The following is a 461373-nucleotide window of genomic DNA, read 5'->3' as shown; positions in this document are numbered from 1 at the left end:
CAATTCTGTTCAGCTCTTTTTTTTTACAGAGAAAAATAAATTTAAACTTGCGCAAATGTTTGTAGTATATTTAGCAATTGATCCAATAGCGCGCCCTTGTCCTCTTTCCCAAAGGTTTTCATCCCTTCCTCCACCTTAGTGATATTGCTTTTTAATTCATCTAAATCAAAAGGTCCCGGCATTTCTTCCACTACGGTCATAGCTTCAATACACATATTCAAATCTCCCGCTAGGGCAATGTCTACAAAATAACTGAGGTGCTTTGAACAATCCAGACCGGATTCCCAACAGGCGGCTACAAGATTTTGCTTTATGATAGGATTTTTGGCTTTGGTGATGGCTTTTAAAAGCATGTCCAAACCATTTTGCTCTTTTAAAATCTTGAGTGTGTCGTGTTTCAGTTCTTTAGTTTCTTTGCTGCTCAAAAGTTGCATCACCGCTGCAATTTTATCCTTAACGGTTTCCTCCTGTTCTTCTTCTTTTCCAACAATGATGGTGCTGTAATTTTCCTTGTCAAAATATTTTTTTAACTCCGGAACTTCTGCTGTAGCGTCTTTCTTTTTCATCCTTAATTTACTTTAACTAAAAACATTTCTTTTAATTTTTCTACCGTGTAATCGATTTCTTCTTTAGTGGTGTTCTTACAAAATGAAAAGCGAATCGAAGGGCGATTTTGATCCACACCCAACCCACGCAACACATGCGATCCCTGATTACTGCCGGAAGTGCAAGCACTGCCTCCTGATACTGCAATGCCCATTATATCTAAATTAAAAAGCAGCATTTCAGCATTTTCGGTAGGTGGGAAGTGAACATTTAACACCGTGTACAAGGAATTGTTTTTGGCGGTACCATTAAATGAAACGCCCGGAATTTCTTGTTCCAACTTGTTAATCATATAACTCTTAATTTCTTGAATGTGCTTTTGGTGCGCAGCCATATCGCGATAAGCAATTTCGAGTGCTTTAGCTAGCCCAATAATTCCATGCACATTTTCGGTTCCCCCACGCATGTTGCGCTCTTGTGAGCCTCCATGTATTAAAGGATTAATCTTAATCTTAGAATTTACATACAAAAAGCCAACACCTTTTGGGCCATGAAATTTATGGGCTGCACAAGTAATGAAGTGTATTTTTATAGCTTGTAAATCGTGTACATAATGCCCCATTGTTTGCACGGTATCCGAATGAAAAATAGCATCGTACTTTTCACACAATTCTCCCACTTCTTTTAAAGGAAGTAAGTTTCCTATTTCGTTATTTGCTTCCATCAAGGAAACAAAGGTGCGCGGATTCGTTTTTAAAAGTTCTTCTAAATGGGTTAAATCCACCACCCCTTTTGAGTCGATGTTTACAAAACTCAATTTTATCTTGCCTAGTTTTTCTAACGATTCGAGTGTGTGTAAAACAGCATGGTGTTCAATTTTGGAAGTGATTGCATGGGCAATTCCTAAATCATAAATGCTCCCATGAATGGCCATGTTATCTGCTTCGGTTCCGCCGGATGTGAAAAATATTTCAGAAGGTGAAGTGTTCAATAATTTGGCAACACTTTTACGCGCAGTTTCGAGTGCAGCGCGAGTTTGTCGGCCAAAGGAATGAATCGAAGAGGGATTTCCAAATTGGTGCTGCATCACCGGCAACATGGCTTCAATTACTTCCGGATCGATGGAAGTGGTAGCTGCATTATCTAAATAAACTTTCATTTTTTTGAATTGATTATTTTCAAGTTTTCCTGCAAAATTAAGGAAATAATTTGGGCTTGTAATTTGTGTATGACAATTACTTAAAATGCAGTAATTACAAGCTTTACACAGTATTGATTTATTTTCTACTAATTACTTTTTGAACCGCTGTTACAATATTTTTTGCATCCAATCCATATTTCACCATCAGTTCATCCGGCGTTCCACTTTCACCAAAACTATCGTTTACGCCTACCATTTCCATGGGGCTCGGTAATTCTCTGCAAAGCAATTGCGCAATGCTGTCGCCTAAGCCACCATTTAATTGATGCTCTTCAGCTGTTACCACGCATTTTGTTTTTCGAACCGATTTTAAAACGGCTTCAATATCCAGTGGTTTTATGGTGTGAATGTTAATTATTTCAGCATTTATTCCTAAGGCTTCCAATTGCTCTCCGGCTTCAATGGCTTTCCACACCAAGTGACCGGTGCAAAAAATACTTACGTCAGTTCCTTCATTTAGCATCACTGCTTTTCCGATTTCAAATTTTTGATCGGCTGGTGTAAAAACAGGAACGGTTGGGCGTCCAAAACGCAAGTAAACCGGACCGTGATGCTCGGCAATGGCAATTGTAGCTGCTTTGGTTTGATTGTAATCACAAGGATTTATGACCACCATATTTGGTAACATTTTCATCATCCCCAAGTCTTCCAATATTTGGTGGGTGGCACCATCTTCTCCTAAGGTTAATCCGGCATGTGAAGCACAAATTTTTACATTTTTATCGGAGTAGGCAATCGATTGGCGAATCTGGTCATATACTCTGCCGGTGCTAAAATTAGCAAAGGTTCCTGTAAATGGAATTTTATCGCCAATGGTCATACCTGCTGCCATGCCCATCATGTTAGCCTCTGCAATTCCTACCTGAAAGAAACGCTCCGGAAAATCTTTTGCAAAAGCATCCATTTTTAAAGAGCCGGTTAAGTCGGCACACAAGGCTACTACTTTTGGATTGCTTTTTCCTAATTCATGCAAACCTGCGCCAAACCCTGAACGGGTGTCTTTTTTCTCGGTGTAAGTGTATTTTTTCATATGTTGTAATTTCTATTTTTAAAAAGCTTTAACAGAAGCCGAACTTCCCGACTCAATTTTAAATTCTCTTTCAATGGTATAAATACTTTCCTTGGCGCTTTTAGGGCGATATACCAGTCGATAATTACCCGGCAAAAGCACCAATGTTTCTCGCGTGGAGTTTTCGGGAATGTTGTAAATCCATTTTAGTTTATTTTTTTCTTCCACATATAAACTTCCATATCCTGCGCCACTCATCAAGATGTTGGCAATACCGGGTTGGGGAATTTGCACACTGGTAGTTTTACTTTGGGATACGTCTACATCGCTAATAAGCATGCGTGGTAAAGTGAGTACTTCCAAATCATATTTTCCGACTAAATACTTTTCTGTTTTGCTAGCATCCTGCACGGTTAGTGTAGCCATTTCTCCTTTTTTGCGCACAATAAATTGAAGCGATTTATAGTCGTTAATGCCAGCCGTTTTTAAATTTAAATAACCTTGTGGGGCGTCAAGCGCGATGATGGTGTGCTTTCCGGGAATTAGTTCGATGCTGTCTTTTTGAACCGGAGGAACCGTATGCACAATCATTTTATAGGTAGGTAAAGGGTCTAAGGGTAAGGTATCCGGGTTGCCTTTGTTGTTGATGGTATGGATGTAATTGTATTTTATTTGACCTGTATGCATGTCGTAAAAAGTCATGTTCACATTGGTTTCGGTGGGTTTACCGCTGATGTCTAACAAGTTTACCTGAGCAGTGGTAGAGTTTAAAGCCTGCGAAATAATAATGCCCATGGCATATTGAAATGATTTTTCGTTGGTAGCATCAAAATATTTACCGATGCATTCAAAGGTTTTAGCAAAATTATCATCGAGTCCAATTCCAATCACAAATGGTTTTAACACAATTCCCTTAGCTTGCAAAGCAGCCGAAACAGCACAAGGGTCGCCTTCGCATTCTTCTTCTCCATCGGTAATTAAAATGATAATATTACGGCAATCGGCACAGGTCGGAAAATCAGCACCCGACTGCTCTAATGAATATGCAATAGGTGTTGTACCTTTAGGTTGAGCGAGTTTTATTTTATTTTTTATTTGTGCAAAATTATTTTTCGAAAAAGGAACTTCCAATTTGGTGTCTTTGCAATTGCGCTCTGGCTGAAGCGGCGATTGATGGCCATACATGCGTAGAGCCACCTCCACATTATCGAGCTTTTGAAGGCTGTCCATGGTTTGCATTAAGATTCTTTTTGATACATCCATTTTGGTAGCACTTTCCCATTTTCCCACCATACTTAAAGAGCAATCAAAAACAAAAAGAATACGCGTAAGCGGAATTTCTTTTTTAGGACGAGGTTGGGCAATCGAAGGATTTAGGAATAAGGAATTAAGAAGCAGGATTGCAAAAAAGGCAACTCCTCTATTCATTGTAAAAATTGTATTCAGTTTTATTTTCAAAATCAATTTTTCTTTTATTCAACAATTCTCCTTCGACTCCGCTCAGGAGGACATGGTAAATTTACTATCTCAAAAACCTATTAACTCAATAACCCCCCTTCGACTCCGCTCAGGATGACATGCTAAAGTTAGTATCTCAATAACTCTCCTTCGACTCCGCTCAGGAGGACATGGTAAATTTACTATCTCAAAAACCCCCCTTCGACTCCGCTCAGGAGGACATGGTAAATTTACTATCTCAAAAACCCCCCTTCGACTCCGCTCAGGAGGACATAAGTCTTAAACAATTCAATAACTTTATAAATCAACAAATCAACAATTAGCTAATCAGCTAATCACCACATCTATAGTAACGTTCCCTTTAAAAAAATATACGCCCAACTAAAATAGATTAATAGTCCGGTAACATCCACTAATGTTGCCACAAATGGTGCAGAAGATACTGCAGGGTCAAATCCTACTTTTTTTAAAAAAATGGGTAACATTGAACCCGATATTGTTCCCCACATTACAACTCCAACCAATGAACAACCTACAGTTAGGCCAAGCGGAAACCAATGTGGCCCGTAGGCTCCGGTTATACTAAACCAAACAGCAATTCTTATAAATCCAATCAAACCTAAAATCCCACCCAACATTAAACCTGACAAAAGCTCTCTACGTAACACTCGCCACCAATCTTTTATGGTGATTTCACCCAATGCCATAGCACGAATAATTAATGTTGCTGCTTGGGAACCCGAATTTCCACCACTCGAAATAATTAAAGGAATAAACAAGGCCAATACAACTGCTTTTTCAATTTCACCTTGAAAGAAGGCCATAGCAGTGGCAGTAAGCATTTCTCCGATGAATAATACAATTAACCAAATAGCGCGCTTACGCACCAACATCATCAATGGGGTTTCAATATAAGGTTCTTCCAAAGCCTCGGTACCCCCCATTTTGTGGATATCTTCGGTATCTTCTTCTTGCGCTAAGGTGAGGACGTCATCAATGGTAACAATTCCCAGCAAAATACCTTCCACATCCGTTACAGGCAGCGCCACACGATCGTTTTTCCGGAACTCTACAATGGCACTTTCTTCATCATTATTAACGCTTAGGGCAATAAATTTATTGTCCATCAACTCACTCACCTTCTTCTCCGGCGAAACAAATAAAAACTCTTGTATGCGAATGTCGTCAATGAGTTTTCCGTTGTCGTCGATGATGTAAACAATGTTTACTGTCTCGGTATATTTTCCTCTTTTGCGGATGTAGGTCAATACTTTTTCAACTGTCCAATGCTGCTTCACCGCAATGTAATCGGGAGTCATCAATCGACCCACGCTGTGTTCGGGATAACCCAATAAGGAAAGTGTAACTGTGCGTTCCTCAGGGGACAATAATTTCAATAATTCTTTAACCGCCTCACTGGGTAATTCTTCTAAAAATTTGGTGCGGTCATCAGGTGAAATTTCATTTAGGATACTGGCTTTTTTGAAATTCGGCAAGGCTTTCAGTATTTCTTCCTGTTCCGATAAATCCAAAAATTCAAAGGTATCTGCAGCTAATTTTGGAGCGAGTAAATTAAAAATATGTAACCGGTCGCTTTCATTTGAATCGTTGATAATAGCAACCAATTCATCCGGCAAGAGCGAATTTAGCGCAACTTCCAAAGCCACCCCATCGTGCGCCTCCAGCAGTTCCCTAATATTTGGTTTTACTATTTCTTCGTTCAAACTCATAAAAACATTTCAAAACTATTTCAATCCAGCCAACAAAACAAACAACCTTAATTAATCAACGCTAATCAGCTAATCGGCTAATCCTCAAATCAGCTAATCAGCTAATCAACCAATCAATAATCCCCAAAGTTTCCGGAAGCTGCGCCAATGCAGCTTTTAGCTGTTCGTCATTAGGTGCAACACCGTGCCATTTGTGTGAGCCCATCATAAAATCAACACCAAAGCCCATTTCCGTTTTCATCAAAATCACCACCGGTTTTCCTTTTCCGGTCATGGTTTTGGCGCGTTGCAAAGTGGCTACCACTTCGCTCATTTTATTGCCATTCATTTCTAACACTTCCCAACCGAATGCCAGCCATTTGGCTTTTAAATCACCCAACGAAAGCACTGCATTGGTTGAGCCGTCAATTTGCTGCCCGTTCACATCCACTGTTGAAATGAGATTATCTACTTTTTTAGCGGCGGCGTACATCATGGCTTCCCACACTTGTCCTTCCTGCAATTCGCCATCCCCATGTAGGGTAAAAACCAGTTGGGCATCGCCATTTAATTTTTTAGCAAGCGCGGCACCAATAGCAACGCTCAATCCTTGGCCTAGCGAACCACTGCTCATGCGCACGCCCGGCAAGCCTTCATGCGTGGTAGGATGCCCTTGCAGGCGAGAATTTAATTTTCTGAAAGTGCTGAGTTCTTTCACATCAAAATAACCCGAACGAGCCAAAACACTATAAAAAACAGGTGAAATATGTCCATTGGAAAGAAAGAACAAATCTTGGTTTTTTCCGTCCATATCAAATGGAACAGGACTGTGTTTCAATACTTCAAAATATAGGGCTACTAAAAAATCGGTACAACCCAATGAACCTCCGGGGTGACCCGAATTTACGGCATGAACTTCACGAACAATGTCTCTGCGCACTTGAGAGGCAATTTTTTCTAAATCAGTAATTGTTGGCATAGCTTAATTTTTGTGTGCCAAAAGTATCTTTTTTTATTGAGGGATTTCGCCTTGCGTTTAAAAATAGCGCCTAAAAAAATGCGAATCTTTCAACATTTTATTCACTAAAATTCACTTTTAAAAAATTACATTTGCAGCCCGTAAAAAATAAAAAAGCAGACTATGGCATTACAATGTGGGATTGTGGGATTACCGAATGTTGGAAAATCAACCCTATTCAATTGTTTATCGAACGCGAAAGCGCAAGCAGCGAACTTTCCATTTTGCACCATTGAGCCAAATGTGGGTGTGATAACTGTTCCGGATGAACGCCTATTAAAATTGGAGGAGTTAGTGAAACCGGAGCGTGTGCTTCCCACTACAGTGGAAATTGTGGACATTGCCGGATTGGTAAAAGGAGCGAGCAAGGGCGAAGGATTAGGAAATAAGTTTTTAGCCAATATCCGCGAAACCAATGCTATTATTCACGTTTTGCGCTGCTTCGATGATCCTAATGTGGTGCATGTGGACGGTTCTATAAATCCGGTGCGAGACAAGGAAACCATTGATTTTGAATTGCAAATAAAGGACTTGGAAGCCATCGATAAAAAAATTCAGAAGTACGAAAAGATAGCAAAGGTGGGAGCTGACAAGGATGCAAAGAAATGCTACGATGTGCTTAATGTTTACAAAGCACATATCGAGCAAGGTAAATCCGCTCGCTCAGCCCCTGTTATTAAGGAGGATAAAAAATACATTGAGGATTTAATGTTGCTTACGCAAAAGCCAATTTTGTATGTATGCAATGTGGACGAAGGTTCTGTAATTAATGGAAACAAGCATGTGGATGCTGTTAAAGAGGCCATTAAAGATGAAGATGCCGAAGTAATTATTATTACTGCAGCGATGGAAGCCGAAATTGCAGCGCTCGAAAGTTATGACGACCGTCAAAGTTTTTTGAAGGATATTGGATTGGAAGAACCCGGTGTAAACAAGCTAATTAAAGCAGCTTACAAACTACTTGATTTGTATACCTATTTTACCGCAGGAGTAAAAGAAGTACGTGCTTGGACCATAACCAAAGGGATGACAGCACCGCAAGCTGCCGGAGTAATTCATACCGATTTTGAAAAAGGATTTATCCGCGCAGAGGTAATTAAATACCAGGATTATATTAAATATGGTTCAGAAAGCGCTTGCAAAGATGCCGGAAAGCTTGGTATTGAAGGGAAGGAATACTTGGTAGAAGATGGCGATATTATGCACTTCAGATTTAACGTGTAAATCTAAAACTTAAGTTTTCTTACCACCGATTCCAGACCATTGCTGGCTTTAAGTAAGTAAATTCCTTTTGAATAAGGGGCAGTGGATAGGCTGATACTTGTTTTATCTTCATTGCTTACTATTTCTTTTGAAAAAATAACGCGTCCCGAAATATCATAAATTTCGATTAGCACATTTTCGTTTTGCGCACTTTGTATCCTTGCCTCTAGGGTGTTAGCCTCTATATTTTGCAACAATTGTTCAAAGGCAATTGATTTGCCACTTACTTTAACCGCAACAATATCGCTAAGGCTGGTAGTGCCATCAAAATCGGTTTGTTTTAATTGATAATAATTCATACCGTTCATTGGTGAGTTGTCTACTATCTCGTAAGATAGCGTATTAGAGCTATTTCCAGCACCTTTAATACGTTTTAGTTCTTCAAAGTTTACCGCATCTCCTGAGCGTAAAACGGTAAAATAATTGTTGTTTATTTCGGATGCGGTCGACCAATTTACAGCTACAGCAGCCCCTTTTAATTCAGCGGTAAAGCTTGATAGTTCAATAGGAAGAGCAGTAATCGGGGTACAGCCTTCGCTTTTATAAAGGGTAGTTCCAAAGTCGTAATCCACAAAAGCACCATCCCCCGGATTTAATAAACAGCGCTCATAAGAAGCTTGATCGGTGCAGGTTCCAAAGGTTGCTTCTAATGTTCGGGTGGTGCAGCTTGGATGGTAATTGGCAAATCGGCCTGTAGGGCTAGAGTTATTAGCAAAAACGGCATATATTGGTCCGGTTCCGCACTCTGCTGAGAAGTTAAATGAATAGCTTGGATTAGCTCCGGTAAACACAATTACTTGTGCGTTTGCCGGAATAGGATTGGCTTCCACAAATAGTCCGGCACAGCCTGCTGTGGTATTGTATTGTGCAACACGGGCAGCATTTGTTTTCCAAATTTGAGTGGCACAGCCTGAATTGCAATAGGTAGAACCATTCGGAAATTTAATTTTGAGTTGACTTAATGGCAATGGATCGCTGCCGGTAATAAAGGTAAAAAATTCCTCACGGCCTTCGGAGCCACTGATACAAGCATCTACAAATAGGGATTTTATTTTAGCACAAACCGTAGCACAAGCAGCCGAAATAATAATATCTGAAGAAAGACCACTAATGGTTCCATCACTAGCTGTTAAATTGTACGTTCCGTCCAAATCCAAAGCAAAGGCATTAAAAACAGCAACCCCTGAAACTGCTACTGCACTTAAAGTACCTGTTAAATTTCCCGGACCATTGGTTACGGTTAATGTAACAGTACCTGTATAGGTGTCGTCGATTTCATTGTTCCCATTGGTAGCACTCACCGCAAGCATTAAATTTTGATTCGGAATAAAACAGCCTTTGGGCATATTGGTGAACGAAAATTGTGTAGGAACAACTGCAGTACTACCAGGACAACCGCTTAAGTTAATATCATCAATATTCCACACCTCATTAGGACTATCGCTTGTTGCAATAATTTTTAATGCAACTTGTGTGGCTCCGTCAGGAATGTAAAGTATTATAGTAGAAAAGTTATTGTTACTTAATCCACCTTGAGGTGCGGCTATACTGATGGAAGTACCAACAATAGTGCTGGCTGTTAAATTAGCAGAATAAGGCCAAATTGCGTTTGCACCACCAGAAAGTTTGATGTCGGGTGTTCCCGCAAAAGCAGCGCCATTAAGTGCGACAAAGAATTTAATATTGTCGGCTGCATCCATACCTTGTCCACCAGTTACACCCGTTGAGGAAACGCGAATAGTTATTTTTTTATTTACGTAGGCGGTTGTTGGTACAGCATTTAAAGTTATTGTACCGGATACACCTGCATTTTGAAACGATTTTGTTCCGGTTAAAATGCGTTGGTTAGCAGGAGTATCGCTACCTCCGGTAGTTGATGAGCTGCTAAAAGTACCCGCCCAAGTCATGCCTGCAGTTTCAAAACCTTGAAATGCAAAACTGGATGCAGCGCAACTGCTGGTCTCGAAATCAGTGGGATAAATGGAGGTGAGGTAATTGGTTGCAGGGCAACTGTTAAACTCAAAAACAGCAGTGTAATAATTGGTGTTTCCAGTGAGCCCCGTAATATTCACAGAGCTGCCTGTACCAGCATAAACTACAAAGGAGGAACCAATCATGGAGCCGCTTCCAAACAATGTATTGGCAGTATATACACTACCGTTTGTTGGAACATCGCTGCCATTAATTGGCAATGTGCTTACGACAACAAGTCTGTTTGTGGCATCACCATTGGTCCAATTAATGGTCATGGAAACATCCAAAATGCTGGTGAAATTTATGCCTGTTGCTGCAATGGTAGGAGAGCCACAACCTGGAGTGGTAACAATGGTTTGAGTAGGATACACACTTGTTAAGTAATCGTCAGCGGCAGAACAATATTCAAAAGATGCAAAATAGTATATGGTAGATGGAGATAAACCACTTACCGTTACGGAGTTTCCGGTACTATTAAGCAATACAAATCCTGCGCCTATTGCAGATCCTGAACCAAAATTACTGCTTGCACTGTAGCTTGAACCATCTATGGGTAATTCAGCTGCGGTAATGGCTGTTGTGCTCCCTACAATAATTCGTTTACTTCCATTTCCTGGTGTTAGGTTAAGCACTATGGTAGCACTGGCAGCTGAATAACTGGCAAAGGCAACTTGTGTGGTCGGTTCGGTGCAAAGTGTGGCAGCATTTCCGGTAAGTGGTGCAACTGTATAGTAATTTGTGCAGGCACCGCTTCCACTAAATTCGTATACCGCATAATAGTAATTTGTGTTAAACGAAAGACTTGTAACCGTAACTGTATTTGCGCTACCCGAATAAACAACATATTCTCCGGCAGCGGTTGTGGACCCTGTGCCAAAAGCGGCATTGGCTGTATAACTGTTGCCAAAAACGGGAGCGGTTGTAACGGCACTGCCTGCCTTTGCAACTACAATACAATTGACTCCATTTCCCCGCACCCAATCCAGCTGCATTTGAGAGGCACTAATGGCGGAAAAGCTTAAAGCAGATGATTGCACAGTTGGTGTTGCTACACAAGTTGTAGCATTAGCAACCGGCGCACTACCTCCGGTAATGTAGGCGGCACAAGTACAATTGCTATTAAATTCGTACACTTTGAAATAATACTGTGTGCTTGGATTTAGTCCGGTAACAGTTACTGAAGTTCCATAGCCCACATACACGGCAAATCCGGCGCCTATGGCATTTCCCAAGCCAAATATAGAGTTGTCGGCATAAGAGGTTCCGAGTGTTGGATTGGTAGCTACTGCACTTCCTTGTCTCGCAATTACCAAGCATCGTGAACCATTACCTCTAGCCCAATTTAAAGTCATAGAGCTGGAATTAATTGCTGAAATGCTAAGTGCAGAAGCTTGAACCGTTGGAATGGCAGGCGCAATACAAGCTGAGCCGGAAGCGGTTACACTAAAATCATCTATCCCAAGTGCCATTGCATTCTGGTAAGTTAGAGATGCATCTCTGTATGTCCAGCGCAAATAGTAGCTCGCAGCACCGGTAACGTTTAATCCGGTTATGCTAACTGTTGTTGAGTTGGATAAAGGAGGATTGTGAACGGTAATGTTTTCGCCATCTGCAGGATAATTTTTATCCCCACTTGCAATGGCAGTCCATGTGGTTCCATTGGTACTACCAAATAAATTCCAGTCGTAACTGAGTACCCCGTTACGGTATTTTTCATATTTAAAAGTAACATCCAATTGACTGATGGTGCTGCAGGTGTTGTTAATCATTTGCAACATAATGTGGCGTTGACCAGAGTAACCTGCTGATGCTATAAATCCAATGGCTCTATCGGTGCTTGTACCATTTTGTCCGTTTCCAAAATTATAGGTTCCGCCATTCGAAGATTGAGTTATAACATTTCCACCGGTGGTTCCGGCTGCTTCGCTGGTTGCTGTGTAATTGCTCACATTGGCATAAGTAGGTGACGCACCAGTTCCGAATTTCCATCCGGAAGGAACAGTAGTAATGGCGTTATTTCCAAGGCTATTAAAATCCTCAAGGTAAGGCGTACCTAAGGTGGTAATAGATATCTGCGCACTTAAGTGAGAAGCAAGCAGAACAAAGAAGAGTATGAGTGTGTGTTTTTTCATTTAGAACTTCTTTCGCAAAATCCCCAAAAAGTTCTACAAAGTTACTAAAAATATAGCTGAATTGAATGTTAAATTAGACTAAATTAAGCTAGGTTTTTAATTTCTTGTTTTACTTTATGAGGGTAATTGTTCCTGAAGGTGTTATACTTGATCCATCCATAAAAGTTACGTTTAGCACATAAAAAAACACGCCTTCAGTAACTTGTTTTCCGGATGGTGTTCTACCGTTCCATCCTTCATTAATATTTGACCATTCGTGTACCTTGTTTCCCCAACGGTCAAAAATCAAGCCGCTAAAGGTTTCTACACTATTTGACACAATCGAAAACAGGTCATTTACTCCATCTCCATTTGGTGTAAATACGTTTGGTATCTCGAAATGATTAGCGGGCAGCGTATCTATCGCTATAACCGGCTGTGTTACAGTAATTATTCTTACTGCCGTATCGCTGCATCCGGTGGCATTTTTGGCAGTTAAAATTACGGTATAGGTTCCCGCGATATTGTATATATGCGTTGGTGTGAGAGAATCGTTTACACTGGTGCTATCCCCAAAATTCCAGCTAAGGTTCACTGCATTAGCCTGACTGGTGTTGGCAAAATTCACTGTTAAAGGCGCATCTCCCGAAAGGGTATCTGCATCAAAACCGGCAACTGTGCTACCAAAGCTGAGGTTCTTACTTGCCGGGTTACATGCATTGGGATTGTTAAGCGTAATATTTGCAGTTGCAATAACTTGAATACTTGTGCCAGTATCACCGGTTGACCAGGAATTTCCATTTGTAATGGAGGAAGTAAGTGTTACCGTATCGCCTATGCAAAAAGAACTTGCTACAGAGGAGGCTGTAATCGTTAAGTTGGCGCCAGTAAAAGGTTGGCAGTTATTGTTTAAGCTGTTTATCCATGCAATATTGGCAGCATTGTTACCAACACCGGGTGTTTCGCCGTTAAGTGTTGAGTCGCTCGTCCAATTGGCTTGAAGTGTGGGATCATCACTTACCACATTTTTCATATTAAAAACTCTCTTGTTGGCATCCCCGGAAAAAAATATTTTAGGGTTAAAATTGGAGTTATCGCCCCAGCTAACCGCATGTGCAGGAATACTGTAATTGGATGGATTACGTGTTTGAAAAGCATCACCATCATTCCGCATTCCGATAACTGCCGACCAACCATTTGTGGAAGTAAAAGCAGTTGCTGTAGATGGAAAATTTTGATTCGAAATTCCGGGTTGGGTAGCATGTCTTTCCAACAACGTTGTGTTGCTGTAGGGAATAACCAAACGGCAGTTCCCGTCGTTGGCATTTAAATCGTTCGCAGGAATTAAAGGATTGGTAGAGGTTGAGCCATCGTCATAAATTAAAATAAGTGTACCAATTTTAATATTTTGCCAAAAAGCAATGTTTTTAAGACGAACACATCCCGCCGCAATACCATTCCCTGCACCCGAAGCAAAGGTTCCATTATTATCGTCGATAATCCAATTCCGCAAATCTGCTGTAGAGCCGGTGCAGGTGTTTGTTCCAACTACCAACAATTCAACATATTCCACAGCCGGGTTTTGACCTCCTTGAGAAAGCTCATTAATTACCAGTTTAGGCTGCGCAGCAACTGATAGTGATAGGAAGAGTAAGGCGGTGGAAATCTTTATGGAGGAAACAACTGCTTTTAAAATCATACTTTATTGCGTGTTTATTTATACTGTGCAAAAAACCTAATTTCACAAAATTAAGGTTTATGAATGAATAGCTTAGTGTGCTAATCGATAGTTGTTAACAGTAATCCTGTTGGTAAATGCACTTTTAATACCTTCTTTTTTAGCTTGAAGTGGATTTTGAAATTATAAATTGCTAATGTGCACTTTAACTATGTGGCTAATCCCTTGTTATTTAATGAGTTATAATTAATTAGTTCGTAACTAGTTAATAACATATTACCTATTCACTAACATTCGCATAACTCTAATTTTACTTTTGCGTTAGAAAGGTAAAAATAAGCTATGTCGGTAAGTTTTAATTTGGCGCTTCGTGCGAGAATTCACAGGTATTTAAATCAGGATTCGGTTATTGCTGAGCGCAAGCGAAATTTTAGATCGGTGCATTTGGCCCGTAAGGTGGAGATGGATATTTTTTTACCTCCTGATTATTTCTCCGAAAAGGAACACTATCCGGTGCTTTATTTTAACGATGGGCAGGATATGGCCAGCATTAAGCTCGAACAAACCCTCGAAGAATTATATTTTCAACAACGCATAAAAAAAATAATTGTGGTGGCTGTGCATTGTGGCGCTGCTCGGGTGCAAGAGTATGGTACTGTATCGAGTCCTGATTTTGCGAAGCGCGGAAGCCTTGCCGGTAAGTATTCCGATTTTATAACTAAAGAATTAATGCCTTACATAAATTCTCGGTATACTACCTTAGCCGGAGCTGAACATACTGCATTTGCAGGCTTTTCGTTGGGTGGACTTTCTGCTTTGGATATTGGTTGGGCCAATCCGGAGTTATTTTCGAAAGTGGGCGTATTTAGCGGTTCCTTGTGGTGGAGAAAGCGCGCGTTAGAAAAGGGATATACCGATGCCGATCGCATTATGCATGCCATCATCCGCGAAAGCGAGCCAAGACCAAGTATGAAGTTTTGGTTTCAAACCGGCACCAATGACGAAACCAAGGATAGAAATAAAAATGGAGTAATCGATTCGATTGACGATACACTTGACTTGATAAAGGAATTACTCGAAAAGGGATATGTGATGGATCACCATATTCGCTACCTCGAAATTGCGGGTGGTGAGCACAACCAACAAACATGGGGCGAAGCGCTACCGGATTTTTTGGAATGGACCTTTAAGAAGAATTAAACTTATTTTTTGCGCGTGTTTTTTTCCTTGCTTATAAGGTAAGACTGTTCAAATGGGAGTAACTTATTTTAACCGTCAAATTCGCAGAGAAGGCGCAAAGAGCGCGGAGAGAATAGGTTTTTATTAAAAGCGACTCTGCGATCTCAGTGTCTCCTTCGCACCGCGTAGGTTAAATGCATTAAGATCTAAACTTCATTTATCAAATTTACAGTATGACAGGCGACCAAGGCAGCAGTTTCGGTGCGCAAACGGCTATTGGATAAACTCACTGCTTCAAATCCATTTGAAAGGGTCAGCTCAATTTCAGCTTTGCTAAAATCTCCTTCCGGTCCGATGAGAACAAGCACATTTTTATTTTTTTCATACACTTCCGCTAAGCGTTTTTTTTCGCCGGGATAGCAGTGTGCAATAAATTTTTGTCCTTCGAAAGTTTTAGTTTGTTCTACTAATTTTTTAAACGAAAGCGTTTCTTCCAATACCGGCAAATAAGCTTTAAGCGATTGCTTCATGGCAGCGATAAGTACTTTTAGTAAACGTTCCGGTTTCACAACAGTGCGTTCCGAATGCTCACACTGAAGAGGAGTAATTTTATCCAAGCCTATTTCAGTTGCTTTTTCAAGAAACCATTCAAACCGATCGGAACTTTTTGTGGGCGCACAGGCAATGTGCAGGCTAAAATTTCTTTTTTGAAAATCCTTTTGTGTTTCCACAATATTCACTTCGCATTTTTTGGAATGCGCTTGCGTGATTTTTGCTTTATAATATCCGCCAATACCATCCACCAAAATTAGTTCATCATTTTCTTTCATCCGCAATACATTAATGCAGTGCTTCGATTCTTCTTCACTCAGCACGAGTGTTGCATCTGAAATAGTTGGCGTGTAGGAAAGGTGCATGATAGTATAGCTAAAAAATCTTTCGGGAATTAAATAAGCTGATTCAGATTTTGCACACCGGCGATGCGCTCATAGGTAAAACCTTCGCCATAGTCCACACCAATAATGCGGCCCATTTCGGCGGAACGATTTCGAATACCGTCGATAAATTGTTTGGATGAAATGGGTGTTTGTGGTTCCTTAGACTTGGGATCAAAAAATTGAGAACTAAAAGCCAAAATGGCTTCCATTTTTTTTTCGATTTGTGCGCTGATGTCCACAATAAAATCGGGTTTTATGTATCGGTCTTGAATATAGTGATACACAAATTTTGGTCGCCAAGCCTTTTGCTTTTTGCCGGCTTCTTCAGTTTCGATCTTTATCAAACCTGAATAAAAACAAGCATCCGAAACCAAGTTAGCTCCTTTAGCGTGGTCGGGATGACGGTCGTAAACGGCATTACACAATATAATATCGGGTTGATAAGCTCTAATTTTTTTAATGAGTAACAATTGGTTTTCGGGGCTGTTGTAAAAAAAGCCATCCGGCATAGTTAAGTTTTCACGCAAGTGCACACCTAAAATTTGAGCTGCGTGAGAAGCCTCTTGTGCACGCAATTCTGCTGACCCGCGGGTACCTAATTCCCCTCTAGTTAAATCGAGTATTCCAACCTTTTGTTTTAATGCAATATGATTAAGTATAGTACCTGCACAAGAAAGTTCTACATCATCGGGATGGGCGCCAATCGCTAGAATATCGAGTTTCATAAAACTAAATGAGATTATTGATTTAACCAATTCAAAATTTCTTCGCAATCGGGCGCAGTGGAAGGCGAAACATGACCCACTACATTTCCATCTGCATCAATTAAAAATTTACTGAAATTCCAGCCCACTACATAATCTTCTTTACCATTAAGTTCTTTTGAGGTAAGCCATTTATACAGGGGGTGCATATCCGAACCTTTCACCGAAATTTTTTCCATCATGGGAAAAGTGACACCATAATTTTTGGTGCAAAATGCTTTTATTTCTGCATTAGAGCCGGGTTCCTGTCGCATAAAATTGTTGGCGGGAAATCCGAGGATGACAAATTTCTCACTACCAAATTTTTTATAGAGTTTTTCAAGTGCATCGTATTGAGGGGTATTGCCGCATTTGGAAGCAGTATTTACAATCAATACTTTTTTACCTTTTAAGGTAGCTAAATCAAATTCTTTTCCATCAATGTCATTAACTTTAAAAGCGTATAAATTTTGAGTTTGTGCTTGGGCTGCGCTCATCCCAATGGTAAGCAGTAGTGCGAAGAATAATTTTTTCATATATTTTTATTTTGCCTTAAGGCTAAATTTGTTGTGGATTATTTTTTTACGAAGGTAAAACATATCAAGTGATTTAGCGCATGGATTAAACTACCTTAATTCTTTTAGTGAGAGCCCATTTATTTCTCTTACTTTTGAAACTCAAATTGTAGGATATGAAAATTCAATTTAGTGGCGCAGCGCGCACTGTAACCGGTAGCAAACACTTAGTGATTCTCGATAATGGAACCAAAATATTATTGGATTGCGGAATGTATCAGGGGCTAGGTCAACCGGGAGAAGGGCTGAATCGTGCTTTTGATTTTAACCCCTGGGATATTGATTATTTAATATTGTCGCATGCGCACATCGATCATTCGGGCTTAATTCCCTATTGGGTAAAAAATGGATTTAAAGGAAAAATATTTTGCACCTATGCTAGCAAAGATTTATGTAAAATTATGTTGGCAGATACGGCGCACATTCAAGAAAATGATTTACGTTTTTTAAATAAGAGAAGAATAAAGAAGGGGGAAAAACCCTTGAAGCCACTTTACGATTCAACAGATGTGATTGATACCCTGCTTCTGATGCAGGGAGTTGATTATAATACAACGGTAAATGTTTGTGAGGGTGTGGAACTCAGTTTTACCTTTATAGGCCACATTCTTGGCAGCGGTTGTGTAAATCTAAAAGTTACCGAAGGCGAGAAGCAAACCCGTTTTTGTTTTACAGGCGACATTGGAAGAGCAAATAGTCAGTTGCTAAAAAATCCGGAAGCATTTCCGCAGGCCGATTATATTGTAACAGAATCCACCTACGGCGACCGCTTGCATCAAGACATGAAAGACACCGAGGAAAAATTATTGAGTGTGGTAATGGATACTTGTGTGAAGAAGAAAGGAAAACTCATTATTCCCGCATTTAGTTTAGGCCGCACGCAAGAATTGGTCTTCGCATTGGATAAAATGGAAAACAAAGGCTTGCTACCGAAAATTAATGTGTATGTAGATAGCCCTTTATCCGTGAGCGCAACCGACATCATGCGAAAGCATACTGAATGCTTTAATTCGGAATTACTCGAATACATTAAAACTGATGCTGATCCATTTGGCTTTAATCGTTTGACGTATATTCAAGATGCGTCTGTGAGCAAGACATTAAATAATTTGGATGAACCCTGTATCATTATTTCAGCCTCCGGAATGATGGAAGCAGGGCGGATAAAACACCATCTTGCCAACAATGTGAGCAATCCCAAAAATACCATTTTGGTTGTGGGATATTGTGAGCCAAACTCTTTAGGAGCGCGCATTCGCAACAAGGATAAATTTGTGCATATTTATGGCGAAGATTATCCCTTAAATGCTGGTGTCGAAATAATGGATTCCTACTCGGCACACGGCGATTATACTGAAATGATTAATTATTTGAGTTGCCAAGATAAATCCCAGGTGAAAGAAATTTTTTTGGTGCATGGAGAATATGAAACGCAACAAGTTTACCGTGATAAGTTAATTAAGGAAGGCTATGCTAAAGTAAGCATTCCCGAAAGAGGATACGTTGCAGAACTGGTTTAATGATTTTGAAACTATGGCTTCTAATAATTTTTAAATGCCCACATTAACGCAAGAAATAAAGTATTTAGTTGCAAAGGAAATGAAGCAAGAACTAAGGCAAAAATTTGCTTTAGGGGGAATTCTGTTATATGTTGTTTCTACTGTTTTTGTCTGCTATCTCTCTTTTCGCTCCATCATCGATAAACCTACTTGGAATGCACTTTTTTGGGTAATCCTATTATTTGGTTCTATTAATGCTGTGGCAAAAAGCTTTATTCAAGAAAGTAAAGGAAGACAATTGTACTATTATACCTTGGTAAGTCCACAAGCAGTAATACTTTCTAAAATAATTTACAACACTTTATTGATGCTGCTTTTGAGTATAGTTTGTTTTTTGGTATACTCGCTTTTCATAAAAAGTTTAGTGGAAGATGTTCCCTTTTTCTTGCTGACATTAGTCTTTGGAAGTATTGGTTTTGCTAGTGTTTTAAGCATGGTTTCGGCGATTGCTTCCAAAACAAACAGCAACTTTAGTTTAATGGCCATTTTGAGTTTCCCGATGTTGATTCCCTTATTGCTTTCGCTGATAAAAGTTTCGAAATACGCTGTTGACGGGTTAGATAGAACTTTGAGCTATCCTTATTTTGGAGTATTGCTGTTGATTAATTTAATGGTAATTCTATTGAGTTACCTCTTGTTTCCTTATTTGTGGCGCGATTAAATTATACGCACTGCATTTTCTTGCAGCCAACCTTCGTTTCCATTCTCTAATCGAATCCTAAACCAAGTATTGTTTTTCTCAATAATATTCACTTTGGCACCCTCGTGAATTATGAATAAATCTTTTGAGTTCTCCGTAGGAGCACTTTTAATTGTGGCGCTCGAATTAAATAAAATTGCTTGTCCACTGGCATTTTTAAACGCATGATTCGTTTCTGCTAAAAAGTAAAATGACAAAGAGCTTATTAATGCTAAACAAAAGCAGGCAAAAAAGATTTGTTTCCCAACGGAGGAGGTGGATAAGCGGAAAACAATGAGGGCTGCAAATGCAACAAACATGCTGATAATGCTAAGTATACCCCAAGCATCAGGAGATTTGGAGCTCACAAAATTATCCCACCAGGATTTAAAAATCAATTGTTCTTTTGCTTCGGTTTTATCGATGGTTTTTAAGTTGGCTAATTTTAGGTTGGCAATAACATCCTCATCGGTAGGACTAATTTTTTTTGCTTTTTCGTAATATAAAATGGCATTAGCAATGCTATCGGTTTTGTAATAGGCATTTCCTAAATTGAAATACAATTCGCTCGATTGATAGCCTTCTTTGATTAATTGCTGGTAAGAAGAAATAGCGGTTTCGAAATTGTTTTTAAGGTAAGCATCGTTACCAATTTTAAACACATCGTTTTCGGATGCTCTTGAAAACAAGGTGAAGGTGATAGCTAAGAGGAGGAGGCTAATTTTTTTCATCTGTATTGGATTTGTTTGACTGGGGTCAGATGGCTATTTATTTTAATTCTTCTTCAATTTTACTAATGGTGGCAACGGTATCGGCATAATCGGTTTGCATGGCCGCACTTGATTTTACCGGTGAAAAGCGGGCAAATTCACTTTTGTTTAACGTAGTGATCAGGAAATTTATTGCCTGTTCATCGGCCCCTTTTTGAAAGAGTGTTTCTTTTATTTTCTCTTTCGATAAATCAGCAATTGAAATATTGAGTTTATCACTTAAATAACCATTAATTGATTTAAACAATTCATTGTAAAAAGCATCGTAATTGTTGGCCGTTAAATGCGATTGGGCAATTTCCATTCTTTTGCGCGCTATTTTTGTGGCTTTTTTGCTTTTTCTACTAACAGTATCTTTAAGGCTTTCCATGTATTTTTTAAATACAATCGAAAACAAAAGGAATAGGAGCAGTGGCAATGATAGCAAGCAGTAGAAAACAGTGGAACCAAAAAATTCTGTACCATTCTTCACTAAATTTGTTTTTGTTTTGATGTAACGAATATCGTTACCTAAAATTTTTACATCTTCTTTGGCAGTCATCACAGTAGTGGCATTTGCTTCCGATTCATTGCCGGCGCCTTTTTCCACTTCCAATGGGAACTCCGGACTGTTTAGTGTTACGTAAGCTTTTTTAGAAACATCAAAATAGGTGAAGCTCAGCGAAGGAATTTTATAACTTCCGGAATGTCTTGGAATTAGGAGATAGTCGAATGTTCGACTACCTGAAACGCCGGAAGCAGAGGTACTTATTTTATCATTTATTTTGGCATCATAGCTTTCAATCTCAGGCGGTAATTTTAGTTTAAAAGGGTCAATTAATTTTAAATTTCCTTTACCGGAGATAGTTATATAAAGGTTGGTAGCATCGTTGCTTTTAAGGGTTTTGTTGGTATTACTTAAACGACTTTCCATACCAAAATCACCAACTGCACCATTAAAATCAGACGGTTTTCCGGCGGTAGGAAGGGGCATAACTTCAATTTTAAGCGCTTTGCTTTTTGCAGAGGTGCGCACATCCTGATATCCGCCGCCAAAGAATTGATCAAAGAAACTGTTGCTTCGGTTTTTTTGTTGTACCCTTTTTACAAAGTCCATTACCATCTCAGTAATTTCCAATGTTCCTGCGCGTTGTGGCATCAAAATCGTTTTTTTGATTTCAGCCACCTGATACTGCACACCATCCAATACTTCAGGTCTTAGGGTTGCTTGTTGATTGGGCGAGATAATATCTTCACTCCAGAATCCATTAAAAACGGGAGCTTTTGTAAGTGCATTTTGTACGATACTCACCTTGGTGTAAATTTTGAAACTCACCAATAATTGTTCTCCAACATACACTTTACTTTTATCCACACTTGCCCGGATAAATAAATCATTGTTGTCGCCGGCCGACTGATCTTGTCCTCTGTTTTGCCCACCCTGTCCTTGTTGTGCTGCAGGATTTTTAACTACTTCTATAACCAGTGATTTAGAGGATATTGTTTTTCCGTTCACCACAATCGAAGCGGGGCCAATGGTGAATTTGCCTTCGCGTTGACCTGCAAGAATAAAAGAGTAGGAAAGTGTTTGCGACATGTTGCCGTTTACAAAGGTCATGCTGCTGGACTGATTTGGTCCGGAGAGTACAGCAAATTCACGAATTTCGGGAGATCTAAAATTTCCACCACTTGCATTAAGTGAATACGAAATTTGAAATTGTTCTCCCACACCAACTTGTGATCTGCTGGTTGTTGCGGTAAGCACTGCATCTTGGCCCAAAACAAGTTTGGAGAGGCAGGTAAAAATGATGAGTAGAATTAGGTTATTTTTTTTCATTTATTCAATACATTTAAGCGCTTACCAATCTTTTTCAATGGCTACTTTAACTCCCACCGCTTTTTTCTTTTTCAATTTATCCTGAACATCTTTTTCCTGATTGTTCATGGCTTCTAATAAACGTTTAGCATCCTCCTTGTTCATTTTTTGGGGCTGCTGTTGTGCTTGTTGTTGCTCTTGTTTTTCGTCTTTTTGATCTTTGTTATCTCCTTGTTGTTGGTCTTTTTTATCTTTATTATTTTGGTCTTTGTTATCTTGATTTTGTTGATTCTGATCTTTGTTTTGATCGTTTTTGTTATCCTTGTTTTTGTTGTTTTTATCTTGATTTTGCTGTTGTTCTAATTTCTTTTTTGCGTACGCTAAATTGTAACGCGTGTCTTCATCTTTGGGATTTATTTTTAATGCATTTTGATAGGCCTTTACACAGTCTTCATATTTTTTGTTCTGCAGCAATGAATTACCTAGGTTGTGGTAGGTTTGCGCCAATTTGGGTTTATCTGTGATTTTTTTGGTGAGGGATTCAAATAAATTTCCTGCCTCTTCGTATTTTTTTTGTTTGTACAAAGCATCGCCCAAATTAAACTGTGCATCAAGTGATGCTTTATTTTTATCGATAGATTTAGAATAGCTTTTTTCTGCTTCTAAAAATTTATTGTGTTTATAAAAATCGTTTCCTTCACGGATGTATTTATTCTCCGTTTGAGCATTGGAGCTAACTAAAGTCATCAAACTATAAAAGAAGAAAGCTATCGCACGTTGAATCATTTTCTTTTAATTAATGGAATTAGTGTTTTTGTTTTTGCCAAATAAATCCAGTTTTAACCACCATTTGCTTACTGTTTCTGAGATTAAAAGTTCTATCATAAAAAACAATATAGCTAGGAAGAGAAAAATTTGAAAATGGTCATCGTAATCGGTATATACTTTACTGCCAAATTCCTTTTTCTGCATTTTATTTATTTGGTCAAATATGATACTTAATCCGGCTTGTGAGTTGGTGGCTCGCACATATATTCCATGTCCCATGGAAGCAATTTGTTGCAAATTATTTTCATCGAGGCGTGTAATTACTGTGGTTCCGCTATTGTCTTTTCGAAATCCTGTTTGGTGTCCGTTTTGGTAGAGTGGGATAGGCGCTCCATTAGGTGATCCCATTCCAATGGTATGCACTGCAATTCCTTTTTCGGCTGCGGCTTCAGCAGCTTTTATGGCATCATCTTCGTGATTTTCGCCATCGGTAATTACAATAATTGCTTTACTGTTCCCGCTTTTCGGGTCAAATGAATTTACAGCCAATTCAATTGCATTACCAATTGCAGTTCCTTGTGTTGGAATCATATCGGTACTGATATTATCTAAAAATAATTTTGCAGCTGCGTAATCGGTGGTAACGGGCAATTGCACGTAAGCTTGTCCGGCAAATATTACCACACCAATACGGTCATCACGTAAATTTTCAATAAGTCTTGAAATAGCCAACTTTGCATTTTCAAGTCGGTTAGGGCTTAAATCTTCAGCACGCATACTGTTGCTGATGTCAAGTGCAATAATCAAATCCACCCCTTCGCGTTTTATTTCTTCGAGTTTTGAACCATTTTGAGGATTCGCCAAACCTATTATGAGAAAGAAAAATGCCAGACATAAAAAGGTAACTTTTAATGCCGGTTTAAATTTGGATAAATCCGGAACCAGCGCATTTACCAAATTCGCATCTGCAAATGAAGCAATAGTTCGTTTGCGCCAACGTCGAATCAGGAGGGCTGTCAAAATAATTATTGGGATAAGTAACAGCCCATATAAATAATGTATGTTTTCGAAGCGAAACACGATTGCGATTAATTTAATTAAGTTAAACTTTTGAAAACTGTATTCTTTAAAAGGAATTCAAGCAACAATAAAACGGCAGCAGCCAAAGCCAATGGAAAAAACAATTCTGATTTTTTAGTGTAATTTTTTTCTTCAATAATGGTTTTTTCCAATTTATCTATTTCGGCATAAATTTGCTTTAGTTTTTCATTGTTAGTAGCTCTAAAATATTTGCCGCCGGTGAGGTTCGCTATTTTTTTCAACACCGGTTCATCTATATCCACCTTCACATAATCATAAGCATATTGCCCGTTAGGGTAAAGTGCAACAGGTGAATAGGCCATACCTTTAGTTCCCACCCCAATGGTGTATATGCGTATCCCAAAAGGTTGTGCCAGCTCCCCGGCTAATTCGGGCGAAATGGAGCCTGAGTTATTTACGCCATCCGTTAAAAGAATAATCACTTTGCTTTTGGCTTTACTATTTTGTATGCGGTTAACTGCCGTGGCAAGTCCCATTCCAATGGCGGTCCCATCTTGTATCATCCCTGTTTTAACCCCACTAAATAAATTTTTGAGCACAGAGTGGTCGGTGGTAAGTGGGCATTGTGTAAAACTTTCACCGCTAAAAATTACTAGTCCAATTCTATCATCCGGGCGGCTATCAATAAACTCCATGGCAATATCCTTAGAAGCTTCTAAGCGATTGGGTTTAAAATCCTGCGCAAGCATACTGGCAGAAATATCTAAAGCCAATACAATATCAATTCCTTCTGTCTTTAAATCCTGCCAACTTTTTTTGGATTGAGGTCTACACATGGCAACAATTAATAAAGCAAGCCCTAACATTCGTAAAGCAAATAAACTATGTCGCAAATACACTTTTAACGGAGTTTTAATTCCTTCAAAGCCTGTAAAGGAAGAAATGTGTAAAGCAGCTTTCTTATAGTTATGTCTAAAAATATACCACACCACAAAAGCGGGTATGAGCAGCAATACATAAAACAGCTCAGGATTTGCGAAACTTACCCCTTTCATACTTTTTCCTCCTTCCCTTCTAAATCAGCAAAATTGTTAGCAGTAAGATTCACAAAACGAATGGCATCTTCCATGCTCTTTTCATTCTCGGATGGCAAGGGTTGTTCTTTTGCAAACTTTACCATATCCGAAAGCATCAACAATTGTTTCAAATTAAACCTCAATTCTTCCGTCAGGTTCACCCCTCGAAAGCTACGCATTGTTTCATCGGTAGTTTGTTCCAATGCATTGATGTGAAATCGATTTTCAATATAACTGCGCACGATGTCGGATAAACGCACTTGATACATTTTATATTTCCCTTCCTGCCAAAGTTTTTCGTCTTGTAATTGTTGTAATTGCTGCAATGCAATAATGTGTGCAGGGGTATCCGGTTTTTTCTCGATAACGATTTCGGGTTTTACTTTTCGCTTTTTCAAGTAAAAAATTATCAATAGCGCAACTAATATTGCAATGCCTCCACCAATGAGGTAAGGAATAATTTCGCGAATGTTCCATGGTGCATCTTTAGGACCTTTTATATCCCTAATCGCTTTTGTGGTATCCACCGAAACGGTTTGAATTTGAATTAATAAAGGCTCTGTATCTACTGGATTAGCTGTATCTTCATCTACTATAAAACTAAACGGTGCAATTGCGAAATAGCCCGAATCAAAGGAGGTAATCAATAATTTTTTGGAATAAAGGGCTCGTTGTTTATCCCTTGAGTAGGACGTGTCAATTTTTGATTGAGAAACAATTTCGAGGTGGGCATTGATAGTATCGGAGAGTTCCGGAAATTTAACTTTACTGCCAACTGGTGTTTCAATGGCTAATTGCAAAAAAGTTTGGTCGCCTATTTTTATTTTAACAGAATCTAATTTGGCTGTAGCCAGATTTTTTTGCGCTAGCACAGCCGTAATACTAAAGAGTACCACACAAGCGCTAACGAATAGTTTTATAAAAATCTTCTTACTTAAAATTTGCATACGTTCAAAACTATTTACCTCTTTTCTTAAATAAGTTCATCAGGGGTTTTATGTATTGTTCCTGAGTGTTAATATGTGCCACATCTACACCACTTCTATTAAAAGTGTGATTCAGTTTTTCTTCCCGTTTTTTGCCTTGAACAAAATAATTTTTTCGCACAGCGGCACTATTGGTATCCATCCATCTAACTGCACCGGATTCAGCGTCTAAGAACTTCACCAATCCCATTTGTGGCAATTCATTTTCGTGTTTGTCGTAAATGCGAAGTGCAATGGTATCGTGCTTTTTATTGGCAATTTTAAGCGCATCCGAAAACTCTTTATCATCCATAAAATCTGAAATTACAAAGGCGGTGCATCGTTTTTTTATCACATTGGTAAAAAACTTTAACGCTAAGGAGATGTTTGTTTTTTTATTTTGAGGAGTAAACTCAAGCAGTTCGCGAATGATTAATAGAATGTGGCTTTTTCCTTTTTTTGGTGGAATGTATTTTTCGATTTTATCACTAAAAAAAATCACACCAATTTTATCATTGTTTTGAATGGCCGAAAAGGCAAGCACAGCACACAATTCGGTAATGAGTTCTTTTTTTAATTGCTTTTGGGTTCCAAAGTTTTCAGAAGCACTCAAGTCTACAAGTAACATCACCGTCATTTCGCGTTCTTCTTCAAACACCTTAATATAAGGATGGTTAAAGCGTGCAGTTACATTCCAGTCGATGGTACGTATATCGTCGCCAGGCATGTATTCGCGCACTTCGCTAAAAGCCATACCACGACCTTTAAAGGCACTGTGGTATTCACCTGAGAAAATCTGGTTGGATAAGCCCCGCGATTTAATCTCAATTTTTCTGACTTTTTTTAACAGCTCTGATGTGTCCATGTTACGAATTAACGAATGACTAATTTTACGAAACGCTATTACATGATTTCAATAATCCTATATTCAGATTATATGTTAAAGGCATTGAATGTTCAACGATTAAGGGACTTCTACAGTATTTAATATTTCGTTGATGATGTGTTCGCTGGTGATGTTTTCAGCTTCTGCTTCATAGGTTAATCCAATTCTATGACGCAATACATCAGTACATACGGCACGCACATCTTCGGGAATTACATACCCACGGCGTTTAATAAATGCAAAGGCTTTAGATGCCAAAGCTAAGTTGATACTGGCGCGAGGTGAAGCTCCGTAAGAAATTAGCGGTGCAAATTTTTCGAGCTTGAAATCTTTTGGAAAGCGGGTTGCAAAAACAATATCAACAATGTATTGCTCAATTTTTTCATCCATATACACTTCTTTCACTATACCTCTGGCGCGGATGATGTCTTCAGTTTTTAGGATGCAATTTGCACTTGGAAAAACATTGGCAATATTTTGACGCACAATTTTTTTCTCATCCTCTTTACTCGGATAGCCAATTACGATCTTTAGCATGAAGCGATCCACCTGTGCTTCAGGCAGGGGATATGTTCCTTCCTGTTCAATTGGATTTTGTGTTGCTAAAACTAAGAAGGGCTCAGGAAGTTTAAAAGTTTGATCACCAATAGTAACCTGACGTTCCTGCATGGCTTCAAGCAAGGCACTTTGAACCTTTGCCGGAGCACGGTTAATCTCATCGGCTAAAATAAAGTTAGAAAATACAGGACCTCTTCGAACAGTAAACTCTTCCTTTTTTTGATTGTAGATCATGGTACCGATTAAATCGGCAGGTAATAAATCGGGAGTAAATTGAATACGGCTAAATCCGGCTTCAATGGTAGATGCCAAGGATTTAATAGCCAGTGTTTTTGCCAATCCCGGTACCCCTTCCAAGAGGATGTGGCCGTTCGAAAGTAATCCAATCAGCAAACGCTCCACCATGTATTTTTGTCCCACAATAACTTTGTCCATTTCCAAAGAAATCATGTCCACAAAGGCACTTTCACGTTGTATGCGCTCGTTTAGCTCCTTAATATCAATACTTGTAGTTTCCATATTTTGTTGAAATAATTTTAGTGTTGCAAATGTATCGTACTCCTTGTTTTGGAAGAAATGCCAGCCTGTTAATATTTGTTAATCCCTTACAGCGTCAAAGTGTTCAACTATTTTGAGTGCAATCATTTTTATCCGATAAATTGCCTTATTTTTGTTTGAAAGAAGAATGAAAATATGCCAAGGTATTTTATAAAATTAGCGTATAAAGGAACTCACTTTCATGGCTGGCAGAAGCAGGAAAATGCACATAGTATTCAGGAAGAATTGGATGCAGGTTTAAGTATTTTGTTGGCTGCTCCAATCGAAACAGTCGGTTGTGGACGCACGGATACAGGCGTGCATGCGCGCGAATTTTATGCGCACTTCGACTCTGAAAATGAATTGAGTGACGAGAAGTTTTTACTGTACAAACTCAATAAAATCATATCTAAAGATATTGCTGCTTATTCCTTGTATAAAGTGAATGAAGGAGCTAATGCGAGATTTGATGCGCTTTCAAGAACCTATCAGTATTTTATTTCAAGAGGAAAGAATCCATTTGAAATGGATACTTCTTATTACTTGTATGGGGTGTTAGATATTGGTAAAATGAACAGTGCGGCTAAATTACTATTCAACTACGAAGACTTTACTTCCTTTAGCAAATCCAATACGCAAGTGCTAACCAACAATTGTAAAATATATAAAGCGGAGTGGTATCAAAAGGGAGATCAATTGATTTTTGAAATTAAAGCCAACCGCTTTTTACGCAACATGGTTAGAGCCATAGTAGGCACACTCATCCAAGTTGGAAGAGGAGAAATTACTGAACAGGATTTTGCTCAAATAATTGAATCAAAGAATCGTTCGTTGGCAGGTTTTTCAGTACCAGCAGAAGGTTTGTTTTTAACCCAGGTGGAGTATCCTGATGGGATATTTGAGGTGTAGATTTAGGATTTATATATGCATAGGTTGAGGGTTTAATGGAATTCTGAGTTATTAGTCTGAATGGAAATGACAATAGAAAACGATATTATTATTCTCTCATTTAAGTTATAATTATTCGGGTAGTAAACAAAAAGTTAATCTTTTTGAATCCAATTTTATTTAAGGAATAATAGTTTATTTTTGATTTAAAAACAATAATTTTAAATAAAAGCTAAAACTTATAAAATGAAAAGAATCTACCTAATTTTATTTTTTCTACCCTCCCTTGCAAATGCTCAATGGTCGGCAATGGGAACTGGTGCAAATGGACTTTTTGCTTTTGATTACATATTTCATCTTTTATCTGATAATACTGGAAATGTTTATGCTACACCTGATATTTCCAACGCAAGTGGGCATTCTTATGTCGCTAAATGGACTGGGACTAACTGGGTAGAATTAGGTACAGGTGCGAATTCCATTGATTGCTATCAGGGATATGAACCTATCCTTGCCACCGACCCGACTGGAAATATTTATGCAGCAGGATCTTGTAAGGATAATGTTACAGGTAAATATTATGTGCAAAAATGGAATGGTGTAAGCTGGAGTAAATTAGGGAGCGGTGCAAACGGTTTAAACGCCAATGGAGAAATCGAAGCATTAGCAACAGATTTGGCAGGTAATGTTTATGTATCTGGATGGTTCAAAAATGCATCCGGTAAAAATTATGTTGCTAAATGGAATGGAACCTCATGGAGTGAATTAGGTACAGGTGCCAATAGCTTGAATGCCAATGATCATATAATGACACTTGCAATTGATAATATTGGGAATGTTTATGCTGGGGGTAGATTTACTCAACCAGGAGGTGATGCTTATGTTGCAAAATGGAACGGAACAACTTGGTCTGCTGTGGGTGCAACGACGTATCATGGTTTGGAAATTTCCCTTCTTGCAACCGATATAAATAATAATGTTTATGCATCAGGTGTTCCATCCACTGGGCAGGGATATGATATTGTTATGTTCAATGGAACTGCATGGACAGTTCTAGGAGGCACAACAGCTAATCTCAACCCATGTTGCCCCGTCTATGATATTAAGTCTGATAATTGGGGAAATATTTATGCGGGTGGTTATTTTAAGTTCCCATCCACAAATAAGTATTGTGTGGCACAATGGAATGGAGTTCAATGGAATGACTTAGGAAATAGCACAAACCAGAATTTTAATGGAGCTATTTTTGCTCTTGCTGTAGACAACCAGACGAATGTTTATGCGGCTGGGGGGTTTAAAAATTCATCAAATAAGGCTTACGTAGCCAAATTCACAGCACCTGTTGGAATTCATGAAAATAGGGAATCCAATTTTGAATTATTTCCAATTCCTGCTGAAGATCGAATTTATTTAAGAACCAAAATCAACTTTACTGGAACAATAATTCTTAGAGATGCTCTGGGAAACAAAATAACCGAAGTAGTAGAAGAAAACCTCACTTCTCGTATTTTTGAGCTAAAGGAACTTTCTCCAGGTTTTTATTATATTCAACTAACATCAAACAAGCACGAAACCATTACTTTAAAATTGATTAAAAGCTAATTGTACTTTGTATTTTGAAATTGCAAAATAAAATGAAACTAAACTATTTCAATGCAAGTTGAAGTATGAATGAAATTGAAAATTACATTCTATTTATTGTATGCTAAAGTTTTGCTATGATGCTTAGAATTATAATGCTAACAGGTGGAATTTTACTTCTCACCATAACCACTTTATTCGCACAGATTGACACTATTTGCATTAAGAAAAATATTTTTGGAACTTTTTATTTTCAAGAAAATCATTTGTTAACAGGAAGGGATTTTCATGAGATTATTAAATTTAATTATGAGGCGGAACAAGAGTATAAGGCCTTTAAATTAAATAATGTGTTTGCTACAATTTCTGCCATTTCAAGTGGTTTATGTTTGGGTTGGGCAGTTGGCGTTGCTCAAGGAGGAGGAAAACTTAATGTTGGACTACTTTCGCTTGGTATAGGTCTTTACGGGGTTACCATACCCTTAAGCATTAATCAAAAAAAGCACAAAAGGAATGCTGCGAAAATTTATAACGAAAGCTTGAGGCAAAGACGACAAAACAGCGAAAATTTAAATAAGTGAATGGTTATGTGTAGCATTAATTTTATGCTTATACTCAAATACTACTTTTAATAATAACTAATTAGCTTTTCAATTTGAAGCCAATTCCTTAATGTTGTAATTCAAATATTTCAAAACCTATATCAATATACGTATTTCATGAAAAAAATAATTTTTAGTATTTCATTTCTTGTTATTGCTCTTGTTGCAAGTAGCCAAAATGACCTCGGTGGTAAAAAAATTCTTCCCAACCAGATCTTTCAAAAAAGGATGGATAACGGATTAAACGTAGTAACTGTTCCATTTGAAAGCCCCGGTATCGCCTCCTTTTTTATTTTAGTACGAGTTGGATCACGGGAGGAAGTAGAACCCGGTAAGAGTGGTTTTGCACACTTCTTCGAACACATGATGTTTCGCGGAACAAAAAAGTACTCCAAAGAAAAATACAGTGAAATTTTAAAATCCATTGGTGCATCTGCAAATGCAAACACTTCTATTGACCGCACCTTGTATCACATGACCGGCAATGCTGCCATGCTCGATAAAATGTTTGAATTGGAAGCCGACCGTATGATGAATTTAAAATATTCAGAACAGGATTTTAAAACAGAAGCCGGTGCTGTAAAAGGCGAGTACACTAAAAATTATTCAAATGCCTTGCAAAAATTGTATGAAGCAACCATGGATACTGCATTTGAAAAGCATACCTACAAGCATACCACCATGGGATTTTTTAAAGATATTGTGGATATGCCGAATCAATACGACTACTCCATCGAATTTTTTAATCGATTTTACAAGCCCGAAAACACAACTATTATTGTAGTTGGAGATGTTACTCCCGAAGCGGTTAATGAAATGTCTGCAGCCTATTTTGGAGAATGGCAAAAGGGTACCTACACACCTCAAATTATTCAAGAACCGACTCAAACGCGCACTAAATATGTGCATTTGCAAGTTCCAAAGTTTCCACCGCACCTTACATTGAGTTTTAAAGCAAACCCTTTTAACGATTCCGATATTGAAGTAGCCGCGCTTGATTTACTGAGTGATGTGTTATGCTCTGAGCGTGCTGAATTGAATAAAAAATTGGTAATTCAAGAACAAAAATTACGCGATTTAGGTGCTTATTACAACCTGGCACGCGATAAAAATTTAATACAGTTTGATGCTACTGCAGTTAAACAGGAAGATTTGCAATATGCGAAAGATGAAATTATGAAGGCCATCGAAAATTTAAAGTCTAAACCTGTTGATAATGCTTATTTAAATGAAATTAAATCCCGCACTAAATATAGTTTTGCAATGCGCATGGATAGTCCTGATGCAACAGCAAATGCATTGGCGCATTTTACCTGGCTATCAGGGGATCCTGAATCAATTAATCGCTATTATGCCTTGATTGATAAAGTAACGCCTCAAGACATTTCCAATGTAGCTAAAAAGTATTTGGTGAATACAGGGTTAACTGTTTCAACTATTTCTGAAACTGCTGAAAATACTATTAAGTAATTGCAAGTTTGCATGCACTATTTAATTTAAACAAGACTAAACGAAATCTAAAATACATAACATGAAAAAATTAGTTAACATTTATACACACACTTTTCTGCTGCTGACTGGCCTTTTTTTCTTCTCAGCATGGAATTCTAAAGCACAAGAGGTGGTGGAATTAAAATTACCCAAATCGGATAAAATAGTTGTAAAACTGATGTTTCGCAATGGCTCCATGAGCGATCCTCAAGGCAAGGAAGGCCTAACCTATTTAACTGCTAATTTAATTACAGACGGTGGGACAGCGGATAAAACGAGTACAGAAATTAAGGATTTTATTTACCCCATGGCAGCAAACTATTATGTAACGGTGGATAAAGAAGTTAGCATTTTTACATTTGAATTTCACCGTGATTTTACAGCGCAATTTTATACTATTATCAAAGGTTTGATGCTGCAGCCACGATTTGGCGAAGCAGATTTTAAACGCGTAAAATCGAATCAACAAAACTATGTGGATCAAGTAATAAAATCTTCTTCAGATGAAGAATACAGCAAAAAAGCTTTAGAGGATTTTTTATTTAGAGGTACAAATTATCAGCACCTTATAGAAGGAACTTCTGAAGCTATAAAAGCAATTACGTTAGAAGATGTGAAGATGCATTATAAAAAATGTTTCACCGCTAAGAATCTTACTATTGGCATTGCAGGGAATTATACAGCCGAATTTTTAATGAACTTAAGAGCTGATTTAAATGGCTTAGCACAAGAAGCTCCTCAGCTAAGTGCTGTGGGTATTGCAAGAAGTGCTGAAGGCGTGAAAGTGGAAATTGTCTCAAAGGATGAAGCCCTAGGCTCCGCCATATTTATGGGATTTCCTTTAGCTGTTACACGCAAAGATGATGAATTTGCCGCTTTGATGATTGCAAATTCCTGGTTGGGTGAACACCGTAAATCATATTCCCGCCTGTATCAAAAAATCCGGCAAGACCGCTCTATGAATTATGGCGATTACAGTTACATTGAATGGTACAATAACGGTGGCGCTAACATGTTGCCTCAACCCGGATTCCCGCGATCTTCCAATTATTTTTCGATTTGGCTTCGACCTGTTCAAACGGCTAAAGGTTTGTTAGGACAGTACAAGGAGTTGGATGGAATTAAAATTGGTCATGCTCATTTTGCTATACGCATGGCGCTACGTGAAATGGATAATTTAATTACAAATGGAATGAATAAGGAAGACTTTGAACTTACAAAAACATTCTTGCGCTCATATATTAAATTATACATTACCACACCAAACAAACAACTTGGATTCCTTATGGATAGCCGCTTTTATGGTAGAAAAGATTACATCGTTGAACTGGATAAATTACTTGAAAAAGCAACATTAGAAGATGTGAATGCTGCTATAAAAAAGAATTTTCAGGTGAAAAATATGTACATAACTATTGTAACAGATAAATCAGAATCTGAAAATTTGGCAAAAAGGTTACGTGAAAATTTAGAATCGCCTATGAGCTATTCTAACTCATTAAAGGCTGTGTTAACACCCGAAATTAAAGCAGAGGATGAAGTTGTTGCAAAGTATCGGGTAAACATGAGCAGAGTGGATGTTGTAAACTCAAAAGATTTATTTGTGAAATAGTTTAAATCGGATTATAAATTGGGTCGTTAGCAATTTTGTTAACGACCTTTTTTTATCTCTTTTAGTTTCCCGAATGGTCAAAGAAATAATTTAGAATCGCATAATTTAATTTGCATAATCCACTGCTGCATCTAATATCAAAAGGGTTTTATTAAAATAGGCTTCTGCATCTTCTTTGGTTTTGGCAATACACACCATTCCTAATTTTCCATATTGCGATAGGGCTCCCATCATGTGAAACATCACACCTTCTTGTCGCGCACCATCGTATTGTAAATTGTTGCATATGGCAATATCAATTAAATCATGCGGAGATAAGCCTTTGTATTTTTCATTCACTACATTATCGGATGCAAAGTAGCAGCGCGATTGTCCGTTGGGCATCAGGTATTCGCCTTTTTCCCAATTAAATTCTCCCTCCGTAAGGAATTGAAGCATAAGAAAAGGATGAGTGGTTCCACCTTTTCGCAAATTAATTTCAATGGCATAATGTTTCCAACCATCGGCTTGTTTCACCGAAAGAAAATCAATTGCAAATCGGCCCATCACACCTTCTCTGCGTAATTCTTCGGCAATTAATTTTCCTGCGTAGCCTATTTCACGAGTATATTCTAAGTTAGCCGGGAAAGTGGCTCCAATAAATACTTGTCCACTTTCGCCACCCAGCAATTGATCGTGTGTAGAAATTACATCGGTCATACCTAATGGATTGATGCGGCATTGCACAGAAGGAGATTCTTTTATTTCCCCATCAATAAACTCTTCCACAATTCCTTGAAGGCTGCAAAATTTGTTAAGAAAATCGGAATAGGTCACTTTTGCTGCAACTATACTTAGTTGAGCAGGCAGGCATTTCAAAATTTCTTCAGCAAGCTTCGGTTGGGAAGCATCTAAATGCTCATAGCGAAAGAGTGCATTTCCTTCGCCCGAAAATCCATCATTTATTTTTACAACTGCTTTTTTTAATGTCGGATTATCTTGCTTCAGTTTTGCCAATGCAAGTGCAATTTCTTGTTCGTTTTTTAATTCTTCAAATCCCGGTGCTACCGGAATTCCAAGCTTTTTGAAAATTCTACGACTGCCTGTTTTTGTACCTAAATACAGCAAATTGGGATCACAACCATAGATAGGAATGTTTAAAATGAGTGAAAGTTGTTTTTCAAATTCAGTAACGTTAAAGCAAGAGAGGTGCGTTAAATCAGAATATTTAATGCTTTCACGTATGCGCTGAATTAGTCGCGGGCGCTTCAATATTTTTTCAATCAAGGAAATGTGAGAGGCATCGTAGCAACTTAATAGCGTAAGCCTTTTGCGCGCATGTTGCCCGGTTATTCCCGGTAATAAATGCAGGTAGTAATCCACAATACTAGGATCAACCGGTACACTGGTTATATAAATAACATGTGTGCGGGGCATCCGCAAAAGCATTAACATACACAACAAACGCTCCTCATAATGCACAGAGCCTTTTAGGGTATTTAGCATTTCATGGTCGAGCGTTAAGCTGGGTACAATAACAACAGTGCGCTCTGCGAGTTTATTCAAAAAGATATCGGTGTAACTATGCGCCAAGCGCTGCTGCATTACTTTAAATTCTATATCTGAGGGAGTCATAATACTTATTTTATGAGTTAAAAGTATCCGTGAAGGATAAAAATAGTAAATCATTTGTAAATTCAGTGCTAATTAAATGGATATTGATTTACTTTTAAAAGGATGGGTATGCGGCGCATTCAATAATGTGTAATATACTTTTATCTTTCAATCTTTTTTATAAGTTTGTAGTGTAGCAAAGTGCAAAGTTATTTCATAACCCGGTTATTGCTTTGCAGCGATGTGTATTGCTAAAAATTAATCGACACACCTAAATCAATTAAAGTATGAGAATTATTGAAATCAATGCCATGCGAGGTCCAAACTACTGGAGTATTTGGAGACACAAACTAATTGTGATGAAATTGGATTTGGAAGATTTGGAAGAAAAGCCAACTAATGTTATTCCTGGTTTTGGTGAGCGTTTAGAAAAAATGTTTCCCACTATGTTTTCGCATCGTTGTTCAGAAACTTTTGAAGGTGGTTTTTTCTTTCGGGTAAAAGAAGGAACCTGGATGGGACATGTAATTGAGCACATCGCTTTAGAAATTCAAACCCTTGCCGGGATGGATACAGGATTTGGCCGCACGCGCACAACAGGTGAAAAAGGAAAATATCATGTTGTGTTTTCTTACATGGAAGAAAAGGTGGGGATATACGCGGCAAAAGCAGCTGTGCGCATTGCTCAAGCATTGGTAAATGGTGAGGTGTATGAGTTGGAAGAAGATTTGCAAAACATGCGTGAAATTCGAGAGGACGAGCGATTGGGCCCCAGCACAGGTTCAATTGTGGACGAAGCAGTGAGCAGAGGCATTCCTTACATTCGACTCAATAAACATTCGCTTGTAATGTTGGGACATGGAGTAAATCAAACCCGCATCCAGGCAACTGTAAGCAGCACCACCAGTAATATTGCTGTTGAAATTGCGTGTGATAAAGAAGAAACAAAAAATTTATTAGATGCTGCTTCCATTCCAATTCCGCGTGGAAGAATTATTTACGATGAGGATGATTTAGAGGGTGCTGTTAAAAGTATTGGCTATCCCATTGTATTGAAACCTGTAAATGGCAATCATGGGCGTGGTATCACAACCAATGTGCGCAGTTGGGATGATGCTATGGTGGCGATGGTGGCAGCAAAAAAAATATCAAGAGCGGTTATTTGCGAAAAATTTGTAACCGGTTTTGATTACCGCTTGTTGGTTATTAATTACAAATTAGTTGCAGCAGCAAAGCGCACACCTGCTTCGGTTACCGGGGATGGAAAAAATACCATTCAGCAATTAATTAATATTGTTAACAGCGATCCACGCCGAGGATATGGACATGAAAAAGTATTGACCGCCATAAAAGTGGATGATATGACGATGCAGATTTTAAATGAAAAAAATCTGACACTTGATTCTGTTGTTCCTAAAGATGAAGTGCTTTATTTAAAAACTACAGCAAATTTAAGTACCGGAGGAACTGCTACCGATGTAACGGACTTGGTACATCCATATAATGTATTTATGGCCGAGCGCATTGCACGTATTATTGGTTTAGATATTTGTGGTATAGATATAATGGCGCCTGACTTAACTACTCCATTAAATGAAAATGGTGGTGCAGTGCTGGAAGTAAATGCAGGCCCGGGATTTAGAATGCACATTGCGCCTACCGAAGGTTTGGGAAGAAATGTGGCGGAACCAGTTGTAGATATGCTGTATCCTCCCGGAAAATCTTCACGAATTCCAATTATCGCGGTAAGTGGGACAAATGGGAAAACTACAACCACCCGTTTAATTGCGCACATGGTAAAGACAATGGGTTATAAAGTTGGTTTCACCACAACCGATGGAATTTATATTCAAAACCGAATGTTGGAACGCGGTGATTGTACCGGACCAAAAAGTGCTGAGTTTGTATTAAGAGATCCTACTGTTGATTTTGCAGTTTTGGAATGTGCGAGAGGCGGTATACTGCGAGCCGGATTAGGTTTTCATAATTGCGATATTGGTATTGTTACCAATGTGGCTGAAGATCATTTAGGTTTAAAAGACATCAATAGCATTGAAGATATGGCACGTGTAAAAGCAGTTGTGCCCGAAAGCGTATTGCCCAATGGCTATGCCATTTTAAATGCGGATGACGATTTGGTTTTTAATATGTCGAAAGGCCTTGAATGCAAAATTTGTTTGTTTAGTTTGGATGCACAAAACCCCAGAATATTAAAGCATTGTGATGAAGGTGGTTTAGCTGCTGTGGTGGAAGATGGCTATGTAACCATTTGCAAAGGCACATGGAAAATTAGAGTAGATAAAGTGGTGAATATTCCTTTGACTTTTTCTGGAAAGGCAATATTTATGATTCAAAATATTTTGCCGGCAGTGCTTGCCGGATTTGTGCGCAACTTCAAAATTGAGGACATGCGATTGGCGCTTGAAACGTTTATTCCTTCGCCAACACAAACACCAGGTCGTATGAATTTATTCCAGTTTAAAAATTTCCAAGTGATGGTGGATTATGCGCATAACTCTGCAGGCTTTGCAGCCATTGGTAAATTCCTCGAAAAAATAAGTGCTAAACCTAAAGTTGGAATTATTGCCGGCGTTGGAGATAGAAGAGATTCCGACATTATCAGCTTAGGGAAACTTGCAGCTGCCATGTTTGATGAAATAATTATTCGTCAGGATAAAAATTTGCGTGGCCGCACCGATCAAGAAATTATTGAACTGATGTTGCAAGGAGTTCATGCTGTGGATAAGGATAAAAAGGTGAAAGTAATTCCTACTGAATCGGAGGCTATAGCATTTGCAATTAAAAATGCCAAAAAAGGTGCATTTATAACCATTTGCAGTGATGTGGTGCCGGATGCCTTAGATGCGATTATGAAATTTAAAGAAGAGGAGGATCATTTTGAAATTTCGAAATCCGATATTCCCAATTTGAATTGAAGTAAATAATATTTACTGATTCTGCTCATCCGGAAGTTTAATAGGCTACATTATTTTTGTAGCCTATTTTTTTTGTACTTTGTGGTGCACTCAAATGAAAAGAACGCTCTTAAATCTGGTATTTTTTTTAGTGATCGGATGTTATACGCTGAACGCTCAGAATCAACATTCCATTGATAGTTTGCAAAAACTACTGAGCAAACAAAAGGATACTGTTCGTATAAACACGCTTATCGAAATTTCAAAAGCATACCGATTTTTTGATTCACCTAAAGGGCTTTTATATGCCTCTCAAGCCTTGCGTGAATCCAAGAAAATAAATTATTTGAATGGCATCATTTCCGGCTTAAACGGTCTTGGAGTGTATTACTTTACGTCTAACAGAACAGCAAAGGCGATTCAAGTTTATTCCGAATGTTTAGCGCTTGCCAAAGCAGGAGGCAGGAAAGATAAAATTGCAGATGCAAACAATAATATTTCGCTGGCGTATCAATTTTCAGATAATTATAAGAAGTCAAATGAATTTGGATTGCTCGCCATTTCTCAATACGCTGAATTGCAAAATGAGGAATACAAAGCGGGTGCATTACAAAGCGTAGGTGATAATTATTATTATTTGGGACAATATAACATTGCCTTAAAATACCAATTCGAAGCCTTAGGCATTAGAGAAAAGCTTACAAACAAATCTGACATTGCATTGTCTTATCGTTCTATTGCAACAGTTTATACCGATATGGGTAAATTAAAAGAAGCATTAGAATTTATTGATAAGGCTATACATATATATAAGGACTTGAATTATTGGGATATGATTGCTGATCCTTTAGTGGCGAAAGGAAATATTTTTTCGGATTGGCAAATGTATGACAGTGCATTGGTATGCTACACTAAAGCACTTGCTGTGTTTCAAAAGCTAGATAATATTCAAGGTATTTCTATTGTCTACAACAATCTTGGAAATATGCACAATAACCAAGGGAAAACCGAGCGAGCTATTTTTTATTTTAAAAAGGCTATTCAATTAAAACGTGAGTTGGAGGATGATAGAGGAATTGCCATTGCTTCCTTAAATATTGCCGCTTGTTATACCAACTCAAATAAAGCTAAAGAAGCATTACCCTTTTTGGATGAAGCTTTGTTGTTGGGAAAAAAAATTGATTCAAAGGATATACAACAAGATGTAATTCAAACCTTGGCAGTTGCGCATGCAGCATTGGGAAATTATAAGGATGCTTATTCTTACGAAGAACAGTATGCAGCATTAAAGGACACTTTGTATACCAAGGAAACAAGCAAACAGTTTGCTGAAATGGAAACGCGTTACAACTCCGAAAAAAAGGAAACGGAGAATAAGCTTTTAAAAAAGGAATCGGATTTGCAACAGGTAAAATTAAATCGAAATAAACTTTGGTTTTCGGGGCTTGCCATTATTTTGGTGTTATTGACTGTGCTTTCGTTTTTAGTTCTTCGAAACAGTCGAGCCCGCAGAAAAGCAAACGAAGCGCTTCAAATTAAAAACGATGAGATTTCGGAGCAGAAGAAAACAATTGTGGACAGTATAAATTATTCGAAGCGTATCCAAACAAGTATTCTACCCGGTAATGATTTTATTCGACAATTTTTGCCGGAGAGTTTTGTTTTATTTAAACCCAAGGATATTGTAAGTGGAGATTTTTATTGGGTTGAAAAATCGAAACAAAATCCGGATTTGATTTTTTTCGCAGCAGTAGATTGTACCGGCCATGGGGTTCCCGGAGCATTGTTATCGATGTTGGGATTTAATATTTTGAATCAGGCGGTGAATGAGCACAGCTTATCAAATCCATCCGAAATATTGAATTTATTAAGAGAAGAGTTAATCAACACGCTCGGAAAAAACTCCGGCGGGGAAGTTATTAAAGATGGCATGGATATTTCACTTTGTGTTATAAATCGAAATAGCTTAGAGTTAAATTATTCAGGAGCATTTAATCCACTCTATTTAATTCGTGAAGGAGAACTAATAGAAACCAAAGCCAATAAAATTTCAATTGGAGCAGGTATGGCTTTGGATAAAAATAATTTTACGACACATTCTTTCAAGTTAAAGCAAGGCGATTGCATTTATATTTTTACCGATGGTTATGCCGATCAATTTGGTGGAGCCTCCGGAAAAAAATTCAAATACGCATCTTTGAAAAAAATGCTATTATCCTTTCACCACCTGCCTTGCAGCGAGCAACTAAAACAAGCTGAATCCGAATTTGAAAATTGGAAGGGCGATTTAGAACAAGTGGATGATGTGCTTTTGATGGGTGTAAAAATTTCCTAAACTACCTGCCTCCCAAATTACTTTCGGTGCAATGCTTTTTAAAAATGCAAGTTGAGTTGCGAAATGAAATAAGTGTATTAAAATTTAATTTCCTTCTGAAACCTACTGAAAATAGCTATTTCAACCATTTTACTTCTTCATTTAAATTTACTTTGCATCCAGTTGAACAAAAAAAAATTGAGCGTAAGGTTATTTTTTGTTGGAAGTGAAAAAATAGTTTCATTTTTTTTTAGAGTTGGAATTTGTGATTTTGATAAAATTTATTTTTATGGTTTGAAAAATATAAATTCATGAAAGGTTAGTAAAATCAATAGATGTAGAAGGTGTTTATTTTTTAGGTTAAATTCTAAATGCAGGAAAGGAATAATTAATAGAATGCTAATTCACAGTAACTAACATTTTTATGTTGATAATTAGTGCTCTAAAAATATTTTATTTAGAAAACATTTATTTCCTTTGTATCGACTATTAATTAATAGATTAACTAAAAAACAAAAAACAATGGCAACAAAAAAAGCACCAGCAAAAAAAGCAGCAGCTAAGAAAGCAGCTCCAGCTAAAAAAGCAGCTCCAGCTAAAAAAGCAGCAGCTAAGAAAGCAGCTCCAGCTAAAAAAGCAGTAGCTAAAAAAGCTCCAGCTAAAAAAGCAGCAGCTAAAAAGAAGTAATTAGTACTTCCTGAAAAGAAAATCTCTCTGACTCCATCAGAGAGATTTTTTTTTGTACTAACTTCGAAATAAAATAATTCCGGTGCTTAAAAAATTGTTCCCCTTAATTGTTTGTTTGCTGCCTCTGTTAGGCTTTTCGCAGCGCAGCGATTGCTCCTTTGTGAACGATGTTTTTAAAGCAGATGAAAAAATCAGCTACGAAATTTATTATAACTGGGGAGTAATTTGGGTAGGAGCAGGGGAGGCAAATTTTACTACTCAACTCATCTATCAAAATAAAAAACCATATTATAAATTTGAAGGTATAGGATATACCTATCCAAAATACGATTGGTTTTATAAAGTGAGAGATCGTTTTGAAACAATGGCCGACACAAGCAATTTAAAACCTTTGCGCTTTATTAGAGATACGAAAGAAGGTGGAACACTAAATTACAGCGACAACATTTTTAATTTTAATAGAGGGAAGGCATATAGTTTTACACGCTTAAAAAATAAGACCACTAAAGCCGATTCGGTTGCTATTACAGCTTGTAGTTTTGATGTGCTCAGTATGATTTATTATGCACGGAACATTGATTTTGATAGCTACAAACCCAAGAGCAAAATTCCTATTTCACTTTATTTAGATAATGCGGTGTATCCGCTGTATATCGAATATTTGGGAAAGGAAAAATTAAAAACTGAACTGGGCGAATTCAATTGCATTAAGTTTCATCCCATGCTTGTGGAGGGAACAATATTTAAAGCAGGCGATGATATGACGGTGTGGGTTACCGATGATAAAAATAAAATTCCTGTTTATGTGGAAACACCTATAATTGTTGGTACCATAAAAGCAAAATTAAAATCCTATTCGGGATTACGAAATCCCATGACCTCAAAAATTACAAAATGAAAAATCAAAAATTTAAAATTACCGGTGAGTATATTGAATTAATAAAATTATTAAAAGCTGCTGGTTTATGCGCCATGGGAAGTGATGCCAAATATTTGGTGAGCAATGGAAATGTGAAAGTGAATGGTACAGTTGATTTGCGGCTGCGCGCCAAATTGCGACCCGGCGATAAAATCGAAGTTCAAGATACAATAGTAGAGGTGGAATAATTTAAAGTATTTCTAAAACTTCAAACTCACTCCACCCATAAAATTGAATCCGGCTTGGGGAAAGTAGAAATTCTCAACAAGCAATTTTCCACCGGATATATAATTATAAGTATAGCCGTTGGATTCGTAAGCTTCATTAAAAATATTATTTAACGCCAGCGTAAATAGTATTTCTTTCATCGCTTTCGGATGCACTGCGTAATTGAATCGAAGGTCATTCACAAAATAGGTATCCAAACTGCGGCTGGAGTTGGAAGTATTATCCAAAAATTGTGTCCCAACATATTTACTCACAAAACTTATCGTTCCGTTTTTAATAATTGTATAAGTCAAATTACTTCCTGCAACCCAAGTTGGTGAAAAGGCAATATCCGTATTACTGAATTCATTCACCACCTGAAAACTGCTATCGTAATTATCTACAAACTCATAAAAGGTTTTCACCTTATTCATACTCCAGGTAGCGTTTGCTGCCCATTCTAAATTCTTGATAATTTTTATGGTATTCATCCATTCAATTCCCAAGCGGTAACTGCTGTTCACATTGGTTCGGTTGTATGCACCCACATCATTTATTTCACCATTCAAAACCAGTTGATTGGTATACTTCATGTAAAATGTATTAAAGGTATAGGTATATCTTTTATTCTTTTGGACGTAACCAAATTCCAAATTTTCAAGTTTTTCAGGAGAGGGTTGACTGATGGATGAAGACTGCACAAAATCGTCGCGTGAGGGCTCCTTATGGGCAATGGCATAACTCAAATACATGCTTTTGTTGGACGAAAGAAAGTAAGTAACACCAAACTTAGGATTGGTAAAATTCATTATAGCGTGTTGCTTTTCCTGCGCCAGATTTTGGTTGTACCCTTCAAAAGTATAATCAACATTTCGCACTTGTAAATCAGCATATAGATATAGGTATTTCCCCAACTGATAATTTGCTTTTACAAAAACATTAAAATCTTTTTTCAATCCATTGTCGTTATAATACCTTTTATTAAAAGTATTGTTGCTATTAAATTGAGCCCAAATAACTTTACCATAATGGTCGCCATCATAAATATTATAAGCGCCGCCCAAGGTGGCCGAAAAGTTTTTGTTTTTAGAGTAATTGACTGAATAAGTCATCCCATAAAAATCATTTTCGAGCCACTTTTGTCGCACCAGGTTGGTGGCAGTAATAGTATCAGAACCAATCACAGCATTGGCTAAATTATAGTCCGAAAATGCTTGACCTTCTTTATATTCTTCGTAATAACCTTTTCCTTTAGTGTAGTGCAGCGCCGCATTTACATTCCAATAATTTTTGATGCGTCGACTAAAATGGAGCTGATAATTATTTTGAAGATAATTATCCGTTTGGTTTTGATAGGTGAATGAATTGTATGTTCGATTTGAAGAGTGAATAAGATTTTGTGCTTGCTCCGGCGAGAGGTAATTTCGTTCGATATAGTCTAAAAGTTCAGTTGCATTTCCATTGAGTTTCGCTTCTGGAACACCATTCCAGCATTGGTAGGTTTTTTCGCTTCCGCTGAAGGTGATAAATTTTAAGGTTGAATTTTTTCCGTAATAGCCACCGGATAAGTAATACGAGTTCAGTTCAGATTTTCCTCTATCTATAAAACCATCGCTACTCACTTTAGAAAGCCTACCATCAAAACTGAATTTATCTTTAAGTAAGCCTGAGCCAATGTTTAGGGTGTTTTTAAAAGTATTGAAAGACCCGGCAGAAGAGGCAACAGCTGCATAGGCTTCAGTTGCCAGTTTAGTTGTCTCGATGTTAATGCTCCCTCCAAAGGCGCCGGCTCCATTGGTAGATGTACCCACGCCTCTTTGAATTTGAATGTTATCCACAGAAGAAAGCAAATCCGGCACATCTACAAAATAGCTTATTTGAGATTCTGCATCATTTAACGGAATACCATTAATGGTGGTATTAATCCGAGTTCCATCTGTTCCTCTTATCCGAATTCCCGTATAACCCACGCCGGCTCCTGCATCCGAAGTAGTAACTACAGATGGTTGCAAGTTTAATAAATAAGGTAAGTCCTGCCCAAGATTTTGTTTGGCTATTTCTTCTTTTGTCACTTGCGAGAATGTAGTCGGCGTTTTAGAATTCGCTCGAGTGGCTTCAACCAGCACTTCTTCCTGCAAGATACTTTTGGGAACCAGCATAAAATCTACATTGGTATCATTTTGCAAAACAAGCGTTTGGCGCAGTGTTTCATAGCCGATAAAAGAAATATGAATTTCATATTTTCCTTCCTTCAATTTTTTTAATTCGTATTTGCCTTTGTCATTACTTAAGGTAACAAGGTAGGTGTTGGCAAGTTGAACCGAAGCTCCGGTCAGGAATTCACCACTTGAATTATCTTTTATAACACCTGTTAATCGCACCAGCGAAAAAGCAGCGGTGGGGCTGACAAAAGAGAAAATCATAAAAAAGTAAATACCAAAACACAACTGTTTTTGATTATTAAAAGTGTTCATTGTGTAATTTGTTGCAAACTTTTTTCAAAGCTCTTGTTAAACTTCAGGTGAGTAAGGGTGCTCCGCCTGTTTGTAAATTTAACCTTCAGTTCCCTGCGTCAGCATTACCTGCATCAGGTTCAATGGGTGTAATCTCAGCCCTGCATATTGCAAAGCACCCCTATAAGAATGGCACGAAGGTAGAAATTTATTTTGGTTTAGCTATCCTTTCTTTGCTTGGCGCAGAAATCATTTTAACGCTGCTCATATGCACTAATCACCCACCACATCGCTCGGGATAACTCAAGACATTAATGCCTCCATATCGCTCGCATTCCCTAATTCTCATTCAATTCTACTCAAGCTTCCAAAGCATTTCCATAACTCATTCACTCAATAACCCAATAACCCAATAACCCAAATCCCAATACTCAATACTCAATACTCAATACTCAAATCTTTATTCTTAATTTCGCAGTCCGAATCAAAAAACAAAAACTATGTCAACAGGATTTTTCTCAATACCAAAGGCAATCAACGAACCCATAAAAAGCTATGCTCCCGGAAGTGCGGAGCGCAAAGAGTTACAGGCTATGCTCGCGCATTTGCGTTCTCAAGTAGTGGATGTGCCCATGTATATAGGAGGTAAAGAAGTAAGAACCGGTAAAACGGCTACACTTAATCCCCCACACGATCACAAGCACTTGTTAGGAAATTACCACAAAGGAGATAAAACCCATATTAAGCTGGCTATTGATGCTGCAATGGCTGCGAAAGCAGATTGGAGTAATTTAAGTTGGGAAAACCGAGCCAGTATTTTTTTAAAGGCTGCTGATTTGTTGGCAGGTCCATATCGCGCTAAGCTAAATGCAGCTACGATGTTGGGCCAATCGAAAAATGCTTTTCAAGCAGAGATTGATTCAGCTTGCGAGTTGATTGATTTTTTGCGTTTCAATGTGCAATATATGGGTGAAATTTATGCGCAGCAACCAATTTCATCCAACGGTATTTGGAACCGTGTGGAACAAAGACCACTCGAAGGTTTTGTGTTTGCGCTTACCCCTTTTAATTTTACGGCTATCGCCGGAAATCTTCCTTCTTCTGCAGCCATGATGGGCAATACAGTAGTATGGAAACCTTCCAACACACAAATTTATGCAGCCAACGTTATCATGGAAATTTTCCGTGAGGCCGGTTTGCCCGATGGAGTTATTAATTTGGTGTATGTGTCGGGTCCGGAAGCAGGTGAAGTTATTTTCTCGCATCCCGATTTCGCAGGTATTCACTTTACCGGTTCAACTGAAATTTTTCAAAACATTTGGAAAACTATTGGAACCAATATTCATCTCTATAAATCGTATCCTAGAATTGTTGGTGAAACAGGCGGAAAGGATTTTATTGTGGCACACAAATCGGCTAAACCTGCTGTGGTAGCCACCGCAATTTCTCGTGGTGCGTTTGAATACCAGGGACAAAAATGTTCGGCAGCCAGTCGCGCGTACATTTCTTCCAACATTTGGAACGAAGTAAAAGACTTGGTTATAAAGGATATCAAATCATTTAAGATTGGACCTACAGAAGATTTTAGCAATTTTATTAATGCGGTGATTGACGAAAAATCATTTGATAAACTTGCAGGATATATTGATAATGCTAAAAAGGATAAGGGTGTAGAAATCATTGCGGGCGGAAACTACGACAAAAGCAAAGGATATTTTATTGAACCCACTGTGATTGTTACCGGCGACCCAATGTATAAAACCATGTGCGAAGAATTGTTTGGTCCGGTGTTAACTGTTTATGTATATGATGAAAATAAATTTGAGGAAACTTTAAAGCTGATTGATTCAACATCTAATTATGCATTAACCGGTGCCATCATTTCACAAGACCGATATGCAATTGATTTAGCAACTAAAAAGCTTCAAAACTCAGCCGGTAATTTTTATATTAATGATAAGCCAACCGGTGCGGTTGTTGGACAACAGCCATTTGGTGGCGCCAGAGGTTCCGGTACAAATGATAAAGCAGGTTCAATGATAAATTTATTGCGATGGGTTTCTCCACGCACAATCAAAGAAACCTTTGTTCCACCAACAGATTATCGCTATCCATTTTTGAGCGAATAATAATTTCAACTCATCTTCAAAAATGCTTCTTCGCTTATTCGAAGAAGCATTTTTTGTTAATACAAAAAGATTCACAAATAGCTTTTTAAAAAGGTTCAACCTTCGTGAATCCTATAAAATCTATGTTCCTATGTGGTTAAAAAAATAGCATTACATAATAGAACGCTGATCTATTATGATGGTTATGATTTTTATGATTTGTCTATAGACAGGTAAGGGATTATTGTTGATATAAATTAGCGAACCAGCAATTTGTAATACCCTCTGTGAGACCTATGCGACCTATGTGACTTTGTGTTTAAACTCTGCCCACCCAATTAATTCCTTTTTTTAAAAAATCTAAGGTCTTCGCTTCAGCACTTCCTGCTTCCGGCTCAAATGCATAATGCCACTCAGCTTGCGGAGGTAAGCTCATTAAAATGGATTCGGTTCTTCCATTGGTTTCTAATCCGAATTTTGTACCTCGGTCGTACACCAAATTAAATTCCACATAGCGGCCTCTTCTGATTTTTTGCCATTGGGATTCCTTTTCGCTGAAGGGTAAATTTTTATTTTTATGAATAAGGTTTACATAAGTAGGAGCAAAGCAACTGCCCAAAGCGCGCACAAAATCAAATCGATTTTCTTTAGTAAATTCAGGTATTTCAGAAAGATTGTCAAAGAATATTCCCCCAATTCCACGGGTTTCATCTCGGTGAGGGATATAAAAATAATCATCGGCCCATTTTTTAAAATCAGGGTAATAATCTGGAGAGAATAAATCGCATACTTTTTTTAACTGGTTATGAAAAAACTTTGCGTCTTCCTCCACCACGTAATGCGGAGTTAAATCAATACCGCCACCAAACCAATGTTTTCCCGAAGTGGTTTCAAAATAGCGGGTGTTCATGTGAATGATGGGAACCATAGGACTTTTAGGGTGAATCACAATGGAAATTCCGCTGGCAAAAAAGAGTTCCTTTTCACTAACTGTATCGCCTTTGGCAGCCATAAAGGCAGGTAACTTTCCCCATACAGCCGAAAAATTTACACCGCCTTTTTCAATCACATTTCCATTTTGGATTACGCGCGTTTTGCCTCCTCCGCCTTCAGCACGCACCCATTTATCTTCTTTAAATTTTGCTAGTCCATCTGCTTCTTCTAATGCATTACATATCTCATTTTGCAAAGATTGGAACCAGACGCTTGCTCGTTTGCTTAGCGCTGAAAATTCTGATGGGTGTTCCATTATTTGTCAGGACTTAACGTGAAGTCTTTGTATTGCAAAATAAAAACCGACTTATTTTCATAGCCACTTTCTACAGCAGTTTCAACAAATTGAAAATTACATTGAAGCCCTTTCTTTGGACTATTGGGCAAAGCGAGATAAAATTCCTTTCCTGATTTTTGCAACTCAGCTAAAAAATACATTCCACAATCATAACCTTGAAGCGCATATTTGGTAGGATCAGTTTTATATTTTTCGCGGTATTTTTTCATCATCCCAATTGTTTCCGGTGAAGCATAATTGAGGTAACTAGAAGAAGGTATATGCAATTGTAAATCCTGGATGGTATTGATGTCAAGATTGTCGAAACTCACCCAACTTTCCATTCCGAAAAGTACAATTTTGTAATCCTTTTTTAGTCCGCGTAAGCTATTCACCAAACTAGTAACAAAGGCTTGATCGTTGCTGGGGATAAAAATAATGTTGTTGGCTGTTGCCGATAATTTAGCTTGTAGCCCTTTAACGCCGGCAGTTTTAAATACTACTTCGGCAATGCTATCTTTTCCTAATTCAGCATTACAGCGGTTTTTGAAGGTGGTGAGTGATGATTTTTCTTTCAGCAATCCATTGTGCAATATTATCAAGTTTTGCTTTTTATAGTGTTTTGTAATAAAATCGGCTACTGCTTCCACCTGCGTGCTGGTGGATGCCGAAACTTTTATCGCATATTTGTTTCCCAACAAAAGTTTGTTTTGCTGGGCATAAGGAATAACAATCGGAATATGATTTCGCTTGGCATAATCTGTTGCTTGAGTGCTCGGTGAATTGTGGAAAGGTCCAATAATTAGGTTTGATTTTCGCAATTCTGATTTCTCAAGCACATTCACAATTTGCAACGAATCGTTGGGTGCATCGAATGCACTTACTTTTAAATTTAAACCAGTGTTTTTTAACGAGTCGGCTGCTATTAAAAATCCTTCGTAAAATTCAATTGCAGCATAAGACTTACTAGGAATAGCAGTTCGAATATTTTTTTGAAACTTAAGGGTATCAATATCCTCTAAGTTAAAAGGAAGTAATAACGAAACTGAAAATGTTTTGGAACTAGTGCTTTCATTATTCGTTTTTATTTCAGGCACTCTAGCAGGCTCACTTGTTACACTGCTTTTCGGCGGAATCACTTTTTCCGGAGGAGCACTATTGCTTGTGTTTTTTTGAGGGATTTTAAGTTGCTGTCCTACTTTCAATCCATCTTCAATTTCGGGATTAGCCTTGGTGATTTCTTCAATTGAAATATTATAAAGTTTGGATATAGCATAAAGTGTTTGCTGTTTTTCAACCGTGTGAGTTAAGTAAGTTGGAGTAGTAGGAACTGCAGGAGGGGTAGAAGGGCTCGCAGCTTTTTTTATGTCTTTGATAGGGATTTTTAAAACCTGTCCGGGAGAAACGCCATCCACCACTTCAGGATTCTCGAAAATTACATCTTTCGTATTTACATCATACGCTTTAGCAATGGAGTATACGGTTTGACCTGCCTCCACAGTATGCATGTAATATTTTACGCCATCAATTTTTTCAACTTTAGTGGATTTTGTAATTTCAGTCGAGGTCCCTGTCTGTGCGTAAAGCAAAGAACTTGTGCAAATAAGGAAGAATAGAAGTAGGGTTTTCAATAAAGTTGAATTAGTTTATAGAATAGGATAAAATTAGTTTAGAAAAATAAACATACATTAAGTCAAAATTCAAAAAATCATAAAAATCATAATCATCCTAAAAAATCAGCGTTCTTTTCCACCCCCAGCCCCCGCCAGCGGGGGATATTAGCTCATAATTCAATCCGCAAACAATTAAATTATGGAACCTTGTCACCCAACCCTTCAAATCATAAAAATCATAATCATTCTAAAAAATCAGCGTTCTTTTCCACCCCCTGCCCCCGCCGGCGGGGGATATTAGCCCAACAATCAATGTGCAAGCAAATAAATCCTGAAACTTAGAAACATAAAAACCCAGAAACCCAGAAACCAAAATCACTCCCATTCAATCGTGGCGGGAGGTTTAGAGCTGATGTCATATACTACCCTATTAATTCCTTTTACTTTATTAATTATTTCATTGCTGATGTTCGCTAAAAACTCATAAGGCAAATGACACCAATCTGCCGTCATTCCATCTGTAGAACTCACCGCGCGTAAGGCAATTGCATTTTCGTAGGTACGTTCATCTCCCATTACACCCACACTTTGCACCGGTAAAAAGATGGCACCGGCTTGCCACACATCCTTGTACAAATCAGCTCTTTTTAATCCATCAATAAAGAGCGCATCTACTTCTTGTAATATATGTATCTTTTCTTTAGTGATTTCACCAAGTATGCGAATAGCTAATCCGGGTCCTGGAAATGGATGACGGTTTAAAATAGCGTCATCGATGTGCAAATTGCGACCCACTCTGCGCACTTCATCTTTAAACAAAGTATTTAAAGGCTCTACAATTTTAAGCTTCATATAATCAGGTAATCCGCCCACATTGTGATGTGATTTTATGGTTGCCGATGGGCCTTTCACCGAAACGGATTCGATTACATCCGGATAGATGGTTCCCTGTGCTAACCACTTTACATCGCTAATTTTATGGGCTTCTTTATCAAATACATCAATAAATATTTTTCCAATCGCCTTCCGTTTTAATTCCGGATCTGAAACATTTTTTAAAGCATTTAAAAACAGCTCTTTCGCATCTACACCCACCACATTTAAGCCCATGTGTTGATAAGAATCCAATACGTTTTCAAATTCATTTTTTCGAAGCAGCCCATTGTCTACAAAAATGCAATACAAATTTTTTCCAATCGCTTTATGCAACAATACTGCCGCAACCGAAGAGTCCACGCCACCACTTAGTCCCAACACTACTTTATCATTACCAAGTTTCGCTTTTAATTCAGCAATTGTAGTTTCAACAAAAGAGTCGGGCGTCCAACTTTGGGAACACCCGCAAATGCTTACAACAAAATTTTTCAAAAGTGTAATTCCGCCGGTGCTGTGATACACTTCGGGATGAAATTGTATTCCGTACGTGGAACTATTTTTAATATGGAAGGCTGCAACTTTCACATCTTGTGTGCTTGCTATTATTTCAAAAGTTGGAGGAATGCTCGCAATGGTATCGCCATGACTCATCCACACTTGTGATGGGAATTCAATATTGGCCAACAATTCATTATCCGCTACTTTTCGCAAGCTTGCTCTGCCGTACTCCCGAATTTTTGAAGGCAATACTTCACCGCCTTGTGTAAATGCCAAAAGTTGCGCACCATAGCAAACACCAAGTACGGGTAAGCTTGTTAGAAGGGCAGATAAATCAGGATTAGGGGATGCCGTATCGCGCACCGAAAAAGGACTTCCCGAAAGGATTACGCCTTTGATACTTGCATTTATTTCAGGAATTTTATGAAAGGGGTGTATTTCACAATACACGTTCAGTTCCCGTAATTTTCGCGCTATTAATTGTGTGTATTGTGAGCCGAAATCAAGAATTAAAATAGTTTCCTGCATGGAGTGCAAAGATAAAATATTGTTTAAAGCATTTTGTTACAATTGTCAAAAAACAAAAAAAGCTGACAAAATCAGATTGCCAGCTTTTTTTGAATTCAGGTAAAGTATTAAGAATTCAACATAACTGGCATCACCAGCATGAGGATATCTTCGTCTTTATTGTCTTTTTCGGCAGGTAATAAAATTCCTGCTCTGTTGGGAGCCGACATTTCTATGATAACATTGTCGCTTTCCAAATTGGATAACATCTCCAATAAAAATTTGGAATTGAATCCAATTTCCATATCATCGCCGGTGAAACTGCAAGTCAAACGATCGTTTGCTGCGTTATTATAATCATAATCTTCAGCAGAAATACTCAATTCGCTACCGGTAATTTTTAGGCGCACTTGATTGGTTGATTTATTCGCAAAAAGCGCAACTCGCCCAATTGAATTCAACAAAGAAACACGATCAATCGTTAATTTATTCGGATTCGATTTTGGAATAACCGCTTCGTAATTCGGATATTTTCCGTCAATTAAACGGCACACCAAATTGATGTCGTTAAAGCTGAATGACGCATTAGTATTATTATACACCATTGTAACCTCAGTATCCTCAGCCGCTAAAATTCCTTTAATAAGATTTAACGGTTTTTTAGGAAGAATAAATGAAGCAGTAGCTTTTGTTGCTTTGTAGTCGTTGCGCGTGTAACGCACCAATTTATGCGCATCTGTAGCTACAAACAATATGTTTTGATCGCTTAGTTGACAAAACACACCACTCATTGTTGGGCGTAAATCATCGTTTCCGGCTGCAAAAATTGTTTTATTGATAGCATTAGCAATCACATGCGAATGCAACTTTATGGTGCTGGGCTTGGTGATAGCTGGAACCTTTGGAAATTCATTTCCATCAAATCCGGTCAATCGGTACTTTCCTTCTCCGGCAGAAATTTCAATGGAATGCGTTTTCTCATCAATCAAAAATGAAAGTGGTGTTTCAGGAAGTTTTTTCAACATGTCCATCAACATCTTTGCAGGAACTGCAATGTTTCCGCTTTCTTCAGATTTAATTGCAATTTTAGTGGTCATGGTAGTTTCCAAATCCGATGCGGAAACTGTCATTTCGCCCTTTTCAATCTCAAACAGGAAGTTATCTAAAATAGGCAGCGAATTGCTTGAATTTAATACCCCTCCGATGTGCTGTAGGTGTTTCATTAAAGTCAAACTCGATACAATAAATTTCATACGGTTTTATTATTTTTTTAGTTAAGTCGCAAATATAATTTTTTGCTTCACATAATAGCTTTTATTCGGGCTTTGAGTTATCCTTTTTTTTCAACAAAAAATTACTTCTCAAAGTAGGTAATAGGTTTTAGAATCTTGTCAAATACCAAGTACTGAACCATAAAGAGGTCGGGCTCATCATTTAGTTTAGCATAAAAGCGGTCAGGGTCATATTTTAATTGGAAGCCTTTTTCATCCAAATCGCCATCCACTCCCTTTCGGGGGAAGGTTGTAAAGCGCATTGTTTTGCCCTGCACATCACTAACACTGATTAGATGCAACGGTTGCAATGCCATGGTGCTGTCTTTGGTTTTTGGATTGAGTTTACTAGATATACTTTCGAAAGTGACCGATTTTAAATCGAGCAAATAAGCTTTAATTTGATTGGTATCGATGGAAATTTCCTTGCCACTCTTTAGCGATAAAATACTGAATTGCACATTTCGTGGGTCGTTTCCAAGATGATTTATTTTTAACTCAAAAGAGAGCTCAGGATTGCGCGGATATTCAATTTTAATGTTTGAAAATTCATAAGGTAATTGCGGAAAAAATTGGTTGCTTCGCCACAAATTTTCATCTAAAAAGTAGCGTGTATTTAAAAAGCCTTCAAAGCCCTGAAGCCACATTACATAAGGAGTAGCCGAATTTTCTAACATCATGTAGGTACCGTAAAAATCGGTTGTAGTACCCCCAACATAATAGGTTTTACTTAGTTGGTTATTTTGATAAATTTCAACCTTCACGGCTTCTGCCGCCAAGCGCTTAACCACATTATTAAAAGCTGTTTTGGGAACTGTTGCTTTAACCGAAATACCATGCATGGTTTCGAGTAAAGTTTGCATGGATTCTTTTTTGGCAGTGAATTTACCGTTAACCTTCCATTCATGTGCACTTACACGCTCTAATGTTACGCGCTTTCCTCGCTTATCCGCCATAAAAATTTTGCTGATGCCGGCAGTATCTTTAACTGCAAAATTGGTAAGCTCTTTTTTAAGTGTATTGCTTTTATTTTTGGACGAAAAATAGAGCACTACTAAGCTGAGTGTCACAATGATTCCAATACCTATAAGAATGTTTTTTTTCTGCATAAAATCTTAATCGCTCTCCTTTTTTGAGCCGCCAAAGATATTAAAAATCAAGTGTAAGCAAGCAAATCCTGACGACACGAAAGGCTTTTCTAAAATATTAACAAAATCAAAACAAAAAAAATTATCTTTAATCAAAATTTTAAATGCAAAAATTATGGGAATAGCCGGTATCGTTATTTTAGTGTTAGTGCTCGCAACACTCTTCCTTTCCTTTGTAACAGTGCAGCAAGGAACAATTGGTGTGATTACAATATTTGGCAAATACCGCCGTATTTTAACACCCGGCTTAAACATGAAAATTCCCTTTGTAGAAGTTATTTACAAGCGAGTAACCATTCAAAATCGCTCAGTAGAATTGGAATTTCAAGCCACAACCATCGATCAGGCAAACGTGTATTTTAAAGCTATGCTTTTGTACGCAGTGCTCAATCAAGAGGAAGAAACAGTTAAGAATGTGGCCTTCAAATTTATTGACGAGCGCAACTTGATGCAAGCCTTAATACGTACTGTTGAAGGCAGTATTCGCGGATTTGTAGCAACCAAAAAGCAATCGGAAGTTTTATCGCTGCGGCGCGAAATTGTTGAAGATGTTAAGGAACAAATTGACTTAACACTAGAAGGCTGGGGATATCACTTAATTGATTTGCAACTCAACGACATCACCTTTGATGAAGCCATTATGCGTAGTATGGCCCAGGTCGTTGCTAGTAATAACCTTAAGGCGGCTGCCGAAAATGAAGGTCAAGCCCTATTAATTACAAAAACTAAAGCTGCTGAAGCGGAAGGAAACGCCATTAAAATTGCTGCCGAAGCAGAACGCCTCGCCGCCCAATTAAGAGGACAAGGTGTTGCCTTATTCCGCGAGGAAGTGGCCAAGGGTATGAGCATGGCTGCCAAAGAAATGCAGGAAGCCAATATGGATACATCGGTTATATTGTTTTCGATGTGGACAGAGTCTATTAAGCACTTCGCAGAGAATGGAAATGGCAATATTATTTTCTTGGATGGTAGCCCCGAAAACATGCAACGCACCATGCAGGAAATGATGGCCATTAACAGTACCAATATGTTGGGAAGGACGAGAGATAAACAATAATTTCACTTTATTTTCTTTGTTCATAACAAAGGATTCTTCAAAAGTGTTAAGTTGAGTAAAGCTTAACGATTTATTGCCACATTTAGACAGTTTAAATTTAGTTAGCATACTTATTTTCTTTCAGATACAAAGAAAGCCTTAGTAAAAAATCCTAAATTGTATCTCCTCGTTTCGTCTCCATTTTCATATGGCACCATCTTTATTCTTCAACCCAAATTTTGCGATTACTGTATTTAGCACACTCCATTTTTTAGCAGATTCAAAAACATTCAGCTAAAAAATTAACCCACTTGGCTTCAAAAATCCCTCATTGCGAGTAAAATTTGGTCTGTAACGTCCAATTGTACGTATATTTAGCGGTAATTCAACCACTAGTATATGAGAAATATAATTTACTTCCTCCTCACTTTTCTAACCACAATTTTAGCTTACCAAAGCAGTTTTGCGGGATATTATAATTGGGCTAAGCGCTTTGGAGATGCAGGCGTTAATGTAGACGTAGGTAAATCTATTGTGAGCGATAGACAAGGCAATGTATACCTTACTGGTCTCTTTAAGGGAACAGTCGATTTTGACCCTGGTAATGGCATTTCTAACTTGGTTGCCGGTGGAACAAGCGAAAATATTTTTTTCGCAAAATACAATTCCAATGGAAATTTTATTTGGGCAAAACAAATTGGAGATGCTAACTTGAGCAAGGGTTTGAACATTCAGGTGGATGATACCGGAAATGTGTATTTGCTGGCTAATTTTGAATTGAGCACTTCCCTCGATTTTGATCCGGGAGCCGGCATTGCCAATGTGGATGGGCAAGGAAATAAAACCATTGCATTTGCTAAATACACTTCCAACGGCGATTATGTTTGGGCAAAATCAATCAGCGGGGTATCCGATTGTTACGCAACTTCCTTTAAAGTAGAGCATACCGGAGCTATTTACCTTGCCGGCAAATTTTATTTAACCGCGGATTTTGACCCCTCCGCTGCAAGCGCTAATTTAACTTCTACTGGAACTTCAAACGGCTTTTTTGCGAAATACGATAACAATGGAAATTATATTTGGGCAAATCAGCTAAGTGGCGCAACGGTTGAGCCTTCACAATGTGAAACGGATAATTTAGGGAATATTTACCTTACCGGATTTTACCGCGGCACTTGCGATTTTAATCCTGATGGAGTGGGACAATACATTCGAAGTAACGATGGAAACTCCGATTTTTTTGTTGCGCGGTACACTGAAAATGGTGCCTTTACATGGGCAATCGCACTGGATGGGACCAATGAAGATTTTGGAAATTCTATCGCGGTGGATAATAATCAGAATGTATACGTAGTTGGAACTTTTATCGATAGTTTAGAAACAGATCCAAGCCCAGTTGATAATTATTTGGTTTCTGCAAGTGCAGGTGTTTCAGATAATTTTGTCACAAAGTATGATGCCTTGGGTAATTCTGTTTGGGCATTTAAAATTGGAAATGCACAAATCGATTATTGCAATTCTATAGCCGTTGATCCGAATGGCTTAGTCTTTATTACTGGCACCTATACCGGAAATTTGGATTTTGACCCTGGTGCTTCCTTTAATATTTTAAGTGCAGGCCCTAGCTATAACATTTATTTGGCAAATTATGATGAAAATGGAGAATTTGGCTGGGCAAGAGATATTGGTGGAATTCAATACGATGAAGCACTAGATATTTCCATAGATAGAAATAGCAATATTTATATAACAGGTTATTTTGGCGACGATGTTGATTTTGACCCAAGTCCTGATGATACTGCTTCCTTTAATGGAGGAACAGTAGATATTTTTATGGCAAAATTTTCAAGTGACCAACCTTTGCGCATTAAAAAACCATACGATTTTGCAAGCTGGTTTGTTGATGCAACTTATCCCATCACTTGGCAAAGTAATGGGATTGACAGTGTGAAAATTGAGCGTCAGCAGCAGGGTCAAACTGCGTGGGAGCTAATTGCGAATGTGCCGGATAGTCCTGCAGTACTAAACTATTTTTTGCCGGCAAATAATCCGCTCGATGCGTATACCTTGCGCATTTCAGATTTACTTAATCATACCGTAAAACACCAACACACTGTAAAGGTAAAATTTTCACCACAGCTCAATTATCCTGTTGGTGCAGAAGTCTTTAATGGAGATTCGTTGATTACGATTAACTGGTTTGCCTCAGGAGTAAGTTCTGCATTTTTTGATTTAAAATTTTCTATAAACGGCGGTGCAAACTGGTTTAAAATGCGGGATAGTGTGCAAACCCTTTACGATAACGATAGTAGCTTTTACATTGGAAATTACAATTGGCAAATTCCGCGTGGCATAAATTCAACTACCTGCAAAGTTGGAATTTTTGGAGTGAATTTAAGCACCCCACTTTTTGCCTCAAACAATTTTACCATTACTCCACCCAGTCCTACTAGCTTTCAAATTTTATCACCCAATGGGGGAGAGGTACTTGAACGTAAAAAGCACCACTACATCACTTGGACCGGTGTAAGTATGCCGCCTGTGGTTGTATTGTTTTACTCTTTGGATGGAGGTACCTATTATGTTATTGATACTGTCGCCAATACCGGCTTTTATAATTGGAGGGTTAGAGATACTGTTTCAACAGATTGTTACATTAAAGTTAGCAATTTAGCGCACACCATTATGGACGAAAGCGATGCAACTTTTTCGATAGTGAACTCCTTAAATGATGATGTAGTATTGACTGCACCTGTTTTAAACGATAAATGGTGTGAAGGAACACAACAATACATTCGTTGGACGAGCAACTATAACGGTAAAATTACGCTTTGGCTAAAACGCAACTCAGGCACAGATGATTTTATTGATACAGTCGATGCGAGTGATGGTATGTATTTTTGGACAGTTCCCAACAGTACGTTTACCGGAAACCGCATTCGAATTGAACCTGCGGATGGCAGTGGCAGTAATTTAAGCACCAGCGATTATTTTATGATTTGCACAAATTATTCGTTTTTAAATGTTTTGTTACCAAATGGAGGCGAAAGTTATTATCCGGGTGCTTACGTTCCACTTACGTGGGATAATAATTATGTGGATACAGTATCCGCATATTACTCCATTGATAACGGTATAAATTGGAATTTGATTCAAACAGGAATCACGCAAAGCCCCTATTTTTGGTTAGTGCCCGATAGCACTTCTTCCACTTGTTTAGTGAAGATCGAAGCCACCAACAATGCAACTATAAGTGATGTAAGCAATGCAACCTTTACTATAATGCCTGCATTTATTGGTGTTACTCCCTTGATTAGTACAACAGCTTTGCTCACTGACCCCTGCAAGACCGATACGTTTAATTTATTTTATACTGTTTCGGGCAATTTCGATACAAGCAATACCTTTATTGTGCAGCTTTCTGATAGCCTTGGTAGTTTTAGCGGGGCTTTCACAGGAATTGGCATAAAAAAGGATTCCATAAGTGGTAGCATAATGTGTAAAATTCCTGCAAGTGTTAAAAACAGTAATCTTTATAGTATTCGTGTACTAGCTGATAATCCACCATCTATTGGAACATCCACTCCTGCATTTAAGCTTGAATCTCCCGAATTTACATTTAGAGATTCAGTTGAATATTATTTTTTACCAAATGCAATTGCAAAATTTCCTATTGTTTCTATTTTACCTACCGATGCAATTGAATGGAAATTTGGAGATGGCACATTTTCCAGTTTGACGCAACCTACGCATACGTATACGCAAGCCGGGATTTTTGATATTACCGTAACCGTCACCAATATCAATGGTTGCAGCACATCAAAAACAAATGCACGTTATGTGAAAGTGGATAAGAAATTCCCAAATCGCGCCCTAAACCCTAATGCAGTTACTACTGTTACAGGTATTTCCTTTAAGAACGACAGTACCGGAACAATTTCATTTGCCGATGGCTCTGTTAAATTTACTAACGACTATGGAGTAAACTGGTATGCGGTTCAAGCAACAGGATTGTCGGATGTGCAAGCTGTGAAAGTTAAAAATGCGTTCGAATGGATTGTTGTAGGAAGCAATGGCGGGGTGCGAAAAACACTTAATCGTGGCTTAAGCTGGGATACGGTAACTTTTGCTTCAGGCGCTCTTCCGACCGTTAAACTAAATGCGGTTGATTTTTCGAGCAATGGTACAGGGTATATTGCGGGTGACAGCGGTAAGGTATATCGCTATTTTGCCGGAAAATTTGTAGCGGCGCCACAATTTACGCAGGCAAATTTATATACTGTTTACGACAATGGAACCGATGCATTTGTTGCGGGTGACAGTGGACAAATTGTAAAACGAAATGCCGGTGTATGGAATCAAAAAAGTTCAGGTTTAACTACTCCAATACGTTCAATTGTTTTTGCTGTTGATAACCCATTAAAAGGCTATGCGGTTGGCGATCAAGGTAAAATAGTTCAAAGTAACGATGCGGGCGAAACCTGGAGCCTTTCCCTTTCGGGAGTGGATATAAACTTTTCGAGTGTTGCTTGCTCCGAATTGGGTGATAGCGCTTGGGCTGTTGGTGAAGCCGGTATTATTTATCAAACAATTGATTTTGGGCAAACCTGGGAACGTTTTTCTAAAGGTTCAACAACTGCCAATACACGTGTTACATTCCGCAAACCCCGCGGTTATATTGCAGGCAGCTCGGGAAGTTTACGCATATTTAATCCGGTGAATAACCAGTTGACACTCGGTGTAAAATCACTGCAAAAAACAGCTTCACTCGATTTTTCGGTATTTCCTAATCCGGTAAAGAATCAGTTGACCATAAATTGCGATGTGGCTAATTTCAGTGCAGTAACCATTTCAATGAAAGATATGAATGGCAAAGAGCTGATGCACTTTACTGCACATAAATCAGGACTTGGGTTTCAGAAGGTGGTGGATGTTTCAAAGCTTAACAATGGTATTTATTTCATACATCTTTTAACTGAAAATGAGTACTTGATTAAGAAAATAGTAGTGCTCAATTAAAATATAGTTTCATCAATTTAAAAAGGCCGGTCGGATTTTTTCGAACCGGCTTTTTTGCTTCTGCGATAAAGGCTATCTTAGCAGCCTTCAACTTTTATTTGTGAGAAAAACTTTTTTACAAGTGCTGATTTGCTTGCTTTTTCAGCATGTTTCGTTCGCCCAAACTTCAGTTACACCCGGCTATACCTATCGCTCAAGCGTGAATCCCTATTATTGGAAAAATCGAAAACCCAATCCCGAATATTGGCAGCAAGATGTGCATTATACCATTGATGCTACACTCGATGAAAAGCTCGGCATCATTGATGGATCTGAAGTATTAGAGTACTCCAATAATTCACTGGATGAATTGCAGTTTGTGTATTTTCACCTTTACCAAAATGCTTTTCAACCCGGCTCTTATGCTGATAATTTGATGCTAAACAATGGTGTAAAAACCAAGTGGAGCGCATACGAAGCACAAAAATTAGGTACCACCATTTCCAAATTGGAGCAAAATGGAGTGATATTAAAAACCGAACTCGATAATACTATTTTAAAGGTTTACTTAAACACGCCACTAAAACCGGGAGAAACAACACAGTTCGAAATTGATTTTGTAACCCATTTTGGGGAAGGTGCAACGCGGCGAAGAATGAAAAAATTCGCTTCTTTTGGCAGCACCGCTTTTAATGGAACGCACTGGTACCCGAGAATAAGCGTGTATGATCGAAAATTTGGTTGGGATACGCAACAACATTTGGGCAGAGAATTTTACGGTGATTTTGGAGCCTTTGACGTAAGCTTAAATTTTGCATCAAATTACATTGTAGAAGCCACCGGTATGTTGCAAAACAGTGACGAAGTTATGCCGGATTCACTTCGACAAAAACTCGATATTAAAAATTTTGCACATAAGCCATGGAATAGCAAACCTTCAGTAGTTATTCCATATCAAGCCTCCCAGCGAAAAATTTGGAAGTATAATGCAATGAATGTGCATGATTTTGCATTTACAGCAAGCCCTAATTATCGCATAGGCGAAAAAATGTGGAACGGTGTTCATGTAATTGCATTGGTGCAGGAACCACACGCAGCTTTATGGCAAAATGCAGCGGAGTATGCTGCTAAAATTATTCAAGTTAACTCAACCGATTTTGGAATGTTTGCCTATCCTAAATTGGTTGTTGCCGATGCAGAAGATGGAATGGAATACCCCATGCTTACGCTGGATGGCGGCTATGATCCTAGCTACCGGCAATTGCTCGCACATGAAATTGGTCACAATTGGTTTTTTGCCATGGTGGGTAACAACGAAACCTACCGTCCCGCTTTGGACGAGGGATTTACACAGTTTTTGACAGCATGGGCACTCGAAAAAATTGACGGTAAATATTTGGTAGAATTCCCTCCTAAATCAAAATATGAAAAAAAATATACGCGCCCAACTGAAGCCCGTTATGAGCGGGTCTACAAATCGTATGTTAAGGATGCACTTAAAAATGAAACCCAACAATTAAATACCCATTCCGATGATTTTAACGGTGCGCTTGGACAAGGGGGTGGTTATAAGGAGGTGTATTATAAAACCGCTGCCATGTTGTATAATTTGCAATATGTGTTGGGCGATAGTTTGTTTTTAAAAGCCATGCAACACTACGTAAATCAATGGCAAATTGCACATCCTTATTTTGAAGATTTTAGAAATTCAATAATTGAATTTACTAAAGTAGATTTAAATTGGTTTTTTGACGAATGGCTCGAAACTACCAAGACCATTGATTATGCAGTAACTTCCGTAAAAAAAACAGAGAATAAGGGAGAGTACTGCATCCGGTTTACGCGAAGGGAAGCTGCACAAATGCCAATTGACTTTAGGATAATATCAAAGAAAAATACCATTTATGATTATCATGTTCCCAATACCTGGTTTCAGAAAAAACCGATGCTATAATTTTGCCTAAATGGTTCGGTTGGGGATCTAAATTGAATCCCGACTATACAGCTAAAGTTACTATACCTGAAGGCATTAAAAATGTCCAAATAGATCCAAGCCATCGTTTAGCTGATTTTAATCTTTTAAATAATTCAAAAAAATGCCCCATTGTGTTACGTTTCGACCATCAAATTGAGAATGATCCCTTATGGGAAAAATACGAATTGTTTTGGCGACCCGAAATTTGGTACAACAGTTATGATGGCATAAAAGGCGGGATGCATTTGAATGGGAATTACCTGAAACAACGTCATATTTTTGATGCCACCCTTTGGTTTAATACGGGCCTTGGCCAAAAGCAATTTTCTAATTTTCAAAACGATTTCAATCTTTTTTCTTTTCGAGTGAACTACAAAACCGCGCTGCGTAGTGTGGGCAAAAAAATAAATTTGTTAGCATCCGCAAAATACCTTGATGGTTTGCAGAGTTTTAAGCTGGGGTTCGAAAAGTTCAAAACCTCAGAGCGCACCCGTTTCTACCTTTATTTCAAGACTTTGTATCGTGCAGATAGCAGTGATTTAAATTATTTGCTTTATCCGAATGAATGGCATGTTTCCAAACATAATAATAGCTTTAATCTGGGAGTCGATCATTCCTATTATTACCCCAAAGGAAACGGTAAAATAAATTTGAATATCAGAAATGCTGCATTTACAAAATCCTATGCCTACTCAAGTGTTAGCCTTACTGTGCTTAACAAAACCTATTTCAATACTATTGATTTTCGAACCCGTTTTTTTGTTCAATATACAGTTGGTAAATCTATACCCGACGAATCGGCTTTGTATTTAGCAGGCGCCAATCCGGAGGAATTAATGGAAAGCAAATATTTGCGTTCAGGTGCTTTTGTCCCACAAGATTGGCTGGGATATAGTTCTACACTCAATCATTTTCAACAAGCTGGGGGCTTGAATTTGCGTGGCTATGCCGGTTATACTCCTGTAGAATTTACCAATCAGAATTTGAATCAGCATAAAATTTATAAAGGCAAATCAGGTGCAGCCTTGAATGTTGAAATGAGCTTTGTTCGACGCTTCCGAACGCCTTACGCTAAAATTAAGAATTACCTGGCAATGGATGTTTACCTCTTTGCAGATGCAGGAAGTTTGGATTATCTGAGCGATGGCGGTAAGGAAGCTTTTGCCAATGTGCGGACAGATGCCGGTTTGGGCGCAACTTTAACCATAAAGAAATGGGGAATTCTTGAAAAGCCTACACCACTTACTATTCGATTTGACATGCCCTTCTTCCTAAGTAGTCCTCCAAATGAACAACCCGAGTACGTAAAATTTCGCTGGGTAATGGGACTTAGCAAATCATTTTAAAAGACGAAAGCCGATTAGTTCGATTTTGAATGAGGTTGTAGGCGTTTTGCATTATTCGGTCTCTTATTTAATGCAATTCATCACATCACTTTAAGTTTAACGGCAAAATGAAATGGGGCAATATTTTATTTTGACATTTAAATATTTTTTCATTACTTGCACCCTAATTACTAAAACAAAAATCATTCTTTGATATGACACTTAAAAAATTACACATCAGGAAATTAGCGTTTTTGTTGGCAGTTCCCGCTATAACATTATATAGCTGCGGTGGTGGCGACAAAGAAAAAAGTAGTGAGGACGTGGTGGCTGTTGACAGCACCAAAACAAATTTGGTGAATGTAAATGGAGCACTTTTTAGCATTCCATCGCCAATTGAAACGTCGCTCTTACTAAAAAAGCTGGGTGCTAACTACACAAAAGAAATTCTTAACCAAGCGAGCAAAAGCACTTCTTATTCAACCAATTATAAAAAGGCCTTGAATCTTGGCGTGTATGGTGCTGACTTAGGTTATGTTACTATTTATGAGCAACCTCAGGATGCAATTGGTTATTTGAAAGTGGTAAAAAAATTAGCCGATGATATTGGCGTTTCCGGTGCTTTTGACGCATCCTTAATGAAACGTTTTGAAGGGAACTTAGCTAACAAGGATTCCTTATTGGGAATGACTTCTGCAGCATACCGCGCAAGCGATTCTTATTTAAAAGATAACGAAAGAACGGATGTTAGTGCTTTAATTATTGCCGGTGGATGGGTTGAAAGTTTATATTTTACTACCAGTTTAGTAAAATCAAAACCCAATCAAGACATTGCCAACCGTATTGGAGAACAAAAATCATCCTTAGATAACCTTATCAAATTACTTACTCCGTATTATCAGCAACCTGAGTATACCGAGTTTGTAGATGCACTAATTGATTTAGCGTATGATTTTGATGGAATTGAAGAAAAATACACTTTCATCGCGCCAACTACCGATGTAACAAATAAGGTAACAACTATTAACAGTAAATCGGAAGTAGTTATTACAGAAGCACAACTTAAAACCATAACCGAAAAAATTAATCATATCAGAACCTTAATCGTTGGATAAGCAGGATTGTAACTGTCATTACACATGATTGATACTATATCCATTTGACCATTAAAAACAAAAAAAACAAATGAAAAATATCCTTACAAAAATTGCTTTCGTTTTTTGTGTGTTGGTACTTGCTAATAAAGCAAACGCACAATGTGATACCATAGCTAATGCTTGTGTTAAGAATTTAACTAACCAGTATATTTCAGATGGACAACAATACCGTGCGCTTTTGTTGGATAAAGAAGTGGCTGAGTTTCATGCAACGTTTTATGGTGGTTCTCAATACCGTATTGCCGCTTGTAGCGGATTGTCGGATGGCAACTTAACTTTTGAATTATTTGACAAAGAAAGAAATGTATTGTTTAGCAATGCCGACCAAATGAATTCACCGTATTGGGATTTTAAATTTACCAATACTATGGAAGTTACCATGGAAGCTAAGTTGAATAAAACCAGCGCAACTTCAGGCTGTGCAGTATTGCTCATCAGTTTCAAACAATAATTTTTTCGCCAAACTCTTAAAAGACATTCTACCTTGTGTAGTAATGTCTTTTTTTTTTCGCAAAACTTTTAAATGTATTAAAAAATGAGTGAACGTATATTAAAAGCCCTCATGCAACTTTTTGCAATTATTGCAAAAGTGGATGGAGTTACCAATTCAGGTAGAAATATTGTTCAATCTTTTTTAAAACAGCAACTCAATCAGGAGTTGGTAGATGAATACCTCAAGCTCTTTGATGAGTTTGTAGAAAAACTCCAAGGGGGAGGCGACAGCGAAAAACGAAAAAAGAAAACCTCCGTAAATTCTGTTAAGGTGCTTAAAATTTGCACCGAGATTAACAAAGAGCTTACTCAAAAACAAAAAGTGGTGGTGCTTATTCGTTTAATTGAGTTCATCAATTCTAACGAAGAAACCAGCGAGCAAGAACTCGAATTTGTTAAAACTGTTTCCGATGTATTTAATATCGAAGACCAGGAGTTTATTCGTTGCTCTGCCTTTATCAATAGTAGTAAGAACGACTTCTCCGATTCCAGTAATTTACTGTTAATCGACAATAAAAAAGAAGGACATGAAGATCGCAGTCGCCACTTGTGTGTGGATACGCTGAGCGGTGAAATACGTGTTTTGCAAATTTCCAGTGTAAGCATGTATGTGCTACGCTATTTTGGAACAAGTGAGTTGTATTTAAATGGCCAAATCCTTACCGGGGATAAGGTGCACATTTTAACTCCCGGATCAACCATACGCAGCAGCAAGGTTTCACCAATATATTACAGCGATATCATCAGCTGTTTTATGACGGATACCACTGCTTCCAAAATTGTTTTTCAAACTAAATCCTTGGAGTTTCGATTCAAAAACGACAAGATTGGCTTGCAAAAATTTAACATGTTTGAAGAGTCGGGAACCCTTATCGGGATTATGGGAGGGAGTGGTGCCGGTAAATCAACTTTACTTAATATATTAAACGGTAACGACAGGCCTTCCAGCGGAGAAGTGCTTATTAATGGCATCAATATCCACACCGAGAAAAATAAAATTGAAGGTGTTATCGGCCACGTTTCGCAAGACGATTTATTGATTGAACAACTCACTGTTTTTCAAAATTTATTTTACAACGCAAAGCTGTGTTTCGATAATTTGTCGGATCCCGAAATTTCACGAGTGGTGCTCGAATTGCTTACTAGCATTGGCTTATACGAAACGCGTGATTTAAAAGTGGGAAGCCCCTTAGAAAAAACCATTAGTGGTGGGCAACGCAAACGATTAAACATAGCCCTTGAATTAATACGCGAACCCTCAGTTTTATTTGTGGATGAACCAACTTCCGGACTTTCATCCCGCGACAGCGAAAATATAATGGACTTGCTGAAAGAGCTTGCCCTTAAAGGAAAGTTGGTATTTGTGGTAATTCACCAACCTTCTTCCGAAATATTTAAGATGTTTGATAAGCTCATCATTTTGGATTTGGGTGGGTATCCTATTTACAACGGAAATCCGGTGGAAGCCATTATTTATTTCAAAACCTTGGTGAATCATGTTAATGCCAATGAAAGTGAATGTGTAACCTGCGGAAACGTTAATCCGGAGCAAATTTTTAACATCATCGAATCCAAAGTATTGGATGAATATGGCGATCAAACACAAACGCGTAAAATATCACCCAAGGAGTGGAATGAGTTTTATGTAAGCAAGCTTGAGCCCGAAGTGGATTCGGCAAAAGTGGAAACTGAAATTCCTAAAAGCACATTCCGTATCCCTAATAAAATAAAGCAATTCTTGGTATTCATTACCCGTGATGTGCTTTCAAAACTTACCAATAAACAATACCTTTTTATCAACTTGTTTGAAGCTCCGGTATTGGCTTTAATTCTTTCCTATTTGGTGCGCTATTTTAAAAGCGACGTTTCCAATAAAGCGGGCTACGTGTATTACGAAAACGAAAACATGCCTGCTTATATGTTTATGAGTGTGGTGGTTGCTTTGTTTATAGGCCTCACCGTGAGTGCCGAAGAGATTATTGCCGACCGAAAAATATTAAAGCGCGAATCCTTTTTGAATTTGAGTAAAGGGAGTTACTTATTTTCTAAAGTAAGTATCATGTTTGTGCTATCTGCCATTCAAACACTGTCCTTTATACTTATCGGGAATACTATCTTAGGAATTAATGGGATGTATTTAGATTACTGGTTTGTGCTCTTTACCACGAGCTGCTTTGCCAATATGTTGGGATTAAATATTTCGGCCAGCTTTAATTCTGCGGTTACCATTTATATTTTAATTCCTTTTTTAATTATTCCACAACTTTTATTAAGCGGTGTAATTGTAAAATTTGATAAACTCAATCCGGTAATTACTACACAAGGCACCGTTCCTATGTCGGGCGAAGTAATGACTTCTCGTTGGGCATTTGAAGCTTTGGCAGTAAATCAGTTTAAGAAGAATGAATTTCAAAAGAATTTTTACCTGCTCGATAAAAGCATAAACGTTTATAATTTTAGAAAAGATGATTGGTTAAAAGCACTAAAAGCCAAGGTGGACAATTGCGAAAATATTTACCGCGATATTCAGGAACGTAGCGATAAATCAAAAATTGCCGATTTAGAATACGATTTAGGCGTGCTTAAAAATGAGTATGAGTTACACAATCAAAAGGATGTAAATAGCCCTGTATTCAGTGATATGGATAAACTCAACTTGGCTAAATTTGATTTGAATGTTTCAGCTAAATTAAAGGATTATAATTCCAAAAAATTGGAAAAGTATTTTATTCGCAATGAAAATATTTACCGTGCTAAGAAGGATTCCTTAACCAATCAAACCATTTTCAAATTGGGTAGCGAAGGGATTACGCTTACTCCTTTGCAAATGGATTTGTATACCGGTAAAAAAGTGGAGTCAAAACAACCTACCGCACTTGAAAAATATCAGGAAGCACGCAAAAGAAAACTTTTAATTGCTACCGATTCAACACTTCGCGACAGTTTGGAGAAAATGCCCGAGCAATTGATTGTTTCGCCCTATTCTGCTAAGGATAGCGCGGTGGTTGCAACAGTGCGTGAAGACGGTGAAAATCGCTTAAATGAGTTGAAATTTAAATATGTAAATAAAAGTTTAGATGATCTATTAACTAATGCACAAGATTTTGATAAGATTGTGGAAGTAGATGGAAAATTAATTCAACGTAAAAATCCTGTTTATTTAGATCCACCAAAAAACAGCCTCATTCGTGCACATTTCTTTGCACCTCGAAAGCGGGTATTTGGACAATACTTCGATACCTTTTGGGTAAATATATCGGTCATTTGGAGCATGTCGCTATTCCTTGCCATTTCACTTTATTTTGATTGGCTCAAAAAAGCGATGGATTTCTTTGGTGATGTGAGCAGCCGATTTAAATTTTTGAGTAAGAAGAAAAAGTAGGTTTAACTTGCGATTTGATTGCTGTAGTTTTTTTTAACCACAATAGACACATAGTGCACATAGGTTGTGTTTTCTATTACCGCTTAAAAATTATCTCACTCCATTAGCTCCCATAACAATATTGCGCGATCGTCACCGGCAGAGATAAGCCAATTTTTGTAGGACGTCCATAAAATCTTATTCACCGAATTCAAATGCCCTTCGTAGTTTTCTTTGTTTATTCGAAGCAAAAATTCAAAAGTATGTGCATCCCAAATCTTTATTGTTTTATCGCGGCTCCCGCTTGCAAAATAATTTCCATCGGGATGAAAGGCAAGTGAGTATAAGGCAAAATTGTGCGCAGGAATTTTTGTGTGAAGAATTAGTTCGCCGGTATCAGTGCATTTCCATACGCACAAGTGTGCATCTTTTCCGCCCGAAAGCAGGAACTTGCCATTTGGGTGATATAACACACAGTTAGCGGAATCTTGATGCGCTTCAATGCTAATTTTTTCTTTTTGGTTTTGCATTTCAAACAGTCGTATAGAACCATCTCCACATGCTACAGCCAATTCTGTTTCGGCCGCGTTTAATGCCAAGTTTCTGATTTTTGCCGTACACAATTTCACAATTTTAAAACATGTTAAAGTCTCAGCATCTATAAATGAAATGGCCCCATCAGCGGAAGCGGCAACGATGCATGAATTTACCGCACTGTAAGTTAAATCAAAAATAGGAGCATGGTGATGTTGTAATATTTTGACTTCTTTTTTTTGAATCAAATCCACAATCGAAATTCCACCATCCGCCAAACCGGCGAGTAATAACTGTTTGCTGTGTATATAAAGAATAGAATAAACGGCCATTGGGAATGTTGCAATCACTTGAGGCACGCCTAAATTTAAATTCCAATTAAGGAGCACGCGATCGCTTCCGCACGAAAAAATTTCAGCCGGATGAGCACCTTTGCTCAAATTATAAATTGCAGCTGTATGCCCTGCCAAATGCCCAACCTTAAGCGTATGAATCATATATGAAAAATAGGTCAGTAAAACTACAGCTTTTCCATTCACATAAGGAAAAATACTGATGGTCGAAAAAAAATACGAATTCAGTTATGAAACAAATCCGACTGAGATAAAAATACGTAATTTCAACTAGTTCAATTTTGTTTTTGATTACTAACACACAATTCCTATGAAAAAAACAACTACTCAACACTTACTCACCGGCGTTGTTGCATTCTTATGCACAACTTCTGTTTTTGCTCAATTAAGCTTTTCCACTGCACCAAATGTTGCAGTTGGTTCTCAACCTTATGCCATTGCCAAAAGTGATTTCAACACCGATGGTAAAATGGATTTGGCCGTTGTGAATTCTTCCAATGCTAATGTTTCGGTACTTCTTGGTTCCGGTACTGGAAGTTTTGCCACGCAAGTAACATATGCTGTCGGCACGCAGCCGGAAGGGGTTGCTGTCGGTGACTTTAATGGCGATTCAAAACCGGATATTGTTACTGCTAATTTTTTAAGTGACAACATTTCATTTTTAAGTGGAACAGGCAGTGGAACTTTTAATGCTGCTGTTAGTTTTGCAACAGGTACTCGACCGGCGTTTGTTGCAACGGGCGATTTTAATGGTGATGGCAACTTGGATGTAGTTAGCGCAAACAGCACTGCCAATAACCTTTCGGTATTGCTTGGAAATGGCTTAGGTTCTTTTTCGGCAGCCGTAAATTATGCTACCGGAACCCAACCTATTCATGTGCTGGTGTATGATTTTAACGGGGATACTTTTTTAGATTTAGTAAGTTGCAATACGACATCAAATAATTTTTCCATTTTATTGGGAACCGGTACCGGAACATTTGGCGCTGCTTCTAATGTTGCTACACTTGCCGGCCCATTTTCTGGCGCTGCAGCGGATGTGAACGGTGATTTAAATATCGATTTAATAATTGTGTGTTCTACCGCCGCAAAAGCTTCGGTTATGCTTGGCAATGGCAATGGAACATTTGGCGCTGCCACTAATTTTGATGTTGGTACAGCACCCACCGGAATTGATATTGCGGATGCAAATGCAGATGGAAAATTGGATTTAGCAGTAACTAATTATAGCAGTAATTCGCTTTCTCTTTTATTTGGAAATGGATTAGGCTCTTTTACCGAACAACCGAGATATTCCACAGGAGCAAATCCCTTTCGCGTAATTTCACATGATTTTAATGCCGATTCGAAATTGGATTATGCAATCGTGAATTATGCCAGCGGATCTGTTTCGATGATGTTGGGTGCCACCGCAGGAAAGTTAGTAGCAGCACCAAATTATAAAGGTGCACAAGGTACTTTAGATTTAGAATCTGCTGATTTTAATGGCGATTCTAAATTGGATGTAGTGACTTGTAATTTCGATAATAACAGCGTTTCCTTCCTGGCCGGTGATGGATTAGGTGGTTTTGGAACCAATTCGAATTTTGCTGTCGGCACCAATCCATTTGCTATTGCTGTGGCCGATTTTAACGGTGATACCAAAATGGACGTTGTGGTAACTAATTCAGGAAGCAATACCTTATCACTGCTGATTGGTAATGGAGCAGGCTCCTTTGCTGCCGCAGTGAATTTTGCAACTGGTAATTTCCCTACCGGTATTGTTACAGGTGATTTTAATGGCGATTTAGCTGCGGATGTTGTAGTGACAAATTATTCTGACAATACATTTTCTTTTTATGCCGGTAATGGCTTGGGTTCGTTTGCAGCACGTGTAAATTTTTCTACCGCCTTGGGCCCTAACAGTGTTACTAAAGGTGATTTTAATAACGATACCTTTTTAGATATTGCCACCGCTAATTACGATGCCGGAAATGTATCGGTGCGCCTAGGTAATGGAGCTGGTTCTTTTGGCGCTGTTACTAATTTTGCAGTGGGTACTTTTACCTATGACATTAGCACTGCTGATTTTAATGCCGATGGAAATGCCGATATTACAGTTGCCAATAGCGGATCAAATAATATGTCGGTGCTGATTGGAAATGGTGCCGGTTCATTTGCTTCAACGGTGAATTACAGTACCGGTATTTTACCCTATAGCGTTACTACAGCCGATTATGATTTAGATGGCTATGCCGACATTGCTGTTGCCAATGCTACTTCAGCTACCGTTTCGGTATTTATTAATAATCAGGATGGAACTTTCGCAACTGCAGTAAATCAATTTTCGGGTGTGGGTTCTTCCGGAATTGTGAGCGCATTGGTTAACGCCGATTCAAAAAGTGATTTATTAGTTGCTAATTATAACAACAGTAATTTTACGGTTTTATTAAATACCAGTATTAATTACATTACCTCCTTAACCTTAGGTTCATGTGGCACTACTTTAGGAACATTGTATGATCAAATTTTTATTACAACTATTCCCGGTGCTACTGATTATAGATATAAAGTAGTGAATGTTGGCTTGAGTTTTAACAACACATTTAACCGTAATCAACCGGCAAATGATTTTCGTATGATGTGGGCTCCGGGAGTGCTGTTTGGAAATACTTATAAAGTTTCAATTTCTGCTAAAGTGGGTGGTCTTTGGTATTCCTACGGACCAATTTGCAATGTAACTCTTGGTCCATTCCCTACAACACAACTCAGTGTGGGCTCCTGTAACAGTATTATAACCGATTTAAATACACAACTTTTTAGCGATGTAATTCATGGTGCCAACGATTATGAATACCGCATTGTGAATGTTGCACAAGCTTATGATCACAACTGGAGAAGAATGAATTCCAATCGCGATTATCGCTTAGTGTGGGCGCACGATAATAGTATTCCTACCTTATTGTATGGGTATACGTACGATGTACAAGTGCGTGCCCTGGTGGGTCGAACACAAACACTGCCGGGTGTTTGGGGAACTTTTGGCCCGGTTTGTACAGTTACCGTTGGTGCTACTCCGGCTACTCAATTGGTAGTACCAACATCATGTAATACAAGTGTAACAAGCCTCTCCGATCAAATTTTTAGTGTACCAGTGCCGGGTGCAAGTAACTATCAATACCGTATTTCCAATGTTGGTCAAGGTTTATCCACTGTGGTTTACCGAAACTCAGGGAATACCGATTATCGCTTGAGTTGGGTACCGACTGTTGGAGGAAATGGAATACGCTATTCCACAACCTACGATGTGGAAGTTAGTCCAAAAATTGGAAACGCTTTTGGAGCCTATGGCGCAGTGTGCACCGTTACTACTCCTGCTACACCGCTCACTTCCTTGCAACCTGCTTATTGTAGCAGCTATTTGCTTCCTACTTTTAGTTCAAATGTTTTTGTAACAGCAGTACCGGGAGCATCTATGTACAGCTACCATGTTACCGGACCGGCAGGCTACAATAAAACCTTCTATAATTTTAACTCCAATACCATGTGGCAATTTTCAAGAACCTATGGATGTTGCGGCGTGCAAAATATGCTTCCCAGTACTACGTACTCCGTTGCGGTAGCTTCAAATACCGGAGGAGTATGGAGCGCCGAAGGGCCTGCCTGCACAGTTGTTACACCTGCAGTTATTCCGCGTTATTCAGATGCTGAAATTAATAACTTAGCTGAGGAGCAAACGGGTGTAGAATTAAACATCTTGGCAAACCCATGTAAAGGAAATGAAGTGTCGTTGAGTTTTAGTGGATTAATGAATGGTCCAACAGAAATTGCTTTGCGCATTTTTGACTTACAAGGTAAACTGGTTTATCAAGCAAAAATTGAAGCGGGCAGCGAAAGCACAGCGAACATTAAACCTGAGCTTACATTCGCTTCAGGAATTTATACGGTGGAAGCACAGGTAAACAATACACAAGTGCATAAAAAATTGGTGGTGGAGTAAAATCTAAATAATTAGCATAAAAAATCCTCTCGAATTCGAGGGGATTTTTTTTTATCCTCGCACAACTATTTTTCCTCAAGCATTTTTTCCATTATCATTAGTTATTTGATAAAAGAAACATTGCAAGTTCATTTGCATATAGTTTGGATTTAGCAGAAATAAGTTTCGTAAAAAAATTATTTTGATAAGACATTATCTAGAAAATAAGAATCAATTAGAGGTATCAACTTACCGCCGTTTTTGCTGCAAAAGTTTTAAACAATAAATTCCACTTTGCGCACGAAGCTAGCTCCTCAGCAAGAATCCAATGAATGTAATTACTTTCCAATGAGTGATAAAAACTTATTAATTGGTAAGGATTTATTAATCGATTAGTCCGATATTTGTTTTTATCGCTAAAAATTCCAAATATGAAAAAAAATAGTTTTCTTATTATATTTTCCATACTCCTATGTTGCAGTGAGATTAAGGCTCAAATGGCTACCTTGCTAAAGGATATTAATTTGGGAACCGGGTCAGGTATTAATGCGGCTAACGATTTTAGCTATTCTGTCGGAAACATTACCTATTTTGTTGCTACGGATAACGGAACAACCTACGAACTGTGGAAAACCGATGGCACCACTGCGGGAACCATAAAACTTACCAACCAAGGTGGGACTTCCAATGGAATTGGACAATGGAATGCTGTAAATGGTAAATATGTTTTTTCGATGAGTAATTCCAATACAGTTGGAAGAGAGCTCTATGTAACAGATGGAACGCTTGCCGGAACAAGTTTATTAAGTAATATAAATGCCGGAGCGGGTTCTGGTATAAATACTTCCATTGATTTCAGTTACTCAAATGGTAGCACTATGTATTTTGTAGCAACAAACAATGGAACAACCTATGAACTATGGAAAACCGATGGCACCACCGCGGGAACCATAAAACTTACCAACCAAGGTGGGACTTCCAATGGAATTGGACAATGGAATGCTGTAAATGGTAAATATGTTTTTCGATGAGTAATTCCAATACAGTTGGAAGAGAGCTCTATGTAACAGATGGAACGCTTGCCGGAACAAGTTTATTAAGTAATATAAATGCCGGAGCGGGTTCTGGTATAAATACTTCCATTGATTTCAGTTACTCAAATGGTAGCACTATGTATTTTGTAGCAACAAACAATGGAACAACCTATGAACTATGGAAAACCGATGGCACCACCGCGGGAACCATAAAACTTACCAACCAAGGTGGGACTTCCAATGGAATTGGACAATGGAATGCTGTAAATGGTAAATATGTTTTTTCGATGAGTAATTCCAATACAGTTGGAAGAGAGCTCTATGTAACAGATGGAACGCTTGCCGGAACAAGTTTATTAAGTAATATAAATGCCGGAGCGGGTTCTGGTATAAATACTTCCATTGATTTCAGTTACTCAAATGGTAGCACTATGTATTTTGTAGCAACAAACAATGGAACAACCTATGAACTATGGAAAACCGATGGCACCACCGCGGGAACCATAAAACTTACCAACCAAGGTGGGACTTCCAATGGAATTGGACAATGGAATGCTGTAAATGGTAAATATGTTTTTTCGATGAGTAATTCCAATACAGTTGGAAGAGAGCTCTATGTAACAGATGGAACGCTTGCCGGAACAAGTTTATTAAGTAATATAAATGCCGGAGCGGGTTCTGGTATAAATACTTCCATTGATTTCAGTTACTCAAATGGTAGCACTATGTATTTTGTAGCAACAAACAATGGAACAACCTATGAACTATGGAAAACCGATGGCACCACCGCGGGAACCATAAAACTTACCAACCAAGGTGGGACTTCCAATGGAATTGGACAATGGAATGAAGTAAATGGAAAGTTTGTTTTTTCGATGAGTAATTCCAGTACCGTTGGAAGAGAGCTCTATGTAACAGATGGAACGCTTGCCGGAACAAGTTTTTTAAGTAATATAAATGCCGGAACGGGTTCTGGTATAAATACTGCCAATGATTTCAGTTATTCAAACGGAAGCACAATGTTTTTTGTTGCTACCAACAATGGAACCAATTATGAGCTTTGGAAAACCGATGGAACAGCAATAGGGACGGTAAAGGCATCAAACATTGGAGGAACTTCCAATGGAATTGGACAGTGGAATTTAGTGAATGGAAATTATATATTTTCAATGTCCAATCCGGGAACTTATGGGCGTGAATTATGGGTGCTTACAGGTATTGCAACAATGTCTGAGGAACTGAAAGATCCTTTTGGTTGGTTTCCTTACCCCAATCCTTTCAACGATAAACTATATATCAGAACCGAAAAATCTTTACAGAATGAAGTATACAAAATATCAGACAACTCCGGAAGAAATGTTTTAAGTGGATACATTTCTGATAACGAAAATAGTATTCAGGTAAATACACTTTCAAGTGGACTTTATTTTTTAGAATTAGGTGAACCACGCAAACAAACCTTTAAGGTGGTTAAGCAATAACTTATCTTTTTTTATTTTCTGCACCACACAGTGCCCACGAAGCCTAGCTTTGTGGGTTTTTTATTTATAGGACTATTAGAAGCAACTTATTTCATTTTGTTTTTTGAAACAGGAAGCATTTGCACTCCAAAGGAATACTTCCCTGCAAGCATACGGATTTGCAGAGAAGCTTTTTTGATTGAACTTTTTCGCACACAGCTAAGTAACTATTTCATTATTTTCAATTAAACTTTAGTTTGATTAAAGCCCTTTTTACCCGCAAAATTTACAACTTGAAAATCCCTTCACATTAATTATCTTTACACGTTTTTTTACCCTATGAAGATAAGAACAGCAATCGTTTTTGGTGGATTCAGCAAGGAGCGCGAAATTTCCTTTGCCGGCGGCCGTACCGTATATGATAATTTAAACAAGGCACTTTTTGAGCCGGTTCCTTTGTTTGTTGATAGTTTTGGGAATTTTATACTCCTTAATTGGGAGTTTGTGTACAAAGGCAGCATACGTGATTTTTATCCTCCCGCAAGCCATATCCCAGCAACTTCAGGCGAATTTCAAATTTATGCCGAAAGCTTGGGTGATTTAACTTTAAAGGAACAGGAGCAATTGATTGATACCCTCGGGGTACGCATCGAACCAAAAGAGTTTAAACAGTATTTCGATTTCGCTTTTTTGTGTTTGCATGGCCCTTATGGGGAAGATGGAAAAGTGCAGGAATTGCTTCAATCGGTGGATATCCCATATTCGGGCTCCGGAATTGAGCCATCAAAAATTGGAATCGATAAAGCGCTACAAAAGCAATTAATGCAAGCAGCCGGATTTGCAAGTCCTGATTTTTTTGTGATTGATAGAGCGGATTGGCTCAAAGGAAAGCAGCACGAATACTACGAAAAAGCAAAATCGCAGATTCATTTTCCTTGTGTGATTAAGGCATCTACACAAGGCTCTTCAATTGGAGTAAGTATTATGAATGCTGCCAATGAAGCGGAGTTTAGAAAGGCAGTCAACAAAAGCTTTTTCATTCATGAAATCGATTTTAACGATTGGGGCAAACTCAATGATTGGGATAAATCCGAATTTATTCACAGCCTTAGCGATATCCGCGAAGGCATAGGTATTCCTGTAAAAATTGGAGAAGTAAAAATATACCATCCGGCTGATTTGATAGAGTATCTTAACACACACCTAAACGAAGGCGAAAACTTACGCATCGAGTCGCTTGATGCAGATGAGCGAGTGGTGGTGGAAGGATTTATTGAAGGACGTGAGTTTAGTTGTATTGTGCTACAAAACGAAATGGGTGCTAGCGGAAAAGCAGCAATTGCACTTCCTCCAACCGAAATAAAAAAGGGGAAAGAATTATTCGATTACCGTAGTAAGTACTTGCCGGGCTTGTCGCGCAAGATAACACCCATTGATTTACCGGATGCACAAATCGAAAAAATAAGAAGCGGATGTGAAAAATTATTTCATCACTTTAAGTTCGATGTGTATGCCCGTATTGATGGATTTATTAAAGCAGACGGTACTGTGTTTTTAAACGATCCCAATACCACTTCGGGTATGATGCCTTCTTCGTTTTTCTTTCATCAGGCAGCTGAAATCGGATTAAATCCTTCTCAATTTTTGACTTACATCATTCGCATTTCATTGCAACAACGCTTGTTGGACATGCCCGATAATAAAGCCATTCCAACCTTAATTCAAAATTTAGATGTATCCATCGCACGCGAAAAATCGGATGCTAGGCAAAAAATAAAGGTTGCGGTAATGTTAGGTGGCTTCAGCAGTGAGCGGCATATTTCGGTAGAAAGCGGAAGGAATATTTATGAAAAACTTTCCTCCTCCACAAAATATCAACCCATTCCGGTTTTTCTAACCGGCAATGAGCAGGAGCATTTGATGTATCAAATTCCAATAAATATTTTGCTGAAAGATAATGCCGACGATATTCGCGAGAAGATTGATCATTATTCCATTCATCCCATCATCAAAAAAATAATTGCCGAAAGTGCTGAACTAACAGAGAAATATTCCCAATCCGGAAATTTAGCCAAGCCACAAAGTTTAACTTATGATTCGCTTGCCACGGCGGTGGATGCTGTGTTTATTGCTTTGCATGGTCGCCCGGGCGAAGATGGTGCAGTGCAAAAACATCTCGAAAAAGTAGGATTACCCTATAACGGTTCAGATGCGATTAGTTCTTCTATTACTATCAATAAATACGAAACCAACGAACTGCTGCGAAAAAACAATCAATTGGTTGCAGCACATATGGTAGTGAAAGAGCAGGATTGGAAAGCAGATACCACAAAAGCGATTGCCACTATTTTAGGAAAAATTAAATTTCCACTCATAGCAAAACCGGTGGATGATGGCTGCAGCAGTGCAGTGCGAAAAATAAAATCGGAGACTGAATTAGTAGCGTTTGCCGATTTGATTTTCCGCAAAAGCGAAGCATTGGATGAAGCCAAGGCAGCCATTTTAAAAGTAAAGCCCAAGGAAGAGTTTCCAATTAAAACAGAATTTTTAGTAGAAGAACTCATCAGCAAAAACGGGGCTTCACACTTTTTAGAAATTACAGGTGGTATGCTCACTTCCTTTGATGCACAAGGCAATGTGTGTTACGAAGTATTTGAACCCAGCGAGGCCTTATCGGAAGGTGAAGTACTATCGTTGGAAGAAAAGTTTTTGGCCGGTCAAGGTCAAAATATTACTCCTGCACGCTTTTCAAAGGATACTACAGCACGTAAATTAATTTCACAGCAAGTAAGATCCGAATTAGAAAAGGCAGCGCGCTTGCTTAATATTAATGGTTATGCGCGCATCGATGCTTTTGTGCGGGTGTTTGAACAAAATAGGGTAGAGGTAATTTTTATTGAAGTAAACTCACTGCCCGGAATGACACCGGCAACTTGTATATTTCATCAGGCTGCCATTGACGGATTAAAGCCCTACGATTTTATTGATGGCATATTGAAATTTGCTTTTCAAAAGTTTGGGAAACGGGAATTGGTAAATTAGAAATTATGCATCCGTATTGAGGTTGAAATTTAAACACATAGGAACATAGAATCATAGGTTTCACATAGATTTAGAATAGGGAAACAAAAAACAAATTAGGTGATAGAATTTATAAAAAGTAAATTATTTTTAAAACATGCTGCTGCTGCACTCGCTGTGGTAGTGTTGGTATTGTGGGCTGCATTTAAGTTTATATCCACCTATACCTTGCATGGCAAAACCATTGAAGTACCCGATTTGAAAGGCCTTACGTTAAAAGCTGCAGCAAAAGCAATAGATGATAAGGAATTGCGTTATGTAATTGTGGATTCTATTTTTGATGAGGAAAATAAACCAGGAACGGTGGTGGAGCAAAATCCTTCAGCTAAATTTTTAGTGAAACAAAACCGTACGGTTTACTTAACAGTAAATGCATTTAACCCACCCAAAGTGCAAATGCCCAATTTAATTGATGTTTCTTTGCGCCAAGCTACTGCCATGTTAGAGACCTACGGATTAGAAGTTGGTAATTTAAAATACGTACCCGATTATGCATTTAATGCAGTATTGCATCAAACCTATAAAGGGCGTGATATTCAACCGGGAACTTCCATTCTTAAAAATTCGAAAATTGATTTAGTGTTAGGCGATGGCTTAAATGGCGAAAAAGTGCCTGTTCCCAGTTTAATAGGTTTAACACGAGATGCCGCTGAAAGCGCTGTGAAATCTGCTTCCTTAGAAGTAGGTGCTTTGGTGTATGATAAAACGGTGAAGGACACTACCCTCGCAAAAGTTTACAAACAAACACCTGCATTTTCAAGCAATGCCATGATAAATCCGGGAAGAAGCATTGATTTGTTTTTTACCCAAGATGAAACTAAAATAAGTATTCCAACCCAAGACACACTTGTTCCGAATGAATAAATTACGCAGTATTATTTTTACGCTCTTTTTGCTTTTTGCCTCCTTACAAGTACTTGCACAGGAAAGAGAATATGAACTTACCACTAATCCGGCACTGTTTACAAAACATCACTCCGATGCTCAATCCAAGATAAGTGCTATCGCTAAAAAAAGAATTATATTCACAAAGGATACGCTTTCAGTTGCGTTGCCATTTGTGGATGATTTTAGCAGCAACAAATTTACTTCTTACGATACTTCTAAATACAGTGGCCTTGCTAAAAGCGATTCACTGCATTATTCGTTTAAGATTAACGGATTTATTCCACCGGTGGATACCATTTATTACATTACCGACACGGCTTATACCTACTTTTATAACACTTCAATCAATTCAATAGATTCGATAAAACAGCCGCCGGTATTTAACCTCACGCTTTTCGATAACTTAAATAAACCTACACAAGCAACAGCTATTTTTGACGTGTGGAATCCATATTTTCGACCGGTTTACGATAGCGTTACGCACGTTCAGATTGATAGTAATTTGGTAAAATTATTCACAACCAAAGTGCTTGAAATCGACAGCATAACTTTTATCAATACGCACATTTATCCCAATCAAACTTTATGGTACGAGAATGAAGTTTTTGTTAATTCTACCTTCCCAATCAATCCGCCCAGTATTGGCGTAGCAACTTTCGATGGTTTGGATTCGACCGGGTATCCCTACAATTTTGCGAATCCTGTAGCTTATGGCTTAGCGGATAAACTTACTTCAAAGTACTTGGATTTAAATATACCTGTAGGCGCAAATGATAGTGTGGTATTGAGCTTTTTCTGTCAGCCTAAAGGACTTGGCAATTTTCCTGAATCAACCGACTCGCTGGTGTTGGATTTTAAAAAGCAGGATGGCACTTGGAGCCATGTATGGTCGTTGCCGGGGCGAAATTTAATTTATCCGGACACGGCATTTCAAAAAGTTAGTATTGCTTTAAAACAAGGTTCCACTTATTTATATAAAGGATTTCAGTTTCGTTTTAAAAATTATGCTACCCTTTCGGGAAATGTCGATCATTGGCATATAGATTATGTGACCTTAAATAAAATTGCTATAGCTCAAGATACTATTGTCCGCGACATTGCTTTTGTGTATCCGGCTCAATCGATGTTGAAAGATTTTCAGGCCATTCCCTATAGTCAGTTTGTGCCATCGATGATGAAAGCCAATGTGAAGAATACAATAGTGAATTTGAATAAAGTGACCGAAAATTTTCAATCCTACACCTATAAAGTTTCTGATAACGATGATAATTTGTGGTATAATTATCCCAATGCTGGTTCGCAAAACATTCCTTCTTATTTGAACGGATATTACAATTTTGCGCCACATACTTTTCCACCGGTAAACTTTGTTTTTCCGGATACTGATAGATGCCGTGATTTTATTATTACCCACAGTTTAGCAATTGCCGGTGTTCCGGGAACCGATCAAATAAACAGCAACGATACTGTGCGCTTTGTGCAGCATTTTAATGATTATTTTGCTTATGACGATGCTTCTGCCGAATCGGCTTATGGCGTGGTGCAGGCAGGTGGTCAAGCAGCATTAAAATTTACCTTGAATACAAGTGACACCATGAATGCGGTGTATATTTATTTTAATCCTTCGGTAGATAATGCCAGCAATAAATTTTTTCGTTTGCGCATTTGGAACGACATCGGGGGCGCTCCAGGAGCGGTTGTTTACGAGAGTACACAAAACTATTCGCCATCCTATGCGCACGTTATAAATGGTTTTATAAAATTTGATTTAGAAAATCCTGTTCCGCTTTCGGGTACTTTTTATGTGGGTTGGGTACAAAGTACAGCCAATGAATTAAATGTGGGTTTGGATAAGAATAACAACAATGGTGACAAGTTATATTTTAATATCGGCGGAGGTTGGAATCAATCCATCATCAATGGAAGTTTAATGCTGCATCCGGTTTTTAAATCCTGTCCATATTTATATATCGGCATACCCGAAAAAATAAAGACGGAAGTTGGAAGTATAAACCTGTATCCCAATCCGGCCAACGACCGTTTATTTATAAGCACCACAAATCCTTTTGATGCTGTGATTCAGCTGCGTGACTTAAGCGGTAAAATCGTATTAGCGTTAAGCCAAAGTACTTCACAAGGAATTGATATTTCAGAAATTAACGGAGGAATTTATTTTGTAAGTATCGAAAACAAAATGCTTCACACCTTCGTGAACAAAAAAATTGTGGTGATAAAATAGTCGCCCCAAAAATCCAAAAACTAAAATGCAAGAAGAACCGTTTGAAGAGCAGGAAGAACAGGAAGAACAAGACCTGTTTGAGCATTTTCGTTTTGATGTTGACAAAGGACAGGACCTGTTGCGCATTGATAAATTTTTGATGAACCGCATCGAAAATGCCACCCGCACCAAAATCCAGGCAGCAGCCGAAGCCGGAAATATTTTGGTGAATGCAAAACCAATAAAATCCAACTACAAGGTAAAGCCTTTTGATGTTATTACAATTGTATTAACTCATCCTCCGCGCGACCGTGAAATTAAACCCGAAAATATTCCACTCGATATTGTGTATGAAGATGAAGAAGTAGTAGTGGTAAATAAAGCTGCCAACATGGTAGTGCATCCCGGCTACGGTAACTATAGCGGAACAATGGTTAATGCTCTGATGTATCATTTTCAGCATTTGCCGCTCTTCAATTCACAAAACGCACGGCCCGGATTAGTGCATCGATTGGATAAGGATACCACCGGAATTATGGTGATGGCAAAAAATGAAATCGCGTTAAGCAAATTAGCCAAACAGTTTTTTGACCGCACTACCAAACGCACCTACAATGCGCTCGTATGGGGCGATTTTGCTGAGGATGAAGGAACCATAGAAGGCCATGTGGGAAGAAATTTAAAAGACCGCAAAATGATGCACGTTTTTCCGGAAGGTGATTTTGGAAAGCATGCCGTTACACATTATAAAGTACTCGAACGTTTCGGATATGTGACCTTGGTGGAATGTAGACTTGAAACCGGCCGCACACATCAAATACGGGTGCATTTTAAACACATTGGACATCCGCTATTTAACGATGAATTATACGGTGGTGCAAGAATTTTAAAAGGTACCACCTTTGCCAAATACAAACAATTTATCAATAATTGTTTTGAACTTATTCCGCGTCAAGCGCTGCATGCTAAATCGTTGGGCTTTGTGCATCCTACTACAAAAAAGGAATTGTTTTTTGATTCGGAATTACCGGCCGATATGCAGGCCGTATTATCCAAATGGCGCGTGTATGCCAGCAATAAGGAACTTAGTGAAGAATAGGTAGTGCTGTGCAAGTTTATAATACTTTATAACTGAAATAGAAGAATTATTAACTGAATTTTGAAACACAACTCGCACATAATTTATGTTTACCATTGAACAAATTAAAGCAGCACACAGTCGTGTAAAATCGGGCGCGGACTTTCCCACGTACATCCATGAAATTAAAAAATTAGGTCTTATAAAATATGAAACATTTGTGAGCACCGGTAACACAAATTATTACGGAACCGACGATTATACTATTTCGACCGGTGCAAAATACGAAGCCTTAACTATTGCGGATACTTCGAATATTGCGCAATTCAAGGTTGACCTTAAGGCACATCAGCAAGGTAAAACCGATTTCCCAACATTTTGCAAGGACTGTGCTAAATCAGGTGTTGAGAAATGGGTAACTAATACCGATAAAATGACCTGTACGTATTATGATTTGAAAGGTATTGAAATGTTGATGGAAATAATTCCGAACTAGCATCCTTTATTTGGGATTAAGGACTAAGGAATAAGGATTTGGGGTTAAGGATTAAGGGATCAGGATTTGAGATTTAGGAATTTGGAGTTTGGAAATTTTATTTTGGATTAGGGATTTGTAGTCTGTTTTTACAACACTACGCCCTTTGCGATTACAGCGGTTAAATGCGGATGCCAATTACCAAAATATCATCCACCTGCTCGTAAGGTCCACGCCATTGATTATGGAAATTTTCGAGGTTAATTTTTTGCTGATACATTTCCAACAAATGATTATCAATAAGCGTTTGATGGAAGAATTTATTTTTTAATTTTTTTCCTTCCTCTCCACCAAATTGATCGGCATAACCATCGCTGGCCATGTAAATAATGTCTTTTGGTTCTAATTTAATTTCATTGTTGTGAAATTTTCGCACCTCCTCACCAATAAAAATCCCAATTGGAAATTTATCAGCGGTGTATTTAGTGAGCGCTGTTTCCCGCACTAAAAACAAGGGATTAAAGGCTCCTGCAAATTGAAGACTGAGGTTTTTAAAATCGATGCGACATAAGCTAATGTCCATGCCATCGCGCACAGTAGATTCCTCAAAGGTTTGACGAATAGTGAGGTTAAATAAACGATTTACTTCATCTAATATTTGCGCAGGTGAAGCCGTCTTTAATTCACTCAAAGCCTGTCGTAATAAATTTTGCCCTACAATCGAAATAAAAGCCCCTGGAACACCATGTCCCGTGCAATCCACTGCTGCCACATATACGATTCCATCCTTCTCGGCAAACCAATAAAAATCACCACTTACAATGTCTTTGGGTTTGTACAAAACAAAATAATCTTTGAGGTACTCATCCATCAAAGCTTTATCAGGTAAACTGGCTTCTTGAATGTGCTTGGCGTATTTAATACTGTCGGTGATATCTTTGTTTTTGGTTTCAATCAATTTATTCGCCTTCGCCAATTCATAATTCCGCAGCTTGTAAATTTCTTTTTCTTTTTCAGCTTGTTCCAACTCAAACTGCGTTTGCATCACATTTATGATTACTTCGTTATTGCTGGTAAGCACTTTGCTTTTAACTTTGTCGTGATATTCAAAGCATTCGAGTGCTTGCTCAAAATCACCAATGAGTTTATAAGCGTCGGACAAGTTTTTATATACTTCACTGATGAGCATTTTTTCACCCATTTCCTTAGCCGCACTCATGGCCAGTTGGTGGTGATAAATAGCTTGGTTGTAATCGTGAACAATGCAATAGTATTTTCCAAGAGAAGTATTGGCCAAAGCTATTCCTTTGAGGTGATTATTGAAGTTGCTAATCTTTAAAGAGCGCGTTAATACGTCAAAAGCTTTTTGGGGTTGATTGGTTTTGAGGTAGGTATTTCCCACACTGTTGAGTGCATCGGTTAATCCAAGCTCTTCTTGTTGCTCAATAAACAGTTCTATCGCTTTGGAAGCGTATTCCAAACTGATTTCATATTTCTCCTGATAATGATACACCGCCGAAATATTTCGGTAGATATAGGCTATACCTAATTTATCGTTGGCGTCTCTGCTAAATTTAAGTGCTTGAAAATAAACTTCAAGCGATTTTTCATATTGAAAGAGGGCCAAGTGAATATTTCCAATGGAACGAATAACAGCTGCTAATCCGGCATGTTCTTTTAAATATTCAAAGATGGATTGTGCTTTTTGCAAATCCAGTAATGCAATTTGAAATTGAGAAAGCAAGTAATAGGAAGAGCCTGAAGATAAGTAGCTTTGCGCAAGCCCATAACTGTAATTAATTTCGATGGCCACTTCACGCGCCTTTAGCGCCAAATCCAACGATTTATTGGGATAGGACTTACGTATGCTCCACGCTTTTTGATTCAACGCGTCCACAAACGCAGTGTCTTCTAGCGTATATTTTAGAGAAGTAGTGCTCTCTTTGAATTCAAGCATAAATCAGGGAAGTAAAGTTATTACCCAAATTGCCAAAAGTTAAGTATCGGTGTCGAACGCTAATTTTACCAAAGTTATTCACAAATGTTAACACTTGCAATAATCATTTCACTATTTAGACAAACAGCTTCTTTACCCTGTTTACTCCGAATTATAGTTGAATAAAGTTTATAATTAGCAAGATATAATTTTTGAATTTCTTAGATTTTGATTCCGATTACGAGAATATCATCTACCTGTTCGTTTTCACCTTGCCAAGAGCGAATGGTGTTTAGCAATTTCATCCGTTGTTCCTCCATAGGTAGATGTTGAAGTTGAATCAGCGTAATTTTAAATTGATTGTACTTGAACTTTTTGCCTTTCGGTCCACCAAACTGATCGGCATAACCATCGGTAAAAAGATATATCGTATCGCCTTTTTGAACCTCCATCTCGTGGTTGTCGAAATGCTTAAGTTCCTCGCCAATAAAGATTCCGATGGGAAATTTATTTCCTTTGGTTTCGGTAAGTTCTCCATTTCGGATGTGATAAATGGGATTATTAGCACCTGCCCAAGCAACTTTGTTTGTTTTCTTATCGAGCGAAAGCAGCACTATATCCATTCCATCCTTAACCTTGCTTTCCTCATTTTTTTGGCGGAGGGTATTCGTCACGCCTTTATTTAATTCATCCAAGATGGCCGATGGTTTTGATAGGCGGTGTTCGTTAATGGATTGACTTAAAATATTATTTCCCACAATGCTCATCAAAGCTCCCGGCACGCCATGTCCCGTGCAATCAACAGCTGCAACCAAAACAGTGTCATCAATTTCATCCACCCAATAAAAGTCACCACTCAAAATATCCTTTGGCAAAAACAAAATAAAACTTTCGGGCAGCAAACGCTTTATTTCGTTATCAGGCGGAAGTATGGTATCCTGAATGCGTTTAGCATAGTTTATACTGTCGGTAATGTCTTTGTTTTTTATTTCAACAATATCTTTTTGCTTTTGAATTTCTTCGCTTTGTTTTACGATTTCGGAAGTTCGTTCCTTCACTGTATTTTCCAAGACTAGTTTTGCCGTTTTTAAACGCCTTACCGAAACTTGAACCACCAAATAAACAAATCCTGCAAAAAGTAACAGATAAGCTAAATAAGCCCAAATGGTGCGGTACCAAGGGGGTAAAATCACAAACTCATATGTGGTTTCGTCGCTAATGGTATCATAAATATTTTTTGCTTTTAAGTGGAGGGTGTATTTGCCTTCGCGTAAGTTGTTGTAGGAAACTTTGGATTCTAATGACCATGGCTTCCATTCGTTTTCAAAACCTTCTAAGTAATAACTATAATAATTTGAAGTGGAGGGTTCGTTAAAAGAATAACTAAATGCAAAGGAAATGGAATTTAGTCTAAATGAAATTTCGGGTAAAAAGGATCGGGGTTGTTTTAGTGTTGGAATATTCCATTCCTCATTATATTTAATCACCTTGTCTGCGAATGTTCCATAAAAAATAATTGAATCATTTCCAATTCTTATGTTTCTAATTAAAGCATTGTATAATCGATCGGATGTTTTACTATTATTTTTAACGGTATGTTGATCGGCGCAAATAATGTTGTTGGTAGAACTCATCCACAATGTGTTCTCATTTTTAATACAGATTGCTGTTACCACCACTTCTCCCATTCTCCTGAATTGTTTTGAGTAATTGCTATAGTTACCATCAGGCTTTTTTTCAAGTATGGAAATAAGTGGACCACTTCCTTCAAGTACTGATAATACAATGTATTCATGCTCTGAAGCTTTTGCAAAATCTACAATTTGTGATGAAGATTTATCTAAAACTTGGTTGAAAGTTAAGAATGGATCAAAGCGATTGGTGCGGTAATTGAAATTAAAAAATCCATCTTTTGTACCGAAAATAACATCTTGTTCAAATGGAAAAACTTTATTGTAAATCACATCGGGCAAGCCGCTAGCGGTGTCAAATTTTTCATACTGATACTGTGAGGTACCAAGTGAATTAAGATGGGCTAAACCTTCTTTTGTCACTTTATAAACACCTTCCTTTACAGAGACTAGCCAAATATTTCCGTAATGGTCTTCTGCAATTGTTTTAATTTCATCTTTAATATTTTGATCCGGGTAATTAATTTCCCAAGAACCATCAGTTAGAGTTAACACGGCAAAGCCATTTTTTAAACCTACAAATAATTTATTTGGGTCAATTTTGGACTGAAAAGCAAAGAAACAATACTCTTGTAGGATGGGTTTTATTTTGTTTTCTTGAATTTCAAAAAAGCCCAAAGTTGTTGCGACAAATAATTTATTTACCGCACCAATTTTAGCATCCAAAAAGCTAAAACATTCTGATTTTAAATCCAACTTGTTAAATTTTGGATTATTTTCAAATCCAGCCTGAGTCGAATTCAGTTCTATAAAATAAGCACCGAGAGTTGTAGCCACATAGACCCTGTTTTCGAATTTGCAAATGCCTTGGATATTGCCATTTATGCCATTCTTATCTTTAATAAAAGTAAATGGAGAATTAATTTCGAGAATAGATACATTATTATCTTGGGCCATCCATAAATCACCATAATTATCCACATACAAGTCATTGACTTTATTATCTTCAAGAATATTGGATTTATTTAAAACTTTAATGATTTCAGCTTTCTGATTTAATATCACTAAGCCCCCTTGAAGTGTGCCATAAATAATTGAACTGTCTTCCAATTGAACACCATCGTATACTTGGCTTTCAGCTAAATAATCGCTGGCAGGTGTATTAAGTTGGAGGATATTCTTGCCAAGAGGTTGAAGCATATCATAGAGAAATAATCCTCGATCGCGTGTAGCAAAAAGCAATTTGTTTTTAGCAATAGGCAAAATACTATAGATGCGATCATCCGAAAATTCATCGCCTCCAGGAAGAAGAGAAAGCCGTCCGTTTTCGTACTTATCGAGTCCCACCCCACGTTCTAGTACATAAAGAATATCATTTATGTAATAACTAAAGTGAAATGTACTCGAAGATTTTATCACCTTAAACTTTCCATCCTTAAAAAAGTACAAAGCTTCGAAAGCTTGAAAACAAATTCCATCTTTGGTGTTGTATACTTTCGCAACTTCGGTGAAGTTTCGGTCGGAGGAATCCAATTTCTCAACTAAACTTTTATATTCCAAAGCACCGTTATCATTGGGCTTTAGATAGCCAATCTCTTGTCGCCCGCCAACAAAAATAATTCCTTCCTCGTTGGAACAGAGCGAACGAACGGTGGATCCATTGGGTAGCAAAATTAAAGTTGTGCCATCTATATTATTAAATTCAAGCACCCCGCCCTGCACTCCAAAAAACATAACTCCCCGCTTATCCTGCACAATCGACCAATTGGTGCGTAAACCGCTACCACTAAAATCGAAACTGCGAATTAAGGGAACACCAATTGTATTGCGATTAATGGCGCTAGCGCTGCAGGTAGCTAGCAGCAATAAAAAAAGTAGGGAAATTTTTTTCCTGAAATTTAGCATAGATTACAACATCAGGCAAATGTAAAAAAAGGCTTACAACCCTTGTCTTTATTTCGAAATAATAATTTTTTCAACGAAATAATTTTGTCCGTTTTCAACCTGTAGAAAATACATACCGGATCCTAATTTTCTTAAATCCATTTCAAGTTGCATACTTGTTGATAGCGCTTCAATACTGCTTTTGTAAACAATAGTACCTTTTAAATCAAACACTGTAATTTCGGTATTTTGTGAACTGGAAGTGCTAAAACGAAGGGTGAAATTTCCCTTACCCGGATTTGGATAAATGGTATAAAACTGATGCGGTTTAATTAACTCTGGTGACGCACCTAAAACAATATTTCCGTTAAAAGTGCGCAAACTGCCTGAGCTTCCTACAATGTAACCTCTGGGTTGCTTATAGGTAATTTTATTGGTATTGTTTGCTACTCCTTTGCTGAACCTAGCCCAAGTTAAACCAGCATCTTCAGTTTGATAAATAATGCCTTTAGAGCCTACTACCCATGCAGTATCCACACCGCTTACACTAATGGAAGCAAAATCTATTTCGGCTCCGGGGGGTAGGGATTGTGTCCAGCTTGTGCCGCCATTTGTTGTTTGTAGCACAATTCCTTTATCGCCGCAAGCGTAACCAAGAGAAGCGTTTACAAAAACTACATCTCTTAAGCTGCTCGTTATTCCTGAGCTTTGTGGAACCCAGCCACTACCTGAATTTTTTAAAATGGTACCCGCATCACCAACTACAAATGCAGTTGTCCCTGTTTCGTAAATGGCATTTAGATCCTGTGTTGTGCCTGAACTTTCGTAGTTGAGCACACCGCCTGTATAGCGAAAAATTGCTCCGTTTTTTCCAACTACCAATCCTGAATTGGTGGAGCTAAGCGAACTAGCATTAAAACTTTGCTGCGCCGAAATATTTATGGGAACAGTTAGCCAACTGGCACCACTGTTGGTAGATTCCACAACCTTTCCTTCCTTAGATGTTAACCACCATTTTCCATTTACCAATTGCACCGAAGAGGCATCGTTTAATCCGGTATTAATTTTTGGAATCCAGCTATTTCCACCATCCGTGGTATACAAACATTCACCTGTTGCAAGCGCAACACACCCGGTCGAATCATCTAAAAAATAAGCTCCTGTTAAATCAGAATTGGTATTGCTAAAAAGTGGAATGTTCGGAAATGTATTGTCAACATGAATATAATCGGTATTGGTTTTTGTGATGCTGCATCCATTGGTACTGGTAACGGTAAGCGATACATCGTACACGCCAATTTGATTGTAAGTATGAACGGTATTGGCTAGCGTGGAAGTGGTGTTATCCCCAAAATCCCACAAATAGGAACTGACACCGCTGGAGCTGCCATTATAGGAAAATGTAGCATATACATTTGGCAATGCATAATAAATATTGGCCGGTGGAAATACAAATTCAGGACTGTTAATCACTAAGCTAGTTCCATTGTTAGTTCCAATAGTTGGAGGGTTATCGGATACCACACGAATTTTATAATTGGTTCCATTCTGCACATAATCCGGAACTACACAGTTTATTGTTCCTGCGCTTGTGGATTGAATACTTCCAATTGAAGTGGGTAACCCAAAACTGCCATTATTATCAGATAGTTGTGCAATAAAATAATTGCCTGCATTGAAACTGCCTACGGTAGCAAAGGTCACCGGGAAGGTAGTATTCTTACAAAAGGAATTCACATTAAAAGTTGCTATGGAGGGCGCTGTTCCTGTAAAAGGAGCAGTGATAGTAAAAAATGCATTACTGTAATCAATAACTCCCGCACCGTTAGAAAGGCGTATCAAACATTTGGTGGATTGCGAATTAGGAACCAACCAAAAATAAGGGCTGGTAGTTACATTATTCGAAATTAAATTCCACGTATATCCGGTATCGGTTGAATAAAATAAATCCAGTTGACTAATATTATTGCTGGTAAAAGTGATAGGTTTATAACTTCCGGCTTGCCACTGTTCACCGCCGTTTGGAGCTGTGAGGCTAAGTGATTTTAAAGTGTCGGCAATTTCAAAATCTAAATTACTAACATCAAAAACTGAAGCATTGGCTGCATTACTTATTTTAACACGACAAGTGGCAGAAATGGCATTTGGCACATTCCAAAAATAGCTTCCACTGCTCGCAGGAATAGCGTTGGCAATGCTTGTCCAACCTGCGCCGGTAGAGTATTCTAATTTTACGTTAGCAATTTGAGAGCTTGTCCAGGTAATGGAATGGCTACTTCCAATATGCCATTTTTCGCCACCGTTAGGAGTTACTAAATTTAAGGAAGTGCTTGCCGGAACAATGAAAAAATTAGTAGCACTCACATCCTGCAAAGCGGAATTAACATCCACAATTTTAATGAAGCAGTTGGTTGAAGTATTGTTTGGAACTGTCCAATTAAAGAAACCGGTGTTCGTGTAATTTTGAGCAATGGCGGTATAGGTAGCACCTCCATCATAGCTAAAATACAAGTTCACAGCAGTGATGCCTTGACTAATCCAAGAAATATATACTGAGCTTCCAACCGCTAAAGTTAGGTTGGTATTAGGATAAGTAATATCCAATGTTTTAACTTGGCTAATGCTGAAATTGCTTGCACTTACCGATTTTAAAGTGGTGTTCACTGCATCTGTAATGCGCACCTTACAAGTTGTAGAACTCACATTGGGTGTGGTCCAGGCATAGAAGCCCGAATTGTTTCCATCGGCATTAGCAAAAGCACTCACCCCATTAGCAATGGGCAACCAATTAAGGCCATCTAAAGTATATTCTAAATTAAAAGAAGTAGCACTGATTTTAGAATGCCAATAGATATAGGTTATCGAGTTTGCCGATAAAATTTCTCCTCCATTAGGACTTATTATAGAAGGGGAGGTAAGAATCGAAAATAAGGAATCGTTGTAAGCGACATTGCTTGAATTGGCTACATCTGTAATTTTAATTTTGCATTGATGGGAATTTATTCCATTAGGAATGTTCCAAGCATACTGAGATGCACCTGCAGTTGTAGAAGCCACTACAGTGCTGTAAATGGTTCCACCATTAATAGAGTATTCAATTTTTAAGCCGGCCGATCCATTACTTTTCCATTTAATATTACGAGTTGTACCGCTAAACCAAGTTTCATTTTTCTTTGGAGCAACTACGGATAGATTAGAAATTTTTACAATCCAAAAATCATCTCCACCATGGTTCAGCGTAACATCATTTGTTGTGGAGGCTGAAATACCAACAGCGAGTATACCGCCATCGCTACTTTGAGTAACGGAATAGGAATTGTCTTCCAAATTTCCACCTACCGATTTTTTCCATTCCACGAGGCCTGCCGCTGAAAGTTTTATCATCCAAAAATCCTTATTCCCATAATTGCTGGTTAAATCAATATCATCCGACTCTGAATGACCCGTAATTACATAGCCTCCATCATTTGTTTCCACCGCATAATTGGCACGGTCGTTATCAGTGCCACCATAGGTTTTTTGCCATTGGGTAGTTCCGGATGAATCCAATTTAATTACCCATAAATCATCTTGTCCATAATTTCCATACACATCTCCATCGTAGGATTCCGTATAGCCAATAATTAAATAGCCATTGTCGCTGGTTTGAATAAATGAATTCGAATAATCATTAGAATTTCCACCCAATGTTCTTGTCCATAAAACTGTTCCAGCCTTATCTGTTTTAACTACCCAAATATCGTTTTTAGCGGAATGGTTTTGACCAGAAATATCACCGTCGTTCGAAAGTGTATACCCAACTATTAATAAACTGCTATCTGCCGCCTGCTTCACAGTATACGCCAATTCGTCTTTGGTTCCACCATACGTTTTTTGCCACAATAAATTTCCGGAAGTGTCAAGCTTTGTTAACCAAAAATCATAGCCGCCATGTGCATTGGTGACATTGCCGTTAGAAGAACGAGAATAGCCGATTACCAACAACTTACCATCCAAGGTTTGAATTGCACCACGTGCAATATCAGTGCTGGTTCCTCCGTAAGATTTTTGCCATAAAATTGTCCCTATAGCGTTTAAACGCACAATCCAATAATCGCTGGAACCGTGATTCCCGGTAACATCTCCATCGGTGGAAGATGCGTTTCCTACAAGTAAATATCCACCATTGCTAAGTTGAATAATGGCATAACCTTTATCCGAGGTACTGCCACCATAGGTTTTTTTCCATTGCACATTTCCTGCAGCATCCATCTTAACCACCCAATAATCGTAGCTTCCATGGTTGCCAACCACATCTCCATCAACAGAATTGGTATTTCCTGCAATAATGGAACCTCCATCGCTCGTTTTATAAACAGAGCGCGCCTCATCGGTGCCGGTGCCCCCTAATGATTTTTGCCATTGAAGGGATGGCGTTTGAGCAAATATGAAACTGAAGGGCAGAAGCAACAATAAAATAGTACAAAATCTTTTCATAGTAAGTTTATTTAACTCTTGTAAAAATAAGATATTTTTTAGGTTTATTTGTTAGGATGTTATCATTTGAATAAAATGTTCCTAATTATCTCGCAAAGCTTTGTTTGTAGGGTTTTAATCTGAATGGCTTTGCTTGGTTTATAGCGAAAAGAGTTTATGATATTATCGATAATTAATTGCGCAGAAACTTTACTAAATTGAGATAATCAGTAATCTTAAACTTTTAATGCGTGTACCGGTTAACATCCACGCAGCATAGCATTGTGAAAGTGACATTCTGAACCCAAAAACATATTGCGCAAAGCATTTAAATATACGTAAATATTTAAGTGTTTTTTTACGAATCCTCATGATACGCTAAGCGATTAAAACTCCTGTGTGATAAGGTATATCTGCTCCCTAAATGTTTCGAAATTAAAAAATTGTATGTAGTATTGTGTTAGAAATTATAATCTTGCTAAAAATTAATCCATGAAATCGAATTTTATTTTACCTCAATTGGCATTATTTCTTTTTGTGGTAGTTCCATGCACTAGTTATGCTCAAGTATGTAATTTTACCTATTCTTTAGGCGGTGATACTTCTTTTTGCCCGGGTAGTCCTATTAATTATAATTTAACCGCTCCATCGGCCAATGCTCCTTATTTGTGGGATAATGGCTCCACAGCGGCAATTCGCCACATCAGTAATTTTGGAACGTATTATTGCAAAGCAACTGAAATTGGTGCAGATGTTGTTTCGAATGGTAATTTTAGTGCTGGAAGCACCGGTTTTACAAGCGATTACAATGTTGGAACGGGCGGAACCTGGGGGCCGATTTCGGTGGAAGGAACCTATTTAGTGACTACCAATGCGAACTTAGCACATACCAATTTTCAACATTTTACCGATCACACAGGTGCGGGAAACATGATGGTAGTGAATGGTTCGGGTTCGCCCAATCAATCTGTTTGGTGCCAAACTATTAATGTTTCTCAAAATACGGATTATAATTTTTCGGCTTGGGTGGCCAATTGCGTTGTGCCGGTTCCACTCTTGCAATTTTCTATTAATGGTGTAACCTTGGGAGCTGTTTTTTCACCACCTACAACAGTAGGACTTTGGACAAAATTTTCGGCCAACTGGAATTCCGGAACCAATGCCAATGCGGTAATTTGCATTGTAAATCAAAACACAAACGTGGCAGGTAATGATTTTGCGCTGGACGATATTTTTTTTCAACCCATTTGTACCTTCACCGATACCGTACATGTTACCAGTAAACCCTTGCCAACTTTAGTGGATGCAGGAAGTGATACTTCTTTGTGTATTGGAAACAGTGTTCAACTATCAGCCAATGCCGGTACAGGTACATCGTTTGGTTGGTCAAGTATTCCTAGCGGATTTAGTTCAACTGTGCTTGATCCAATAGTTAGTCCTGTGGTGAATACTGCATATATTTTTAGTTCAACGCTAGACGGATGCTCCATAAAAGATACAATTTTTGTAAAGGCCAACACACTGCCCAATGCCGATTTTATTGTAACAACTGTTGATTCGAGTTGTAGTTCATATGCGGTAGAATTATCAAGTATTTCTACAAATGCGAATGCATACTATTGGCAATTTGGTGATGGATTAACTTCAAACGATTCAAGTGTGATTCATAGCTATACTGCATCAGGCGAATTCACGGTTTTGTTAACCGCATTTAATACTGCTTGTGCAGATACACAAACTATTCCTTTGAAAGTAATTTTTAGTGGGGCAGATTTTACTTTGCCTAATGTTTTTACGCCCAATGGCGATGCTAGCAATGAGCAATTTTTTGTACCCAAAGAGTGCATTCAATCTGCTTCGGTTTCAATTTATAATCGTTGGGGTGTGTTGGTAAAGAAGTGGGAGGGATTGGATGGTTTTTGGGATGGTAAAATTAAGGGCAATGCTGCGGCAGATGGAGTTTATTATTATGTTGTAGATGCTTCATATGCCAATGGCGAAACAACTCACCAATACGGGACCATTAGTTTGTATCGCTAATTCCACTGGGTTCAATATGTATGAGTACATGCCCCAATTGCTGAATTTGGGCGCGCAAGGTATCTTTCAATAAGTGCGCAATGTCGTGGCCTTGTTTTACACTGATTTGGGCATCAACACTGGCATGCAGTTCCACATGGTATTTCATTCCTGCTTTTCGTATAAAGCATTTTTCCGTATCCACCACACCGGGAACTTGATGGGCAATTTTACGAATGTCCACAATCAAATCGTCGTAAACATGTTCATCCATAATTTCGCCCAAAGCCGGTCGGAAAATTAAATAACTGTTGTACAAAATAAATCCGGAAGCAAACAATGCAGCCCAATCATCGGCCGATTCATACCCCTTTCCTAAAATTAATGCTATTGAAATACCAATAAAAGCTGCAATAGAAGTAATGGCATCGCTACGGTGATGCCAAGCATCGGCTTTCAATGATGAACTATTTATTTCTTTGCTTCTGCGGATGACGATGCGGTAAGAAATTTCTTTCCATAGAATAATGCCACCCAATACAAACAATGTAAATGATTTTGGTGGTTCGTGTGGATTTCCAATATTTTGAATGCTCTCGTAGGCAATAATTGTAGCGGAAGTAATTAAAAAGCCAACTACCAAAAAAGTAATTAGTGGCTCTGCACGTCCATGGCCATAGGGATGATTTTTATCGGCCGGTTTGTTCGAATATTTTATTCCGAATAAAACTAAAAACGAAGAAAATATATCAGTAGTAGATTCAATGGCATCGGCAATAAGCGCATAGGAATTACCTAAATAGCCGGTTATGAATTTTAGTAATGCAAGCAAAGCATTTCCTACAATACTAAAATAAGTTGCACTTACTGCTTTTTGCTGATTTGCGGCATCACTGGCCATATATTTTGGGAAGCCTTATTGTTTGGCAAAGGTAAGGTATTTTGTCCCACCATTTCCACCGCTAATATGCTCCAGTTTTAATTGACTCGAACTTTGTTCAAGCACATGCCAATCTTCTTCTATATCCTCGAAAGGTGAGATGGAGTTAAATAGGAGTATGAATTTAACTTGGCTGTCATCCGTTCCGGTTTGCCATGTACCACTTACAGTATTGGTATTTTTAGTTGCTGACACCACACCTGAATTGCTGAATTCAAATAAATAATTACTAAAGTAATTGGTATGATCGACACCATCTTCTGAAAAAAATGTTACAGCCCATTTACCACTTTGAATCACTTGGTTAGTAACATTAGCAGTTGCTCCGGAGTTTGAATTGTCGTCCTTTTTACAAGAAAAAAGGGTGATGCTTGCGAGGATTGCTAGAAAGGATAAGCGAATTATTTTTTTCATGTTGCGGTTATTTTTATCAAAGGTCAGTAAAAAATGTAGGTACTCCCAACTTTTTATGCCGAATAGGGATAAATTGATTTTGAAGTGGGTTTTAATTTATAGGCAAAAAAAATCCCTGATTGCTGTGCAATCAGGGATTTTTTTTTTTGATTCTTAGGTTTATTTCACATCTACCAACTCTACATCAAATACTAAGGTAGCTTTTGGAGGAATTGGGCCTTGTCCGCCTTCGCCATACGCTAAGTTGTATGGAATAATTAAGCGTGCTTTTTCACCTGTTTTAAGCAAGGCAATACCTTCATCCCATCCTGCTATTACTTGGTGTTGACCTAATCCAAAAGAAATAGGCTCTCCACGTTCTACGGATGAATCAAACATTTTACCATCTAATAAATATCCGGTATAGTGCACCGATACTGATTTTCCGGCTTCTGCCTTAACTCCGGCATCATTTTTTTTAACCATAATGTATTGTAGGCCCGACGCTGTTTTCAAGGTGTCTTTTCCTTTTACATCATAGGGTTTTGGAGCAATGCTTTCCACAAAATCAATCAATTCTACATCAAAAATAAGGGTTGCATTTTGAGGAATGATTGGTGGATAACCGCGCTCACCATAACCCAAATTTCCGGGAATGGTTAAGGTTGCTTTTTCACCTTTGTGTAATAAAGCAATTCCTTCGTCCCAGCCTTCAATTACTTGCCTTGCGCCCAATTTAAAGGAGAAAGGTTGGTTGCGGCTTACCGAACTATCGAAAACGGAATCGTTGGTTAGTTTACCTGTATAATGTACTGTTACTTTATCACCTGGTTTAGGTTGTGCGCCTTTCGTTTTTTGTGTTACCAATACTTTCAAACCGGAAGCAGTGGTAATTGTTTCGTCTTTTCCCATTTTTTTAGAAGTATCTTCTTTTTTTTGAGCAATGGCAGCAGTACTTGCTAATAGCGCTATTGCTACAAAACTTGAAATAATTTTATTCATGATTATTTTACATTAACTAATTCAACATCAAAAACCAATGTGCTGTAAGGTGGAATTACAGGGCCTTGTCCGCTTGGACCATAAGCTAAACCGGATGGAATAACAAATTTAGCTTTCCCTCCCACACTCATCAATGCAATACCTTCATCCCATCCCGGAATTACGGCACCTTCACCCAATTTAAATTCGATGGGCGCTTTATCCGGATGATCAAAAGAAGAATCAAATTTAGTACCGTCTAATAAAGTACCGGTATAGTGTACCGAAACTGTTTTGCCTTTCTCAGCTTTAGCACCTTTTCCTTTTACTTCCTCGATATAAACTAAGCCGCTTGTAGTAGGTTTAGAAGTGATTTTATTGTCGGCAATGTATTTTTCCATTTCGCTCACTTCTGAGTTTTTACGCGCTTCCATATCTGCCATTTGCTTGGCTTGTTTTTCTTGTTGTTCTTTTTCAAACTCAGCTTTCGGAGTTACTTTCTCTAATTTTAAATCAAAATAGATTCCACTTCCTTTTTCCACAAACTTTGGAGTTTCCATTTTAAAAGTTTTCACAAAAAATGAATCTGCATTCACAACGAAGCTGGCACTATCACCAACGCTCATCATAGCAAAACCTTCTTCGATACCCCCTTTAAAGCTTGGCTTTTGTAATGGAACTAAAATAGGTTGCCCTTGTTTACGTGAATCAAAAATCACAGAATCTTTACTGTTTTTATATACAATAACCATGCTCATGATATCTCCTTCTTTGGGAGTTATTTTGCCATCGCCTTTTTTGTGGAACTTAAATGCCAAACCACTTTCAGCATCTTCGTAGCCGGGATATTTTGATTTTTTACAAGACGATAAACCGATTGCCAGTATGCCTGCACATAGAACAGCCAAAGCAATTCCTTTTGTTAAATTTTTCTTCATTAGTGAAAATGGATTTTTAATTGATTTTTAAAATTTCGAGCGCAAAAGTAACAGTTTTAAATGGACTCACAATACCTCCTGCGGAGCCTTTACTGCCAAAGGCGAGCGAAGAGGGGAGGAGTACTTTGGCTATATCACCTTCCCGCATTTTATAAATTGCCAGTTCAATGCCTTTTATAACTTGCCCCGGCTCTCCTAGCTTAAAACTTAAAGCTTCTTTCTCATAAGTGGAATTGTCGAATTTTTCACCATTCAAAAATGTGCCTGTATATCTTATAGTTATCGCATCTCCGGCTTTTGCGGCCTTTCCATTTCCTTTTTTTAGAAGATAAAAATAAAGCCCATTTTCATCCGGAATTTTTGGGAATTTTTGGGAGCTTGTATCTAAAAAGTGGTTTAGCACTAGTTCTTCATCTGCTGCAAGCTCGGCGCATAACCGCTGATAGGATATACGCTCTATTTCCTGCTGTTTGGGAGTTTTTAAATGAATAAGTTTAGCTTCCATTTTTACCAAAGAATCTCCATTAAAGGGAATTAAAATCCCACTAAAATTAGTCGTGTCGAAAAGTAAATGGGTACTCATAATAAAGGTACAGCTGTCACCTTCGCTTAACAAACTGAGCGCTTCATAAAATTGAAACTTAGTTTTTTCTTGCGAGAAATGTAGGGTATCCAATCCTTTTTCATTTCTGAAAATACTAACCGGTATAAGCTGGTCATTCATTTTTTTAAATTGCAGTTGCACCTCCAAAAAATCATTTTCGGAAGGGTAATTTTTTCCTTCTCCAATGTTATGTCGATGGTAGTAAAGTCCACTTTTTGTAGGAGAAAAACCAGGGTAGCGTTCTTTCTCCTTTTCAAGCCTGCAGGCTATCAGAAATATAAAAAGTACAAGAAAATAACTTATTTTAAAGGAAGTGTGCAAAATGTTAATTTACTGAAACAAGTTCAACATCATAAATAATAGTGGATAAGGGAGGAATTTTTTCCTGATCTCCAATTAAGCCATGAGCCAAGTGAGGTGGTAAAATAAAAATTGCCTTATCACCTGCGTGCAACAACTTGATTCCTTCATGTAAACCGCTCTCCACATTATCTTGATCAATTAAAAAACGCTCTGGCTTATCTTTTGAACGATAACATTCCGACCCATCCAGCAAGGTAATTTTATAATTAATAATAGCGTACTTTCCTGCTTTGGCAAGCTTTCCGGCGCCTTTTTTATAAATCAAATAACGTAAGCCGCTACCGCTTTTTTCCATCTGCCAATTTCGGCGCGATACGTATGCATCTATTTCTTCATTTTCTTTGTTCACCATTCCGCGATTGGCTTGCAACAGTGGTTTTTTCATTTCACTGTTTTTTAGCTTCGCAATTTGCTGTTGCTTATTATCTGTATTACATCCTGCGAAAGCAGTAAAAAGAATAAGAACAAGGAGGACCTTATACATGGGGTAAAGGGTTACTTTTTAAAAATTGAATTGATGCTTCCATGTCTGTGTATAGGATGCGATCTTCTGCTAAAGCACTAACTTTTTTACGATAATCTGAATGAAGTTTTTCAAGCACTGTCGATGATTTTAGAGGCCTGCGAAACTCAAGCGCTTGTGCAGCATTCATCAATTCAATAGCCAGTATTTTCTCCACATTTTCAATCACCTTATACGTTTTAGTTGCCGCATTTGCTCCCATGCTCACGTGGTCTTCTTGACCGTTTGAAGATACAATAGAATCAACCGAAGCTGGAGAGCACAGTTGCTTATTTTGGCTAACAATAGAGGCTGCAGTATATTGCGGAATCATAAATCCGGAATTTAAACCTGGATTGGAAACCAAAAATGCCGGAAGTTTGCGCAATCCCGAAATTAACTGATAGGTGCGGCGCTCGGATATATTGCCCAATTCGCTGAGTGCAATGCACAGCATGTCGAGCGCAATGGCCAAAGGTTGTCCATGAAAATTACCACCCGAAATTATTTCATCTTCTTCCGGAAAAACGGTTGGATTATCGGTTACCGAATTAATTTCAGTTAGAAAAACTGATGCTACATAATTCAATGCATCTTTACTTGCACCGTGAACTTGTGGTATGCAGCGAAAAGAATAGGGATCCTGAACATGCTCTTTTTTTTGCAAAGCAATTTCGCTACCTTTTAAGAATGCCCGCATAGTTTTTGCTGTTTCCAGCTGTCCTTTGTGAGGACGTATGGTGTGTATGTGTTCTTTAAAGGGTTCAGTTCTGCCATCAAAAGCATCTAGCGAAAGCGCGCCAATGGCATCCGCCCAAACAGAGAGTTTTTTTGCTTTTAAAATGCACCAAATGCCATAAGCACTCATAAATTGTGTTCCATTCAGTAAGGCAAGTCCTTCTTTAGATTGCAAGGTAATGGCCTCCCATTTCATTTCTTGCAATACTTCCTTCGCAGCTCTTTTTGCGCCTTTGTAATACACTTCACCCATCCCCAGCAAGGGCAATGAAAGATGTGCCAAGGGAGCCAAATCGCCCGAAGCGCCTAAGGAACCTTGTTGATACACAACAGGTAAAATATCATGATTGTAAAAATCAATTAAGCGCTCCACCGTTTTTACTTGCACAGCACTCTTACCATAGGATAAGCCTTGTATTTTAAGCAACAGCATTAGTTTTACCAGTTCAGCAGGCACTTCATCTCCTGCACCGCAGGCATGGCTCATCACCAAATTTTCTTGCAACTTACTCAAATCTTTGTCTGATATTTTGGTGTCGCACAAGGAGCCGAATCCGGTATTGATGCCATAAATTGGACCTTTGTGATTGGCCATTTTATTGTCGAGATAAGTACGACAGGCTTCAATTTTATTTTTAGATTCAGGTGAAAGTGCTAGCGGAAGTTTTTCAGAAATTATTTTTTCTACTTGCTCAAAGTCAAGGGTAGCGGCTGAAATGATATGAGAATGCATAGTTGGATTAAAATTGTAATAGAGCAAAAATAAAAGAAATATACCACTAAGCGTGAAATAATAATTGCATCCGTTTTTCTCTTACTTTTGAAAAAACTGAAAACACACTTGACCGCAACTATTCCAACACTTTTTAAAAATTCTTTTGGCGGATTAGCGCGTGCTGTATGGATTTTGGCTGGCGTTCAATTCATAAACCGTTGCGGTTCGATGGTGCTTATTTTTATGACGGTGTATGGCAAGCACCACCTGCATTTTAGTGTGCAACAAGTAGGAGTGGTGATGGGATTATTTGGGATTGGTTCTTTGACTGGCGTATACATTAGTGGCAAATTGGTAGATAAACTAGGTTACTACGCGATAATGCTTTGGAGTTTAGTTTTAAGTGGATTATTATTAATTCTATTGGGACAGTTACATCAATTTTTAGCTGTATGTGTGGGGACTTTTTTTGTGAGTGCATGCGGCGAGGCATTCCGTCCGGCAAATATGGCTGCCATTGGAATTTATAGCAGTCCCGAAACACAAACCCGCTCGGTATCACTTAATCGATTGGCCATAAATGTTGGCTTTACCATTGGGCCGGCAGTAGGTGGTTTTTTGGCATCCTACAATTACGAATTACTTTTTTGGGTGGACGGATTAACTTGTTTGGCGGCAGCCCTCTCGGTGAAATTGTTTTTAAAAAGTCGAAATAGTAAAGAAACTATAAAAGCGAATCTCACGGTTGAAACAACGAAAGAAAGCCCTTATAAGGATAAAGTATTTCTTTTCTTTTGTTTGGCGAATGTGGCTTATGCAATTGCTTTTTTTCAATTAATATTTATTTTGCCTTTATTTTATAAAGATGTTCAGGGTTTAAGCGAGCAACATATTGGCGGATTATTAGCCATGAACGGAATATTGGTTGCTGCAATTGAAATGGTACTGATATATAAAATTGAAGGGAGATGGACGAAGTTGAATTATATAAGTTTGGGTGCTTTTATTTTGTTTCTGAACTACATTTTCATGCCTTTTTTTAATTCCACTTTTTGGCTGATTATTGGCATGTTACTCATTACTTTTTCCGAAATGTTTGCGATGCCATTTATGAGCAGCTTTATGATGCAGCGCTCCAATGCAAGTAATCGAGGACAATATTCCTCTTTGTATTCTATGAGTTGGTCCTTGGCGCAAATTGTTTCGCCCTTGTTAGCTTCTCAAATAATTGCGCATTTTGGCTATAATTATTTATGGATGCTTATGGCTGCACTCTGCCTTGCAGTGACAATTGCTATGCGAGTGATGAACCAAAGAAGCGAGCTAGTGAAAAGCTAATATACCTCGTTGAAAATCCTTAGTATTATTTTATAAAACTAGTAGCAATTTTAGCCGACATCAAGCTAAGCGGAATGCTTGGTCCTGGATGAACGCTTCCTCCGCAGAAATATAAATTTTTAATGTTTCCGGAATAATTCGCATGGCGCAAAAAGGCTGCAAATTTATTGTTAGAAGCATTGCCATAAACGGCTCCATAAGCGCTTGAAGTGCGTGCCTCAATTACGCGGGGTTCAAATACAATTTCACATTCAATCATTGGCCGTATGTCGGTTTTGAGCATTCGGTTTATTTTTTTGATGATGTTTTCGCGTGTGGTTTCAATTAATTTATCCCAATCTTGACCTTGGTTGTTGGGCACATTTATCATCGTAAACCAATTTTCGCAACCCGGAGGCGCATCTTCGGGCACATGCTTACTCGAAATATTTACATAAATGGTAGGGTCGTCAGAAATTGTTTTTTTATCAAAAATAGTGGAGAATTCTTTTTCATAGCTGTCGCTAAAAAAGATGTTATGCAATTTTAGCTCTTTAAAATCATGTTTAATTCCCCAATAAAAAACCATGGCAGAGCTCGATTTTTCTTGACGAAGCGTGCGTTCCGGCTTTTTTGCAGAAGGCAATAATTTATGATAGGTGTTGTACACATCCATGTTGCTAATGACCACATCAAATTTTTCAACACCTGCATCGGTGCGCACGCCAACAGCTTTTCCATTTTCCACCACAATTTCTTTAACCGGACTATTAAATCGATACTCCACTCCAATGTCCTTTCCAAGTTTCACCAAAGAGTCTGTTATTGCAAACATACCGCCCACTGGAATAAAAGCCCCTAAATTAATTTCGAGGTGGGGAATAACATTTAGCGTAGCGGGTGCTTTAAACGGACTGGACCCATTATAGGTGGCATAGCGGTTAAAAATCTGAACTACTTTTTTATCTTTAAAAGCTTCAGCATTGGCTTGATTCATGGTTTTAAACGCCTGCAATTTTCCAAAGTTGGCAAGACCTTTTGCCACGCGTTGCGTGAAATAATTTTTCACTTTATGCAAGGAGTTGTGTAAAAAAACTTCTGCAGTTAATTTGTATTTGGTTTCTACATCTTTGAGATAGTCCAACACCTCTTTTTCGCTCACTGATGTTTTAGAAGCAATTTCTCGAGCAATTTTTTCCTTGCCATGATAACCATGAATCACTGTTCCATCTTCAAAAAAATATTGATAAACCGGATCGAGATGCACGTAATTGAAATATTTTTTTGGATTTTTTCCGCTCAACGTAAAAAGTTCATCAACATACTGCGGCATAGTAAAAACCGAGGGCCCCATATCAAATCGATATCCTTTAATCGTTTCTTGAGAAAGCTTCCCACCGGGAAAAGAATTACCTTCAAAAACGCTTACCTTATATCCTTTATTTGCCATTCGAATACTGGCACCAATCCCTGATATTCCGCATCCAATGATAGCACAGGTTTTTTTGCTTGTTGACATAGTTTTATGTGATTGAGTTTTCGGAGTGCAAATATAAATTTTTAAGAATGCTCCTTTTTATGAGAATAGTCATAAAAAAATGCCATTGCATTCATGGGGCAATGACATTTTAAGTGGATTGTTTTACAAAAACTAATTTACCTGTAAATCGCGTACATCACGATTGTGAAGACGGCCAAGGCGCATCAAATCAATTAAGGAGCCGGTTACAAATCGTAAAAAATAACGGCTGTATCGTGTATAAACCGCTTCACCGGTGAAAATCCGTGTTAAATACTTTACCATGTGGGGAGCAATAAATTTCCCGAATGGCGTATTTAAACGGTCCTGCCCAACACGAAATAAAGTAAACAATCGGCCACTGTACCAGGTATCTACCACGCGCTGCCAAACTTGCAATTCCCACTTCTGCTCTTTTTCGTATTTTTTTAATGCTGCTTCTGTAATGCCTTCTTCATTAATCGTTTTGGCTAATCGAAAAGCCCCTTTAAGCGCAAGAAATAGTCCCGTCGAAAATATTGGATCCAAAAATCCTCCTGCATCGCCTGTCAATACCCAGTTTTTTCCATAAAAACGATCTGAAATCAATTGGTAATTGCTGTATTTTACCACATTGGTTTCACGCTTAGCATTGGCAGTTAAGCGACATAAAGTATCGTCGGCTTTTAAATAATTGTCGTATTGTTCTTCTATTGTATTTCCGTATTCGGGCAAATGTTTAGGGTTAATAACTACTCCAACTGAAGTGCGATCAACCAATGGAATTCTCCAGCTCCAGCCTTTGTGCAAACGGTGTAAGTGAATGTTGCAAGGATCAATTTTTTCGGCGCCTGATAAATGTGCAAAAAGTGCAACGTCTTTGCGGGTTCCGGTTTTTACAGGTATGTCCAACAAGCGCGCAATGGTTCGTGTGCGTCCGGTGCAATCTACAATCCATTGCGGTTGCCCTTTAAAATAGTCACCACAAATTTGCATGGTTTCATCGGCAAGTTTGAGTTCATCATCATTACCGGTTTTTTCAATTTTGGCAATGTGTTCAAAAAAAGTAACGCCCTCGCTTTTTGCTTTATCAAAAATGGTTTTGTCGAATTTTAATCGGGGTACATTGTAAGCGTAGGGTGCAATTTTTCCTTGCCCTGCGCTAAATGGAGAGGTGGTTTCCTCATCTTTGCTTAACCAAACGGATGCGCCTGGTTTATAGGTGCTGTAGGATTTTACTTCATCTTCTACACCAAGTGCCTTCAACATTGGCACTACTGCGGGTACAAGCGATTCGCCAACAATAATTTCAGGTCGTTTTTCTAAATAAAATACAGCCACTTGATGCCCGGCACGTTTTAATAAAATGGCAAGGGCACATCCAGAGGGGCCACCGCCAATAATTGCGATCGTTTTTGATTTTTTGTTCATGTATATTGGAATCTAATTTTTCTAAACAACAATAAAAGGCGGATTTGGTTTTGGGGAATTAATTATTTTTCCGCCCATAGCTTCCACCAAGGAAGATATGGTTTTTTATGGTGCTCGAGGTGGTAGCCAAAAAAATAACAGGAAATAAATCCCCATATGTGATTCTTTTTTTGGGAACGGGTTTTATGAATATTGTCAATAGTTTCGGGATGGTGATGTGGCTGAAAGGTACCAAAATAAAAAAGTTGTATGGTGCTCAATACCGGTGGCACTATCCAAAACAAAACCAAATTGGCCTTTGGAATACCCGTTAAATAATGAATTACATTAAATGCAATGGCCAATACTATAATTTGAACCCAAGAAATATAATGCAGTAAAAAATGCCAATACCAGCGAAAAAATCCACCTTCATAATAATCCGGATCCTTATCTGTTGCCACGGCTTGGTGATGCTTACGGTGCTCGGTTTTTACTTTTGTATAATTAAATGCAGCATACAAGGTAACACAAATTATTCCCACAACTTTATTCACCGTCTTATTGTTCGAAACAGTTCCATGAAAGGTATCGTGTGCGGTTATGAATAAGCCGGTGTACAAATGTGTGAGCCAAAGAACCCACACAATATTTATAGGATGCGTAAGGTCGGTAACATTGCGCAACACTAAAGTAAGGGAAACCGCCCATACAAGAAGTACACAAATCGCCATTAGCAAGCCTTTGGTGCCAAGGCTGACCTCTTGTCCGAAAATTCGTTCTTTTTTAGCTTCCAAATTGGTAAAAAATTCAGTGATGTTTATTGCGCAAAAGTAAAAGAAATTTACTGAACTGAATTGTATGACTTCTAATCACCTCAAATTTGGGAGAACTTTTTTTAATATTTCTTACTCTTCAACTCGATTAAGAATTAAAGTAGGCTTGCTCAAATCGCTTATCATTCTTCAACTTTATAACATATCGGTTTCATAAAGCTTGAAATATTTAGTAAATTTGTATAAAGCTGCTTTATAGTAGTAAATTAATCTGTTGAATGCATGCAAAGAACTGTCATTAAAGGAACAGGGAGTTTTATGCCTCCTATTGTTAAAACAAACCGTGATTTTACTGTGCACGATTTTTTTAGTGAGGATAAAAAGCGCATTGAAGCCAATCCAAGTATAGTTGTCGAAAAATTTAGGGCCATTACCGGTATCGAAGAGCGCAGGTATGTGCCTACAGAAATGAATGCTTCAGATATTGGGACCCTTGCTGCCAAAGAAGCTATAAAGGAGAGTGAAATAGATGTGGAAACGCTGGATCAAATTATTGTAGCGCATAACTTTGGCAATGTGGTGAAACATACTTTTCAAACCGATGTATTGCCGGCACTTGCTTCCCGTATTAAACACAATTTAGGAATTCATAATCCACGCTGTGTTGCCTACGATATTTTATTCGGTTGCCCCGGATGGATTCAAGGAGTGATTCAGGCGGATTCTTTTTTTAAGGCCAAAATTGCGAAGAAATGTTTGGTGATAGGCACCGAAACTCTAAGCCGTGTGCTGGATGTTTATGACCGTGACAGTATGATTTTTTCAGATGGGGCCGGTGCATGTGTGCTTGAATTTGAAAACGTTGAAAACACAGGAAGTGGAGTGCTTAGCCATTGCACCCTTTCGCATTGTATGGATGAAGCGTATTACTTGTACTTAGGCGAATCTAATTTTCCGGATTCTGATCCACGCATGCGCTACATAAAAATGAAAGGCCGAAAAATATATGAGTATGCGCTTAAAAATGTGCCGCAAGCCATGAAGGAATGCCTCTACATTGCCGGATTGGGGATTCAAGATATCAGCAAAATATTTATTCATCAGGCCAACGAAAAATTGGACGAAGCAATCATTAAAGCGTTTTATAAACTTTATGGAATTCAAAATGTCCCCGATAAGGTAATGCCCATGAACATTCATAAATTGGGTAATAGTTCGGTGGCAACCGTTCCCACTTTATACGATATGGTGCGAAAGGGGAAAATTGAGGGATATGCTGTAAAAACTGGTGATGTAGTCTTATTCGCTTCTGTTGGTGCCGGCATGAACATTAACGCAATAGCTTACCGTATTTGAGCGCTCAGTGCAGCTAGCTTTTGACAAATCAAGAAAATTGAATCTCTTGCAAAACAAGTAACCTTAAACTTATTCAAACATGAAACATGAAACTTTCCTTTAACAACTAGCATGACAAAATCCAATTACGATCAAATGTTCGCCATCATCGAACAAGTATTTTCAACACGTAATGATCCTAATCAAATTCAGGTTAGTCCACAGCAACTAAAAAAATTGCAAGCCATACATCCCGCCACCTTAACCGAACTTTCTAACGAAAACGGGCCTTTGATTTGGATTCTGGTAATCCCTACCACAAGTAAAATCATGCTCGAATTTTTGGAAGGAACAATAAGTGAAAAGAAAATGCTAGATAAAACAAAGGTGGGTGCATCCTACGATTGCATTTATTTGTGTTCTGCTACCACGCTTCCGCAGATGAGAGGCAAAGGAGAAAGTAAAAAACTGGCTATTCAATCAATAAAGGAAATCTGCAAAAGCCATCCCATCAAAACCTTATTTGTTTGGCCATTTACAAAAGCAGGACTTGGTTTAGCAAAAGCCATTGCAAATGAATGTAAACTGAAATTGGAAGTTTTGCAAGAGAAAGAAAAATCCTAATCAATTTTGCTTAGCAACAATTAGTTAAAAAATCCGCCCAATCCTCCGAATCAGCGTCATCCGCATTCGAATGTACAATTCACTTTTTTCCAATAGTATGATTCGAAAAAAGAAATTCAAAAATTATTTTTCGCTTCCTGTCCAATTTTAAAATCTCATTCGTTCTGATGGTATATAAACCAATTAATTTATGAAATCATGTCCACAGAAACAAAAACAAGGTCAACAACAGAAGTAGCTAACAGATTATTGGAATTGTGCCGCAAAGGGCAATTTAAAGAAGCGCAAGAAGAATTGTTTGCAGATAATGTCACCAGCACTGAACCCGCTTATTCACCGCTTCCTTCTGCTACCGGTAAAACCGCAGTACTGCAAAAAGGAGCCAATTTTGCAGCCATGATTGAGGCCCATCACAGCAGTTCATTTTCAGAACCTAACATAGGCGGATCGTATTTCAGTTTTGCCATGATGCTTGATGCAACCTTTAAAGGCAAGGGAAGAATGAAGCTCGAAGAAATATGTTTGTTTCAAGTAAGCAATGGTCAAATTGTTTCGGAACAATTCTTCTTTTAATTTGTAAATTGGCATCTCAAATTTAATTCATTTAAAAATTATAAACCCTGCAATTGAAGGTATTGAATCCTTCAAGCAAAAAAAACAAAAATATGACAGCACAAGACAATTCACTCAATTGGTTCGAAATTTCGGTAGCTGATATTAACCGCGCTGCAAAATTTTATGAAACCGTATTTGCGATTAAAATGGAACGAATGGAAATGATGGGTATGAAAATGGCCATGTTTCCCGGCGAAAACGGAAATGGGAAAGCTTCCGGCGGACTTTGTGAAAGCACCATGCACAAGCCCAGTATGGATGGCGCCAAAATTTATTTAAATGCGAACCCTGATATGGCTCCGGCGCTTGCAAGAATAGAAGCAGCAGGAGGAAAGGTAGTGATGCCCAAAACTAAAATTAGTGAGGATATAGGGTTTATGGCCTTCTTCATCGATTCGGAAGGTAACAATGTGGGCATGCACTCCATTAAATAAATTAAAATTATGAAAGATTTTTTATTAGTGTTCCGAAATGAGGAACGTAAAGCGCAAAGTCAACCATCGCCCGAACAAATTCAAGCCATGATGAAGCCCTGGCAAGATTGGATTGGAAGCATTGCGGCGCAAAATAAATTAGTAAGCGCCGGTAATCGATTGGAGGGTGATGGTCGGGTTATCAAATCCACTAACGTAATAACCAACGGTCCTTATGTTGAGATTAAAGAGGCGATTGGCGGTTATACCATCGTTAAAGCTGCTTCTCTCGACGAGGCAGTTGAGCTTTCAAAATCCTGCCCCATTTTGCAGATGGGCGGAAATGTTGAGGTGCGGGCAATAGTGCCCATGGATTAAGTTGTGATAATTTAAAACGTCCCTGTAAAAGCAGGGACGTTTTTTCAATGAATAAAGAAGAGATTGTACCACATTTATTTCGCACCGAGTATAGTAAAATTGTGGCTGTGCTTACAAAATTATTTGGCCTCGAACACATCCAAATTGCCGAAGATATTGTGAGCGATACTTTTCTACTGGCTGCTGAAACTTGGGGTTTAAAAGGTTTACCCAAAAATCCTCAGGCTTGGCTTTATACGGTTTCCCGTAACAAAGCATTGGATGCCCTTCGCCGCTCTAAAGTTTTTTCTGAAAAAATTGAAGTAGAACTAAAGCTGAATAGCAGTGTGGAGACGAATTTTGATATTGATTGGTCGGGGAAAAATATGGAAGACAGTCAACTGCAAATGATGTTTGCCATTTGTCATCCGGCCATCACAACAGAAGCGCAAATAGGCCTATCATTAAACATTCTGTGTGGTTTTGGTGCCGACGAAATTGCAGATGCTTTCTTAAGCAATCGGGACACAATTTATAAACGTTTAGCTCGCGCCAAGGAACGTCTGAAAACTGAAAAAATAAAGCTTGAACTTCCTCCTCCAGCGGAAATTCAAGCTCGATTGGAAACTGTTTTAACGACTTTATATTTACTTTTCAGCGAAGGATATTATTCGAGTTCTCAAAATACAACGCTACGAAAAGACCTTTGTATAGAGGCCATGCGACTGAATGTGATGCTAACCGAAAATGAACTAACCAATACGCCACAAGCAAACGCACTATTGGCATTGATGTGTTTTCATGCCTCACGCTTTGAAGCACGCACCAATAGGGAAGGGGAGTTTGTATTGTATGAGGAGCAAGATGAAAATTTATGGAATCAAGAACTGATAGCAAAGGGTAAACAATATTTAAATAGCGCTTCTACCGGCGTTAAATTGAGTCGCTATCACCTCGAAGCCGCAATAGCCTATTGGCATACTCACAAAAAGGACAGTCCCGAAAAATGGGAAAATATTTTACAACTTTACAACCGCCTGCTGCAAATCGAATATTCGCCCATTGCTGCACTAAACCGAACGTATGCTTTATCTAAGGCAAACGGAAAGAAAGAAGCGATTATTGAAGCCGAAAAATTAGATTTAAAAAGCAACCACCTTTATTATTCTTTGCTTGGAAATCTATATTCGGAAGTAGATAATAAGAAAGCAATTGCGCAGTTTAAACAAGCTTTGTTCCTAGCAAAGACTTCTGCTGAGAAAAAAATAATTCAAGCTAGCCTCCACAAATTGGAGGCGATTGGTTAAGCCACAATCAATTCACCAATAAATCCTTAGTTCAAATTAAATCAAATTGCTACATTTGCAGCCCCAAAAAAGTAGCAATTAGCAGCAAAACAAGGCTTTTTTAGTCTTGGTACAGCATTTAAAATGAATAATAAGTCGTGCAAAAGTTTGAATTGAAATGAGTTCTGAAATTATTATCAAAATTGAAGGGCTCAGCAAAACACATAAGGGAGCAAGCGAAGAAGCAATTAAAAATATTTCATTGAGCATACATCGCAATGAAGTTTTTGGATTGCTCGGACCCAATGGTGCCGGAAAAACTACTACCATTTCTATTTTGTGTGGTTTATATGATGCCAGCAAAGGAACTGTTTTAATTGACAATCTTGATCACAAGCATCACCGCGAAGAAATTAAAAAAATTATAGGTGTTGTGCCACAGGATATAGCCTTGTATCCCAGCTTAACCGCAAAAGAAAATTTGCGTTTTTTTGGAAATATGTATGGCATCTCCGGCAAGATTTTAGAAGAGCGAATGAATGCTTTTCTTGAGCATTTTGAATTGGCCGAGCATGCCAATAAACGCATTCTAAAAATGTCGGGCGGCATGAAAAGAAGAGTAAATTTAATTGCTGGAATTCTACACCAACCCAAAATACTTTTCTTGGACGAGCCTACTGTTGGGATTGACGTGCATTCCAGAAGCTTGATTATTGATCATTTAAAAAAAATAAATCAGTCGGGAACAACCATTATTTACACCTCGCACCACATGGAAGAAGCAGAAAATTTTTGTTCTGTAGTGGCTATTATCGACCATGGTAAAATTATCGCCCAGGGTTCACCTAAAGAGTTAGTTGCCAGCAATCCAAAGTTTCGAAAAATGGAGGATGTGTTTTTGAATTTAACAGATGTGCCTCACTCGTATTAAGGTATGAAAAGATTATTAGCCAGCATAACCAAAGAGTTTTTAATCCTAATCCGCGATAGAGCAGGATTAGGGATTCTCTTTCTTATGCCTATGATTTTGGTTTTTATCATGACCTTTATTCAGGATGCTGCCTTAAAATCAATCAATGAATCAGGCGTTCCTATTTTGTTTGTGGACGAAGACAAAGACACATTAGGTTCCTACCTCGAAAATGGGATTGCGCAAACAGAGTTTTTTAAACTCGAAAAAAATATTGATGGAATAGCTGCAACTTCTGAAACAGCTCAAAAGGCTGTAGCTGAAGGAAAATTTATGATGGGAATAATAATTCCAAAAGGGGCCACCAAAGCATTGCGCAGTAATGTAAAGGAAATGATAGCATCCGCTTTGGCTGATTCAAGTGCACCCATGCCTGCAGCTAATTCTATGCAAATTCAAGATTCGCTTAACATTATTATTTTTATTGATCCTGTTACAAAAAAATCCTTTATCAGTAGCATTACTGCCTCCTTGCGGGAATTTATTTCAAAAGTAAAATCGCAAATTATTTTCAAAACATTTAAAGAAGAAATTGCTGAATTTATGCCAGTAAATTCCGCAAACACTTTTAATGATAAAGAAGTGCTTGGCTACAAAGAAGTGTATGCGCGCAAAGCAGAGAATAAAATATTCCCCAATTCGGTGCAACACAATGTACCTGCATGGATTGTTTTTGCCATGTTTTTTATTGTGATTCCTTTGTCAGGAAGTATCATCATGGAGCGTGGCGAAGGCGCATCGATTCGACTAAAAACGCTTCCTGGAAATTACATCACTTTTTTGGCCGGAAAGATAATTATCTACTTGGCTGTTTGTTTAATTCAGTTTTTACTGATGCTTAGTGTAGGACTCTATATTTTACCGATGCTGGGATTACCGGTTTTGCAAATGGGGTCAAGTCCAATTTCAATTCTTATTATAACTTTAAGTAGCGCGCTTGCCGCTATTGGATTTGGTGTAATGGTAGGCACCATTGCAACTACCCACCAACAAGCATCCATTTCGGGATCTGTTTCCGTTTTAATATTAGCAGCAATTGGAGGAATCTGGGTTCCTGTTGCGTTAATGCCGGATGTAATGAAAACAGTAAGCATGGTCTCTCCTTTAAATTGGGGACTCAGTGCTTTTCACGAAATATTTTTGCGCAATGGACATTTGCTGAGTATAATAAATAATGTAATTCGTTTATTGGTGTTTTTTGGCTTAACCATGTGGGTAGCTTATGCAGTTGATAAACACCGAAGGAATTAAAAATGAATATCCATCCCAACATAGAAACAATTTGTAAGGAGCTTTGCAGCTTCATTTCCACTCACATTTTGGCCGAAGGCATTGCTTTGGATAAGCATACACCACTTAGCAGCGTCGGCATTGATTCTTTTTCACTCATTGAAATTGTATTATTTATTGAACGTCAATACGGTATTGTTTTAGCGGATGATTCTTTGATTCCTGAAAATTTAAAAAGCGTCGAAACCATCGCCAACTGCACAATACAACAGTTAAAAGCATAAGTAAAATGCCTGCAACCCTCGCGCAAAAATCACCACTTAGCGGTGCCGATTATTTTCAATTGGTGCTCGATCAGCATATCCGCAAGCACGGTATGGTTGGAAATGTTTCGCGGGTAGTGATTGAATTGGATGGCAAATTGGAGCTGGCTCAGTTGAGGCAACGATTGAATACGCTTGTAATTTTTAATTGGATGAAGGAATTGCGCCTGAAACGTGCTAACCTTTGGAAAATTCCATACTGGCAAAGAACTCCCACCGAAAAAGATTTCCCTATCACCGAACATTTTGAAGCTGTTGAAATTCCTATCGAAGTCTTAAATCGCGACATCTGCGCACAAAGTGGAACCTTATTTCACATCGATTTAATTCAACGGGTAAATGGAAATTCAACTTTTGTTTTTTCGGTACACCACTCTCTTATGGACAGTAAAGGGGTACAGCTATTAATGAAGATGCTGGGTGACGATGCAATTCCGGAGCAGGTAGAGAGCTATTTTCCTGATGAAATACCCTCCAAAAAATCACTTATTTTTAAGTTGAAAAAATCCTTCGAAGCCAAGCATTTTATCGAGGAGTTTGATTTTAAAAATATGGCAACGCTCCTGGAAGCTACACCTAAAGCAGTTCTCCGCTCGCGTTTCGATACTATACAATTTACACAAGCCGAAAGCAAAATAATTAATGACAACAGCCGTTTAAATGGCTCTCGATTTGGTAATAGTGCTTATTACTTGGCGTGTATCACTAGGGGATTAAATCATCTGCTGGAAAAGCGAGGAAAGGGAACCGGCGATTTTTGGGCCCCACTTCCGCAAAATCAACGTTTACGCGGATCTAAAGGACCCATATTTAGTAATCAACTTTCATTCATGTTTTTTCGCATTCCAAAAGCGAAGCTGCATTCACTTCCCGAAACCATTGAGGACATTAGTAAGCAAATGGTGCATCAGGTGCGCATTGGGTTTCCTCAAGCTTACTCTACCATGATGGAACTTTTTAGAAGAGTACCCTTGTTCATTTATTCTTTCTTAATTAAAAATTCATCTAAAGGCGCCACAGCCAGCTTTTCTTTTTCGGATGTGGGTGAGGCTTGGGGAGATTCTAAAACATTTTTAGGCTTGCCCATACTTGATGTTTCTCACATTCCTGCAAATCCTTATATACCCGGTTTTACGGTGGTTTTTAGCCAGTTTAACGGAGCATTAAAAGTGATTGTGGCACACATTGAAGAAACAATAGGCGACAACGAAATGGAAGTTTTTGAGCAATACTTAAGAAGAGATTTGCTGCAATCTCAGCAATGATTAACGCTGAAGAGAAACTGCTTGTGATTTTTTGATAAAATACTTCTTCTACGAATTACCCTCCACACCACTTCAATTATCCCTTTCTTGAATTCCTTATCTTTGGCACAATTGCTTTATTTATGCATAAGGAAATTTTTTGTGATGTATTAGTTGTAGGTGGCGGTGCAGCCGGTGTGGCTGCTGCAGTTGGCGCTGCCAATGAAGGAGCAAAAGTAATACTTGCCGAGCACAATTCTTTTTTAGGTGGTAAAGGGAGTGCTGCCATTGTGGGCACTGTTTGCGGTTTATACTTGCGCAAAAAATCAGAACACACTCAATTTGTATGTGATGGTTTCGCAAAAGAATTTGCAACTGCTCTTCAAATTGCAAGTACGTCTATTCCTCAATCCAATTCGGAAGGCTTGCATTACTTGCCTTACCAGCCATTCATGTTCAAAACGGTTTGTGATGATTTTCTCCAAAAGTCCGCTGTAGAGGTTTATTTGCACACTACTATTTCGTCCTGTGTTAAAACGAGCAATAGTATCCAATCCATTTCAGCTATAGCTTTCGATCATCAAGTAGTTTTTAAACCAAAAACAATTGTGGATTGCTCAGGTGAGGCAATTGTTTCGCAACTTTCATCCTTGTCGATTGTTGACGATGAAACATTTCAGGCTGCCGCACAAGTGTTGACACTGCATCATGTAGCTGCCGATAAGGAAGCTAATCTAAGCCTTTTGTTATTGCGTGAAATAACCAAAGCTGTCGATTCAGGCCAACTGCCAAAAGAACTTAGTCGAACTTCTATTGTTCCGGGTTCGCTGCATCAAAATAAATTAATGCTAAAAATTGCATTGCCGTTTTTAATCACACATCAACTTAATGCTGTGTCGCAAGTTGAAACGGAAGCGCGCAAACTTGTGGTACTGTTTTTTAATTTTTTGAAGAGCAATATCTCAGCATTTAATGCAGCACAATTAGGCGAAGTAGCAGTGGAAGCAGGCATACGAACCGGAAGAAGGCCTATTGGAAAATATCAATTAACAGAAGACGATGTTTTGACATGTCGGAAGTTTGCTACCGGTATTGCCAATGGGGCATGGCCAATTGAATTTTGGGAGCCGGGCAAAAAAGTGAAAATGAGTTATTTTAAAGAAGCTGATTATTATCAAATTCCAGCGGATAGCCTGATATCAGGCGAAGTGAATAATTTGTTTTTTGCCGGAAGAAATATTTCGGCAGATAAGCAAGCCATCGCCAGTGCACGTGTAATTGGCACCTGCCTTCAAAGCGGATATGCAGCAGGAGTGCTGGCGGGTGGACAAGTTAAGGGAAGCAAGCAAATGGATCTTATTTCTCAGATTCGAAACAAGCAAATTACATAGCTCTTTTATACCTTTGCACCTGCATTTGTGGGTTTAAGAAAACTGACTTCATGCGAAGATTACTGTTGTGATTAGGCCATCTAAAAATATTTTATTACGAGCGAATGAACGTTTATAAGTTGCTTGAGACTGCCGCGTTAAAATGGCCCTCCAATTATGCCATTCATGAGGATAATTTTTCAATTACTTTTTCCGAATTATGGAATCAGACTGAAGTTTTAAGAAAACAATTAATCCTTGCGGGAATTGGTAAGGGGCATGGAGTAGGAGTGATGGCGCACAACAGTACAAATTTTATTAGCGCTTTATTTGCAGTGGTTGGATGCGATGCCATAGCGATGCCAATTTCTCATCAACTAAAAAGTGCTGAAATTGATGATATTGTTGAAAATGCGGGTTTGCATGCAATTATTGACGACTATAGTGGTGTGAATCCGCTTCCGCAATATCAACAAATATTTACAACTCCATCGGGTGATTTGCGTTTTGGATGGACCAAAAAGGATGCATCAAAAGCAATAGCGGCGCATGTTCCGGATGCAGCATTTATTCGTTTTACTTCTGGTACAACCGGTAAATCTAAAGGCGTGATTGTTTCACACAAATCAACCCTCGAACGCATTGAAGCAGCAAACAAAGCACTTCTGTTAGGGCCTGGCGATACGGTAATTTGGGTGCTTCCAATGGCCTATCATTTTTTGGTATCCATTGTATTGTATTTGAGATTTGGTGCAGCAATAGCTATTTGCAAAGACTTTTTGGCCGATACTATAATAGAGTATACTCAACGTTTTAATGGTACATTATTGTATGCATCACCCATGCATATACGCCTTTTAGCGAGCGATAAAAGTATACGTCAATTGACTTCATTAAAACGCGTTATTTCCACCTCTACAGCCATTAGTCTTCAATTTTGTGAAGCATTTAAGACTCGCTACAATAAAGAGGTGAGCCAAGCTTATGGTATTATCGAAATTGGTTTGCCCATCGTTAATATCACAAAATCTGCCCAAAATCCGGATGCAGTTGGTAATGCACTGCCTGATTATCAAGTTGAGATGCTTGATGAAAATTTTGAACCTCTTCCCCCGGAAACGGTTGGAAAACTTGCTATTAAAGGCCCCGGCATGTTTGATGCTTATTTAAATCCACCTCAACTGCGGAGTGAAATTCTTAAAAAGGGTTGGTTCCTTACCGGTGATTTGGCTATTAAAAACCGAGACGGGCTCATTACGGTTTGTGGTCGGGAAAAGTCTATGATAAATGTTTCCGGAAATAAAGTTTTTCCTGAGGAAGTGGAACAGGTGCTTAAAACTCACGCTGCTATTGTTGATTGTAAAGTTAGTGGTGTGATGCATCCATTGATGGGTGAAATTGTACATGCTAAAATACTATTGAAAGAAGGAGCAAAAGTGGAGCAAGAAGCGATTCTGGATTTTTGTCGAAAACAATTGTCATCCTTCAAAGTGCCTCAAAGTATAGCGTTCGTGGACCAATTGGACATGACCGGAAGCGGTAAAGTAAAACGAACTTAAAAAAAGAAAGCCCTGTTTCCAGAGCTTTCTTTTTTTTAATTTTTACTTTGATGTGATTCGAACTTTATACGGTTTTCAATAAAATCCTCAATTTGATTTACGTCTAATTTTTTGGCTATGATTTTTTTATCCTTATCCAAAATGAAAATTTGTGGGGTTGAACTGATGTCAAAATCATGACGGAAATTGTTATGCAAATAAGGATCTCCCACATTTATCCAATGCAAATTCTTTTCTCTAATGAATTTCTTCCATTTATCGACTTCCACCTCTGTACAAACTGCATAAACTTCTAATCCGATTGGTTTTAGTTTGTCATAGGTTTCGATCATTTTAGGCATTGATTTTTGGCAATGACTACAGTCTGGATCCCAAAAAAAGAGAACTGTATAGCGAGCGTTAAGGGCGTATAAGGAATGGAATTTACCGAGTGAATCTTCTAAATTCAATGGCATACATTGCTTTCCTATTAATATTGGTTTTAAAATTCTTGCTCTGTCTTGAATTTTGTAAAGTGCAGTACTGTCCATCCAAGTAGCTTGGTCGGCTGTGTAATATTTATCTACCATGTGCACAAAAACAGCGTCCATTCCCATTATTTTGGATGTTTCATAGGTGCTGGTAATGTAATACACAACAAACTTAAAAACCTCACGATTCAATTTAGATTTTTCAACTAACATATCTGCTTCCTTATTGATGGAATCAGGAATTTGCAAAACCAATTTTTCCATGTATTGTTCCAATTTACTTTGGAATATTGGGGTTCGAAGTAATCGGTCGTCTTTAAAATCAACACGGTCAAAAAAGTGTTTTTTGAAATAACGATAAGCAAAGGTAGAATCTAATGTTCCATTGGCAAGTTTAGGTGTTTCAGGAATTTCAGGCTCTTCGGTAGCGTTGAAAATACTTGCCAACATCGTATTTCCATGCTCCTTAATATAAGTTAACTTATAGTTTTTTACTTCGTTGTCGATTTTCGTGATACGCTTCAAAATGGCATCAGCCGAATCTTTGGATGTAGCAGGATCCTGATACCTGTTGCGTAAAGGCTCAACATTTTTTTGTTCTCGAGTTATGAAAGAAAGGTACTTGTAAAAAAGTGCGTTGTCGTCCGAACCTTTAACCTTCATCGACTCAATAAAATCCACAGTATCCACTTCAAACGAAAAATCTTGATCCTTGTCGATTAATATTTCAAAGTACTTTTTACTGGGCAAAACAAATAGGTAAATTCCACCCGGTAAGGTTTTATTCTTTTTGAAGAATCCTTTTCCATTTTCATCTACTATGCAACTGTCTTGTATGTATTGCTTGTCGCCAAAATGATTGCCCAGCATGCATTTGCCTCCTTTTAATCCTTTTACCTGAAAGGAAATGGAGTAATTTTCAGTAGCTGCCGAAGCGTTGAAAAATATCCCAACGCACATTAAAAAGAATAGCTGTTTGGTAAAATTGTGTAACATAAATAAGTCTTGGTTATTGGATAATAAAAATCTACGTAAAGTAAGTTAAAAATCTTGTAAGCCTACAAATATACTCAGCTTTATGAAATTGCTTTTATAGATTTTTAACAGCCATAAGACAACTGTTAAATTCACCGAAATTAAGGAAGGAAAGTTGACCCATTTTTCGGAGCAACTAGTTGTTTTCGTCTTATTTTTATTCCTTTGCAATATTAGCTTAAAATTGATGCAATTAAAAAAGTGTTTTATCCTTTCTCTTGTTCTGCTCCAATTTACTTCTTGCCGCTTGAAGGATAAGAAGGATGAAGCATCTAAATTGGTATTTCGCTACAACGAGTCTGAACAAATTAACTCACTTGATCCTGCGTTTGCCAATAGCAGAGCCAATTGTTGGGTGGTGAATCAACTGTATAATGGCTTAGTTAAAGTAAACGAAAAATTGGCAGTTGTGCCCAGCATAGCGAAGTCATGGAAGATATCGCCCGATGGACTGGAATATACTTTTGTATTAAGAAACGATGTGTATTTTCATGACGATGTTTTATTTCTAAACAATAAAGGTAGAAAAGTACGTGCTTCGGATTTTGTAAATAGTTTTAAACGAATTCTCAATAAAAATACGGCTTCTCCCGGTGCCTGGATTTTTGATTGTATTGATCATTCTGTAAAAAGTAATTTTAAAGGTTTTATGGATGTGAATGATAGCACCTTAAAAATTTATTTAAGGCATCCTTTTCCACCTTTTTTAAAAACATTAACCATGCAGTATGCTGCTGTTGTCCCAATTGAAATTGTTGAATATTATGGTTCTGCTTTCGGGAATCACCCCATTGGAACCGGACCTTTTCAATTAAAATCGTGGGAAGTTGGAAAGCGATTATTGCTAGCAAGAAATGCGAATTATTTTGAAACCGAAGCGGGTAAAACGCTTCCTTATTTAGATGCTGTTTCCATTTCTTTTATAAAAGACAAGCAAACTGAATATCTTGAATTTATGAAAGGTAATTTAGATTTTATATCCGGTTTAGAAGCCCAATATTTAAGAGATGTTGTAAATACGGATGGCTCCTTATCTAAGAAATGCAAAGGCAAGATAAATTTCAATACCTGCCCTGCACTTAAAAAGCAGTATTTGTGTTTTAGGTTTGGTACGAATGAACAGAGATTTGCAAGCAATCCTTTTAGCAACAAGCTCCTTCGTAAGGCAATTAATTATGGTATTGATAAACGAAAACTACTTGTTAATTTGCACAATAATATTGGCATGGCTGGTAATAAAGGGCTCTTACCAATCGGGTTTGCGGAGTACGATACTTCCCGGCAAGTGGGATATCCTTACAATCCGGAGATGGCTGTCGATTTACTGGAACGTGCAGGTTATTCTGAAAAAAATCCCTGCCCAACCCTTACGCTTAATTCCACGCGAGAATATAGCGATTGGTGCGAAGGCATAAAAAATGATTTGATAAAAATTGGAATAAATCTTCAGCTAAATTACCTTGAGACGGATATTTATCCGGAAATGCTTAGACAATCAGCTTTCACTTTTTACAGTAACAATTGGCAGGCTGATTATCCTGATGCTGAAAATTGTTTGAAATTGTTTTATTCTAAAAATAATTCTCCCATGGGTGAGAATGTAGCTTATTATTCAAACCCTAATTTTGATAGATTATATGAGCAATCAATGGAAGAACTGAATCCTGAAAAGCGTAAAAAAATATTAATGGAGATGAATCAAATCCTTATCGAAGATGCTGCTCTGGCTCCATTGTATGATGAAGCGACAGTTTATTTTTTTCAAAATACAATATCCGGTTTAAGCGCTAACCCTATGAATTTGCTTAATTTACAAACAGTAAAAAAGGCAGTATCGAAGTGATAAAGGAATCATTTAATTTTAATGTAACAACTTACCGGAAAGTGATCGCTTAAATCGACCTTGGAGGTTTGAAAATTATACGATTTCAAATCTCCTGAATGCATAATATAATCAATACGCAGGGGAGGTAAGTTGCCATTATAGGTTGGTCCAAAACCGCTTCCCGATTCTATAAAGGCATCTTTCAGCTTGTATGAAATGGTGCGATAAGCATACGAAAAAGGAGAGTCATTAAAGTCGCCACAAACAATTACCGAATGTGGTGAACGGGCAATGCTGGCAGCCACCGAATCTGCCTGAGAAGCACGTTGAACAAAAGCGCGCTTAAGTCGGGTAAGAATCATTTTTGAGGCATTCATTTCTTCGGCATCAAATTCTACATCTTCACTTTTTTTCAATTCATCCAATACCTTATACTCTTTCTTTTTAAAATGCAAAGACTGTAAATGCATATTATAAACCCGCACAATTTTACTGTCAATTTTTAAATCAGTATAAATGCACAAGTTATTCGACTTCTTATGAAAGGCAACTTTTTGCATAGCAGTAATTGGAAACTTGCTGTAGGTTGCAATTCCCCAATGATCGTGTTTATGCATTGTAGCAGTGTACACAATATGGGCATAAGGCAAATTCAATATTCTTTTTAACGAATCTTGGTGCATGAAAGAGTTACCATCATCAGAAAAAAATTCTTGAAAATTAATTACATCGGGATTTTCTTGGCGGATAAATTCGAGTATTTTGCTCCGTGTCTCGGTATTGTGTTTCCAGTTATATAAATCAAAAACGCGCACATTAAAACTCATTACTTTAATGTAAGAATCACTTTCTACAACCTGCTCATTCATGCGTGTATTCGCATATTGGAATAACTTGCCCAAATTGTTCCAGCCAATTAGTATACTGATAGTGGAGAGTAAAAATAATTTGCGAAATTGTATCAACCAAAATATAATAAACGATACATTAACGATAATTAAATAGGGATACAAAAGCGGAAAAAATGCAAGTGGCCAAAATTTTTGGGGGCTCACAAATGCACCTAAATAGGAGCAGAGTAACATGGTTACAAATACAATGTTAAGCAGTAAAAATAAGGTATGGAACCGTCCGAGATTTTTCAATTTAATTCTTATTCAATAAAACTTTACAAAGTCAGTGCTTTTAATTTCAGTGTTTTCCTGTCTCAGGGTTATCAGATTAGTAAATAAATCAGGATGATTTTCCACCCCCAACCCCCGTCAGCGTGGGATAATGAGTCCCATAAAATCCGCGTTGATAAATAGTTCGCCCGGAAACTCAACAACCCACTACTTCACTAATTCATAAATCCACTAACTCACTAACTCTAACTCACTAACACAAATAACTCAATAACTCAATAATCCATTAACTCAATAACTCAATAATCCATTAACTCAATAATCCATTAACTCATTAACCCAACAACTCAATAACCCAATAACTCAATAACCCAACAACCCAAATCTTCACTCCTTACTCATCTTAAACAATTCCTCCTTCTCTTGTTTGCTTAAGCTTTCATAACCTGATTTCGAAATTTTATCCAATATTCGGTCTATTTGTTCTTGTTTGGATTTTTTTTGCGCATTGTAGGCTTGATCATCACGCGTTACGCGATGTGCGACTTTCATTTTACTTTTTGGTTTTGATTTAAAAAAGCTTGAAATTTTTTGAAATAAATTACTCCAGCTACTTGAAAAATCACGCCCTTTTTTTAATTGAACCATTGCAAAATAGCCGTATAATGCGCCACCCAAATGGGCAATGTGTCCACCGGGGTTGCCTTTATCAATACTCACTAAATCCAGCACTACCAAAAAAAGAGCAATAAATTTTAAGCGAACTGGTCCAAATAACATAAGGTTTACACTAAAATTTGGAAGGTAAGTGGCAACGGCTACAAATATTGCCAAAACGGAAGCAGATGCGCCAAGTGCAATCGAATGTGGCGCAATGGATTTAAAAGCCGGAAACAGGTTGAAAACAACAATGTATAAAAGAGCACCGGCAATTCCGCCTAAAAAATAAGTAGCCGAAAACCTACGCTCGCCCAAGTATTCAATAAAAAGCTGCCCTCCAAAATAAAGCATAATCATATTCGAAAGAATATGAAAAAAGCCTTCGTGTAAAAACATATACGTAAAAAGTGTCCATGGCCTGTGAAAAAGCAATTGAGTCCAATCTGCCGGAACTGCCAACCAATTCAACAATTGAATCTGGTTTTCAGGAGCAATACGGAATAAAAAAAAGATAAGATTTACAAGATTTACAAAAATAAAAACAGCACAATTTATAAGGATAAACCGTGTAACCACGCTGCCATTTTTAAACGCATTTTTAATGTCATCAAGAACTGAATTCTGCATAGATAATATTAAAATCTAAATTTTTTACGCCAATAAAGTATAAGCAATATCCCAAACAACATTCCACCCAAATGTGCAAAGTGCGCCACATTATCGCTGCTGTTGGAGATGCCACTATAGAGTTCTATTGCGCCATATAACATTACAAAATATTTCGCCTTCATAGGAATTGCGAAATACACATAAATAATGTTGTTGGGATAAGTCATGCCAAATGCCAAGAGTAAACCAAATACAGCTCCCGATGCACCAACCACAACCGGTGCATTCATAAAATCGGCACGATACTGTTGCATGAAGTCGAGCGATAATTGTTGTGCTCTTAAACTATCGCTTACCAATAAATCGTTGTATTGTTGCGCAAACACTTGAAAATTATGCTGTACATTATCTACCCCTAAATTAAATAAGGTGGGATCATCCAAAAATGATTTAAGCGCCACAGGATCAGGATGTGCAATATAAGTATCAATAGCCGTGAGCACCGGGTGCAATTGATAGTATACCACCAAATAATGCGTTAATGCTGCACCCAAGCCGGTGAAAATATAAAATGTAAGAAATCGCTTAGGTCCCCATACATTTTCCATACTGCTCCCAAACATCCACAGAGCAAACATGTTTAAAGCAATGTGTGTAAAACTACCATGCATAAACATATAGGTCACAAATTGCCAAGGACGAAATTTGTCGGCAGCAAAATAATGTAAGCCTAAAATATCGGTTAAGTCGATGTGAAAACGAGTATCAAACACAAACGTGGCTAAAAAAAATAGCCCGTTTATGATCAATAAATTTTTTACTACATCCGGCAGCAATTTAAAACTTGATGGTCGATATTGTTCGTAACTCATTCTTATTTGTTATGGTATTGCTCAGCCTTACGCAGTTGACAGCAACGATTAATTTAAATTATTTCTTAAATCTTTTTTCTAAATCTTCGAGAGAAAAAGTTATTAATGTTGGCTTTCCTGAAGGTGAGGAGTAAGGCTGTTTGCATGCAAATAACTCATCAATGATACTTTTCATTTCTTCGTTGCCCAATTGTTTTCCTGATTTCACAGCGGCATTGATCGCCATGGAACGTGCAAGGTTTTCGCTTTTTGTTAATTTTAATTCAGATTGATTTTTTTTAAACTCTTCCAAAATTCTCTCCAAACTATGTTTACTGTCAGTATCTTTCATAATTGGTGGAATGCCATGCACCACAAAAGTGTTTTTACCAAACGCTTCAATCGCAAAACCAAGTGCATTTAATTCCGCTAGTAATAAATGTACTAATGCAGTATCGGAGGCATTAAATTCAAGTGTTTCAGGAAATAATAATTGCTGCGAACTAGCACTTTGACGCTCCAGATTTTGAATAAATTTTTCGTACAAAATTCGCTCGTGTGCACTTTGTTGATCCACTATGATAAATCCTGTCTTAATATGTGACAAAATGTACTTACCATGCAATTGATACGTCAAACTTTTCGAAACTTCCGAAAAATCATTCTCCCATTTTGGATTAATGGTTTCTTGCTTGGGCACTGCATCCATTGAAACAGCTTGATGAACCGAAGCATACTCATGGCTTTCATAGAGCTTTTCCCAATTTTGCAAATTTGCTTTTTGAGTTAAACTGGGTCCACTGAAGGCTCGCGCATTATCGAGGCTAGTTTGACTTTTAAAAGGATTATAATCCGGATTAACTCTGATTTTTGGAGCTTCGATAATTCGGTCTTTTGGAGGTCCATCTAAGGAGATACTTGCTTCTTGCTCAAAATCAATGGTAGGCGATATGTTGTGTTGTCCTAAGGATTTTTTTACTGCTGAACGCAATATGGCATAAATAGCACGCTCATCCTCAAATTTTATTTCAGTCTTTGTGGGATGAATATTGATGTCGATTGATTTTGGATCAACGCTAAGAAATAAAAAATAACTCGGATGCGATTCTTTGGGAAGCAACTGCTCATAGGCATTTTGAATGGCATGATGCAAATAACCATTCTTTATGAAACGATTGTTCACAAAAAAATATTGCTCACCCCTAGTTTTTTTCGCAAACTCCGGCTTACCGATAAAACCGGTAATTTTTACTATAAAAGTTTCTTCCTCCACAGGAACCAAACGCTGATTATAATTGGCACCAAATACATTCACAATACGTTGCCGTAGATTACTTTTAGGCAGCTGAAATAAATCCGCACCATTGTGATGGATTGAAAATTCGATATCGGGATGTGCCAATGCTATTCGCTGAAACTCTTCAATAATATGAGAGGTTTCTACCGGGTTTGATTTTAAAAAATTTCGGCGCGCAGGTACATTAAAAAATAAATTCTTTATAGAAAAGGAGGTGCCAACAGGTGTGCTGCAGGATTCTTGAATTTGCAACTCACTGCCTTCAATTGAAATACGTGTTCCTATTTCATCCTCCGGTCGTCGTGTTTTAAGCTCCACTTGTGCAATCGCAGCAATAGAGGCCAAGGCCTCTCCGCGAAATCCTTTGGTGGTGATGGCAAATAAATCGGCTGCTTGTTGAATTTTAGAAGTAGCATGTCGCTCAAAACTCATACGGGCATCCGTTTCACTCATTCCCTTGCCATTGTCAATCACCTGAATCAACACTTTGCCCGCATCTTTCAGTATCAATTTTATGGAAGTACTTCCTGCATCTACCGCATTTTCAATCAACTCCTTCACAGCCGAAGCCGGCCGCTGTATTACCTCGCCCGCAGCAATTTGATTGGCCACAGAATCGGGCAAAAGGTGAATAATATCCGTCATTACAATATCGCGCGTTAATTAATCGTTCTCTACAAAAATAACGGTTTTTACGAGAATTCAAGTGCAAGAAATGTAAGTCAATGATTTGCTGATACACAGCGAAGCTGCTCCTAACGATATAAACAATCAACACTACTATTGTTGAAAACAAAAGTTGACCTTAAAAAATCAGGCTTTCTTAATAAATAGCTTTAACCCTCAATTAAAATCTGCGTACAAATTACTGTGAAACGAAGTTTTAAATACCTCTTTTTTGTCTTTTCATTGCTGCTAGCCCAGTGGGTGTGGAGCAATGCGGTATTTATCGATGAGTTTAAAGTGACGCGCATGAAGGCAACGCTCGATTCATTGGCGCTCGACTACGACTTAGCCAATGTGGATTCTGCTTCCATCAAAAAATTTAACAAAAGAAAACATTCACGTAAGCATAAAAGAGAAAATTGGACCGACTCCGTTTACAAATCGCTTAGCCCGGAAGAACGCCTCGGACAATTGTTTATGGTGGCTGCATGGAGCAATAAAGATCAAAAGCACCGCGAAGAAATTGAAAAACTAATTTGCGATTACCACATTGGTGGAATTATGTTTATGCAAGGCGGCCCTTACCGGGAAGCAATGCTGTGCAACAATTATCAGGCATTGTCTAAAACACCTTTGCTCGTGAGTATGGATGCCGAATGGGGTTTGGCCATGCGCCTCGATAGTGTTGCAAAGTATCCTAAGCAAATGACGTTGGGTGCTATTCAAAATGATAGTTTAGTGTATCAAATGGGTGTACAAATTGCCCGTGAATGCAAGCGTATAGGAATTCAGGTAAATTTTGCACCGGTGGTGGATATCAACAGCAATCCTGATAATCCGGTTATTGGCTACCGCTCTTTTGGTGAAGATAAATTCAACGTCGCCCGAAAGGGAACAGTCTATATGAAAGGCATGCAGACTTTACATGTATTAAGCAATGCAAAACATTTTCCCGGGCACGGAGATACCGATGTGGATTCACACAAAGCACTTCCAGTGATTAATCATTCGCGCGAACGAATGGATTCCATTGAACTATATCCATTTAAAGAATTAATAAAAAATGGTTTGGCCAGCGTTATGGTGGCACACCTCAATATTCCAGCCTATGATACTACCAGAAACAGTGCATCCTCTCTTTCAAGAGCTGTTGTAACCGGTTTACTTAAGGATTCTTTAAAATTTAAAGGATTAGTGTTTACGGATGCCCTCAATATGAAAGGCGTGAGCAATTTTTATAAACCTGGGGTACTGGATGCAAAAGCGCTTATTGCCGGAAATGATATGTTGCTTTTTGCTGAAGATGTTCCAACTGCTATGCAAGAAATTAAGAATGCTATTGACAGTTGCGAAATAAGCTGGAGCGATGTTTATGCGCGGTGTTATCGTATTTTAAAAGCTAAGGAATGGGCGGGATTGAATCAGATAAAGCCCATTGAAACAAAAAATTTGGCTAACGATTTAAATTCAACAGCTTCCGAACTGCTTAACCGAAAATTATATGAAGCAGCGCTTACTGTACTTACCAATAAGGATTCTATTTTGCCCCTAAAACGTTTGGATACTTTGCGAATTGCTTCACTTAGCATGGGCGATCGTCAGTTAAATACCTTTCAAAAAACACTCGAAAATTATACCTCCATTACACATTTTAATGTGACGAACGATGCTCCAAAATTCTTGCGCGATTCAGTAATGAAAGAGTTGGCCAAATTTAATCTTGTGCTAGGTTGCATCAACAACACCAATGTTCGACCGAATAAAAATTTTGGTGTGAGCGATTTCACCATTAACTTTATCGACAGTGTGAAAGCACGCACAAAAGTAATCCTTACCGTGCTTGCAAATCCTATCTGCCTTAGCAAATTTAAGGATCCTTTGAAGTATGATGCCTTAATCATGGCTTATGAGGAAGTTGAATTTACGCAGCGATTAAGTGCTGAGCTTATTTTTGGCGGAGCAACATCTAAAGGTAAACTTGCCTTCACCATTCCCGGATTTTTTAAATCCGGAACGGGAATCGATCTAGGTGAACCCATTCGCTTTAAATATGTATTGCCCGAAGAACTCAACATTTCAGCTGTTGATTTAGCAAAAATTGATACCCTTGTTAATTCAGCTATAAAGCAGCATGCTACCCCGGGTTGCCAAATTTTTGTGGCAAAAGCCGGTAAGGTATTTTACAATAAATCATTCGGGAATACAACTTACGAAAACACTGTTCCCATTGATAATGCTTCAGTTTACGATATCGCTTCTGTTACCAAAGTGAGCGCTTCTGTTTTAGCATTAATGAAATTATACGAACAAGGTAAGCTCGATTTAGACTCGTCTTTAGTCTATTACCTCCCTGAGTTAAAGGGAACCAGCAAGGAAAAGCTAATTATTCGGGACATACTTACCCATCAAGCACGTTTAAAAGCCTGGATACCATTCTGGAAAAATACCATGGAAAAGGGAGATTGGAAACCCTCCTTATATAGCAGAATTCCCACTCCGCTTATATCTACTCAGGTTGCGGATAGTTTATATATTTTAAACTCCTTTGCAGATTCTATTTATTCCACCATTTCAAGCTCTGCCTTAGAAGCTCAAAAAAAATACCTCTACAGTGACTTGGGGTACTATTATTTGAAGAAAATTATTGAAAAACAGACGAAAGATTCGCTTCAAAATTATGTGGGTAAAATATACAGCCAGCTGGGTATGACAACAACCGGCTATTTACCACGAAAAAAAATGGATGTAAAGCGCATTGTCCCTACCGAATACGACCTTAACTTCCGAAAGCAATTGGTGCATGGCTATGTGCACGATCAGGGTGCAGCATTGCTTGGTGGAGTGGGGGGGCATGCCGGTTTATTTAGCGATGCCAACGATTTAGCTAAATTGATGCAGATGTATTTGAACAATGGGCTGTATGGTGGTGAACGTTATATACAAACTCAAACCATGCAAACCTTCACGAATTGTCAATACTGCGAAGAGGATAACCGAAGAGCAATTGGCTTTGATAAACCCGAACCCAATCCCTTAAAGGATGATCCTTGCTGTTCATGTGTTTCCTTGTTAAGTTTTGGGCATACCGGATTCACCGGTACAATGGTTTGGGTCGACCCCGCAAATCAATTGGTATTTGTTTTTCTTTCAAATCGGGTTTATCCGGATGCTGAAAATAAAAAATTGGTTCAATTGGGTATCCGCACCAAAGTGCAAGAATTAATCTACGACGCCTTGAAATAATTTTGGCTCGATTGCATTTAATATCAATTTATTTTCTCGATTTGCCTTATTCATGCTGATTTTGAGCCTATTCAGGGAATATTATTTTAAATATCCGACGAAGAATTGAAAATTCGCAATTAAGGGGTAACTTTGTCGAAAAATGGAATGCTACTTTCCTTTTTACATACTTTTAAGAGTGAAGCATGATTGCATTTTTTTAATTTTAATTTACACATTCAGCATTGAGAATTAAATGAAGAATAATTGGTGGAAAATTGTTGCGGTGCTTTTTATCTTTTATGCAATAATTGCCGGATTTTTATTGAAAGTTCCCGAACTAAATATTTTGCACGAAAGCATTCGAAACTTATACTTTCATGTTACCATGTGGTTTGGGATGATTATTATTTTACTGGTATCGCTCATTTACAGCATTAAATATTTATCAGGGTTCAATATTGAACACGATATTGTTGCTTCGGAAGCGGCCAATGTGGGTATCTTGTTTGGTCTTTTGGGTATTTCAACAGGTTCTGTTTGGGCTAATTTTACTTGGGGCGATTGGTGGGTAAACGATGCAAAGTTAAATGGTGCAGCTATTACACTGCTTTTTTATTTCGCATACGTCATTCTTCGCAATTCCTTGGATGAAGAGCATAAAAGAGCTAAGGTATCTGCTATTTATAACATTTTTGCCTACGTATTGTTAATTGTGTTCTTACTGATTCTTCCACGTATGACTGATTCACTTCATCCCGGAAATGGTGGAAATCCAGGCTTTGGGAAGTACGATTTGGACAGTAACATGCGCATTGTTTTTTATCCTGCTGTAATAGGTTGGACCTTACTAGGCGTTTGGCTGATGTCGCTCGGTGTAAGACTAAAAAAAATAGCCTTAAAAAGCAACGAATAATTCTCTTGAAAAGGGGTGTTTTAACAAATTAAATTAAGCTGTTGAATGAAAAAATTATTGCTCTTAAGTACATTATTAACAAATGCACTCATAAGTTTTGCTCAAGATCAAGCACCTGTGGAGATGGCTTCGGAATTACGCTCCTCCGGTAAAATATATGTAGTGGTGGCCGTGCTCGTTATCATATTTGCAGGCATTGTGGTTTACCTCACACGGCTAGATCGTAAAATCACCAAACTCGAAAAAGAAATTAAAAAATAATTCATGAAAAAAATACACATTGTTTTTATTGTGCTAATAGCCGTTGCAATTGCGGCAATTATGAGCACTGTGGCCGATTCTAGTACGTATTCCTCTTTCGCTGCTGCAGCTAAAAATCCTGATAGTGAATACCATGTTGTTGGTAAGTTAAATAAAGAAAAAGCTTTGGAATACAATCCGCAGGTGAATGCCAACCTCTTTGCTTTTTATATGAAGGATAATGAAGGAACAGAGTTAAAAGTTGTTTTTAATGGCACTAAGCCTCAAGATTTTGAGCGCTCCGAGCAAATTGTTATTACCGGCAAAGCGGATGGACAAGTTTTTCATGCCGATAAAATACTAATGAAATGTCCCTCAAAATATAACAACGGTCAAGTAGAACTCACCGCAAAATAATTAGATAACACTGCCAATTAAATTTACTAAGAGTTCATTAATTAAAGCTGCTGTCTCACATTTCGAATACATTACGCCCATTGAAATTACTAAGATTGACTGAGCAATTTTTAAAAGGATTATTAAAATTAAAGTATCCAAACATTATAACCAGAAAACAAGAACCTTAACAACCCAATAACCCAATAACTCAATAACCCAATAACTCAATAACTCAATAATTCAATAACCAATAACCCAATAGCTCAACAACTCAACAACTCAATAACCCAATAACCCAATAACCAAATAACTCAACAACTCAACAACTCAACAACTCAACAACTCAATAACTCAACAACTCAATATAAGTGCAAATACAATACATTGGAGAACACCTACTCCCTGGTCAACTTGGAAATTTTTTTGTAGTCCTTTCTTTCGCCGCATCCTTCCTCGCATTTATTTCTTATTATTTTGCATCCAAAGAAGCGCTGCTTGATAATTCTTGGAGAGCCATTGCACGAGCCAGCTTTCGCATTCATGCCATTTCAGTAGTTGGAATTTCTGCTACTTTATTTTACATGATATTTAACCATTATTTCGAATATCAATATGTGTGGCAGCACAGCAGTAAAGCACTTCCCGTAAGGTACATGTTATCCTGTTTTTGGGAAGGACAAGAAGGTAGTTTTTTACTTTGGACCTTTTGGCATGCCATACTTGGGCTCATTTTAATTCGCGTTGGAAAAACTTGGGAAGCTCCGGTAATGGCCGTGTTTAGCAGTGTTCAAATCTTTTTGGCAAGTATGCTCTTGGGTGTTTTTGTTTTTGATTACCGATTGGGAAGTAATCCATTTATGTTGCTGCGCGAGCATCCCGAATTTATGAATCTTCCCTTTGTGAAAGTTCCCGATTACCTGAAATCGCTCGATGGAAGAGGTTTAAATCCATTGCTTCAAAATTACTGGATGACCATTCATCCCCCAATACTTTTCTTAGGTTTTGCATCAACATTAGTTCCTTTTGCCTATGCTATGGCAGGATTATGGAAACAACGTTTTACCGATTGGATGAAACCTGCTTTACCCTGGACCTTTTTTGGAGTAATGATTCTTGGCACCGGAATTTTAATGGGCGGTGCTTGGGCTTATGAATCCTTGAGCTTTGGTGGATTTTGGGCTTGGGATCCGGTTGAAAATGCTTCCCTAGTTCCTTGGCTTACCTTTGTTGCCGCTGCACACGTGATGCTTATTAATAAAAACAATGGACAGTCACTTTCCACATCCTTCATCCTAGTAATAGTTACCTTTCTATTAATACTGTATTCAACTTTCTTAACGCGAAGCGGTATCCTTGGTGATACTTCGGTGCATGCCTTCACCGATTTAGGAATGAGCGGCCAACTCTTGATTTATTTACTTTTCTTTTTAGTTTGGGCTATTGTTTTGCTTGCCATGAATTGGAAAAAAATACCGGCTTTGGTCGAAGAGGAAAGCGCTACTTCTCGTGAATTTTGGATGTTTATTGGAGCACTTGTGTTAGTTATTTCATCCTTTCAAATAATTGCTACTACCAGTATCCCTGTAATAAATAAATTATTTGGAACCAAAATAGCACCACCGCTAAATGCTGTTGAACATTATAATTCCTGGCAGGTTCCTTTTGCAATTCTGATTTCAATTCTAATTGGACTTGGCCAATATTTTAAGTTTAAAAAAACGGATATGAATGATTTTTATAAAAAAATTGTTCTGCCTTTTATGTTGGCTTCAATTCTTGCAGTTATTGCTGCCATTGGCTTAGGAATGAATAAGCCTTTTCATTATGTATTGTTGTTTACCTCTATTTTTGCCATTCTTGCAAATGCAAATTATGCAATCCGTGTACTCAAAGGTAAAATCTCAAAAGCAGGTTCTTCCATCGCACATGTTGGATTTGGAATGATATTGTTAGGCGCATTAATCAGCACTTCATTAAGCCAAACCATTTCCTCCAATACTTCAGGGATCGATATCACTAAACTTGGAAAAGATTTCAGTAACAGCGATAACATCATGCTTCGCCAAAACGATACCTTGCGCATGGGCGATTACTATGTGACCTACTCCGGTAAACACACCGAAAGCCCAAATATCTATTATCAAATAAATTACCTCAGCAAGGATGCTACAGGGAAATATGCCCCTGAGTTTACCCTGAATCCACTTGTGCAAACCAATCCCCGTATGGGAAATATTGCCGAACCGGATACACGCCATTTTTGGTATAAAGATGTGTACACGCACATCACCTATGCCGACCTAGAAGATAAATCTACGGATACCGCAGGATACAAAGAACCCAAAACGGTTTCTATGAAAATTGGGGATACTCTTTTTGCAAGTAATAGCATTGTTATATTGGATGGATTGGTTAAGGATGTTGATAGAAACCTACATCAATTAAAGGATTCTGACATTGCTGTGGGGGCAGATTTGCGCATCTTGGATGTTAATGGCAAAATTGCGCATGCGGTTCCACTTTTCATTATTAAGGGTGCTTACCTCATGCCTGAAGCGGCGAATGTTGATGAATTGGGATTGCAATTTGCCTTTACTAAAATCGACACAGAAACCGGTAAAATCGACATCAGCTTAATGGAGAAAAAATCGAACGTAAAAGATTTTATCATCATGAAAGCAATTATTTTTCCGGGAATAAATATACTTTGGTTAGGTTGTTTAATTATGATTATTGGAACTGTTTTGGCAATTTTGCAGCGGTTAAAAAAGGTCCAATTGAAGTAATATTTTTATGAAAAGAATTTTCTTTACCAGCTTTTTTCTTTTCATTTTTACCAAGCTTTTTTCTCAAGCGGATTACCGCCCGGGTTACATCATAACCCTCAGTAATGACACACTTTATGGACTTATCGATTTTCGGAACAGTGGCAGGAACCAGGAGATTTGCGATTTTAAACGAACTGATTCTACATCCGGTGAAACCTTTAACCCATCTAACATTTACGGTTATAAATTTAAGGAAGGCAAGTACTATGTATCAAAAGAAATTGTTGTAAATAAGCTGAAAGAAAAATTGTTTTTGGAATATATTATTGATGGGAAAATTGACCTATTTTTTTACAGAGATGCTTTTGGAGAACATTATTTAATTGACAAGGAAGGTATTGGTATTACCGAATTAACTTATACAAAGGAAATTATCAGTACGGATCGAGGCATTTTTGAGAGACCTACCACTAAACACATCGGTATACTTAAATATTATATGCAGGACGCTCCGGATTTAATTACTGAAATTGAAACTATTAAGCAACCCAACCAAAGTAATCTCGTAAGGTTAGTAAAGCACTATCAGGAAAAGGTCTGTTCTGATACCACGTGCATTAGTTATGAAAAGAGAAATACCAAGTCCAAGATTAACTTCGAATTAACGCAAGGTTTGTTTCATTATAATGACGACCCTCAATTTTATCGCTATCAGGTAGGAGGATTAATTTATTTCAGCCTTCCAAGTTTAAATGAGCATCTTAAATTAAAATCAGGTATTTATTATGCTAAATCCCAAATCTATTATTCTGCTGATTCAGTCAATTCAACGCTGAACCTTTTTAGATTTCCAATCCAATTGCAGTACACTATTCCAAATAAAAAAATTCAACCTCGGGTGGAATTTGGTTATTCAATTTCCATTTTTGACTTTAACTACTATCATTGTTTTGATCTCGGAATTGGATTTTCAACTAAGCTTAGAAAAAATCTAAATTTTACTACCGGAGTCAATGTTGAAATCTTACCAATTTTTGAATGGTCTATTGCATCTGAATTAATAGCTTCGCATTCCCTATATTTAGGCTTTCAATTTTGAACCTGAAATTTTAGTTAAAGATATTTTTGGAAGATGATGGCTCAACTAAAAATAGTTTTAATAGGCTCCGGAAATGTTGCCACCCAACTGGGCACTGCATTAAAAAAATGTGGGTGTAACATTGTTCAAGTATATAGCCAAAATCAAAAACATGCTGCCGCACTTTCACGCAAATTAAAATCAAGTTACACGGCTGCAATTGAAAACCTGGTTCAAACTGCAGATATATATATAGTAGCTGTAAAGGACGATGCACTTTCTTCTGTATTGGCACAAATTAACTTCCAACCCAACTTAATTGTGCATACTTCCGGTACAACCTCATTAGCAGTTTTTAAGCCAAAATTTAAAAACTACGGAGTGTTTTACCCCCTGCAAACCTTTAGTAAAAACAATATAATAATTTTTAACGAAGTCCCCTTTTTCATTGAAGCATCGCATCGTAAAGCATACCAACAAATTGAATCAACGGCTCGCCTGCTTTCTCAAAAAGTATATTCTTCTAACTCCGAAAAAAGGAAGGCGCTTCACGTGGCTGCTGTGTTTGCTTGTAATTTCACCAACCACATGTACGCCATAGCAAATGAAATATTAATTAGGGAAAATATCCCTTTTGAAGTGTTATTGCCACTCATTCAGGAAACAGCAAACAAAGTCAAAACTGCTCCTCCTAAACTAATGCAAACCGGACCTGCAGTGCGAAATGACAAAGTAGTAATAACTGCTCATAAGAAGTATTTGCAAGACTCAGTTGATTATAAAAAAATTTATACATTAGTGTCCCAAAGTATTTCAGATTTCACTAAATAGAATGGAGCAACACCACAATCCGAATCTCGATTTCGTTTATCAGTTATATCAACACCTTTCTAATTTTAATCTTAGTTATATTTATAAAGGTGACTTCTCCGACACGTTAAACGAAACCATTCTTTCTCTTGCCGAAACCAACATGCAGATTGTGAACGAACCATCTGCATTAAAGAAAAAAGTATTCTTTATCATGGTGGAATCGCTCCAAAATATTACACGACATACGGAGGCAAATGAAGATGCTGTTAATGAAAATTCCAGTTTGTTTATTATTCAACGTAAGAAAAAGGACTATTACATCACTTCCGGAAATATTATCGACATTGATAAAGTTGCTCCCCTTGAAGAAAAACTGAAAAAAGTTAATAGCCTCGATCTCGAAAGTTTAAAAAATTATTACCGCGAAGTACTCGACTTGGGCGAAATTTCCAGCAAAGGAGGAGCAGGGCTGGGACTCATTGAAATGGCGCGTAAATCTGGCAATAAGCTTGCTTTTGACTTTAGTCCAATCAATGAAAATAAATCATTCTTTTATTTTCAGTCAAAGGTTAATTTGCAAACCGGGGGCGATAATTCACTCGACCATATTGAACCGGAAGCTCTAAATGCTGCTAAAAATTTTCACCAAATCGTACTAACCAAAAACTTAAATTTTGTTTTTCAAGGTGATTTTAACCACGAAAACATGAAAACTGTTTTGGCTATGACCGAAGGAAATATGGATTCCTCCAGCCAGCTTATCTTTCGAAAAAGGGTCATAAATATTATTGTGGAACTCATTCAAAATATCTATAAACACGCTAACAGCGATATTAAAGAAAAGGACTCGCACAGCGGAATTTTTATGATTGAACGACACGAAGAAAAATACATTCTTACTTCGGGTAACTTAATTTTTAATTCCAGAGTTGAGGCCCTGGTTGCAAAACTCGAACGTGTTAATAACTCCGATGTGAATGGATTAAATTCACTATTTAATAGTCTGCTTATGGCCGAAGAACGGGTAGATCAGCGAGGCGCCGGCTTAGGATTAATTGATATGAAATTAAAAAGCAAGCATAGTCTGGATTACAACATTTCTAAAGTGGATAATGATTTTTCATTTTTTACCGTACAAGTGAAAATTCAGAATAACACCCATTAAGTAGTATGGAACCTCTTAAAATAGCTGCAAAGGAAGACAGCCCCGAAATAATATTTGACCCGCAAAAGCAACGTTTCGAAATTAATCACCGTTCATTGCCGGAAGATGCAGTAGCATTTTATGCGCCGGTTTTTAATTGGCTCGAGCAATACAAAAGCGATGCCTTAGCACTCAGTACCTTTCATTTTAAATTAGATTATTTTAATACCACCACAGCTAAACAACTCTACAAACTCTTCTGTTTATTGGAGGAAATTTCGCGAGAACATACCATCGAGATTAAATGGCATTACCATAACGAAGATAAAGATATGAGAGCCGCAGGAGAGCGGTATTCAAAGCTTATCGCAGGACTAAAGTTTGATCTGGTTGAATACTGACTAAAGCCGCATTCCAACAATCAAAATATCATCCAACTGTTGTAAATCGCCTTTCCAAGATTTAAAATTTTCGTGCAATATTTCCTGCTGTTCTTCCATCGGCAATCGATAAATTTCTTTGAGTAGTTTTTCAAAACGTATCGATTTAAATTTTTCTTTCTTCTCGCCACCAAACTGATCCTTGTACCCATCGGTGCTTAAATACAGCATCATTCCGCTTTGTATGGGAGCTGTTTTATTTGCATAACGAATTTCCTTATTTGCAAATACTCCTCCAATGGGAAACACATCCCCTCTAATTTCTGAAATTTCGTCCCGCACCAATAAGGTTAGCGAAAGATTTGCACCTGCAAAAATGAGCTCATTCTTCGCATAATCAATGCAACAAAGGGCCATATCCATCCCATCGTCCTGTGAGCTTAACTCTCCTTGTTTTTGATGAAGTGCTTTGGTTACACGAACATTTAATAAACTCAAAATTTCAGCGGGTGAAAGTTGCGGTTGATAATGCATGATTTCATTCAATAGGGTACTTCCAATCATGCTCATAAAAGCGCCGGGAACCCCATGCCCTGTGCAATCAGCTACGGCTATCAAAATTTTAGAATCAATTTTCGAAATCCAATAAAAATCCCCACTTACTATGTCTTTCGGCAGAAATAAAATAAAAGATTGTGGAACTATTTTTGAAAAATCATGGCGCTTCGGCAATATCGAATCTTGAATTCGTTTGGCATAATTTATACTGTCGGTAATTTTTAAATGCTGCTTCTCAATCACCCTGTTTTTTTCTTCCAATATTAAATTCCCTTTTTTTCGCTGCCTTAAGAAGATTACCAAAATCAACAGTAACAGTATTACCAAAGCTATTATTAATCCAAGGGTTATAATTCCTTTCTCATAAGATACTAAACGTTCCACATTGTTTTCATTCTTCATTTGAAGTTGAACAATCTCTTTTTGCTTCTGCAAAGAATCATACGCAGCCTGCATTTCGGCTAATTGACGCGTAATTTTCTCTGTAGTGATGCGACCTTCATAATCGTTTAATTTTGTTTTAAAATTATATGCTTTTACGTACTTGTCTAGTTTTTCATAAGTCAATGCAAGTTGCGAGTAGGTATTAATAAGCAACTGGTAATCGTTCCCTTTTTCGGCTACAGGCAAGGCTAATAATTGATATTTTTCAGCCAAATCAGCATGCCCCATTTTAAGGTAAAGTGCTCCAATATTATTGTTGTAAAAGGCTTCGTCTATTTCGTCATGCGATTGTTGTGCAATTCGCAAAGACTTAAAATAATAAGTAAGTGAGGTAGTGTACTCCCTCGTTTCAATGTAAGTGTTAGCAAGATTATTATTCAGTTTTGAGATCAGCTCAGGCTTATCAATTTGCTCAGCCAACTGCAGCGCACGTAAATAATAATTTTGTGCCTCCGTACGTTTAGAAATACCACCCTTAGAATAGGTATTTCCTAATGAATTTAAGGCTTCAATAATACTCTCCGTATCTCTGTTCTTTTGAGCAATGTTGAGGGCTTTATTCAAATAGTTTTTAGAGTAGTCAAACTGCTCTATCTCCTTGTAACAAGCCCCAATCTCCAATAAAGCTTTGGTTAACAATTGCTCATCTTCTATATCCTCCGATTGCTCAATCGCCGAAAGTGCTAGCGCTATTGACTCTTGGTATTTTGTTTGCTTGTAAAGTAAGTGAACTTGCTTTAATGTAAAATTAATTTCAGCCAGTGTATCCTTGTTTTTTTTAGCAAGTAAAAACCCACTAACCGCATATTTATAAGCAACCGTAATAGATGAATCCCGGTACAAATCACTGAGCTGAAAATATAGTTTTAACTTTTCTTTGTCGGTTGAACGAGGTATAACACGCTGCAAACTGTCAATTTGCTTAAAATTACCGGCCCAGGTGGTAAAATGTTGAAAGGCAATAAAAAATAAAAGTAATCGTTTTTTAAAGGACATAATGCTAAAAGTACACCTCTCTTTTCTCCGGTTAATGTCTTATTTGTAAGGTGTCAAATTTTTGAAACCCTCGCAAATAGTAACAAAAACGAAGGTAATAAAATATTATCTACTTTAGCCAAATAAATTTATAGCTCACTTTTTTGATGAAAATTTCATCAGTTAAATCGTATTATTAAGGAACATTTTTTATGTCTGTTAATTTTAAACAAGTATTAAACACAATCACAACTTTTATATTTGATGTGGATGGTGTGCTTACCGATGGTAGTGTTACGCTCATGCCCAATGGAGAACAAGTGCGTAAGATGAATATCAAAGATGGTTACGCGCTTCAGTTGGCGGTAAAAAAGGGCTATGAAGTGCTTATTATTTCGGGTGGAAAAAGTGAAGCAGTGCGCCTTCGATTGCAAGGTTTGGGCATAAGCAATATTCATTTGGGAATTCAAAATAAGCTCGAAATCTTTGACGAACTTATTCTAACCAATAAGCTAAGCCCTGAACAAATTATGTATATGGGTGATGATATTCCCGATTACGAAGTGATGTGTAAAGTTGGTGCCGCGGTATGCCCTGCTGATGCTGCTCCCGAAATTCAAAGTATCTGTAATTACATTTCTCAACGAAGAGGGGGGGAGGGCTGTGTGCGTGATGTCATTGAGCAAACCATGCGTGTACAAGGTAAATGGTTTGATACAGAAGGGTTTATTTGGTAATTTTAAAAGACAGTAAATGATAGCTTTTTTTAAATTAATTCGATTGCCCAATCTATTGCTCATCGCCTTGGTACAATATCTCGTGCGCTATTGCCTAATTGGGTCTATGGTTCGGTTTAGCGATATGAAATTACAAATGAGCCATTTTGATTTTTTTCTGCTCTGCCTCTCCACAGTTATGATTGCTGCCGCAGGCTATATCATTAACGACTATTTTGATACCAAAATTGATACGGTTAACAAACCAAATTCAGTTATTGTTGGGCGTAGTATAAAACGCCGTGTGGCGATGGGAGCACACATTGTTATTAGCTTTATAGCTATACTAATTGGGTTTTATTTAGCCCATAAAATCGGGCTCAATAAATTGGGCTTTATACATGTACTGAGTGCCGGTTTTTTGTGGTTTTACAGTACCGATTTTAAAAAGCAATTGCTGCTCGGAAACCTTGTTGTAGCAATGCTCGCAGCCTTAGTTCCACTTATTGTTGGCTTGTATGAAATTCCACTTTTAATCCGAGAATACCACGATGTCTTGGTTCAAAATAGCAGCAATTTTAACTTTATTTTTTACTTTGTTTTAGCTTATGCAGGATTCTCCTTTTTAAGCACTTTCGTACGCGAAATTATTAAGGATATGGAGGATTTTATTGGCGATAAAGAATTTGGAAGAAATACTATTCCCATTGCACTCGGTATGAATGTTGCCAAAGCTATTGTGCTATTTCTCATTTTTGGAATGATGGTATTATTAGCCTATCCGCAATACAAACAATGGATAGCCGGTGATAAAATTTCATTTTATTATTTTCTTTTGTTTATCCAATTTCCATTTGCCATTTTAGGCTATTTGATTTATCGAGCCAAGGAAATTAAAAATTATGCTTTTGCCAGCAATTTCTGCAAGGGTATTATGTTTTTTGGAATTTGTTACACGCTTGTTTTTTATTTTTTGATGATGAAAGCTTAATTGAAACGCGCAATGTTAGCGCCTTTATTCAAGCAAGTATACAGATTACTTTACCAACTCACTTCCCTTCTGTATTTTTAAGCCGTGCTTAAACTCTTTCTCCGCTTTTTTTGGATTTTAATTTGCTGCTCCTATAGTATACCTGCAGAAGCACAGTCTATAATTATTAATGGTCGAATACTGGATGAACTTACTAATGAGGCAATTCCTTTTGTAAATATTCTTGTTCAAGGAACCCGGATGGGATGCTCTTCCGATAGCCTAGGAAAATTTCAATTGCAATCCACCGGCGGTCGAAAGCGCGATACACTTTTGATATCTGCAATTGGTTACGAAGTACAAAAAATTCCTATTTCGCCGCTATCCGATCAATACCTGAGTATCGAACTTAAACCGGCTGCGATTAATTTAAAGGAAGCAATTATTAAACCCGGAGAGAACCCTGCCTTTCGTATCCTCCGAAAAATTATTGCCAATAAACCCAGCAACAATTCCGAGCAACTCGATGCGTTTCAATACAAAGTGTATCATAAAGTGGAATTCGACATGAATAATTTCACCGAAAAAATTAAGAAAAACATTTTCTTACGCTCCTTTAATTTTATTTTCGATAATGCTGATACTACGGCTGATGGTGTCAATTACTTGCCAATTTTACTAACGGAGTCAAGCTCCGAATTTTACTTCCGAAAAGATCCGCTTACACGAAGAGAACTTGTAAAAGCCAGGCGCTCCGTGGGTTTGAAAGGTCCAAAAATTATGAAATTTGCCGAAGACATGTACCTGGCTCCGGATATCTACAAGGAGTTTGTTTTGATTCTAGATAAAAATTTTCCAAGCCCCATCAATAATAATTATAAAGCTACCTATCGGTTTTACCTAATCGATAGTCTATTTTTAAACAACTCCTACTGTTATTACCTGCAGTTTAAGCCTAAACAAAAGGAAGATATTGCCTTTACAGGCGAAATGTATGTGGATGCTTCAACCTATGCCATACTTCAAATCGACCTTTCTTTTAGCATCACTGCGAATGTAAATTTTGTGCGCAATTATTGGATTCGTCAACAATATGAAAAGGTGGATAGCCTTCATACAATGCTCCATAAAAGCCAGGTTATTGGCGATTTTACGGTGGTAGAAAATTCAAAAGAAATGACCGGTTTTTTTGGACGCAAAACTTCTGTTTATCAAGACTATAAAATTAACTTGCCACAGGATGATAATTTTTACAAAAACCTTGATCGAATTACCTTCGAAGACAGTGCCACCATGCGCGATGAAAGTTTTTGGCAGACAACTCGAAACGACAGTTTATCTACCCAAGAAAAATCGATTGTAAGCATGATCGATACGCTCGAAAAGCAAGCCAAATTTAGATTGCTTAAAAATTCGGTGAAAAGCATAAGCAGCGGCTGGATTCCACTTCAAAAATTGGAAATTGGCGATTTTTATTCATTCTACAGTTACAACAGCATCGAAAAATCACGACTAAAATTAGGTCTACGCGCTCAGCATCTTTTTGATAATCGCTTTAGCTTTAAAACGTATCTCGCCTACGGAACCTTTGATGATAAATTAAAATATTTGGCCGAATCTAAAATTACCCTCACTCGTTTCCGCAGCAAAGAAACGAGAGTAGGAGGAATGCTTAAAAAGGACTTGGTGCAACCCGGGCGCAGTGCTACCATTTTTCCTTTAGATCATATACTCAGTTCTCTGAGTAATTTAGGAAGGTATACGAACCGGAGTTTAGTGAGCGATAAAGAACTATTTTTGGAAAGGCAGTGGATTACTGGTTTCACCTCCCGTTTAACTTTTTTTCAATCCACCTGGTTTCCACTGGATGAACAAACGTACACAGTTAAGTATAGCAATTTAATTCGCTATCAAAAGCCCTCTTTCGCTTACGCGGGATTAAAACTCTCGTTCCGATTTGCTTTTGGGGAACGAAATCTCTCAGCTGCATTTGGAGATGGAACCAAAGGGAATTCCTTTCCAAACTACCCGGTAGTTAGCTTTAACTACGAAAAAGGAATCCAAGATTTTCTAAAGGGCGAATTCAATAGCACCAAACTAAAACTGCGTATCGAAGATAAATTGCGCATTACCCGCTTAGGTTACTCCTTGTTGCGTATCGAAGGTGGAAAAACCTGGGGCCATTTACCCTATACATTTCTTGAAACCCCGCTCGCAAACCCTTTGCTCTTTAATGATGAAACAGCATTTAACTTACTAAATTACCTGGAGTTTGTAAGCGATCAATACCTAAGCGTAATGTGGGAACATCATTTCGAAGGCTTGCTTTTTAACCGCATACCACTCATAAAAAAACTAAAATGGAGGGAGTTGTTTTTTGTAAAGATGTATGCCGGCACCCTATCCAAATCGAATAAAAACAGCGAATATGTTTTGCCACAAAATACAACCAATTTAACTCAGCCTTATGTTGAAATTGGAATGGGAATAGAAAACATATTCAAATTTTCTAGGATTGATTTTTTATGGCGACTGAATTACAACAATCACGATGATGGATATCAATTCCTTGCCAAACCTATGTTTCAGTTTAAATTTTAAACGAATTATTTTTCAAGCGGCATTCCCAATTTAACCAAATCATCAAAACCACCGTTCAAATTGTAAATGTACAAGAAACCCAAATTGGCTAAAACTTCCGATAAAGCTAGGCTTTCAGATACAGAAGTACCATAAATAAAAATATTCTTATCCTTCTCTAACTGTTTTAGTTTATTCGGTAGATTTACATCTGTTGCCTGGAGGAGCTGTGCAGCTTTCAAATGCGATTTTGTATACGCAGCAGCTGTTCTACAATCAATCAATTTCGCATCAGGTTTATACTTCGCTTGAAAAATTGCTGGCGAAAAATTAGTGTATTTAGGACCATCTGATTGTTCAACTTCCTGGGCTTTAAGGGAGGTATAACTTACACAAATCAATAATAGAGCTATCGAAAAAAATCTTTTCATGTCATTAAGTATTACATCAAAATTGGACTTCAATTTCAAGAACTAAAAGTAAGTGTTTTTTTTCTACTTTTGTCACAATCAAAATGTAACTATGAAACCAAGTACTATATCACCTAAATTTATGTTTGTTTCCATGGCAATTGCAATCGCTGCGTTGTCTCGTCTTTTTCCACACCTTCCTAATTTCACCCCGGTAGCTGCAATTGCATTATTTGGTGGTGCATTGATGCCCGATAAAAAATCAGCCTTTTTAATTCCCTTTGGAGCCATGTTCTTATCCGATTTGTTTTTAGGATTTAGTGCTTCTACATTACCGGTATATTTGTGCTTTGCTTTTACTGTTTTGATTGGCTTAGCGCTTAAAAATAAAGTTACGGTAATATCGATTGCTGCAGGTTCTTTAGTTTCCTCAACGGTATTTTTTCTAGTAACCAATTTGCCAATTTGGTATACTTCAATTAGTCTTTATCCAAACACCTTCTTAGGATTAATGCAAAGTTATACTGCCGCTTTACCTTTTTACAGAGCCTCCGCTATGGGTGATTTATTTTATACCACCATTTTGTTTGCCCTTTTTAGCCTAGCTCAAAAAAGTATCCCGGCACTAAGCAAATCAAAAGCTTAATCTAAAATAGTTTAATCTAAATAAAAAAGCGCTGTTTCATTTCTGAGACAGCGCTTTTTTATTAAATCCTAAATCCTAAATCCTAAATCCTAAATCCTAAATCCTAAATCCTAAATCCTAAATCCTAAATCTTAAATCCTAAATCCACAAATCCCAACTCTGATTCTTTGTACTTTGTACTCACTACTCTTTAGCCTCTTTTTTAAACGACCCCTCAGTAATATCTAAATCATTTTTCTTATAAAAAATACCTCCCCAGTTGTAGGTAATTTTTTTGTACTCATTAGCTGAGGGTCCATCCACCATAATAATTCGCAGCACTTTAAAATTTGTACCTTCTTCATACAAAGTAGTCTTTCCTTGCGGATATTTTTGAGCCAATTCAGAGAGGTAGATTTCCTTTTTTTCCTTGTCGGTCATAGATGCTCCAGTTCTTAACTTCTCTTTCGCTTCTGCAAGTGCTTTCTCTCTGGCGGCCGCTTCTGCTTTTACTTTATCAAGTGCGTCTTGTTTTGCTTTTGCAATTTCATCTGCTTTGCGTTTTGCTTCCGCATCCGCTTTTGCTCTTGCATCTGCATCTGCTTTCGCTTTCGCATCGGCGTCCGCTTTAACTTTTGCCAATGCTGCTTCTTTAGCTTTTTGATCGGCAAGTGCTTTTATTTTGGCTTCTTCATCAGCTTTTGCTTTTGCTTCAGCATCAGCTTTTGCCTTAGCATCTGCATCGGCTTTCGCTTTAGCATCAGCTGCTGCTTTTGCTTTTGCTTCTACTTCAGCCTTAGCTTTTGCATCTGCATCTGCTTTTGCTTTTGTTTCTGCGTCAGCCTTAGCTTTTGCATCTGCATCTGCTTTAGCTTTTGCATCCGCTGCTGCTTTTGCTTTTGCTTCAGCTTCCATTTTTGCTTTTGCAGCAGCTTCAGCTTCAGCACGTTTCTTTGCATCCGCTTCGGCTTTCGATTTAGCATCCGCTTCTTCTTTCGCCTTCTTTTCTGCTGCAAGTTTAGCCTCTGCTTCCTCTTTTGCCTTTTTTTCTGCCGCGAGTTTAGCTTCTGCATCAGCCTTCACTTTTGCTTCAGCTTCAGCAGCAGCTTTTGCTTTTGTTTCCGCATCTGCTTTTGCTTTTGCCGCGGCATCTGCTTCTGCTTTAGCTTTTGATTCAGCTGCGGCTTTAGCCTTAGCATCCGCTTCCGCTTTAGCCCTAGCCTCTTCTGCTAATTTTGCATCAGTCTCTGCCTTAGCTTTAGCTGCAGCATCCGCATCCGCTTTTTTCTTTGCTTCTGCCTCTGCTTTCGCTTTGGCAGCGGCATCTGCCTCTGCTTTTGATTTGGCTTCTGCTTCCGCTTTAGCTTTCGCATCTGCTTCTTCTTTTGCTTTTTTCTCAGCAGCTAGCTTAGCTTCTTCATCGGCTTTAGCCTTAGCTGCAGCATCTGCCTCTGCTTTTTTCTTTGCATCAGCCTCCGCTTTTGCTTTCGCATCGGCATCTGCTTTTGCTTTCGCATCGGCATCCGCTTTTGCTTTTGCATCTGCGGCTGCTTTCGCTTTCGCATCTGCTTCTGCTTTCGCTTTCGCATCTGCTTCTTCCTTTGCTTTTGCTGCTGCAGCGGCCTTCGCTTCAGCTTCCGCGTTGGCAGCTGCGACAGATTCCAATCGCTTTTGCTCCTCTGCTTGTTTTTGCTTTTCAACTAAGCTTTTTTCCAGTTGCTCAACTTCCTTCTGAATGCTTTTGGTGTAAGCCTTGTCATAATCAAATTGAACCTTATTTGGATCATATGCAATTTTTGCTGCAGGTTTGTCTAATACTGAAACATCCAAATCCTTTACTTGCTCAAATAATTCAATTTGAAATCCACTTAATTCAAAATTACCGTCCTTGCTTTCATCCTCTGGCACCCCAACAGTGCTGATATCAATATATTTTGAAACATGCCCAGGCTTGGATGCAACTATTTTATATTCACCTTCTGCTTCTAGTTTGAATGAAAATTTTCCATTTACTCCGGTTCTTACTTGCTCCACCTGACTGCCATCTTTCATCAAGCTAACTATGGCACCTTCCAAAGCTTTGCCTTTTTTGGTAATTTGCGCCGAAACTTCAAGCTTCCACTTGTTTTGTGCAACTGCTTGTATACTAATGGAAAGCAAAATAAAAAAAATGATTCTTGTAAATTTCAACACGGTATTTTTCTTAAACAGGTTATTGATAAATTCTTTTTTCATTTAGAGGTGCGAATTTAAATATTTATACTCAATTTCTTTCACATTTATAAAGATTACTTTTAACAAAAAATTTACCTTTTCAATTTTTATACCAAAGCCAATGAAGCTGAGTTTCTGGGAATTAAAAACCTATTTTTCTAATCTTGATGTTGTGATTATTGGAAGCGGTATTGTTGGCTTATTTGCAGCCTTGCACTTAAAAAAAAATTCGCCAAAACTCAAAATTTTAGTGCTCGAACGGGGTGTGCTTCCTTCAGGCTCCAGTACCAAAAATGCCGGTTTTGCTTGCTTTGGTAGCGCTTCTGAAATACTTGACGATTTAAAGAACACTTCCGAAAAGGATGTACGTAATTTAATGGAGAAAAGATTTTTGGGCCTTCAAAAACTAAGATCAGAACTGGGAGATAAAGCAATTGATTTTTTGCCACTCGGCGGTTATGAACTATTTGATAAAGATGCCGTTTTTGAATCCTGTGCTGAAAAACTAGAATCACTGAATAAACTGACTAAATCTTTTACTAAAGTTAAGAACACTTATTACATAGCCGATAAATCGATTTCTAATTTTCAGTTTAAGAATATTAAGCACCTGATTTTTAATTCCTGTGAAGGTCAAATCGATACCGGTAAAATGATGCAGGCATTATTGTTAAAGGCACACAAGAGTGGTATCATTATTTTAAACGGAATTAAATGCCAATCCATTTTGGCAAATGAAGGAAAAATTATTTTGGAGGAGGATATGGAACTTAAAGCGGCTAAAATTCTTATCACCACCAACGGTTTTGCGAAAGAATTGCTCCCCGAACTAAATGTTGAACCCGCCAGAGCGCAAGTACTCATCACCAAACCAATACCTGGATTACCCATAAAAGGTACCTTTCATTACGAGCAAGGATATTACTATTTTCGAAACATTGGCGAACGATTACTTTTTGGTGGCGGCCGCAACCTCGATTTTAAAGGAGAAGAGACTGTAAATATGGGCTTAACCCGTCAAATACAAAATCACTTAGAACGCCTCTTACGCGAAAAAATCCTGCCCAATCACCGTTTTGAAGTCGAACACCGCTGGAGTGGAATTATGGGGGTTGGCAAACAAAAATCTCCCATCATTAAACAAATTAGCCCTAGTGTTTTTTGCGCAGTTCGAATGGGCGGAATGGGTGTGGCCATTGGCAGTTTGGTAGGCGAGGAGGCTGCTAATTTGCTATTGGAAAGTTGATTCGAAATCCAATAGGCAATATCCCTTGCATAACAGAGTTAAGCTGTATATTTACTGCCTCATTAAATTGTATGCGCTATTTAGTACACGTATTTCTGCTGCTTGCTCTACTTTCGAGCTGCCGTAAAGATGAAAAAATAACCACTGACACTTCCGCAAAGCTAGATTTTTCCGGCGATACCGTTCTTTTTGATACCGTTTTTACAACTGTAGGGTCGACTGTTTCCAGCTTAATTATTTATAACCGCAACGATAAAAAAGTGGTGGTGTCTTCCATAAAACTTGCCGGTGGTGATAACTCCGCTTTTCGCCTAAATATTGATGGCGTTCCCGGTGCTAGTGCCAGCAATATCGAGATTTCCGGTAACGACAGCCTGTTTATTTTTGTGGAAGTTACAGTTGATCCCAACAATGCCCTTTCTCCTTTTTTGGTGAACGATACAATTGTATTTGAAACCAATGGGAATACGCAAGATGTAAAATTAGTGGCTTACGGCCAAAATGCCCATTATTTTCACCCTGATACATACCTTCCTGGATATCCCGCTTTCTCTGTAATTCCGGCACCGGGCAACGTTGCGCACTGGGTAAATGATAAGCCTTACGTAATTTTCGATTATGCAGTGGTGGATAGTGGTTGTGCGCTAATAATTGACCCCGGTGTAAAAGTGTATTTTCACAAAGGGGGCGGTTTATGGGTGTTTCCCGAAGGTAAAATAAAAGTAAATGGTACCAAAGATATGCCGGTAACCTTTCAGGGCGACCGTTTAGAGCCTTTTTATAAAGAAGAACCGGGTCAATGGGACCGCATCTGGATTAACGAAAACTCCACAGACAGCTCTGAATTTAATTTTGCCATTATTAAAAATGCATTTATCGGCATTCAGGCGGAAATTCTGCAATACCGAACTTCCATTCCGCTAAAATTAAATAATACCATTATCCGCAACATGAGCGGCCTGGGAATTTATACTACTTGGTACGATGTGGATGCTGTAAATACCATAGTGGCAAATTGCGGGCAACAACTGCTTGGTTTTACCCTTGGTGGAAATTATAACTTTACCCATTGCACCCTAGCAAATTATTGGAGTGCCGGTCAAAGGCAGGATCCGGCTTTTGTGTTTAATAATTACAATACCGCTCAAGCACCAGCGCTAAATGCAACATTCACCAATTGTATTTTGGATGGTACCTTAGACGAGGAATTTGCTTTCGACTTGGATACTACAGGAGGAAAAGGAAAATACCTGTTCAATACTTGTATGTTACGCACCCAAAAAAATACTTCCAATACAAATCATTATGTGTCTGTTTTTGTAAATAAGGATCCCGCTTTCGCAGATAAATCTAAAAATGATTATCACTTAACATCTGCTTCATTTGCAATTGATAAAGGCATTTCAACCACTGTTGATAAAGATATCACCGAATTTACCCGCACTCCACCTCCTGATTTAGGAGCTTATGAGTTTCACTAAGCGCTAAAAATATCTTCGTAATAAACCTACCATTCATAGTACCAGCAGAGCTTTGCTTTTTACCCCACAGCACCCGCGAAGCTATGCTTCGTGTGGTTTTTAATCAGGAGAGCTTAGCTCGGGTTGATAGTACCTCCGTTTTATTAAAACAAAAATACTTGCTTTAAGCAGATACAGTACCGTCACAGCGCCCGCAAAGCTATGCTTCGTGTGGTTTTTAATCAGGTGTTTAGCTCGGGTTGATATTACCTCCGTTTTATTAAAACAAAAATACTTGCTTTAAGCAGATACAGTACCATCACAGCACCCGCAATGCTATGCTTCGTGTGGTTTTTAATTTCAAGAGCTTAGCTCGAGTTCAAAGTATTTCAGGTTTATTATTGCAAAAGTATTTGTTGTAAGCAGACAAAGCACCGCGAAGCTATGCTTCGTGTGGTTTTTAATCAGGAGAGCTTAACTCGGGTTCAAAGTACCACCGTTTTGTTAAAACAAAAATACTTGCTTAAGCAGATGCAGTACCATTGTAGCTTTGAATTGTTGCTTTCTATTAAGTAGAGCTTTACTCTATTTCACAGGACTATTACTTTAAAATATTTCTTAAGAACAGAAAATTTCAATAAAATAAAAAGCCCGTTTTTCATTTTGAAAAACGGGCTTTTAGTAAAATAAAATTGCTTATGCTTATGCTTATGCTTATGCTTATGCTTATGCTTATGCTTATGCTTATGCTTCTGCTGCTGGTGTTTCGTCAGCGGCTGCTTCAACAACCGGAGCTGTTTCTTCAACGGGGGGAGGAGTGTTTTTTTCAGCAATCGCTTTCGCTTTTGCTTCTTTCACTGCTGACTCAGCTGCAAATCTTTTCTTCAACTCATCTTGCTTACCTGCTTGAACACGTGTAGCTTTTCCTGAAATTTTGGATTCTTTTTCAGCAATCCATTTTTCGAATTTAGCATCCGCAGCTTCTTGGGTTAATGCACCTTTTACAACCCCTTTTTGAAGGTGGTTTTTGTACATTACGCCTTTGTAAGAAAGTATTGCCTTACAGGTATCTGTCGGTTGAGCACCATTTTGCAACCACTGAAGTGCTTTCTCAGTATCTAAATTAATTGTTGCTGGATTTGTAGTTGGGTTGTAGGTGCCAATGTTCTCAATAAACTTTCCGTCTCGAGGTGCACGACCATCCGCAATTACAATGTGGAAATAGGCATTACCCTTTTTTCCATGTCTTTGTAATCTAATTTTTGCTGGCATTGTTTAATTGTATTTATTAATATTAAAAAAATTTGGACTGCAAAAGTACTATTTTTTTCTAAAAATGCAAAATGCATAAGTCTCCCATCTGGCAGAGGAGAATTCTCAACTGCTTGCAGTTGAGAATTGCGGGTGGTAAGGCTCCTTCCTTTTTTGCTAGTTGTATTATAAGCCATATTACAAATCACAAAAATCAGTAAAATAAGTATTTACGGGTTTTTTTTGGGTTGTTCGAGCGATGTAGGAACTATTTTAAAAGGAATTAAATTAATAAAGGAATAAAAAAAGCCGTGAAGCAATTTGCATCACGGCTTAAAATCAAGTAAATTATTTACTTCGATATTCCCGGGCTAAACTTAACATCCAAGATGGGTGCCTCCATATTTGTTGGCGTTACTTCCTTAAAGGCATCTCTCCACAATACATTCATATCCACCAATTGCATATCGCCTGCCCCAACCATGGCATCGTTAAACCAAGTCGTGGTGAAAGTATCTTCTTCGCCCTGCATAAATATAAGTGGCTTTCGGTCCGATTTGGCGCTTGCAAATTCTTTTCCATTGGGCATGCGAACAGCCACTTGGCCGGGCTCATACATTCCAATTTTGTCGCCGGCATACACTGCTCTGAATTTTACATCGGTACGCTGTGTTTCTTTGTTCATGCGCACCATATTTACTTTAAATGGTCCTGCAGTAAAATCATTCATGCTGGGTGGTAATTTAAATTCTGGAGCCGGAATTCCTTTTGAATCTGCCGGAAAACGGCTAAGCCCATTCACTACTATTTGAAACGATTCCACCTGCAATCCGGCTCCTTTCATGTCTATTACTCTAAAATCCTCGTCATTCGGGGCAATCAACAACATTTTTTCTTCTGTTTTCATGTCTTGCCCATTAATTTTAAACACACAATCGCTGGCTTTAAAAATAAGGTAGTCGTTCGTTTTGTTTTTGATACGTAATTTTACTTTCAAGAATTTTTCGGTCGAAACCGGATCGTCGGCAGTTATTTTTACATCCTTGTTCTCGACAACTGCATTTAAATAACCCATTTTTTTATACTTCTGCGCAAAGCTTGTAAAGGCAATTAGGAGGGAGGCAAACATTAAAATCGATTTCTTCATAGTTATTTTTTTTAAAAGTTTGGATTTTTGCTTTTGCAAACATAATACCAAAATTTTAAGATTAATAATTTGAATAAAAATATAATGTAAATACAATACTTTTGAAAAAAATATTTCAAAGCTATGGCAGTAACCTACACCCATCCCTATTGCAATTTTGTAAATAACTTGGCTCCCCAAGATACGAATGTGAACATCGATTACCATAACAACTACTATGGCTTTCCAATACCGGACGACAATGAACTTTTTTGCAGGCTTATACTAGAAATAAATCAAGCAGGATTGAGTTGGACGACCATTTTAAAAAAGCAAGAAAATTTTAGAATGGCCTACCATCAATTCGACATTCAAAAAGTGGCGAATTATAAGGACAAGGATATGGCGCGACTCTTAAATGATGCGGGTATCATTCGCAATAAATTAAAAGTGAATGCAGCCATAGAGAATGCAAAAACAATACTTAGCCTTAAAAAGGAATTTGGATCTTTTAAGAATTGGCTCGATCACCATCATCCCAAAAGCAAAGAGGAGTGGACAAAATTATTTAAGAAAACCTTCCGGTTTACAGGTGGTGAAATTGTGAACGAATTTTTAATGAGTTGCGGCTATTTAAAGGGCGCTCATAGCGAAGACTGTCCGGTGTTTAAAAGGGCAATGAAATGCAAACCTGCGTGGTCGAAAAAATAGCCTAAAAATTCAAAAATAATTTTTGCGAATAGCGTTGCTTATTGCTGGTAAGTACTGCAATATAAATGCCTGTGGGCATACTAAAGGTACCTTTCGAAAAATACAGTTTGCTTTGAGGGTTTAATTCTAGTGAAGTAAATTGCTGCATTATTTTTCCATCGATACTGTAGAAACTTAAATCAGCCAAACTTGGTTCATCAGTTGCAACATCTAATACAATTCGCTCTTCCGACTGGTAAATTTTGTATTCCGATTTAGATTCCCTTGCCTGTGTAACTACTTTTGTGATGGTAAATTGATCTACAATTGTTCCGAGCGAAGAAAGGTATTTGCACACAAAAGTATTACCACTTACATCCATTACTAAGGAAGTATTATTTGTATTATTATTAAAATTCATGCACGACATTGGCCAACCCGCTGAGATTCCACCCACATTTTGTCCTGAGGTGCCACAAACTGCATAAACAGTTCCGTTAAAAGGTGTTGTTTTAACAAAATTATTGGCAGAAGTGCTCATTTTCATTGCCGAAGTAAATGTATTTGCAATGCCGTAATGACCTTTAATTAAATAGCTGCGCTCATTGGAGTGGGAGTGGCCATTTAGCACCAAGTCAACATGATAGGATTCTAATAGGGGAACAATATTTTGACGCATGTTTATCATTTCGGTTTCAGTATCACTGTTGTGTGTACCTTTTGAATAAGGCGGATGGTGAAAATAAACAACTGTCCATGTTTGTGTATTCGCTGCCAAATCGTTTTGTAACCAAGTGTACATGGGACTTCCTGCACCATTTAGTGCACCGTAGCTATCCAAAGCAATGAAATGGATATTAGCATAATTGTAAGAATAGTACTTTGCCGTGCCAGATGCAAGTCCACCTGCTTCACCGGTTGTAGGAACCGTAAAAATGCTGAAATACGGAAAATTTGTGCCAAGTGCGCTTGCTGATTGGTAGCCAACATTTGCATAATCATGATTTCCTAAACAAGGAAAAACAGGAATGTTTTTGAATTGATTGGGGTAAATATTAAATACGAAGTTTTGATATTCCTTGTCATAACCTGCTGCGTAAGCATTATCGCCCATCCATAACCACATATCTGCAGGAGTGCTAACGGAATAATTTACAAAAGCATCACGAACTGCTGCTTGAGTGGCAGTACCGGTCCCGAAATCTCCTGTTGCCCATATGCGCACAGGTGTGCTTGCACCGATGAGGGGAGCAGTTTTAAAATAATTGGCTGAGTTTCCTTGCAAAGTGGCAGTTGTAGTGCCAATTGAATAATAATATTTTGTTGCCGGGCTTAAACCGGTAATTTTTACACTGTGCTCTTTAGTGGGAGCAGCATCTACTTTCGAGTTGCCATATGTCAAGCCGGTGCCATAAAAAACTTTACTGTCGCAGTTTACATCTGTTCTCCATCGCACAATAATGCTGTTGGAAGTAACACTTTGTAAATAGGGTCCACGCGTTACAACAACAGTTGGCAGCACTACATTTGTGGATGTTAGACTGCAATTAAAACTTAGATCCGGGCTCGTTTTCGAATTCTGATGAATTTCGACTGCTAACACATTTGTTCCTGCAACTAATAAAGAGGAGGAGATGGTGTAGGGATAGTAGGTAGATTCATCAGTTGCTCCAACAGCTGTTGAGGCAAGTGTTGTGTAATTAATTGTTCCACTAGGCATGTTTGAACGCGCTACTTCTGTCCCGTTAAGGTAAATTACTGCTCCATCATCACGAAGAATATTCAAAGTTAAGGCGCTGTATTGTGCAGGATTACTGATAGTAAAAGATTTTCGGAAGTAATAGGTTACATATTTTGAGCTGGAGCTTGGTCCATAGGATAAAACGGTAGCTTCTCCACCATCACCATAACCTAATTCTGCATTGCCTGTGCTCCAAGCAGCGTCGTTAAAGGCAGTAGCTCTCCATGCAGTTCCTTGATTCGCACCATTGGAGATATATTTCCATGAACTGTTTTTAGCAATTATTGTGGTTTGGGAGGTTGCGCTAATCGAAAACCCAAGCATAATAAGTACACTAAGCAAGTAGATTCGTTTCATAGGTTTATTATTTAACTGTTTTTTATAATTACCCGAATTATTCAAGTATCAGCAGCTTCGAATTTAGAAATTTGTATATCGTCTTTCTTATAAAATTCAAATAATTTGTTTAATAATTATTACCTGTTTCTAAATGATATTCAATTATAATTACTTTTTTGCGCAACTAAACTATCAAAATAGCTCTACCGTAAAAGTAGTGCATTGAAATGGAAAAAAACGCAGCTTAATGGAAAGGCTTTTATTAACTGTCTAAATTTTTCTCACATCTTTGATCAAAATTTTTGCGTTTTTTACGATTTTTTAGGCAAAATTGTTTCAATTGCATGAACGTTGATTTTTTTTTTGTAGGAAGTGATAATTGGAGTTGTAATTCTAAAATTTTGTAAGTAAAAATATATTTCTTACTTTCGCAGCCCCGATTGAAAAATAGGGAGAAATTATTAACCAATTAAAAACAAAAAAATGTACGCAATTGTAGAAATAGCAGGGCAGCAATTTAAAGTTGCTAAAGACCAGCATCTCTTTGTACATCGTTTAGAAGGCGCAGTAGATTCAAAAGTTAATTTTGATTCTGTTATGCTGATTGAAAATGATGGCAAAGTGAAAGTGGGCGCCCCAGTTATCAGCGGAGCTAAAGTTTCCGCAAAAATTATGTCGCACGACAAAGGCGATAAAGTAATCGTTTTCAAAAAGAAACGTAGAAAAGGGTACCAAAAATCAAACGGTCACCGCCAGCAGTTTACTAAGATTCTTATCGAATCTATTACTGCTTAATTATTAATAAATAAAGGAAAATAAGAAATGGCACATAAAAAAGGTGCGGGTAGTTCTAAGAACGGCCGTGAGTCACATAGCAAAAGATTAGGTGTTAAAATCTTTGGTGGTCAGTTAGCTATTGCTGGAAACATTATTGTTCGTCAGCGTGGTACAAAACACAATCCGGGTGTTAACGTAGGTATTGGTAAAGACCATACTTTGTTTGCATTGGTGGATGGTACTGTTACCTTCAGAAAAACACGTAACGATAAATCATACGTTTCGGTTGAGGCATTTGCTGCTGAAGCTTAAGACGTTTGTAGTTTTACAAAAGAATCTCCTGGGCTTTGCTAAGTTCAGGAGATTTTTATTTATACCAATCTGATTTTTAAATTTGTCGACTACAATAGTATTGTTGCTACGAAATCAAATCAGCGTTAATCATAATTATCAGCGTCATCAGCGTTCTATTAAAACTTAAGCGGAAACGCTTACACCATTTAGAAACAAAAGTTATTTAGACTCAACAATACAAAAAAACAAAGTATCCAGTTCTAACACTCAATTTATGCTACAACTCAATCACATTCGCGACAACAAAGAAGAAGTAATTCAACGATTGGCCATTAAAAATTTTGATGCAAAAGAAATCATTGAAAAAGTATTCGAACTCGACAATGACCGTCGACGCACTCAAAATGAATTAGACAGTTTATTAAACGAATCAAATACGCTAGCTAAACAGGTTGGAGATTTATATAAGCAAGGTAAAAAGGCGGAAGCAGATGATTTGAAAAACAAAAGTGGGGCTTTAAAAGAGAGTTCAAAAAAATTGGATGAAAGCCTTAAGGATATTGAAGCTGAACAAACCAAATTATTGCTTACCGTCCCCAATACACCGAGTAAAAAAGTACCCAAAGGAAAAACACCGGCCGACAATGAAAATGTGTTTCAAGAAGGGGATATTCCAAAGCTGTATGCGGGTGCGAAACCACATTGGGAATTGGCTTCACAATACGATTTAATTGATTTTGAATTGGGTGTAAAGCTTACCGGTGCAGGATTTCCGGTGTATAAAGGAAAGGGAGCTCGTTTGCAGAGAGCATTAATTAATTTCTTTTTGGATAACGCTATTGCTGCAGGTTACTTGGAGGTTCAACCTCCCATTTTGGTGAATGAAGCTTCAGGATACGGTACAGGGCAATTGCCCGATAAGGAAGGGCAGATGTATCATTCGCCTATCGATAATTTGTATTTGATTCCTACCGCAGAGGTTCCTATCACAAATATTTATCGAGATGTGATTTTAAAAGCGGAGCAGTTTCCGATTAAAAATTGTGGCTACACACCTTGCTTTCGCAGAGAAGCAGGCAGTTACGGGAAGGATGTGCGCGGTTTAAATCGTTTGCATCAATTTGATAAAGTAGAAATTGTGCAGATTGCCCATCCCGATAAAAGTTATGAAACGCTCGAACAAATGCGCGAATATGTGGCAGGCTTGATGCGTAAATTGGAATTGCCTTTTCGAATTTTAAAGCTTTGTGGTGGTGATATGAGTTTTGCATCAGCACTCACGTATGATTTTGAGGCATATAGTGCCGCACAGGAAAAATGGTTGGAAGTAAGTTCCGTTTCCAATTTCGAAACCTTTCAAAGCAACAGATTAAAATTACGTTTTAAAGAAGGAGATGCAAAGCCACAATTGGCTCATACTTTGAATGGAAGTGCTTTGGCCTTACCGCGCATTGTTGCTTCTTTGTTGGAAAATAATCAAACTGAAAAAGGAATTAGAATTCCTAAGGCATTGGTTGCTTATACAGGGTTTGAGTGGATTGATTGAGATTAGAAAAACGAGGACAAAGGGCGAAGCAAACTTTATGAATGATTACTTTGTTTCAAATTAAGAAGGGTATTGAGATTCGTAAGAATACTTCAGAAGCATTGCAAGAACTACAGAGTTTAGATTACATAAACTGTATCTTATGAAAAGACTATTATTGTTTTTATTACTTTTTGAAACAACTAGTAGGTTAGAAGCGCAATATGTGAATGTCCCGGATCCTGCTTTTCGGAATATCCTAAAAAATAGTTACGGCTTGAGTTCTTGTTTTAGCGGTACAATGCTGGATACAACCTGTTCTCAAATTCCTAATGTTACGAGCCTATATCTTTATAGTTTGAATATTCAAAGCCTAGAGGGAGTTAGTTATTTTGACAATTTGTTAAGCTTGGATTGCACCCATAATCCAATTACCAGATTTCCACGCTTACCTAAGCTTTTGCAAACGCTAAAATGCGCTGATAATCATTTTGACACTTTACGTCATTTGCCGCAATCCTTGCGAACATTAGAATGCTTAGGAAATCATATGGTTTATTTAGAAATTCCGGATTCATTAGAAAATTTAACCTGCTGGACAAATAATTTAGTACGACTTCCTCCTTTGCCTAACACATTAATAAATTTAGATTGTAATTATAATAGTTTGGATAGTTTACCGGCTTTACCACCAAATTTGGTAAATTTTAATTGTGGAAGTAATCAAATTAAAACAATGCCAGGTTTACCTTCATCTTTGAAGACATTTTCCTGCTATCAAAATAAGTTGACCGATTTGCCCCCCTTACCTCAAAACTTAACCCACCTGGAGTGCTATAATAATAAAATTGATAGTTTGCCTCAATTGCCATTGACGTTAGTGACTTTAAATTGTTATGGTAATAAATTGACACATTTGCCAAGCCTTCCGTCCGGGATGCTAGATTTAGATTTTGGTTATAATTTATTGCCCACCTTTCCCGATTCATTGCCTCCTAACTTGAGAAGCTTCGATTGCAGTTATAATCTTTTCACTTCATTACCTCCAGTACCAGCATCAATATTGGATCTTGGTTGCGGCGGTTTAAATTTAACTCTCTTGCCCCCATTACCTCCATTATTAAGGCAATTTTCCTGCGATGGAAATAAATTTGTTCACTTGCCTGCATTGCCAAACTCAATTGAATCCCTTGATTGCTCTGATAATCTTTTAGTCGATCTTCCAGATCTTTCATCAATTTATTTGGGCTCATTAGATATCCGAAATAACCCTAATTTAACTTGCTTACCAAAGTTTGGTGAAATTCAGTATTGTCAATTTAGCAATACCGGTATTACTTGTGTTTTCGACAATTATGATCCGAATGGTTATAATGATGAAGGCCTAATGTCTTTGCCAAAATGCGATCCATTTAATCCGCAGCAATGTTATTTTTATTATGAAATTAATGGCAGGGTTTTTCACGAACAAAATTCAAATTGTATAAAGGATTCCACCGAAGCGGGAATAAAAAATATCAAAATCAATTTGTTCAACGGTACTAATTTAGTTTGGCAATCAACTACGGATACCCAAGGGAACTTTCATTTAAAAGCAGGAACAGGAAATTATACGTTTAGCATTGATACAACCAACTCTCCGGTTACAACAGTATGTCCGGCTTCCGGAAAAAATACCATCACAATTACAAATACGCACTCAACTTTTTCAGATCAAAATTTTGGTCTGGCGTGTGATGGGGGATATGATGCAAGAGTATTAGCAATAGTTAGTGATGACGGAAATTTTCGCCCAGCAAATTTTGCCACCTTAAAAATAAAAGCGGGCGATGCTTCTAATCAATATGGACTCCATTGTATGAATGGAGTTGGGGGTTCGGTTAAGGTAATACTTAGTGGCCCGGTTCACTATTTTTCATCAGCAAGCTCCATGACTCCTCAAGTTAATGGAGATACTTTAACCTACATAATCAATAATTTTGGCATTGTAAACTTTGATGCTGATTTTAGAATAAAAGTGCAAATAGATACTAGTGCCCAGATAGGGAATTTAATTTGTGTGCAAGCTTCTGTAGAGATTTCAAGCAATGATGTGAATCCTGGAAACAATGCTATGAGCCAATGTTTCGCTATTTTAAACAGCTTTGATCCAAATGATAAAGCCGTATCACCAGACGGAGCAATTGAAGCGTTACAAGAAAAGCTAACTTACACCATTCGCTTTCAAAATACCGGTAATGCTGATGCGCAGCACATATATGTGCTTGATTCGCTTGATTCGGATTTGGAAGTGAGTAGTTTTGAATTGCTTGCATTTAGTCATCAGCCTCAGCTTGAGATTAAAGGAAACATCGCAAGATTTAATTTCCCCCACATAAATCTTGCAGATAGTTTAAGTGATGAAGCGCATAGCCACGGCTACATTCAATACAGTATTAAGCCAAAACAAAATTTATCTCCTGGATCAAAAATTAATAACACTGCGTTTATTTATTTTGATTTTAATGCTGGGGTAAAAACGAATACAGCTCAGAATTGGATTAAATTGCCGAAACGGATTTCAACCGGAGTTGGACTTAGCCCTCGAATACCTATCAAATTTATTAAAAATTAGAAATTATTAACGCTTGAATTTATGTCATACAAAAAAATTGCATTTTCTTTACTCATCCTAACAGGCTTGAACTATGGGTGCAATCATTCCGATCCAAAAGTTATTGCCCGAATTGACAGTGTGTTGGTGGTATTAGATTCAACCACAAAAATGGCGGCTGATATTGACTTTGAAAAGGAGGAGGAAACGGCTAAAAAAATTGAGGCGGATTTGGAGTTTATTCAAAACAATTTTAAAGATACCTTGGATATTACAACGGCTGCCTTTCTTAAGGATTATAAAACAATAAATGCTGAAGAGGAGGAGGAAGGAAAAGGCAATGAAAACTATGCATTGATGTTGAAAAAGGAATTGGATTTTACAAAACAACAACTGTTGAATTTGAAACATGACTATGAAAAAACCGACATCAAACCGGAGGAATTTGAAAAATATTTTGCCACTGAATCCACCACAGTTCGTAAACTAAATGCTTTTGTAGCGCGTAAAAGGGCTGAGTTTTTTCAAAAAGAAAAGCAGTTTAATGCAGTGCAGCCCAAGGTGCAGAAGTTTATTGAATCCATAAAAAAATGATGAAATACCTATTGCGAAATTTGTTTTTTTTAAGTTTTTATTTCTTTGTGCAAATCGCAGCGGCGCAAGAAGATAAGAATGAACAATTGGCTTTACAATATTACGCACGTGGTGAATTTGATAAGGCGTCGGATTTATATGAAAAATTATTTGATAAAAACCCTGACGATTTTAATTATTACGAGCATTATTTAGAATGCTTGCTAAATCTCAAAGATTTTAAAACTGCTGAACGTTTAGTGAAACGGCAAATCCGCCGGGTGCCTCAAGAATTGCAGTTTCGGGTGGATTTGGGAAAGGTATATAAAAGCGCCGACGACCTTGAAAAAGCAAAAAAGGAATTCGAGTCTGTCATCGCAACTATGCCACCAGATCAAAATCAAGTAATCAATTTGGCTCGTTATTTTATAGATATGGGAGAAATGGATTTTGCCATGAAAACCTATCTACGTGGTCGAAAACTGGTAGGTAGCAGCTACAACTTTTATTTTGAAATGGCAGAACTGTATTTTCAGAAAGGCGATTATGAAAATATGATTCGGGAGTATTTGGATGTGTTGGCGTTGAATACCATTTACTTGCAAAATGTTCAAAATGCGCTGCAAACAAGCATTGGAGAGGATGAGGGTGGTAAGAAGAACAAGATCCTTAAAACACAATTACTTAAGCGCATTCAAACGAGTCTTGATAATTCAGTTTATTCCGAAATGCTGATTTGGTTGTATGTGCAGGAAAGGGATTTTGAGTCGGCCTTTATGCAAAGCAAGGCCTTAGATAAACGACAACATTTGGATGGTAGCAAAATTATGGCATTAGCCACCTTAGCAAGTTCTAATAAGGATTACGATGTGGCTTCCAAGTGCTATCAATACATCATCGAACAAGGAAAAGCGAATGCTCATTACACCACTGCCCGCATGGAGTTGGTAACGAGTTTAAATGCTAAAATTGTAAACAACCCTGCTTATACACCTTTGGATTTGGCGATTTTAAAGCGAACCTATTTAAGCACTTTAACTGAATTAGGAAAATCTCCGGCTACATTGCCTTTGTTGCGCGGACTTGCACATTTGGAAGCATTTTATTTGTATGATGCAGATAGTGCTATAGGAATTTTAAATGAGGCGATCACCTATCAACGAGCCGATCCAAAGACCATAGCTGAATGTAAGTTAGAATTGGCCGATATTTTACTTTTTACCGGTGAGATTTGGGAAACTACTTTGTTGTATTCGCAAGTTGAAAAGGCATTTAAAGAGGAACCAATTGGACAGGAGGCGAAGTTTAGAAATGCGCGCCTTTCTTATTATCACGGTGATTTTGAATGGAGTCGCGCACAGTTAAATGTTTTGAAATCATCCACTGCAAAGCTAATTGCAAATGATGCTTTGGACTTGTCGCTCTTAATTTCAGATAATACAGTTGATTCTAATTTTGTTCCATTGGAAATGTATGCTCGAGCGGATTTGTTGGTATATCAAAACAAGGATAGTTTCGCTTTGCTTACTTTGGATAGCATTACAAAGCAATTTCCAACGCATGCCATTGATGATGAGATATTATTTAAAAAATATCAAATAGAATTTAAGCGTGGAAAATTTGAAACAGCTGCTGCATTTCTTCAAGAAATAAGAGATAAATATTCGACTGATATTTTAGGAGATGATGCAGTGTTTAAACTTGCGGAATTAAATCAATATCACCTGAAAAATCAGGAAAAGGCCAAAGAATTATACCAGGAACTCCTTACCAATTATCCAGGTAGTTTGTACACCGTAGAAGCAAGAAAACGTTTCCGGTTAATGCGTGGAGATACTTTTGTGAATTGAGACCCTTTTCACAACATTTATTTTCTTTTATTTGTGTGGTAAGAAGCATCAAAAATGGCGGATAAAAAAATCAAAGTTTCGGTAGTGAGTTACACCAATTCATTGCCCTTTGTATATGGATTGGAAAATTATCCGGGAGAAAAAAAGTTTGAACTACAAAAAGATATTCCGGCTGTTTGCGCACAAAAATTATTGACTAATAAAGTTGATGTTGGTTTGGTGCCGGTTGCCATATTGCCACAGTTGGAGGAATACCACATCATTTCGGATTATTGTATTGGTGCGGATGGAGCGGTTGGTTCGGTGCTTTTGTTCAGTGATGTTCCACTGCGAGAAATACGAACAATTTTATTGGATTTTCATTCGCGCACTTCTGTGCAATTGGTTCAACTGCTTTCGGAAAAATTTTGGAAAATTGCGCCGGTATGGAAAAATGCAACAGAAGATTTCATAGCTGATATTTCGGGAACCACTGCGGCGGTGGTGATTGGAGACAGAACCTTTTCACTTAAAAATACCTACAAATACAGTTACGATCTCTCAGAGGAATGGAAGAATTTCACAGGCCTTTCTTTTGTATTTGCAGCATGGGTAGCCAATAAAAAATTGCCCGATGTGTTTTTAAGTTCTTTTGAAGCGGCAGTGCGTTATGGAATCGATAACAAAGCAAAGGTGATTGAACAACTTAAATTGCAAGCTATTCCTGGTTTGGATGCAGCACATTACCTGAATACCAATATTCAGTTTGATTTAGATGAAGGGAAGAAAAAAGGATTAGAATTGTTTTTGTCTTATTTGAAAAGGGAAATATAAAGGCTATTATTTTCCTCTTCCCTGAACCACAATCAATACCGTATAAATCATGATTTTTATGTCTACCGCGAGCGACATGTTTTCGATGTATAAGATATCGTATTTAAGGCGCTCTATCATCTGGTCCACATTTTCGGCATAGCCGTATTTTACTTGACCCCAGGAGGTGATGCCCGGGCGCACTTTATGCAAATGTTTGTAATGTGGTGCCTTTTGAACAATTTGATCAATAAAATATTGCCGTTCCGGTCGAGGTCCTACCAAAGACATATCGTTGGTTAGCACATTCCAAAACTGTGGAATTTCATCCAACCTTACCTTACGCATAAATCTACCAAAAGGGGTAATTCTTGAATCGGATTGACTACTTAATTCAGGTCCATTTTTTTCGGCATCGATAAACATGGAGCGGAACTTGTGAATTTTAAAGGGTTTGCCATGAATACCAATTCGCTCATGACTATAAAAAACAGGACCTTTAGAGCCGGATTTAATGATGATGGCTACAATTAAATATACCGGTGAGAGTAATATCAAAGCAATCAAGGATACTGCTATATCCATGAATCGTTTTACATAAAACTGCCAAGTAGGCATTATGTTTCTTGAAATTTCAATTAGTGCAGCCCCGAAAATGGAAGTCATTTTTACCGATCCGGAAAGTATATCATACATATCCGGAATCACTTTAATGATGCAATTGGTATCGTCTAATTCATTAATGATTCTTCCAATAAATTCGTGCTCACCCGATTCAATAGCTATAATAACTTCTTCTACTTTATGAGTATCAATAATACTTTTCAGTTTATTAATTTCACCTAAATGGCTCAGTTTTTCGAGTAGCATGTGACTCCTTCCGTTTTTGTTCTCAACGGTTACAAAGCCAACGAATTTATTCCCGGATGATTTTTTTTGACCTTGGATTTCTTCGTACAAGTTCCAGGCATTTTCATTACTACCCACAATAATGGTATTGAAGCCAATTTTGCGGTTATGGATTTTATGTACGATGTTGGTGGAAATTAAAAATCGGAAGAAATAAGTCGCAAAAAAATGTATTAAGAACAGCGCAATAAAGGAATAGTAGTATGTTTTATACGAATATATTTCATCATCCAGCAGGAGCGAAAAAAATAAAACAATAACACCGATGAGGGATATTAAGAGTGTTTGTCCTAATTCGCCTAAACGCGATTTCCGAAACACATTTTTATAAGTTCCTGTAGCAGCATACAACAAGACCCAAAAGAGCGGAACAAGGGCAAGGGCAAGAAAAAATTTCTCAGAAAAATTAAATGGAACTTTAAAACCGTATTTAACGGGTTCGATATTTATTTTTCGAAATACATAAAAGCAGCTCCACGAAAGCGCTGCAGCTAATAAATCGAAAAATATGTATAATATGCGATATGTATTCTTACTCATAACATCACTTCACTAACTTAATATTGTCGAGGTAAAATTCAGCATTAGTGCCATCTGCAGGCTTCTCGACGCGAAAATAGATTTTAAAATTATCGGCAGCAGCGAAATATTCCAAGGTTCCTGTAAGGTTTACATAAATTTTGTTCCATGTTAATATAGAAAAGTCGTCGTTTGTTGGATTTAGGGTTACTACTGGCTGCGGGTATTCTACACCGGCAACAATGGCAATAAATCCAACCATAATTGGAGCATTGGTTTTGAAATTCATTTCCAGAAAAACGGAGGTGTTGTTGGTAGGGAGAACAAAAGCTTTTTCAGAGGCATATTCAAAAGTGTTGTGATTGGCATCCAGGTAACCGGCCATAGAATTTGTTCCATCAAAGGCATTGGATACCAAGGTTAATGAAGTGTCGGAGCTTGGCCGTTTGGTTAATGAAACAGTGATGCCATCAAAGTTTTCTTTCCACAAAAAGTTAGTATAACTTTTATAATAAACGCTTGGTGATACGCTGGTAATTTTTTCTTTTTCTAATTTAATAGAAGAGGCAAACTCTGTGTAAAATGGATATATGGGGCGAGTACTTCCAATGCCATTTTCTTTAATTCCAGCTTTAATGCGCAGATTATAGTCACCGTCTTTTAGAACAGGAAATTTTGCCGGCAATTCGTAAATTCCTTGTAGTCGATCATCTAAATAAACCCAGGCATCAACAATTTTGGAAGAATTTGATCCTTGCAAAGATTTTAAAGAATCGGGAACTATTAAATCTATTGCATTAATTTGAATGTAGGCAGGAATGGGTTCTTCCTTATCGAATTTGCTGCAGGAAGCAAGTCCAAAAAAAAGAATTGAGCACAAAAATGCAATAATAAATGCCGAGTAAATTCTAATCATCCAAACGAAAATAGTACACCTTAAAAATTTTAGAACGGCAAATATTGTTATTTATTGTGAGGTATCTAATAAATCGTTTGGAAATTTTAATTTATTTATGATTTTATAAGCCACATCGAGTGCCTTATAACCGTCGTCAATGCTCACAATTGGAGTGGTATCGTTAACTATCGCATCATAAAACGTTTCGAGCTCTTTTTTTATCGCATTGACTGCTTGAGGCTTAGGAGAATCGAAATAAATTTGCTTTTGCCCTTTTCCTTTTCCTAAATCGATGGTAACCGACAACGGATCAGGCTCTCCTTCTATGTTTTTTAGCCTAACTATATTAGCTTCCTTTTCTAAAAAGTCGATTGATATGTAGGCATCTTTCTGAAAAAAGCGTGTTTTACGCATGTTCTTCATAGAGATTCTACTGGCGGTAAGATTGGCCACGCATCCGTTGTCGAATTCCAACCGCGCATTGGCAATATCGGGAGTATCACTAACCACCGCAACGCCACTGGCACTTATTTTTTTTACATTGGCTTTAACCACGCTTAAAATAATGTCGATGTCGTGGATCATTAAATCCAACACGACAGAAACATCCGTTCCACGAGGATTAAATTGTGCAAGGCGATGTGTTTCAATAAACATGGGCTTGGAACAATAAGGAAGGGCAGCGGTAAATGCCGGGTTAAACCGTTCCACATGGCCCACCTGAACTTTAACATTAGCTTCGCGTGTAAGGTCAATCAAGGATTTCGCTTCCTTAATGGTATTTGTTATCGGTTTTTCGATAAATACATGCTTTGATTTTTTTAATGCTTTAGCTGCGCATTTGTAGTGCGTAATGGTTGGCGTAACAATATCAACAGCATCCACTTCTTCGAGCAAGCTATCCACTGAATCGTAGCGGTTTATGCCAAACTCGGCAATAACCTTAGCGGCATTTTCATCATCGGGATCGTAAAATCCGATTAAATCGAAGGTTGGAATTTCCTTAATTAATTTTATATGAATTTTACCCAGATGACCAGCGCCTAATACACCAATTCGAATCATTTTATGAAATGAGTTTATGACCTCAAAGTTAAATTCCTTGATTAGTGCCTGATAGCGAGGCTAATTAATTTTATAACATTCACTTGTTAGTTCTTTCGCAGTAGCGGAGACGGGTTTTTCTTGGCTCATTTTTTACATTTGCTTACGGTAAAATTTTATGGAAGACAACTACAAACACAAAGGAATTAGAAAGCAGTTGGTTGCCTTGTTGCAAACAAAAGGAATAAAAAATACGCTAGTACTGAGTGCCATAGAAGCAATACCCCGTCATTTGTTTTTGGATAGTTCCTTTTTGGAATTTGCCTATCAAGACAAAGCATTTCCAATTGGGGAAGGGCAAACTATATCGCAACCCTATACGGTAGCATTTCAAACCGAATTGCTGGATATTAAAAAGGGCGAAAAGGTGCTGGAGGTAGGAACCGGAAGTGGTTACCAAACAGCAGTGTTGTGTTTTTTAGGCGCAAAGGTATTTAGCATTGAACGGCAAAAAAATCTGTACGACAAAACCAAGTTGTTTTTGCCTAAGTTAGGCTATAATGCTAAGTTTTTTTATGGCGATGGCTATAAAGGGCTTCCCCCTTTTGCACCCTACGATAAAATACTTGTAACTGCGGGTGCGCCTTTAATACCCACTGCTTTATTGGAGCAATTAAAGGAGGGAGGAAAGCTCGTAATTCCGGTGGGTGTGGGAAAAGTTCAGGAAATGTATTCTTTGGTAAAATGCAAGAATAATTTCGAACAAACCAATCACGGCAGTTTTAAATTTGTTCCTTTATTGGAGCAAAAAGCATAGCCAATTCTGACACCTAAATATTATTTATATTTTTGGGTGAAAAATTAGCTATACAATATTAAGCGTAAAGCTTCGTTAACCAATCGATTTATAAAATAAGAGCTTCTATGAAAAAAATAATTTTGACCTCCCTTTTACTTCTTGCCTCACATTGGGGCATGTCTCAGGAACTAGTTTCTAAAAAGGGCGAACCAATGTTACCCGATTCCGGTGATTGGGCAATTGCTATCGATGCTAGTCCATTTTTAAATTACATAGGAAATGTTTTTTCATCTTCCGGCAAAAATTCAGTTTTTAAGTCTAATGCAGATAGTAACCTAACTGTGATTGGAAAGTATTTTCTATCTTCAAAAAGGGCGGTACGTATAAAAGTGAACATGGGAGTTAATTCTAATTCCGAAAAATTTAATACCATAAAATCAGGTCAAACAGATCCGAATGTAACTGTAGAAGATAGTTGGAAATACAGTAAAACAAGCATTAATATAGGTTTAGGAATTGAAAAAAGACGTGGAAAAACAAGGTTGCAAGGATTGTATGGAGCAGAGGCAATGCTATTTTATACAGAGGGTATAAAGCAAAAATATAAGTACGGCAACAGCTTTACCAAAAATGAAATAGCACCTGCATCTCACGATTTTAATGGAAATATAGTTGGAGATAAACGCGTTACAAATAGTAAACAAGGCGCATTATATGGTTTAGGTATGCGCGGATTTGTGGGATTTGAGTATTTTATTTTCTCCAAAATTTCACTTGGAATGGAGTATGGTTTAACTTTAAATTTTGGCAAACAAGGAGATGGGCAATTGGTTACTGAAAGATGGGATGCTATAAATGCTGAGAAAAAAACAGAAACATCTGTGATTGCAGGTAAAACTATTTTTGAACTGAATTCCGGATTGAAAAACGGAAATGCCTTGATATATGCATCATTTCATTTTTAAATCACAAAAGTAGACTGGCAATTAAATTGCGAGATAATACTCTTTTTTTTATATCTTACCAATAGCCAAAATCATTTTTTGATTAATTCTCTGCGGCTCAATTCATTTCATATTAACAGTTCAATGTTTATAATTTTGGTGAGGTGTATAACTTTCGCAAGTCCAATTTTTATCTACATTTGCCTCAAATTTTAACTTAAAAAAGTTTAACTAAAAACAACAACTATGAAAAAAGTTTTATTATTGGTTGCATTAGCTTTTGGTGTTTCATCAAGCTATGCGCAATTATCTACACGCGAAAATGATGCTACAGTAGAGAAAATTGGCGCTCGTCCCGTTAAAGGAGACATGGCGCTTACCTTCGCTATTGGAACAGGCAAAGATTCCGCTACTGCAAGCCTTTACAAAGGAAACTTGTTAGGAGCCGGAGATCTTCTCACATTTAAGAAGTATATGGAAGATGATATGGCTTTCCGTTTAGGAGTGCGTCTTTACAAAAAATCAAGCACTGTTAAAGGAACATCTGCTGATTCAACTGCATTCTCTAATCCAGGTGGACCTGAATTTTTTGAGTACAGCAATAAAATGAACAAAAGAGAATACATCATCGTTCCGGGAGTTGAAAAGCATTTTAATGCCGGTAATATTTTTGATGTTTACACTGGAGCTGATTTATATTTAGGCTTTAAGAAAGAAGTAAGCAACATTGATAACATCAAAACAAACAGAGCTGGTGATTCTAATAAAACAAAGTTGACAACAAAAAACAGTATTGTTGGATTGGGATGGATTGTTGGTTTTAATGTATTTGTTGCTCAATTGCCTATTTCAGTTGGTTTAGAGTATGGATTGAATGCTAAATGGGATATTGGTGGAAAAACAAAACACGAAGTTGAAAGCAAAGTAGGAAGCGTTTCTTCATCAGCTGAGTTCTTTACTTACGAAGGTGATCCAAATCAAGGCCGTCAATACAGCAAATTAGGTAAAAGAAGTTTTGGAATGGATACTAACCAAAATGTGCGTTTAGCTGTAAATATTTATTTCGGCAAATAATAAAAAGTATAAACCTCTAAAATAAAGAATTATGAAAAAAATAAAAGTAACCTATTTATTAGCAGGCTTTATACTCACTTTCGCATCTTCTTGTACCATGAATAGTAAAATGATTACTTCTGCACCCATAATAACACAGGTGCAGTTGACTATGAATGACTTAGAATATGTTGGTGAAGTAACAGGCACCGCTACTCAATCCTATGTTTTAGGATTGCCGTATGGCGGTCGTCGATACATGGTGGGTTCAGTAGGTAACGGTATGTTGGGTGGTGTTGTGCCAACCGATAGAGCTGTTGCTAACGCGTCTTACGATGCATTGATGCAAAAAGCAGATGCAGATTTTATTCTTCCATTTGCTGCTACAGAAAAAACGCAATATCAGTTTTTAGGTAAAAAGAAAACTGTAACATTAAGAGCAAAAGCGTTTAAAATCAAAACCAAGTAACAATTACTTGTTAATTTTTAATGAAAAGGATCTGGCTTTTGTCAGGTCCTTTTTTTATACCTTTACAGAAATAAATTAAAAGCATGAATCAAAACTTAAAAGCCGCCGCTATATTGCTTCTTGGGGTGCTTACATTCACCTCGACCTCTTGTAAAAAAGAAAAATTAAAACAACCCTTGGTACTTACCAATCCGGAAAGTTTATATATCTATGGCCGTGCGGGGGATGTTGTATCGGTAACGGTTGACGTAAGTTCAGATATTCGCTTGAGTCGTTTTTACGTTACCTCTAAAATTGATAATGCATTTCAAATTACCTCACTTGATTCAACAATTGATGGAAAGAGTTTTTCGATGAACTTTGAGTATAAAATTCCGGCAGCAGCCTCAGGTAAGAGTATTATTTTTACCTACAATGCAATGGATGTTGATGGCAATAGCGGTTCAGATGTAAAGCGGCTTGTTGTAGCTGCTGATACTGCAATTGTATTGGCTGAGACTTCAGGGCATCAGCTATTTTCCGGTAAATCGTTAAACCATCAAGATGCTTTCGACCTTGAAACGAATTCGGTAAAATGGTCCTTGTTACCGGGAGTTGATTCTACATCGCTTGATATTAAAGACTTTCCAACAGATTCAACAGATGCTTTGGCAAAAAGTTGGATTTCTCCCGCCCACGGGAAATTTGTGCGCGCAAATGGCTTTGATTATGCAAATGCTACCAATGTTAGTTTAATTAATGCTTATTCCTCCAGCACAAAGCTTGATATTATTGATAATATTCAACTCAATGATATTATTATTATTAAATTGGGAAGTGTTGCCAGTGACAAGTATGCCATTATTAAAATTAACGGGATTACTGATGCTGCCGGAAAGGAATCTGATTCTTACTTGTTTTCAATAAAAAAGTAGTACCTTTCCATTTACACCAGTATTAAAGTAAGAGAAATGAATAATCGCATACTTTTATGTTCACTTCTTACGCTTTGTATAATGAGCTTTAATGCTTGTCGTAAAGGAGAAGATGACCCATTTTTTTCTTTTCACACCCGAAAAGATAGGGTTGCAGGTGCTTGGGTGGTTAGCAATTACACCGGCGAATTTAATACCGACTATAGTTACCCGAGTAAGAAAACAAAAACCGTGGTATTTGTTCAAAATTTTGGCTTAGTGAATTATTCCCAAAGTACTTCAGATACCGCAGGCACTTTTGTGGAATTAAAAGGGAAAGTGAGTCAAGCAAATTATTATTTTTATAAAAATGGGAAATGGTCTTCAGTGCTTGAATACTATTTATATGCGCCCCAAGCTGTAGGTGGATTTTACATTTCAAAAACACGGTACGAGAACGATGGAACATGGGAGTTTCAAGATAAGACAGATGGCATGAAAAAAAAGGAAAGTATGTTAGTGAAAACAGAAAATGAAAAACATTTTTATTATACGTATTCCACATTTCTTGGAACTGTGGTGGATTCTGTAGCCGATTCAAGCAGTGTTACTTATGGTATTGGCGAAAAATCGGACGTTTGGAAATTGATAGGTTTGAGAACTAATCGTATGAAAGCCGAGATTGTAAGTGAGCAATCATTCATCAGCACAGTGCCTGGAATTGCAGGAACAAGCATTACTTCAACCAAAAAAATAAGCATAGAATTAAATTAAAAAAAGCCGTCAACAAATGCTGACGGCTCATTCACTAAACCAACACTTGAAAAACTAAGGTCTTCGATCGCCTTTTCGCTCCTGAATTTTTTTAAGTAATTCTCGTTTAAAATCTTCTTGTGCGCGGTATAATTTTGCAACTTTTCGTATGGGCAACACCGCTTTAAATTTGTTGTGGTATTCTTTTAAAACATCCAATTCTTTTTGTCTGAAGCTCACTTCACTATCAATGAGTGCTTCTACTTCTTTGTCGCTAAGCTGATCGAGATTATCCATCCCGTCTTTACTGTCTTTTCTACGGCTTTGACGAATGGCTTGAATTTTATTTTCAAATTCATTAAAAACCGGCCAAAATTGTTGTGCTTCAGCGGGAGTGAGTTCCAGCTTATTGGTGATATACGCAACTTTCATGGCTTCCACCTTTTCTTTTCGTTCGCCTTTGTGCTGCTTATCTACTTCACCTGGCTGAGCCAGTGTGGAGGTAAGTATGGAAAGGGAAACCCCTACAATTGCTATTAATTTTTTCATTTTTATGGAGTTTAAAATTCGTTTGTAATTGTTGTTATATCTATATTATCGCTAATTAAGTAATCCTCTATTTCGCTGCTGCTGATGTCGCTTCCGGCTTCTATTTGTTGTGAGGCACTTTCTAGACTTTCATCATCCAGTTGGTCTGCTAATTCTATTTCATTGGCAGATGCCAGGTAAAGTGTATCAAATTCTTGCACCATTTCGTTGGCAGCAATTTCTTTTGTTGGGGAAGATGATGTGCTTGAATAATATCGAATTCCAACCAAAATAAATACAAATATTGAAGCGGTTACAAGTGCAGTTTTATAATTAGGTACCCAATAATTTTTAGGTTTTACTTGGGCAGTTACTTTTTCCTGCAATTCACCGGGTAGTTTTTCAAAATAATTGTCGGGTGTGCTGAAAACCTCCTTTTTCTCGATGTTAAAAAGATGAGGGGCAATTTTTTTCAGTTCCTCGTTATCTGTTGTTTCCATTTGTTTCTCTGATTGTATTTATGCAAAAAGGTTTAATGACTCAAAACATATTCTTCTATTTTTTTTACTGCTATGTGATAGGAAGCTTTTAATGCACCTACCGAAGTTCCTAATACATCCGACATTGCTTCATATTTAAAATCTTCATAATATTTCATGTTAAATACAAGTCTTTGCTTTTCGGGCAATGTGAGTATTGCTTTTTGCAATTTCAATTGAATTTCATCACCATTAAAATAATTATCGTCCTCGAGTGACTTTGAAAGTTGATATTCCACATCCACAATTGGAATAAAAAATTTTGTTCGCTTCTTTTTTAAAAAGGTAAGCGATTCATTTGTTGCGATGCGATATAACCAAGTAAATAATTGGGAATCCTCTTTAAAATTTAACAAGTTGTTCCACATTTTCAACAGCACATTTTGCAATACATCATTGCTGTCGTCGTGATCTATTAACATGCGACGAATATGGTTATACAGCCTCTTTTGGTATTTTTTCACCAACAAATTAAATGCGTACGAACGGGTGTTTTCATCCCTAAATTTTTCGAGAAGTTCTTTGTCGCTGTATTCCTCCATACTTGTTTCGTTTGACTTCTTTCCGAGCTAACTAAAATTTTGGGATATATAATTTTTCATGTCGCTATTTTAGTAGGATACTATTATTTGCTAAAGGTTTAATTCAGCTGTTAATTTTTTTTTATGAGGAGTTTGAATTATCAACACACAGCCGTAAAAATATCTATTTTATTTAGTAGCGGCAGCTTCATTATTTTTCTTTTCTTAGCATTCAATTCTATCCATTCACATGATGTATGAAAAATAAATGGTATAAATCGCACAGTGTATTAATTATTGTTGCAGCCTTGGGTTACTTTGTTGATATCTACGACTTAATACTCTTCAGTATTGTACGTAAGCAAAGTTTGTTATCGATAGGTGTACCGGAAGCAGAATTGTTAACAACCGGCATCAAATTAATTAACATGCAAATGATTGGTATGTTAGTAGGCGGTTTGTTATGGGGTATTTTAGGTGATAAACGCGGACGCTTATCTGTTTTATTTGGCAGCATTTTTTTGTATTCAATAGCCAATATTGCCAATGGATTTGTAACCGATGTTAGTTCGTATGGATGGTTACGCTTTATTGCAGGAATAGGTTTAGCAGGCGAGTTAGGAGCCGGCATTACGCTGGTAGCCGAATCAATGAGTAAGGAAACACGCGGCTACGGTACCATGGTGGTGGTATCATTTGGGGTGCTTGGCGCTGTTTTGGCCGGATTGATTGGTAAAAATTTTGATTGGACCACTGCTTATTTTATAGGAGGTGCCATGGGTCTGGTGCTTCTAGTGTTACGTATAGGCGTATTCGAATCGGGTATGTATGCCAAGGTGAAAGAAAGTAAGATTAAACGTGGCAATTTTTTTCAATTGTTTACCAATAGGCAGCGCTTTATTCGCTATCTCTGCTGTATTACAATTGGCTTACCCATTTGGTATTTGATTGGAGTCTTGGTTTTTCTTTCTCCTGAATTTGCAAAAGAATTAGGAATTAAAAATGTGGAATCGGGAAGTGCTGTAATGTATTTTTATTTAGGAACTTCCATAGGCGATTTTATGAGTGGCTATTTGAGTCAGCTTTTTAAGAACCGCAAGAACATTGTAAAATTTTATTTGGCTTCCATTATTATTACTGTTCCTATTTATTTATTTACTACAAATATCAGTGCCCCCCTGTTTTATTTTATTTGTTCTCTGCTTGGTTTTGCAGCAGGGTATTGGGCTGTATTTATCACCATTGCATCAGAACAATTTGGAACAAATTTACGCTCCACAGTAACTACCACAGTTCCGAATTTTGTGCGCGGAGGCTTAGTATTGCTTACCTTTGGGTTCGAATTTTTTCGAAACACCCTGCACTATACGCTAGTTTGGAGTGCCATGGCGGTGGGAATAATTACAGTGACTATTGCATTTATTTCCTTATTGGGATTACATGAAACCTTTGGAAAGGACCTCGATTATTTTGAATTGGATTAGTGAGAGTAAAATAAGTAGTAAAATCCCAAACCCATAATTCGTTATAGCTATAAGAATGATTAAATATCAAACCGCTGCGGAGGCAGTAAAATTAATTAATAGTGGTGATCGTGTTTTTTTTCATGGTGCGGCTGCAACACCACAAGTATTAATAGATGCCTTAGTAACGAGACATGAAGAATTAAAGGAAGTAGAAATAATTCATATTCACACCGAAGGAGATGCCGTGTATGCCCAATCTGCGTATGAACATGCATTTCATGTAAACAGCTTTTTTGTGGGTGCTAATATTCGAAACTTCGTGGGCCATAGCAATGTGCAATACATTCCCATTTTTTTAAGCGAAATACCGGCTTTGTTTAGAAGAGGTAGAATGCCCTTGGATGCTGCATTTATACAAGTTTCCCCACCTGATCAACATGGATTTTGCTCTTTAGGTGTTTCGGTAGATGTGGCAAAAGCAGCCAGCGATGTGGCGAAAAAAGTTATTGCCTTGGTAAATCCGAATATGCCCCGGTCGCATGGTGATGGGCAAATACACAGCAGTCGCTTTAGCGCTATGGTGCATACGGATAAGCCAATTTATGAATTTCCGCAAAGCGATGTTTCCGAGAATGAATTGGCCATTGGAAAAAATATTGCTTCGCTTGTAGAAAATGGTTCCACCCTGCAACTTGGAATTGGTGGTATTCCCGGAGCGGTTATGAATTATTTGCATCAGCACAAAGATCTTGGATTGCATACCGAAATGTTTACTGATGCAGTATTGCCCTTAATTGAAAGTGGCGTAATTAATGGAAGACGCAAAAGAAATCATCCCGGCAAGGTGGTATCGACTTTTGCTATGGGGACCAAAAAATTATATGATTTTATACACGATAATCCAATGGTGGCAATGTTGGATGCAGCCTATGTTAACGATACCGCGGTTATTCGTAAAAACCCAAAAGTAGTGGCCATTAATAGTGCAATTCAAATTGATTTGAGCGGACAAGTATGCGCCGATTCTATTGGAAGCACCATTTACAGTGGAGTAGGAGGTCAGATGGATTTTATTAGAGGTGCCTCTTTAAGTGAGGGTGGGAAACCAATTATTGCTTTATCGTCGGTTACCGGAAAAGGTGTTTCTAAAATTGTGCCTTTGTTGAATCAAGGCGCCGGGGTGGTTACTACACGCGCGCATGTGCATTATGTAGTAACGGAATTTGGAATTGCCGATTTGTATGGAAAAAATATTGCCGAACGCGCAAAAGCATTAATTGCAATAGCGCATCCCGATAGAAAGGAAGAGCTGGAAAAAAGCGCTTTTGAACTATACGGAAGGCTTTAACTAAAAGAAACATTTTCGGGTTTTATCAATTCGGTTTTTTTTTCGATACTCTAATTTAATGCTCAAAGTTATCCACCAAAATGCAATTAATTGTATCTTTGAAGGAAGGTATCGGCTAATTGTTTCAAACTCATTACACCTCAATTTTGAAATAATGATTTTGAAACTTCTTTCACTTTTCCTGAATTTAAAACATAGAGGCGATGTCAAAAAATATCAGTGAATTATCCGGCCGCAAAGGCTTGCACAACAATCTTTTTGAAGAGCTTGGCATTGCTGCTGCTCAAACTGGAAGTCCTAATCTGGAACAACTTGAAAAAATTCGTCAAGAATTTTTAGTTGGAAAATCTACTGTTTTTGGAGCAGTTTCATTTTACGATTTTTTGAAACCTGAAAATAAAGGAAAGAAGGTTTATGTGTGTAATGGTAGTGCATGTATGCTTGCTGGCACACAAGAGGATTTGCATAAAAAGCTGGAAGCACAATTTGATGCAAACGAAATTGGCGAAATGTGCTGTCTTGGTCGTTGTCACGAAAACAATGCTTTTCACCATGCAGGAAAAAATTATTCGGGCAACGATATTGATACCATCTCAAAAATAAAAGAGAAGAATTATTTAAGTCGGGAAAAATATACTGTTGGATATTATGGAAATCCAATACTCACCAGTGAAACAGGAAGTATAAAGGAATTTTACCAAACATTTAAAAACTGCCTCACTCAATCACCAGCAGATTTACTTTCTGAGCTAAAAGCTTCGGGTTTGCGCGGTAGAGGAGGAGCGGGTTTCTCCATGGCCTTTAAAATTGAGTCGTGCAAAAATGCAGTTTCAGATTCAAAATTTATTGTTTGCAATGCCGATGAAGGAGACCCGGGAGCATACTCTGATCGGTATATTTTAGAAAATCGTCCGCATGCTTTGCTTCAAGGAATGCTGCTGGCAGGTTATCTGGCAGGAGCTAATTTTGGTGTGCTTTATATTCGAGGCGAATATCCTGAGTCGGTTGAAATTATAGCTACTGAAATTGAAGCATTGAGGAATGAAAAATTACTTGGCGAGAATATTTTAGGTTCAGGATTTAATTTTGAATTTAAAGTTATCAAAGCCCAAGGCGCATATATTTGCGGAGAAGAAACAGCTTTGCTTTCGTCTATTGAAGGGCAACGCCCTGAAGTAAGAGTGCGCCCACCTTATCCCACACAGCAAGGTTTGTTTAATAAACCAACGGTTGTAAATAATGTGGAAACGCTAGCTAATCTTCCTTTCATTTTTAAAAACGGAGGAAAGGCTTTTGCTGTTATCGGCACTGCTAAATCCAGTGGTACTAAATTAATTTCATTGGATGGAAATTTTAATTCTCCCGGTATTTATGAAGTAGATATGGGAACACCTTTATCAGTTGTGGTTCATGAAATGGGTGGTGGATTTAAACATCCCGTTAAGGCCATGCACATTGGAGGACCCTTAGGCGGTTTAGTTCCGGTGAGTAAAATCGAGAAGCTCACTATAGATTTTGATTCCTTTGCAAAAGAAGGATTTCTTTTAGGTCATGCATCCATTGTTTGCATTCCTGAAAATTATCCCTTGATAAAATACATTGAGCACCTTTTTAAGTTTACAGCACATGAAAGTTGTGGTAAATGTTTTCCTTGTCGATTGGGCTCTACGCGTGGTTATGAACTAGTAGAAAAGGCTCAGTTGGAAGCATATAAAATTGATAAAAGTTTGATGCTAGATTTACTTGAAACCATGGAATCCGGATCGCTCTGTGCCTTGGGTGGTGGACTTCCGCTTCCAATTAAAAACGCGCTGCAGTATTTTGAAAGTGAATTGGCCGTTTATTTTAAAAACTAATCCAACATGGCAGCAAGCGCATTTATAAATGATAAAAGTTACACCCTAATTGAAGGTGAAACTATTCTGAGTTTTGTTAAAAGGCATTTGGGTAATGAACTAGTTCCCACGCTTTGCGATGCCCCCAATTTGGAACCATTTGGTGCTTGTCGCGTATGTAGTGTCGATGTTTCACTTAGTAAAGATGGTCCGGCTAAAACGCAGGCTTCGTGCCATACGCCCGTAATTCCCAATTCATACATCCAAACAAATAGCGAGAAAGTAACGCGTTTGCGTAAAAATATTGTAGAGTTAGTGCTAACCGATCATCCCTTGGATTGCCTTACTTGTGAAGTAAATAACAATTGCGAGTTGCAAAGTGTGGCTGCAAAAGTTGGTGTGCGCGATGTCCGTTATCCGGAAGGAAAAAACCACTTAGATCGAAAAAAGGATTTAAGTCACCCTTACATGACATCTGATTTTTCTAAATGCATTAATTGTTTTCGCTGCGTGCGGGCTTGCGATGAGGTGCAAGGAGAAATGGTGCTAAGCATGGCAGGTAGAGGGTTTGACAGTCATATTGTAAAAAGTTTTGACAACAGTTTTTTTGATTCAGATTGTGTGAGTTGTGGTGCTTGTGCACAGGCATGTCCTACTTCTGCGATAAGCGATGTGTTTGAATCGAAATCGGTTGTTGCGGATAAAAAGGTGCGCACAGTTTGTACCTATTGTGGCGTGGGTTGTAACTTGGATGTGGCTGTTTTGAATGGGAAAGTAAAATCCATTCAAGCGCCTTACGATGCAGAAGTAAATCAAGGTCATACTTGTTTAAAAGGGCGTTACGCCTTTTCATTTTACAATCATAAAGATCGAATTAAAACACCGCTCATTCGTAAAAATGGAATATTGGAACCGGCTACTTGGGATGAAGCCTATGATTTTATTGTAGAAAAATTAACAGCCATAAAATCGAATTATGGTCCGGATTCCATTGCCGGAATTTCATCGGCACGCTGCACCAATGAAGAAAATTATTTGATGCAAAAATTTATTCGTGCGGTTATTGGAACCAACAATATTGATTGTTGTGCACGAGTTTGTCACTCTCCAACTGCATTGGGCATGCAGCGCGCATTTGGAACCGGTGCAGCGACCAACTCGGTGGAAGATATTAAGCATACAGATTGCATTATGATTATTGGCGCAAATCCAACAGAGGCGCATCCGGTGACTGGTGTTAAATTGAAACAGTTTGCAATGAAGGGTAAAACCACCATTGTAATAGACCCGCGCAAAACGGAGATGGCGCGTTATGCCACCTATCATTTGCAATTAAAACCGGGTTCCAATGTGGCATTGATAAATATGATGTTGTATTACATCATTCATGAGGGATTGGAAGCAAAAGAATTTATTGAAAACCGCACCGAAGGCTATGCTCAATTCAAGGAACAAATTTTAAAACTTGATCTGGATGAAATGGAAAAGGCTTGCGATGTGGATCGAAAATTAGTGCGTGAAGCAGCAATAGCTTATGCGAGTGCACCAAATGCCATGTCGTTCCACGGCTTAGGCGTAACGGAGCATTCACAAGGTTCATATACCGTTATGTTGATTTCAGATTTAGCTATGATTACCGGAAACATTGGTCGCCCGGGAGTAGGAGTAAATCCCTTGCGTGGACAAAACAATGTTCAAGGAGCAGCCGATATGGGTTGCCAGCCGCATCAGGGAGCGGGTTACATGAGTTCTTACGATCCTGAAATCAACAAAGAGTATGAGGCATTTTACGGTAGGAAAATTCCCTTTTCTAGGGGATTAAAAATTCCTGAAATGTTTGAGGCTTCTATCGAAGGTAAGCTTAAAGCCTTGTGGCTGATGGGAGAGGATGTGGTGCAAACGGATCCTAATACCAATAAAGTAATTGCCGCCATGGAGCACTTGGATTTATTGGTATTACAAGAAATATTTTTAACCGAAACCGCAAAGTATGCGACGGTAATATTGCCGGGTGCCACTTTTTTAGAGAAGAGTGGAACTTATACCAATGCTGAGCGCAGGATACAAAAAGTGCAAAAGGTGGTAGAGCCTTTAGCAGGGACAAAAAGTGATGGAGAAATTATGGTGGATGTGATGAATAAAATGGGTTATGCGCAAGCCCCCTACGATCCGAAAACGATGCTCGAAGAAATTTCGCAAATCGTGCCTTTCTTTGCCGGAGTAACTTGGGAGAATTTGGGTGAGCTTGGAAAGCAATGGCCGGTGAAAAAGGATGGTAGTGATACGGAGATTTTGCACATTGAGAAATTTTCGAATGGGAAAGGAAAGTTTCATTACTTCGATTACAAGGAGAGCAATGAAATAAGTAAGAACGGAAAGGAATATCCTTACATCATAACTACCAACCGTGAATTAGAACATTACAACTCGGGCACCATGACCCGTCGCACGGGCAATGTGGATATACTTACCGAAGATGTATTATTGATTAATAAAGTAGATGCCGACCGTCATTTTATACAAGATGGCGATATGGTTTGTATTGAATCGCAGCGAGGTAAAGTGATGTAAAAGCCCGTATTACAAACCAAGTAAAACCGGGTATCTTAAGCACCACATTCCATTTCCCTGAAGTAATGCTCAACGTGATAACCAGCGACGAGCACGACAGTGAAGCGCTTTGTCCGGAATACAAAGTGGTAGCTGTGAATATCAGAAAGAGTAAAGGGAAGTTTAAGAAGAAAATGCAAGAGGGTTGAATAAAGCTAAATCTTACTTCTTAAATTAAATGGTCCTTGAAAGTATAAATCATCCATTTTTACTCCATTCCAAGGTTTTTTAACTTCATTAAATTGACTTTTTTTGTGTGCATTAATTAAAAATCAACACAAGAATAAGAAAATGAATTTTGAAGCCGATAGCATTTATCATATTTACAATAGAGGAAACCAACAACAAAAAATATTTTTCAAATCAGAGAATTATCGTTTTTTTCTAAGGAAAATAAGAAAGGAGCTTTTGCCACACTGCACGCTGCTTGCTTATTGTTTAATGCCTAATCATTTTCATTTAATGGTGGAGATTCCACAGAGTGTTGACGGAGAAGGAGTAACTCATCGGATGACTCATAGTCATCCGATGGGTTACTCCTTCTCAAGAATGCATCCGCTTTCCCAAGCCATTGCAGTATTGCTACGTTCATATACTCGCGCAATCCAAAAACAAGAGAATTTTACGGGGTCGCTATTTCAACAAAAAACTAAGGCCGTTGAAATTCTAACTGAGCGCCAAATTTTGATTTGCACCAATTACATTCATAGAAATCCAATAAAAGCATGCTTGGTTAACCTAATGGAAGATTGGGAATTTTCATCCTTCCAAGCCCATTGTGATATTAGAGATGAAAATCTTTGTAATAAAGCAAGATTGAGAGAATTGCTTCAGTTGAAAGTAGAAGATGATTTTTATAAGTATAGTTATGAAACTCTTCCTGATTAAATCCCTCTATAAGACGAATAATAGTCATCTGTGGAGGGATTAGTGATCCCGCCGCGATTCGAACGCGCAACCTACCCGCCTGCGGCGGATTGCTCTATCACCTTTTTAAGAAACTCTCGTCCTTGTCCGCCTTTTAGAAATTTTTCACGTTTCATAGCTTTGGCTCGTGTATCAAACTCTTGAGAATAAATTAATTGCCAAGGGCCTTTTTGGGAAGTGTATTTTTGCCTTTTGATGTATTGTTGTGTTCGAGCAATCTGCGTTCAAGATTGTCTGTCTGTCCAGTATAAAAGTACCGGAAGTTTGGCACTTAAGAAGATAAACGAAAAACATGAAGTGATCCCGGCGCGATTCGAACGCGCGACCTACCCGCCTGCGGCGGATTGCTCATCACCTTTTTAAGAAACTCTCGTCCTTGTCCGCCTTTTAGAAATTTTTCACGTTGCATAGCTTTGGCTCGTGTATCAAACTCTTGAGAATAAATTAATTGCCAAGGGCCTTTTTTGGAAGTGTATTTTTTGCCTTTTGATGTATTGTTGTGTTCGAGCAATCTGCGTTCAAGATTGTCTGTCTGTCCAGTATAAAAGTACCGGAAGTTTGGCACTTAAGAAGATAAACGAAAAACATGAAGTGATCCCGGCGCGATTCGAACGCGCGACCTACCTGCCTGCGGCGGATTGCTCTATCACCTTTTTAAGAAACTCTCGTCCTTGTCCGCCTTTTAGAAATTTTTCACGTTGCATAGCTTTGGCTCGTGTATCAAACTCTTCAGAATAAATTAATTGCCAAGGGCCTTTTTTGGAAGTGTATTTTTGCCTTTTGATGTATTGTTGTGTTCGAGCAATCTGCGTTCAAGATTGTCTGTCTGTCCAGTATAAAAAGTTCCGGAAGTTTGGCACTTAAGAAGATAAACGAAAAACATGAAGTGATCCCGGCGCGATTCGAACGCGCGACCTACTGCTTAGAAGGCATATACCCCTGATTTGTGATTTTATGATTTATGCTTATATGTTATGATAATCAGTTGATTGTAAATTTTGAGATTGCTTTTTAAATGTTAAAATATGTGACTTTATGTCATTTTTTGTACATTTGTTTAAACCATGTTTAAACCAAGAAATGCATGACAACCGCTAAATTACTGCTATACGAGTCAAAAACTCTTTCAAATGGGAAACATCCGCTTTGTATTAGGCTGATTAAAGATAGAACAATTAAGTATATTTCGGTAGGGTATTCAGCAAGTAAAGAACAGTGGAATGGGAGTGAACTGCTAAAAGGATACCCAAATTTCATACGAACCAACAAAATTTTAAGGACTAAACTCAATGAAGTAGAAGATGTAATTTTGAATCTTGAAGATTCCGGTCGAAGTTATTCTTTAGAGCAAGTTGAGCACAAATTTTTGGGCACAATTAAAAAGAAAACAGTATTTATTTATTGCCAAGATATTATTGACCGATTAAAGGAAACCCACAAAATTGGAAACTCAGTTATTTATAAGGATCTACTTCGAACTTTAAAGTTGTTCCGGAATAATAGAGATTTAAGTTTTTCGGATATTGATTATGGGTTTTTAATGAAGTTTGAAGAATTTTTCTTGTCAAGAAAGGTGAGTGAAAACTCCATTAGTCTGTATATGCGAACTCTTAGAGCGTTAGTTAATAAAGCAATAAATGAAGGATATTGTAAAAAGGAAGATTACGCTTTCGACAAATATAAAGTCTCAAAACTGGATACTAGCACACAAAAGAGGGCTATAACTAAAGAGGAGATTTTAAAAATAATTAATTTCGAAACAGAAGCGGGCACCAGTTTGATGCATTCAAAAAATTTCTTCCTCTTTAGTTTTTACACAATTGGTATGAATTTTACGGATATGGCAAATCTTAGATGGAAGAATATTATTTCTAACCGAATAATATTTATTCGTGCTAAGAACAAAAAATTATTTGACATTAAAATCCAACCTCGGTGTCAAGAAATACTGGATTATTATTCACAAGAAAATAAGAATGAAGAAGATTACATTTTCCCGATTTTAAATGATAAGATTCACAATAACCTTTCAAGCATAAGGGATAGACTTCATAAAGTGAACAAGCGAGTGAATAAGGATTTACAGGCAATTGCAAAGAAACTAAAAATTGACGCTACACATAGCATCACCCATTATGTAGCTCGACACTCTTGGGCAAGCATTCAAAAAGAAAACGGGGTTTCCACTGCCATAATAAGTGAAAGCATGCAGCATGATTCTGAAAAAACAACGCAAATCTATTTGAAATCCTTTGTGAACAAAGTGTTAGATGATGCAAATGCTTCTATAATATAAATCAAGAAAATGACAATACCGGATGAAATGGTGAATCACCATTATTATGAAATTGACTTAAGAGATATCTGGCAATACGAAAGAGAAGCATTCTTTAAACAAGAGATTAGCTATGAATATGCAGATTACCTACAATCTAAAATTCGAAAATTAATTATCGATGAAGATCCAAAAAGGGGGCATAAAAAAGGTCAACCTAATGAATATACATATTCAAAATATTATAAACGTTTTTATGAAAAGAAAGGCTTGATAGAAAAGGAATTCATGCTTGACTTTTTCTTTGACCATGAAACTTTATACAGCTATGATAAAACATTGATTATTAATAGGAAAACCAGCAACTATGACTATTGGTTTACTTTGAAACTAAGACAGTATGATTCGAACTTATTAGAGATTGATAATTTTCTGAATTATCAAATCAAGAGTTGCTTTGATAACAATTACGCATCGTTTTCAAGGTTTCTTAAATTACTAGTCAGACAGAATAGCCAAGATAAGCATATTTCTTCTGAAGTTATATTTACTGTAGAAGAATGGATTCTTATTAATTCTAAAAAAGAAGAAAGCCCAATTAATGTATTGAATTCAAACCCTGATGTCACCGAAAAAAAGCGAATTGAAAGAAAGAGCAATAAGAATTTTATAAGATCCGCAAGAAAATTTGATTCCTTTGAATTAATTGAATTTAAAAAAAACACGGACTATTTTACAAAAAACGCAAGCAATATTTCTGAGATTATTTCCCAACTAAAGAAAAATAAATTTATATATGATGAGCCATATTGGGATAGGTTTGTTAAGATTTTTTCTGGTGAAAAAATTGTGCCTTCGGAGAGAATTAACTGGAAGGCATCATTTCAAGAGCTCAACCTCTTTGTTTCATTGTTAGAGTATGACTTAAAAAAAATCGAACCATTAAAAAATGAGATTTGGGTTACAACATTAAAATGCTTTACAAAAGATGGTGCAGATATTTCAATAACCCAGGTTCGTGATGCCAATAGCAGTAAAAAACGGAAAAAACTTCTATTGTCAATCCTTGAAAAATTATAATTTCAACACTACAAAAATTCATTTTACTTCCTGTTCTTTACTGAAATTAGCAGGCATTAATATTAGTAAACCTTCCCCTCTTTCAAGACGGATATTGTGAAAAGAACAATATCCTTTTTTTTGTAAATTAATTACCATCTCGGAGTCTCGGTTAAATTATTTAATCATAGAACCCTTTATAATCAAGCATATTAATTATTCCTGCTCGGAGACTCAGATTCTTTTCCAGCACCCTCATTCATATTGTAATTACTATTGCGACATCAAAATGAAACTAATTACGATGGACTTAAATCGACCACTCTATTCTCTTTCAGTTGCGGAATATATTGAACTTAACAATAGCATTTTCGCAAAGCAACTAGCAACAATAGTTGCAAAAGAACAAAGCACCGCAGCAGACACAACTGAAGGCGACATCTGCTTTATTCAAAAAGCAGCTGAAATTACCGGATATGCGGTTGAGACACTCAGGACAAAATGCTTTTACAACGAAATACCTTACATTAAAACACCAGGCACCAAATTCCTAAAGTTTAGCAAGAAAAAGTTACAGGAATGGATGGCAAGTGGTTCTGTTAAAACGGTGGATGAAGAAAATGAAGCAATTAATGAATATCTAACATCAAAAAGAAAAACTAAAACCAAATAAAATGAGAAAACACCTAATTCCAATGAGCCTAAATGCCTATTCAGAGTATTTTCGAAGATGTGCCTACTGTGGTGATAAATTTATGGCCAATCACCTGCTTCGAAAATTCTGCCAGCAGAAGTTTGGAGTGCCTGATTTCTGCAAAAACAGATTTAAGGTTCTTAAAGAGACCTCTAATTTAGTTCAGCCAATTGAGAATGACCTATTGAATGAGATGGCTTATGACGGCTATACCTTGCTTGAACATTCGGCTCCTGCAGAAGTCGCAATAATTCCCAAGGCAATTCCATTACAAATTATTGACGCTACAGAGAGAGCTAAAAATATAGCCAGCCTAACACTTTTAATAGCTAACGAAAGGGAACGAGAGATCAGTTTTGAAGAACTGGACAACGTGAACTACAAGCTTGATGTTTACGATGCGTTAAAACCCATCCGTAACACAACTCTTTCGGCAATTGAAATTGGGCCCTTCACACTAATATGGGTCAACAAAAATGATTTTTTATTAACCTTAACAACTGAAGTATTATGGATGTAAATCTTGTAAGAAAAATTTGCGGTGAGATGCCGCTAGAGTACCTACCTGCCGCGAAAATAATAAACGATAAAAAAAATAGAATTAGGATTATGATTGGCATTGGAGTCGTTGCATTAATTGGCGGTTTTTGGTGCGGAACAATTAGGGAGAAACGAAAACACACAGATTTTAAATTACTGGAAACGGACAAAAAGGAAACTGATAAATTGACTGAAAATTCTAAAGTGGGCAAAGTGACCGCAAAGGCATCTTCTAAAAAAGGACAAAACGTTCCTTAACCTTTTTAGCTGTTTTTTTTCATTTAGCTTCTTACATACATATTAAAGCTCTATATATTGACGTATTTTAGATCAATCCGTTTTTCAATTTAATTCAATTTTGACATTAATTTTGTGGTGAGTTGCAATTTTGAGACAGGATAAATTTTATCAATTAAAAGCTCTGGAGCATCCTCAAATTTCTAGTATACGCAGCTATAGTTCTTCATGAATGATTCGATTCATAAGTTTAGTGATTAATAATTCTTGAATTTCGATTTGAAAAATGTTCAATTGTTTTTTAATGGTTGAATATTAATAGGTATAATTCCTAAATAAATCTTCGATAAAAAAAACTATTTATCAGACTTACAGTATATTATGATAGACAAACGAAATTTAACTTGTTTTAACAAAATTTAAGTTTTTAATTAGCAACCTGATTGATGGTTCGCTTTTAAATTTTAGTGAATCAATGTAAGGCTGGAATGTTTCATCAATAAACAACCAAGCTGAATGCAATTTTCTTCTACCCTGTATTCCTTCTTTAATAAATATATTTTTACTCAAAAATTATTTTCTATTCCAGAAAATTATTCAATCAAAATATCATCCTTTTTGAGTATTGACAATCCAAAATCCTTTATTCAACCTTGTATCCCAAATCTTCTAATCCCCAATTCATAATTTAAAACGCTACCTCATGAAAAAATTATCCTTTCTTTTAAGAAGTGCATTTTTAATGCTTTTATTTAGTTCAGCAGTAAGGGCTGAAGAATTTGATGTGCAACTAACACCTTCCTTGTACGCAGGAGGCTACAATATTAGTTGTTATGGCGCCAACACGGGTTCCATCAATTTGTTTATTACAGGTGGTGTTGCTCCCTATACTTATGTTTGGGCGGATGGTCCTATCATTAGAAATCGAACAAATTTGGTTGCCGGTAATTATCAAGTAACAGTCACCACTTCAAATGGGCAAAGCGTTATTAGGGAGATAAATTTAACTCAGCCTGATTTATTTCAAGTAACCTTATCCCCTTTAGAGTATGAAGGAGGGTATAATATAAATGAGAATGGTGGTAATAATGGAGAGATTGGCACTGAAATTAGAGGTGGAGTTCCCCCGTATAATTATTTGTGGAGCAATGGTGGAATTGAGAGTAAGATTGACCATTTAAACGCTGGCAATTACAGCATTTCAGTTCATGATGCAACCAATTGTGTTGCAAATGCGAGTACCATTTTAATTGAGCCTACGGTGCTGCATGTTGTTAGTATAATAGGTTCTGTGCATTCTAGTGGCTACAATATTGCCTGTAACAAAACTTGTACATTATCTTTAACTGTTGCTGGAGGAACTCCTTTTGGTGAAAATGGTAATACATATTATCATTATGAATGGAGTAATGGTACTACTGGCGCGGATACAAAGGTTAATGAAGCCGGTAGGTATACTGTGACTGCTACAGATAATAATGGAGCGTCAGTAAATGCATCAATTTTAGTAACTCAAGCACCTACTTTTTCAGCCGAAATAACACCTTTTGTTTACTCCAATTCAAAGAACACTAGCTGTTATAATTGCAATAATGGAAGTATATCTACAATTATTCACAGCGGAACTGCACCTTATACATATACATGGAATAACGGGTCTCATGCTCAAAATCCAAATGGACTAGGGGCTGGCAGTTACACAGTTGTAATGAAGGATGCGGCCGGGTGCCTGATTGAAAAAACTACTTTGATAACATCACCGGAGCGTGAGGATTGGACGATGGGAGGGAATTATAATACAGATGAGAATTCGCATTTTATCGGGACGAGAGACAATCATGATTTTGTCTTTAAAGCAAACGACTCAGAAAGAATTCGGTTACTTAAAAATGGAGGAACTCAGTTCAATGGAAATGTTTTTGCAAATAACTTTAAGCTGGGAAATGAATCAAGTTCTAGTTCGTTGGCTGAGACAGCACTTATAGGTAACACAAGAGTTGTATCATTTGGAGGAGCACCTGCCTTTTATCGCCCGGGTTCTACATTGGAACCAATACATCAATGGGTTGCTCAAAGTAAAGGACCATATGATGTAATTTGTGCTACCCCCAACCCAAATACAGATGATTTATTCGTTCGAGTTCAAAGCGATTGTTACCAAGGCAATATCGACAACTGGCATTATGTAAATGGAATAGCAACCGCTAATAGGCCATTATTGCTTAATTATTATAGTGGCAATGATGTTGGCTTGTGTGCAAATTTCAATGCACCTAATGCTGGAGGAACAGTAAGTACAGGTTGGACATTTGAAGTCGGTCATCCATTAAGAGATCTGGATGTGGCTGGAAATATAAGAGGAGATGGCAATAGAAATGGACTAAAAGTAGTTACTCTTGATAGTCCGGATTACAACACACAACTATCTGTTCATGGAATTACATCAAAAATAATTGCTGGAAATCTTTTCAACACGGGTGGCTGGTATCAAGATGTTTTTTCAATAAAGGGAAATGGTGAAACTTTTTTTGGTGAAGTGAATAGCCTTACCCCTGCTTTCTATATTAAACCATATATCGATGCTTCGTTTAATTATCAACCATCAAATGTTGGCATAGGAACAAAAAACCCAATGTCTAGATTGCATGTAGTAGGAGATGTCCGCATTTCAAATTTAGGTAATCAACCCGAAGCATATAATTTAGTCCAAGCAGATATAAATGGTGAATTAAGTCCAGTATCAACAATTGGTTTAGCCTCATTGATTCCTTCAATTAATTTTTGGAAATCAAATAATAACGGAACCGATGTTTATCATTTAAATGGAAAAGTTGGGATAGGCACAAATGAACCGAATGCACAGTTGCAAGTTGGAGATGGTGTAAAAAGTATTTCATTAGGAGGTTTCTGGAATAATTCAGCTCCGGAATGGACCACAAGTTATGTTGGCTTTAATGCAGCGCGGGATGAAGGTGTTCAAGGAAATCAAAAATGGACAATGAATGGTGCAGCGGGAGTTGCTAATGGAGCCGCAGTAATTGCGAGTGATTTATCCGGACAGTTACGTTTTATTACAATACCTCAAGATGCATCAACACCAGAAATGGTTGTTCACAAAACAGATGGAGCAATTCTTAGCAATGAAAGAATGATTATTAGAAACGATGGGAAAGTAGGAATTGGAAATCCAGTTTCATATCCAGCAGGCTACAGTTTATATGTAGGAACAGGAATAATCACAGAAAAATTAAAAATCGCATTAGGCACATCAACTGAATGGATGGATAAAGTTTTTGATAGTGATTACAAACTAAGAAGTCTTAATGAACTTGAAACATTTATTTCAACAAATAAACATTTGCCAGAAATTCCAACAACTAAAGAAGTGCAAAAGGATGGAATTGATGTTGGAACTTTTGAGGCAAAATTATTGCAAAAAGTAGAAGAACTTACTCTGTATGTTATTAAGATAAATAAAGAAAATAATTCTTTAAAAGAGCGTGTTCAATTTCTTGAAAAAGCTAAGTAACACTTCAAAGAAGTTTCATTTTATTTTAAAATTGCACATTATGAAAAGTAACCATAGGCACATTTTATTGACTTTATTAATTTTCTTTTCCATTCAAACTGTATATTGTCAATCAGCTCAAAGTATTTTATTTAACCAATTAACCCCTGCTCCTGGTATACTATCTGGGAGCTATTATGCCAGGGACAATATTGAGGCAGTAAATGTTGGAACCGAAGCTATCACATCAGGTAAATCGATTTTGCTAGCGATTAATAAAAATGTTCAAGTTCCAGTTCAGTATTTAAATAATATTTCAAATGTCAACCCAAATGATCCCTATGATCCTTCTGCATCTATTGATATTATTGATAAACCAATAGATGAAAAACGCGCTGTGGGGTCATTGGTAGGAAATGCTGATGTTTCGATTACAGGAAGTGCTTCCTATAATATTCCAATAGAAATAGCCCCCGGTACAAATGGAATGGAACCGCAAATTGGGTTATCTTATAATAGTAATTTAACTAATGGCATACTTGGTCGAGGGTGGTCAATTAGCGGAATCTCAGCAATTAGCCTCGTAAATAAATCATATTACTATGATGGAAAAAAAGAGGGAATATTATTTGATGGCGACGATCCGATTGCATTGGACGGGAATCGGCTAATCCCTTCTCCTGCTAATGGAGTTAATACCTATAGACCAGAAAGGGAAAATTTTACTTTAACAACAAAAGTTGGAAATTATTATAAAGTTCAAACCAAAGCCGGTTTGACTATGTTCTATGGACTTAGCCAAGATTCCAAATTGCAACTAGGTTCAAATATTCTTGTCTGGTATTTAACCTCTGTTTACGATACCTATGGAAATTATATAAAATATTCTTATAATAATGATCAAGGCGAAGTTACTATTAAAGAAATTGCTTATACTGGAACTCAACAAGAAAGCCCCTATAATTATATTCATTTTTATTATGACAAACGAAAAGATGCCAATCCAATCTATTTTAAGGGTCACTCTATTCAGAATAGTTTAATTTTAAGAGAAGTTGAGGTAATATGCGAAAGCAAATCAATCAAGCGTTATAATTTTAAATATATTTTTAGTGTACAATCATTTTTGCGCGAGGTTACTGTGTTTGGTGCTGATAATACCGTATTAAATTCTACATTTTTCAAATATGGAGATTTAATAAAGCAGCAAACTATAACTTTTACCGATCCCATTGTTCAAATATCAAACAATTCGTTGCCTGGTAATGCTGATTTTATTCTTGGAGATTATAATGGAGATGGTAAGACAGATTTGTTGGCTTGTTTATATAATTCCATTAATGCATATCTCGAAAAAAGTTATAGTGGATATGAATTATATTTTAACCAAAATAATGGAACGTCTTTTTCTAAAGCTCCTTTTACAGGTTTGATAGATCAAGGCACTCAACCCTTTATGCAGAGTGATCATTATAGTCAATTTCTTTCAGGGCCTATACCAAATACTAATTTCGACATTAACCAAGACGGAAAGGACGATGTTATCCTGGTAACCGAAAACATGAACCAAAAGGAATATACAGTTTATTTTGCGACAGGGTTTGGATTTACACCTGGCAAAACTGTATCAATTGGGAATACAGAACAAATTTATTTTGCTGATATAAATGGAGATGGAAGGCTTGAAGGTATAACTTATTATAATGATACTTATTTTCTTGAAGATGAATTCCATGTTTTTCTGCTTGATGAACCTATACAGGGAGTTGCAGTACCCTTGATTTATCCATACTCATTCAACCCAAGCTCAGTCCCCTATGATTCCTTTAGATTTGCTGATTATGATGGTGATGGCATTAATGTATTTCTTGGGCTGCGATATGGCGGTGAGGATATTATTAAATTTTCAGATCCATTAGTTAGTCCAGCAAATTATTTCGCGAGTTATATTGGAGGTTTTGCGGGTACTAGTGGCTCAGGAACTCAAAATTACCCATGTGATTTTAATGGTGACGGGACTCCTGATGAACTTAGATTATCAAACTGGTCTATTGCAAGTATGCCAACCTATCCTTCTGTACCTGCTGCATCAAGTATCCTATATGGAACCGGAAATGGTCTGGGAGCATCTATTCCACTACTAGATCATCCTCTTTATCCTTTCTTCAATAAGTTAAGAAGATATTTAGTGTCAGATATTAACAATGATGGAAAGTCTGATATTCTTGTGGTTACAACCAATGATCCATTGCAGGAAGGAATAGGTATTTATGTGTATTATGGAGGGCAAACGATTCCAATTTTGCTAGGCGGAAAGGAAGAATATGAACCACCTCGGCTAATTGATTTATCCATGCCAGGTAACTATTTGCCATTACCAATTAACAGTGACAATCTACCAGAGTTTTTAATAGGTGATTTTGATGGAGATGGTCGTGGAGATATTTTTATGAAACATATTAATATTTTCCATGCAGGATTAGTCTACTGGTCAATTGTTCATTTTAATGAAGGCAAAAATGTTAATTTATTATCATCTGTAACAAATGGGTTTAGGTATAAAACAGATTTTGAATATAAATCACTTGCAAATGCTGATGCAAGTGTATATACAAAAACCCAATCTGTTATTCTTCAAAATACATTCCCGATTCTCAATGTTCAGATCCCATATTATGTTGTTTCTAAAACAACCGCTCCAAATGCTAAACTTAACGGATTTGTTAATACTACTTTTAAGTATGAAAACGCTAAACTTCATCTCACAGGCAAAGGTTTTTTAGGTTTTGATAAAGTTACCTCTTATAATGACTTGAATGGACTAAAGGTTGAAAAAATCTTTGGACTAAATACAACATATTATGAAAGAGAAGCTATAAGCATCAAATCTTTTATTAATGCCGCCTCGACACCCTTTTCTGAACAAACAAATGCTTTTACTTATATTGATTACCCGGAACCTTTGAGACATTTTAGCTATGTAGAGGATAAAATTAACATTGACCATTTAACAGGAAATGAGGAAGCAGTGCACCAAGATATCAACGCAGATGGAAACATTACAAGTAATAGTCAAACGATAACAGGAACAGAGACAGAATTTACTATTACAGATTACACGATTTCTCCTTTTTTATATAATACATGGCTTCCTTCAAGATATACTAGTTCACTTACAACTACAAAATTAGGGAATGATACCCCTTATGATAGGGAAATTTTATTTGAATATAATTCTGACGGTTCACTGCATAAAAAAACTCTTGATCCACATAAATCTTTGCTTGTCATTACAGAATACGGATATGACAACAATACAGGGGTTTTGTTAAACAAGACAACAACGCCCCCGGCATCAACTCCAACTTTGCCAATTAAAACGGTTCATTTTGAATACGATTCCAAACATCGATTTGTGATTAGAAACTTTAACGAATTAGGTCAGGTAATTGAGACTGCCTATAATCCAAATTGGGGAAAGCCTATTTCTGTAAAGGGGATTGACAATCTTTTAACAGAATTTTATTACGACGGTTTTGGGCAGGAAATTAAATCAAGATTTCCTAATAACTCTATTTCGCAAACTTCTATTTCATGGATAAAGCAAAGTGATCATTTGGGTGGAGAGCCTTTAATAATTAGCAATAATGCATTGTACTCAATTACAAAAAAGCAGGATGGAAAACCCGAAGCTAAATCCTTTTATGATTTATTTGGACATGAACTAAAATCAGAAATTGAAAGTTTTAGCAATATAACGGGGGTCGAAAGAAAAATATATTCTGTTAATGAATTCGATGAAAAAGGGAATTTAATAAATGCATCTGGACCTTACGAAGGAACAATGCCTTTAAATAATCAGATTGTAATTAATAATTTTACATATGAGCCTGATTATAATAGGATTCTCCAAGAAAGCAATAATATTAACATTGCAAATCCTATTGATTATACCTATAATTTCACAGGCGGTTATTCAACAATTACCAAAAGCTATAACGGTCAAATGAAAAGTGAGAAATATAATGCGATTGGTTTGTTGTCATCTTCCAATGATAATGGTGGATCAATTTCATACATATACGGAAGTGGTAGAAAGTTGACTAGTACAACTGTTGGAGGTGACCCTGCAATAGTTTCCCATTATAATGAATATGGAATGCAGGATTATTTGAATGAGAAAAACTCTGGCCTAACTTCTTATAATTATAATGCATATGATTTAATTTCACAGCAAACTGATGCCAATTTAAAAACATATACAATACAATATGATGAGTTGAACCGAATCAAATATAAATATCTTCCTGATGGTGGTCTCTACGAGTATAAATATGTTCCAAATGGTCCTGGGATCAACCAGCTTGAAATGATTACAGATATAAATAATAATCCTTTGATACATTATTACTATGATGATTTTAATCGAATTACAATGGAAGATAAAATTATTAAGGACCAGGTTTTTACAACGAAATATCAATATGACCAAATTGGTAATCTTATAAAATATACTTACCCTAGTGGTTTTTCAGTTGAATATAAATATCAATCAAACACCGGTTATTTGACCGAAATTATTGCAGATAATGGGCAATCGATTTGGAAGGCTGTTAAAATGAATCATTTTGGTCAATATTCTACATTCAAATTAGGTAACAATCCAAACACAATAGTTACTTATAATAGTTTAGGTTTAGTTGAAAGTATTGCGGCTGGTAACATTCAAAATTTAAAACTTAATTTCGATATTGTAAATGGAAATCCTATTAATAAAAAGGAAATTTTTACTTATGACCAACTTGATCGATTAATTGGTTCCCAAATAGTTGATCAATCTTCGGCAAATCTGCTTTATGACCCCATTGATTTACATTTTTTTGACAATGGAAATATTGATGGAAAATCGAATGTTGGTACATATTCTTATAATGGTACGGGCCCTCATGCGATTAGTGAAATCGCAGGAATTAGCAATTTACCATCGCCTTTAATACAAACGATTGAGTATACTGATTTTAATAAAACAAAGAAGATCCTTGATATTAATAATAATAAAATTCTTGAGTATGAATATGATGCTTTTGAGTCAAGGATATACGGCAAATTGAGTGTTGGGAATAATATAGAAGAAAGATATTATATTTCGGATTATGAAAAGAATATTGACCAAACTGATATTACAGAAGTACATTACATTGGAGCCCCGAGTGGCTTGGCTGCAATATACGTTATACAAAATGGAGTAAAGAACTTTTACTATGTTTATACTGATCATTTGGGCTCAATTCAGAAATTAACAAACGAGCAAGGAGTAGTTATTGCAAAACAAGATTTTGATGCCTGGGGGAATTACCGAAATCCTGATGATTGGACTTTTCTAACTCAAGAACCTATTAACCCTAAATGGTTATATCGAGGGTATACTGGTCATGAGCATATAAAGGAATTTTCTCTTATCAATATGAATGCTCGTTTGTATGATCCAGTTATTAACAGTATGTTAAGCCCTGATAATTATGTGCAAACTCCCAATTTCACTCAAAACTACAATAGGTATTCCTATGGATTGAATAACCCATTAAAATATACTGATCCAACAGGTAATTTCAATATAGGTTATTTGGGACTTCTTTTAGGAGAAAGTGGGTTTTAGGAACAATCAATTTGTTTTCAGGGTCTAGTAAGCCATACAGAAGTGCATATAACGAAACCAAAAGAACAATGGATGAATCATTAGATCTTTTGAGTTTTGAATCAGCTTATGGAAAAGGTGGAATAGATCCATTTTCTGGAACTGCATACCTAACTTATCATGATAATCTTAACAAAAATTTTGATTACAGTTTGACCTTTTCACTTTCAGTATTCAATGGAGGTGGTGTTTCTGGAAGTATAGGATATACAAACGGGGATTTTAGAGTAACCAATGGAGCTGGATTAACAGAAAATAGTTATGCTCTGGGAGGAAGCATTTCTGTTGGTGGTTATGGAGTCCAATATTATCAAACCCAATATGGAAATTCAACTAATAACCCCACGAGAGAATCCAACCCTCAAGCAGTTGGGGGAGTAGGCATTTTTGGACCTAATTGGAGTTTTAAAATGGAAAATGATTTTGCAGCTAATCATTTTAAAGGTAGTGGTGATAAATGGAGAACGGGGGCCTTTGAACTTAGTGTAAATAAAATTTCTGTTGGTTTTTCTATATATACAAATAAACAAATTAGAGGTAAGGATGAGATCGTAGATGGTACCAGCCTTATTTGGGATGAAAATAGACCAGGGGCCGATAAGAAATATTATGGTGCATGGAAGAATGGGAAGGTATATGACAGTCCTTTATGGGTTGGATATAATTATGGTCCTGGGATATCAAAATTAGGATATAGTAATAAATATGTTCAAGACTTTGCACAAAATGGCATTCATAAATGGGTGTCATTTGGTCGTCAAAACTTTTACAACAATTATTCTGACGATATTAGTCATCCTTATAGTTATAATGGCTATAATAATCCTTATTCTTTATATGGGGGCTGGTAAAATATCCGTATATATATCTTATTTAATACTAATTATATGTGTTCACTTTGGATGTATGTACACACCTATTCAAAAACATTTAAAAAAACAATTTAGTTCATTTGGTCAAAAAGCAATTTATAATGATACCAATTTGAACTTAGAACAATACCTTTATTGTATAAGTTTAATTAGCTACCTGAATCCTTCTATAGACACAACTCCGGTATTTAGATATATAAACAATCAAAAAATAAAAGACACAATTATTAGAGGAAATGAAGTCTCATACAATGGCTTTATTTTTTTTAAAAATGGATTTTGTATAAAAGGTAAACTTTATGAAAAAAACAAGGGGCTTATATATGGCGATTATTTTGAAATAGACTCTGTTAGATTAGATTATTCTAACTCTATTGGAAGTTGTGGGTTTTATGAAATTTTGGGAGATACTGTAAAAGTAAAAACTTTAAGCCGTGACTCATATTTAGCTGGTTCGGTTTATGCAACAGAAGAGTGGTACAGATTAAAGGACAAAAGCCTCGTACAATTATTGTATTTTAAAGATTTAACCTGGGAGCATAATTATCCGTCCGGATTAATCCCAAATTATGATTCAGTGGCTTTAACTTTTTCAAAAAAATATCAAATAAATAAAGGGTTTATTAATCCAAACTCTAGTTGGTTAATAAATAAATCGTGGTTCTGGTATGATAAAAAAGAATATTTAAATTGGAAAAATGAAAATAAAAACAGGAACAATTTACATTAGATACTTTTTTGAATTCAGGTATTCCCTTAATTTTAATTGATAGTCAATAATCGAAGTGTTGTTAACAAGTATTAATCCAATATATCTTTATCAATAATTAATAATCAAAGCTATGAGTATAATAAAACTTAATGGAATTTTACTCCTTACATTTCTAATTTTGAATTCATTATTTATGAAAGCACAAAATTCATATGTTTATGATCCGGCTGGTAATAGAACTGACGCTACTTTGATAATTGGCTCTCCCCAAAGAGCTTTGCCTCCAGTCGTGAATAAGGATTTACCGACACATGATTTAGTAGCGAAACAACATGCTATGACTTTTGGTATTAGTATTTATCCTACAATGGTAAACGAGCTGCTAAATATCACAATAGTCGCAGCAAGCGAATACGCTCCAGCTTTGGTTGAAGTATATGATAACCTCGGAAGAACGGTTACAACAAAAAAAATTGATCACTACAACCAAGAACAAATTAATTTCAGCAGTCTAAAAGACGGTATTTACAATATATCTATTAAAATAAAAGACCAAAAATTGTTTTATAAAGTGGTGAAGGGGAAATAATATTATTTTTCTTTTATTAGTTTCTTAATACAAAAATTTTTTTCGACAGTAGTTCTAAGACAATACAGACCATTGGCATACCTGCTCATATCAATTTTAATAGGCATTTGCTTTGTATTTATTGTATTCGAAAAAATCAGTCTTGCGTTTACATCGTATAATTCTAAAAGCATTAATTTATCGCTATAGTAATTAAAGCAAGGGTCAGAGATTTCAATTGTAATAAAATCTACTGTTGGTAATGGGTATAAATTCAATAAATGACAGAAATTAAATTCCTCCACGGAAGAAGAAAGAAGGGTATCCCGTGAAGATGAAAACAAAACTGTGTCGATAGAAATAAGTTTAGAATCCAATACCTTTATTCGCTTAATTACCGTATCTGATCTTGTAAAGGAACAGGTGACAGAACTTCTAAGAAATGTTGAATCCAATTGTAAACTATCAAGCGTAATCAATTTGGTTACAAGAAAGATATCGTTCTCAACAACAGAACAGCCGGAACTGCTTTCAATTGTTTTGCTTATTGGGTAAAAATATTGCAGGGTATTAGTATCTGTAAAATACTTTGTTTTCGTTATTACAGTATCTGTAATAACGAAAGGATTATAAAGCGTATCGAGATGAGTATAAATCAAAAGAGTGTCAGAGGAAATTAATGCTGAATTAAAGTTAAGATGAGAACTTACTGTTGTATCTCTATAGAGAGAGCAAATCATTATTGATCTAACAAAATCAGAATCCACACGAATGCTGTCCAAAGAAAAAGTTTGCTTTACTTTAAACGAATCCAATTGAACTACATGGCAGGTAGTATCGCTGTTTAATAAGGTTCGAAGAAAGAAGTAGGAATTATTAATTAAATTAGAATGATAAATTGTATCAGCCTTTATCAGCGTATCATAAGTTACGGGAAAGGTAGGAAGGGGTGGGGTATTATTCCTTAATATGCCTAAGCCATAATAATCGTCTGCAACAGCAATATCCTTCCGACCGTCATTATTAATGTCTCCAATACTCAAGGCAAAAGCGTTAATGTTACTAAACCCAAATGCATTTAAAACAGTATAAAAGGAAAATTGATTAGGAATTGTCTGCTGATATAGAGAAATCTTTGACCAATTCCAATTGCCAACAATAATTTCATTTGTTCCATCGCAATTCAAATCTGCAATTTCAACCGCCCTTGGTTGGTCAGTTGCAGGAAGTGTATCAAGCAACTGAAGATTCCCCGTAATTGAATCCTGTAAAAGCAAAAAAATTGCAGCATAACTTTGATTTGCACAACTAGACACAGCAACATCATTTCTCCCATCGTTATTTAAATCTCCAATAGCAATTCCTCCTAAAGCGTGAGGGGCATTCTGTAAATAATTAACCGGATTATTTAAAATACCTAATTGGTTTTGTGTGTAAACCTGTAACATTGTAAATGAGCCACCAGACATAAAAACAACATCATTTAATCCATCATTATTTACATCTCCAATATCAATATCATCTCGACCTCCTTGCACCTTGGGATATGTCATGCTTGTAAAGCCCAGTGTACCCTGATAGAATATCCGAATATTCTGAGCCAACCAATGTGCTACAGCTATATCATCAAGCCCATCATTATTTAAATCTCCAATCTCAACACCATCCACATCCATACCACTAAAGAAGCTTGAAATAGGATTTAGAGCGCCTAAATTATTTTGAAAAAAAATACCAATCGAATCACCATATCCAATCAAAAGGTCATTTAAACCATCATTGTTTAAATCTCCAATGGAAATTGTTGAAACTCCTGGGTACTGGAGCGGATAAGGATACAATATTGGAGTGTTTAATCCTCCGGAGCTATTTTGATAGAAAACAAATATATTTTCCTTATTTGGGGATAATGCGAAAAAATCGTGCCCTAAAGCAACATCATTCAAACCATCATTATTCAAGTCCCCGATTGCAACTACCGAAGAATTAAATCCGCTATTTGTTATCTGATATGGTAAAAATGAATTTTGAGCAAAAGAAGTCAAGATGCAAAATAAAAAAACTAAAAAATAGGTTGAGATTTTCGAAACCATATTGGTGTATTTAATATAAAAGTAAGAAATGATTCTAATCTCATTTATATTGTAATCTTGCTATGCAGTCAGAGAAGTTTTATAAGGGTAGAATATCAAGGAGCTTTCTAAAATAGTTTGAATTTTTAGTTACTCTTTAATTCACATATTTAAAAAGAGTCCAATTCCTCTATTGGACAAAAAATATATGGAAGATTATCATAACACTTTTTACAAAAGCTACAAAAGCACAAAGCGCTCCTTAATCAAGGTGTCCGATTTTTTGCTTTTTAGGGTTTGTCCATCATAAACTATTTTGGAAAGAATGGTGTATTGTAAATCAGTTCGAATTTCAATCGTTTGTAGCTCGAAGTTTAGTTTTTCGAGGTTAAATTTCTTCACATCTAATTTGTAGGATGCAATGGTGCCGATTTCTTTTTCTACAATGTTTAACATTTGATTTTTGTTGCTCCCATCAATAAGGCTATGATTTGTATTGTAAATGGGAAATAGCACATTTTCATGCATCAATTCTTGTGTGAAAATCCTCCTTTTTTGGCGGCTATTTACTTTTATTTCAATGATGCTTTGATAACTATCTAGTAACCCATAAATCTTTGTTTGATTTCCCAAATCCGGCCAGGATTTGTAGTCTTTTGAATTCAGTTCAATAAAAAATGATTCATCAAAAAGTGCTTCCTGAAGCGGTGATTTTATAGCAGCAGCAGCTAATTTAAATTGCGACAGAACCTTCTCCTCAAATTTTCCTTGCACAATGCGGCAGCCAATACCGAAGAGCTTTATTTTTACTGCATCCATTGCTGTTGTTGAGCTTTTATTTCATTAGGAAAGGAGCATAAAGGTAAAGAATATTAGGGTAAGAGTTCGCTTTTTAACTACCGCTAACGGTTTGCCTTCAAAGAGATAAAATTATGTTTAAGTAAAATTTTGTCAATACAAAGGAATCTTAAAAGTATGTTTTTACTAACGGGTATAATTTTATTTAAAAATTTTAATAAGGAGGAAAATTATTATTGCAGCACCTAATATAGTTAATTGGAATACAACCGGCATTGAAATGAAAGAATGATATTAATTGCAAATACAAAAAGTAAAATTACATTTGTCTAAAATTATAACATTTTTATGTGTAATTCATATTATTTGGTCGTATAAACGTGCCTTGAATGGAATAGAAAACTCATAAAGGACATGATAAATTATAGAGCATTGTAGTATACATTAAATACCATTAAAACTAAGATTATTAAAATCGATTTAATCCCAAACCAACATGAAAAAATTTTACGCCCTTTTTAGTTCTTTACTATTTTTCATAACCATGGCTTTTGCTCAAATTCCTAGTTATATTCCTTCCAATGGTCTTGTTGCATGGTGGCCCTTTAATGGAAATGCTAATGATGAGAGCGGAAATGGGAATAATGGAACTTCAAGTGGAGCTGGCCTCACTGTTGATAGGTTTGGAATTTCTAACAGTGCTTATAGCTTTAATGGAACAAGCGATTATATAAGCCTCATAAATGTACCCATTACAGGTACTGGTGATTGGACAATTACATTTTGGTATAAGTCAACAACACAAGCAGTGCAACATATTTTGGCTTTTGGCGATGAAAACAATTTTCGAGATTGTATTCAAATTTTTATTGGTTCGGATAATAAACTGCACTTTGACTTAGAAGCGGTTTCAGGACCTAAAACTATTAATACGGTCACAGATGTAAGTTGGCATTTTGGAACTGTTATTGTTAAAGCCGGAAATGGTTATATCTACGATAATAGTAATGTAAGTGATTCAATAAACGGAATGAATCCCAATATCACAAATGCTGTTTCAAAATTTATCGGTAAAGGAAGGCTGGCTATTGGTAACGCTGCTTCCTTTAACGGAAATATTGATGACATAGGAATTTGGAATCGGGCATTAACTCACCAAGAAATATCAAAACTTTACTCAAATGAAATTTGTAATTCAGCCAATATTTCAAGTGGTTTAGTTGCAGCTTTCCCATTTGCTGGGAATGCTAATGATGCAAGTGGAAATGCCAATAACGGAACGGTGACTGGTGCAAGCTTAAGTGCGGATAGGTTTGGTAATATTAATAATGCTTATAGCTTTGACGGCACATCCAATTTTATTGAAGTAGCCAATAGCACATCTTTAAGTTTTACTGATTCCTTTGCAGTTTCATTTTGGCTAAATGCCCCGGATTATTCTCTTGGTACCGCTGGTCCTTTATTTGAGAGAATACCCATCGCTAAAGTTTCTGGTGCGGGAGATGGCTTTAATTTTGAAACAGTTGATAATATTGGCACATGCTGTGGGGCACAATTCTATGCAAGAAACTTACCTGGATATGTAACATATGAAGAACCGTCTCCCATGCCTATAAATTCATGGGTTCATTTGGTTGGAACATATAATGGCACTACTTTATCTCTTTATCAAAACAACATTTTACTTGGCTCCTCCTTTGCTTCAGTAAGTATGGCTTCATTAACAGACAATTTATTTATTGGTAAGGAAGGCAGCAATGGTAGATTTTTTAAAGGTGAAATAGATGATATTAGAATTTACAATAAAGGTTTATCATCCTGTGATGTCGATAGCTTATTTAATATGGCTGACCCTTGTATTGGTTTCTCCGCCTCGATTACGCCTCAATCCTCGACTTCCTTCTGTCAAGGTGGTTCTGTTAATTTGAATGCGAATACAGGAACAAATTATACTTACCAGTGGTTCAAAAATGGAAACAGTATCTCCAATGCTACTTCAGCTGCGTATCAAGCCATTCAAGCTGGAAGCTATAGTGTTTCCGTATCGAATGGTTCATGTAATTTAAGCAGCTCTTCAATTGCCGTTTCAATTAATCCTAATCCATCAGTTACTTTAGATTCAATAATTGGATTTGTTAACATCAATGCAAATCCAATCGGTCTTAATGGTTTGCCTGGTGGAGGAAGCTATACAGGGCAAGGAGTTACAGGCTCTTCGTTTAATCCTCAAATTGCGGGGCTTGGAAAAGCAACAATTAAATATAATTATACCAATGGTTCTGGCTGCATTGGAAGTGCCAGCAGAAATACAATTGTATATGATACTACCGGAGTTTTATGCACAACCTACGACACTTTGACAACTCATGTTATTATAAACGACACGAATTTTGTTACAATCATTGATACTACTCATTTTGTTGTTTATGATACTCTTCCAACTTATATAACAATTTACGATACAGTTAAAGTATATGAACCTGTTTCAGTTCCTACTTATGGATTAGTCGGTTGGTGGCCTTTCAGCGGAAATGCAAATGATTTAAGTGGAAATGGAAATAACGGAATTGTAAGAGGAGCTTCACTTAGCACAGACAGGTTTGGCCAACCAAATTCTGCATACCAGTTTTCAGGAAAGGATAGCAACCTGGTAAGCTATATTATTGCGAATCATAATAACCTTCCTTCCGGCAATAGCCCAAGGACTGTATCTCTATGGTTAACGCATGACACTTACCCTGTGTCAGGAGGTTCAGGTAATGATGGTCACCCGATATTGGGATATGGTTCTCCTCTGACAAATTCAGCTATTGAAATATTATATGGTCATACTAACTCTAATTCTGATTTTATTAGATTTTCTGGGTTTAACAGTGATTTTGACGTGCCTGTTACTTATAACCTGCAAGATTGGTATAATATTGTAGCTGTTTATGACGGAACCAATGCGTCAATATTTATTAATAATGTACTGATTGGTACAAGTGCTTTTCCAGGATGGAACACCTTGCTTGACTCCATTGTGTTTGGTTCACAAACACCCCGCTCACGTTTTCACAACGGTAAAATTGATGATATTCTTATTTACAATCGTGCATTCAATCCTGCAGGAGTGGATTCACTTTTTCATGCTAATATTTGCCGTCAAACGATTACTGTTACTGATACATTACTAATAAATTTCCCATTAACGGCTTTCAACCCGGTTGCATTTCAACATACAATTAAAGTTTATCCTAACCCTTCAAAAGACCGTATAACTATTGATTGCGGAAACTTCTTCTCTTTAGCCGGATATACAATTAAAATTGCAAATTCACTTGGTCAAACAATGTTTACAAACCCAATAGACCAGGCGCAATTTGATATTGATCTAACAGGCTGGACCGGACTTGGAATTTACTTTGTGCATATAATTGATCCGCAACTTAACACTGTTGAGATTAGGAAGATTGTTCTGAATTAATTTGATAGCTGATTTTAATAGGCCGCAAACATTTTATATTTAGTGTTTGCGGCCTATTAAATAAGGAGATAATTTGTTTTAAGCGGAAATAAAAAAAAACATCTAAGTTTCACGAAAGAACTTTTTAACCTTTCCATGCGATTACCGAATAGACTAAATTATATGTCGTCAAAGTATTTTGGACCTTCTTCTTCAAGTGAAACAAAAATATTATCATGAACTATAAATTTAAATCGTCTTCGATTACAATTCTTTATTTAATTTCTGCCTTAATTGCAATTCTACTGTACAATTTGCAACTTTTTAAAGTAGAAATTTTTGGTACAATTCTAATTTTATTAACTACAATTTATTTTTCCCTTAAAAGTTATTTTTTAGAGTATGACAAGTTTTTCAAAGAACTTTTCATAGGATTTAATAACCGTTATAACGAAATAAATGAGAATTTAAATTCTATCACCAATGCAACCCAATTAAATGATAATGAGAAGAAAACCGTAATTGATTATTTTAATATTTGTGCAGAAGAATATATGTGGAACAAAAGAGGAAGAATTCCCTTGGGAGTATATTTAAGTTGGGAAGAGGATCTTTATTTCATTTAAGAAAACCACCAAAACAGGAGTTAATTGTATTGGAGCTCAAAGAGAATAAAATGAGCTACTATGGCTGGATTGAGTATATTCATACGAAGATTTGAACTAAGGATCATTCTTGATAAAATATGTAAACGTTAATCTAGATTAATCAAATAAACATCCCGCTTATTCCTTGCAATATTTTTTACTTCAAATCCGCCTTCTTGCGGAATTTTTTCGATGAGGTCAAAGTGCTTACAGTCTTTGGGGAGCCCTGAAAAAATTAAGGTGAAGTGATGAACCTTACCTTTTGGTATCATTGTCCAATCAGGATAAAGACTTATTTTTTCAAAGTGAAGTAATTTACTTATGTGGGTGGAATTTTTGGGAAATAAAAAGGTTGATTTCCAAATGCGAATACTAGTGCTTTGATATGCCGTGCTTATAGTGAAATGCACAATTACTTGTGATTCTGTTTGGATTAGGTGCTTGGGCTTTTTCTTTGTTTCTGTAAGTGACTTGACCTTTGGTTTAAGGCTAGGTGTTTTTATTTCGGCCATAAAAATTTGGGTTTTGATTTGTGGTATTAAGAAGGATTTTATTTTGCATTAAAATTAATCGAATTGCTCCATGTTTTTTATCTTGCATTACAAAATTCTAAACTTCAATGACAGCACAAATGGGGGATACCCTACATTACTTAGGTGAATCGTATTCAATTGCAACAGAACCGCTGAAACCCTATTTGGATGTGCTCCAAACTCCTATACAATTTGAACCTCCACACACTGCCTGCTGGAGAGGTTATTATGCAAGTTGGGAAATTAAGGGAGATTTACTTTTGTTGATGGATTTTACCGGATTTGTTTATTCGAACCGAAGGGTAAATATCGATTATATTTTTCCGGGCGAACCGGTAGTATTTGCCAATTGGTTTAGTGGTGAAATTCGCGTACCCCTTGGAAACACAATAAAATACATACATGCTGGCTATGCATCTGTTAATGAAAGGGATTTATTCTTACAATTTGATGCAGGGCGATTGGTTGGATCCAAAACGCAAGAAAATAGTTATGAGGAGGAATTGGATGATGGTATGCCTTTTTAAGCTTTAGGGATAGTTAAACCTTATATTGAAATAGCTTGTGATTCCGAGATTTTTGCTTCCTGCACTCCAATAGCAAATTCCACTTGCACATTTTTCTTGTAGTGGTAAATAAAAATGTGCTCTGAAAGATAAAGTTTTTCCGAATGCTCCATCTTCAGCAAGGTATTCAAGAGTTCATCTTTAAGCAAAAATCCCAATTGTTTTTTTGTTACACCATAAAGAGAATACTTTTCTTTACCTAGTTTTTTAAGTGTGGGTATAGTTGATTTTAATTTGCGATGAAGGAAGGCATCAACTTTTAAGGCACTTTGGGCGTCGAAGTGTTTGGTTGGGATAGGGATGTAGGGAATTAGTTCTTGCATTTATAATCTGAAACTTAAGAATGAAGTTGTAATCTTTACAGCTTTTCAAAATTACATTATTTAGCCGCAGAATTAAAATATTATGAGGTAGTATAATTTACTTTTTAAAAACAACGTATTTTTTATCAAATTCCTGAGTAAACCGATTTTCTCCAATAAAATTATCTAATCCATTCTCTAAAATGGCGGTGCCTGTATCTCGCAATATTCCTTTGGTAAAATTCCCAATTGCTTTTTCGTGTTGAGCGAGCCATGTTAGGCTTTGACTTAAGGACCATTCATTTTGCCCGGTTGCTTGCTGTTCAATTTTAAATCGGTCGGTAATTCTATCCTTTGTAGCTCTTGCTATAGTCATGCCTCCAAGAAAATCGTTTAATTGAGAAGGGTTCAAGGCTGAACCGGAAGCAATTTCTATACGATTATTAAGGAAATTATAGTTTTTTATTCCCTCGTTGATTGTAAATTCAATGAAGCTAAATGGATTTGAACTTTTTTTATGTGTAAGCACAAATTGAGTACTATCCAATTGAGTTAATCCATTGCTGCAGATAATAATTTCTCTTCCCCAGTGCATTTTAATTGCACTATATCCATTGTTATTTGCGTGAATTAGTTTGTATTTATAGGAAATATTCCGCTCACAAAAGCTTGGAGTAAAAGTTTCTTCAATTTGCCCAAATTGATTAACACGCATGGAGCTTTCTATTTTAAATTCTTTTAATCTACGAAGCTCATCCAGAAATGAATTCCGGAATTCCATTTGGTTGATGTATTGGAATTGAGGACTCACTATACCATAGATTTCATTTTTACCATTTACTATTAAATACTTTAAAATTAGGGATTTAGATTTTAAAGTGGAGACGATTCTTTCTTTTAGTCTGACCGGATTTTGGGATATTTCAGTTTCCCACTGCGATTGCACAGCTTGGAAACTTTTAGTAGTATGGTCAAATATCAATGTACCCAATTGATGCATCAAGCCACGTTTTAATAGGCTACAATATTCAATATTGTTAATTCGAATCAAAATATGATCGCCTGATTTTGAACAAAACACTTCGATTTTATCTGAATTTTCAATCGCTAAGTCCTTTACTTGCTTTTCACATTCTAATAATTGCTCGAGTTGTTTCATTGTGCTTTATTTTAATTGTAGCACAAAGGTAATTGGGAGGAATGCAGTGTATCTGCATTAAGAAATAATATTTGACCGGTAAGTAAAATAGTTTGAATACCTAAGGTCTTCCTTTAATTTTAAGCATACTTCAATTGTATTATTATATTGAACCACGTCTTTTAGGTTATTTTTGTCTAAAAATGAGCTCAGTGCAAGAGCTGTTATCTTTCTTTCAATTGTACCATGTTTATTTTTTTTTATAAAATCAAAAGAATTCCTAGGAGCTCCAGAAATGTAATTTGTGTAAAAAATTCGATCATGAAGCGCCTTTTGAATACTTATTATTTCAGGTCTTATAGATTGATTTATTTGAATTGTAATTTTATTTTCCTTACAAAATCGAGAATCAATTAAATATTCATTTAAAACAATAAATTCAAAAGATACTCTCTTATTTAATTTTAGTTTTAAAATTTCCACAAAACGGCTAATTTTCTTTTCAACTTCCATGGAATAGTTTACTTTACCTGTATTCTCATTATCTATTTGTAATGAATTGTTTTTGGCTCTTGTGATGATCCTCACGTGGGGTTTATAATTTTGCTTATTAGATAATAAAATATTTTCCAAAAGACCAAATATGTTTATTTTAAAAGTTTCTTCAGTCCAAGAAAGAATATATTGGTCATTTATTGTAAAGCAATTGCTAGGCATTTTATAATCAGCAAGATGAGCATACTCAAATGGTTTAGAAGTATCATCTATTGTAATTTTTAATTCGGGCCTAAAATTTTTATTATCATTAAAGCAAAGTGACTTTAGCCCATTGTTAATATTATCAGAATTTAAAAAAAGGAAGCCATAATTATTACAATATTGGTTGTTAATGTTTGATGGTTCTTGAATAAGAAAAACTGATGGAGAATTTAATGCAGATAATAGTCGCTTTTTTATTGATATGATAAACTGAGATGGTTTTAGTTGATTATTTTTAATTTCCCTAAGCGAACCTATAATTGTTTTAAGATCTTTTGAATTAAACAAATTGCCATTTAAGTCCATTACATTGCACTCATCACTATCAAGCAAGCAATTTTTAAGAGTTTGACTAAAGTAATTGTCCCTTGTGCTATTAAAAAAGGAAGTCAAAAATGACCTATCCAAATAAACATCTAATTTTGTGCTTGAATATCCCATAATTGAAAAATAATATTTGTTGCCTCATCTACGAAACCTGAACCAAAGTCATCAGACAATTTTCCTGACTTGTCAATTTCAATAGCTTTTGGTTTTATACCCTTTCCAGCCAAGTAGTGAATAATTATGTCTTCATTATCAATAGCTTTTGATGCTACATTAAGTTGAAATCTTCTTATTAAATATTCACTGTGTGTCTCAAGAATAAAATTGATACCGAATTTAATTCTGGCCTCGATAAACAAATCAGCTAATTTGGATTGATAATTAGGATGAAGATTTGCCTCTGGTTCTTCGATGTATAGTGTTTTTCTTGGTATTCTAAATTTATCAAGGGTAATTATTTTTAGTATAATCGCTATAAGTTGAGATGCACCAAAACCGAAATCTGAAATATTTCTTATTTTCTTGCCTGTAACTTTATCGACTATCAATGCTATTAAAACTGTCTCTGCTTCCCACTTAATTACTAGTTTTTGTTTATTTGTAATAATCCCAAAATTCAGTAACCATTTATTTAAAAACTGCTCCTTTTCTTTGCTGATTATGGTTTTCTTTTGGATAATTGATAAAATAGAGCTTAATTCAGATGTCCCTGTAATATGGGCCCTACTTTGATTTCCTCTTGAAGAAGATAGATGTTCAAAACTCTCAATTGCTAATTCTAAGTTTTTAATTTGATTTTCAATGTATTCAGATATTGATTTACACAAAAGCATTCCATTATATGTTTCCTTTATTTTTTTTAAATGGTATTTCTTTTTTAGTTTTTCAATTATTGCATAGCTCCCATTTTCAATATTATAAACTAGTTCAATTTCCCAAAGTCCTTGTTCCAAGAGCCATTTTATTGAATCAGTATAACGCTCAGGATTTCCACCTAAGGGAAAAAATGTTTTATCCTTTAAAATATTATTTTCGATATCTATAATTTCTTCATTAGTTAATCTAGAATTTAAATTTTCGAACTCGAACTCAAAAATTGGCAAATCGCCATGGTATCTAGCTTTGTGATGAAAAGATTTAATTCTGCTGTCATTACTAATAGCCAGGTCATCTATAATCTTTTTGAAATGGTAGATATCCACATAGCAGGTTCCTTCGGAATTATTCAAATAAAATAGCCAATTATTGTCGAGTTCATGATATATACCAAATAGCGATAGTTTTGCATTTCCCTTTATAGTTGTATTCGCAATATAATCCAATTTAAAAATTAGTGAATCAATCTTAAAACAAAATGATATTTCTTTGTTTTTAGGATTGCTTATAGTAGAATCAAAATCTCCTAAATGATGATAAGGTGCTTCAAAACTTAAATCGTCTAAACCACCTAATAAACCTTTCCTTTTTAAATTATCTTGAAATAGTAGTATAGATTTTAAGATGCTACTTTTGCCAGAGTTATTTGGACCTGTAATAATAGTTATCGGTGATAGTTTAAAATCTGTGTCCTTTTCAAATACCCTGAAATTTGTAAACCCTATTTCGGCTATACTTACCATTTTGAATTTGATTTTATTAAGCTAAGTTAGTTTTTATTTCAAGCTGTAGGTCGCAGTTAATGCGAACGAAAATAATTTGTGCTTCTATTAAATGCAAGAGTTGTTCTTGGGCCTTTTCATCAAAGGAACTCAAAGTATGTAAAAAATAATTTATTTCGGATTGAGTAAGGTCTTTAAAATTAAGGTCAGAAGGCATTACTTTAATGATGTCTGAATTATCGCCCTCCAATAAATTCCCTTGCATATCGTTCATTTTCTTTTAATTTTGGACAAATGTGAATTATTCAAATGCAGCCATTCTGCATTTGAATAATTTCTGGTAATTTTTAAATGTTGGTCATTAAATATTATATTAAGTAATTATTTATTGAAGTATTTGTAAATGCAGATACACTGCATTCTTAATGAAACTATTTGTAAAAATATTTTTTTGTGATGATTCGACTTTCTAAAGTATTAAAAGAATTAAATGTTGGAATTGACCATGCTATTGCTTTTTTGGCATCCAAAGGTCATAATATTGAAAGGAACCCCAATGCTAAAATAGCAGAAGAACAGTATCAGATTTTAATTGATCACTATTCATCTGATAAAAAACTGAAACTTAAAAAGGATGAGATTTATGATACAGTAGTGAAAATAAAACCAGTTTCAAATTCAAAATTTAGCAAACGAATTAATTCAATTGGTTTTAATAATTTCAGAAGGTTTATTTCCTTTAAACCTCTTGAATATAAAGGAATCACATTTCTAGTTGGAAGAAATAATGTTGGGAAATCTACTGTTGTCAAAGCACTTTTGCTAATCGATCATTACTTTAAGTCTGGAAACATTGATACATTATCGTTTGGCAATAGTGTGTTGGAAGATGCGAATATTGTGACCTACGGGAGAGCTAAAAATCAGAAAGCAAAGGAAAATAATATTCAATTTTCTTATTTGATTGAGGATTTTTTAATCGAATTAATTATTACAGGTGATGATGATAATACCTTTGCAAAGGTTCATACACTTACCATAACAAATGTAACTCATAAGTTGTCTTTTCATTTTAATTTTCACACCAGATTTATTAATATAACCAAAAAAAGGAGTCAGGAAGTTAGTAAAGCTGCAAAAAAATTTATTGCTGATCTTGAAGAGCAAGTAGCAAAAACCAAAAAGCAGCTTGAGGACCCCTATTTAAAAAAGACAAGTAAGGAGTATATTGAGCTTGTATCTAAATTGGAAAATTTACATAAGAAGTTAGCAGGTGTATATCAAGATGTAAAGGATCCCAATCAAGAAACAATTTTATTTTCGTTAGAACAACACTTCGGCAATGCATATAGTTTAACTGAAATTGTTGACGATCTTTTACTTCAATCAATGACACAATATGAAAGAGAGTTCAGAGAAATTCAAGGAGGCAAAACTTCATCAGATAGATTTGAAGATTTAAGAGCTTTAAAAGTTCAAGAACCTGAATATGTTGAATATATGTTTAGTCATTTTATGACCTTAATAAATGACTTTTCAATAGCATACCTTGGTGCAAATCCAAATAAGCAATCAGCATTATTCTCTATTCGCGATAAGAATAACGCACTAGCACAGGCTATCCATGAATTTAAACAACTTCATATTATTATTGGAGAGCAAGAGCATCTTTTCGTAATAAAATGGATGAAACTATTTGAAGTAGGAGATAGTTTTACTATTTCAATGTATGGGGGTGAAGCTTATGAAGTGAAAATTCGTTCAAATGATAATGAAACTCATTTAGCTGATAAAGGAATGGGATCTATTCAAGCAATGCTTTTAATTATGCGAATCGCATGCGTTATTAGGAGAGTTAGAATTGCTGAAAAGAATTCGACTATAACTCGAAAAATTGAAAATAAGGACGTCGGAAGAGATTCATCAAAATACAGATTGATTGATAGGACTACCGTAATTATTGAAGAACCAGAACTTAACTTGCATCCTGCTCTTCAAAGTAAACTGGCTGATTTGTTTTTAGATGTACATCAAAATTGGGGTATTGATTTTCTTATTGAAACCCATTCTGAATATATTTTAAGAAGGTCCCAAGTGATCGTTGCAATCAATGGATTTGAAGTTGTACAAAATGAAAACCCATTCTGTGTTCATTATTTTCCAAAGGATATTCAGCAAATGCCTTACAAATTAGAATACCAGGAAGATGGGTCTTTCAACAGAAACTTTGGCGATGGCTTTTTTGATGAAGCCTCTTCAAGCACTCTTGAATTATTAAAACTTAAACGCCAAAAGAAAGCCTGATGTTTACTGTTTACGCTGAAAAGGACATATTTGAAAACATAGTTGTTTTTAACGACCAAGCCCCTCATTGGTTCAATATCTTCTGCAATCATTCAGAGGTTTGCTTAAATATGACGGATGAAGAATTGACTTCTGAAGAATTACAAGGCACGCCAATCTTTGAGTTTATAATGGCAAATGGTGGTAGAAGCCCAGTTGCATCTAAAGATTATTTTGATGAGGTTTATAAGGATACAGCGGTTATTGAAAAAAAACCACGCGCGGCCTTTTTTCTAAACTATACAAAGGAAGAGGCAGAAAAAATACAAAAGTCATTCGGGGTGATAGTTCAAAGTGGCGATTCAATTTTGGAGGATATCCTTACCGGAAGTTTTAAGAGAAAATTATTAAAATCGGAGGAAATTGCAGAGGGTTCAAGTTTGGGATGGAAATCACTACTTAAATTTAAATTTCCACCATCGAATGCCCTTGTATTATCTGATAACTATTTATTGCCATCAACAGAAAGGGTTAATGGTGCTAACGTTGATTCAGGGAAACGGAATGTTTTTTGGCTATTAGATGTTGTCCTGCCGGCTTCATTATCCATTCCTTATCATATAACAATTATTTCTGAAGACCTAAATAAAACTGAGGTTTGGAGGAAAAGAATAGCTGAGGAATTAAACACAGAGATCAAAAAGTTAAGAAATTATGAAATCAACGTAGAAGTCGTATTTGTAAAAGATGAATTATTGCATGATCGCCTTTTGTTGATGAATTATGTAAATTCTTCCTGTGAACATGGCTTCTATCTTTTTAAAGCCAGGGATGGTAAAACCGTCCATATCGTTAATAAGATTCAAATCAATTCTTATTTCAGCACATTAGATAATAGTCAAGGGGAGACAGAATATGAACTTGCAATCAAGGACTTGGGCATTTTCAAAAAGGTTTGCAGTGACTTAGCTACTCATATAAATGCAAATACGGCAGTTTATCGGGGTGCTATTTTAGGCGATTGTAACGCTGATAAGACTTTAAAAAACCGCCTATTCAATGATGTCTAAAAATAAAAATAACAATGCAGAACCACTGCACAGTTAGGTAATTACTTTGTATTGTCAAACGAAAAGAATAAAAAATAAAAAATGGCTACTAATAATAAAGTTGACGTAAGTTTCATTTTCCAGATAACCGATAAAGTGCTTTGGAATGTGTTCAAGAAAAATGAGATAGGTGATGTGTTGTTGCCATTTGTCGTAGTTCGTAGGTTAGACTGTATCCTCGATCCTGTAAATGCAAAAGTTAGAGCTGCTTATGAAAACTTTAAGGAAAAGGTAAGTGAGGATAAATTGGACCCAATTCTCCGTAAAGCTGCCGGTGGCTTGCAATTCTATAATACTTCAAAGCATACGTTGGAGACTTTGAAGGAGAATCCAAAAACAGTTGAAATTGATTTCAATAATTACCTCAATGGTTTCAATAAAGAGGTGAGAGATATTATCGACAACTTCCAGTTTGATAAAGTGATTGCAAGGCTGTTAAAGAATAAATTGCTTTATCAGATGATTGATGCAATCTCACAGGTGGATTTGCATACAAGCAAAGTTGATAACCATAATATGGGTTACATCTTTGAGGAACTCATTCGTATATCAAACGAGCAAAGCAATGAAACAGCGGGTGAGCACTTTACACCTCGTGATGTTATTGAGTTGATGATAAAGATTGTTTTCAGTACCGAGAAAGATATACTCTCACAGCCTGGCATTATTCGTACAATCTATGACCCTACTTTAGGTACAGGTGGTATGATTAATCTGGCAAAAAATTATGTGTTGGATGAACTATTGGCTGACAGCAAAAACAAGCCTGAAATAAAAACATACGGACAGGAGATTAATGAACAGTCTTATGCTATTGCTAAATCAGAAGCATTAATCACTGGTGAAAATGCAGATAACATCCGTCATGGAAACACATTTACAGAAGACCGCTTTCCTGATAAGCATTTTCACTATATGCTTGCGAACCCACCTTATGGTGTAACGTGGAGCAAGGATGCTCAATACATCCAAAATGAAAGTGCCAACCCTGCCGGTAGATTCTATGCAGGTTTACCGGGTTCAAGTGATGGCCAATTACTCTTCTTGCAACATATGATCAGCAAGATGGAAAGAGAAGGAAGTAAGATTGCAGATGTCACCAATGGCTCACCCCTCTTTACAGGAAATGCAGGTGGAGGCGAAAGTGACATTCGCAAATGGATCATCAGCAACGATTGGCTCGAGTGCATCATAGCCCTACCCAAAGACCTATTTTACAATACTGGCATCAACACCTATATCTGGTTTTTGAATAACAATAAACCAAAGCATCGTAAAGGAAAAGTGCAGCTCATTAATGCCAATGTGCCGGAAGACAAGGCCAACGGCATAGAGGGTTTTTGTCGTCCTGAGAAGCGTAGCCTGGGTAACAAACGGAACAAGATTGAATCTTTCCATATTGCAAAATTAGTTGAAATCTATACCAATTTTCAAGAAGGGCCTTATTGTAAAATATATAACAATGATGACTTTGGATATTACCAAATAACCGTTGAGCAACCGGAGTATGACGCAAAAGGGAAACCAGTAAAAGATAAAAAAGGAAATATTAAAGCTGATACTAAGAAACGGGATAAAGAAAACATCCCTTTAAGTGAAGACATTGAGGTGTATTTCCAAAATGAAGTGTTGCCCCATGTACCTGATGCATGGATTGATTTTGACAAAACCCGTATCGGTTATGAAATCAATTTTACGAAGTATTTCTATGAATACAAAGGGCTAAGACCTTCAAAAGAAATTAAATCCGAGATTGAAGCCTTAGAATTTGGCTCAAAAAACCATAAAGGTATTACTGAACTTCTAAAAGAACTTTTAGGGTAATGAAGAAATACGATAAATATAAAAAAACAAGGAATATTTGGTTTCCTGAATTGCCTGCAAATTGGATTTTAACTAAGGTCAAATATGTTGCTCGTACCATAGCTGGTGGAACACCTTCTACAGATAAACCAGAATTTTGGGATAACGGCAATATCCCATGGTTGCCATCTGGTAAATTACAAAATTGTGATATAACAACAGCAGAAAAATTTATCACAGAAGAAGGACTAAATAATAGTTCTACAAAATGGATTAAACCAAATACAACACTTATTGCATTAACAGGGGCAACTTGTGCAAACATTGGTTATTTGAAATTTAAAGCATGTGCTAATCAATCTGTCGTTGCTATTGATGAAGTTTCAGAGAACTCTAACAGCAGATTTATGTATTACATGTTTTTGAGTATGCGAAAGCAAATTTTAACTCATCAGTCAGGTGGTGCCCAGGCTGGTATCAATGATAGCAATGTGAAAAACCTGTATATGGTTTTACCTTCATTAGAAGAACAAACAAATATTGCCCAATACCTCGACCACCAAACTGCTATCGTCGACCAACTTATTCAACAAAAGGAAAAACTCATTGAATTGCTGAAAGAGAAAAGACAAGCGGTTATCAATGAAGCAGTAACAAAAGGGCTTAATCCGAATGCAAAAATGAAGGTTAGCGGGTTTGAATGGTTGGGCGAAGTGCCTAAACAGTGGGGCCTTGTTCAAATAAGACATTTAAATAAAAAAGTAGGCAGTGGTGTTACACCAAAAGGTGGTGCAGAAGTTTATACTGAAGAAGGAGTAATATTCATTAGAAGCCAAAATGTTCATTTTGATGGATTGCGCTTAGACGATGTGGTAAAGATTGATTTCGATATACATGAGAAAATGAGTGGATCTAAAGTTCAGTTTAAAGACGTTCTTTTAAATATTACCGGTGCTTCAATAGGAAGATGTTGCGTGGTTGAAATAAAGGATGAAATAAATGTAAATCAGCACGTCTGCATTATAAGGCCCACTCAGAAAATTTTGCCTGAATATTTAAATCTTGTACTGCAATCAAATGTTGGGCAAGTACAAATTAAGCTTGGAACTACTGGAGGTAATCGAGAGGGGCTAACATTCGAGGCAATTAAGGAATTTGTAATTCCGTTGCCGGATTTTAAGGAGCAAGAGGAGATTTTAAGTAAAATACAATCTTCGTTAAGCAGATATTACGAACTGGAAAAATTAAATACTATTCAAATTGAAAAGATTAAGGAATATCGTCAATCGATTATTTCCGAAGCTGTGACTGGGAAAATTGATGTGAGAGATTGGCAGCCCCATAAAAAACAAGTAGCATAAATGGAAGTCATTTTATACATAGTAATAGGCAGTATCATTGGTGCAGTAGTGGGTTGGTTAATTGCTAAATCAAAGACCACCTCCGATATACAAGTAGAAAAGGATGTTGCACGACAAAAATTTAGTGAGTTAGAAAAAGAATTTGTAGGCTACAAGGCAACTGCTATTTCACAATTGCAAACGGCAAATGAAAATTTGGATGCAAGGTTAAAAGAGATTGCGGGATTTAATCAGACAATTCAGGCTGAGGTTTTAGAACTATCCACTTTAAATAAGCAATTGTCAACAGCAAATGCCGATCTAAGGGCAGCGAATCAAACAATTCTCGATAAGAATCTAGCATTAGATGGAGTAAAAGAAGAATTGAAGATTGCAAAGAATGACCTTTCGATAAGCAATCAAGCTTTAGCTACCGCAAAGGCAAATAATGAAGCGTTAAACGAAAAACTTCAAACGCAAAAGACGAAATGGAAGCATTGGGTAAAAAATTCAATACTGAATTTGAAAACATTGCCAACAAAATTTTGGAAACTAAAACGGAGAAGTTCACTGAATTGAATAAAACAAACCTTACAAGCATATTAGAACCATTAGGCAAAAACATTACTGAGTTCAAAACCAAAGTGGAGGAAGTGTACGATAAGGAATCTAAAGAAAGGTTTTCATTAGGTGAAAAGGTAAAGGAATTGGCCCTGCTAAATAAGGTAATTAGTGAAGAAGCTCACAATCTCACAAAAGCTTTAAAAAGTGAATCTAAAACGCAGGGCGGTTGGGGTGAAATGATTCTAGAGAATATATTAGAAAGGTCTGGCCTTGTAAAAGACAGGGAGTATTTTATGGAGCATCAGTTATTGGATGAAAATGGCATTCCAATGAAATCTGATTCCGAAGATAAAAAAATGAGACCAGATGCAGTCATAAAATATCCAGATAATAGGAATGTAATTATTGATTCAAAAGTTTCATTAAATGCATTTACCAGGTGTATAGCTGCAACGGATGAAGAATCCAGATTGAATGAATTATCGGAACATATTTCATGCATTAAGAAACATATCATTTCGTTGAGTGCAAAAGGATATGATGATTACAATAAGAGCTTGGATTTTGTAATGATGTTTATCCCCAGTGAACCAGCTTACATAGCTGCTTTGCAAGGTGATCCCGATTTATGGAATTTTGCTTATGATAAGCGGATATTATTGCTAAGCCCAACCAATCTGATTACTTCTTTAAAGCTGATTGTTGACCTGTGGAAAAGAGAATATCAGAATCAGAATGCATTAGAAATAGCGGAGAGAGGTGCTAAACTCTACGACAAATTTGTAGGCTTTGTTGCCAACTTAGATGATGTTGGCGAGCACCTTGAAAAGGCACAAGGAAAATATTCTGAAGCTTACAAACAACTAAGTACCGGTAATGACAATTTGGTTTTGCAAGCAACCAAACTCAAAGGCTTAGGTTTAAAAACCAAAAAGGAACTTCCAAAGGAAATTGTAAATACTGCTATTGGTAGCGAGTTGCCAGATCAAAACTAATTAATGAAAAATAAAACAAATCAAGTGAAAGCAAAACCACTTTACACTTTGCCGGGGAGCCCCACACCGAAGTAAGCCCTCCCCCCCCCCAAACCAAACCCCCAACCCGCAAAGCCCCCCCCCAATTTTGGCAGAAGGAACGAAAGAAATACATTTTGAAGAGCATATTGTAAAATACCTTACAAATATACCTCAACCCGAATTTCCTGAATATACAGAGAAAGATAATTCCTGTTATGATAAAGAATTATGCCTTATTCCAGAAGATTTAATTGGCTTTATTGAAGATACTCAAGGTGAAAAGATAGTTGAATTGTATAAACAATATGCAAGTCAAACTCATCAAAAAATTATTGATCATGTTGCAAATGAAATAAAAAAAAGAAAAACACTTGATGTAATTAGAGAAGGAGTAAAAGATCGGGGACAGAAATTTAATTTAGTTTACTTTAAACCAAACCATAGTAAAACTCCTGAGCACCAGAAGGGGTATTTGAAAAACAGGTTAACTGTGATTCGACAGCTTAAATATTCAAAGAAGAATGAAAATTCAATTGACATTGTTCTATTTGTAAATGGCTTGCCTATTGTTACAATGGAATTGAAGAATGCTTTAACCGGGCAATATCTTCACAATGCAATCAAGCAATACATCAAAGACAGAGACCCCAAAGAACCACTTTTAGAGTTTAAGAGATGTCTTGTACACTTTGCAGTTAGCACAGAGCAAGTAAGCATGTGTACTGAGTTAAAAGGAAAAGGCACTTTCTTTTTACCATTTAATAAAGAACTGGTTAATCAGGACGATAATGATTATGCTACCTCCTACTTGTGGAAGGATGTATTAAGGAAAGATTCTTTACTTGATCTTATTCAGAATTACGCCAATCTTCAAATCAACAAGGAGAAGTATTACGACAATCAAACAAAGGCTCTTCGGGAGAAGGAAAAGCCAGTGTTGATATTTCCCCGGTTCCATCAGCGAAGAGCAGTTCAAAATTTATTAGAATCAGTAAGGCAGGATAATATTGGTAATAAGTATTTAATTCAGCACTCAGCCGGTTCAGGGAAGTCAAATACAATTTCATGGTTGGCCCACCGCTTATCCGATTTCTACCAACATCCTGATGATGAAAAGGCACTATACAATAGCGTTATCGTAGTTACCGATAGGCGGGTTTTGGATAAACAAATTCAGGACAATATCAGGCAGTTTGAGCAAATGCCTGGAACAGTTGAATACATTGATAAAAACAAAACTGGTCAGGATTTAAAAAACGCAATTGAAAAAGGGAAAAGAGTTATCGTTACAACACTTCAAAAATTTCCTGTTATTTCAGATGTGATTGCTCAGAATAAGGATAAAACCTATGCTGTAATTATTGACGAGGCTCATAGTTCACAAGCAGGCGAATCAGCCAGGCATTTGAGAAAAGCGCTATCACTTGAAGAAGCGGAATCAGCAGACGGTGAAGAAAAAGATCTTGATGATTTAATTGCAGATGAAATCAAAAAGAAAGGTGATCAGGGCAATATATCTTTCTTTGCTTTTACAGCAACACCCAAGTCTAAAACCATTGAACTTTTTGGAACAATCCGAAATGGCCAGAAAGAAGCATTTGACTTGTATACAATGGAGCAAGCAATCAAGGAAGGTTTTATTAAGGATGTGCTTAAAAATTATATGAGTTGGAAGCGTTATTACAAACTCATTAAACGTACAGAGATTAATGATAAGGAATATGAAAAAAAGAAAACCGTAAGACTTCTTTCATCTTATGTCGATTTGCAAGACCATGCTATTGAGAAGAAGGCAAGAATAATGGTTGAGCATTTTGTTTCACAGACGCAGAAAGAAATACAAGGTAAAGCAAGAGGTATGTTAGTTACCCGTTCAAGGCTTCATGCGGTTCGGTTTAAACGAAAGTTTGATGACATCATGAGGGAAATGAAATTGCCCTACGGTGCTTTAGTTGCCTTTAGTGGAACGGTGACCGACCATGAAGTAGGTCAAGATTATACTAAAGAAAACATGAACAACCTCGGTGGCAAAATTGATATTACGGATGCTTTAAAATTGCCTCAATATAGAATATTGATTGTTGCCAATATGTATCAAACCGGCTTTGATGAACCTTTACTTCACACGATGTTCGTTGACAAGAAATTAGGGGGTTCAAGTACTGTTCAAACTTTAAGCAGGTTAAACAGAACTGCTCTTGGCAAAGACACTACTATGGTATTGGATTTTGTTAATGATCCTGAAAAAGTTCAGGAAGATTTTCAAATGTATTATGGTAGTAACTATATGGAACTGGATGACCAAACAGACCCAAATAGTTTGTATGATGTTCAGCATAAAATAGAAGCGTTTAATATCATCTATAAAAACGATATTGAAGCCTACGCTAAACTCTTTTTTACTAAAGGCGACCATAAAGAAAAGTTACAGCCAATTTTAAATGAAGTAGTGAATCGATATATAGCCGAATTGGATGAAGACCAAAAAGTTTCCATCAAAGCAAACATCAAAAATTTTGTACGCCTTTACCGGTTTCTATCTCAGATTATAAGCTTTACAGATGTACAATTAGAGAAGTATTATGTTTTCTTATCCAACCTGTTTAAAAAATTGCCAGCCAGTCCTAATGCTTTACCTACTGAAGTGTTGGAGGAAATTGATTTAGATAGTTACAAGCTACAACATCAGTTCACAACAAACTTAGAATTGGTAACTAGTGATACTGCAATGCAAGGCATGACTCCTGGTGGGGATGGTAATAAAGAAGGTGATGAAATTGAATGGCTTACCAAAATAATAAAAGTGCTAAACGAAACCTACGGGCTTGATTTAAAGGAAGAGGATAAAGTTGAATTTGAAAAAATGCGTAAGAATATCTATGCTAACAATGATTTAATGAGCTTCTTTAATACCAAAAATAGCAAAGACAATATTCAAGACAAATTCAATGAAGAAATAGATAATGAGCTGTTGAATTTCATCAATACCAAGTTAGAACTGTATAACAAACTTTCTGAAGACAAGGTAAACCTGATGTTTAAAAGGCTTTGGTTTAATGATATTTATGATCAGAGGGTTAGGGGAATAGCTAAGTGATAATTTAAAATAAACGAAATGCATAGAACAATTCGATTAGCATGGCACAATAACGGTTGGAATGGCAAAGTATGCAAGGAACCTGATACAAATACATTTTGTATTGGCCAACATTCATATCCGGGAGATTACATAAAGGGTGCAATTGATACAGCTAGAAAGAATAACCCCGAGAACAAAATAAAACCGTGTTTAAACTCTAATGGAATTCCTGTTTGTGGCTTTAGCATGAATGCTTTTGGCGATAACAAAACAAATGCGATACTTAATCCTCCCGCTTGGTTTAACAAGGAATCAAAGCCTGCTATTTTGGATATTCCTGAATCTACTGTTTGTATTTGGAACTATGAAGGAATGTATAGTGATGATGTAAACCGTGAACCCGGCAAGGGACAGAAGTATGATTACGACCAGCGACTTAGAAACGCAAATGAATACTTTGATACAATAAGGAAAGAAGAAGGAAATTCACTTTTGTTTTATTATGCTAACTATAGTAATCCGTTTAGTGAGGATGAGGCACAGAAATATGTTATCGTTGGAATTTCAAGACTAAAAAAGGTTGGAAAAATAGATTACTATGAAGGTGTTAATGAAGAAATAAAGAGAAAATATGCAGGAGGATTTGTTTGGCAAATGCCAATCACATCTAATTATCCTGACGAAGGTTTTGTGATTCCATATCATAAATATATGAATAGACCCGATGTGTTGGAACGCATTCTTTTAGTGCCAGACAATAAGCGCAATTTCAAATATGCAACCCGTCCGGTGCCAGACGATGATGCTTTGGCATTGGTAGAAAGGATGATTGAGATTGCGTCCTACTTATTAGAAATCGGTGACGACACGCAGAATTGGACAGAAAGGACAAAATGGTTGCTGACACTTTTTACCGACTTGTGGAAGAAACGAGGTGCATATCCAGGACTTCCAGAAGTGCTTTCTTTTATTGACTTTGAAGAAGGTATTGATTATTACAAAACTGAAACAGAAAAGAAGAACGATAAGCAAGCCTTTCAAAACATTGCCGACTTACTTGCTGGGAAAACAAAAACTATTGACGGTTTAAGAATCGGATCTCAACGATTAAGTGATTTAAAGCGAAATTGGAAATTGAGAGAAGAAATAGAGCAAGAAATGCTTTTGAATTTATTTCCTCGTTTTGCTTTAACGTATCAGCAGATTAAAAACATATTAAGCTCAGAAAGAATAAAGAATAATATTTATGCAAACTTTGATGAAATTTCAAAGGACCCATATTTATTATGTGAGCAATACATTGGCGACAATGAAGATGACATCATTTCATTTCATGTGATTGACCATGGTATTATTCCTAATCCTGATTTAGGACTGGGAAATATTTTCTCAAAAAACGGAGCCGAAAGATTCAGAGCTTTATGTGTTGATGTTTTAAAAAGAGAACCCATTCACTCATTCGTTTCCCAAACCACAGTTTTGTTTCTACTCAACAATAGATTAAGCTATTTGCCTGAATGGAAGAATCATCAGTTCACACCAAAATATTTTGATGTGGATTCAGAATTTATTGAGAAGGCAATTACTTACAGAAAGCTCGATGAAGAAAACTATCTCTATCTAAATGAGGTGAGAGAAGATGAAAAAATAATTCATTCAACACTTAAAAGTTTAAATGGTGACGACATTCAATTGAAAGTAACGATTGATGAAAAGCATTTTTATAATCTATTGCAAAACCCGAATAGTTCGCTGCTTGAAAAAGCACCGAAGGAATATGATGAAGCACTGAAAGGACAAGCAAAAGTTTGTGTTAAAGTTTTTACGAAACCTCTTTGTGTTATTTCAGGAGCAGCAGGAACAGGGAAGACAACAATTCTAAAATCGATTATTCGTAGCGTCGAGAAAGCCCACGGAATAGGCACTGGAATAGTCTTACTTGCACCTACTGGCAAAGCATCCGTGAGAATGACCGAGAAGACTGAGAAAAAGTCTTCAACTATTCATTCCTTTTTAGCAAGTGGCGGATGGTTGAATGACAATTTCACATTCAAAAAATTTGGCCAGCAAAATGACACTATAACTACTCTGATCATTGATGAATGTTCAATGATTGATTTGTCTTTATTCGCGACTCTTATACGAAGTATAAACTGGAATAGTGTTCAGCGATTAATTTTAGTTGGAGATCCAAATCAGTTGCCACCAATCGGCCGCGGAAAAGTTTTTAATGACATTATTGAGTGGATGAATTCAGAGTTACCTGAAAATTTAGGCAAGTTGGATATCAACGTTCGGCAATTAGAAAACAAAGTCGAAAAAAGAGGAAACGGAATTTTAGAGTTAGCAGAAATCTTCATCCAGGAAAAACAATCAGAAGAAAATTTTAGCAAAAAGAATCAAGAAACAATTTTGAAAAAGGTTCAACAAGGTGGAGCGATTGATAAAGACCTTACTATTCACTATTGGAAAGAAATGACTGATTTAGAATCAATGTTGCACTCAGTTGTTATTTCAGACCTTGAGAAGGAAACTGGAGAGAAAGCAGAGGAGGGTAAGTTCTACAAGGTTTGGGGGAAAGCAATTCGTAATGGCAGTAAATATCCAAACCCTTCAGCAATACAATTCCTTTCACCTTATCGTGGTGAATTCTATGGCACAGATTACCTCAATACTTTTTTTCAAAATCTTTTTAATGGCTATCAAGCAAGCAAAACGCAGTTAGATGGAATAGCCCTTTACGATAAAATTATTCAATTCCGTAATAGGCCACAATCAAATAAAATTTCTGCTTATAGTTGGAAAGAAAAGAAAAATGTGAAGATTGATATTTACAACGGTGAGTTAGGCTTTGTGAATCCTCACCCTTTTGACAAGAACACAGGATGGAGTCAATTTAGATTGCAAAAGTTTCAAGTAAAATTTGAAAGAAGGGATGAATATTCAATAAACTACGGCTTTCTTGAAGGAAACGATAAGAAGCCATTGTTCTATGAACCCATTGATGAAAACATTGAATTAGGATATGTAATTTCAGTTCACAAAGCACAAGGTAGTGAATTCAATAAAGTGTATTTGATTCTTCCAAAGAAAATTAATTCATTGCTTTCAATGGAACTTCTATACACAGCTGTTACAAGAGCACAAAAGCATCTTACTATTTTTGTTCAGGACGATATTTCCACTTTAATAGAGTTGACAAAAATCGAAAAATCAAGCATCAGAAAAATTAATTCATCCATTTTCGAATTCAACCCAATTCCTGATTTAGTTTTTTCATTGAAGTCAAATTGGTATGAAGACAAAAAAGTAATTTCAACTCTCTCAAAATATTTTGTTCGTTCAAAATCTGAAATGAACATTGCGAATATTCTACAATTGAATAAAATTCCTTTCACCTATGAAGTTCCCAAATTTGCAAAAGACGGTTCAATGTATTTGCCTGACTTTACAATTCTTTGGAAAGGTCAAGAATATTTCTGGGAGCATGTTGGCCGTTTAGATTTACCTGAATACAAAAATCATTGGGAGACAAAACTGAAATGGTATGCTGAACATTTCCCTAATCAATTATTAGTAACCTATGAAGGCCCAGATCAAACAAAACAGATTGTGGAAATTTTGAAAAATAAATTTAATGTAGAAGTTGATTAATGGAAAATAAATCAATATTTGATTTTCTTCACTTCTCTCATCCAACAAAAGAACAAGAAACAGTTCTTAGGGTGATGGAAGATTTTGTAAAAGATGATAATCAATTTGATTTCTTGGTTCTGTGTGGGGCTGCAGGAACCGGGAAAACATCCATAACCGCCGCATTAATTGGATATTTAAACAGTATTGAAAAGTCATATAAAATAGCTGCCCCGACTGGTAGAGCAGCCCGGATCTTAGGAAGAAAAGCAAAAACTACAACTTCCACCATTCACTCCATGATTTATATTCCTAAAGCGGATAAGGAAACAGGAAAAGTTACATTTAAGCTTAAATTGGGGCATAATGCAAGGCCTTGCGTTTTTATAATTGATGAAGCTTCTATGATTCCAAAGGAGAAGGATATTGAGGCAAATCTTTTTGAAGTGGAGAAAGGTTTGATATTTGATTTAATTTCTTTTATTAAAAATTCAAACGTCCATAATAAAATCATTTTTCTCGGCGATAAATACCAATTGCCTCCAATTGGCGAACAGCAATCCTTTGCACTAAATAAGGATTTTTTGGAACAAACATTTAATCTTAAAGGTTCAGCTTACTTGTTAACTGAAGTGAAGCGACAAGAAGATGGTAGTTACATACTAGAAAATGCAACTGAAATTCGAAAAGCAATTGATGATCATAAAAAGTCACATCCAATCAAAGGAAAACATAGTAAAGACATTTATACGGCCGCCATCAATTATGTTCAAGATATGAATAAGGAAGGGTTGGAGCATTCGATTGCGATTGGTGTTTCACATAAAGCGAATAGTTTTTTTAATGATCTAGTAAGAAATCGCATTTTTGGTAAGGCAAAACAAATTCTTGAGCCTGGAGATTTGCTCATGGTTACACAAAACTGGTTTAGAAATGGAGTCCAACTTTATAATGGAGATCATGTTGAGCTTTTACATGTTGATTGGAAAATTCAGGAAGAAGTAGCCAATTTGCATTTTGTGGCAGTAAAAGTTAGGCTGCTTTTTGTGGAAAAAGAAACGATTATTGAAGACTATGCTTTAGTGGAATCTTTGATTTCAATTGGGGGTAAAATTGAAGGGCAAAAGGAAAGTGAATTAAGAAAACAACGCTACATTAAAAATAAAATTTTTAGTGAGTCAAACATGCCATGTGATGACCGCTATGTGGGTGCGTTACGTTTGATGTATGGTCACGCAATTACTTGTAACAAAGCCCAAGGAGGTGAATGGAAAAAAGTATTCATCAATACGCTGGGTATACCCTCATTGAAATGGCAGTATACTGCGGTTACTAGAGGAATTAATGAAATAGAGAAATTTTAATATTATTATGAAATTAAGCAATTAGTATAAATATGTTTGTGCAATAATAATGCAATAACAGATTGCTATTTTAGGACAACAAAACACCCAACTCTGCCAAATTTGAGATAGGCTTTTGCCAAGTTTGATTATTGGGAAGTTGGATGTAAAAAAGGGAATAGAACTTATGAAAAAGGTCAAATGTTTATTGGAAACCGATTGGAAGGAAAATAAACTTTCTTTGCAAGAAGTTGAAAAACTTTTGGGGGAATATCATAAGCAACTTGACCAAAACTTATTTAAAGTTCCTTCAAAAAAATCGAACATTGAAGTGCTTATGCACCTTAAACGTGAATCCTATAAGATTGGTCCTTGGGAAAACATCACTCCATTTGAAGCCGCCAATAGAATAGGAACTGACCTTGTCCTGTTAAAAGGTGTAATTGATATTTTGAAAAAGGACTTTGCAAATAATCCTCAAGTAAGTGTAAAGTTAAGATTGGGCATAAGCCATTTTGTTAAAGATCCTGGAGATTTTATAATTTTTGACAAGAACGAAAAAATAAGGGGGGAAGCTTTTAATGTGGCAGAATCATTTTTAGAAGGCAAGCTCAATAAAACTAAAAGAAATATAAAAGATGCATTACATGATTTCAGGTATATTTTAATTAATGGAGAACTTAAAGAATATTGGAATACAAAAAAGAGATCTATTGTAAAGGAAATTAAATGGGTTGATAATTGGATGACAAAATGAAAAAAAAAGTAGCAAAACAAATTTACGATTATGAAGGAACTGAAATTCTTAATTCAGCACTTGATGAATTGAAAATAAATATTTCTGCATTGATAGCTAAGACGGCAATTTGGGTTAATCCTGAAGTAATTAAAATTCTAAAAAATGAAGATTTTAATAAAACAGCTTTATGGGTAAAAAAATGCAGAAGAAAATTAAATAATGAAACACGAAGAATATTTGATCAAAATGGAAATTATTTAGATGATAATTCTATAGCTAACAAAGCAATAAAAATTGCTCTTGGGGGCTCGGTTGCGCCTAAAAGTTTTACAGTTTGTCATATAGTGGATCGCACTGCATACAACCCTGAGTATTATTCATCATTAGCAAATCTTGTATTAATTCCGGCTGGTTTACACGCCATAACCGATTTTCATCCAGAAGTAAAACGTGTTTTACAATACCATTCGCATGTACTTTACAAAATTAAAATTGGTGGAAGTATTTCAAAACCAAGCAATTATGATTCATTGAAGTTCAATGAACCAATGCCAATTACAGAAAAAATTAAAAAAAGTATCCAAAAAAGGAAAAAATCATATTAAGTGACAAATATGACATTCCTTTTTACCCGAATTCTTTAATAAAAGGAATAGTCGCATTAATTTATGTTATGTTCAAATTAGAAAACCTTTAATTCCCATGTTGTTCCCAAGTTTCTTCCTCTGTTCAGCCTTCCTTGCCACATCAATCAATTTCAATTTATTTGGCGAACTTGCTTTCATTTTATTTTCAAGATCGTCTAAGTGTCCGGAGTCTTTGGCAGCAGATGCTTTGATTATATCAACTAAATCATCAACATTTTGAATTCCCAAAACCATTCCACCAGTAACATTAGCAACCCAGGAGAAGAATTCCGCGTGTCCAAGTCTAGAAACCTGTTCTGAAAAATCACCAACATTCATATTGGTTAATTTTTGAAGGTATTCATCTGTGAACCTTTCGCATCCACAGTAAACACTATTCACAACAATTTTATTTTGATACATACGCTTCGTCAAATCGAAGTAACTGTGCCCATTCTCGCTTTCCTGTGGTTCATGGGCTGTGCATCTCCAAATAATACAACAGAGCGTGAACCAACTTCTCGCCAATTAAGACTAACAACATCATTAAAAGCGTCTTCAACAGCTTCATCAAAAGTACTATTGCCGTCTGTTGATACCGGTGTTGTTTCAATAAAATGGTAAAGTTGTTCGATGTCTTTGCTTAATTTGGATACTCTTGTTACATAGGGTAAATGGCTATCATGATCCAAATAAAAGATTATTCCAATTCGCATATTTGGTATTAATGCAAAGAGATCTTTGCACAGCAATTTAAAATTGTCCTTTAAAAGTTTGTGGTAAACATGCATTGAGGCTGTTAAATCACCAACTAAAACTAAATCTAGTCCGCTCTCTTCTTGTAAAATTTTCTTCTGAATAGATGGGCTTTCGGAATTTAAAATCCGGTTTACTTCACTTTTTTTAGTCAAATCTAAAGATGAAATTTCTTTTTTTACATCTTTGCTTAATCCGACTCCCTTTTGAATAGCCGGAAGATTAAGTCCATTAAATTTTTCGCTCATGTTATTGTTTTTGTTTATAGTTATTTCGTTTGTTGTCATATTCTTTTCTCTTTTCTGGATCTGATAATATATCATAAGCTTCAGCAGCTTTCTTGAATTTTTCTTCAGCCTCTTTGTTTCCTGGGTTTTTATCAGGATGGTATTTCTTTGCTGCCTTCCTATAAGCTTTTTTTATTTCAATTGGGTCTGCATCTATTTCAACATCTAGAATTTCATACCAGTCAGTAAATTTTTCACTTGTTGAATTAGTAGCATCTGCTTCACTTTCATCAGAAAATTCCTGTAAAATACTCAGCAATAATTCGTAATTTTTACATGTTGCCAAGCCTAAGATGATATTTCTGAAGCTCTCGGAAAACTCCCAAGATTTTATGAATTTATCCGCATTGAAAATGCAATCCTCAATATTGGCAAGCCATTTCGCTACTGATTTAGGTAAATTAACTTGGGAAGCAATGTGTTCCTTAATTTGTAAGTAATAAGATTTTAACTCCTCATAGTTTTTGTCTATCTCATCTATTGGGGTGCTGAATCCTTTGAATGTTCCAGTAGCATATTTTTCATCGAGTTCATCAAATTTGGTTTTCATCTCACTAAGTAATTTCTTAGCTTGCCTTATAGATTCTTTCACAACTATTTTGGCTTGCTTTCCCTCCTCACTCTTATCAAAGTTTATATCGTCTACAAATTGCTTTGCAGCTTCCATATCTTGAAGCCTCCTATCGTATTCTGCAATTTTTTCTTTTAGTGAATTCTCAATAGTTTCTCTGTATTCATCAAATTTTAGTTCTTTCGCTTTAATTTCCTCATCAATAACTTTGGCTCTTTCAAAGATTGCATTGGCCATAGCTTTTTTGCTATCTGCCTCTTCATACTTTTTCTGAGCCTCTTCACTGAGCTTTGTGATATTTTTCTTTTCATCTTCCAAGACATTATTGAGTGCTTGATACTTTTCTTTTGCTTCGATTGACTCTTTTTCAATTTTTTCAGCTTCAGCTTCTCTTATGGTAACCCTCTTGCTTTCTTCCTTGAGTTTATTTTCATGTTCAATTGCTTGATGCTCATTTTTACGCAAATCTGCTTTCCTACTTGTTATTTCAATTTCCTCTCTCCGTATTTCTTTTTGTCTTTCCTCAAGCTCTTCTTGCTTTACTTTGATTTTGTTTTCCCTTTCTAGCAGAATGTTTTTTGTTCTATCGTTTTCGGCCACTAATTCAACAAGCTGTTCATTTAATTTTTCGTTTCTCCAAGCAATTTCCATTGTACTTTTTTGGAGTTCAATATTTGAAGTTTGAACTGCAATAGTTTTTACTATATTTTCATCAACTAAAGATTGTTTTTGCTCAAGGGCTTCTTGTCGCTTTCTCCTTTTATTAAACAAGTTCATAAATTTCATATTAGTTTAGTTCTTTAGAACTGATGGGTCTATTTTTCCTAATATCTTTAATCCGGGAAGTGGATTTGTTTTGACTTTAAAAATTATTTCTTTCGGATCAATATAATTTATTTCCTTTTTTAGCTCAATTTTCTTCATACTGTTTTCTTCAAAAAGGAATAGGTCGCATGCATTTTTAAATGAAGAACATGAATGAACCTTGCCGACACCGATTGTAAAAAGATTGTTTTCTTTGATTCTATGAATTAAGCCTGTGAAATCACAATCGCTAGAAACAATGCAGAAGGCGTTGACTTTTCCACTATAGAGTAAATCCATCGCATCAATAATTAATGCTATATCTGTTGAGTTTTTCCCTTTTGTATAATTGAAGGTTTGCATGGTCTTAATAGAATGTTTATTAACAATTACTTTCCAGCATCCAAGCTGGGGTTGTGACCAATCTCCATAAACCCTTTTAATAGCAAGCTGGCCATGATTTTGTATTTGCGATAAAGTATCTTCAATAATTTTTGGATTTGCATTATCCCCATCAATTAAAACTGCAATCTTTAGTTTTTCCATTTGTATGAATTAGATTGTTTTTAAAAATTCCTTCTTGAATCCTATTTTTTGAAGAATAATGCGCTTCTGAACTTCGTTTTGTTTCATTAGTATTTCCTTTTTTTCTTCTTGACTTAATTCGGTTGCCAGAATCGTATCGATTGTTTTTTCATCACATTGAGAAAGTGCATACTCTAAGCTTATGTCCAATATGGTGTTTTCCATTTTATTTAGATCGTGAACACAAAGTAAATTCTAGTTAATGCAACCATTCTGCACACATATTTTATTATTTTTTATAAAATGAACTTTCGCAATTGTAATCCATCACAAATTTTATTTATTTTAGTGCAGAGTATCTGCACACATAAATATGGCAACCAATAAGCAAGCAACCATTCGATATTTAGTTTTAGATAAATGCTTTCGAAATACCGGTAGGAATTATTTTTTAAATGACCTGCTAGAAGCCTGTAATGTGGCTTTGCACAACAATGATTCAAAATCAGACGGCATTAAAAGGCGACAACTTTATGAGGATATTAAATTCATGGAAAGTGAAGCTGGATGGGGAATTGAATTATTTAAGGGTAAGGAAGGCAAAGAGGTTTACTACCGCTATTTGGATCCCAATTTTTCCATAAATAATAAGGGTTTAAATGAGTCTGAGTCAGCACAAATGAAAGAGGCTTTATTGATCCTTAGCCGATTTAAAGGTATGCCTCAATTTGAGTGGGTGGATGAGGTTGTTGCTAAATTTGAATCAAGCTTTGGTTTAAAGAAGGGAGCAGAAAAAATTATAGGCTTTGATGAAAACAAGGATTACACTGCAGTTAAACATATAGGTAAGCTATTTGAGAGCATTCATCACGAAAAGGTAATAAAGGTTACCTATAAGAATTTCAAACAAAAAAACGAATACGAAGTTACCCTTCACCCTTATTATTTAAAGCAATATAATAATCGCTGGTTTTGTTTTGGGCTCAATGATTCAAATAAATACCTGACGAATCTTGCATTAGATAGAATAATCAAAATTAAAGATATAAGACTCAAATTTATAAAGAATGAGGATATTGATTTTAATGAATACTTTGAAGAAGTTATTGGTGTAACGGTGCAAGGAGATGTGCAAAAGGTGGTCTTAAAAATTGACAAAGACTTATGGCCTTATATTGAATCTAAGCCGTTGCATGGTACACAAAAAATTAAGAAACACGATAATGATGCAGTAACAATTTCTATTGAAGTAAAACTCAATTATGAATTGCAATCTTTGTTACTCTCTCACGGAGAAAAAATTGAAATACTGGAACCCAAATCATTTAAAGAGCTTATTTTGGAGCGAGTAAAAAAAATTAGATAATGAAAAAAAATAGGCAATGAGTGTTAACGAAGGTTTAAACACAGATTTGGAAGCCATTCAGGATAAACTGAAACAGCTTTTCGCAACCTATGATGAATTAAAAAGGATCGGTGATTCAGATGTTCACAAAGAAACATTGAAGGAAGGATTCCTTTTAATAGCCAGAAAAAACACTGAAAAGATTTTAAAGTATATATGCAAGCAAGAGGGCATTCAAGTGTATTTTAAAGACTCGAATGGCAAAGTTGACAAAAGTAAGACACCTCCACTTTATGAATATTTGAAGCAATTGAAAGAAAAGGAAATAATCAATTCAGGTATCAGCATTTATATAGATAACATAATAAAATGGGGTAATAGTGCTGCACATGATAGTAAAGAACACGATATTATTAAAACGTCAACAATTGATAGTGTCTATGATTCCTTTAAATCATTTATGGATTGGTTTTTTAAAAAGTACGCAAATGGTGCAAAGGTTGATTTTTCAAAAAATGTGTATTCAAATAATGAACCTCCAAAAGAATATACAGAGGAAGAAATTGCTGAGAATAGAAGAAATTTTAAATGCGAGGATTTAGGTGTTCCTGACTACAGTTATTTAAAGCATACCAAGGAAAATAAAAGCTATGTTCGAAAGCAAAAACGAAGGGTTTTATTTCGATTTCTTATTAGAATATCAATAATCTCATTGGTTGTCTATTTTTTTATAAAAGGAATCATGGGAAGTGAAAAGGAATCTAGTGCTGCAAAAGATCAGCTTAAAAAGGAGGAGGTTTATGACTTGCTAATCAATTATTTCAACAGCAGTAATAAAATTAGTAACAATGCTCACGAATTTTTTACCAATAGTGTTGATACGTTTTTTTTAGATACAACCTCAGCCCGGCTGAAATAGATATTATCCAGCAGGAAAACACAAGTTATATTGACAATAAAAATGAAATCGATAAGGAAAGTCTTGTGATAAGTTCAAAAAATGACAGTATAACTCGCTGGAGATTTTGGACTAAATATACTTGCTATCGACCCAAGCTAAAAAAGTTTCAGAAAAATGATAAAATACTAATGGAGTTTGGAATTACAAACTACGGAAAGATTAAGTTTATTAAACAATTAGAGAAAACTCAGGAGCAATACTCATTCGAAAAACCAAGCTGAAATAGTATGTACTTCCAAGGAATTAAGATAAACATCTGATGTTTTTATAAAAAGATTTACCTAGGTTAACTAAAAAAATATCCTACCTTTTTTATAACTACTATTTGAGTTTTTAATTTACGCTCCCATTACAAAATTAGAAATGCAAAAAGTTTCAGGAATTAATTAAGGTTAACAACAAAAAGCGGGACTAATTTCTGTCATTATATAATTAATTACTTATGCCATCTAAGTATTTCTTCACTAATGGACTTATATCGGTGTCTATTTTAGTCCAGTCTGCTCTGCTTGAATGAGTTGCAACAATTACAATTATCCCATTTGAGTTTTTGAATACTTGAGTTTTCCATTTCCGATTGTTTCTTTCAACAAACTCATCTATAGGAAACCGATCAGCTCCAATTTTGTTTCTTACATTATTTCCTGCGCTTTTACCAAAACAAAGTATGATTTTAATTTCTAAATCTTCAATCACATGTTTGTGAAAAGGCCAGCAAAGGTTAGCGAACTTAATAAAATTATTTTTTATTTCATTTTCACCAATAGAACGAACAAAGCAAATATTGCTAGCAGGCACATCATAAGGACATAGGTTTAGTTTATTAAGTAGATGAAGTATTCTTCTTTGTAAAGGGGATTCCCCAGGTTTATATCCATCTTTCCAAGCGCCATTAAGATATTCAGTGAAATTAAAATTTAAACTATTTAAGACATTCAGTGCAACGGTATCTTCTTTCTGAAGGTCTGGATTTCCTCCAGGATTAAGGCCTAGTATGTAAAAGTCCTTTTTACCATCAAAGGCATTTTTGCCAGAATAAAAAACTGCCCCTGACATTTCCATCAAGGTTTTAGGAATCAATTTTGAGAATTTTCCAATCATTTTTTGATTTTGGAATTTGTTTTATAAATATTGCGATGTTTAAATTTCATTCTTAACCAAAATTGCAAATAAGTTGATAAATATTTATTTAAAAATAAATATCCACATAATCCGTAACACCAGCGCAACCTTCCATATTTTGGCATCTCCAAAACTTTTTATTTCCTGATGCAACAAAATTAAATGTGCCTTCTTTTATATAAGGTTTTCCATTTTGTATATAGTTAACGAATCGTTTAGATGCTATTGTGGAATTGAAAAGGAAATTTAGATTTTAAATAACCAAATTAAGTCTTATTCTGAAAAAAGACAAGAAAGAGTATATTGAGTTGAAATCTCAAAAGGAAAGATTGCAAGTTAGTTTCAATTTGGTTAGCAGTAGATTAATGGTTAATTTTCCTGATATTAGTTTGATAGATGGGGAGTTAGATTTCTCTGCACCTCCACTGCACTAATACCACATACTTTTGAATTCAATTTCATATATGTAATGAAATAAATCTAAAAATCTCTCATAATGTCTGAAATTGAATATTTAGAGTTAAAAGAATATTTTAAGCAAAAAAAAACTTTCGAAATTTTCGATAATCGCAAATGTGCCGATTTCTTCGCTGGTTGGTGGAAGTTTGAATATGTTGAAGGTAAACCCTCAAAAGAGCTTGTTTTTAATTCTATAGGTTTACAAAACGATTTTATCACTTCTGATGAATTTTACAAAAATGCAAAAGCTGGTGGTTACAGTTTGGGCTTAAAATGGATTAGAAATGAAAACACCTTATACTTCAGAACCTTGCTTCTACAAGGTAGAATACCTATTAAAAGTTTAATAAGATTTAATACCTATTGGAAAAAATTCTTAGTTAAAGTTATTGAAAAAAGACCAATTGATATTAGTGATATTTCAAATGACCTAGATATTATTAGACTACTTCCACTTTCCACTAGAAATGAAAGTATTTATGAATCTGCCTTAGAGATTTCCAAGGCAATTTGGGATGATTCAGAAGATGGTAAAAAAATACTTGAAATACTTGAGCAAAATGAGCAACGCGACCTTGTCAATTCACTTAGAATTGAAAAGGAAAAAATTAAATCAAGAAAGCAAACTCAAATAAAACTAAAACCATTTTGGGAGTTAAATTATTTTGGTGACAATAAAGCCGAAATTTCATTGAAAATTGATTTGCCAAATAAGCTTCAGAAAGATGCATTTGCAAGTTTAATTAATACAGATTTGAACGAACTTTCAAATTCATATAATTTGTTTTGTGACGATTATTTACTTGCAGCATACAAGAAGAACTTAAATGGTGATTATTTAAAATATTCTACTTCAAATTATCCATTAGTTTGGAACAATGAATTGCAACAAATCCCATTAATTTATTTTGCAAATAATGAAGGAACAAAATACTATGTTCCTAATCAATTAAAAGCAATTCCATCCGCTGCAGTATTTTCGTTTTGGATTCAAATGGAAGAAAATAGATGGATGATGATTAATGGGAATAATTTAAAAGACGACAAGGCTTTTTTATTGACAGCTAATTCAAATTTGCTTGTTAGCTTTTGTAAATCCTTTATTGTCGAAAATCATTCATTGTATTTTTATGAAGTCAATCAAAATTCATTAGCAGAAATAAACGAAAAACTTTCAATAGATTTTAAGTTGTGTCAATCAACCTTTGATTGGACAATTATTTCTGATATGCCAAATTGGATGCATCGTGCTAACATGAATGTCGTAAATAAAATGCCAAAAATTTATTTTTATGATGAAGACAACAATACTATATCAGATAATGAAATTAAAATAGCCTGGAAAAAAAAGAATGAAATTAATTGGAGTTCCGGTAAGTCAATACCTTTTGGTATAGTTGAGTTACAATTTTCATACAAAGACCTTATTGAATATGATAAAGTATTTAGCATTGGTAATTCTACTTTCAAATATGATAGCACTAAAGTAAATAATGCTAGTATTTATTTTCAACATGATTCACTAAAATTATCTATTTTTCAAAATGATTTATATGAAATTAATTCTACAACTGAAAATAAGTCAATTATTGAATTCAACAAAATCAATCAAATCCCAAAAAGAATAAAAGGTTCAATTTCTTATAAAAATGAAAATCTAATTATTGAAATTATTTCTCCTGTAAAAGGGTTTGAAATTATAGATAACAATGATAAAATAGTTGAGAGCAATCACGAGTTTATACTAAATAATTTATTTGGCTATAGAATCGTTTGTGGTGAAAACCAAAACATAAAATTTTACAATGAACAAAATCCAGATATTCTCATAAGACAAAAATTAAATGCTGGTTCTATTTCCTTAAGAAACTTTCAAGGCATTATTCAAAAGCTATTTTCCTTAGCTGATTCAATGAGTGCAAAAAACAAAGTGATTATGGAAATAGGTGGTAAAATCTATTTCTTTCAAACATACAATTCACGCCTTAAATTCAAAGATGACAGGAATTTACTTGTTTACGCAAACGACAATAGACTTTTGATTTCAGTCAAACAGAAAGGGTTTGAGGCTAACGATGATTTAGAATTAAAATTCAACTTGTTTGCTGTCCCACTAAATTGTGTATTGACAAACATTAATGTTATTGAGTTAGAGAAAAATGAAAATGGATTTTCATTCCCCAATACAATAAGCGATACAGAATTCCTTGTTTTCGATAATGACAATGCTGCAAATTGCAAAATACTCCCCACCTACATATCAACAATTCAAGACAACTATTTTGCTCCTGATGAATATTTGTTGTTGAAAGAAAAAAAGGAAAATAAAATAGCATATTTTGCATCAAATTTAAATAACAGTTCCATAGATAGCGAAGATTGGATATCACTTTTTAAATACATAAAAATTTGTATTCAAAACAACATTCCATTTTCTGCTTTAGATAATATCAGAGCTTCATGCACCTCATCTAGCTTATCTGCTAAATTATTCTTTTGTTTATTGTTAAACACCGATTCTAATGAAGAATTTATAAAAGCTTGCGAAAAAATAGAAGATGAATTAGGCTTTAAATTTCATTGGTGTTCATTCAATTCGTTTGAGTTAGCTATTAATTGGCTATATGATACATGGGCCAATTTACCTATTACAGATATTTTTGCAAAAGCCAATTTATTTCTCGATTCCAAGTTTTTAAATTTTGACAAAAATGATTGGAAATTTAATCTGCACCTTAATTCAGAAATAAGTTCCATGAGGGCCAGATTAGGTGAAAATATTATCAATGAGCTACCAACTAAGTATCCTTGGATAAAGGAAGATAGAAAAGCAATCATACCATTTCCAAACGAAATTCCTAAGCTCAAAATAATGGCCAGAAGTCCAATCGCAATTGGCTTAACTAAATGTGATGTTTACATAAGTGATTTACCCTTAAATGAAAATAAATTGGATTTGTGGAATTTGAATAATCATGGGGTTAGACGCAATATTATCTATAGTCAACAAATAGACCCAACTTGGTACGATATAGCGATTACATACACCATTAATAAATTAAATCAAAATGAACTTTAAACAATTCTATAATAACTCTGAGCAAAGAATTATTGATACAATATTATCATTATGGTCTACTGGTGATGGTCGTATGCAAGAATATCTTAAAGATATTTTCAAAGAAGAAAAGCTTCTTGCAAAGCCTGTTTTTCAAAACATGTTTCCTTGGGAGCCATCATCTAAGAAATTTAAAGATTTAGATTCACTATTCAATGCTGAATTTATTCAAAAACTAGATGGTATTTCAAATCCAGAATACCGTTTTCCAAAAGAAAGAAATCCATACTTACATCAAGTTAAAAGTTGGAATTCGGCACTAAATGATAAAAAATCTATTTTAGTTACTACTGGAACAGGTTCAGGTAAAACTGAGTGTTTTATGTTGCCGGTTTTGTACGATATATTCCAGCATAATCCAAATGCCAATGGTATTAATGCAATTTTTCTCTACCCATTGAATGCCCTTATTGGCAGTCAGAAAAAAAGAATGCATGAATGGTGCAAATCTTTAGGGAATATAAATTATGCAGTTTACAACGGAAACACAAAAAACTCAGTTCCTGCAAATACCCAACATACATCATATCCGGAAATTGTCTCTAGAAAAGGAATAAGGGAAAACCCTCCACAAATTTTGTTTACCAATCCTACAATGCTTGAATACATGCTTGTAAGAGACAAAGACACACAATTGTTAGAAAACTCCCAAGGCAAATTAAGATGGATTTTGCTTGATGAAGCACATACTTTAACAGGGTCTAAGGCTGCAGAAATGGCTCTACTCATTAGGCGTGTAATAGATGCTTTCGGTGTAGATGTAAACAATGTTCGCTTTGCAGTTACTTCTGCTACTGTTGGCAGTGGTAAAGATGATTCTTTAAAACAATTTATGTCCGACCTTTGTGGCATAAATACTTCTCAAATTGAAGTTATTTCAGGTAATAAAATTCTTCCTGAATTTGATTCGAAAATTTTAAAGCAAAACAACCTTCAAGAAAAAATATCAGTTAATCTCAGGAAAAAGTTATTTGAGAAAGGCTGTATTGATGAAAAAGATATTGAGCTTATTACGGAAATAAAAAATCTAAATGAGCAATTATCCTTTATTGATAAAATCTCAGAATTAGAAGATAGTGGAAAACCAATTTTACCAATACGAGGACACTTTTTCGTTAGAAATATTAATGGATTATATGCTTGCACAAATCCTGCCTGCAAAATACATCCAAATATGCCTGATTATATTTTAGGCTCACTTACAACAATTGCAAAAAAGAATTGCGAATGCGGTTATCCATTACTAGAACTTATTTCTTGCCGAACATGCGGTACATTTATGATGGAAGGTGAAAAGTAAATAATGTTATTCAGCAAAATTCAAAACAAAACTCCGACTTTTTTCAAGTTGATGATGTAGATGATGAAGAGGAGGAAAATTCTAAAATTAATTCAAAAAAGGAAAGATTCATTTTGGTTAAACAGTTACCAAATAAAAAAATTAATCCAGATAATTTAATCCCCATTTCAATAAACAAAGACGCTACTTTAAATTTAAAATCAGCTGGTCCTTTTTTCGAAATTATGCCTGATGAAAATGAACCTTGTCGCTGTCCATATTGTTTCAATAATTTGGAGAAACCTTTTCATTTTAGATTATCAGCATCATTTTTAAATCGCTTAATGTCTGATATTATCTTGGAGCAGACCAATGATGCCAGTCCAATTACAAATAAAATGCTTTGGAGTGGTAAAAGTATATTTCTTTCACTGATAGCAGGCAAGGTACTGCAAAAATTTCTGCACTTATTAATATTGATAGTGAAACATATTGGTTAAGGTCTCAAATATATCATTCATTATCTCTTAAAAGAAAAGAGCTAACTCAACAGCCTTTGAACAAGGATGAGAGAATTCAACTTGAATCTGAAATTGAACAATTAAATACAACAATTGAACAAAATTCACTTCCACCATTTATTTTAGATGGTATAAGGCAGCAATTAAAGGAAAAGCAAACCCAGTTAACTCCATCAATTCCTTCGGTTAATGAAAGTAGAATCTCTTGGAATGAGGTGTTAGAAAATCCTTTAATGCAAGGCATAGATTTTCAAAATTTATTTCATCACAATGTTGGAGGAAATATTACATCCCAAGGCATAGATTATTTAAAAGCACTTCTTTATAACGAATTTTCTAGGAGACTACCTAGAGAACGTTCAATGGAAAATTTAGGTATGGTCAATTTAGTATATCCCAAATTAGACAACATTGTTAGTCCACAAATTGCAACTGAATTGGGTATTAACGCAGATGAATGGAAAAGTTTGATAAAAATTGCCTTAGACTATGTTATCAGATATAAATTTCATTATAATATCAGTCCCAATGTCAGAGGTTTGGCATCAACGAGACACAAAAGTTTTCAAATTTACCCAACTGAAACGCAAGTCATAAATGTTTCTAAGTGGCCTAAATTCGATAAAAACAATATTCGCCCAAATCGTTTAGCATTACTTATTTGTGCAGGTTTAAATTTACATAGCAATGTTGAAATTGACCACCAAACCGAAGACAGAATTAATGAATTGTTAGAACAGCTTTGGATTTCAATTAGAAGCAAATTCCTAACAGCCGAAGGCACTGAAGGTGGGTATAAATTAAATTTAGAAACCGAAACTGCTTTCGAGTTATCCGATAAACTTTGGCTTTGTCCAGTCAAAAAGAAATTAATTGACACTACTTTCAAAGGGTATTCACCATGGATTAATAGCCGTTTGGAATCAGATAACATCAATACATTTAAAGTTTCAAATACAGTTACTTTTCCTTATTTCCCTTTTGCATTTAATAGGAATCAGAGTAATGAAAATGACCAGGAGACAACAATTAATTGGATAAAGAACGATACTGAAATTAATTCACTTAAAAGTAAAGGACTATGGACTAGTTTACACGAAAGGATTATTAATTTCAAACCATTATACCTTGCCGGGGAACACTCTGCTCAGCAATCAAGTCAACGATTAGAAAATCTAGAACAAAAGTTTCAAGATGGTACCATTAATATTTTAAGCTGCTCCACTACAATGGAAATGGGCGTTGATATTGGTGGTATTTCGGCTGTTATCATGAGCAATGTGCCACCAAGTCCTGCAAATTATTTGCAGCGTACAGGTAGAGCAGGTAGAAGGGGCGAAAACAAATCATTGGCATTCACCATCTGTGCAGCAAATCCAATTGGCACAAACGTAATTGATAATCCAAAATGGGCTTTAGAGCATAAAATCGCACCACCAATGCTTGCATTTAATAGCAAGTCGGTTGTGTTCCGACATTTAAATGCTTTTTTGTTCGGGAAGTTTGTCCAGTCTCAATTGCATGGTATTAATATTGAAGAAAAAATTGAGGATTTCTTTATTAACAAGATACCTTCAAAAAATGATAGCGCTTCTCAAAGTTTTTTAAATTGGTTACTTCTACTTCAAGTTTCTAATGTTTCCGATACTATTGAATCCATAATTAAAAATACCCCATTGATTAGTTATTCACCTTCAATTATTATTCAAAAGGTGTATTCAAATTTTGAGCTACTCAAAAACAAAACTGAGCATTCTGTAAGTAATTATAATGAAGCATTAGAACGCTTTTTAAGCTTGCATGGTTATTCTGAATCTTCATCAGCTTACAAAGCAGTTAAATACCAGAAACTTCAATTTTTAAAAAAAAATTTACTAGCATTCCTTTCCGAAGAAGGATTTTTGCCTGCTGGTGGCATTCCAACAGGAGTTGTAGAATTTAATAATGCATACATCAAAAATATTTCAAATGAGAAGGAAAAATTAAAACAACTTCCTTCTTACCACATCACAAGAGCACTTTCCGAATATGCTCCAGGTATGGAAATTGTTATAGATGGATGGTCTTATAAGTCCGAAGGTATTTCTTTAAAAAATAATTGGGGCGATAGCACTACAAAAAATCTTTTACAACATTGTAAAAATTGCGGTGCCGAACATATTGTTGAGCATGGTGGTTCTCAAATTTCAAATATTTGTCCAGTATGCCAAAATAGTTCACTATCAGGTATTATTGAAGGTGCTGGATTCACAGAAATAATTGAACCAGCAGGTTTCGCTGTAGATTTGTTTGCCGAAAAATCTAGAGAAATCAAAGAAAGTTCTAATATCCAATATGTAGAGCCTTTGTTGATAGGTGTGGAACCTTGGAGTGATGCATCTCATCCAGTATTTGAATACAGAGACAGTAAAGAAAATGCCGAAATTCTTTATTACAATCATGGCTCAGGTGAGGGCTATTCGGTTTGTTTGGAGTGTGGGCGTGCTAGTGCCGATGCTTCTGACCTAAACAACCACAAAAGATTAAGAGGTGGTAAAGACAAAGAAACCAACAGTTCTATTTGCAATGGAAATGAAAATGCCTATGCCATTAGAAATAATGTTTTGTTAGTTGGCCGTTTCCAAACAGACTTTTTTGAACTTAGATGCAAAGGAGAAAATGGTAAATTAATTAGCGATGAAACCACTCTATTTTCTATTGGCCAAATAATTTCAAAAACGCTAACAACTTATCTTGGTATAGAGGAACAAGAAGTAAACTTTGGAATTAAAAATTACAAAGGCTTTCGCAGTATTTTCCTCTTTGATACTGCTAAAGGTGGTGCAGGATATGTTGCTCAATTTGCAAATTTATTTGAAGAACTTTGTACACAAGCTTTAAATAAATTAGAGCAATGTAATTGTAACTCCGCCTGCACAAAATGCTTAATAGACAGAACTTCTCAATATCATATTGATAATTTAAACAGACATAAAGCAATTTCATGGCTAAAAAAAGTTGTCGATACAAAAGTAAGTGACGAAATAGCCAAACTTTTACCTCACACTCCTAAAAAACTAATTGGTTCTATAAAAGAAGATTGGGCAAGATTATTTGGTAAAAAACAATTATTAGAAGTATGGTTAATGGTGGATGCATATAATATTGATTCTTGGGACACAGAAAACTTTTTACTTTTCAATAGAATGAAATTGGAAGAAATTTCAATAAATATTGTTTTTAAAGGACAACCATCACAGTTAAGTTTAGAGCAAAAACTTACTCTTAATCAATTAAAGGTAAATGCTAAATTTTATTTTACCGATTCTTTTGAAGTTTCAAATATTTCCGGGTATAAATTAAATTTAATTGGTAAGGCAAAGCTCAACGATAGTCAAGAGTTTGAATATTATGCCGAGGATTTTTCAACTGTACTAAATAATCATTGGGGCGATGTAAATAATAATTTCGTTTACAAACAGAACTCATCAGGTTTGTGGCCATTGAAACAATTCAACATTGACTTTCAAAGCATGCAAGCAAATGTTTTTGAAGTATTTTTAACGCCACCAAATAAATACATATTGTCCCAAAACTTATTCAATCATTTTTTTGAATCTTTATGGCAAAATGAAAGAACACGATTGTTAACTAACTTAGAAAATAAAAACGTTGATATTGTTTATTCCGACCGCTTTTTAGCATCGCCTTTTGGGTGTATTCTTTTAATACAGTTTATTCAAGCTATAAAAGAATCTTTGCAAATAAATTCAATAAATACTCTTACAGTTTTAGTTAAGGATTTAATAAACTACAACAATCGTCCAAACTATTTTTTTACAGAAAGCTTTACAAATGATGATGAAAGGGTTACTTTTTTAAGGAAAATAGCAAACGAATTTGGCATTTTAAATATGAACATTCAAAGTGATATAAACATTCCTCATTATCGCTATTTAGATATAAAAATTGATGGTGGTAATTCTATAACAATAAGGCCAGACGCAGGCATTGAACATGGTTGGTTTGCTAAGAATAAGAATATCAAAACTAGCGATTTACGTGGTAATGAAAATTTAGAAATTCAACAAAAATTAAATAAAAATTTATTATATACCTTAGTGTTTTCTTACCAATGCTAGTTATTTTTCTTTTTTTTAAATTAATTACATCAACTTTTGCTGAGATTAATTGTATTTTATAGAGTCTTTTTTTGAAGATATTTTAGCCTATTCTAAAATTCATTTTGTTTTGAAAATTGATTTTAAATTGATATCAACATTTTGCGATTAGATCAAATTAGATTAATTTACTAAACATGTTTCTGTAATGCAAAATGCCAATAATTTGAATATCTTAAAATAGCGTTTAAAGTATTATCATGTTAAATGAAAATCAGCTAAAAATAGAAAAATGAAAAAAGTACTTTTATTCCTCATATGCCTTCATAGCTCGATGTATGCGCAGTCATTGTTTTTACAAAAGGATCAATATAGTATAAGACTTCCTGAAGGGGAAATTTCATTTAAAGTTGACACTTCTTGCATTGCAATAAAATTCAAGGAAGAAATTTCAAATAAAGAAATTGGATCTTTTCTGAAATCTACAAATATGTTTTTGTCATTTGATACTAGTTATACACTACCATTTCCCAAAATAGTAATAGCAAATTTTGATAATAATAAATCAAAGACTTTTTGGCAAAGAAAAATAAATGATATTCAAAAAAATGAAATAGTTGATTATGCTGCACCTGTTTTGATTTATAATAACAATCATAGGCAAGTCCTTTACAATTTGTTTTATGTAAAGTTGAAAGATTCTAAAGATATTAATAAGCTTAAAATAATTGCGGAATCACAAAAATTTATTGTTGGAGAAGAATATGAGAATAATATATTCTTTTGTAGAGTAAATAAACATACTAAGGGTAACACTTTTGAAATATCAAAATACTTACAACAACTTAATCTATTTGAATTCGCTGAGCCAGATTTTATATATAATTGTAAATTGGCGTCTAATGATATGTACTTTTCATAGCAATGGGCTTTGAATAATACAGGTCAATTTGGAGGCACTATTGGAGATGATATTGATATTGTTAATGCTTGGGGAATTGCAACTGGTTCTTCTTCTGTTAAGGTTGCAATCTTAGATTGTTTTGGCAGTGCTAGTCAATTTTCTCATCCTGATATTTCATTTTATGGTACTCATGATGCAACAGGAACTGGGTTTAATACTAATGGATTATCAGGAGAAGCGTATGGTATTTGTTGTGCTGGAATTATTGCCGCTCAAGGTAACAATTCACTTGGAATTGCAGGAGTGGCTTATGGTTGCAATGTCCTTGCTGTAAAAATTGGTACAATTACTTCAGGCACAAGTTGGAGCGCAACTGGAAATTCAATTTCAAATGGAATTACTTGGGCTTATCAAAATGCAGATGTAATTAGTAATTCTAATAGTTTTGGCAGTAGCAGCAGTTTAATTGATAATGCCATTTCTAATTCAATTACATTAGGTCGAGCAGGATTAGGAACCCCATTTTTTTCTCGAATGGAAATAACAATACATCAAGCATTGGTTATCCTGCTTCAAATTCAAATACTATAGCTGTAGCGGCAACAAGCATGTGCGATGAGCGAAAAAGCTTAACATCCTGCGATGGGGAAAATTGGGGTTCAGACTTTGGAATTGGAACCGACATTGGTGCGCCTGGTGTTCATATTTATACAACAGATATTTCTGGCAATTCAGGATTTACAAATGGTGACTATGCTGAATATTTTAATGGGACATCAGCTGCTTGCCCAATAGCAGCTGGTGTAATGGCTCTTATGCTTTCGGAAAATTCTAGTTTGACCTATAATGATGCAAGATTTATTTTAGAATCGACTTGTGAAAAGGTTGGAGGATATGTCTACAATTCAAATGTCTTCGGTCAACCCAATGGTACTTGGTCATCTAATTTGGGATATGGTAGAATTAATGCTTATCACGCACTTTTAGCAGCTAGTTGTAATAATCATCCATCAAATGATAACTGTAATGGTGCAATTCAAGTTTCGGATAATACAGCATGCTCCTTTATTACTGGTTCTGTAGATTGTGCAACTAATGATGGATTTCCAACCCTTCCATCTTGTAATGGGTCAAGTGCTACCCAACTTGGTGTCTTTTATTACTTCATTGCACAATCAAATAATGCAACTATTCAAGTAAATCCTATTACAACTACAAGCAGTGGTCTTGATGCCATTATTGTACTATATTCTGGAACAAATTGTTTTTCTCTTAATGAGTTTTCTGGCGGTTGTATTGATAATTATTCTGAAGGTCAATCAGAGACGCTTGTTGTAAATGGTTTGACGCCTGGGCAATCATATTGGATCAGAATTTATGATTATGGTGCTTCTCAACCTCCAATTGGTTCTGGAGGATTTCAACTTTGCGTTACTCACACAATGAGCTGTTCTTCTCCGATTATAGTTTTAAATCCAGCAAGTGTGCAGGTGACTGCTCCAGGAGGAACAAGTTTTACAGTTACAGCAAATGGAGGTGTTTTACCTTATTCTTACCAATGGCAATATGATTCAGGGATTGGTTGGATAAATGTCCCGAACAGTTCGCCTTATTCTGGGGTAAACTCCAACATTTTAAATATAAGTGCAACATCATTAGCAATGAGCAACAATCAATATCAATGCGTTGTTTCAAGTGCTAGTCCATGCTCATCAAACAAATCAACAAGCAGTGCAGCAATACTCACTGTAAGTGCGAGTTGTTCTTCGCCGATTATAAATTTAAATCCAACAAGTGTGCAGGTGACTGCTCCAGGAGGAACAAGTTTTACAGTTACAGCAAATGGAGGTGTTTTACCTTATTCTTACCAATGGCAATATGATTCAGGGATTGGTTGGATAAATGTCCCGAACAGTTCGCCTTATTCTGGGGTAAACTCAACATTTTAAATATAAGTGCAACATCATTAGCAATGAGCAACAATCAATATCAATGCGTTGTTTCAAGTGCTGGTCCATGCTCATCAAACAAATCAACAAGCAGTGCAGCAATACTCACTGTTAGTGCAAGTTGTTCTTCACCGATTATAAATTTAAATCCAACAAGTGTGCAGGTGACTGCTCCAGGAGGAACAAGTTTTACAGTTACAGCAAATGGAGGTGTTTTACCTTATTCTTACCAATGGCAATATGACACAGGGAGTGGTTGGATAAATGTCCCCAATAGTGCACCTTATTCTGGGGTAAACTCCAATATTTTAAATATAAGTGCAACAGCATTAGCAATGACCAACAATCAATATCAGTGCATTGTTTCAAGCGCTAGTCCTTGCTCATCAAGCAAATCAATAAGTAGTATAGCAATACTTACTGTTAGTGCAAGTTGTTCTGCGCCGATTATAAATTTAAATCCAACAAGTGTGCAGGTGACTGCTCCAGGAGGAACAAGTTTTACAGTTACAGCAAATGGAGGTGTTTTACCTTATTCTTACCAATGGCAATATGATACAGGGAGTGGTTGGATAAATGTCCCGAACAGTTCGCCTTATTCTGGGGTAAACTCCAACATTTTAAATATAAGTTCAACATCATTAGCAATGAGCAACAATCAATATCAATGCGTTGTTTCAAGTGCTAGTCCATGCTCATCAAACAAATCAACAAGCAGTGCAGCAATACTCACTGTTAGTGCAAGTTGTTCTTCACCGATTATAAATTTAAATCCAACAAGTGTGCAGGTGACTGTTCCAGGAGGAGCAAGTTTTACAGTTACAGCAAATGGAGGTGTTTTGCCTTATTCCTACCAATGGCAATATAATACAGGGAGTGGTTGGATAAATGTCCCGAACAGTGCGCCTTATTCTGGCGTAAACTCCAACATTTTAAATATAAGTGCAACAACATTAGCAATGAGCAACAATCAATATCAATGCATTGTTTCAAGTGCTAGTCCATGCTCATCAAACAAATCAACAAGCAGTGCAACAATACTCACTGTTAGTGCAAGTTGTTCTTCACCGATTATAAATTTAAATCCAACAAGTGTGCAGGTGACTGCTCCAGGAGGAACAAGTTTTACAGTTACAGCAAATGGAGGTGTTTTACCTTATTCTTACCAATGGCAATATGACACAGGGAGTGGTTGGATAAATGTCCCCAATAGTGCACCTTTTTCTGGTATTAATTCTTCTATGCTTAATATCAATAATACAACTTTATCTATGTCCGGATATCAATTTAAATGTATTATTTCAAGCTCTAGTCCTTGCAATGCGTATAATGCAATAAGTAATGCTGCTTCATTAAATGTTAATTCACCTATTAATGATATTGTGATGTCAAATTCAGGAACTTACACAGTTTGTTCTGCAAATTTTTATGATGGAGGCGGAATTATTAATGATTATCCTGATAACCAATATTCCGTTGTAACAATATATCCTTCAACAATTGGAGCGAAGGTAAGTGTGACATTCAATTCATTTAATACAGAAACACATTATCATGACTTATCGAATTATAGTCAAATAGATGATGATATTTTATATGTCTATAATGGTAATAGTACATCTTCTGTTCAAGTTGGTGCGTTGCAAGGCCAAGCAGGTTATGGAACAATAACATCCAGTGCAGCTGACGGAAGTTTGACTTTTAAATTTGTTTCACACTCCCCATATTATACTGCAACCAGTGGAACAAGATCAGGATGGTCCGCAACGTTAGCATGCAATTACACCCCTACTGATATTTCAATGATAGCTTCCGGATCATTTACAACATGTGGTGGTAACTTTTATGATAGTGGAGGACCTTTGGGTGATTACATGGACAATCAAAGCACAATCATGCCTTCAGGTGGTACTATTGTAACAATATATCCTTCAACAGTTGGAGCGAAGGTAAGTGTGACATTCAATTCATTTAATACAGAAACACATTATCATGACTTATCAAATTACAGTCAAATAGATGATGATATTTTATATGTCTATAATGGTAATAGTACATCTTCTGTTCAAGTTGGTGCGTTGCAAGGCCAAGCAGGTTATGGAACAATAACATCCAGTGCAGCTGACGGAAGTTTGACTTTTAAATTTGTTTCACACTCCCATATTATACTGCAACCAGTGGAACAAGATCAGGATGGTCCGCAACGTTAGCATGCAATTACACCCCTACTGATATTTCAATGATAGCTTCCGGATCATTTACAACATGTGGTGGTAACTTTTTATGATAGTGGAGGACCTTTGGGTGATTACATGGACAATCAAAGCACAATCATGCCTTCAGGTGGTTCTATTGTAACAATATATCCTTCAACAGTTGGAGCGAAGGTAAGTGTGACATTCAATTCATTTAATACAGAAACACATTATCATGACTTATCGAATTACAGTCAAATAGATGATGATATTTTATATGTCTATAATGGTAATAGTACATCTTCTGTTCAAGTTGGTGCGTTGCAAGGCCAAGCAGGTTATGGAACAATAACATCCAGTGCAGCTGACGGAAGTTTGACTTTTAAATTTGTTTCACACTCCCCATATTATACTGCAACCAGTGGAACAAGATCAGGATGGTCCGCAACGTTAGCATGCAATTACACCCCTACTGATATTTCAATGATAGCTTCCGGATCATTTACAACATGTGGTGGTAACTTTTATGATAGTGGAGGACCTTTGGGTGATTACATGGACAATCAAAGCACAATCATGCCTTCAGGTGGTACTATTGTAACAATATATCCTTCAACAGTTGGAGCGAAGGTAAGTGTGACATTCAATTCATTTAATACAGAAACACATTATCATGACTTATCGAATTACAGTCAAATAGATGATGATATTTTATATGTCTATAATGGTAATAGTACATCTTCTGTTCAAGTTGGTGCGTTGCAAGGCCAAGCAGGTTATGGAACAATAACATCCAGTGCAGCTGACGGAAGTTTGACTTTTAAATTTGTTTCACACTCCCCATATTATACTGCAACCAGTGGAACAAGATCAGGATGGTCCGCAACGTTAGCATGCAATTACACCCCTACTGATATTTCAATGATAGCTTCCGGATCATTTACAACATGTGGTGGTAACTTTTATGATAGTGGAGGACCTTTGGGTGATTACATGGACAATCAAAGCACAATCATACCTTCAGGTGGTACCATTATAACTTTTTATCCTGATTATTCAAATAAAAAAATAGATGTAGCATTTAGTTCTTTAAGCACTCAAACCCAATATCATGATTTCAACAATTATAGTCAAATAGACGATGATAAACTATATATATATAACGGGTCTAGTATAGCTTCTCCAATTATTGCTACTTTAAGTGGTGTTTTGAATCCTGGGTCATTTACCTCAACCGCAGTTGATGGAAGTATGACTTTCAAATTTGTTTCTTATGCACCTTTCAACACTGCTCCTATTGGATTAAGGGCTGGATGGTCAGCATTTATTTCTTGTTCACCTATTTCTACAAATGACATTATAAAGGATAATCCTAAAATACAAATATTTCCCAATCCAGTTAATGAATTTATAAATTTATCTTGTGTAAATCTGCCCGAAGAAAACTACAAAATAATCTTAACTGATTTATTAGGCAGGAAATTGTATGAGGTTAAAAGCCAGTCAATTAATGGAAGTTTTGACATTCAAATAAACATTGGGGATTTTTCAAAAGGCATTTATTTTCTATCAGTTAGCTCAACAAATACAAAATTAAAAACGGTAAAAATTCAAAAATGAATTTGATAGGAAGTTTTTTTTGAATTGCAATTTATAATCATTGGCTTATTCAATCTAATTTTTCGCAATTATTTTTTATTGATACTCGCGAATTATCTAGATTTCTAAGTTGAAAAAAAATCGCATATTATTAAAGTGAATAGTTATAGTTTTAAATTATAATAAATTATTAATATCAGATATAAAAAAGCTATGATTGTTAGTTAATCTGTTGAAAGTAAATCTATCGAAAACTATTAGTCTTTCGGAATGCAATTTTGGAATATAAAAAATTATAAAGAACGATTTATTCTAGTTTAATTTTATCATAACTGAAAAGTTAAAATGAAAAAATCTCAATTTGAAGCTTCTACAAGTGTTTATCTTTTTGACTTATTATACTTTCCTTGTTATACAGTGATGTGATGGCTTTTTTATTGGAGTAATATTGTATTTTTTCTTGAAGTGGTTTGACTAATTGTAGCAAATATAGGTGAAAACCAAAGTAGACAAAATCTTCAAACCCTAACCCCAATAATACAAACATCATCCACCTGTTCATTAGCACCACGCCAGCTTTCAAATGTTGTGTAAATGGCTTCACGTTGTTGTTCCATTGTTAGCTGGTGAATGGAAACAAGTAATTCTTTAAAACCTTTACGTTGAAATTTACGACTTTCAGTTCCGCCAAATTGATCAGCATATCCATCTGTAAAAAGATATAAAGTATCTCCCTTTTCTAATTGAATGGTATGATTTGTAAAGGAAGTTCTATCATATGATTTTCCAACCGGTTGCTTGTTGGGTTTGTATTCATTGAGTGTTCCATTCGGTTTAATAATCCACAATGCATTATTTGCTCCTGCCCATTGCAATTGTCCGCTTTCTATATTTAATGCGCAAAGCGAAGCATCCATTCCATCTTTTACTTCATCGTCATCATCCGCATTTTTATTGAAATCTTCAATTACCATTTCTGAAACTTTGTCTAATATTTCAGCAGGAGTTCTTTTTTCAAATTCCTTGAGTGCTTTATTCAAAGCATTGTGACAAACCACACTTACCATAGCACCTGGAACGCCATGGCCGGTGCAGTCACAAGCAGCAAAATAAACTATGGATTCATCCGCAATACTCTCCATCCAATAAAAATCACCTGCTACAATGTCTTTGGGCAAATAAAGAATAAAGGAATCTTCTAAATATTTTTTTACAACACGAACTGATGGTAGGATAGTGGCTTGAATTCGTTTGGCGTATGAGATGCTGTCCAAAATTTCTTTGTTTTTTATTTCGACTAATTCCTTTTGTTGTGAGATAACTGAATTTTTTTCTAGCAATTCGGTATTGTTTCTTTGTTTTATTTGTCGGCTTCGATAAAGCAATAGTGAAATAATTAATACAAAAATAAAGCCTCCTAAAATGCTGTTTCTGATCTGTCTTTGTTTTTCAGATTCTTTGGTTATTAGAATATCTTTCCTTTCTTGCTCAGCTTTAGTTGCCGATTCCTTTTTGTCAAAGTCATATTGCATTTGTGATTGCACAATTTTCTTTGTGCGTTCTTCATTGTAAAGGCTATCTTTATATATAGTAAAGAGTTTATAGTTTTTTAATGAATTCTCAAAATTATTAGTAATGCTATCTAGTTTAGATAAATTTTCGTAACCATCTTTTAATGATACATAACTATTAATTTCTCTCGCAATCGAAATACTTTGGTAAAAGGAATTATAGGCTTCCTTATATTTCTTTAATTTAGTATAAACAGTGCCAATATCATTATATGAAATTGCGCAGGCATCCCGGTCTTCAATTTCATTCTGAATTTTTAAGCCTTTTAAATAAAAGTCAAGAGCATTTACATAATCCAATTTGATTAGATATATGTTTCCGATATTACTTAATGATTTGGAAATACCGCTCTTATCACCAATTCTTTCTTTGATTTGCACAGAATTATTATAGTATTCAAGTGCTTTGGAATAATTACCTTGATGAAAATAGACACTACCAATATCATTTAAACTACCTGCAATTTTATTTTTTCATCTAATTGTTTACTTATTATTAAAGACTTCTCATGATACTTGATGGCCATTGAGTAATTAGCAATGTCATCATAAATAACTCCAATATTATTTGCCGATTTAGCAATTCCACTTTTATCATTAATTTCTTCCTGAATCCTCAAAGCTTTTAAATTATAAAACAAAGCTTTGGGATAATTTCCTTGTATTCGATTCATTAATCCAATGTTATTTAATGTAATTCCAACCCCTCTTTTATCCTTTAGCTCAATCATGGTTTTATAACATTGAGAATAATAATTCATAGCTTCTGAGTAATATCCCATTTCGTTATAAATAAGTCCGATATTATTTGAAGAAGCGGCTATGCCATGCTTATCATTAATTTCCTTTCTGATTTTTAATGACTTCAAATGGAAATTTAATGACAAGGGATAATTACCTTGGTTAAAATTAATTATACCAATATTGTTAAGTGAATTTGCAATGCCAAGTTTATATCCAAGTTCTTTAGAAAGAAGTAAAGCCTTCTCCGCACATTTTCTACCACTGTCATTATTCCCTGAATTAATAAACTTTCGACTATATTTATTTAATTCATTTATTACCGATGTATCGACATTATTAATTACTCTATTTGAATTAAGAGGTATTTCTTCTGAATGTAAATTTATTGGGAGAATGAAAGAATAAACTAAAATCAAAAAAAAAATAAATTTGCTCACGGCTCAATATTAGAATTCAAAATGGATTTAGTAATCATTCAGTTATAACAAGCTTTTGAAAATATTGAATTTTAGCATCATTAACTCTTATAAAGTAAACACCTGGAGGTATTTTTGTAGCAATACTAAAAGTGCAATCATTTGATTTTAAAATATTATTTGAAAAGAAAACTTCCTTTCCTAGAGAATTTATTATTGCAACTTTCACATTCCCACATTTTTCTGAATTTAATTGAAAGAAAATTTCACCTTTACTAGGATTTGGAAAAAATATGGGCTGATTATTTGTTTCAATTTCTGCACTAGATAAGGTAGTACAAATTACACCTATATTAAGAGATTTTGATAAACTAAAATAATCTGGGAGAGGCATCGATGTCCCAGGTGAACCAGTATGAGTTGTCTTTTTAAGAATGCTTGTTACCAATGTACTGTCAATTGTTAACGGAGTACTTTCATTGCAAGAACTATTGCCACTTCCATCAACTTTAATAAGGTATATTTTATAAGAATTATTGAAAAAACCGGTACCTGTAATCATATACCCTCCATCAGTTGTTTTCTTTAGTGATTTTCCTTCGTCATCTCCGGTGCCGCCATAAGTTTTGCTCCATTCTAAATTTCCAATGGAATCAGTTTTAATTAAATAAACATCACTTCCGCCCAAGCCGAAACTAAGGGTTTTACCTACTATTATAAAGCCAGAATCGCTAGTTTCTTCAACATAGTATCCAAAATCATCAAGTGTTCCGCCAAATGATTTTTCCCAAATTTTGTTCCCTGCGGAGTCAATTTTTAATAAGTATAAGTCTTTCTGAGTGGTATTTGTAGTTCCTGTCACAATAAAACCACCATCAGAGGTTTTATTAATAAAATTTCCTTCATTACATCCTGTTAGCACTTTCCCCCATATTACATTATTTAATGAATCAATTTTATAAATACTCGCATTGATTCCATCATTTGATAATATGATTATACCACTGTCCGGAGTTTCCTTTAATGAAGAACCATAGTAATAAGGAGCAAAAACCAAAGAATCCTCTATAGTAATTTTAGAAGGATTAATCATTGAGCTAAGCGGATTAAATAAAGCTGTCCTCAAAGGCCCCCCAAGCATTCCCCCGATCATTCCCATCGCCATTCCAACTAAAGCAATTCCACCATTTTTTTTAATAATTATTTCATTTGCAGTTCCATTGACTCCAAACATTTCACTCCAACCTAGTAAATTTCCAACAGAATCGATTTCATTTAAATAGTGCTTTGAATTTTGACCAATACAAGGAGATCCTGTAAAAATATAATTTCCGTTATTTAACTGGCTTACAGTATATGCTTTGCTTCCATACCAGCATGTTCCATAGTATTTTCCTGTCCAAATGGTATCACCAATTGAATTTGTTTTAATCAATATTGCAAATGAATATGATCCTGAAGTTGAATATCCTGAAATGATAAAGCCATTATCGTTAGTTTTCTCAATACAGGTGCCGTAGCAATTTCCTTGACTATTAAATATCTTTTGAAAACTTTGCTGACAGAAAGTAAGATGTGATTTAAATAACAAAATAAATAATAAGCATAATTTTCTATTCATGTCAATAAATATTTTACTCGAATGGGTGCTAAACAAATATAATAAATAAAAATTTTTATTGGTTTATTCATTATAAAATGATCAAATTTCTCATAATATTAAATCAAGTCAAAAGCCATGAAGCTGAACTAATAATCCCTCGAAATTTTCGGAAATTATGTTACTTATTTTATTCATTAAATGTATCAGCAATACCATCAGAAAACAAATAAGATGCATCTTCTTCTACTAAATATTTTTCATGTGATATAAATTGGGCATCTTTTTTTGCAATAAGTTTCATATTATCTATTTATATCTATTTAAATATATAAAAAGGTAAAATACAAACCGCTTGATATTAACCATAATTAATTTGGGGTAGAATATTTCACTTGCTAAATCAAATAATAACAATCTCGGGAATTCTCAGGATTTCCCAAGAATTCCCGGAAAATCATATATAAAGGGAATATTTAAATTAATTACTGGCAATTATTATTAATATGAAATTAACTGCGCTGGAATATAAAATTGATATTTATTTTAGGGAGTAATAATATATGAGTGATACCCTCCAGATTTTATCAATCTGATATATAGTTCAAAATATATAGAGAATATCATGCTGCCTATATTATTTCATATTCAAATACTATATAAAATATGAAAACTAAATCTAACCCAACAATTGATTTCAAGGCAACAACAAGCGATTATTTTTTCGCCTTGTTGCACTTCCCCTGTTACACCAAATTATTAAAAGCGGATAATGAGCCATATAAGGATTTATTGAGATGGTTGATAAATTATAAACAAAACCATGAGGAAGAGGAGCGGTTTTCTTCACTTGGTGAGGTAGCAAAGAAGTTAGGAATTAGTTATTCTTCTTTCAGCATGCAAATTAAAACAATTTATGAGGACATTATGGATTTGAATTTCGATCGTCCGGAACTATTTTCCTTACCAAACCAACAACTGTATTCGTTGTCATTTGAATATTGGGGAAATAGCTGCTATTTTAACATGGGTTTGGATGTCATGCCAAAATTCGGAGAAAGTTTCTCCTTTTCATTCGTAAAACCGAAATGTGATTGTAACATGTTTTATGTAGATAAAATATACCATGAGATTCAAAATGGGAAACAAGAAGTTACAATCTCACTAATCTCAAGAGAGCCAAATCATTATTTAAATCTATTAAAAGATAAGGCTTACCTGAATCATGAAATTTCACTCATGGAGTATTGTTTTGACCAGGGGTATAAACTTGAAGAGAAGCTTCTTAGACTTTATAAAAATCTATAAGGTTATTAAGGATTTTTATCTTTTCGAATAGTGACTTGTTTTAATGGTTTGTTTAAACCATGTTTAAACCAGAGAATTTGAAGCTTGTGAAACCCTTGTGATCCCGGCGCGATTCGAACGCGCGACCTACTGCTTAGAAGGAACTGGTCAGTCCTTTATTGTTATTTATTGATTTTTATATTTTATTGTAATTCAATAAATTAACTGCTTTACATTTATTGCTACTTATTGTATTTTATTGATTATTGGCATAAAAGTTGTACCTATGTTGTACCCAATTATTAAACTATGGCATCAATTAAAATCCTACTCCGTACTGCAAAACAAAAGAAAAATGGTGAATCTCCAATTGTTCTCCGGACAATAAAAGATAAAAAAGCATCTTTCTCCTTTACTGGTTATTACTGCAAACCAGAATTTTGGGATGCTAAAAATGAGCAGCCCAATAAAAAGCACCCCAATCAGTTTGAGCTGCGATTCTATCTGACTAAATTGAAAAATGATGCAGAGAAGGCGGTTTTAGGTCTTGAAAGTAAAGATACCGGCTACTCTGCAAATCAGCTAAAAAAGGTTATCAAGGGATCTTCTAAAAAAATTACAGTTTTTCAATTCATTGATGAGATCACAGCAGGGCTTGAAAGCATAAACAGAATCGGCAATGCCAATGCCTATAAAGACTGTAAAAGAGCTTTGTCTAAATATAGAAATGGGCAGGATTTAAGCTTCCGGGATATTGATGAATCATTTTTAAAAAAATATGAAGGGAGCTTTTTATCAAGAGGTGTAAGTACAAATTCAATTAGCGTTTATATGCGAACCCTGAGAGCGGTTTTTAATCAAGCAATTCAAGAGGGATATTGCGATAAGCAATACTATCCTTTTAACGAATATAAAATTTCGAAATTGGATACAACAACTATTAAAAGAGCTCTTACCAAGGAGCAAATGAATAAAATAATTGCTCTCAAAATTAAAGCTGGAACTCATGAATACGATTCGAAGAACTATTTTCTTTTCAGCTTTTACACCAGGGGAATGAATTTTACGGATATGGCTAAACTTAAATGGTCGGATATAAAGAAGGAAAGACTGATTTATACTCGTTCAAAAACAAGGAAGAATTTTGACTTAGAGGTCTTAGCTCCCGCAATTAAAATTCTTAATTATTACAAACCATTTACCGGTGCTAGTGTTGAGAATTACGTTTTCCCAATTCTCAGTAATGAAAAGCACATCACTGCGACACAAATTGACAATAGAATTGAAAAATTGAATAAGGCAACGAATAAGGATTTAAAGGTAATTGCCACCAATGCTAAAATTGATTTTAACCTTACAACCTATGTAGCAAGACATTCATTTGCAACAATTCTTAAGCGCAATGGACAATCTACCTCAATTATCAGCGAGCTATTGGGACACGACAGTGAGAAGACAACACAAATCTATTTAGATAGCTTTGGAAATAAGGAATTGGATAAGGCAAGTCGAAATATTCTTATATAATTTTCAAAAGAGAAAGCTTGGTTCTTATTCTCTTATCAGCTCTAGAATGAATTTTTCACCCCAGGTAGAACTTTCTGCGTAAAGTGTATGATAATTGTTTTTGGCATCTATATATTACTTGACACCAAGCCAAAAACGCTATAATTCAATAATAACGTAGCTTTTAAGTATCTTAAATGCAGCGTTTGAAAACACTCCAAAAATTCCCTATTGTATTGCTGTGAACTTCGCCTCTCACATATTCACCTGTACTCTGGTTAACGGCTTCGTGCGTGAACTTTTATAGGCAAAAAATTACTTTATCATCTCTGACTTAATTTTTAATAAATAGCGTTTCGCTTCCTGTGCTGTCCGGTCATCCACAATATAATTATTGTATCGTGTAGTCATGCAATTGTCATGCAACCATCGGTATTGAGCATTAATTGGCCTAAAATGCTGATCCACTAATCTGATTGTTGCAGCATGTTTTGATAGGGTTCTAGAAGGAGATTTCATTACAGAATTAAAATAATCTTCAAAGCACTGATAGGTTACACTTCCCTCTTTTCTAGGAAACAATTCATTATGAACGTAATGCAGGGCAGAATAAAAGGCAGCGGTAACTACCCAATCATTAAATTTTTTGGATTGCAGAAGGAACTCACATAATTCTTCATTATGAATTGCGTGTGCCTTCTTCAACTTTTTTTGGTGGTTTGGAATTATATTTTAATCTAAATCCATCTGCATTAATACTGCCTGTGTTTATTTTGTCTCCCGCACTTAATATAGATATTTGAAAACGAAATAAATCATTTTCTTCTTTTACTTCCAAGTCAGAAATATAATTATATACAGAAGTAACTTTAGATGATGTAAAATCCTTGCGAGGAACAATAACCAATAGATTAAAGGTTGACCATGAATTAACTTTTAGGAAAACATCTGTAACGGGAATCTTTTTGGATTTTAAAAAAGTAATTAATTCAGAAGTATTTGTACTTAATTTTTTTAAATTAGTACTAAACTTTTCTTGAATAAGCTTTTCTTTTTGTCCAATTCCATCACTTTTCCCCTTAATATAGGCATCAATTACAAAATCACTTGTAAATAAGCCGTCTTTTGGTGAGGATGAACCCCAATTAGAAGTAGCAGATATTTTAGTAAGTGTTGGCATTGAAGTAGATATGTTCTAATTAAAAAAACAAATATATAATTTAATTCGTTTCTCTAGTTCTAGTTTTAACTTTAATTCTATAAGTTAGGTTACATAGAACATCAATAACTTGATCTTGTTCTAAATATTGTCTAAAATTAGTTCTTGTATAAGGTCTATTTGTTACACAATTACCTTATTTATTTACAACATGCGGTTAATATTGTTTATTTATTCGAAGATCTGCTTTTTCTTGATATTAAAGTTACTTTACTAAGAAATCTTAAAAAGAAAGTTTTTATGAACGTACAAGTTCTTAATAAAACTTATCTCTTATACCTCCAGCAAGTTTCCAAAGCTTCCATCAACTCCTTCCTCTTGAACCTTATTCGTGTACTAATTCTATAGTATTTTACTTTCCCATCAATTCGCCAAAAATGAAGAGTTACAAGAGAAATTCCTAGAATTTTACACGCTTCTTTTGAATCTATTAATTCCTCTTCTTCAGATACAGCTGGTTTATAATTTTGCAATTCTAGTCTTACATTTTCTCTTATCATTGTAATAAGTTCATCAATAGGTATAGAGTAGAGTACGATGCTTTGCTTTTCCATTTGCTTCAATATTTGAATTAAAAATAATTATTGAATAAAAATCAGATTTGAGGTTTAAGAATTATTGATTTAAATTTTAAAGATATGCATTACCCTGATAAAAACAGGAGTAAGTTTGGTGGTTTGGTACTTCTTCCTATGGATAAGAACAGGAGCTTGAATGATTTGACTTACGATAGAAAATTACCCATTTACTTCGGTGAAAATCTTTTGGCATAATCTCTAAATTCGGATTGTTATAAAAACAATCATCAGTTTAAACGATTTTTTGAAGTAGAAAGCCTGAATTTTAAGCCATTAGAGAATCTAAATGTACCATTAAGTCGAAGAAAAATTTTGAAAATAAAAATTCATTTAGTAATTTTGAAATATAAAGACATTAAAGATTCCACTTATGGAAGGATGGTTAGCGGTCTATTACGGTTGTCTTATAAACAACTGAACGTTTCGATGTTCCGGGGGTTCGAATCCCTCTCCTATTAGAAAAGCCCTTAGTTTGAACTAAGGGCTTTTCGATTTTTTATAATTTCTGTAGTTTAATCGTATACTGTCACCAATTAATCAGCAATTTTAAAAGCCTTCATAAATCCATCGTAGTCATAAAAAATATCCTGTCCTTCCCACCCGATTTGAACTAGGACATTATGGGTATCAATGTCAGAATTCTTATCCTTCAAATTATGAATTAAGTAAAAATTGCTTATCTTTCTAAAGCCTTTATTTGGTGGTCTGTATGATAAATCCGCACCAAAATATTTAGATTTAATCTCGTCAAATTTTTTCAGCTTCTTCCTTGTTCATCGGGATTTTTAATTTTATTTAAAAGTATTAAAAATTATCTTTGCTGCAACACGTATATAGTTACCAAAAATAGATTAGAAGCTTCAATAATTCTTAGTATTACAATAGTATTCTACTAATTCTTGCAGAATGAGTTAAATTCCCTTGACTGGTCACTATCTCAATTTTTTCATTGATTCGCGGTCGCAGTATCTGGTATAACCTTGCTTCAACATGAAATTTAGTCTCTTCCCTGACTATGCAGACAAATGGCTTTTTTTATTTAAAGCGTATCTCAATATTAACATACTTTTCGGAGCGTATTGCTTTTAAAATAGTTATCTCAGAATTGCTAAGAACAGACAAATCATCTTTTGAAAGCTGTTCCATTTATAGCACGGGCGAATTATCAGCAGTGCGATTGGCTTTTGAATCCTCTTTTTCATTCATCATAATGAGAAGGTTTTTGTGTTTAATTATTATCCATCATCTAGGTAGAAATACTGATTGACAATTTGATTTATTTTACTTTGGTTTACCCCAAAAAATAAAAGGCTTTTTCGGTATTTGAGACTTTCAAGTAAAATACTATCTTAGGCTTCCTAAATATTCTACCTATGCTTCCTTCTTGGGCCAACTCCCTTTAAGAAAATGCCTAGCTGAATAGAATACTAATAAAACTTTAGAAGATATAACTAATTAATGGCAAAATCAAAAAAAGAACTTGTTGAGGAACCCTTAGAAAAGAAACTCTGGAAAGCGGCCGACAAGCTCCGTAAGAACATGGATGCGGCCGAATACAAGCATGTGGTGTTGGGTTTAATTTTCCTTAAATATATTTCGGATGCCTTTGAAGAATTATTTCAGCAACTCACTTCCCAAATTATTGAAGGAGCTGACCCCGAAGACAAAAATGAATATACAGCCGAAAAAGTTTTTTATGTTCCAGCATCTTCAAGGTGGAAATGGATACAAGGTAGGGCAACCCTGCCAACCATTGGCAAGGATGTGGATGATGCAATGGATGCTATTGAAAAAGATAATCCTTCATTGAAAGGTGTGCTGCCAAAAGTTTTTGCTCAGGAAAAACTAGATAAAGCAAGCTTAGGTGGATTAGTAAATTTAGTGGGTACCGCAACACTTGGAACAAAGGAAGCCCAAAGCAAAGATTTATTGGGTAGAGTATTTGAATATTTTCTTGGTGAGTTTGCTTTGGCCGAAGGAAAAAAGGGCGGACAGTTTTATACTCCGGCAAGTGTTGTAAAATTATTGGTTGAAATGTTAGAGCCTTATGAAGGCAGAGTATTTGACCCATGTTGCGGAAGTGGTGGAATGTTTGTTCAATCTGAAAAATTCATAAAGCATCACCAAGACCATTACAAAAAAAATAACGGAAAAAAGTTATCACTCAACCCTGCCGACCATATTTCTATTTATGGACAGGAGAGCAATCAAACTACATGGCGCTTGGCAAAAATGAATCTTGCCATACGAGGAATTGACAGCAGCAATGTGAGGTGGAACAACGAAGGAAGTTTTTTGAATGATGCACATAAAGACTTGAAAGCCGATTACATTATTGCCAACCCACCATTCAACGACAGTGACTGGAGTGGTGAACTCTTACAAAAAGATGCACGATGGGTTTATGGAGTACCACCCGCTGGAAATGCAAACTACGCATGGATTCAGCATTTCCTTTTTCATACAGCCGCAAATGGAAAAGCAGGATTTGTTTTAGCAAAAGGCTCGCTGACTACCAAAACAAGTAATGAAGGAGAAATAAGAAAAGCATTAATTGAAAATGATTTGGTGGATTGCATTGTAAATCTTCCTTCAAAATTATTTCTCAACACTGGTATTCCAGCATGTCTTTGGTTTTTAAATCGCAGCAAGCAGAAAAGAAAAAAAGAAATCCTTTTTATTGATGCCCGTAATCTTGGCTTTTTAAAAACAAGAAAAAATCTTGAATTTACAGATGATGATATTGCCAAAGTAGCAAGCATTTATAATGTTTGGAAACTTAGCAATAAAACTTATGAAGATGTTCAGGGATTTTGCAAGAGTGTTAGCATTAAAGAAGTAATTGAATTAAACTATACCGTCACACCAGGAAGATTTGTTGGCTTACCCGATGATGAAGATGATTTTAATTTTGAAGAAAGATTCTCCTCATTAAATATAGAATTAGAAAAGCAAATTGCCGAAGAGGATAATCTGAATAAGCGGATAAAGAACAATATTTCTAAAATCAAAACAGCAACATTCGTATGATGGAATGGAAAGAAATATGTCTAGAAGATGTTTGTTTGAAGATTACCGATGGCTCTCATTTGAGTCCTAAAGAATTTAAGGGTGGCTTTCCAATGTTTTCAGTTAAAGACATGCAAGAATTTGGTTTTGATTATTCAAATTGTAAAACGATTTCTGAAATCGATTTTAACTTTCTGATTGGTCAAGGTTGTAAACCAGAAATTGATGATATTCTAATTGCAAAGGATGGTTCAGTATTAAAGCATGTATTTCGAGTCAATCAAAAACCTGATTATGTTCTATTGTCATCAATAGCTATTTTAAGACCTAAAAAAGAACTAGTTAATCCTGACTTTGTTGTTTACTCCATTAAAAATCCTAGAATAAACAGTTATATAATTTCAAATTTTGTTTCTGGAACAGGAGTTCCAAGAATTGTTTTAAAGGATTTTAAAAAGGTGGAAATTTTAATTCCTCACATTAAAGAACAAAATATTATTTCTGAAATTCTTAGCAGCTTAGATGATAAAATTGATTTACTAAACCGTCAAAACAAAACGATTGAGAAATTATCCGAAACTCTTTTCAGGCAGTGGTTCGTTGAAGAAGCAGAAGAACAATCAGAGCAACAATTATTATTAGGCAATTTAATTGAGAGTGTTTCACTCACTCACAAATTTCCATCTGAAAAAATAGTTTTTCTAAATACATCTGATATAGAGTTGGGCGAAGTATTAGTTCACGAGCCTGTTGACGTAAAATCTTTGCCCGGTCAAGCAAAGAAGTCAATTAAAAAGAATGATATTTTATTTAGCGAAATCAGACCTGCAAATGGAAGATATGCTTTCGTAGATTTTGATTCAGAAAATTATGTTGTATCAACTAAGCTTATGGTTCTTCGTTCTAAAAATGTTTTGAGCCAAGCATTCATTTATTTCTATTTGATAAATTCTCAAACTATTGAGTGGCTGCAATTATTGGCCGAGTCAAGATCTGGAACATTTCCTCAAATAACTTTTGACCAATTAAGAGATTTAAAGGTTAATGTCCCGTCAGATTCTATCTTAAAAGAGACAATCAATTGGTGTGAAACGGCCATTGAAAAAATAAAGTCAAACACTAAACAAATCACGACTCTTACAAAACTACGTGATACACTTTTGCCAAAGTTGATGAATGGTGAGGTGAGAATAAATAATTAACCCATTCAGAGATGACTCCAATTTGTCCAGTTATTAAATGGTATGAACAGACTGTTTGGAATTACTTGTCAGATGTTTTCAAATATGGACTAAAGGGATCCGAATTAGGCTTTACTAATGACTTAATATATAGAATAGTTCAATTTACAATGGAAGACCTGCAAATTGTGAGGTTTACGCATTCAATGAGGATGTGAATGAATCAATAAGAGGCGCAGACATTGATTTATTTATCGAAGACAATGGAACTGGGCGTTACCATTTTTTTATGCTCCAGGCAAAAATTATGAACTATGAGGGAAAATATAAGGATATTAAAAATTGGTCAGTTAATGCACAATTTTACAAGCTATTAAGAGCTTCAAATTCGGAAGGAGCCTTTCCCTTATATCTCCTTTACAATGGAGGCAGCGTAAACAGCAATTTGGGCAATAGTCAGTTTGGATTATCAATTGTGGAAGCCACAGTAATAAGAAATATACGAGTTTCTCAAAGAAGAAATTGGAGAAATCCATTAATCACCTTTAATCAATTGCAAGCTTTCAATATGAAGCCCTTTCATGTTTTATTTTGCCAAATTCCTAAAGAATACAAGCTTCCTGAGACGATTGATGGAAACGCAATTTATAAAGGATACCCATACATTAATAAAGGAGAAGGCATAGAGAAAGAGGAAAGAAAATCGGAATTCGAAGAAAAAAAAGATAGTGATTCAATTATGATAATAAAAAGTAAAAATCTTGCACCTTTTAGAATCGTTTTAAAATCAGATTGAGAAAAATAAATTACTATTGAGAAAATGGAACAATGATATTTCAAGTAATTTTAATTGATGAAGAATAAAATCCAAATACCTCCTGAATGGTCGACATATTATAATACTCCCGCATACTTCATCACTTATTTTGGTGAAATATATTTCGGTACTATTTGGGAACTCTATGATTACCCTGACCGGTTTTTTATTGTACAAAACGATAAGATTAAAACCGTTAAAAATCTGAAACCGGAAGAAAAAACCTTAGAAAAATATCAGCAGTTAGGGCGGGAAATTTGCGATATTAATGTAATTAAATATGTTAAAACAGAGTCATTCGGTAAAGAAATAAAATTTAATAATCAGTCTTACTCTAGCGACCAAGAGTTTAAAAGAATGTTCGTTTTTGGAGCAGCTGCATCAAGCCATTGCGTATTTGGTGAAAGCGGAAAGACATTCAAGCAATCACCCCTAAACCCTCCATCAGGTATCGATATTTTTGATGAAAGGTATAGTTCCTTTATTAGTAAATATCCAGCAGCAAGAATTTCCACTCCGTTATTTGAATCAATGAATAAAGACATTGAGGAATGCCTTGAAGCTGAATGGCAGGATTACAAAACTTTTTACAACCCTCAAGTTGCTAATCGGCATATAAACCTCCAGTATTACATGCAAGATTTATTTACTGAAGTTTCAAAAGAAGTTACAACAAAACATTATCGAAATAATTTGTACAGCCTTTTAGTAAATAAATTACAAAAGCATGTTTCATCTAATTCTGCTGAAAGAATAGCTTTTGTGTCCTTCAATTACGATACTATTTTGGATGATTTTACTTCTCAAATATTTCAGGCTCATTATACAAATATGAACGATTACATAAATTGGAATGAGCGAAATGTATTGTTGTTTAAGCCACACGGTTCTTGCAATTGGGGTTGGAAGTTTAAATCAAAAATGTTACACAACAATACAAAAGAGACAATTGCTGATTCGTTGTATAATCAGAAAATTGAGCCCTATCAAATTTATTTTCAGATGTTAGGAGAATTAGATGAAATCATAGCTCAAAATTCATGGGGGCTTGAATGGGCAAATGATAAGAATAACAAAGGTCGCTTCACTATTAATAAAAATCTTCTTCAAATAATCCCTAAAATTAGCAATGATGTATTTCTTCCGGCTCTATTATTACCATACAGAGATAAGGACGAAATGGTTATGCCTTATGACCATTTTATGGCAATGGAGCATAGTATGCGTAATATTGAAGAACTTTATCTTATTGGATGGAAAGGAAACGAAGACCATTTTAATCGTTTATTACAAAGACACTCCAGCAAATTGAAAAAAATTATTATTATAAACCCTGAAGATAAAGTAGTGAATTATTATCTTTCAAAATACCTGGACTTATCAAAGATTAAAGTTGAAGTAGTAAAGGATTTTGAGATTTTTGTTATGAGTAAGTTGAATGAGTATTTGGATTAAAATTACATTTAATTAAGAAACTATAAATATGGAAGAACCATTTAAACCTCTTAGCCTATCAATTGGTGCATTATTTGGAAACAAAGATTCTTTGTATAAAATTCCTCAGTACCAACGCCCATATAAATGGGAAGATGAACAAGTTGAAAAACTGTGGGAAGATATTTTTGATGCTTTTGAAAATAAAGAAGACAATTATTTTTTGGGCTCTATAATTACTGCAAAACCAAGAGATAATGAAAAGTCCGCTTATGTAGATGTTGTTGACGGTCAGCAACGTCTTACAACATTAATGATTCTCTTTTGCGTAATCAGAGACCTTTATCCCAATATTAATGAAGGAAAAACAGAAGATAATCCATTTGCAGTTGACATGGACACAATTTCATCTTCCATTTCACTTTTTGGTAAATCAAAACGATTAAAACTATTTACTCACAGCCAACACCTGAGTGATTTTGAAAATATTATTGTTGATGGCAACACATCCGTTTTAACTAAACCATACAAATATCAAATAAGAACTGATGAGGAACCAAAATATAAATTCGTAAACACAGCCGTAATTTTCAAAGAAAAATTAATTGAGATTGGTAAAGAACAATCCGAAGAATTGATAAACTATTTATTCAATCAAGTAAAAATAATTCGGATTGAATGCAAGAATCGTGAGTTTGCAATAAAACTCTTTCAAGTATTAAACGACAGAGGAATGGATTTGACTGCAGCCGATTTAATCAAAAGTTATCTGCTTGAAAAACTTTATTCGAAGTATAAAGGAGACTCAGATACTTCCAAAGTCAAAGAAGAACAATTTATAGCAGATTGGCGAGACATGGAGCAAACAATTAAAGCTTGCGACATAAGCCTAAACGACTTGTTTATCATTTATGAGTATCACATCTTGGGTCAAAACCCGAAAAAATCTTTGTACGATGAATTGCAAGATGCGTTTGAATATACAGACCCAAATGAAGTAATTGCAGACATAAAAAAGTTCGCCAACACTTATTATACAATTATTTATGAAGGAAAAGACAAAGTAATTTATTCCTTTTGGTATATCCGGTGGAATATGTATTGGAAGAGTATTCTACTCACAGCTCTACACACCAATTATGAAGAGTTTGACCAATTGAAAAAGGAACTCAGGCGTTTTTATTACTTGTATTGGATAGCAGGAAAAACACTTTCTCAAATAAAGCAAACATCATTTAATTTAATTAAATGGGTAAAGGAGAAGAAAAAAATTGATGAAATAAAAACAGAACTCACTGACAAACTAAATAAAGAAAATATCCTCACGCTTGCGGTTTACAATTTAACCTCAGAGCAAATTGCATCAGAGGCATGGTGTAAACCATTATTACTAATGATGGAATACAACGCCACTGATAACAGTAAAACATCATTTATTGATTTAGACCAAGATTTGCATCTTGAACATATTTTACCTGTTAAGTACGAGAAATTTTCAGAGTGGAATCATATTACTAAAGATGTTTCTGCAAAATGGTTGAATAGTGCAGGTAATCTTACCCTGTTAGGTGGAGCAAAAAATATTGAAGCTAGCAACAATCCTTTTAAAGTGAAAATGGAAGTTTATAAAGGAAAAGGAAAGTACGATAACAAGGATGAAAAGATTACAGCTTTTGAAATCACTCAGCAAATTGTACAAGATTTCGAAGTAAAAAAATATACTCAGCAATGGAATCTTGATTCTATAACAGACAGATGGAAATGGTTTTTTAGTGAAGTCGGCGAGTTGCTTGAAATTGATGTTAAGGAAGCTATTAATAAACATGAACCTATTTTGGTATAAGAGCAATTGAAACTGGTTGTAATTTTTTTTGAGTAATAAAAGTTTGGAAAGATATAATTCATAATTAAAATGTCATTAACTGAAACCATTGTAAAAGAATACAAGAGCCTTCGTAAAGTGATTAATGCTGATGGCAAATATAGCTCTGAAGGCTTAAGAGACTTAGCAGTTACTTGTGTTTGCCTAGCAAATGCGCAAGGTGGAGTTATTGTGATTGGCATAGAAGATAAAGAAAAAGAACCCCCTAAAGGTCAGATTATAACAGATGAAATTTTAAATACAACAATAACTCGGTTACGTTCTTTATGTTTTAATGTTGGTCTAGCTGCAGGTGAAATTGAAACCCATAGTAATGGCAGCCATTATTTTGATATTGTTGTTCATCCATCTCTAAAATCAATTGCAACTTCTGCCGATGGTAAGATTTACATACGCATTGGCGATCAATGTCAGGCAGCTCGAAGTGAAGACATCCACCGTTTGGCTAATGAAAAGGATGCATTCCAATGGGAATTGCAACCTCGAGGAGTTATACTCAATCAGATTCCATCTGATAAACTAGAATGGTTTGCAGGAGAAATCAGAAAATCCAGAAGGGTGAAAGCTCCAATAAAAGAATTAACAGATTTAGAAATTGCGGAACATTATAATTTGTTTCATAAAAACCAGTTAACTAATCTTGGAGTATTATGGTTAGGCACACCAGCTCAAAGGAGTCGCTTGGTTTACCCACTTACTGTTCAGTATATTGTTTATGATGAACTTGAAAATAAAGTAAGAAAAATTGATTGGCATGACAATTTCCAAAACCCTAAAGACCTATTGTTGGATATAGAAAAACAATCTATTGAGTTAACTTACTTTGATGAGTTTCCTCAAGGTTTATTCCGAAAACAAATTAGGCATTATGATGAAAGAGTAATAAGGGAATTATTGCTAAATGCGATTGCTCACAAGAGTTATACGATATCTGGTGATATTTTTATTAAAGTATTTCAAGACCGTTTGGAGATTTCAAATCCGGGTGGTTTACCATTAGGCATCACGAAATTTAATATTTTACATTCAACAAGTCGCAGGAACCCCCATTTGATTAGGGTATTACATGACCTTGAATTGATGGAGGGTGAAGGAACTGGCTACAATCTTATCTATGAAATAACAAGCAGAGATGCAAAAGCATTTCCTGTTCCAATCTCAGATTTTAATTCTACCACCGTCACTCAATCTTCAAAAATTTTGGATGCAGAGGCCCTATTGCTTCTTGATTTTATTTCAAAGAACTATCAATTATCTCAAAGAGAGTTTATAGTTTTAGGTATTGTTGCGAGGCATAAAAAAATACTTACTACTCAGCTAACTAAAGAACTGCAATTAACTGACGAAGATCGTTTGCGTTCTTATGTTGGTAAACTGTTAGAGCAAGCAATTTTGGTTAGTAGGGGTATAAAAAAGGGTACTGAATACCTAGTAAATCCTAAATTAATAGCCAATTCAAAAATCAACATAAAGCCTACATTGAAGGTAATTGAGGTTCCCCGTTTAAAAGCTCTAATTGAGGAAACTTTAAAATTAAATCCTAAGCTCTCAATGCAAGAATTACACGCTAAAATAGGAGATGTTGCTATAGAAGATGTTCGAAAAACAGTCTATAAATTGGTAAAAGCATCAATTTTAGAGCACTCTCCAGACAAAACATATAGAAAGTACTGGTTGGCAAAAAAAAATAGAAACGAAATAGAAAAATAACATAGAAGACTCTAATGCTTCACATTATCAGCTAATTAAATCTATATTGTGTTAAATTATGTAGAATTAAGAATAAGGAATGACAAAAGATTTCTTATCTCTAGGCCGATTTGTAATTAGGATTGGAATAATTTTTATTTGCTTTGAAAACCGCAGTTTGATGTAATGTTATGTTTATCAGAACTTTAGTAATTGATTCAAATGCCGAAAAATCCTAGAATGAAAGGAAAAATCACAAAAGAGGATAAATTTAATAGCATACCCAATCTTTTAGATAGAAGGAACCCTATCGTTATCACAGAAATAAGTAATCCGGCAAATCTGTCATATTTTCAAAATGCAATAAAGAAGTTACGACAATATTTCCTTCTTGAAATGATTGAAAGCCCGCTACATCTATTCAATTTTATTAAAGAACATCAAAATGATTTGATAATTATAGTTGATGATATTTTTGCAAGGCGAAAAAACTACTTAGATATAGTACAAGGTGCAGTTTGTTCAAGCCCGGATAGCGGAGAATTGTGGTCTGTAAATTATTTAGATGAAAAGCCATTTGTTTTTAAAGGTGAATTGATTTTATGCACTATCAAAACAAAGGAAGAAATAAATGCAAATAAGAAGTTATCTTATTTTGCCAGAGATTGTCATTTTATTTAAACGGACCCTATGGAAAAAATAATTCTTTGTAGAACAGCTTGGATGAAATATTATGAAGGTAGAGCGAATATTGACATTCCTCGTTCGGGAGCCAAATATATTTTAAAGAATAAGACTGGAGGGGAAATCTATAATTTCAAGAATAGGGATGGAAAAGTATTTGGTAATTTTCCATTTATTTCAAGTCTTTCACTAAAAAATCTCGATAAAACTTTAAACAGAGAATATCTAGAAAATGTGACAGTAGTTTTTTGCGCTACTCATCCAACCGAGAGAATAATGAGGGTGGTGGGGTGGTATCGAAAATCTCGATTGTATGAAACTTCACAATCAAATCGTTATGGTAGTTACTATCATGCTGTAACCAATTTTAAAAATATACATCTAATAGAAGAGGATGATAGGATTTTTAAATTACCTAAAACATTTGGAAGAAGTTCTCTTTATTACATTGCCTTGCATCCAAAAAAAGCAAAACTCCTTGTTGCTTTAAAAAATTACATAGCTAATAATGGAAAGATTGAAAAGGTTGCAACAAAAAGCAAACTAATTGAGGGAATTGCCTTTCAACCAGATATTGAAAAACGGCTATTAGTTGAGCAAACAGCAGTCAATTTTGCTAAGCAATTTTATGCAAAAAGATATGGTGGAATGAAAAATATAAAATCAGTTGAGTCAGAAAAGAAGGGATGGGACTTAGAGGTAAAAACGGATACTTTTAAAATAAATATTGAAGTTAAGGGGCAGAGCGGGGCAGAACTTAATGTGGAGCTCACCCCTAATGAATTTAAAGCATTCAATAAATGTTCACAAAACTACCATCTATTTGTTGCCAATGAAGTTTTATCAAATAATCCAATAATTAGAGTTTTCAAATATCAAAAAAAGGGAAGCATCTGGGTAGCAAATGATAAGTCTGTTTTAAATCCACCAATTAAAAGAGTAAGCGCAGCACTCCGATTGAAAAAGGTAATCTGAAAAACGAATGAAACCCATCACCGAAAACATAATCGAAGAATCCGCAATTGAGCTGCTTAAAGCTCAGGGATGGGAATATGCCAATGGAAGGGAGCTTTCGCCAGAAGGCTTGTTTTGTGAACGTGACAATTATCAGCAGATTATTTTAATTACCCGATTGCGTAATGCAATTGCTAAAATTAATCCGCATATTCCGGCTGATGCGCAAGAGGCTGCACTGCAAAGTGTTTTGCGCATTTATTCTCCGGTATTACTCCATAATAATGAAGAGTTTCATAAACTTTTAGTTGAGAAAGTTAAAATACCATATCAGCAAAATGGCTATGAACGCAGCCATGAGGTTGCTCTAATAGATTTTGAGAATATAAGGAACAACCAATTCTTAGTAGTAAATCAATACACTATTATCGAGAATAATCAGAACAAGAGGCCTGATGTATTGCTCTTTGTGAATGGCTTACCTCTAGTTGTTATTGAACTTAAAAATGCAAGCGATGAAAACGCGAGTATGCTAAGTGCTTTCAAGCAATTACAAACCTACAAAGCCATAATTCCCAGCTTATTTACATTCAATGCCATTTGTATTATATCAGATGGTTTAGAGTGCAAAGCCGGAAGCGTTTCCGCAGATATGAGTCGTTACATGACATGGAAAACAGCTGATGGATTAAAGGAAGCATCCAGATTTAAGCCGCAATTGGATATTTTGTTGCAAGGTATGATGCAGCCTGCTACCTTGCTTGATTTAGTGCGTAATTTTATAGTATTCGAAAAGACTAAAAAAGAGGATACAAAAACCGGATTAATTCAAATACAAACTGAAAAGAAACTCGCAGCTTATCATCAATATTATGCCGTTAATAAGGCGGTGCAATCATCTATAATTGCTTCCGGTGTAAATGGTGATAAAAGGGGTGGGGTAGTATGGCACACTCAAGGTTCAGGAAAAAGCTTGAGTATGGTTTTTTATTCAGGAAAATTAATTACTGCACCTGAAATGAATAATCCAACTATTGTAGTTATTACTGATAGAAATGATTTAGATGACCAGCTGTTTGACACGTTTGCCGCATCCATGCAATTGCTCCGCCAAGAACCGGTACAAGCCGAAAATCGGGAACATTTAAAGGAATTATTGCGAGTGGCCAGTGGTGGAATTGTGTTTACTACCATTCAAAAATTTATGCCTGAAGGTTTTAATTCGGTTTACGACCAATTAAGTGATAGAAAAAATGTTGTCGTAATTGCCGATGAAGCGCATAGAACTCAATATGGTTTTGAAGCAAAATTTGTTGATGTAAAAGACAAAGAAACCAAGGAAGTTATTGGAAAAAGAATTGCCTTTGGCTTTGCAAAATACATGCGAGATGCTTTGCCCAATGCAACTTATATTGGATTTACTGGTACTCCAATTGAAGGAACAGATGTAAATACACCACAAGTTTTTGGTAATTACATTGACCGCTACGATATAAAGGATGCTGTTACGGATGGTGCGACAGTAAAAATATTTTACGAAAGCCGATTGGCTAAAGTAAATTTGGATGAAGAAGGCAAGTTTTTAATTGAGGCTTTCGAAAGTGAATTGGAACAGGATGAAGATATTTCGGAAAAGCAAAAAGCAAAAGCTAAATGGACAAAGTTAGAAGCTATTATTGGCAGTGAGCAAAGAATCAAAAATTTAGCAAACGATATTGTTACTCATTATGAAAAACGCCAAACTGTATTTGATGGCAAGGCATTGGTAGTTGCTATGAGTAGAAGAATTGCAGCAAATATTTACAAAGAAATAATTGCTCTGCGTCCCAATTGGCACAATGATGATTTAAGTAAAGGGGTTATAAAAGTAGTAATGACATCAAGCAGTGCCGATGGGCCTGAAATTTCAAAACACAATACTTCAAAACAAGAGCGAAGGTATTTGTCCGAAAGGATGAAAGACCCTGCTGATGAATTAAAAATTGTGATTGTGCGTGATATGTGGCTTACTGGTTTTGATGCACCTTGCCTAAATACAATGTATATTGATAAGCCAATGCGCGGACATAACTTAATGCAAGCTATTGCTAGAGTTAATAGGGTGTTTAAAGATAAGCCTGGAGGTTTGATTGTTGATTATTTAGGCATAGGCACGGATTTAAAGAAAGCACTTTCTTTTTACGGTGAAGCAGGAGGAAAAGGTGATCCGGCAGAAAATATTGCAAAGGCAGTGGAAGTATTTTTAGAGAAAATTGAAATTGTGCAGCAGTTCTTTAATGAAGAAAGTAAAACACAAAATGACATTGTTGCCGAGGAGCCTGAATCTTATTATAAGAACAGTTTTAAATTTAATTATCGTAGATTTTTTACCGTTGATTCAAGAGAAAAGCTCTCAATTATTTTACAAGCAGAAGAGCACATACTAGGATTACAGGAGGGTAAGGAGAGATTTATTAGGGAAGTTAGTTTGTTGAGTCAAGCGCTTTCGCTCTGTATAACCAGAGAAGAAGTTCAAGCTCATTTGCCGGACGTTGCGTTTTTTCAAGCTGTAAAAGCTAGGTTGGTAAAATTTGATACACCATCAGGAAAGGGCAGAACCGGATTTCAAATTGAAACTGCCATTAAGCAAATAGTGGATGAAGCTTTAAGTAGTGATAAGGTGATTGATATTTTTGAAGCGGCTGGCATGGAGAAGCCGGAAATATCCATTTTATCAGATGAGTTTTTGCACGAGGTAAAAGGCATGAAGCATAAGAACCTTGCCATTGAATTGCTGAAAAAGATATTGAATGATGAATTAAAAACAAGGGCAAAGACCAATTTAGTTAAGAGCAAAAAGTTATTGGAAATGCTAGAGGCTTCAATTAAAAAATATCAAAACAATTTACTTACTACAGCAGAAATAATTCAGGAGTTAATCAACATTGCCAAGCAAATTAAGGAGGCTGATAAGGAAGGAGAAAAGCTAGGATTAACCAATGATGAGGTTGCGTTTTACAATGCTCTTGAGATTAATGATAGTGCGGTAACTGTACTGGGTGATGATACCCTTAAAGAAATTGCTAGAGAAATTGCTGACAAAGTGCGAGCAAATGCTACTATTGATTGGACAATTAGAGAGAGTGCGAGAGCCAAGTTAATGGTATTAGTAAAGCGAACATTAACAAAATACGGATACCCTCCAGACAAACAACAAAAAGCAATTGATACCGTTTTAAAACAAGCTGAATTGTTCGCTGATTCAATAATATCAGAATAAATAAAGTTAAAATTTCTCGTTAATACTTCAACTACATTATGGATAAAGTCGATTACGATAAAATTTATGAAGAAACGTATTTAAAATTCATAAACGAAAACATTGCAAGGTTTATAAAAGTTTTAAAACCAGATGTTGATGAGAAGAGAGAAGTGAGGTTTAGAAAGGAAAGGGATAGGATGTTAGAAGAATTCAATTCTTATAGAAATTTAAGAATTGGTGAAACAAATTATAACGATTATTATTTCGAGAGACTGCAAACTTATTACAGGGAATGCTTTAATGATTACGAGTCTCCGTTAAAAAACTTTATTCAATTAAAACTTCAAGATGCAAAAATAGAAGCAGCTCGATTGACTGAAAATCTTAATATGGAATTACTCTCATTAAATGAAGTCGATACAGTTAAATATTTGGCAAAATACTATGCACTCGACAAGACTTTAACCAAGACATTCCCTTTCGAAATTGGTAATAACGAAAGTATTGAAAGTATTGAAAACAGACTTAGGGGTAATAAAGTATCCGAAATAAGCAATAATGAAGAAATAGCTGAAGAGGTCACTTCATCAGATGATGACCAGGCTAAAAAGTATAGAAAAGAATTTACTACTTCGAGGCAAATAATAGCCATTCATTATTTATTCGAATTTGCGAATATTAAAAACTGTGACCAAACAGAAAAAGCAAGGTTTGCAAGGTTTCTCATTGGAAAAGAATTGGGCAATACAAAAATCGAAAACACCACAATTTACAAGAAAGTAAGGAGCCCTTTCAAAACAACAGATTCAGAATTGAAAAAGGATTTGAGATTTGTAAAAGAGTTTTTTGAGAAATTAAATCGCCCAGAAATTGTAACCGCAATAAACAAAGAGATTGATAAATAATGAAAATATTGGGATACCCCTTGGGATTCCCAACCCATAAAGAAGCATATAACTTGCGCATTAAATATAAACAATGCGCAAATGTCAAAAATGATTCTTACCACAGAAGCTGAGTTAGGTGAACTAATTCAAAAATCGGTTCGTGAAGCTTTAAACGAACAAAAAAATGGAAGTTTAACAATCCCCGTAAAGGAGATACTCACATTAAAAGAGTGTGCAGCCTATCTCGATCTTGCCCCTCAAACGATCTACGGCTATACGTCAAATAGGTTGCTGCCGTTCATAAAGCGCGGCAAGAAGCTGTTTTTCGAAAAATCCAAATTAGAAAAATGGCTGCAGGATGGAAGACACAAATCCGTTGATGAATTAAACGAGGAATATAAGCTAAACGCCACAAGAAATGCTTAATTCATTTGAAACAAATTCGAGTCATAATACCTATGACCTTGGAATTTGGGAATTTGTATTTGCAAAGGAACAAAGCTTGATTCTCAATTTCATAGAAAAAAAGGTGAAGCGACTAAGATTCCTTCAAACCAAAGACTTGTTTAGTCTGCCGGAAGGGGAGGCAATAAAAGTAAATTCTCAAATCAAATTCCTTGAACAGGAAATTCAGGTGGTGCATGGATTTTACAAAATGACACTTGAAATGGAAAATTGTTATTTGGACAGCATAGAAAAGATACATTCCGATTATGCCAACCAAAATCTAAAACTTGCTACTGAAAATTATAAGCTAAAAAAGTTAAATGCCGCCTTGTCAATTGAATTAAGGCTTTCTTATAAAAATAGCGAGTTTGCTTATGAACTGCTAAAAAATATATTGAAAAAAAATTAAAACCTGAAAATGGAAGCAAGTGAAATTATAAAAGAAATTAGGGAAGAGAAAAATGGCCTTGTTATATCTTCCAATTATAAGCTAATTCAAGCCTCTAGAGGGCGATTGAAGGAGATTATTAAGCGTCAAATTATTTTCTCAAAACCTATAATTACAAGGGAAGGTATTGGAATTATTTATCCAAATACTATTAGTACAATACAAGGTAAAAGTGGTGTTCATAAGAGCCGCTTAACAGAAAATCTTTGTTGCTGTCTTCTAACGAAGGTTCCAGAGAAATCTTATTTAGGCTACAGTGCAAGCAGCGATGAAAAATTTACTGTATTATATGTAGATACGGAAAGAAATCAAAGCGATCAATTTCCCTACGCTCTTCAGAAAATAGTAACAAATTCTGGCTTCCCAATGGAAAGTGAAATTGCCAATTTCGACTTTATATCCTTAGTTGAAATTAGCAGGGAAGAGCGATTTGAAGCGTTGAAGGATTATTTATCCAATTTGCGCAAGACGAATAAAAATCACATTGTCATCATTTTGGATGTACTTACCGATATCATTAAGAATTTTAATGACCCCAACGAATCTTTAAAACTGATTGACCTAATGAACATGATGATTAATCAATCAAACGTAACATTTATAGGGATTATCCATGAAAATCCTAACGGAAATGATAAAGCGAGGGGACACTTAGGTACTGAAATTTTTAATAAGTCATCTACAGTTATGCAAATTGGATTTGAAAAGGATAAAAAAAACAACAACACTGATTTAATAAAGGTGAGTTACCTAAAATGTCGAAGTACTCGAAGGTTGGAAGACTTTTATTTGGTTTACTCCGATGTGACAAATGGTTTGGAGCTGGCGGAAGGTGAATTAATTAATGATATACTTGATGCCAGAAAAAGTAAAGCAAATATAATAGAACTTAAAAAATTTCTCGCACAAACACTACATACGCCACTTTCAAAGGACATTCTTTTTGAAAATATTAAAGCTGAATTCGAATGTAGTTACAGGATTATAGAGGATCGCCTAAAACAACTTGTTAATTCCAAAGAGTTATTTAATAATAAATTTGGTTTCGAATCATTTTTAACGAAATATACTGAGAATAGGAAGGTGGTATATGCACTTCACACCCAAAAAACCAACCCTAACACACTTTTATGAACTGCTTTTGCATTTTGCAGGACCGTATATAGGGATTTGCAAATGCAAAAGTGAAAATTATTGATAATGAAAACCCTAACTATTAGACTTAATTCATTTTTTTTAATCGCAACAAATTAATTTTAGGGTATAATTGATAGCACCGGAATAATAATTGATTTTGCATAGAATGTTGGCTGTTTATTTTTAAAAATTGTTGATTGTAATATGTTGTTACCGCATTATAGCACTGAATTTTTGGATATTTGCAATAGATTTACTAATTGTTACAACAAAATAGTTGATTCTTACAAGTGAATAACGGATTTATTACTGATTATAACCTATGTATTTCTGATTATAACTTATTTATTACTGATTATAACTTGTGAATTACTGATTATAACTTATGTATTACTGATTATAACTTATGTATTACTGATTATAACTTATGTATTACTGATTTATAACTTATGTATTACTGATTTATAACTTATGTATTACTGGTTATTACAGAGTAATTATTGATTGATAATTCATTTTGTGATAACAATAACAAACAATAGCTAACTAAAACAAGGTAGTATAAGGTAGATTGTGTAAACAGTTTTAGCGCCCATTACTGGCTGGCGCGGAGTGGAGCTTAGCGAAAGGTAGCGCCAGCCAGTAATGGATTTTAACTATTAAGGTCTATTCTTAATCAAGCTTATTTTAAAATGCCTTTCTCATATTTCTCCGTCTTTATTGTTTTACCGCTTTCATCAAAATATTTTGATTTGCCTTCTCTCAATCCATCTGAAACCTTAAATTCATATTTCGGTTTTCCATTATCGTATTTCAGAATAAACTTTCCTGAAAACGGTTGGTCAGAACCAATAATAAAATATTTCTCATTGTCGCCAACATTGATTGTAAAATCTTGCTCAGTATAAACGGAAACATCATAATAGTAAATTTTCCATTTTCCTATCTTGTCTGTTTTCAAGTAGTTCCCTTCAACTAAAATTTTATCATTGGAATTGTAGAGTTTGAATTCACCATTTGCATAACCTGTTGTTCCATCAGATAATTTGCCGTCAGTTTTAATGAGAAAGATTAATTCAAAAAAGTTGTGGTTTAAATCTTCCGCGTCTTTTTTCATCCAGTAAATCTGTGAAACTTTCCCGTTCTTGTCAAAGTCGGTTCTTCTACAAGTCAAATCGAAATTTGTTTCAGATAATATTTCATACTTGCAATTTATTGCATCTAATGAATCATAAGTAATTAATGTTTTGAGTTTACCATTGTCAAAATATTTTTCTTCTTTTGGTTTATGCTGTGAGTAGTAGGCAGTAGTTTTTCCATCAAGACTTCCGTTTACATAACTGTATTTTGTGAAAACAAAATCCTCTTTTATATATTCATCCCAAACTCCGGTTCGCTTTCCGTTTAAGTACTTTCCTCTTTGAAAAACATAATAGTATTCTCCATCGCTTCCGTCATTTGCATAACTTTCCAACCACATTCCGTCCTTTTCTCCATTGATTAATGTTCCTTTGGTTATTGTTATGCCTGCTGAATCTCTTGCTTCATAAGGTCCATGCATTTCATCATTCTTGAAGTAAGCGGTTTGATAAACTTTATGATACACCATAGAATAACAAGTGTCCAAGGGACTTTTGTTTTTATATTTAGAGGTATCGCAAGGAATAATCGTCTTTTCAAGGTAAGATGTTTGAACTGACTTGCCGTTTTTCCTTCCGTTCTCATAATTTTCAGTTAAGTAAAGTTGTTTTGAATAGGGCTCTTTTTCATCTGTCTTGTCGGACTTTAACATGTCGTCGTAATAATATTTCCATTCGCCTGCTTTTTCATCATTGTAATAGCTGCCCTCGCTCCTCATAACATTTGTAATAGAATAGTTTTTCCAGTAACCACTTTTGAGTCCATTGTAATAATTTCCAGATGAAAGTAGGATTGCATTTGAAGTATCCCCCGTTACTTCTCCAAGTAAAAAACCAAGCATTGTAGTGTAAATCTTGTATTTACCATTCAATTGACCTTTCTCATAAGTTCCAAAGATGATACTATCACCACTAACTTCTTTAAATTCACCATTGTATTCTCCATTCAAATATGTGTGCGATGAAAGTAAATCTGTTCCCTTGTCTTTATACTTTACAAATTGCCATAAACCATTTTTTTTGTCATTAAGATACTGTCCTGAGTTTTTTAGAATGAGTTTCTTGTCTTTGTAATAATATTCTGTGTAACTTCCGTTCAAAGAATCTCCATTCAATACATATTCCTTATCAAGATTCCCATCTGTATCGTAAACTTTAAATTGTCCTTTCTTTCTTCCGTTCAAAAGGGTTCCCATAATTTTAAGTTTTCCTTCTTCATAAGTTTTGTAAGTGCCATTTGGCGCACCATTTACATAATTATATTCCGCTGTGAGATTTCCACTCTCATCATATTCTTTTGATGCACCTTGTTTTGTTCCGCTAACAAAATTTGAAACTACTTTAACTTGTCCATTTGTGTAATATGCTTTCGTTATTCCGTTTATCTTTCCGTCTTTGAGTGTGTACTCTGATTCAAGATTACCGTATGTGCCATAAGATTTTTTAAACCCGTTATCATCATCATAAACACCTGCTTTTTTTATTACGGTCACTAAATAATTTGTAAGTGAAGTTTCTGAATATTCCTCCTTTTCACTTTTGATATACGATAGCAGAATTATAAAATATGGGTTTGCATATTTTGAAACTACTTGCTCGTCTTTGATGTCAGAATCAATGTATTTAAAACCGTTGGAAGCAAGTGTATTTTTAATTGTGTTGTAAGTAGATTTGTTGAGAAACTGATAGCTTACTTTATTTGGAAAACCTGTGTAAGTGTATAGATGAAACCAACCTTGTGCTTTGTCATTGTAGTAACTCTTTTCATACGACCATGTAACTGTGTTGTAGCTTTCGTTATCGCCTTCTTTACTGTCGTAATACTCCCAACCTTTGGCAACCAAATATGAATTTACACTTTCCCAATCAGGTTTGTTTGAAAGTTGCAAAAGTTCAAGCACTGTCAAAGTTTGTGCTTTCGCAAAAAGCACAAACAAGGAAGATAAAAGAAATAAAAGTGTTTTTCTTGTCATGCTCTTACATATTTGGCTCTTCTTTGAATTTTGCAGTTAATGTTACACTGCTTTCAGTATAGTTTATAGAGAAACTTATTTTAGAAGCATAAACGAAAAGAGTGCCTTCATCTGTGCTTGATCCGATGCTTGAAGCAGTAGCAAGAGAATCAAGATACCTTGTTGATGCATCTGCATTGCTTACATCCTTGGCTGTTCCATTGTAAAGTGTCAACAATTCAGTTTTGATTCCTTCTGCTAATGTCTTTCCTTTGTTTTTGGCTTTTCCCCAATTGCTAAGTGTGAGTTTGTATTCAACACTTTCAAGCATTGCGGCCAAATTATATTTTTTCTCTGAACCCATTGAATAACCGTAATAATATTGCTGAACATAATCGTAAATGGCTGTATGTGTATAGAAGGTAGTTTTCTCAATACTTACATCTTCAGTAATTTCTTTTTTGGTAAAACATACTGCCGAATATTTTGTGTTCTCTTTCAAAGATTCCTTATAATCAGGATTATCAATTAAATCTTTTACACTTGATTGCCTGTTCAATCCTCGGAATTTTCCGTCTTTGGAATCTTCAAATAGCTTGCTAGTGATTTCTGTAACATCAAAATAATCTGAACGAATTGCTTCGTATGGTGTCCATTGTATAAAGCTATTATTCCAACTCATGTAATTAGAGAAGATGTCTGAAAATTGGGGATTTACAACATATTTTCCTTGCTTGTCAATCAAGCCAATTTTGTCACCGCTAACAACGGGTGCATAGTCACCAAAAAATTCTCCTGCTGCTTTGAACTGTGGGTTGATTGCAAACTTTCCTTCTTTGTCAATGTAGCCCCAGTTCTCTTTGCCTGATCTTACTGCTGCCAAACCATTTTTAAACGATGAGATTGCTTCAAATTGTGGATTGATAACTATTTTTCCCTCTGTATTTATGAAGCCCCAAGTTTCACCTTGTTTTATTCCTGCGAGTCCTTCACTAAAGATAGATGCTTCGTCAAATTGTGGATTAATAATGTAAAGACCTTTTTTGTCGATGTAACCAAATTTTTTTCCATCTCCAACTAGGGCTTTTCCATCTTTAAAATCTCCAGCTGTTTTAAACTGTGGATTGATTATTATTTTCCCTAACTTGTCAATATATCCCCAAACTTTATCGGCATCTTTATCCTTTTTATTTGCAACTGCTGCAAGTCCATCAGAAAATTGGTTGCTGACATCAAACTGCGGATTTATAACTGTCTTGCCTGTGTTGTCAATGAAACCATATTTCTCTTTTACTTGAATGTAAGCCAAGCCATCATTAAATACTCCAACTAAAGATGCATCTTTAAGAACGAATTGTGTTTCTCCTTTTTTATTGATGCAAGTTGGGAATCCATTTTCAGATGCAACAAAGGCTAGTCCCTCAGAAAAGTTTGATGCAAATTTGTAAATAGGATTGATAATATATTTGCCATCCTCTCCAATGTAACCAAATTTTCCCTCTGATGATTCGACAACTGCAATGCCGTCAGTAATTAAGTATGCACTCTTGAATTGTGGATTCACAACATACTTTCCTTGCTTGTCAATGTAACCCCACTTTTCATCCGATTGAACAGGAATAAGTAAATACGAAAATCTGTCATTGGAACTGTTGTGTGAACAAGAGTTCAAAAAACATAAAGCAACAAAAGCTGCAAAATTGGTGAGTAGATTTTTTGTCATTTTGTTATGAATTTAGTTGTTAACTGGTGAAATCGGAGTTTAAGATGAATCCTTTAGGTGGTGATATCTTTATTTTTTTAAGCCGGACAAAAAACAAGATTTAGTTTCTTCAATGTCAGAGTGATGGTTTCGCAATTTTGTTCTGCTAAATTTAGCAGAACAAATTTTGCTTTGATTAACTTTGTTTCATTATTCATTTTTCGGACAGTTTAAGGGTTTATTAACTTTTTTGTTTTGCTCTCTAAAGTTAACCCTTAATGTCAAATTAAGTCGAAACAATTTCAGTTTACACAATCTACTTTACACTCTCACACAACACGCGCTTTACGGTAAAAATATTTTTTTATCGAAATAAAATTGATGGCGTTCCAAAATCCGGACATTTACTGTTTCTTTTTCCTTTTTTTCGCTTTTGAGCCTTTTTATTAATTAGTTTTATGTCTTTAAATTCTATCGATAAGCTAATTTCGTGTGACCCGGAAGTATTTGAAAATAAATTACTATTTACAGTTAAATCATAACTGTAACCAACTCTGAAAATAGTCTTCCTATCCAATGGTTCCTTGCGTAAACCGAGAAAAAAAATAAAGGCATCATTATCCTTAAATTTGGTAAAAGTGCGCTTTCTATATAAAAAGCCAGTAATAATAGGCGAATGCATTAAATAAAACCCTGCGTTAAAAGATGAAAACTGAGCTCTTTTCTTAAAAAATAGCTTGCCTTTTTGGTCAGTATTACCCTGTCTCTCATAAATGAAATTTGGTGATATTGCCCATGGCTTCTTATCTCTATCATCATTCATGACTTCTATTATTGTGGAGAAATGAAAAGTATGCTTTAACGGAAGCACCTGTCTTTCTGAGCCATCTAATGATTCATTTGGTTTTGTTAGATGATTACCTGAATATCCACCTGTAAGTGAAATTGAGCTTTTTGGCAATTTTATTCTATTCGATTCGGCAATAAAGCCAGCGCTGAAATCAGCAAACGTTTTTCCCTCTGGATTGCCTGGACTAACACTTTGCGGAGCAACTTGATTTCCAATAGGATCAATTTGATCACTAAATACAAGTTTATCCCAATCAACGCGCTTATTTGTCATCACCACATTATACCCGGTTCTTAAACGCATAATTTTAGGAATTGGAATTTGAAATGATTGTATTATACCAACACTTGTTGTTTTTAAAAACCCTTCACCGGAAACATCCTTTGCTGCTATAACACCTATACCTCCATTAAGCATCGCTGGTGTATAAATATCGGCCCAACAATTATATGTAACAAATTTACTTGGTATTGCTTTCCATTGATTACGATAAGTTCCACCAAAACGGGCTCCGTAATTATAGCCTGCAAACGCTGGGTTCATGTTTAATTGATTAAAATAGAATTGTGATGAAACAGGATCTTGCGCTTTAACAAGGCATCCGCAAGAAAGAAGTAGAATTAATATAATTATATGTCTCATCTGATTAATGTGACCGTTCCAGTTTGATTTATCTTACCATTTGGATATTTTTTGCCAATCCAAACGCTTTCATTCAAAAATTTAGCTTCAATCTTCCAAACATATACATCTTGTTGGCAAAGCTCTCCATTAAATGTGCCATCCCATCCTTGAACTGGAATACCATTAATTATTTCTGTCGTTTCAAAAATTAAGTTACCAACAGTATTAAATATTTGTAAGTGATAGGATTCCAATGATTTTCCTTTTGGTAAAAACCACCTTGCATCACTCCCAAATTGAGATGGCATTAATGCGTTTGGTACATTTAAGCCTTGGAAATAATCAGGAATAACTGGATGAACAATAGTGTCTTTGCATCCATTTGGATATCCTACTACAAGAGAGGTATTATACGTACCTGCGCTTTGAAATTGATGTACCGGATTCAATTCAATTGAGATATTTCCGTCTCCAAAATTCCATAAATATGAATTAATTAATGTAGAATCAATTGAAAGATTTTGGTATTCCATAGTTCCATCCGAATAACCTAATGGTGTTAGTGGGTTATATTCAAATTCAGCAGAAGGAGTTGGTAACACTTGAATTGTATTTGGGTATATATATTTAGAAACACAAGGAGATGCTGATGAAGAAACTAAAATTGATACACTATAGTTTCCGGCATGCTCAAATAAATGCGAGGGATTGGTAAGTATTGAAGAAACTGAATCCCCAAAATTCCAAACATAATTATTTCCAATATTGGATGGATTGAAAGTAACATTAAGGGGCTGACAGCCTTTTAAAATGCTTGGAGTGAATATTGAATCTGGAGGTTGATAAACGAAATACGATGTGAATGCTGTATCTGAGCAACCAAAGCTGTTTGATGCGATTAGGGTCACAAGATATTGATTATATGAAGTATACGTTATTGTTGGATTGTTGTTTGTTGAAGTAAACCCATTTCCAAAATTCCATAAATAGCTATTTGCACCAATTGAATTGTTGTTTAAATTTAAAATGGCCGGGACAGAACAATTATAGGCTGAGTCTTTTACAAATGCTGCAGTTGGCTTTGGATAAACATTTATATAAATATCAGAAGAATCTTTGCACCCTTTCAAATTTTCAGCAACAAAGTGGACAATATAATTTCCGCTTGAACTATACACATGTGTTGGTGCATTTAGTTGTGAAGAATTTCCATCACCAAAATCCCAAAAATAAAAATTTGAGACAGTCGTTAAATTTGTAAAAATTATTGTAAGTGGTTCGCAGCCAGAAGTCAAATTTGTTGAAATATTTGGCACGGGGAGTGGATTGATTATTACACTATTTTTGATGCTATCAATACATCCATTTAAGCTTGAAGTACCCACAAGCGTTATATTATAATTTCCAGCAGCTGAATAGATATGAGTTGGATTTGTCAAACTATCAGTAAATCCATCTCCGAAACTCCATAAATAATTAATTGAATTTGTAGATGAATTAAAAAATGACATTGATTGATTTACGCATGTAGATAATGCGCTTGAGCTAAAAGATAAATTTGGAGCTGGATTAACAGTTATAACTATCTCGCTAGTATCAAAACTGCAACCATTGTTGACATATAAATGACAAATATAAGTACCTGCAAATTGATAAACATGAACTGGACTAGTGGAATTAGAAACATTACCATCTCCAAAGTCCCATGAATTAACTGTGTTGCCAGAAGAAAAATTTGTAAATACTACTGAAAGTGGAGCACATCCTATCGTTGGAGCTGTATTAAAAAACGATTCAACTGTATTTGGGTGAATGTTTATTGAACTAGTTACAGTGTCGCTCCCACAATAATTTGTACCTATAAGTTTTATTGTGTAAACAGTATCATTGCCCCCTGTGTTATAAATTTGAGTTGTTGGATTAAAAGTATTTGAAAAGTTTCCGTTGCCATAATCCCAAATATATTGAGTTGCGTTACCGGTAGAATTATTACTAAATAAAATTTGCAACGGAGAACAACCAGAGTTAACATTTGTACCGAAATTAACGACTGGTATTGGATGAACTAAAATAGTATCATTATAGCTAGCACTACCGCATTGATTTATAACATTTAAGGTTACAACGTAAATGGTATCTGATTTTCCCTGATTATAAACTTGATTTGGAGGGTTATTAAATGCTGATAAAAAACCATTTCCAAAACTCCAATTATAAGTCAAGTAACTTCCTGTTGAAGTATTTAAGAATGCTACATTAAGTGGAGCACAACCAGTATCTGGAACTAAGGTAAAATTGGAACTTGGTGGGGCTATAATTTCTATGGTTTCAGTTATTGAATCTAAGCATCCGAATATTGAATTTGCAATTAAATGAATTGTGAAATTACCAATTGAAGTATAACTATGGGATGGAGCAAATAAGTTCGAGGATTGCCCATCACCAAAATTCCATAAATAGTTTATTGCCGAAGAACTTGTATTGTTGAAAATAATTGGTGTATTTAAGCAGCCAATTGGATTATTCGTAAAAGATGGAATAGGAAGTGAGCCTGTTGTAATGGTTTTTGTTGCGACATTTGTACAATGCGTAATTGGGTCGGTGAAAGTATAGGTTACAATACTTATACCCACGCCCGCAATAACAGGATCAAAGGTTCCTAATTGGGAATTAATAATGCCGTTTCCAGACCATGTTCCTCCAGCTGGTGAAAATCCGCTCATATTAAAAATAGGAGTACTAATACAAACAATTTGAGCTAAGCCTGGAATTATTATTGGTAATGGATTTACTTTAACGATTTTGGTATCTGTGGTAAAGCATGTTCCAGTTCCATAAGATATAGTTAATGTAAAAACACCAACACCAGAAACCATTGGGTCAAATATACCGGTAGCATTAACTATTCCAATGCCAGTCCAACTTCCTGAATTTGGAACAAATCCTGCTAATATTAACAGACCATTATCTATGCAAATAGTGTCATTTGACCCAGCATTCGCTATTTGTGGGTTAACTACTTTAACAATCATGGTATCAGAACTGCTGCAGCTATTACCATCTGTGTATGTATAAGTAAGGATAAAATTCCTGTTACCGATGGCGTAAAAACTCCCGCTGAAGAAACACCTACTCCTGACCATGTTCCACCAAGTGGAGAATATCCATTTAATGTGTTTGCAATGGGTTGATTGCAAAGCGTGATACTCGGTCCTGCATTTACAATTGGCAATGGATTTACAGTAACAATACTAACTGCTGTATTTGTGCAGCCTGTTAAAGTGTTTGTTCCCGTGACAGTAAAGTTAGAAGTAGATAAGGGTGTAACCGGATGAGGATTATTTGTTCCTCCATTTGACCATGAATAAGTAGTAGCACCATTTGCTGTTAGAGTAGCAGTTTGTCCAGCACAAATAGTTGCAGAGTTAACTGTAACTGTTGGCAGTGGATTTACAATAACTCTTATCGTATCAGAAGACAAACATGTGCCGGATCCAAAAGTATAGGTCAATGTAAATGTTCCAACTCCGGCAGTTAATGGAGTAAAAATATTTCCTGTAATTCCTGCACCAGTCCAAGTACCTCCTGATGGAGTAAATCCAATAAGTGTTTTTGCGGGAGAATTTAAGCAAGTAGAAAATCCATTTCCAGCATTCGCTATTTGTGGGTTAACTACTTTAACAATCATGGTATCAGAACTGCTGCAACTATTACCATCTGTGTATGTATAAGTAAGGATAAAATTTCCAGTTACCGATGGCGTAAAAACTCCCGCTGAAGAAACACCTACTCCTGACCATGTTCCACCAAGTGGAGAATATCCATTTAATGTTTTACAATGGGTTGATTGCAAAGCGTGATACTCGGTCCTGCATTTACAATTGGCAATGGATTTACAGTAACAATACTAACTGCTGTATTTGTGCAACCTGTTAAAGTGTTTGTTCCCGTGACAGTAAAGTTAGAAGTAGATAAGGGTGTAACCGGATGAGGATTATTTGTTCCTCCATTTGACCATGAATAAGTAGTAGCACCATTTGCTGTTAGAGTAGCAGTTTGTCCAGCACAAATAGTTGCAGAGTTAACTGTAACTGTTGGCAGCGGATTTACAATAACTCTTATCGTATCAGAAGACAAACATGTGCCGGATCCAAAAGTATAGGTCAATGTAAATGTTCCAACTCCGGCAGTTAATGGAGTAAAAATATTCCCGGTAATTCCTGCACCAGTCCAAATACCTCCTGATGGAGTAAATCCAATAAGTGTTTTTGCGGAGAATTTAAGCAAGTAGAAAATCCATTTCCAGCATTCGCTATTTGTGGGTTAACTACTTTAACAATCATGGTATCAGAACTGCTGCAGCTATTACCATCTGTGTATGTATAAGTAAGGATAAAATTCCCTGTTACCGATGGCGTAAAAACTCCCGCTGAAGAAACACCTACTCCTGACCATGTTCCACCAAGTGGAGAATATCCATTTAATGTGTTTGCAATGGGTTGATTGCAAAGCGTGATACTCGGTCCTGCATTTACAATTGGCAATGGATTTACAGTAACAATACTAACTGCTGTATTTGTGCAACCTGTTAAAGTGTTTGTTCCCGTGACAGTAAAGTTAGAAGTAGATAAGGGTGTAACCGGATGAGGATTATTTGTTCCTCCATTTGACCATGAATAAGTAGTAGCACCATTTGCTGTTAGAGTAGCAGTTTGTCCAGCACAAATAGTTGCAGAGTTAACTGTAACTGTTGGCAGCGGATTTACAATAACTCTTATCGTATCAGAAGACAAACATGTGCCGGATCCAAAAGTATAGGTCAATGTAAATGTTCCAACTCCGGCAGTTAATGGAGTAAAAATATTCCCGGTAATTCCTGCACCAGTCCAAATACCTCCTGATGGAGTAAATCCAATAAGTGTTTTTGCGGGAGAATTTAAGCAAGTAGAAAATCCATTTCCAGCATTCGCTATTTGTGGGTTAACTACTTTAACAATCATGGTATCAGAACTGCTGCAGCTATTACCATCTGTGTATGTATAAGTAAGGATAAAATTCCCTGTTACCGATGGCGTAAAAACTCCCGCTGAAGAAACACCTACTCCTGACCATGTTCCACCAAGTGGAGAATATCCATTTAATGTGTTTGCAATGGGTTGATTGCAAAACGTGATACTCGGTCCTGCATTTACTATTGGCAAAGGATTTACCGTAACGGTACTAACTGCTGTATTTGTACAGCCTGTTAAAGTGTTTGTTCCCGTGACAGTAAAGTTAGCAGTAGATAAGGGTGTAACAGGATGAGGATTATTTGTTCCTCCATTTGACCATGAATAAGTAGTAGCACCATTTGCTGTTAGAGTAGCAGTTTGTCCAGCACAAATAGTTGCAGAGTTAACTGTAACAGTTGGCAGTGGGTTTACAATAACTCTTACGGTATCTTTTGAAATACAACCCGCTACATTAGTTACTGTGAGAAAATAGAAATTAGTTATAGGTATTCCACCAACATTGGATAGTGAAACATTAGGATTAGAAATTATGGATGAACTTAATCCTGTAACAGGACTCCATTGATAATTAAGACCAATAGTGTTGGTGATTCCTAAGTTTGCAATTCCTCCACTACAAATTTGTTTATCAGACCCCGCATTAGCGGTAGGACTTATTAATACATTTACAATTGAAGAGTTTGTTATCGTTCCGCATTCAGTAGTTACGGTCAAAGTAATAGTGTGCGGGCCTGAAGTTGAAAAGGCGATTGTTGGAGGCACAGCCAAAACCGAATTAGCGGGATTACCACCTGCAAAATTCCATAAATAGCTTAATGCAGATGTGCCACAATTTGTAACAACTGCAGTTGGTGAAATATTTTGTCCTAAACAAATATTGGCAGGGACATTAATTGTTATTTGGGGTTTACGTTTTACTGTTATTGAAGTAGGAAGAGTTGTAAAAGTGCCACAGATATTTGTAAGTGCTAAACTCACATTGTAAATTCCTTGGTTATTAAACCGAATAATTGGGTTTATTGAATTAGAATTTGTGCCTGAAATAAAAACAAAATCAACTGCAGAATCTGATGGGCAGGTGAAACTTAATTTAGTGATAAGCCATTGCCTAGTTATTGGTCCACATGAAGGTAAATTAGTTGAAGTATTTGTGAAATTAACAATAAAGGGGTTACATCCAGTTAATGGAATTGCAGTGAAAGAGGGGGAGGGTGGTGCCTGAATGCAAACAGTCCTTTTAATTGTATCGCTTCCACACCCATTACTTTTAACAATAATTGAAATGGAATATATTCCTGATGATGTGAAAGTTACATTTAAAATATTTGTACCCCAACTACTAGAATTTGAAGGATTATTTCCTGTTCCAAGAGACCCACTTGTTAGATTGTATGTATTTGGAGAAATAATCCAATACATTCCAGTGGTTGGATCACATGTGCCATTATTACTTACGGTTACTCCAGGAATAGTAGTATTTGTAAAAGTTACTATTGAGTTTACGCAGGCAATAGTATCTGGGGAAATTGTAAAATGTGCTTCTGGTTTTTTGTTAATTGTAATTGGTTGTATAGTCAAATCAGAAAAACCACAAGGGTTTTGTGCACGCACATTAATGTAAAATGTATTGGGTGTAATACCACCCGTTGCACCACAAGAACTACTTGAAAAAGTATGAATATAATTAGCTGGTGGAGGATTGGCCAAAGTATCATTGGGAGTGCCATCATTAGAGGAAACAATATATATTGTACCCGGAGGATTATTGCTTGGACTACTTGGAATAGAAAAAGTAAAAGGGATGCACTTTCCAGTTGTATTCCCAGGATTTTGAAAGGGTACAGCGGGATTACTACCATTATAAACAGTGTATATTTTTGTCGCAATACAACCATTTTGCCCAGTTACCATAAGTGTTAATGTAAAATAACCTTGTGTGGTGTATAAGTGATTAGTTCCTGTTACAGGCAATGTAGAGTTGGAATAAAGTGGCGAACCATCACCCCAATTTATTTGGTAATTTGTGTTTGTAGCTATAGTTGTTGAAGCGTTTTCAATATACAAATCAAATGTTGCACTACCACAATTTGTAAAAGGAATTGCACTTGTATCAGCAATTGATGCATCTGGTTTTTGCTTTACGTTTATTGAAACTGATGTTGCTGATTTCACACAGCCAAAGCCGTTTGTCGCAGTTACTGTTGCATTATAACTTTGAATACCATTACCGGGCGTAGGATTATATTGATGAGTAACTATTGATCCCGATATAGGATTTGTTCCATCGCCAAAATTCCATGAAAAAGTCACACCAGGTTGAGCTAGTGTTGAAAAACTAACAGAAGTTCCTGCACATGTATTATTGTTAGAAATAGTAATATTTGGTGTATTGGGTAAGGGTCTGACTGTTACTAATATTTGAGTAGTATCAAATTGGCCTCCACCACAATCACCTATGACTGTATATGTTGTAGTAACAATTGGACTTGCAGTAACTGTTGCAGTATTTATTGAACTTAATCCAAGAGCTGGTGACCAAGTAAAAGAGCTAGCTCCAGAGGCGGTTAGAACTACAAAATTCCCTACACAAATTGTTGCACTTGAAGGACTAACGCTAATGTTGCAGGCTCCGATTGAATGCTTATGAATTATTAATAATAGTGTAAAAATTAATATTCTTCCAAGATAATACTTGTGCTTCATATCAATAAAAGTTTATAAATGATCCCAATTTTGGAATTCACTCATTTGTACTTATAAATAATAGACAAGGATACAAAAAAGTTAGACGAAAATGATGAATTAAGTTTAGGTTAGTTTTTTCGAACTAACGCAACAGTGATACCACATTTGCATAGGTCTATTTTAGATTAAAATTGTACCTATGTTGTACCCACCCAAAACAAAAAAGCCCCCCAATCTCTTGAAAGGCTTGTCATCAGAAGTGATCCCGGCGCGATTCGAACGCGCGACCTACTGCTTAGAAGGCAGTTGCTCTATCCAGCTGAGCTACGGAATCATTATATCAAAAACTCTACTGGCGCGACCTATCCGCCTATGGCGGGTTGCTCTATCCAGCTGAGCTACGGAATCATTATATCAAAAACTCTACTGGCGCGACCTATCCGCCTATGGCGGGTTGCTCTATCCAGCTGAGCTACGGAATCAGATAATCAAAAACTGTTACAAACAAAAAACGATCTACAATTCGTGAATCGTAAATCGTATTGCTTTATTAAGTCGGGGCGGCCAGATTCGAACTGACGACCTCCTGGTCCCAAACCAGGCGCGATACCGGACTACGCTACGCCCCGAAACTTTTAAAAGGAGTGCAAATGTAGTACTATTTTTAAAACCACAATAAAGAATTTTAAAGTTCTGCATTTTTTTCGCCCGATAAAAATTACCAATGGCCGAATGCTTGCTAATCAAGCCATCCGGGCTAATCCTTTTCTCGTAATTGCTTTTAAATCTACCTAAATTTTAGCATATGGAAAACCTTAGTTCAATTTGGAGCCCTACTGAAGCACTCTTTCTTTTGAAAAGCAAAACTGCAGGTAATTCACTTTCTTACACTTCTTTAAGTTCTCTTAACAAGTTAAACCACCCATGGAAAGCAGATTTTAATTTTCGTGCTTCTAAAAATCCTACAAGCCAATTTATTCATCCCGGCTTTATTCATCGTGGCACTAATCCTAGTATTAATTCATTTTTACATGCTATGAATACCGCTAGACATGCAGGAATTGATATTCAATATGAAAAAGGCTCGGGTGAGCGACTTCCTTATACAAATGAGTGCTTCGAAGCAGTTTTTTGTATGGATGTGCTTCAAGAAGTTGAGAATGGGGCTCGATTATTTTCAGAGATTTTCCGTGTGTTGAAACCCGGTGGAGTCTTATATTTTGATTTATCCAATACAATAGAATTGCCAATGCCTTTGGAATTAAAAGCGCAACAAGAGCGCATGAAATCTAAGAGTAATTATATTGCCAAGCACAAATGGGGAATTTTAATCAAACCAATAGCCAAGTCTGCTCAAGCACAACGCATTCCAAACCCTGTGGAATCTACCTTGCAAAAGCTAAAAAAGCATCAAGCGCTCAAGAAATTGGAATGTTGGAATGAAAAATTTAAACAATACTATCCTTTTACACTTTTATCAGCAGTCTTAAATTCCCTGTTAAATGAAGATAACAAGTTGAATTATAGAAGCTATGCTATTGTTGCTTCAAAATAATTGGGAAAGCATATTAATAAATGAGGTATAATTTTGAATAAAAAAGGGCTGCTCCCATATTGGAAGCAGCCCTTTTGAGTTTATTGGCTTACTCAATGATGAGCATTTCAACCCTTCTGTTTTTCTGACGCCCGGCCTCCGTTTTATTATCGGCTACCGGTTTAGTTGCACCAAAATATTCAACAATAATCCTATCGGCTTTTATTCCTCTATCGATTAAGAAAATTTTAACCGCTTGTGCACGTTTTTGTGACAGTGTCATATTGGTTTTTGGATTTCCAACATTGTCGGTGTGTCCGCTTAATTTTAAACGCCATTCCGATTTTTTTACCATTAATTTCCCAAGGTCATCTAAGGATGCATAGGACTCGAAGCGAATAACATCTTTACCATTGTTGAATTCGAGATTATCAAATGCTTTACGCAAAATTTCTTGCTCTTCTTTCAGCAGTTTTATTGGCACATCAATTACTTTTTCCTCCTTGAGTTTGGCTTCATCCGGAACAATTTTTCAAATTTAAAGAAGCCATCTTTCATACGAACGGCCCTAGTGGAAACACCTCCAACTAAAATATTTAATTTGTCAATGGTGGTTGTTCCATCGCCCTCTAAGCGGAATTTAAAGTCTCCATCCGCCGGCAAGGTTTCAAAACGGAAGAATCCATCTTTCGATTTGGTTGCGAAGTTGATTACTTTACCATTGGCATCTAATACATACAATACATCCTCCGGACAGCCTTTGTTTTCGATAGGTCCAGGTTTTTTTGGACATCTATCCTCACTGTCTTTTATACCGTCACTATCTGCATCCGGGCAACCATTTAATTTTGCAAATCCCCTATCATCCGGGCATTCATCAATTTTATCCGGAACTTTATCACCGTCTCTATCAGGGCAACCTTTAAATTCTAATAAACCTGCCACATCCGGACAATCGTCTTCTTTATCAATTATTTTATCGCCATCTTTATCCGGGCAACCTTTAAACTCAAGCAATCCGGCAATATCCATACAGTTATCTTCGCTATCAATTACCTTATCGCCATCTTTATCCGGGCAACCGTTAAATTCTTTCAAACCTGCATCGTCAGGGCATTTATCATCTTTATCTGGAATTTTATCCCCATCCTTATCAGGACAACCGTTAAATTCAACCAAGCCAGGAATTTCGGGACAGGCATCTTTTTTATTTACTACACCATCTTTGTCCTTATCCAGTGGTTTGCGTCCAAAGGTTAAATTTATACCTACTCGTAAATTTAAATTTTTGGTATTTCCGGGATAGGTGATATCCGTAGTTTTTCCACCGTTGTTGACTCTGTATTTGTTGTACACAAATAAGCCCAGAATATTGTCACTCACTCCATAAATCTGCAATGGGCCAAGGTTAAGTGCAAGCCCTAAACCAATGTTCATATAGCTTCTATTAAACATCGAATAATTAATAGAACCCATTAAATAGTTATCAATAGTATAGTTATAAGATAAGGCTAATGCCGGATGTAATTTTTATCAAAGAAATGTCCCTGAACCAAAAGAGAAACATTACTTTCTTTATTTAACTCGTATTGTGCGCCGGCATAAATTTGAGCACCTAAGCGGGTTTTGTATGAACGATGAACAGTATCTAAAGCAAAACTGGAATTGAGTGAATCAAAACCAATTCCACCGCTTTGTCGATGGTGGTACTGTCATTTAAGAAGGTGTTGAGGTCTATACCTTGGTATTTGAAAGACGCATTTGGATTTTTGCTGACATAATTTGTTGGTGCAAATTTCCATTTAATGGAGCCTAAATCCAGCACACTTGCATTCACCGTTAAGCGATCGCTTGCTTTGTAACTCCCTCCAAAATCAACGCCATAGCCACGGTTATGAAGTTTCGTAACAAAATCGCCAACTCCCAATCCATTAAAGGGATTGTCGATTATACCGGAAGTATTTACAATTATATCAGAGGTTGCAGTAATGTCAAAAGTAGTAGGGTCGGTAGTGAGGGAGATGTCGCTTTTTTTAGTCGAAATATTTGCAATTCCACTAAGGTATTTTACCCGAATACCAAGCGATAATTTATCGCCGACTTCACGGGCATAACCTAAGCCATATTCTAAGTAATTTGTTGCATCTAAACCTAAATTAAAATGCTGCTCTTCGCCCAATGAAGCGCCATTACCTTTCCACACAAAATTGAGCAAATCTTTAGGATAGCGAATTCTCCAATTCAATTTATAGCTCGCATTAAAACTAAAATATCCACTCTTGTATTTAAAGGCTGTACTTAATAAATCGGTGTGAAGAGATAAGGCAAAATAATTATTATCGGCTAATTTACTCACCAGGTTTTCGAAATCAAGTTTAGTAGCACCATTACTACCTTTGGTGATCACATCATCTAATTTAAAACCACTGTTGCTTTTATTTAAGTAAAGTGATGAAATAATGGGTAATCCAATATTCAGCCGGCTGCTCGGTAAAATTCCGGGGTTTACATAATTGGATTGTGGTATAGCCTTTAAATTGTATAAGGTTAAATTTTGTTGCGCAACTGCATTGTGCCATAAAAGGCTTAGTACAAGTACAATCAAAAACTAAGTCGACGGTCGCTGTATATTTTTACATTCTTAGTTCCATTATCAAATGTGGCCGAAATCGCTTTTATGATAATGTACTTCGCATTTTTAAGGCCAAAGCCCTTGCGCGGTTAAAAGTTACATCCGTAGTTTTTTGATTGGGTACAGATGTTTGAGGGCTGTTCACAGGAAAGCTGACGGTTGCCGAGGGAAGTACGTTTACGTCTTGAAAGAGTGAATCAATCTTGTGATACATGGAATCTGTGAAATAAACCTGCATACTTATTCCCATCGGAAAATCATTCACCGCGAATGCCCTAAATAAGATTGATTCAATATTATCGACCTTTTGAAATTTAAATTTAACAGTATCTTCAAAAGTAAAATCTTTTGCATTTCCAAACATGGGCAATACCACTTCCACATTCGCTTTAAGTTTACTACCTGCATCCACAAAATTAATTTGAGGCGGCATGCTTAATGGGTTTGTTAACGAAGCTACATTGTAAATAATGTATTTGGGTCGATTGTCCATTGCAGCATTGAAATCACTATTTGAATTATCCAGTTTTAAAGTGTCGCTTATTTCTGCTGCGCCAACTATAGTAGGCGCTTTCACTTGAAGTGGTGTGGTAGTGTAGGCAATATTTCCTTGCCCAAATCCGGGATTGTACCATTTTAAATCGATGTTACTGATACTAACAGGAAGTCCAAATGAGTTGGTGAGATAGAGCTTTAGCAGTGGATTTGCAAAGTGAAAGGTTCCAATTCCAATTGGTGTATTGTTATGGCGAAATATGGTGATGGAAACGGTGTCGTTATTGGGTGTTAAATTGGATTGCATTCCCACATTTCCGAATACAGTTTGAAATTTTTGATTCACAATGTGCTCGGTAAAATTAATGTTGCTTCCAGCTGCCAATGTGCTTCCAGGTGTTTTTGTAACGGTAATGGAATAAAGTATTTCAAATTTATTATGCGTGGTTGGAATCCGTTAAATCAAAATGGTAACCTGCCAGATTTAAGGTTCTACTGGTAGTACCTGCACCTACACCAAAAGTATCGAAGAAAGGTAAACCACCTTTTTTGGCAGCAGGGATACTGATTTCTAAAGTAGTACCTGCAGTGAAAGTTTTGTTTATGTCAAAATTAATGGCACCTGAAGCAAATAGAATAGAATCTAATTGCGCATTGGTACTGCCCGGTAAAAATTGATGCTTTGTGAGCGGCTAAAGGAAGCCGAGGTGTTGGGTGCTAGCGCATTAAATATAGCAGCCTCGCTTGCACTTACTGTAAAACTGGTGGCTTTTGTTTGATCCGGCAATACAATAAAATCTTCGGCATTTATTGAAAAGAGTGTCCCTTTGTAAATAAGTGTACAAAATTGTCTCCGTCGGTGGTTATCTGTCCGTTTTATCGGTTCTCAGTACAATATCGTTTATTGAAAAATTGGTGTACACCAATGGAATCGCAATGTTGGGATTCCAAGTGCCCGCTTCAATATTATTTAAATTGTACTCTTCTTTAACACATGAATGCAAGAGGAGCGTGGGAGCAAGAAGCGCAGCGGCAACTATTTTACGGAGAAGAATTTTGCTTTTCATTAGCACTGAATTTGGTTCGAAAAATATACCGCAAGTTAATTATTTTTTGCGAGTTAAAAATGATGGCTAAAGAAATTTGAGAAGATGCCTTTAGTTACTAATAAGCAGCATACACCTTAACTTTGTTTCCGGCACCAATAATTGAGTACCAGGAAGCATCTCCATAAAAATGAGAACTAGCGAGTGGGGTAGTGGCACTTATTTCGTGCGATGATTGTATTGATCCGGATGATGAAATCAGCATAATGCATTGCTCCGGATTAGCTACAACTAAGCTAAACGATTTATTTTTTCAACAAGCACAACCGGTTCTGTCAAGTATTTTAATTTTAATTTTGCCTCACTTAATTTAGTTTTCGCAGCATCAAATAAAGTAAGCTTATCTGCGGTTAGAAATAAATAGTTATGTGTTTCAGGAACATAGTTAAAATAAAAGGCTTGGTTGGTTTTATGTACTTGTGATTTATCTATATTACCTGAAAAATAGAGTCGTGTAACCCATCCGCTTGAATCGCAAGCAACCAAAGAAGAGGCGTTCAAAGTGTTTTCGATAGCTAAATAGTAGATGTTTCGGTACACATTTTTTAATTTTTGCTTGAATTTTACTACAGATTTTCCTTTACGGTCCAGTAAATTCACATTCCCACTTTGATCCAGAATCACCAAGTAATCTAAACCTTTTGCTCGAAAATTAGAGATAGGTGCAATTACTTTATCGCTATTACTTACTGCTTCCCAGCCATTTACTGCATCTCCTCTTAGTGTGTAATTATAAATTCGCTTGTTCTCTTCAGCAATGAGTAATCTATATTCTCCATTGTTTTCGTAATCTATCGCTTTCACACCATTGGTGGCAATGTACTTTAACACCACCGGAAATTTAGACACATTATCGCCATCCTTATCTAACACATAAATTTTAGTTTTTGTGGAGAAGACAAATTGCATTTCTTTTTCTCATTAACGGATTGCACTTCGCTCATGATTTTTTCTTTCATTTCGTTTTTCCATAAAATTTTCCCTTTGTTGTCGATGAGGTAGATTTTATTGGAAGCATCTTGTACAAAAATTAACCGACTGCTGTCAGCGGGGTCGAGCAGTATGGATGGTTTAGTTAGGATCGTAGTATCCAGCTGAATATCGAGTAAGGATTCATTCGCTTTTTTATAGCATGGTTTATAGGATGCAAATATGGAACTGTAAAACAAGTTGGCATTTGCACTCATTTGAAAAGCAAGTGCATGAAATTCTTGAAGCGTTTTAGTTTTCGCTTCTGACCAGTTTAATACCTCTTTTTAAATGCTTTTGAAATAGAAAAGGGATCGTGCCAATGCTGAATACACAAAAAGATTCGATTGAGAGCTTGTATTTTCAGCAAAAGTTTTATAATCGGCATCTGATGATAAGGTATGCCCTGCTAAAATTGAATTGATCCATTTTTTTAAAGCCGCTGCACTATTTGCGAATACCACGGTTTCATCCATCAACACAAAATAACTCGCACTTATTTTTTCGTAACTCTCTCCAAAAACCATTGGAATAAGCGATTTGGCCTTTATTTGTTGAATTGTAAACCCTCTAAAATGTTCAGCAATTGAATCTCCATTGGCTTGTTTACTATTTATTTTAGTGGCGAAATCAAGCAACAATTTGGCTACCTCTTTATTTCCATTTGTTTTAAAAACGGCATAGCAATTTGATGCGTAATTTTCATTTTCGGGTTCCGTAATCACATACGCAAACTGATTGCCCATCCATTGTTTGAAAAAATTTTGAGCATTTACACCAAATGATTTATTGAGTTTTGATACTTGCTCTTGCCGCGTGAAATGATCCGTTAAGTTATTGAGATAAGTATCATAATTTTTAAAATACCGGTTCACATCACTCAAAGCAGTGTGTTGAAAAAAGCAACTGAGGAAGGTAATTCATCGGTCATCTCAAATTCTTGTGGTTCTTGGTTTTGAAAATATTTAAGTAGTTGTTGCTACTATCCTTGGAAAGTGTGAATCCATTTAATTGATAGGAATTGGGTTTTGTTTTGATGTCCAGACTTGTCCAATTAGCAAAAGTTGACAAAGCTTTTAAAAATCCGGCTTCCTTTGGTTCTAGCATTGTTGAAAAGAGTTGCGGAAAGTAAGTGTAATTAATAAAGAGGGTAGCTTCCACTTTTTTGCCGGCAGAATTCCAAATTTTATCAAAGGCAGGATCAGCCGAAATTGGGGTTCCTGAATTAAGCTGCACGATAGCATCCTCCATTAAAAAGCGCGAAAAAGTACAAGCAAAAATTCCCTGATTAAAAAAATAGTATAAGGTCTTATCCTCATTAATTTTTAATTCATTTAATGCAACACCATCATAAATTCGCAAGGAATAAATCGACGTTTTAGCCGCAGCATTTTGAATAAAATCATTCAACTGTTTCTTCGAAAGTGTATTCGGTAGATTCAGCAAATACAACAATCCAAAATGATTGCTGGCATCGGGATGAGCCGAAATAAAAAGGGGTTTGTCTTGAATATTTTTATAGGCTTCAATATTAGTCGCAAACAAGGCATCCAAAAAGCGCATATCGGTATGTAAATCACCAAAAAAAGGATAACTCACCAAGGATTTCCACATGGGATTAGCAACCGAAAAGTTTTGCAAAGAACTTTTTGGCGTATTACATTTTAAAACCACTGCTGCGTTTGCTGGAATAGCTTTAATTACAGAACTTAAGGGTGTTTTTATTTGTTTGAAATGAAAATACCCATAAATAGCTGCACCGATAACAGGTACAAGAAAGAGTGTGATTAATATTTTCTTAAGCATTTATATTCAGTATTTAGGTGCTGATGTTGTAGTGATTCCGGAATAAAATTTTAATTCAAGCTGTGTGTTTACGAGATTAAAACTCATGCGATGCTGATTACATGTTCCATGTTTTTCAATCTTTGTGCGATGAAGCAATGTTGGATACCCTTTGTTTTTATTCCATTCATACACCGGAAATTGCACATGCAAGCTCTCCATAATTTCATCTCTATACGTTTTTGCAAGGATGGAAGCAGCAGCAATTGCCATGTATTTACCATCACCCTTAACAATGCATTCGTGCGGAATAGTTTTATACGGTGTAAAACGATTACCATCAATAAGTAATAAATCCGGATTCATTTTTAATTGATCAAGCGCCCTGTGCATGGCTAAAAAGAGGCTTTTAAGATGTTTATTTTATCTATTTCAATATTTGAAACAATACCAACTGCAAAAGCTAATGCATGGTTTTCTATAACCGGCCTCAACTCGTTTCGTTGTTTTTCATTTAGTTTCTTCGAATCATCAAGAACTAATAATGCCTTATTAATCTTACGCGGCAGGATCACGGCAGCTGCCACAACCGGTCCGGCTAAGCATCCCCTTCCTGCTTCATCACATCCGGCTTCAATACCTTTAGTCGTAAAATGTTTTTTAAGCATGGCTTTATTAAATCATAGCTTTTTCAATACAGGTCCAGAGTTTCTCAGCAGTTTTATCCCAAGAATAATCAAGTCTTCTGCTCCTACCTTTTTCAATTAAAATATTTCGAAGCGCTTCATCTTCATTCATTTTTACAAGTGCAGCCGTAATCTCTTCTACCGAAAATGGATTTACAAGCAAAGCTGCATCTCCTGCAATTTCGGGCATAGAGGTCACATTGGAAGTAATTACCGGGACATCACAATTCATGGCTTCTACTATTGGAATTCCAAATCCTTCAAAGTAGGGAACATAAGTCAAGGCAAGTGCTCCACCCAGCACATCTTTTAATTTTTCGGGTGCTAAACGACCGGTAAAAACAACTTCCGATTTATGCGTCATGGCTTCATAAGAGGCAGCGATGTCAGCACGCCAATACATTTTGCTGCCCACTATTACTAGCTTTGTCTCGGCCTTCGTTTGTGTCTTAAATGCATCAAAAGCTTTAAAAAGATTTACAATATTTTTTCGAGGATGCATGGCTCCAACAAACAAAAAATAATTCTTCCCTTCAGTTAGTTCATTTCGAATAAGTAATTTTTGTTGTGGTGATATTGGTGTATACAACAAGTTAGAACCATTTCCAACTACATCTATTTTGCTCGCCTCAATACCATAGTTTTTAATGATATCGTTTTTAGAGTATTCTGAAACAGTTGCTAAACGAACCGATTTTTTTGCAAATCGCCGGAAGAAAAAGTTGTAATATTTTTCAACCCAAAAAGGCATATCCTTTTTATAATAAATAAAATTCAGATCATGAATAACCGCAAGGCTTTTTGTTCCCGAAAGCAAGCTAATCATACCATCCGGAGATAAAAATAAATCAGGTTTGTGTTTTCGAAGCACAAAAGGTAGACTGATTTCAAACCAAAAAATCCAAAGAAAAGGATGGCGGGTGGGTGGAAACAAAACAAGCGGAGTAACATTTTTAGCAGTTACAAATTCGGGGTCAAATGGCCGGTCAAAAATAAAAATGAATTCATGCTCCGGGTGATTTTGAGTAATGCGCTTCAACGATTCATACCCGAACCAACCCATGCCTTCCATTTTGTTTTTAAGGAAAAGCCTTGTGTTTACTGCTATTTTCAACTAAGTTTAATTAAGTATAGCAAAAGTAAGCCATAAAGGGTATAGTTAAGCACTTAGTTTTGTCAAGTACTTAACAGCAGATTGTTAGTTTAGTTTTGAGTATAGAGTGGAATCTATATTACTTCAAATCCAATAAAACAAACATCATCCAGCTGCTCGTTGTGTCCTTTCCATTTTTCAAAAAAATGGGTGAGCGATGCACCTTGTTTTTTAATGTTCTCGGATTTAGTAGTGAGGAGATATTCTTTTAATTTTTTGGTTGTTAATTTTTTGCCATGTAAACCGCCAAATTGATCTGCGAAACCATCGGTAAAAATATAGAAACGATCGTTTTTATTTATTTTCACATTGTGTGAGGTATAGCGGCGCTCATCGTGAATTTGATGGTGTCCGCCAATGGGAAATTTGGAACCTTTTATTTCTTCCAATTCATCATTTCGAATCATCCACAGTGGGCGATATGCCCTGGCAAACTTTAAATAATTTTCGTTAAAGTCAATCACGCACAAGGCAATGTCCATCCCATCATTACCTTCATTTTTATTTTGTTTTAAAGCGATAATCAGTTCGGTATTTAGCTGATCTAGTATTTCAGTTGGTTCGGTAAGGCCCTTATCGGTGATGAGTTTATTTAAAATATTGCTCCCAATCATGCTCATTAGCGCACCGGGAACCCCATGTCCGGTGCAATCGGCAACAGCAAGAAATATTTTTTTGTTCTCATTTATACACACATAAAAGTCTCCACTCACAATATCTTTTGGGCGGTATAGCAAAAAACTATTGTACAGCACTTCCACAATTAGATCCTCTTCAGGCAACATGGCATCCTGTATTTTTTTAGCGTACTCAATACTCTTGGTTATCTCAGATTTTTGAAGTTCAATTTTATTATTCTTTTCCTCCAACTCAATATTTGTTTTTTTCTTAATGATGTAGATGCGATATACAAATGCCAATAGCACAAAAAGCACAATTAAAAATCCGGAAAGTGCAGCCTGAATAATTTGTTTACTCTTTATTTCTTTGGCACTAATTTCTTTTTGCTTTTGCAGGAGGTTAATTTCACTTTGCTTTTTTTCAAGGTCAAAATTGAATTGCAGATTGCTGAATTTTTTATCAGCATCAATATTGTAGAGGGTATCTTTTACTATTGTTAATAGCTTTTGATATTTGAAAGCGTTGGTAAAGTCATTCACTCGGCTATACGAATTTGCCAATCCCTCGTACGATAATTTTAAGCGTTCAGTTGAACCTAGCTTGGTTGCAATATCTTCTGCCTCTTTATACTTAAGAAGTGCAATTTTATATTCTTTATCTTTTTCATAAATCCCGCCCAATTCAATTAGCGAATTTACCATGTCTAATTTAGCATCAATATTTTTGGCATGGGAATAAGCTTTCTCAAAATAACTAATAGCAACACTTTGTTCGCCCTTTTTTGCGTAAGCCTTCCCTAAAAATATTAATGCAATGGGATAATTTTCAGATCCTTCAAAAGCAATCAAAGCTTTTTGGAAATAATTTAAAGCTGATTTTGTGTTGCCTTGATTTAAATAGATTTCGCCAATATTCACAGAGGACGAACCAATAATATTATTATCTTTTATTTCTTCTCCTACCTTCAGTGCATTCATATTATATTCCAACGCTTTATAGTAAGTGGAGCGTTTTCCTAAATAAACAGCTCCAATATTTCCATTGGCTGTAGCGATACGAATTTTGTCGTTAAGTTGCTCGGCTATTTTTAAGGATTTAATGTAATAATCCAGTGCTTTGTAATCTTCGTTTTGGATATAATAGATATTGCCCATATTATTATACATATTGGCAACACCGGCACTGTCTTTTATGGAGGAAAATACATCTAAAGCTTGCTTGTAGTTCTGCAATGCTTCTACATAGGAGCCCTTGTTGAAGTAGCCTATTCCCATGTTTTTTAAGGCCAATGCAATTCCTTTTTTATAATTTATTTTTTGAGAAAGTGTTTTCGCTATCTCTGCATACGAGATAGATTTTTCGGGTGCTGTTCCAAAATAAATTTTACTGATGGCTAATATGGCATTCACTTTAGCAGTGTCCTCTTTAGCGTTTTTTATTATCTCTTTGAGTTTCTCTGTTTGGGGAGTTTGAGCAAACACAAGTGTTGTATTACACCATAAAAAAAGAAATAAAGCCAATGCCAGCTTCTGCATACTCAGATAGGAATGAATTTAAAGCGCAATTTACAAATCTTTTTTTCCTACCCCAAAAAAGACAAAAAGCATTCAAATTTCAATAGCTCATTTGTGCATACCCTTCCGAATTCATCAATCAGTTTATTCAAAATCTATTAATTATATAAATTTTTAATTTTCATCTGTAACAAACAACAATGCTAAATCCCGAACTTAACATCACATAAATTAATAACAAAATGAAACAATTAAGCATCTTGTTAATTTTACTTCTGGGGTGTTTTCAAGCTCGCACACAAGCTGTATACGCATGCACTTACCAGCAATTATGCAATTGGAATGCACAAACGGAACAGTTTGATGATTGCAATGAGGGACAAGCTCAAAATAGTAGTTTTGAAATCAATAAAGCCGAGTCGGTTATTTTTCAAAAAATTCAAAATGTAAATTCCGCATTCAAAGTTAAAAGCAAAGAATTCGATCGTAAGCAAGGTGTCACCATTTATTTTGTGATGAGCGATAACGGAAATAATTTCTATTTTATTTTTGATAAGAAAAATAAGGAAGTGAGGGTGTTAACTAAAAGTAAAGGTAAATCAAGCTTAGAGCTCTTTACTCAAACTAATCCATGGCAAACAAATTAAGATGCATCCCTAGTTTTTTTGTAATTTAAATTCAGTCACGCATTTCCTATATTCGTGCTCTATTATTCAGCAAGAATATTTTTATTAATGCAACGCACTAATTTTTTCTTCCTACTCTCGCTTAGCGGGATATTGATTTTTTACACACTATCTGCTCAGCCTTCTAAAACCGAAAAGCGAATTGCTGCTGAGGTTGATTTGCATGCCGTTCAAGCCTTAGACCTTTTAAAGGAAGTGGTTAACATAAATAGTGGAACATTCAATTTTGGTGGTGTTAAGCAAGTTGGCGCTGTTTTTACACGCGAATTAAAAGCACTTGGTTTCGAAACCAAATGGATTTCCGGCGAAACTTTTCACCGTGCAGGTCATGTGCTTGCGACACATAAAGGAAAAAGAGGAAAAAAAATTCTATTAATCGGCCACCTCGACACTGTTTTTGAACCCGACAGCCCCTTCCAAACTTTTGAAATGCTTAACGATAGTATGATGCATGGTCCCGGTGCTGCCGATATGAAAGGCGGCGATGTTATTATAATCCTTGCTTTACAGGCTTTAAGAGATGCAGGATTGCTAGCTGATTTAAACATAGAAGTTATAATGAGTGGTGATGAAGAAGCCAGCGGATTTCCTTTAGCGCTATCCAAATACGATTTAATTGAGGCTGCAAAACGCGCCGACTATGCATTAGGTTATGAGGATGGCGATGGATTAGCTACTAAAGCAGTAATTGAAAGAAGAGGAGCATCCGATTGGACACTCACCGTTAAGGGACATGCTGCACATTCTTCTCAGCTTTTTACAGCAGAGGTCGGCAATGGTGCGATTTACGAAGCATCCCGAATCCTAAAAACATTTTACGATTCTTTAAAAGGAGAAGAAAATTTAACTTTTAATCCGGGATTAATTGCAGGCGGTAATACAGTTAATTTTGATTCTTTGCACAATCAAGCTAGCGCTTTTGGTAAAAATAATATTGTGGCACAAGATGTAATTGTAAAGGGAGATTTAAGAGCAGTTTCCACCATGCAAGTGCAAAGAGTAAAGAAAAGTATGCAAAAAATTGTAGCTGAAAATTTTCCTAATACCACTGCCCATATTGATTTTGGCGAGAACGGATACCCACCCATGACAGCCACCGAAGGCAATAAAAAATTATTGAAGTATTACAGCAGAGTAAGCACCGATCTTGGATTTCCCAGCCAGGAAGCTGTAAATCCAAGAGATGCAGGTGCTGCCGATATTTGTTTTGTGAACGATTGGGTGGAGATGGCATTAGATGGAATCGGACTTCCCGGCACTGGGGGACATACCATTCATGAAACCGCCAATACCAATTATTTAGCAATCGAAGCCAAAAGATCTGCTGTACTAATCTACCGCCTAGCATTCGAAAAAGCATTAGAATAAAATATTCATTTATTCAATGACAAACTTCTTTCTATAGCTTACTATTTCGCTAGAAATTTCTACAACATAAATTCCTTTACTCAAATTCGAAAGAGAAAGTTGAGGTGTGAATGCTGCATGATAAATAAGTTTACCCATAGTGTTGTATATTTTTGTAGCTGCTTTTTGAAATTCAATTCCTTCATTTACGTTTAGATGCAGCACATTCTTTGCAGGATTGGGATAGATAATCAAAGATGAAGACGGTTCGTGTAATCCGCTAAGTCCTAAACCGTTTAATGGCTTGTTCACAACAATATATCCGCTATCCCCAACAGCAAATACTATCGAATCTTGATAAGAAGATATATCATTTATTTTTTGATCAACCACATTGAAACTCCAATTGATAAATGGATCAGAAGCCGAAAAAATTAATCCTTCTGCATTTTGAGAAACTCCGCCTGTATATAATTTTCCTGCACCACTTTGATGCAAGGTTAAAAAATCAGGATAATAAAAAGTGGCCGAATTTAGGTCTTGATTCCAGCTTAAACCACCATCTGTACTAATGTATAATCCAAATCCAATAGTAATTGATTCGTATCCGGCGAAAGCCAGCGTATCGTTTATTATTATAACAGAAGTAATGGGATTTAAATCAAGCGAAGCCCTTACCGAATCCCAATTGCTGCCCCCATTGGTAGTGCGGTAAATATATCCACTGCGACTTGAAGCCAGTCCGAAATTAGAATTTAGAAAAGTAATATCTGTTACAATATCCCCCGGATTAAAACTCGTTGAATTTAAAACATTAGTTGTCCAGGTACCGGCTGAAAGTTGACTTATGATTTCCCCCTGAAAACACCCCGAACCACCAATAAATCCATTGCTTTCGTCAAAAAAGTAAAGGCCTTGGTTAAAGCACTGATTTCCGGCAGTGGGCAAAAGCGTCCAGGTCAAACCGCCATCGGTAGTTTTGTAACTCCCAATATAAGGTCCAATGGTCATAAATCCAATACTGTCGTTTAAGAATTGCAAATTTAAGATGTGTTCAGCAGTAGGATAAAAAGTAACACCGCTAAAATTTATCTTGTTCCATGTTAAACCGCCGTCCATTGTTTTTAGCAACAAGCTGTCATTACCACCTATGTATCCAATCGTAGGAGAGGAAAAATAAATGGTGTTTAATTTTTTTGAAGTGCCACTGTTTACCTTTGTCCAGGATTCAGCATGCACAAAAGAATAACTCGAAAGCAGTAGTATTAATACTTTGCTGCAAAAGGTGTAAAGTTTTGTTTTCATTTTCGTTTTGGATTTGTTGATACAAAACTAATTCATGAATAAGCGCAACACAATGTACAATTGCGCCTTAATCATGTATGTTTTTAAATTCAGAGGGACTCATGCCGGTTTGACTTTTAAAAAATTTGCTGAAATGTGCCGGGTCTAAAAAGTTTAATTCATAGGCAACTTCTTTTGCCGAAATCCCAGTGTTTAATAAGCGTTTGGCTTCCAAAATAGTTTGTTTGTAAATAAGCCCGCTAGCAGTTTCACCACTTCGTTGAAGGGAAATTTCATTCAATTGTTTTTCTGAGATAGTTAATTTTTGAGCGTAGTCTTTTACTTTTTTAAGCTGTTTGAAATCGCTTAACAACAAGCGTCTAAAAGCAGTGTAAGTACTTAGCTGTTTATTTTCTTGAACTAAATTTTCTTTCCTGCTAAGCTGCATGCAATGCAACAAAAGAAGGCACAATTGATTTGTGACCAAATAATTTTTTAGTGGATTAGTGGAGTTAAATTCTTCCAAACATTGCTTTGTAATGTGCGCCATTACTTCATTAAAGGAATCTTCAAATAAATACACGGGCGGAATTTCAGTTACAGCAAAACAATTGTGATCAATCAAAAAGTCTTCAATTATTTTATTGGATCCGGCATGTATCAGGTCAAACATAAATACAAATCCATGGCAATTTGCATCGCGCACAACTTGATGCACTTGCCCTGGAGTTATAATATGAATGGAGTTATCCTGAATGGGAAAATCAATAAAATCAATTGTATGAACTCCTCCGCCTTTTAAAAAAACAAAGCACTCAAAAAATTGGTGCCGGTGAATTTCATTTATTTCTTTGGCAGCAGATTTCAACTCTACTACTTTAATTTCCTTTTTTTCTATTTCAGGATTGGTGTGAACCGGTATCATGTGCTTCCAAATTTAGAAAGCTTTTTTGGAGAGACAAAAAGTATACTTATCAAATAAGTGAAAGTTGTTTTTTTTTGATTGGATAAATTACAAGCTTGCCAAAAAGGAGAGGAGCGCATCTCGATCAGATTTTGGCAACTGTCTCACAAATTCCTTTGCTGCTTGGGCTTCTCCACCATGCCAAAGAATTGCTTCCATTAAATTGCGGGCGCGCCCATCGTGTAAAAAATTAGAATGCCCATTCACCAATTGGGTTAAGCCAATTCCCCAAAGCGGTGCCGTGCGCCATTCCAATCCATTGGCTTTAAAATCCGGTCGATTATCCGCTAAATCCGTTCCCATATCATGCAACAACATGTCGGTATAAGGAAAAATCAATTGGTTGGAAACAGCTCTAAAAGAAACATCAACCGCTGTGCGCACACTTGGTTTATGACATTTATTACAGCCTGCTTGAGTAAAAAGTTTTTCACCGCTAACGTTTACAGGGTCTTTAATATTTCTGCGCGCAGGAACACTTAACGTTTGTGTGTAAAAGGCAACCGCTTTTAAAATACTGTCGCTTACTTCTACTTCATCATTTAAGCCATCAAATTGACTTTGGCCAAGCGAACTTTCCTGATCGAAAACGGGATTGGTAATGCCCATGTCTTCATTGTATGCACCGGCTGTTTGTTGCAACAAATCGGGTGCTCCTGCTTTCCATCCAAATCGTCCTAAGGTGCTTGTACCAGCGCGTAGGTTCCACACATAATTTGGTTTTCCACTAATGCCATCTCCATCTGTATCCTGCTCATCGGCCCAGTTAAGAATGGTACTTTCCGGAATTGCTTGCAGTAATCCTAAACCAAAAACAGGTGGCGCAACCCGCGGCGACAAAAGCATTCCGGCAGGAGGGGGGATGTAAGTATTTTGCACAACGTAGGATGGTCGACGCAAAGAAATACTTTGTCCATCCGAAAAATAAACCGGTTCTTCTGTATAACTAATATTTACAGAACCTTCGAGTGCTTTTCCATAAACCGCATTTGATTGCAATTGCCCACCAAAACCCGGAACTGAAACCGGCCCACCATGTGCATCTTCACCCGGAATACTAATTCGAAACAACATCGATAATAGGCGTTCCCCGGGCAATGCAGGCTTACCGCGCCCATCGGCAATGTGACAGGAGGCACAAGAAACATTGTTATACACAGGTCCCAAACCCGGTCGAATCAAAGCAGGTGCGGTAACAAATGAAATTTCAAAATGACGATCTCCCACTTCGTGCACCGCTAAATCGTTTGCACTTAATTCAGGGAACGCATGAGAAAAAGCTCCACTTGATTCATCAAATGCCGTATTCACACCACCAGAAAAGCGTGTGTCAAGTGTATCTTCATCTAATTCATTGTATTTCCTGCACCCATAAGCAAAAACTAAAATGCATAAAATTGCAATGCCATAAGTAACTCTCATCTTTTTATTCTTGATGTTTTTAAAAGGAGCCATATTATAAATGACCCTAATTTTTTGCGTTTAATTATTCAATTAATCTGTTACTCCGGCTTGAATATAGGGTAATAATTCGCCTTCTAATACATCCTTCAATTCATTTATTTTTTCTTGCACTTGATGCAATTGGAGTTGTTGCGTAATAATTGCTTGCCCGAATGGAACAGTAATTAATGAAAAAGAGTTTATGGCTGCAGTCAACTTTTGCTGCACTTTATTATCTAGGGAAATATTAGATTGATTAACCCATTTGTTTAAACCTATTCCATCTTCCAGGTAATCGCCAAAATAGGCATTTTGTACACTGCGCATATTGTTTGTGAAATCTACAATCGAATTCTGACTAAATTGAGATTCCTCAAGATTAGGGTTTTGTGCGGCCAAGGGTTCTTCAATTTTTCCACCCGATACTTCCTCACAAATGCCAATCATGCTATTTACAAGTTCTTCCAAAGCAGCCCGTTTTGTGGCGTAATTGCTTCCTGTCTGTCCGGCCGAAGTGTAATTCACTAAGTAATTTCCACTTTCATTTGGATCCCAGGATTTTCGAATTTTTGTGCTTAAGCGTTTAATGTAATCTCCCAAGGCTAGTAGGTATTCTTTTTCGCGATTTGTAAATTCGCTTGCTGATTTGATTCCGTTCACACCAAATAATAAATATTCCATCGGATGAAATCCTTTTAAGGTGGTTTGCGTACTATCTAAAAAGCCACTTGTAAAAACCTGATTGCTTGCCAATAAAGTATCCAAATCATCTTTGTTAACAGGCCAATCATCAATTCCAGGATCCATGTCTTCGGTGGCAACCGGACCAAATAAAAATGCCTCATTCTTTTCCCATACTGCACGGGTATCTTTCCATAGCTGTTTGCACGAAGCTAAGTCTGTGTTTGAGTTTGTGACATTAAAAGTTTGCACCTGCACAAACAACAAATTAGCTTTTGCTTCCAGATCTGTATAAGTGGCAAAAGCAACTTTATGTGCAAAATCATGAATCACTTCAGCTGGCTCCACAGAAACAACGGCTTCATTACCGGAGTTTTTTTTGCAGGAATGAAAAGCGAAAATAATAGCTATGGCGGCTATTAAAGTGGTGGATAATTGGGGTTTCATTAATCGGTAATTGATAAGGTTAAAAGTGTATTTTCTTTATCTATTTTTATTTTTTTTAAGTGCTTGTCAGCAGGACCTACTTTTACTATACCATCCAAATCAAACTGACTGCCATGCGTGTTACATACGATTTTAGAACCGGTATAATTTACAGGATTGTTTTGATGGCTGCATTGCAGGTATATTGCGCGATAATTCTCATCAGTTCGTAAAATTAAGATATCATGTTCCAGCGCTTTGGTTCGGACAATTAAGGCGTTGCTTTCGGGCTCAAATTGCGATATATCAACTTTTATTTGGCCATTTTCAGGCGCAGCTGAAAGTACTTTTGTGGAACTACAAGATTCAAGTCCAAGCAAGGAAAGTCCGGCTCCTGCAGCAAGGCATGCAAAACAACTTTGGTGTAAAAAATCTCTTCTTTTCATGGGGGTGACAGAGATAGGTTAAAAACTATATCCGATGCCTAAATTAAAAAAACTTCTATTCTTTAAGTAAGGTGGTGCAACCGGACTTGGATTAATTGTTAATGCTGGGTTGGGTGTACCGGTGCTTTGGTATTCAAAATCAGCCTTTACAATTACACCGGGTATTGGAAGAAAGGAGAGTCCTGCAAACAAATAACTCTCTTTGTATTGGTCATTTTTTATACCGTTTTCAGGAATACTTGTATTCAAATCAATGCTTTCGTAACGGGCAAACAGGTTAAGTTTTTTCTCTTTATATTTTGTTGTCTCCAAAAGGTTATATCCAGCTTCTGCATAGTAGCCCATCATCGAAGAGGCTACATTTTTTGCATAGGCCACATTTAAAGCTTCCGCATCAGGAATTTGAATTGCTGCAAACAAGGCTAAAGCATAGAATCCCGATTTTCTGTATTGTATATTTGCTTCTTCTAATGAAACCGGTGTACCAAAGGTTCCTGAATTTAAACGCAAGCTATCTGCATCGCGCTCGCTAAGGCCCACAGATCCTCCATAATAGCCCGAAACTTGAATTCTAAAATCACCCACATAATAAAGTAAAGCTGCTGTCACGGCAAGATTCCTTGAAGTAGCACCACTACCTTCAAATCTACCGCCTCTAATTCCTCTGCCACCTTCAAAACCTTCAGAATTTAATCCATTCATGATAGCTGCCGAATAATTTAGTCCGCTTACTTTTGGAATCGTTCCATACACCCCAACACCCAATTCTCTCCACGTTGAGGGAATTAGTTTTCGCTCCAAGCGCGGACGAACTACAGTATTAAATGTGGTAGGTAAATGATTTTCATTTATGATTCCTATTCTTGGAATAATTAAACCAGCGGATAAATAATTGTTGCGATTTAAATTAAACTTCACAAAAACCTGCTCTAATGCAATTTCACCTCCTGGCGCACCACCTTCAACTTTTGCATCTTCAATCTCCGTTTCTGTAAAAAGCGAAATCCGATTGTTAAACTTATGTCCAATAAAAATAACATTTCGTGTTAAGTTTATCGATGCCGTTTTTCCATCAATATCATTTCGGTAGGCGGCTTCTCCATAACCCCCGATTACGGTGGTTAAATTCTTGGCAACCAATCCTGCATTTAAGGAATCCTCTTTTGTTAATACCTGAGCCGATACTTGTAAGCTATATGTAAAACAAAGTATTACGGTTAATTTTTGTGCGATTTTTTTCATTTGATTAGGTTCTATTTTTATTTAGACTAAATATAAATAACGACACAAATGTAAATCGTTTTTATGTTATGGCAATACCTAAAAGTGGGTATATGGTTAATTTTTTGTGAAAACTGATGAGAATCAGGAATTCAAAAATCAGGAATTTAGAGGATGGTTTCTTCCGGCCCAAGCAATAAAATTGTCTCTTTGCTCAGGGCTTAAATTGTTTAGTTTTTTAATGGAGTATTTCTGGTAGTAAATGTCTTTTCCGGGCTTTAGATTTATCTCTTTAAACTTTTTATTTTCAATAACCGTGAGTTTAATGTGTTCCTGTGCATAAAAATTGGCCCAAGTATCCAAATTATCAAAAATTTCAATACCGTTAATAGCCACAATTTTTTCGTTTAAAGAAACACCCGCCTTATCAGCAATCGAATTTGGGAAAATAGAAGAAACTCGGCTCAAAATGCCGTCTTCCACCACTTTGAAACCTAATTTTGCTTCATGAAATTTTTTGGATGCTTGCACCTCTAACACCAATCCCAAATAATCAAGAGATTCGCGAATCGTAGCCTCAAAAGATTGAGTTCCATAAACAAAAGCAGCAAAGAAATCCTTCCAACTATTGCCAGTAATGCCTTCTATTACCGCCATGTAGTCATTCTCAGAATAGCCAATTTTTTTCTTTCCAAAATCGGTATACAGCGTGCGCATTACATCATCCAAAGATTTTTTGTTTTCAGTTTGTCTGCGTATCAAAATATCGGTCATGAATGCTATTAAACAGCCTTCAGTATAAATAGAAACTTTGCGATTAGGAACACCGGGGTTATATCCATCTAACCAGGTATCAAAAGACGAATCGGCAACCGATAAATTAAAGCGCCCAAAATTGTCGAAATGCTTTTGCAACTGCTCATCAAAGGTTTTAAAGTAATCACTATCCGAAAATACTCCCGAACGGTACAATAAAAAGTCTCCATAATAGGTCGTAACTCCTTCAGCCACAAAGCCTAATCTGCTATAGTTTTCGCGCGAATAATCATAGGGCATCATTTCTATCGGTCGAATCGATTTGATGTTCCAAGTATGAAACAACTCATGTGAACTGATGCCTAAAAACTCGTCGTACCAATCTTTATTCACAAATTCGTTGGAAGGACCAAGAACAATTGCAGTGGAGGTAAGGTGTTCAACCCCATGATGATACGCATAAGGGGTAAGTTGAAAAAGGAAATGATATTCCTGTACCGGAAATTCCTTCATCATCACAAAATGTTCATTAATGAAGATAAAGAAATCACAAATAATTTTTGGCCAATTGGGTTTACATTCACCTTGAATCCAAATATTAAATTCAATACCGTCTAACACAAACTGATTGTGTTGCAAAGTATCGCTAGCTATCAGCGGACTATCAGCAAGTTCATGAAAATCGGAAGCAGTCAAAATTACTTGACGCGGGTTTTTATCGTCTTTCTTCATTCCCGTTGCAACGCGATAGTTTTCAGGGAGTTTAAGTTCCACCGTGCAAGCTTCTTCCATGCGTTCTTTCACATAGAGTAAGCAATTAACCGGATTTATATAAAGTTGATGCTCATCTAAATAGGTTGATCCGGCATTTAATTCGGCTGCGTAATAATTGTATTTTATTTGTACATTTTTAGCACCTTTACAGTGTACCTTCCAACTGTCTTTTGTAAGCTTTTGATGAATTAAAGGTTGGCCTTTTTCATCGTAGGCAGCCCATTTCTGAATGTTTTTGGCAAAATTTCCCAGTTCATACCTGCCCGGGCGCCATGCCGGTAAATGCACTACAATACTTTCACCGGATATACTATCTATAGTAAAATCAATGTTTACATAGTGGTGATTGGAGTTCTCGAAATAAATGAGGTAGTGCATTGTTTTTTCCGGCTAGAAAAGATAAATAAAATCCAAATTTTATCGATTAAAAAGCCAAATTTAACAAAGAATTCCTAAAAGCAATTGCATTTTATACTTTTTTCCAATGTTTTGAACAAAAATGACCTAAAATTCTAAGTTATTTGAAATAAATCAATTGAAGCTTCATTTCAGTTGCTTTATCTTTTTTTTCTATTTATTCCGATTGACGGCTTTAATTTTTACTATTTTCGCAGTCCGTTTAAACGTGATTTTTATAAAATAAATCTCAAGCAATTTTTAGTGTATGATGTATGATTTGATTGTAATCGGAAGTGGGCCAGGCGGATATGTTGCTGCCATTAGAGCATCTCAGTTGGGTTTAAAAACTGCGATTGTGGAACGCGACGAATTGGGTGGAATTTGTTTAAACTGGGGATGTATCCCAACTAAGGCTTTATTAAAGAGCGCACAAGTTTTCGAATACCTCAATCACGCGGCCGATTACGGTATTAAAGTGAATGGGGGTGAAGCTGATTTTGGAGCCGTTGTAAAGCGAAGCCGCGATGTGGCAGATGGCATGAGCAAAGGGATTCAATTTTTAATGAAGAAAAATAAAATTGATGTTATCCAAGGTTTCGGGAAATTAAAAGCCGGTAAAAAAGTAGAAGTGAAAGATAAAGAAGGAAAACTTACTACTTATGATGCTTCAAATATCATTTTAGCTTTAGGTGCACGTTCCCGTCAATTGCCAAATTTAACGCAGGATGGTAAAAAAATCATAGGTTACCGCGAAGCCATGACTTTGCCTTCATTGCCTAAATCAATGGTAGTTGTAGGATCTGGAGCTATCGGTTCCGAATTTGCTTATTTTTATTCCACCATGGGATGTAAAGTAACCTTAGTTGAATTTCTTCCCAATATTGTTCCCTTAGAAGACGAGGAAGTTTCGAAACAATTGGGCCGTTCTTTTAAGAAAATGGGCATTGATGTAATGGTTGATTCTAGCGTTGAATCGGTAGATACATCAGGTAATGGCTGTGTGGTGACCATTAAAACGAAGAAGGGCGAAGAAAAGGTAAATTGTGATATTGTACTTTCAGCTGTTGGAATTCAAGCAAATCTCGAAAATGTTGGACTAGAAGAAGTTGGCGTAGCGGTGGATAAAGGAAAGATTTTAACCAATGCTTACTATCAAACCAATATTCCCGGTGTGCATGCTATTGGCGATTGTGTGGGCGGACAAGCATTAGCGCATGTTGCAAGTGCCGAAGGAATTATTTGTGTCGAAAAAATGGCAGGTCACAGTCCGGAACCACTGGATTATAACAATATTCCCGGATGTACTTATTGCTCGCCGGAAGTTGCCTCAGTTGGGTATACTGAAGCGAAAGCAAAAGAGGCCGGATATGAAATTAAAGTGGGTAAGTTTCCATTTTCAGCATCCGGAAAAGCAAGTGCTGCCGGAGCGAAGGATGGTTTTGTGAAATTAATTTTTGATGCTAAATACGGGGAACTTTTAGGAGCCCACATGATTGGATACAACGTTACTGAACTGATTGCTGAAATTGTGACCGCGCGGAAATTAGAAACCACCGGGCACGAACTCATAAAATCGGTTCATCCACATCCTACCATGAGCGAAGCAGTTATGGAGGCTGCTGCCGCTGCATATGGTGAGGTGATTCACATATAGTCGTTTATTAATTAATAGTGAATCAAAAAAGGGTTGCTGTGTTGCCACAGCAGCCCTTTATTTTTTGCTTTATCTAAAGTGATAATGCTTTGGTTAAAAGTTGGGATTCGCAATTATTAGAGTCATTACATTCATTTTCATTAAATCCCATCTCAATAAATCATAATAATCCTAGAAGATCAGCGTTCTATAATTCAAAATACGCTTCAAAATGTAATTTTTTAAACACATTAGGCACATAGTTCACATAGGTTTCAACCAAATAATTTATTTTTCACGTCTTATAATTTAAGCCCAAATGGTATTAAAATTACCTGATCACACTTAGTTTTTTACTCACCAAAATTGTTTCATCTGCACTTAAATTACAAGAGTACACTCCAGGCGGATACCTCGTTGTAGAAATAGTAAGCCTTGCATCATTTCCATTAAGTTGAAAGGAATCCATCAATTTTCCTTCAACATTGTAAACAGTTAAGTGTACATTTTTCTTCAAACCCATATAATGAAAACTGGTGTAAGCATCTGCAGGATTGGGATATATATGTAAGTAGGTTTCCTTTTTCTTTTCGACGATGCTTAAAGGATTATACAAGTAACCATCCGAATCAAGCTTTACAATATAACTTCTGCGTGAATTATCCGGCATTAATATTTGCCCGCAAGCCAATATGCCACTATCGGCAGTTGCAATAATATCATAAAATTCAGTTTTGTGTAAAGTGTCAGCTCTAAACTCTTTGTACCAAAGGCTATCTCCATTATCGTTAAAGCAATATAAAAAGGCTTTACCTTCGGGTGGGGTAGTGAGACTACCGGTTATTTTCGGAAAACCACAAATAACTACATTGCCATTTTTAAGTTCAGCATAAGAATTAATGTAGCTATAAAAATAGCTTAACCCATTTATTTTTTTATTCCAAATTATACTTCCAATAGAGTCAATTTTAGATAAAAAAAAATTTCGGATTCCTGTATTACTATAACCTAGTATAATCAAATCATTTCCTAGCCCTTTCATAATCCTAGGCCTTCCTCTAGCTGAGTCTACGTTAAATTTGTATGATGAAAGAGTGTCCGCGTTCGAATTAATTTTCAAAACTCGAAACTGAGCATTAAAAGGAAAATTGGCTGAATAAGCCGATAGAATATGATATACACCATTTTTTTTGAAAAGCTTTTCAGTTTCAAATTCTATAAATGAAGGATAATAATTGGATGCATGGAATACATTCATTAGCGCTCCTGAACTATCCACCGCCAAAAAACTAGCTTCGTTATTAACTAAAAAAATGCTACCATCTATATTAATAGACATTCCGTTTCTATCCTCAGTGCCTGGTAAAAGATTATTCGAGTAGTAATTTTCCCAAATTAGATTGCCCATTGTATCAAATTTATTAATCCAATACATGGATGCATTATTTTGAGCTGTATCATCATTTATACCCATAACATAATAACTATCAATTGATTTTCTTACCAGTTTAATTTCCGGATGATAGTTTACTTGAAATGATTTATACCATAATGTATCGCCATATCCATTAAGATGTATTAATCCAAAGGAATAATTTTGGCTAGAAGATCCCCTCTTTTTACCAATTGCAACTATATACCCTCCTTGCCCATCTTCGGTGGCACTTAATGCTATTTCTTCTATGTTGGAATAATGAATGCTTTTTTCGAATGTAATTTGTGCTTTTGCGCAAAATGAGGCAAAAGCAATTAAGATAAAAATTGCTTTTTTCATTTAGCTAGTTGTTTAAAATAATTATTTTTTTGCTTGTAACTTTGCCGCAATTCTGCATGCGGCAGAGGTAAAATCCTGTTAACAATTCACCCAAATAAAAATATCTTTTTGATTTAGATACATCGGAATTCAAGACCAATTTGCCTTCAATATCAAATACTTGAACACTTGCATTATTAATTTCAGCATCCGCTGAAAAATGGACAGATAATTTGGAACTAGTATTATCAAAATAAAGATAAATCGAATTGTCATCGGCAATGCCTGAATTTTGTTGACGATGATATTGCGAAGGGATGCGGAAGGTGTCGCTTAAGGTGCTGTAATTAAACCACATAAATCCTGTAATGCTCTGGTTTAAAAACTTAATTGTGTCATATGTTCCAAGTGCCCCATACTCCTGATTATTGTCAAACTCTTCATCGGCTGTAATCGCTTGTCCAAGTTGAGTAATATAAAGTGCTTCAAAATCATACATAAGTGTATCGTTTTGCAAAGCACTTCCGAAAAAATTCTCACTCCATTTTAAGGTGTCCGGTGGTGAATCTAAATCGAGTTTTACCACATCAAAGCATTGCTTAAACTCACCTTTTTGTGCAGCCGAAAAAAGGGGCATTATGTGATGCTCACTATCTGCATTAATATCATTTGGGAATTCTGAAAGATGGGTATGAATATTACCAGTTTTATTAACCATTTTAGGGTAAACAATATTAGCTGGATTGCCTCGCCTATAATCACTCGCAAGTACCCGATTAAAAGCTCTTGAAATCCATTCAGATTGTTGAGTTGCAGAAAGCATTTGCAAAGCACTTAAGTCACCTGGTCCACTTGGCAATGGATCTCCAAAAACAATCCCAGTTGCAGGATCCAACCTAAACTCCAACTCCATTTTAACCTGATTACACATTTGACTATATACAAAAAGCATGGCTTGAGAAACTTGAAAGAAATTATTCCATGATGCTTTTCTTTTAGACATTCCCGGAGGAGGGCTGGATAAAGAAAAAGTAGTTGAATCCCAATATTCAAACTCCAAGCTCATATAATCAAATAAATATTTTGATAAGTCGGGTACTGTACTTGTATTGCTACTTCGCCAAGTGCACCCCACACAGCCATTGGCAATGGTGCTATCGCGCACCCAATAGCTGTATTGCAACACACGCATAGTTTGTTTAAGCATTTCCGATAATTCAAAAGTGCTATAACAGCCATAATCTTCACAACTAAGTGTTGGATTTATTAAACTGTCGGGGGGAGAAGTTGCTGTGTATATACTATTCGCAGGGTTGTTTTTTGCAAGTATAGAGCAGGTGGTATCCCACGGCAAAGTTGGGCTTTCCATAAAAAAGGGAGAAGTAATAAAAGTTCCATAAGTGTTATGAGTTTCTAAAAATTCCTTGTTGGTAATCACAATACCCACATCAATTCCATTGTCATGCATCACTTGCAAAAAGCGTTTGGTTGCACTAAAATAGGTCATATTGCCAACAATTGGATCACCCGATGAATTAACACTTTTACCCAATGAATATACTGCGATGTAATTAATAAAATTTTCGTTACAGTATTTTATTAGTTTAGAAAGTTTGGGAGTTAGTTTTGGGTCTAATGAATCATAACTATCAGCATTCGCATGTAGTTCAATTATTAGTTCATTTCCACAACTCACATACATTCCTCTTAAATATCCCGCAGGTGGTGCAGTAGGAATTGATGCGAATAGATTATTAAGAGACAGCATGAATAATACAAAAAGAGGGTAAACTAACTTGGGCTTAAAACGCGCATGAAAATTAATGTAATTCCACGAAACCCTTATGGTTGTAGGGGGGGGTAAACAGTCACATTTGGATTATGCTCCAAAAATGGGATAGCGAATTGTGTTTTCATTGGATTGAAATTAATATTTAGTAGAGCGAATATACCTTTTTGTGGAGAAAAAATGAAATTTAATCGAAATATTAATTCACACGCTAAGGTTACTTTTAAAATTCATTTGTTGCCGACTGCATAAAGTCATTTTTTAAGCTACCACCGCACCCCTCCACCACCTTTGTGAAACGATGGGCAAGCTGTAGCCTTACTGTGTTTTCTTTTCTTTTTTTTCTTTTTATAATGATGCACACTTTTTTTATGATGCTTACTCTTTTTCCGTTTGGGACTCGCGTCCAAATCTGCGGGTAGCAAAAAGAAGGCAATAAAAATAAAAGTAAATAAGCTCCTTAATTTCCGCATGAATGCTGTGTTGTTACTAGTGAGAAAAAGATGGGCAATCGCAGTTTTTTGTTGTTTTGTGATGTTTCACTTTGCTTTTGGATGCACGGCAGGAGCTTAGCATAAGCATTGCAGCCATGCAAAAGAAGAAGAAATAGTTAAGGTGTAGCTGCTTCATTTTAAGATTGCACTAAATTAATCAATTAAAACCCAAATCATTTTAAAGGGTTAAAATTCCAGATTTTTTTAAGGAATTAATCCTTACTTTTATCTCCCACAAAATTACTATATGACTTGGCTTACTTCGCTTGGAAGGTACTATATGCTGATGGTTCGGACGTTCAGCAAGCCTGAAAAATTTTCGATATATCGCAAACAAATAACAAAAGAAATTGAGAGCCTCGGAATTGGATCCTTGGGTATTGTTGCTATTATTTCGATGTTTATGGGAGCCGTAATTACCATACAATCGGCCTTTGGTTTCGAAAGCCCGTGGATTCCATTATACGCTGTTGGGGTGGCTTCACGCGACAGCATAGTGCTCGAGTTTTCACCCACTATTGTAAGTTTAATTTTAGCCGGTAAGGTAGGTTCAAACATTGCTTCTGAGATAGGTACCATGCGGGTTACCGAACAAATTGATGCACTCGAAATTATGGGGATTAATCCTTCCGGATATTTAATCTTACCTAAAATTGTGGCAGCTGTATTTATTAATCCTTTTTTAATTATTATCAGCATGTTTTTAGCGCTCCTCGGCGGATATGTAGCCGGAATTTTCACACATGCGGTTACATCCTATGAATATATCTATGGCATACAGTATGATTTTCGTCCGTTTAATGTGACCTACGCCTTGGTAAAAACGGTAGTGTTTGCTTTTATCATTACCTCGGTAAGTGCTTATCACGGCTTTTACACCAATGGCGGTGCACTTGAAGTTGGAAGATCCAGCACCAAAGCGGTAGTTTATAGCAGCATTATTATTTTATTATTCAATGTGCTCATCACTCAATTGTTGCTGGCATGATCGAAGTTAAAAATCTCAGCAAAGAATTTTCGCACAAAAAAGTGCTCAAGAATATTTCCATTAAGTTTGAGAAGGGTAAAACCAATTTGATTATTGGTGAAAGTGGCTCCGGAAAAACCGTACTTATTAAAAGCATGGTGGGCTTATTTAAACCCGATGAGGGCGAAATTCTATACGATGGTAGAGAGTTTATTTCCATGAATTTTGGTGAAAAAAAAGTAGTGCGTCAGGAAATAGGAATGCTTTTTCAAGGTGGGGCTTTATTCGACTCTCAAACGGTAGAAGAAAATGTTATTTTTCCGCTTTCGATGTTTACAGATATGAGTGAATCCGAAAAAAGAGATCGAGCAAATTTTTGTTTGCAACGTGTAAACCTTATCAATGCAAATAAATTATTCCCTTCTGAAATTAGTGGTGGAATGAAAAAACGAGTAGCAATTGCCCGCGCCATTTCTATGAATCCGCAGTATCTGTTTTGTGATGAACCCAATTCAGGATTAGATCCACGTACTTCCATTTTAATAGATAATTTAATTAAGGAAATTACGGATGAGTTTGATATCACTACCATCGTAATTACCCACGACATGAATTCGGTAATGGAAATTGGTGACAATATTTCCTTTATCTACAAAGGCGAAAAATGGTGGGAAGGGAACAAACAAGAAATATTAAAAACGGAGAATAAAGAGCTCAATGACTTTGTGTATGCAAGTAAATTTATGAAGCGCATCAAAGCCGGTTTATAAAACCCAAATAAGCTTATTCCTTCTTCTCAGGCCTTGGCCCGCGCTTGTGAATGATTAAACCATTTAAAAATTTTCTCAAAATCTGATCCCCAAGCGGCTTGTAATTCGGGTGTTCTTCATTCCTAAAAAAGGCGCTCAATTCTGTTTTCGAAAGCTTAAAATCGGAATGTTTTAAAATTTCAATAATATCATCATCCTTTAATTGAAGGGCTACCCGTAGCTTTTTTAAAATATCGTTATTACTTATCATTGTAGTTTTTTATTGTTGATTTTGTAGCATGAAAGTGTGACATCAACTGTTTATCATTATGAAAGATATTGATTTTACACTACACTTAGCGCTTTTATAACTTATTTGAGATTCGATTTTTAGCTCGTAGAAAGAATTCTGAAACATAGTAATACGCAATAACCCCAATACCCAAACAAAAAAAGGCTAATGCATAACTTCGTAAGCCATCCTCAAAATAAAATTCGCCAATCATCCATGTGGAATTGGCACAGATCCAAAAGATGATAGCTGTATTGTGCAAAACTTCCGCTTTGTTTTTGCGGAATAAAAAGGTGATGTAAATGGCTAAAGCGATGGTTGGAACTACCATAATTATTCCCATCGTTTTTGAAAATGTACACCAGCATAAATCTTTCAAGAGCCAAAGCACAATATGAATGTTTTCGGCTGGTCGGAAGTTAATTGTGGAATTTTCCTGCATAGATTATTTTTATAATTCAAACCTACTGAATTTTAAGGATTCAAACCTAAAACTAACAAGCACTTTTTATAGGATGCTGAATCTGTTAGAAACAAAAAAAGGAGCAAATTTGAAATTGCTCCTTTTTAAAACTTATTTTATTTCTAGCAACACAAGTAGTGAAGCTTGTAAATTTATTTTCTTTTATAGGCTGGAATTTTTCCTTCCTTGATAAGCTGAATACTTTTGCTTTTGTGTTCTTCAAAATCACCAAAACAAATTGCATCCAACATTTCTTTGCGTGTCATTTTAGGATTTTCGAGTTTAATTTTAATCTCATCGCCACAGCGGTCCACAAATTTTTCGAAACGCTCCGGTGCCCAAATATAATTTTGTTTTGCCCAATCCGGATTAGTTCTATCTACCGAAAATTCTTCCGGTAAATCGCCTTGTATCTGACTCTTTACTTGCACACCTTCATAGCGTTTAGGCACCTGGCGGTTGTCGAAAATAAAGGGTCGACTAATTTTTATGGCGTGGGTTTTCTTTCGAACATCAATAATCGTAAAGCCATTCACGCGCATTCCTTTTTTTTGCAAGGGCGCATATTTAGTCTCGAATTTTTTTAAGATATCAAACATTTTTGGGAATTGAGGGGAGTCAAAGATATGTATATCAATTGAATAAAAAAAGATAATTGCAACAAATTATAGGAAAAACACTTAAATAATGTAAAAATCGGAATATATACGCTCAATTCAGCAAGAATGTTACATAATACTATCTATTGTTACACAATTTTGAGTTTTGCAAACTTTAATATCAAGAGCTTTTCACCAGCAGCTTCAAAATGTATGGTAGCCTTTTGATTAGGGAAGCTGCCTTCCATCTTTTTAACCACCCCTTTTCCAAAGCGACCATGTTCCACAAGCATTTCGGGCTGTAGGTTTCGGGTGTCATCACCCACTAATTCCTTGTTTTCATTGGTTTTAGCGAGGGAAGTATTCATACGCACCAAGTTTTTACGAGGTGGGATGCTCGGCGCAGCGAGCGTTTTTGGGGCAGCTTCTTTTGGTCGTGCCGGAAATTTTTTGGCAAATCCACCGCCGGAATATGCATTACGTTCTGAATCAAAAGTTGTATCAAAATTGCGGGAAGGGGCTTCATTGTAATCTAAATACTTGCTATCCACTTCCTCAATAAATCGGCTCGGTTCACAACTAATTAAATTGCCCCAACGGTAGCGACTGGTGGAGTAGGAGAGCGTAACTTTTTTTTCGGCGCGAGTAAGTGCCACATAAAACAATCGTCGCTCTTCCTCTAAATCGTCGCGTGAGCTCAATGAAAGTTGGGATGGAAATAAGTTTTCTTCTAATCCAACAATATGAACATACGGAAACTCAAGCCCTTTGGCACTGTGGATGGTCATGAGTGAAACTTTATTGGTATCGTCATTTTCACCCTCTTCGCTATCGGTAAGCAAGGCAATATCTTGCATGAATGCAGAAAGGCTCACATCCGGTTTTTCATCTGTTACTAATTCAGCAGCCAATTCACGGTCGGTAAATTCTTTCATCCCATTCAATAATTCCTGAATGTTTTCATGACGGGCAACACCTTCAGGACTTTTATCGGTATATAATTCACGCATCAAACCCGAAGAAGTTGCAATGTGGTTACCCAATTCGTATGCATTTTGAGTGTTTAATTGCACTTCAAAACTCTTAATCATCATCATAAAATCGCTCAACTTATTAAAAGTAGCCGGAGCTATTCCAAGTTGGAAACCATTTGGGTCCTCAATTATTTTCCAAATGCTGGTATTGTTTTCAGATGCGGCAACCGTAAGCTTTTCTAAGGTTGAATTTCCTATTCCGCGCGCCGGGTAATTGATAATTCGTTTTAAGGCTTCTTCATCGTTATGATTAATGGTTAAACGGAAGTAGGCCAGCACATCTTTAACTTCCTTGCGTTTATAAAAGCTCAATCCACCAAAAATACGATAGGGAATTCCCATTTTTCTTAAGGCTTCCTCCATGGCTCTACTTTGCGCATTGGTGCGATAAAGAATTGCAAATTCATGATTGTGCGCTTGGTTGTTCATTTTGGTTTCGAAAATGCTTTGTGCTACAGCATTTCCTTCCTCATTATCGGTATAGGTTTTAATTACCTTAATCTTTTCACCTACATCATTACTGGTCCAAACATTTTTTTGAAGTTGGTCTTTGTTATTGCTGATAACACTATTGCTCGCATTTACAATTACTTGAGTAGAACGGTAATTTTGCTCAAGTTTATAAACCTGCAGATCGGGATAGTCTTTTTTAAAGTTTAAGATGTTTTGAATGTTTGCTCCTCGGAAAGCGTAAATAGATTGTGCATCATCGCCCACCACGCATATATTTTCGGAAGCAGCTGCCAATTTTTTCACAATCACATATTGCGAAAAATTGGTATCCTGGTACTCATCCACGAGGATGTATTTAAATTTATGCTGGTATTTATTTAAGACTTCCGGAAAATCTCGCAAGAGCACGTTGGTATTGAAGAGCAAATCATCAAAATCCATGGCACCGGAGTTAAAACATCGCTTTTGATACAGTTCGTACACTAGGCCCAGCTTGGGTTTGGCTGCCATGCGATCTTCTTCCAGTATTTCGGCATTTTGTTTATAGGCCTGCCAGCTGATGAGGCTATTTTTAGCCGATGAAATGCGGTTGTATACTACTCCCGGCTTGTATATTTTTTCATCGAGCCCTTGTTCTTTTAGGATGGCTTTAATAACGCTCTTAGTATCGTCGGTATCGTAAATTGTAAAATTGCTGGGATAACCGATTTTAGCTGCTTCGATGCGTAGAATTTTTGCAAAAACACTGTGAAAAGTACCCATCCAAAGGTTTCGTGCCTCACTACCCCCTACAATTTTTTCGATACGTTCTTTCATTTCACGTGCAGCCTTATTGGTAAAGGTGAGCGACAAAATGTTAAAGGCATCTACCCCACTTTTTAGGAGATGGGCTATACGAAATGTAAGTACTCTGGTTTTTCCGGATCCTGCTCCGGCAACAATCATCAATGGCCCTTTGGTGTGCACAACTGCTTCCCGTTGCACCCCATTTAATTGTTCTAAATAATTCTCCACCACACAAATAATTTTGATTTCAAAAATAACATAAATTCAAGGAAAGTAATGCTAAACCACAAGAAGATTTTACCGGATGCAGAAAATTAAATTGCTGCTTCTTTTTTAATTTGTGCTTCTAAATAAAAAGTGCCGAATGGAATAAGCGATGCGACAAAAGCAAAAACCACTTTCTTAAATTTCCAACTATATTGAGTCCACACTTTTAAGAGGAGCAAGCAATACAAAATGAATAAAATTCCATGCGCCCAGCCCATGTATTTCATCACCACTAAATTGCCGGATAGGTATTTTAACGGCATGGCTATACCCAGTAAAAGCAGATAAGAAATACCTTCAATAAAGGCTATGAGACGAAATTTTTCGAGATTAGTTGCGATATTATAATTGAGCATAGGATTGTTTTTCACAAAAGTATCAAACTAGCTCACACAGTAGCAGAAAATGAACAATGATTTTAGGATGAGCCGGTATATTAAAGCACCTTACGCTTCTGATGCTTTAATAATAAATAAGAAATAGTTTTTTTTAAAGAAATTATTTTACATTTGCTTTGATAAATATTTGCGCTACATCTACAACATTAACATAACTATGAAAAGAAACCTTATTTCATTTGGTAACCTAATCGCTGCGGCAAGCATAGCTGCAGTGCTGTTTGTTGCATCCTGTAAAGAGAAAGAAAAGAATTTTGAAACACCCTGCACTCCGCCGGCAGCCCCAATTGCGAGCAATAACAGTCCGGTTGCAGTTGGCGCAACAATTAACCTTACAGCTGAAAGTGTTTCAGGTGGTTCTTATATCTGGACTGGTCCAAATGGATTTTCATCAAATGAACAAAACCCTTCTTTTTCATTTACAAATGCGAAGCAAGCTGGGGAATACTTAGTTACAGTTACTGTTGATGGCTGTACTAGCGATGCCTATCATACTTATGTAAGTTCTTGTATTGCTGCACCGGTAGTTGGAATCAGCACGACGACTGCAGTGGTAGGGGATACTGTTTCCTTAACTTCATCATTTAATCCAACAGCAACTTATAGTTGGACAGGCCCAAATGGCTATGTGTCTGCTGAACAAAATCCAACCATATTTGGAGTTACTTCTTTATCAACCGGTACTTACACCTTGGTTATGACTTTACCCAATGGAACAGGTGGAGGATGTACCACGCCTGATAGTTCAGTAACATTAGTTGTTGCCCCTCAAAAGCCACTTTTAAATGGAACCGGAGTAGGATCTATAAATGGAGCAGTTTCATCTCCAAGTTCAACCTTTGTTGATACAGTTAATGGAACATTAAATTTGAGTGCAGGAACAATTGCAGGAGCAACTTACCAATGGTCAGGTCCAAATGGATTTACTAGTTCAAATCAAAATGTGGCTATTTCAAATCTAACTAAAGCTGCAGAAGGAACTTATTATGTGCATGCAATTTTAAGCGGCATTGCAGGAGATTCAACGAGCAGAAAAGTAATTGTAAAATATGCTTACAATCCTTGCGGTGCCGATACTGCAGTTGTGAATGGTACCGATACCATTAAAATTGTACAAATTGGTGGATATTGCTGGACAAAAACAGATGTTCGAAAATCGGCAGCGGTAAATGTTTGGAGCTATGCTGAAGTAATGGCCAATACTGTAGTTGATTCTCAAAGTGTTTGCCCATTAAATTGGCATTTGGCTTCGGATGCGGAATTCACCAATTTATCCAATATCGCCCTAAATGATGCGAATGCAATAAAATCGCCAATTCAAGCGTCGGGAGCAGGGTCTGGTGGAACAAACACAACCGGTTTCTCAGCAAAATTGGGTATTAACGTTTCTACGGCTTTTGCAACTACATCGGCTTCTACTTCTACCTCTTCCACAACAGTAAAGGTTGGATCCACAGCGCAATTAAGTGTGGGAATGGTAATCGCTGCTTCTAATGCAACTACAGGAGTTCAATATTTAGCGCCCGGAACAACTATTACTGCTATAACCAATGCAACTACTTTTACCATTTCAACACCTCCGGTTGTTACTATGCCTTTGGCCGCTAAAGTTACAGAGCAAAAGCTAAATGCATTTTACTGGTCTTCAACCAAACAAAGTTCAAACAGTTTATGGATTCGTCAATTGAATAATATTGATAACGCTATATACCGTACCACTCAAGATAACAGTGGAGGTAAAGCCTATTACGTGCGCTGTGTAAGAGATTAATCTTAGTCGACTATGAAAAAGAAAAAGGGGCCGAACAGCCCCTTTTTTTATGCTCGTAATGGAATTATAGAGTTATAAATTGGCATTGATTTATTTAGCCAACTCAGCCCAAATCATATCTTTTAATTTAGTTAATCCCAATTGGGTATGTGCCGAAATAAAAACGTGTGGAATTGGGGGTAAATCCTTTTTAATTTCAGCGATTAGCTCATCGTCCAATAAATCGCATTTTGAAATGGCGAGCATGCGGCTTTTATCAAGTAGTTCAGGATTATAGAGTTTCAATTCATTTAATAAAATTTCGTATTCTTTGCGAATATCGTTGCTATCGGCAGGTACCATGAACAACAAAATGGAATTGCGTTCGATGTGTCGCAAAAAGCGAATCCCCAAGCCTTTTCCTTCGTGCGCACCTTCAATGATTCCCGGAATATCGGCCATTACAAAAGACTTATAATCGCGGTAAGGCACAATTCCTAAATTTGGAACCAGCGTGGTAAAAGGATAATTTGCAATTTCGGGTTTGGCGGCAGAAACCTTGCTCAATAATGTTGATTTACCTGCATTTGGGAAGCCGACTAAACCAACATCGGCAAGAACTTTAAGTTCTAAAATTTTCCATACTTCTTTGCCATCTTCGCCGGGTTGCGCATAGCGTGGTGTTTGAAAGGTTGGAGATTTAAAATTATCGTTTCCCATGCCTCCACGACCGCCTTCCAAAATAATTTTTGTTTCACCGTCTTCCGTAATTTCAAACATCACTTCTCCAGTTTCTGCGTCTTTTGCAATGGTTCCGATGGGTACATCCAAAATTTCATCCTTTCCATTTGCACCGGTTTTATTGGAACTGCCACCATCTTCGCCCGGAGGAGCGATAACATGCTTACGGTATTTTAAGTGTATGAGTGTCCAAAGTTGCTTGTTTCCCCGCAAAATTATATGGCCACCACGACCACCATCCCCACCATCGGGGCCCCCTTTTGCATTAGATTTATCGCGGTGCAAGTGAGTGGAACCTTTACCTCCTTTACCGGAGCGGCAGCAAATTTTAACGTAATCAACAAAATTGGAATCAGACATGTTTTTTTTGAACAGCCATAAAGGCTTTCGGATATTGAGTAAAGCGAGTATTCGCAAATATTCAGCTAGGAATTAATTACCAATCTTTTCACAAAGAGCAGTAAAAATAGCTTCTACACTGCCGGTTCCATTTATGGAAATAAATTTGCCTTGAGCTGAATAGTATTCTTTTAAGGGAGCTGTTTTGGTATTGTATTCAACAATTCTTTTACGCACAATTTCTTCATTTTGGTCATCCGCTCTTCCCGAATCGATGCCTCTTTTAAGCAATCGACGTGTAAGTTCTTCATCTTCCACTTCAAGTGCCAGCATCATGGAAATGGCAGTACTTTTTTCACTTAATAATTTGTCTAAGGCTTGCGCTTGTGCAGTAGTGCGGGGGAATCCGTCAAAAATAAATCCTTTAGCTTGCTTGTTGGCATCTAATTTTGAGGAAATCATTCCAATTACCACTTCGTCCGGAACCAATAATCCCTGATCCATTAATTTTTTTGCTTCCATTCCTAGGGCTGTAGCATTCGCAATTTCAGCACGCAAAATATCACCGGTTGAAAGGTGAACAAGTTGGTATTTATCAATGAGTTTGGTGGATTGAGTTCCTTTTCCTGCTCCCGGAGGGCCAAATAATACGATGTTTAACATATACCAAATGCTTATTTATTCAACAATTTTGTAAATATCAGTAAGGTTTCTACCCAGCCCATCATAATCTAACCCATAACCCAATAAAAATACTTTTGGAACTTCAAAACCAACATAGTCGAGGTGCACGCGTTTAATGTAGGCTGCCGGTTTAAAAAGTAAGGTGGCAATTTTTATTTCAGCCGGCTCATGCTCCATAAGTTGCGCCATCATTTCGTTGATGGTAATTCCTGTATCCACAATATCTTCTAATACTACCACCGTGCGGCCTTTAATGTTTTCGCTTAAGCCAATCAATTTTTTTACGCTCTCTGTGCTTTGCGTTCCTTCATAGCTCGCTAATTTAACAAAGGAAATTTCGCATTCGATGTTTAGCTTTTTAAACAAATCGGCAGCAAATAAAAATGAACCGTTTAGTACAGCAAGAAATAATGGCTTTTTATCTTTGAAATCGAGGTTCATTTTACTTGCCATATCAGCAATTGTTTGCTGAATTTTAGCTTCTTCAATATAAACTTCAAAAGATTTGTCGTGAACCTTGACCTGCGCCATAAAAATAAATTGAGGCTCAAAAGTAAAGAATTAAATGCAGACCATTAAAATTAAAAATAGGGCCTAAACTTCTTGAGGTACAAAGCTGCCTTTAAATTTGAAAAAAACAGTTTCACCCGAATAGAAACTTAGATCAGCAATTATCCTATTATCCTCTGCGAATTTCAATGCTAAATTTGCATCCAAAAGAGGATTTTCGTTGGGGTTAACAATGGCCGTAAACTTTATATTATCGGCTTTTCGTAATTGAAGCGAACAATTTTGAATGGATTCAATAATTTCCATTGTCATTTGCGTTAAGCAAACACCCGGAACGATTGGATTACCTGGAAAGTGGCCTTCAAAAATGGCATGCGATGGATTAATTCGCACTCTTAATTTAAACGAAAAATTTTCAAGGGGTTGAATTTGTTCTATGAGGTAAAATTCTCCAAGTAGCATTTTATCTATCCATCAAGGTTAAATCTATTTTTAAGCGGATATTCTTATGATCAATATTAACTTGCGCTGGTATGCGAGTTTTATAGTTGGACAAAGCTATAACAACTTTTTTCTTTTTACCACTGCTTTGTTCGATTTTTGAAATCCTCCCTGAAGAAATGTCTTTGTAATAATACTCCTGAACTTGTCCACTCGAAAACTTATAGATTGTCCATTTATTGTCCGTTGCCGAAAGGATCTGTGCATTTTGTCCTATTCTATTTTCTGTTAACACCAATTTTAAATCGCTGGCGAGGGTTTGCAGAACACCTGCTTTGTTAAACTTTTCGATGCAGAAATGGACTTTAAAAGAATCGTTTTTTAGTTCAAAATCGAAAAGTTTAATTCCTGTTTCGGTGGTGAAAACGAAGCGGTAGCTGCTATCCGGCATATTTTTAATAAGCAGCAAGCCTCCGAATTTTTTTCCATAAAGGTTAACATTGGCTTTATAAAGAGGAGCAGGGTTGCAATTTTTAAATAGAGAAGGCAACAGCGTGCTGTCAATGATTGCACTTTCTTTTAAGCTCAGGTTTTTGTAGCTGTTGGAAGCGCATCCCATCCAAATAAATAAAATGCTACTTAACCAAAAACTGCGTATCGGCAATGGGTTCATTTATTTTTTTGGTGTTGAATTCGATGTTGGTATAATCATCAGAAAGTTCGGTCATGCGTATTTTTGAAACCGTATAATCCACCTTGTCAAAATACATGGAAATGCTTTTTAAATATTCCTTCATTTCTTTCGCTTTTGGATGCATTTCAACCAGGTAATATTTTTCATTTTCAAAGTAGGAAATTTTAAACTCTTTATGATTTAAGACGTTTCCTTGAACAGAGTTCAACATCATATCATTTATGCCTTTAAACATTTTATTGGAGTTGGCATCGTATTTACTTACTTTTTTTCCATCCTTTATGAAGATTTTGTCTTTGTTAATCACAATTAGATAAGCACTCGGACTTAAGTATTCCCAACGCAATAAATTCGTTTTTTTAAAGCAAAAATGACCTTTCGAAATTATTTTTTCACTTAACATACTCAGGTTTTTTTCCTGCGTAAAATTACTTTCAATGGTATTAGTAATCCTTGCTTTTTCTTGCAGTTTTGATTTAAAAGTACTGGTATCTTTTAGTGTTTTAAAATCTTTTGGTTGTGCAATTAGATGAAGTGCAGTGAAGGAAAGCAAAAATGCTAGCAGAAGATTCTTATTCATAGGCGTTAAGATTTAATAGTTTGCTCAGGCTTACAATTTTGAATCCATTTTCTTTGCAATGCACAATTACCTGTTCTAGCACACTTTCAATGCGGTTGTTTGTATCGTGAAATAGAATGATGGAACCCGACTTTAGCTGTTTAATAACCCGCGCTGTTATTTTAGTGCTATCTTTCTCCACTGTATCGAGTGAGCGCACATCCCAGCCAACTGTAGTGAGCTTTAACGCTTCGGTAGCTTCAGCAATAGCTGGAGTAGTTACGCCATAAGGTGGCCGAAAAAATTTCAATTTTTGATGTGTAATTGCTTCTACCACTTGATTCGTTTTTGCCAGTTCATCCTTCACTTTTGACGCTGTAAAAAAATCAAATAAATAGGAATGTGAAAAGCTGTGATTGCCAATAATATGACCTTCTTCGACAATTCGCTTTAGCAAATCAGCATTCCCTTCAATTTTGTGGCCAATACAAAAGAAACTTGCTTTTACTTGGTGCTTTTTTAAGATGTCGAGAACTATTGGAGTGAAGGTAGCATCAGGACCGTCATCAAAGCTCAGTGAAATTTCGTTTTGTTTGTTTTTGGGTGCACAACAATGTGCAGTTAAATGGTAATTGGATGTGATTTGCGAGGAACCCCAGGCTACGATTCCAAGGTAAAGTCCAAAAGGAATTAAAAAATAGTAAATGGAAATGGCTGCTGAAAAAAAATGAATGCTTAGTAAAATCAGCATCAAGAGCCCAAAAACAGAAGTAGTGACACGATGATTCAACATGCTGTGAGTAGCAGTAAAGTGTGATTTATCCCACGATAGTGGTTGTAGAGTAAAATGTTTTTGGGAGTACGATGACGATTTTTTAATAAAACAGACTCCGGTATAATCTGTGTTTTTAAAATGTGTGAAGCTAAAAGAAATCCAAAAGCATTTGCCGTATGGTATTCGCCACAGAGGTGTTTGTAATGGCCGCTGGAGCTTTGAGGAAAAGTATTTTTGAGCAAATCAGCGTATACTTCATCAAAAGCATTATCGCCATTCCAACCACATAAAACCAAATCAATTTGACTTTCACTGAGATTATGTTGATCTAGCAGCTGATTGATTTCAGCTTTTATTTTTTCGATTGAGCTTGGTTTGTAAATCATTTTGCATCCTAATATCTGTGCATAGGAATTGGGAGTCTTGTCACCACTTAAAATGAAAAAATTAGCGCCTTCACCGGCTATACTAGCGGGAGAATTAGTTTCCAACAACATAGAACTTTGCACGGGAATATTTTTTACATGCCCTATTCTTTCTAGCAATTTAAGACTGGTGGGGGTTAATTCATCCATCCCACCAATTAAAACAGCATTTGCTTTTTTTTCGTGCAACATCATACACGCATCCAACACACAACTTTCGAAAGAAAAACCTCGGTGCACGTAGGTGAAATTATAGTTGGTGCATTTTAAAAGAAGTGCAATTTGCCCGCCAACTGTATTGTGTGTTGACTGAATAAAGGAAGTTGGCGTAAGGAATTGTTCTTTGTTTTCGATAATTGCAGTTAAAAACTTGTCGGTATCTTCAATACAACCTAATCCTGTTCCGGTTAAGATGGCATCGGGCATTGCCACTTCAGCATCTTTTAAACACATTTGTGCAGCTGTAACGCCCATTTTAATCATACGCCCCATTCTGCGGATTTGTGTGGGATTGATATACGCTTTATAATCGGGTTCAATTGCTGCTAAGGCATTTGAATTATAGGTAATAATTTCCTTCAGAAAATCTTTTGAATTGCTTGTTTGCTGTGCTGAAATACTTCCAACTCCATTGATATACGCCTTCATAGCTTATGCTGCCGAAAAAATTAATGTGGAATTGTTTCCTCCAAATCCAAAAGAATTGGAAAGGATATTTTTTATGGAAACATTTTCTAAAAAAGTTGTCACCGGACTGATATTTAGTTCTGCTATAGGTGTTTTAAAGCGGAGATTGGGATAAATAATTTGCTCTTGCAAAGCAAGAATCGAAAACACAGCTTCTATTCCACCGGCCGCACCCAAGGTGTGTCCGGTAAAAGATTTGGTAGAACTAAACGGAGGGATTTTCTCACCAAAAATTCGCTTCATAGCAATGCCCTCGCTAAGGTCATTATTTTGGGTGGCAGTACCATGCACATTAATATAATCAATATGCTCCGGTAATAAACCGCTAAGTTCCAGTGCCTGTTGCATGGCTAAAAAGGCTCCATTACCATCAGGTGATGAGGCAGTTTGATGGTAGGCATCGTTTGCATTTGCATATCCGCTAAGCATACCGAGTACTTTTTTTTGTGTTGCTAGCACTGATTTTTCTGATTCCAATACAAGATAGCCGGCACCTTCGCCTAAATTTAAGCCGTTTCGTTCCGCATCAAAAGGGCGACATTCGTTTTTATCAAATATCATTAGGGTGTTGAATCCATTTAAGGTAAAGCGGGTTAAAGCATCTGTACCACCTACAAGAACGCGATCGAGCACCCCATTTTTAATTAAGCGTGCACCCAACATGATGGAATTTGCGGAGGAGGAGCAAGCAGTACTGATGGTACTAACATATTCTGTTATTCCAAGAAAGTCGGCTATTTTTTCTGTACTATCTCCACAATCATGGGCAGTAACAACTGAAGCATTTCCGCTTTCATTGTCTTTTAAAAAGGATTCGTAAAATTGTTCTGTAAGGTCCATTCCGCCTACACTGTTGGCAGAAATTATTCCGGTGCGCATTTCTGAAACATTTGTAATACCAGCGCTTTTCAATGCTTGAGCCGCCGCCACCATTCCTAATAATGCGGTTCGCGAATAAATTTTATCGCTTGAATTTAACTTCAAAAGTTGTTTTAATTCTGCATTGCTCAATTTGACTTCTGCAACCGGTAAAGAATTTTTGTGGACAGTATCCATGCGGGTAATCGGACCTATTCCCGATTTAGCTGACCGGAAATGCAGCAATGTTTCTTCTATATTTTTTCCTATAGAAGAAATAATTCCTATGCCGGTAACAAAAATTTTATCGGGCATTATTTTTTACTTTCAATGTAAGCAACCATGCTGGATACGCTGTGAAACACAGTTTTTCCATCGGCAGCTGAGTCAATTTTAATACCGTAGTTTTTATCCAGTAAGACAATCAGTTCTAATGCATCAATAGAATCTAATCCTAAACCTTCGCCAAAAAGCGGGGCATCGTTATCGATATCGGCAGGGCTTACACCTTCGAGGTTTAGTGCTTTTATTATTTCTGTTTTTAGTTCTTCTGCTAATTGGCTCATCTCATTCAATTATTTAAATATAAATTTTTATAGTTCTCATTCGATAATTCCGGAAATTGTGTGTTCGTAGATTTTTCAATCCAACACAAAAGTGCATCTTCTTTTTCAAATTCAAAATCCACATACGCTAATAAGCAGGCTTTACATTTTGATTCGTTAATCCAAGAGGCAACTAAATTGCTTGAAAATTCAGGATCAAATCCCTCTTGAATAAAACAAACATTCTCCCCTTTAAAATTATTTCGGATACAAATTTCACCTAGCATAATATTGGGAAGCGTGTAAACAAATACCGAGGGACTAGGGAAATAATTAGCGCGATCCTTAATACTTTCAACATGTTTACGGTCGGTATCCAAACTGGAAGCACTGCTGCAAAAGCACACAGCGATTTCTTCGGGAGCATAGTTGTCAATTAACTTTTTGTCTTGAAAAATTAGCTCTGCACCTAAAAATGCCAATTTGCTTAAATTGTCCATCTTAAAAAATTTAAGATAATTGATTTTAAAGTGTTGATAGGCTTCTTTCGAAAACGTTGTAAAGTTAGCATTCACCGTGCTAAAAGCAAGTTCACCATTTAGATGAATTGAATGATTTTTAATTCGGCAATAACTGGTTATACGGTTTTTCACGAGCGTTATACAACTTTTTGAAACATAACAGCAGCATTGCATCCACCAAAACCGGAGGCTGTTTTAAGGCTGGTATGAAGTTCCTGATTTTCAGCTTTTTTAATGATATTTAAATTTATTCCTGCGTCTTTTGTTTCAAAACCCAAGGTTGGGATAAGGCAATTTCGACGCATGCTTTCAAGGGTGATGGCAGATTCTATAATTCCGGCTGCACCAAAGGTATGGCCAAAAAATCCTTTCAAACTATTGACAGGCACTTGATTTAAACCCGCTAAATTAAAGGCTTTTGATTCCATTTCATCGTTATAAATTGTGCCGGTGCCGTGTGCAGATATAAAATCAATTTTGGGAAGTTGATGCGCTTGCATTGTTTTGTTTACCGCTATAAATAGTCCCACTCCATCCCGTGAAGGGCCTGAAATATGGTTTGCATCGTTGCTGCTTGCGCCGGATAATATTTTGAGTTTCGATTTATGTTGGGTACTCAAAATAAGGGTAGCTGCTCCTTCGCCCAAGGATGTTCCATTACGCTGGGCATCAAAGGGTTTACAAGGTCCGGGGCTAAGCGCTTTGAACGTCTCAAATCCCGATAAGGTAAATTCGCTTACCACATCGGCACCCACCACAATACAGTGCTTGTATATGCCATGATTCAATAATTCAGCAGCTGTATTAAGTGCCACAACTCCCGAAATACAAGCATTTGAGACAATTAGCGGTGTGTTTTTGAGCTTAAAATAGTGTTGAATTTGTTTCGCACTTTCGTGCAGATAAACTCGCTTTGCTTCAAATGGATTCGACAGCAATAAGTCTACATTTCCTTTAGTGGTTGAAATAATAAGGAGAGTTGTGCTGTCTTGATAATTTATTTTAGCTTGAGAAAGCGCATTTGAAATAGAATTGATACATAGCTTTTCAAAATAGGAATAGGAGGAAGCATCCCCTTCAAAGCTAGTATCTAATTTACTTTTATTTAGTAATGCAGCGAAAAATGGTAGGGGTGAAGCAGCCGGAAGGGTATGGCTAACAATGGCTGTGTTAGCGGCAAGCAATTGTTTAAAATTATCGCTCGTGTTAAATCCTAATGGTGAAATTACATTGTCTGCTACTACATACACCTCCTTCATACCCATTCTCTTATTCACTCATTTTCTTTTTCCAAGCGGCGAAAAATTCCGGCACGGTGTAAAACAATTCACCTTCACGGCTTACAAAAACTTGAACGGTTTTACCGGTAGTCATAAGCACTCTGTCTGACGCTCTAAAAATGGAGTATTCAAATATTATTTTACTTGCTCTACTTGGAATATAGCGGGTTTGCACAATTGCCCTATCACCGTATTTTAGCGATTGTTTGTAATTGCATTCAACCGAAACAATTGGGGTAACAAAGCCTTCGTTGATGTAAACTTTTTGAAAATTGAGATTGTATTTCTCTCCGAATGCTTCGCGCCCGTCTTCAAAATATTTAACATAATTGCCATGCCATACTATGCCTAATGCATCTACTTCATTAAATCGAATGGCAATTTCTGTTTCGGCAATCAATTGACTGTCCTTCATATTTTAGTCTTTCTTTAAAAAAATTTTCATTTCACATTCGGCAGCAAGCTTACCTTCTGAAAAAACTTTACCGGTGACTAAAGTAACATCAAAAATTTCATTCACCACTTTTATTTCAGTCATTATTTCGGAGTTAGCTTCCGGAAAAAAATGGATGTGCAGGTTTTTTATTGCGCCAATAAAGCCGAGTGGGACTTTTTCGTTTTTTGAATGAAAGGTATATCCGGCTCTTAAGGCACAGGATTGTGCAATGTTTTCAATAAGACCGGGTTCTTTAAAAGCATTCGCTTCACAAAAAATATTGCTCTCTTCAATAAAAAAGCTGGTATGTGCGGTTAATGTAGCTTCATCGCTGCTTAGCAAGGCATCTACCATCACCATTGGCGGGCGTTGGGGGATGAAATTTAGTATGTTTATTTTATCAACTAATTGTGACATAAATAGAGCATAAAATGGGTTATTTTAAAATTAAAACTTCTTCAGCACTCATTTCCAAAAAACAATATTCTGCCCTAAATTCTTTCTCTATAAGTTGTAAATACTTTTCAAATTGAATAATCAAATTGGAGTTGGAAATATTTCCTAAACTGATTTTTATTACCTTTTTTGGATATTTTTTTAGAAGTTAACTGTCCCTAAAATCAGAGTCTTTAGTAATTAAAATAAGATCATTTTGATTTGCATAAGCTGCAATAGCTGAATCCGCAGTATGCCATTTGTTTAATATTTGATTAATATGTTCGGTATGAAAGCCTTTGTTTGAAAGATAGTGTGATAGCTTATATGAAATATGCACGTCACATTAGAACCGCATTAGGCAACATGTTTATAGTGAATACCTGAAGCAAGTAACTTGACATAATTAAGAGCTGCAAAAATATCTTCTTTATCTAATTTAGAATGATCCTTCAAAATATCCTCAGTGGTCATACCTGAATATAATAAATCAATAATTACTTCTACTGGCCAACGCATGCCCCTAATACAGGGTTTACCATGACATATTTCTTGATTTATAGTAATCCGGTCTAGTAGTTCCATTTTTCAAAAATTAAAGTAAAAATACAAATTGTTTAAAACATTTACGGATTATGTTTTGTTACCTTCTTGTCAACTGGCGTCCAAAAATCATAATAATTAAACCATTGCTCCGGATATTTAATAACCATGTTTTCAAGTGCTGATGCATATTCTTCCACCATTTTTTGAACCCCTTCGGTACATTTTTTTTGTGGAGTAGAGTAGAGGTGATAATGCGTGCTTCTTTCCTTCATTGCAAAAACAAAAGCATAAGGCACATCAAACTTAGAAGCCATGTAAAATGGGCCGGATGGAAAAAAGGCTTTATCCCCAAAAAAATTGGTAGGGATTACTTTAGCACCTTCCACAAAGCGATCGCCGTGAATGCAAATAAGCTCTTTATTTTTGAGGGCATTGCTGATTTCAAAAATGTGAGACATGTCAGAACGCATTACAATTACGTTCACATATTTTTTTCCGGTAACACTGTTCATGTATTTTTTTAAACTTTCGTGTTCAGCTTCATACATCACCACATTCACTTTGCAATTGAGGCGCTGCAACATGTGTCCGGCTATTTCCCAATTTCCTAAATGGGCACTAATGAGCATACCTCCGGTGCCGTTTTCCACCATCGCACGCAAGTGTTCTTCCCCATCAAACTCAAAAGTGTATTGTTTTACAATACCAGCCATCATGGCTACTTTATCGATTAAAGTTTGTCCAAAAATATAGTAGTTTCGAAATATTTTGAAAAATGATTTTAGCGGGGAATACTTAAATACTTTTCTGAAAAAATGATAGATTGATTTGGTGGATTTTGGGGAGAAGAAGACAAAGTAAGCAGAAACAAAATGCAGCACAAAAAAGGCCACCCGTAATCGAAATCGCTTGATAATAAAAACAAAAATTTTATGCCCCAGCACGCCACCACGGGTTTTGCCGCTCCATAATTTTTTCATTTGATAAAAAGTTTAAGTAAGATAAACAAGCTATACCAGCAAATGTTTATTTAAAAAGAAAGCGCGTGATTTGCGTTATACTTTTTCAGCAACGCGTTTTAACGCATAATTGTAAAAATCCTGAAAGGTTACAATCCCAACAAAATCCTCAGGTTTTACTTTAAAGCCAAAGTTGCTTTCAATTACCACCACTAAATCCACATAATCTAAACTATCTAATCCGAGCGTATCTTTTAAAACCGCATCAGGGGAAATAGTTTCACGTTCAACTTCAAATTCATCTACCAAGAGGTCGTTTACTTTTTCAATTAATTCTGCGTCAGTCATTTTATGTGGCGTTTCTTATTTAATTTTCTTTACAATCAAGGAGGAATTTGTTCCACCAAATCCAAAAGAGTTCGACAAAAATACATCAATATTTTTATCTATCGTTTTTGTAGCTAAATTTAGTTTGGCAGAATCTTCATCCGGTGATTCAAAATTGATGTTGGGTGCTATAAAACCATCCTGTAACATCAACATCGAATACACAATTTCGCTGGCTCCAGCCATCCAGCATTCGTGGCCGGTCATGGATTTGGTACTGCTAACCGGAGTTTGCACATCGCCAAACATTTTATCAATTGCTCTTGCTTCAAATCCATCTCCCACCGGTGTGCTGGTGGCATGTGCATTTATATAATCAATTTCGGCATTGCTTAGGCCTGCATCGCGCATTGCCATTGCCATTGATTTTACTAGACCGTCGACGCTTGGTTGAGAAATATGACTGCCATTGGATGAAAAACCGTAACCAACCAACTCAGCTAAGATAGGTGCTCCGCGCTTTACAGCCGATTCATAACTTTCTAAAATAACGGTAGCTGCTCCACCACTCGGTACCAATCCATCACGATTTTTATCGAACGGTTTGGAGGCGGTTTGCGGCGTACTTTCTTTAATTGAAAAGGCACTTAGCGCATCAAAACTACCCATGGAATACATGTTTAACTCCTGCGCCCCACCACAAATAACTTGTTCCTGCAAGCCGTGCTTAATTAAAAAGTAGCCCATACCAATAGAGTGGGAGCCACTTGCGCAAGCACCACTGATGGTAAAATTGATTCCTTTTAACTTAAATATAGTTGAAAGGTTCATTGTAACCGTAGAGTTCATGCTTTGAAACACTGATCCGGAACCCAACAACATAGTGTCGCGTTTTTCACGCAAGGTATCGGTAGCGTCAATTACAGGTTTTGCAGAACTGTCGTTGCCATAAAGGATTCCCACATCATTTTTTTCTAAAAAGTCCATGTCGATGCGGGCATTTTTTAATGCTTCTGTGGTTGCTAAAAAAGCGTATTCGCCTTGTTCAGGCAAGCCAATTCGCAAACGACGGTCGAGTTGACCTTTTAAAACAGGTTTTTCGATAATTCCGGTTAAGCCTGAGCGAAAGCCAAATTCTTTTCTTTCCTGATCAAATCCAATTCCTGATTTGCCTTTGTATAACGAATTTTTCACCTCTTCGAGATTACGCCCGATGGTGGAATACACTCCTAAACCCGTTATTACTACTCTGTTTATCATTAAAATTTAATCTATTTAAAGGTAAAAATAAAAATAATTTTTTCTAGGTATACAATCCGCCATTTATGGATATTACTTCACCCGTGATGTAAGATGCTTTTGGAGAAGCTAAAAACCCTACTACTTCTGCCACTTCTTCTGCTTCGCCAAATCGATTCATAGGGATAAGCGCTTTAAAATCTTTTTCATTTAAATCGGTAGTCATATCGGTTTTGATGAATCCCGGTGCTACTGCATTCACGGTAACATTTCTACGACCAACTTCCTGTGCTAAGGCTTTGGTTGCCCCAATTATTCCGGCTTTTGCAGCGGAATAGTTGGTTTGGCCGGGCATTCCTTTTATTCCCGATAAGGAAACCACATTGATGATGCGCCCGTATTTTTTCATCAACATTCCTTTGATTATCAGTCGTGTAACGTAAAAAAATCCGTCTAAGGTGGGGTTCAGCACATTGTGCCATTCTTCGGGCTTCATCCACATGAGCAATACGTCCTGTCGGACTCCGGCATTGTTTACAAGCACTTCAATAGGTTTATCCTCATTTTTTTCGATCCAGCCACCCAATGTAGCTTCAATATCGGCTCCGCTGCCCACATCAAATTTTATAATTTCTCCATCGCTTCCTTTGGCACGCACCAATTCCAAGGTTTTTTCGGCTTCCGCCTGATTGGATTTGTAATTGATAAGGATGTAATGTCCGCTTTCCGCCAAGGTTAAGCAAATAGCTCTTCCAATACCTCTTGATCCTCCGGTTACTAATGCGTATTTCATGGGTAGCTTAATTTAGTATTTGAAGTGAATTGCTTTGCAAATAGTTTTTCACCGCTTCAATTTCCTTGTATTTAATTGCATCTTTAGTAAACTTTGGAACAATTGTTCGCAAGGTTTTGTAGAGTTTACGTGATTTTGAGCTGAGTTTTGTTTCAAACTTTAAATAATCGATTGCTTGCAAGATAGTGATGTATTCGATGGCAATCACTTGAAATGCATTTTCAATCACTTTCTGTGTAAGCAAAGCAGAATTGGTACCCATGCTAACAATGTCTTGATTATCGTTATTGTTCGGAATGCTGTGCACATACATCGGGAACGATAAGGTTTGATTTTCGGCAACTGTACTCGTTGCAGTAAATTGAGCTCCTTGCATTCCCAAATTCAATCCTAATTTACCCAAGTTAACAAATGGTGGTAGCTTTTGGTTCAGTTTATCGTTTAATAAAAAGTTGAGTTGACGTTCACATAGCATAGAGAGCTTAGTCACCACAATTTTGAGTTTATCCATTTCGAGCGAAACATAATCGCCGTGGAAGTTTCCACCGTGAAAAACATTGTTGTTTTCGCGGTCGATGATGGGATTGTCGTTTACCGAATTGATTTCAGAAGCTAATATTTGTTTGGTGCGTTGAATGGTATCCAGCACCGGACCTAATATTTGCGGAACGCAGCGCAGGCTGTAATATTCCTGTACTTTTTCGCGCATCACTTCTACTTCAATTTTTTTGTGATAGAGGTGCTCCGGGCGTTTTTTAATGAGTTTGCTATCTGTTAAAATGGCACGCATTGCTGCTGCAATGGAGTTTTGTCCGTTGTGTAATTTTACATGATTTAATTCATGCGAAAAATGATCGTCAAAAGTTTCCACAATTTCACTAATCATGCTGGATGCCATGATAGACCAGCGCAATAAGTTTTGTGCATCAATTGCATTAATTAAGCCAATACCAGTCATGGCCGATGTGCCGTTAATTAAGGCTAATCCTTCGCGGGTGTGGATGGAAATAGGTTTTAATTTTTCAGCTTTAAATGCACTGGCAGTGGACACCCATTTGCCTTTGTAATTCACTTCCCCTTCGCCAATTAAAACCAATGCAAGGTGCGCCAATTGCACTAAATCGCCACTTGCACCAACTCCGCCATGTTCAAAAATTAAGGGATAAACATTTCTGTTGATGAGTTCTTTGAGCAGAATAATTACTTCTTCGTGTATGCCTGAATACCCTTTTGCCAGCGTATTTAAGCGCGCCAGCATTGTAGCTTTTACCTGCAAGTTAGAAAGTGGTTTGCCGGCGCCTGCGCTGTGGCTGCGAATGAGGTTATATTGCAATTCCTGCTGGTCTTTCTCACTCACTTTGTATTGCACCATTGGCCCAAAGCCGGTGTTGATGCCGTAAATAACCTTTCCTTTCGAAAATTCTTTCAAAAATTTAAAGCTCTGATTTACCCGAAGCAAAGCTCCTTTCGAAATTTCGATTGGCGCATTGCCGCTTAAAATTTCGTTTATTTCATTAATCGTAATGTCTTTGTCGCCTATCTTAATCATTCCTCCGGTTTTGCTTTAATGCAAACAATAGATTATTTTTTTGTTAAATCACTTTTTGTAAAAGTCTGCAAAAGTATGGCTTTAGAACCTTTTTAACAAATGTAGTTTGGGATTGTTTTGTGGCTGTAAAACCTCATTTTTTATTATCTTACACTTTAGCAATATTTGGATAAAGGGAGTATTTATGAATAATTGTTCCTGCTTTGGTTTCTTAACCAACACTCATCTTCCAAATTAATTTCCTTTCTTTGTTTCACTAATTTCAATTCGTGAAAATTACATTTTTAGGCACAGGAACCTCACAAGGAGTGCCACTTATAGCGTGCGAATGTGTGGTGTGTAAATCGAACGATACGCGTGATAAGCGCTTACGTACTTCCATTTTAATCGAAACACAAGGTAAGACAATTGTTGTGGATACCGGTCCTGATTTTCGCCAACAAATGCTGCGGGAGGAAGTGAAGCACATGGATGCGGTTTTATTTACCCACGAGCACAAAGACCATATTGCCGGAATGGATGACATTCGGGCATTTAATTTTATTTTGCAAAAGAGAATTGATGTTTACGCCACCGAGCGAGTGCAGGTAGCCTTACGGAGAGAATTTTCCTACATTTTTGCAGATTACAAGTATCCCGGTATTCCGGAGATTGATTTTGTTACGGTTGAGAACAAGTCCTTTGAAATAGAAGGAGTTCCGGTGATACCGATAGAAGTGATGCATTTTAAACTTCCGGTGATGGGGTACCGATTTGGTGATTTTGTGTATATCACCGATGCCAATTTTATTTCGGAAGAAGAACGACAGAAAATAAGAGGTTGCAAAGTGTTAGTGTTGAATGCCTTGCGGCGTGAACCACATGTTTCTCATTTTACCTTGGAAGAAGCTTTAGATGTTATTAAGGACTTAGCACCGGAACGAGCTTATTTGACGCATATTAGTCATCAGTTGGGCTTGCATGCTGAAGTGGAAAAGGAATTGCCTGAAAATGTGTTTCAGGCTTTTGATGGATTGAAGTTGGAATTATAGTATTGCCACAAGCGTGGACGCTTGCGGCATTTTTGGAAAAGGAATTGCCTGATAATGTATTTCAGGCTTATGATGGATTGAAGTTGGAATTGTAATATTGCCACAAGCGTGGACGCTTGCGGCATTTTTGAGGCATTTTTGGGATTGAAGTTAGAAATGTAGTATTGCCACAAGCGTGGACGCTTGCGGCATTTTTGAATTATAATAATGCCACAAGCGTGAACGCTTGCGGCATTATTTTGATGGTTTGAATTTGCAGTTTTAATTCCGCTTACCTTCCATCTCCATCCAATAAATTTCCAAGGCCTCCAAGTATGCTGCCTTCTTCTTTTCTGCCACCCATACCCCCGTAAGAAATAATTCGGCTGGCTAATCTACTAATAGGTAAAGATTGAATCCAAACTTTTCCTGGACCACGAAGGGTGGCAAAAAACAAACCTTCACCACCAAAAATGGTATTTTTAATTCCACCAACAAATTGTATGTCATAATCTACATTGCTGGTAAAGGCAACAATGCAACCGGTATCAATTTTTATTAATTCGCCGGGTAAAAGGGTGCGTTCAATTATGTTTCCTCCAGCATGTACAAAGGCCATTCCGTCGCCTTCGAGCTTTTGCATGATAAAACCTTCGCCACCAAAAATACCAGTTCCTAATTTTTTTTGAAATTCAATTCCCACACTAACGCCTTTCGCTGCGCAGAGGAAAGCATCTTTTTGGCAAATTATTTTTCCTTGCAATTGAAATAAATCCATGGCAATAATTTTACCACAGTATGGTGCCGCAAACATGGCGCGTTTTTTACCTACACCGGTATTGGTGAACGCGGTCATAAATAGGCTTTCACCGGTTAAGAGGCGCTTACCTGCCGAGAATATTTTATTCATAAATCCGCCACCTGAGCTTTGAGAGCCATCGCCAAAAATAGTTTCCATTTGTATGTCGCTGTCCATCATCATAAAGCTGCCCGATTCAGCAACTACTGTTTCATGTGGATCTAATTCGATTTCCACACTTTGCATTTCTTCGCCAAATATTTTGTAATCGATTTCGTGATTTGTTTTCATGTTTTGATTTTATTAATGCGTCAAATTTATAAAAGAAAAGCGTTTGATTTTAATTCGTCAAGCCAAGTTCTTGAAAGGTATTTCCTTTAGTGATATCCCCACTGTTGAATCCTTTTTTAAACCAATACATACGTTGTTCGGAGGTGCCGTGTGTAAATGCATCTGGAACTACAGTGCCTTGAATTTTTTTTTGAATCGCATCGTCACCCACCGCACTTGCAGCACTTAAGGCTTCTTCTATGTCTCCTTCTTCCAGCACATGGTTCATGTTTTCGTTATAATGTGTCCATACACCGGCATAAAAATCGGCTTGTAATTCGAGTGCCACGGATAGTTGATTGGCTTCTGTTTCATTGCGCTGAGATTGAAGATTGCGCACTTTTGTAGAGGTTCCTAAAAGGTTTTGCACATGATGGCCCACTTCATGCGCCAGCACATATGCCAAGGCAAAATCGCCACCTTTGGCACCAAAACGGTTTTGTAGTTCATTCATGAAAGAGAGGTCGATATAAACTTTCTTATCTGCAGGGCAATAAAATGGTCCGGTTGAAGCACTCGCACTTCCACATCCCGATTCAGTTGCATCGCGAAATAACACTAGTTTTGGTTCTTCATACTGTAGTTGATTTTCGGTGAAAATTTTATTCCAAACTTGCTCATTATCAGCCAAAGCAACCGAAACAAATTGAGCCATTTTATCCTCGGCCGGATCAATAGGGGAATCATTGGTTTGGGAAGTTTGCTGTTGCACTTGATTAATAATAGCACTTGGATCACCACCCATTAGCAGGTTAATCACAATAACAACTATACCAAGCACTCCTCCACCCAGTGCTATTTTGCCTCCGCTCATGCGACGGCGATCTTCTACGTTTTCACTTTCTCTGCGACCAATCCATTTCATACCTTGAATTTTTTTTCAAAAATATGCTTTTCTTTCATTAGGAATTGTGCCTATTCACTTTTGTATTTAAATAAATCGGAAAAATTTTAAACTTTATTTAAATAACTTGAATGGAAATGCCACAAAAACTCGAAGGCACTTCGAAATATTCTAAATGCTTATTTAATGACAGGGAGCAAAGGAATAATTTATATGTTTCGTCAATCCTTATAGGTGACATAGCGGATGAATATTTTTTTTCAAATTGGAATGATTTCCAACAAATTTTTAGTTTTGTTTTAAATCCTAAAAAATTCAACACGATGAAAACACTTAAAAAAATTGGAATTGTACTTGTTAGTTTTGTGCTTTTACTGGTAATTGTTTCTTTCTTTTTGCCTTCCACATTTCATGTGGAGCGTTCGGCAGTAATTAATGCTAATGATTCTGTCATCTTTAGTAATGTCAATAACCTAAAGAATTTTGTTACCTGGATGCCATGGGCTAAAATGGACCCCAATACAAAAATGGATTTCTTTGGACCTGAACAAGGTTTGGGTCAAGGTTACAATTGGTCGAGTGAAAAAACAGGAAATGGAAAAATGACCATCATCGAAAGCGCACCAAATCAAAAGGTAATTATGGAATTAGACTTTGAAGGAATGGGTAAATCAGCTGCAAGTTTTGGTTTTACGAAAGAAGGAAATGCAACAAAAGTAACATGGGCAATGGATTCGAAAGGTGAAGGAATACCATTTTGGATGATTGTTCCGCATAAATACATGAGTTTGTTCATGGACAAAATGGTTGGAGCTGATTTTGAAAACGGTTTAGCAAGTTTAAAATCCCTTACTGAAGGCAAATAAAACCTATAGTGCGCTTGCTTTATTAGGCATAGCCTGAAATTTTATAAACTACAAATCCGGTCATTTCATGCAGGAGCATGTGCCATTGCAATAAGGTACCCACATTTGGGATGAGCAAATTGTCAAATACAAAGGCACGCAATCCGCTGTAGCGATCGGTGCTGTAGTAATCGGTTGTGACGCCCACTTTAGTAAAGCAACCCATGGCTCTGCGCATGTGAAATGCGGAAGTGATTAATAAAAATTTTCCCTGCGGACATTGCTTTTGTAAAACAGCTTTAGTGAATAGAGCATTTTCACGGGTGTTGTTTGACTCCGTTTCAATTATAATAGCAGAGTCGGGAATGCCTAACGTTAGCAAGTACCTACGTGCATAAATTGCTTCCTTAAAATCAGGACGAAGAATACTTCCTGAGCCCCCGCTATACAATATTTTTTTGATGTAACCGCGTTGGTAAAGTTCAATGGCTTGCATAATTCTATCGGTTCCACGCATAAACATGAGTCGATCAAATTCTCCATCATAGGCCAGCATGCCACCTAGCACAATTCCTACATCATAGGTTTTTAACTCACTGTATTTTTTTGTTTGCAATTCCCACTTTCCCATTACTTCATTAAATAAAAAGGCATTGGAAAATAGGTAGAGCGCGCTGCAAACGCTAATAACCAAAATTCTTTTTCTTTTTAAATTTTTAGTAAGCAATGACCAAACCAGCAGGGCTATAATCCAGCTAAGTGGTGCTATAAGAAAGTTGAGCAGCTTTGAAAGAATAAAAAACATGTAATTTTTTTTGTAAATATATTGATAATTTAAGCTGAAGCGTTTGTGTATTTTTGTAGCTGAAAAAATGCTAATGTTTTTTCACAAGAGAGGCAATGCGGCAAATATTATTTTGGATAAAGCGATTTTTACAGCTTGTATTTGTTATACTCTTATTGCTAGGATTGTGGAATTACAAGTTGGTGAACTACGCTATTTCACAAGCAAAAGGACAGCTTAAGATTATTTGGAATACCGAAGCTATTGAGGATGTGCTTGCATCCTCTCAGTTTCCTGATTCCTTGAAATCGAAATTGTTACTGATTGCAGAAATTAAGAAATATGCAGAAGATAGTTTGGGAATAAAAAAATCGGAGAACTACAGTACATTTTATGATCAAAAAGGACACACCTTAATGTGGATGTTGATGGCCTCAGAAGCTTATGAAATGAAGGCAAAGGAATGGCACTTTCCGCTTTTGGGAGATTTTTCATACAAGGGTTATTTTGATAAAAAGAAAGCAAGGCTGGAACAGTACGAGCTGAGTTTGGAAGGTTACGATACTGAACTGGGAAGGGCGAGTGGCTGGAGTACTTTGGGTTGGTTTAAGGATCCAGTGCTCTCGTCGATGTTGTATTATTCGAAAGGAGAATTGGCCAGTTTAATTATACATGAGTTAACACATGGTACTTTGTATGTAAAAAACGATGTGAATTTTAATGAAAACCTTGCGAGTTTTATTGGAGAGAAAGGCGCTGAAAAATTTTTGGTGCATCAATTCGGAAAACGTTCTGAAGCCCTTGCGAATTATAAATCGTCCTTAACAGACGAGAGAATATTTGAAAAGTATTTAGTGGAATGCACTCGAAAATTAAAAGAGTTGTATGCCGGTATGAATCATGAACCGGATGAAGTAAAGAAAATAAAAAAGCAGCAGATGATACATCAATTTGTTGTGGATGCCTATAAATTACCACTTGAGCGTCCACGCAAGTATGCCAAACGCATGAAGGGAGCAATTTTGTCGGGTAATGCTTTTTTTATGAGTTATGAACGTTATGATGGCCAAAAGGATAGCCTGGAAAATGTGTTAAACACTCGCTATCAGGGCGATATAAAATTATATCTTAAAGATTTAAAAACTAAATTTCAGAGTTTGTAAAATGAATTTTCGTGAAGAAATTTTAAAAGAGCACAGTAAAAAACAAACGCTTAAAGTAGCCAATTATGTAGGTGCGGATAAAAAACTATTTGCCGAAATCATGCATTTGTTTTTTGCGAATGAGTATCGCGTGACTCAGCGTATTGCAGCAGTGGTGAGTGTTTGTTTTGAAAAGCATCCCGATCTCATTAAGGAATACATTATGCCCATGCTGCAGAATTTAGAGAAGGATAATTTACACGATGCAGTAAAACGTAATACGGTGCGTGTGCTGCAATTTATTGAGATTCCAAAAGCGTTGCAAGGATTGGCTTTTCAAAATTGTATGGATTTATTTATGAAGCCGGAGGAGCCCATAGCCGTGAGGGTTTTTGCAATGACGGTGTTGTTTAATATATGTAAGCAAGAACCGGATTTAAGGAACGAGTTAAAGATTGTGATTGAAGCACAAATGCCTTATGGTTCCACGGGATTTAAGAATAGAGGCGCAAAAATTTTGAAACAGCTGGAGAAGTTAGGCTGATTTTTGGACAGTTCTTTATTAGCATTGTGCAGCGTGCTTAGCGCATTTCAATATTTTTCGGAAGCATCTTTAAATACTTTTTTAATACGATTAACCAATAATTTGGGTGAAATTACTGTGATGTTTTCGCCGTAGGAGAGCAGTTCGTGCAAGAAGTCATAACTCAGGTAAACTTTTAATTCGAATTGAATTTCGTTATTGCTTTCGCTGATAATTTTTTGGGAATGATGCAGGGGATAGGATTTAATGTATTGTCCTTGTTCCTTGCTGAAACTTAGCACTACTCTTTCGGCGGCTTCATTTACCGGAACAAAAATTCCAAATGCATCGTGAAAATAGGCTTCGGGGTTGAAACTTTTTGAAGCAGGATATTTTAATCGTAAGGTTTCTATTTCACTTATTCGGTCGAGGCCGAAGGTGCGAATTGTATCTTCACCTTGTTTGCGCGAAATTAAATACCAACGCCCGTTAAACTCTTTTAATAGTAAGGGTTCTACGGTTCTTACTTCTGATTCATCGGTGTAGAATTTGGAGTAAACGAACTTTACCAAAAAGCGATTTCGTATGGCATGCAGCAGTGCAAAAATATGTTCATTCCCTCTGGCAACGCGCTTTTCGAAATGAATTAGGGGCAGGTAAAAGGATGAAAATTTGAGTGCATTGTATAAGTCAAACGTTTCGAGCATGCGGGAATTGCTGTGCGTTTCCTCTTCTTCCGCAATAAAATATTTTCCGCTTCTTTTGCTGCATTCGATGGTGATGCCGTAAAGGGTGTAAATTTCCTTTATGTCGCGTTGAAAGGTGCGTTGCGAGATGGTGAATTTTAATCCCTGGTCCTGACTTTCACGTTCGAGCAAATCGCTTATTTCGTTGAAGTCGGCTTCTCCTCTTCTGCGAAGGAAGTTTACTATGTGCATGTAACGGGCTATGTATTCACGTTTGCTCAAAGGATTTTTTTTGCTAAAATATATTTAAAATTGAAACTTACATCTATACTTAAATAGAACGCTGATTTATTATGATGATTATGATGTGTTATGGTTTAAATGAGTTGATTCTATTATTCAATAGGTAAAATTCACAAAAATCTAGAACCCAACAGCCCGTTTGGTTTGCAAAGAAATAATTTGTGTTTCACGGTTATTATAGATTTCACATAAGGAAACAGGATTGCTGTATTCGCGGTTAAAGCCGAGTTGTCTGCTTAATTTGTTTGCTTTTGAAGGAGCCAAGTCATTAAACTCATATTTACTCAACAAGCGACCCGGGCGCAGCAATGCATTATCCACATTTCGGATATCAGTATTAAAGGTGCAGATGATCTGCATGTTAAGCACATCGCTGAGCAAACCATCGGAAATGTTTAATAAGGTAGAAACGGCGGTATTATATGACGCGTCTCTTGAAACGATAGCTTTTTCGGCATCTTCAATAATGAGTATTTGACCTTTAGCATGATGTATGAGCATGTTTACAAAACCCGGATCACTTAATGATTCGGCCATTCCGGAAGGAATGAAAATTACATTCTTGCTGGTTTGACTGATGATATGGCGTAAATAATTGGTTTTGCCGGTGCCGGGTTTGCCATATAAAAAATGGATTCCTTTTTTCTTTTTATCGTTGAGGGCAGTAATAAATTCATTGTGAAACAGGTTTATATCATCGTTATAATTAGCATTCAAATCGATGTTGTTTTTTTCGATTTCAAAAGAATTTAGTTCGAGGCCATCCATGCCCGAAACGATGAGTTGGATTTCGGGTTTTTCTTCGCGCTCACGGCAATAGCGGTGCGATTCGTCGCGCAGGTATTTTTTGCTGATTAAATCTTCCTTGTCGTAATAATATGAAACCACTTCTCTGTCAAATACCAGCATTTCGCCGGTGTTAAATAGTACCACACAGGCCGAGCGAAGGTGCATGCGTAATTTAGCATCGTAGCTGCTTCCGTCAAAAGTTTTAATGATAAAGTCGGCATAGAAGCTGCAGATTTCCTCCATCATTTTCTTGGCTTTCACATTTCCGATTTCGTATTTGTTGGGGATGCAATTGAAGTAGTATGTAAATAAATTGTTGTAAGCTAATCTCCCATCAGGAGTAAACACATTCATCATTTCGGCAGTGGCGAAGCCTGCTTCTGTTTCGTTAAAGGAGTTGGTTTTCATAATGCTTTTGTTTTTAGTTGCAACAAAAGTATGTTCGAATAACGACAAAATATGACGCTATGAAATTTGTTTTAAAAAGTATTTAAATGAATCAAAAGATATAGTCTTGATTATCTTAATAAATCTGAATTCCTAACCACCCCCTGCCCCCGCCTGCGGAGGATACTTGAATTTTCAGCATCATCTTTTTCAAAAATTCTAATAATTCAGCACCTTGAAAACAAAGCATAAAAAATCATAATCATCTTAATAAATCTGCGTTCCTAACCACCCCCTGCCCCCGCCTGCGGGGGATACCAAAAATCGATTCATCCGGGTTTCAACTTCCATCCGACTTTCAACAATTCACCAATTCTTCTGATAATTAACTAATCAACATTAGCTAATCGGCTAATCACCGCATCAGCTAATCACAACATCAGCTAATCACCACCTCAAAATATTCAAAAATTCTTCTCATTTGAATTTTTATCTTTGCAGGAATAACACAGCCTACAGAAATGACAACCGTAACTCCTTATCAGTCTAAAAATAAAATACGCATTGTAACAGCCGCTTCCTTGTTCGACGGTCACGATGCTTCCATAAATATTATGCGTCGCATTATTCAAAGCAGTGGTGCCGAAGTAATACACCTGGGGCACGACCGCAGTGTGATAGATGTGGTGAATTGTGCGATACAGGAAGATGCCAATGCCATTGCCATGACCAGCTATCAAGGCGGGCACGTGGAGTATTTTAAGTATATGTATGATTTGCTTAAAGAAAAGGGCTGTTCGCACATCCGCATATTTGGCGGTGGAGGTGGGGTAATACTTCCCAGTGAAATAGAAGAATTACAAAAATATGGCATAACTCGAATTTACTCCCCAGATGACGGCCGCTCAATGGGCTTGCAAGGAATGATAAATGACATGCTTCAAAAATGTGATTTTCCTACCGGTGAGCAGTTGAATGGTGAAATAAATCATTTAAAGTCAAGGGATGCCAAATCAATAGGAAGGTTAATTTCAGCGGCTGAGAACTTTTTTGAACAATCGGAACCTATCCTTAAGGAAGTAAAAAAATTACAATCAAAAGTTAAGACTCCTGTGCTTGGAATTACCGGTACGGGTGGTGCAGGAAAATCATCGCTTGTGGATGAGTTGGTGCGCCGATTTTTGATTGATTTTGAGAAAAAAACAATTGCCATAATTTCTGTCGATCCCAGCAAGCGTAAAACAGGTGGTGCACTTTTGGGTGATAGAATTCGCATGAATGCTATTCGCAATGAGCGGGTGTATATGCGCTCACTTGCTACCCGACAAAGTAATCTTGCTTTAAGTAAATATGTGAAGGAAGCTGTGGATATTGTGAAAGCTGCCGACTTTGATTTAATTATTTTGGAGACTTCCGGAATTGGGCAAAGCGATACTGAAATTATTGAGCACAGTGACATGAGTTTGTATGTTATGACTCCCGAATACGGTGCTGCTACTCAGTTGGAGAAAATTGACATGTTGGATTTTGCAGATATAATTGCGCTAAATAAATTTGACAAGCGCGGCGCGCTGGATGCCTTGCGTGATGTGAAGAAACAATACAAACGCAACCATCAATTGTGGGACGTAGATGATGAAAACATTCCTGTTTTCGGAACAATTGCATCTCAGTTTAATGATCCCGGCATGAATAAACTATACAAAGCCATTGTGGATCGTTTGGCTGAAAAAACCGGAGCGGATTTAAAATCAGATTTTCACGTTACCGATGAAATGAGCGAAAAGATTTACATCATACCGCCGCACAGAACCCGCTACCTCAGTGAAATTTCTGAAAACAATAGAGGTTATGATAAATGGGTGAAACAACAGAGTGAAATTGCACAACAACTATACAGTCTGCGTAAATCCATTGATACACTTTCGACATCAAAACTAAGCCAGAAAGAAAATCTAATTAAAGGATTAGAGGAAACATATTCGCAGGTGGAACTCGGTTTGGATGGTCACAACAAAAAGATTATTGAAGGTTGGAAGGAAAAAGTGCAAGCGTATAAAAATGAGTTTTTTGTTTTTAAGGTACGCGATAAGGAATTGAAAATTAAAACACATTACGAATCCCTTTCACACAGCCAGATTCCGAAGGTGGTTACTCCTCGCTACGAAGCTTGGGGCGATTTGCTTTCGTGGAATTTGCAAGAAAATGTTCCGGGAGAATTTCCATATACTGCAGGTGTGTTTCCATTTAAAAGAGAAGGAGAAGACCCAACCCGGATGTTTGCCGGCGAAGGTGGACCGGAACGCACCAACAAGCGCTTTCATTATGTTAGCATGGGCTTACCGGCAAAACGCTTGAGCACTGCTTTTGACAGTGTTACCTTATACGGTCAAGATCCGGATTACCGACCCGATATTTATGGGAAGATTGGAAATGCAGGAGTTTCGATTTGTTGTTTGGACGATGCTAAAAAATTGTATTCGGGTTTTAATTTGGCCAATCCGAGCACTTCGGTAAGTATGACCATTAATGGCCCGGCTGCAATGCTAACCGGATTTTTTATGAATGCGGCAATTGATCAGCAGTGTGAATTGTACATTCGCAAAAATGGTTTGGAGAAAGAAGTTGAAAAGAAGATAGAATCGATTTATGCCTCCAAAAAAATTGCTCGTCCAAGGTATCAAGGAGATTTGCCGAAAGGTAATGATGGTTTAGGTTTGATGTTGTTAGGCGTTACCGGCGATCAGGTTTTGCCCAAGGAGGTGTATGGAAAAATTAAAGCCGAAACCTTGGCTGCCGTTCGTGGAACTGTTCAAGCCGATATTTTGAAGGAAGATCAGGCGCAGAACACCTGTATTTTTAGTACTGAGTTTGCACTTCGATTGATGGGTGATATGCAAGAATATTTTATTCAGCAACAGATTCGAAATTTTTATTCGGTTTCCATTTCAGGATATCACATTGCCGAAGCCGGCGCGAATCCTATTACCCAGCTGGCGCTTACCTTAAGTAACGGATTTACGTATGTGGAGTATTATGTGAGTCGCGGCATGGACATCAATAAATTTGCACCCAATTTATCTTTCTTTTTTAGTAATGGAATTGACCCTGAATATGCAGTAATTGGAAGGGTAGCAAGAAGAATCTGGGCGAAAGCCATGAAATTAAAATACAATGCCAACGAGCGTTCGCAAATGTTGAAATACCACATCCAAACAAGTGGTCGCTCGTTGCATGCGCAAGAAATTGATTTTAACGACATCCGCACCACGTTGCAAGCCTTGTATGCGATTTACGACAATTGCAATTCCTTACACACCAATGCTTACGATGAAGCGATAACAACACCAACCGAAGAAAGCGTGCGCAGGGCAATGGCCATTCAATTAATAATAAACAGGGAGTTGGGATTAGCTAAAAATGAAAATCCTTTGCAAGGTTCTTTTATTATTGAAGAATTAACCGAGCTTGTGGAAGAAGCGGTTTTGTTGGAGTTTGATAGGATTAATGAAAGGGGAGGAGTGTTAGGTGCAATGGAAACAATGTATCAGCGCGGAAAAATTCAAGAGGAAAGTTTGTATTACGAAACCTTGAAACACAATGGAGAGTATCCAATAATTGGTGTGAATACTTTTTTAAGTAGTAAAGGTTCTCCCACAGTGTTGCCGGCCGAAGTAATTCGAGCAACCGAAGAGGAAAAGGTGTACCAGATAAAGATGCTTGAAATATTGCATGCTGCCAATGCAGATAAAGCGCCAACTTTGTTACGCGATTTGCAAACTGCAGCCATTCACAATAAAAATATTTTTAGCGCTTTGATGGAGGTTTCGAAATATTGTTCACTCGGGCAAATTACGAATGCCTTGTTTGAGGTGGGCGGACAGTACCGAAGGAATATGTAAGCTAAAGTTACAAAAGCTTAAACCATGAATTTTTTGCGTAGAAATTTTATTTTTTTAATACTAATTAACGTAGGTTTTTCGTGCTATGCAGAAGACACTAAGGATATTATTATGTTGCGCAAAATGGCTGCTACCACCAGTGATAGCGTTAAACTGATAAAAATTTATTCCGCCTTGGGTTGGGAACTTGGTTTTGAAGATTTAAAGGAAGGATTGACTTATACAGAGGAAGCTTTGCGCTTGGCAATAAAGTACAAAGACAGGCCCATGGAAGCACAAATTTATGACGCTATTGGTACGTTCTACCACGATATGGGCGATGCTGAGAGAGCGGTTGAAATTCACAAAAAGGCAATAGAACTTTTTAAGCAATTACCGGGAACTGAAACCGGTTTGGGAAATGCCTATTTGAATATTGCGCGTGTGTTTAATTCAACCGGGGATTACAGGCGTACACTTCAGTATAACTTTATGGCTTTAAAATTATTTAAGGACAAATCGTATACCGAAGGAATGCCCAAATTGTACAATAACATTGGTTTGACGTATTCCTTAATGGAAAATTACGACAGCGCCATTTATTACAATAATAAATCTCTTTGGTTGAATTTGGCTGTAAAGGATAGTGTGAACATTGGTCGCTTATATGCGCAGATGGGGTATTTATATCACAAAAAAAATATGGAGCGGAGGGCCGATGAGTTTTTGACCAAAGGCGTTAATATTTTGCTTCGTAATAAAAATACCTTTCAATTAATATCGGCGTATGCTGCAGTTGGCGATGTGCGCAGAGAAAATGGCCAATGGGATGAAGCAATAGAGGCATATCGGAATTCCTTGCAACATGCATTGGAATTAAGACAGGTGCCCGATTTAAAGGAAAATTACATGGAGTTGTACAAGCTCTTCGAAAAAAAGGGAGATATAGAACAAGCTTATTACTATTATAAATTGTATGTGCAATATAAGGACGATGTAATGAGTGAAGAGAATTTAAACCACATCCGCCTCACCGAGGCAAAGTTTGAAAACAAGAGCAAACAAAAGGAAATTGAGCGGCTGCAATTAGAAACCCGGAATAAAGAGTTAGAAAATGATAAACAACGTTGGATTCGCAATGCTTTTGTAATTATGCTTTTGTTGGCGATTGGATCAGTGCTTGCACTTAACCGCCAAAATCGTGAACGGAAACGAAATAATTTTTTGTTGGAGAAAAAGAATCAACAGATATCCGAACAGAATAAGGATATAACGGATAGTATAAATTATGCTCAAAAGATTCAGCAAGCCTTATTGCCTTCGAAGGAATACATTCATTCGCTTTTTCCGGAATTGTTTATTTTGTTTCAGCCCCGCAATGTGGTGAGCGGTGATTTTTATTGGGCTAGTTCGCAGGGGAATAAATCCATCATTGCAGCAGTAGATTGCACAGGACATGGCGTACCCGGCGCTTTTATGAGCATGATTGGGAATTCACTTTTGAACCAGATTGTGAACGAGCAGAATTTTACACAGCCCGGTGAAATTTTGTTTCACTTGCGGGAAGAAGTCATTAAAGCATTAAAGCAAACCGGTGCAGATGGAGAGAGTCGTGATGGAATGGATATATCCTTGTGCACGCTAGGAATGGAAGTAAATCCAAAGGGAGAAAAGAAGTACATATTGGAATTTGCCGGAGCGAATAATCCACTGATTCATATTCGAAAAGGGAAACTCACGGAATACAAGGGTGATAAGCAACCCATAGGAATTTATGCGGGAACACCTACCCCTTTTCAAAATAAAAAAATTGATGTGGAGAAAGGTGATTCGGTTTATTTGTATACCGATGGGTATGCAGATCAGTTTGGAGGCTATCAAAATAAAAAATTTAAATACGCTCAATTAAAAGAATTACTTGTTACTATTGCAGAATTGCCTGTAGTAGAGCAAGAAGAAAAATTAAGAATAAATTTTGATGCCTGGAAAGCAAACAATGAGCAGGTGGATGATGTTTTGGTGATTGGAATAAAAATTTAACTAAAGAATGCCTTTATTCAAGCGGGATGTTTTTGGAAATATAGTGGTTGTAAAGCGCTTGCTGATTTCATTAATCGGTATGGTTACCTTTCCGAGTTTTAGTTGGCTCAATAAAACTAAAGTGGAAGGCACAGAACATTTTGAGTACCTGCCTAAAACAAATATTCTTTTTGTAAGCAATCATCAAACTTATTTTGCAGATGTGATTGCTTATATACATGTGTTTTGCAGCGTGAAATGGAAATTTAGAAATTCCATTTCCAACCCGGTTTATTTACTCAATCCGGTTACAACCGCGAGTTTTATTGCTGCGCAGGAAACTATGAAGGATGGCATCTTACCCAAAATATTTGCCTATGCCGGATCATTACAAGTGAAAAGAACTTGGCGGGAAGCAGGAAAAAATATTTCACGTCAAGTAGAAGTGAGTGAGTTTTCAGTGATTGAAAAGGCGCTGAATGCGGGCTGGGTAATCACTTTTCCGCAAGGCACCACAACTCCATTTGCACCGGGGCGCCGCGGTACCATACATATTATTAAGCAATATAAACCCATTGTAATTCCTGTGGTTATTAATGGATTTCGAACTGCATTCGACAAGCGAGGCATGTGGTTGAAGAAACGTGGAACTGAACTTTCTATAAGGTTTAAAGCACCATTAAACATTGACTTTGAAGCCGATTCGGACGCGATCCTAAGTCAGATAATGGAGGCTATTGAGCAAAGCGATGCATTTCATCCAGTGAAAGAAAAAATTGCCTCCGCTTAAAGCATTCCTTTTTACTTATTCAACCAATAGTTTAAGCACTTCACTTTGTTTAGCGGATTGCAGGTGAATAAAATAAATACCTTTATTCCAAGTGCTAATATCTAGGAGCAATTTTCCGGGTTTTACTTCATTGACATATATTTTATTTCCAAGCATATCACTAATTGTGATCTGTGTGGTAAGCACATCAGCACTGCTATTAATTTGCACTTCATTTTTTGCAGGATTAGGATAAACAGTCCATTCATTGGCAAATACAGAAGAATGAATGCCCGTTACCACAATGTTTATGGGAAAAGATTTTCGACTGCAACCATTCACATCGGTAATTTGCAAACGGTAATTCCCTGAAATTAATGCGGTGTAAGTATTTGCTGTAGCGCCACTAATGGCAGTATCATTTAAAATCCATTGAAAGGTGAAGGTGCCAAAAACAGCAGCATTTAACACATTGCCATTTACCGCAAAGTTAGGATAAGGCGGTGGGGGATTAACACTTAGTTGAAGCGTTGTTGAGGTATCGGTGCACCCGAACGAATTTGTGCTTAGATCAAAATAATTTCCTGTTGAAGTAACAGCAAGTGTTTGGCTGGTATCTCCAACTAATAAATTGCCATTTTTATACCATTGATTTCCTGTTGCATTGCTTGAAGTGAGAAACACAGTATCGCCATCGCAAAAGCTAAGCGAACCACTTGCAGTAATTATTGGAGTTATTGCATTTGGATACACATGAATGGTATCGGTAGTAATTAACGTTTGCGGATGAATGATGGTGATGTTGTAAGTAAGTTTTAATCTGCCACTTGCACCCGAAACTGTTGCATAGGCAATTCCTGTGGAATCGGTACCTTGAAAGGAAATAGTACCAAGCGGATCATCCGGAGCGGTTATTCCCGAATCTTCGTCCCATACCTGAAGAACATAAGTTTGATTAGAAAGTTGCAGATTTTGAATACTAAAGGTATAAGGTGGATTGGTATTAGTAATGGCTGGACGTGAATCATACACAGTAGTACCCGATTGATTTTTAAGTAAAATATACATATCGGGCGTATCCAAAATTCCTGCATTGTTTGGAATACTGTCGATTTTTACGGCTGTTAAATAGTAATAAGAGTTAGTATCTGCAATGGTGGTTTGGGTTATGATAAAATTACCGGGGTTGGTATAAGTTACATCTGCCGGATTTTCAACTAAGCTGCTATCGCCATTGCCAAAATCCCAATGATAATAATCCTGTGTTCCCAAATTGCTGCTAAAGCCAACAGTTAGCGGGGCACAGCCCAAAGCATTATTGAGTGTAAAACCTGCATTGCTAATGCTTGCCGGATTAACCAAAAGATTGGAATTAAAATTAAAGGTTTGATTTCCTATCAAGGCAACTGTTGCTACCACTGTAATATTAAGTGGATAGCTCCCGGGAAGTGCCGGAGTTCCATAAATACTAACACATCCATATAAGTTCACTGCCGGATTGTAGTTGCAACCACTTGAAGCATTGTTGCAGGTCCATTGCATACCAATTGGCAAGCCATTAATTGCTTGTATAAAAAAGTTGGAAACCGTTAAGCCAAGAGTATCTGTTATCATAACAAAGGTTACGTCTTGAGAATAGAACTGATTTACTGTTGCATTCACCAATGTGTCCGGATGTATTCCGGGTTGGGTTTGGCTCGAATCAATACTACATTGAGCAAAGCTTGCACTTGAGTATCCAATAGTAAGGGTAATTGTAAGAATGAGAAGGGCTATCCGTTTTTTCATACTAAACTTATTTATTGCTTTTAATTAGAAAATGAAAAATAGTATTTTTAATTGATAAAAATCATACTTTTTAATCATCCTGTGGAAACAAAGTTTTTCCTATTTTTAGAAACCTAATTCAAATCTAATTTTGTTCCAATAAAAAGTAAAGTAATTCAAACACCTTTTTTATGAAAAAAAAATCTACTCTTGATTTTAGTTGCTTTATCACTCCATTGCTCAGCCCAATATGCCTCCTTAGGTTTTAAAATGACCAATGATTATGAGCGATTTATTGCATCTACCACCTATATTGTTTTGACCGATAATGCTGCTTATGATTCAAGTATGGTGCATGCCATTAAAAAGTATTGGAAGCTAACACCCTATAAATTTATCAATTACAAAAAGGATTTAAATAAAAAACTGCGCGATAAAAAGGCTTCCTTTTTATTACTGGTAAATATGAGCACTGAAGAATCGGAGGAATTGTACAATTGTCTTGCACTAGTAAATGGAGGAAAAGCAACTTTGAGTGGTTACGAATTTATTGATATGCTAGCCTATTGTCCAACCAACCATTTTCAAAATGAATTAGTCATGTACAATTGTTCTTACCGGGTTAAAAATATGGTGCAATCGATAATTGCTACGGTTACAAAAGTGCAGACCGAAGAAATTAAGGGCGATTTGGAAAAAATGCGCGAACTGTTAGAAAAAAATTATAAGCACCAAGCCGGAAAAATTAAAGAGCGCATTTTGTTGATATGTCCCGAAATTATCGGGGATAAGATGGATGAAGAAGATTTTAAAAAGACCTATGCCAATAAGACTGAATTTTGTAAAAAGGAAACAATTGAACGTTTGATTGAAAGTGGTGATTCCTCTTTTTATTATTTGCAATTATCGGCTACAGCTGTAAAATCGGTATTTGTGGTGGATCCACACAATGGTGAAATTGTGTATGCAGATCACTCAATGGGTAAGTACTTTTCAAAGGATGACTTAAAGGATTTATCGAAAGCTATTGAACACGCCTCAAAAGGCGAGAAGAAGGAGGATAAATAATTTTCCGGCGGAGGCTTTGCTTTTTTACTAGTACTATTCAGCTAATTTCCATTATTTCGCAACCTGCAATTTTTGTTTAGATTGCAGCTAGTTCACACATGAAAAAATATCCCGACGATACGATTGTTGCGCTGGCAACAGCACCCGGAATTGGAGCAATTTCTATAATTCGAGTTTCAGGAAAAGATGCATTGACTCAGTGTGCAAAGGTTTTTTACGGGGTAGGTGGCAAGCAAAAGCTAAATGCATCAAAAACACATAGCCTGCATTTTGGAACGATTCGCGACGGTGAAAAAATCATAGATGAAGTGTTAGTAAGCGTTTTCTTAGGCACTAAATCCTTTACAGGTGAAAATACGGTAGAAATTTCCTGCCATGGTTCACCCTATATTCAGCAACAAATTATTGGTTTGCTCTTGCGAAACGGGCTAAGGATGGCGAGGCCCGGTGAATTTACCATGCGTGCATTTTTTAATGGAAAGATGGATTTAAGTCAGGCGGAGGCTGTAGCGGATGTAATTGCTGCCGATAATGAAGCAGCGCATCGCTTGGCCTTACAACAGATGCGGGGCGGATTTAGTAAGGATATTCAGCAACTCCGACAACAATTAATTGATTTTGCTGCCTTATTGGAGTTGGAGTTAGATTTTTCAGAAGAAGACGTTGAGTTTGCCAACCGTAGCCAATTTGTAAGTTTGGTAAAATTAGTACAAGCGCAATTGCGGCCGCTCATTGAATCGTTTCGTTTAGGAAATGTATTAAAGAATGGCGTTCCGGTTGCCATTGCAGGAAAACCTAACGCCGGAAAATCGACTTTGTTAAATACTTTATTGAATGAGGAACGGGCTTTGGTGAGCCACATTGCTGGAACCACACGTGATACAATTGAAGAGGTATTGAATGTAAATGGAGTTGCTTTTCGTTTTATTGATACTGCCGGGTTGCGTGTTGCAGAGGATGAAATTGAGAAAATGGGAGTGGAGAAGAGTTATGAAAAAATTAAGAATGCACGTATTTTACTTTATGTTTCAGATGCCTCTCAAATTATAACTTCACAGGATTTAACAAACGAGTTGAACGCAGCATCCGTATTTGAAATTCCTTTTTTATTAATTGCCAATAAGAGTGATTTGTGCAGCGAAAGTTCTTTAGCACTTTTGAAGGTGCAAAAAAATGTGGTATTGGCCTCCGCAAAAAATAAATCAGGAATTGAGGAGCTAAAAACAGCGCTAAATAAATTGTTATTTGATGGAGAGGAAACACAGCATTCTCAAATTATTACTAACCTCAGGCATTACGAAGGTTTGCAAAAAGCATCTAATGCGCTGGACGAAGTATTAATTGGAATTGATAATAAAATTACTACCGAATTAATTGCATTGGATTTACGCAGAGCACTTGAGTTTTTGGGTGAACTGAGTGGTGAGATTTCTAATGAAGACGTTTTAGATTCAATTTTTTCACGCTTTTGTATCGGAAAGTAACATGGAAAAAGCAAAAGCAAAATTGTATTTAATCCCAACTACCTTAGGTGAAGTAGATCCACTCGCTAGCATTCCTGCAAGTGTGTATGCCATTGTGAACGAGATTGACGAGTACTTGGTTGAAAATGAAAAATGGGCAAGACAGTATTTGAAAAAGCTTGGAATTAAAAAGCCATTGCAAGAAATAAAGCTACATCTTTTAAATAAGCATACCGATTTTGCAGCATTGGCAGAAAGCATGCAATGTTTGAAACAAGGCAAAAACTTAGGTGTTATTTCTGAAGCAGGTTGTCCGGGCATTGCCGATCCGGGTGCCGAAGCTGTAAAATGGGCACATCAGCAAAATATAGAAGTTGTGCCTTTGGTAGGACCTTCATCCATCTTGCTAGCCCTGATGGGATCTGGTTTTAACGGACAAAGTTTTGCTTTTCAAGGATATCTTCCAATAGATAGAAGCGAGCGCGTTCGTAAAATAAAGGAACTCGAAAAAATTGTGCAAAGTCAGCATCAAACGCAACTATTTATTGAAACACCCTTTCGCAACAATCATCTGGTTGAAGATTTATTAAAAAATTGCAGCAACCACACACTTTTGTGTATCGCTGTGGATATAAGTCTTCCGAGCGAAATGATAAAAACAAAATCAATTGCTGAATGGAAGCGACAAGTCCCCAATTTGCATAAGCGACCGGCTATCTTTTTACTTTATAAATAAGCGCGATTGATTCTAGCGTTTAATTTTATCTAGCTTTTTTATCTTTGAAATGTTAACGAAATCGTTTAGTTGGATCAATACCTATTTTTAAACTTATGCATCCGGAGTACATCCTTCGTTTAAAACAGCAATTATCTGGACCTTTACCTGGGGCTGCGGCGCATCAGCAAATGGCTCCCGCGCACCGTTTGTCATCTGAGCATTATTTAAAAACTATTAAGGACTATCGCGAAGGGAGTGTTTTGATTTTATTGTATGAGCTTAGCGGAGTTCCTCATTTTGTGCTAACCTTACGCACTTCGTATGAAGGAATTCACAGTGGGCAGATAAGCTTACCAGGAGGTAAAATTGAAGCAGGGGATGCGAACCCTTTAGAGACTGCTTTGCGCGAAACTGAGGAGGAAATTGGTGTTTCAAAAACTAACATTGAAATCATTGGTACGCTCACTTCGCTTTATATTCCACCCAGTAATTTTTTGGTACATCCTGCAGTTGGTATTGCAAAAGGTCCTCTTTCTTTTAAAAGGAATGAAAGAGAAGTTGCTGAGCTGATTGATGTTGCAACATCAGTGCTGCTGGAAGATACGTTAAGACAACATAAAATAATGGACTTAAGCCGCGGATTAAATGCGCATGATTTGACTCAAGTTAAAGTTCCCTATTTCAACATTGGCGGGCATCATGTGTGGGGAGCAACTGCAATGATTTTAAGTGAATTTGCGGAAATTCATAAAGCTGTAGTCAGTCAAAATATTTGATACCTTTGCGGGGTTTAAAACCCAAAAAATAATCCACCCTTTTGCCGCTGCGCAATTTGTTAAGTTGCAGTTTGTGTTGCGTGCATGGTAAACCAAATTCAACATGAAATTATTATATTCTTATTTAAAAAATTATTGGAAGTTGCTGGTTTTAGCGCTTACCCTCGCAGCCATAAATCAAATATTTTCTTTATTAGATCCCTTAGTATTTAAGCACATTGTGGATAATTATGCCACCGGTCCCCATCGCTACAGCAAGGATGAATTCATAAAAGGTATAGGAGGGATGATTCTTTTATCTATGGGTGCTGCAATGATGTCGCGCATTGCAAAAAATTTTCAGGATTATTATGTAAATGTGATTACACAAAAATTAGGAGCTCAGATTTATTCTGATGGGTTGAATCATTCCCTAAAGCTACCTTACAAAGTATTCGAAGATCAAAGAAGTGGTGAAACGTTAGGTAAGTTGCAAAAAGTGAGAACCGATGTGGAGAAATTAATTTTTGCATTTATCAGCATCTTATTTACCTCCTTAGTGGGTGTAGTTTTTGTGATGATTTATGCCATTCGGATTCATTGGATCATTGCGGTAGTGTATTTTGCTGCTGTACCTATCTTAGGCTTTATTACTTCGTTATTGAGTAAGCGAATCAAAATCATTCAGAAAAAAATTGTAGGCGAAACAACAGCATTGGCGGGCTCCACAACCGAATCGCTGCGTAATATCGAGTTGGTAAAGAGTTTGGGATTGGCCGAACAAGAAATAAACCGACTAAATGGAACGACCACAAAAATTCTGGGTTTGGAATTAAAAAAGGTGCGTTATATCCGAAGCATCAGCTTTATTCAAGGAACCTTTGTGAACTTTTTAAGAAGCTGTATTTTGTTTTTATTGCTGTACCTCATTTTTGCCGATACCATGACATTGGGGCAATTATTTTCGTTGCAGATTTATTCCTTTTTTATTTTCGGCCCACTACAGGAATTAGGCAATATCATTAGCACTTACCGCGAAGCCGAGGTATCTTTAGATAATTTTAACGCTATCCTTCAAACACCTGTTGAGCCCAAACCGGAGAATCCTATTGTGATTACCGAAGTGCAAAACCTCTCATTTAGTCATATTGTATTTAAGCATCAATCGGCAAGCAGTCCGGCTTTAAACGATATTTCTTTTGAAATGAACAAAGGCGAAACCATTGCATTTGTTGGTCCCTCAGGATCGGGTAAAACCACTATGGTGAAATTATTAGTGGGCTTGTATCGGCCTGACTCCGGAAAAATTCTCTATAACGGTGCCGATGGAAATGAAATTGACTTGGATCGTTTGCGCGAGCAAATTGGTTTTGTAACACAGGATACGCAATTGTTTTCGGGAAGTATTCGTGAAAATTTATTATTTGTAAGGCCAGGAGCAACGGATGAAGAATGCATGGAAATGCTCAATAAAGCTGCTTGTCAGAGTTTATTGGCGCGTGCCGATAAAGGCTTGGATACAGTGATTGGTGAAGGTGGTGTGAAAGTATCGGGGGGAGAAAAGCAACGCTTGTCGATTGCGCGTGCGCTTTTACGCAAGCCAAGTTTGATCGTATTTGATGAAGCCACTTCAGCTTTAGATTCGCTCACTGAAAAGGAAATTAGCGGAACAATAAAATCGATTTCTGAAAACAGAAGTCATTTAACTGTATTGATTGCACATCGATTGTCGACGGTGATGCATGCCGATAAAATTATTGTCTTGGAGCGCGGTCAAATTGTGGAGCAAGGTAAGCACGATGAATTGTTGAATATGAAAGGATTGTATTATGCCATGTGGCGTCAGCAAATTGGTGAACGTGAACGTACACCCTCTATGGCACATGCTAACTAAGCCATTAATAAGAAATGAAGCGTAACTTATTTTTCATTGTATGCTTTTTCTTACTGTGCGCATTTATAATTCCATCCAAAATTGAAAGGGGGTTTCAGGCGCTTCATATTTACAACTATTTTGAAGCCAAGCATCAGTTTGAAAGGGCGCTGAAAAAAAATCCTGCACCGGCTTGCTATGGATTGGCTCAAATTTTTGCACGACACGATAATCCTTTTTATAATCTTGATTCTGCTTACACCTATGCAATGCGTGCCGGTTCGAGTTACGCACTTGTTACACCAAAAGGGAAAAAAAAATTGCTCCAATTTAACATCGACTCCTTGCAAATACTGGCATTCCAACAAGCAATTGATTCACTTGCATTTGTTGAAACCAAAAAGCTGAAAAGCATTTTGGGTTATTCAAAATTTATTGATCAACATCTACATGCAAAAGAGAGAAAAGAGGCAGTTGAGTTAAGAAGTCAGCTCGCTTACGAAATGGCAAAGAAAGAAGGAACGGTAACTTCCTTTCAAAACTTCTTAGAAATTTATCCGGATTCTAAGCAGGCATTGGATGCCAAAAAGGATTTTGAACGCCAGCTTTTTAAATCCGAAACTGTTCACAATTCAATAGTGGAGTATGAGCGCTTTATTTTAAAATATCCTACAAATCCATATACCGGTATTGCCGAGGATTCCATCTTTTCAAAATCAACAAAATCCCGCACTGAAAATCAGCTCAATGCATTTATTACCAAATATCCTAAAAACAGAAATATTCCTATAGCCTGGAAATATTTATATCAACTGTCTACACAAGATTTTAGTGTCGAATCTATTCAACGATTTGTTGAAAAATACCCCAATTTTCCGGATAAGCAATTTGTTACAAGTGAGTTGGAACTTTCACAAAAGGAAGTGTATAAAATTCGTGAAAACGGTAAGTGGGGCTGTGTGGATAGTAGTGGAAATGTTTTTATTGCCCCTAAGTTTGATTGGATGGAAGATTTTTTCGAAGGCTTAGCTGTGGTTGAATTACAAGGTAAAATGGGCTATATCGATAAGCAAGGCAAGACTGTAATTGATTTTCAATTCGAGGAAGCCGAAAAGTTTGTTGCTGGATTAGCAGTGGTTAAGATTAATTCAAAATACGGCGTTATTAATAAGCTTGGAAAATTTATTATTCCGGCTATTTATGAGGATGTGAATGATTATTCAGAAGGAGTTTCAGTTGTAAGGAAAGGCAGTAAATATGGTTGTTTTGATACAAAGGGCAAGCAGATTGTCCCTTTTAAATTTGACAACATGAATAATTTCAAAAATGGTTTTGCTCAAGTGGAGTCAAATCAAAAATCGGGATTTATCAATAAGCAAGGACTAATAGTTATCCCCGAAAAATATGATTGGGCGGATAATTTTGAAAACGGAAAAGCAAAAGTTCAGCTGGGAGATTACTATGGATTGATTTCAGTGAAGGATAGCATTTTGTTGCCTTTTGAATTTGATCGCGTGGATGAGTTTAAAGAAGGGTTTGCGGCGGTGGTAAAGGATGAGAAATTAGGATATGTTAATGACTCCGGAAAACTGGTAATTCCTTTTATGTATGAGTATACAAGTAACGGTAAGGCCTTGGATAATTTCATGAACGGCATTACCAGAGTACAATTAAGGGGAAAAGTTGGTTTTATAAATGTTAAAAATAAAATTGTAGTTCCACTCGAATTTGAATCAATTTCCTATCTGGAAAATGGCTATTATGCTGCTCAAAAGAAATCAAAATGGGGATTACTCGATTCAAATTTAAAAGTGCTAATACCATACAAATACCAATATTTGGCCACTAGTAGCGAAGGGCTTTTTAGGGCGAAGCAGAAAAATAAAATGGGTTGTATCGATTTATTAGGGAAAGTAGTTATTCCATTTGAGTGGGATGCCATATCGGAATTTTATAAAATGTTTGCCGGAGTTGAACTAAATGGGAAATATGGTGTTATCTCATCAAAGGGTGAAATAGTTCTTCCTATTGAGCTCAATAAAGCTCCGGATTTAACTAAAGATTTACTGTTGTTGGAACACAACGATAAACTCGCTTGGTACAAATTAAGTACACAAAAATATATTTGGAAGGAATCGGGTTATTAAGAATTATTCTTTGTAGTGCCGCGTCCTTAAAGGATTTTAAGCGAATACCATAAATTTGTGTATCTTTGGTAAGATTACCATTCTTTTGTGCGTTATAGAAGGATGCTATATATTTCAGATGAAAAAAAAAGGACAAGTAAAGTTCGTTCAAAAAGATAAAAGTTTGTTTTTCCCAACCTTAAAGGAAAGAGTTGATTCGTATTTCGAAAAGAATCATATTTCAAAATATGCAAATACAGGAATGGTAATTAAAACAATAGTATTGCTTGCCGTTTACATTGTGCCATTTGTTTTAATATTGCTAACCAATCCTCCATTTGGGCTTAGCATGTTTCATTGGTTTATTATGGGTTTTGGTTTGGCAGGTGTAGGAATGAGTGTTATGCACGATGCCAATCATGGCGCTTACTCAGAGAATCCTAAAATTAATTTTTGGATGGGGAGCATTCTCAATTTATTGGGAGCATCCACCTTTAATTGGAAATTGCAGCACAATATTTTGCATCATACGTATACCAATGTTGCGGATATGGATGATGACATTTCAGATAAACCAATGCTTCGTTTTTCGCCGCACAGTGAAGTAAAATCCTATCATCGGTTTCAATGGGTGTATGCTTTTTTGTTTTATGGTATCACAACTTTGTATTGGATATTATTGAAGGATTTTGTGCAATTTTCGATGTACAAAAAACAAGGCGTTAATAATAATACAAAAGCACAAAATAGAGTTAGCCTTTTGAAAATTGTGCTCGTTAAATTGATTTACACGTTTGTTGTTTTGGTGGTGCCTACTTTATTTTTTAGTGTTCCTTTATGGCAAGTAGCATGTGGTTTTGTGCTTATGCATTTTGTTGCCGGAATTGTTTTAACAGTTACCTTTCAATTGGCGCATACGGTGGAGGGCACCAGTCATCCGTTGCCAAATGAAGAAGGTGTTATTGAAAACAATTGGGCCATTCATCAAATGAATACAACAGTGAATTTTGCACGACACAATAAGTTTATTTCTTGGTATGTTGGTGGTTTAAATTTTCAAGTGGAGCATCATTTATTTCCAAAAATATCCCACATGCATTATTCCGAGATATCTGAAATTGTAAAAAGCACTGCCGAAGAATTTGGGGTACCTTATTTAGAAAATAAAACACTTTGGCAAGCCATCCGTTCGCATATCGAAACCTTAAAACGATTTGGAAAATTGCCCGATTTGAATGAGGCAATTGGCTAATTAATAAATTAAATCCTTTTGTAACCTTTATTTATTCGGATAGAATTTCGGTTTTAATCAAATTTATTTTTCCATCAAAAGTGTAAAATTCACATCAAGCGGATTTAGGTTGTCTTTTACTTCTTGAATAAAAGCATTCCCATGCTTTAGGTAAAGGTTAGATAAGTTATCGTAACGCTCTTGCAATTCACCTGCAGGAAACAATTTCTCTTTAATTTTTTTAAGCTGATTTAAGGAAGTCTCTTGTTTTTGTTTTTCGGCTTTAAGCATTTTGTTTTCCAGGTTGCTTAACGAGCTAAGGGCTTTTTGCAATTCAGCATCAGCCGACGCTTTTAAGGTAGGGTCCTTTTTTTGTGCTTTTGCAGCAATAGAAGCAAATATGGATTTTATGTTTTCTTGTTCTTCCATTAAATTTATATCGTCACTGTTCTTAGCCATATAGCTCTTGATTAGCTCATCTACAGCTAAAAAATAATCGCTATCACCAAAACTAAATTTTTGCCATTTATCAGCGGAAGCTTTATCTATCCAAAGTAAAGAGTTGCGCAATAGTAAAACCGGAAATGGAATGTTATGAAATTCAAACATGGATTTATATTCTAGCCAATAGGCTAATTCACCACCGCCGCCAATATAGGCTAAATTGGGAAGTATTTTTTCCTGATAAAGTGGACGCAACACAACATTGGGGCTAAATCGTTCGGGGAAATTTTGCAACTCCGTTTCCATTTCTGATGCATTGAATACAAGTTCGGTATTATTGATTTTATAAACATCTGCTTCAAAGATTATTCGTTCTCGAAACGAATCCTTCATATAAAAACAATTAATTCCGCGCGGATTCACTTGCGCCTTAAACCCTTGTTCTTCTAGTTTTGAAATACTTTCATTAACCAGCTTGTGATTGCTTTGATTTTTAATATCATCGAGCATTATAGACGCAAATTCTTTTTTAAGCGAGCGTCATCTGCATCTAAAACCACCAAGCCATAGTGTCCAAATAGTGAATGAACTAAAATACGGGTGGCATCTGCTAAATTTTTAGAATTTTTGTAAGCATTGTCAAATAAGGCTACTAACTGTTTAGCAGACTCACTTTCACCCAAAATGGATTTTATTTCATCTAGCACAACTTGAATGCCTTCGGTAGAAATTTTACCAACCGGTATAGAACTTGTGGGCATCGTCGGATTAAATTCAATTTTCTTTCCAAAAACATGGATGTGATTTACTTCAGCAAAATCATGGTCTTCACTGGCCATCCAATAAAATGGGACAAAATTAAAGTTGGGATAATTAGCTTTGAGCGCTTCCGCAAGATTGATGGTTGAGATTATTTTATAAATAAAATAGAGGGGACCGGTGAACAAACAGAGTTGATGCCCTGTAGTAACCGTAAATGTATTTTCTTGACTTAACAGCTGCAGATTAGCGTTAGGTACAGTGCAATTGCCATTTTTATACTGCTGGTCAATCACTTCATACAACAAGTTTCGATTAATGGTCTCTTTGGATTTTGCTTCAATTATAGCAGAAAAAGAGGCTATTTCGGGTTTTGCGTTATAAAAGTAGTTGAGTTTATCACTTCCTGAAATATATTCCAAAATTAGTTTTGAAAAGTAATTGCTTTGCGCGTAGCTTATGGTTGATTTTTGAGTTGGCATAATTATTTTTTTAACTCCACCAGTTGCTCAACCTGGCTTCCTTTATTTATTTTTTGACGGTATTGTTTAGTATAATGGCGAATCACAAATCCGCCTGCGAGCGTTGGTGCTATCCAAACTATAAAACTGGGTTGGAATTGCACATTCACAACAAGAAATGCGGTAAATGCTGCAATGATTCCGGCAATCATTTTATTGATGTGGGCAAAAAGCCAATAGTTTTTTTCGAGGTTTTTTGCAGTAAAGAGTTTACGGTCATTCCTCACCAATAAAAATGAAATTATACCAAACGTAAAAAATACAATGCTGAAACTTTGTTTATGATAAGCGAGGTAGCTCCCCCAAATCAAAAAGGCAATAGAAAATGCAAGCATGGTGCCACTAATGGCATAATCAATGCCTTGAGGTTTTTGTTCTTTATGCAATTTCTTTAAGTATAAAATGCGATAACCGGAACTTACCAAATAAGCACTAAAAATGGCTACAATAAAAAGAAAATAATTTTTATGCGCCAGCCCTACAATCACTGCAGAAATGGCAACTGTCATCATCGCAAAAAAGAAAATCTTCCCAAAGAGACGATGTAATTTTCCACCATGTTTAAAAGCAATTGCCAGCGGACCACTAAGCAAAGCAAATGAACCGGCTATAATGTGTAAAATTAAAACAGCTTGAATCATGGGTTTAATTTAGTTGATAAAACAAGGGTAGCACTGCATGAGAGTCGTTCATTAAGTTACGTATACCGCATTCGGAATAAAATTTTCCATACCCAGAATGCAAGAATTATTGTGGAATCAAAATAGTATTAAAGGGTTGATATTAAACAAGTTTTCCATACAAATCATAATCTTCCGCACGTGTAATTTCGACTTCAGCAAAATCACCAATCCGTAAATAATTTTCATTTGCTTTAATCAAAACTTCATTGTCCACTTCAGGTGAATCATACTCTGTGCGGGCTAGGTAATATTCTCCTTCTTTTTTATCTACCAGCACTTTAAATTTCTTGCTGATTTTTTTCTGATTTAATTCGTACGATATTCCTTGTTGCAGTTCCATTACTGCTTCAGCACGTTCTTGTTTTACTTCCTCAAGAACATCATCGTTTAATAAATGGGCATGCGTATTTTCTTCATGCGAATAAGTGAAAATTCCTAAACGATCAAAGCGCGATTGGCTTACCCATTCTTTCATTTCCTCAAAATCTTTTTCAGTTTCGCCCGGATAGCCGGCAATAAGTGTAGTGCGCAAAGCAATATCCGGAACTTTATCGCGAATTTGATTTACCAAATCAATTGTTTTTTGTTTGGTTGTTCCACGGCGCATGCTTTTTAACATGTTATCAGTAATGTGTTGTAAAGGCATATCCAAGTAATTGCAAATATTATTCTTCTCCTTCATCACGTCCAAAATATCCATCGGAAAGCCACTTGGAAAAGCATAATGCAATCGAATCCATTCAATGCCTTCAACATCACTCAATTGATTTAATAATTCGGATAAATTTCGCTTTTTGTAAATATCCAATCCGTAGTACGTCAAATCCTGTGCTATTAGCATCAGTTCTTTTGTACCATTTTTTGCAAGGTTTTTGGCTTGTTTCACCAATTCTTCAATAGGAGTTGAAATATGGTTTCCGCGCATCAATGGAATGGCACAAAAAGAGCAAGGGCGATCGCAACCTTCAGAAATTTTAAAATAGGCAAAATGCTGCGGAGTAGTAAGTAAGCGCTCTCCAACCAATTCTTTTTTGTAATCGGCTTTTAAGGTTTTTAATAATTTAGGTAAATCTCTGGTTCCAAAATACGCGTCAACATTTGGAATTTCTTTTTCCAGCTCAGGTTTGTAGCGTTCACTCAGGCATCCGGTAACATAGAGTTTATCCACCATTCCGGCAGTTTTAGCATCCGCGTAGCGTAAAATGGTGTCGATGCTTTCTTGTTTAGCATTATCGATGAAGCCACAAGTGTTAATTATTACAATGCTGGCATCGTCACGCTTGCTTTCATGCTCTACTTCAAAGTTGTTCGCTTTGAGCTGGCCCATCAAAATCTCACTATCAACAATATTTTTAGAGCAACCCAAAGTTACCACATTTACTTTATTCTTTTTGAGCGTTTTTGTTTTCAAACCTATTTTTTTTGAGTGGCAAAGGTATTGCTAATTGTTTAATTACCGCTTGTTTTTAGCTATGTTTGAATTCTTAATTCGGATGAAGCCTAACAAGCCACAATTACTTGCTTTAATACTGCTTTTGGCAGCTGTTTTCCCATTTTTATGGGTTGCATTCTATTGTCATCCATCTGCTGACGATTATGCGTATGCATGGAGCAGCAAAGAATTCGGAATTATAGCAAGTTGCAAGCGAGATTATTTTAATTGGAATGGGCGTTATTTTTCAAATGTGTTGATGTTTTGCAACCCTATTGCCTTTAATAGTTTTAAGGGGTATCAATATATTCCGTTGCTATTAATTCTCTTTACTTTTTTTTCCATGTGGTTCTTTTTAATAGAAGTCTTTAAGGGCTTCTTATCCAAAATACAGTTGGTGTCGTGGAGCCTATTACTTTGCCTCCTTTTTTTAATTCAAATGCCTCAATTGGCGCAAGGAATTTATTGGTATACCGGGGCAGTGAGTTATCAGGGAGCATGTATTTTGACATTGATTTATATTACCCATTTGTTGCGATTTACTCGAAAAACTTTTTTCATAAATAGACAAAGCGATGCGATTTTATTGGGATTAGAATTGTTTTGCATTGTTGGATTTAACGAAACCGCCATGTTGCAGCTTTTGTTTTTGCATTTTTTATGCCTCATTTATTATAGACCTAAATGGTTTATCGCTTTAAGTGCTGTGTTGGTGGTGAGTGCTTTAATTGTTGTGTTTGCTCCAGGTAATGAAGGGCGGTCGGCACACTTTAAAAACGCACATCAGCTGTTGCATTCACTTGGGTATTCCGGTATTCAAACACTGCGTTTTTTGCTGACATGGATTTCATCTTATCCCTTGTTTTTTTCTTCATTATTGTTTATTCCTATTGCGCTTAAATTGCATTCAGTAAAATCCTTTTTTCTAAATAAATTGAGCATTCCCCCTAAATTAAGCCTCCTAATTTTGGTGGGATTAATTTTTATTTCTGTTTTTCCGGCCTATTGGAGTACTGGTATTTTAGGGCAACACCGCACGCTTAATGCTGCTTGTTTCTTTTTTATTTTGTATTGGTTTGTGAATTTATATGTATGGATTGTATCCTATTCTCAACATCAACTTTTGCTGCGACTTGAAGAAATGAGCACGCACTTTAAAAATACCTTATTTCTGCTCTTGTTTTGTTCACTTTTTATAAGAGGAAATCTTTTACACGTTTCAAAGGATATTGTGAAGGGAACAGCAAATTTATATCATATTGAAATGCAGCAACGTTATACAAATATTGCTTCCTGCAAAAGCGCAGCAAGTAAATATTGCCTGCTTGATTCGCTTTCGAATATACCTATTTCAATTTATAGTTTTGATATTTCTTCCGATACTACAGATTGGATAAACAGGGGAGAGGCGGCATATTTTAGGCTTCAAAGCATTAAAATAAAGGCCAGTAATAAATAAGACAATGAATGTTGCATGAAATCAGTATTTTAGTCTAAAATTAGTTGCATTGAGATATTTTACTTTTTTGCTTTTAGTAGGTTTTTTACAACAATCGGGTAGAGCTCAAACGAGCCGCTATTTTCCAATGCCTGATGCGAATGTAGTTTGGAATACACGAAGTGATTTCCATTGTTTTATTTCGAATGGTTCAGCTGTAAGCGATCGATCAATTTTATACGACGGAGATACGCTTATAAATAATTTAATTTATCATAGACTTAGCTCTCCAGCGGTTCATAATTATTATATAGCACCCTGTTCGGGTGGAAATAGTGGTTATTCCCCCGGTTTGTATTATGGAGCAATTCGCCAAGACACTATATTACATAAGGTTTTTATAATACCTGCTGATTCCTCCAATGAAGTAATACTTTACGATTTTTCCTTGCAAGTGGGAGATACAGTGACTGGTTACTTAGAAGTGACTTACCCTGGAGTAAAGGATATTGTGCTCAGCATTGATTCATTTTTGATTGACGGATTTTATCATCGAGCCCTGTATATAAATAGCTTGTATAATATTTATTATATCGAAGGTGTAGGTTCAAGTTTTGGCTTACTTGTGCCTTCACCAGGTTACGTGAGCGATTTCGGCATTTATTCCATCTTGTGCATGAAAGTAAATGGTACTACCATTTTTCCGATAGGTCAAAGTAGTTGTAACATGATTTTAGGTACTCCTGAATTTCAGCAAGAAAAAGCAAACTGGATTTTTCCTAATCCTGCTTCGAATGAATTTACCATAAAGTCGTCTGTTTTAAATCAAATTCAGACGTTAGAAATGGTGGATTTTCATGGTAAAACTGTATTTAGGAAGGATTTTGATAACCTTTTTCAATACACCTGGCAGCGTGAGAATTTGGCCAGTGGGATTTATGTGATTAAAGTCCACTTAAAAAATGGAATTATTAAAGTGCAAAAATTTAGTTTGAATTAGAAAAGACAAAGAAAAATGAAATTTAGAATTCTAATTATTTTCGCACAATTTTTTTTCTACACGCATTTGGATGCGCAGCAATCTGCAACTGATTCCCTTGAAAAAACACTCTTGTATAAGGAGCTAGTTGATTCTTCCAAACTAAAAATATTGTATCAACTATCGCGAGAGTACACCTTTAATGCACCCGAAAAGGCGCTTGAATCCATTGAAAAAACAATTTCTTTGGCCCAGAAATTAAAGAAAACAAAAACTGTTGCTGATGCCTTAAGTTTGAAAGGTAAGGTATTAAAGAATAATGGCGATTTTGCGAGAGCCATTGAAGTGCATTTGGAAGCATTAAAAATGAAAGAAAGTATAAATGATGTTTTAGGGCAAAGCATCAGCAATAACGATATTGGCGTGGTGTACAAATCCATGAAAAATTACACAGAGGCCATGAAGTATTACCGAAAATCCAACCAATTGGCCAATCAGGCAAATTTTGGAAAGGGTATCGCTAACACGCTAAACAATATTGGAACTTCTTTTTTTGAATTACGAATTATTGATAGCGCAATAGTTTATTATAACAAGGCCTTAACTAAATCAGAAGAAATTGATGACCCAGCCTGCTTGGCAACTTCGTATAATAACCTGGGGACTATTTATGGATATAAGGATGCTCCGCAAATTGCTTTGGGTTATTATTTAAAATGTTTAGAAATTGACAAGTCGGGGAGCGATTCCTATGGAATGATTTTATCCATGTTAAATATTGGAGAGAGTTATAAAGAAATGAAGCAATTCTCAAAAGCGCTGGAGTATTTTTCACAAGCCGAAAAAATTTGCATCGAAAATGAAGCCAAGCCATTGCTCAAGGATGCCTATCATTCCATTGGTGATTGTTATGAAAAAATGAAAGAGTTTGACATGGCTTATTTTTATTTAGATAAATATTCTTCCCTAAAGGACAGTTTACTAAACGATGAAAGCACGCAACAAATTGCAGAAATGCAAACCAAATTTGAAGCTCAAAAAAAGGATTTGCAAATTAAAAATCAAATTGCTGAACTTGCCGTGAATAAAGCGGATGCAGCGAGAAAACGAATTCTTATTTATTTCCTTATTGGGGCAGCTTTATTAACACTTGTTATTTCGTACTTACTTTACAATCGCTATAAACTAAAGCAACAAGCATTGCTCGATTTTGAAATTTTAAAGCAACAAGAAATTCGTAGCAAAGCCATTATTGAAGCGGAGGAAAATGAGCGTCGACGTATTGCCCAAGATTTACACGATGGCATTGGTCAAATTTTATCTGCTGCAAAATTGAATTTAAGTGGCTTAGAAGATAAAATTAGTTTAGAATCCTTAGAAGCAAGAAGCCAATTTAAAAACGCTATGGATTTAGTGGATGAATCAGTAAAGGAAATACGCACAGTTAGCCACAATATGATGCCTAATGCCTTGTTGAAACTGGGGTTGGTTGCCGCTGTGCGTGAATTTGTTCAAAAATTAAATACAGGTGAAAAAGTAAAAATTGATTTGGAGGTAAATGGCTTAAATGAAAGGCTTGAACCTACCACCGAAGCAGTTTTATTTAGAGTACTTCAAGAAATTGTGAGTAATGTTATTAAACACGCTAAAGCGAATCAAGTAAGTATGCAATTAATTCGGCACGATACTGAACTTACTGCTATGGTGGAGGATAATGGGGTGGGTTTTGATACTCGAAAATTGAATGATTTTGAAGGTATTGGATTAAAAAATATACAATCGCGTATAGCTTATTTAAAAGGAAAAGTACATTTCGATTCCACTCTTGGCAAAGGAACAACTGTAGTAATTGAGATACCCATTTAATACTTTAAAATGAAAATAGGCTTATACTTTGGTTCGTTCAATCCCATTCATGTTGGGCATCTTGTTATAGCCAACCACATGGTTCAGTTTACCGATTTAGATAAAGTTTGGTTGGTAGTTAGTCCGCATAATCCGCACAAAGAAAAGTCAAGTTTGCTTGCGGATAATCATCGCTTGGCGCTTGTGAGAAGAGCGGTTGAAGATAATTCAAAGCTTAAAGCTTCAGATATTGAGTTTAAATTGCCACAACCTTCCTACACCATTAATACCCTTATTCATCTTGGCGAAAAATATCCTGCCAACGAGTTTGCACTTATCATGGGAGCGGACAATCTCACCACGTTGCACAAATGGAAAAATTACAAAGAGATACTTTCGAATTATAAAATTTATGTGTATCCCCGCCCAGGTATGAATGGGGGGGAATTGGCTCAACATGAAAATATAATTCATGTAAATGCGCCGCTTATGGAAATATCTTCCACCCATATTCGTACTGCTATCAAAGAAAAGAAGGATGTGCGGTATCTGCTAACTGAGCCGGTTTACGAATATGTGAAAGAGATGAATTTTTATAAAAAATAAACTTACTTTATCCGAAACTTAAAAATTGCACCGCCATCGCCAACTGCAAATCCTTCCTCAGCAGTTTTAAATGTGAGTGCTTGAATACTTGTCTTAGCCTCATTTGCCGATGATTTCCATGATGCACCGCCATCCTGCGTAAGCAAAGAATTACCGCTTTCTCCGCTAACCATTCCAATTTGAGCATCGTAAAATTCAACTGTGTTATAATGTAAACGTTTGCCGGTAAACAATGAATTTCCCTTTACTGAATTTGCCCAATTTTCGCCACCATCACTCGTTTTCATAAGGTTGCCATTATATCCGCAAAGAAATCCTGAAGTTGCATCTGTAAAATAAATACCTGTAAAAAAATCATCCGAAAGTGCAGTTGCATTCCAACTTATTCCGCCATCTTCTGTTTTTAGAACAGTTCCATAACCACTTGCAAATCCGGTGTTGGATGAAATAAATTCAAGGTCGCGCAATTCATGCTCTACAGTGCTAACACTTTTCCAAGTTGCGCCACTATCGGCGCTGGTAAGAATAATTCCGGAACCGAAATTATTTCCACCTACCGCAATCAAGCGACTGCCACAAAATTTTATAGCATGCATTTTTACACGGTACCGATACTCAACTGTATCCAAATTTAGTGCACGATTCCAGGTGTTTCCGCCATCGGTAGTTTTATAAATTGTCAAGAATTCAGCTAACCCAAATCCAAGTTTATCCGTAAAGAAATGCAGGTGATAAAAGGAATTGTTGGCAGTTGTAAAAATACTATTCCATGTGGAGCCACCGTCGACTGAGCGAAGAATTACACCTTCTGCACCAGCAGTCCCACCACAAGCAAATAGAGTATCGCCAAGGGGTTTAACTTGAATGGCGCGCAAGTCATGTTGCACATTGCTTTCTTGCTTTATCCATTCAATAGATGCCTTCTTTTCTTTTTTGCATTGTACGAAAGATGTCCATAGGAACAGCCATAAAAAAAGCTTTGCAATGCGCAAAGCTTGTAATGAAAAGCAATTCACCGGTTTCAAAATTTATAAGCAAGATGGTAAGATGGTACTAGCAAGGTTGCCGTGTAATCATCAAAATCCGTATTGTTTTGACGAAAGCCAAGACCTATTTGAACAATCATTGAAAAATTAGAATTGGTGTTAAACGCAAAACCGGTATTAATCATACCGGACAATGAAATTGTTGAAGCTTCTTTATAGTTAATGAATGTATCGTAGTAGTTATAATAGGAACTAGAGTTGGTAACTAATTTATAGGTAGTTTCTTCATATTTTATTTTTATCAAACCATAATAAAATGAGGGCCCAACAAAAAAGGAAACCGGTCGTTGTCCAAATGGGTATACATTTAACTCAAGGCCAAAAGTGTTTTTTCGCAGTATTGAGGTATACTTAACTTCTTCATTTGGAACGGCATTGTAATTATAGTATTGGTCATTGTTGTTGTCTTGAAAGGAATTCAAATAATCCACATCAAACACTTTATTGCTCCCCAAGCCAAATGAAACCGGAATTTTTACACCCAAAAATCCATTTGCAATAATTCGTTCGTAGCCTATTGTGATGCGTTTAAAAAATGCATCCGTTAAATTATACGAAAAGCTATTTTTCTTGGCCACAAAAGTTGGCTCTTTGGCTTTGGGTGTTTCACTCGCAGCAGCGGGATTGGATTCACTAGGAACGGCTCTGCTAATTTTAATTGTTTCGGTTTTAGGGCTTGAAAATACTTCAACCGTACCATTGGCAAATTCAATTTTGCTGACGTTTGATTTTAATTCATGATAAGAAGGGCCATCCGGATTCGTGGCTTTTTTATACACAATTTCTGACGAAGATACTTCTAATATTTTTGCTTCAACCATGTCCCCATTTTTAAAAAACATGCGATCTTGAGCACGTAGCTTAAATGTGAACAAGGAGCAAATAATAAAAACGAGTATAAAAAATGTAGTACGCATGTGCTGTTCTTTAAGCTAATACTTTACCAATTACTTCTGCCATTTTTTTACCAATTACAGCAGGCGATTCCACAACATGGATGCCACATTCGCGCATAATTTTCATTTTAGCGGCAGCCGTATCGTCTGATCCACCAACAATTGCACCTGCATGTCCCATTCTTCTTCCTGGAGGTGCAGTTTGTCCGGCAATAAATCCTACAACTGGTTTAGTTCCAAATTCTTTAATCCAATGTGCAGCTTCCGCTTCCATTCCTCCACCAATTTCACCAATCATAACAATACCTTGGGTTTCGGGATCTTTCATTAACAATTCAACAGCTTGTTTTGTGGTTGTTCCAATTATTGGGTCACCACCAATTCCAATGGCAGTAGTGATTCCAAGGCCGGCTTTCACAATTTGATCGGCTGCTTCATAGGTTAAAGTACCGGATTTACTTACGATGCCTATTGTTCCTCTTTTAAATACAAAACCCGGCATAATTCCAACTTTGGCTTCACCGGCGGTAATAACACCCGGGCAATTAGGACCAACGAGTCGACAATCTCTGCCATTCAAATATTCTTTTACTTGAATCATATCTTTAGTAGGAATACCTTCAGTAATGCAAACAATAACTTTTATGCCTGCTTCTGCGGCTTCCATAATGGCATCACCAGCAAAGGCAGGTGGCACAAAAATTATGGAAACATCCGCTCCGGTAGTTTTAACAGCATCTGCAACGGTATTAAATACAGGCTTGTCGAGATGTTTTTGTCCACCTTTCCCTGGAGTGACTCCTCCCACCACATTGGTGCCGAATTCAATCATTTGAGTGGCATGAAAAGTTCCTTCATTACCTGTAAATCCCTGAACTATAACCTTCGAATTTTTATTGACTAATACGCTCATACTTTTTATGTGTTTAGGCAAATGTAATTATTTTTTGGATAGCGAAGAAAGGTCTGTATTTACAGCATAAATCAGACACATTTATTGTTTCCGGAAATTAATACAAAGGATTTTAAAATGCGTAGTTTCGCTATCCTCAACCCTTATCGAAATAAGCACAATTTATAGACAAATTCTTCGTTATTCTGATTTGATGCAGTAGTTCAGTATTAATTTTTCTACTTTTGACGCTATACACTTTCATATATTATGCGGAATAAATTCTTTTTGAGCGTTTTATTTTTTCTTTGTTTTTCCTTTTTTGTACAAGCCCAAAAAAATGGGAAACTTATTCAGTTTTCGGGAGTGGTGGTAAGTGGCGATAGTTTGCAGCCTATACCTTTTGTAAACATCATGATTAAAAATACCTATCACGGTACCGTTAGCGATTATTATGGATATTTTTCTTTTGTGGCGCAAGAAAACGATGTTATCGAGTTTTCGGCACTGGGCTACAAAAAAAGCTCTTTTGTTATTCCTGATAGCTTAGAGGAATCACGCTATTCACTCATTCAAATGTTAAATGGAGATACCGTTTTATTGAATGCCGCAATTATTTACCCTTGGCCCACAAAGGAACAGTTTAAACAAGCTTTTATTAGTTTGGAATTGCCCAATGATGATATGGCAAGGGCTCAACGTAATTTGGAACGTGAAGCGATGCGACAACGCGGCGAGAGTATTGGAATGGACGGCTCAATGAATCAAAAATATTATATGCAACAACGCAACAGTCGTTTATATTATGCCGGTCAACTTCCTCCCAATAATTTGCTCAACCCAATTGCTTGGGCCAAATTTATCCAGGCTTGGAAGAATGGTGAATTAAAGCGCAAGTAATGAACTGTTTGGATGAATAGCGTAATGTTGCCCAAAAAAATCATTCTACTTTTTCTTTGTCTATCGGCCTTTGCTCAAGGGCTATTTGCGCAAGCTACTGCAACCGTTTATGGAACAATAATCGATAAAGAAAAAAATCCAATTGAGTTTGTAAGTGTTTCGGTTGTTGGCTTACCCGGTGCCACACAAACCGATGCAAAGGGCAAGTATTCCTTGGAAGTACCTGCAGGAAAAAAAATAAAAGTTGCTTTTTCGCACATTAGTTTTCAAACTCAATTTATTGAGATAACCCCCACTGCTAGCGAACAAATTGAGCTAAAACCTAGTCTTAGTGGCAGCGCTATAAACATCACAGAAATTCAAATAGAAGATAAAGCAACACGACAATCCACCTTAAAACGATTGGATCCTAAGCTGGTGGAAGCATTACCCACTTCCGGGGGCATTGAAGCACTCCTTAAAACTTTTCCCGGTGTAAGCAGCAACAACGAACTTAGCTCACAATACAATGTGCGCGGGGGTAATTTTGATGAAAATTTAATTTATGTAAATGACATAGAAGTATATCGTCCATTTTTAGTGCGAAGTGGGGGACAAGAAGGATTAAGTTTTGTGAATCCCGATATGGTTTCGGGGGTTTTGTTTTCGGCAGGTGGTTATGATGCCCGCTATGGCGATAAAATGAGCAGTGTGCTGGATGTAACCTATCGAAAGCCAAAAGAATTTGCGGCCAATGTGAGTGCCAGTTTATTGGGTGCGAGCATTACCCTTGAAGGTACAAATAAAAGTAAACGACTAAGTGCTATTGTGGGAGTGCGTGAGCGTTCCAACAGTTACCTGCTAAAATCGTTAGACACTAAAGGGGATTATCGACCACGTTTTATTGACGGTCAAATGTATCTCACCTATCAATTCACTACTGAGTTTGAAATGGGGCTTTTAGGTAATTATGCTCAAAATAAATACCGCTTTATTCCTACTGATAGGGAAACTGATTTTGGTACGGTGAATACTGCACTGCGCTTAAAGGTGTATTTTGATGGAAAGGAAGTAAATAATTTTGATACTTATTTAGGGGCGCTTTCATTTATTTATAAACCACAAAAGGATGTGACGCTAAAATTAATTTCCTCGGCATTTCGTTCTTATGAGAGTGAAAAATTTGATGTTTTGGGTCAGTATTTTATTGGTCAATTGGAAACTGATTTTGGCAAAGATAATTTTGGAGATGCTACCTCATTGGGCAATGTTGGAAGTTACCTTACCCACGGACGAAATTTGCTAGATGCCACTGTATTTAATGTGGAGCATAAAGGGTATAAAAAGGAATTACAATGGGGTATAAAATACCAATCGGAGTTTATAAAAGATCAAATTAGCGAATGGAAACTTCAAGATTCGGCTGGTTTTTCAATACCGCAATCTAAGCCCGATGTGTTGGAATTGCAAAATGTAGTGAAATCAAAAAATACACTTAGCTCTTCACGCATCACTGATTACATTCAAAACACTTGGCATTTTGGAGATACAACTGAGTTCTCCTTTACAGCCGGTGTGCGTTCTCATTACTGGGATGTAAACAAGCAGTTCTTAATAAGTCCACGTGCTACCATTTCAATGATTCCGAATTGGAAGAGAGATTTTTTATTTCGCTTTTCTGCAGGATACTATTATCAACCTCCCTTTTACCGGGAATTACGCGATTTAAATGGCGTAATCAATACCAATCTTAAAGCGCAAACCTCCATTCATTTTGTACTTGCCAGCGATTACAATTTTAAAATGTGGGACCGTCCATTTAAGTTTGTGGCAGAAGGCTATTACAAATATCTTGACAACTTGGTTCCTTATGAAATTGATAATGTACGTATCCGTTACTATGCCAACAATAATGCAAAAGGCTATGCAACCGGAATTGATTTAAAATTAAACGGTGAGTTTGTAAAAGGCCTTGAATCTTGGGTAAGCGTGAGTGTAATGCAAACGCAAGAAGATATTAAGGATGATTTTTACTATGACTATTACAATAAAAAGGGAAATAAAATTGTCAAAGGATATACCTTCGATCAAGTGGCAACCGACAGTGTTTTGCATACTCCCGGCTATATTCCGCGACCAACCGATCAACGCGTAAATTTTGCACTCTTTTTTCAGGATTTTATTCCACGATTTCCTTCCTGGAAAGTACACTTAAATTTATTATATGGTTCTGGTTTTCCTTTTGGTCCACCAAGTTATGAACGTTACAAGGATACCTTGCGCATTCCTCCTTACCGTAGGGTGGATATTGGATTTTCGAAACAATTGCTGAGTGAAACAAAAGTGCTACCTGCTAAAAATCCATTCCATTTTTTCAAATCCATTTGGGCGAGTGCTGAGGTATTTAATCTACTGCAAATCAGCAACACCATTTCTTATTTATGGGTTACAGATGTTACGGCGCGGCAATATGCCATTCCTAATTATTTAACCAGAAGGCAACTCAATATTAAGCTCATTTTTAAATTTTAGAGATGAATTTTAACGATCATCGGTTTCTATTATTTGCCTTTGCTGCAGCGGCACTGATAGTTTCACGTGTGCCTGTTATTGGAAAATTTTTCAGGTCCACCAATACGCTTATTCACGAGAGCGGTCATGCAATAGTAACCTTACTAACCAGTGGAAGTGTGGTTTCTATTGATCTCAACAGCGATACTTCCGGTGCAGCTACCACACAGTCCAAGTATTGGCTATTTAAAATTATGATTGCCTTAGCGGGATATACTTTCTCTTCCGGTACTGCATTTCTTCTTTTTTATTTAATCAGCAAAGCAATGTATACTTGGGTGTTTTATATTTTTTGTGCTTTTGCGTTGGTAAACCTATTGTTTTGGGTTAGGAACGCATACGGTATTTTTTGGCTGTTAATTTTTTCGGGAATATTAGGTTGGGTTTTTTATTACCGTATACCCAACTACATGTACGCTACTTCTGTTTTCTTTTCTGGAATAGTTTTATTCGAATCTGTTTTTTCGGCTGCTACTATTTGTTGGATAAGTATGAATGAGCCATCCAATGCAGGTGATGCAAGCAATCTCCGAGATTTTACCTACATCCCGGCACCCATTTGGGGAATGCTGTTTTTGACCCAAGCGATTTATTTGGGATATTTAACGGTGGAGCTTTTTATCTAAATCCGACCTCTTTTTGGATTTGATTTAATTCTAAATTTACAGTTCAAAATCTTAGCATATTTACCTATGTATTTGAAGCGTTTACTTGTACTTTCTTTGCTTTCCAGTTTTGTTTTTTTGATAGCCCTTTTTGCCTCCAATCAAGATGTGGAACAAAAGAAATTTCATACTGCTCAAGAGCATTTTGCTTTTAGTAAAAAAATGGGTGGCCCTATAGGTGCCGGAGATTATTTTCTTATTGCTGCACATTGTAAAAGTTGTCATGGGTACGATTCGTTGCACTATGCAAACATCGATTCAAGTGGCGTTGACGTAAATCTCTACGACGATTGGCAAAGCACTATTATGGCAAACTCGGCCAAGGATCCATTTTGGAGAGCAAAGGTAAGTCACGAAATTTTGGTGAATCCGGGGCATACCCTTGAGTTGCAAGATAATTGTACTTCGTGTCACGCTCCAATGGGAAATTACACATCCAAATACAAAGGCCTGGCTGCACATTATACGCTGGGCACAATGTATGGCGATTCCTTAGGTTTGGATGGCGTATCGTGCGTAAGTTGCCATGCGGTAGCGGATAGTTTGAGCTTGGGTGCAGTGTTTTCAGGTCGAATTCCTTACGATACAAACCGCACCATTTATGGTCCCTTCACGTTTCCAATGGCTGGGCCCATGCAAATTGCAACAGGCTATGCCCCAAAATACAGCGCTCATTTAAATGCTTCAAAGGCTTGTTCTCCTTGTCATACGCTTATTAATAAAAGTGTAGACTTAGCAGGAAATTATACCGGCGGATTATTTGTTGAACAAGCTACCTATCAGGAATGGCTCAATTCCGGCTACAGCCAAAACGGGATTACTTGTCAAAAGTGCCACATGCCAAAAGCAAAAGGCGGGGTGGTAATTGTAAATAACAACCAATCGGTTCCCTATCGCGCACCTTACAATCAACACATATTTGTAGGCGGAAATTCACTAATGGTAAATCTCTTAAAACAAAATAAAAATAAGCTGGGCATACCCATTGATGACAGGTATTTTGATTCCACATTTACAGCTACAAATGAGTTGCTTCAAAAGAATACACTTGACTTAGTTTTGACAACTGATAGTATAGCTAGCGATACAGCATATTTTACGGTAAGTTTGACCAATAAAGCCGGACATAAATTTCCATCCGGCTATCCATCGCGTCGTGCGGTACTGCAATTGGTAGTTAAAGATGCGCAACAAGATACATTGTTCAAGTCGGGTATTTTTCATTCTGATTTTAGAGTGAGTGGAGAGAACGTAAACTATGAGCCACATCGGGATGTTATTCGCCAAAACAATCAAACTCAAATTTATGAATTGGTAATGGGAGATGTGAATCGGCAAGTAACTACAGTTGCCGAGCGTGCCGCTTTTTTATTAAAAGATAATCGCTTGCCTCCTTTAGGTTTTACAAGCAGCCATTTAAGTTACGATACTGCAAAAATTTCGAGTGATGCCCTGGCTGATGCAGATTTTAATAAGGTTAATGCTATAGAAGGAAGCGGGAGTGATAAGGTGCATTTTCATATTCCACGCGCCGGTATTAGCGGTTATGTGAGCATTAATGCAAAATTGTTTTATCAAACTATGCCACCAAAATGGCTGAGTGAGATGTTGGGATATAGCAGTGCCGAATTGGATAGTTTTAAAACAATGTATACTGCTGCCGATAAAACTCCTGTACTAATTGATTCTGCTAGTATATTGAATGTTTCTCTTGCACTTAACAAAAAACAAGTTCTTGCGAATGAGGTATTGATTTATCCAAGTATTACAAGCGGTCGAATCAATGTTAATGTACATTTCCCTAATTCAATCCAATCTATTGAAGTGTTTAATAATGAAGGAAAAAGAATACTTCAACAACAGTTTCAAGATCTTACGCAAACTTGTTATGTGGACGTGAATACCAGTGCAGGAATTTATTATCTCAAAATTAAAACAGAATTAGGCATGGTGTACAAAAAAGTATACAAGTCTTAGTTAATGTTTTGTCTGCTGCACTTGGTGTAAGAAGGAAGTTACAAAGTTGCTTTCACGTGACTTAAGTTAAGCATTTATTGTCTTACTTGTGAACCTACTTTTAACTAGATATTTCTTTTATCCAACCCAATTTCCATTTAGAAATCGAACATAAAGGATAATCTGAAAAGTTATATTTAGTGTGATTAATAAAAAAAAAGCTAATTTTCTTACTAAAAAGTTATCTAATTTAATCACAAAAATTAAAGACACATAAATCGATAATAAAAAATATTTTAAGAAAGTTTGGATATGGACATATGAACCTAAGAGCAACCAAAATAAAATTATTGAACCAAATATGTAAAATAATTCTTTTGTCTTGATGTCATAATTTAGTTTTGTCCAAAAATTAAATGCAATAATTATAAATGGGCATGCAAAAATAAAACGGTTTAAACTGAAAAGTGTTCCTCCACGGAGCATTATAAATAGGGTTATTCCACATAAATAGATTAGTGAGAAGATAACCTCTTTAGGTATAGATGTATTTTTTAAGAATGATGCCTTAAAATAAATTGATAATAATAGTATTCCTGAAAAAATTCCAAATAACATTGATGCACCATCAAGTCTAACAATTAAACCTCCTCCCCATGATGTATAAGGAAGTATAGGGAAGTGAAGGACTCCGCCCCAGCCTTTACTAATTTCAAAATACGCAAACCAATTTCCAGTATAGTAAGAATGAATTCCAAAAACAATTGCTAATCCAATTAGTGAAATAATAATGTAGGATAATATTCTCAATATTGATTTAGTATTTAATTTTTCATACAATATTTCAGTAAAAATTACTGCAGGAATTAAAAAAATAAAGGAAGGTCTTGTTAAAGCGCATAGAAATATTCCCATGCTTATTAGAATAGTTTTTTCTTTTTTGACTCCATAAATAGTTAGCGTTGAAGTTGCAAAGAATAGTGATTCTGTGTAAGGAAGATAGAAGAAGATAAAGCTTGGAATACTTAAATATAGTACTATTTCTAGTGTGCTTAGATTCAATAATTTAATCAGGAGATAATAGGATATTAAAAATACTAACGCATTTATCAAAGCCATACTGTAAATACCGCAGGACAATATGTACCATACTATTGGAAAAAGTGGAAAGAAAGCTATCCGAAACCCGGCATACCCATTTTTTTTTATCCAATTATAATGTTCAGCATCCCAGTTCAAAAAATTCGTTTCTTTTAATAAATCTGGAAAGAGAAATAACCTAATGAGACCAAGTAACAAGCACAAGAATGCTAAATATAAAATTATGGTCCATGCCTTTTTATTATTGAAAAGGTATTTCATTCTCATTTATTTGTCTTCATTTTGGTTGGGTATCAACCTATTTCAGGAACGCACAATTTTTGGGATAACCTATAACAGTGCGCTTTTAGTGCGAATTAATCTTTTTATTCCACATACAAAACCAAGCCTTTTAAATAAGAGCCTTCGGGGTGAAAGATGCTTGGCGCATGGTCTTGTGGTTGGCTTAAATGATGCAGCACTCTTACATTTCTTTTGGCAATAATGGCTGCCGACATCACCGTGCTATTAAATAAATTGGTATCCACAACTTGCGAGCATGAAAAAGTAAAAAGAATTCCTTCGCTTTTAATTTTACGAAAAGCCTCTGCATTTAAGCGTTTGTAACCTTGCACTGCATTGTGTTTCACATTTTGATGTTTCGCAAAGGCCGGTGGGTCCAGCACAATCACATCGTATTTATTATCAGCTGTTGCTAAAAAATCAAAAGTATCGAGTGCAAAGGAGGCATGTGTGGAAGCAGCAGAAAATGCCTCCTTATTTAATTCTATATTTTTATCGGTAAGTTCAATTGCTTTCTTCGAACTGTCCACACTGTGCACCAATGTAGCTCCGGCACGCATGGCAAAAACCGAAAATCCTCCTGAATAGCAAAATGTATTCGCTACAGATTTATTTTTACTGTACTGCGCCAGTAAGTTCCGATTTTCGCGTTGGTCAATAAAAAATCCTGTTTTTTGGCCGGTTTCCCAATCAATCGAAAACTTATTTCCATATTCCAACACCTCATTGCTTTTCGTTTTGCCCCACAAAAGCCCATTCGTTGCTTTAATTTCAGACTGTTTGGGCATGGTCTCTTCACTTTTATCATAAACAGCATCCAGCTTAGAACCATATATTTTTTGAAGCGCTTCAATGATGTTCGATTTAATTAAATGCATCCCAATCGAATGCGTTTGCAGCACAGCGGTGCCATTGTAAAAATCAATAATTAATCCCGGCATTCCATCACCTTCAGCATGTAACAAGCGATACACATTTGTTTCAGAATTATCTGTTAAACCCAAGGCTTGACGAACTTTATATGCTGCTTCAATTTTTGCATTCCAAAAGTGTTGGTTGAGCGCTACTTCTTCAAACGCAAAAACACGCACTGCAATTGTTCCAAACTGATAGTGGCCTACTCCTAAAAATTCATCGTGGTTGGAAACTACCTTCACCACATCGCCTTCAGCAGGCTCAAACTCTTTTCCTTCGGCATTTTTTATTTTTTTGATGGCACCCGAAAATACCCATGGATGAAACCTTCGCAAAGATTGATCTTTACCTGAACTTAAAATTACTTTAGGAATTGCAGCATTCATTTTGTTTCGCACTTTTTTAATGAGGCGCAAAGTTAAAATTATTCTGCCGTCATTATTTTCTTTAATTTTAGGGCAATGAATTCGATGCCGCAAAACATTCAGGAAGTTAAGGAGCTCTTTATGGATAGCCTTTTCCCGCTCTATGATAGAGAGGAAGTTAAGAATTTTTGCTTTTTAACTTGTGAGAAATTTCTAAACTTCTCTCGCATCGATTTGCGCCAAAAATCAGCAATGGAAATTCAGGTAGACTTGGCTAAAAAATTTACAACCGTAGTGGAAGAATTAATGCAACATAAGCCAATTCAATACATTCTGGGAGAAACAGAATTTTATGGATTAATATTTTTGGTGGATGAAAATGTGTTAATTCCGCGTCAAGAAACCGAAGAACTGGTGGATTGGATCCTAAATCAAAACAAAAGTGTGGATGCTAAATCACCTGCAAGAAAGCCGTCATTAATTAGAATTCTTGATATTGGAACGGGAAGTGGTTGCATACCTATTGCCCTTAAAAAAAACATGCAAAGCGCACAAGTTTTTGCCTTGGATGTGTCAGAAAAGGCACTGCATCAAGCTCAAACAAATGCTAGGTTAAATGATGTTTCGATTGAATTTATAAGGCAAGATATTTTGAATATAGATGTATCCATTGATGCGCTTGCAACAGCCTTTGATGTTATGATTAGCAATCCGCCTTACATTCGAAATTCGGAAAGCAGACTGATGCATAAAAATGTGCTCGAATATGAACCGCATTTGGCTTTATTTGTGCCCGATGAAAATCCTTTATTGTTTTATGAAGCGATTGCTACTTTCGCAAAAAAAACGCTTCGATTAAATGGGCAAATTTATTTTGAAATTAACGAAGCACTTGGTGGGGATGTAATCAAACTCCTCGCAAATAAGGGTTTTAAACAAATTGAGTTACGAAAAGATTTAAATGGTAAAGACAGAATGATAAAAGCAATAAACGCTTAAAATATGAATGAGGAAGAAGCAAGAGTTCGAATCGCAGAGTTATCGAAGCAAATTGAAGCACACAATTATAATTATTACATACAATCAAGTCCTACCATCAGTGACTATGATTTTGATATGTTGTTGGAGGAATTAATAAAACTCGAAAAGCAGTTTCCCGAATTGTTGCGCGATGATTCTCCTTCACAACGGGTGGGAGGTACCATCACCAAAGAGTTTAAAACTGTTCAACACAAGTATCCCATGTTATCGCTCGGGAATACATATTCAGCTGAGGAGATTAATGATTTTGACGGACGAATTCGCAAAGTAATAACCGAGGAGTTTGAGTATGTGTGTGAATTAAAATACGATGGTGTGGCAATCGGATTAACTTACAAAAATGGAAAACTAATACTGGCGGTCACACGCGGTGATGGCGTTCAAGGCGACGATGTTACTGCCAATGTAAGAACTATAAAAAGTATTCCTTTGACACTTCATGGTTTGGATATTCCTGAAGAATTTGAGGTGCGAGGCGAAATTTTTATGCCGCGCAAATCCTTCGATGAAATAAATAAAGAGCGTGAAGAAATTGATGAAGCACCCTTGGCAAATCCAAGAAACGCAGCTTCCGGAACGCTTAAGATGCAAGATTCTTCGGTGGTGGCAAAGCGCAATTTGGATTGCTACCTCTACTTCGTTTATGGTGAAAACTTGCCTTTCCAAACCCATTACGAAAGTTTGGAAGCCCTTAAAAAATGGCGTTTTAAAGTTTCACCGCATACTCGTTTGTGTAAAAATAGTGCTGAAATAGCTGATTTTATTGCGTATTGGAATACCGAACGGAATAACTTGGGATTTGATATTGATGGAATTGTGTTGAAAGTAAATAATTACCGTCAGCAGCAAATACTTGGATTTACAAGCAAAACGCCACGTTGGGCTATATCATACAAATTTAAAGCAGAGCAAGTTTCAACCAAATTGCTTTCGATTGTATACCAAGTGGGCCGCACCGGAGCAATAACACCGGTTGCTAACCTACAGCCGGTTCCTTTAGCTGGAACGCTTGTTAAACGTGCTTCTTTGCACAATGCCGATATTATCGAAAAGTTAGACATTAGAGTAGGGGATACTGTTTTTGTGGAAAAAGGAGGGGAAATCATTCCCAAAATTATAGGGGTGGATCTCACAAAAAGAGAAGCCGATTCAGTTCCAACTCATTATGCCGAAAACTGTCCGGAATGCGGAACTGTCTTGATTCGTAAAGAAGGAGAAGCCAATCATTACTGCCCGAATGAATTGGGTTGCCCTCCTCAAATTAAGGGAAAGATTGAGCATTTTGTTAGCCGTAAGGCGATGAACATTGACAGTATTGGAGCAGAAACAATTGAGCAATTATTCAATGCCAATCTCCTTCACACCATTGCCGATATTTATGATTTGCGTGAAGAACAACTTCTTCCTTTGGAACGCATGGCACAAAAAAGTGTCACCAATTTATTAGAGGGAATTGAGCAATCGAAAAAGATACCTTTTGAGCGTGTTTTGTTTGCAATAGGGATACGCCATGTTGGAGAAACAATGGCGAAGAAGATTGCTTATAATTTTAAATCCTTGGATAATCTTTTAACCGGGCTCGATCAATTGGAGCAGGTGGATGAGATTGGTCCCCGCATAGCTGAAAGTGTGAAGGCTTACTTTGCGGATGAAAGGAATATGCTGATTGTAAATCGATTAAGATCTCAAGGACTCAATTTTGAACTCTCACAGGAAATGGCCTTGAACTTTACAGACAAACTGAAAGGTTTGTCATTTGTGGTTTCCGGAGTATTCACAAAATTTAATCGCGACGACCTCAAAAAGGTAATCGAACAAAATGGTGGAAAAAATGTAGGTTCCATATCCACAAAAACTAACTTTGTGTTGGCAGGAGAAAATATGGGTCCTGCCAAATTGGAAAAGGCAGAAAAATTGGGAATTAAAATTATTAATGAGGAGGAGTTTATTGAAATGCTGAATTAACTTTTTAATTTGCAGTGCTAAACAAAGAACAATAAAAACGAAATTAGATTGGGACTAGTAAAAAACACAAAAAAAAAATTCGGAGAATATTTCCTCAAGAAGGAAGCTGAAGGCCTTTACCGGACTAAAGAAGCCATGAATTTTGCACAAGCAAAAAGCATTGGAATTTTATTTGATGCCACTATTCCCGAAGATTTTGAACTGGTAAAAAAATACATCAAGTTTTTAAAGGACTCTAAAAAACGTGTTCGCTCTTTTGGTTTTTATAACACCAAAGAGATTCCTGAAATGCAATACTCCAAATTGGAATACGATTTTTTTACGCGCAAGCAAGTCAATTGGCATTTTAAACCTACCGATCCGCTCATTAAAAATTTTGTAGAAGAGGAATTTGATATCTTGATAAACTTTACGGTTCATCAATGTTTACCATTGGTGTACATAGCAGCACTCAGCAAAGCAAAATTTAAAATTGGCAAGCATTTTCCAAAATATGAAATGTATTATGATTTATTGCTGGATGTGGAAGAAGGCAAAAGTTTGAAATATTTTATGAAAAATGTTGATGTTTACATGAATATGATTAACGCTTAACTTGTGAGTATTCTATTGTTTTGATAGGATTATACATACAATTCACGTGTAAAAAATAAAAAATGAATTCAAAATTTAAAGGAACCGGAGTAGCAATTGTAACCCCATTTAAGCCCGATAACTCTGTGGATGAAACAGCTTTAACCAAGCTGGTGAATCATCTTATTGATGGCAAGGTGGAATACATAGTAATACTTGGAACTACCGGTGAATCGGTAACCTGTTCGAAGGAAGAGAAAGCCTTAATTACTGCTTGCGTTATTAAAGCAGCAACTAAACGTGTTCCATTAGTGCTAGGTGTGGGAGGGAATAACACAACTGAAGTGATTCAACAGTTGAAAAGTATTGACTTTACAGGCATTGATGCAATTCTTTCCGTTTCACCTTCCTACAATAAACCCAACCAAGAAGGAATTTATCAGCATTTTAAAGCAATAGCTGAAACAAGCCCTTTGCCTATAATTTTATACAATGTTCCCGGAAGAACCGGTTCCAACATGAGCGCCGAAACCACTTTGCGCTTGGCAAATGATTTTCCGGTTTTTATTGGAATTAAGGAAGCGAGTGGAAATTTGGAACAATGCATGCGCATCTCAAAATCAAAGCCCAAAGATTTTTTACTCATTTCTGGGGATGATAATTTAACTATGCCAATGATGGCAATTGGTGCAAAAGGCTTAATTTCGGTAGTCGCCAATGCTTTTCCTTACGAAACATCTGAAGCGGTGCGCTATGCCTTAAAATCGGAATTCGATAAAGCTTGTGCAACCTATTTTCCATTAATGGAGATTACCGATTTGCTTTTTGCAGATGGCAGTCCGGGTGGCGTGAAAGCAGTTTTAAAAAATATTGGAATTTGTGGCGATACCGTAAGACTTCCGTTGATGAATATTGGAAAATCAGTGGAAGAAAAACTACTTCAGCTGGTTGAAAAAAAGCGATTGGTTCATTCCTAAACGCTAAAGCAGGCTCAATTCAGGCACTTCCTTTAAGAAGGAATAGGATTTATTTTCATTCTCCATTTTACAACAAAAGTGTGTTAATCCGTTGGTAACAATGAGGTAGGAAACATTTAACGCAATGTTATAACGGGCAATTTGATCAAAGGTACTTTGCGTAATTTTAATTTCAGGTGCCTTGCATTCCACAATTAATTGCGGGTTTAGATGTGTGTCGTAATACACAATATCCGGACGGCGCAGCAATTCATTATATTTGAGTGAAGATTCCACAGCTAAGCGCGACTCAGGAAAACTTTTATGTTCAATCAAAAAATTTACAAAATGCTGTCGCACCCATTCTTCGGGAGTGAGCACCACAAATTTCTTTCTGATTCTATCAAAAATTTGCGTTCTTTGAGATTGGTTTTTTAGCTTTACCGGATAGGGGGGAAGGTTGAGCGAAGGATACATCAGGATTAAATATTCAAAACAAATATAGGCTTTGTTCAAAAAGCAAAACCGAATTAATTAAAAATAGAACAGATGAAAAGTAAAAAGGATATAGTTGATAATTGGCTTCCGCGCTACACCGGCACAAAATTGGAAGATTTTGGTGAGTATATATTGCTTACCAACTTTAACAATTACGTTAAAATGTTTGCCGAGTGGAATAATGTGGAAATCAAGGGTGCTGATAAGCCAATGCCAAATGCAACATTTGAAAATATTACCATTATCAATTTTGGTATGGGGAGTGCCAATGCCGCAACTGTAATGGATTTGCTAAGCGCTATTGCTCCCAAAGCTTGTTTGTTTTTGGGGAAGTGCGGAGGTTTAAAAAAGAAAAACGAACTCGGTGATTTAATTTTACCAATAGCTGCCATTCGAGGGGAAGGTACCTCAAACGATTATTTCCCTTCTGAAGTACCTGCCTTACCTGCCTTCATGTTGCAAAAAGCTGTTTCCACAACAATACGCAATCACAACAAGGATTATTGGAGTGGAACGGTATACACCACCAACCGCAGGGTTTGGGAACACGACGATGATTTTAAATCCTATTTGCGCAAGTTGCGTTGTATGGGCATTGATATGGAAACAGCAACCATTTTTATTACCGGTTTTTTTAATCAAATTCCCACAGGAGCTTTACTTTTGGTGAGCGATCAACCCATGATTTCTACCGGAGTTAAAACCGCAGAAAGCGATCAAAAAGTAACTCAGAATTTTGTGGATGAACACCTCAAAATTGGAATCGACTCCTTGCTGGAGTTAATCAACAATGGTCTTACCGTGAAACACTTGCGTTTCGAATAACCGGCGATTGCAATGGCTAAAAAAAGCGAGGGGGTAACTTTCGAAAAAATTATCAGCGACTTAAAGGCTAAAGTCTTCAAACCTATTTATTTTTTAGAAGGAGAAGAGCCTTACTACATTGATCTTATTGCTGATTACATTGCCGAACACGTGCTCGACGAAAGTGAGCGTGAATTCAATCAAACCATACTTTACGGGAAAGATATCGATAGCATGCGCATCATCAGCGAGGCAAAGCGCTTTCCAATGATGGCTGATAAGCAGGTATTGATTATTAAGGAAGCGCAGGAAATTAAAGATCTTGAAAAGACAACCAAAGTTACAGTAGGAGTAAAAAAGAAGGAAGAGGAAATAAACTTGCTTGAAGAATATGCTAAGAATCCGCAGCAAACCACCATCCTAGTTGTTTGCTATAAATACAAGAGCCTCGACAAGCGTAAATCACTTGGTAAATCTATTGCTCAAGCCGGTGTTCTTTTTTCTTCATCAAAATTATACGACAATCAAATTCCTGCTTGGGTGGAGAGTTATGCTAAGGGTCAAGGATTAAGAATAGGCCCTCAAGCAAGTGCTTTAATGGCGGAGTATTTGGGTACAGACTTGAGTCGCATCTCCAATGAAATTGAGAAATTAAAGATTAACTTGAAAGGAAGAAATGAAATTCAAGCGGAAGATGTTCAAAATTTTATTGGGATTAGTAAAGATTACAACGTGTTTGAATTGAACAATGCCATTGGAAGGCGAGATGTGTTGAAAGCCAATCGAATTATCACCTATTTTGCAGCCAATCCAAAAGATAATCCTTTTGTGTTTGTGATCGCAAACCTCTATTCGTATTTCAGTAAACTATTATTGTATCACGGAGCACCCGATAAATCTCAGTATGCGGTTGCAAGTGTGATGGGAGTTGTTCCTTTTTTTGTGAAAGAGTACGAGTCGGCAGCTAAAATTTATAATCCGGATAAGCTTCGCAAAATTATTGGATTTTTGCGCGAATACGACCTTAAATCAAAAGGTATTGAGAGCGGTGATGTGGAGCCTGGTGAATTAATGAAAGAACTACTTTTCAAAATTCTGCATTGCTAAAAGCTGCTATTCGTTGCAGCAAAGTATAGGTATACCTAAGTTATTTACCAGTAAATTTTCTTTATCAGTAGCGCCATACAAAATTTCATTTTGTGAAATTGTGGACATGATGGTAATTAAATCAAAACCATTTTTATCCGCATAATTAAGTGTTTGACGCGAGTTGCCCGCTGAAAATACGGTCATCTCTTCCATCACTGAACTAAATGAAATTCCAATTTCTTTGAAATGGGCTTTAGCAAGGTTTATATTTTTGCCAACAGCTCCACCTAAATCAAAACCTTCCTTTGCAATTTCATAAATCACTACCTCGCACCCAAAACGTTTTGCAAAGGCAGCAGTTTGTTTTATTTTGACATTAAAATTATGATGTGGGCCCACCGGAAATAGAATTTTTGAAAACCCGGATTCTTTTACTTCTGTATTTTCTTGCACAACAATGCAGGGATACGCTATAATCTTAACCAGTTTTAAAATATCGGCACCTAAAAATTTTTGTTTGATTCCTTTAATACCATGTGTTCCTATGATAACTAAATCAGGGTTTATTTTCCTTAATTGCACAGGAGAGCCATCCATCAATCCACCTACACCGGCGTATGCCTCCATTAACACAGAATGCCCTAATGTTGTTTTTGCAAATTTGAGTAGTTGAACTTTCGTTTTTTCAACTTCTGCGGCAGCATCAACAATATTCAACAAGCAAATTGTTGCGTTACTTTTCTGGGCCAACACCGAAGCCTGCTTCAGCGCTATTTTACAGCCATCAGTAAAATCTATAAAGACACAAATTTTCTGCATAGGATATTTTAGGAGGGTAATATTACAAAAAAATTGAATTAACCGTTTCGCTCTTGCAAAAATTATCTAAAGTCGCACACTGCTTGGAATACAAACCACTTTACTTTCAAGTGCAATTGAATTGCTTAAATCGCCCGCTATCGCCGGTTGGAGCCACTCCAGATTGTTTAATAAATTCCATGTAGGGCGTGTCATTATCCCTTGTTTGTTGGTGAAATTCAGAAATGCATCTCGCTCTTCTTTATCCATTAACAATAGCGCACATAGCCAGTAATTTGAAACAGCATGTTGAGGCTCCTTTATAAAAGTAAAATTTGTAGGTGCAAAAAAAGTAGCGTAGGCATCTGCCAATACGCGTTTGCTTTGTAAAAAGTGAGGCAGTTGTTCTAATTGTGCGCAGGCTAATGCCGCGTTTATATTAGGCATGCGGTAATTATAAGCAAGTGCATCGTGCTGGAACTCCCATGGATGTGGCACTTTTGCTTGAGTGGATAAATGTTTAGCTTTTTGAGCCAACACTTCATCATTCGTAAGAATGGCACCTCCACCACCACAGGTTAAAATTTTATTCCCATTAAAGCTGAGTATGCCCATTAATCCGAAGGTTCCCGCATGCTTTGTTTTGTAAAAACTTCCCATTGCTTCGGCTGCATCTTCTACTAATGCTATGTTGTGATTGGCACAGATTACAGCAATTTCTTCAATTCGGCAAGGATGACCAAATGTATGCATGGGAACACAGGCACTTATTTTTTTTGAACTTTCAGGGTGGTAACAGCCATCTTCTTTTTGTACGGTGTGTTCAGTTAAAAACAAGTTCAATTTATCGGGGCTCATTCCCAAAGTGTCAGTGTCCACATCTATAAAAGCAGGAGAAGCACCTGTGTAAGAAATAGCATTGCTGGTAGAAACAAAACTGAGCGCTTGTGTCAATACCAATTCATCTCGTTTTACACCAGCCAAGCGCAACGCAAGATGAAGCGCGGCAGTGCCGTTAACAGTAGCAACCGCATATTTAACGCCGCAATAAAGGGCCAGTTGTTTTTCGAAATTGCTAACATATTCTCCAACTGAAGAAACAAATGTAGAATCGATACAATCCAATAAATATTTTTTTTCGTTGCCCAAAAATCGTGGTTCATGCAGCGGAATAAATTCTTCAGTGGTGAAGCGGCTTCTAATAAAATCAACTATTTCGGAATGCTTCATTTCATAAGTGGACTAAAAATATAACCTTTTTAAAAATATTTCAACTGTTTCGATACTTGCTATCATCAGGATTTGCAATAAATCCATCGCACACAGCTTGCTTAATTTCTTTGATTCCATCGGGCAGTTTACGGGTAATTTTAAACCCTAATTCATTTTTTATTTTATCAAAATTTACTCGATAATCGCGAGGGTCTTCTGATTTGCTAACATAACTAATCTTGGCATCAGGAATAATTTTTATCAATTCTTCTGCAATCATTTTTTTTTGATAGTTTTCACCGGTGTCTCCTACATTAAAAACTTCAAATGCGGTTTTTACGGATGGGGAAGCAAATACTAATTCAACACTTGCAGCCAAATCGTTTACATGGCAATAAGGCCGCCAAAATTGCTCGCCAAAAATGACCAATTTGCGTTTAAGTGCTACTTCCTTTGTAAACTCATTCACGGTTAAATCAAAACGGGGTCGCAAGGAGAGGCCATACACAGTCGAAAACCTCAAGCAAGTAGGTTTACAACTGCTTTCTTTGTGTTGATGCAGCAAGTATTTTTCTACCTCTACCTTTGTTTCCGCATAAAGCGATATGGGAGCTAATTCAGATTCCTCTGTAACATAGCCCGTACCATCTTTCATTTTACCATAATTACTGCACGTGGAGGCAAACACAAATTTTTGAACACCTGCGGCATTTGCAATTTCATAAAAGGATTTACTTGCCAGTAAATTTGTTTCGCGTGTTACTTCGGGTTGTGCTGCACACGCCGGATCACCTACAATTGCTGCGAGGTGTGCAACATAATCGATTCCTTTGCAGGCTATTTTTAGGGTTTCTTCATTTCGGATATCACCTTTCAAAAAAGTAAAATGGGGATGTGTCAACAAATCTAAAATGGGCTCGCCTCCAAATAATAAGGCATCTACAACTTTCACAGCATACCCTTTTTGAAGCAATTGCCGAACCAATACGCTCCCTATGTAACCGGCGCCTCCACTTACCAAAACTTTTTTCATAGTGCGTTATTATTTTTAGCTGCAAGCAAAAATTCAGCAAATTGCCAATCTAGTGGCGTGTCAATATCTAATGAATCCCTTTCAGGCATGCTGTATTTTTTGATGCGTGTAAAAGCACCCAAACCACCTTTATTCAAAAACGATTTTACATTTATAACATAAATGGCCCCATTAATTTCGTACACCGGTGGAGCGTCTTGCCTGCGCGTAATTTGTTGCTTTGTTTTTTTTGATTTTTTTAAATAACCATTTTCAGCTTCCTCCATCAAATTGTAATAAGGATTCGATTTGGATTCAGTAACACTCACAAGCATATCTTCTTTTCCACTGTATAATTTTAGTGCAGCCTTCACTTGAACTACCGTTCGAAAAGGGGAGGTGGGTTGCAAAAGTAAAACCGTATCATAATTCATTCCTTGTGCTGCATAATGCGAAATTGCATGCGCAATAACATCGCTGGTGTTGGCAGTATCGCTCGATAATTTTGAAGGCCTTTTGAACGGGACTTCTAGCCCGTATTTTTCACAAAGTTCACTAATGTTAACATCATCGGTACTCACACAAATTTGCGCATCCGGCACTATTTTTCGAGCAATGTCAATACTGTAAAAAAGTAGTGGTTTGCCGTTTAAAAGTTTGCGATTTTTATTCGGGATACCTTTAGAACCGCCTCTTGCCGGTATTATGCATAGTAGCTTCATTAGAGTTTAATGTGCTTAATGTCCTCCTGCGCTTTATTGTAATCGTCCACTCTACCAATGTCTAACCAATAGTCTAAAATGGGAAAATAAATTACTTTCTTTTTGCGCTGAATAAGTTGCTCAATAAATTGAGTAGCCTCAAATAATGTGTCTTTTGGTATGAGTCCCAAATGTTCTTTTTTGATAAGGTAAATACCTGCATTAGAATAATAGGTGAGAACAGGCTTTTCTTTTAGACCAACAATGTTTTCCCCATCCACTTCAACTGTTGCATAAGGAACACTTACATTGTAAGGAAAACAGGCTACAGAAATGTCGGCATCGTATTTTAAAAAATCACGGTAAAAGGATTCAAAATCAATATTCGTCAACAAATCCGAATTCATAAGCAAAACATGATTGTAATTCGATTTGGAGAGTAAGCTTAATGCACCTATGGTTCCTAACTTTTTGGATTCTTGCAGGTAATTAATTTTTATTTTTTTGGATGCCCCGTCACCAAAGAAGTTTACTATTTGTTCACCCAAATGATTAATAGCAATTGTTACGGTATCAATTCCATACTGAATTAAACGATCAATATTGTGCTCGAGTATGGGTTTATTTCCAATTTTTAAAAGCGATTTTGGAACTGTATTGGTAATTGGGTTTAAGCGTGAACCTTCGCCACCCGCCATGAGCACTGCTTCAATTGGTAAGAGCGATTTTAGTTCCTTAAAATTCAGTAAACGTTTAATCTTTCCTTGGTCGGTAGTTATTGGAATTAATACCAATCCCTTTTTACGAATTTCATCTAAATCGGAAAGCTTAAATTCAGTTTCATGAAATGACTTATAATTCACATTCATTAAATCAGAAACCCGGTCCTCCAGTTTCATGTTCTTCAGTAAGCCTCTGCGTATATCACCATCGGTAATGGTTCCCTTTAATACCTCATGGTCATCAATAACAAAAAGGGTGAGGTACAAGTGTAAATTATTGAGTTGTACCAAAGCATCTTTTAAGGTGCTTTTTTCATTTATCAGATGCTTGTTCACTTGCGTATTTTTTGAGTATCCCTAATATTGTTTCAGCTGCTGTGCCATTGCCATACACAGTTGAATCTACAAGGGCTTTTTGTGTTTTTATGGTGGAAATAGCTGACACTATTTCAGCACTGTTAACGTTACAATCTATCCTATTCGCTGTTTTTAATCTTCCTTTTTGACGATCACCAATATTTATTACCCAAGTAGGAAAGTATGCAGCTTCGATACAACCGCTTGAAGTATTTCCCAACATCATGCTTGCATACTTCATGGCAGAATAATAGCCTATAGTTCCTAGATTTTCAAATCCAAAAGCCTTGTCCGGATGCGCTTTTATAAATTCCTCCCATTTTTCACGAATCACAGTACTTCCGGTATCTGCGTTAGGCATGGTAATTAAAAATTGATGGTCGTTAAGATGTTCCAAAGCCCCAATCAATTCTATCATATAACCTTCATTCTTTTTATAATTCACCGTTTCAGGATGAAAGGTAATTAAAATCGTAGGGATATTCAAATCAACAGAAAATTTTTCGATAAACTGTTCCACCGATAAGAGGGTACTATTTTTTAGATTATCGAAACTTAGCGAACCAACATTAAAAACATTGTATTTGGTATCAAGCAGTTCAAGTACCCTGTTTTTATAAGGCTCCGCAGCAACAAAATGCAAGGCACACATTTGACTTATACAATGACGGAATACATTGTCTATTGCCCCGAGAGTAGTTTCGCCACCATGAATATGCGCTAACTTAATACCGTATGGAATCGCCGCCGAACATGCAGCAAACATTTCGAAACGATCACCAAAACAAAAAACCAATTCATAATCGGAATCTTTCCAAAAGGTAGAAAACTCACTCAGTGTGCGCGCCATCGAATTGGAAATTTCATAAGGACTGTCGTTCTCCGGCAGGCTGTTGATTTGAGCCGATATAGTAAAGCCATCCGCTTGTATTGCTTGCAGCGTAAAGCCATGCTTATGCGATAAATGTGTACCAAATACGATAAGATGCAAATCAAAAAAGGAATCTTTTTTCAATGCGTTCAGCAGTGGAAGATAAATGCTGTAGTCAGCTCTGGAGCTAGTAAGTAAACCTACTTTCATGCCTCGTAAATATCGGAATAAGTCAATTGGTGTTCAGCTGGCAGATCGTATTTTAATTTTTTTCCAATTACCAGGTCAAGTTCCATAGGAGAAATTCCGTTTCCGGGTCTTTTCATTTCAAGATCGTTTGCACGTAAAATGTGATTCTTGGGTAAATTGCTATGCAGGAAAATACTTTTTCTAACAACTGCTCTATTTTTAATTTCGGATGTGCTAGGTTTTTTTTCACTGCTTCCCATTGCGCTTTCAACATTCCGTATGGCCTTAACCCATGCAATCAGCTCACTAGGATCAAGTGATGCTTTATGGTCAGGACCGGGCATTGATTTATCGAGTGTAAAATGTTTTTCAATAAACTCAGCACCAAGCGCTGACGCTGCAATCGAAATTTCGATACCGCTTGTGTGATCCGAATAGCCGACTTTTAATCCGAATTCATTTTTTAGCGTCAACATTGCATTTAAATTCACTTCCTCAAAAGGTGCCGGATATTCGCTGGTGCAATGCATTAAACTAATTTCTGTTCGCTTCATTCCGGCATTCACCAGGCAATCTACTGCTGCGCTAACCTCTGCAAGGGTAGCCATTCCGGTTGATAAAAGCACCGGCTTTGCTTGTTTGGCAATGTACTCCAAGTAAGGTTTATTCGTTATTTCTCCTGAAGGAATTTTGAAAAAATCAAGTTTAAGTTTAGCTAGCAAATCAATGCTTCCTAGATCAAAGGCAGTAGATAAGAATTTTATGTTTTTCTGCAAACAATAGCTTTGCAGTTCTTCATGCATCGCTGCTGTTAACTCCAATTTCCGCAACATGTCCAACTGGGATTCATTACTACTTGAGCTAGAGCTTAATTGATAAGCGGCTTTAGGAGCTTGACTGCTTGCCACTTTATCGGCTGAAAATGTTTGAAACTTTACATAATCGGCTCCTGCTAAAGCAGCTGCATCAATCAACTGTTTTGCAAGCGTAATGCTTCCATTATGATTAACACCGGCTTCGGCTATAATTCGAATTGCAGTTGAGCCCATGACGTGTATTCAGAATTATTGTACAGGAAAAGCACAAATTATATTCTTTAATTATCGGATTAGGACTTTAATTCCTGACTATCGCCTTTATCTTTTTTACTTTTTTGACCGTAGCCATAGTAGCCCCCATATCCATATCCTTTTCCATACCCGTAACCATAGCCATAACCAAATCCATAGCCATATGAATAGCGGTTATAATAGTATTTCGATTTTTTCTCTCGAACACCATTTAATACAAATCCAAAATTTTGAAGTTTATTTAACTCAACAATTTCGTGTGCATTGTTTACAGAGCCTTTGGTTGCAAATCGAACATTTAAAACAAAAAGACTAATATCCGCATACTTCATCAAAATAAAGGCATCTGAAATAAGCCCAACCGGTGGCGTATCCACAACTACGTAATCGTAATTTTCTCGACCATAGTCAAGCATTTCGAGCATGTGTTGACTTAATATTAATTCGGAAGCATTTGGTGGAGTAGGGCCGGCAAGAATGGTATCCAAATTCTCGATTGATGTTTTTAGAATTGAATTCTTGGTGGATTCTTTTCCAATAAGAATATTACTTACTCCAAATTCTGATTTCATATTTAAACCTAAATGCACTTTTGGCTTATGCAAATCGAGCTCAATAATCAAAACTTTTTTACCGGCTTTTGCCAAAATCGAAGCCAGGTTGATGGAGCAAAATGTTTTTCCTTCACCGGGATTATTGGAAGTAATAATAACCAATTTCGATTTAGAATTGGAAGCCATGTATTCCAAATTGGTGCGCATGGAGCGAAATGATTCAGTTATGGGCGATTTAGGATCGGCATCCACAACTATATAAGATGATTTACCGGCTTTCGAAAATAAAATCTCACCTAAAATAGGCAGTGTAGTAAGTGCTTTTAATTCTTGTACGCTTTCAATACGAGAGAAAAATGCAGTACGTATAAAAACTATTATAAGCGATAAAATTAAGCTACCTCCCAAAAAGGAATACAAAATTTTTGTTTTGTCAGGTTTAACAACACCAATTGATCGAGCTGATTCTATAATTTTTGTTTCAGGAACTATACCTGCTTTGGCAATGATGGTACTCGATTTTTTCTCCAATAAAAACGAATACATCTTTTCATAAACTTGTTGCTTACGTGCAATATTTAATAGTTGTCGCTGCTTTTGAGGGATGTTCTGGATAGAGCCTTCGTAAGTGTTGATGGCCTTAGTAACACGATTGATATTGTCTTGGATAGCAACTTTAGTATTGCCTAAATAAGTAAGAATATTGTTCTTAAGCAATTTAATTTTTTGGTCGATTTCTGTTATCGACATGTTTTTTACTGTGGAGTTAAACAGGGCGCCATTACGTGCAATTTGGAATGCATATAATTCACCAACTGATTTTTTTAAGAAATCATCTTCATTGTTAATGTAAAAGGAAGGAGGGAGCAACTCGGGATCTTTATCTAAAATAATATATTTCTCAAGCTCACCAATAGTTTGAAGCTGCAATTCAAGCTTTGTTTTTTGAGATTCAAAATCGGTTAACTGTTGAAAATAGGAATCCTCTTCTTTTGTTAAATCAAGAATCGATTTTTTCTTTTTATAGTTTTCTAAATCATCTTCAATTTGCGATAAAATTTGAATTACTTCATCCAATTGTTTGTCGATATACCGCAAAGTGTTTTCATTTATATCTACCTTGGATTTAAGAGAATAATCTAAATACACTTTTGACAAGGTATCCAAAAACAACACGGCGCGTTCAGGAATTTCATCCTCCACTAAAAGTGTTAAGATAGCAGTGTATTCTTCATTTTCGACCGAAAGGGTGGATTGGTACTTGGTTATTAAATTGGATTTTTTATGCACCTTAAACTGGTATTCCAAATCCTTTAATGAAAGGGCGGAGTTTTTATCAATGCCGGAATTTTTAGTTACTACAATTTTGAAATCCGTATCCACTGCTTCTCTATCAAAAAAGTAATCATGCACCACCGATTCACCATAACGTTCGTATTTTAAACGATACCGTTTATCATCAATAAAATTTAATTTTATTGTTTGCTCATAAAGTCCAGGATTTATACTTGAAACCACCACTTGAAAGGGTTTCGATTCATATATTTCGGTTGTTTTTAACCTTCCAACTATATAATAAGAAACATCTAAATTGAGTTTGGAAACTGCTTTTTCAATCAAATCATAGGATTTGATGACACGCATTTCATTCGAAATTTTTTCGTAACTACTGTAATAATTATAGGATTGACCTAAGCCTGCCATGATTTGACTTTGATAGTCATACGTTTCTTCCGACTTAATTAAAATTTGAGTTTTGGCAGCTGAGTATTCAGTTAGTTTATGTATATAAACATAGGCTAGAATGTAGGAAATTCCCAAAAACAAAACCATAATCAACCAATTTTCAGAGATGATTTTTAGGCCTTTGTTTAAATCGTTAATATCTATTAGTGAACCGCTTTTTTGAGACATGCAAGTTGAGTGAGAAATAGAATTTCAAAAGGCGACAAATATATAAATAAAATGTAATTTCGGCTTTAATCCTTAATTATTGAGCTATTAGCAAGGCTGATAAGTATAAAAAAGCGTATTTTATTTAACCATTCGTCGATTAAAAATAATAAGTCATGTATTTAATTTAAAATCAAAACAATTTTATTATTTTTGTAAAAAATATATTCGCAGATGAAGAAGTTAGTTTTTAATATAACTGCCATAACCGCATTTTTTGTTTTCGTTACTATTTTGGACTCTCGTGCCGGTTCTCCTCCTCCTCCTCCCGGTGGTGGTGGTCCTCCTTGCTTGCCTCCACCTTGCATTCCAATTGATGGTGGCATTAGCTTCCTTGTGGCTGCCGGAGTAGCTGTAGGTGCAAAAAAAATATACAATTCACGTAAAAACGTCGAAAATAAAGACATCTAATAGTTTGGATACTTTTTAATGTTTAAGAAAATTCAAAAGAATCCAACCTTATTTTTTCTCCTTAAAGCATTACTCCTCTTTATTCTTTGGTATTTTGTTTACGAACTTTGGTTAAACCCACTTGGAGTTGTAGACCGATTGGTTATTAATAATTTAATACGTAGTGGCGAGTTCATTATTTCAGCGCTAGGATTTACCTTAATTCCGGAACCCTATTTAGCAAGTAATATCCGAACCTTAGGCATCGATGGTACGCATGGATTATGGATTGGAGACCCCTGTAATGGGCTTACACTATTTGCTCTTTTTTCGGGTTTTGTAATTGCTTACCCCGGTCCATTAAAAACGAAACTATGGTTTATCCCACTTGGTATACTCTCTATTCATTTAATTAACCTGCTGCGTATAATTGCCTTGGTTTTTATTACACTTTATTGGCCTGATTACCTCGAATTGAATCACACTTATACATTTACTATTCTTGTTTATTCGTTTGTCTTCATCCTTTGGATGATTTGGGCCAACAAGTTATCAATTCCCAAGAAGTCACAGGAAAATATTATACCTCGTGAAAGCAACTAAAAATCAACGATTGTTTTTTTATATAGGCGTAATTCTTTTTCTAATTATTTTAGGTTTTTTTCGCGATTATTTTCTTAGGTATTATAATTTATACCTCTATCAATTGTATTACAACGACAGCTCTTACGCTGTGCCTGAAACATTTTTGTTCTTGAAAAAATTTACCTACATGCAGCTATATTATGCAAAGTATTTTCTCACTGTTTTCTTTATTTTGATTTATTTTGCCATCACACTTCTAGTTGTAAAGTATGAGTTTGCCAATCGCACGTTTCTTTGGATTTGTTTTTATTTTCATACCGCATTGCTACTTACAATTCTTATTTTTTACCTTTACGGATGGATGGTGAACAGCACAGAGAAATTTTCAAGTATATCGCGTTCTTTTCTTGCATTAATGCAATCACCCATGATTTTAATGATTTTATTTCCTGCATTTAAACTCAGTTCGAACCTAAATAATAAAACCACTTAACACATATGAAGAAGGACACCGTCATTTTTGACCTTATCGGAGAAGAATTAATTAGGCAAACGCATGGAATCGAATTAATCGCTTCCGAAAATTATGTTAGCGACCAAGTGATGCAAGCCATGGGTTCGTGCCTCACGAATAAATATGCAGAAGGGCTTCCCTTTAAAAGATATTACGGTGGTTGCGAAGTAGTTGATAAAGTAGAACAGTTGGCAATCGACCGTATAAAAGAATTATTTGGTGCCGAATGGGCAAATGTGCAACCACACAGTGGCGCTCAAGCAAATGCAGCAGTAATGTTAGCTATCTTAAAACCGGGTGATAAAATTTTGGGTTTTGATTTATCCCATGGCGGTCACTTAACACACGGTTCACCCGTTAATTTTTCAGGAAAATTATATGTTCCAAGTTTTTATGGAGTAGAAAAAGAAAGCGGTCAGGTTGATTACGATAAAGTGGAAGCAACTGCTAAACGGGTGATGCCTAAACTGATGATTTGTGGTGCTTCGGCTTATTCAAGAGATTGGGATTACAAACGATTGCGTGAAATTGCCGACAGTGTTGGTGCGCTTCTGCTTGCAGATATTGCACATCCGGCAGGTTTAATCGCAAAAGGACTTTTGAATAACCCACTTCCACATTGTCATATTGTGAGCACCACCACGCATAAAACATTACGCGGACCAAGAGGTGGATTAATTATGATGGGCAAAGATTTTGAAAATCCATTCGGCTTAAAAACTCCCAAAGGTGAATTGCGACAAATGTCGTCCTTGCTGGATGGTGCAGTGTTTCCGGGTACACAAGGAGGCCCCCTCGAACATGTGATTGCAGCTAAAGCAGTAGCTTTTGGTGAAGCGTTGCACGATGATTTTAAAACTTACGGAATACAATTAATGAAGAATGCAAAGGTGATGGCAAAAGCTTTTGTGGATAGAGGATATGCTGTTATCAGCGGCGGAACCGATAACCACTGTATGCTCATCGATTTGCGCTCAAAAAATGTAACCGGTAAAGAAGCTGAGAATGTGTTAGTGAAAGCGGATATAACCGTAAATAAAAACATGGTTCCATTTGACGATAAATCACCCTTTGTTACATCCGGTATACGTGTTGGAACTGCCGCCATCACTACTCGTGGAATTAAAGAAAATCAGATTGAAAACATTGTTGACCTTATCGATAGAGTTATTGTGAACAAGGATTCAGAAAATAAAATTACCGAAGTGCGCAAAGAAGTGAATGTGCTTATGCAAGATTTGCCGCTCTATGCCTGGTAAAACAATCCTTTAATGAATACAACTACAAAAAGAGAGAAGCAGCATTTGGAAATTCTGCTTTCTCTCTTTTTTTTGCTTTTACTGGTGCTGCATTTCGCTTTAACAATAGCATACCAGTTTCGTGAATTAAATTACACGAGCCGATTAGCAAGCTTATCAAAACAATACACAGAGCCTCTCTTTACACAAAATTTCAAAATTTTTGCACCGGATGTTCCCGAAATAAAGTATAAGCTTTTTGTACGCTATGCTTCGGATGGTAAAAATTTTTCGAGTTGGCAAAATGTTGGTGCTCCCTTAATTTTAAAACATCAACAAAATCGTATTTCTTCAAGCGGTTATGAATACCTTATTTATAAAAATGCAATAACAGAGTTGCTGCGTGCACATGCAGATGCTGTTGAACGTTGTGATAAAACCTTGCCTACAAATCTTGCTCAAAAGCAGCTAGACTTATTGCTGCGTAACTCCATACATTTTTATAAAGCTTCCTATTGTTTTAACCAGCAGTGGATGAGGGCATTTCAGAATAAGCCTTTCCCGAAAAGCTTTGAATGTGCCTTATTGCTCGAAAAAATAGCTCCTGTGAACAACAAGTTTGAGGTGAAGAATTCAAAATACACTTATCTTTTTTTTCCTAAAGTCGAACTAGTAAGATGAGGAGTAAGTGGATTTCATATTTATTTAATCAGGCACATGCAGTGCAGCACCCGCATGCACTATTTCTTTATCGCAAAGGGGTATATTTATTTACGTTTCTAATTACCTTAATGCAACTTCCTGTTGCAAGTTTTATATGGGGTAAAAACGCTCCAATTGCACCTTTAATTTACGAAGGGAATAGTTTACTGCAAAGCTTGAATTTGCTCTCACATCCGGCATTTTCAACTTATTATCCCGGACTAGTATTACTTTTGTTGATTGCAATTGTTGCTTCCTTCTTTGTGAGCTCGCAGCGACTTTTAGCACTGCTTATCTTTTTCTGCTATTCCAATTTATACCACCGTAGTGTTGCAATTCAAAATGGGAGTGCCGACTTGTTGCACTTACAACTTTTTTATTTGGTATTGATGGATGAAAACGCAATGCATAAAGCGGGTAAGCTGAAAGCGCTATCTATAAGCTTAACTAATTTTGCATTCTTAGCTGCTCAGGTGCAGCTTTGCGTAGTGTATTTTATTTCGAGTTATTATAAACTACAAGGCTCGCAATGGATGGATGGCTCTGCCATGCATTATGCTCTATTAAACGATGAATTTACACTTGGTTTTGTTCAGGATATTGTTGCCAACATAGAATTGCCTTTAAGACTGCTCACTTGGTTAACTCTGCTTTTTCAAATATTATTTCCTGTTTGTATATGGATTAAGAAGCTAAAACCATATTTACTTACATTTGGTATAGCCTTGCATGCATTAATTGCTCTGGTAATGGGGATTGTGGATTTTGGATTGTTAATGATTGTTATGTATTTGTTATTTGCATCTGAAGCATGGTGTTTAGCCTTTCGAAACAAGTACTTTCGTGTACATCAAAAAGTAATTTCAATTGAGAAGTAGAATTGTTTTTTTAATCGGTTTATTTTGCTGCATATTTTTTAGTCAGCCGGCAAACGCACAGCCATATAAAGGTTTGTATGTAGATGGCTTTGATAAAATATTGGGAAAACGGCCTCTCGAAGATCAGTTATTGAATTACTGCAAGAAAAATGGATTTAATGCCTTATGCACCTATAAAACAAAGGACATTGAAAAGCAGATTCAAATCAGCAACCCAAAAACCGGTGGGAAAATACTGGCATCTTTTATTAAAAGGGCGAAGCAACAGTATGGAATTATATCCTTTGCTATGAGCAGCGAACAGTATGACACCTTTAATACTATTATTGCAAAATATAACCGCACTCGAACAGATACAATTGAAAGAGTGAATGTATTAAATTTTGAATTCGAGTATTGGAACCGAAAAAGTACTGCACCGGGAGGGTATTATTGCACGCGCTATTTAATGCCAACAAATTGCAGTTGTGATACTTCAGGTGCATTTAAATTTTACCGGGTGCAAATGTTTCGAATTGATTCATTGGCTCAGGCCTTGGGTATTAAATCGGAGGTTTATGTGGGCAAGCCAAGCAGAGGACAAGCAAAGGTTATTGCAAATACGGTAGATCGAATTTTAGTGGATGTTTATCTGAAAAATCCCGAAAAGGCTTATGATCGCGCCCAAGAGCGCTTACATTCTTTTGCCGCAGTTTCAAAAAAAGTTACCATTATTCCTATTTGGGGCAGCACCGGTGAATTTTTGGGCGAATGGCAGCAGGAGCATGCACAAGATGAAGCTAACAAAATTTTTTTGGATGAATACAATGCCAAAAAGACGGAATTACTCGATCATATAAATGTCGCCGGATTTCAGTGGTACAAGTATTCGACCATGAAAAAATAATTAGTTTGCTGCTTTTATAAGGAGTTCCTCATCAATATTATTCATGCATTTAAAATGTCCTTTAGGGCATTTCGGAAAGCCAATTTTTGAACAAGGGCGGCAAGCTAAATTTTTAACTTCCACTAGTATCGCCGGTTTTGAATGCTCCGGTAAATAGGGCGACATTCCAAATTCAGGAATTGTGCTTCCCCATACAGATATTATTTCTTTTTTGAAGGCCGCTGCAATGTGCATTAAGCCGGTATCGTGGGTAATTACTTTATGGGCTTGTTTTACAAGAGATGCCGATTGCTGCAAATTATATTTACCACAAGCATTGTAAACAGTATTTCCTACTTCTTTTTCAAGAAAATTTGCCACCTCCAAATCTTCCTTCCCTCCAAGCAAAACAATTGGATGCGTTAACTTTTTACAAATAGAAAGCATTTTTTCTTTGGGCATTCGTTTGGTAAAATGTTTGGCACCAATCACAAAAGCGATATAGCCTTTTTGATGGGATGCTGGCAACAAACTAAGATGAACTTCATCTTTAGCAGGGATAAAAAAATCTAATCCTTGTTTGTCATTCTTCACACCAATTTTTTGAACAGCTTTAAAATAGCGGTTCACAATATGTTCGTTTGGCTTTTTTTTAAGTTTCCAATTCACCATCAACCACTTTTTTAAATTGGTTTTATAAAAAGTAAAAGATGGCCGGTTGAGTTTAAGTCGCACCAACACACTGCGTATGTTATAATGCAAGTCGATAATGTAATCGTACTGTTCGATTTTGAGTTGAGGAATAACTTCATCAATGTGCTTTTCGATGCTGTAAACCTTATCAATGTTAGGGTTAAGCTCTACAATACTAGCAAACGATTTTTTTGTCAGGAAATGAATTTCTGCGGCTTTAAGCTGCTGCTTTGCACTTCTAACAACTGGCGAAGTAAGCACTATGTCGCCAATAGAACTAAATCGAATGAATAGAATTTTTGCCATAACTAATTTTCAGTAAAAATATAAAATCCTGCAAAAGAGTCTTTTCCTATTTTTGTAAAATGCTACTTATTGATACACACACCCACCTTTATGCTCAAGAATTTGATGCCGACAGAGCTCAAATGATTGCACAAGCCATTGAAAATGGTGTTACAAAATTTTATCTTCCCAATATCGATTCCAGCTCTATTGGGGTGATGCATCAGTTAGAATCAAACTATCCTGTAAATTGCTTTGCCATGATGGGATTGCATCCTTGCTCGGTTAATGAAACAGTTGAATCTGAATTAGCCCTGATAAAATCGCATTTATTTAGTCGCAACTATTGCGCTGTGGGCGAAATTGGAATGGATTTGTATTGGGATAAAACTTTTGTGGAGCAGCAAAGAAAGGCGTTTCGAACCCAAATTGAATGGGCTATGGAATTAAATCTTCCAATATCCATTCACTGTCGTGATGCGTATGATGAGATTTATACTATTTTGAAGGAGTATTGTGTACCCAATGAGGTGAATGTTCTTCGCGGGATATTTCATTGCTTTAGTGGCAATAGCAAGCAAGCACAGGAAGTTATTGAACTCGGTTTTTACCTTGGAATAGGAGGGGTGGTGACTTTTAAAAATTCGGGATTAGATAAAGTGGTTGCAGAAATTGGTCTCGAAAAAATTGTTTTAGAAACAGATTCCCCCTATCTTGCACCTGTGCCTCATCGCGGTAAGCGCAATGAGAGCGGGTACATCCCGTTAATAGCTCAAAAAATTGCTGAACTAAAAAACTGCCCTATCGAAGAGGTAGCAAAAATTACCAGCGAAAATGCTTTACTGGTTTTTGGAAACTAATTCGTTACTCGTATGCAAAAAAAAACTTCTGTATTGCTCATTTATACCGGCGGAACCATCGGTATGAAGCAAGACGCAAAAACCGGTTCGCTTGTCCCATTTAATTTTGCTCACATCAAAAAGCAAGTGCCCGAGTTGGAAAAGTTTGATATTGATTTAGCTTCTATTTCCTTTACGCCGCCAATTGATTCAAGTAATATGGAGCCGGCCACCTGGGTGAAACTGGCGAAAATTATTCAAGAGAATTATGATTTATACGATGGGTTTGTGATTCTGCATGGTTCTGATACAATGGCTTTCACCGCATCGGCCTTGAGCTTTATGCTTGAAAACTTAAACAAGCCCGTAATTCTTACCGGTTCGCAATTGCCCATAGGAATTATTCGTACCGACGGAAAAGAAAATTTAATAACAGCTATTGAGATTGCCGGAGCAAAAGAAAAAGGTAAACCAATAGTTCCGGAGGTGGCCATTTATTTTGAATATGAATTGTATCGAGGCAACCGCACCCATAAATTTAATTCGGAGCATTTTGATGCTTTTCAATCGCCCAACTACCCAATTCTTGCAGAAGCAGGTGTGGCTATCAAGTACAATTACGTACGCATTCAAAAAGCCAGTTCTAAAAAAATGAAAGCCAGTTTTGAATTTGATACCAATATTGCCATTCTTAAGCTTTTTCCGGGTATTGGTAAAAATACCGTTGAGGCTATTTTGGGCACAAAGGATTTAAAAGCGGTAGTACTCGAAACTTTTGGAAGCGGCAATGCGCCTAGTGCTGACTGGTTTATTGATTGCTTGCGCGTAGCAATAAAAAAGGGAATAATTATTTACAATGTATCGCAATGTAATGCAGGAACAGTTAAGCAAGGAACATACGAAACCAGTGAAGGACTGGCTAAAATAGGTGTGGTGAGCGGAAAGGACATCACCACAGAAGCAGCAGTTGCTAAATTGATGTATTTGCTTGGAAAAAAATTGCCCCGAGCTAAAATCGAAAAAATGCTCACCGCCTCACTTTGTGGGGAGCTGACAGCTTAATGTGAACTTGCATATAACTGGCTAAGAGTAACTAGTAAGAAATTAGTCTCCGTTTATACATTCATGCATGAATTAAAAAAATAAAATTATATCTTTGCATCCGCTTTTAAAAATGGTGGTTGTAGCTCAGTTGGTTAGAGCATCGGTTTGTGGTACCGAGGGTCGTGGGTTCGAGCCCCATCATCCACCCTTCTAAAACATAAAAAACCGTCTCCTGTAAAGGACGACGGTTTTTTTATTTCTTGAAACGATAAAAGTTTTTCAACCATTATTTTCATAGAATACTGTGGCTCTAAAAGCAATACCGAAAGTAAATTATGAAGCTTATTTTAGCCCACTTAATTATTCGATTTGTTTAAGTTATGACCAACCATAACAGCAGGAATCATGAGCAATAGGCTAATGATGATCAGCCAGATTGGATGCGGCAAGAGTATGAAATTAAAAATTGTGGCAGCTTCTAAAATGCATCCAATAATTAAGGGGTTACGAAAGCTATTATTTTTAGAAATCATGCGTGCAAAATATCCCGCCAGTAAGGACCCAACCATCCATCCTGAAAGCACCAGAGAAAATGCGCCTGTTGGAACATTGGCCATGTGGTTTTTCATGCTTTCAGCGTTGTCGGTATCCACATCTGCCGGAAGGGGATAGGCAAAATGAGCAATGGTTTCGAACAACATAAAAGAGGTCATTGCAATTGCTAAACCTAAAATAATACCTAAAATATTTTTAGTGCTACTTTTCATAAGAGAGGGGTTTAAGAATTTCAAATATAAAAAAAACCACCTCAAAATTGAAGTGGTTTAAAAAAAAATTAAGTGAAATAGCTTAAGCCAATTTAGTTCTCAAATTGGTATCGATTGCATTTAAGAATTCTTCTGTGCTTAGGTATTGGTCTTGTTTCACAGCGTTTCCATGAATACATACCGCTAAATCTTTCGTCATTTTTCCGCTTTCAACTGTTTCGATGCAAACGGTTTCCAATGCTTTACAGAATTTAATTAATTCTTGGTTATTGTCCAGCATACCTCTAAAAGCCAAGCCTTGTGTCCAAGCAAAGATGGATGCGATTGGATTTGTGCTGGTGGGTTTACCTTGCTGATGCATGCGGTAATGGCGGGTAACCGTGCCATGAGCTGCTTCTGCCTCCATTGTTTTTCCATCGGGAGTAACAAGGGTGGAGGTCATTAATCCAAGGGACCCAAAACCTTGCGCAACGGTATCGCTTTGCACATCGCCATCGTAATTTTTACAGGCCCACACAAAATTTCCGTTCCATTTTAAGGCACTTGCAACCATGTCGTCGATAAGGCGATGCTCGTAAGTTAGGCCCATTCCATCCATTTTAGCTTTAAATTCAGTTTGATAAATTTCTTCAAAAATATCTTTAAATCGACCATCGTATTTTTTAAGGATGGTATTTTTAGTAGAGAGATACAATGGCCATTTTTTCATGATGGCTTGGTTAAAGCATGAGCGGGCAAAACCTTTAATGCTCTCATCGGTATTATACATCGCCAAAGCAACTCCATCTCCTTTAAAATTAAATACTTCAAATGATTGAGGCGCACTGCCATCTTCGGGTGTAAAGGAAATGGTGAGTTTTCCTTTTCCTTTGGTAACAAAATCAGTAGCACGGTATTGATCACCAAAAGCATGGCGGCCAATACAAATTGGTGCTGTCCAGTTCGGAACTAATCGTGGAATGTTTTTCATCACAATAGGCTCGCGGAAAACAGTTCCATCTAAAATGTTGCGGATGGTACCGTTGGGCGATTTCCACATTTGTTTTAATTTAAACTCTTTTACGCGTTCTTCATCGGGCGTAATGGTGGCACATTTAATTCCCACATTGTATTTTTTAATGGCTTCTGCTGCTTCCACGGTAACTTTATCATCAGTAGCATCGCGATGCTCCATGCCCAGGTCATAATATTTGATATCTAAATCTAAATACGGGTGAATTAATTTTTCTTTAATAAACGCCCAAATCACTCGAGTCATTTCATCTCCATCAAGCTCCACTACAGGGTTGCTTACTTTTATTTTATTCATTTTTTAAAGGTTTATAGTTAATTCTATTTTAAAATTTGTGTCTTTCAATAGTAGCGCAAAAGTATGTTTTTAAAAGGAACCAAAAAGTGAAATAATTCAGGAATTGGTAATTCTTAACAAGCTTTAATCTTGGCCTGTTATACTAAATTTAATATCCAAAAACATCTTTCAAATTAAGAAACTCCACTTTTCCGTATCTGTTCAATGTTTTCATATCTAACACTTTTTTATCGCCCAAAACCATTCGCGTATATTTTTTTCCTTTCACATGTTGTTTGCTAAAAGCTTCTAAATCAGCGAAAGTGATAGCAGGTATTTGTAGAAACACATCGCTGCGGATATCATAATCCAGCCCTAGTTTTCGGGCTCGTTCAAAGTTAAATAGCACCGCTTCTTTGGTAATGCGCTCGGTTCTAATTTTTTGAATTACAGCGGTTTTAGAACCTTCAAACAGATTTTCGGAATGCGGAATGTTGTTCATCAAATCGTCCATTCCTGCCATAGCTTCAGGTAATTTATCGGCTTGTGTACCAATATAGCTGCTAACATAGTGGGCACGATTTGCATAAGTTGGATTGCCAAAGGAAGCATATACCCCATAAGCTAAAGCTTTTGATTCACGCATGGTTTGGAATACGATGCTACCCATTCCACCACCAAAATATTCGTTGAATAAAGCGATTTTTGCAGCATTGTTTTTGGAATAAGTTTCTCCTTTACTCAGCGATAATATTTCGGCTTGTTTCATGTCGTAATTCACCACATAAATTTTATCCGCAGTTGTTTCAAGTTCAGGAAATTCAGTAGCTGTAGGGACATCCTTTAACAGTTCAGGCGTTTTATGTTGTGCATTTAAAATGCTTACTAAATTATCGGTTGCTTCCGGACCGAAATACAACACACGGTGCTGATAGCCTGTGAGTGATTTAATAATGGATATTAATTCTGCAGGTTTTAAAGCTCTAAGCTCTTTCTCCGAAAGGATATTCGTGTAGGGAGATTTTGCACCATACTTGGCATAATTGCGCATGGCACGTTGAAGAATTTCATCTTTAGAGAGTTTTGCATCCGCTCTTTTTTTCAATGCATCTTCAATCAATTCAGATAAGGCCGTTTTATTAGGTTGAGCATCGCTAAGCAAGCTTTCAAAAAGAATGGTAGCTTTTTCAAAATTTTCGGCGAGCCCATTCAAGCTAACATAAATTTGCTCCTCCGAATTGTAAACTTCAAAACGGCAACCCAATTTATAAAACGCTTCTTGAACCTCAGAAGGGCTTAATTTAGAGGTCCCGAGGTAATTTAAATAGTCGATAGCAATACCAGCTTTTTTATCGTTATTGGTACCCATATCAAGAATGTAATACATACTGAACGTGTTGTTCTCAGTGTTTTTCTTATAGAAGAGCGGAATATTATTTTTCAAGTTTACTTCCTGAATGTCTTTTTTATAATCTAAAAATACGGGTTCAATTGCAGGTACTTTTGCATTAACAATTGATTTAAGAAATTCGGATTGTGCGTTTCGGTTCACTTCTACCGGAGTAATAATGGGCTTCACTACTTTTTGAATGGAAGTATCTTCTCCGGTATGCTTGTATACCAACACATAATTATTTTGAAGGTTCTTATTCGCGAATTCTACAAGCTGTTGTTTTGTAATTTTTTCAAATCGTCCTATTTCATCAACTTTTCTTTGGTAATCAATATTCGCGGTAAATGCATCAAGCAAATCATCGGCCCTTCCTCTGTTTGCGCCATACGATTTAGTCAGTGCCACTTTTAAATCAGTCACAATTGCAGCTAAAATCCAATCGGGAAAATCAGCTTTTTTAAGTCGCTCAATTTGTTCTAACATTAAGGTTTTGGTTTGTTCCAGTGTTTGGCCTTCTTTTGGAGAAGCTCCTAATATTAAAGTAGAATAATCATTTAATAAGTAAGGAAACGAATACGCCTCAAGCACCTTTTGCTGTTGGTTTAAGTATAAATCAAATAATCCGGCAGTACCGTTGTAAATGATTTTACTTAGAAACTTTACCATATCTGCATCAGAAGTTTCTACACCTCCAAATCGATATCCAATAGCTAGTGATTCGGCATCAGGCCCCAAAACTTGCACAATTCGTGGTTCAGCGATTGGCTCTTCCACAGCCACCTTATATGCCGGCACTGCTTTATAAGGCAAAGAACCAAACTTGGAATCAATCATTTTAATTGCTTCGTCCGGGTTAAAATCACCGGATAAAATAAGCGCCATGTTGTTGGGCACATAATACGTATTGTAATAATCTTTAATTTTTAAAAGGGATGGATTTTTTAAATGCTCAATTGTACCAATGGTAGTTTGACTTCCGTAAGTGTGCTTTTTAAAAAGGTTCGAAAACATCGCTTCAAATAGTTTATTATCATCTGAATCAAGACTTCTATTTTTTTCTTCATACACCGCTTCCAATTCGGTATGGAAAATGCGCAGCACCGGATGGCGGAATCGTTCCGACTCCAGCGAAAGCCAGTTCTCGAGTTGATTGCTAGGAATATCATTTACATAAACGGTTTGTTCAAAACTGGTGAATGCATTATTACCTTTAGAACCCAGCGCTGAAATCATTTTATCGTATTCATTTGCAATAGAAAATTTCGCCGCCACCCCGCTAATACTATCAATTTGGTGATAGACAGCATTTCGGGTTTTATCGTCTTTTGTATTCCGATATAGTTCATATAACACTTCTATTTTATCTAACTCAGGCTTTTCTTTTGCAAAATCAAGCGTACCATACTTATCTGTGCCTTTAAATAACATGTGTTCAAGGTAATGCGCCAAACCGGTAGCATCGGCAGGGTCATTTTTGCTTCCTGCTTTTGTGGCGATGTAGGTTTGGATGCGTGGAGCATCTTTATAGACTGTCATATACACTTTAAAGCCATTATCGAGTGTATAAACTCTGGCATTTAGCGGGTCATTTTTAAAAGTTTGATAGGAGTATACTTTGGGAACATCCTTTGGAGCTTCAATAACTGTTTGAGCAGCTGCTGTTGACACTGATGAAGCAGGTGCATTACTCGTTTTAGTGCTTTTGCAAGAAGTTACCAGTGTGCCGCAAAGCAATAGGATAGTGAGTAGTTTTACGTGTATTCTCATAAATTTTATCGTTGGCTTTTGAAGGCGAAAGTATTGAAAACTAGTGGTCAAACCAATAAATATTCCAATCAATAAAAATTTATACATTTGAATTGACATAAGCCATTGCATTTACATAAAATTAATTCGAATGAAAAAAAGTTTACTCTTACTGTTATGTTTCTTCCTAATAAGTTTTGCAAGCGAAGCCCAAACAACTAAAGTCAAAAAAGTTGTTTTTCAAGGATTTTGGTGGGACTATTGGAATTCAAATTACCCCAATGGTTGGAGTAATTATTTAACCGAATTGGCACCTCGCTTAAAAGCAATGGGAGTGGACGCAATCTGGATTCCACCAGCTTATAAAAATACGTCACCCGGTTATGTGGGTTATGCACCTTTTGATCAATATGATTTGGGCGATAAGTACCAGAAAGGTTCCTTGAAAACCCGCATGGGAAATAAGGATGAACTCCTTCGTTTAATTGCGGTGATGCATGCAAATGGAATTGAAGTTATTGAGGATGTAGTATTGAATCACAACAACAATGCAGGAACAACCAGCGGTGCCGGCGGTAAGGATCCGGAAGCCAATTATTCCATGAAGAATGAAGGGGGCTATAAAAATTTTAGATATGTTTCCTATACCAGGCCATCTATAAATGAAAGTCAAAATGACTATTGGACACGAAATGGTAGATGGCCTAAAAATTACACGAACTTTTATCCCAATAAAAATAATAACTGCAGTACCGGAGATATTTGTTCTAATTTTTTCGGTCCTGATATTTCTTATGAATCAACAGCAACCGGACAAAGCAGCAATATACCTAAAACAGGGTCGGTTACCGTTGGAACCGTAAGTCGCAGTTACGTTAATCCTGCTCAAGTAAGTAATTATATGCGTGATAATGCGCGCAACTGGCTCATGTGGATGAAAAAGCAAACAGGAGTAGATGGCTGGCGATGGGATGCTGTGAAGCACTTTCCTACTTATGCGCAAGAGGATTTAATTTACAATACTAAATATATGCTACCCGGATTTGCGCAAGGCGGAGAAGCCATGTTTAATGTTGGCGAGTATGTTGGAGGAAAAACTGAAATTGATAACTATGTAACCAGCGTTCGAAGTGGTAATGAAGAGCACACAGGCACTTTCGATTTTAGCCTGAGAGGTTATGGCCCCAATGGCGGATTATATAGCATGGTGTTAGGGCAAGGCAATTATAACATGCAAAACTTACCGGGTGAGCAACAGCTAAAGCGCTATTACGATTATGCTGCTCAACGGGTGCATCGCACTGTTCCGTTTGTTAATAGTCATGATACCTATCGACCAGTATTGGATGCATCCGGCAATTATTCAAAACCATTAGGAGATGCAAGTGGTTGGAATGTAGGGAGTGAATTGGGCGGAAATGGTGGGCACATAGATCCACGGGAACCTCGCTTTTATGCTGCTTACGCTACAATTTTTTCTATGGATGGAAATCCAATTGTTTTTTTCGAGGATGTTTTTGATATTGGTACTACAGGCAAGCGTTTTTCGCACCTTCCGAGTAGTGTGTCTGATTTGCCGGTGCGAGAAGATATTGTAAATATTATTGAAGCACATCAAAAATTGCAATTTAAAAATGGAGATTATGCCGTACCCACAGCTTTAACAGGGGCTCAAGCTCCTTACTATGCAAAAGGCGGAACCGGGGATCATATTGTTTTTGAAAGAAAAGGAAAAGCAATAATTGGAGTTACTGACCGATATGCTTCAGCAGTTGATAATTCGAACGATGAAGAAGTTTGGGTGTCTGTTGGCGATGCCAGTTGGTATAATACCGATTTAATAGATTACAGCGGCGCTCACGGATTGACAACTACACACGTTTATGCAGATGGAAGAGTGCTAATTAAAACAGCACCTGCAGGACATAACATCTCATCAGCTAAAGGACATGGTTATTCCATTTGGGCGCCTGTACCAAACGGGATGAATTTTAGCAGCATAAACGACATCTATAATTATCTCGCATCTTATTCTCCCTCACGCACTCCAATTACAACACAAGAATGGGAAATGGCGGATGATTTGGGTGATAGTCATATTAATTCGCTGAAACAAGGTGGCCGATTGCCTGCCAATAGTGCCGCACAGCGCACAGCAGGTAGAATTTATGCTGCGGCTAACCAAACGGTTACCTATAAAGTTTTTCCGGAAGTAAATGGCACTGCTCAAAATATTAGTTTATATAACTCCAGTGGAACGCTTGTTTCTCAGATAAGTGGGACATCTTCTGCTGCTTTACCACTTACCGGAAACTATACTCCCGGCGCGGATGGTTGGCTAACGATAAAGGTAAAACACGCAAATACTACTACCGCTGCGCAGCGTGTTTGGGTAAATGTGAGCTACGTTTCGCCAGCAATTGTGAATACCAGAACAGCACCAGGCAACCTCAAAAGTTTGAATTTTAATTTTGAACAGGAAAGTCCAATAGAAGAAGTTGCGGCACTTAAAGTATACCCTAATCCAAGTAATGGATTTGTATATTTTGCTTTTCAAAATTTAGTTGAAACCGATTTACTAAAATTACGTTTGTATGACTTAAGCGGGCGTGAAGTATTATTTATTGAATCGAATTTGGAAGAATTGGAAAGTAGGTTCAATACAGAATATGCATTAATGAAATCCGGAATTTATCTTTTGCATGTTGAATCACCTTTACTGAACCAAAAGATAAAATTAATGAAGCTGTGATGCTTGACTTTATTTACTTATGAAACCAACAAATTGGATTGCCTTATGCGGTATTTTTATTCTTACACTTTTTCGTGTACATGGGGCCGTCGACCGCGACTCAAAGGTGAAGGCCAGTTTAATTTTCAAATTTGCCCATACCATTGAATGGAAGAATCCTAAGGAATTAACTGATTTCAGAATTGGTATTTTGGGAGCAAACGATAATGTGGTGAATGAGTTAAAGCGCATCACAAATCGCAAGCGAGAAGGAAAGTTTCTTATTTCAGTAATCGTTTTTAGAAGTATTGCAGAGGTAACTCAAACCGAAGTATTATTTGTTGACCATGCCAAATTCAAAAACTTCGCACTTTCTGATTTGAAAGGACATACACTTTTAATTACCGATAATAACCTTGACATGAATCGCACCATGCTTGCGTTTATTGAAGGAAATAAGAAACTGAACTTTGAAATAAATAAGGAGAATCTCTTAAATGCCGGACTTAAGCTCACCGGAGGTTTTGTTGGATTGGCTAAGAAAACAATTCGCATTACGGATGACAATATGGATGATTTTGATTTGGAGGAAGAAACCGGTTCAGTGGAAGTTCCGGTGGTAACCGTAACCGAACCTGTTGCAAGTACTCAAGAACCTTCTGCTTCTAGCACAGCGGCTTCACGTAAGAGTAGCAGAGCCGAAAAGAAGGAAGCTCAAAAAAATGCATCTGCTTCTCAAGCAGAATTTTTAAAACGCGAAGCTGATATCAAAAAAAAGGAGGTAGAGATTAACTCCCAAATGGATCAAGTGCTTAATCAAAAACAAAAATTGGATCAACAATTAAAGTCTGAAACACTTACCACTGAAGAAAAAATAAAACTGCAGGAGGTAAAAATTGATTTAACAAAACAAGAATACGGATTGCGTGAGAATGTAGTAAACAATAAAAAGAAGGAGTATGAAAATTTGCAAGCCGAGTTAGAAAAACTGAACACCAAATACCTCACTGTTATAAAGGAGCTAAATCTTCAAAAGGTATTAAACATCATGATTGTGGCCATGATTGGTTTTATTATTGTGGCCTTATTTATTGTGTATCGTAACTACCGCAGCAAGCTCGCAGCAAATGTTTTGCTCGAATCACAAAAAGTGGAAATATCAGCGCAAAAGCGCATTATTGAAGAAAAGAATCATGAAGTATTAGACAGTATCAATTATTCCAAACGTATACAAGCTGCTATACTTCCGGATATGCATGAAATTGAGAAGAACCTAAGCGACTTTTTTATTTTATACAAACCCAAGGATATTGTAAGCGGTGATTTTTATTATTTTAATACCGCTAATAACGATGTTTTTATTGCTGCTGCAGATTGCACCGGACATGGTGTTCCCGGCGCATTTATGAGTTTGGTTGGATTTAAAGAATCAAAAATAGCCAATGCTCAATTTAGCACACCGGGTTTAATTTTAAAAGCCTTAAATAATGGAGTGAAGGAAACACTTAAACAAACCAACGAGGAAGCCACCGGCGATGGGATTGATATTGGCTTAATTCGATTGCGCGGCAACCAACTAGCTTATTCAGGCGCCAACCGACCGTTGTGGATTATTAAAAAGAATTCGTTTAGTATTATTGAAGTGAAGGCTACCAAGAGTGCTATTGGTGGCTTTACCAAAAGCAACCAGGAATTTGAAGAACATACTATTGATTTGGAAAAGGGGGATTGTGTGTATTTATTTTCGGATGGATATGCCGATCAGTTTGGCGGTGATAAAAACAAAAAGCTCACTACTAAACGGTTTAAAGACTTTTTGGTGACGGTTAAAAGCCATCCCATGAAGGACCAGCGAAAAGAACTTGAAAATTTTGTAGAAAAATGGCGCGGACCCAATGAACAAGTAGACGACATTTTGGTTATTGGAATACGTATCTGATTTTTACTATTTATGAAATGGAATGAACTCACGCAACCTGAACATTTGGTTGCCCTAGATGAAGTATCTAAAAATGAAAAAGTATTTATTTTTAAACACAGCACCAGATGCAGTATAAGTACCGCCGCATTAAACCGAATTGAACGGAAGTGGAGTGAAAGCGATACTAGCCTTGTTAAACCTTATTTTTTAGATTTACTTGCCTTTAGGAAAATTTCTAATGAAATTGCTGATCGTTATAATATTGAGCATGAATCCCCTCAACTCTTAGTAATTGAAAATGGGAAATGCACTTTTGTGGATGCTCATTTTGATATCAGTTACGATGCACTGATGCAAAATATAAGCGCTTAATTTAAACTTCTAAATCTAACTGTTTCCTAAGTGTTTCGATGGCAGGATTAATAGCCAACATGTGCTTGAATTTTTCCACATTGGTATAAGGCCGTTTTTCGGATTCATTTTTATTGATCGTAGTGCTCAACTGAATTTCCATATTGTTCAGTTCCCTGCGCAAATGCCCAAGTAATTCAAGCTTCTCGCGGTTCACTTCCTCTTCTTGTACCTTATTGTCGAGCGTGAATTCAAGCTGAAAGTTATCTTTTTTCTGAGGCTTATGGGAAGTGAGTGTACTGTAAAAATTAAGCTTACCGAGTGCATTCATTTTATCGGCAAACTTTTTCCAACTCAGTTCTAATTGCTCTTGGGTGAATTCAGCTTTCGGGCTTTCGGACTTTACGCTTACAACTGTTTCTGATCCTGTTTTACTTGCTTCCTCCGGTTTAGCTTTTGTAAAACTGTTGATGGAGAAGCTTGGAATTGCAGGTGCTTGCTTTGGTTTAACTTCTATATTTTGAGCAGGTATAGCAAGATTTTCCGGTTTTGGTTCAGATACACTTGATGCATTTATAGGAAGCGGAGAAATGGCAGGCGATGCAAGTTTAGGAACTGAACTTTGTTCTATACTGTCATTTTTTTTTTCAGCCACTTGGCTGTTTTTTAATAATTGAACGGTACACATCTGCATCAAACTAAGCTCAACAAGCAGGCGTTGGTTTTTGCTTACCTTGTATTTGTAGTCGGCAGTATTCAGTGTATTCAAACCATTTATTAAAAAATGGAGGCTACATTTTTTACTTTGCTCTTTGTATTTTTCGCGAATGTTATTTCCTACTTCAAGTAGCTGTAACGTAGTGTTATCCTGACTTACCAATAAATTACGATAGTGTTCTGCAAGTCCATTTATAAAATTATGGCCATCAAAACCATTATTGAGTACTTCATTAAAAAGCAATAAACATTCAGAAATATTTTCTTCTAAAATAAAATCAGTTACTTTAAAATAATAATCATAATCCAATATATTGAGGTTGTCAATTACAGCTTTATAGGTAATTGAATTTCCTGCAAAACTTACAATTTGATCAAACATACTTAGCGCATCACGCAAAGCACCATCAGCCTTTTGCGCAATAATATGTAAGCCATCCATTTCAGCACTAATGTTTTCGCTTTGGGCAATAAAAGCAAGGTGTTTAGCAATGTCATCAATTTGAATTCGATTAAAATCAAAAATCTGGCACCGTGATAAAATAGTTGGAATTATCTTGTGCTTTTCGGTTGTGGCTAAAATAAAAATAGCATGCGCTGGTGGCTCTTCCAAGGTTTTTAAAAACGCATTGAATGCAGCTGTACTCAACATGTGCACCTCATCAATGATATACACTTTATATTGACCTAATTGAGGAGCAAATCGAACCTGATCCACCAAACTACGAATGTCGTCAACTGAGTTGTTGGAGGCAGCATCTAACTCATGCACATTCATCGACTGCCCGTTGTTAAAAGATACACAGCTTTCACATTGGTCGCAAGCTTCGGTTGCAGCGGTTGGTTTAAAGCAGTTGATGGTTTTCGCTAAAATACGTGCGCAAGTAGTTTTCCCAACACCCCGTGGACCGCAAAATAAAAATGCTTGAGCTAAATGCTTATTTTTAATGGCATTTTGTAAGGTACTCGTAATGTGCATTTGCCCTACTACCGTGTGAAAGGTAGCTGGACGATACTTACGGGCCGATACAATGAAATTATCCATTAAACAATAAAAATTTTGAAAATTGAACTGCCTAAACAGTCCTGCAAATATAAATTAAAAGCGCTTAGCTAAAAACGGATTTAGACTTTTGTTGAAAAGTGTTTTAGTCTTGCTCGAAAAAGTTCACTGAGCCACCCACCCAGGTTTTATTCATGTTATATTTTACACCAATCATTTCTCCCTTACTGAGTCGAGCCAAGTTAATTACAAGGGTAGGACGGGCATCATTTTTTTTCCAAATATACAGCATACGAATCTCAGATTTTACTTTGCCATCAGGCGATTCAATAGTAGGTTCGTATTGGACTTTACGTTGCAAAATGAAATTTTCTTTATCGGTCACTTTTTCAATGTCTTCTTTTTTTACATTAAAAATTACACCCGATCCGGAGAAAGAAAAAAGCGGTTTCAAAACATAATTTTCGAGGTCGTTCGGAATTACTTTTAATTCGTGTAAAAAGGTACACTCCGGTACAAATTCACTTTTTAAAAAAGGCATGATGTATTTGCTGATTCTAAAAAACCAATTGGGATGTCCTGCCCATTCAACATCCACCTCATCAGTCATTTTAAAATAGTAGGTTAAATCGGTACGTTGCACTAACTCATCAAAAATAATGCGGTTGTAAATGCGGTGAATAGGGGTTTTTACACCTTCTCTCAAATAAAAAAGTTTGCGGCCTTCCTTAATTATTTTGGTTAAACACACTGCCTTGATTCCCAATTTGTCTTCAGTGCACATAAAATCAATGGCCGTATTTTGTTTCTCCGGTTCTACTTCCAGCAAAATAACATTTTCAGGTTTATGTGCTCCTACAAAGGCTTCTCGAAGTATTTCAAGGTAAGTTTCAGAAGTTAATCCTCCAAAATAGGGAGAAAAATTATCGGGAATATCAAAATGCTGACGGTATTTTTTAGATACAAATTCTTCGTAGCCATATAAGCTGGGAAAGCCTTGTAGCTCGATGAGTTGAGGAGTTAATTCGCCTTTCTCATCTTTGCATACTGCAAAATCTATAGCCAAACAAAGTGTATGCGCATCTTCTCCGGGAACATTTAAATGAGCAGGAACTGCTTTATCGGTAAGGCTTTTAAAATCATCTCTACAAATAAAATCAATCATGCTGTCGCATGCCTTAATAAGCTTGTGCTTTAATGCTTTGGGAACAAATACAGGCGTTTCGGCTATCCTAAAGGGAATAGTATAGTTGTAGGAAGTATTTAAATCGTTTAAAAATGCCTGATATTTTTCTTCACTAAAAGAGGCATTGTAGCGTTTGCGAGCGGATTCAACCATTTACTGCGAATGTTTAAGTTAAGTTAAAGAAATTCCTTACGGGTGGATGCTAAGCTAAAATTAATTTTAAATATATACTAAATTCCTATTACCTGTTTAATTAGGAAAATAAAAATTATGCTGAACTTGCAGAGTTGAAGACGGGTTTTATTCGAAAATGGCGTACCTACTAATCGGACGCATGGCACCCCACCAATGAAAATCGCGCAACAGCAAATCTTTTGGACTTAATTCTTGGATAGGATACATTGTGGCATCCGGTTTTGTTATGAAGGTAATTCGATCTACTTTATTTTCTTTTATAAGTATTATCATGCTGCTGCAATCGGTTTTGTTAACACCAATCATAGCCTCTTTGTCTTTGGCATAATAAATCGTTTGGCCATTCCCTAAAACATTAATCCTGCGCAACTGATTGTCGCCAAATATGCCCTTCATGTTCTTTCCGCGAATTTGGTTGAAGCGCAACGAATCTTCCTGAGACACCATAAATGCGTTGTTCCTCATATCCAAGCTTTTTAATTTGCCATCATAGGTGTGAATGTGAATACTGTCGCTGGTGAGTTGGTTTTTATCGGACCATAAAACAGGATCTTTAAACATGCGCATGGTTGAATCTTTGTAAGTAAAAACTAAAGAATCGCATTTTCCCTGCATATCGGTTTTGAAAAATTTTACCTTATGATAAGCCAGCAAAACCCGCTTCGATTCTTCTTTTTTTGCAACGGTATTGTCCGATTTGAGATTGCTTTTTTCTTTCTTCTTTTTTTCCTTGATCTCCGGCTTCTTACCACTGGCGGCCAATGCCAGCGCACTATCTGTTGTAGCACGCAGCAAATCGGCATGTAAAAAAAGTGAATCTTTATCATAAATCTGAATCAGCAATGCTTTGCCTGTAACGATTGAATTGTCTTCACTTTCAAAGTACTCACCCAAATTTCCTGTTATAATTATATTTTCAGAAGTGTCGCGTATTTCGATGTTGCGCAATGCCTTTCCATAACCGGTGTTACGGTTATAATACAAACTATCCCCTTTGATTTGCTGTTTTGGATTGCTAAGTCGAGCATTCTTATTAAACTGAGCAATGTTCTTCTTGGTGTCGTACCAACCGTTTTCGCAGTAAATGGTGTTTTCTTTACTGATGATTTGAGTGGGAGAAAGAAAATAGGCTATTTCAGAAAGGGTATTGTATTTCAAGGTATCACAATAAACTGTATACTGTGGATTAACCAAGACCACATTTTTCTTAAAATAAAAATCCTTGCTTTTGGCATAGTAATATCCGCTTTCACTGGTTAAGGTATTTTCCTTATTTACAATCTTACCATTACCGGTATAGTTTGCCAAATCAGCGTTTAAATCATAATTCAAAAAATTGGAGGTGAGGGTAATATCCTTGTCTATTAAACGTACCTCTCGCGTTAGTTCCGCTTTTTTGGTATTGCCATTGTATTTTAAAAATTGCCCATACAAATTAAGGGTATCACCTTGTTGAATGTGCACATTCCCATAAGCATCAAGTGCATTATCGGGATACAAGTAGGCACTGTCGCAATACATAATTGCATTGTCGTGCTTAAATGAAACATTGCCCAGTAAGCGTTTTGCATTTCCTTTTTTTTCGTCGTATTCCAATGAATTTGCATTGAGCAATTCAATACGGGTTTGCGCCTGCGCCAACAAGGGGAGAAGTGAAATAAAAAAAACAAGCGTTCGGTTCAAAGCATGAGTTTAGTGAGCGCGGCAAAGCTAATAAAAAAGTGTAAGCCTATTTTTACGACCGGCAAACATTCGCAGGGTTATGCCTTTTCTTGGGAATTATTATGAATTATTTCTTAAAGCTTAATCCGGCTTGTTTTAAAGCCTCTCTTAATTTAATCATTGCCGATGGACCCATTCCATGGAGGTTCTTAATAGTACTTTCAGTGCAGGTAGCCAATTGTTTAAGTGTACTTATTTTTGCATGCTCGAGTGCCCTTCTGGCGGGGGCTGAGAGCGCTGTTTGAAATCCACTTAATGGTTTTCGATTGGCTTCACAAATAGGGCAAGTAGGGCAATTGCTGCTTTTGGAATAACGGTGACCCTTACTGCAGATTTTTAACTTTTTTGTTGAATCCATTAAAGCCAAAATTATTTTGAATCATAAGCTTCCAATACTTCATCTACTGCTTCCCAAATTTCGATTTTATTTTCTTCCAAATCATATATCCAACCAAAATTACCGTATTCGGTATAGTCTCTTTTAGTATCTACTTTCACACCATCTGCAATTAATTTATCTAAAAATGCATCCAAATTTTGCACTCTAAAATTGAACATAAAGGGTTTTTTACTGGGTGCAAAGTAAGTCGACTTTGCTGTAAAAATGCTAAAAGCTGTACTGCCAATTTTAGTAGGATTTTCACGCTCTCGCCACTTAAAAGTATGATAGGTATTGCTTCCAAAAGCGGTACCCAAATGGGTATCGTACCACGCTGTTAGCGCTTTGGGATTTTTGCTTTTAAAGAACACACCTCCAAAACCATTTACCACATAGTTATTGGCATTGCTTGAAACGTAATCTGATAATTCGGATTTATTTTTAGTATTGGTATAAACCTGACAAAATTTAATTTTTTCATTTTCCGTGATTATTTTCCAGGCCACTGAAGCGCTCCATAAGGAATTGACAAGATTTGAATTTAAATTTTTAATTGTACCGCTAGCGATACCAAAAACTCCAATAGTGTTGCTGTGATGAACTTGGTTTTCAATATCGAATTTATAATCCGGACATTCCTCAAATAAAACTTTCCATGCAGCAATACTATTGGGGATTCCGTTTACTGCATCCTTTTCAGCATAACAAAAAGTATGGTCTGCGGTCAGTAATTCGGCCATTTCTGTGAAGTTTTGAGTATTGATGGCTTGCACAAATTGTATGATGAGTTCGGTATTCATGATAAATTTTTGAAGAGTAAAGATATAAATTGCTCGATGGGTAAAAGGATTATTTCCATTTTTTGTGTTGTATTCAAATTAAAATTTGGCGCTACTTTCAGTGCCCCATTAATTTCTATATTTGATTTTATAAACTACCTATTAACCAAGTATCTGCTGGTATTTTTTACTTTACTATTTCAGCTTATTCCTGCTGAAGGGGAGACACAGAATTTATTAGTAATTAATTCATTGCAAAGATCACATTCCCAATCAAATCAAGCAGCTATTGCTAAGTTGTAGGATGCCTCATGTAGTTGTTTTGTTTTGAGAGGTTTAGCTGTTCAGATTTAATTTTTCTTCTAATTTTGGTAACCGTTAAGAAAAAATGCTATGAAGAAATCATACTTCTTACTGCTGTTTGTTGGCTTGATTTTTACTACAGCCTCTTTCGCCCAAAAGGATAGTCGACAAGCTAAAGTTGATTCCCTGCTCAACAGCTTATCAAAAGCAAAGGAAGATAGCAATAAGGTGGACCTTTTTTTTACCCTCTCCACAACATTTCGAAGATTAGATTTTGATAAGTCTATTGATTTTGGAACGCAAGGCTTGCAACTTGCCCAAAAATTAAACGATAGAAACCGCATTTCTCAAGCCTATTATCTATTGGGAAATACCAATTTATTTGCCGCCAACTATTCGTCTGCTTTGCGCTTTCTTAATGAAGCGCTTAAGCTGGAGCAAGAAAAAGGTGATGTGGAGGGTATAGCCACAGTATATACAAACATCGGCAATGCCTACCTTCCACTATCCAATTACCCCAAAGCGCTTGAATCCTTTTTAAATGCATTAACCTTATTTGAGAAAAATGGAAATAAAAATGGACAGGCCAATTGTCTGAATAATATTTCAAATGTTTATTACACACAATCCGATTTTTTAAAAGCCTTAGATTATTCAAAACGCGCGCTGATTATATACAAGGCAATTGATAAAAGAAATGGCATAGCACTAATTGTAGGCAACATTGGCGACATACATGCACAATTGGGTCAGTTGGATAAAGCGCTTCCCTATTTTTTGGAATCATTAAAACAATATACTGAGTTGGGCGACAGCACAGGGATTGAGCGTAATTTGGCAAATCTTTCTTCCTTGTATTTAAGAAAAGGGGATTATTCTAAAGCAAGCGATTATATTTTTTCGGCATTAACTATTTCCAAATTAAATAACTATGAGTATGAAAAAGGGCTTGGCTTTATAGCTGCCGGAGAAATTTATTTAGGGATAGCAAAGGATAGTAGTTCCAATCCTACCATACCTTTTAATTTGACCTCAGCTAAAGCCCTCGAAACTGCAAAAAAATATATTGATAGTGCAATCGTTTTGGTAGATCAGGTAGGCGATTTGGAGTCGCTTTCGAATGCATATAACCATCTTAGTGAAATACTGCACTTACGTGGAGATTATAAGAATGCATATGCCGCACAACAAAAATTTAAACAGTTAAACGATTCCGTTTTTAATATCGAAAGAGACAAAAAAATTACGCAATCGGCTATGCAGTATGATTTTGATAAAAAGGAAGCTGCAGCGAAAGCAGAACAGGAAAAGAGGGACATCCGCAACCGGAACATCCGAAACTCAATATTGGCAGGGCTTATTGGAACAATGGTTTTTTTAGTTGTGGTATACCGTCAACGCAATAAAATTAAAGCCGGAAAAAAATTGAGCGATGAATTATTGTTGAACATACTTCCCGAAGAAGTGGCAGAGGAACTCAAAGCTAAAGGCTCTGCAGAAGCAAAGCTTATAGACGAGGTTACTGTTTTATTTACCGATTTTAAGGGATTTACAACTATGTCGGAAAAGTTGAGCCCGAAGGAATTGGTGAAAGATATTCATGAATGTTTTTCAGCGTTTGATAAAATTATTGAAAAACATGGCATCGAAAAAATAAAAACCATTGGTGATGCCTACATGGCCGCAGGAGGGATTCCCACACCTAATACAACACACGCGCAGGATGTGGTTAACGCAGCACTCGAAATTCGACAATTTATTGAAGAAGGCAAAGCATTAAAGATTGCAAAGGGTTTACCTTATTTCGAAATTCGAATTGGTGTGCACACCGGTTCGGTGGTTGCAGGAATAGTTGGCTTGAAAAAATTCGCTTACGATATTTGGGGCGATACGGTTAACACTGCAAGCCGCATGGAAAGCAGCGGAGAAGTGGGTAAAGTGAACATCAGTGGAACTACTTATGCCTTAGTCAAGGATATGTTTAACTGCACGCATCGTGGAAAAATTGCTGCAAAGAATAAGGGAGAAATAGATATGTACTTTGTGGCATAAAAAAGCCCCGGCATTGGTACCGAGGCTTCTAAATTTTTGCTTAATATCAATGTATCCCTTTTGCCGACAAATAGCGTTCGGCATCTAATGCAGCCATGCAGCCACTTCCTGCAGCTGTTACCGCTTGGCGATAAATTTTATCTTGTGCATCGCCTGCTGCAAAAACACCATCTATATTTGTTTTGCTGGAACCCGGAATCGTTTTGATGTAGCCGGTTTCATCCATGTCAATAAATTGCTTAAAGATGGCAGTATTGGGCTCATGTCCAATAGCAACAAAAAAGCCGGTTACGTCAAGTGTCCGTTTTTCCTTGGTTTTTGCATTTACAACAATAGCACCTGTCACTGCATTGTCGCCAATAATTTCTTCGGTTTCATGATTGTAGAGTACTTCTATGTTGGCAGTATTTAATACTCGATGTTGCATTGCTTTACTGGCGCGCATTTCATCTCTTCTAACAATCATGTATACTTTTTTACACAACTTTGCCAAATAAGTAGCTTCCTCAGCGGCAGTATCGCCGGCGCCAACAATAGCCACATCTTGGTTTTTAAAAAAGAATCCATCACACACTGCACATGCGCTTACACCAAAGCCATTGTATTTTTTTTCGGAATCCAATCCCAGCCATTTGGCTGATGCTCCTGTAGCAATAATGACTGCATCGGCAGTGATCGTTGTTTTTTCATCAATCACCACTTGATGGGGATGTACTGAAAAATCAACAGAAGTTGCCAATCCCCATCTGATATCTGTACCAAAGCGCATGGCTTGGGCTTTAAAGTCGGCCATCATTTCCGGACCTTGAGTTCCTTTGGGATAGCCCGGATAATTTTCAACTTCAGTGGTAATAGTTAATTGCCCACCCGGCTGAAGTCCCTCATACATCACAGGTTTCATATCTGCTCTTGCTGCGTAAATAGCAGCTGTGTATCCTGCAGGTCCTGATCCTATTATCAGGCATTTTACATGTTCATTAGTTGTACTCATTTTTGATTGTGCTGATTAATTGTGTTGAGTATAAAATCAACTCGTTTGTTTACTTCCATCATTGGGATGTTTAGGGTTTGATATCCCAATTGTTGGTAGGTGCTTTCAATTAAATTGTGAATTTGTTCGGCATTTGAAAAATCCTCCTTGCGCTCATTGTCTATCAAATAAATTTCTTTCCAAGGTGGAGTTAAAAATACCAATTGATTGTAATGGTTTACTTGTGCAGCTTTAATATAGTTGGGTGGTATGGGTAAATTATCCTTAATTAAATACGCCAACACATCCACAATACCACGATCATAAAAGTGAATGTTTTCATCCAGCAATTGGCTGTGTTGCTGCAAACGTTGTTCAAAAACAAGTCCGCTAAATGCAGCTAAATCCTTCCAAGGCAAAATTGTCCCGCCTTTTTCAAGTTGGTCTTTGATGATGCTTCTAGAAATTTCATGTATGCTCTTGAAATTGCGGTTTTCAAGTTCGTGAATGATGGAGGTTTTTCCAAAACCCGGTCCCCCAGAAATAATATAGCGCAAATTATTTTTCCGCGCTTCAATAATGGTATTGTCTGGAAGAGTTAAGCTCTGCAATGGGTTGAGGTTATAAAATTAGAGCCCGCGAAATTAATCAAATTAACAGAATCCTTGTATAAAAATGCAATTTAAAAAACGAGGTTCAATCCCAAACTCGGTAAAAAAGGCAATTGATTCACACGCTGGTTCGTAATACGGTCTTGATAAAAAATATTTTTTCGATTGTATAAATTCGTCACTCCGGCATTTGCTTCCAACGTTGCATTCTCGCTAATTTCAAATTTACGTTTTACGGTTACATCCAGTCGGTGATAATAAGGTAAACGACCTGTGTTTGTAGGTTCAAGTAAAAAGGATAAATCGCCATTTTCGGTAGTATAATCAGTATTTACACCGTCTTGAAAATTGAGTTTTTCATAAAAACCGGTTGTTTTGTAAAACGGAAATCCGGAACCCATATTCCATCGTGCATCTAACTCCCAATGCAAACCTTTACCAAATGTGTAGGTACCCACTAAATTTACATTGTGTCTTCTATCAAAATGGGGTTGATAAGCATAAATACCATCCCAACGATTTACAAAAGTAAGAGAGTAAACTGCCCATAAATAGATTCGTTTGTGTTCATATTTCAATGAAATATCCACTCCTTTTGCATCGCCTGATTCTACTATAAAATCCTTTTTCTGCAAATCCGGTCTGCCACTATTTGCGGCATCGTCATCAAAAATTTTGTTTTTATTAATATTGGTAAGCTGTCCGAAATATTTGTAGTACCCTTCAATATTTAAAGTGGTGCTCTTATTTAAGTCTCCTTCGAATCCGAGTATCGCATGATTGGCCCGTTGTAGACTGTTTTTAACGGATTTAGTTTTCCCATTTTGTTGTGTAAAATCCGATTGTAAATTATCAGGACTGGATAAGAATCCATAAAACAAATTCACCACATCACGGTCGGAGGAAGCGCTCATTAAATTTTGACTATAGATTCCACCCGCGAATTTGATGCGAAAATTATCGGCAACATTAAGTTTCATTCCTAAACGGGGTTCGGGCGAAAACACACGTAATGAAGCGTAATAATGCAAACGCACACTAGGCTCAATTAATAATTTACCAAGAACTACTTTTGAACGTATAAAACCTCCAATTTCGGTAGTATTATCAGCCTGTTCGAGCTTACGGTTTAAGGAATTAAAGAAGATAAAATTGGTTTTGTATCCTAATATTTCAACGCCATAATTCAACTCATTTTTGCCTCGGTAATAAGTAAAATCGAGCCCAAGGTTAAATCCATTAATATCGCTTTGGCGCGGTTGACCATCCGCTTCAGAAAGCGAAATGCCATATTTTGAATAAGCAAAATTTCCTTTCACCAATACCGAAGAATTGTTTGGAATCAACACAAAATTACTGCCTGCACCTGATTCACTCCAATGCAAATCGCTTACTTGACGGTAATTTACATTGTCATTAAAATTAAATCCAAATACATTAAACTTACTTCCATTGCTTCCATTAATGGAAACCTTTCCGTATAAATCGGTAAAACGGTAGGGAAGGCCATTACTATCTATATAAGAATAAAGCGACTTAGAAGTCTGATTTAGGTATGAATTCTTTATAGAAACGATATAGGAAGAACTTCCACCATTTTCAGTTTGCTTTACAATTGGTCCTTCAAGTAATGCTTTTGCTCCAAAGGTGGTAGCTGAAACTTTTCCGGAGATGCGTTTTTTATTTCCATCACGGGTGGTGATGTCCATAATTGAAGATACTCTACCGCCGTATTGCGCTCCAAATCCTCCGGTGTAAACATCTGCATTACGAATTATATCTGCATCAAAAACAGAAAATAAACCGATAGAGTGAAACGGATTATATACAATCATTCCGTCCATCAATACTTTGTTTTGAATAGGTGAACCCCCGCGTATATACAATTGCCCTCCTTGATCACCGGTAAAAATTACACCGGGAATTACCTGCAAATACTGCGCTAAATCCGGCTCACCACCAACCGATGGAAGCTGTTTAATTTCTTTGGCAGTAATTTTAGTAACCGAAGTTCTTACTTGGGAAACCGCTTCTTGCTTTTCAGCAGATATAACTACATCCCGCAATCTTACCGACGATTTTGCAAGAAAAAGTTTTTTAGTAATGATTTCGTTTCCTTTTACTTCCACCGGTAGCTTTAAGGTGTCGCATCCAATGTAAGTAACAGTAAGCGTAAAGTTTCCTGGCGGTACTTTTGTAATTGAAAAGTAACCATTTACATCCGTTGTTGCGCCAATACTGGTTCCCAACAAATATACATTCGTAAAAATAACAGGTTCACCGGTACCTTTTTCATACACAAATCCACGAATGTTAGCAGATTGAGCAAACACAGTTTGGACAGAAAAAGAAAGAGTAACGGCAAGAACTAGAAGAAAAAGGGGTTTATTTTTCCACATAAAAATTTTTTATAGCGGGCAAAGATAGTAAAATATGAAAGCGCAAAATGTTAAATCTTACTTGCTTTCAGAGAGTTTTAGGATATAGTCAAACTCTTCTTTCTTAACCGATTGAACAGAAAGTCGAGACAATTTTAACAATTGCATTTCCTGTAAATTTTTATCGGCTTTAATTTGAGCCAAGGAGATTGGTTTTTTTAGCGATTTAAAAGGTTCAAAATCGACCGCCAACCAATTTGGGTCAACGGTTGACGGGTCTTGATACGACTCTTTCTTAACTTTAGCAATGCCAACAATTTCGAGCCCTTCATTGCTGTGGTAAAAAAAAGCCAAATCACCTTTTTTCATGCTTCGTAAATTATTGCGGGCTGCATAATTACGCACTCCATCCCACATCGTGCTTTTATCCTTAAGTAATTTTTTCCAAGGATATTTAAAGGGTTCTGATTTTATTAGCCAGTAATTCATAATTGAGGTGCTTTATTAAGCTTTGATTCCGCTTTTTAATTTAATTTCTGCGAGTGCTGCATTCTCTTCATCACGTTTTTTAATATAAAAATCGTTTATGATAATTAGACTTGAGAGATAAAAAGGAATGGCAGGAATTTTATACCGTACCATTGCTCCAAAATTGGATGTTGTTAAGCCTATTGAAAAGGCAAAAAACAAGGAAAAAATAATCGAGAAAAACAGAATGGGCTCATGCGCAATAACCTTGTAAAAGCGATATATACCCAATTTGAACAAAAGAAAAATCGATAAAAACATGAGTACCGAATTTTCGAGTGCGGCTATAACCATGACAAAGTTTTTTGATTCCCATAAAAATGGGCGGAACAATCCCGCGACAATAGCTGCCGGCAGTTTTTCGAGTGCTCCGGTAATGGAAGCATCAAAATCACCGATGTCAAAGGAGTTTCCCCCGTAATAACCTTGTTTTAAATCCACTTGCGTGTTTTGGGCTTTTTGAAGAATTCCCTGTGTGGAGGAATATTGACCGAATCCGGAACTTAAGGTATTCAATAGAAAGTACCCCATGACCGAAAGAAACACAATCAATAGAGGTCCTGCCAAAATCTTTAAAAGCCAATTATTAATACGTTTAACTCTTTCAACACTCAACCAAAGTAAGGCTCCCGGCATTAACGCGATAAATATGTAAGGCTTAATTTTAATTAGGAGATAGGCCATAAAAATCATCATTATTACATTTATGGTAACTTTTTTCGGAACCACAAAAACTCGGTAGAAGCTATAAGTAAACCAACTTGCGGCCATGAGTGTATAAGTATCTTTTAACACACCCGATCCCCAGAATAAAACGGATGGAACCAGCAAAATTGAAATACGGAATTGCTTGTATAAGCTTGGATAAATTTCACAAAAGAGGATATAAAGCCGCCATGTTCCAAGGTAAGAAACCGCTCCAAGTATAATTGAGGTCACCAAATAACTTTGAAAAGAAAGGAATTGAATGATAGTTGTGAGCCGAGTAACGGTAAAGGATGCATGTTCTTTATAATAAAATGGCCATCCCGTTTCCGAATCAAATTCCGAACGATTTTCTTTCGTTAAATTGTCGGCCATTATCGAAAAAAAAGTTTCGTGGTTTTTAAAAAAGAGCTTCACCATTGAAACACTTCCCTTGAAATATTCAGTGGTATCACCACCGGTATAGTAAAGGGTGTAAATTAAACTCATGGCAATGGCACCTGCAATTTTTGCCAATAAACCAATTTTCAAATACTTATAAACCTCATTCGTTTTAACATACTTAATTTGAACAAGGTGACCTATGATAAATATAATCAGAATGTAAATTGGCGGAAGTATTAAATCCCAGATGCTTAATATTTCTTCTTTCAATACAAGGTCAATTTAGTATGTTTGCATGCAAACATACTGAGGATTTAAGAATAAATAAAATTGAATTCGTTATATATCTCCTACGACGGGATGACTGATACTTTGGGTCAATCTCAGGTTATTCCTTATTTAATTGGTTTGGCGCAAAATGGATATGCTATAACCCTTATTAGTTGCGAGAAAAGGGAGGCTTTTTCAAAGAATGAGGGACTCATTTCTAAGCTGTTAAAAACCCATAACATCGACTGGCACCCTTTATTTTATACCAAGCGACCACCGGTTATTTCTACTTTGATGGACATTTATAAAATGAAGCGAAAGGTAGATACACTGCATGCTCAAAAGCAATTTAAATTGGTGCATTGCCGCAGTTACATAACTTCATTGATTGGGGTGGAATTTAGTAAAAAGCACTCCATCCCTTTTGTGTTTGATATGCGTGGCTTTTGGGCAGATGAGCGTATTGAAGGTAACATTTGGAGTCTCAAAAACCCTATTTTTAAAGTCATCTATTCTTTTTTTAAGAAGAAAGAGCTTGCATTTGTAAATCAAGCTGCTGCAATTGTAAGCCTTACGCATGCCGGAAAACGTGAAATTCAGCAATGGAATATTAGACCTGCACAAAAAGAAAAAATTCATGTGATTCCTTGTAGTGCTGATTTTGATTTGTTTGCTCCGGCTACAGCCGAGATGCGAAGCATTTCTAGAAAGCACGCCGGTTTTGCAACTTCAGATTTTGTGCTTGTTTACCTTGGTTCAATTGGAACCTGGTATTTATTAGATGAGATGCTTGATTTTTTTGTTGCCTTGAAATCAAAAATACCGGAAGCAAAATTTTATTTCATTACCGGCGAAAACACTGAAAATTTGCTCGCAAAAGCGAAAGAAAAGGGGATTGATGCATCAGATGTTTATATTGAGTTTGCAAATCGTAAGCAAGTACCCGAAAAATTAGCTGCAGCCGATTGGGGAATTTCTTTTATTAAGCCCAGTTATTCTAAAACAGCCAGCTCGCCTACAAAAATGGGCGAATTACTTGCCATGGGAATACCGCTAATTGTAAATGGAAAAGTAGGAGATGTGCAAGAAATTATTGAACAAGTGAATGGTGGAATTTGTTTGGATTCCTTTTCCCAAACAGTTTATATGGATGCAGTTACTTCCATGCAACCAGGGATTTCAGCAACACCTTTAAGCATCCGCGAAAAGAGTTTTGCCATTTATAGTTTGCAAAAAGCGGTAAAAGCATATGTGGGTATTTATGACTCACTTTTAAAATAGGTCAATACTATTCAACCTGTATCCTGTTTAAAGCCTCGATTTTTATTTATATTCGCAAAAATTATAATTCAGTTTAGTATGAAGAGTTTAGTTACGGGAGGAGCAGGATTTATTGGTGCCAATGTGGTGAATGAACTACTAAAGTTGGGACACGATGTTATTGTAGTAGACGATTTAAGCGGAGGCTATGCCGAATATGTAAATCCTAAAGCCACATTTATTCAAGGTAGCATTTATGACCATGAATTTTTAGCCAAGCTTTTGAAACTCAAAAGTTTGATTATGTATATCACCTGGCTGCATACGCTGCCGAAGGATTGAGTCATTTTATAAAGCGGTTCAATTATAACAATAATTTAATTGGAAGTATTAACCTCATTAACCTTTCGGTGATTCATAAAATAAAATGTTTTGTGTTCACCTCGTCCATTGCAGTTTATGGCGCAGGAGAGTTACCTTTACGTGAAAGTGCTGTTCCCATGCCGGAAGATCCCTATGGTGTGGCAAAATTTGCGGTTGAATTGGATTTGAAAACTACGCATGAAATGTTCGGTTTAAATTACGTGATTTTCAGACCACACAATGTATATGGGGAGTTTCAAAACATTGGCGACCGCTACCGCAATGTAGTTGGTATCTTTATGAATCAATTGATGCAAGGTAAATCACTGAGCGTATTTGGAGATGGTGGACAAACTCGGGCATTTAGTTATATTGGGGATGTGGCGCCCTACATTGCCAAATCTGTAAATGTAAAGGAGGCCTACAATCAGGTATTTAATGTAGGTGGCGATATTGAATATACCGTTAAGGAACTTGCCATTTCTGTTATGGAAGTGATGGGAATAACTTCTGAATTGCGCTATTTACCTGCTCGTAATGAAGTGTTGCATGCTTATTCTGATCACTCAAAAGTGAAGCAAGTTTTCGGAATAAGTGACGATTCTTTTACCGATTTAAAAGCAGGGTTAAAAAAAATGGCCGATTGGGTAAAAGTAATGGGAGTAAAAACAACTCCTAAATTTAAGGAGATTGAGATTTATGAAAAGCTCCCAGCAGTTTGGTTAGAGGATTAAATTGAGCGTTGTGAAAAGTATTTTATTCCTTACCCTCCATCGCCCCGATCGCTCTCCCAGTCAGCGTTTTCGATTTGAACAATACTTGGAATTTCTTCAAGCGAATGGTTTTTTAGTGGAACATTTTTATTTACTCAATGAGCGAGACGATAAGCTATTTTATTCGCACAATGCCTTGGGTAAAATTAAAATTTTGATTACAAGTGTTTTTAAACTGTACTCAAAATATCGCTCTACAAAAAAGGATACGATAGTTTTTGTGCAACGCGAATGTTTTATGCTAGGCAGCGCCTATTTCGAAAAACTTTTTCGCAACAAATGCAAACTCATTTTTGATTTTGACGATAGCATCTGGCTTCAGAATGTATCGGACAAAAATAAACTTTGGTCCTTTTTAAAAAATCCATCTAAAACCTCGCACATCATTCAAATGGCTAATTGCGTGGTCGCCGGGAATCAATACTTAGCCGACTACGCTCTCCGTTTTAATAAAAATGTTACTATCATACCAACCACCATCGATACCGCCGAATATTATTTTGTAAAAGAAAATCAAAAGCCCAAAGACACCGTTTGCATTGGATGGAGTGGGAGTGTAACCACCATACAACATTTTCAATATGTGGTGGGTGCTTTGTTGTTATTGAAGAAAAAGTATGGGGATAAAATTTACTTTAAAGTAATTGGCGACGGAAGCTTTAAGCATAAAGAGCTTAATATTGCTGGTCTTCCTTGGAAGAAGGCGAGTGAAATAAATGACTTAGCCGAAATTGATATTGGTATTATGCCTTTGCCGGATGATGAGTGGGCAAGTGGAAAATGCGGTTTAAAAGGCTTACAATATATGTCGCTTGGAATCCCCACCATAATGAGTCCGGTTGGCGTAAATTCAGAGATTATTAAGGATGGTGAAAATGGTTTTCTTGCACAGGACGATAACGAATGGGTAGCAAAATTAAGCCGACTCATTGAATCTCCTGAACTTCGCTCTGGTATTGGATTACAAGGTCGAAAAAGTGTAGTTGAAAAGTACTCAGTGGAAGCAAATAAAAATCATTACCTCCAACTTTTTAATAGCTTGTAAATTTTAATGCAGCTTACTTGGAATACTTTAAATTGTAATCCTCTCCAATTTTCTTAATCAACTTTTTAGTATACTGTCCTTCTTTAATTTTGGCCGCAATTTCAGGAGCATCCGTAAAGTAGTTCGACATTTCTGCTTTAAAATTTAACCCATCAATAAACACCATCAGCGCTCCTCGCTTTTGCATCAAAAAATTTTGATAAATGCCAATATGCGCGTAAGTGGGACCACCAACATAGCTTCTGTTATAAGGTGCGAAAACCATTCCTGAACCAAAATTCTGTGGGCGGACCTCGTTTTCTGAATAATATTCATAAATGCTGAGGTAACCTGAAACGCTTTTTTTTACAAATATTTTCGCATTTTTCTTTCCAAAGGGTATGCTCTCAAATTCAAGATTCAGGGTATCAAAAGTAAAAGCGTATTTTTTTAGTTGTTTCGGCTTAAAGCGTTGCTTTTTTTGAGTGGATTCAACTATAGCAATAACACTTTTTTGAAGTTCAAGATAGATCGGAATATTAATACTTCTGTCGGTGGGAATGGTGAAAGTGCAAGAAACAGAATCACCGTTTAAAGTAATATAATATCCTTTACAAAAAGTAACTTTTGCAAAACTTGTAAGGCTAGAAATATGCAATACAAGGATAATTAAGAGCGCACGAAATAGCATAACGGAATTAGATTTGTGAACAAGGATAAAAAAATTACGGTTAAAAGTGTAATATTTAGGTTTTTACTTGCTGAATTAATGTAGAAGTACTTCTACATTTGAATTAAAAGCTAAATTTACGTTTCAAAAAAAAATCCGTATGAAAAATATTTTATGGAATTGCTTGATTTGCGCAGGCTTTTCACTAATGCTAACTTCCTGTTCTAATTCCGGCTCCGAAAGTAAATCAAGTGCGCAACAAAAAGATCCGCTAACAGATCACATTGATACACTTATTTCGCCCGCTACCGATTTTTTTGAATTTGCGAATGGTAAATGGTTTAAACAAAACCCAATACCTGCTGCTGAATCCAGTAATGGAATATTCTTAATTATTCAGGATTCGGTGAATTCTGCAGTTCGTGAAATTTGCGAAAAGTCTGCGGCAAATACAGCTGCTCCAAAAGGGAGTAACCAACAAAAAATTGGAGATTTGTTTTATAGTGCTCTGGATACCGCTAGCATCAATAAGAATGGAATAAAGGATTTAAAAGAGGAACTGGATAGAATTGATCAGATGAGTGATATAAAATCCGTTCTAAAGGAAGCCGCTAAGCTGCACCAAATTGGAGTCGGAGTGCTTTTTGATTTAGATGTACGTCAGGATGAAAAGATAAGTTCAAAAATGATTATTCTGCTTACTCAAGGTGGATTGGGATTACCGGAACGTGATTATTATACAAATACAGATCCACGCACCTTGGAAATTAGAAAAGCCTATACTGAACACGCTGAAAAAATGTTTGTTTTAGCGGGCGAAACAGAGGCAAAAGCAAAGCAAAATGTGAAATCTATACTTAACATTGAAACTGCTTTGGCCAATGGAAGCCGTAAAATGGAGGCCTTGCGCGATCCATTTAAAAATTACAATAAAATGTCGGTTGCCGCTTTAAGCAAAACAACTCCTTCACTTGATTGGAATAGTATGCTTAGCAACATGGGAATAGCCAACGCCGATACACTTAATGTGGGTCAACCGGAGTTTTTTAAGAACCTCGAAACGATTCTCAAAAAAACAGCGATTGAAGATTTTAAAATATATTTTAAGTGGAATTTAATTTCAAATTATGCACCTTATTTAAGCAGTAATTTTGAATTCGAAGATTTTCTTTTTTACACCCAAAAGCTATCCGGTAACAAGGAACAAAAGCCGCGTTGGCAAAGAGCAGTTGAAACGACCGATAAATCCTTGGGAGAGCTTGTTGGACAAGAATATGTAGCTAAGTATCTGCCTCCAAACTCCAAGGAAAAGCTGGTTGAAATCGGCAACAATATTATGGATGTATACCGCGAACGCATTAAAAAATGCGATTGGATGGGAGAGGCTACAAAGGAAAAAGCATTAAAAAAATTGAGCACGGTTTCCATGAAAATTGGTTATCCCGATAAATGGAAGGATTATTCGGACTTAAGTATTGATAGAAGTTCATTTACTAAAAATATTTTAAATGTGAAGGCATGGAATTTCAAGCAAATGGCCGCCAAATATGGAAAACCTGTTGATCGCACCGAGTGGCACATGACTCCTCAAATGTATAATGCTTATTACAATCCAAGCAACAATGAAATTGTTATTCCGGCTTGCAATATATTGGTACCGGGCTACTCAAAAAATGAAATGCCGGAGGATGCAATACTGTATGGGATAATTGGCGGTTCCACTTTCGGGCACGAGATAACACATGGATTTGATGATGAAGGTAGCTTGTATGATGAGAATGGCAATTTAAATGATTGGTGGAGCACAGAAGATCGTGCAAATTTTAAAGCCCGCACACAACTCATGGTAAAACAATACGATGAGTATGTAATGCTTGATACCATTCATTTGCGGGGATTAAATACCTTGGGCGAAAATTTGGCCGATTTAGGAGGAGTAGTTATGGGTTATGAAGCTTTTAAGAAAACGAAGGAAGGAGCTGCGAATGCAATAAAAAATGGATACAGTGCTGAACAACGCTTCTTTTTGGCTTATGCTTTTGCTTGGATGAGTCAGCGAAGAAATGAGGAAGTGGCAAAACGGATTATGACAGACGTACACTCACCTGCTAAATATCGCGTAAATGGACCCTTGAGCGATATTTCGGAGTTTTATACTGCCTTTAATGTGAAGCCAGGAGATGCGATGTATCGTGCAGATAGTGTGCGGGTAAAAATTTGGTAATCACAAATTATTTTTAAGCATTTCGGCAACGCGTTTATCAATTGGGAAAGTGAAATCTGTTTCTTTTAAAGACTTTATTTTTATCCAACGAAACTGTTGTGCACCATCTTTTATTTCATCAAAATCGAAAGCACGTTTTGAGATTTTTACTGTTAATGCGTTACTTGTTTTAATAAGGTAATACACACTGATTAATTGCGCTGAATTGAATGCTGATTTAACGTAATAATCGGTCGTGTAAAAATGCTTTTCTATTTCTATTGTTGCATTTAATTCTTCTTGCCATTCTCTTTTCAGGCAATCAATAAGGCCTTCACCTGCCTCCAAACCGCCCCCCGGGAATTTCGTCATATTCATGCCCATACGGAATTCATCCGAAACAAGCACTTCTTGCTGCTCATTTACCAATAGCCCATAAACGCGAATGTTATACATCTTTTTCAAAATTTCTTTTCCTATCAAATTTTACCAATGCCCTGCACTATTTATTTTTTTAATCAAAATGATAAATCATCAAACGAATTAGCTTTAAACTTCCCCAATCCAAAATCCTTATTCCAAAATCCTTATTCCTAAATCCTTATTCCAAAATCCTTATTCCTAAATCCTAAATCCTAAATCCATATTCCTTAATCCTTAATAGCTACCGTCATTTCTCGCTTTCCGGGAGGGCCGGGCATGCCAATAACTTTAAAGCCGGCACTTTTTAAAGCTCTTTTTACTTCACCTTTTGCACAATAAGTAACCAGCAAAGCACCGTTATTCATGTAGTGAAATAGCTTTGAAAATTGTTCCACAGTCCACATTTCCGGTTGAGTTTTTGGTGAAAAAGCATCGAAATAAATTAAATCGTAAAGTTGATTGCTTTCAAATTTTTCAAGAGTGGTGTTGAGTTTAAGCAATTTGAATTGGTCGGTTATTGCAATTAATTCATTCCATTTTTCTTCATGCAATTGTTCAAACAGCTTATCATGGGTTTTGTTTAGCACCTGTTGAGGGTAATTGAGTTCTAGCGCTACTTTTGTGTCGATTGGAAATGTTTCTATAGTTGTATAGGTAATTGCAACATTATTGTGCGCGCCTTCCAGCAAGGTAAGATAGGCATTGAGGCCGGTTCCAAATCCAATTTCTAAAATAGAAATCACATTTTTTTGTTGAATGATGATATCCAATCCCATTCGTATAAATACGTGAAGCGATTCCTGAATAGCCCCGTGTTTACTATGGTATTGCTCTTGAAGTTTTGTATTCAAAAGGGTGTGTGACCCGTCTTCCGTTAAAATGCGTTGCAAACTATCCATGGCTAAGAATGAAGTTCAAAGTTACTTCATAATTTTGTTTTTACACCGCTATACTGTTTCCTTAATTATTTGATTTCATTACATTTGAACTCTTCGATAAGAACTCACAATTAAATTAGTAAGATGAATTCAAAACAACTTTCAATCCCATTTTTAGGGCTTTTAGCACTGCTTTCAGCTTGTACAAATTCTACCCCTTCAGCAAATGATAAGGATAGCCAAGTCCTATACAGCAAGGAAGAAATTAGTGATGAAACAAAAAAAGCAAACACTTTTTTTGATAAGGTTTTTGACGCCTATGTAGATCGCAATCCTCAAATGCAGACACGTTTAGGAATTAAAAAGGATTACGATAAATGGAATGATTTAACTGATTCGGCAGCGCAAAAGGATATTGAAATTACTACTGCTGATTTAACCGAAATGAAAAAGCAGATAAATTTCGAAAAGTTGGATGCCCAAGGAAAAATAAGTTACAAGCTTTTTGAACGTCAAAGCATGCAAGAGATCGAAAATTTTAAATGGAGATTTCATAATTATCCAATCAATCAAATGGATGGCTTGCATAATGATGTGCCTTCGTTCTTAATTAATTTTCACCGCATCGATTCTGAAAAAGATGCGCTATCCTATATCTCACGCTTAAAAGGAGTGGATAAATTATTTGATCAATTGTTGGTGAATTTGAAGATTAGAGAAGATAAAAATATTATTCCGCCCAAATTTGTATTCCCATATGTTTTAAACGATGCCAAAGGTTTGCTGAGCGGTTTTCCATTCGACAAGAGTAAAACAGACAATGCTTTATATGAAGATTTTAAGAATAAAGTAGCGGCATTAAAAGCAATGGATGATAAACGAAAACAAGAATTATATGCTCAAGCTGCCGAAGCCATGAATACAGCAATGAAACCGGCATACGAAAAGTTCATCAGTTATATTACAGCGCTCGAAAAAAAGGCGACAGAAGACGATGGCGTTTGGAAATTTCCTGACGGGGAAGCATACTACAATGCAGCTTTAAAGGCTACTACAACCACCGATTTAACAGCCGATCAAATTCATGAAATCGGATTAAAGGAAGTTGCGCGTATTCAAGAAGAAATGCATGCGATAATGAAAAAAGTGAATTTTAAAAATGATAACTTGACTGATTTCTTTGACTTTACCCGAAACGACAAACAATTTTATTATGCCAATGATGCTGCAGGCAAAGAGGCTTATAGAGTGCGTGCGGTTAAAATTATTGAAGATATGAAAGGGCAGTTGGATAAGCTTTTTCTTACCAAGCCTAAGGCAGATATTGTTGTAAAACCGGTGGAGAAATTTCGTGAAAAATCGGCAGCAGGTGCCTTTTATGAAGAACCGGCGGTGGATGGCTCACGTCCGGGCACGTATTACATAAATCTCTACAACATGAATGACCAGGTAATTACACAAATGGAAGCGTTAGCGTATCATGAAGGTATTCCCGGTCATCACATGCAAATTGCTATAGCACAAGAATTAAAAGATGTACCAAAGTTTCGCCGCTTAGGTGGCGGCAATGTGGCTTATGTGGAAGGATGGGCGCTTTACTCAGAGCTAGTGCCAAAAGAATTGGGCTTTTACAGCGATCCGTATTCCGATTTTGGGAGATTAAGCATGGAGGTTTTTCGCGCTGCTCGATTAGTTGTGGATACCGGAATACACAGCAAAAAATGGACGCGTAAAAAGGCATTGCAGTATTTTCACGACAATACCCCAAATCCGGAAGGCGATATTAAAAAGGAGATTGAACGTTATATCGTTTGGCCTTCACAAGCGACCGGCTATAAAATTGGGATGCTAAAAATTATGGAACTGCGTGACAAAGCAAAGCAAAAGTTGGGAACAAAATTCGATATCCGAGAATTTCACGATGTGATACTAACTTCCGGTCCGGTTCCGATGAATGTACTGGAAGACCTTGTCAATACCTATATCAACGCGAAATTGGGTGCTTAATTAGTTTTTTGTATATTTAAATTTACCATGAAAATCAAAAGTATCACTTTTGATTTTCATGGTAAATAATTGATTAAACCTTTGTCTGATATTGTAAACTTTTAGCTTAATTTGCAGCCTGAAATTGAAGCTGAAGTTTAGCATGCAAAGTTCAGTTGTTTTGAAGAAGGTATCTCATCAATTCAATAAATCTATAATTCATTAAATCAACAATTCTACTAGTAAAATGAGTGACGATAAAAAAGTGATTTTTTCGATGGTGAAAGTGAGTAAAATCTTTCCACCTCAAAAGCAAGTATTAAAAGACATTTACCTTTCATTTTTCTATGGAGCAAAAATTGGAATCATCGGTTTAAATGGTTCCGGTAAATCCACCCTGTTAAAAATTATTGCAGGAGTCGAAAAATCTTTTCAAGGGGATGTAGTCTTTTCACCGGGTTATACTGTAGGCTACTTGGAGCAAGAGCCGCAATTGGATGAAAGCAAAACAGTGATGGAAATTGTGCGTGAAGGCGCGCAGGAAGTGGTTGATATCCTTAAGGAATACGAAGAAATCAACAATAAATTTGCCGAGCCCATGAGCGATGAGGCCATGGAAAAATTACTGGCGCGCCAATCGGTCGTATCTGATTTAATTGAACAGCACGATGCTTGGGAGTTAGACACGAAATTGGAAAGGGCCATGGATGCGTTGCGTTGCCCGGAAGGTGATACGCCTATTAGCGTGTGTAGTGGAGGGGAGAGAAGACGTGTTGCACTTTGCAGATTGTTGCTTAAAAAGCCGGATATTTTATTGTTAGATGAGCCTACCAACCATTTGGATGCCGAAAGTATTGATTGGTTGGAGCAATTCTTACAAAGTTATGCAGGTACCGTAATCGCTATCACACACGATAGGTATTTCTTGGATAATGTGGCCGGATGGATTTTAGAATTAGATAGAGGTGAAGGTATTCCGTGGAAAGGTAATTATACCTCCTGGTTGGAACAAAAAGGAAAGCGTTTGGCCATGGAAGAAAAAACCGAAAGCAAGCGTCAGAAGACCTTAGCACGGGAGTTGGAATGGGTGCGACAAGGAGCTAAAGGTCGCCAGGCAAAAGGGAAAGCACGTTTGGCTGCCTACGATAAAATGTTGAATGAAGATGTGAAACAGAAAGAAGAAAAGCTGGAGCTCTTTATTCCTAATGGTCCTCGCTTAGGTAATGAAGTTATTGAAGCCATTGGCGTTTCGAAAGCATTTGGAGATAAGTTATTATATGAAAACCTGAATTTCAAATTACCTCCTGCAGGAATTGTGGGAATTATTGGACCAAACGGTGCGGGTAAAACCACTTTGTTTAAAATGATTATGAAACAACTGGCTCCCGATGCCGGAGAATTTAAAGTGGGTGACACCGTAAAATTGAGTTATGTAGATCAGTCGCACAACGAAATTGATCCCAATAAAACAGTTTGGGAAAACATTACCGGTGGAAACGAGGTGATTGAAATGGGAGGAAAGACAATTAATTCTCGCGCCTATGTTTCGCGTTTTAACTTTAATGGGGCTGATCAGGGAAAAAAATGTGGCATACTTTCCGGTGGAGAGCGTAACCGTTTGCATTTAGCGATGGCTTTAAAGGCAGAGGGGAACGTTATTTTATTGGATGAGCCTACCAACGATATTGATGTGAACACCTTGCGGGCCTTGGAAGAAGGGTTAGAAAATTTTGCCGGATGTGCTGTAATTATTTCCCACGACCGTTGGTTTTTGGATCGTGTGTGTACGCATATTCTTGCCTTTGAGGGAGATTCAAAAATATATTATTTTGAAGGTGGCTATACCGAATACGAAGAAAACAAGAAGAAACGAATGGGGGATGTGGAGCCGAAAAGAATTCGATTTAAGAAATTGGTGGTTTAATAAATTCTTTGACGCTTATTCTTTCTTTTTATTGAATTGATATACTAAACCAAATTCAACTCCTTCAGTAAAATTATAGAGTTTTTCGGTAAAAAAAGTACTTGCTTTGAGCAGATCGTGACTGAAATGCATTCCGGTAAGTATTTGCACATTTTCATTTAATTTTATTGAAATACCGAACCCTGCTGCAATTCCTAAATTTGTTTTTTTGTAAGCGAATGAAACATCCTTAGATAGATTGGCGTGAACAAAATTAAGTGTTGCTTTAGAAAGGTACGTTAATTCCGGTCCAATACTTCCATAATAGGCAATTCGTTGGGTGGTATTACTTTTATAATTGAATAGTAATGGAATTTTGAGAAAATTTAAGTGTTGATAATACGTTTCATTTTCAGCAATTAAACCTGTAGAGATAAAAATTGCATTTAAATAGTTAAGTTTATAACGCTGCCCTTGTGATGAATAGCAGAGCCCAAGTGAAATGGATCTTCTTTCTGTAAATGAATAGCCTACATTCATTCCTGCATTCCAATTAAATGTTCTCAACTTTTCAACAGCTAATCCTTTGATTCCTGTTAATTGTGGACCACCCATTATTCCCAATTTAAATCCTTTTTGGGCGTATGTTATCAACATGGAACTCAATAGCAAAATGAAAATTAGTGCAGTTGTTTTTGTTTTCAATACAGTGCTTGCTTATTTTTCTTTCATAAATTGCTTTACTGACGCCAAAAACTCCTCAAACATCAACCCATTCCCACTCACAATTTCCTGTCCAAACAAATAATTATCTCCACCTTTAAAATCGGTAACTTTTCCTCCGGCTTGTTGCACTATAAAAGCACCTGCGGCAACATCCCAAGGTTTTAAGCAATATTCATAAAAGCCTTCAAATCGTCCACAGGCCACATAAGCCAAATCAGCGGCAGCAGAACCTAGTCTGCGCAAGCCATGAGAATGCTGCATAAAATGTTTAAACAAATCCATGTAATCGTCTAATCGGCTGTAATCATAATAAGGAAACCCAGTTGCTAATAAGGAATCCTTCAAAGTGGGAGCAGTAGACACTGAAATTTTTGAGCCATTCATAAAGGCATCACTATTTTCCCAAGCGTAAAAGCATTCATCTAAATTTAATTCATGCACCACCCCAGCAACGAGTTTATCATCGCGCATGAGCGCAATACTGATGCAAAAGCAAGGTACGGAATGAATAAAGTTTGTGGTACCATCTAAAGGGTCAATAATCCAATTGTAATGCGCCCCTTTTTTATCAGAAGTATTTTCCTCAGCAATAAAACCACTTTCCGGAATGAGTTTGGATAGGCCTTCAATAAGCATTCGCTCGGAAGTCTTATCCACATGCGTTACAAAATCGTTAAGGCCTTTGACTTCAATTCCTCCGCTCTTTAACTTACCTTTTTCGCTTAGGATGAACGCACCAACTTGCTTGGTAAGCGCACAAACGGACAATGTTATTTCTTGCAGGTTCATATTATCAGTACAAGGTAATTAGTTCAAAGAACAAAGATTTATTTTCGTGTTATAAATTCGGTTGGGCCTTCTTTTTAAAATAATAAATCCCATAAAAGCCGGTAATGAAAAGCAGTGTAGATATAATCTGCGCTTGGGTAACGCCATGCCCAAAAATATGGTACTCTGAGTTTACTCTAATTTGTTCGATTAGAAAACGCTCCGCACCATTAAAGATTAAATAAATGGAAAACAAAACCCCCGTAGTTTTTACATTTTTGCGAATCGCCCAAAGCACAAAAAATAAAATACCACACATTATTATTTCATAAAATGGAGTGGGATATACTGGATTGGCAAGCTGCGCACAATGATGGCCTACACAATCCGGAATAGGAATACCTTCGCCTAGCACGTTGTGTGGATAACGATAGGCCCACATCCAATCAGGCAAAAAATTCATCCAGGATGGCTTTGGTGCAAGGTTATCAATTCCCCAATCCCCATCTCCCGCTACCTGACAGCCCACTCGCCCAATCGCATAACCCGCCATCAGTGCAGGTGCACTGGTATCCATTAAATGGGGAAAATAAATGTTGTTCTTTTTAGCATAATACATCAGTGCAAGCGTTGCAACAATAAGGCCCCCATACCAGGTAAGTCCACTAAACGAAAGCAAAGCATCTAATGGATCTACCATAAAATCGTCCAGGTTTTCGAGGTTATGAAAAATTTTTGCACCCAGTAAACCGCCCACTGCTGCAATTATGGTCATATTTCCGACGTGCTCATGTGGCCGCATTTTTACTTCTTCCCAAACCGGCTTGTCCAACTTAGCTTTTTGCTTTTCACTGTATTTAAGGTACACCGCAATTCCTGCGATTAAAATGCCACCTAATAAATTCCCTTTTAACGATAAAATGATAGCTTGTGGATTATCGGTAAAGGCACTGTAATTAAGTATTGCATAGAGTATTTTATATCCAATTATAAATCCAATTATGCCGGAAGAAACTAAGTCGCTAATGCTAGCTGCTTCGCCTTTTAAAAATTTTTGACTGCTTGCTTTCATTAAGCCATCTACTTCTTTGCGCATGATTTCTTTGCTCCATAAATAGGCTGCCATTAAAAAGGCCACCGCAACAAAAAAGCCGAAGCTTTGTATGGGCAAAGGGATAGTAACGCCTAGCAAATCTTTTAATAAATCGGTGATCGTTGGATACATAGTATTGATTTTGGAATATGCTGCAAATATAACCGAATTGATACGAGCAAAGCTTTTTTTCTAAAAACTAGAAATAATTTTGAGCTGCTCTTTAGGAGAAATTTTATTTTACTTTTGCGGCATGTTCAAGGATGTAAATTTTGATGGTGTTAAGGGCGTTTTGCTCGATCTCGATAATACGGTTTATGTATACGATCCCTGTCATGAACATGCTTTAAATGCTTGTGTTGAGAAGGCAACGAATGAACTAAGTATCTCCGCTGCAGATTTTAAGGCGGTGTACAATCAAATGAAGAAGCGCGTCAATCATCAGTTGCATGGCCAGGCCTCCTGCCATTCGCGCTTATTGTATTTTCAATACCTATTTGAATCTCTCCAAGGAAAGACAAATTTTGAACTCCCTTTGATTTTTTACAAATTATACTGGAGTTCTTTTTTTGAAATCATGAAAGTGTTGCCGGAAGCAAAATTGTTTCTCGAAAAGTGTCATGCACTTCAACTTCCGGTTGCCATAGTAACGGATTTAACAGCAGATGTGCAATTTGAAAAGATTCAAAAACTTGGGATTGGAGAACACATAAAGTTTTTAGTTTCCTCCGAAGAAGCCGGCAAAGAAAAACCAGAACCCGATATGTTTCACTTGGCTTTACAAAAATTAAATTTAACTGCACCGGATGTAATAATGATAGGCGATAGCTTAAGAGCGGATAAGGCAGGCGCGGAAGCGCTTGGAATTAAATGGTATCATCCATGGGAATGACCGATTTCGCGCTCTGTTTTGAGATATTTTTGTAGTTTTAGCGGGTGAAAAATTTTTACAACAATTTATTTTACGATAAGTACGGGAAGACCAAAATTCAAGGTCTGCATTCTTCTTTGTTTTATGGCGGAATACTACTCAAATTAGTACTGGGAACATTTCTGGCATCCGATTACCTTACAAAATTATTTATTCCATTTGTAAATTATTTTGTAGAAACAGGAACTAATCCATACGATTATTTTAGTGTGCATGGGGTAGGTGATGGATTTCCTTATCCACCACTAATGCTATATATTGTTGCACTTCCGCGATTGCTTCTTTCCCCTTTTATTGCCGATGGTATTGATCAAGTAACATTTTTACACCTTTTTTCCTTTCGCATTATTCTATTATTTTTTGATACGATTATTCTCTTTACACTTTTGCGCTGGCTCAAAACACATCACCGCAAAGTATTGTTGTTTTATTGGTTGAACCCTGTGTTGATTTACATCACTTATATACATGGTCAATTGGATGTTATACCCGTGGCGCTTATGTTTGCCGGCTTGTATTTTATGTTTAAGGAAAAGTGGATGATTGCGTTTTTCATCATTGGATTATCCATTACAACAAAATCCAACATGGTATTGCTATTGCCTTTTGTGGTTATTTATGCTTTTAAGAGTAATACCTGCAATCACATTCAATTGGCAAAAAGTTTGGCTATTTTAATGATTACTATAGGATTGGTGAATTTGCCATTTTTAAATTCTCAAGGATTTATTAAGATGGTTTATAATAATCCGGTGCAGCAAAAAGCACTTACACCCTTATTTACTTTCGACAATAACTTAGGTTATTATGGAGTGGTAGGAGCAATGGTGTTTTTAATTTATCGCATGCTTTCGTTTCAATGGGTAAATAGAGATTTGTTGCTCATGTTTCTAGCGTTTAGTTTTGGTGTGTTTACCGTATTGATAGCACCCATGCAAGGCTGGTATTACTGGATTTTGCCCTTGTTTATATATTTTGTGATTAAGCACCAAACCGAAAAAATTTGGCTTTTTGCTTCCTTATGTGTTTCCTATATAATTTATTTTGCTCTGACTCCGGTTTCCGATTTTTTTAAAGTTTTTAGCTTAATTAATCCCGCTTTCGCAGAAGTGTCATTCCATTCAATTTTGGGTTATTCTCCCAACATTGTAAACATTGGTTTTACTTTAATGCAGTCGATGTTGTTACTTTTTTTAGCACAGTTGTACCTTAACGGGATTAGCAGTTTTGAGCAAATTAAATTTTTGTCACGCCCACTTTTACTCGGTGTGGGTGGAGATTCCGGCGCAGGTAAATCTACTTTTACTACCTTGGTGGATCAATTGTTTGGGAAGAATTTTACCACTGTTGTGCGTGGCGATGATATGCATAAATGGGAGCGCGGCAACGAGAACTGGAGCAAGGTCACTCACCTTAATCCCAAAGCAAATGACATACACAAGGATTTGGGCGATATCCGCCAGCTAAAAGACGGATACAGTGTTTTGCGTAAAAAATACGATCACAACAATGGGGAGTTTACCTTACCTTTTCAAATAAAATCCAATCGTTTGGTGATGTTTGAAGGTCTGCATCCCTTTTATTTAAAGTCGCAGGCGGATTTATATGATTTAAAAGTATTCATAAAACCCGATGAGCGCATCCGCATACATCGCAAATTAAAGCGGGATGTGGGTGAAAGAGGCAAAACAACCGAAGGGGTGTTGCAGCAACTAAAAGACCGTGAAGGCGATAGCGAGAAGTACATTCAAGGGCAACAACAATTTGCTGATATCGTATTTAGCTTTGTTCCGGTGGGCGATGATTTGGATAAGGAAGCCTTGGAAATTACACTCAGTAACGATATTCCGTTGGATGATTTGGTGCTGGAACTTTCAGCGAATGGCGACTTAGACATTACGCATGAATTTATAGCCGACAACAAGCAATGGCTTAAATTAAATGGCAGCATCTCACAAGAAGCAATTGAATTGATGGCTTATGAATTATTGCCCGAATTGGAGGAATTAGGAATTTACGAACCGCAATGGCAGAGCGATTACAACGGTATTATTCAATTGCTATTGGCGAAATGTATTTTTGATAATTTGAAGTGATTTAATTACTGAATATTAATTTTGATGTTTAAAGGAGTAGCCGCCCATAGAGGCAACATGAGTATTTTTCCCGAAAATACCATGCCTGCATTTGCAAGTGCAGTGGATTTAAAATGTGAGTATATTGAATTAGATATTCAATTCACCAAAGACGCACAAATTGTAGTAACACACGATGCTTCTGCAAAACGTGTTGCCGGTTTGGATGTTGTAATTGCCAATTCAACTTACAAGGAATTGTGTGAATTGGATTTTGGAAAAGTGTTTCGCGAAACGCAGAATAAAACCATTCAGGAAATCCCGTATCAAAAGCTTCCCTTGTTAAGTGATGTGTTTGAATTAATTAAGAACACTGAAACTTCTGTTTCCATTCAGCCTAAATGCGATGGTATCATTAAATCGGTTTTTAAACTCGCTCAGCAACATGCAGTAGTAAATCAAATCGCCTTTAATGAACTCAATTGCGAATACCTCATTGAAGCCCGCCGGATTTCTAATACCGTTTCACTTTTTTGGGATCGCCTTCCCAATACTGATTTTGAGAACGATGTTTATATCGGAAAGGAATTTAACTTTACAGCCTTGATGTTTGTATGGCAAGCCTTGAATCCGGAAAAAATTAAAAAATTACAAGCACATGGAATTGATGTTGGAGCTATTGTAATTAACGATGCTGCCGCGATGCACGAATATTTGAATTTAAACATTAAGCGATTTTATACAGATTATCCCGAACTATTAATTTCAATTTTAAAAAACAGATGAAATGCACTAAGGTGATGTCAAACCAATTAATGAGTATAACTTGTGCATTCCTTTTGGTCATAAAAACAATTTAAATTCATATGAAAATAATTATCCCGATGAGTGGGCAGGGGAGCCGCTTTATTAAAGCCGGTTACACCACCTATAAACCACTTATTATTCAAAACGGAATGCCGGTGATTCAGCACGTGGTGAACATGTTTCCCGGTGACGATGAGCTTATATTTATTGTACGAACCGATTTGCTCGAAACAACCGACATCGCGGAAACGCTCATGCGTGTGCGCCCCAATGCAACCATTGTTCCTTGCGAACCGCATAAATTAGGCCCGGTGCATACCGCCACAAAGGCCTTTCATTTATTGAAAGACGATGAGCCCGTAATTTATAATTACTGTGATTTTTTTATGCAATGGGATTACAATCATTTCAGAAATAAAATGATTCAAACGGATTGCGATGGAAGCATCGTTTGCTATACCGGATTTCACCCGCATTTGCTGCATCCGCATAATTTATACGCGGTGTGTAAATTGGATGAAAATCATTTAATGACTGAAATTCGCGAAAAGCATTCTTATGTGCCCGATAAAACAAAAGATTATCATTCAGTTGGTACTTACTATTTCAAACGCGGCAGCGATGTGAAAAAATATTTTACAGAGTTAATGGAGAAAAAAATTACCATGTATGACGAATATTTTGTGAGTCTGGTATACAACCTTATGTATCGCGATGGCTTAAAAACAGTGGTGTATAGCGATGTGCCTCATTTTTGTCAGTGGGGAACTCCATCAGATATGGGAGAATATAAACAATGGTCGGATATTTTTATTGAACTAGCAAAATGATAACACTTATACCCATGGCCGGCGCAGGAAGTCGCTTTGCCATTAAAGGATACACAACTCCCAAACCACTTTTGCCGGTATTTGGCAAACCAATGGTAATATCTGCCTACAACATGTTGCCCGGAAAAGGTAAACCCATTTTTGTGGTCCGCACCGAACACATTCAGGAATATGCAATAGACAAAGCATTGAAGGAACAATTGCCGGATTGCCAAATTGTAACAGTAACAGGACTAACCGAAGGTCAAGCCAGTACCTGTTTGTTGGCAAAGGAATTAATCAACAACGATGAAGAGTTAACCATTGGAGCAAGCGATAATGGTATGGTTTACGATACCGCCGAATTTGAAAAAGTAAAAAGCGAATGCGATGCTATCATCTTTACTTTCCGCAACAACCCGATAGTTTTAGCAAATCCGAAAGCGCATGGCTGGACAAAAGTGGATGAGAATAATGTCATCACTAAAATGTTGGTAAAACACGACATGCCCGATCCCATGAACAATCATGCTTTGGTGGGGGCTTTTTGGTTTAAGAAGGGTAAATATTTTGTGGAAGCTGCGGAGCGTATGATTGCTCAAAACCGCAGAATAAATAACGAGTTTTATGTGGATGAATGTTTCACCGATTTAATTGAGATGGGATTCAAAGCAAAAGTGTTTGAGCTCAAGCACTATATTGGTTGGGGTGTTCCGGATGATTATGAAACATTTAACTATTGGGAAGATTTTTTTAGCGATATGCCATTTCACCCGTATAAAAAGAAATACTAATGGCCGCTCAGCTATCGATTGTTGTACCTTGTTACAATGAGGTATTAAATCTGCCGCACATCTTTGCTCAATTTGATGAATTGTTGGCCAAACATAAAGATGTGGAAATTATTTTGGTGGATAATGGGAGTACTGATAATTCAGCTGAAGTATTTGAAGAGCAACTGAAAAGCCGTCCAGAAAAAAATTTTAAATTGGTGCATGTGGTAAAAAACCTGGGATATGGTTTTGGTATTAATAGTGGCTTAGAGCAAGCTACGGCCCCCATGTTGTCGTGGACACATGCCGATTTGCAAACCGATCCCAAAGATGTAATACGCGCTTGGGAAGTATATAAAAGTTCAACACCAACACCTGTTTTAGTGAAAGGATTTCGAAAAAACAGAAGAGTTAGTGAAGCATTTTTTTCATGGGGAATGGGGGTATTGTCATCCATGGCTTTGGGGACACGATTGACCGAAATTAATGCACAACCAAAATTGTTTTCGCGTGCTTTTTACGAAAGAATTAAGTCTGACTGTCCGAAGGATTTTTCATTTGATTTATATTTTTTATACCACGCCAAAAAGCAAGGAAGCATATTGGAAATTCCTGTTTTCTTTTTGCCGCGTCAGTTTGGAGAAGCAAAGGGAGGCAGCGGTTCTAGTGTAAAAACGCGCATAAAATTAATCAAGCGAATTTTTGCTTATGTATTTGAAATGCGCAAAAAATTAAAGCATGGATAAGTTCTATAAAATAGGATATGGAATTGCAATCATTATTTCGATTGGGTTTGCATTTTATTACACTTCAGCATGCAAATCGGGTACTAGTTACGTTGGAGATAAATACAGTCAATTTGATGAGCGTATTGCTTTGCTCGATGTGAATGCACTTTTGCATCCAGGTGATGCCAAGCATTTTGTGTTTTCGGTAATTAGCGGGAGCACTTTATTTTATGGCAGGGTGATGATGTGGACAGATGCGCTCGTATCGTTTATTCCCGACAAAATTTGGGGCATCGAAGGGCAGGTAATGGCAACACGACTTTGCCATTTTTTTGTATTACTGCTCTCTATTCATTTGTTGATTACACTTTTTATTAAGGATGCCTTGCTGCGGCTGATGACTTTGGTTTTTATTTTAGTTTCACCTTATTTTATCTACTTTAGTTTTATTCCCAAACCTGAACCTTTTGTATTGCTTTTTTTAGCCTTGTTTCTGCGCGGATTTATCAAGAACAATTGGTCTTTTGGAAGGCACTTTATTTGGTTAGGTTTCGCTTATGGATGTAAAATTTCTGTGCTTCCATTAATACCTATACTTTTTGTACTTCCTCTTTTTTATTCGGAACAAAAATTTCGATTTGCACTAAAAATAAAGGAGTTTTCTATTTCGGTGCTCTACACTTTGCTGGGTTTCTTATTGTGCATTCCTTGTTTGTTTCTGGCACCGGTAAAGCGCCTGTTTTTGCAGTCGTATATTTCTCAAGCATTTGGTTCGGCAACAAAATCCTATGATGATAAAAGTATAAATGGCTTAACCTGGATGAATAAATTGCTGCATGAGTATTACGCTATTCACTCCATAATTATCAGCATTGCAATACTCGGACTTGCAGCACTTGCTATCTATTATTTAATAAAATGTAAAAAAATTTCCAATGCGCATTTATTATTAGGCTTGGGTTTGGTGCAATTGCTGCTCATTTTTATTTTAACGAAACGTATTTGGCCACATTATATGTTTGTGGGAGTATGTCTTTCGACAATTGCCGGTGCTGCTTTATTAGAGGGTGTAGTGAAGAAACAACTCAAATTAGTTTCACTCGTGATTTTCGCATGTATGTTGCCACAAGCACTAACATTTGCTAACGATGCGCGCTCATTAGCAAATCGTGAGAATAATAGCAATTATCAAAATGTGAAAAAGGGGGGAGAACAGGCAATGGAGTATTTGTTGCAAAAGGGAGTAAAGAAGATTGGTATAGATTTATCCACCTATGTTGCAAATAAGTACATTGTGGTTGGCAATAAATACGAACCCTTTCCGGCTTTAAAATCGGATGCGGATTTAAAGTTTGATTTTCTTTTGGAGTATGGAATCACTTTATATACAAGCGGAAACCAAGCTATTATATTCGAAAAGAATTGTCCATGCGATACAATAGCCACCGGCTCAAATGAATATTTTATGAAAGATGCTTTAGCTGCATATAACAGTAATGTTCCTTCTCATTACCATTTGGATACAACATTTGCTGCCACACGGGTTTACCTCCATAACGATTTTCGAAAATAGTTAGTTTAATAAAATGCAGAACACGAAATAATACTATAGTTCATGAAATAAAAAAAGCCGAGCATATGCCCTGCTTTTTTTATAATTTTTATCCTTATGCTTTTTCCAGCTTTTCAGGTGTTTCTGCAAAAAACTTTCGTTCTTTTAAATGGTAAAAATTTCCTTTTGCCAAAACATGTACAATCATGTTTTCGATAGATAGAGGTGTGCCTTGCTCTGCATCTGCAATATTGGAATGACGAATATCGTGTCCATCAAATATCAACACCAAGCCGGAACCAATGGCTTCCATTTTATTTCCTTCTTTCACCAACACTCCGGTATCTTCACCTAAGCCAATACCAATACATCCCGGATTACCGGCAACAGCTTCGGCCAAACGCCCGAACCTACCGCGTTTTACAAAATGTGAATCAATGATAACATCCTTTATAAAAGCTAAACCGGTAGTAATTTTAACTTCGCCTTTGCGCATGGCTTCCGTGCTGCTGCCCTGATAAATCATGGTATTGCTCATGGCCATGGCACCTGCACTGGTTCCTGCAATGACAAAATTTTCATTTTGATAGCGCTCGGTAATTACATTTAAAAATTCGGTACCGCCAAAAATCATACTCAGGCGCATTTGATTGCCACCTGTAAACATCACGCCATCGCATTTGCGTATGCGCTCAATGTACTCAGGCAGCAAAGCATCTTCCCGCTTACGGATATGCATAACACCTATATTTTTACAACCGAGTTTTCCGAATGCATCAATGTAATTTTCGCCTACTTCAACAGGAATCATAGAAGCGGTAGTAATCACTTCAACTGTGGAATCTTTTCCTTTCATCTCCGAAAGGATGCGCTTTAAAATACCTTCTTCAAAGAAGTTCAGTTTTTCCTTGGGCGTAAAATTTGGTTCCGCCTCAGTTCCTTTGTCTTCATTCCCCCCCACCGAAATTAATTTTCCTTTTGGAACTTCCATGAAATTATTTTTTGGTTGGATGCAAAATTAAGGAATTACCACGTGCGCCATGTGTTTGATTTAACAATTATTCAACATGTTGCTAACATGGATATGTTTACAGCAGGGTCTAAATTTATAGCTCATTTAATATTTTGCAAAGCGACAAAAGGTGTTCTGAAACTTCAATAAATATATTCCAGCCGGCAAATCAGCAATGGAGATACTAGAGTTTTCAGTACTCATTTCGCTTGATAATAATCTTGTTCCAACAATAGTATAGACTGTTGCGTATGTCTTAGATTTAATTTCTCCGGTGTATTTTATTGAGATTGATGTTTGTGCAGGATTGGGATACACAGATAAGTGTGCAGAAGGAAACTGTGCTGCCGGTGCAGCGTTTGCGTTTAAAAATATATTTTCAAAATTTTGAGCATAAGCATAGCTGCTGCTGCAATTGCTCATAGCATCCCAATTTATTGACCAAGTCATCATTCCCAATAATGTTGGATAGCCACTACTTTGTGAAAGTGTGTAATTACCGGGTTTTGGACCTTGTCCTTTAAGGTAGTTCAAAGCGGATGCTACAATTAAAGTATCAGCAAAACCGCCGCCCGCAGCGTTAGCGCAAGCCGGCAATCCAACTGAAATTTTTGAAGCGGGTATGCCAGTGAAATACCCACCGCTTGTTGCAAATCCATGTACTGAAGCTTCTGTCATCGCTACAATAAAATCGGCTGTTCCTTGTGTATAAATTCCGCCGTCAATTCCATACATGGAGCCACTGTTGTATAGTTGTACTTGAAGAATATCGAGCGAATCGCGCAAGGCATCAATAATGGGCAAGTATCCGCCCCAAATGCCGCCGAAAGCCGATTGACCACCAAGTACATAAGCGGTTTCGGGAGCCATGGTGAGCAGCATTTTTTTTTGATGGTTGGTACGAAAATTAGTCATGATTTGCTGTATGGCGGCAATTAAATTCAATTGTGC

The 461373-nt window shown here is 36.6% G+C and carries 365 protein-coding genes, 4 tRNA genes, 6 pseudogenes and 1 riboswitch (1 of these 376 running past the window's edge); of the genes and pseudogenes, 192 read left to right on the top strand and 183 right to left on the bottom strand.

Annotated features, from left to right (window positions below):
- Positions 1–41 precede the first annotated feature (41 nt).
- The 6 genes from IPP32_17435 to IPP32_17410 all read right to left on the bottom strand — a co-directional run bounded on the left by IPP32_17435 (position 42) and on the right by IPP32_17410 (position 6902).
- Positions 42–566, bottom strand: coding sequence for a hypothetical protein (locus tag IPP32_17435; protein ID MBL0049868.1), 525 nt, complete (start codon positions 564–566; stop codon positions 42–44).
- A 2-nt stretch (positions 567–568) separates the two neighbouring features.
- The gene (locus tag IPP32_17430) at positions 569–1705 is read right to left on the bottom strand and encodes a cysteine desulfurase (protein MBL0049867.1); all 1137 of its coding nucleotides are present in this window, start codon (positions 1703–1705) and stop codon (positions 569–571) included.
- A 118-nt stretch (positions 1706–1823) separates the two neighbouring features.
- Complete coding sequence (locus IPP32_17425) at positions 1824–2777, bottom strand: transketolase family protein (GenBank protein ID MBL0049866.1); 954 nt, start codon at positions 2775–2777, stop codon at positions 1824–1826.
- An 18-nt stretch (positions 2778–2795) separates the two neighbouring features.
- Positions 2796–4184, bottom strand: a complete 1389-nt coding sequence (locus IPP32_17420; GenBank protein ID MBL0049865.1) for a VWA domain-containing protein — start codon at positions 4182–4184, stop codon at positions 2796–2798.
- A gap of 374 nt (positions 4185–4558) precedes the next feature.
- Positions 4559–5944 carry a magnesium transporter gene (mgtE, locus tag IPP32_17415; GenBank protein MBL0049864.1) on the bottom strand — a complete coding sequence of 462 codons (1386 nt, stop codon included), beginning with the start codon at positions 5942–5944 and terminating at the stop codon, positions 4559–4561.
- 97 nt (positions 5945–6041) lie between these two features.
- The gene (locus IPP32_17410; GenBank protein MBL0049863.1) at positions 6042–6902 is read right to left on the bottom strand and encodes a transketolase; all 861 of its coding nucleotides are present in this window, start codon (positions 6900–6902) and stop codon (positions 6042–6044) included.
- Positions 6903–7064: 162 nt separating this feature from the next.
- Between IPP32_17410 and ychF the strand changes: the two genes are divergently transcribed.
- On the top strand, positions 7065–8165 hold the full coding sequence (ychF, locus tag IPP32_17405) for a redox-regulated ATPase YchF (protein MBL0049862.1): 1101 nt from the start codon (positions 7065–7067) through the stop codon (positions 8163–8165).
- A gap of 2 nt (positions 8166–8167) precedes the next feature.
- On the opposite strand, the gene IPP32_17400 is transcribed toward ychF, so the two are convergent.
- Together IPP32_17400 and IPP32_17395 are read right to left on the bottom strand one after the other, a co-directional pair.
- Complete coding sequence (locus tag IPP32_17400) at positions 8168–12310, bottom strand: T9SS type A sorting domain-containing protein (GenBank protein ID MBL0049861.1); 4143 nt, start codon at positions 12308–12310, stop codon at positions 8168–8170.
- Positions 12311–12419: 109 nt separating this feature from the next.
- Complete coding sequence (locus IPP32_17395) at positions 12420–13988, bottom strand: gliding motility-associated C-terminal domain-containing protein (GenBank protein ID MBL0049860.1); 1569 nt, start codon at positions 13986–13988, stop codon at positions 12420–12422.
- 321 nt (positions 13989–14309) lie between these two features.
- Between IPP32_17395 and IPP32_17390 the strand changes: the two genes are divergently transcribed.
- Positions 14310–15167 (top strand): esterase family protein, encoded by an 858-nt coding sequence (locus tag IPP32_17390; GenBank protein ID MBL0049859.1) that lies wholly within the window; start codon positions 14310–14312, stop codon positions 15165–15167.
- 185 nt (positions 15168–15352) lie between these two features.
- Here the strand turns inward: IPP32_17390 and IPP32_17385 are convergent, their stop codons facing one another.
- Genes IPP32_17385 through IPP32_17375 form a run of 3 tightly spaced genes read right to left on the bottom strand, consistent with a single transcriptional unit; the run spans position 15353 to position 17363 of the window.
- A complete protein-coding gene (locus IPP32_17385; protein MBL0049858.1) occupies positions 15353–16063 on the bottom strand; it encodes a 16S rRNA (uracil(1498)-N(3))-methyltransferase in 711 nt (236 codons plus the stop codon).
- Between the two features lie 29 nt (positions 16064–16092).
- Positions 16093–16809, bottom strand: coding sequence for a bacillithiol biosynthesis deacetylase BshB1 (gene bshB1 / locus IPP32_17380; protein ID MBL0049857.1), 717 nt, complete (start codon positions 16807–16809; stop codon positions 16093–16095).
- Between the two features lie 14 nt (positions 16810–16823).
- Complete coding sequence (locus IPP32_17375; GenBank protein MBL0049856.1) at positions 16824–17363, bottom strand: glutathione peroxidase; 540 nt, start codon at positions 17361–17363, stop codon at positions 16824–16826.
- Positions 17364–17518: 155 nt separating this feature from the next.
- Here IPP32_17375 and IPP32_17370 point away from each other — a divergent pair, with 155 nt between their 5' ends.
- Positions 17519–18922: an MBL fold metallo-hydrolase gene (locus tag IPP32_17370; GenBank protein ID MBL0049855.1), complete on the top strand. Its 1404-nt coding sequence runs from the start codon at positions 17519–17521 to the stop codon at positions 18920–18922.
- Between the two features lie 34 nt (positions 18923–18956).
- Positions 18957–19622: a heme exporter protein CcmB gene (locus IPP32_17365; GenBank protein MBL0049854.1), complete on the top strand. Its 666-nt coding sequence runs from the start codon at positions 18957–18959 to the stop codon at positions 19620–19622.
- Here IPP32_17365 and IPP32_17360 read toward each other — a convergent pair.
- From IPP32_17360 to IPP32_17325, 8 genes are all read right to left on the bottom strand, one after another.
- Positions 19619–20371 (bottom strand): tetratricopeptide repeat protein, encoded by a 753-nt coding sequence (locus IPP32_17360; GenBank protein ID MBL0049853.1) that lies wholly within the window; start codon positions 20369–20371, stop codon positions 19619–19621. The two genes, IPP32_17365 and IPP32_17360, sit on opposite strands and share 4 nt — an antisense overlap.
- Before the next feature lie 37 nt (positions 20372–20408).
- Positions 20409–22226 carry a protein BatD gene (locus tag IPP32_17355; GenBank protein ID MBL0049852.1) on the bottom strand — a complete coding sequence of 606 codons (1818 nt, stop codon included), beginning with the start codon at positions 22224–22226 and terminating at the stop codon, positions 20409–20411.
- A 21-nt stretch (positions 22227–22247) separates the two neighbouring features.
- Entirely contained in the window at positions 22248–22991 is a 744-nt protein-coding gene (locus tag IPP32_17350; GenBank protein MBL0049851.1) for a tetratricopeptide repeat protein, read from the bottom strand.
- A gap of 6 nt (positions 22992–22997) precedes the next feature.
- The gene (locus IPP32_17345; GenBank protein ID MBL0049850.1) at positions 22998–24053 is read right to left on the bottom strand and encodes a VWA domain-containing protein; all 1056 of its coding nucleotides are present in this window, start codon (positions 24051–24053) and stop codon (positions 22998–23000) included.
- A gap of 17 nt (positions 24054–24070) precedes the next feature.
- A complete protein-coding gene (locus IPP32_17340; GenBank protein MBL0049849.1) occupies positions 24071–25069 on the bottom strand; it encodes a VWA domain-containing protein in 999 nt (332 codons plus the stop codon).
- A complete protein-coding gene (locus IPP32_17335) occupies positions 25066–26037 on the bottom strand; it encodes a hypothetical protein (GenBank protein ID MBL0049848.1) in 972 nt (323 codons plus the stop codon). Before IPP32_17335 ends, IPP32_17340 begins: the two co-directional genes overlap by 4 nt.
- A gap of 10 nt (positions 26038–26047) precedes the next feature.
- Entirely contained in the window at positions 26048–26920 is an 873-nt protein-coding gene (locus IPP32_17330) for a DUF58 domain-containing protein (GenBank protein ID MBL0049847.1), read from the bottom strand.
- A 99-nt stretch (positions 26921–27019) separates the two neighbouring features.
- The gene (locus IPP32_17325; protein MBL0049846.1) at positions 27020–28018 is read right to left on the bottom strand and encodes an AAA family ATPase; all 999 of its coding nucleotides are present in this window, start codon (positions 28016–28018) and stop codon (positions 27020–27022) included.
- Between the two features lie 174 nt (positions 28019–28192).
- On the opposite strand from IPP32_17325, the gene truA reads away from it, so the two are divergent.
- The 5 genes from truA to IPP32_17300 all read left to right on the top strand — a co-directional run bounded on the left by truA (position 28193) and on the right by IPP32_17300 (position 34210).
- Positions 28193–28945, top strand: coding sequence for a tRNA pseudouridine(38-40) synthase TruA (truA, locus tag IPP32_17320; protein ID MBL0049845.1), 753 nt, complete (start codon positions 28193–28195; stop codon positions 28943–28945).
- 225 nt (positions 28946–29170) lie between these two features.
- Positions 29171–30526 carry a T9SS type A sorting domain-containing protein gene (locus IPP32_17315; protein MBL0049844.1) on the top strand — a complete coding sequence of 452 codons (1356 nt, stop codon included), beginning with the start codon at positions 29171–29173 and terminating at the stop codon, positions 30524–30526.
- Positions 30527–30642: 116 nt separating this feature from the next.
- Positions 30643–31086, top strand: coding sequence for a hypothetical protein (locus tag IPP32_17310; GenBank protein MBL0049843.1), 444 nt, complete (start codon positions 30643–30645; stop codon positions 31084–31086).
- 138 nt (positions 31087–31224) lie between these two features.
- Complete coding sequence (locus IPP32_17305; GenBank protein MBL0049842.1) at positions 31225–32577, top strand: insulinase family protein; 1353 nt, start codon at positions 31225–31227, stop codon at positions 32575–32577.
- Positions 32578–32638: 61 nt separating this feature from the next.
- A complete protein-coding gene (locus tag IPP32_17300) occupies positions 32639–34210 on the top strand; it encodes an insulinase family protein (protein ID MBL0049841.1) in 1572 nt (523 codons plus the stop codon).
- Positions 34211–34315: 105 nt separating this feature from the next.
- Here the strand turns inward: IPP32_17300 and IPP32_17295 are convergent, their stop codons facing one another.
- Positions 34316–35833 carry a carboxylate-amine ligase gene (locus IPP32_17295; protein ID MBL0049840.1) on the bottom strand — a complete coding sequence of 506 codons (1518 nt, stop codon included), beginning with the start codon at positions 35831–35833 and terminating at the stop codon, positions 34316–34318.
- 257 nt (positions 35834–36090) lie between these two features.
- Between IPP32_17295 and cphA the strand changes: the two genes are divergently transcribed.
- The 5 genes from cphA (at position 36091) to IPP32_17270 (ending at position 42826) form a co-directional block, all read left to right on the top strand.
- Positions 36091–38739, top strand: coding sequence for a cyanophycin synthetase (cphA, locus tag IPP32_17290; protein ID MBL0049839.1), 2649 nt, complete (start codon positions 36091–36093; stop codon positions 38737–38739).
- Between the two features lie 94 nt (positions 38740–38833).
- Positions 38834–41053, top strand: coding sequence for a tetratricopeptide repeat protein (locus IPP32_17285; protein ID MBL0049838.1), 2220 nt, complete (start codon positions 38834–38836; stop codon positions 41051–41053).
- Positions 41054–41554: 501 nt separating this feature from the next.
- A complete protein-coding gene (locus tag IPP32_17280) occupies positions 41555–41719 on the top strand; it encodes a hypothetical protein (protein ID MBL0049837.1) in 165 nt (54 codons plus the stop codon).
- 94 nt (positions 41720–41813) lie between these two features.
- Positions 41814–42617 (top strand): DUF3108 domain-containing protein, encoded by an 804-nt coding sequence (locus IPP32_17275; GenBank protein MBL0049836.1) that lies wholly within the window; start codon positions 41814–41816, stop codon positions 42615–42617.
- A complete protein-coding gene (locus IPP32_17270) occupies positions 42614–42826 on the top strand; it encodes an RNA-binding S4 domain-containing protein (protein MBL0049835.1) in 213 nt (70 codons plus the stop codon). The genes IPP32_17275 and IPP32_17270 overlap by 4 nt, the downstream gene beginning before the upstream one ends.
- Positions 42827–42838: 12 nt before the next feature.
- Here IPP32_17270 and IPP32_17265 read toward each other — a convergent pair whose 3' ends face one another.
- Positions 42839–45268: a TonB-dependent receptor gene (locus tag IPP32_17265; protein ID MBL0049834.1), complete on the bottom strand. Its 2430-nt coding sequence runs from the start codon at positions 45266–45268 to the stop codon at positions 42839–42841.
- Between the two features lie 124 nt (positions 45269–45392).
- Positions 45393–45491, bottom strand: a riboswitch (TPP riboswitch).
- Positions 45492–45798: 307 nt separating this feature from the next.
- Here IPP32_17265 and pruA point away from each other — a divergent pair.
- On the top strand, positions 45799–47427 hold the full coding sequence (gene pruA, locus IPP32_17260; GenBank protein MBL0049833.1) for an L-glutamate gamma-semialdehyde dehydrogenase: 1629 nt from the start codon (positions 45799–45801) through the stop codon (positions 47425–47427).
- Between the two features lie 298 nt (positions 47428–47725).
- Here pruA and hemF read toward each other — a convergent pair whose 3' ends face one another.
- From hemF to IPP32_17235, 5 genes are all read right to left on the bottom strand, one after another.
- Entirely contained in the window at positions 47726–48655 is a 930-nt protein-coding gene (gene hemF, locus IPP32_17255; protein ID MBL0049832.1) for an oxygen-dependent coproporphyrinogen oxidase, read from the bottom strand.
- A complete protein-coding gene (locus tag IPP32_17250) occupies positions 48655–50307 on the bottom strand; it encodes a LysM peptidoglycan-binding domain-containing protein (protein ID MBL0049831.1) in 1653 nt (550 codons plus the stop codon). The genes hemF and IPP32_17250 overlap by 1 nt, the downstream gene beginning before the upstream one ends.
- Positions 50308–50664: 357 nt before the next feature.
- Positions 50665–52191 (bottom strand): glutamine-hydrolyzing GMP synthase, encoded by a 1527-nt coding sequence (gene guaA / locus IPP32_17245; protein MBL0049830.1) that lies wholly within the window; start codon positions 52189–52191, stop codon positions 50665–50667.
- A gap of 107 nt (positions 52192–52298) precedes the next feature.
- Entirely contained in the window at positions 52299–53423 is a 1125-nt protein-coding gene (gene dnaN, locus IPP32_17240; protein ID MBL0049829.1) for a DNA polymerase III subunit beta, read from the bottom strand.
- A 101-nt stretch (positions 53424–53524) separates the two neighbouring features.
- Entirely contained in the window at positions 53525–54550 is a 1026-nt protein-coding gene (locus tag IPP32_17235; GenBank protein ID MBL0049828.1) for a hypothetical protein, read from the bottom strand.
- A gap of 154 nt (positions 54551–54704) precedes the next feature.
- On the opposite strand from IPP32_17235, the gene IPP32_17230 reads away from it, so the two are divergent.
- The 7 genes from IPP32_17230 (at position 54705) to IPP32_17200 (ending at position 68954) form a co-directional block, all read left to right on the top strand.
- Positions 54705–55646 (top strand): SPFH domain-containing protein, encoded by a 942-nt coding sequence (locus IPP32_17230; GenBank protein ID MBL0049827.1) that lies wholly within the window; start codon positions 54705–54707, stop codon positions 55644–55646.
- Positions 55647–56024: 378 nt separating this feature from the next.
- Positions 56025–60644, top strand: coding sequence for an SBBP repeat-containing protein (locus tag IPP32_17225; protein MBL0049826.1), 4620 nt, complete (start codon positions 56025–56027; stop codon positions 60642–60644).
- Positions 60645–60744: 100 nt separating this feature from the next.
- Complete coding sequence (locus IPP32_17220) at positions 60745–62577, top strand: M1 family metallopeptidase (protein ID MBL0049825.1); 1833 nt, start codon at positions 60745–60747, stop codon at positions 62575–62577.
- A 2-nt stretch (positions 62578–62579) separates the two neighbouring features.
- A complete protein-coding gene (locus IPP32_17215) occupies positions 62580–63944 on the top strand; it encodes a hypothetical protein (protein MBL0049824.1) in 1365 nt (454 codons plus the stop codon).
- A gap of 194 nt (positions 63945–64138) precedes the next feature.
- Positions 64139–65038, top strand: a complete 900-nt coding sequence (locus tag IPP32_17210; protein MBL0049823.1) for a hypothetical protein — start codon at positions 64139–64141, stop codon at positions 65036–65038.
- Between the two features lie 70 nt (positions 65039–65108).
- Positions 65109–65531 (top strand): hypothetical protein, encoded by a 423-nt coding sequence (locus IPP32_17205; protein ID MBL0049822.1) that lies wholly within the window; start codon positions 65109–65111, stop codon positions 65529–65531.
- 84 nt (positions 65532–65615) lie between these two features.
- Positions 65616–68954: an ATP-binding cassette domain-containing protein gene (locus tag IPP32_17200; GenBank protein ID MBL0049821.1), complete on the top strand. Its 3339-nt coding sequence runs from the start codon at positions 65616–65618 to the stop codon at positions 68952–68954.
- 95 nt (positions 68955–69049) lie between these two features.
- Here the strand turns inward: IPP32_17200 and IPP32_17195 are convergent, their stop codons facing one another.
- The gene (locus IPP32_17195; GenBank protein ID MBL0049820.1) at positions 69050–69964 is read right to left on the bottom strand and encodes a WD40 repeat domain-containing protein; all 915 of its coding nucleotides are present in this window, start codon (positions 69962–69964) and stop codon (positions 69050–69052) included.
- A 166-nt stretch (positions 69965–70130) separates the two neighbouring features.
- On the opposite strand from IPP32_17195, the gene IPP32_17190 reads away from it, so the two are divergent.
- The 8 genes from IPP32_17190 (at position 70131) to IPP32_17155 (ending at position 84033) form a co-directional block, all read left to right on the top strand.
- The gene (locus IPP32_17190) at positions 70131–73799 is read left to right on the top strand and encodes a T9SS type A sorting domain-containing protein (protein ID MBL0049819.1); all 3669 of its coding nucleotides are present in this window, start codon (positions 70131–70133) and stop codon (positions 73797–73799) included.
- 410 nt (positions 73800–74209) lie between these two features.
- Complete coding sequence (locus tag IPP32_17185) at positions 74210–74809, top strand: hypothetical protein (protein ID MBL0049818.1); 600 nt, start codon at positions 74210–74212, stop codon at positions 74807–74809.
- A complete protein-coding gene (locus IPP32_17180) occupies positions 74806–76293 on the top strand; it encodes a T9SS type A sorting domain-containing protein (protein MBL0049817.1) in 1488 nt (495 codons plus the stop codon). Before IPP32_17185 ends, IPP32_17180 begins: the two co-directional genes overlap by 4 nt.
- Before the next feature lie 324 nt (positions 76294–76617).
- Positions 76618–79314, top strand: coding sequence for a D-alanine--D-alanine ligase (locus tag IPP32_17175; GenBank protein ID MBL0049816.1), 2697 nt, complete (start codon positions 76618–76620; stop codon positions 79312–79314).
- Between the two features lie 99 nt (positions 79315–79413).
- On the top strand, positions 79414–80217 hold the full coding sequence (locus IPP32_17170; protein MBL0049815.1) for a PASTA domain-containing protein: 804 nt from the start codon (positions 79414–79416) through the stop codon (positions 80215–80217).
- Entirely contained in the window at positions 80210–82480 is a 2271-nt protein-coding gene (locus tag IPP32_17165; protein ID MBL0049814.1) for a T9SS type A sorting domain-containing protein, read from the top strand. Before IPP32_17170 ends, IPP32_17165 begins: the two co-directional genes overlap by 8 nt.
- Before the next feature lie 25 nt (positions 82481–82505).
- Entirely contained in the window at positions 82506–83558 is a 1053-nt protein-coding gene (locus IPP32_17160) for an RluA family pseudouridine synthase (GenBank protein ID MBL0049813.1), read from the top strand.
- A gap of 85 nt (positions 83559–83643) precedes the next feature.
- Positions 83644–84033: a DUF1398 domain-containing protein gene (locus IPP32_17155; protein MBL0049812.1), complete on the top strand. Its 390-nt coding sequence runs from the start codon at positions 83644–83646 to the stop codon at positions 84031–84033.
- 160 nt (positions 84034–84193) lie between these two features.
- Here IPP32_17155 and IPP32_17150 read toward each other — a convergent pair whose 3' ends face one another.
- The 3 genes from IPP32_17150 to IPP32_17140 all read right to left on the bottom strand — a co-directional run bounded on the left by IPP32_17150 (position 84194) and on the right by IPP32_17140 (position 93939).
- Positions 84194–85969, bottom strand: coding sequence for a tetratricopeptide repeat protein (locus tag IPP32_17150; GenBank protein MBL0049811.1), 1776 nt, complete (start codon positions 85967–85969; stop codon positions 84194–84196).
- Between the two features lie 200 nt (positions 85970–86169).
- Positions 86170–89484, bottom strand: coding sequence for a SpoIIE family protein phosphatase (locus IPP32_17145; protein MBL0049810.1), 3315 nt, complete (start codon positions 89482–89484; stop codon positions 86170–86172).
- A 48-nt stretch (positions 89485–89532) separates the two neighbouring features.
- Positions 89533–93939 carry a T9SS type A sorting domain-containing protein gene (locus tag IPP32_17140; GenBank protein MBL0049809.1) on the bottom strand — a complete coding sequence of 1469 codons (4407 nt, stop codon included), beginning with the start codon at positions 93937–93939 and terminating at the stop codon, positions 89533–89535.
- Positions 93940–94410: 471 nt separating this feature from the next.
- On the opposite strand from IPP32_17140, the gene IPP32_17135 reads away from it, so the two are divergent.
- Positions 94411–95958 (top strand): gliding motility-associated C-terminal domain-containing protein, encoded by a 1548-nt coding sequence (locus IPP32_17135; GenBank protein MBL0049808.1) that lies wholly within the window; start codon positions 94411–94413, stop codon positions 95956–95958.
- Here the strand turns inward: IPP32_17135 and IPP32_17130 are convergent.
- The 7 genes from IPP32_17130 to hutH all read right to left on the bottom strand — a co-directional run bounded on the left by IPP32_17130 (position 95942) and on the right by hutH (position 102129).
- Positions 95942–96838 (bottom strand): cation transporter, encoded by an 897-nt coding sequence (locus IPP32_17130; protein MBL0049807.1) that lies wholly within the window; start codon positions 96836–96838, stop codon positions 95942–95944. The two genes, IPP32_17135 and IPP32_17130, sit on opposite strands and share 17 nt — an antisense overlap.
- A 15-nt stretch (positions 96839–96853) precedes the next feature.
- Positions 96854–97291, bottom strand: a complete 438-nt coding sequence (locus tag IPP32_17125; GenBank protein ID MBL0049806.1) for a hypothetical protein — start codon at positions 97289–97291, stop codon at positions 96854–96856.
- Between the two features lie 159 nt (positions 97292–97450).
- The gene (locus IPP32_17120; GenBank protein MBL0049805.1) at positions 97451–98164 is read right to left on the bottom strand and encodes an FKBP-type peptidyl-prolyl cis-trans isomerase; all 714 of its coding nucleotides are present in this window, start codon (positions 98162–98164) and stop codon (positions 97451–97453) included.
- A gap of 110 nt (positions 98165–98274) precedes the next feature.
- Positions 98275–99189: an FKBP-type peptidyl-prolyl cis-trans isomerase gene (locus IPP32_17115; protein ID MBL0049804.1), complete on the bottom strand. Its 915-nt coding sequence runs from the start codon at positions 99187–99189 to the stop codon at positions 98275–98277.
- A 16-nt stretch (positions 99190–99205) separates the two neighbouring features.
- Positions 99206–100114: an FKBP-type peptidyl-prolyl cis-trans isomerase gene (locus IPP32_17110; protein MBL0049803.1), complete on the bottom strand. Its 909-nt coding sequence runs from the start codon at positions 100112–100114 to the stop codon at positions 99206–99208.
- Positions 100115–100118: 4 nt separating this feature from the next.
- Complete coding sequence (locus IPP32_17105) at positions 100119–100541, bottom strand: FKBP-type peptidyl-prolyl cis-trans isomerase (protein MBL0049802.1); 423 nt, start codon at positions 100539–100541, stop codon at positions 100119–100121.
- A 91-nt stretch (positions 100542–100632) separates the two neighbouring features.
- Complete coding sequence (gene hutH / locus IPP32_17100) at positions 100633–102129, bottom strand: histidine ammonia-lyase (protein MBL0049801.1); 1497 nt, start codon at positions 102127–102129, stop codon at positions 100633–100635.
- Positions 102130–102216: 87 nt separating this feature from the next.
- Between hutH and IPP32_17095 the strand changes: the two genes are divergently transcribed.
- A complete protein-coding gene (locus IPP32_17095) occupies positions 102217–103449 on the top strand; it encodes an MFS transporter (protein MBL0049800.1) in 1233 nt (410 codons plus the stop codon).
- 25 nt (positions 103450–103474) lie between these two features.
- On the opposite strand, the gene crtI is transcribed toward IPP32_17095, so the two are convergent.
- From crtI to IPP32_17080, 3 genes are all read right to left on the bottom strand, one after another.
- Positions 103475–104947 (bottom strand): phytoene desaturase, encoded by a 1473-nt coding sequence (gene crtI, locus IPP32_17090; GenBank protein ID MBL0049799.1) that lies wholly within the window; start codon positions 104945–104947, stop codon positions 103475–103477.
- Between the two features lie 132 nt (positions 104948–105079).
- Complete coding sequence (locus IPP32_17085) at positions 105080–106357, bottom strand: NAD(P)/FAD-dependent oxidoreductase (GenBank protein MBL0049798.1); 1278 nt, start codon at positions 106355–106357, stop codon at positions 105080–105082.
- A 62-nt stretch (positions 106358–106419) separates the two neighbouring features.
- Positions 106420–107070, bottom strand: a complete 651-nt coding sequence (locus IPP32_17080; GenBank protein MBL0049797.1) for a fatty acid desaturase — start codon at positions 107068–107070, stop codon at positions 106420–106422.
- A gap of 324 nt (positions 107071–107394) precedes the next feature.
- On the opposite strand from IPP32_17080, the gene IPP32_17075 reads away from it, so the two are divergent.
- The 12 genes from IPP32_17075 to IPP32_17020 all read left to right on the top strand — a co-directional run bounded on the left by IPP32_17075 (position 107395) and on the right by IPP32_17020 (position 118438).
- The gene (locus IPP32_17075) at positions 107395–108468 is read left to right on the top strand and encodes a 3-oxoacyl-ACP synthase III family protein (GenBank protein ID MBL0049796.1); all 1074 of its coding nucleotides are present in this window, start codon (positions 107395–107397) and stop codon (positions 108466–108468) included.
- Between the two features lie 111 nt (positions 108469–108579).
- Entirely contained in the window at positions 108580–109071 is a 492-nt protein-coding gene (locus IPP32_17070; protein MBL0049795.1) for a hypothetical protein, read from the top strand.
- Positions 109072–109269: 198 nt separating this feature from the next.
- Complete coding sequence (locus IPP32_17065) at positions 109270–109644, top strand: nuclear transport factor 2 family protein (protein ID MBL0049794.1); 375 nt, start codon at positions 109270–109272, stop codon at positions 109642–109644.
- Positions 109645–109736: 92 nt separating this feature from the next.
- Positions 109737–110120: a VOC family protein gene (locus IPP32_17060; protein ID MBL0049793.1), complete on the top strand. Its 384-nt coding sequence runs from the start codon at positions 109737–109739 to the stop codon at positions 110118–110120.
- 9 nt (positions 110121–110129) lie between these two features.
- A complete protein-coding gene (locus tag IPP32_17055; GenBank protein ID MBL0049792.1) occupies positions 110130–110477 on the top strand; it encodes a transcription initiation protein in 348 nt (115 codons plus the stop codon).
- Between the two features lie 47 nt (positions 110478–110524).
- The gene (locus IPP32_17050) at positions 110525–111763 is read left to right on the top strand and encodes a sigma-70 family RNA polymerase sigma factor (GenBank protein MBL0049791.1); all 1239 of its coding nucleotides are present in this window, start codon (positions 110525–110527) and stop codon (positions 111761–111763) included.
- A 157-nt stretch (positions 111764–111920) separates the two neighbouring features.
- Positions 111921–112673, top strand: a complete 753-nt coding sequence (locus IPP32_17045; GenBank protein ID MBL0049790.1) for an ABC transporter ATP-binding protein — start codon at positions 111921–111923, stop codon at positions 112671–112673.
- 3 nt (positions 112674–112676) lie between these two features.
- Positions 112677–113963 carry an ABC transporter permease gene (locus tag IPP32_17040; protein MBL0049789.1) on the top strand — a complete coding sequence of 429 codons (1287 nt, stop codon included), beginning with the start codon at positions 112677–112679 and terminating at the stop codon, positions 113961–113963.
- Positions 113964–113965: 2 nt separating this feature from the next.
- The gene (locus tag IPP32_17035; protein ID MBL0049788.1) at positions 113966–114226 is read left to right on the top strand and encodes an acyl carrier protein; all 261 of its coding nucleotides are present in this window, start codon (positions 113966–113968) and stop codon (positions 114224–114226) included.
- A gap of 5 nt (positions 114227–114231) precedes the next feature.
- A complete protein-coding gene (locus IPP32_17030; GenBank protein ID MBL0049787.1) occupies positions 114232–115530 on the top strand; it encodes a hypothetical protein in 1299 nt (432 codons plus the stop codon).
- Between the two features lie 122 nt (positions 115531–115652).
- Positions 115653–116900 (top strand): FAD-dependent oxidoreductase, encoded by a 1248-nt coding sequence (locus IPP32_17025; GenBank protein ID MBL0049786.1) that lies wholly within the window; start codon positions 115653–115655, stop codon positions 116898–116900.
- Positions 116901–117004: 104 nt separating this feature from the next.
- Positions 117005–118438 carry an AMP-binding protein gene (locus IPP32_17020; GenBank protein ID MBL0049785.1) on the top strand — a complete coding sequence of 478 codons (1434 nt, stop codon included), beginning with the start codon at positions 117005–117007 and terminating at the stop codon, positions 118436–118438.
- 35 nt (positions 118439–118473) lie between these two features.
- Here IPP32_17020 and IPP32_17015 read toward each other — a convergent pair whose 3' ends face one another.
- Positions 118474–119868 (bottom strand): DUF5106 domain-containing protein, encoded by a 1395-nt coding sequence (locus tag IPP32_17015; GenBank protein ID MBL0049784.1) that lies wholly within the window; start codon positions 119866–119868, stop codon positions 118474–118476.
- Positions 119869–120190: 322 nt separating this feature from the next.
- Between IPP32_17015 and IPP32_17010 the strand changes: the two genes are divergently transcribed.
- Positions 120191–121786: an ABC transporter substrate-binding protein gene (locus IPP32_17010; protein MBL0049783.1), complete on the top strand. Its 1596-nt coding sequence runs from the start codon at positions 120191–120193 to the stop codon at positions 121784–121786.
- A gap of 8 nt (positions 121787–121794) precedes the next feature.
- Here the strand turns inward: IPP32_17010 and IPP32_17005 are convergent, their stop codons facing one another.
- The 4 genes from IPP32_17005 to mutL form a co-directional block, all read right to left on the bottom strand.
- On the bottom strand, positions 121795–122913 hold the full coding sequence (locus IPP32_17005) for an endonuclease/exonuclease/phosphatase family protein (protein MBL0049782.1): 1119 nt from the start codon (positions 122911–122913) through the stop codon (positions 121795–121797).
- 366 nt (positions 122914–123279) lie between these two features.
- Complete coding sequence (locus IPP32_17000) at positions 123280–124179, bottom strand: rhomboid family intramembrane serine protease (protein ID MBL0049781.1); 900 nt, start codon at positions 124177–124179, stop codon at positions 123280–123282.
- A gap of 8 nt (positions 124180–124187) precedes the next feature.
- Entirely contained in the window at positions 124188–125033 is an 846-nt protein-coding gene (locus IPP32_16995; protein MBL0049780.1) for a rhomboid family intramembrane serine protease, read from the bottom strand.
- Positions 125034–125091: 58 nt separating this feature from the next.
- Complete coding sequence (gene mutL, locus IPP32_16990) at positions 125092–126954, bottom strand: DNA mismatch repair endonuclease MutL (protein ID MBL0049779.1); 1863 nt, start codon at positions 126952–126954, stop codon at positions 125092–125094.
- Positions 126955–127179: 225 nt separating this feature from the next.
- On the opposite strand from mutL, the gene IPP32_16985 reads away from it, so the two are divergent.
- The 9 genes from IPP32_16985 (at position 127180) to IPP32_16945 (ending at position 137956) form a co-directional block, all read left to right on the top strand.
- Positions 127180–130218 carry a serine hydrolase gene (locus IPP32_16985; GenBank protein MBL0049778.1) on the top strand — a complete coding sequence of 1013 codons (3039 nt, stop codon included), beginning with the start codon at positions 127180–127182 and terminating at the stop codon, positions 130216–130218.
- 235 nt (positions 130219–130453) lie between these two features.
- A complete protein-coding gene (gene ccsA / locus IPP32_16980; GenBank protein MBL0049777.1) occupies positions 130454–131113 on the top strand; it encodes a cytochrome c biogenesis protein CcsA in 660 nt (219 codons plus the stop codon).
- Between the two features lie 45 nt (positions 131114–131158).
- A complete protein-coding gene (locus IPP32_16975; protein ID MBL0049776.1) occupies positions 131159–131374 on the top strand; it encodes a CcmD family protein in 216 nt (71 codons plus the stop codon).
- 3 nt (positions 131375–131377) lie between these two features.
- The gene (locus IPP32_16970; GenBank protein ID MBL0049775.1) at positions 131378–131770 is read left to right on the top strand and encodes a cytochrome c maturation protein CcmE; all 393 of its coding nucleotides are present in this window, start codon (positions 131378–131380) and stop codon (positions 131768–131770) included.
- Positions 131771–132120: 350 nt separating this feature from the next.
- Complete coding sequence (gene ccsA, locus IPP32_16965) at positions 132121–134538, top strand: cytochrome c biogenesis protein CcsA (protein ID MBL0049774.1); 2418 nt, start codon at positions 132121–132123, stop codon at positions 134536–134538.
- Between the two features lie 7 nt (positions 134539–134545).
- Positions 134546–135619, top strand: coding sequence for a hypothetical protein (locus IPP32_16960; GenBank protein ID MBL0049773.1), 1074 nt, complete (start codon positions 134546–134548; stop codon positions 135617–135619).
- A gap of 33 nt (positions 135620–135652) precedes the next feature.
- On the top strand, positions 135653–136429 hold the full coding sequence (locus IPP32_16955; GenBank protein MBL0049772.1) for a DUF2520 domain-containing protein: 777 nt from the start codon (positions 135653–135655) through the stop codon (positions 136427–136429).
- Position 136430: 1 nt separating this feature from the next.
- The gene (locus IPP32_16950) at positions 136431–137576 is read left to right on the top strand and encodes a hypothetical protein (protein ID MBL0049771.1); all 1146 of its coding nucleotides are present in this window, start codon (positions 136431–136433) and stop codon (positions 137574–137576) included.
- 5 nt (positions 137577–137581) lie between these two features.
- Positions 137582–137956 carry a DUF1987 domain-containing protein gene (locus IPP32_16945; GenBank protein ID MBL0049770.1) on the top strand — a complete coding sequence of 125 codons (375 nt, stop codon included), beginning with the start codon at positions 137582–137584 and terminating at the stop codon, positions 137954–137956.
- Here the strand turns inward: IPP32_16945 and IPP32_16940 are convergent, their stop codons facing one another.
- Complete coding sequence (locus tag IPP32_16940; GenBank protein MBL0049769.1) at positions 137957–139933, bottom strand: tetratricopeptide repeat protein; 1977 nt, start codon at positions 139931–139933, stop codon at positions 137957–137959. It lies immediately after the preceding gene.
- 191 nt (positions 139934–140124) lie between these two features.
- Between IPP32_16940 and IPP32_16935 the strand changes: the two genes are divergently transcribed.
- The 3 genes from IPP32_16935 (at position 140125) to IPP32_16925 (ending at position 144199) form a co-directional block, all read left to right on the top strand.
- Complete coding sequence (locus tag IPP32_16935; GenBank protein ID MBL0049768.1) at positions 140125–140649, top strand: HAD-IIIA family hydrolase; 525 nt, start codon at positions 140125–140127, stop codon at positions 140647–140649.
- Between the two features lie 16 nt (positions 140650–140665).
- On the top strand, positions 140666–141619 hold the full coding sequence (locus IPP32_16930; GenBank protein MBL0049767.1) for a geranylgeranylglycerol-phosphate geranylgeranyltransferase: 954 nt from the start codon (positions 140666–140668) through the stop codon (positions 141617–141619).
- Between the two features lie 84 nt (positions 141620–141703).
- Positions 141704–144199: a carboxypeptidase-like regulatory domain-containing protein gene (locus IPP32_16925; protein ID MBL0049766.1), complete on the top strand. Its 2496-nt coding sequence runs from the start codon at positions 141704–141706 to the stop codon at positions 144197–144199.
- A 5-nt stretch (positions 144200–144204) separates the two neighbouring features.
- Here the strand turns inward: IPP32_16925 and IPP32_16920 are convergent, their stop codons facing one another.
- A complete protein-coding gene (locus IPP32_16920) occupies positions 144205–144609 on the bottom strand; it encodes a rhodanese-like domain-containing protein (GenBank protein ID MBL0049765.1) in 405 nt (134 codons plus the stop codon).
- A gap of 91 nt (positions 144610–144700) precedes the next feature.
- Here IPP32_16920 and IPP32_16915 point away from each other — a divergent pair, with 91 nt between their 5' ends.
- Complete coding sequence (locus IPP32_16915) at positions 144701–145234, top strand: hypothetical protein (protein ID MBL0049764.1); 534 nt, start codon at positions 144701–144703, stop codon at positions 145232–145234.
- A gap of 183 nt (positions 145235–145417) precedes the next feature.
- On the opposite strand, the gene IPP32_16910 is transcribed toward IPP32_16915, so the two are convergent.
- Positions 145418–147448 carry a carboxypeptidase regulatory-like domain-containing protein gene (locus IPP32_16910; GenBank protein ID MBL0049763.1) on the bottom strand — a complete coding sequence of 677 codons (2031 nt, stop codon included), beginning with the start codon at positions 147446–147448 and terminating at the stop codon, positions 145418–145420.
- 100 nt (positions 147449–147548) lie between these two features.
- On the opposite strand from IPP32_16910, the gene IPP32_16905 reads away from it, so the two are divergent.
- Together IPP32_16905 and IPP32_16900 are read left to right on the top strand one after the other, a co-directional pair.
- Complete coding sequence (locus IPP32_16905) at positions 147549–148673, top strand: FAD-binding oxidoreductase (GenBank protein ID MBL0049762.1); 1125 nt, start codon at positions 147549–147551, stop codon at positions 148671–148673.
- A gap of 71 nt (positions 148674–148744) precedes the next feature.
- Positions 148745–150154, top strand: a complete 1410-nt coding sequence (locus tag IPP32_16900; protein MBL0049761.1) for a hypothetical protein — start codon at positions 148745–148747, stop codon at positions 150152–150154.
- Positions 150155–150877: 723 nt separating this feature from the next.
- On the opposite strand, the gene IPP32_16895 is transcribed toward IPP32_16900, so the two are convergent.
- Together IPP32_16895 and IPP32_16890 are read right to left on the bottom strand one after the other, a co-directional pair.
- A complete protein-coding gene (locus tag IPP32_16895) occupies positions 150878–151405 on the bottom strand; it encodes a 30S ribosomal protein S16 (protein ID MBL0049760.1) in 528 nt (175 codons plus the stop codon).
- A 331-nt stretch (positions 151406–151736) separates the two neighbouring features.
- A complete protein-coding gene (locus tag IPP32_16890) occupies positions 151737–152531 on the bottom strand; it encodes a hypothetical protein (GenBank protein ID MBL0049759.1) in 795 nt (264 codons plus the stop codon).
- 123 nt (positions 152532–152654) lie between these two features.
- Between IPP32_16890 and IPP32_16885 the strand changes: the two genes are divergently transcribed.
- Positions 152655–153221: a DNA-3-methyladenine glycosylase I gene (locus IPP32_16885; GenBank protein ID MBL0049758.1), complete on the top strand. Its 567-nt coding sequence runs from the start codon at positions 152655–152657 to the stop codon at positions 153219–153221.
- A gap of 1 nt (position 153222) precedes the next feature.
- Here IPP32_16885 and IPP32_16880 read toward each other — a convergent pair whose 3' ends face one another.
- The gene (locus IPP32_16880; protein ID MBL0049757.1) at positions 153223–155298 is read right to left on the bottom strand and encodes a metallophosphoesterase; all 2076 of its coding nucleotides are present in this window, start codon (positions 155296–155298) and stop codon (positions 153223–153225) included.
- Between the two features lie 465 nt (positions 155299–155763).
- Here IPP32_16880 and rplU point away from each other — a divergent pair, with 465 nt between their 5' ends.
- The 7 genes from rplU (at position 155764) to IPP32_16845 (ending at position 163705) form a co-directional block, all read left to right on the top strand.
- A complete protein-coding gene (gene rplU / locus IPP32_16875; GenBank protein ID MBL0049756.1) occupies positions 155764–156075 on the top strand; it encodes a 50S ribosomal protein L21 in 312 nt (103 codons plus the stop codon).
- Between the two features lie 27 nt (positions 156076–156102).
- On the top strand, positions 156103–156369 hold the full coding sequence (rpmA, locus tag IPP32_16870) for a 50S ribosomal protein L27 (GenBank protein ID MBL0049755.1): 267 nt from the start codon (positions 156103–156105) through the stop codon (positions 156367–156369).
- A gap of 256 nt (positions 156370–156625) precedes the next feature.
- Positions 156626–157897, top strand: coding sequence for a serine--tRNA ligase (gene serS, locus IPP32_16865; GenBank protein ID MBL0049754.1), 1272 nt, complete (start codon positions 156626–156628; stop codon positions 157895–157897).
- 142 nt (positions 157898–158039) lie between these two features.
- The gene (locus tag IPP32_16860) at positions 158040–160490 is read left to right on the top strand and encodes a hypothetical protein (GenBank protein ID MBL0049753.1); all 2451 of its coding nucleotides are present in this window, start codon (positions 158040–158042) and stop codon (positions 160488–160490) included.
- 21 nt (positions 160491–160511) lie between these two features.
- Positions 160512–161063 carry a hypothetical protein gene (locus IPP32_16855; protein MBL0049752.1) on the top strand — a complete coding sequence of 184 codons (552 nt, stop codon included), beginning with the start codon at positions 160512–160514 and terminating at the stop codon, positions 161061–161063.
- Positions 161060–162892 carry a tetratricopeptide repeat protein gene (locus IPP32_16850; protein MBL0049751.1) on the top strand — a complete coding sequence of 611 codons (1833 nt, stop codon included), beginning with the start codon at positions 161060–161062 and terminating at the stop codon, positions 162890–162892. Before IPP32_16855 ends, IPP32_16850 begins: the two co-directional genes overlap by 4 nt.
- A gap of 54 nt (positions 162893–162946) precedes the next feature.
- The gene (locus tag IPP32_16845; protein ID MBL0049750.1) at positions 162947–163705 is read left to right on the top strand and encodes a menaquinone biosynthesis protein; all 759 of its coding nucleotides are present in this window, start codon (positions 162947–162949) and stop codon (positions 163703–163705) included.
- Between the two features lie 6 nt (positions 163706–163711).
- Here IPP32_16845 and IPP32_16840 read toward each other — a convergent pair whose 3' ends face one another.
- The 3 genes from IPP32_16840 to IPP32_16830 are packed head-to-tail and all read right to left on the bottom strand — an operon-like array spanning position 163712 to position 167075.
- Positions 163712–165133 carry a sugar transferase gene (locus IPP32_16840; GenBank protein MBL0049749.1) on the bottom strand — a complete coding sequence of 474 codons (1422 nt, stop codon included), beginning with the start codon at positions 165131–165133 and terminating at the stop codon, positions 163712–163714.
- 4 nt (positions 165134–165137) lie between these two features.
- The gene (locus tag IPP32_16835) at positions 165138–166028 is read right to left on the bottom strand and encodes a hypothetical protein (protein MBL0049748.1); all 891 of its coding nucleotides are present in this window, start codon (positions 166026–166028) and stop codon (positions 165138–165140) included.
- A gap of 51 nt (positions 166029–166079) precedes the next feature.
- Positions 166080–167075 (bottom strand): Gfo/Idh/MocA family oxidoreductase, encoded by a 996-nt coding sequence (locus IPP32_16830; protein ID MBL0049747.1) that lies wholly within the window; start codon positions 167073–167075, stop codon positions 166080–166082.
- A 157-nt stretch (positions 167076–167232) separates the two neighbouring features.
- Between IPP32_16830 and IPP32_16825 the strand changes: the two genes are divergently transcribed.
- From IPP32_16825 to IPP32_16800, 6 genes are all read left to right on the top strand, one after another.
- Entirely contained in the window at positions 167233–167871 is a 639-nt protein-coding gene (locus IPP32_16825; GenBank protein ID MBL0049746.1) for a protein-L-isoaspartate(D-aspartate) O-methyltransferase, read from the top strand.
- A 107-nt stretch (positions 167872–167978) separates the two neighbouring features.
- Entirely contained in the window at positions 167979–168818 is an 840-nt protein-coding gene (locus tag IPP32_16820; protein MBL0049745.1) for a hypothetical protein, read from the top strand.
- Between the two features lie 225 nt (positions 168819–169043).
- The gene (locus tag IPP32_16815; GenBank protein ID MBL0049744.1) at positions 169044–169871 is read left to right on the top strand and encodes a hypothetical protein; all 828 of its coding nucleotides are present in this window, start codon (positions 169044–169046) and stop codon (positions 169869–169871) included.
- Positions 169872–169902: 31 nt separating this feature from the next.
- A complete protein-coding gene (locus tag IPP32_16810; protein ID MBL0049743.1) occupies positions 169903–170319 on the top strand; it encodes a hypothetical protein in 417 nt (138 codons plus the stop codon).
- Positions 170320–170402: 83 nt separating this feature from the next.
- Positions 170403–171233 carry a hypothetical protein gene (locus tag IPP32_16805; GenBank protein MBL0049742.1) on the top strand — a complete coding sequence of 277 codons (831 nt, stop codon included), beginning with the start codon at positions 170403–170405 and terminating at the stop codon, positions 171231–171233.
- A gap of 36 nt (positions 171234–171269) precedes the next feature.
- Positions 171270–171986, top strand: coding sequence for a hypothetical protein (locus tag IPP32_16800; protein MBL0049741.1), 717 nt, complete (start codon positions 171270–171272; stop codon positions 171984–171986).
- 54 nt (positions 171987–172040) lie between these two features.
- On the opposite strand, the gene IPP32_16795 is transcribed toward IPP32_16800, so the two are convergent.
- From IPP32_16795 to IPP32_16785, 3 genes are read right to left on the bottom strand one after another with little or no spacing between them, the layout of a single operon-like run.
- Positions 172041–172514: a hypothetical protein gene (locus IPP32_16795; protein ID MBL0049740.1), complete on the bottom strand. Its 474-nt coding sequence runs from the start codon at positions 172512–172514 to the stop codon at positions 172041–172043.
- An 11-nt stretch (positions 172515–172525) separates the two neighbouring features.
- Positions 172526–172993: a hypothetical protein gene (locus tag IPP32_16790; GenBank protein MBL0049739.1), complete on the bottom strand. Its 468-nt coding sequence runs from the start codon at positions 172991–172993 to the stop codon at positions 172526–172528.
- Positions 172994–173025: 32 nt separating this feature from the next.
- Positions 173026–173574, bottom strand: coding sequence for a sigma-70 family RNA polymerase sigma factor (locus IPP32_16785; GenBank protein ID MBL0049738.1), 549 nt, complete (start codon positions 173572–173574; stop codon positions 173026–173028).
- Between the two features lie 236 nt (positions 173575–173810).
- Here IPP32_16785 and IPP32_16780 point away from each other — a divergent pair, with 236 nt between their 5' ends.
- From IPP32_16780 to IPP32_16760, 5 genes and pseudogenes are all read left to right on the top strand, one after another.
- Positions 173811–175037: an MFS transporter gene (locus IPP32_16780; protein ID MBL0049737.1), complete on the top strand. Its 1227-nt coding sequence runs from the start codon at positions 173811–173813 to the stop codon at positions 175035–175037.
- A gap of 55 nt (positions 175038–175092) precedes the next feature.
- Positions 175093–176367, top strand: coding sequence for an acetyl-CoA hydrolase/transferase family protein (locus IPP32_16775; protein MBL0049736.1), 1275 nt, complete (start codon positions 175093–175095; stop codon positions 176365–176367).
- Between the two features lie 203 nt (positions 176368–176570).
- Complete coding sequence (locus tag IPP32_16770) at positions 176571–178223, top strand: NAD(P)H-dependent oxidoreductase subunit E (protein MBL0049735.1); 1653 nt, start codon at positions 176571–176573, stop codon at positions 178221–178223.
- A 6-nt stretch (positions 178224–178229) separates the two neighbouring features.
- Positions 178230–180961: pseudogene (gene fdhF / locus IPP32_16765) on the top strand (formate dehydrogenase subunit alpha).
- A 142-nt stretch (positions 180962–181103) separates the two neighbouring features.
- Positions 181104–181700, top strand: coding sequence for a transposase (locus IPP32_16760; GenBank protein ID MBL0049734.1), 597 nt, complete (start codon positions 181104–181106; stop codon positions 181698–181700).
- A 71-nt stretch (positions 181701–181771) separates the two neighbouring features.
- Here the strand turns inward: IPP32_16760 and IPP32_16755 are convergent.
- The 3 genes and pseudogenes from IPP32_16755 to IPP32_16745 form a co-directional block, all read right to left on the bottom strand.
- Positions 181772–182010 (bottom strand): annotated as a pseudogene (locus tag IPP32_16755) (GIY-YIG nuclease family protein).
- Complete coding sequence (locus IPP32_16750) at positions 182011–182304, bottom strand: GIY-YIG nuclease family protein (protein MBL0049733.1); 294 nt, start codon at positions 182302–182304, stop codon at positions 182011–182013.
- A 55-nt stretch (positions 182305–182359) separates the two neighbouring features.
- Positions 182360–182622: pseudogene (locus IPP32_16745) on the bottom strand (GIY-YIG nuclease family protein).
- Between the two features lie 201 nt (positions 182623–182823).
- On the opposite strand from IPP32_16745, the gene IPP32_16740 reads away from it, so the two are divergent.
- From IPP32_16740 to IPP32_16695, 10 genes are all read left to right on the top strand, one after another.
- Positions 182824–184035, top strand: a complete 1212-nt coding sequence (locus IPP32_16740; GenBank protein ID MBL0049732.1) for a site-specific integrase — start codon at positions 182824–182826, stop codon at positions 184033–184035.
- Between the two features lie 9 nt (positions 184036–184044).
- On the top strand, positions 184045–185094 hold the full coding sequence (locus IPP32_16735) for a hypothetical protein (protein MBL0049731.1): 1050 nt from the start codon (positions 184045–184047) through the stop codon (positions 185092–185094).
- A gap of 268 nt (positions 185095–185362) precedes the next feature.
- The gene (locus IPP32_16730) at positions 185363–185746 is read left to right on the top strand and encodes a hypothetical protein (GenBank protein ID MBL0049730.1); all 384 of its coding nucleotides are present in this window, start codon (positions 185363–185365) and stop codon (positions 185744–185746) included.
- 1 nt (position 185747) lies between these two features.
- Positions 185748–186287: a hypothetical protein gene (locus IPP32_16725; GenBank protein MBL0049729.1), complete on the top strand. Its 540-nt coding sequence runs from the start codon at positions 185748–185750 to the stop codon at positions 186285–186287.
- Positions 186278–186565: a hypothetical protein gene (locus IPP32_16720; GenBank protein MBL0049728.1), complete on the top strand. Its 288-nt coding sequence runs from the start codon at positions 186278–186280 to the stop codon at positions 186563–186565. Before IPP32_16725 ends, IPP32_16720 begins: the two co-directional genes overlap by 10 nt.
- 682 nt (positions 186566–187247) lie before the next feature.
- On the top strand, positions 187248–190073 hold the full coding sequence (locus IPP32_16715) for a SprB repeat-containing protein (GenBank protein MBL0049727.1): 2826 nt from the start codon (positions 187248–187250) through the stop codon (positions 190071–190073).
- A gap of 40 nt (positions 190074–190113) precedes the next feature.
- Positions 190114–195708 carry a VCBS repeat-containing protein gene (locus tag IPP32_16710; GenBank protein MBL0049726.1) on the top strand — a complete coding sequence of 1865 codons (5595 nt, stop codon included), beginning with the start codon at positions 190114–190116 and terminating at the stop codon, positions 195706–195708.
- Between the two features lie 68 nt (positions 195709–195776).
- Positions 195777–196598, top strand: coding sequence for a hypothetical protein (locus IPP32_16705; GenBank protein ID MBL0049725.1), 822 nt, complete (start codon positions 195777–195779; stop codon positions 196596–196598).
- Entirely contained in the window at positions 196558–197349 is a 792-nt protein-coding gene (locus tag IPP32_16700) for a hypothetical protein (GenBank protein MBL0049724.1), read from the top strand. Before IPP32_16705 ends, IPP32_16700 begins: the two co-directional genes overlap by 41 nt.
- A gap of 175 nt (positions 197350–197524) precedes the next feature.
- A complete protein-coding gene (locus IPP32_16695) occupies positions 197525–197920 on the top strand; it encodes a T9SS type A sorting domain-containing protein (protein ID MBL0049723.1) in 396 nt (131 codons plus the stop codon).
- A gap of 2 nt (positions 197921–197922) precedes the next feature.
- On the opposite strand, the gene IPP32_16690 is transcribed toward IPP32_16695, so the two are convergent.
- On the bottom strand, positions 197923–199992 hold the full coding sequence (locus IPP32_16690) for a T9SS type A sorting domain-containing protein (GenBank protein ID MBL0049722.1): 2070 nt from the start codon (positions 199990–199992) through the stop codon (positions 197923–197925).
- Positions 199993–200211: 219 nt separating this feature from the next.
- Positions 200212–200790, bottom strand: a complete 579-nt coding sequence (locus IPP32_16685; GenBank protein ID MBL0049721.1) for a hypothetical protein — start codon at positions 200788–200790, stop codon at positions 200212–200214.
- Positions 200791–201265: 475 nt separating this feature from the next.
- Between IPP32_16685 and IPP32_16680 the strand changes: the two genes are divergently transcribed.
- Both IPP32_16680 and IPP32_16675 read left to right on the top strand, forming a co-directional pair.
- Entirely contained in the window at positions 201266–204235 is a 2970-nt protein-coding gene (locus IPP32_16680) for a T9SS type A sorting domain-containing protein (protein MBL0049720.1), read from the top strand.
- Between the two features lie 215 nt (positions 204236–204450).
- Complete coding sequence (locus IPP32_16675; protein ID MBL0049719.1) at positions 204451–204840, top strand: hypothetical protein; 390 nt, start codon at positions 204451–204453, stop codon at positions 204838–204840.
- A 128-nt stretch (positions 204841–204968) separates the two neighbouring features.
- Here IPP32_16675 and IPP32_16670 read toward each other — a convergent pair whose 3' ends face one another.
- Positions 204969–205373 carry a hypothetical protein gene (locus IPP32_16670; GenBank protein MBL0049718.1) on the bottom strand — a complete coding sequence of 135 codons (405 nt, stop codon included), beginning with the start codon at positions 205371–205373 and terminating at the stop codon, positions 204969–204971.
- 107 nt (positions 205374–205480) lie between these two features.
- Here IPP32_16670 and IPP32_16665 point away from each other — a divergent pair, with 107 nt between their 5' ends.
- Complete coding sequence (locus IPP32_16665) at positions 205481–205921, top strand: hypothetical protein (protein MBL0049717.1); 441 nt, start codon at positions 205481–205483, stop codon at positions 205919–205921.
- A gap of 20 nt (positions 205922–205941) precedes the next feature.
- Here the strand turns inward: IPP32_16665 and IPP32_16660 are convergent, their stop codons facing one another.
- The 5 genes from IPP32_16660 to IPP32_16640 all read right to left on the bottom strand — a co-directional run bounded on the left by IPP32_16660 (position 205942) and on the right by IPP32_16640 (position 210358).
- Positions 205942–206283 carry a hypothetical protein gene (locus tag IPP32_16660; GenBank protein ID MBL0049716.1) on the bottom strand — a complete coding sequence of 114 codons (342 nt, stop codon included), beginning with the start codon at positions 206281–206283 and terminating at the stop codon, positions 205942–205944.
- Positions 206284–206380: 97 nt separating this feature from the next.
- Positions 206381–207421, bottom strand: a complete 1041-nt coding sequence (locus IPP32_16655; protein MBL0049715.1) for a hypothetical protein — start codon at positions 207419–207421, stop codon at positions 206381–206383.
- A gap of 57 nt (positions 207422–207478) precedes the next feature.
- Positions 207479–208600 carry a hypothetical protein gene (locus tag IPP32_16650; protein MBL0049714.1) on the bottom strand — a complete coding sequence of 374 codons (1122 nt, stop codon included), beginning with the start codon at positions 208598–208600 and terminating at the stop codon, positions 207479–207481.
- On the bottom strand, positions 208576–210105 hold the full coding sequence (locus IPP32_16645; protein MBL0049713.1) for an AAA family ATPase: 1530 nt from the start codon (positions 210103–210105) through the stop codon (positions 208576–208578). The genes IPP32_16650 and IPP32_16645 overlap by 25 nt, the downstream gene beginning before the upstream one ends.
- Before the next feature lie 16 nt (positions 210106–210121).
- Positions 210122–210358, bottom strand: coding sequence for a hypothetical protein (locus IPP32_16640; protein ID MBL0049712.1), 237 nt, complete (start codon positions 210356–210358; stop codon positions 210122–210124).
- Between the two features lie 182 nt (positions 210359–210540).
- Between IPP32_16640 and IPP32_16635 the strand changes: the two genes are divergently transcribed.
- The 11 genes from IPP32_16635 to IPP32_16585 all read left to right on the top strand — a co-directional run bounded on the left by IPP32_16635 (position 210541) and on the right by IPP32_16585 (position 227598).
- Positions 210541–212388, top strand: coding sequence for an AAA family ATPase (locus tag IPP32_16635; protein ID MBL0049711.1), 1848 nt, complete (start codon positions 210541–210543; stop codon positions 212386–212388).
- Complete coding sequence (locus IPP32_16630; GenBank protein ID MBL0049710.1) at positions 212388–213437, top strand: hypothetical protein; 1050 nt, start codon at positions 212388–212390, stop codon at positions 213435–213437. The genes IPP32_16635 and IPP32_16630 overlap by 1 nt, the downstream gene beginning before the upstream one ends.
- 81 nt (positions 213438–213518) lie before the next feature.
- Positions 213519–215300, top strand: a complete 1782-nt coding sequence (locus IPP32_16625; protein ID MBL0049709.1) for an SAM-dependent DNA methyltransferase — start codon at positions 213519–213521, stop codon at positions 215298–215300.
- A complete protein-coding gene (locus IPP32_16620; protein ID MBL0049708.1) occupies positions 215300–216640 on the top strand; it encodes a restriction endonuclease subunit S in 1341 nt (446 codons plus the stop codon). Before IPP32_16625 ends, IPP32_16620 begins: the two co-directional genes overlap by 1 nt.
- Positions 216641–217198 (top strand): hypothetical protein, encoded by a 558-nt coding sequence (locus IPP32_16615; protein MBL0049707.1) that lies wholly within the window; start codon positions 216641–216643, stop codon positions 217196–217198.
- Positions 217108–218178 carry a DNA recombination protein RmuC gene (locus tag IPP32_16610; GenBank protein MBL0049706.1) on the top strand — a complete coding sequence of 357 codons (1071 nt, stop codon included), beginning with the start codon at positions 217108–217110 and terminating at the stop codon, positions 218176–218178. Before IPP32_16615 ends, IPP32_16610 begins: the two co-directional genes overlap by 91 nt.
- A 127-nt stretch (positions 218179–218305) precedes the next feature.
- Complete coding sequence (locus IPP32_16605; GenBank protein MBL0049705.1) at positions 218306–221296, top strand: type I restriction endonuclease subunit R; 2991 nt, start codon at positions 218306–218308, stop codon at positions 221294–221296.
- A 228-nt stretch (positions 221297–221524) separates the two neighbouring features.
- The gene (locus tag IPP32_16600; GenBank protein MBL0049704.1) at positions 221525–224932 is read left to right on the top strand and encodes an AAA family ATPase; all 3408 of its coding nucleotides are present in this window, start codon (positions 221525–221527) and stop codon (positions 224930–224932) included.
- Positions 224932–226275: an AAA family ATPase gene (locus tag IPP32_16595; GenBank protein ID MBL0049703.1), complete on the top strand. Its 1344-nt coding sequence runs from the start codon at positions 224932–224934 to the stop codon at positions 226273–226275. Before IPP32_16600 ends, IPP32_16595 begins: the two co-directional genes overlap by 1 nt.
- A gap of 115 nt (positions 226276–226390) precedes the next feature.
- Complete coding sequence (locus IPP32_16590; GenBank protein MBL0049702.1) at positions 226391–227011, top strand: hypothetical protein; 621 nt, start codon at positions 226391–226393, stop codon at positions 227009–227011.
- The gene (locus IPP32_16585; GenBank protein ID MBL0049701.1) at positions 227008–227598 is read left to right on the top strand and encodes a hypothetical protein; all 591 of its coding nucleotides are present in this window, start codon (positions 227008–227010) and stop codon (positions 227596–227598) included. Before IPP32_16590 ends, IPP32_16585 begins: the two co-directional genes overlap by 4 nt.
- A 72-nt stretch (positions 227599–227670) precedes the next feature.
- On the opposite strand, the gene IPP32_16580 is transcribed toward IPP32_16585, so the two are convergent.
- The 5 genes from IPP32_16580 to IPP32_16560 form a co-directional block, all read right to left on the bottom strand.
- Entirely contained in the window at positions 227671–228042 is a 372-nt protein-coding gene (locus tag IPP32_16580) for a hypothetical protein (protein MBL0049700.1), read from the bottom strand.
- An 8-nt stretch (positions 228043–228050) separates the two neighbouring features.
- On the bottom strand, positions 228051–228623 hold the full coding sequence (locus IPP32_16575) for a VWA domain-containing protein (GenBank protein ID MBL0049699.1): 573 nt from the start codon (positions 228621–228623) through the stop codon (positions 228051–228053).
- Between the two features lies 1 nt (position 228624).
- The gene (locus IPP32_16570; GenBank protein ID MBL0049698.1) at positions 228625–229212 is read right to left on the bottom strand and encodes a J domain-containing protein; all 588 of its coding nucleotides are present in this window, start codon (positions 229210–229212) and stop codon (positions 228625–228627) included.
- 813 nt (positions 229213–230025) lie between these two features.
- Positions 230026–230583, bottom strand: coding sequence for an NYN domain-containing protein (locus IPP32_16565; GenBank protein ID MBL0049697.1), 558 nt, complete (start codon positions 230581–230583; stop codon positions 230026–230028).
- Between the two features lie 9 nt (positions 230584–230592).
- Complete coding sequence (locus tag IPP32_16560) at positions 230593–230787, bottom strand: hypothetical protein (GenBank protein ID MBL0049696.1); 195 nt, start codon at positions 230785–230787, stop codon at positions 230593–230595.
- Between the two features lie 148 nt (positions 230788–230935).
- Here IPP32_16560 and IPP32_16555 point away from each other — a divergent pair, with 148 nt between their 5' ends.
- Both IPP32_16555 and IPP32_16550 read left to right on the top strand, forming a co-directional pair.
- Positions 230936–231928 carry a WYL domain-containing protein gene (locus tag IPP32_16555; protein ID MBL0049695.1) on the top strand — a complete coding sequence of 331 codons (993 nt, stop codon included), beginning with the start codon at positions 230936–230938 and terminating at the stop codon, positions 231926–231928.
- 16 nt (positions 231929–231944) lie between these two features.
- Positions 231945–232826 carry a hypothetical protein gene (locus IPP32_16550; protein ID MBL0049694.1) on the top strand — a complete coding sequence of 294 codons (882 nt, stop codon included), beginning with the start codon at positions 231945–231947 and terminating at the stop codon, positions 232824–232826.
- A 474-nt stretch (positions 232827–233300) separates the two neighbouring features.
- Here IPP32_16550 and IPP32_16545 read toward each other — a convergent pair whose 3' ends face one another.
- Positions 233301–233969 carry a hypothetical protein gene (locus IPP32_16545; GenBank protein ID MBL0049693.1) on the bottom strand — a complete coding sequence of 223 codons (669 nt, stop codon included), beginning with the start codon at positions 233967–233969 and terminating at the stop codon, positions 233301–233303.
- A gap of 517 nt (positions 233970–234486) precedes the next feature.
- Here IPP32_16545 and IPP32_16540 point away from each other — a divergent pair.
- The 9 genes from IPP32_16540 to IPP32_16500 all read left to right on the top strand — a co-directional run bounded on the left by IPP32_16540 (position 234487) and on the right by IPP32_16500 (position 250135).
- The gene (locus IPP32_16540) at positions 234487–237528 is read left to right on the top strand and encodes a hypothetical protein (GenBank protein MBL0049692.1); all 3042 of its coding nucleotides are present in this window, start codon (positions 234487–234489) and stop codon (positions 237526–237528) included.
- On the top strand, positions 237518–238867 hold the full coding sequence (locus IPP32_16535; GenBank protein ID MBL0049691.1) for a DEAD/DEAH box helicase: 1350 nt from the start codon (positions 237518–237520) through the stop codon (positions 238865–238867). Before IPP32_16540 ends, IPP32_16535 begins: the two co-directional genes overlap by 11 nt.
- A 113-nt stretch (positions 238868–238980) precedes the next feature.
- Positions 238981–239346 (top strand): hypothetical protein, encoded by a 366-nt coding sequence (locus tag IPP32_16530; GenBank protein ID MBL0049690.1) that lies wholly within the window; start codon positions 238981–238983, stop codon positions 239344–239346.
- A gap of 56 nt (positions 239347–239402) precedes the next feature.
- The gene (locus IPP32_16525; GenBank protein MBL0049689.1) at positions 239403–243488 is read left to right on the top strand and encodes a DUF1998 domain-containing protein; all 4086 of its coding nucleotides are present in this window, start codon (positions 239403–239405) and stop codon (positions 243486–243488) included.
- A gap of 271 nt (positions 243489–243759) precedes the next feature.
- Complete coding sequence (locus IPP32_16520; protein ID MBL0049688.1) at positions 243760–244389, top strand: hypothetical protein; 630 nt, start codon at positions 243760–243762, stop codon at positions 244387–244389.
- A 9-nt stretch (positions 244390–244398) separates the two neighbouring features.
- Positions 244399–244962, top strand: coding sequence for a S8 family serine peptidase (locus tag IPP32_16515; GenBank protein MBL0049687.1), 564 nt, complete (start codon positions 244399–244401; stop codon positions 244960–244962).
- Positions 244893–246320, top strand: coding sequence for a S8 family serine peptidase (locus IPP32_16510; GenBank protein MBL0049686.1), 1428 nt, complete (start codon positions 244893–244895; stop codon positions 246318–246320). The genes IPP32_16515 and IPP32_16510 overlap by 70 nt, the downstream gene beginning before the upstream one ends.
- Positions 246321–246343: 23 nt before the next feature.
- Complete coding sequence (locus IPP32_16505; protein MBL0049685.1) at positions 246344–248530, top strand: hypothetical protein; 2187 nt, start codon at positions 246344–246346, stop codon at positions 248528–248530.
- Positions 248531–248590: 60 nt separating this feature from the next.
- Positions 248591–250135, top strand: coding sequence for a T9SS type A sorting domain-containing protein (locus IPP32_16500; protein ID MBL0049684.1), 1545 nt, complete (start codon positions 248591–248593; stop codon positions 250133–250135).
- Positions 250136–250632: 497 nt separating this feature from the next.
- Here IPP32_16500 and IPP32_16495 read toward each other — a convergent pair whose 3' ends face one another.
- The 3 genes from IPP32_16495 to IPP32_16485 form a co-directional block, all read right to left on the bottom strand.
- Positions 250633–252066: a SpoIIE family protein phosphatase gene (locus IPP32_16495; protein ID MBL0049683.1), complete on the bottom strand. Its 1434-nt coding sequence runs from the start codon at positions 252064–252066 to the stop codon at positions 250633–250635.
- A gap of 68 nt (positions 252067–252134) precedes the next feature.
- Positions 252135–252866, bottom strand: coding sequence for a tetratricopeptide repeat protein (locus IPP32_16490; protein ID MBL0049682.1), 732 nt, complete (start codon positions 252864–252866; stop codon positions 252135–252137).
- Between the two features lie 34 nt (positions 252867–252900).
- Positions 252901–254466, bottom strand: a complete 1566-nt coding sequence (locus tag IPP32_16485) for a T9SS type A sorting domain-containing protein (protein ID MBL0049681.1) — start codon at positions 254464–254466, stop codon at positions 252901–252903.
- 645 nt (positions 254467–255111) lie between these two features.
- On the opposite strand from IPP32_16485, the gene IPP32_16480 reads away from it, so the two are divergent.
- Entirely contained in the window at positions 255112–255753 is a 642-nt protein-coding gene (locus IPP32_16480) for a hypothetical protein (GenBank protein ID MBL0049680.1), read from the top strand.
- 288 nt (positions 255754–256041) lie between these two features.
- Positions 256042–257259, top strand: coding sequence for a site-specific integrase (locus tag IPP32_16475; protein ID MBL0049679.1), 1218 nt, complete (start codon positions 256042–256044; stop codon positions 257257–257259).
- Between the two features lie 294 nt (positions 257260–257553).
- Here IPP32_16475 and IPP32_16470 read toward each other — a convergent pair whose 3' ends face one another.
- From IPP32_16470 to IPP32_16460, 3 genes are all read right to left on the bottom strand, one after another.
- Positions 257554–257943, bottom strand: coding sequence for a hypothetical protein (locus IPP32_16470; GenBank protein MBL0049678.1), 390 nt, complete (start codon positions 257941–257943; stop codon positions 257554–257556).
- Positions 257918–258418: a hypothetical protein gene (locus IPP32_16465; protein ID MBL0049677.1), complete on the bottom strand. Its 501-nt coding sequence runs from the start codon at positions 258416–258418 to the stop codon at positions 257918–257920. The genes IPP32_16470 and IPP32_16465 overlap by 26 nt, the downstream gene beginning before the upstream one ends.
- Before the next feature lie 305 nt (positions 258419–258723).
- Positions 258724–259011 carry a helix-turn-helix domain-containing protein gene (locus tag IPP32_16460; GenBank protein MBL0049676.1) on the bottom strand — a complete coding sequence of 96 codons (288 nt, stop codon included), beginning with the start codon at positions 259009–259011 and terminating at the stop codon, positions 258724–258726.
- A gap of 395 nt (positions 259012–259406) precedes the next feature.
- Between IPP32_16460 and IPP32_16455 the strand changes: the two genes are divergently transcribed.
- The 14 genes from IPP32_16455 to IPP32_16390 all read left to right on the top strand — a co-directional run bounded on the left by IPP32_16455 (position 259407) and on the right by IPP32_16390 (position 276842).
- Positions 259407–259494, top strand: a tRNA-Ile gene (locus IPP32_16455).
- Between the two features lie 999 nt (positions 259495–260493).
- Positions 260494–262065, top strand: a complete 1572-nt coding sequence (locus IPP32_16450; GenBank protein MBL0049675.1) for an SAM-dependent DNA methyltransferase — start codon at positions 260494–260496, stop codon at positions 262063–262065.
- Complete coding sequence (locus IPP32_16445) at positions 262062–263246, top strand: restriction endonuclease subunit S (GenBank protein ID MBL0049674.1); 1185 nt, start codon at positions 262062–262064, stop codon at positions 263244–263246. The genes IPP32_16450 and IPP32_16445 overlap by 4 nt, the downstream gene beginning before the upstream one ends.
- 193 nt (positions 263247–263439) lie before the next feature.
- Positions 263440–264021 carry a hypothetical protein gene (locus tag IPP32_16440; protein MBL0049673.1) on the top strand — a complete coding sequence of 194 codons (582 nt, stop codon included), beginning with the start codon at positions 263440–263442 and terminating at the stop codon, positions 264019–264021.
- A gap of 57 nt (positions 264022–264078) precedes the next feature.
- Positions 264079–265497, top strand: coding sequence for a hypothetical protein (locus IPP32_16435; protein ID MBL0049672.1), 1419 nt, complete (start codon positions 264079–264081; stop codon positions 265495–265497).
- Between the two features lie 28 nt (positions 265498–265525).
- Positions 265526–267319: a DUF262 domain-containing protein gene (locus IPP32_16430; protein ID MBL0049671.1), complete on the top strand. Its 1794-nt coding sequence runs from the start codon at positions 265526–265528 to the stop codon at positions 267317–267319.
- Positions 267320–267388: 69 nt separating this feature from the next.
- Entirely contained in the window at positions 267389–269068 is a 1680-nt protein-coding gene (locus tag IPP32_16425; GenBank protein ID MBL0049670.1) for a putative DNA binding domain-containing protein, read from the top strand.
- 219 nt (positions 269069–269287) lie between these two features.
- Positions 269288–269728 carry a hypothetical protein gene (locus IPP32_16420; GenBank protein ID MBL0049669.1) on the top strand — a complete coding sequence of 147 codons (441 nt, stop codon included), beginning with the start codon at positions 269288–269290 and terminating at the stop codon, positions 269726–269728.
- A 9-nt stretch (positions 269729–269737) separates the two neighbouring features.
- Positions 269738–270706: a DUF3883 domain-containing protein gene (locus tag IPP32_16415; GenBank protein ID MBL0049668.1), complete on the top strand. Its 969-nt coding sequence runs from the start codon at positions 269738–269740 to the stop codon at positions 270704–270706.
- Between the two features lie 7 nt (positions 270707–270713).
- Positions 270714–273944: a type I restriction endonuclease subunit R gene (locus IPP32_16410; protein MBL0049667.1), complete on the top strand. Its 3231-nt coding sequence runs from the start codon at positions 270714–270716 to the stop codon at positions 273942–273944.
- Between the two features lie 38 nt (positions 273945–273982).
- A complete protein-coding gene (locus IPP32_16405) occupies positions 273983–274831 on the top strand; it encodes a hypothetical protein (GenBank protein ID MBL0049666.1) in 849 nt (282 codons plus the stop codon).
- Between the two features lie 81 nt (positions 274832–274912).
- On the top strand, positions 274913–275239 hold the full coding sequence (locus IPP32_16400; protein ID MBL0049665.1) for a helix-turn-helix domain-containing protein: 327 nt from the start codon (positions 274913–274915) through the stop codon (positions 275237–275239).
- Positions 275232–275669, top strand: coding sequence for a hypothetical protein (locus IPP32_16395; GenBank protein MBL0049664.1), 438 nt, complete (start codon positions 275232–275234; stop codon positions 275667–275669). The genes IPP32_16400 and IPP32_16395 overlap by 8 nt, the downstream gene beginning before the upstream one ends.
- A gap of 9 nt (positions 275670–275678) precedes the next feature.
- A complete protein-coding gene (locus tag IPP32_16390) occupies positions 275679–276842 on the top strand; it encodes a hypothetical protein (protein ID MBL0049663.1) in 1164 nt (387 codons plus the stop codon).
- A 685-nt stretch (positions 276843–277527) separates the two neighbouring features.
- Here the strand turns inward: IPP32_16390 and IPP32_16385 are convergent.
- The 9 genes from IPP32_16385 to IPP32_16345 all read right to left on the bottom strand — a co-directional run bounded on the left by IPP32_16385 (position 277528) and on the right by IPP32_16345 (position 291438).
- Positions 277528–279957, bottom strand: coding sequence for a hypothetical protein (locus IPP32_16385; GenBank protein ID MBL0049662.1), 2430 nt, complete (start codon positions 279955–279957; stop codon positions 277528–277530).
- Between the two features lie 4 nt (positions 279958–279961).
- Entirely contained in the window at positions 279962–281659 is a 1698-nt protein-coding gene (locus tag IPP32_16380) for a WG repeat-containing protein (protein MBL0049661.1), read from the bottom strand.
- A gap of 343 nt (positions 281660–282002) precedes the next feature.
- Positions 282003–283130, bottom strand: a complete 1128-nt coding sequence (locus tag IPP32_16375; protein MBL0049660.1) for a PorP/SprF family type IX secretion system membrane protein — start codon at positions 283128–283130, stop codon at positions 282003–282005.
- Positions 283127–286144: a PKD domain-containing protein gene (locus IPP32_16370; protein MBL0049659.1), complete on the bottom strand. Its 3018-nt coding sequence runs from the start codon at positions 286142–286144 to the stop codon at positions 283127–283129. The genes IPP32_16375 and IPP32_16370 overlap by 4 nt, the downstream gene beginning before the upstream one ends.
- Positions 286141–286965 (bottom strand): hypothetical protein, encoded by an 825-nt coding sequence (locus tag IPP32_16365; protein MBL0049658.1) that lies wholly within the window; start codon positions 286963–286965, stop codon positions 286141–286143. Before IPP32_16365 ends, IPP32_16370 begins: the two co-directional genes overlap by 4 nt.
- On the bottom strand, positions 286938–287399 hold the full coding sequence (locus tag IPP32_16360) for a hypothetical protein (protein ID MBL0049657.1): 462 nt from the start codon (positions 287397–287399) through the stop codon (positions 286938–286940). The genes IPP32_16365 and IPP32_16360 overlap by 28 nt, the downstream gene beginning before the upstream one ends.
- On the bottom strand, positions 287303–290827 hold the full coding sequence (locus IPP32_16355; protein ID MBL0049656.1) for a PKD domain-containing protein: 3525 nt from the start codon (positions 290825–290827) through the stop codon (positions 287303–287305). The genes IPP32_16360 and IPP32_16355 overlap by 97 nt, the downstream gene beginning before the upstream one ends.
- A gap of 242 nt (positions 290828–291069) precedes the next feature.
- Positions 291070–291143: transfer RNA gene (locus IPP32_16350), tRNA-Arg, on the bottom strand.
- A gap of 221 nt (positions 291144–291364) precedes the next feature.
- A tRNA-Pro gene (locus IPP32_16345) sits at positions 291365–291438 on the bottom strand.
- A 176-nt stretch (positions 291439–291614) separates the two neighbouring features.
- On the opposite strand from IPP32_16345, the gene IPP32_16340 reads away from it, so the two are divergent.
- Positions 291615–292364, top strand: a complete 750-nt coding sequence (locus IPP32_16340) for a class I SAM-dependent methyltransferase (protein MBL0049655.1) — start codon at positions 291615–291617, stop codon at positions 292362–292364.
- Positions 292365–292452: 88 nt separating this feature from the next.
- On the opposite strand, the gene IPP32_16335 is transcribed toward IPP32_16340, so the two are convergent.
- The 13 genes and pseudogenes from IPP32_16335 to IPP32_16275 form a co-directional block, all read right to left on the bottom strand.
- Positions 292453–292827: an OmpA family protein gene (locus IPP32_16335; protein ID MBL0049654.1), complete on the bottom strand. Its 375-nt coding sequence runs from the start codon at positions 292825–292827 to the stop codon at positions 292453–292455.
- A 5-nt stretch (positions 292828–292832) separates the two neighbouring features.
- A complete protein-coding gene (locus IPP32_16330) occupies positions 292833–293819 on the bottom strand; it encodes a thrombospondin type 3 repeat-containing protein (GenBank protein MBL0049653.1) in 987 nt (328 codons plus the stop codon).
- A gap of 172 nt (positions 293820–293991) precedes the next feature.
- On the bottom strand, positions 293992–294948 hold the full coding sequence (locus IPP32_16325) for a hypothetical protein (GenBank protein MBL0049652.1): 957 nt from the start codon (positions 294946–294948) through the stop codon (positions 293992–293994).
- 70 nt (positions 294949–295018) lie between these two features.
- Positions 295019–295855 carry a hypothetical protein gene (locus tag IPP32_16320; protein MBL0049651.1) on the bottom strand — a complete coding sequence of 279 codons (837 nt, stop codon included), beginning with the start codon at positions 295853–295855 and terminating at the stop codon, positions 295019–295021.
- Between the two features lie 478 nt (positions 295856–296333).
- Complete coding sequence (locus tag IPP32_16315; protein ID MBL0049650.1) at positions 296334–296537, bottom strand: hypothetical protein; 204 nt, start codon at positions 296535–296537, stop codon at positions 296334–296336.
- 97 nt (positions 296538–296634) lie between these two features.
- Entirely contained in the window at positions 296635–296781 is a 147-nt protein-coding gene (locus IPP32_16310; protein ID MBL0049649.1) for a hypothetical protein, read from the bottom strand.
- Positions 296782–296807: 26 nt separating this feature from the next.
- The gene (locus tag IPP32_16305) at positions 296808–297485 is read right to left on the bottom strand and encodes a hypothetical protein (GenBank protein ID MBL0049648.1); all 678 of its coding nucleotides are present in this window, start codon (positions 297483–297485) and stop codon (positions 296808–296810) included.
- On the bottom strand, positions 297443–297763 hold the full coding sequence (locus IPP32_16300; GenBank protein MBL0049647.1) for a hypothetical protein: 321 nt from the start codon (positions 297761–297763) through the stop codon (positions 297443–297445). Before IPP32_16300 ends, IPP32_16305 begins: the two co-directional genes overlap by 43 nt.
- 69 nt (positions 297764–297832) lie before the next feature.
- Entirely contained in the window at positions 297833–298420 is a 588-nt protein-coding gene (locus IPP32_16295) for a hypothetical protein (GenBank protein ID MBL0049646.1), read from the bottom strand.
- Positions 298421–298472: 52 nt separating this feature from the next.
- Entirely contained in the window at positions 298473–299351 is an 879-nt protein-coding gene (locus IPP32_16290; protein MBL0049645.1) for a hypothetical protein, read from the bottom strand.
- Positions 299352–299357: 6 nt separating this feature from the next.
- Positions 299358–299998: pseudogene (locus IPP32_16285) on the bottom strand (ribonuclease HII).
- 7 nt (positions 299999–300005) lie between these two features.
- Positions 300006–301130 carry a glycosyltransferase family 4 protein gene (locus tag IPP32_16280; protein ID MBL0049644.1) on the bottom strand — a complete coding sequence of 375 codons (1125 nt, stop codon included), beginning with the start codon at positions 301128–301130 and terminating at the stop codon, positions 300006–300008.
- 113 nt (positions 301131–301243) lie between these two features.
- On the bottom strand, positions 301244–303325 hold the full coding sequence (locus IPP32_16275) for a tetratricopeptide repeat protein (GenBank protein MBL0049643.1): 2082 nt from the start codon (positions 303323–303325) through the stop codon (positions 301244–301246).
- A gap of 221 nt (positions 303326–303546) precedes the next feature.
- Here IPP32_16275 and IPP32_16270 point away from each other — a divergent pair, with 221 nt between their 5' ends.
- Positions 303547–303951, top strand: a complete 405-nt coding sequence (locus tag IPP32_16270) for a hypothetical protein (GenBank protein MBL0049642.1) — start codon at positions 303547–303549, stop codon at positions 303949–303951.
- 87 nt (positions 303952–304038) lie between these two features.
- Entirely contained in the window at positions 304039–305358 is a 1320-nt protein-coding gene (locus tag IPP32_16265) for a M20/M25/M40 family metallo-hydrolase (GenBank protein MBL0049641.1), read from the top strand.
- Between the two features lie 9 nt (positions 305359–305367).
- On the opposite strand, the gene IPP32_16260 is transcribed toward IPP32_16265, so the two are convergent.
- The 7 genes from IPP32_16260 to IPP32_16230 form a co-directional block, all read right to left on the bottom strand.
- Positions 305368–306642, bottom strand: a complete 1275-nt coding sequence (locus IPP32_16260) for a T9SS type A sorting domain-containing protein (protein ID MBL0049640.1) — start codon at positions 306640–306642, stop codon at positions 305368–305370.
- A gap of 67 nt (positions 306643–306709) precedes the next feature.
- Entirely contained in the window at positions 306710–307546 is an 837-nt protein-coding gene (locus tag IPP32_16255; protein ID MBL0049639.1) for a helix-turn-helix domain-containing protein, read from the bottom strand.
- Positions 307547–307633: 87 nt separating this feature from the next.
- Positions 307634–309007 carry a c-type cytochrome gene (locus IPP32_16250; GenBank protein MBL0049638.1) on the bottom strand — a complete coding sequence of 458 codons (1374 nt, stop codon included), beginning with the start codon at positions 309005–309007 and terminating at the stop codon, positions 307634–307636.
- A 72-nt stretch (positions 309008–309079) separates the two neighbouring features.
- A complete protein-coding gene (locus IPP32_16245; GenBank protein MBL0049637.1) occupies positions 309080–310156 on the bottom strand; it encodes a hypothetical protein in 1077 nt (358 codons plus the stop codon).
- Positions 310156–310581, bottom strand: coding sequence for a Rieske (2Fe-2S) protein (locus tag IPP32_16240; GenBank protein MBL0049636.1), 426 nt, complete (start codon positions 310579–310581; stop codon positions 310156–310158). The genes IPP32_16245 and IPP32_16240 overlap by 1 nt, the downstream gene beginning before the upstream one ends.
- 18 nt (positions 310582–310599) lie before the next feature.
- The gene (locus IPP32_16235; protein ID MBL0049635.1) at positions 310600–311823 is read right to left on the bottom strand and encodes a hypothetical protein; all 1224 of its coding nucleotides are present in this window, start codon (positions 311821–311823) and stop codon (positions 310600–310602) included.
- 138 nt (positions 311824–311961) lie between these two features.
- Positions 311962–313710, bottom strand: coding sequence for a M61 family metallopeptidase (locus IPP32_16230; GenBank protein ID MBL0049634.1), 1749 nt, complete (start codon positions 313708–313710; stop codon positions 311962–311964).
- Between the two features lie 286 nt (positions 313711–313996).
- Here IPP32_16230 and lpdA point away from each other — a divergent pair, with 286 nt between their 5' ends.
- Positions 313997–315385, top strand: a complete 1389-nt coding sequence (gene lpdA, locus IPP32_16225) for a dihydrolipoyl dehydrogenase (protein ID MBL0049633.1) — start codon at positions 313997–313999, stop codon at positions 315383–315385.
- Positions 315386–315695: 310 nt separating this feature from the next.
- On the opposite strand, the gene IPP32_16220 is transcribed toward lpdA, so the two are convergent.
- Both IPP32_16220 and IPP32_16215 read right to left on the bottom strand, forming a co-directional pair.
- Complete coding sequence (locus IPP32_16220; GenBank protein ID MBL0049632.1) at positions 315696–317138, bottom strand: T9SS type A sorting domain-containing protein; 1443 nt, start codon at positions 317136–317138, stop codon at positions 315696–315698.
- 4 nt (positions 317139–317142) lie between these two features.
- A complete protein-coding gene (locus tag IPP32_16215; protein ID MBL0049631.1) occupies positions 317143–318885 on the bottom strand; it encodes a T9SS type A sorting domain-containing protein in 1743 nt (580 codons plus the stop codon).
- 762 nt (positions 318886–319647) lie between these two features.
- On the opposite strand from IPP32_16215, the gene IPP32_16210 reads away from it, so the two are divergent.
- On the top strand, positions 319648–320388 hold the full coding sequence (locus IPP32_16210) for an ABC transporter permease (GenBank protein ID MBL0049630.1): 741 nt from the start codon (positions 319648–319650) through the stop codon (positions 320386–320388).
- Positions 320385–321137 (top strand): ATP-binding cassette domain-containing protein, encoded by a 753-nt coding sequence (locus tag IPP32_16205; protein MBL0049629.1) that lies wholly within the window; start codon positions 320385–320387, stop codon positions 321135–321137. The genes IPP32_16210 and IPP32_16205 overlap by 4 nt, the downstream gene beginning before the upstream one ends.
- Positions 321138–321150: 13 nt before the next feature.
- Here the strand turns inward: IPP32_16205 and IPP32_16200 are convergent, their stop codons facing one another.
- The 5 genes from IPP32_16200 to IPP32_16180 form a co-directional block, all read right to left on the bottom strand.
- Positions 321151–321384, bottom strand: coding sequence for a DUF1456 family protein (locus tag IPP32_16200; protein MBL0049628.1), 234 nt, complete (start codon positions 321382–321384; stop codon positions 321151–321153).
- A gap of 97 nt (positions 321385–321481) precedes the next feature.
- The gene (locus IPP32_16195) at positions 321482–321850 is read right to left on the bottom strand and encodes a hypothetical protein (GenBank protein ID MBL0049627.1); all 369 of its coding nucleotides are present in this window, start codon (positions 321848–321850) and stop codon (positions 321482–321484) included.
- 173 nt (positions 321851–322023) lie between these two features.
- The gene (locus tag IPP32_16190) at positions 322024–322470 is read right to left on the bottom strand and encodes a hypothetical protein (protein MBL0049626.1); all 447 of its coding nucleotides are present in this window, start codon (positions 322468–322470) and stop codon (positions 322024–322026) included.
- A gap of 149 nt (positions 322471–322619) precedes the next feature.
- Positions 322620–324974, bottom strand: coding sequence for a UvrD-helicase domain-containing protein (locus IPP32_16185; GenBank protein MBL0049625.1), 2355 nt, complete (start codon positions 324972–324974; stop codon positions 322620–322622).
- Between the two features lie 83 nt (positions 324975–325057).
- A complete protein-coding gene (locus IPP32_16180) occupies positions 325058–325366 on the bottom strand; it encodes a DUF3817 domain-containing protein (protein MBL0049624.1) in 309 nt (102 codons plus the stop codon).
- Positions 325367–325565: 199 nt separating this feature from the next.
- Between IPP32_16180 and IPP32_16175 the strand changes: the two genes are divergently transcribed.
- Positions 325566–327179 carry a hypothetical protein gene (locus IPP32_16175; protein MBL0049623.1) on the top strand — a complete coding sequence of 538 codons (1614 nt, stop codon included), beginning with the start codon at positions 325566–325568 and terminating at the stop codon, positions 327177–327179.
- 90 nt (positions 327180–327269) lie between these two features.
- Here IPP32_16175 and obgE read toward each other — a convergent pair whose 3' ends face one another.
- The 21 genes and pseudogenes from obgE to IPP32_16070 all read right to left on the bottom strand — a co-directional run bounded on the left by obgE (position 327270) and on the right by IPP32_16070 (position 342501).
- Positions 327270–328259, bottom strand: a complete 990-nt coding sequence (obgE, locus tag IPP32_16170; protein MBL0049622.1) for a GTPase ObgE — start codon at positions 328257–328259, stop codon at positions 327270–327272.
- Positions 328260–328331: 72 nt separating this feature from the next.
- A complete protein-coding gene (locus IPP32_16165; protein MBL0049621.1) occupies positions 328332–328901 on the bottom strand; it encodes an adenylate kinase in 570 nt (189 codons plus the stop codon).
- Positions 328902–328916: 15 nt separating this feature from the next.
- Complete coding sequence (gene hpt / locus IPP32_16160) at positions 328917–329453, bottom strand: hypoxanthine phosphoribosyltransferase (protein MBL0049620.1); 537 nt, start codon at positions 329451–329453, stop codon at positions 328917–328919.
- Positions 329454–329516: 63 nt separating this feature from the next.
- A complete protein-coding gene (locus tag IPP32_16155; protein ID MBL0049619.1) occupies positions 329517–329894 on the bottom strand; it encodes a hypothetical protein in 378 nt (125 codons plus the stop codon).
- 1 nt (position 329895) lies between these two features.
- Entirely contained in the window at positions 329896–330546 is a 651-nt protein-coding gene (locus tag IPP32_16150) for a hypothetical protein (GenBank protein MBL0049618.1), read from the bottom strand.
- On the bottom strand, positions 330509–331147 hold the full coding sequence (locus tag IPP32_16145; GenBank protein ID MBL0049617.1) for an outer membrane lipoprotein carrier protein LolA: 639 nt from the start codon (positions 331145–331147) through the stop codon (positions 330509–330511). Before IPP32_16145 ends, IPP32_16150 begins: the two co-directional genes overlap by 38 nt.
- A complete protein-coding gene (locus IPP32_16140; GenBank protein MBL0049616.1) occupies positions 331140–331919 on the bottom strand; it encodes a polysaccharide deacetylase family protein in 780 nt (259 codons plus the stop codon). The genes IPP32_16145 and IPP32_16140 overlap by 8 nt, the downstream gene beginning before the upstream one ends.
- Positions 331913–332974 carry a beta-ketoacyl synthase chain length factor gene (locus tag IPP32_16135; protein ID MBL0049615.1) on the bottom strand — a complete coding sequence of 354 codons (1062 nt, stop codon included), beginning with the start codon at positions 332972–332974 and terminating at the stop codon, positions 331913–331915. Before IPP32_16135 ends, IPP32_16140 begins: the two co-directional genes overlap by 7 nt.
- A gap of 3 nt (positions 332975–332977) precedes the next feature.
- Positions 332978–334186 carry a beta-ketoacyl-[acyl-carrier-protein] synthase family protein gene (locus IPP32_16130; GenBank protein MBL0049614.1) on the bottom strand — a complete coding sequence of 403 codons (1209 nt, stop codon included), beginning with the start codon at positions 334184–334186 and terminating at the stop codon, positions 332978–332980.
- Positions 334186–334437, bottom strand: a complete 252-nt coding sequence (locus IPP32_16125; GenBank protein MBL0049613.1) for an acyl carrier protein — start codon at positions 334435–334437, stop codon at positions 334186–334188. The genes IPP32_16130 and IPP32_16125 overlap by 1 nt, the downstream gene beginning before the upstream one ends.
- A gap of 5 nt (positions 334438–334442) precedes the next feature.
- Complete coding sequence (locus tag IPP32_16120) at positions 334443–335069, bottom strand: 3-oxoacyl-ACP synthase (GenBank protein ID MBL0049612.1); 627 nt, start codon at positions 335067–335069, stop codon at positions 334443–334445.
- Between the two features lie 5 nt (positions 335070–335074).
- Complete coding sequence (locus IPP32_16115; GenBank protein ID MBL0049611.1) at positions 335075–336214, bottom strand: beta-ketoacyl synthase; 1140 nt, start codon at positions 336212–336214, stop codon at positions 335075–335077.
- Positions 336207–336632 (bottom strand): acyl-CoA thioesterase, encoded by a 426-nt coding sequence (locus tag IPP32_16110; GenBank protein ID MBL0049610.1) that lies wholly within the window; start codon positions 336630–336632, stop codon positions 336207–336209. Before IPP32_16110 ends, IPP32_16115 begins: the two co-directional genes overlap by 8 nt.
- Positions 336633–336635: 3 nt before the next feature.
- On the bottom strand, positions 336636–337070 hold the full coding sequence (locus IPP32_16105) for a hydroxymyristoyl-ACP dehydratase (GenBank protein ID MBL0049609.1): 435 nt from the start codon (positions 337068–337070) through the stop codon (positions 336636–336638).
- Between the two features lie 19 nt (positions 337071–337089).
- Positions 337090–337446, bottom strand: a pseudogene (locus IPP32_16100) (DUF5615 family PIN-like protein).
- Positions 337446–337673, bottom strand: coding sequence for a DUF433 domain-containing protein (locus IPP32_16095; protein ID MBL0049608.1), 228 nt, complete (start codon positions 337671–337673; stop codon positions 337446–337448). The pseudogene IPP32_16100 and the gene IPP32_16095 overlap by 1 nt, the downstream one beginning before the upstream one ends.
- Positions 337674–337714: 41 nt before the next feature.
- Positions 337715–338614: a lipid A biosynthesis acyltransferase gene (locus IPP32_16090; GenBank protein ID MBL0049607.1), complete on the bottom strand. Its 900-nt coding sequence runs from the start codon at positions 338612–338614 to the stop codon at positions 337715–337717.
- A gap of 75 nt (positions 338615–338689) precedes the next feature.
- Complete coding sequence (locus IPP32_16085) at positions 338690–338941, bottom strand: acyl carrier protein (protein MBL0049606.1); 252 nt, start codon at positions 338939–338941, stop codon at positions 338690–338692.
- Positions 338942–338956: 15 nt separating this feature from the next.
- The gene (locus IPP32_16080) at positions 338957–340177 is read right to left on the bottom strand and encodes a beta-ketoacyl-[acyl-carrier-protein] synthase family protein (protein ID MBL0049605.1); all 1221 of its coding nucleotides are present in this window, start codon (positions 340175–340177) and stop codon (positions 338957–338959) included.
- A 46-nt stretch (positions 340178–340223) separates the two neighbouring features.
- Positions 340224–340952 (bottom strand): 3-oxoacyl-ACP reductase FabG, encoded by a 729-nt coding sequence (gene fabG, locus IPP32_16075; GenBank protein MBL0049604.1) that lies wholly within the window; start codon positions 340950–340952, stop codon positions 340224–340226.
- A 7-nt stretch (positions 340953–340959) separates the two neighbouring features.
- On the bottom strand, positions 340960–342501 hold the full coding sequence (locus IPP32_16070; GenBank protein MBL0049603.1) for an aromatic amino acid lyase: 1542 nt from the start codon (positions 342499–342501) through the stop codon (positions 340960–340962).
- 269 nt (positions 342502–342770) lie between these two features.
- Here IPP32_16070 and IPP32_16065 point away from each other — a divergent pair, with 269 nt between their 5' ends.
- Positions 342771–343532 (top strand): MBL fold metallo-hydrolase, encoded by a 762-nt coding sequence (locus IPP32_16065; GenBank protein ID MBL0049602.1) that lies wholly within the window; start codon positions 342771–342773, stop codon positions 343530–343532.
- 271 nt (positions 343533–343803) lie between these two features.
- Here IPP32_16065 and IPP32_16060 read toward each other — a convergent pair whose 3' ends face one another.
- The gene (locus tag IPP32_16060) at positions 343804–344601 is read right to left on the bottom strand and encodes a TIGR00266 family protein (GenBank protein MBL0049601.1); all 798 of its coding nucleotides are present in this window, start codon (positions 344599–344601) and stop codon (positions 343804–343806) included.
- A 49-nt stretch (positions 344602–344650) separates the two neighbouring features.
- Positions 344651–345505, bottom strand: a complete 855-nt coding sequence (locus IPP32_16055) for a neutral zinc metallopeptidase (protein ID MBL0049600.1) — start codon at positions 345503–345505, stop codon at positions 344651–344653.
- A 302-nt stretch (positions 345506–345807) separates the two neighbouring features.
- Here IPP32_16055 and IPP32_16050 point away from each other — a divergent pair, with 302 nt between their 5' ends.
- Entirely contained in the window at positions 345808–346350 is a 543-nt protein-coding gene (locus tag IPP32_16050) for an SRPBCC family protein (GenBank protein MBL0049599.1), read from the top strand.
- Between the two features lie 22 nt (positions 346351–346372).
- Here the strand turns inward: IPP32_16050 and IPP32_16045 are convergent, their stop codons facing one another.
- Positions 346373–347134, bottom strand: coding sequence for a YdcF family protein (locus IPP32_16045; protein MBL0049598.1), 762 nt, complete (start codon positions 347132–347134; stop codon positions 346373–346375).
- A gap of 95 nt (positions 347135–347229) precedes the next feature.
- Between IPP32_16045 and IPP32_16040 the strand changes: the two genes are divergently transcribed.
- Both IPP32_16040 and IPP32_16035 read left to right on the top strand, forming a co-directional pair.
- Positions 347230–348276: an aminopeptidase gene (locus IPP32_16040; GenBank protein MBL0049597.1), complete on the top strand. Its 1047-nt coding sequence runs from the start codon at positions 347230–347232 to the stop codon at positions 348274–348276.
- 1 nt (position 348277) lies between these two features.
- Positions 348278–348799, top strand: a complete 522-nt coding sequence (locus IPP32_16035; GenBank protein ID MBL0049596.1) for a hypothetical protein — start codon at positions 348278–348280, stop codon at positions 348797–348799.
- Between the two features lie 47 nt (positions 348800–348846).
- Here the strand turns inward: IPP32_16035 and IPP32_16030 are convergent, their stop codons facing one another.
- Positions 348847–349746: a WYL domain-containing protein gene (locus IPP32_16030; GenBank protein MBL0049595.1), complete on the bottom strand. Its 900-nt coding sequence runs from the start codon at positions 349744–349746 to the stop codon at positions 348847–348849.
- 141 nt (positions 349747–349887) lie between these two features.
- Positions 349888–350964: an AAA family ATPase gene (locus IPP32_16025; GenBank protein MBL0049594.1), complete on the bottom strand. Its 1077-nt coding sequence runs from the start codon at positions 350962–350964 to the stop codon at positions 349888–349890.
- Positions 350965–351464: 500 nt separating this feature from the next.
- On the opposite strand from IPP32_16025, the gene IPP32_16020 reads away from it, so the two are divergent.
- From IPP32_16020 to IPP32_16010, 3 genes are read left to right on the top strand one after another with little or no spacing between them, the layout of a single operon-like run.
- Positions 351465–354845: a methylmalonyl-CoA mutase family protein gene (locus IPP32_16020; protein MBL0049593.1), complete on the top strand. Its 3381-nt coding sequence runs from the start codon at positions 351465–351467 to the stop codon at positions 354843–354845.
- Positions 354846–354869: 24 nt separating this feature from the next.
- Positions 354870–356864: a tetratricopeptide repeat protein gene (locus tag IPP32_16015; GenBank protein MBL0049592.1), complete on the top strand. Its 1995-nt coding sequence runs from the start codon at positions 354870–354872 to the stop codon at positions 356862–356864.
- A 7-nt stretch (positions 356865–356871) separates the two neighbouring features.
- Positions 356872–357633: a 1-acyl-sn-glycerol-3-phosphate acyltransferase gene (locus IPP32_16010; GenBank protein ID MBL0049591.1), complete on the top strand. Its 762-nt coding sequence runs from the start codon at positions 356872–356874 to the stop codon at positions 357631–357633.
- 15 nt (positions 357634–357648) lie between these two features.
- Here the strand turns inward: IPP32_16010 and IPP32_16005 are convergent, their stop codons facing one another.
- Positions 357649–359400 carry a T9SS type A sorting domain-containing protein gene (locus IPP32_16005; protein ID MBL0049590.1) on the bottom strand — a complete coding sequence of 584 codons (1752 nt, stop codon included), beginning with the start codon at positions 359398–359400 and terminating at the stop codon, positions 357649–357651.
- Positions 359401–359589: 189 nt separating this feature from the next.
- Between IPP32_16005 and IPP32_16000 the strand changes: the two genes are divergently transcribed.
- The 7 genes from IPP32_16000 (at position 359590) to IPP32_15970 (ending at position 368634) form a co-directional block, all read left to right on the top strand.
- Positions 359590–360447, top strand: coding sequence for a hypothetical protein (locus IPP32_16000; protein ID MBL0049589.1), 858 nt, complete (start codon positions 359590–359592; stop codon positions 360445–360447).
- A 98-nt stretch (positions 360448–360545) separates the two neighbouring features.
- Positions 360546–361931: a tRNA uridine-5-carboxymethylaminomethyl(34) synthesis GTPase MnmE gene (gene mnmE, locus IPP32_15995; GenBank protein MBL0049588.1), complete on the top strand. Its 1386-nt coding sequence runs from the start codon at positions 360546–360548 to the stop codon at positions 361929–361931.
- Position 361932: 1 nt separating this feature from the next.
- A complete protein-coding gene (locus IPP32_15990; protein ID MBL0049587.1) occupies positions 361933–362646 on the top strand; it encodes an SAM-dependent methyltransferase in 714 nt (237 codons plus the stop codon).
- Between the two features lie 95 nt (positions 362647–362741).
- Entirely contained in the window at positions 362742–363404 is a 663-nt protein-coding gene (locus IPP32_15985; GenBank protein MBL0049586.1) for a CoA pyrophosphatase, read from the top strand.
- A gap of 103 nt (positions 363405–363507) precedes the next feature.
- A complete protein-coding gene (locus tag IPP32_15980) occupies positions 363508–365277 on the top strand; it encodes an ABC transporter ATP-binding protein (GenBank protein ID MBL0049585.1) in 1770 nt (589 codons plus the stop codon).
- A gap of 14 nt (positions 365278–365291) precedes the next feature.
- The gene (locus IPP32_15975) at positions 365292–367403 is read left to right on the top strand and encodes a WG repeat-containing protein (GenBank protein ID MBL0049584.1); all 2112 of its coding nucleotides are present in this window, start codon (positions 365292–365294) and stop codon (positions 367401–367403) included.
- A gap of 118 nt (positions 367404–367521) precedes the next feature.
- The gene (locus tag IPP32_15970; GenBank protein ID MBL0049583.1) at positions 367522–368634 is read left to right on the top strand and encodes an acyl-CoA desaturase; all 1113 of its coding nucleotides are present in this window, start codon (positions 367522–367524) and stop codon (positions 368632–368634) included.
- Positions 368635–368697: 63 nt separating this feature from the next.
- Here the strand turns inward: IPP32_15970 and bshC (IPP32_15965) are convergent, their stop codons facing one another.
- From bshC (IPP32_15965) to rimO, 4 genes are all read right to left on the bottom strand, one after another.
- Positions 368698–369567, bottom strand: coding sequence for a bacillithiol biosynthesis BshC (bshC, locus tag IPP32_15965; protein MBL0049582.1), 870 nt, complete (start codon positions 369565–369567; stop codon positions 368698–368700).
- Positions 369567–370298 (bottom strand): bacillithiol biosynthesis BshC, encoded by a 732-nt coding sequence (gene bshC, locus IPP32_15960; protein ID MBL0049581.1) that lies wholly within the window; start codon positions 370296–370298, stop codon positions 369567–369569. Before bshC (IPP32_15960) ends, bshC (IPP32_15965) begins: the two co-directional genes overlap by 1 nt.
- A 2-nt stretch (positions 370299–370300) precedes the next feature.
- Positions 370301–370978, bottom strand: coding sequence for a hypothetical protein (locus IPP32_15955; protein MBL0049580.1), 678 nt, complete (start codon positions 370976–370978; stop codon positions 370301–370303).
- Positions 370979–371120: 142 nt separating this feature from the next.
- Positions 371121–372431 (bottom strand): 30S ribosomal protein S12 methylthiotransferase RimO, encoded by a 1311-nt coding sequence (gene rimO, locus IPP32_15950; protein MBL0049579.1) that lies wholly within the window; start codon positions 372429–372431, stop codon positions 371121–371123.
- Between the two features lie 82 nt (positions 372432–372513).
- Here rimO and IPP32_15945 point away from each other — a divergent pair, with 82 nt between their 5' ends.
- The 4 genes from IPP32_15945 to IPP32_15930 are packed head-to-tail and all read left to right on the top strand — an operon-like array spanning position 372514 to position 377320.
- Positions 372514–373911, top strand: a complete 1398-nt coding sequence (locus IPP32_15945) for a hypothetical protein (GenBank protein ID MBL0049578.1) — start codon at positions 372514–372516, stop codon at positions 373909–373911.
- A 49-nt stretch (positions 373912–373960) separates the two neighbouring features.
- Positions 373961–374890, top strand: coding sequence for a T9SS type A sorting domain-containing protein (locus IPP32_15940; GenBank protein MBL0049577.1), 930 nt, complete (start codon positions 373961–373963; stop codon positions 374888–374890).
- A gap of 15 nt (positions 374891–374905) precedes the next feature.
- Positions 374906–376735, top strand: a complete 1830-nt coding sequence (locus IPP32_15935) for a sensor histidine kinase (protein MBL0049576.1) — start codon at positions 374906–374908, stop codon at positions 376733–376735.
- Positions 376736–376744: 9 nt separating this feature from the next.
- On the top strand, positions 376745–377320 hold the full coding sequence (locus IPP32_15930) for a nicotinate-nucleotide adenylyltransferase (protein ID MBL0049575.1): 576 nt from the start codon (positions 376745–376747) through the stop codon (positions 377318–377320).
- 2 nt (positions 377321–377322) lie between these two features.
- Here IPP32_15930 and IPP32_15925 read toward each other — a convergent pair whose 3' ends face one another.
- From IPP32_15925 to sucD, 3 genes are read right to left on the bottom strand one after another with little or no spacing between them, the layout of a single operon-like run.
- On the bottom strand, positions 377323–378345 hold the full coding sequence (locus IPP32_15925) for a hypothetical protein (protein ID MBL0049574.1): 1023 nt from the start codon (positions 378343–378345) through the stop codon (positions 377323–377325).
- Positions 378342–379283, bottom strand: a complete 942-nt coding sequence (locus tag IPP32_15920; GenBank protein MBL0049573.1) for a hypothetical protein — start codon at positions 379281–379283, stop codon at positions 378342–378344. The genes IPP32_15925 and IPP32_15920 overlap by 4 nt, the downstream gene beginning before the upstream one ends.
- Before the next feature lie 10 nt (positions 379284–379293).
- Positions 379294–380175 carry a succinate--CoA ligase subunit alpha gene (gene sucD, locus IPP32_15915; protein ID MBL0049572.1) on the bottom strand — a complete coding sequence of 294 codons (882 nt, stop codon included), beginning with the start codon at positions 380173–380175 and terminating at the stop codon, positions 379294–379296.
- A gap of 267 nt (positions 380176–380442) precedes the next feature.
- Between sucD and IPP32_15910 the strand changes: the two genes are divergently transcribed.
- The 4 genes from IPP32_15910 (at position 380443) to IPP32_15895 (ending at position 386246) form a co-directional block, all read left to right on the top strand.
- Positions 380443–381054, top strand: a complete 612-nt coding sequence (locus tag IPP32_15910; protein MBL0049571.1) for a carboxypeptidase-like regulatory domain-containing protein — start codon at positions 380443–380445, stop codon at positions 381052–381054.
- A gap of 12 nt (positions 381055–381066) precedes the next feature.
- Positions 381067–383565 carry a TonB-dependent receptor gene (locus IPP32_15905; GenBank protein ID MBL0049570.1) on the top strand — a complete coding sequence of 833 codons (2499 nt, stop codon included), beginning with the start codon at positions 381067–381069 and terminating at the stop codon, positions 383563–383565.
- 2 nt (positions 383566–383567) lie between these two features.
- Positions 383568–384230 carry a M50 family metallopeptidase gene (locus tag IPP32_15900; protein ID MBL0049569.1) on the top strand — a complete coding sequence of 221 codons (663 nt, stop codon included), beginning with the start codon at positions 383568–383570 and terminating at the stop codon, positions 384228–384230.
- Positions 384231–384296: 66 nt separating this feature from the next.
- Positions 384297–386246, top strand: coding sequence for a T9SS type A sorting domain-containing protein (locus IPP32_15895; GenBank protein MBL0049568.1), 1950 nt, complete (start codon positions 384297–384299; stop codon positions 386244–386246).
- Positions 386247–386363: 117 nt separating this feature from the next.
- Here the strand turns inward: IPP32_15895 and IPP32_15890 are convergent, their stop codons facing one another.
- Both IPP32_15890 and IPP32_15885 read right to left on the bottom strand, forming a co-directional pair.
- On the bottom strand, positions 386364–387587 hold the full coding sequence (locus IPP32_15890; GenBank protein ID MBL0049567.1) for a hypothetical protein: 1224 nt from the start codon (positions 387585–387587) through the stop codon (positions 386364–386366).
- A gap of 104 nt (positions 387588–387691) precedes the next feature.
- Entirely contained in the window at positions 387692–388897 is a 1206-nt protein-coding gene (locus tag IPP32_15885; GenBank protein ID MBL0049566.1) for a class I SAM-dependent rRNA methyltransferase, read from the bottom strand.
- A gap of 96 nt (positions 388898–388993) precedes the next feature.
- On the opposite strand from IPP32_15885, the gene prmC reads away from it, so the two are divergent.
- The 4 genes from prmC to IPP32_15865 all read left to right on the top strand — a co-directional run bounded on the left by prmC (position 388994) and on the right by IPP32_15865 (position 393444).
- Entirely contained in the window at positions 388994–389887 is an 894-nt protein-coding gene (gene prmC / locus IPP32_15880; GenBank protein MBL0049565.1) for a peptide chain release factor N(5)-glutamine methyltransferase, read from the top strand.
- Positions 389888–389890: 3 nt separating this feature from the next.
- On the top strand, positions 389891–391894 hold the full coding sequence (gene ligA / locus IPP32_15875; GenBank protein MBL0049564.1) for an NAD-dependent DNA ligase LigA: 2004 nt from the start codon (positions 389891–389893) through the stop codon (positions 391892–391894).
- A gap of 48 nt (positions 391895–391942) precedes the next feature.
- Positions 391943–392488 carry a hypothetical protein gene (locus tag IPP32_15870; GenBank protein ID MBL0049563.1) on the top strand — a complete coding sequence of 182 codons (546 nt, stop codon included), beginning with the start codon at positions 391943–391945 and terminating at the stop codon, positions 392486–392488.
- 62 nt (positions 392489–392550) lie between these two features.
- Entirely contained in the window at positions 392551–393444 is an 894-nt protein-coding gene (locus IPP32_15865; protein ID MBL0049562.1) for a 4-hydroxy-tetrahydrodipicolinate synthase, read from the top strand.
- Between the two features lie 3 nt (positions 393445–393447).
- Here IPP32_15865 and IPP32_15860 read toward each other — a convergent pair whose 3' ends face one another.
- The gene (locus IPP32_15860) at positions 393448–393900 is read right to left on the bottom strand and encodes a type I restriction enzyme HsdR N-terminal domain-containing protein (GenBank protein ID MBL0049561.1); all 453 of its coding nucleotides are present in this window, start codon (positions 393898–393900) and stop codon (positions 393448–393450) included.
- A 72-nt stretch (positions 393901–393972) separates the two neighbouring features.
- Between IPP32_15860 and IPP32_15855 the strand changes: the two genes are divergently transcribed.
- Positions 393973–394746 carry an AMP nucleosidase gene (locus IPP32_15855; protein ID MBL0049560.1) on the top strand — a complete coding sequence of 258 codons (774 nt, stop codon included), beginning with the start codon at positions 393973–393975 and terminating at the stop codon, positions 394744–394746.
- A gap of 12 nt (positions 394747–394758) precedes the next feature.
- Positions 394759–395832, top strand: a complete 1074-nt coding sequence (gene holA / locus IPP32_15850) for a DNA polymerase III subunit delta (protein MBL0049559.1) — start codon at positions 394759–394761, stop codon at positions 395830–395832.
- Positions 395833–395838: 6 nt separating this feature from the next.
- Here the strand turns inward: holA and IPP32_15845 are convergent, their stop codons facing one another.
- From IPP32_15845 to IPP32_15810, 8 genes are all read right to left on the bottom strand, one after another.
- A complete protein-coding gene (locus tag IPP32_15845) occupies positions 395839–396633 on the bottom strand; it encodes a universal stress protein (protein MBL0049558.1) in 795 nt (264 codons plus the stop codon).
- Between the two features lie 66 nt (positions 396634–396699).
- Complete coding sequence (locus IPP32_15840; GenBank protein ID MBL0049557.1) at positions 396700–397842, bottom strand: LegC family aminotransferase; 1143 nt, start codon at positions 397840–397842, stop codon at positions 396700–396702.
- A gap of 40 nt (positions 397843–397882) precedes the next feature.
- The gene (locus tag IPP32_15835) at positions 397883–398857 is read right to left on the bottom strand and encodes an NAD(P)-dependent oxidoreductase (GenBank protein ID MBL0049556.1); all 975 of its coding nucleotides are present in this window, start codon (positions 398855–398857) and stop codon (positions 397883–397885) included.
- Complete coding sequence (locus tag IPP32_15830; GenBank protein MBL0049555.1) at positions 398854–399558, bottom strand: acylneuraminate cytidylyltransferase family protein; 705 nt, start codon at positions 399556–399558, stop codon at positions 398854–398856. The genes IPP32_15835 and IPP32_15830 overlap by 4 nt, the downstream gene beginning before the upstream one ends.
- Complete coding sequence (locus IPP32_15825; protein MBL0049554.1) at positions 399558–400595, bottom strand: nucleotidyltransferase family protein; 1038 nt, start codon at positions 400593–400595, stop codon at positions 399558–399560. The genes IPP32_15830 and IPP32_15825 overlap by 1 nt, the downstream gene beginning before the upstream one ends.
- The gene (gene neuC / locus IPP32_15820; protein MBL0049553.1) at positions 400573–401697 is read right to left on the bottom strand and encodes a UDP-N-acetylglucosamine 2-epimerase (hydrolyzing); all 1125 of its coding nucleotides are present in this window, start codon (positions 401695–401697) and stop codon (positions 400573–400575) included. Before neuC ends, IPP32_15825 begins: the two co-directional genes overlap by 23 nt.
- On the bottom strand, positions 401694–402725 hold the full coding sequence (gene neuB / locus IPP32_15815; GenBank protein ID MBL0049552.1) for an N-acetylneuraminate synthase: 1032 nt from the start codon (positions 402723–402725) through the stop codon (positions 401694–401696). Before neuB ends, neuC begins: the two co-directional genes overlap by 4 nt.
- Positions 402726–402784: 59 nt before the next feature.
- On the bottom strand, positions 402785–405214 hold the full coding sequence (locus tag IPP32_15810; GenBank protein ID MBL0049551.1) for a polysaccharide biosynthesis tyrosine autokinase: 2430 nt from the start codon (positions 405212–405214) through the stop codon (positions 402785–402787).
- 213 nt (positions 405215–405427) lie between these two features.
- On the opposite strand from IPP32_15810, the gene IPP32_15805 reads away from it, so the two are divergent.
- From IPP32_15805 to IPP32_15775, 7 genes are all read left to right on the top strand, one after another.
- Entirely contained in the window at positions 405428–405664 is a 237-nt protein-coding gene (locus tag IPP32_15805; protein ID MBL0049550.1) for a hypothetical protein, read from the top strand.
- Positions 405665–405682: 18 nt separating this feature from the next.
- Positions 405683–406246: an exosortase/archaeosortase family protein gene (locus tag IPP32_15800; GenBank protein MBL0049549.1), complete on the top strand. Its 564-nt coding sequence runs from the start codon at positions 405683–405685 to the stop codon at positions 406244–406246.
- Positions 406233–406721: a hypothetical protein gene (locus IPP32_15795; GenBank protein ID MBL0049548.1), complete on the top strand. Its 489-nt coding sequence runs from the start codon at positions 406233–406235 to the stop codon at positions 406719–406721. Before IPP32_15800 ends, IPP32_15795 begins: the two co-directional genes overlap by 14 nt.
- A gap of 5 nt (positions 406722–406726) precedes the next feature.
- Positions 406727–408001 (top strand): serine hydroxymethyltransferase, encoded by a 1275-nt coding sequence (locus tag IPP32_15790; GenBank protein MBL0049547.1) that lies wholly within the window; start codon positions 406727–406729, stop codon positions 407999–408001.
- A 12-nt stretch (positions 408002–408013) separates the two neighbouring features.
- Positions 408014–408661 carry a hypothetical protein gene (locus IPP32_15785; protein MBL0049546.1) on the top strand — a complete coding sequence of 216 codons (648 nt, stop codon included), beginning with the start codon at positions 408014–408016 and terminating at the stop codon, positions 408659–408661.
- 110 nt (positions 408662–408771) lie between these two features.
- Entirely contained in the window at positions 408772–409560 is a 789-nt protein-coding gene (locus IPP32_15780; protein ID MBL0049545.1) for an HTTM domain-containing protein, read from the top strand.
- A complete protein-coding gene (locus IPP32_15775; GenBank protein MBL0049544.1) occupies positions 409550–410446 on the top strand; it encodes a hypothetical protein in 897 nt (298 codons plus the stop codon). The genes IPP32_15780 and IPP32_15775 overlap by 11 nt, the downstream gene beginning before the upstream one ends.
- On the opposite strand, the gene IPP32_15770 is transcribed toward IPP32_15775, so the two are convergent.
- Positions 410447–411424 carry a glycosyltransferase family 9 protein gene (locus tag IPP32_15770; GenBank protein MBL0049543.1) on the bottom strand — a complete coding sequence of 326 codons (978 nt, stop codon included), beginning with the start codon at positions 411422–411424 and terminating at the stop codon, positions 410447–410449.
- Between the two features lie 59 nt (positions 411425–411483).
- Between IPP32_15770 and IPP32_15765 the strand changes: the two genes are divergently transcribed.
- The 3 genes from IPP32_15765 to IPP32_15755 all read left to right on the top strand — a co-directional run bounded on the left by IPP32_15765 (position 411484) and on the right by IPP32_15755 (position 413493).
- Positions 411484–412263, top strand: coding sequence for a TatD family hydrolase (locus IPP32_15765; protein MBL0049542.1), 780 nt, complete (start codon positions 411484–411486; stop codon positions 412261–412263).
- Positions 412264–412275: 12 nt separating this feature from the next.
- Positions 412276–413304 (top strand): type I asparaginase, encoded by a 1029-nt coding sequence (locus tag IPP32_15760; GenBank protein ID MBL0049541.1) that lies wholly within the window; start codon positions 412276–412278, stop codon positions 413302–413304.
- Positions 413305–413419: 115 nt separating this feature from the next.
- Positions 413420–413493 (top strand) — tRNA-His (locus tag IPP32_15755).
- Positions 413494–413642: 149 nt separating this feature from the next.
- Here the strand turns inward: IPP32_15755 and IPP32_15750 are convergent.
- The 3 genes from IPP32_15750 to IPP32_15740 all read right to left on the bottom strand — a co-directional run bounded on the left by IPP32_15750 (position 413643) and on the right by IPP32_15740 (position 418501).
- Complete coding sequence (locus tag IPP32_15750; GenBank protein MBL0049540.1) at positions 413643–414053, bottom strand: hypothetical protein; 411 nt, start codon at positions 414051–414053, stop codon at positions 413643–413645.
- An 82-nt stretch (positions 414054–414135) separates the two neighbouring features.
- Positions 414136–415362, bottom strand: a complete 1227-nt coding sequence (locus IPP32_15745; protein ID MBL0049539.1) for an isocitrate dehydrogenase (NADP(+)) — start codon at positions 415360–415362, stop codon at positions 414136–414138.
- 148 nt (positions 415363–415510) lie between these two features.
- Positions 415511–418501 (bottom strand): insulinase family protein, encoded by a 2991-nt coding sequence (locus tag IPP32_15740; protein ID MBL0049538.1) that lies wholly within the window; start codon positions 418499–418501, stop codon positions 415511–415513.
- 130 nt (positions 418502–418631) lie between these two features.
- Between IPP32_15740 and IPP32_15735 the strand changes: the two genes are divergently transcribed.
- The 3 genes from IPP32_15735 to ytxJ are packed head-to-tail and all read left to right on the top strand — an operon-like array spanning position 418632 to position 423504.
- Positions 418632–421232, top strand: a complete 2601-nt coding sequence (locus tag IPP32_15735; GenBank protein MBL0049537.1) for a T9SS type A sorting domain-containing protein — start codon at positions 418632–418634, stop codon at positions 421230–421232.
- A gap of 19 nt (positions 421233–421251) precedes the next feature.
- Positions 421252–423150: a DUF4154 domain-containing protein gene (locus tag IPP32_15730; protein MBL0049536.1), complete on the top strand. Its 1899-nt coding sequence runs from the start codon at positions 421252–421254 to the stop codon at positions 423148–423150.
- 12 nt (positions 423151–423162) lie between these two features.
- Positions 423163–423504, top strand: coding sequence for a bacillithiol system redox-active protein YtxJ (gene ytxJ, locus IPP32_15725; GenBank protein ID MBL0049535.1), 342 nt, complete (start codon positions 423163–423165; stop codon positions 423502–423504).
- Between the two features lies 1 nt (position 423505).
- Here the strand turns inward: ytxJ and IPP32_15720 are convergent, their stop codons facing one another.
- The 5 genes from IPP32_15720 to IPP32_15700 all read right to left on the bottom strand — a co-directional run bounded on the left by IPP32_15720 (position 423506) and on the right by IPP32_15700 (position 429077).
- Positions 423506–425245: a DNA polymerase III subunit gamma/tau gene (locus tag IPP32_15720; protein MBL0049534.1), complete on the bottom strand. Its 1740-nt coding sequence runs from the start codon at positions 425243–425245 to the stop codon at positions 423506–423508.
- Between the two features lie 103 nt (positions 425246–425348).
- The gene (locus IPP32_15715) at positions 425349–426542 is read right to left on the bottom strand and encodes a hypothetical protein (protein ID MBL0049533.1); all 1194 of its coding nucleotides are present in this window, start codon (positions 426540–426542) and stop codon (positions 425349–425351) included.
- 147 nt (positions 426543–426689) lie between these two features.
- Positions 426690–428267: an organic solvent tolerance protein OstA gene (locus IPP32_15710; GenBank protein MBL0049532.1), complete on the bottom strand. Its 1578-nt coding sequence runs from the start codon at positions 428265–428267 to the stop codon at positions 426690–426692.
- A 106-nt stretch (positions 428268–428373) separates the two neighbouring features.
- Positions 428374–428664 carry a hypothetical protein gene (locus IPP32_15705; GenBank protein MBL0049531.1) on the bottom strand — a complete coding sequence of 97 codons (291 nt, stop codon included), beginning with the start codon at positions 428662–428664 and terminating at the stop codon, positions 428374–428376.
- 11 nt (positions 428665–428675) lie between these two features.
- A complete protein-coding gene (locus IPP32_15700) occupies positions 428676–429077 on the bottom strand; it encodes a VOC family protein (protein MBL0049530.1) in 402 nt (133 codons plus the stop codon).
- 780 nt (positions 429078–429857) lie between these two features.
- On the opposite strand from IPP32_15700, the gene IPP32_15695 reads away from it, so the two are divergent.
- Positions 429858–431819 (top strand): tetratricopeptide repeat protein, encoded by a 1962-nt coding sequence (locus tag IPP32_15695; protein MBL0049529.1) that lies wholly within the window; start codon positions 429858–429860, stop codon positions 431817–431819.
- 46 nt (positions 431820–431865) lie between these two features.
- On the opposite strand, the gene trxB is transcribed toward IPP32_15695, so the two are convergent.
- The 5 genes from trxB to IPP32_15670 all read right to left on the bottom strand — a co-directional run bounded on the left by trxB (position 431866) and on the right by IPP32_15670 (position 437665).
- The gene (gene trxB, locus IPP32_15690) at positions 431866–432810 is read right to left on the bottom strand and encodes a thioredoxin-disulfide reductase (GenBank protein ID MBL0049528.1); all 945 of its coding nucleotides are present in this window, start codon (positions 432808–432810) and stop codon (positions 431866–431868) included.
- The gene (locus IPP32_15685; protein MBL0049527.1) at positions 432807–433400 is read right to left on the bottom strand and encodes an AAA family ATPase; all 594 of its coding nucleotides are present in this window, start codon (positions 433398–433400) and stop codon (positions 432807–432809) included. Before IPP32_15685 ends, trxB begins: the two co-directional genes overlap by 4 nt.
- 71 nt (positions 433401–433471) lie before the next feature.
- Positions 433472–435799, bottom strand: a complete 2328-nt coding sequence (locus IPP32_15680; protein ID MBL0049526.1) for a carboxypeptidase-like regulatory domain-containing protein — start codon at positions 435797–435799, stop codon at positions 433472–433474.
- Between the two features lie 57 nt (positions 435800–435856).
- Positions 435857–436267, bottom strand: coding sequence for an EVE domain-containing protein (locus IPP32_15675; protein MBL0049525.1), 411 nt, complete (start codon positions 436265–436267; stop codon positions 435857–435859).
- A gap of 15 nt (positions 436268–436282) precedes the next feature.
- The gene (locus tag IPP32_15670; GenBank protein MBL0049524.1) at positions 436283–437665 is read right to left on the bottom strand and encodes a hypothetical protein; all 1383 of its coding nucleotides are present in this window, start codon (positions 437663–437665) and stop codon (positions 436283–436285) included.
- Between the two features lie 60 nt (positions 437666–437725).
- Between IPP32_15670 and IPP32_15665 the strand changes: the two genes are divergently transcribed.
- The 3 genes and pseudogenes from IPP32_15665 to IPP32_15655 all read left to right on the top strand — a co-directional run bounded on the left by IPP32_15665 (position 437726) and on the right by IPP32_15655 (position 441106).
- On the top strand, positions 437726–438946 hold the full coding sequence (locus tag IPP32_15665) for a glycosyltransferase (GenBank protein MBL0049523.1): 1221 nt from the start codon (positions 437726–437728) through the stop codon (positions 438944–438946).
- 78 nt (positions 438947–439024) lie between these two features.
- Positions 439025–440022, top strand: a pseudogene (locus IPP32_15660) (NAD-dependent epimerase/dehydratase family protein).
- Between the two features lie 10 nt (positions 440023–440032).
- Positions 440033–441106: a glycosyltransferase family 4 protein gene (locus tag IPP32_15655; protein ID MBL0049522.1), complete on the top strand. Its 1074-nt coding sequence runs from the start codon at positions 440033–440035 to the stop codon at positions 441104–441106.
- 13 nt (positions 441107–441119) lie between these two features.
- On the opposite strand, the gene IPP32_15650 is transcribed toward IPP32_15655, so the two are convergent.
- Positions 441120–441776, bottom strand: coding sequence for a hypothetical protein (locus IPP32_15650; protein MBL0049521.1), 657 nt, complete (start codon positions 441774–441776; stop codon positions 441120–441122).
- A gap of 139 nt (positions 441777–441915) precedes the next feature.
- On the opposite strand from IPP32_15650, the gene IPP32_15645 reads away from it, so the two are divergent.
- Positions 441916–443979, top strand: coding sequence for a M13 family metallopeptidase (locus IPP32_15645; GenBank protein ID MBL0049520.1), 2064 nt, complete (start codon positions 441916–441918; stop codon positions 443977–443979).
- Here IPP32_15645 and IPP32_15640 read toward each other — a convergent pair whose 3' ends face one another.
- Positions 443980–444414, bottom strand: coding sequence for an NUDIX hydrolase (locus IPP32_15640; GenBank protein ID MBL0049519.1), 435 nt, complete (start codon positions 444412–444414; stop codon positions 443980–443982).
- 194 nt (positions 444415–444608) lie between these two features.
- Positions 444609–445271, bottom strand: a complete 663-nt coding sequence (mnmD, locus tag IPP32_15635) for a tRNA (5-methylaminomethyl-2-thiouridine)(34)-methyltransferase MnmD (GenBank protein ID MBL0049518.1) — start codon at positions 445269–445271, stop codon at positions 444609–444611.
- A 132-nt stretch (positions 445272–445403) separates the two neighbouring features.
- On the opposite strand from mnmD, the gene IPP32_15630 reads away from it, so the two are divergent.
- Complete coding sequence (locus tag IPP32_15630) at positions 445404–447266, top strand: DUF885 domain-containing protein (protein ID MBL0049517.1); 1863 nt, start codon at positions 445404–445406, stop codon at positions 447264–447266.
- A 226-nt stretch (positions 447267–447492) separates the two neighbouring features.
- A complete protein-coding gene (gene ettA / locus IPP32_15625; GenBank protein MBL0049516.1) occupies positions 447493–449169 on the top strand; it encodes an energy-dependent translational throttle protein EttA in 1677 nt (558 codons plus the stop codon).
- Between the two features lie 15 nt (positions 449170–449184).
- Here the strand turns inward: ettA and IPP32_15620 are convergent, their stop codons facing one another.
- The 3 genes from IPP32_15620 to IPP32_15610 are packed head-to-tail and all read right to left on the bottom strand — an operon-like array spanning position 449185 to position 451867.
- Positions 449185–449853, bottom strand: coding sequence for an outer membrane beta-barrel protein (locus tag IPP32_15620; GenBank protein ID MBL0049515.1), 669 nt, complete (start codon positions 449851–449853; stop codon positions 449185–449187).
- A gap of 12 nt (positions 449854–449865) precedes the next feature.
- Entirely contained in the window at positions 449866–450663 is a 798-nt protein-coding gene (locus IPP32_15615; GenBank protein MBL0049514.1) for an inositol monophosphatase, read from the bottom strand.
- Positions 450664–450712: 49 nt separating this feature from the next.
- Positions 450713–451867 carry a prolipoprotein diacylglyceryl transferase gene (locus IPP32_15610; protein ID MBL0049513.1) on the bottom strand — a complete coding sequence of 385 codons (1155 nt, stop codon included), beginning with the start codon at positions 451865–451867 and terminating at the stop codon, positions 450713–450715.
- Positions 451868–451988: 121 nt separating this feature from the next.
- On the opposite strand from IPP32_15610, the gene IPP32_15605 reads away from it, so the two are divergent.
- The 7 genes from IPP32_15605 to IPP32_15575 all read left to right on the top strand — a co-directional run bounded on the left by IPP32_15605 (position 451989) and on the right by IPP32_15575 (position 459431).
- Positions 451989–452627 (top strand): HAD family hydrolase, encoded by a 639-nt coding sequence (locus IPP32_15605; GenBank protein ID MBL0049512.1) that lies wholly within the window; start codon positions 451989–451991, stop codon positions 452625–452627.
- A gap of 44 nt (positions 452628–452671) precedes the next feature.
- On the top strand, positions 452672–454762 hold the full coding sequence (locus IPP32_15600; GenBank protein MBL0049511.1) for a hypothetical protein: 2091 nt from the start codon (positions 452672–452674) through the stop codon (positions 454760–454762).
- 24 nt (positions 454763–454786) lie between these two features.
- Positions 454787–455527 carry a hypothetical protein gene (locus tag IPP32_15595; GenBank protein ID MBL0049510.1) on the top strand — a complete coding sequence of 247 codons (741 nt, stop codon included), beginning with the start codon at positions 454787–454789 and terminating at the stop codon, positions 455525–455527.
- An 80-nt stretch (positions 455528–455607) separates the two neighbouring features.
- Entirely contained in the window at positions 455608–456378 is a 771-nt protein-coding gene (locus tag IPP32_15590; protein MBL0049509.1) for an NTP transferase domain-containing protein, read from the top strand.
- Positions 456375–457151, top strand: a complete 777-nt coding sequence (locus IPP32_15585) for a nucleotidyltransferase (protein MBL0049508.1) — start codon at positions 456375–456377, stop codon at positions 457149–457151. Before IPP32_15590 ends, IPP32_15585 begins: the two co-directional genes overlap by 4 nt.
- Positions 457151–457876, top strand: coding sequence for a glycosyltransferase family 2 protein (locus tag IPP32_15580; protein ID MBL0049507.1), 726 nt, complete (start codon positions 457151–457153; stop codon positions 457874–457876). Before IPP32_15585 ends, IPP32_15580 begins: the two co-directional genes overlap by 1 nt.
- On the top strand, positions 457869–459431 hold the full coding sequence (locus tag IPP32_15575) for a hypothetical protein (protein MBL0049506.1): 1563 nt from the start codon (positions 457869–457871) through the stop codon (positions 459429–459431). Before IPP32_15580 ends, IPP32_15575 begins: the two co-directional genes overlap by 8 nt.
- Positions 459432–459525: 94 nt before the next feature.
- Here the strand turns inward: IPP32_15575 and IPP32_15570 are convergent, their stop codons facing one another.
- Together IPP32_15570 and IPP32_15565 are read right to left on the bottom strand one after the other, a co-directional pair.
- A complete protein-coding gene (locus tag IPP32_15570) occupies positions 459526–460401 on the bottom strand; it encodes a cyanophycinase (GenBank protein ID MBL0049505.1) in 876 nt (291 codons plus the stop codon).
- Between the two features lie 126 nt (positions 460402–460527).
- Positions 460528–461373 carry the 3' portion of a T9SS type A sorting domain-containing protein gene (locus IPP32_15565; GenBank protein ID MBL0049504.1) on the bottom strand. 468 nt of this gene lie beyond the right edge of the window, so 846 of the gene's 1314 nt are visible here — the last part of the coding sequence; its start codon lies beyond the right edge, outside the window — the gene reads right to left on this strand; it ends in the stop codon at positions 460528–460530.

The organism is Bacteroidota bacterium (genome assembly GCA_016721765.1).
Lineage (GTDB): Bacteria > Bacteroidota > Bacteroidia > UBA4408 > UBA4408 > UBA4408.
Note: the sequence above shows the minus strand (reverse complement) of the source record. Positions and strands in the feature narration are given on the sequence as shown.

Bases quoted from the DNA above. Each gene is read 5' to 3' on its own strand.
- IPP32_17435 (MBL0049868.1), bottom strand. From the start codon at position 566: ATGAAAAAGAAAGACGCTACAGCAGAAGTTCCGGAGTTAAAAAAATAT.
- IPP32_17430 (MBL0049867.1), bottom strand. From the start codon at position 1,705: ATGAAAGTTTATTTAGATAATGCAGCTACCACTTCCATCGATCCGGAA.
- IPP32_17425 (MBL0049866.1), bottom strand. From the start codon at position 2,777: ATGAAAAAATACACTTACACCGAGAAAAAAGACACCCGTTCAGGGTTT.
- IPP32_17420 (MBL0049865.1), bottom strand. From the start codon at position 4,184: ATGAATAGAGGAGTTGCCTTTTTTGCAATCCTGCTTCTTAATTCCTTA.
- mgtE (MBL0049864.1), bottom strand. From the start codon at position 5,944: ATGAGTTTGAACGAAGAAATAGTAAAACCAAATATTAGGGAACTGCTG.
- IPP32_17410 (MBL0049863.1), bottom strand. From the start codon at position 6,902: ATGCCAACAATTACTGATTTAGAAAAAATTGCCTCTCAAGTGCGCAGA.
- ychF (MBL0049862.1), top strand. From the start codon at position 7,065: ATGGCATTACAATGTGGGATTGTGGGATTACCGAATGTTGGAAAATCA.
- IPP32_17400 (MBL0049861.1), bottom strand. From the start codon at position 12,310: ATGAAAAAACACACACTCATACTCTTCTTTGTTCTGCTTGCTTCTCAC.
- IPP32_17395 (MBL0049860.1), bottom strand. From the start codon at position 13,988: ATGATTTTAAAAGCAGTTGTTTCCTCCATAAAGATTTCCACCGCCTTA.
- IPP32_17390 (MBL0049859.1), top strand. From the start codon at position 14,310: ATGTCGGTAAGTTTTAATTTGGCGCTTCGTGCGAGAATTCACAGGTAT.
- IPP32_17385 (MBL0049858.1), bottom strand. From the start codon at position 16,063: ATGCACCTTTCCTACACGCCAACTATTTCAGATGCAACACTCGTGCTG.
- bshB1 (MBL0049857.1), bottom strand. From the start codon at position 16,809: ATGAAACTCGATATTCTAGCGATTGGCGCCCATCCCGATGATGTAGAA.
- IPP32_17375 (MBL0049856.1), bottom strand. From the start codon at position 17,363: ATGAAAAAATTATTCTTCGCACTACTGCTTACCATTGGGATGAGCGCA.
- IPP32_17370 (MBL0049855.1), top strand. From the start codon at position 17,519: ATGAAAATTCAATTTAGTGGCGCAGCGCGCACTGTAACCGGTAGCAAA.
- IPP32_17365 (MBL0049854.1), top strand. From the start codon at position 18,957: ATGCCCACATTAACGCAAGAAATAAAGTATTTAGTTGCAAAGGAAATG.
- IPP32_17360 (MBL0049853.1), bottom strand. From the start codon at position 20,371: ATGAAAAAAATTAGCCTCCTCCTCTTAGCTATCACCTTCACCTTGTTT.
- IPP32_17355 (MBL0049852.1), bottom strand. From the start codon at position 22,226: ATGAAAAAAAATAACCTAATTCTACTCATCATTTTTACCTGCCTCTCC.
- IPP32_17350 (MBL0049851.1), bottom strand. From the start codon at position 22,991: ATGATTCAACGTGCGATAGCTTTCTTCTTTTATAGTTTGATGACTTTA.
- IPP32_17340 (MBL0049849.1), bottom strand. From the start codon at position 25,069: ATGAAAGGGGTAAGTTTCGCAAATCCTGAGCTGTTTTATGTATTGCTG.
- IPP32_17335 (MBL0049848.1), bottom strand. From the start codon at position 26,037: ATGCAAATTTTAAGTAAGAAGATTTTTATAAAACTATTCGTTAGCGCT.
- IPP32_17330 (MBL0049847.1), bottom strand. From the start codon at position 26,920: ATGGACACATCAGAGCTGTTAAAAAAAGTCAGAAAAATTGAGATTAAA.
- IPP32_17325 (MBL0049846.1), bottom strand. From the start codon at position 28,018: ATGGAAACTACAAGTATTGATATTAAGGAGCTAAACGAGCGCATACAA.
- truA (MBL0049845.1), top strand. From the start codon at position 28,193: ATGCCAAGGTATTTTATAAAATTAGCGTATAAAGGAACTCACTTTCAT.
- IPP32_17315 (MBL0049844.1), top strand. From the start codon at position 29,171: ATGAAAAGAATCTACCTAATTTTATTTTTTCTACCCTCCCTTGCAAAT.
- IPP32_17310 (MBL0049843.1), top strand. From the start codon at position 30,643: ATGATGCTTAGAATTATAATGCTAACAGGTGGAATTTTACTTCTCACC.
- IPP32_17305 (MBL0049842.1), top strand. From the start codon at position 31,225: ATGAAAAAAATAATTTTTAGTATTTCATTTCTTGTTATTGCTCTTGTT.
- IPP32_17300 (MBL0049841.1), top strand. From the start codon at position 32,639: ATGAAAAAATTAGTTAACATTTATACACACACTTTTCTGCTGCTGACT.
- cphA (MBL0049839.1), top strand. From the start codon at position 36,091: ATGAGAATTATTGAAATCAATGCCATGCGAGGTCCAAACTACTGGAGT.
- IPP32_17285 (MBL0049838.1), top strand. From the start codon at position 38,834: ATGAAAAGAACGCTCTTAAATCTGGTATTTTTTTTAGTGATCGGATGT.
- IPP32_17280 (MBL0049837.1), top strand. From the start codon at position 41,555: ATGGCAACAAAAAAAGCACCAGCAAAAAAAGCAGCAGCTAAGAAAGCA.
- IPP32_17270 (MBL0049835.1), top strand. From the start codon at position 42,614: ATGAAAAATCAAAAATTTAAAATTACCGGTGAGTATATTGAATTAATA.
- IPP32_17265 (MBL0049834.1), bottom strand. From the start codon at position 45,268: ATGATTTTCTCTTTTGTCAGCCCCACCGCTGCTTTTTCGCTGGTGCGA.
- pruA (MBL0049833.1), top strand. From the start codon at position 45,799: ATGTCAACAGGATTTTTCTCAATACCAAAGGCAATCAACGAACCCATA.
- hemF (MBL0049832.1), bottom strand. From the start codon at position 48,655: ATGGAACACCCATCAGAATTTTCAGCGCTAAGCAAACGAGCAAGCGTC.
- guaA (MBL0049830.1), bottom strand. From the start codon at position 52,191: ATGCAGGAAACTATTTTAATTCTTGATTTCGGCTCACAATACACACAA.
- dnaN (MBL0049829.1), bottom strand. From the start codon at position 53,423: ATGAAATTTATTGTATCGAGTTTGACTTTAATGAAACACCTACAGCAC.
- IPP32_17235 (MBL0049828.1), bottom strand. From the start codon at position 54,550: ATGCAGAAAAAAAACATTCTTATAGGTATTGGAATCATTGTGACACTC.
- IPP32_17230 (MBL0049827.1), top strand. From the start codon at position 54,705: ATGGGAATAGCCGGTATCGTTATTTTAGTGTTAGTGCTCGCAACACTC.
- IPP32_17225 (MBL0049826.1), top strand. From the start codon at position 56,025: ATGAGAAATATAATTTACTTCCTCCTCACTTTTCTAACCACAATTTTA.
- IPP32_17210 (MBL0049823.1), top strand. From the start codon at position 64,139: ATGACACTTAAAAAATTACACATCAGGAAATTAGCGTTTTTGTTGGCA.
- IPP32_17205 (MBL0049822.1), top strand. From the start codon at position 65,109: ATGAAAAATATCCTTACAAAAATTGCTTTCGTTTTTTGTGTGTTGGTA.
- IPP32_17200 (MBL0049821.1), top strand. From the start codon at position 65,616: ATGAGTGAACGTATATTAAAAGCCCTCATGCAACTTTTTGCAATTATT.
- IPP32_17195 (MBL0049820.1), bottom strand. From the start codon at position 69,964: ATGATTCATACGCTTAAGGTTGGGCATTTGGCAGGGCATACAGCTGCA.
- IPP32_17190 (MBL0049819.1), top strand. From the start codon at position 70,131: ATGAAAAAAACAACTACTCAACACTTACTCACCGGCGTTGTTGCATTC.
- IPP32_17185 (MBL0049818.1), top strand. From the start codon at position 74,210: ATGAAAAAAAATAGTTTTCTTATTATATTTTCCATACTCCTATGTTGC.
- IPP32_17180 (MBL0049817.1), top strand. From the start codon at position 74,806: ATGAGTAATTCCAATACAGTTGGAAGAGAGCTCTATGTAACAGATGGA.
- IPP32_17165 (MBL0049814.1), top strand. From the start codon at position 80,210: ATGAATAAATTACGCAGTATTATTTTTACGCTCTTTTTGCTTTTTGCC.
- IPP32_17160 (MBL0049813.1), top strand. From the start codon at position 82,506: ATGCAAGAAGAACCGTTTGAAGAGCAGGAAGAACAGGAAGAACAAGAC.
- IPP32_17155 (MBL0049812.1), top strand. From the start codon at position 83,644: ATGTTTACCATTGAACAAATTAAAGCAGCACACAGTCGTGTAAAATCG.
- IPP32_17150 (MBL0049811.1), bottom strand. From the start codon at position 85,969: ATGCTTGAATTCAAAGAGAGCACTACTTCTCTAAAATATACGCTAGAA.
- IPP32_17145 (MBL0049810.1), bottom strand. From the start codon at position 89,484: ATGCTAAATTTCAGGAAAAAAATTTCCCTACTTTTTTTATTGCTGCTA.
- IPP32_17140 (MBL0049809.1), bottom strand. From the start codon at position 93,939: ATGAAAAGATTTTGTACTATTTTATTGTTGCTTCTGCCCTTCAGTTTC.
- IPP32_17135 (MBL0049808.1), top strand. From the start codon at position 94,411: ATGAAATCGAATTTTATTTTACCTCAATTGGCATTATTTCTTTTTGTG.
- IPP32_17130 (MBL0049807.1), bottom strand. From the start codon at position 96,838: ATGGCCAGTGATGCCGCAAATCAGCAAAAAGCAGTAAGTGCAACTTAT.
- IPP32_17125 (MBL0049806.1), bottom strand. From the start codon at position 97,291: ATGAAAAAAATAATTCGCTTATCCTTTCTAGCAATCCTCGCAAGCATC.
- IPP32_17115 (MBL0049804.1), bottom strand. From the start codon at position 99,189: ATGAAGAAAAATTTAACAAAAGGAATTGCTTTGGCTGTTCTATGTGCA.
- IPP32_17105 (MBL0049802.1), bottom strand. From the start codon at position 100,541: ATGAAAAAACCACTGTTGCAAGCCAATCGCGGAATGGTGAACAAAGAA.
- hutH (MBL0049801.1), bottom strand. From the start codon at position 102,129: ATGCATTCTCATATCATTTCAGCCGCTACCCTTGACTTTGAGCAAGTA.
- crtI (MBL0049799.1), bottom strand. From the start codon at position 104,947: ATGTCAACAAGCAAAAAAACCTGTGCTATCATTGGATGCGGAATATCA.
- IPP32_17085 (MBL0049798.1), bottom strand. From the start codon at position 106,357: ATGAACAAAAAATCAAAAACGATCGCAATTATTGGCGGTGGCCCCTCT.
- IPP32_17080 (MBL0049797.1), bottom strand. From the start codon at position 107,070: ATGGCGATTTGTGTACTTCTTGTATGGGCGGTTTCCCTTACTTTAGTG.
- IPP32_17075 (MBL0049796.1), top strand. From the start codon at position 107,395: ATGCAAAGAACTGTCATTAAAGGAACAGGGAGTTTTATGCCTCCTATT.
- IPP32_17070 (MBL0049795.1), top strand. From the start codon at position 108,580: ATGACAAAATCCAATTACGATCAAATGTTCGCCATCATCGAACAAGTA.
- IPP32_17065 (MBL0049794.1), top strand. From the start codon at position 109,270: ATGTCCACAGAAACAAAAACAAGGTCAACAACAGAAGTAGCTAACAGA.
- IPP32_17060 (MBL0049793.1), top strand. From the start codon at position 109,737: ATGACAGCACAAGACAATTCACTCAATTGGTTCGAAATTTCGGTAGCT.
- IPP32_17055 (MBL0049792.1), top strand. From the start codon at position 110,130: ATGAAAGATTTTTTATTAGTGTTCCGAAATGAGGAACGTAAAGCGCAA.
- IPP32_17050 (MBL0049791.1), top strand. From the start codon at position 110,525: ATGAATAAAGAAGAGATTGTACCACATTTATTTCGCACCGAGTATAGT.
- IPP32_17045 (MBL0049790.1), top strand. From the start codon at position 111,921: ATGAGTTCTGAAATTATTATCAAAATTGAAGGGCTCAGCAAAACACAT.
- IPP32_17040 (MBL0049789.1), top strand. From the start codon at position 112,677: ATGAAAAGATTATTAGCCAGCATAACCAAAGAGTTTTTAATCCTAATC.
- IPP32_17035 (MBL0049788.1), top strand. From the start codon at position 113,966: ATGAATATCCATCCCAACATAGAAACAATTTGTAAGGAGCTTTGCAGC.
- IPP32_17030 (MBL0049787.1), top strand. From the start codon at position 114,232: ATGCCTGCAACCCTCGCGCAAAAATCACCACTTAGCGGTGCCGATTAT.
- IPP32_17025 (MBL0049786.1), top strand. From the start codon at position 115,653: ATGCATAAGGAAATTTTTTGTGATGTATTAGTTGTAGGTGGCGGTGCA.
- IPP32_17020 (MBL0049785.1), top strand. From the start codon at position 117,005: ATGAACGTTTATAAGTTGCTTGAGACTGCCGCGTTAAAATGGCCCTCC.
- IPP32_17015 (MBL0049784.1), bottom strand. From the start codon at position 119,868: ATGTGCGTTGGGATATTTTTCAACGCTTCGGCAGCTACTGAAAATTAC.
- IPP32_17000 (MBL0049781.1), bottom strand. From the start codon at position 124,179: ATGCAGAATTCAGTTCTTGATGACATTAAAAATGCGTTTAAAAATGGC.
- IPP32_16995 (MBL0049780.1), bottom strand. From the start codon at position 125,033: ATGAGTTACGAACAATATCGACCATCAAGTTTTAAATTGCTGCCGGAT.
- mutL (MBL0049779.1), bottom strand. From the start codon at position 126,954: ATGACGGATATTATTCACCTTTTGCCCGATTCTGTGGCCAATCAAATT.
- ccsA (MBL0049777.1), top strand. From the start codon at position 130,454: ATGAAGAATAATTGGTGGAAAATTGTTGCGGTGCTTTTTATCTTTTAT.
- IPP32_16975 (MBL0049776.1), top strand. From the start codon at position 131,159: ATGAAAAAATTATTGCTCTTAAGTACATTATTAACAAATGCACTCATA.
- IPP32_16970 (MBL0049775.1), top strand. From the start codon at position 131,378: ATGAAAAAAATACACATTGTTTTTATTGTGCTAATAGCCGTTGCAATT.
- IPP32_16960 (MBL0049773.1), top strand. From the start codon at position 134,546: ATGAAAAGAATTTTCTTTACCAGCTTTTTTCTTTTCATTTTTACCAAG.
- IPP32_16955 (MBL0049772.1), top strand. From the start codon at position 135,653: ATGATGGCTCAACTAAAAATAGTTTTAATAGGCTCCGGAAATGTTGCC.
- IPP32_16950 (MBL0049771.1), top strand. From the start codon at position 136,431: ATGGAGCAACACCACAATCCGAATCTCGATTTCGTTTATCAGTTATAT.
- IPP32_16945 (MBL0049770.1), top strand. From the start codon at position 137,582: ATGGAACCTCTTAAAATAGCTGCAAAGGAAGACAGCCCCGAAATAATA.
- IPP32_16940 (MBL0049769.1), bottom strand. From the start codon at position 139,933: ATGTCCTTTAAAAAACGATTACTTTTATTTTTTATTGCCTTTCAACAT.
- IPP32_16935 (MBL0049768.1), top strand. From the start codon at position 140,125: ATGTCTGTTAATTTTAAACAAGTATTAAACACAATCACAACTTTTATA.
- IPP32_16930 (MBL0049767.1), top strand. From the start codon at position 140,666: ATGATAGCTTTTTTTAAATTAATTCGATTGCCCAATCTATTGCTCATC.
- IPP32_16920 (MBL0049765.1), bottom strand. From the start codon at position 144,609: ATGAAAAGATTTTTTTCGATAGCTCTATTATTGATTTGTGTAAGTTAT.
- IPP32_16915 (MBL0049764.1), top strand. From the start codon at position 144,701: ATGAAACCAAGTACTATATCACCTAAATTTATGTTTGTTTCCATGGCA.
- IPP32_16910 (MBL0049763.1), bottom strand. From the start codon at position 147,448: ATGAAAAAAGAATTTATCAATAACCTGTTTAAGAAAAATACCGTGTTG.
- IPP32_16905 (MBL0049762.1), top strand. From the start codon at position 147,549: ATGAAGCTGAGTTTCTGGGAATTAAAAACCTATTTTTCTAATCTTGAT.
- IPP32_16900 (MBL0049761.1), top strand. From the start codon at position 148,745: ATGCGCTATTTAGTACACGTATTTCTGCTGCTTGCTCTACTTTCGAGC.
- IPP32_16895 (MBL0049760.1), bottom strand. From the start codon at position 151,405: ATGCCAGCAAAAATTAGATTACAAAGACATGGAAAAAAGGGTAATGCC.
- IPP32_16890 (MBL0049759.1), bottom strand. From the start codon at position 152,531: ATGAAGAAATCGATTTTAATGTTTGCCTCCCTCCTAATTGCCTTTACA.
- IPP32_16885 (MBL0049758.1), top strand. From the start codon at position 152,655: ATGGCAGTAACCTACACCCATCCCTATTGCAATTTTGTAAATAACTTG.
- IPP32_16880 (MBL0049757.1), bottom strand. From the start codon at position 155,298: ATGAAACGAATCTACTTGCTTAGTGTACTTATTATGCTTGGGTTTTCG.
- rplU (MBL0049756.1), top strand. From the start codon at position 155,764: ATGTACGCAATTGTAGAAATAGCAGGGCAGCAATTTAAAGTTGCTAAA.
- rpmA (MBL0049755.1), top strand. From the start codon at position 156,103: ATGGCACATAAAAAAGGTGCGGGTAGTTCTAAGAACGGCCGTGAGTCA.
- serS (MBL0049754.1), top strand. From the start codon at position 156,626: ATGCTACAACTCAATCACATTCGCGACAACAAAGAAGAAGTAATTCAA.
- IPP32_16860 (MBL0049753.1), top strand. From the start codon at position 158,040: ATGAAAAGACTATTATTGTTTTTATTACTTTTTGAAACAACTAGTAGG.
- IPP32_16855 (MBL0049752.1), top strand. From the start codon at position 160,512: ATGTCATACAAAAAAATTGCATTTTCTTTACTCATCCTAACAGGCTTG.
- IPP32_16850 (MBL0049751.1), top strand. From the start codon at position 161,060: ATGATGAAATACCTATTGCGAAATTTGTTTTTTTTAAGTTTTTATTTC.
- IPP32_16845 (MBL0049750.1), top strand. From the start codon at position 162,947: ATGGCGGATAAAAAAATCAAAGTTTCGGTAGTGAGTTACACCAATTCA.
- IPP32_16840 (MBL0049749.1), bottom strand. From the start codon at position 165,133: ATGAGTAAGAATACATATCGCATATTATACATATTTTTCGATTTATTA.
- IPP32_16835 (MBL0049748.1), bottom strand. From the start codon at position 166,028: ATGATTAGAATTTACTCGGCATTTATTATTGCATTTTTGTGCTCAATT.
- IPP32_16830 (MBL0049747.1), bottom strand. From the start codon at position 167,075: ATGATTCGAATTGGTGTATTAGGCGCTGGTCATCTGGGTAAAATTCAT.
- IPP32_16825 (MBL0049746.1), top strand. From the start codon at position 167,233: ATGGAAGACAACTACAAACACAAAGGAATTAGAAAGCAGTTGGTTGCC.
- IPP32_16820 (MBL0049745.1), top strand. From the start codon at position 167,979: ATGAAAAAAATAATTTTGACCTCCCTTTTACTTCTTGCCTCACATTGG.
- IPP32_16815 (MBL0049744.1), top strand. From the start codon at position 169,044: ATGAAAAAAGTTTTATTATTGGTTGCATTAGCTTTTGGTGTTTCATCA.
- IPP32_16810 (MBL0049743.1), top strand. From the start codon at position 169,903: ATGAAAAAAATAAAAGTAACCTATTTATTAGCAGGCTTTATACTCACT.
- IPP32_16805 (MBL0049742.1), top strand. From the start codon at position 170,403: ATGAATCAAAACTTAAAAGCCGCCGCTATATTGCTTCTTGGGGTGCTT.
- IPP32_16800 (MBL0049741.1), top strand. From the start codon at position 171,270: ATGAATAATCGCATACTTTTATGTTCACTTCTTACGCTTTGTATAATG.
- IPP32_16795 (MBL0049740.1), bottom strand. From the start codon at position 172,514: ATGAAAAAATTAATAGCAATTGTAGGGGTTTCCCTTTCCATACTTACC.
- IPP32_16790 (MBL0049739.1), bottom strand. From the start codon at position 172,993: ATGGAAACAACAGATAACGAGGAACTGAAAAAAATTGCCCCTCATCTT.
- IPP32_16785 (MBL0049738.1), bottom strand. From the start codon at position 173,574: ATGGAGGAATACAGCGACAAAGAACTTCTCGAAAAATTTAGGGATGAA.
- IPP32_16780 (MBL0049737.1), top strand. From the start codon at position 173,811: ATGAAAAATAAATGGTATAAATCGCACAGTGTATTAATTATTGTTGCA.
- IPP32_16775 (MBL0049736.1), top strand. From the start codon at position 175,093: ATGATTAAATATCAAACCGCTGCGGAGGCAGTAAAATTAATTAATAGT.
- IPP32_16770 (MBL0049735.1), top strand. From the start codon at position 176,571: ATGTCAAAAAATATCAGTGAATTATCCGGCCGCAAAGGCTTGCACAAC.
- IPP32_16760 (MBL0049734.1), top strand. From the start codon at position 181,104: ATGAATTTTGAAGCCGATAGCATTTATCATATTTACAATAGAGGAAAC.
- IPP32_16740 (MBL0049732.1), top strand. From the start codon at position 182,824: ATGACAACCGCTAAATTACTGCTATACGAGTCAAAAACTCTTTCAAAT.
- IPP32_16735 (MBL0049731.1), top strand. From the start codon at position 184,045: ATGACAATACCGGATGAAATGGTGAATCACCATTATTATGAAATTGAC.
- IPP32_16730 (MBL0049730.1), top strand. From the start codon at position 185,363: ATGAAACTAATTACGATGGACTTAAATCGACCACTCTATTCTCTTTCA.
- IPP32_16725 (MBL0049729.1), top strand. From the start codon at position 185,748: ATGAGAAAACACCTAATTCCAATGAGCCTAAATGCCTATTCAGAGTAT.
- IPP32_16720 (MBL0049728.1), top strand. From the start codon at position 186,278: ATGGATGTAAATCTTGTAAGAAAAATTTGCGGTGAGATGCCGCTAGAG.
- IPP32_16715 (MBL0049727.1), top strand. From the start codon at position 187,248: ATGAAAAAATTATCCTTTCTTTTAAGAAGTGCATTTTTAATGCTTTTA.
- IPP32_16710 (MBL0049726.1), top strand. From the start codon at position 190,114: ATGAAAAGTAACCATAGGCACATTTTATTGACTTTATTAATTTTCTTT.
- IPP32_16705 (MBL0049725.1), top strand. From the start codon at position 195,777: ATGGATGAATCATTAGATCTTTTGAGTTTTGAATCAGCTTATGGAAAA.
- IPP32_16700 (MBL0049724.1), top strand. From the start codon at position 196,558: ATGGCTATAATAATCCTTATTCTTTATATGGGGGCTGGTAAAATATCC.
- IPP32_16695 (MBL0049723.1), top strand. From the start codon at position 197,525: ATGAAAGCACAAAATTCATATGTTTATGATCCGGCTGGTAATAGAACT.
- IPP32_16690 (MBL0049722.1), bottom strand. From the start codon at position 199,992: ATGGTTTCGAAAATCTCAACCTATTTTTTAGTTTTTTTATTTTGCATC.
- IPP32_16685 (MBL0049721.1), bottom strand. From the start codon at position 200,790: ATGGATGCAGTAAAAATAAAGCTCTTCGGTATTGGCTGCCGCATTGTG.
- IPP32_16680 (MBL0049720.1), top strand. From the start codon at position 201,266: ATGAAAAAATTTTACGCCCTTTTTAGTTCTTTACTATTTTTCATAACC.
- IPP32_16675 (MBL0049719.1), top strand. From the start codon at position 204,451: ATGAACTATAAATTTAAATCGTCTTCGATTACAATTCTTTATTTAATT.
- IPP32_16670 (MBL0049718.1), bottom strand. From the start codon at position 205,373: ATGGCCGAAATAAAAACACCTAGCCTTAAACCAAAGGTCAAGTCACTT.
- IPP32_16665 (MBL0049717.1), top strand. From the start codon at position 205,481: ATGACAGCACAAATGGGGGATACCCTACATTACTTAGGTGAATCGTAT.
- IPP32_16660 (MBL0049716.1), bottom strand. From the start codon at position 206,283: ATGCAAGAACTAATTCCCTACATCCCTATCCCAACCAAACACTTCGAC.
- IPP32_16655 (MBL0049715.1), bottom strand. From the start codon at position 207,421: ATGAAACAACTCGAGCAATTATTAGAATGTGAAAAGCAAGTAAAGGAC.
- IPP32_16650 (MBL0049714.1), bottom strand. From the start codon at position 208,600: ATGGGATATTCAAGCACAAAATTAGATGTTTATTTGGATAGGTCATTT.
- IPP32_16645 (MBL0049713.1), bottom strand. From the start codon at position 210,105: ATGGTAAGTATAGCCGAAATAGGGTTTACAAATTTCAGGGTATTTGAA.
- IPP32_16640 (MBL0049712.1), bottom strand. From the start codon at position 210,358: ATGAACGATATGCAAGGGAATTTATTGGAGGGCGATAATTCAGACATC.
- IPP32_16635 (MBL0049711.1), top strand. From the start codon at position 210,541: ATGATTCGACTTTCTAAAGTATTAAAAGAATTAAATGTTGGAATTGAC.
- IPP32_16630 (MBL0049710.1), top strand. From the start codon at position 212,388: ATGTTTACTGTTTACGCTGAAAAGGACATATTTGAAAACATAGTTGTT.
- IPP32_16625 (MBL0049709.1), top strand. From the start codon at position 213,519: ATGGCTACTAATAATAAAGTTGACGTAAGTTTCATTTTCCAGATAACC.
- IPP32_16620 (MBL0049708.1), top strand. From the start codon at position 215,300: ATGAAGAAATACGATAAATATAAAAAAACAAGGAATATTTGGTTTCCT.
- IPP32_16615 (MBL0049707.1), top strand. From the start codon at position 216,641: ATGGAAGTCATTTTATACATAGTAATAGGCAGTATCATTGGTGCAGTA.
- IPP32_16610 (MBL0049706.1), top strand. From the start codon at position 217,108: ATGGAAGCATTGGGTAAAAAATTCAATACTGAATTTGAAAACATTGCC.
- IPP32_16600 (MBL0049704.1), top strand. From the start codon at position 221,525: ATGAATGCTTTTGGCGATAACAAAACAAATGCGATACTTAATCCTCCC.
- IPP32_16595 (MBL0049703.1), top strand. From the start codon at position 224,932: ATGGAAAATAAATCAATATTTGATTTTCTTCACTTCTCTCATCCAACA.
- IPP32_16585 (MBL0049701.1), top strand. From the start codon at position 227,008: ATGAAAAAAAAAGTAGCAAAACAAATTTACGATTATGAAGGAACTGAA.
- IPP32_16580 (MBL0049700.1), bottom strand. From the start codon at position 228,042: ATGTATCAAAATAAAATTGTTGTGAATAGTGTTTACTGTGGATGCGAA.
- IPP32_16575 (MBL0049699.1), bottom strand. From the start codon at position 228,623: ATGAGCGAAAAATTTAATGGACTTAATCTTCCGGCTATTCAAAAGGGA.
- IPP32_16570 (MBL0049698.1), bottom strand. From the start codon at position 229,212: ATGAAAACCAAATTTGATGAACTCGATGAAAAATATGCTACTGGAACA.
- IPP32_16565 (MBL0049697.1), bottom strand. From the start codon at position 230,583: ATGGAAAAACTAAAGATTGCAGTTTTAATTGATGGGGATAATGCAAAT.
- IPP32_16560 (MBL0049696.1), bottom strand. From the start codon at position 230,787: ATGGAAAACACCATATTGGACATAAGCTTAGAGTATGCACTTTCTCAA.
- IPP32_16555 (MBL0049695.1), top strand. From the start codon at position 230,936: ATGGCAACCAATAAGCAAGCAACCATTCGATATTTAGTTTTAGATAAA.
- IPP32_16550 (MBL0049694.1), top strand. From the start codon at position 231,945: ATGAGTGTTAACGAAGGTTTAAACACAGATTTGGAAGCCATTCAGGAT.
- IPP32_16545 (MBL0049693.1), bottom strand. From the start codon at position 233,969: ATGATTGGAAAATTCTCAAAATTGATTCCTAAAACCTTGATGGAAATG.
- IPP32_16540 (MBL0049692.1), top strand. From the start codon at position 234,487: ATGTCTGAAATTGAATATTTAGAGTTAAAAGAATATTTTAAGCAAAAA.
- IPP32_16535 (MBL0049691.1), top strand. From the start codon at position 237,518: ATGAACTTTAAACAATTCTATAATAACTCTGAGCAAAGAATTATTGAT.
- IPP32_16520 (MBL0049688.1), top strand. From the start codon at position 243,760: ATGAAAAAAGTACTTTTATTCCTCATATGCCTTCATAGCTCGATGTAT.
- IPP32_16505 (MBL0049685.1), top strand. From the start codon at position 246,344: ATGAGCAACAATCAATATCAATGCGTTGTTTCAAGTGCTGGTCCATGC.
- IPP32_16485 (MBL0049681.1), bottom strand. From the start codon at position 254,466: ATGAATAGAAAATTATGCTTATTATTTATTTTGTTATTTAAATCACAT.
- IPP32_16480 (MBL0049680.1), top strand. From the start codon at position 255,112: ATGAAAACTAAATCTAACCCAACAATTGATTTCAAGGCAACAACAAGC.
- IPP32_16475 (MBL0049679.1), top strand. From the start codon at position 256,042: ATGGCATCAATTAAAATCCTACTCCGTACTGCAAAACAAAAGAAAAAT.
- IPP32_16465 (MBL0049677.1), bottom strand. From the start codon at position 258,418: ATGCCAACACTTACTAAAATATCTGCTACTTCTAATTGGGGTTCATCC.
- IPP32_16460 (MBL0049676.1), bottom strand. From the start codon at position 259,011: ATGGAAAAGCAAAGCATCGTACTCTACTCTATACCTATTGATGAACTT.
- IPP32_16450 (MBL0049675.1), top strand. From the start codon at position 260,494: ATGGCAAAATCAAAAAAAGAACTTGTTGAGGAACCCTTAGAAAAGAAA.
- IPP32_16445 (MBL0049674.1), top strand. From the start codon at position 262,062: ATGATGGAATGGAAAGAAATATGTCTAGAAGATGTTTGTTTGAAGATT.
- IPP32_16435 (MBL0049672.1), top strand. From the start codon at position 264,079: ATGAAGAATAAAATCCAAATACCTCCTGAATGGTCGACATATTATAAT.
- IPP32_16430 (MBL0049671.1), top strand. From the start codon at position 265,526: ATGGAAGAACCATTTAAACCTCTTAGCCTATCAATTGGTGCATTATTT.
- IPP32_16425 (MBL0049670.1), top strand. From the start codon at position 267,389: ATGTCATTAACTGAAACCATTGTAAAAGAATACAAGAGCCTTCGTAAA.
- IPP32_16420 (MBL0049669.1), top strand. From the start codon at position 269,288: ATGAAAGGAAAAATCACAAAAGAGGATAAATTTAATAGCATACCCAAT.
- IPP32_16415 (MBL0049668.1), top strand. From the start codon at position 269,738: ATGGAAAAAATAATTCTTTGTAGAACAGCTTGGATGAAATATTATGAA.
- IPP32_16410 (MBL0049667.1), top strand. From the start codon at position 270,714: ATGAAACCCATCACCGAAAACATAATCGAAGAATCCGCAATTGAGCTG.
- IPP32_16405 (MBL0049666.1), top strand. From the start codon at position 273,983: ATGGATAAAGTCGATTACGATAAAATTTATGAAGAAACGTATTTAAAA.
- IPP32_16400 (MBL0049665.1), top strand. From the start codon at position 274,913: ATGTCAAAAATGATTCTTACCACAGAAGCTGAGTTAGGTGAACTAATT.
- IPP32_16395 (MBL0049664.1), top strand. From the start codon at position 275,232: ATGCTTAATTCATTTGAAACAAATTCGAGTCATAATACCTATGACCTT.
- IPP32_16390 (MBL0049663.1), top strand. From the start codon at position 275,679: ATGGAAGCAAGTGAAATTATAAAAGAAATTAGGGAAGAGAAAAATGGC.
- IPP32_16385 (MBL0049662.1), bottom strand. From the start codon at position 279,957: ATGACAAGAAAAACACTTTTATTTCTTTTATCTTCCTTGTTTGTGCTT.
- IPP32_16380 (MBL0049661.1), bottom strand. From the start codon at position 281,659: ATGACAAAAAATCTACTCACCAATTTTGCAGCTTTTGTTGCTTTATGT.
- IPP32_16375 (MBL0049660.1), bottom strand. From the start codon at position 283,130: ATGAGACATATAATTATATTAATTCTACTTCTTTCTTGCGGATGCCTT.
- IPP32_16370 (MBL0049659.1), bottom strand. From the start codon at position 286,144: ATGATTGTTAAAGTAGTTAACCCACAAATAGCGAATGCTGGGTCAAAT.
- IPP32_16355 (MBL0049656.1), bottom strand. From the start codon at position 290,827: ATGAAGCACAAGTATTATCTTGGAAGAATATTAATTTTTACACTATTA.
- IPP32_16340 (MBL0049655.1), top strand. From the start codon at position 291,615: ATGGAAAACCTTAGTTCAATTTGGAGCCCTACTGAAGCACTCTTTCTT.
- IPP32_16330 (MBL0049653.1), bottom strand. From the start codon at position 293,819: ATGGGTTCTATTAATTATTCGATGTTTAATAGAAGCTATATGAACATT.
- IPP32_16315 (MBL0049650.1), bottom strand. From the start codon at position 296,537: ATGAAAAGCAAAATTCTTCTCCGTAAAATAGTTGCCGCTGCGCTTCTT.
- IPP32_16310 (MBL0049649.1), bottom strand. From the start codon at position 296,781: ATGCTGATTTCATCATCCGGATCAATACAATCATCGCACGAAATAAGT.
- IPP32_16305 (MBL0049648.1), bottom strand. From the start codon at position 297,485: ATGCAATTTGTCTTCTCCACAAAAACTAAAATTTATGTGTTAGATAAG.
- IPP32_16300 (MBL0049647.1), bottom strand. From the start codon at position 297,763: ATGAGTGCAAATGCCAACTTGTTTTACAGTTCCATATTTGCATCCTAT.
- IPP32_16290 (MBL0049645.1), bottom strand. From the start codon at position 299,351: ATGCTTAAGAAAATATTAATCACACTCTTTCTTGTACCTGTTATCGGT.
- IPP32_16275 (MBL0049643.1), bottom strand. From the start codon at position 303,325: ATGCAGAAGCTGGCATTGGCTTTATTTCTTTTTTTATGGTGTAATACA.
- IPP32_16270 (MBL0049642.1), top strand. From the start codon at position 303,547: ATGAAACAATTAAGCATCTTGTTAATTTTACTTCTGGGGTGTTTTCAA.
- IPP32_16265 (MBL0049641.1), top strand. From the start codon at position 304,039: ATGCAACGCACTAATTTTTTCTTCCTACTCTCGCTTAGCGGGATATTG.
- IPP32_16260 (MBL0049640.1), bottom strand. From the start codon at position 306,642: ATGAAAACAAAACTTTACACCTTTTGCAGCAAAGTATTAATACTACTG.
- IPP32_16255 (MBL0049639.1), bottom strand. From the start codon at position 307,546: ATGATACCGGTTCACACCAATCCTGAAATAGAAAAAAAGGAAATTAAA.
- IPP32_16250 (MBL0049638.1), bottom strand. From the start codon at position 309,007: ATGAGAGTTACTTATGGCATTGCAATTTTATGCATTTTAGTTTTTGCT.
- IPP32_16245 (MBL0049637.1), bottom strand. From the start codon at position 310,156: ATGAAACCCCAATTATCCACCACTTTAATAGCCGCCATAGCTATTATT.
- IPP32_16240 (MBL0049636.1), bottom strand. From the start codon at position 310,581: ATGAAAAGAAGAGATTTTTTACACCAAAGTTGTTTTGCATGCCTTGCT.
- IPP32_16235 (MBL0049635.1), bottom strand. From the start codon at position 311,823: ATGAAAAAAATCGCACAAAAATTAACCGTAATACTTTGTTTTACATAT.
- IPP32_16230 (MBL0049634.1), bottom strand. From the start codon at position 313,710: ATGCACTACCTCATTTATTTCGAGAACTCCAATCACCACTATGTAAAC.
- lpdA (MBL0049633.1), top strand. From the start codon at position 313,997: ATGATGTATGATTTGATTGTAATCGGAAGTGGGCCAGGCGGATATGTT.
- IPP32_16220 (MBL0049632.1), bottom strand. From the start codon at position 317,138: ATGAAAAAAGCAATTTTTATCTTAATTGCTTTTGCCTCATTTTGCGCA.
- IPP32_16215 (MBL0049631.1), bottom strand. From the start codon at position 318,885: ATGCTGTCTCTTAATAATCTATTCGCATCAATTCCTACTGCACCACCT.
- IPP32_16210 (MBL0049630.1), top strand. From the start codon at position 319,648: ATGACTTGGCTTACTTCGCTTGGAAGGTACTATATGCTGATGGTTCGG.
- IPP32_16205 (MBL0049629.1), top strand. From the start codon at position 320,385: ATGATCGAAGTTAAAAATCTCAGCAAAGAATTTTCGCACAAAAAAGTG.
- IPP32_16195 (MBL0049627.1), bottom strand. From the start codon at position 321,850: ATGCAGGAAAATTCCACAATTAACTTCCGACCAGCCGAAAACATTCAT.
- IPP32_16190 (MBL0049626.1), bottom strand. From the start codon at position 322,470: ATGTTTGATATCTTAAAAAAATTCGAGACTAAATATGCGCCCTTGCAA.
- IPP32_16180 (MBL0049624.1), bottom strand. From the start codon at position 325,366: ATGCTCAATTATAATATCGCAACTAATCTCGAAAAATTTCGTCTCATA.
- IPP32_16175 (MBL0049623.1), top strand. From the start codon at position 325,566: ATGAAAAGAAACCTTATTTCATTTGGTAACCTAATCGCTGCGGCAAGC.
- obgE (MBL0049622.1), bottom strand. From the start codon at position 328,259: ATGTCTGATTCCAATTTTGTTGATTACGTTAAAATTTGCTGCCGCTCC.
- IPP32_16165 (MBL0049621.1), bottom strand. From the start codon at position 328,901: ATGTTAAACATCGTATTATTTGGCCCTCCGGGAGCAGGAAAAGGAACT.
- hpt (MBL0049620.1), bottom strand. From the start codon at position 329,453: ATGGCGCAGGTCAAGGTTCACGACAAATCTTTTGAAGTTTATATTGAA.
- IPP32_16155 (MBL0049619.1), bottom strand. From the start codon at position 329,894: ATGCTACTTGGAGAATTTTACCTCATAGAACAAATTCAACCCCTTGAA.
- IPP32_16150 (MBL0049618.1), bottom strand. From the start codon at position 330,546: ATGAACCCATTGCCGATACGCAGTTTTTGGTTAAGTAGCATTTTATTT.
- IPP32_16145 (MBL0049617.1), bottom strand. From the start codon at position 331,147: ATGAATAAGAATCTTCTGCTAGCATTTTTGCTTTCCTTCACTGCACTT.
- IPP32_16140 (MBL0049616.1), bottom strand. From the start codon at position 331,919: ATGTTGAATCATCGTGTCACTACTTCTGTTTTTGGGCTCTTGATGCTG.
- IPP32_16135 (MBL0049615.1), bottom strand. From the start codon at position 332,974: ATGAAGGCGTATATCAATGGAGTTGGAAGTATTTCAGCACAGCAAACA.
- IPP32_16130 (MBL0049614.1), bottom strand. From the start codon at position 334,186: ATGCCCGATAAAATTTTTGTTACCGGCATAGGAATTATTTCTTCTATA.
- IPP32_16125 (MBL0049613.1), bottom strand. From the start codon at position 334,437: ATGAGCCAATTAGCAGAAGAACTAAAAACAGAAATAATAAAAGCACTA.
- IPP32_16110 (MBL0049610.1), bottom strand. From the start codon at position 336,632: ATGAAGGACAGTCAATTGATTGCCGAAACAGAAATTGCCATTCGATTT.
- IPP32_16105 (MBL0049609.1), bottom strand. From the start codon at position 337,070: ATGTCACAATTAGTTGATAAAATAAACATACTAAATTTCATCCCCCAA.
- IPP32_16095 (MBL0049608.1), bottom strand. From the start codon at position 337,673: ATGGAACTACTAGACCGGATTACTATAAATCAAGAAATATGTCATGGT.
- IPP32_16090 (MBL0049607.1), bottom strand. From the start codon at position 338,614: ATGAAAAAATTATGGAGCGGCAAAACCCGTGGTGGCGTGCTGGGGCAT.
- IPP32_16085 (MBL0049606.1), bottom strand. From the start codon at position 338,941: ATGACTGACGCAGAATTAATTGAAAAAGTAAACGACCTCTTGGTAGAT.
- fabG (MBL0049604.1), bottom strand. From the start codon at position 340,952: ATGAAATACGCATTAGTAACCGGAGGATCAAGAGGTATTGGAAGAGCT.
- IPP32_16070 (MBL0049603.1), bottom strand. From the start codon at position 342,501: ATGATTAAGATAGGCGACAAAGACATTACGATTAATGAAATAAACGAA.
- IPP32_16060 (MBL0049601.1), bottom strand. From the start codon at position 344,601: ATGAAAACAAATCACGAAATCGATTACAAAATATTTGGCGAAGAAATG.
- IPP32_16055 (MBL0049600.1), bottom strand. From the start codon at position 345,505: ATGAAATGGATTGGTCGCAGAGAAAGTGAAAACGTAGAAGATCGCCGT.
- IPP32_16050 (MBL0049599.1), top strand. From the start codon at position 345,808: ATGAAAACACTTAAAAAAATTGGAATTGTACTTGTTAGTTTTGTGCTT.
- IPP32_16045 (MBL0049598.1), bottom strand. From the start codon at position 347,134: ATGTTTTTTATTCTTTCAAAGCTGCTCAACTTTCTTATAGCACCACTT.
- IPP32_16040 (MBL0049597.1), top strand. From the start codon at position 347,230: ATGCGGCAAATATTATTTTGGATAAAGCGATTTTTACAGCTTGTATTT.
- IPP32_16035 (MBL0049596.1), top strand. From the start codon at position 348,278: ATGAATTTTCGTGAAGAAATTTTAAAAGAGCACAGTAAAAAACAAACG.
- IPP32_16025 (MBL0049594.1), bottom strand. From the start codon at position 350,964: ATGAAAACCAACTCCTTTAACGAAACAGAAGCAGGCTTCGCCACTGCC.
- IPP32_16020 (MBL0049593.1), top strand. From the start codon at position 351,465: ATGACAACCGTAACTCCTTATCAGTCTAAAAATAAAATACGCATTGTA.
- IPP32_16015 (MBL0049592.1), top strand. From the start codon at position 354,870: ATGAATTTTTTGCGTAGAAATTTTATTTTTTTAATACTAATTAACGTA.
- IPP32_16010 (MBL0049591.1), top strand. From the start codon at position 356,872: ATGCCTTTATTCAAGCGGGATGTTTTTGGAAATATAGTGGTTGTAAAG.
- IPP32_16005 (MBL0049590.1), bottom strand. From the start codon at position 359,400: ATGAAAAAACGGATAGCCCTTCTCATTCTTACAATTACCCTTACTATT.
- mnmE (MBL0049588.1), top strand. From the start codon at position 360,546: ATGAAAAAATATCCCGACGATACGATTGTTGCGCTGGCAACAGCACCC.
- IPP32_15990 (MBL0049587.1), top strand. From the start codon at position 361,933: ATGGAAAAAGCAAAAGCAAAATTGTATTTAATCCCAACTACCTTAGGT.
- IPP32_15985 (MBL0049586.1), top strand. From the start codon at position 362,742: ATGCATCCGGAGTACATCCTTCGTTTAAAACAGCAATTATCTGGACCT.
- IPP32_15980 (MBL0049585.1), top strand. From the start codon at position 363,508: ATGAAATTATTATATTCTTATTTAAAAAATTATTGGAAGTTGCTGGTT.
- IPP32_15975 (MBL0049584.1), top strand. From the start codon at position 365,292: ATGAAGCGTAACTTATTTTTCATTGTATGCTTTTTCTTACTGTGCGCA.
- IPP32_15970 (MBL0049583.1), top strand. From the start codon at position 367,522: ATGAAAAAAAAAGGACAAGTAAAGTTCGTTCAAAAAGATAAAAGTTTG.
- bshC (MBL0049582.1), bottom strand. From the start codon at position 369,567: ATGCTCGATGATATTAAAAATCAAAGCAATCACAAGCTGGTTAATGAA.
- bshC (MBL0049581.1), bottom strand. From the start codon at position 370,298: ATGCCAACTCAAAAATCAACCATAAGCTACGCGCAAAGCAATTACTTT.
- IPP32_15955 (MBL0049580.1), bottom strand. From the start codon at position 370,978: ATGATTCAAGCTGTTTTAATTTTACACATTATAGCCGGTTCATTTGCT.
- IPP32_15945 (MBL0049578.1), top strand. From the start codon at position 372,514: ATGAAGCCTAACAAGCCACAATTACTTGCTTTAATACTGCTTTTGGCA.
- IPP32_15935 (MBL0049576.1), top strand. From the start codon at position 374,906: ATGAAATTTAGAATTCTAATTATTTTCGCACAATTTTTTTTCTACACG.
- IPP32_15930 (MBL0049575.1), top strand. From the start codon at position 376,745: ATGAAAATAGGCTTATACTTTGGTTCGTTCAATCCCATTCATGTTGGG.
- IPP32_15920 (MBL0049573.1), bottom strand. From the start codon at position 379,283: ATGCGTACTACATTTTTTATACTCGTTTTTATTATTTGCTCCTTGTTC.
- sucD (MBL0049572.1), bottom strand. From the start codon at position 380,175: ATGAGCGTATTAGTCAATAAAAATTCGAAGGTTATAGTTCAGGGATTT.
- IPP32_15905 (MBL0049570.1), top strand. From the start codon at position 381,067: ATGAATAGCGTAATGTTGCCCAAAAAAATCATTCTACTTTTTCTTTGT.
- IPP32_15900 (MBL0049569.1), top strand. From the start codon at position 383,568: ATGAATTTTAACGATCATCGGTTTCTATTATTTGCCTTTGCTGCAGCG.
- IPP32_15895 (MBL0049568.1), top strand. From the start codon at position 384,297: ATGTATTTGAAGCGTTTACTTGTACTTTCTTTGCTTTCCAGTTTTGTT.
- IPP32_15890 (MBL0049567.1), bottom strand. From the start codon at position 387,587: ATGAAATACCTTTTCAATAATAAAAAGGCATGGACCATAATTTTATAT.
- prmC (MBL0049565.1), top strand. From the start codon at position 388,994: ATGCCGCAAAACATTCAGGAAGTTAAGGAGCTCTTTATGGATAGCCTT.
- ligA (MBL0049564.1), top strand. From the start codon at position 389,891: ATGAATGAGGAAGAAGCAAGAGTTCGAATCGCAGAGTTATCGAAGCAA.
- IPP32_15865 (MBL0049562.1), top strand. From the start codon at position 392,551: ATGAATTCAAAATTTAAAGGAACCGGAGTAGCAATTGTAACCCCATTT.
- IPP32_15860 (MBL0049561.1), bottom strand. From the start codon at position 393,900: ATGTATCCTTCGCTCAACCTTCCCCCCTATCCGGTAAAGCTAAAAAAC.
- IPP32_15855 (MBL0049560.1), top strand. From the start codon at position 393,973: ATGAAAAGTAAAAAGGATATAGTTGATAATTGGCTTCCGCGCTACACC.
- holA (MBL0049559.1), top strand. From the start codon at position 394,759: ATGGCTAAAAAAAGCGAGGGGGTAACTTTCGAAAAAATTATCAGCGAC.
- IPP32_15845 (MBL0049558.1), bottom strand. From the start codon at position 396,633: ATGCAGAAAATTTGTGTCTTTATAGATTTTACTGATGGCTGTAAAATA.
- IPP32_15840 (MBL0049557.1), bottom strand. From the start codon at position 397,842: ATGAAGCATTCCGAAATAGTTGATTTTATTAGAAGCCGCTTCACCACT.
- IPP32_15835 (MBL0049556.1), bottom strand. From the start codon at position 398,857: ATGAAAAAAGTTTTGGTAAGTGGAGGCGCCGGTTACATAGGGAGCGTA.
- IPP32_15830 (MBL0049555.1), bottom strand. From the start codon at position 399,558: ATGAAGCTACTATGCATAATACCGGCAAGAGGCGGTTCTAAAGGTATC.
- neuC (MBL0049553.1), bottom strand. From the start codon at position 401,697: ATGAAAGTAGGTTTACTTACTAGCTCCAGAGCTGACTACAGCATTTAT.
- neuB (MBL0049552.1), bottom strand. From the start codon at position 402,725: ATGGGCTCAACTGCAATTCGAATTATAGCCGAAGCCGGTGTTAATCAT.
- IPP32_15810 (MBL0049551.1), bottom strand. From the start codon at position 405,214: ATGTCTCAAAAAAGCGGTTCACTAATAGATATTAACGATTTAAACAAA.
- IPP32_15805 (MBL0049550.1), top strand. From the start codon at position 405,428: ATGAAGAAGTTAGTTTTTAATATAACTGCCATAACCGCATTTTTTGTT.
- IPP32_15800 (MBL0049549.1), top strand. From the start codon at position 405,683: ATGTTTAAGAAAATTCAAAAGAATCCAACCTTATTTTTTCTCCTTAAA.
- IPP32_15790 (MBL0049547.1), top strand. From the start codon at position 406,727: ATGAAGAAGGACACCGTCATTTTTGACCTTATCGGAGAAGAATTAATT.
- IPP32_15785 (MBL0049546.1), top strand. From the start codon at position 408,014: ATGAATACAACTACAAAAAGAGAGAAGCAGCATTTGGAAATTCTGCTT.
- IPP32_15780 (MBL0049545.1), top strand. From the start codon at position 408,772: ATGCAACTTCCTGTTGCAAGTTTTATATGGGGTAAAAACGCTCCAATT.
- IPP32_15770 (MBL0049543.1), bottom strand. From the start codon at position 411,424: ATGGCAAAAATTCTATTCATTCGATTTAGTTCTATTGGCGACATAGTG.
- IPP32_15765 (MBL0049542.1), top strand. From the start codon at position 411,484: ATGCTACTTATTGATACACACACCCACCTTTATGCTCAAGAATTTGAT.
- IPP32_15760 (MBL0049541.1), top strand. From the start codon at position 412,276: ATGCAAAAAAAAACTTCTGTATTGCTCATTTATACCGGCGGAACCATC.
- IPP32_15750 (MBL0049540.1), bottom strand. From the start codon at position 414,053: ATGAAAAGTAGCACTAAAAATATTTTAGGTATTATTTTAGGTTTAGCA.
- IPP32_15745 (MBL0049539.1), bottom strand. From the start codon at position 415,362: ATGAATAAAATAAAAGTAAGCAACCCTGTAGTGGAGCTTGATGGAGAT.
- IPP32_15740 (MBL0049538.1), bottom strand. From the start codon at position 418,501: ATGAGAATACACGTAAAACTACTCACTATCCTATTGCTTTGCGGCACA.
- IPP32_15735 (MBL0049537.1), top strand. From the start codon at position 418,632: ATGAAAAAAAGTTTACTCTTACTGTTATGTTTCTTCCTAATAAGTTTT.
- IPP32_15730 (MBL0049536.1), top strand. From the start codon at position 421,252: ATGAAACCAACAAATTGGATTGCCTTATGCGGTATTTTTATTCTTACA.
- ytxJ (MBL0049535.1), top strand. From the start codon at position 423,163: ATGAAATGGAATGAACTCACGCAACCTGAACATTTGGTTGCCCTAGAT.
- IPP32_15720 (MBL0049534.1), bottom strand. From the start codon at position 425,245: ATGGATAATTTCATTGTATCGGCCCGTAAGTATCGTCCAGCTACCTTT.
- IPP32_15715 (MBL0049533.1), bottom strand. From the start codon at position 426,542: ATGGTTGAATCCGCTCGCAAACGCTACAATGCCTCTTTTAGTGAAGAA.
- IPP32_15705 (MBL0049531.1), bottom strand. From the start codon at position 428,664: ATGGATTCAACAAAAAAGTTAAAAATCTGCAGTAAGGGTCACCGTTAT.
- IPP32_15695 (MBL0049529.1), top strand. From the start codon at position 429,858: ATGAAGAAATCATACTTCTTACTGCTGTTTGTTGGCTTGATTTTTACT.
- trxB (MBL0049528.1), bottom strand. From the start codon at position 432,810: ATGAGTACAACTAATGAACATGTAAAATGCCTGATAATAGGATCAGGA.
- IPP32_15680 (MBL0049526.1), bottom strand. From the start codon at position 435,799: ATGTGGAAAAATAAACCCCTTTTTCTTCTAGTTCTTGCCGTTACTCTT.
- IPP32_15675 (MBL0049525.1), bottom strand. From the start codon at position 436,267: ATGAATTACTGGCTAATAAAATCAGAACCCTTTAAATATCCTTGGAAA.
- IPP32_15650 (MBL0049521.1), bottom strand. From the start codon at position 441,776: ATGCTATTTCGTGCGCTCTTAATTATCCTTGTATTGCATATTTCTAGC.
- IPP32_15645 (MBL0049520.1), top strand. From the start codon at position 441,916: ATGAAAAATATTTTATGGAATTGCTTGATTTGCGCAGGCTTTTCACTA.
- IPP32_15640 (MBL0049519.1), bottom strand. From the start codon at position 444,414: ATGTATAACATTCGCGTTTATGGGCTATTGGTAAATGAGCAGCAAGAA.
- IPP32_15630 (MBL0049517.1), top strand. From the start codon at position 445,404: ATGAATTCAAAACAACTTTCAATCCCATTTTTAGGGCTTTTAGCACTG.
- ettA (MBL0049516.1), top strand. From the start codon at position 447,493: ATGAGTGACGATAAAAAAGTGATTTTTTCGATGGTGAAAGTGAGTAAA.
- IPP32_15615 (MBL0049514.1), bottom strand. From the start codon at position 450,663: ATGAACCTGCAAGAAATAACATTGTCCGTTTGTGCGCTTACCAAGCAA.
- IPP32_15610 (MBL0049513.1), bottom strand. From the start codon at position 451,867: ATGTATCCAACGATCACCGATTTATTAAAAGATTTGCTAGGCGTTACT.
- IPP32_15605 (MBL0049512.1), top strand. From the start codon at position 451,989: ATGTTCAAGGATGTAAATTTTGATGGTGTTAAGGGCGTTTTGCTCGAT.
- IPP32_15595 (MBL0049510.1), top strand. From the start codon at position 454,787: ATGTTTAAAGGAGTAGCCGCCCATAGAGGCAACATGAGTATTTTTCCC.
- IPP32_15590 (MBL0049509.1), top strand. From the start codon at position 455,608: ATGAAAATAATTATCCCGATGAGTGGGCAGGGGAGCCGCTTTATTAAA.
- IPP32_15585 (MBL0049508.1), top strand. From the start codon at position 456,375: ATGATAACACTTATACCCATGGCCGGCGCAGGAAGTCGCTTTGCCATT.
- IPP32_15580 (MBL0049507.1), top strand. From the start codon at position 457,151: ATGGCCGCTCAGCTATCGATTGTTGTACCTTGTTACAATGAGGTATTA.
- IPP32_15575 (MBL0049506.1), top strand. From the start codon at position 457,869: ATGGATAAGTTCTATAAAATAGGATATGGAATTGCAATCATTATTTCG.
- IPP32_15570 (MBL0049505.1), bottom strand. From the start codon at position 460,401: ATGGAAGTTCCAAAAGGAAAATTAATTTCGGTGGGGGGGAATGAAGAC.